Below are 461373 nucleotides of genomic sequence, written 5' to 3'. Positions count from 1 at the left end.
CCCCCTAATCAGAACGTTCGTTCTTTTATTATAGCAAATTTTGCACAATAATTATAATTATTACTTGTTCTTTTCCATCATATTTATTGCTATAATTTAAATGAAGTGGATATTTTTGTAATTAGGGGTGATTATTATGAAACCAACTGATAAACTCAATTATACGTTTCTCGTAATTATACTAATCGTCGCAATCAATTATTTACTTCTTCCTATATTTGATATAAACATAGCTGGTTTCTTTCCTCGTCTAGTCCATGTAGTAACAACTTACATACTGCCATGGATTTTCTTGTATTGGCTTATCCGCCTTGTAAAAGCAATCGAATCAAAGTAAAAAGCGTGTAAATCACAATTGATTTACACGCTTTTTTGTTATATTATTTCGCTACTTCCTCTATGATTGCAACAACTAATTCTGCTGTTTTCGCTAATTCTTCAACAGGAATCTTTTCGTTTGTTGTATGAATTTCTTCATAACCAACTGCTAAGTTAACTGTTGGAATTCCGTGTCCAGCAATTACGTTTGCATCACTTCCGCCACCACTTTGGTGAAGAGAAGGTGTACGACCAATTTTTTCAGCTGCGCGTTTTGCAACTTCTACAACGTGATCCCCATCAGCAAATTTAAATCCTGGGTACATAACCTTTACTTCAACATCTGCTTGGCCGCCCATTTCTTTTGCAGTTGTTTCAAATGCTTCTTTCATTTTCGCAACTTGTACTTCCATTTTTTCATTGATTAAAGAACGCGCTTCTGCAAAGATTTGTACATGATCGCAAACGATATTCGTTTGTGTACCACCTTCAAAACGTCCAATATTTGCAGTTGTTTCAGAATCAATACGACCAAGTGGCATCTTCGCAATTGCTTTCGCTGCGATTGTAATTGCAGATACGCCTTTTTCCGGTGCTACACCTGCATGAGCTGTTTTCCCGCGAATAATCGCGTTCACTTTCGCTTGTGTTGGAGCTGCAACAACGATTTCGCCAACTTTCCCATCGCTATCTAACGCGTAACCATATTTCGCTGTAATGCGCTCACGATCTAATGCTTTTGCACCAACAAGACCAGATTCTTCTCCAACTGTAATAATAAATTCAATTGTGCCGTGAGGGATATTTTTCTCTTTTAAAACACGGATTGCTTCAAACATTGATGCTAATCCCGCTTTATCATCCGCACCTAAAATCGTAGTACCATCTGATACGATATATCCATCTTTAATAGAAGGCTTAATTCCATTACCAGGAACTACTGTATCCATATGAGAAGTAAAGTAAATTGTATCAACACCATCTTTTGTTGCTGGTAATGTACAAATTAAGTTACCTGCACCATGCCCAGTAACAGCCATTGTGTCATCTTCAAATACTTCTACACCTAAATCTGTAAATTTCTTTGTTAATACTTTGCAAATTTCTGCTTCAAATTTCGTTTCAGAATCTACTTGTACTAATTCCATGAATTCATTTACTAAACGTTCTTGATTAATCATAAGACTGCGCCTCCTGCACTACCATTATGTATGTAACACTATTAATTATAACAGAATTTCGCAAAAGTTTCGAAATACAAGACAAAAAACAGACGGTTTATATGTCTAGATAACCATCTGCTTTCTATTACTCATTCAACAATACCCAGCGCATATGATCTTCCCACACTCCATTAACCATTAACATTTTCCTAGACACGCCCTCATACTGAAAACCTATCTTCGTCACTACTTGTATAGATGCTAAATTTCGTGGCATAATCGGTGCTTCTATACGATGTAATTGAAATTCCTCAAAAGCAACTTGAATAGCTTTTCTAAGCGCTTCTGTCGTATAACCTTTGTTTAACTCTTCCTTATCTAATTTATAACTGAGTACACAAGATTGGTAAATTCCGCGAACGATTAAATTAAAGGAAATACATCCAATTATTTTCGTATCATCACCCTTTTTAAAAATCCATAATCTAATGATTTTACCTTCTGCGAACTCTTTTCTATCCTTTTGTAACTTTTTCTTTTGATAATCTAACGTAAAAAAATCCTCTGGTCTATACTCTTCCCAAGCTTTTAAAAATTCACGATTTCTGTCGTAGTATTGAAGAACTTTTTCAGCATACGACTCATCAATTTCCCTTAAATGTAAACGATCTGTTTCATATATTTTCATCATCGTATCTCCATTCTTCAGCTTGCATAAAAAAAACTTACAATCTATCCTTCTAATATATTCTCTACGTACATACAAATTTCCTGTTATACTTTACACATACTTCTCGAATTTTGTCATTTCTCTCCCCTTGTCCACAATATCATTTCTCGTTACAATGGATATTGTACTGATTTGCAAGGAGGTTTAACGATGCATAAAAAAGCTCAAAAAGTTATGATTTATGTAATGCTAATTTCTATGCTTGTAACAACATTACTTGCTGGCGCAAGTATGTTTTGGTAAAAAGGACGATGTATTCGTCCTTTTTTTACTTTTTACACATAATAAAATAAACCATCTCGAAATCGAGATGGTTTATTTTATGTAAAGCACAATCGCTACAATACTAAAAGAAAATGACATTACAAGTGCTATTACAAAACTTGTATATTGTTTCTGCTGGAATGCTCCAATAACAAAAGTAAGATTGAGTAATGCCATACATACAATTGCTACAAGATACGAACATATATTAAAAGTTGCCAATATGAATGTAATAATAAATAGAAATCCCATAAAAAACTGCATATACGAAAGCTTTGGATTCAAGTACATATGAGCAACCCCTTTATCTAATTTTATCTTTCTATACTCTCATTAACGCATGGTTATGTACACATGTCAAGACAACTTATTCCATATGAAAAAGCCAACCTTTTCGTTGGCTTTTTCATATGCAACGGCTCCTTTTTCTTTTGCCAATTGCTGAAATGATTTTTTCGATTTTACAATCCATACTTTCGTTCCAATTGGAATGCGATCAAATAAATACTCCACATCGTTTTTCTTCATTCTTATACATCCTTGTGAAATATACTTTCCAATTGAACTCGGTTGGTTCGTTCCATGTATTCCATATTTACTTCCATCCGTTCCTCTTGCATTAAACCCCATCCACCTAGATCCAAGTGGATTTTTCGGTGATCCCCCAGGAATATTCTTCGCAATATAATATGGGTCCTTTGCTTTCATTACAATATCAAAAGTTCCCTCTGGGGTTAATTCATTTGTTTTCCCTGTCGCGACTGGAAAAACCTTTTGAATCTTTCCATCGTCAATATAAGCTAGTTTATTCGTCGCTTTATTTACAATAATGAAAGGATCACCGGCACGCGGATTCTCACCAAGAGGCCAAATAGGCGATAAAGAAAGACATAATATGAAAGAGAGAAGATACGGCATAAACAATTCCTACCTTCTATATAAGTTCTTTTATATTATCCTTTCCCTTAAAACGACTTTTAATGAGTAAATATTGCTCCATTTCATACACAAGTTGAACAAGTTTCGCACGTATTTCAAATTCTTCACGTGTAGCCGGCAATGGCATATCTCTAAATAATTCTCTCATTTCTTGAAGCTGTCTTAAAGAAATAACTCCGGTACTCTGAGGGCTAATAGCATTTCCAATGTTTTCAACCACATCCGCAATCATATCAGCTTGTTCATATGTCCACGATAAAGAAGCTGCTAACGGAATCATTCGCTCTAAAATTTCGAATTGTTGCATGCGCATATTGAAATAGCGATAGTAATAGTCATCTTCTCGCATAAATGCATTCTCAAGTTTCTTAAACGATAAATCTCTAGCTTCATTTAGCATCTGTTCAGTTTCAATAAGTTCTGCCCCGCTCCAACTACTTTCTCGGTTTCGTAAATACACAACCATTTCAAACAAAATCGTTTTAAAATTATTTTCTATTTTCTCTTGATACTCTTTTAGCTTATTTTCACTACTTGGCATATACATATTTACTAATAGAGCCACGCTAATCCCTATCGTTAATATAGCAATTTCATTCCCAACAATAAGCCATGTAATTTGTTTCAATGAATATAGGTGCATCACAATAACTGAACTCGTGACAATACCTTCTTGAATTTTGAGCATAACTGCAGTCGGAATAAATGTAAGTAATAGTACGCTAATTGCTAGTGGTGTATATCCAATTGTTTCAAAAATACAAAACGCGAACACCATTGATAATACACAAGCTAAAAAACGATGTAATGATACTTGAAGTGATTTACGTTTCGTATTTTGTACACATAATATAACTAAAATACCCGCTGAACTATAAAATTCTAACCCTAATAACTGGGCAATAAAAACGGCTGCGCCTGTCCCTATTGCTGTTTTTACTGTACGGTATCCAATTTTGAACATATCATTGCTCCTATATGTATAAACGTATTTACAGTTAGTATAAAAAAAGGATGACACAATGTCATCCTTTTCTACTTATTATTCACGTAACCTTTACATATTACAATATTTTTTGTAAAAATTGTTGCGCACGCTCACTTTTCGGTGCTGCAAAAAATTCTGCTGGCGCACTATCTTCTACAAGCTTTCCACCATCTAAAAAGAGAACACGATCTGCTACTTCTTTTGCAAATCCCATTTCATGTGTAACAATCGCCATTGTCATTCCTGTCGTAACTAATGATTTCATAACTTCTAACACTTCTTTTACCATCTCTGGATCTAGTGCAGATGTCGGTTCATCAAATAACATTACTTCTGGTTCCATTGCTAACGCTCTTGCAATTGCTACACGTTGCTTTTGTCCTCCTGAAAGACGATTCGGATACGTATCTTTTTTATCTAATAAGCCGACCTTTTCTAACAGTTTTTCGGCTTTCTTTTCAGCTTCTTGTTTCGTTACTCCTTTTACATTGATAGGAGCATACGTAATATTTTCTAATACAGTCATATGAGGAAATAGGTGAAAATGCTGAAATACCATTCCGACATTTTCACGAACGTGCATAATATTCGTTTTCGGATTCGTTACTTCTTCCGTTCCAATCCAAATGTGACCATTTGTCGGTGCTTCTAACACATTCATACAACGTAAAAATGTTGATTTCCCTGATCCAGACGGTCCAATAATTGCTACTACTTCCCCTTTTTCAATCGTTGTTGTAATTCCTTTTAATACATCGTTTTTTCCAAATGATTTATGAAGGTTTTCAATTTTAATCACTTTTCTTCATTCTCCCTTCAATTGCTTTCCCGACTAATGTAAGAATAATGACTAGCATATAATAAATGAGTCCAACAAAAAGTAATGGTTCAAGGTATTTAAAAGTCTCCCCGCCTACGATGTAAGCACGGCGCATTAAATCCGTCGCGCCTATTACTGTTACTACAGCCGATTCTTTCGTAAGTGTCGCAAACTCGTTCACAAGTGCCGGTAATATATTTTTTAAAGCTTGAGGAAAAATGATATTTCGCATCATTTTTCCGTATGGAATTCCTAAAGCCATCGCTGCTTCTGTTTGTCCTTTATCAACCGCTTGAATGCCAGCACGGATTACTTCTGACATATATGCACCTGAATTTAAGCTAAATGCAAGTACAGCTGCTAAAAATGCCGGTATTTCATAACCAATTATTTGCGGGACACCGAAATAAATAATCATTAATTGCAATACAAGTGGTGTACCACGGAAAATTGATGTATAAAGGTCTGCCGCTATATTTAATGCTCGTATTCTAGCAATTTTGCAAAGTGCTAATAGCGTTCCTAAAATAAACCCTGCTAAAGCTGATACTGCTACAATTTTCAAAGTAACTTCTAGACCTTTTAATATATACGGTATCGAAGGCGTAATCGCCGAAAAATCTAAGTTCATTCTTTTCATTCCCCTCACAGAAAAGTGAAAGGCAGCTTATTTTTCGCTGCCAAACCATTTCTTCACTAATTTATCCATTTCTCCATTTTCTTGCATTTTTTTAATTACTTTATTAAATTCAGCTGTTTTATCACTGTTTTTCGGAAGGGCAATTGCTGCTCCAACTTCTTCTGGAGCTTCTTTAATTTCAATTCCTTGTAAATCTTTCATTTTCTCTAAATAATTTTTAGCAACTGTGTCTTCTATAATTGCAGCATCAAAACGACCAGCTTTAATTTCTTGTACGATTTCTGGTATACGGTCACGTCCCTCAACTTTGAAATCTACTTGTTTTTTAAATTCTGCTGCTTTCTCTTCTTGAATAGATCCTGTTTGTACTCCTACTTTTTTCCCTTTTAAATCCTCTACAGATTTAATGTTAGAGTCCTTTTTAGAAACAACCATGTTTTTTGCAACAAAATAAATATCTGTGAAATCAACATTATTTTTACGCTCTGCAGTTGGCGTCATACCTGCCATTACGAAATCAACTTTTCCTGAGCTAAGAGATGCTAATAAACCACCAAAATCCATATCTTTCACTTTCACTTCATAACCAAGTTCTTTTCCGATATATTTAGCAACATCAACATCAAAGCCGATAATTTCATCACTTTTTGAAGCTTCTACGTATTCATACGGTTTATAATCTGCTGAAGTCCCCATAACGAGTACTTTTTTATTTTTTCCAGTAGCCTTTTCTTCCCCGTTACTACAAGCACTGAACATACTTACAATTAAAATAAGTACAAACGATATTGATAATAACTTCTTCATATTTCTTCCCCCTAATGATGTATATTTAAAAGTTTAATAGAATATTTATTCGATGTTTGTATTGTATCAGCACTTTTATTTTTATGCAATATATAAAATAAAAATAAATAAAAAATCATTAAAATCACTGTTAATAATGCATAAAATGATGCATAAAACAACCAACTACTGTATATCCTATCATTTTGAATAACAAATAAAAAAGGCGCTACACCCACTTAATTGTGAGCGTAGCGCCTTTTCAATTTTTTATAGTTCTTCGCAATTCTCTTCGAAATACGATTGTAGTTTTGCAATAACTTGCATCGGTTCATGACCTTCAATTTCATGACGTTCTACCATCGTTACAATTTTTCCATCTTTTAATAAAGCAAATGATGGAGAAGAAGGTGGATACCCTTCGAAATATTCACGAGCTCTTGCTGTTGCTTCTTTATCTTGACCTGCAAACACCGTTACAAGATGGTTAGGACGTTTATCATAATGTACAGAATGTGCAGCAGCAGGACGAGCAATACCACCTGCACAACCACATACAGAGTTTACCATTACAAGTGTTGTTCCATTTCTTTTAAACGCTTCGTCTACTGCTTCTGGCGTCGTTAATTCTGTATATCCAGCAGAAACAATCTCTTCACGCGCTTGGCGGACAACATCATTCATAAAAAAGTTAAAATTAATCAATCTTTTCCCTCCTCTAAAACTACCTATTTGTATCTTACCAGTTAATGTTTATGAAATACAAGTAAGTTTACTTGTATTTGAGCATAGAAAAGGTGTTAGAGCCCTGCTCTAACACCTTTTCTTAATGACCACGATGTTTTTGCTTTGCTTTTTGTACTTTGATTAAACGTCTTCTTTGTTTTTCAGCCTCTCGCTTCTCCTTAGATTGCACTTTCTTTTCTTGTTTATGCAGTTCATAAGATAAGCTAATTGCCTCTTGCGCCTTAGTAAAGCGGTTTACATTTACTTCTTTTGCTGCTTGTCGTATGATCCGCTTTATATTTTTTGGACGCTGTTTTTCTTGCACTTCCACGCCACATTTTGCAAAATGCTGAAAATACGCTAACATTGAACCGTTCACAAAGATAAGTACTTCTTCATCTGAAGGTTCCGTTCCAAAGATATACCTTGCTCCATACAACTTCCCTTTTTCTTTACATGTAATAATTCCTACAAAAAATTGACCATCGTGATATACTGTCAAATCCATTGACAGCCCCTCCTTTAAAAAATTAGAAATACGGGACATCCCGGAGGGGGAAGGTTACTGACATGAAATCATGCGTCTGGACTACCAACCAGTACTGTGTTTTTGTATTTCTTTCACTATTATTATATCTTTTTTTCCATAATCTTCATATATTCACTTATCATTTTTTTATGTGATCCTACAATATAGTCAGGTAGTTCTGTTAGTGGGAAGAATGTAAGCTGAACCGCTTCTTCTTTGTTCATAACAAAATCTCCATCGTATTCATCTGTATAATAAGCAGTCGTTACAGATTGAAATTCATCACCGTTTGCTAATTTTGTAAAATAATTCGCTCCAGAAAACACATTGATTAATTGTAGGTTCTTCACTTCTATTCCCGTCTCTTCGTATACTTCACGGCAAGCTGTTTCTTCTGGTGATTCACCAAGCTCCATGAGCCCGCCTGGCAGCCCCCATTTTCCGTACGGCTCTGTTCTTTGCTGTAATAAAACATATCCATGTTCATTTATAACGAGTACAACAGCACCAACTAAAATTAAAGGGCGATGACCAACAATTTTCCGTAATTCTTCTACATATCCCATCGTATCCCTCCTTTTTCGTTGTCCACACTATTGTATCATATGTATGAAACGACAAAATGCGTATATTTTTCATTTTTTTAACAAAATATTTATTTTATGTGCTTCATCTACTGTAGCTAACATATATGTAAAAAAGCTGATTCGTTTAGAAACGAATCAGCTTTTTTTACTTAACGGAAAACATATACTTTTTATACGTTTTTCGTACCGATAATATGAGACCCATCATAATCATATTCGAGAACAAGGAACTTCCCCCATATGATAAGAAAGGTAATGCAATACCTTTTACAGGCATTAATCCAACGATCATACCGATGTTTTGGAATATTTGAACCGTTAATATCCCAATTGACCCAGCACATAATAATGTACCGAATAAATTATCAGCAGAATAACCGATAATAATTGTTCTATATAGTAGTAATAGGAACAAGAAGACAACTAACGCTGCTACGATAAATCCACCTTCTTCGGCAATTGTAGCGAAAATAAAGTCAGTATGCTTCTCAGGGATATAGACGTTCCCTTCTCCAAATCCTTTCCCTTCCATACCGCCACTACCTACAGCTAAAATCGATTGCTGTGTTTGATAACCTTGATCTGTATGTTCAAATGGATCTAACCAACCTAAAATACGTGATTGTTGGTGAGGTTTTAGTAACGTAACTAACTTATTAAAGAAGAAATCCTCATACCTTACGTAAATAAATATTAACGTAGATAGTATGGTGACTGGAATAACTGTACATAACGCTATCAATTTCTTCTGAATACCTGACATAAATAAAATACATGCAATTGCAGCAGCATATAAGAACACCATCCCTGTATCCGGTTGGCTATATACAACAGCCATCGGCGGGAGGGATACTAACACAATTTTACCTACTAATTTTAAGTCCGTTTGGAATGTCCTTGCCATATACTGCGCATTATGTTTCACTGCTATACTTGCTACTACGAGAAGCAATGAAATTTTGAAAAACTCAGATGGTTGAATTTGTCCAACTAACGGAAATACAAACCATCTTTTTGCACCTAATTTTTCAGGTGTGAAAGTGGAAACCGGTAGTATTTTTAAAAGAATAAGTGAAGCAAATCCAGCGATATAAAGTGGCCAAGACAATTTTTGTAATTGATCTAAGTCAATGCTTGCAACAAGCAATAACAATACAACCCCAATTATGTAGTTCAAACCCTGTTTCATTGCAAAGTTTGCCTCTCCATATTGGCCAGTTTGCTGACTGCTATATATAGCAGCTATACTCGTGACACATAATGCAAACAAAATTAATATTAATTTTACATCTAAACTTTTTAGAAACTCGGTACTTCTTTTCATGACATCCTCCTGAAACATTGTTACAGCAAAATAAAAAACCAGGAGTCAACATTCTGCATGTTTTGACGACTGATTACACATTATCTATAAAACACTTATATAGAATAACTCTCTTTTTCATACAATACAATATATTATACTACAGTTTCGTCAGTAAGATTTGCCAAAAAAATTATTCTTTTCTTATTTTATATCCATATACCATATATCAGCAATGTATTTTCATAAATTCCTAATACATAATCGTTCATTGTAAGATTACTGGGAAAGGTATTATACATATAGTAGGATGTAGATGAAGAAATAAGATGATAAAAAGCTCGCATAAGCGAGCTTTTTATTTAATATACAGATGTATTATTTTCTGACGTATTTTCTAAAATTTCTTTTACACGTCCTAAGAACTTACCACAAATTAAACCATCTAGTACACGGTGGTCGAGTGATAAACATAAGTTAACCATGTCGCGAGCACCGAACATACCATTTTCCATAATTACTGGACGTTTTACAATTGATTCAACTTGTAAAATAGCCGCTTGTGGGTAATTAATAATACCCATAGATTGAACAGAACCGAATGATCCTGTGTTATTAATTGTAAATGTTCCGCCTTGCATTTCGTCCGCTTTTAACGATTTCGTACGTACTTTTCCTGCAAGTTCTGTAATTTCACGAGCGATACCTTTAATTGTCTTCTCGTCCGCGTGTTTAATTACTGGTACAAATAGTTCGTCCTCTGTCGCAACGGCGATAGAAAGGTTAATATCTTTCTTCTGAACGATTTTATCGCCAGCCCACATTGAATTAATTTGAGGGTACTCTTTTAACGCTTGTGCTACTGCTTTTACGAAGAAAGCAAAGAACGTTAAGTTAAAGCCTTCGCGTTTTTTGAAATCACCTTTAATTGAATTACGGTATGACACAAGGTTTGTCACATCTACTTCAATCATCATCCAAGCGTGTGGCGCTTCGTGTTTACTACGTAACATGTTCGCTGCGATTGCTTTACGCACACCTGTTACTGGAATTTCGATATCGCCAGGCATTGTTGGTACAGAAACTGGTTTCGCAGCTTCTACTTTTTGTGCTACTGGCGCTGCTTTTGGTGCTTCTGGACGCGCTTCTACTACTGCCGCTACCGCTTCCTCTTTCTTCGCCGCACCTGCTTGCGGAATATTTCCTGATTCCACTAGCTTTAAAATATCTTTACGAGTGATACGGCCGTTTGCTCCCGTACCTTCTACTAGATCTAAATCAACGTTATGTTCACCTGCAAGTTTTAACACAGCTGGTGAAAAACGAGGTTTTCCATCAGTTGGTTGTTTTGCTTTCGGTGCTTTTTCAGGCGTAGCTACTTCTGCTTTTGGTGCTTCTTTTGTTTTTTCCTCAACAGCTGTTGCTGCTACTTCATCTGCGCCTTCTACTTGAATCACACAAACTACTTCACCTACAGCTAACGTATCACCTTCACCAGCGATCAACTCTTTCACAATACCAGTGAAAGAAGATGGTACTTCAGCATTTACTTTATCAGTCATTACTTCTGCAAGCGGATCATATTTGTTTACGTGATCGCCAACATTAACGAGCCATTTACTAATTGTACCCTCTGTAACGCTCTCCCCGAGCTGAGGCATTGTAATATTTTCTACAGCCATGTATAGTCCCCCCGATTAAAATTCCGCAAGTTCACGCATTGCTTTTTCAACTTTATCTGGATTTACCATAAAGAATTTTTCCATTGTTGGTGCATATGGCATTGCTGGAACGTCTGGACCCGCAAGACGTGCGATTGGTGCATCTAAATCAAACAGACAGTTTTCAGCAATAATTGCTGCCACTTCACTCATAATACTTCCTTCTTTATTGTCTTCTGTTACAAGAAGAACTTTACCTGTTTTAGAAGCTGCTTCAATGATTGCTTCTTTATCTAATGGATATACAGTACGTAAATCAAGAATGTGTGCAGAGATGCCATCTTGTGCTAACTTTTCAGCTGCTTGAAGAGCAAAATGAACACATAATCCGTATGTGATAACAGTAATATCATCACCTTCACGTTTTACATCCGCTTTTCCGATTGGTAATACGTAATCATCTTCTGGCACTTCACCTTTAATTAAGCGATATGCACGTTTATGCTCAAAGAATAATACTGGATCTTCATCACGAATTGCAGCTTTTAGTAAGCCTTTTGCATCATATGGTGTAGAAGGGATAACGATTTTTAAACCAGGTTGGTTTGCAAACATCGCTTCTACAGATTGTGAATGATACAACGCTCCGTGAACACCGCCGCCAAATGGCGCACGAACTGTAATTGGACAAGTCCAATCATTATTAGAACGGTAACGAATTTTTGCTGCCTCAGAAACAATTTGGTTTACTGCTGGCATGATGAAATCCGCAAACTGCATTTCAGCGATTGGACGCATTCCATACATTGCTGCACCAATTGCGACCCCAGCGATTGCAGATTCTGCAAGTGGTGTATCTAGCGCACGATCTTCACCAAATTGATCATATAATCCGTGTGTCGCTTTAAATACGCCACCTTTTTTACCAACATCTTCACCTAAAACGAATACTTTCTCATCGCGTTCCATTTCCTCGCGCATTGCTAATGTAATAGCATCAATATAAGACATTACAGCCATGAAACGTTCCCCCCTATTCTGCGTATACGTGCTTCAATGCATCTTCAGGTGCTGCATACGGAGCATTTTCTGCATATTCTGTTGCTTCGTTTACGATATGCATAATTTCGTCTAACATTTGTTTTTCAGACTCCTCAGTTAACACGCCAACCTCTTTTAAATAAGCAGCAAATGTTACAATTGAATCATTTTTCTTCGCTTCTTCTACTTCTTCTTTATCACGATAAACACGATCATCATCGTCACTTGAATGTGCTGTTAAACGATATGATACTGTTTCAATTAAAGTTGGTCCTTCACCACGGCGGCCACGGTCTGCTGCTTCTTTTACAGCTTTATATACCGCAAGCGGATCGTTTCCGTCTACTGTATATCCAGGCATACCGTATCCAATTGCACGGTCTGATACATTTTTACATGCTAATTGTTTTTCAACTGGAATAGAGATTGCGTATTTATTATTTTCACACATGAAAATAACAGGTAACTTGTGTACGCCAGCAAAGTTTGCACCTTCATGGAAATCACCTTGGTTAGAAGAACCTTCACCGAATGTAACAAACGTTACTAAATCTTTCTTTTCCATTTTTCCAGCTAATGCAATACCAACTGCATGTGGTACTTGCGTTGTTACTGGAGATGAACCTGTCACAATACGATTTTTCTTTTGACCGAAGTGACCAGGCATTTGACGACCACCAGAGTTTGGATCTCCAGCTTTCGCGAAACCAGATAGCATCAGTTCTTTCGCTGTCATACCAAACGCTAGTACAACACCCATATCACGGTAGTATGGTAATGCATAATCTTTCTCTCTATCAAGAGCAAATGCTGCTCCAACTTGTGCTGCCTCTTGTCCTTGACAAGAAATTACGAATGGAATTTTACCAGCACGGTTTAATAACCACATACGTTCGTCGATTTTACGTGCAAGTAACATCGTACGGAACATTTCTAATACTTGCTCATCACTTAAGCCAAGCTCTTCATGGCGCTTTTCTTTTACTTCTGCCATTTTTCATAACCTCCTAAATCCACATTTTTATGCGTGTAACGCTTTTCCATCTACAGCTAATGCTGCTTCACCAATCGCCTCAGATAATGATGGATGCGGATGAATTGTATGTGCTACTTCCCAAGGTGTTGCATCAAGTACTCTTGCAAGACCTGCTTCAGAAATCATATCTGTTACATGTGGTCCAATCATATGAACACCGAGAATGTCATTTGTTTCTTCATCAACTACAAGTTTTACGAAACCATCTGATTCGCCGTATACAAGTGCTTTCCCGATTGCACGGAATGAGAACTTACCTACTTTTAACTTATAGCCTTTTTCTTTCGCTTCTTGTTCTGTTAAACCGACAGAAGCAACTTCCGGACTGCTATATACGCATTTTGATACCATAGAATAATCAATTGGTGTAACTTCTTTACCAGCAATATGTTCTACTGCAACAATTCCTTCATGAGAAGCAACGTGAGCAAGCTGTAAGCCACCGATTACATCACCGATTGCGTAAATATGAGATTCTTTCGTTTGATAAAACTCATTTGTTTGAATGTATCCTTTTTCCACAACGATATCCGTATTCTCTAAACCAATATTTTGCGTATTGGCTTGTCGTCCTACAGATACAAGCATTTTTTCTGCTTTAAATTCTTTATTCTCACCGTTATGTTCAGCTTGAATTGTTACTCCATTATCTTTTACCAATGTTTCTGGTAATACTTTTGCACCAGTTACCACTTTAATACCTTTTTTCTTGAATAGACGTTGCATTTCTTTTGAAACGTCTTGATCTTCTAATGGTAGTATCGTTTTCGCATACTCTAATACTGTAACTTCTACACCGAAGTCAGCAAGCATAGATGCCCACTCGATACCAATTACACCGCCACCAACGATAATAATCGAGCTAGGAAGCGTTTCCATTTTTAGGGCATGATCGGAAGACATTACATACTCTCCGTCTAATTCTAAACCTGGTAATGAATTCGGACGAGAACCTGTTGCAATAAGTACATTTTTTGGAATTAACATTTCATTCTCTTCTCCACTTGCAAGTTCAACTGAAATTGTCCCTGGCATCGGAGAGAAAATAGATGGGCCAAGAATACGGCCAATACCTTCAAACACATCAATTTTACCTTGTTTCATTAAGTGCTGAACACCTTTATGAAGTTGCGTTACAATCTTCTCTTTACGCTCTTGTACTTTCGCAAAGTTTAGTTCTACATTACTTGCAATAACCCCGAACTCTTCGCTTTTTTTAGCAGTTGCGTATACTTCCGCACTACGTAAAAGGGCTTTACTAGGAATACATCCTTTGTGTAAACAAGTACCACCAAGATTTTCTTTTTCAACAAGTGCAGTTTTTAAACCTAGTTGTGATGCACGAATTGCAGCAACATATCCGCCAGTACCGCCGCCAACGATGACTAAATCATATTCTTTTGCCATTATCTCAACCCCTAGCTACCGTTTCTTTTTCACGTACAATATATTCTTTTGGAGCTTCTTCTTCACGTAGTACACGAAGTGCCCCTTCTGCTAATGCTTGTAATTCATCTTCTCCTGGATGTACGATAACATCTGCAATCCAGTCTACTCGTTCTTTTATTTCATCAACAAGAATTTTACTATAAGCAAGTCCACCAGTTAATACGATTGCATCGATTTTCCCGTGAAGTACAGCGCTAGCTCCGCCAATCTCTTTTGCAACTTGATATGCCATTGCCTTATAAATAAGAGTTGCTTCAGGATCACCTTTTTCAACCATTTGTTCTACTTTAATCGCATCATTTGTACCGATAAGACTTACAAGTCCACCTTGTCCGACAAGTTTTTTAACCATTTCATCTCGGTAATACTCACCAGAGAAACACATTTCAACTAGTTGTCCTACTGGTACTGTACCAGCACGCTCTGGGCTAAATGGTCCTTCTCCGTTTAAGCCATTATTCACATCGATAACTTTTCCTTTTTTATGAGCACCAACTGTAATACCGCCGCCCATATGTGTAACTAATAAATTTAAATCCTCATATTTGTGGTTTAATTCTTCAGCTACTTTACGAGCAACTGCTTTTTGATTTAATGCATGGAAAATACTTTTACGTTCCATACCAGCAATACCACTTATACGAGCAATCGGCTCCATTTCATCTACAACGACAGGATCTACAATGAATGCCGGAATATTTAATCCAGAAGCTATTTCATATGCTAAAATGCCCCCAAGGTTTGAAGCGTGATGACCACTAAAACCATTTTTTAAATCTTCTAACATCGCATCGTTTACTGTGTATGTTCCGCCTTCGATTGGACGAAGTAATCCCCCGCGTCCACAAACTGCGTTTAATTTTGAAATGTTAATACCGTGAGAATGTAGAACTTCTAAGATCGTTTCTTTACGAAACTCATATTGGTCGATAATTCGCTTATATTTTCCAATCTGTTCTTCATCATGACGAATAGTTTCTTCTAAAACGGGTCTTTCATTATCAAAAACACCAATTTTTGTGGATGTACTACCCGGATTAATAACAAGAATTCGATTTACAGACACTGTTGCTACCTCCACTAATAAATTCAAAAGGAGGTGGAAACCTCATAAGAGGTAACCACACCTTTTGTAAAAGTAATATATGAATGATTAGCGACGGCTAATAATGTCGTGACCGTTGCGTAAGTATGTGCTACGAGAGTTTTTCAAGCTTGCAATGCGCTCTTCAGCTAGACGATCAGCTGCTACATAAGTTGCAATGCCATCGCGTTTTGAAATTTCGATTACTTTTGCAATTGTGTCATAAATTGATTCTACGCGTTTTAATGCACGTTCTCTATTGTATCCATATAACTCGTCTGCTACGTTAATTACGCCACCTGCATTAATTACATAGTCTGGTGCGTATACAATACCCATTTCATGAATGATGTCACCGTGACGATCTTCTTTTAATTGGTTATTTGCAGAACCTGCAATTACTTTTGCTTTAAGTTGTGGAATAGTTTCGTCATTAACTGTTGCGCCTAATGCACATGGTGCGTAAATATCACATTCAACACCGTAAATTTCATTTGGCTCAACTGCTGTTGCACCGAATTCTTCTACTGCACGTTGTACAGCTTCTTTATTAATATCAGTAACAATTAGTTTTGCTCCTTCGGCGTGTAAATGTTTGCATAGGTGGTATGCTACGTTACCAACGCCTTGAACAGCAATTACTTTTCCTTCTAAGTTATCAGTACCGAAAGCCTCTTTCGCAGCAGCTTTCATACCACGATAAACACCGTATGCAGTTACTGGAGATGGGTTACCAGAAGAACCGAATGATGGTGAAATACCTGTTACAAAGTCAGTTTCTTCGTGGATAATATCCATATCATCTACTGTTGTACCAACATCTTCAGCTGTAATGTAACGTCCGTTTAGTCCTTGAATATAACGACCTAATGCACGGAACATCGCTTCGCTCTTATCTTTACGTGGATCACCGATAATTACTGTTTTCGCACCACCTAAGTTTAAACCAGCTGCTGCGTTTTTGTATGTCATCCCTTTTGCAAGACGCAATGCATCTTCAATCGCCGCTTCTTCAGAATCATATGTCCACATTCTTGTTCCACCAAGAGCAGGTCCAAGTGTTGTATCATGAATTGCAATGATTGCTTTTAAACCTGATTCTTTATCTTGACAAAATACTACTTGCTCATAATCATATTTTTCTAAGTATTCGAAGATTTCTAATGCCATTGTCGTTTCCCCCTAATGTTTTACCCTATTTGGTTTATTTTGAAGCAGTGGCAACTGCCAATGCTAATGAATATACTTTTGTTTCTGCTGAATCAGCACGAGATGTTAAAACAATCGGTGCTTTTGCGCCAGCAATCATTGCTCCTACTTTTGCATCCGCAAAGTATACGAGTGATTTATATAGCACATTTCCAGCTTCAATTGTTGGGACGAGTAAAATGTCTGCCTTACCTGCTACATCACTTACTATGCCTTTATGTTCTGCTGCAATTTGTGATACTGCATTATCTAAAGCAAGTGGTCCATCAACGAAACAATTTTTAATTTGTCCGCGGCGATTCATTTGAGTTAACATCGCTGCATCAATTGTCGCTTGCATCGCAGGATTCACAACCTCTACCGCTGCAATTGGTGCTACCTTTGGCAAATCAATTCCTATTGCCCGGGCAACTTCTACAGTATTTTGTATAATAGCAGCTTTTTGTGTTACATCAGGTGCAATGTTCATCGCTGCATCTGTAACAAAAATGAGACGATTGTAGTTTGGAACTTCAAATGTTGCAACGTGTGAAAGTACGCTACCTTTACGAAGTCCCCACTCTTTATTTAATACAGCTTTCAAAATATTTGCTGTTGGGATGTTCCCCTTCATAAGCACATCTGCTTCGCCATTTCTTACAGCTTTAACAGAAAGTTCTGCAGCCTCAGCACTTGACTGTGCTGCAATCACTTCAATATGTTCTGAAGTTTGTAAACTATGTTCTTGTAGCATCCCCATTATTTTTTCTTGATTTCCATATAGACGAAATTGAGCTAGCTGTAATGTAATTGCTTTCGCTACAGCTTCAATTACTTCATGATCTTCAGCTACTGCTACAGCCACAGTTTTTTTAGGCTGTCCTGCCGCTTGATCAATTAAGTGTTCTAACTTCATATTTTGTAATCAACCCTTTCCGTCGTCCCTCGTCTTTTTATTAAGCAAATACCGTGCCAACTTTTTAAAGTGGTCTTACCAATAATGAAAACGCATTCAAAACACAGTAAAATCAATACTTTGGAAAATAACAAAAGATTCTGTCTTATTTTGTCAGTTTTTGTATACCATGCAATAAATTGCACGGTACGCAATTTATTGCATGCTATTTTTTGCACACTCATATTTTTCTAGCTTGTAATATAAATTTCGAACCGAAATTCCTAACGCTCTGGCTGTTTTTGTTTTATTTCCACCAAACCTCTCTAAATATTCATGAATGATATTCCCTTCAAACTCCGTCACTAAATGCTCAAGTGGCTTTTCTTCTAACTCAGGTAATAAATGAGCTTGCTTTGACTCCACCTGCTCTTCGTTATGTAATGGCGGTAAATGTTGTACATCAATATAGGTCTCGTTATAATTCATAAAGATAATAGCTCTCCCTAAAATATTTTCAAGTTCCCTCACATTCCCTGGCCATTCATATGATTGTAAATATGAAATAGCCGAATCGGTGAGCCCCTCTATATTTCGACCATAATCCTGATTAATTTTTTGAATTAATCTGTCTGCGATTGCCGGTATATCCCCTTTTCGCTGACGAAGAGATGGAATTTGAATTGGAATTTTATTTAATCGATAATATAAATCCTCCCTAAACTCTCCTTCTAAAATGGCTTTTTCTAAATTTACGTGCGTCGCTGCAATTACTCTAACATTAATAGGGATTGCTTTCGTTCCACCAACTTTTACAATTTCTTTCTCTTGCAAAACGCGAAGGAGTTTCGCTTGCGTATTGGCAGATAGTTCCCCTATTTCATCTAAAAAGATACTGCCGTTATTCGCTTCTTCAAAGAATCCACGTTTTCCGCCTCTTTTCGCGCCAGAAAATGCACCTTCCTCATAACCGAACAATTCACTTTCTAACAACGTCTCCGAAATAGCCGCACAGTTTACACGAACAAACTTATTATACTTTCGATTACTTCCATTATGGATAGCATGCGCAAACAATTCTTTACCTGTCCCAGACTCCCCGCGTAACAACACTGTTGCTGGTGTATTCGCCCCAAGTTTCGCCTGTTCAATAGCAGCCGTTGTTTCATCTGAATTTCCGACAATGTCATCAAATGAATATTTTGCTTCTAACGTTCGAATAATTTGCCTTGCTCTATTCAATTCATTTGTTAATTTTTGAATTTCTGATACGTCGCGAATTACACCGACGCTCCCTTTCAATATTCCATCCACAATGACTGGTGCTACGTTTACAATTACATCTCGCTTTTTTTGTCCAATTTTCATATGTATACCTCGTACCGCTCTACGTGTTCGAAGTACTTTCATATGCATACTTTCACCTTCTACAATATCAGTTGTAGCCGGCTTCCCAATAATGTCCTCTTCTGTTAAGCCTGTTAATTTCGTATACGCAGGGTTAATTACTAATCCTCTTCCTTTTTCATCCACGACCGAAATCGCTTCCTCAGACGAGTTAATAATCGCCTCAAGTAACGTTTGAATCTCCTTTAAATCTGTAACTTCTTCCGCAAGATCTACAACTTCTGTTATATCTTTAAAAATTGCAAATGCCCCTTGTACCTCTCCTCCCTCTTTTAATATCGGAATACGGGTTGTAATAATTTTCTTTTCATTCTCCAGCGTCAGTTCATAATTCACTTCTATTTGTTTCGTACGTATAATACGAAGCAACTTACTAGTCGGAATAACTTCTAAAATATATTTCCCTATCGCATCTTCTTTTTTATACCCGATAATACGCTCTGCACTTTTATTAAATAGACGAACTTGTCCCTCTCGATCAATGACAATCATACCGTCATGCGTAGAATTTAAAATTAAATCCCCTTGCTGCGTCTGTTCTTCTAACTTTCCAATTAAATCTTCCTTTTCATGCGCTAATCTCGTAACAATTTTTGCAATATCACCCGGTATAAGAAGAGTATCTTTATGCTTTTTCTTTAGTAACTCTTTATGTAAATTATCATCACCTGTCATATCAAACATTACATCAATATGCATAGAAAGAAACGGCGTTACACTCTCTCCAATCGTAATTCCATATTCCTTAGCCATTTGCAATCCTTTTGCTACCGGATTTATATCAATAATCCCTATAATTTGAAATATATTCGAACTTTGCAACAGATTCAGCAGTGTACTGCCACCTTCACCTGCACCAACAATTAAAACTTTTTGTTTCATATATTACACTTCCTCTCGAAGTATCCCTGCAAAATTTTTCACACCCTTATCTTACTCGTTCAGCCCCCTCTTGACAAACCCCCTTTTCATATAACATCATTAAAATAAACAAAATAATCTGAAAAGGAGCATTTATATGCAGCGTTACCTTGCTCTATTATTAGCACTCATCCCCATTTCATTAGCTGTGTTTGGTATTAAATTAATGAGAGATACTGTATTCGGGATTCTATTTCCTCCACTCTCCATACTTTGGTTACAATTTTTAATTGGCGCTCTTTGCTTCGCGCTCGGGTTTTATATTTTTGGCGGTTTCGTCTTACACCGAGACCGTAAACGAAATAAAGTACAAGCTCGCTTTAGAAGATAGGAAAGTCCTACTATTTATAAATAAAAAATGAGACCGCTTGTAACGGTCTCATTTTTTTATTGGCAATAATGTTCTTGCCATTTCAGGATAATCAGTAATAATCGCCGATATATTCATATCAAAATATTTACGCATAAGTGTTTCTTCATTAATTGTATAGGGCCGAACTTCTACATCACTTTCCATCGTTAATTCAGCAATGGCATCTTGAAGATAACGATAATTCGGATGCACTGCAGTAGCTCCCATCTTTTTTGCATATGCCCACGGGCTATGCAGGCCTTCACGATATAAAATCGCTGTTTGAATATCAGGAGCCATCATATGACACCTTTTCATACTGTAATGATTAAATGAAGAAAATATAACACGATCCTCTAGATTAAATTTCCGTACAAGCGTTATAACTTCTTCCTCTAAACCTCTGTATGGAATTTTATTATTTTTAAGTTCAATATTAAGTAGCAACTCTGTTTTTTCAATCCATTTTAATACCTCTTCTAAAAGAGGTATTTTACAAAATCCTACTTTATCACCAAATTTATAACTCGCATCTAATTTACATAAATCCTCATATACATAATTTCGAACCGCACCTTTTCCATTCGTTGTCCGATTCACTGTTTCATCATGAATGACGACAACCTTTCCGTCTTTCGTTAATTGAACATCCAGCTCAATTCCATCTGCCTTAAAAGATTCAGCTGCTTCAAATGAAATCATCGTATTTTCTGGGTACGTTCCCGCTGCACCACGATGTGCAAATATAAGAGTCATCCTCACTCCCCCAATCTTATGCTATACTATACGAAAAAGGAGGTACTTCTATGAGACCATTACAAATTTCTCCAGACACTGCAGTCCGCCTATCAAAAGCATTAGGTGTTCCACTTGAACAACTTATGCATATGCCGCAGCACATTTTAATTCAAAAGTTAGTTGAATTAGAAAAACAAAATAAAGACGAAGAATAATACAGTCCTGTTTCGCAGGACTTTTTATATTTTCTATTATATCACGGATGACTTCCTTGCTAAAATCCCTCATCGGATATACGGTGATTCAATTTAACCCTCGCTTCAAAACCTGTATAGTCAATTAAAAGATCCCCTCTTTTAATAAAAGAAGGGGATCACTCAAATTATACATTTTGCTTTTCTTTGTTAAAAATCATAAACAATTTATACAAACCTAAAGAAGCTGGAATATTCATAAATGCAAATGCCTCATACGTATAATGAGGAGCTGTTTCCCATAGTAACAAGAAAGCAAATACCCCTAATGTACTCATTATCGTAATTCGTATAACTTCCGATTCATTTTCATCTTTCTTTTTATAAAGAATAATAGCCGCCAGGACAGCTATATATACGAATAACTTGATAACATACGAATATATAGTAATGATTTTATAATTTGTTGTACTATAGTTCGATACGTAATGCGTTACCGTGTCATTTTTCTGCTCAAACCATTCTCCAATACGATACATAGAGAACTGACTTGATACCCATTCTCTAGTTATTTTTTCATTTAAATGTTGCACATAACCCATTATACCAAGTTCATTAAAACGCTGAACTATAACTTTTTTATTATGTTCATCCAAATCCTTTGTATTCTTCATGTTTTCATCATCAATATAAACTGAATCTGCCTGATTCCATACACCATACGTATCTTTGTTCAGACCCATTTTCACCCAATGAGTAAATGGAATTTTTTCAATTTCATTGTCGGTACTAAGATTTAGCTTTGTCGTTATACCTTTAAAACTTACAATAAGAATTAAACAAAATAAAACACTACTTAACACCTTTACAGAATATTCCTTACGAAACTTAAAAATATTTTCAATTAAAATTGCTAACGCCACGGCTAATGCTGTCGGTCTTATAATATAAGTACAAGCTGCAAAAATCCCTAATAAAATCCATAAAGTAATCTTCATTCTTTTTGTTTCCGCCGTTTTTAAGCACAAATATGTATACATCGTTGCTGAAATAAAAAATATTACTAATGTATGCGTATAAAAAACTGGTGCCTGCCAATATATAAAAATATTTAGCACAGATAACACGATCGATATGTGAGCAACTTTAAAGTTCGTAATTTTTCTTACAATTAATACATTTAAAATAATACTACCTGTTATACACGCTATTGGTAATATTTTTATCGCTACATCTACGCTTCCTATCAATTTAGCAAAATACCCTCCTAATAATACAATATGTGTATTATATGGATAGAATAGAAGCTGTCCCATTTCTAAAAATTGATTATCTCCATTAAATACAGAGACAATTCCTTGTTTAAGGATGGCATAATCCCCCACAACAGGGTTAAATGCTATAGAAGTAATCATTATTTCCATCGTCAAAATGATGATGATACCTAAGGTAATCATAATATTTGTGTACGTTCTTTTCATTGTATTAATAACCCATTTGTAATACATAAAGAAGAGCGCAAATAAAAGCAACGTCGCGGCTATAACAATACCAACTTTTCTTGTAGTATACTCCTCAGTCGGATAAGGAAATTCACCACTCATCAAAATTATTTTCGGGATAAAAAATTTACTTACTATCATTGAAAATATACATAAAAACAATACCTTAACAATGATTGGGTAAGCTCGATTCACTATTTTTCTTACAGTCATTCTTCCATTCTCCTATTTCTCTCTCTATTTCTCTATTTCTCTATTTTTCCAAATCAATGATACGTTATAGATATTATGATGTCAAACCTTCGTATTTTCTGTACATATCCTTATGTTCACTGCATTTTTCTATATACATATGTGTTCCTTCACATCCTTAAATCGAAGTAAATAAAAAGACCAACGAATTCTAAAATTCATTGGTCATTACATAAAAAGTTCTTTAGTTTTAAATGTACTATCAAGTATAAATTTCAAGAATGATTAAGCTTTATGAAAACTTAAATCTCTTACTTCTTCTATTCTCAGCTAGCCTTATGTTCAAGTCTAAGCTTATCCGCAACCATTGCAATAAACTCGGAGTTCGTAGGTTTTGCTTTTGACATGGATACTGTATAACCGAATAAGGACGAAATAGAATCAATATTCCCACGACTCCATGCTACTTCAATTGCGTGACGGATTGCACGCTCAACGCGGCTTGCTGTTGTATTATATTTCTTCGCGATATCTGGATACAATACTTTCGTAATAGATCCAAGTAATTCGATGTCATTGTACACCATAGAAATTGCTTCCCTTAAGTACATGTACCCTTTAATATGAGCAGGCACACCAATTTCATGAATGATACTCGTAATGCTCGCGTCTAAATTTTTCGGTTTTCCATCTACTGTTGTTGCTGATCGGAAAGATGGCAGTGGACGTTTAATAGTAGCGTTTGCCTTACCGCTCACTTGACGAATATGACTCGTTAAATTTTCCATATCAAATGGTTTTAATATGAAATATGAAGCACCTAAGTCAACTGCTTTTTTCGTCACATCTTCTTGTCCAAATGCTGTCAACATAATTACGCTAGGCTGTCTTAACCTTTCAATATGTCGCATTTTCTCTAGTACAGCTAAACCATCTAAATGTGGCATAATAATATCCAATACAAGTACATCCGGCTGCTTATCTTTTAATAAATTTAAACACTCTTGACCATTATAAGCAGTACCGATTACTTCCATATCATCTTGAGCAGCTACATAACTCTCTAGCATTGATACTAATTCTTTATTATCATCCACAAGACATACTTTAATTTTCTCCACAGCTTTTCCTCCCTTACCGAATCGATTCTCCGACATGTGTATCCTTCTAGGCTACATGAATTGTTCGACAATTGTGTGAAAATTCCCTTTTAAAGTTTGTTACTTTCCGATAAAATCACAAAAAAATATGTTTATCGTTCATTTATTCCCTTTCGCAACACATTCCATCATAGAAATACAACGAAACGTTCAACCCTTTCCTTTTATTTTACAACAAAAAACACCTCTTGCGGAGCTTTTACAAAATTTCAACGAATTTTTCAATAGAAAAGCGAGCTAATTATTAATTAGCTCGCTTTTCTTTCTTGATCATAAATGTTAATTCCAGCTTCATGTAACATCCATTCAATATGAACACCATATCCTGATGTCGGATCATTTACAAATACATGTGTAACAGCACCAATTACTTTCCCGTTTTGTACAATTGGACTTCCGCTCATCCCTTGTACGATACCACCCGTTTTCGCTAATAAACGTTTGTCTGTTACTTTTATTACCATGCCTTTTGTTGCCGGAAACTTTTGCGGTACTGTACTAACAACTTCAATATCAAACGCTTCCACTTTATCTTGATCAATAACCGTTAATATTTTTGCCGGCCCCTCTTTTACTTGATGAGATAGTGCAATAGGCATTGCTTTATCCATTACGCCATTTGTCATATTTGTATTCAATTTGCCAAAAATACCAAATGGACTATTTATTGTAATATTGCCAATCACTTCAAGATCTGGTGAGAACCTCGCTAATTTCTCTCCTGGATTTCCGTGACTACCTCTTTCAATTGATGTAACTGTCGAACGCATAATTTGTCCATCTTCGACTTGAATCGGTTTTTTCGTATCGTTATCAGAAATGACATGACCAAGCGCACCATATTTCATAGAATCAGGATGAACAAATGTCATTGTTCCGATTCCAGCTGCCGAATCACGAATATATAAACCAATGCGATAAGAAGATTCTCCATTGTCTTTTTGTGGTGTTAACTTAGTGCGAATATGCTTTCCATCTCTTAACAAAACGAGATTAAGCGGTTCGCCTGTTTCCCCACTATTATGAATAAATGGTGCTACATCACTCATTCTTTCAATTGTTTTACCATTAATTTCAGTAATCATATCTCCAATTTGCACACCCGCTGTTTCACCAGGAGATACTTTCCCTTTTTCAGTTTGAATTAAATGATGGCCTACAACAAGTACCCCTTTTGTGTTTAACTTTACACCGATTGATTGTCCACCTGGAATAACTTTGAAATCTTTTAATACTCTCACATTTACTTTTTTCACCGGAAAACCAGCAAGCTGAAACACCATATCTGCTTCACCATTTTGATGAGAATTTACCATAAGTCCTTGTTTTTGTTCATTTGAACTTACTGTAAACACATGACGATCTGTAGATGAAGCTTTAAACACTGGTAATGAAGCTATTTCTGATTGTTGTCCTTCAAAAACAACAAGTTGTTTCGGGGATGAAATAAACGTCCGAAGCGGTTTAAAACACCCAATAAAAACTAAAGAAACAAGGAGACAAATACCTATTATCTTGCGAAATCTTTCTAATTTCAATTTGTTCACTCTCCTCGCTCCTACCCCACATTCAGCCTCTTGGCTTCACTTTTTAATCTCTCCTTGCAATGCTTTATTTATAACCGGAAGAATTAAGAAATCATCATTTGAGAAAAAAAGCTATCCATTACTGGATAGCCTCTGCTGTCTGTTTAAAATGATGCGCTTGCGTAAGTAATTCTTTCGCATGTTCTGTCGTTAAATCTGTAATTTCCACACCAGAAATCATTCGAGCTATTTCTGTTACTTTATCCTCCATAGTTAAAACGGTAACGGATGTAATTGTTCGATCATTCGCTACTTGTTTTCGGATAAATAAATGCGAATCCGCCATTGAAGCTACTTGAGGTAAGTGCGTAATACAAAGTACTTGTGAGTTTACTGATACTCGATAAATTTTTTCCGCAATAGCCTGTGCGACCCGACCACTTACACCAGTATCCACTTCATCAAAAATAACAGATGCAACACCTTGATGCTTAGAAAAAATACTTTTTAAAGCTAAAATAATACGGGACAACTCTCCGCCAGAAGCGACCTTTGAAAGTGGTTTTAGCGGCTCACCTGGATTGGTTGAAATATAAAATTCCACATGATCATAACCGTCCGCTGTAAGCCTTACCGGTGCTCCCTCCACGAGAGGCTCTTCCGCATTTCCTTCTCGCTTTATGATTCTCACTTCAAATTTTGTTTTTTCCATATACAATTCTTTTAATTCCTGATGAATGGCATTTGTAAGATGCTCTGCAAGTTCATGACGCATATTACTTAACAACGTTGCTTCTTTCAGAATAACACTTTCTAATTCCTTCAACTGTTTCTTCGTCGTTTCAATATGAACGTCTTTATTTTCAATCGTAAAAATCTCTTGTTCAATTTTATCAGCATACGCTAATATCTCTTCTACAGTATTTCCATATTTTCTCTTTAGCATACGAATTTCATTTAAACGCGTTTCAATTTCGTCTAAACGATTTGGGTCATATTCCATCATATCGAGTTTTTCTCTTAGTTGATATGCAACTTCTTCTAATAGGTAATAGCTATTTGCAATTGAATCATGATTTTCTTGGTACACTTCGTCTAAATGTGTAATACTCTCCATTTGTCCCATTGCACTTCTTACATTATCTAACCCTTGTCCATCAGCACTTAACGAGCGATATGCGTCACCTAATGCTTTATAAATCTTTTCGAAATTAGAAATTTGCAATCGTTCTTCAGTTAAGTTATTTTCTTCATCCATCTTTAAATCCGCCTTACGGATTTCTTCATGCTGGAATTGAATTAAATCTAAGCGATGCACCATTTGTTGTTCATTTTCACTTAACGATTTCAATTGTTTTTTTAACTTCTCATAGTCAGCGTATACGTTTTGGTATATATCCAATTGTTTTACGATACGCTCCCCATCAAAATGATCGAGCATAAATAGATGACGTTCTTCATTCATTAAATCTTGCGTTTCGTGTTGCCCATGAATATCAACAAGTGTTTTTCCAATTTCTTTTAATACACTAAGGGTAACTAGTTTTCCATTTACACGACATACGCTTTTTCCGTTTGCAGCGATATCACGCTTCAAAATAATCATGCCGTCTTCTATTTCTATATCCAATTCTTCTGCCTTTTCAATACATGGATGCTTATCATCTTCCACATAAAATAGCCCCTCTATCTCAGCTTTTTCTGTTCCGTATCGAACAAATTCTGCCGAACCGCGGCCACCTACAAGTAAACTAATCGCATCAATAATAATCGATTTTCCGGCCCCTGTTTCACCACTTAAAACCGTTAATCCTTTTTGAAAAGAAATATTTAATGCCTCAATAATAGCAAAGTTTCTAATCGATAATTCCGATAACAATGCCCCATTCACCTCGTTATAAACTAATCCCCTATTAAGGGCTTTTCTCAGTTCTTTATTCAAATAGTCATACTATATGTTTGTATGTATAAATTACTTTTCTAACCGCTCCATTGTACCAAACATTTGTTTTACGGGTCAATCCACCTATTTTCTAATTTTTTTCAAAGAAAATATTATATTACAATTAAGAATTCACGTTTTTAACCCATAAAAATATCCTGTTCACTTTCCACTTTACAGAGGAAAGCAAACAAGATTTTTTTGTTACAGCATATTTAAGAAACGATCAGAGACAACACCTGTATCTTCAGGTGTACGGCAAATAATTAAGCAAGTGTCATCACCACAAATGGTTCCGATGATCTCATCCCACTCTAAATGATCAATAAGTGCTCCAAGTGAATGAGCGTTACCAGGCAATGTTTTTAGCACAAGCATATGTCCTGCCGTGTCTAATTTTACAAATGAATCCACTAGATTACGTTTTAATTTTTGTAACGGGTTAAATCGTTGATCTGCTGGCAAACTATATTTATAGCGACCATCATGTAATGGCACTTTCACTAAGTGCAATTCTTTAATATCGCGCGATACTGTTGCTTGCGTTACATTAAATCCCTCATTACGTAAAATATCAACTAATTCATCTTGTGTTTCAATTTCTTTGTTCGCAATAATTTCCCTGATTTTAATATGGCGCTGACCTTTATTCATACATTTGCACCTCACACTATCTCTTACCATAGTTTAAACATTGGTATACTTCACTTATTTATGTTAACTTATAATTCGTTACTTGTACACAATTGTTTTTACAATCATTATACAATTACAACAAAAAGAGGAACAACATATGTTATTCCCCTTTCCCTTTTTGTTTTAGGACATCATGGGCCTCTGTAACTACTTGCTCAACAGAAACTGGAGAATGATTTTCGCCATTCTCACGTTCACCATGCCATTTCAGATGAATTAAAAATTCAATGTTACCATCCCCGCCCGTAATTGGTGAGAATGTTAAACCTTCTACATCGTATCCTTCTTTTATAGCAAAGTCGACAATCATTTCTACGACAGCCTCATGTACTTTTCGATCACGAACGATACCCTTTTTACCAACTTGCTCTCTTCCAGCTTCAAACTGCGGTTTAATTAACGCTGCTACATCCCCATTCGGCATAAGCATTGTTTTTAACACTGGTAATATAAGCTTTAATGATATAAATGAAACATCGATACTAGCAAATTGTGGTAAACCACGTTCTAAGTCTGCTGGTGTTACGTAACGGAAGTTTGTTCGTTCCATTACGACAACACGCTCATCTTGACGCAATTTCCACGCAAGTTGATTATACCCTACATCTAATGCATAAGATAATTTCGCTCCATTCTGAAGCGCACAATCGGTAAAGCCACCAGTTGATGAACCAATATCTATCATAACTTTATCTTGTAAATCAAGATGAAATGTCTCTAATGCCTTTTCAAGTTTATAACCACCACGGCTTACATACGGCATAACTTGCCCCTTCACCGTAATCTCTGTATCTTGTGGGATTTTCTCTCCTGGCTTATCCAGTCTCATCTCATTCGCATATACAAGTCCCGCCATAATGGCGCGTTTTGCTTTCTCACGTGTTTCTATAAGTCCTCGCTCTACTAATAGTACATCTACTCTTTCTTTTTTTGCACTCATTTGTTACGCCCTTTTTTGTTTTGATGGAATCATTGTATGAATACGGTCTACAACAGCATCTGTCGTTAAACCAATTTCTTCTAATAATTTTGTTACACTACCGTGCTCTATGAAACGATCTGGAATACCCATTCGTTCAACTAACGCACTATGGTACCCGTTCTCAGACGCAAATTCAACTACTCCTGTTCCAAAACCACCGATTAAACAAGCTTCTTCAATCGTTAAAATCGGTATATTCTTTCCTAAGAGATCATGTAAATATGCTTCATCCATCGGTTTAATAAAACGAGCGTTCACTACTTTCACTGAAACTCCAGCCTTTTCAAGACGCTCAGCCGCTTCCATTGCCATTGGTATTGTCGTACCAAATGTTAAAATAGCTGCTTGTGTACCTTCTTTTAACGTTTCCCATGAACCAATTGGAATCGCCTTTAATTCTTCATCCATATGAACGCCAAGTCCATTACCGCGCGCATATCGTAATGCGATTGGTCCATCTTCATATTGCATCGCCGTATATACTAAATGTTGCCCTTCATTTTCATCTTTTGGCATCATAATTACCATATTCGGCAAGTGGCGTAAGAATGAGATGTCAAATACACCTTGATGTGTTTCACCATCTGCTCCTACTAAACCAGAGCGATCGATCCCAATGAAAACATTTAAATTTTGGCGGCATATATCATGAACAACTTGGTCATATGCTCTTTGTAAAAATGTTGAATAAATTGCTAAGAATGGCTTCATACCTTGCGTTGCCATACCCGCTGCCATTGTTGTAGCATGCTGTTCTGCAATACCTACATCAATCATACGATCTGGGAATTCTTTTTGGAATTTCTCAAGTTTTGATCCAACAGGCATTGCAGGTGTAATTGCTACGATACGCTCGTCCGTTCTTGCTAGCTTAAGTACTGTTTCACTAACGACAGCACTCCATGCTGGTGCAACTTCTTTCGGTTTAACGAAGTCACCTGATTCAATTTTATAAGGTCCTGTCCCATGCCAAGTGCCAATAACATCACTCTCGGCTGGTTTGTAACCTTTTCCTTTTTTCGTAATAACATGAACAAGCACTGGGCCTTTTGTTTTCTTTGCATATTGCAACGTTTCGAATAACTTTTCATAGTCATGCCCATCAACTGGACCTAAATATGTAAAGCCTAACTCTTCGAAAAAGACACCGGATACTAATAAATATTTAAGACTATCTTTTATTTTCTCTGCTGTCGCAGCAACTTTCCCGCCAACTGCTGGGATTTTCTTCAATATATACTCTAGTTCGTCTTTTACCCAATGGTATTTTCCTGCGGTACGTAGACGCCCAAGCACATTATGAAGCGCACCAACGTTTGGCGCAATTGACATTTCATTATCATTCAAAATAACAATCATGTCTGTTTTTTCATGTCCAATATGGTTCAATGCCTCTAAAGCCATTCCGCCTGTTAAAGCACCATCACCAATGATTGGTATAACATATTCTTTCGTTTTCTTTAAATCACGTGCTAGAGCCATTCCCATTGCAGCAGATAATGATGTCGAGCTATGGCCAGTTTCCCATACATCGTGCTCACTCTCGCAACGTTTTGGGAAACCACATAGACCTTGATATTGCCTTAATGTGCCGAATTCTTTTGCACGTCCAGTTAAAATTTTATGTACATAGGATTGATGTCCTACGTCCCATAAAAATTTATCTTTCGGACTATCAAATAATTTATGCAGAGCAATTGTGAGTTCTACTACACCTAAATTAGGTGCAATATGTCCACCTGTTTGAGAGAGCTCTTCAATTAAAAACTTACGAATATCCTCACTCAATCCCTCTAGTTCACTGATAGACATATCTTTCAAAAAACTAGGGTTTTGAATTTGCGTTAGATCCACATGGATCACTCACTTTCATTTCATAATCTGTCAACATGTCAAATATTATAAAAAACATTTACACAAAACAAGAAATTCTCTTTTTTATTTTTCACCTTGTCCTGCTATTAACCAGTCTATTGCGCCTTAATCCTATTATAAACCATATTTCTTTAGGCGATGAAAAAAATAGCCGCTAACACGAAGTGATAACGGCAATGTAATCTACATATATTTTTGCCAATAACAAGAAAAGAAAAACCTTTTCCTACATTTATATCATAAAATGATGAATGACTCAACAAATGAAAACGCTGTTATATTAGTTATTACGTTTTGCAATCAAATCGCAAATAGATAGTAAATATTCATCTTGTAATTGCAAGGAACCAATAGCATCTTTTGCTTTTGCAATAGTTTCATCTAAAATATCCTTTGCTCTATCTACAGTAAACAACGTCGTATATGTGCTCTTTTCGTTGGAAACATCACTACCAATCGGTTTTCCAATCTCTTCTTCGGTTCCTTCCACATCTAAAATATCATCTCGAATTTGGAAAGCTAAACCGATATATTTTGCAAACTCAAGTAATTTTTCTTCCTGTTCTTCTGTGGCATCAGAAAGTATCGATCCTGCAAGTACAGCGAATTCAAGTAGTTTCCCAGTCTTATGCTTATGAATATACTCTAGCTCATCGATCGTAAGCTGTTTCCCTTCCGCTTCCATATCTGCCACTTGTCCGCCAACCATTCCCTCTGGCCCTGCCGCTTTTGCAAGCTCAAGTACAAGTCTTACTTTTTTCTCAGCAGAGATTTCCTTTTGTCCATATGCCATAATAACTTGAAAAGCATACGTTAACAAACCATCACCTGCTAAAACTGCCATCGCTTCACCAAATACTTTATGATTTGTGGGCTTTCCTCTTCTTAAATCATCATCATCCATACAAGGTAAATCATCATGAACTAACGAGTATGTATGTATCATTTCAAGAGCACAAGCTGCACCTACTCCAAGATTTCTTTCTTTATCAAACGCTTGTAATGTTGCAAATAAAAGTAACGGGCGGAGACGCTTTCCACCCGCTTCCAAAGAATATGCCATCGCTTCACGAAGTACATTTGGACATTGTAATTCATTTGCATAGCTTACAAGCTTCTCTTCTACGAAAGTTTTACTTTCTTTTAAAAAAGTATCAAAAGCAATTGTCACTATGCTTCATCTCCTAAAGCAGTAAACGGTTCAAGCTCTCCATCTTCCCCAAGAATAACTGCCATTTGTTCTTGTACGTTCTTCAACTTCTCATCACAAAGCTTAGATAATTCCATACCCTCTTTAAAATAAGAAATTGCTTCTTCTAAAGGTACGTCACCTTGCTCTAGCTTAGAAACGAGATGCTCAAGTTGCGAAATTGCCTCTTCAAAGCTTAATTTATTTTCCATTATTCAATTCACGCTCCTCTATGCCTGATACGCTACAATCTAGTATTCCATCTTGTAATTGAACTGAAACAGCATCTCCAAGGCTGACATCTTTCACACTTTTTAACACTTGCTTCTCTTCATCATATACAAGCCCGTACCCTCTCATCATTACTTTAAGCGGACTTAGCGCTTCAAGTTTTTGAGCAGCTCTTACAAAGGCAAATTCTTTCGTTTGGAGTAATGTTTGCATTTCACGTTGCAATTGCTTTTGTAATGTTTCAACTGCTACCTTCGTTTGCATAATTTTTTGAGATGGGTGGTGCTTCTCTAAATAAAATGAAAGCTGTTTTAACTGATTTACCTTTTTATCAATATAGCGCTCTTTCGCTAAAACAAGCTGTTCTAACGCTCTATCCAATTGCTCTTCTTTTTGCTCATATACTTGTCTTGGATAACGGAACGCATAAGATTTTTGCAATACTTGTAGTTTTTCTTCTTTTTTATGTACTAACTCTCTCATTGCTCTCTGCAATCTTAAAGTTCTTTGTAATACCTTTTCTTGTAACTCTATAATATTAGGCGCTGCCAGCTCAGCCGCTGCAGTTGGCGTTGGTGCTCTTAAATCGGCAACAAAATCCGCAATTGTAAAGTCTGTTTCATGGCCTACTGCTGAAATAATAGGGATTTCACTCTTGAAAATAGCTCTTGCAACCATTTCTTCGTTAAACGCCCACAATTCTTCAATAGAACCTCCACCGCGCCCAACGATTAGGACATCTATCTCTTCCATTTCATTCGCTGTACGGATCGCTTGTACAATTGAGGGAGCTGCTGACTCCCCCTGTACAAGTACTGGAAACACAATAACATTTCCAATTGGATAACGACGTTTAATCGTTGTTATAATATCACGAATCGCTGCTCCTGTTGGTGACGTAATCACACCTATTGTTTTCGCATAAGGAGGGATTGTTTTTTTATAAACTTGAGAAAACAATCCTTCTTCCTCTAAACGAACCTTTAATTGTTCGTAAGCTAAATGTAGGTTTCCGATTCCGTCAGGTTGCATGTCTTGAATATAAATTTGATAAGAACCACTCGCCTCGTAAACAGAGATTTTCCCCTTCACGAGTACCTTCATCCCATTTTCAGGTCTGAATTTAATATTACGATTATGACCCGCAAACATAACCGCTGCGATTCTTGCATTTTCATCTTTCAATGTAAAATACATGTGGCCACGGCTATGATTTTTAAAGTTGGAAATTTCACCTTTTAACCAAACAGACTGTAAATGCGGATCATATTCTATTTTTGTTTTTATATAGCGTGTTAACGCTGTAACGGTTAAATATTGTTTCTCCATTTCTCTCTCCTCATAGCCGACTCAAATTATTTACAAACGACACCTGCACGCTTAGCCGATTCAACAGTATTATGAAGAAGCATCGTGATTGTCATTGGACCAACACCCTTTGGTACAGGTGTAATGTAACCTGCAACATCTAACACGTTGTCAAAGTCAACATCACCACAAAGTTTTCCTGTTTCTAAACGGTTTACACCAACGTCGATTACAACTGCTCCTTCTTTGATATAATCAGCTGTTACCATTTTAGGTCGTCCTACTGCTACGATTAAAATATCAGCTAACTTCGTTAACTCTTTCATGTTTTGCGTCTTAGAATGACAGTATGTGACAGTTGCATTTTCATTTAAGAACAATTGTCCCACTGGCTTGCCGACAATATTACTTCTTCCAATTACTACAACATGTTTTCCTGAGATATCAAGATTTGTTTCTTTTACTAACTCTACAATACCATGCGGTGTACATGGAAGGAATGTATCTTGTCCCGTCATCATACGTCCCACGCTGATTGGGTGAAATCCATCTACATCTTTTTCTGGTGAAATTCTTTCAATGATAGCTTTTTCTTCAATATGTTTTGGTAAAGGTAATTGCACTAATATGCCATTAATGCGGTCATCGCCATTTAAGCGATCGATTTCAGCAAGCAAACGCTCCTCCGTAATTGTTTCAGGAAATTCAATTAGCTCTGAATAGATTCCTACTTGTTCACAGCCCTTTTCTTTTCCTTTTACATAAGAACGAGATGCTGGATCTTCTCCAACTAAAATAACTGCTAATCCTGGTACAATCCCTTGCTCTTTTAACTTCACAACTTCTTCTTTTAATTGTGCTCGTTTTTTCTCCGCAACTTCATTTCCTTTGATGATTACTGCTACCATTTTAAGATTCCCCCTTAAAGAAATTACAGTGTATCTTTTATATTAGATAAAACGCCGTTAATAAAACGACGAGATTCCTCATCCCCAAATGTTTTAGCAATTTCAATTGCCTCGTTAATTGTTACGTTGTGTGGAATTTCTTCCATGTATTTCATTTCATACACAGCTACACGTAAAATACTGCGATCAACAATACTAATACGCTCAAGCTTCCATTTTTTTAAGTTTTGACGAATCGCTTCATCAATTACTTCTTTATTTTCTACAAAACCTACTACAAGTGATTCTAGAAACTCATTTGTTTCTTCACCTTCATCTAGCGTGTTTTCCACCGCTACTTTCGGTTCTAACTCACCTGTAATATCCATTTGGTATAATGCTTGCATCGCTCTTTCTCTAGCCGTCCTACGTTTCATTGTAACTCTCCTTTATGCTTCAAGTCTTTCCTTATGATTTGTTATATTATTATAATTTATAAGCCGTCAATTCACTTACTCTTACAGTTTTCATTGATTTTCCAACCTTATAATACAATGATAATAACACAATTTATCGTTTCACACACGGGTTACAAGGCTGAAAAATAATAAAAAGATTAACTTCAAGTTCCATATCTTATCACAATGTACGTTTTTTGGTAAAACGAAACATTTTCTTTCCAATTTCTTTTTTTTTGAAATAGTATAACAATTAGAGGGTTTTAATTTGTGAAGAAATGAAACGATAAAAAAGATGCCTATGTTACTAGGCATCTTTTTCATTCTTACACTGGTTCGATTTCTGTTTTTTGTGTTTCGAATGTTACGCCAACGATGTGAACATTCACTTCTTTTGGCTCAAGCCCTGTCATTGTAAAGAGCGCTTGGCGAATGTTGTCTTGAATCTTTTGTGCAACAACTGGAATTGCTACGCCAAAATACATCACAACATAAAGGTCAACGATAATATCTTCGTTTGCTAATTCAACCTTTACACCTTTACCATGATTTTTCTTACCTAACTTCTCAACAACATCTGTAGCAAAATTACCACGCATTGCCGCTACACCTTCTACCTCAGCAGCTGCAATACCTGCGATTACTTCAATTACTTCTGGTGCAATTTCTACTTTACCAAGAGTTGTATCTTGACCCATATCTAACATATGTTCAGCCATGAAAAAAAACCTCCTTTAATGTATCACTGCGTCACAAGTTCATGCTCTTCCAAAAATTTCGTATTAAACTCACCTTTTACAAAATCAGGATGATCTAACAATTGCAAATGGAACGGGATTGTTGTATGTACGCCTTCAACGACAAACTCACTGAGTGCACGCTTCATTTTTGCAATTGCCTCTTCACGTGTTTTTCCGTGAACAATTAATTTAGCAACCATCGAATCATAGAAAGGTGGGATTGAATATCCCGGATATACAGCTGAATCGACGCGAATACCAAATCCGCCTGGTGGCAAGTACATTTCTACTTTACCTGGAGATGGCATAAATTTTTTGGCAGGGTTTTCCGCATTAATTCGGCATTCAATTGCCCAACCATTAAATTGTACTTCTTCTTGCTGTAACGATAACTTTTCTCCAGAAGCAACAAGAATTTGTTCTTTAATTAAGTCCACCCCTGTTACCATTTCAGTAACTGGATGCTCAACTTGAATTCTCGTATTCATCTCCATGAAATAAAAGCTTTTCGTTTTATATTCATAAATAAACTCAACCGTACCAGCACCTGTATAATCAACCGCTACCGCCGCTTTAACTGCCGCCTCACCCATCTGTTTACGCACATTTTCATCAAGTGCTGGTGATGGACTTTCTTCTAGTAGTTTTTGCAAGCGGCGTTGAATTGTACAATCACGCTCTCCTAAATGAATGGCATTTCCGTGTGTATCTGCCATTATTTGAATCTCAACATGGCGGAAATCTTCAACGTACTTTTCTAAGTATACACCAGGGTTCCCAAAAGCGGTACTAGCTTCTTGCTGTGTAATTTGAATTCCTTTTACAAGCTCTTCTTCATGGCGCGCAACACGAATACCTTTTCCGCCGCCACCTGCAGTCGCTTTAATAATAACTGGATATCCAATTTGATTAGCAAGTTCAATCGCTTCTTCGGTATTTTTAATAATTCCTTGTGAACCTGGTACAATCGGAACCCCTGCTTCTTTCATTGTATCACGAGCAACGTCTTTTGTGCCCATCTTTGAAATAGCTTCTGGACTTGGACCGATAAAAATTAAGTTACATTCACGGCATAACTCTGCAAAATCTGCATTCTCAGCTAAAAATCCATATCCTGGATGAATAGCATCGCAGCCTGTTAACTTCGCAACACTAATAATGTTCGTCAAATTTAAATAGCTTTCTTTCGAGATCGTTGGTCCTACACAATACGCCTCATCAGCAATTTGTACGTGAAGTGACTCTTTATCTGCTTCTGAATAAATTGCGACTGTTTCAATATCCATTTCTTTACAAGCACGAATAATTCGTACAGCAATTTCCCCACGATTGGCTATTAATACTTTTTTTATCATCACAAAGACTCCCTTATTACGCTTTTACAAGAAATAGCGGTTGTCCATACTCTACAAGTTGTCCGTTATTAACAAGAATCTCAACAATTTCGCCATCTACATCTGCATCGATTTCGTTAAATAACTTCATAGCCTCGACAATACATACGATAGAATCTTTCGATACTCTATCTCCTACACTTACATATGGAGGTGTATCAGGAGAAGAAGAAGAATAGAATGTACCTACCATTGGTGATGTAATTTTATGTAGGTTTTCATTCTGAACAGCTTTTTTCTCTTCTTGTTTTGGTACTTCCACTTGCGCTGCTGCTACTGTCGTTTCAACTTCAACAGGTGCTACTGGTTGCACGGCTTGTTTCGCTACAGGTGCTTGCACCGCAACAACTTCATTACCACGCTTTTTCATTTTGATTGTCGTACCATCTTTTTTGTATTCAAATTCATCAATATTAGAGCTATCAATTAATTTAATTAATTCACGAACTTCTTGAATTTTAAACATGTAAAATCCACTCCCATACTCTTGTTTGTCCCGTTTTTACAGATTTCTCTTCACTAAAACTAGATTGACTGTAAAAATACGATGTACTCTATTAGAAAATGTATTTCATTTACTAATAGAAATAGTTACTATTTCCATCTTACGATAAATTTTTTAAACATTCCAATTTATATTTCTTTATAATAAATCGAAACTCCTGTAAAAATATTATCCCAATAAAAATTTATTACCTAGTAATAATACCAAGTTTCACATGAAATTGGCAAGACCACTTCCTAAAAAACATCCACTACTTATTCAAAACTATACAAAGTAAACACGCTACTACCTCTCTATTCTTCGCCACATCTATAGTCAATAACATATTTTTACCAAATATTATTTTTTTGTTTACACGTCGTTCATCATTCCTTCATATAAGAATAGTATGTTCAAAGTGTAGAAAATATATCGTATCGAGGTGTGGACATATGATATGGCTCATTCTCTTCTTACCTGCCGTAATGGTCTGGGCATTCGTTCTCTTCATCCACGTCAAATCCGGAAAAAGTAATCATCACTACCATGAACCGCTAATCTTTTACTCACAACGTATTTCTCCGTTCCGAGTTGAACATAGTAAAAACAAAGACGAAACAGAAAAAAGCTATCGAAAATGATAGCTTTTTTCTATTATTATTTTTATCTAACTATTTTCAAACAATCCGATTACTAAAAACGAATAATCCGCGGAGGATTTCCCCGCGGATTATTCGTTTTATTTTGTTGGTGGATCAAATTTTACACCTACATCTTTTGATCCGCCTTCACTTCTTACAAGTTGTATAATTTTATTCGCTTCTTTTTGTGAATGTTTTGCTGCTTTTACAGTTACTTTAATGTCAGTTCCATCGGCTCTTACAAGGGCATCTTTATATCCACCTTGAGATTTAATTACTGTCTCAAGTAATTCTTGCTTCGTTTCCATTGTAGTGATTGCATCAAAATTTTCTTTCGCTTTATTCTTTTCTGTTGCTGAAGCTTTTGTTGAACTCATCACTTCTTGTAATTTTGCTTTTTGTTCACTTCGCTGATCTTCCATTTGCATACGTAATGCTGTGAAATTTTCATCACTTGATTGAACTGTTACGTTAGCCTCTTTTTTACTTGTTTCTTTTGTAGCACTCTCTTTTTTATCTGTTTCTTTGTTTGTTTCTTTATTAGGTGTTTCCTTGCTTGTATTTTCTTTGTTTGAAGATTCTTTTGTTGTTTCTTTAATCGGCGTTTCATTTGTTACTGCTTTATCAGTACCTTGTTTTTCTTGTCCAATCTTTTCACCTGTTGCCGGCGATGCTGTATTCATTTTGTCTGGAGTTGTTACGTAATACACAGATAGTACAACAACTAAACTTAACATCGTTAATAGCCAAACCGTTTGTTTTTTTAACACTTTATTTCCTCCCTATCAATTTTTCGGTGAAACTGAAACGCGATGGGCTGGTACATCTAGCAGCCGTATGACAGCTTCTTTTACCATCGCTTTAACTTGTATATTATCCACTCCCTTTGCTACGACAAGAACACCTCGCACTTTCGGTTTCTCTGTTCGTAAAACAACGGGAGTTTCTTTATCCCCTTCACGTATAATGACTGTCTTTTCATCAAGAGACTCGTCTTCTACTTTCCTCTTGCCGCCTGTTTTATCTGTTTCACCTGTTGTTTGTGAACGTTTCACTGTATTTTTTTCTAATATTTTTTCCTCTGATGAGTCTAAATTTACATTAATCGTTACATCTTTTACTCCTGCTATCTCTTCTAAGGCTGCTTTTAATTCTTGTTCATACGCTTTTTCATATTTTTCTACATTTGACATATTATCATTATTTTTTTGTCCAAAAGTTGGTACGTCTTTTTCTTGGTTTTGAGTTTTTTGTTCTTTAAATACAGGTACTTCTTCTTTTTTACTTGAAAAGAAACTACTAGAAAACATAAGCAACATTCCAAGTATGAGTAGGACAAGTAAGAACTTAGGTGTTACCTTTTTTCCCTTCTCATTACTTTCTTTTTCATCTCCATTCAATAAGTTTCGAAAAAATGAGAACTTCGAATTTTTATCTTTATTGTCCATTTACTCTACCTGTCCTCCCTTCCATTTGAACTTGGATTTGTTTATTCTCTAGTTGCCACCTGCTTGAAAAGAAGTCTTTCATTTCTACATTCGTTTCCTCTACTTTTTTCGGTGGTTCTTTCGTATTAATTTCAACTGGTTTTACTGTTTCGATTGCATCATTTTTACTACGCTCTTTTTCTTTCAACGTCACAACAACAGATTGAATATCTTTCGCTGACTTTACTTCCGCTGTGCTTTCCGCTGCGACTATTTGTATTTCAGAGACTGACATACCATACTGTTTCTCAAACTCTTTTCCTACTTCTTTTTTCATTTTGGTAGCCATCTCTTCTAAACTATATGCACGTGTTAGAGCTTGTATTTCTTTTTTCTTCGAATCTATTGAATTTTTTACAGACCCTTCTGCTACGTACTTCTCTTCATTAAAATTTGCGATTACTTCATTTACATCTGTTTGCAATAGTTTAAAAAGGGGTGTTAAAATTAAAACAACTAATAATAGACTTACAACGAATTTAACGTACTTTTGCAAATTGGAATTTGGAAGAATAAGATGAAGCATTGTCGCTAAGAGTAAAAAAACGATAATATTTCTAATCCACTCTGTAACAAATTGCATACCCTTCACCTCCTACCGCATCATAAGTGTAATGTTCCCCGCAGCAATAATAATTGTGATACTTAAAAAGAACATAAACGATACGATAGCTAAGCAAGCAAATACGTAAATGATGCTCCGTCCAATGATATCTAAACATTGAATAATTGCTCCGCCGCCAACTGGTTGCAATACTGCTGCTGCGAACTTGTAAATAAACGCAATACAAAAGATTTGAATCGCTGGAAAAGCGACAATTAAGCATAAAATGACGAGTCCGATAATTCCGACTGTATTTTTTAATAATCCTGACGCACTAATAACAGTATCCGCCGCCTCTGTAAACATCCTTCCTACTACGGGAATAAAGTTCCCTGTTACAAATTTAGCAGTTTTCACCGCGATTCCATCAGCAACAGCTGTCGCTGTTCCTTGTACAGATAATACCCCTAAAAAAATCGTTAAAAAGATACCGATAATCCCCACGCTAACGTTTTGCAAAAGCTTGGACAATTTCGTTACTTTATATTGATCACTCATCGTACTTACAATACTTAATATCGTTGCAAGTAATAAAAGTGGTAGAACAATATAATTCATTAGAAGCCCACTCGTGTTCATTAAGAAGATAATAATCGGATGAAAAAATGCGACAGATACAACCCCTCCCCCGGTTGCTATAAGTGCAAGCAAGATTGGCAGTAGTGCTAATATGAAATCTACCATTGTTTGTATCGTTTCTCTTGCATATGTCATGACGACATAAAAACTATTTAAAGCGAAAATAATAAGTACCATATATACAACCGCATCAGCAATTTTACTTACGCTACTCTTTGAAAATGCAGATTGCAGTGATTGCAACAATGCACTAAAAATTGTAAGCATAATGAGCGTTCCAAGTAGTTTCCCATTTGCAACAAGTTCGTGAAATAAGTACTTTAATAAACCTAGCATCCACTCTTTTATAGAGATTTCTTTTTCTCCTTTTACAAACTCCATAAAGCTACCTTTTTGACTCTCTGGTAAGTAACCTCCATATTTTGTAACAAGCCCGTCCCAAAATTGCTTCACATCTTCAATTCCGAGCTTATCCAATTGTTGATCAACGACGTTTGTTTCTACAGGAGAAGCTTGTACAACAACCGGTAAAGAAAAGAAAAGGAAGCAAGCAAATAGCAGCTTAGCTCCAAACCCCCTCAACATTCACTCCCCCTTATCCCGTCGGCAAAAATCCGAGAATAGTTTCAATTACAACCGTCAAAATAGGAATCGCCATAACGAGAATTAAAATCTTTCCAGCTAATTCAATTTTCGAAGCGATTGCCCCTTGCCCTGCATCCTTTGTAATTTGCGCTCCAAACTCAGCGATATAAGCAATCCCAATAATTTTTAGCAACGTTTCTACGTATACGTTGCTAACTTTCGCTTCACTCGCTACTCTCTCAATCATTTGTAAAATAGCGTGAATTTGATCGATTAAAAGAAGGAACATTACGCTACCAACGAACACAATAAATAATGACGTAATGCTAGATTTATGCTGATTTAATACAGCTGCTAAAAATGTAGCAACGAGGCCTAATCCGACAATTTGTATAATTTCGATTCGAACCGCCCCCTTTACTGGAAGAGAAAGACACTTTTAATCTTGTCGAATAGCGTATTAATTAAAAATGCGACATGAAATAAAATAACGACAAAACCGACAAGGATAACCCAATTTGCAATATCCTCACGCTTTAATTCTTTTAATACGGTATGAATGAAAGCTAAAACAATGCCGATTCCGGCGATTTGAAATATTAATCCAACATCAATGGACATCGCCTTTCTCCCCCCTATAGCAGTAAAATTACGATAAGTAGCCCCGCTAGTACTCCTAAGCTCTTAATCATCTTTTCATATTGCATTTGTAATACTTTCGCTTCTTCTTCTTCTCTCTCTAAATGTGTAATACATAAGCGAATATGTTTTTGTTGCGATTCACGATCATGTTGTCCGAGCGTTTCACCAAATTGCTGCAAAATCTCGTACTCAGTTTGCTGAAATGCTGTTAGCTTCCAATTTTCTTTCAAACTATCTATCCAAGCTTCTCTTACTGTTTGTTCTCCGCTTTCTAGCCTGTTAGCGAAACTTTGAAATATCCAATTTAACGGCTTCGGCATTTGTTTTACTAATCGCTCAGCGGCTTCAGACAAAGGGGTATGCCCATACATAATTTCTGCCTCTAATGATTGAAGCGCCGCTTTTAATAATCTAAGTTGCCTTGGCCTCTCACTGTATCTTTTAGCGTATGAAAACCCGAAAAAGGTGCTGACAGCAACGATTAACACTGCACCAAATATTTTTACCATACGCCCTCAGCCTTTCTATGAGGTAATACCGATTTTCCATTCTTATCTTTCACTTGCATAACTGTCCCTGGCCCTCTTGCTTTTGACAATTCCACAAACCTATCAAAAATGCCGAGCTCTAGCACTGCCTTTAGTGATGGGCGTTTCACAACATCATCATAAGAAAATCCATGTGCGCTTATAAAAAGCTGAACCCCTGCATGTACTGCCTCCATAATTGCTTCACTATCTTCTTTACGACCAATTTCATCCACAATTAATATATCTGGGCTCATAGAACGAATCATCATCATCATTCCTTCAGCTTTTGGACATGCGTCTAACACATCTACTCGTGTGCCAAAGTCATACTGCGGGATGCCTTTCACGCAGCCAGCAATTTCTGACCGTTCATCAACGATCCCTACTTTACACGAAGGAATTTCCGAAGCACTTACACCTTGGCTCATACAACGTGCTACATCTCTTAAAAGTGTTGTTTTCCCCGTTTGCGGCGGGCCAATTACCATCGTGTTTAACCATCGTGATTCATACAAATAGGGTAAAAGCGGTTCAGCAATTCCTATTTTTTGACGAGCAATACGAATATTAAAGGAAGAGACATCTCGAATCATTTTCACTGCGCTTTTTTCGGTAATGACTTTTCCTGCTAAGCCGATTCTATGCCCCCCTCGGAGCGTCACATATCCACGCTTTAATTCCTCTTCCATCGTATAAATTGAGAATTGACTTAATTTATTCAATAAGTGAATAGCGTCCTCTGCTGTAACGATATAGTCATAAAAAAACACTTCACCATGAGCAATACACTCTAGCGGTCTTCCAATTCGAACACGGATTTCCTCTAGAGCATCGTACTGCTTACAACTTTCCACTAACTGCTTCATCGTTTTCGGTAAAACTTCTAATACTTCTTTCATCAGCTTCTCCCCACTATACCTGGCTTACTTATTTCAACAACGCGATAAAAATGCAGCCAATTCCAAGCGCTAGAAAAAAGAGTTTCAAAAAAGAAATCTCACTTGCCACACTCGCTATACCTATTGTCATTGTTAAAATTAATACGGTCGGTCCAACAAACGCCAACATACCATTTATAAACAATGCTTTCTTCGCATCATTCACATAAAGCATGAGCAAAGCGGCGAATATTTCCGCGCTACCTGAAAACAACCGAAGCAACCCCATTACAAGCACGGACGTTTCCATTGCCGCTAGCCACTGTTTCATTCTCCCACCTTCTCCCATAACGGTTACTAGTGCTGCACTCCAAAAAGAATATATTTGTACAACCATATGCAGAGGTTGTCTATTTCAGAAGTAAAAACATAATTTTTCTCTATCGTCTTTATCTAATCTGAATATTCTTATTTTTAATGGTATATTATGGTATATTTAATTTAAAAGGGGTATAGACGATGCAACACGTTACCTTAGTACCACTCGACTTACGCTATGCAAATGTGATTTTTAAGCTATCCAGTGATTCACATGTAAAAAACGCTTTAGGAATAAAGGTAGAAAAAATCGAAGATACGAAAGCATTCCTTCTTTTCGCAATAGAAGAAGAGCGCCAAAAGAGGTCTTTATCGAGAATGATTGTAAATGAAGAAAACGAAATAATCGGTCTCACCACACTTAAACATATTAATTATGAGAAGAAACAATCTCACATTGGTAGTTGGCTCGGCTATCCGTACTGGGGAAAAGGATACAATGAGGCTGCAAAAAAAGAAATTTTTAAAATTGCTTTTTTAGAATTACAACTTACATACGTATTCGCTGGTGCTAAAACGAATAATATCCGCTCATTAAAAGCACAAGAGAAACTACCTTATATTTCGTTACATGTGGAAAATAAGTTTCCAGACGAACACGCCGCATTAGAGAAGGAAGTAAAATCACTTTGCTCTCTGCATGTCGTATCACGTGAAAAATTTTTAAACTGGTTGGAATTACAGAGTGAGGAGGAAAAATATGAAGGCTTTAAAAATTAGTTTAACGATTGTAGTAGAATTGGCTCTTATTTATCTTTTTTCATTATTGGTGGGCTGGTCATTTATGGAGGCTTTTTTTCTTGGTAGTTTAGGGATATTCGGGGCGATTTAGCTCATTGCTTTACATATAAGACAAAATAACAACATTGATCACACTATATATAAAACAGGTGCAGTAAAACCTTTTCAAATGACATGGGGTCCTTGCACAACAGGTGCAGCTAGTCTTACAGCTTTCAGTTTTATAATAACCACTATTTATTATCTGCCCTATTTCCTATAAAAAAAGCACTCGTGATAATCACGAGTGCTTTTTTACTATGCACGAGAAACGTATTTACCTTCACCAGTGTTGATGATAAGCATTTCGCCTTCGTTAATGAAGATTGGTACTTGTACAACAAGACCAGTTTCTAATGTAGCTGGTTTTGTTACGTTAGATGCAGTATCACCTTTAATACCTGGCTCTGTTTCTGTAACTTGTAATTCAACTGTGTTTGGAAGTTCAACACCAAGTACTTCGCCTTGGTAAGTCATAATAGATACTTCCATGTTTTCTTTTAGGAATTTAAGCTCGCGCTCGATTTGTTTTTCACCAAGTTCGATTTGCTCATAAGTTCCGTTATCCATAAATACGTGAGCCTCACCGCTTGCGTATAAGTATTGCATACGACGGTTTTCGATGTGTGCTTTTTCTACTTTCTCACCAGCACGGAATGTTTTCTCTTGAACAGAACCTGTGCGAAGGTTACGTAGTTTAGAACGAACGAATGCAGCACCTTTACCTGGCTTTACGTGTTGGAAATCAAGTACTTGCCAAAGGCCATTATCCACTGCAATTGTTAAACCTGTACGAAAATCGTTTACTGAAATCATGTAAAAAAATCCTCCTGTGTATTACAAAATAATAAGTTCTTTTGGTGATTTCGTAATTACTTCATTACCTTCACTTGTCACAATGATATCATCTTCAATACGTACGCCGCCAATACCTGGAATATAAATACCTGGCTCTACTGTTACAGCCATACCTGGTTCAAGTACTGTATCAGAACGGAATGCTAAACCTGGTGCTTCATGGATTTCAAGACCGATTCCATGACCAGTAGAATGTCCGAAGTATTCACCGTATCCTTTTTCCGTTATGTAATCACGCGTTAACGCATCCGCTTCACGGCCAGTTAAACCAGCTTTAATACCGTTCACACCACGTAGTTGTGCTTCTAAAACGATATTATAAATTTCTTTCAATTTATCAGATGGTTCACCAACTGCAATCGTACGAGTAATATCAGAGCAATATCCTTTGTAATAAGCGCCGAAGTCTAATGTAACGAAATCTCCTGTTTCTATCACTTTTTCAGATGCCACGCCGTGCGGTAATGCCGAACGAAGACCTGAAGCAACGATAATATCAAACGAAGAAGATGTTGCTCCTTGTTTTCTCATGAAAAATTCAAGTTCATTTGACACTTCAATTTCAGATACTCCCGGGCGAATGAATGATAGAATATGTTCAAAGGCAGCATCTGCAATCTGTGCAGCTTCCTTTAATATCTTAATCTCTGAATCAGTCTTTATCAAGCGTAACTTTTCTACAAGCCCAGAAGTTGGGATAAATTCAGCATCGATCGCTTCTTTATGAGCTGAATAAGAACTATATGTAAGAGTATCTTGCTCAAAGCCAAGCTTTTGAATTCCTAGTTCTTTCACTTGCTTTGCAACTTCATCGATAATTAATCCTGCATGCTGTACAATCTCGTATCCAACCGCTTGTTTACTAGCCTGCTCTACGTAACGGAAATCTGTAATAAATTGGGCGCGTTTTTTCGAAATCAGTACAACACCAGCTGTTCCTATGAAGTTAGCCATATATCTACGACTATGTTCATTTGTTAACAAAATACCGTCAATACCAGCCTCATCAAATGCACTTCTTAATCTTTCGATTTTCTCCATTACTTTATGCCTCCCTCAATTTCTCCATTAATGCAAATAACGCTAACTTATAGCCATAAAAACCAAATCCAACAATCTGTCCCGCACAAACAGCTGCCGTCACAGATTCGTGACGGAACGACTCACGCTGATGAATGTTAGAAATATGTACTTCAATAACAGGAATCGAAATGCTTGCAATTGCATCTCGAATCGCATAGCTATAATGCGTAAATGCTCCAGGATTTAAAATGATCCCTTCATATATATCTTCCGCCTCATGAATACGATCGATAATCGCACCTTCATGATTCGATTGGAAACATTCTAACTCCACTCCCATTGCTTCTGCTTCTTGCTTCATATCTGCTTCAAGTGTCGCTAGCGTGCCCTTTCCATATACATTTACCTCCCTGACACCGAGGCGATTTAGGTTAGGACCGTTTACGAGGAGTACCTTTTTCATATGCTTAAAACTCCTTAATATTAAAGATCTATATACCATTTTAACATAGGAGTTACTTATTTGAATAGTTTGTCTTCTCTTCTCCTTCTCGCTCAGCTTTATTTGTATTTACTGCGTAGGAAACAGAGTATGCTATAAACACACCATATAATATAAAGATGCATATTGTCGTCACAATTGTTTCTTTCGGTAAATGGAGTGCACTTTTAATAGCAGGTGCTATTAACCCTACTCCGAAAAATAGTAACGCCCACCAAAATAGGCCATAAATCATCCCTGGAAGAATCCCTTCAAATTTTGCCAAAAACGCTTTATACAAAAAGGCAATTAAAATTGAAAGTAGTGCCATACAAACAATTCCTAACACATTACCCCATATCCCTTCTTTCCAGCTTCCAAAGGCAAATGGTAATAGTAAATAATTCGGTCCCGCTTCTGTAAATGAAAATATATGAAGGAAATACCATATCCCTCCCCAAAAAAGTCCACCAAATAAACCAATTTGCACAAAATTCCTTGTTCCTAATTGTTCTTGATTCACATCGACACCTCCGCTCAATAGTATGCCCGAAACTATTTTGAACCATGTTTAAATACTGCGAAATTTGTCTATAAAAAGAATAAGAAATGTCCGACTCTCGTAACATTTTCCCTTGTCATCTACTTGTATTTGTCGATAAAATAAAGGAAACTCGGTGATTGTCTTATTTCAAAATGACAGAACCCAGTATGACAATTGCCTCTTTTTCTACATAAGAGAGAAACAAATACAGGTTGGTGTTAACATGACAGAAGAGTCAAAACAAATATATGGCGGGCAAGCAGTCATAGAAGGAGTTATGTTTGGCGGTAGAGAATATACTGTTACAGCGGTTCGTCGTAAAGATAAATCGATTGAATTTTATCGATTACCACGCGTTCGTAATAAAGCATTATCTATCCTAAAAAAAATTCCATTTTTACGAGGGATTGCCGCTATTGTGGATGCAAGCGCGAACGGGGCAAAACATTTAAACTTTGCTTCAGAACGATTTGATGTCCACCCAGAAGAAGACGAACAAATTGCAAATAAAAAAGAAGAACAATCGAAGTTAACGATGGTATTAGGAGTTGCAGCAGTTGGCGTTTTATCTTTCATATTCGGTAAAGTCATTTTCACAGCAGTTCCTGCACTACTAGCTGAATTAACGAGACCGATTTTCCCATCTCATACAGGGCAAATCATTGTCGAAAGTGTCATTAAGCTCATGCTATTATTGAGCTATATATACTTTATTTCTTTAACCCCACTTATTAAGCGGGTATTTCAGTACCATGGTGCGGAGCATAAAGTAATTAATGCCTATGAGAATAACCTTTCACTGACTGTAGAAAATGTTCAAAAACAAACTCGCCTTCATTATCGTTGTGGCAGTAGCTTCATTATATTTACAGTCATTATTGGAATGTTTGTTTATTTCCTTGTCCCTACAGATCCACTTTGGGTCAGAGTGGTAAACCGAATTTTATTAATTCCAGTCGTGCTCGGCATTTCTTTTGAAGTGTTACAATTTACGAATCGATTACGCGATATTCCAGTATTACGCATACTTGGATATCCCGGATTATGGCTACAACTATTAACAACGAAAGAACCAACAGATGATCAAGTGGAAGTAGCCATTGCATCGTTTGAAGAATTATTACGTTTAGAAAACAAACAATAATTATTTAAAAATGGTGTTCAACTCCTTTCCTCATCGTTAATATACTAATTTTAATATATGTTTTTAGGAGGTGTTCCTTATGAACGGTCGTTCGTTTACTTTCGCTATATTTGTGCTTATTATCGGATTAGCAATATTCGGCCTTGTTTCATCTGTCATTACAAACCCAATGGGTGTGTTAAGAAATATTGGTATCATGTTGGCTGTCGTTGGTATCTTTTATTTACTCTACAAAATGTTTACAAACTCTAGTGGTTCTGCAAATTCGCAAAGCTCATATAAGCGCGCTGCAAAACAATCGAGCCGCAAACATGGGAAACAAAATGTAGCACCCCTAAGCAATTCTTTCTTTAAATCAAATACTTCTAATGACAAAGGAAAAAAAGGGAATCCTTCTTCTTTGAAGCGAAAAAGAAAACAATCTCATTTAACTGTCATTGAAGGTAAAAAAAACAAAAAGAAAGACCGTGCTTCCTTTTAGGAGATACGGTCTTTCTTTATATTTTGCATTACTTCTTTCAAACTTTTATCTTTCATACTTTCAATTCGAAGGTGATGATTTTCAAATGGTAAATTACGTGTCACATCATTCGGTACAACAACGCACGTTAATCCCGCTGCAATCGCTGCTTTCAATCCATTTAACGAGTCTTCAAATACCACGGCTTCAGACGAATCTATTCCTAAATCTTCTATTGCTACTCGGTAAAGTGCTGGATCTGGTTTTACCTTCTCAACATCTTCTCTCGTTTTAATGACTTCAAAATAATCTCGAATTTGTAGTTCTTCCAAAAAAGGAATAACCCATTCTCTAGAGGAACTGGAAGCTAATGCGATTTTTAATCCCATTTCTTTCGCTTCTTCTAAGTATTCTTTTACCCCGTCACGAGCTTCTGGTATTTTCATTTTCTCTTTATGTAAATTTTTCACTTTTTCTTTTAATGCATACTTATCAAACTTCTCTTTTAACTGCTCATTTAAATATTCATACAGTACATCGTCTGTCGTTCCAATACATTTTGCAAATTCCTCTAAAGGTAAATCTCCACCGTACTCACGAACGGCGTCTCTGAAAGAGTGAAACCATATTGTTTCTGTATCCACAATTAATCCATCAAAATCAAAAATAATTGCTTTCATCATTCTCCCATCCTTTTCGATTGAAATAAAAAAGGAAACGACGTACGTTCCCCTTAATTACTTTTCTCTTCATTTGCTTTTTGAACGCCACGAAGTGTTTCCACTCGAACCTCATCTTGTTCAAAGTATTGCACTAAGTCACCAATACGATCAATTGCTTCCCAGCTTAAATGATGTTCAATTCCTTCTACATCATTGTAAATCTTACTTTCATCCACACCGATAATACGCATAAATTGCTCTAACAATTCATGACGATATACGAGACGTTCTCCAATTTTTTTACCTTTTGATGTTAATACAAGCCCTCTATATTTTTCATAAATTAGATATTCATCTTTGTCTAATTTTTGCACCATTTTTGTTACAGAGGATGGATGTACACTAAGCGCTTCAGCAATATCAGATACGCGGGCATAACCCTTTTCATCAATCAACAAATAAATTTGTTCAATATAATCTTCCATACTAGGGGTAGGCATCGGTTTCCTCCATCCAATTTCATTTTGCTCATTCCGTACGAAGCAATCAATAAAATGATACACCAGAAAGAATAACGTGACAAGTTGAAAACAAGCCTAAATATATAAAACAAAAAAGAATCTGTATTTGCATACAGACTCCTCTTAAGTAAAGTATTGTATTTCTGCATCAGGAAAAAACTCATATATATAACCTCTTATCGTTTCTTCCAATACTTCCGCATCATCTTTTTTATATACGTATTTCCCAATGCCATATCGTCCCCATTTATATTTACGCTTCTCTTCATCCATTTCAAGCTTCGTATTCGGATAACGCTCTTGAATAACCTTTTTTGCTGGCTTTGTAAAGCGATGTTGAATTAATTCAAATGTTAAATTCGGTATCGACAAATCGTTTAATGCATTGTACAATCGCTCAAATAGTTCACGATATCCTTCTTCCCATCCTTCATGCATATAAAGCGGCGCCACTATAAATCCAAGTGGATAACCCGCGCCTGCTACTTTACGAGCCGCTTCAATTCTTTCTTCAAACGGTGATGTCCCTGGTTCAAAATTTTTAATTACATAACGTGAATTAATACTAAACCTGAAACGAGTTTTCCCGTTATGTTTTGCATCTAATAAATGATCAACGTGCGAATATTTCGTAACGAAACGTAAACGCCCATGCTCACTTTCTCCAATGAATTCGATCGCGCGCTTTAATGCATGTGTTAAATGATCAATCCCAACGATATCTGATGTACAAGCAGCTTCAAACCTTGTTATTTCAGGTGCTCTTTCATCCATATATTGCTGTGCCTTCTCAAATATTTCATCAAGATTCACATACACGCGAACGTAAGGCTTACTCCCAAGTGTCGTTTGCAAGTAACAATAATGACAATGTCCCATACATCCTGTTGCAAGCGGAATTGCATATTCAGCTGACGGTTTTGACGTATCAAACTTTAATGTCTTCCTCACCCCAACGACAAGCGTTGCTTTTGCATTACGATACTTTTGCAAATCATTTTCACCCGGCAAATTTCGAATTTGATTATGGGATGTCGTTTCACGAATCTCTAGTCCCATCTTCGTAAACTTCTCATACAGCTCTTTTCCAAGTGGATATTCAAGTGCCTTCGGTTCAAAGTAAACGAGTTTTGGCATAAATGGTTTCATACGCTTCCCTCCTCTCGTTAGTATGGGAAACGATGAAAAATTAACACGCATTAAAGTTTTCCACGTTTTAACAGCCCTTCAACAGGCTGTTTTTCTTCTGTCTAATTTTACAAATTGAAAAATTTCATAAAGAAAATAAGAAAAATGCAAAATAATTAAAGTTAATTGTTGACGTGATGCTTTTATTATCGGTATCATAAATCTTCGTGAGCAATTATTTTTCGTTATACGATTTTTTTATTATTACTGAATTTTTGAGAGGAGAAATTAGATGTCAGTTAAGAAGAAAACGCAAGTACGCACCGGCAAAATGGTACGTGAACTAATGTTAGCAGACGAAGATGTAAATGCTTCGCTAATTATGGTATATAGTGAAAACGGTGTAAACGCAGAAATTAAAATCGAGGGCTTAACGCCGAAATGTAACGAAGAATTATTTTTGAGCGGAAACGTGGATTGGAACAAGAGTGTTATTTATAAAATTGTTGATTTCACTGGAAACGCTGAAGTTGGTAAAGTTACATTAACAGCGATGAACAAAAATAATGTTTCTCTAGAAATAGAACGCGTTATGTGGAGTAAAGAAAATAAAGAGGCTGCTGAACAAGAAGAAACAGTTGTAGAAGCTACTCCGAAAAAAGAAGTAGTTGTAGAAGTTCCAAAAGCAGTTACACCTGCTCCAAAGCCTGTTACACGTGTGGAAACACCTGCCACAGCACCAACACCTAAACCTAAACCTACTCCGGCACCGACACCTAAGCCAGTAAGTGTAGAAGCAGCTGTGGAATTATCTACTCCAGCACCTGTGAAACGAGAAGTACCAACTCCAGTTACAAAGCAAGAGACAACACCGGTCGCGCCTGCAAAACCGAAGCAATCTGCTTTAACTGAAACAAATTCAAAACTACAAGAAAATTATGTGAAACTCGTGAAAAAGACAATTGAAGTTTGTCAAGATTACGAGCTTGGCATCGACATAGATGATTCTATTGAAAGCTTAAAAGAAGAACTACAAAGCCAAGGTATTAGCGTTACATTCGACAAAGAAATTATGGACGTTGTCAATCGCCTTCGTTCTTTACAAGATAAAGGAATCAAAGTAGAAAAAGTACTTAATTTACTATAAAAAAATAAGAGGCGGCAATTGCCACCTCTTATTTTTTATAATTCCATTCTTTACTTTCATACTTTTCTTTTGCTAATGTTTGCACTTCATGTAATTGTTCTTCTGTTAATTCATACGGAACAAGCTCTACATCTAATCCTTTTTCAAACCCAACCTCAAACGCTTTAATTAACTGCTCGATTGTAAACGTACGGTCTGTTAATTCATTAATTGCTACCGCTTTAGAAGAGAACATACTCTTCATACGTTCTTTTACACGCTCATTCGGGAATAAAAACAGATCATATAACTCATCTAAATCTATTTCTAACGGAATCGATCCATGCTGCAAAATAACACCTTTTTGACGTGTTTGCGCACTACCTGCGATTTTTCTTCCTTCTACTACAATTTCATACCAAGACGGTGCATCAAAACATACGCCTGAGCGTGGATTTTTTAAATTTTCACGATCTGCTTCTGTTTTTGGAACTGCATAATACGCTTCTAACCCTAATGCTTTAAAACCATCTAGTAAACCTTGCGAAATAACACGATACGCTTCTGTAACTGTTTTTGGCATATTCGGATGATCTTCAGACACAATAACACTATACGTTAATTCTTTATCATGTAATACACCCCTGCCGCCTGTTTGACGACGAACGAATCCATATTTCTTTTCGTTAACTACATCCATATTAATATCTTTTTCAACACGCTGGAAATACCCGACTGTTAATGTTGGTACTTCCCATTCGTAAAAACGAATAGTTGGTGGCATTTTCTTTTCACTTTGCCAATTTAATAAACATTCATCTAACGCCATATTAAATGCCGGTGAACATTGACCAGAGTTAATATAACACCATTTTTCTTTTCCCATCCTGCACCTCATATAACCAATTATTTTTCACATTCTCTAGTCTACCAAATTCGACAAAATTTGTGAAAGAATACGAAATTTCTTCTTATATACAAATGAATCTGTTGCATAAATACATACGGGCATTATAATATTGAAAGTAGGATAAGAAAAAAGGGAGCGATAGAATCGTGTCAACAACTTGGATTATTTTATTAGCCGTAATCGTAGCGTTCATCGGTTACACTGTATGGATGTATTTCTATCAGAAAAAATTAATTACAACACTTTCAGAAGAAGAATTTCGCGCTGGCTACCGTAAAGCACAGCTTATCGATATTCGCGAAGCAGACGAATATACTGCAGGGCATATTTTAGGCGCACGTAACATTCCGTTATCACAAATTCGCCTTCGTCATAAAGAACTTCGTAAAGATCAACCAGTTTACTTATACTGTCAAAGTGGATTCCGTACTGGTCGTGCGGCTCAATACTTAAAGAAACAAGGCTACAAAGATTTCTACCAATTACAAGGTGGATTCAAAACGTGGACTGGAAAAATTAAAAAGAAATAATAACATACAAAAACTAGCTGAACGATTCAGCTAGTTTTTTCATTTGAAAACTTTCCACGTTATTCTCACACATTTTGACAAAACTTTTTTGCAAACAAAAAAGACCCCTATCATTCTTACGCCCAAGTGAAAAGGTTACGCGAATAAAAAGAAGTCTTATTCATACCATAGTTTGTGAAAAGCTTTTCAGGTCAAGATTTTTTCTTTCTTATTATTTTCCCTTTATAATAAGAGGAAGAGGTGATACATATGGCCAATATAAAACAAATTGCAAAAACCGCTGGTGTATCCATATCAACTGTTTCTCGTGTCCTGAATAATCACCCTTACGTAAAAGAAGAAAAACGTAAGCGTGTTCTAGATGCTGTTGAAGAATTGAACTATGCCAAAAATATAAATGCTATTCATTTAATAAAGGGCAAAACATATACGATCGGTGTTATGCTCCCTTTCATTAACCTTCCATACTTCAGTACCATTATTGAAGGAATCGGTAACGAAGCGTTAGCAGCTGGCTATCACATTAATTTATGTCAAACGAATTACGATAGTATTGAAGAAATTCGTGTTCTGGAAATGATGAAAATGAAACAATTCGACGGGATGATTATTTGCTCTCGAACAAGTTCATGGGAACAAATTGAACCTTTCGCAAAATTTGCTCCTATTATTTCATGCGAAAAAATGAACCACCCTCTCATTTCATCCGTCTACGTAGATCATTATGAAGGATTCCGTCTCGGCACCGCCTATTTACTCAAGAAAGGCCATGAAAAAATCGGAATTTGTTTAGCAAGAAAAACGAGCGCAAATTCTATGGAGCGCGAAAAGGCGTTTGCTGATACACTTCGTAAGGAGGGCAAAACGTTACATCCCGAATGGATTTTTCATCAATGCTATACAATGCAAGACGGTGCACAATTACTCCATCGTATTGTAAATATGAAAAATCGTCCAACCGCTATTTTTACAGCAAACGATCAAGTTGCAGCAGGTTTAGTAACAGAAGCTCGAAAACAAGGCCTTCGAGTACCCGAAGACCTTGCTATCCTCGGATTTGATAATCATGAAATTTCAAAGGCGTTAGAAATTTCAACAATTGAACATCCCGGTCTCGCAATGGGCTCACATGCGTTTTCTTTATTCCATAAACAAATGCAAAGTGAGCAAATTATCGGGAACGCAAAAGAACTTTCATTCCATTTAATTGAGCGAGATACTGTCTAAAAGGAGCGTTACCTATAGCGCTCTTTTTCAGTTCTTCACCTATTGACTTTATATTTTTACTCGCATATAATGAACCTAACGAACGGTAGGTAGGGGATGAAAATGACAGCAAACCGCATTAAAGCTGTAGCACTTTCTCATTTCGCACGCTACGGCTACGAAGGAACTTCATTAGCAAATATTGCTCAAGAAGTTGGGATTAAAAAACCATCGATTTACGCACACTTTAAAGGAAAAGAAGAGCTATATTTTATATGCTTAGAATCCGCTCTTCAAAAAGATTTACAAAGCTTCACAGACGATATCGAAAATTTTTCAAATGCGTCTACTGAAGAATTGCTCTTACAGTTACTAAAGGGCTACGCAAAACGATTTGGTGAAAGTGAAGAATCAATGTTTTGGTTACGAACTTCTTATTTTCCACCTGATGCATTTCGCGAACAAATTATCGAAAAAGCAAATACACACATTGAAAACGTTGGAAAACTTTTATTCCCTATATTTAAACAGGCAAACGAGAAAAGTGAACTGCATAACATTGAAGTAAAAGACGCTCTAGAAGCTTTCCTATGCTTACTAGACGGACTTATGGTTGAGCTACTATTCGCAGGTTTAAATCGCTTTGAGACTCGTTTAAACGCCTCTTGGCAAGTATTTTGGCGAGGCCTTTCAAACTGACGGATTGCTCCTTTGCAATGCGTCGTTTTTAAGCCCTTTACCTAACGACTGGTAGGAAGGAGAAATGACATATGGCATGGATTTATGTAATCTTAGCTGGTATTATTGAAATCTTTTGGGTAATTGGATTAAAACACGCGGAGGCTCCACTTGAATGGGCTGGTGTTGCATTATTAATTACAATTAGTTTCGTCTTATTATTTAGAGCTTATAAAGATTTACCTGTTGGTACTGTATACGCAGTCTTCACTGGAATTGGAGCTGGTGGAATCGTTCTTACAGAAATTTTCATTTTCGGAGAGCCATTCTCTATCGTAAAAGTATTATTAATTGGTTTAATCTTCTTCGGCGTAATTGGTTTAAAACGAGTAACAGAAGAAAAAGAAGCGAAGGAGGCCGCATAAAATGGCTTGGGTATTTTTAATTCTAGCTGGTATTTGTGAAATTATTGGTGTACTCTTTATGAAAGTAGCCACTGAAAAGAAAGGCTGGGCACCAAAAGTTATTTTAATCGCTAACTTCGGCGTAAGCTTCTTCTTCTTATCCCTTGCGATGAACACATTACCGATGGGAACTGCTTACGCGATTTGGACTGGAATCGGAACTGCCGGAAGTGCACTTCTAGGCATCCTTATTTTCCGCGAATCAGCGGATTGGCGTCGTCTTGCTTTCTTAAGCTGCATTCTATGCGGCGCTGTTGGCTTAAAACTATTAAGCTAACGTGAGGTGAATGTCATGTGGAAAGAAAAAGGGAAGCAACTGTTAGCATGGATCACGCTTGGTATCGTCATTCTACTGCAAATTAGTTTTCATATAATAGAATGGTTGTTTCATAAAGTAGTATCCATTCTCACATTCCTTCCTAACATGACACTTGAAATGATATCAATCGTTTGGTCCATTATTGCCTCCATTGCAATCGTCATTATATGGAGTATCGCCAAGCTATGGAATAAGTTATTTAAAAAGGACAGTTCTTCTGAACAAGAGTAACTGTCCTTTTTTATATTCATTCAGACTTTCTGTAGAAGTTTGATGTGATAAGACAAAGAAGACCAACTATGACAATACTTATACCAATCACTTTATGCAAACTAGGAAATAACGTTGGTATATCTGAATAAGCATTTGCTAATATGAGACCAATTGAAAATAAAAATACCCCTATTCTATATAACCATTTTCTTTTATTCATCATTCTCCCCTCCTAACATTTTTCATACACTCCTTTCTTTTGGACATACTACCTAAAAAAGGAGTGAATAATATGCAAAATTCTATACATAAGCAAATCCTATTTTTATTTTTCCTCTTTCTTATTCTCGTTATCGTTTTCAGCTTTATATTACATACTCCAAAAGATGTTGTACCGAGTAACCTCTCTGTTTATAAGCTTTTACTTTCCTATTGTCGTTATTGAAGAAGGTGCCTTTTATAGGGCACCTTTTAAAATTCTCTCTTCTCATACAATTTCACTGAAACAAAGACAGATGCTATGAACATGCATATTGAACTAATGAATAACAAGCTGTTGTATAGTTGAATTTGTTCTAGGTTGATTCCAAAGAAAATAGAAGAAACGGCCATAGGTGCTATTAGTATAAAAATCGCAATAAAAATAGTTTTTTTATAGGCCAACCAAAACGATATCGGTAAAACAAAGCTTAAATAAACTAAAATAAAGCTAATACTAGCAACCATTGTCGTTTCAATAAATTCAAATAGGTTAACCCCATTCTTCATTCCCATCGTAAAACAACCGACCGTTACACTTATAAAAAGAATAATAATTGCTACTATATATTTTGCAAATACAATATGTTTTTTCAATATTGGTAAACTATTTACTATAACTTCACTCTCATTTTTACTATCTGCTTCAAATGTTTTTACCGTTGCTCCAACTGTAATAATTACGGACATAATTATGAACAGATTTTCCGTATCTGTTAAGGCCATATAAAAGAAAACAGGATACAGTATGTACCAAATTAAAAACTTCCATTGAATGATGAAATCTTTTAAAATTAGTTGTTTCAACGCTATTTTCCTCCTCTCACAGATCACGTTCATTGTACAAATGAATTGAGAAAAACATGGACATAATATACAAAAGAATGAGTCCTGCTATAAAACAAATATTTACGACTAGACTTGTGCTCCAAGCATTCTCTACATCTAACCAAACGTTACTTACAATCAATCCACTCAAATATCCCAATGCAAGTCCGGCGAACGGAGCAATTTGTTTGGCACTGCTATATCCTACTGAGAATTCAATCGGAAGTACAATTATGCTACAAACAAACCCACCTGTTATACCTCCGAGAATTTCTCCCCACAGCATAAATCCAGTCATATGCTCATTTTGCAACTGTATTAAACCAATCACTAGTGAGAAACATCCACCTAGAGCAACTAAAATACTTACAAATATGTATTTCCCTATGACAAGATCTTTACGGTCAAACGGTAAACTATTTACTATCAGTTCACTTTTATTTTTCCCCTCATAACTCATTGACAGTATCATGCCAAGAGCAGGTACAAACATACTAAATGTCATCAAAAAACTATCACTACTAAAATCAACAATGAGCAGGAACAAAAAACATATAAGATAAACAAACCCTAACTTTCTTTGCATCATCATATCTTTTAAAACTAATTGCTTGATCATGTTTTGCACCTCCTAATATGAAAATGTCCCATCTATAACTCTGCCTGCTGAAACATTTTCATTGAGAGGAACATTGATATGAATATACTCACTAATACTCCAATACCAAGAACACCCATTGCTTGTGTAGCCTCTTGAGAGTGAAGTACTTTTAACATAATTGTTTTATCACCAAAAATATTGCACATAAGACCAATCATACCTATTAAAGGAAACAGCATAATCAAATTCAAGACTGTAATAACTTTATATCCCCCAATGTAATTAGTCGGTATCGTTACTACACAATAAATCAAAGTTGCTACTATCGCTGAAAACACTGCATATCCAGGCATGACTATATCCCTGTCCAATAAAATATTTCCTAATATTACGACTATAAAAGTTACACTTAAACCAGCCATAATAAATAATGTGCTTGAAATATATTTAGCTATAATTATCTCTTTTCTCGTTATAGGTAAACTCACTAATACTTTTTCCGCTTTACTTTTCTCGTCATAATAAAAAGAAATATATATAATCGTACTACATGTTATAAATAATCCTATTGCAATCCCCATTGGTTCGACGGAATTCTTAAAAATAGATAAAATAGGGATTAAAAAATAAAAAGGAAACATCTTCTTCTGTAAAAAAAACTCCTTCAAAATCAACTGTTGCATATGAATTCTCCTCTCTATAAATCACGCGTTTCATAAATTTTAATTGTAAGAAGCATAGAAACGATATAGACACTAGCTAATATAATTCCTCCAATTATAAATACACCAATATGCAGCGGATTCATAATCCACTCAATGAATGAAGGTGCTGTTTCATTCAGCCCATCACTAATAAACATCCAAAAAATTACACCTACTCCCATTGATGCTGCTGATACTATACTTCTTACTATCTTCGATTTTGTACCGTAATAACTAGGGAAAAGTATCACAACAAAAAACAAGGCGTAAATAGCTCCATTTATTACTTCATACCATGGAATTTCAATGTATAGATTAGGATGATAGGCACCAATATCACCAATGACCACAATACCTCTTATAAGAAAAACAACTAACATCGTAGAAAGCATGCCACCTACAATAAATATTGCACAGGAAATATATCTAGCAATGACGATATCCTTTCGACTTACCGGTAAACTATTTATAACAATGTCACTTTTATTCCTTTCATCCATAAAGATTAACGTCATAACCGAGGAAAGTGTTATAAATAGACAACTCATCGGAAATAACCCTTCACCACTTGGATCTAACATAAATAACAAAAGTGGCATAACAAAATTCACTAACCACGTTACCCGAAAAAAGAACAAATCTTTATATACGAGCTGACGCATAGGCACCTCTTCCTTTCGCGGTGTAAACGATGATCTCGTCCAATGTAGGCTTTTCTAGTACAACCTCATTTCCAAACCAGTCGATAATTGTTTGTTTATCCTTCGCTAAACCTTCAAAACCAAATTTATTTTTTCGTAATCCAACAAATAGTTCTTTTCCTTCTCGGTCTAATAAATCATTACTTCCTTTTACGATTATGTAGTTCTCCATTAAGTCGTCTTTTTCACCAGTAAATATAATTTCTCCATCATTGATGAACGTAACATAATCTGCGATGCGCTCTAAATCTGTTGTAATGTGCGTTGAGAATAATACAGATACTTCATCTTCCATTACAATTTCTTGCAACATATCAAGCAATTCACTTCGAACAACTGGATCTAATCCTGCTGTTGGTTCATCCATGATGATAAACTCTGCGTGATGCGAGAGCGCGATGGCAATCGCAAACTTCATTTTCATCCCTTTTGATAGTTCTTTAATTTTTTTATACTTCGGAACTTGCAATCTATGCATATACGATTGATACTGCTCTTCATCCCACTTTTTATATAACGGTGCAATAATACGTTTCATTTGTTCACACGTTAAATCTTCGTAATAATGATTTTCATCATATACAAAGCCGATATTTTGTTTTATTTCCTTTTCCGCTTTCTTATTGTCCTTGCCAAAAATTTTTATTTCGCCGCTATCTTTTTTAATTAAATTCATAATCATTTTGATTGTCGTACTTTTCCCGGCCCCATTCGGTCCGACAAATCCCATAATATATCCGCGTGGTAACGTAAAACTTATATTTTTCACTGCAAAATCTTCATAACTTTTACAAACGTTTTTTAGCTCTAACATCCTTTATTCCCCCTCATATAAACACGCTATCATCTGCTGTAAATCTTCAAGTGAAAGCTGCAACGCTTTACTTTCATTCACAATCTCTTCCGCTTTACTTTCCAATAGGCGAAGCCTTTGTTCTTTTAATAGTTCATTATTTTTACGTGAAACATAAGTCCCCTTCCCAGCAACAGTTTCTATATATCCTTCTTTCTCAAGCTCCTCGTATGCACGCTTCGTTGTAATGACACTAATTTGTAATTCCTTCGCTAAGCTGCGAATAGACGGTAATTGATCTCCACCCTTTAAACCACCATTTAAAATAAGCTGGCTTAATTGTTTTCTTATTTGCACATAAATAGGGTCTTGGGAAGAATTCGAAATAATAATATTCATGTTTTCCTCCATCGTGTGTATATACTGTATATACACACGATCCTATTTTTGGCAAGAAAAAAAGACCAACATTTTCCTGTTGGTCTTTCGTATATGTATCACTTTTCAAAGCGATCTAACATCTCATCTCTCATTCCGAAACTCACTACCGCAATTCCTACATACATAAATAGAAGGAATGCCGGATGAACTGTGTTGTACCAAGTGCTATCAACAATTAAATAAATCGTTAATGCCACAACAAGAACAAACGCTAAGATAAACATATAAAAGTGTCTTGTACTACCCATGATAAACTCCTCTCTTCTCACTTCACCATTCAACAGTATATTTTATCGAATAATTCGATATGACTCAAGGTTAACTTTCTGTTATGTAATCAAGTTCCACCTTTACAATGTCCTCACATGCTATTGAAATGATCGTTCCTTGCTTATCAATTGCCGTCACTTCTCTATTATCCATTACACGATGCGCTACTCTTTCTAGTACTTTTCCTTGATCTCGGTAACAAAATTCTTTTATATCTTTAATTGTTTCTCCATTTTCTAAATGGTATACCATCCTATAACATCGATATCCCACACTTTCACCCCCGTCTTGCTCGTTTTTTCACATATACATAAAAATGAGTAATCTTTGCCTCATCACATCTTCTTAATTTCAATAAAATTCTAACAAAAATAAATACTTTTATCAAACCGACTTTTTCAACAAAACTACCTATAAAACTACACCTTTACACCATTAGGAAACAAAAAATATAATTTTTTAACATTTTCTTCACTATTTCTGCACTAATTCTCCATACAAAAAAAGAACCCGCATATAGCGAGTTCTTCTTTTGTTATTCTAATCAAACTTGTACAGGAGCTGGCTTTGCATAACGTAAAACTGGTTTACGTGCAGCCATCGTTTCATCTAAACGTTTAATGACTGTTGTATGCGGTGCTTCTTGTACAACTTCTGGATTTTCTTCTACTTCTTTAGCGATTTGAATCATCTTATCAATGAAACCGTCTAAAGTTTCTTTTGATTCTGTTTCTGTCGGCTCAATCATAATACATTCTTCCACATTTAACGGGAAGTAAATTGTTGGTGGATGGTAACCGAAATCAAGCAGGCGTTTTGCGATATCTAATGTACGTACACCAAGTTTCTTTTGACGACGACCTGATAATACAAACTCATGCTTACAATGTCTATCGAATGGAAGATCATAGAATGGTGCTAATCTTCTCATCATATAGTTCGCATTTAATACCGCATACTCCGTTACTGCACGCAAGCCATCTGGACCCATAGAACGAATGTATGTGTATGCACGAACGTTAATTCCGAAGTTACCATAGAATGGTTTTACGCGCCCAATTGCTTCTGGACGATCATAGTTAAAGTGATAGCCATTTTCCGTTTTCTCTAAAATTGGTTTTGGTAAGTACGGAATTAAATCAGCTTTCACACCTACTGGACCAGAACCTGGGCCACCGCCGCCGTGAGGACCTGTAAATGTTTTATGAAGGTTTAAATGCACAACGTCAAATCCCATATCTCCTGGGCGCGCTTGGCTTAATACTGCATTTAAGTTTGCACCATCATAGTATAATTTACCGCCTGCATTATGGACGATTTCTGCCATTTCTAAAATGTTTTCTTCAAATAAACCTAATGTATTAGGATTTGTTAACATAAGTGCTGCTGTTTCTTCATTTACAACACGTTTTAAATCTTCTAAGTCAACAAGACCATGTTCATTTGATTTTACTGTAATTGTTTCAAAACCAGCTACAGTTGCAGATGCTGGATTCGTTCCGTGAGCAGAGTCAGGAACAATTACTTTCGTACGGTTAAAGTCACCATTTGCTTCATGGTATGCACGAATTAACATTAAGCCTGCCCATTCTCCGTGTGCACCAGCTGCTGGTTGTAATGTAACAGTATCCATACCTGTAATTTCAATTAAATGCTCTTGTAAATCGTACATTAATTCCATTGCACCTTGTACTGTCTTCTCGTCTTGCAACGGATGAATATTTGCAAATCCTGCGAAACGAGCTACACTCTCATTAATTTTCGGATTATATTTCATCGTACAAGATCCAAGTGGATAGAACCCAGAATCAACGCCGTGGTTACGGTTTGAAAGTGCTGTATAGTGGCGCATAATATCAAGTTCAGATACTTCTGGTAGCTCTGCATCTTCTACTCGAATATAATCGCTCTCAAACACATCTTCTAGTTTCACTTCTTCTACATCTAATTTTGGTAAGCTATATCCTATGCGTCCTTCTTTACTCACTTCAAAGATAAGTGCTTGGTCTTGGTTCTTCATTGGATAGCCCCCATTTCGTTTACAAGTGTGTCAATTTCCTCTTTTGTACGAAGCTCAGTTACTGCTACAAGCATATGGTTCTCATGCTCTTTATAATCACGGCCTAGATCGTAACCGCCGATAATATTCTTTTGTAATAATGCATCGTTTACTTCTTTCACTGGACGCTTACAATCTACAACGAACTCATTGAAGAATGGACCAGCAAATGTTACAGTGAAGCCTTTCGCTTCGAATTGACGTTTTGCGTATTGCGCTTTAGAAATGTTTTGACGTGCCATTTCTTTCACACCTTGTTTACCAAGTGCCGTCATTGCAACAGAAGCTGCTAATGCATTTAACGCTTGGTTTGAACAAATGTTAGATGTCGCTTTATCACGGCGGATATGCTGTTCACGAGCTTGTAACGTTAATACAAACCCACGTTTCCCATCTGAATCTACAGTTTGTCCAACAAGACGTCCTGGAATTTTACGCATAAATGCTTTCGTTGTTGCAAAGTAACCACAGTGCGGTCCACCAAACTGCGTTGGAATACCAAATGGCTGTGCATCACCGATTACAATATCAGCACCAAATTTTCCTGGTGGTGTTAATGCGCCTAATGATAATGGATTTGAAGAAACGATAAATAATGATTTTTGTTGATGAACGATTTTTTCAATATCAGCTAATTTTTCAACTTGTCCGAAGAAGTTTGGATATTGAACGATTACACAAGCAACAGTATCATCTACTTCACTTTGTAATACGTCTAAATCTGTTACACCATCTTTATGATTAATTTCAACAACTTCAAGATGTTGACCTTTTGCATATGTTTCAAGTACTGCTCTTGATTCTGGGTGCACTGCACTAGATACAAGAATTTTCTTTTTACGAGTATGGCCAGCCGCTAGCATTGCCGCTTCAGCTAAAGCTGTACCACCGTCGTACATAGAAGAGTTTGCTACATCCATTCCTGTTAATTCACAAATCATCGTTTGGAATTCAAAGATTGCTTGTAATTCCCCTTGTGAAATTTCTGGTTGGTATGGCGTGTAAGCTGTATAAAATTCTGAGCGAGAGATAACATGATCTACAATTACTGGAGCGTAATGATCGTATACACCAGCTCCTAAGAAAGAAGCGTATTCTTTTAAGTTCGCATTTTTACTAGCCATTTGAGATAACTCTTTTAAAAGCTCTGGCTCTGATTTTGCTTCTTTAATTTTTAAATCCCCTTTAAAACGAACACTCTCTGGAATATCAGAGAATAACTCATCGATCGTTTGAACGCCGATCGTTTGTAACATTTCTTTTTTGTCTTCTTCTGTCATTGGAAGATAACGATGCAACATGAAATCTACCCCTCTCCCCGTTACTTTGAACGTTTATAAAATGGTGTTGGAACAACTACTGCTTTGACGCGTTTATTACGAATTTCAATTTCTACTTCTGTATCAACTGCTGCGTATTTTACATCAATTAGTGCTAAACCAATGCTTTTCTTTAACGTTGGAGATTGTGTACCACTTGTTACTTCCCCGATCTTTTCTTCTCCAATAAATACAGGGTAATGCGTACGAGGAATTCCACGTTCAATTACTTCGATGCCGACTAATTTGCGAGGCGCACCGTTTTCTTTTTGCTCTTTTAACGTTGCTTTTCCAAAGAAGTCTGCTTCTTTATTTGTTTTTACCGCAAAGCCAATTCCAGCTTCAATCGGTGTAATATCTTTTGATAATTCTTGACCATAAAGTGGTAATGTTGCTTCGAAGCGAAGTGTATCACGAGCACCTAAACCACATGCTTTTAAGCCTTCTTCTGCTCCAACTTCAAGAAGTTTCTCCCAAAGTTTTGCTGCATCTTCACTCTTACAGTAAATTTCAAATCCATCTTCACCTGTGTAACCTGTACGAGATACAAGTGCTGGAATTCCATCTACAAGAATATCGTTTTTAAATTTAAAGAACTTAATTTCTTTTAAATCTTCTGACACAACTTTTTGTAAAATGCCTTCTGCTTTTGGTCCTTGAATTGCAAGCTGTGCAACTTCGCTAGAAACATTGACTACTGTCGCATCGCCAATTACATGGCTAGCTAACCATTCGTAATCTTTCTCGATATTTGATGCGTTGATAACTAATAAATAGTCTTCTTCACCACGTTTGTAGATTAATAAATCATCTACTGTACCACCATTTTCGTAGCACATTGCTGTATATTGTGCGCCTCCTACCTTTAAGGTAGATACGTCATTTGTAACAACACGTTGTAAAAATGCTAAACTATCTACACCTTTTACCTCAACTTCTCCCATATGAGACACATCGAACAAACCCGCCGCTGTACGTACAGCTTCATGTTCTTCTTTAATGCTTGAAAATTGAACTGGTAACTCCCAACCACCGAAGTCGATTGTTTTCCCACCATACTTCGCGTATACATCAAATAACGGTGTACGTTGTAATGTAATCATGATCTCTCCCCCTTATGCTCTGACAAATCAATAAAAGTTGTTACTCTTTTCTAAACATTTTCATTCTAAAAAGATAGGATATACGGAATCTCATTATATTTTTTTATGAAAGCGTAAATAAAAAATCACTTTCTTGGATAAAATACGAAAGATTCCACACATTTCACACCATTATCCTAACATTATTCGCTATATTTCATCAATATTCTAGCATAAAAAATAATTTAGAATTTTTCATGCTTAATCTTATTACATACAACTTTTAAGATTTAGTCCTTTATCTTTGCTTATTCTTTAACTTTCAGTAAGTGTAATAACGCCTTGTTACAAGGCTTATATAGTAAAGATTTTTTCATATATTACTTTAATTTATAAAAGGTGGGAGAGTCGTAATGAATGTCGATATTTCCATAGATCGAACGTGGCAAAACAATTTTTTAAATAGAATTGACGAAGATGGCCCTTGGACAAACTGGGATTTATATCATTTAGCTTATGAAACAGAGAAATCGTTACTTGTTCCTACTTTTGATGGATTACAAGCACCGAAACATTTATCCCATTTCACACCGCTTCCTCATCAATTAGAAGTCGCTCAAAATGTTATTGAACAAATGAATGGTAAAGCGATTCTAGCGGATGAAGTGGGACTTGGAAAAACGATTGAAGCTGGACTTATTTTAAAAGAATATATGGTCCGCGGCCTTGTGAAAAAAGTACTTATACTCGTCCCAGCCTCTCTCGTATCACAATGGGCATACGAATTAAATACAAAGTTTTTCATTCCAGCTGTAGCCCAAAAGAAAAGCTACTCGTGGGAACAAGCCGATGTGATTGTATCATCGATTGATACTGCAAAACGTTCACCACATCGTGATATCGTTTTGAACTTAGAATATGACCTTATTATTATCGATGAAGCACATAAACTTAAAAATAATAAAACAAAAAACTATGAATTTGCACAGCGATTAAAAAAGAAATTTTGTTTATTATTAACCGCTACTCCTGTTCAAAATAAGATTGATGAAATTTTTAACCTCGTTTCTTTATTAAAACCAGGACATTTAGGCAATCAGTCCAACTTTGAAGAATATTACGCTTCAAAAAATCGTTCAGCCGAATCAGATGAAGATTTAAAAGCTCTTATTAACAAAGTGATGGTCCGAAATCGACGTCACAATACCGGAATTGATTGGCCCAAGAGACATGTACGTACAATTTTTGTTGAGTTTAATGAAGAAGAGCAAGATTTGTATAATAATATTGAAAATTGGCGAGGACAAGATGCCTTCACATCCGCTTTCTCATCCTTAACTTTAAAACGAGAAGCGTGCAGTAGTCGTGAGGCTGTTTACTATTCATTAAAAAAACATGTAGAAAAACGACAGAAGGAAAATGAGCATTACGTAAAAGATCCGCATATCGATATACTAATGGACAAAATTAATCATATTCCTTTTAACTCAAAAGCAAATAAAGCTCTAGAGCTTATAAAAGAAATTGACGATAAAGTCGTCATCTTCACAGAATACCGAGCGTCACAAATGTATTTGCAATGGTTTTTACAACAACATGGTATTTCTTCCGTCCCATTCCGCGGCGGATTTAAACGCGGGAAGAAAGATTGGATGAAGGAACTTTTCCAAAATCATGCTCAAGTGCTAATCGCAACGGAAGCTGGTGGTGAAGGAATTAACTTACAGTTTTGTAGCCATATGATCAATTATGATTTACCATGGAACCCAATGCGTCTGGAACAAAGAATCGGACGTATTCACCGTCTTGGTCAAAAGAATGATGTTCATATTTATAACTTAGCTACAAAACACACAGTTGAAGAACATATTTTGAAACTGTTATATGAAAAAATCAATTTATTTGAGCGTGTGATCGGTGAGCTGGATGAAATTTTAACGAGAATTAATATGAAAAACATCGATGCACACATTCAAGAAATATTTTCGCAATCAAAAAGCGAAGGAGAAATCCGAATTAAGATGGAAAACTTAACATCTATTATCGACTTTGCGAAACGAAACGAAGCTGAGGTGCAAGGCTATGCAGCAACATGAAATTCATAATTACTTATACAATTTTTTTGAGGCGAATAACTGTGAAATTTTAGAGCGTTCTCCTCACTTATTAGACGTACAATTAACAATTGAGATGGATAAATTATTAATGAACCGTCCTTTTTATTGGCACTATCTTGAGAAAACAGGAGGCGTACCGAATCCGATGCGCCTTACTCTTATTACAGATCCAGAAAATGAAGAAAATGATGGCGAGCTTATTCACTACGGTTCACCGCGTCTACATCAAATTTTCCAGACAACAAAAGAACTAGGATCTTACATACGTTTATATGAGGACGTACGGCATAATGGAGCAACACATACCCCACTCCACCCGTGGCTCGGTATAAATATAAAAGTTTCCTACCAATGTGATCGAAAAAAAGATATTCTTCACTCCATTGGTATTCATCTCATTTCTGGAACAATGATGGCAAACTTTCATGACACATTAACTAAAATTAAGCTTACACCAAAAATACCTGACTTTTGTTTTACGCTCTCACCTATCATTAAACCTCAAAGTGGTTTACAACGTATAGAGGATGCTTTAAAAAATATAATTGCAGAAGATGACCATACGTGGGCGAAAGAAGCAAGAGTACGCTGGAATCACGATTTAGATCTTTTAAATCGTTTTTATGAAGAAAGTGATGAACTTCCCGAAAGCTATGAAATTGAAAAGCAAGCACTGCAAGAACAATATGAACCCCGTATTACAGTGCAAATTATTAATGGTGGACTCTTTTATGTTACCGCGAATCATTTTCTATCTTAAAAAGCCCCTTCTGTTTTAGAAGGAGCTTTTTTGAGTTATCCTCTATCGCCATTACGCTCTTGTTGTTTTTGCTTTGCCATGCGTTTTTGATACGCACGATCCTTTGCACTCACATGATTAGCATCAGTTGGAAGATTTTCTTTTGAACGACCAATTCCATTGCTCATCTTTTCCCCTCCTTTTTACACACTTTAAAATACATCCTTATTTTCAGCTAGAAGCACCATCCTTATGCAAAAAAATAAGAGCAGCCATCGGCTACTCTTACTCACTCACATATTTTTGAAACATATCATGGATGCCTTTATTTACTAGGTTCGAGATCTGTTCGTCAGATTTATTCGGATAACGATCACGCAATCTGATAGATGCCTTCACCATTAAATTTTCTAATACAGAACGGCCACCTTCTCCATAAATAATTTCAGCATATTTAACAAGCCTTCCATCCTCTACTGTTGCTGGATTATGATTGAAGAAAAATTTACTCATTGTCTCCACCTCTCTCTTTTGATAACGTTTACATTTATATAGATTATTTATGTTATTTATTTCACAATATTGTATGCATGTATATTTAATTAGTTTCATTATAAAGCAACATATCGATAGTAAATATGTGATTTTCCGTCCATTTTGTGAACAAATTAAAAATGAAAGCGTTTCCTTTATTATATACTAAAAAAACTTACTACGCTAGGGGCAATTTTTTTCAATCTACTAATCATATACTTTTTCTTTTTTCACTAAACCTTATACAATTTTCAGAAATTATATTATAAAATATATGTATGACTTAAGGAGGCTCTGTATGAATCAAAATAAAAAAGCTATATTAGATCTTGTCTTTTATCTCGTAATTCCATTCCTCATTTGGAAATTTGCAAAACCTTATATCGATCCTTATTACGCGATGTTACTTTCCTCTGTTCCGGGGATTATTTATACACTGTATACCTTTAAAAAAGAAAAACAGTTTAACGTAACAGGGTTCTTTATTTTAATTACACTCATTTCTAATACGACAGTAGATTTATTATCTGGATCAGCTGAACGAATGTTGTGGAACGATGCATATTATCACATCGTACTCGGCATTATCGTTATATGTACAATTTTTATAAAAAAACCACTTATGTTATATTTCGCAGCAGATATTGCAGCACTGCAAGGGCATGACCGTGATAAAAGTCGTGAACTGTATCGTGATAGTCGTATCTATCCAGCACTACAATATTTAACACTATTTTTCGGGCTTCAATTCATATTAAAAAGCTTCTTAAAAATTTATTTCATCTCTGTTTTCGGTGTAGATGGCTATGGTGAAATGAGAGCAATTATGACCGCTGTTGGGTGGGGCATTTCCATTTGTATCGGAATAGGATTTGTCTGGGTCAACAATAAAATACATGCCGTTACAGAAGAGAAAGAGTCCATACAATAAATGAAAATCCCCTAGTAGTATGATGCTACTAGGGGATTTTCATTTTGCTACACATATTACGAAAGAATTAACTTGATTTTTTTCTTTTATTTTTTACGTTTCGATAAAGCAAAGTAGCACTTAGCGGCATAACACCAAACCACTTATTCATAAATGGCTCTTTTTCAGCACGGCGTTGTTCTTTCTTTTGTTTACGATCTTCTTTTGGAGCATCCATATACGACACAAACTGTTGTGTCACAAAGCGAACATAATCATTAGTAGACATATTATCATCACCTCTACTTGATTAGTATGTCCACTTTTTTATTCATTAATCTTTTCTTTTAATTCATTCATAATTTGCTTTACAGACTTATTCGTCGTATCAATATGAATATGAGCCTCTTCATAATAAGCTCGGCGCGATTCAAATTTCGTTACAAATGCATCTATATCTTTCTTCTGAAATAGTGGACGTGTCGTATCTTCACGAAGCCTCTCTGCAATTACATGTGGATCGCAATATAAATACACGACAATTCCATTTTCCTTCATCCACTTTCGGTTTTCCTCTCGCTCAATGATTCCGCCGCCAGTTGTAATAATTGCATTACGAACGGGTAATGAACGTAACATCTCACTTTCATATTCTCGAAAAGCCATTTCACCTTCTTCGGCAAAAATATCAAGAATTGCCTTCTCTTGATTCTCTTCAATTTTTTGATCTGTATCTACAACATCCATATGAAGTTCTTTACTTAACGCTTTTCCAATTGTTGTTTTCCCAGCTCCCATATAACCGGTTATGTATATAGATTTCATGTTCTTTCCTCTCAATCGTCATGTATTACTTGTTATTATAACGAAAGATGCTCCTTTATTTAATAAAAAAACGTTTTGTTCTCCTTATGCATTGAAGAACAAAACGTCACATACACACTTTTACTTATAAGTACCTCTTCTCACCCACTGCGTTGCGATCCATTTCTCACCTTTCGTTACAGGTGCCCCTCCGTGTAACGTAAGCTCGTTTAATGATTGGTCTTGATAGAAATACTCAAAGTATACTGCCATTCCCTTTCTAGGGTGCACAGAAAGATTTAATTTCGGAAAGAACGTTTCTCCGCCTTCTTCGACATCATTTAAGTACATAACAAGCGTACTAATACGATTATTAGCAGCGGATCTACTATGTTCCGCAAAATAATCATAATGCGCTTTATATTGTTGATCCACTTCATAATTTAAAATGTGTAATCCTTCTCCATGCGACGCAGGAACATTCATGATAGATGAAATCCGTTTTTCAATCTTCGCCGTAAGTTCATTATCGTCCAAAAATGCACCACTACTCGTTCGAATATCATTTACATCACGTGATGAACCAACTTTTGAACGTGCTAATTTACTTTTAGACAATTCAATTAATTCATCACACTCTTCATCACTTAATACATTTCCTAACACGACAATAAGAGGTTCTTCGAATTTTGAAATAATTTGTATTTCTCTATCCTCTGTCTTAATTACATTTCCTTTATGATCAAAAATAGTTTGTTCCTTATTTTCACCTATTTGATTGTTGTTTGTCATTTCCCTATTCTCCCTAAAAATAATGATTGGATAGCATGAATATATCATATTCTTTCTACCTTTCTCTTTTTTAAGAAAATTTAAACTTTTAATTGTTTTATTTATCCATTTCCTTTTAAAAAACAGCCTATTTTCAAATGAGAAATCATGGTTTTTTATCCATATATTTTACATACTATCCTTCTATCCAATCGAATATTTTCTCATCCTTTTTTCTATATCGAAAGCTTACTTTATAGAAAACTTCCTGCTTGATTTTACACTGTAATGAAACGAGAATAACATCATTTTCAAAAACGTAATTTCCTCTTGCTTCCCCCTTTTCATATGGAAAGAAAAAAGTATCTTCCTTTTCTTTTTTCTTTAAGTCTTTTTTTATATTTGTAATAGATCGATTTAGTAGTTCCTCCAGTACAAACTTTTGCTCTATTTCAGTATAAAATTTTTTATCTATAAGTAACATATTCGTTTCGTATACAAAGAACGAAGTTAATAATACAAGAAAAATGATTGTTCCTGGCATCGTAAATCCATCTTGTTTTCTCATATATTTATTTCCATTTCGCTATACCTTATAGCTACACCTTCATATATTATCCCGCTCCTATCTTTCACATTTATAAAGAGCAAATGAGGCGTTACTTCATACGAAACTCTTTCAACATTTTGTAATATAACTTCTCTTCCACGCATGTTCACTTTTCTTATAAGATGATTATTCAATTTTTCATACGTCACTTCATCTCCAGTGCGAAGACGGAAGCGCAACATACTCTCTCTATTTTCAGGAACTATTTTTTCTACAAATGATACTTCACGAAACTCTAATTGTACTTGCCCTAAAAACACATCCCACTCCCAATCATTTAATCCTTTCAATTGTTTATTTTCCATTCCGATAAAATGCAAACGTGGGAAGAGTACAAAGAACAGTGATAACAGAAAAAAACAAACGATCATTTCTATTAATGTAAACCCAGCTTCTAATTTATTTTTTCTCCTGCATAAAAGCATTGTTCCATCATTCTGCCTTTCACATCTTTCCACATCACACAAACTTCATTTCCTCCCCAATATGTGTAATATACATTTCCGTTTATGACTTTTTCTTTCTGCTGTTTTGCCTCATTCTCATACATATATAAAGCTGCTTCTTTTTTTAATAATACAAATGCCTTATAACGAAGTTGTATGTTTTTTCGTTCTTGCATAACCAATACTGTTTGTGGAAGTAGTAAAGATACCACCATCATTACTATACTTAATGCTACAATCATTTCAGCCATCACTGACCCTTTTTGACATTTCACGATACGTAAATCTCCCTCTTCCAAGCTGGAATACAATCTCATATTTATAACTTCGATACGAAAGTAAAATCGTGCCACCTCTATTAATATTTCCACTCGGATTATATGTCATCGGATTGGGAAAAGTATTCAAATCCAATTGTATATCGCTATCATATTCTCTTTTAATGATAGAAAGATCCGTACTCGATTCCCCTATATAATACATATGTCTATCTTTATGCCATCGTAATGTATAGTGTTTTTGACGGTTTATCGCTAATTGTTGCATATACAAAATATCATTTGAAAACTGTCTTAAAAATTGTTCGATTTTTTGTTTTTCATATAATGAATGTACATTAAAATACGTGACCATACTTAGTACAGAAATTGCAAATAAAACGAGTAGCATTTCTAAAAGTGTAAAACCTTTTTGCTTCACAGTTTCCCACTTGTTACTGTTCCATCATTTGAAATATGAATAGATTCACCATTCGGACACTTATCAGCTGTAATATATTTTTCATCACTTAACTCTTTTAGTGTAGGAATTTTATTATGTTGTAGTTGGTATACTTGTACTTGCGCTTCTATAGATTTCACATAGGCTTTACATCCTTTTCCTTCGACGGATGAACGCTGCGTAACTACATTAGGAATAATTAATAGTAATAATACAGTTATGACGACCATAACTAATAACATTTCTAAAAGGGTAAACCCTTCCTCATTCTGCATGTAAATGCCTCCTATATAGAATTCATCATTTGAAACATTGGCATAATCATGGCTAAATACATAAGAACAACTATTCCTCCAATACACGTAAATAAAATCGGTTGAATAATCACCAACATACGTTTTATTTTTTGCTCCATCTTTTCCATAATAAGATCGCTATAGTCACCTAATTCAATCGCCAAATTACCGTTTGCTTGTCCATGTGTAATAATATAAGAAAGTTCTTCCTCATAATATCCGCTTTTAGCAATAATAGATTGCAACGGTTCTCCCGCAATTAATTGGCGCTCAATTCGACCCGCTTCATATTGAAAGAACGGATGATATTTTTGCTCCATCATTATTGTTAGAGCCTCAAGTACTGATAATCCACCGTGTAATAAACCGCTCAATTGAGTGGCGAAATAATGCGAATGCTTTAAAATAAGAAATGTTTTTACGAGGGGGATACGAAGTATAATTTTCACCTGCTTCATATGTGGGAGTTTCCGAAAGTAAACTATATATACACCAAATACAATCATAATGATAAAAAGGGTATTAATAATAAGGTAGGGGAGTAACTTAATTGTACTTAATATTTGTTCTGTGAATAACGGTGCTGTAGAACCAAATGAACTATATACCATATCAACCTGTGGTAATAAAATACGGTTAAAAATCAAAATCATGATTATTAAAAAAATCGCTAAAAACATAGGATACTGCATTATTTTTATCATATCTTTCCTATACTTATCCTTTTTATAAAGAAGTGCACTCCCTTGTTGCAAGGCAAAAGAAATATCACCATGCTGTTCAGCATAAAATAAATAGCTTAACATCTCCTGATGGAACTTTAATTGATGAAAAGAGTCGTGTAAACTTTTTCCATCTTTCAACCCATCAATCATGCGCTGCAATTGTACTTTCTTTTCTAAAGGTAATTGAAACCGTAAAAATTCTAATGCCTGCAAAAGGGAGTATCCTTTTTCTAATAGTTCTCCTAATCGTTTCAGTAATATGACTTGATCACTTAAACTCCATATTTCCTTAAACATAAACATCTTCTTCTAAAAACCCTAAAGCGTATCCTTTTCGTATCGAAGATTGTAATGTTTCGTGCTTGTATGTGACACATTCCCCGTTTGCTTCTTTAATCGCTTGTTTTAACTCATATCCATATAACAACTCATAAATACTCGCTTGCCTTACTTGCCTCATTGATTTGCATAAAGTTGAGCACTTTCTTTTGCAAAACGGACACTTTAATTCGACAAGTCGCTGTGCAGCTATAGCTAATAAAGATTGTTCGATTTCTTGCCTCGTTATGCCAAAATCCATGAACCTAAGTATCGCCCCTCTCGCATCATTCGTATGCAATGTCGTCATTACTAAATGGCCAGTCAAACTTGCTCTTATAGCAATTTTCGCTGTTTCTTCATCACGAATTTCACCGACTAAAATAACATCTGGATCATGACGCAAAATAGCCTTTAGTCCAGCCTCATATGTGATACCTGCTTTTTCATTTATTTGAATTTGTAATACATCGTCATTTCTTTTTTCAACTGGATCTTCCAGTGTAACAATGCGACGTGTTTTCTTTTTTCTAATTACCTCTAATAATGCATACATTGTTGTTGTCTTCCCCGAACCAGTCGGTCCAGTAAATACGAGTAATCCATGAGAATAACGTAAAAAAGAAAGTAGTATCTTCGCTGTACTTGGAAATAACGAAAGATGAGATAACGGCTGAATAGATGCTTGTAAATGAAGACGAATAACGAGACTTTCTTGGTATACGGTTGGAAGCGTGGAAAGGCGCAAATACACTTCTTGTCCATCCATTTGTAAATACAGTGAACCATTTTGTGGCTTCCGCCTCTCCCCTATATCCATAGATGCTAAAAATTTAAAGTGTGAAACAAGTTTTTCTCCAAATTCCTTTTCAATACAGTATTTCGTCATTAAATCTTTTCCTATACGCAGCTGAACCACTACATCCTTCTGCCGGGGCACAATATGTAAGTCCGACGCTTGTACCCTGCACGCTTCTTTCAAAATCATATTCGCAAAGCTTTCAATTCCATTCATCATTTTTCCCTCCCCACTATGTATATAGCATGAAAAAATTCATAAGAAAAATCGGCATTTTTGTATTTTCACTAGAGAGAAAAGGAAAAATATGTTTGTGAAATTATGAACAATTTCCGAATTATTGTCTGAAATTACCTATACTCATGTTTATCTGTATTATAATGTTATTATCTTGGATAAAGTGATAAAGGTGGAGATCCTCATGGAACAAGCTTTAAAAATTACAGGTGTATTATCTGATCCAACTCGTTATTACATTTATAAATATATTTCTCAAAAACATAGTTACGTAACTGTACAAGAAATTGCAGATGAGTTTGACATTCATCCAAACGTAGCACGTTTACATTTATCTAAATTAGAAGATGTTCATATGCTGAAATCAGAAACAAAGAAAACAGGAAAAGGCGGAAGACCAAGCAGATTATATGTATTATCTGATGATGTTATCCAATTACAATTTCCATTCCGTGACTATCAATTGTTAGCAAGAATAGCGTTTAATTCTTTACTTAGCCTTGGTGCTGCTGGTGAAAAAGCGCTATACGAAACAGGGAAACAATTCGGGGCCGAATTAATGCAACAACATATGCAGCGCTTAAATGTGAGTGAAGATGCTTTAACAGTGGAGCAAAAAGTTCAAATTGCAAAGGAAGCCTTTTCAACAGCTGGCTTATCACCTGCATTTGAATTAAGTGCAGATGGAACAAAAATTTTCTATGATGTACACAATTGTCCATTTAAAGAAGTTGCTGTTCATCACCCAACTGAAATTTGTAACATGCACGGAGATATGATGAAAGGGATTTTTGAAATCCTATTCCCTAACACGGAATTAACACGAAATGATAGTCTACTAGATGGATGTAAATCTTGTAATTATAAACTAACAATTTAATTATTCATATAAAAAGAAGCCAATTATAATTGGCTTCTTTTTATATGAACGAATATTTACAATAGTAAGAAAAATAAACTATAATGAAGTGAGGTTTACTTTTTTTAGAAAAGGAGGGAGATGGCATGGAGCGCATGTTTCGCGTTCTCGGCTTTTGGACTGGAATTTTCTCGGTTATGTTTTACGTAGGGGATATGCATTCGACTGCACTACTATTTTTAGGACAAACAGGATTCTTCGTACTTTTAAGCTATTTAAAATTAACAGAGCGTATGTATATATACGTATTCGGGGCATATTTGACTGTTTTCTTCATAGGATTTACATACTACACGACGTTCTTACATGTCCCAGGGGCTGGACATTAAAAGGTGGCATTTTGCCATCTTTTTTTTAATTCCGGAATTCCCTAGTTGACTTATAGGTTTTATTGATTTATATTCTATATAACAGATTGGAATTAGGGGGAATCATCATGAATACACTGCTTGTCGGAATTAACGTTGCAGTCATGCTCATTTTAGTTGGCGTATTATATTATATGCAACGTAAGCATGTATCTTTTAATAAACGTGTATTTACTGCTTTAGGAATCGGAATTATCTTCGGTCTTATATTACAATTTATTTATGAGCCTACTTCTAAAGTCATTATTGAATCAAATACTTGGTTTGGCTTAATTGGTAGCGGTTATGTGAAATTACTTCAAATGATCGTTATGCCACTTATTTTAGTATCTATCATTTCAGCATTTACAAAATTACAGTTAACGAAAAATCTTGGTAAAATTAGTGGTCTTATTATCGGAATTTTAATTCTTACTACAGGAATTGCTGCAGCTGTCGGTATCGCTGCAAGTGCAGGGTTTGATGTATCCGCAACAGGCTTGCAACAAGGTGATGCAGAATCTGCTCGTCTGAAGCTAGTTGAAGAAAGATTTACTTCTATTGAGAAGACAACAATTCCAGATAAATTATTAGAGCTGTTACCTACAAATCCATTTCTTGATTTAACAGGTGCTCGTCCAACTTCAACAATTTCTGTTGTAATATTTGCAGCATTTATCGGTATCGCCTTTATAGGTGTAAAACGAAAATATCCAGAACAAGCAGAGCTATTTAAGAAGATGCTTGATGCTGTATATGCAATTGTAATGCGTATGGTAACATTAATTTTACGTCTTACTCCATACGGCGTATTAGCTCTTATGGCAAAAACAGTTGCTGGTAGCGATATAAATGCTATTTTAAAACTTGGTAACTTCGTGTTAGCGTCTTACGTGGCACTTATCGTAATGTTCGTTATCCACTTATTATTAATTGCTCTATCTGGTTTAAATCCAATTCAATATTTGAAAAAGGTGTTCCCTGTATTAACATTTGCATTCACATCTCGCTCTAGTGCTGGTGCAATGCCATTAAATATTGAAGCTCAAAAAGAAAAACTTGGTATTTCTGAAGGGATTGCAAACTTCGCAGCCTCATTTGGAGTATCTATCGGGCAAAACGGTTGCGCAGGTATTTATCCAGCAATGCTTGCAATGATGGTCGCTCCAACTGTAGGAATTGATCCATTACAACCACAATTTATTTTAACTTTAATCGCTGTTGTTGCAATTAGCTCATTTGGTGTTGCCGGCGTTGGTGGCGGTGCAACATTCGCAGCGTTAATCGTACTATCTACAATGAACTTACCAATCGGTATTGTCGCTCTTGTTATCTCAGTTGAACCATTAATCGATATGGGTCGTACAGCTCTTAACGTAAGTGGTTCTATGACAGCAGGTCTTATTTCAAGCAAATGGCTTGGTGAATTAGATCAAGATACGTACAATCAAGATGATACAAAAACTGGTGAAATTGCTTCATAATGAAAAGGACGCTAACAAAAACTGTTAGCGTCCTTTTTTAGTTCTTTTCATCTTCCTCTTTATCTTTTATACATAAAGCGTATATACATAAAGCATAACATATTGTTTCAAACACTATGTAAAATCCCGTTCTTTATACTTCATTTCCATCTCCTTAAACACGGAAAAAGAGAATACAATAACATATTCTCTTTCCTCAAATATATTTCATTATCTCACAGCCCGTCCTTTTCACAAATAACCATTTTGTTCGCACCATTTATGAAATTGTCCTACATCTACTCCAACTAACACGATATCCTTGAGCTCTACATCAATACTTTGTTCTCCAATTACAATAGCAAACTGCGATTCTAATTTCGTCTCGTTTTTCTTTACAATTCCAATTCGGTTCCGATGCGCTCCATCTTTTATATATGCTTTTTGTCCTACAATATCAAAGTTCAAGATTTTCACCTCTTTTACTGCGCTCAAATTGGAAATACAATCTCCACCTCGGAAAATTTCCTTTCATTGCACTATTTCTCTATATATATGACGAAACAATAAAAGAGTCCTTCCTTCTTTACAATTATTTTTTCTTTGTTTCATTTTTGTGATTGAAACGTAAAGTTTATAATAAAATACACTTGGAAGCGCTTTCTATGTAATTTTTTATGTTATAATATATAAGTAGAACTTCGTAAAGAGGGTTAAAAAATGAATACAAAAATGATAAAAAAAGTAATTGAAGCATTAAAAGTATATGGCTTTCAGAATGTATCATTCTGTGACAAAACGAAACAATTTTTATTTCATAACGAAACCGATATTATGAGCGGCTATGCAGAAATAACATATAGTAGTCAATTTGAAAAATTCAACGTACAAATTCATCCTATTGAAACGCATCATCAAGCAGAGTTACAAGAGGTTGAAAGACATATACAAGCCTGCATAAGAAAAGTGGAATATTTAAACGCACTTCTTAGCGGACAAACAAAACTAGATGATAAAATTATTATAATGTAAAAAAAGAACGTGAGGTGATCACGTTCTTTTTTTACATTATATGTTCATCTTTTCCTTTAGTTGTAATCCTGTAATGGACTCTAATACATCCATTGCTTCTCCAAATGCCATATTAAAAATTGTCTTATCTTCTATGTATGGAAATTGTCTAAAGCGCTTTTCTAACATTTTTACGGCGTCCGACGTAAAGTGGGCACTATCAATGCCAAATTCTGTTTCAAGAAGAACGATCCAATCTAACACATGAAAACCTAATCCATTTACGAATGAAATAAGTTTTTCTTCTGGCTGTGAAGATAAGAATACGTGTCGTTCCATCTCACTAAAAAGTTCTTCTCCTAAAATATCAGCTAATTCCTCATCATGTTCGCGGTCAATAATTTCTTCATAACCATAATCATCAACAAGCTCTTCTACTTCTTCACTATCTGCAAAAAGTAATTGGCTAAGCTGCGCATCTTTCTTAAATTCACTTTTTTGTACGACTTCTAAAAAGCTCGTTTCCCATCCATTTTCTAATTTCATATTATGTACTCCTTTATATACGTTTCTTATCATCACTGTACCCAAAAGATCACTTTTATAACCTTTTAGGTAGTTATTATTATTTCACATGATTCATAACAGAAGATGCAAATTCTGCTGCATCTCCTTCAAAAATATTTATTTCTGGCAAATGATAGAACGTTGTTTGGAGCGGATTTCCTTCATGATATACATATATCTTTTTCTCTAGTGCAATCGCCATTCCAAACTCTGTATGGCTCCCATTTCCACCATCTAATATAAGTAAAAATACATCCGCTTCTTTAATAGCATTCTTTTCTGCCTGACCAATTTCTCTTAATTGTTCTTGATTCACTGCTCTTTCGTTTTTGGTCCAATCATATGTATGGTGCCATCCTGCATGTTTCAGTTCATTCGCTATAGAGCGTACAATTTGTTTATTTTGGAATCCTGAAGCAATGTAAAAATTCATTTATATACACTCCTTCATTATGTATGGGGAAACTCCTTTTTAGCGTTACTTGTTATAGCTATGATAAAAAACGACTTCAAAAAAAATCCCCATCTTTAAAACTTATTTGCGTTTAAATGATGGGATGCTTCATGATCTTCTTTTATTTTTTGCTTTTTATAACTTTCATCAGCTAACATTTCTAGTTCAGCTGTTATCTCTGATTTTTCAAGCTCTCTTTCTTGCGAAAATTTCCTTGAAATATAAACAATAACACTACCAACGTACAACACAAAGCATATAATAAGTGCAGTATTTTCATAGAGACTTAGCTCCAACACAGTCACTCCTAATCCATTCGTATTTTCACGCTTCATTAATTGGAATTTCCCTACTAACCATTTGCTATTGTAACATAAAAACACCGTTTCTTGGAATCTTTCATCCTACTAAAAGAGGCATGATTGTTTCATCATGCCTCTGAAATATGGTGAATGATTGTTTGAATCGCTTCTTTTCCATTATATTTTTTTAATGCGGTTTTATATGCCTCATTATTATGAGATAACTCTTCAACATGCTTTATAAGAGAATTGACAGTCACATCTTCTTCATACAGTACAGAGGCATATCCTTGCCTTTCAAATGATTCTGCATTTAATATTTGGTCTCCACGACTTGCAAATTTCGATAGCGGAATTAGAAGCATCGGCTTTTGCAATGTTAAAAACTCAAAAATAGCGTTGGACCCCGCACGTGAAATAACAAAATCTGTTATCGCTAATATATCCGGCAGTTCCCCGTGTACATATTCAAATTGTCTATATCCTTCTTTATTTTGTAAACTATCATCAAGATTACCTTTTCCACAAAGGTGAACAATTTGATATTTTCTCAGAAGTTCTGGTAACGCTTCTCGAACCGTTTCGTTAATTTTTTTTGCGCCCAAACTTCCTCCCATAATTGTAATAACTGGCTTTTTACGTGAAAAACCTAAAAACGCTAAAGCTTTTTCACGATCTCCCTTTAGTACTTCTTCACGTACAGGAGACCCTGTATAAATTACTTTTTCTTTCGGTAAATGTTTCGCAGCTTCTTCAAATGTAACAAATATTTTTGAAGCGAAACGGAGCGCAATTTTATTTGCTAGTCCTGGCGTCATATCAGACTCATGTAATAAAACTGGTACTCTATTTAGCCATCCTCCAATTACGACTGGTACAGATACGAAACCACCTTTTGAAAAAATCACATCTGGTTTTAGTTTTCGAATCCTTACATACGCGTCCATAACACCCTTCATCACAAGAAAAGGATCTTTTATATTTTTTAAATCAAAATAACGGCGTAGCTTTCCACTCGCAATACTATAGTACGGAATATCTTCCTTTTCTATAATCGTCTTCTCAATTCCTTGATGAGAACCAATATAAGAAATGTCCCAGTTGTCTTCCTTTAAATATGGAATAATGGCTAAATTAGGTGTTACATGCCCTGCCGAACCGCCACCTGTAAAGACTATTTTTTTCATACGTCTCCCCCTTCTAGACTATAATACACTAAAATATCTTGCCTCGGGGTGAGAAAATACCATAGCCGTTACAGATGCTTCTGGTTCCATCATAAACCCTTCCGTTAATGAAATACCTATTTCTTCTGGATGAATAAGTCGAAATAACTTTTCTTGATCCGCAAGTTCTGGACATGCTGGATAACCGAAGGACACGCGTATCCCTCTATATTTCGTACGGAAACGTTCTTCCATCGTCAATTCTGGTGAATCTGGAATACCCCAGCGATCACGAATAAGCATATGTGTTTTTTCAGCAAGTCCTTCTGCTAGTTCAAGCGCTAACGATTGAATGGCATGACTGCGTAAATAATCACCTTTCGCCTTCCACTCTTCAGCAATGCCCCGAACGCCTTCTCCAACCGTAACAGATAGGAAAGCAACATAGTCCATCTCATCTCCAATTGGTCGTAAATAATCACCTAAAGTACGATATGGAGCCCTTCCTTGCCTTGGGAATGTGAAACGCTCTATAACACGCGTATGATCTTCTGGATCATATATTACAATGTTTTGTCCGTCACTTTGCGCTGGGAAAAATTGATACACCGCTTTCGGTTTTAACCAAGATTGTCCTTCCTGCAATAATTCATCTATTAAATCATTTAATTCATGTGCTCTTTTATCTCCCTCTTTCAAAAGCTTCTTCACGCTTCCTTTTAATCCAAGATGATGTCCAAGTAGCATTTGTCTATTCAGAAATGGTGCGAGATGAAGGGCGGGAACATCTCGTAATACAATTCGCTTCGTTGAATCAGGTACCATAACCTCTGATTTTGGTAATGGCTCAATTACTGCTGGAATTTCTATTTTCTTTTCTTCTTTTGTTACGATATGAAGATGACGTTCTTTTTTATCCTGCTTCATCTTCTCACGCTCTTCTTCTTTTTGAAGCTTATTAATAATATCCAGCCCCGTCATCGCATCACTTGCATAACATACGAGCCCTTTATAAGATGGCGAAATGCGATTATCTGTAAACTTTCTCGTTAGCGCTGCCCCGCCTACAACAATTGGAATATCAATATCCGCAGCTTTTAAATCTTCTGCAGTCGTTACCATTTGTTGAGCCGATTTTACTAATAAACCAGAAAGACCTATAATATCAGGCTTCTTTTCTTGTACTTCTTGAACAATTCGATCCGAGCGAACATTGATTCCTAAATTAATAATCTCATATCCGTTATTCGCTAAAATAATTTCAACGAGGTTTTTCCCAATATCATGTACGTCACCTTTAACAGTTGCTAATAATACTTTCCCTTTTTTTGCACTATCGCTAGATTCCATATGTGGCTCTAAATAACTTACAGCAGCTTTCATACTTTCAGCACTTTGCAATACTTCAGCAACGATTAGCTCATTATTATTAAATAATCGTCCTACCTCATCCATCCCTGTCATAAGTGGGCCATTAATAATATCCAAAGGTTTTCTTCCTTCTGTAAGCGCGAGGCTTAAATCTTCGTGTAACCCTTGTTTTGTCCCTTCTACAATGTAATTAGCTAACCTTTCATCAAGAGTTAATGTTTCTTGGACAACAACATCTTTCTTTTTTGCCACGCGATAAAAGTTTGTAAATTCTTCTAGCGTCTCTTGCGTCGTTTCAAAAAGTAATGCATCTGCAAGCCGTTTTTCTTCATCAGGAATTGATGCATAGCGCTCTAATTTTTCCGTATTCACAATCGCGTAGTCTAATCCTGCTTTCGTTGCATGGTATAAGAAGACCGAATTTAATACTTCGCGGCCAGCTGGTGGTAAACCAAATGATATGTTACTTACACCTAAAATCGTTAAACATTCTGGCAATGCTTCTTTAATAAGACGAATCCCTTCTATTGTCGCTGCCGCCGAGCCAATATATTCTTCATCCCCTGTCCCTACAGGAAACACGAGTGCATCAAAAATAATATCTGACGGGCGTATACCATATTTCGTGGTCAATAACTCATAACTTCTTTTCGCAATTTCGAGTTTTCTTTCTGCACTTACTGCCATACCGTCTTCATCAATTGTTCCTACAACAATAGCGGCACCATATTTCTGAAGAAGCGGCGTCACTTTTATAAATCGTTCTTCTCCATCTTCTAAGTTAATTGAATTAATAACAGCTTTCCCTTGAATATAAGTAAGAGCTCGCTCCATCACATGTTCATCTGTTGAGTCAATCATAATCGGTACTTTTAACACTTTCGTAACTTCTGCCAAGAAGTTTTCCATATCTTCTATTTCATCCCGGTCCGGGTCTGCCATACAAATATCAATAATATGAGCATTTTTCTTCACTTGCGCTCTTGCGACTTCAGCAGCCTCTTCAAATTTCCCTTCTGCTACTAATCGTTTAAATTTACGTGATCCAATAACGTTTGTTCTTTCACCAACAAATAATGGTCTCATAGAGTCATCATATTGCAGTGCCTCTAATCCACTAACTCCATGACCTTCTCGTTCATGATGTTCACGAGGCTTTAGGGATGCTAGTGCTTCTTTCATTGCTTTTATATGTTCTGGTGTTGTGCCACAACAACCACCGATAATATTAACCCATCCTTCTTCAGCAAATCGCTTCACTTTTTCAGCGAGAGAAGATGGAGATTCATGATAATGTCCATCTTCATCAGGAAGACCTGCATTTGGATAACAAGAAATGTAACACTCCGACAAATCAGATAGTGAACGAATATGATCTCTCATAAACTCCGGACCAGTCGCACAGTTTAATCCAACAGATAATGGCTTCATATGTTCTACCGATAAGTAAAAAGCCTCAATTGTTTGCCCAGCCAGAGTCGTTCCCATCGGTTCAATCGTTCCCGAAATCATGATAGGTACAATTTTTTTTAGTTCGTCAAAGGCTGCTTGAATTCCAATATAAGCAGCCTTCACGTTACGCATATCTTGACTCGTCTCAACTAGTAATACATCAACTTCTCCTTTCAACAATCCTCTTGCTTGCCGTGTATAAGCTTCAATTAATTCTTCAAACGTTACACCACCAGTAACACTAATCGCTTTCGTTGTCGGTCCCATTGCTCCGGCAACATATACTTCCTTCCCACTTTCTTTGACTGCTTGCTTCGCTAAACGCGCTGCCTTCTCATTTAGCTCTTCGTCTAAATGAGATAACTCATAATCACTTAGTACAATATTTGTTGCCCCAAATGTATTCGTTTCAATAATATCCGCTCCAGCTTCAATGTAAGCTTTATGAATCTTTAAAATAACATCTGGTCTTGTTTCTACTAAATACTCATTACAACCTTCATACTCTTCCCCTCCGAAATCTTCCGCAGTTAAGTCCTCTTGCTGGATCATCGTTCCCATTGCACCATCTAATAGTAAGATGTTATTTTGTAATTTTTCTTCTATACATTTCATCAATTAATACCTTCTTTCACTTCTTGCTTTTCTCTCACATATTTAACAAGATGTTCTGTAATTTCATATTTTAGAAATGGCGTAATAAGATAAATACCGTTAAAATATTTCATCGTCTCATCAATCAACTCTTGTGAAATACGAATTCCTTCCTCAATTGCCGCCTCTTTCGTTTCATGACCATCCATCCTCTCCCTTACGGCTTCCGGTAGCGTAATACCTGGCACCTCAAAATGAAGAAAATCTGCATTCCGTTTACTTATTAATGGCATAATGCCAATAAAAATAGGTTGTTCCAAATGCTTCGTCGCTTCGTACACTTCTTCGATTAACGCGATATCATAAATCGGCTGCGTTAAGAAATATTCCGCTCCAGCATCTATTTTCCGTTCCATTCGCTTAACCGCTGCTTTTAAATGTCTTACATGCGGATTAAACGCGCCGCCTACTGAAAACCTTGTTGCTGGACCTATCGATTTCCCTAAAATAGAACGCCCATCGTTCATTTCTTTAATCATTTTAATGAGCTCAATAGAGGATAAATCATATACAGAAGTGGCACCTGGAAAATCACCAACGCGTGCTGGATCACCAGTTAAAGCTAATACTTCTTCCATACCTAACGCTGACAAGCCTAGCAAGTGAGATTGTAGTCCGATGACGTTATGGTCTCTACACGTTAAATGCGTCAATACCGGAATATCGTGCTTCGTTAATAATGCTCCCATTGCCATATTTGAGATACGAGGCGATGCTAATGAATTATCTGCTAGAGTAATAGCATCTGCTCCAGCCCTTTTCAATGCTCTTGCGCCTTCAAAAAATCGCTGCGTATCTAACGTTTTCGGTGGATCTAATTCTACTACTACTGTCGTTTGTTTTTTTGCTTTCTCTGCTAAAGTGACATGAGCTTTTGAACGTTTCTCGTGTGTATGAACTACTTTCGGTCTTTGAATCGTATCTTTTTCTATTACAGGTGTAACATTTAGAGTCGCACGTTTCATACTTTCAATATGTTCTGGAGTCGTGCCACAACAACCACCCAATAACCGAATACCTTGCTCAATAAATTTCGGTGTCATCGCTTCGAAATAAGCTGGACTCCCCTCGTATACATAACGTCCCTCCACATAATTTGGGAGACCTGCATTTGGATACGCTGACAAGTAACCATTTTTCGGAATCGATATCATTTTAAAAGCTTCCGTCATATGAAGTGGCCCTAGTTGGCAGTTCAATCCAACAACATTTGCACCGTAATCTAAAAGCTGTTTTAATATTTCATTTACATCATTTCCATTTTGAGTCGTACCTGCCTCATGTAACGCTAATTGCGCTACAATTGGAATATTCGTTTCTTTTCGTAACACCTGAACAGCATGGAGTAATTCAAACTCATCATAAAAAGTCTCTAATAGCAGTCCATCAACCTGTTCTTCTAATAATGCACTTGCTTGTTCCAGTAACATAAATTCTCGCTCCATATCAGTTGTCGTAACCGCTCCAATATGTTTCATACCACCTATTGTTCCTAAAATTGCATTTCTGTCTGTAACAGATGCTTTCGCCAGTTTTACTGCGGCTCTATTAATTTCAGTAACTTGATTTTCTAAACCATACATACGTAATTTCGCTTCATTTGCTCCGTACGTATTTGTTTGAATTACATCTGCCCCAGCAGCTACATATTGCTTATGAATCGATATAATTAAATCTGGATCAGATATATTCAATTCTTCAAAACTACTTTGCAAACCGTGTGAATGTAATAATGTTCCAACCGCACCATCACCTATTACAATTCCTTTTGACAATAAATCTAGTAATTTCACAAATCTCCCTCATTTCTATCAATATAAAAACCCCCTCTTCACTTTGAAGAGGGGGACATAATTGTTCCTCCTCTTATTATGCAAAACATTCGTTTTGCAGGTATTAGCACCGTTTCAAACATTTCGTTTGAAGGTTGCCGGGTTTCACAGGGCCTTTCCCTCCACCGCTCTCAATAAGAGTTGTCTTTATTATTTTATTTATGTAGCTAAAAGGAAATGCGTTCCCCTTTTAACAATGTTTGTTAATTTTTTAATAAATTTAGCACGCACAAATGCAAAAGTCAATGACACTTGCGTAAAAATAAAAATTATTTAAAATAAAGTTGCAATTCAATTATCTTTTGTTGTAAAGTTAAAACCATAATAAAATTTCATACGAACATTCTTATCTAGAGAGGTAGAGGGACTGGCCCTATGACGCCTCAGCAACCATTAACATTTGTTAATAAGGTGCTAATTCCAGCAAATTGTGAAAAATTTGACAGATGAGAAGAAGACTCTATTCAAACCGAAAGCCTTCTTCTTAGAAGGCTTTTTTTATTTTATATTCAACTACTGGTTCAATTTAAAAAGGAGGAATTTTTACATGTCAACTATCGAAACAAAACTAGCGCAAATCGGAAACCGGAGTGAAACTACAACAGGAACTGTTAATCCGCCTGTTTACTTTTCAACTGCTTATCGTCACGAAGGAATTGGTAAATCTACTGGATTTGACTATTCACGAACTGGAAATCCAACTCGCGGCCTATTAGAACAGGCAATCGCAGACTTAGAATACGGCGAACAAGGTTATGCCTGTAGTTCCGGTATGGCAGCTGTGCTCCTTGTCCTTTCCCTATTCCGCTCTGGAGACGAACTTATTGTATCCGAAGATTTATACGGGGGCACTTATCGATTATTTTCTGAGCACGAAAAAAAGTGGAATGTTCGATGTAGATACGTAAATACACAATCTATTAAACAAATTGAGCAAGCTATCACAACTGAAACGAAAGCTATTTTCATAGAAACCCCGACAAATCCATTAATGCAAGTTACTGATATTGCCGCTGTCGCAACTGTAGCAAAAAGACACGGACTACTTCTTATTGTAGACAACACATTCTACACGCCTTATATACAGCAGCCATTAACAGAAGGTGCTGACATTGTACTTCATAGCGCAACAAAATATTTAGGAGGACATAACGATGTACTAAGCGGACTTGTCGTTGCAAAAGGAAAGGAACTTTGTGAGGAAATCGCCCATTATCATAATGCATCAGGTGCGGTCTTAAGTCCATTTGACTCATGGCTATTAATCCGTGGTATGAAAACGTTAGCGCTTCGCATGAGACAACATGAAGAAAATGCAAAAGCAGTTGTTGCTTATTTAAATAATGAGGACGGGGTGACAGATGTATTTTATCCTGGAAGAGGCGGCATGATCTCATTTCGTCTTAAAGATGAAGAATGGATTAATCCATTCTTACAATCTTTATCCTTAATTACATTCGCCGAAAGTCTTGGTGGTGTTGAAAGTTTAATGACATATCCAGCAACACAAACACACGCTGATATTCCTGAAGAAATCAGAACAGCAAACGGTGTATGTAATCGTCTTCTTCGATTTTCTGTTGGCATTGAAAATAGTAACGATTTAATTCAAGACTTACAGCAAGCCATTAAACTTGTAAAAGAAGGTGTAAGAATATGAGTTATTCTATAGATACACTCTTACTACACAACCAATATAAACATGATCCACAAACAGGAGCGGTTAACGTTCCCATCTATAACACATCAACATTCCACCAGTTCGATGTAGATACGTTCGGGAAATATGACTATAGCAGGTCAGGAAATCCAACTCGTGAAGCTCTTGAAGACATCATTGCTTTATTAGAAGGCGGAACGAAAGGATTTGCCTTCGCATCAGGAATTGCAGCGATTTCTACTGCATTCCTCCTTCTTTCACAAGGTGATCACGTACTCATTTCAGAAGACGTATACGGAGGGACTTATCGAATAATAACTGAAGTTCTCTCCCGTTATGGTGTTTCACATACATTTGTTGATATGACCAATCTAGAAGAAATCAAGCAAAATATAAAACAAAATACAAAGCTCTTTTATGTAGAAACACCTTCTAACCCGCTTTTAAAAGTAACAGATATTCGTGCTGTTTCTACACTTGCAAAATCTATTGGCGCTCTTACTTTTGTTGATAATACATTTTTGACACCACTATTCCAGAAACCACTTGATCTCGGCGTAGATGTCGTTCTTCATAGCGCTACAAAGTTCATTGCTGGTCACAGTGATGTTACTGCTGGATTAGCGGTCGTAAAAGATGCCGAACTTGCTCAAAAACTTGGATTTTTACAAAATGCATTCGGCGCCATTTTAGGACCTCAAGATTGCTCTCTCGTACTTCGCGGTCTAAAAACATTACATGTACGTCTTGAGCATTCAGCTGCGAATGCCAATAAAATTGCACAGTATTTACAAGAGCACAGTAAAATTCAAAATGTCTATTATCCTGGCTTACAAACACATCTTGGATTTGATATTCAACAATCTCAAGCAACATCGGCCGGAGCTGTCCTATCCTTCACTTTACAATCAGAAGATGCACTCCGCCAATTTTTATCAAAAGTAAAATTACCTGTGTTTGCAGTTAGTTTAGGAGCTGTCGAATCAATTCTTTCCTATCCGGCTAAAATGTCACATGCAGCACTGTCACAAGAAGCTCGTGATGAAAGAGGTATTTCCAATTCATTACTTCGTTTATCCGTCGGCCTTGAAAATGTTGATGATTTAATATCCGACTTTGAAAATGCCCTTTCTTATGTAGAAGAACCTGTAAATGCATAGAATGAACAGAAGATATGAAATTAAGTTTTCATATCTTCTGTTTACATAGTTCACAAAAAATAAATCCATTACCTTCTATTTCAAGGTAATGGATTTATTGATATATTAAGGGATAAAAGGGGGAGAATAATGAATACTTGTGATATTTTAATCGTTATTGATTTACAAAATGGAGTATGTTATAGCGAAGAACATTTATTCGATTTAAAAAACTTACTTACAAAAGTAAATAAAAGAATTTCTTCATACAGAAAATTAAATAAACCAATCATTTTTGTTCAACATTGTGACGATGATTTAGTACCCGAAAAAGAACTTTGGGCTATTCATTCTGATCTAGATGTTCAAGAGCAAGATTTTTTTATAAGAAAAACACATGCAAATTCGTTTTTTAAAACTAACTTAATAGAAATTTTAGACCAATTATCTGTACAGCGTATTGAATTTTGTGGTGCCCAAACTGAGTACTGCATGGATGCTACGATTAAATTTGCCCATGGACTAGGGTACGAAAACTTCATGGTACAGAAAGCAACGTCTACGTTAAATAATCCATTTATGTCCGCAAAAGAGACAATTGATTTTTATGAAAATATATGGAACAACAGATTTTTAAAATTGATAAAAGATGAAATCTAGAATACATAACTAATATCTTGGTAATTCTAAGATTTATCAGCTATATTCAAACATTTCATTTTCACCATAAAGAAGCTGATTACATTCAGCTTCTTTTCTTTTAACCTGTTTTATATTCTATATATAACATTACAATTCCTTTTTCATATTATTTTAAAAATTTTGTATATTCATTTGAAAGAATAAGAAAATCATGATAAAATTGTGTTACAAATATATCTATATCTTTCAATTTTTAAAACGCATCGAAATTTTCACCCAAAAATGTCATTTTACAAAACCGTGCTAAATCATCTACTTTATTTACATCAGGGTCTCTTTTCTTACAATTTCTTTACTTTAGGAATGTTTTTCTGCAACAACTGTTTTCTTTTCTTTAATTTTTTGGTATGTATAGTATGGTATAACAGCTCACACGGAGGTGGAAAAAAACATGTTAGAAACCTTTCAAAAAGAAATAGAACTATATGAAAGCAATGCAGAATTATTGAAAGTACTTGCTCATCCTGTTCGCTTATGTATTGTAAAAGGATTAATTGAACGTGGTCCAAGCAACGTTTCTACAATGTACACTGGCTTAAACATGCCACAATCTACAATTTCACAGCATTTAGCAAAATTAAAAAGTGCTAAAATCGTTTCAAGCGAAAGAAAAGGTTTGGAAATTTATTACAAAGTAGAAAACGAGACAATTATTCAACTCGTTCGCGTATTATTGGGTTAGGGACTCATAAACAGAGAAAAAGGACGTATTTTATATTTTTTATCTCATATCTTTAATATAAATATATATCATGAGAGGAAATATATGATGCTACATAAGTCGTATTAAAAAACAAGACACAGAACTATGCTGTGTCTTGTTTTTTTATATTTTCAAATACCGATCCAAGTGTAACTGTTGCATATGTTTCGTATGTATAACAACATCAAATGCATTCCCTAATCCTCCATTCAAAATCATAGAACGAACTGCACGATTTTGTTTTTGAGTTTCAGAAAAAGGATTCCTATCTTGGTGATTTGTAAGCTGATCTAGTATCCCTGCTGCTAACAAAAACTCAGATTGTTTCTTATGCCATACCGTATTCATACCTTGCAGACTAAACATCTCTTTCAATTCGTCCCAATGAATATGAGTAGTAAGATCCATCTCACCTGGATGCGCTAAAGGATTACGAATTAACTTATGCTCGTAATATCCTCGTAAACTTCCTTCTTGATGTGCAGGATGCATCCATTCTTCTTTTGTATATCCATAATCAACTGTAATACATACACCTCGTTGAAACCATTTCGCAATTTCTTTTATAAATTCTTCCATCGCAATCGGTACTTCAAAACGCTGGCCTTCAGCAAGATGAATATTATATTTCAATAAGTATCGACCAATTCTTTTATGTAACGGCCTACATACTTCTGCAAGTTTCCCTTCCTCTGTGTACGTAACACGTACTTCATACAATATTCCATTTCTCTTCTCAATTACTTCAACAGGAAATGCATCAAATAACTCATTTGAAAAAAGAATCCCTTCGAATGATTCTCCCATTTCACTATGCGACGTATAGTATGACACGTTAGAAAACGAACAAAGACTTTTCTGCTGTAATTTTCTATGAAAAGGGCTCATTTCAATCATCGAATAGTTTAAATTAATAAAAGTTTCCGGTGATAATTGCTTCCATTCTTGTAAAACATCATAGGCAAACCTTCCTGTTCCCCCACCAATCTCACAAATATTCGGAGCAACTTCACCATTTTCAACAAGACGAACAAAAAACTTAGCAAAGGTTTTTGCAAAAGCAGAAGATACGTTGCTACTTGTAAAAAAATCCCCTTGTCTTCCTATTTTTTCACGTTCTTTCATATAGTATCCATGTTCCTCTGCGTATAATGCGAGTTTCATATATGTACTGTATGAAATTGAATAATCCTTTTCTTTTTCCATCCATTCTTTTAAAATGAGCTCCATCCCCATACTAGCTCCTTACTGTAAAAATGGATTATTTTCTTTTTCAAAACCAATGCTTGTTTCTGGACCATGTCCACATAGCACCGCTGTTTCATCAGGTAATACAAATAATTTCTCTTCAATACTTCCAATCAATTCAGCAAAACTTCCACCAGGTAAATCTGTTCTTCCGATGCTCATTTGGAACAATACATCTCCAGAAAATACAGCACTCGCCTCTTTACAATAATAAGAAATACTACCTGGAGAATGTCCTGGCGTCTCAAAAATTTCAAAATTAAATGAACCAATTGCTAATGTACCTTCTGCATCAATAATATGATCTGCTGGTTTTGCTGTAATACTGCGATTCATCATAAAAATTTGAGAACCATTTACAGTTGCATCACCTAACCAATCTTCTTCTTCTTTATGTACGTACACAGGAATATGAAAAGCGTCTCTTACCGCATCAACAGCGCCAATATGATCAAAGTGAGCATGTGTTAATAAAACAGCCAGTGGCTTTAATTGCTCTTCTTGTAAATATGTAACGAGCTTCTCTCCTTCATGACCAGGATCAAAGATAACACATTCATTTTTATCATTCTTTAAAATATAAGCATTTGTTTGTAATAGGCCTAACGGCATTTGTATCCATTTCATATGAAAATCTCCTCCAATTATTAAACTTACTTTCAATGATACAACATTTTTTTCTCTTAGGAAAAGAAAGGATGCTATCTCGACAATCATTTTTAAAACATGTACAATATAAAAGAGTAAATTTTCTAAAAACTCATATTAAGGAATGGGTAGACAGAGGAGGATATTGTATGGGCCTTGTTATTATTTTTACGCTTGTCACTCTGTTAGCTGTATTTGCTACGCTTAGAACACTTCGGGAAAAGAATTTTCTCGCGGGTGGCTTTGCCATTGCAACTGTACTCGTTTTCGGATGGTTTACAATCATGACTGTTCTATATAACGGGTACCCACCAGCAGCTTAATTCATTTACAGATTATTCTTCATCCAGATTTCGCACAAAAAGAGGAAGGGTTTCCCTTCCTCTTTTCATAGTTCACAACTTATATCATCTTCGCTTCGTATTTGTGCTTTTTTACAAGCCAAGCTCCTCCGATAACACCTGCATCATTACCAAGTGTTGCAATAGCTAACTTCGTGCTCTTTACAGCACGTGAGAAAGCATATTGCTCGAAATAACGTTGAATTGGTTCTAATAATGCATCTCCAGCTTTAGAAACGCCTCCACCAATAACAATTTTCTCTGGATTCAACGTGCTCGAAAGGTTCGCTACAGCTAATCCTAAATAAGAAGCTACCTTTTCTACTACTTCGCCTGCTAGTTCATCACCTTGTCCATGTGCTTCAAATACGTCTTTTGATGTAATACGCCCTTCTTCTGCTAACATAGAACGTAGAATACTTTCTTTATCAGTCTCTTGTATTTTCTGCATAGCAACACGTACAATACCTGTTGCAGATGCTACAGTTTCTAGGCAACCAGACTTCCCGCAATTACATGGGAAAGCATTCTCTGTAACGACTGTAATGTGTCCAATCTCACCAGCAGCACCGCTTACGCCATGTACAATCTCGCCATTAGCAATTACACCGCCGCCAACACCAGTGCCAAGTGTCATACAAATTAAATCTTTTGCTCCTTCACCAGCACCCTTCCACATTTCACCAAGTGCCGCTAAATTTGCATCATTATCAATAACAACAGGTAATCCTGTTTCTACTTCTAATAAATCTTTTAACGGATAGTTTTTCCATCCTAAGTTAACCGCTTCATAAATCATTCCAGACGCCACGTGTACAGGGCCAGGAGCTCCCATACCAATACCGATTAACTTACTTTTTAATTCACCTAACTCTTCTAACTTTTTATCAATAGCTTTCGCTACATCAAGTGTAATATGTTTTCCTTGCTCATTTGTATTCGTAGGGATTTCCCACTTATGTAAAATTTCACCGTACACATTAATAAATGCTAATTTAATCGTTGTACCACCAAGGTCAACACCAACTAACCATTTCTCTTCCATGTTGCTTACCTACCTTTATCTAATTCTTATTTAGCTCTTTTTGAATTTCTTGCTTCAATAAAAATAAAGCTGTTTGATAGTCTTGTGGATCGATTAGCTGTGATTGATTTAATTCACGCAATTCATCTTGCATTAATTGTAAATCTGCAATTCGATCTCCTGTATAAATAATCGTACCAAATTTCTTTAGCAATTGCTGAATATCATATATAGATACCATTTCATCACCCTCTATGCTCACTTACTATAAAAAATTATAATAAGAAAACGTTCACATATTTTATTATAATCAAGAAGAAAAAGTCTCGTCAATTTTTATTTGTCTATACAAGCCCATTTTTAACCATTGTTCCTTTTTCTGTAATAATTTTTTCTACATTTTTATCAAACGGCTCTACTGGAATATGTTCTACCATTTGAAAACTATAAGCTAATGATAGCGTTTTCCCTTTATAATGCACGAGATAACGATCATAATAGCCACCGCCATATCCAATCCGTTCTCCTCGCTCTGTATAAGCTACGCCTGGTACGATTTGAAGGTCAATTTCATCTGCATTCACTTCTTCCGTAAGTGCTGGAATTGGCTCACGTAAATTCATATACACTGTTTCTAATTGATCAAAATTACTAATTTGCCTAAAGGACATCGTTCTTGTTTCTTTATTACACTTCGGAACAACAACTCTCTTTCCTTCTTTCCAAGCTTTTTCGATAATAGGATATGTATTCACTTCATTTTCCATCGAGAGAGTGATTCCAATTGTTTTAGCTTCAGCCCACTCTTTTTGCTCATACAACGAAAATGCTATTTGCTCTGATAAAGTTGTATACCGTTCTTTTGATAAAGAATTCATGTGCTCTATTATTTGTTTACGTAAACGTAGTTTCTCTTCTCTCACACATTTTCCCCCTCACAGTGATACTTTTCTCTACGATGATAGTGTATCATTTTTAAGAGAGGAATCGAATAAAAAAAGAAACAGTAGGAAAATATTCCTACTGCTTACTTTGTTTCACGGTGTAACGTAGACTTCTTGTCACGCTTGCAATACTTTTTAAGCTCGATACGCTCAGCGTTGTTACGTTTGTTTTTCTTTGAGATATAGTTACGATCTCCGCATTCTGTACATGCTAGAGTAATATTCACACGCATTCTTATTTCCCTCCAGTACTAATAACTTAAATCAGACTATACTATAATACCACTTTTAAAATAAAAATTCTACACCTTTTGATATTGTCTAATTTTTTCTATAAGATTTTTCATGTTTTCCCTTGCTATGACTGGGTTTCTAGCATGTGAATACACTAAAAATTTCGGTTGTTTTGTGTCAGAAACGATATAAGACCACTCTTTTTCGGTATATTTGAACTGTACTCCTTCAAATATACCTTCTTCCTTTCTTTCCATATCAGCCAATAATTTCCTCATCACTTTCCCTTTTTCATTCCATGAACATACAACTTCATCACAAAGTAAATAGAGCGGAGGTGATTGCTCTACTATGCTGAGAAATGTTTTTCCCTGCAATGCTATTAGCTCAAATAATTTTCCAATTCGATATAGGATATCTCGCTTCCATCTCGCTTGAAACGACTTTTTTTCATCCTGCGTATAAAATAGAAGGTAACATTCTCCTAATTTCAAAGACATTGGGTAAATATTTCCTGCCGATTCAAGTAATAAATCTGGAATATCTACCTCTTCAAAATCTGTCCCCTGGTAAATGTTACTATGATTATCATATAACTCAAAATAATTTCCTTGCTCTGAAAACATGAGTGCCATATTCGCTTTACTTGATTTCATCAAGGCCTTCACATGATCCTTCTGTTCACCTGCATAAATCCACGTAACTGTGCATCCAAGCCTTTGCAAAAAAAGCATAAGTAAATGTTGTAACATATCATTTCTCTTATTAATAAGAAGGTGGAACTTCTGTTTTTGTATTTTCTCAATATCAATGCGCTCTAATACAGCTTCTATATAATCATGTAAAGAAACATGGACCAGCTTATTTCGCCCCATTTCTTTCTCACATACGTAATAAAAAGACTCAGACATATATACTTGTTCTATCGCTTTTTGCTGCTTATACGTTAATTGTGCCCCATCCTGACCATATAACTTTATAATAACCTCTTTTTCATTTTCCACTTGAATGAAAACTCCACCTGCACATTGTAAATCTTGAATGCTATACTGAAAAAGCGATTCGTTCATTTCTTTGCATTCCATCGTATGAATCCCAATACCATGAATCGCATGAAGAAAAAGATTTTTATAAGAAGTCGTTTCTATATGTTCTTGGCTCCCGATTAATATACTTTCCCCTTTGGTAAAAAGGGATCCGTACGCCATCGCTACCTTTACTATAAATTGAGGGGTGATTTCAACGTTCCCTCTTCCTACAATGCGACTTTTTTGCAGCCATCCGGCGCTCTTTTCACTTTCTTGAACACCAGCCGATCCTACTACCGAATAGCTATCAATCGCCTTATATGGCCATAGTTTTCCCTTTTGCTTAATTACCGTACTTTTCCCTATATGACAATGATCTGCTACAATACTTTTTTGAAACAATGTAACGTCATCTTCCACCATTGTATGCTCTCCTATTGTCGTTTCTAATAACTCGCAATATTGTCCAATGTGCGCATTTGCAAAAACAATACTTTTTTGAAGATGAGAATAACTCGAAACAATACTATTTTTCCCGATAATAGAGTACGGCTCAATTACAGCCCCGGCACCAATTTTTGCTCCCTCTCCAATAAAAGAAGGGCCGTGAATTTTTGTGCCTTTTCCAATCGTCACACCTTCCCCCATCCATACCATTGGCAATACTTCAGTATAAGGAATAGGTACTTGCAATTTTTTTGTTAACAAATCAAATTGGGCTTGTCGATATTGATCAAATGTACCGATATCTAACCAATAACCTTCTGATAAATATGCAAATAACGCGTTTTTATTTGCCAATAATGGAAACACATCTTGACTGAAATCAAAAAATTCTCGGGGCGGTATGTAAGAAAAAATTTCTGGCTCCATAATATATATACCTGTATTCACAATATTAGAGACTACTTCATTCCAACTCGGTTTTTCTATATATCGTGTAACCTCTTGTTCTTTGTTCATTACAACTAGACCGAATGAGAGTGGATTTTCTACTTCCTTTACAAACATAGTTACCATTCTTTTCTGTTGTTCATGAAACGTAATTCCTTTTGATAATTGAAAATCAGTTAACGCATCCCCACTTATGACAACAAACGTTTCATCCAAAAATTTTTCCGCTTGTTTAATACTCCCTGCAGTTCCAAGCGGTGGAGAGTCTTCAAAGTAGTACAAGTTAACGCCCCATTTGCTACCGTCACCAAAATATTGCTTAATGGCCGTACTCATATACTGAACAGTAATTGCAATCTCACGTATACCATGCTGACGCAATAATTCAATATTGTATTCCAAAACTGGCTTTTCTAATAATGGCAACATCGGCTTTGGAGTATTACATGTTAATGGTCTAAGGCGTCGTCCTTTTCCTCCAGCTAAAATAACCCCCTTCATATACTTCAGCCTCCACTTATATAATGTTCAGTAACTTCATATACGATATGTATATTATCTACCCAGCATTAACTAGCAGTATAAAATAAAAATTTCATTAATAAAGATTTTGTTCATCTCCTACTGGTTGTTAGCCTTGACCAATCGGGCCGATAAGTAGTAAAGCTTCTCCTATATACATGCACCTTTTAAACGTCTAAAGAAAGCGCTTACTATTAACTTTGTAAAATATTACTTAATAAGTGAACAACATATCTGTCCTATTTTTTCCATTATATTATGATACATCTTACCATCATACACTAATGGAAACAACGAGCTTTTTTTGTCATGTTTTGACTAAAAAAAGCAGGTGATGTTTCACCTGCTTTTTCCTTATTCATTTAATAAGTAATGCTTTCCTTTTACTAAATAAAAAACATTTTCAGCAATATTTGTAATATGGTCTGCTACACGCTCAATATATCTCGCTACAAACGATAATTGTGTAATTTGTGTAATTGCTTCTGGTTGTTCTGGAACTGAAGAAATAAATTCACGAATCGCTTTCCCATATATTTCATCAACTGAATCATCCATTTCGGCAATTTGCTTCGCAAACGTTAAATTTTCTTGCTCATATGCATCTAACGCTAACTGTAACATGTTATTTGCAATTGCAAACATCTCATCAAGATTGTGCAAACTAACAGACACTTCTTTTTCCCCGAGACGAATTGTTGATTTCGCAATATTAACAGCATGATCTGCAATACGTTCTAAATCTGTCGCTGTTTTAATTGAAATGAAAATCCTTCTTAAATCACTTGCTACAGGTTGCTGCTTCGTAATAAGCATAAGCGCAAGATCATTTATTTCCTCTTCTAAATTATCCATACGATAATCCCCATCTATTACCTCTAACGCTTTCTCTACATCCCTTTTATGAAGACCTTCCATAGCAAGCAATAAAGCTTCCCTCGCTAGTTCGCCAAGCTCAATCACTTTTTGCTGTAACGTTTTTAAATCACATTGAAACTGTTCTCTTACCATTGTTTCTTCCCCCTCAATATTATATATATCTCCTACCTAGCCCACTTATAATAAGCCTTAAGATAGGAGAAGTATTACTTCTCTAATTTACATGAGGTAAAAATAAGAAATACCCTCTGTTAAGAGGGTATTTGCTCTTATCCTTGCTAGCGACATCAACCGAATCGGCCTGTAATATAATCTTCTGTACGCTTATCTGAAGGTGTCGTAAATAATTTATTTGTATCTGTATACTCCACAACTTCTCCACTTAAGAAGAAAGCAGTTTTATCTGAAATACGTGCTGCCTGTTGCATGTTATGTGTTACGATAACGATGCTAAAGTCTTTCTTTAATTCTTGAATTAATTCTTCTACTTTTAATGTTGAAATTGGATCTAGTGCCGATGTTGGCTCATCCATTAAAATAACGTCTGGTTCAATCGCTAAACAACGTGCGATACATAGACGCTGTTGCTGTCCACCAGATAAACCATATGCATTATCATGCAAACGATCTTTTAACTCATCCCAAATTGCTGCTCCACGTAAACTTTTTTCAACAATTTCATCTAATGTTTTTTTATCGCTAATACCATGAATTTTCGGACCGTATGCTACATTTTCATAAATAGATTTTGGAAATGGATTTGGTTTTTGGAACACCATTCCTACATGTGTTCGTAATTCTTCAACTGGGTATGATTTATCAAATATATTGCGCTCTCTATATTCAATTACGCCTGTAGTTCGTACGATTGGTACTAACTCTACCATACGATTTAATGTTTTTAAGTAAGTTGATTTACCACAACCACTTGGCCCGATAATTGCCGTAACTTCATTCTCATGAATGCTTAAGTTAATATCTTTTAAAGCATGATCTTCTCCGTACCATAGATTTAAGTTTTTCGTATCAAACACTACTTTCTTTGGCGCAGTCTCAATTTTCTCCTCGTTTTTCACCTGTACATTTACTACTGTTGCCACCATTTGAATTCCCCTTTCATCCATTTCCAACTTATTTTCGATTTCGTAACCATAGGACAAATATATTGATCAAGAGCAATAAACCTAACAAAACAATCATCCCAGCAGCTGCTACATACTGAAATTCTTCTTGTGGTCTACTCATCCAATTAAAAATTTGAATTGGTAAAACTGTAAATCTATCAAACATACTAAATGGAACATAATTTGCAAATGCAAGTGCCCCAATAACTAATAACGGTGCCGCTTCTCCAATCGCTCTTGATATCGCTAACGTACAACCTGTTATAATTCCTGGAAAAGCATACGGCAATACAATTCGATACATCGTTTGCCACTTCGTAGCACCTAATCCGTAAGAAGCTTCTAATAATGAATTTGGTACTAATCGTATCGCTTCCTGACTTGCTACAACAACTGTAGGTAAGACGAGTAAACTCATCGTCAGTGCCGCCGCAATAATACTCTCACCTAAATGAAGAGCATATACAAAAATAGTTAAGCCGAGTAATCCAAATACAACGGAAGGTACTCCTGCTAACGTTTGATTATTAATTTCTATTACCTTTTTAAATATAGATTCCTTCGCATATTGTTCTAAATAAAGAGCAGTCCCGACTCCAAATATAAAGGAGACTGGTATAACAATACTCATAAATAATATTGTTCCTGACAATGCTGCAGCAATCCCAGCTTCTTTCGGATTACGCGAAGCGAAGTTTGTAAAAAACTCTAACGAAAGGTAACTGATACCTTTTTCAAAAATTTGAAAAAGCAAAATAAGTAGTATTACTATTGAAAACAAAATTGCTATATAAAATAACAATTTGTAAATTCGATCTTTTAAAAACCGTGATGCCATATTCGCTTGTATTTTTTTATGATTCAACATTCGCATATTATGTCACCCTCCTAAAGCGGCGCATAATAAACTGAGACATGATGTTCATTATAAAAGTAAATAAGAATAACGTCGCGCCTACAGCGTACATGCTGTAATAAGTAATTGTTCCATGCGGAGCATCACCTAAACTCACTTGCACAATATAAGCTGTTAACGTTTGAATAGATTGTGTCGGATCGAGCGATACGTTCGGCGTAGATCCCGCTGCAATTACAACGATCATCGTTTCACCGATTGCCCTGGAAGCAGCTAATATAACCGCTGCCATAATCCCTGTAAAAGCCGAAGGAAACACGACTTGTTTTACCATCTCTAACCGAGTTGCTCCCAGTGCTAATGAAGCTTCTTTCGTTCCTTTTGCTACAGATCTCATTGCATCTTCAGACAGGGAGGCAATTGTAGGTATCATCATAAAGCCAATAACAATACCTGGACTAATCGCATTAAAAAACTGTAAATCAGGTATAATCCGTTGCAAAAGCGGTGTAACAACTGTTAATGCAAAAAAACCATATACAATTGTCGGTATACCTGCTAATAGTTCTAACATCGGTTTTAATACTTTTCTTGCACCGTTTGAAGCATATTCGCTTAAAAATACGGCACACGCTAAACCGATAGGAATTGCTACGAACATAGCAATCGCTGTTACAAGGACCGTTCCACATATAAGTGGTAATATACCGAACTTAGGATCTTCAAAAAAAGGTAACCATTCCTTTTCCGTCAAAAAGGATTGTAATGGTATTTTTTGAAAAAACATTATTGTTTCATTGGAAAGCGTAAAAATAATTCCAAGTGTCGTTACAATAGACACGCTAGCAATTATTTTTAGTAATAATGGAACGATTCGATTGATTCGCTGCGTTTTTTTTCTCTGTTTTGTATTTCTTTCAATCAAATGTTGTACAGAAAATGTAATTTGACTTTTGTCATTATAAGCCAAAGATGAAAACCCCTTTCCACCCTGACATTACCTTTTTATTTCTGTTAACATCCGCAGCTGTTCATTGTATTTTTCTTTTGGTAATTTTACATATCCAACCTCTTCAGCGAGATTACCGACATGCTGAATCATAAACTCAATATAATTTGCTACATTCATTTTATTTCGGATAGATGCATGATTCACATAAGCAAATAGTGACCTAGATAACGGCTTATACTCACCTGATTGGATGGTATCTTTCGTCGGAAGTACACCATTCACTTTTATTGCTCTCACCTTATCTCGATTGGCCATATAATAAGCATATCCTACAAAAGCAATGGCATTTTTATCATTCATTACCCCTTGCATAATAACTTGATCATCTTCAGACAAAGAGACTTTTTTTACAATGCGACTTTTTTGTAAGATGACATTTTGAAAATAATCATACGTACCAGAGTCTACACCTGGCGCATAAAACTTTACCTGTTCACGTGGCCATGATGAATGAATTTGTGACCATCGCTTTTCACTTTCATCTTCACTCCATAATAGACGTAACTCGTCTACCGTCATGTTGTCTACCCAAGTATTTTGACGATTCACAACGATTGTAAGACCATCATAAGCGACTTCAAACGGTGTAAACTGAATGGAGTTTCTCTTCATTTCATTTTCTTCCACTTGTTTCATTACTCTCGAAGCATTATTTATATCTACTTCTCCTTTACTGAAACGATTAAATCCTCCTCCTGTCCCAGAAACACTGATGGAGATTTTCACGTTCGGATGCACCTTTGTATATTCCTCCGCTACTGCTTCTATAATAGGAAAAACCGTTGAGGATCCATCAACTCTCACTTCTCCCATTTCATTCACAGCAAATGCAGTAGACGTGCCAACATAAAAGAAACATGTCGACAGTATGAAAACTTTAATTGATGCACTTATCCATTTCACGTGTTCTTCCTCCTAGAAGTAACCGGAAATAACAGGATTACAGATATAAGAATACTGCTAAACTATTAATTCGGTTTTAATTGTTTGTAAAAGTTTTGTAAAGTTCCACAAGAATCAACATAAGGTAAACTTGAATCCATATCCACCGTTCCTCTTCACAGATAATTTCCCCCGTAAAATCGGTATTCTCTAGGTGCTTGTGTAAGTATCATTTGTGAGATTTCTTATTTTTTTTCGATATAATATGCTTGTCCACCTTATTAAAACGTATGCATGAACCATAAAAAAAAGCACACTATCTTTTCAGATAGTGTGCTTTTTTTACAACTTTTTATTCATCATCTTGTTCTTTATTTTTCTTATCTATTTCATCTTTAGTAGCTTCGCCATTTTCTACTTTTTTCAAATCAAAGTACGCGTCCATAATGTCACGGCTAATATATCCGTTAATACCTGATTTATCATCTACCCAAGGTACAACAACAGAAAATGCTACTTCAGGGTCTTCAAGTGGCGCATAACCTACTAATGTTAAATTATATGTTTCTTTACGCTCACCGTTTGCCTTTTTACCAATCTCTTTATCTCCGCCATACACAGTTTGAGCTGTACCTGTTTTACCAGCAGCTTTATATGGTGCACCTGCAAAGTATTTCGCAGCTGTACCACCAGAATCGTTAAATACTTGTCTAAATCCTTCCTGAACACGTTTAATTTGTGATTCAGGCATATCAATACGATTTAGTACTTTCGGCTCCATTGAATGAACAACTTTTCCAACTTCGTCTTGTTTCGCTGACGGTTGACGAATTTCCTTTACAACTTGCGGCTGCATACGATATCCACCATTTGCAATTGTTGAAACATATTGTGCTAATTGAAGTGGCGTATACGTATCATACTGTCCAATTGATAAATCTAGTAGGAAACCTGGCTGATTTCCTCTACCTGTTTGGCCCGCAGATTCATTTGGTAAATCAATACCTGTTTTTACGCCAAGTCCAAACTGTCCGAAATAATAACGCATCGTATCAAATGCTTTTTGTGGTATATCTAACGTACCACCTCTTACATATTGAACGCCTGCGATATTCATCGCTGTTTTAAACATATATACGTTAGAAGACATTTTTAATGCTGTTAAATCATTAATATATCCCATCGTCTTCCACGAAGATTTTGGTGGCGTTCCCTTTAATCTGATTGGTTCATCAAGTTGAACTGAACCTGGTTGAATTGCACCTGTTTGATATCCTGTAAGTACTGTCGCACCTTTTACAGTTGATCCCATCGGATAAGAGCTTGTCATCGTTCCTAATGCGAAATCTTGTACTTTCGTTTCGCCATTTTCTTCCACTAACTGTTTCCCTGCCATAGATAAAACTTCACCATTTTTTGGATTCATCATTACAACGAATGCACGATCTAAATAGGGTTGTCCACCTTTATATCTCAATAAATTTTTCGTGATAATTTCTTCTACACGCTTTTGTAATTCCATATCAATTGTTAAATTTAGATTATTACCACTTTGCCCTTTTGATACATTAATCGTTTCTAAAATATTACCGTTTTTATCTGTAACATTTCTCACTTCCGCTTTATTACCGTGCAAACTATCTTCATATTGCTGCTCAAGATAACTTTTCCCTACGCGGTCATTTCGATTATAATCACGAACAAGATAGTAATCTAGTCTTTCTCTAGGTAAACCTTCATCAGACGTTGACACCCCGCCAAGTACACTTCGGAATAAATCATCATAAATATACTTTCGATCCCAATCAACATTCGTATCTACACCCGGTAATGTTGCTAGATTTTCACTAATAATAGCGTATTCTTGTTCTGTAGCATCCTTTTTAATAACTTGTGGCGTCATCGCATATCCGCCGTCCATTTTGCTTTTAATCGCTAGTACTTCTAAATCTTTTGCGGATAATTGATTCACTTCTTCTTCTGTCACGCGATTTCGTTGACGCTCATCTAATTCTTTATCGTCAATTTTTTTATCTTTAAACTCTTGACGATCTTTATTCGTAATTTTTTCTTTAGCTTCCTCTTTATGAATAGCAAGCCAATAGTCTTTCTTATCGCGATCTGTTAATTTATCTGTCGGTACTTCAATCAAATCTGCTAGCTTTTTCGCTGTTTCTAAGCGAGCCTCTGCAGTTGATCCTTTCATTTTTGTAAATGTAATCGTACGTACAGCTGCATTATCTACTACAGGTCGCCCATAACGGTCAAATATTTTCCCACGTGGTACAGGATTACTAATCGTCGAGTTCTCTTTCCTCTCCACTTCATTTTTATATTCCTCACCGCGAACAATTTGTACATATCCAAGCCTTACAATAACCGCGGAGAACATTAAAAACACGCAGAAAAACAGCACGTTTAACCGAAAAGGAACGTGAGTCTTTTTCTTTTGTTGTTTCTGCTTCTTGCTCATACAAACCCCCTCTACCAACAGCTATGTAATGTGAAAGGGACACCTTCATACAGGTGTCCTCACTGCTGTCTTACATCTTTTTCTATTCTAGCATAAAACAAAAGAGAAGTTAACCTTCTGGTTCAGTTTGATTCTGCGTGGTCCCTTGCGCTACAACACTTGTTTTCCCCGCATTTCCCCCATCATATTTGACATTTTTAACTGCAAAATAAATAAGAAAATGTCCAGCACCTAAAATACATAGTAAGAAAGGTAAGCTCTTTTCAGGCGGAAAGAATAATACAGCACATAAAAAACTTAAAACTGAACAAATTCTCCCAGCATTTAACCATAATTCTCGGACAACTACATACTCTACACGCCACTCTCTCGCATTTTTCGCTCTACCAATTACATCATATGTCATCGATCCATACGGAACGAGTAAAATAGGGTATGCAATGGCAATGCATGCTGCATAAATAAGTAATTTTGTGTATGTAACATTGAATATAACTAAAAATACGACCGCATATAAAATAATGCCTCCAAGTAAAATTGCTTTTTTTCGCCACTCTTTCTTTAACATACGAGCGACTAAGTAGTAACATACAAATGATACAGCAGAATTTACTAAGCTATATTTCCCTAATGCGAGCTCACTATCGGTTGCTAAGTACACATATACTGAAATAACAAAAATAAATGTTCCCTCTCTCAATCCCTGGAAAAAATGAGCACGTGTAATTCTTCCCCAATTTTTATCAATCCGTCGCTCTTTCAAAACTTGCGTAATCTCATAACGCCCTTCACATTCTCTCTTGGATAAAAAAAAGCTTAACACAACAGCAATTGCAAACAGCACTAATGAAAGAAAGAATATGACCGTATAGCCACTCCATTTTTCCATACGCGAAATTGTGTATCCAGCTGCTATCGGTCCAATCATGCCAGAGAAAGATGTAAGAAGTCCAAGAAACCCGTTAAAGAAATCCCTTGTTTCTGGTTCTGTAATCTCAAATGTTAATAAGTTAAACGCGAGCCAGTAAAAACCATATCCAACTCCTAAAAGAGCCCCCATCAATAAAATATAGTGAGAAGCACTTTTTCCCGCTACTAAAACAACGATAAAAAAAGTAGCTAACGTGCCTACGCCTATTCGCAACAAGATTGAGCGATCAATACGCTTCGCTAATTTCCCACCTATAAGAAATGTGAGAGGCTGTAATACAACGCTGGCCAAATTATACAAGCCAAGATTCACATAATTTTGTGTTTGTTTCCATAAATAAATGTTCACAAACGTATTCGATAAAGAAATTGCGAGCGTGTATAAACCTCCAATAAGGAGCAATAACACTAAATCCCGATTCACTTCAACGTCACCAATTATATGTTTCCACTTCATACACAACTCTCCTTTACTTCATGTTCTAGTCTTCCAAAGACAAGCCCAATTATGTAAAAGGAAAGCATAGAAAAAAGCTAGGAGCATTCTCCTAGCTTTTTATCGTTATTACAATTATTTTGCTTCTTGGTAACGTTTTTCAGCAGCGTTCCAATCTACAACATTCCAGAATGCACCGATGTAATCTGGACGACGGTTTTGGTAATTTAAGTAGTAAGCATGTTCCCAAACATCTAAACCGATAACTGGAGTTTTACCTTCAGTTAGAGGAGAATCTTGGTTTGGCGTGCTTGTTACTTCTAACTCACCATTATTTACTACTAACCAAGCCCAACCAGAACCGAAGCGAGTTGCGCCAGCTTTTGCGAATTCTTCTTTGAACGCATCGAAGCTACCGAATTTCGCTTCAATTGCAGTTGCAAGTTCACCTACTGGTTGTCCGCCGCCGTTTGGAGATAAGATTGTCCAGAAGAATGTGTGGTTAGCATGTCCGCCACCATTGTTACGTACTGCTGTACGGATTGCTTCTGGTACTTCGTTTAAGTTTGCAACTAATTCTTCTACGCTTTTGTCAGCTAATTCTGCATGACCTTCTAAAGCAGCGTTTAAGTTTGTGATGTACGTGTTATGGTGTTTTGTATGATGGATGTTCATTGTTTCTTTGTCAAAGTGAGGCTCTAAAGCATCATACGCATAAGGTAAATTTGGTAATTCGTGTTTTGCCATTGTTATATTCCTCCCAGTTTATGTATTGCCACTTAAGTGACATACAACTTCATTCTACCCTAATTGCCATAGGGTGCAAACAAATAAATCACATTGTCTTGCTATCATTAAAGTAGCAAAATTCCCACTTCATTTCAATTAAAATGCTCATATATTTCATAAAAAAAGCTCCCTTCTACAAGGAAGCTTCCTGCCGACATAATAAACATGTGAAATGGATATGGACCCTGTAGGACTCGAACCTACGACCGGACGGTTATGAGCCGTCTGCTCTAACCAGCTGAGCTAAGGGTCCACAATTATGTATGTAACAATACATCAAATAAAGGAATTCCTATCGGATATATTCTTTAAGAAATGTAAGATAAATTTACCATATAGAAAAGAAAAGTGTCAATTGTATTTTTCTCATTTAAAAGAAGAAAATTAATAAAAAGAAATTTAGTTATCTCTACTATATGTAAATATAATATATCTTGAGATTCCCTAGATTCCTACGTTACAATGATTTTATACATACATAAAGGAAGTGAATCTATGTCCATATTTACCCAATTAGTCAAAAGCGTATATTCGCCTAAAGATATGGCGCTATTCCGTTTTCAAAAAATCGGAAAAACCATTTTGTATATTATGCTACTTTGTCTAATCACTACTATTCCAAGAACATTCTTTTACGGTAGCTTTATTCAAGATAGTGTTACTATGGTAAATCAAGCAATTGAAAAAGATTTACCTGATTTTAAAATCGAAAACGGTGAACTAAAAGCTGATATTGAAGAACCTATTCAAAAAGAAGAGGGAGATGCTCTTTTCGTATTTGACCCAAATACAACAGATATTGAAAAATACCAAAATAAAACGGGTTTATTTATTTTAAAAGATAAAGTAGTTTCTATAGGAAATGGCCAAACGCAAACATACTCCTACAATGATTTACTAGGGACATCTCTTGAGAAGAAAGATTTACAAGATTTCATTTCTGTATTCGATAGTATCTATCCAATTTTATTAGCTGTTATCGGCGTATTAGTATATCTATTCCAATTGTTCATTACTTTCTTAGGAATTACTTTACTTGCGTTTATAGGTTCTGCTATGAGTGGTCAACGTAAATTATCTTATAAGCAAGTATGGACGTTAACTGCTTACAGCTACACAATTCCAACAATTTTCTTTATGATTATGGATCTATTCAAAATCGTTGTGCCTGGTTCAACATTCATTTATATCGCAGTTGTTTTAATTGTTCTATACTTAACAATTAAAGAAGTTCCAAAACCGAATGAAAAATAAGAACAAAAAAATGCCTAAATAGGCATTTTTTTTTTGGACAAGCATATATTCCTAGCAAAGGAGTGAAGAATATGAAGAGATTAGGTATATTCTTATTCGTGCTTGTTCTTGGTTATATATTTTATTACGATATAAAAATCGGCACTTTACCGATGTTAAGTTCATATAAAAAAACAAATGCAGCCCAAACAATAAAACAAGAAAGTACAAATACAAAACAAAATAAAGAGAACAAAGCAGAAAAAGAAACAGATGTAACTTATAAAACAATTGAAGTCAAAACAGGTGAGACAGTTCTTTCTATTACTGAACAAATTAATAAGAAAAAGATCCCTTCCATTGAAAAGGTAATTGATGACTTTAAACAACTAAACAAAAGTACTTCTGCTACAAAAATACAAATTGGAAAGTCTTATAAATTCCCGTTATATCAATAAGCAATCACTTAATCCTTGTCAATTACATAAAGGCGCTGATACAATAGTAAAAGTGAAACCGAGCACTTCGGTTTCTATAGCCCTGTATCACGTATACTATCATTGATATAAGGGACTAAATAAGAAACTTCTTTTATAAGGAGAGCGATCTATTCGTGAATGAAATGACTCATCGTACAAAAACACGTCCAGTTAAAGTCGGTAATTTAACAATTGGCGGTAATAATGAATTAATTATACAAAGTATGACAACAACAAAAACACATGATGTTGAAGCAACAGTTGCTGAAATTAAACGTTTAGAAGAAGCTGGCTGTCAAGTCGTGCGTGTTGCTGTTCCAGACGAACGCGCAGCAAATGCCATTGCTGATATTAAAAAACAAATCAACATTCCACTTGTTGCTGATATTCATTTTGATTATCGCCTTGCTTTAAAAGCAATTGAAGGTGGCATTGATAAAGTACGTATCAATCCAGGTAACATTGGTCGTCGCCATAAAGTAGAAGCTGTTGTAAATGCAGCAAAAGAACGCGGTATTCCAATCCGTATCGGTGTAAACGCAGGTTCATTAGAACGTCACATTTTAGAAAAGTACGGATACCCAACTGCAGATGGTATGGTGGAGAGCGCCTTGCATCATATTAAAATTTTAGAGGACTTAGATTTCCACGATATTATCGTATCTATGAAAGCCTCTGATGTTAACTTAGCAATTGAAGCATACGAAAAAGCTGCACGTGCTTTTGATTACCCATTACATTTAGGTATCACAGAATCTGGAACATTATTTGCCGGAACTGTAAAAAGTGCTGCTGGTCTTGGAGCAATCTTAAATAAAGGTATCGGAAATACACTACGTATTTCACTTAGTGCTGACCCAGTTGAAGAAGTAAAAGTTGCGCGTGAACTATTAAAGTCATTCGGCCTTGCATCTAATGCAGCAACACTTATTTCTTGTCCAACTTGTGGTCGTATTGAAATTGATTTAATTAGCATCGCTAACGAGGTGGAAGAGTACATCTCTACACTGCAAGTACCAATTAAAGTTGCCGTACTTGGTTGTGCTGTAAATGGTCCTGGTGAAGCTCGTGAAGCTGATATCGGTATTGCCGGTGCACGCGGAGAAGGATTATTATTCCGTAAAGGGCAAGTTGTTCGTAAAGTACCAGAAGAAATAATGGTAGAAGAACTAAAAAAAGAAATTGACGTAATTGCTGCCGAAATGGCTGCTGAACGAGAAAAAGAAAAAGAAACACAAGAACAATAAAAAGAAGGTTGCCCACAATATTTGTGAGCAACCTTCTTTTATACGCAAAAAAGCTCGTCAGTTCTATAACTGACGAGCTTTTACTTTGCACATTTTGGACAACGTCCGTATATTTCAAACTTATGACCTGTTACTTCATAACCGTTAAAATCTTTATTCATAAAATCCATTGGGCAGGAAGTAATCTCTTTCGTCCCCCCGCAATCTAAGCAAATAAAATGATGATGATGTTCCATAATAGAACATGTAAAACGAAAATGTTTTTCACCGTTTAATTCTGTTTGTTCTAAAACACCGATTTCAGCAAACACCGTTAAGTTACGATAAATCGTATCAAAGCTAAGACCTGGATAATCATCCTTCATATGCTCTAAAACGTCTTTCGCCGTTAAATAACGATTGTGAGCTGCAAATAACCTCAGCATTTCTTCTCTTTTCCCAGTATGTTTGTATCCTTTATCTTTCATTAGGCGTAAAGCTTCTGTTAGATTCATATCTATCCCTACTTTATGCAGTTTTTTTCTTCTTCCATAAAATCGCACCAATTAAAATAAGAACTGCTATCATAACAATTGTACCACCTGGCGCTAGATCAAGTTGATACGAAGCAAACATTCCACCAATTACTGCAATTTCACCAAATAAAATGGAGAAGAAAATTGTTTGTTTAAATCCATTTGCAATACGAATACTTGCAGCAACTGGTAATGTCATTAATGATGATACGAGAAGAACCCCTACTACACGCATTGATACTGCAATGACAAGAGCAACCAATATAATGAAAATAAAATGAATCCACTTTGCACTCAAACCGGTTGATACAGCGTATTCCTCATCAAACGATAGTAAAAATAACTCTTTGTATAATAAAGTAATCGTTATAATAACAACAATTGCTACAATGCCGATAATGATTAAATCCGTACTTGTTACAGCACTTACACTACCAAATAGATAACTAAATAAATCTGTGTTAAATCCATTTGCAAGTGAAATAAAAATGACACCAATACCCATTCCTGCTGATAGAATAATCGGAATTGCTAATTCTTGATAATGTTTATATACAGTACGTAGTTTTTCAATAAGTAACGCCCCACCAATAGAAAAAATCATCCCCATATATAACGGATTTAAGAACCCCCCTGTGAAAATTGTTTTTTCTAGTAGTAAACTTGCAGCAATACCCGATAATGTCACGTGACTTAACGCATCCGCAATAAGCGACATGCGGCGAATGACAACAAATACACCGATAAGCGGCGCAACAAGTCCTATTAAAATCCCTGCATATAAAGAGTTACGTAAAAAGTCATATTGTAAAAAATCTTGTATCATTATATCCTCCCGTGATGCTCATGCTCGTGTTCTAAACGATGAACATGATGTCCATATAAGACGGACATTTCTGCATCTTCTAACTCTCGGAACTTTTCTACATTTCCATGGAAATGTAAATGTTGATTTAAGCATGCAACATGTGTTACTTTCTCGGTAACAGCTCCCATATCATGCGTAACGAGAATTAATGTGATTCCTAGCCTTTTGTTTAAATCCTCTAATATCTCATAAAAACTTTCTACATTCTTCACATCGATTCCAACAGTGGGCTCGTCCAAAATAAGTAATTCAGGATCACTAACGAGCGCACGAGCAATAAATACACGCTGTTGTTGTCCGCCAGAAAGCTCTCCGATATTACGTCCTTGAAATTCACTCATCCCTACATCAGCAATCGCTTTTTCTACCTTTTCCTTATCGTTTTTCGTGAAAAAGCGAAACAACCCTTTTTTCGAAACGAGTCCCATTGACACAACTTCAAACACAGTTGCCGGAAAACCAGAATTAAAGCTATTTGCCTTTTGCGACACATAACCAACTTTGTTCCATTCTTTAAACTTCTTACTATCAACACCAAACAAACGAATACTTCCCTGTTTTGGCTTTAAAACACCTAATAAACACTTTAGCAAAGTTGATTTCCCAGAACCATTCGGGCCAACTAAACCTAAAAAAGCTCCCTTCGGAACTTGCAAATTAATATCTTCTAACACATTTCGATCTTCATATCGAAATGACAATCCTTCTATTTCTAATATATTATTCATAGCATCTCACCTATTTTAATTCAGAATGATTCCGATTTATATCTATTTGAATTATAGTACAGCTTATTATAGTTGTAAACCAATCTGCCTAAAATATATCTACTTTTTCAAGAAACCTTACTATTATAACAAAAAGCAGAGAAAAATTCTCTGCTTTCGAAAAATATTCCTATAAAATGAAACCTTAATGAGATGAGGCCATCACCTACCGATTGGTAAAGGCTTTTACTGGATAATTTTTTAGTGAATAGCCGATTTAAACTTACCACCATTTGTCTCTTGTGTACTCATAATCGTAACAAATGCATTCGCATCAATTTCATACACAATTGATTTCAGCTTTGTCACTTCCAAACGCGTTACAACTGCATAAATCACTTCTTTTTCTTTATCCGTGTAACCGCCTTTCGCTACAAGCTTTGTAGTTCCACGACCAAGACGATGTAAAATCGCATTTGATACTTCCTCATATTGATCTGATACAATTAAAACTGCTTTCGTTTCATCTAAACCTTGAATGACTGTATCAATTGTTTTGAACGCAATATAGTACGTCATAACAGAATACATAGCTTGTTCAACACCAAATACAAATGCTGCCCACGCAAAAATGAATAAGTTCACAAACATTACAAATTCGCCAACGGAGAAAGGTAATTTTTTCGTTAATAAAATACCCATAATTTCTGTTCCGTCCATTGATCCACCATGACGAATAACGAGCCCTACACCAAGCCCTAAAATAAGACCACCAAACACTGTCGCTAAAATTGGCTCTGTTGTAAATGGCGGAACAGCATGTAACGTTGATTCAATAAACGCTAAAGCTACAATACCGAACGCCGAAGATAGCATGAACGTTTTTCCTATTTGCTTATAACCTGAATACATAAATGGGATGTTGAGAATAACGACTAAAGTAGAGAAGCTTAACCACCAAATATTAGGAGTAAGATAATCTAGTATAAGAGAAATACCAATAATTCCACCATCAATAATTTTATTCGGCATTAAAAATAATTCAATCGCTACCGCTGCACATGCTGCCCCAAAAATAATCATAACTAAACGATAAATAAGATGGATAACACTTTCTTTTCGATGTTGCTTTTGCTCCATAAATCCTCCCATACTCTTTTTCTATAGTTTTGTCTCTTTATTATAACATACGCTTCTTTTTGTCATGAAAAAAGAAACTCTATACGAATATGTACAAGCTACGTACTCATATATTTCGATAGAAGAACGTGTGAAGGAGGATAAAACGATGAACCTCATTAAACAACTTGTAAATAAAAAATTAAATCATATTTCTACAAAAGATTTATTGAAATATAGTAAAGAATATGAAGTTCCAATTACGACTGCACAAGCTGATCAAATTGTTGTACTTATGAAAGGAAAGAATATTAACATTTATGATAATGACGAACGACTAGAGCTCTTAAAACAAATAGCAAAATTAACCTCCCCTGCTACTGCCCAACAAGTAAATACTTTATTTCAGCAACTACTAAAATAAGGAGGGGATATCCCCTCCTTATTGCGCTTTAATTTTTTCAAGAAGTCCTTCATCAAAAGTACCATTTTTCAGCATTTCGATTTCTAATTTATATGGCGGCTTCTTATCTTTTTTATCTTCACCTACATATGGCGTTTCAAGAATTTTTGGTACGTGCGTTAACTGTGGATGATGCACAATATGATGCAATGCTTTATAACCGATATGACCGAAACCAATATTTTCATGACGGTCTTTTCCTGCGCCGCGTACATTTTTACTATCATTAATATGAAGTACTTGTAAACGATCGATACCAACAATCTTATCAAATTCGTTTAATACACCGTCAAAGTCATTTACAATGTCATATCCTGCATCGTGCGTATGACATGTATCAAAGCATACTGATAGTTTTTCATTATATTTTACACCATCAATAATTTTTGCAATTTCCTCGAAACTACGGCCGCATTCTGTTCCTTTTCCTGCCATCGTTTCTAACGCAATGTTAACAGTCTGATCTGGCGTTAACACTTCATTCAGTCCTTTAATAATCTGTTGAATACCAGCATCCGCTCCTGCACCAACGTGCGCACCTGGGTGAAGAACGATTTGTTTCGCCACACCTAATGCTGATGTTCTCTCAATTTCCATACGAAGGAAATCTACACCTAATTGGAATGTTTCTGGCTTCGTCGTATTTCCGACATTAATAATATATGGCGCATGTACGATAATCTCTTCAATACCGTTTTGTTCCATATGTTTTCTTCCTGCTTCTATGTTCAATTCTTCAATTGGTTTTCTTCTTGTATTTTGCGGTGCACCTGTATAAATCATAAACGTTGTTGCACCGTATGAAACAGCCTCTTCACTTGCTGCTAATAACATTTTCTTCCCGCTCATGGAAACATGAGATCCAATCTTTACCATACAATCACCTCTTCAATATACAATAGATATAATGATAGCATAATTTGTAGAAATATGTAGTGAATTGTTTGTTCACAAAAAACGCACTACATAAATTTATACGACTATTTAAACAGACTATACTCTTCATTTACATTATCTGGATGAAGTGAAACTTTAATCAATATTTTCTATCCATATTGATTAAAGCTCTCACAAATAGCTGAATAAAAAAAGATAAGGGAAATCCCTTATCTTTTTTTATTGCTATATTTTCTCTTCACTTTGTCACGTTCAGTTGCAAGTTTGCGTTTATAGTTTGGTTTTACTTTTTTCGGCTTTTTAATAACTTTCGTTGCCATAACGTCAAGTTCATCATTTGGTTTTTTACGGCTCTTACGACGACGGCGTTCACCTAAATCCGCCCACTCATCTCCTCGTAAATCTACATGTTTGAACTCAATATGACGTTGTTTTTCTAAACTATCTAGCGCTTCTTCGTTTGCTGGATCATAAATCGTCACTGCAATACCTGAATGCCCTGCACGTGCTGTTCTTCCAACGCGGTGAACGAAGAAATCTAAATCTGATGGAAGCTCATAGTTAATAACATGACTAATTCCTTCAATATCGATACCACGTGCCGCTAAATCAGTTGCAACAATATATTGGAATTCTAGGTCACGAATTTGTTTCATCATTTTTTTACGATCACGCGGTGATAAATCTCCGTGAATTCGTCCAACTTTTAAGCCGCGCTCCATTAATCCGTCAGCAACCTGATCCGCCATCTTCTTCGTATTCGTGAAAACAACTGCTAAATACGGTTTAAATTGTAGCAACATTTTATTCACTAAATCGATTTTGTTACGATGTTTAGACGGAACTAAATAATGCTCAATATTTCCAGCCGCAACTTGTTTTGGATTGATATGAATATGCTCTGGATTCTCCATATATTTCTTCAGAAACGGTTTTAGTTTTTGAGGAATTGTTGCAGAGAAAACTAGCATTTGCAAGTTTTTAGGCATGCGTGCTGCAATTTTGTCTACATCATGAATGAATCCCATATCAAGCATTAAGTCTGCTTCATCGACAATAATCGTATTTGCTTTATGAACAAATAATGCTTGTTCTTCCACTAAGTCTTTAATACGTCCTGGTGTTCCAACTACAATATGAGGTTGTTTTTTCAACTTTTCAATTGATCGTTGTTTATCAGTTCCACCAATTAAACAACGTGCTGTAATCATTTGATCTTCCGCACAGAACTTTGTTAATTTCACGATTTCTTCGTAAATTTGTTGTGCTAACTCACGAGTAGGCGCTGTAATAACAAGTTGTACTTCTTCACGACCTGGGTTAATTCTGTTCAATGTAGGAAGTAAGTATGCATGTGTTTTCCCAGAACCTGTTTGGGATTGTCCAATTACACTTACACCTTTTTTTACGACTGGGAAAATTTTCTGTTGAATTCCTGTCGGCTCTGTAAAGCGTAGTTCACGAACTGCATCTATTAAAAATGGTTTAAAATCATACTGTGTAAAAGTTTGTTGTGTCATAAGTTACACCTTCTTTCTAAATTTCTACTGCGCGCACAAATCAGTCAAGTCTACATTATATCGAAATCTACAAGTAAAATCCATCTTTAGTTTAGGTTTTTACTTCAAAAACTAACCTTCTTCCCTCTTATTGCATATTGTATGTGTATATACCTAACTGAAGAAAGGAGGATTTCTCACATGTTTCCAAAATCACCCAATAGGCAAATGTATCCGAATCCAGGGCAGCAACCTTATACACCATATCCAATTCCACAACTACCACCGATGGCACAAAAAAAGAAAGGGTTCCTTGCTAAACTCTTTAAAAAACACGATCCAACCGAACCTTTCATGCAAATGGTTCCGCCTTATCGACAAATGGAAGGACCACCGCCAATGATGCACCAGCAACCGCCACCCCAATATCGACAGCAATATCAACAACAATATCAACAACAATACCAACAACAATACCCGCAACAATACTCACAGCAATACCAACCATACATGCAGCATCATCCCGAGCAAATGATCCCTCCTCAAATGTATGAATCAAACGAAACGCGCGGCGGTGCAGCAACTACAGCAGCATCAAGTAGCGGCATCGGTAGTTTTTTTTCGAATTTAATTTCGAATCCAACTAATATGATAAATAATATCGAAAAAGTATCACAAGTCGTTCAATCTGTAAGCCCTGTCGTCGAACAGTACGGTCCCATTATGCGTAACCTACCAAGCATCGTTAAAATCCTCACCTCTGGAAAAAGTACGGAAGAAAATCCAACCGAAGATCAAACTGAAGACCTAACAGAAAAGGTTGAAGTAGCAACTCCACCTCCTCCACAAAAAAAAAGAAAAAGAAAAAAAATGGTGATTGAGCCAGTTATAGAAAAAGAAGTGCGAGAGGAGCCTGTTCAAAAAATAGCAACAAAACCAAAACTATATGTGTAACAATCCTTTGTTTTCTATCCACTCCTCCTTTATAATGTAAAAGACTATGCACAAAAGTATCCCTTGTTTAGAAGGAGAGGATTACTCATATGAAAATTGTTAAAATTTCCCCTCGTGGTTATTGCTACGGTGTTGTGGATGCGATGGTTATTGCACGTAACGCCGCATTAGATACATCATTACCAAGACCTATTTATATTTTAGGTATGATTGTTCACAACAAACATGTAACAGATGCATTCGAAGAAGATGGCATCATCACTTTAGACGGTCCAAGTCGATTAGACATTTTAGATAAAATCGATTCTGGTACTGTTATTTTCACTGCACACGGTGTTTCTCCAGAAGTTAAACAACGTGCAAAAGAAAAAGGTTTAACAACAATCGATGCCACTTGTCCAGATGTTACAAAAACACATGACCTTATTGAAGCAAAGAAAGCTGAAGGTTACCATGTCATTTATATCGGCAAAAAAAATCATCCAGAACCGGAAGGCGCAGTTGGTATCGCACCTGATATCGTTCACCTTATCGAAAGAGCCGATGATTTAAAAACATTAGAAATTCCAACGGATAAAATTTTAGTTACAAATCAAACAACGATGAGCCAATGGGATGTGCAACATTTAATGGAGGACATTCAGAAAAAATTCCCAACAGCAGAGTTCCATAAGGAAATTTGTTTAGCAACTCAAGTTCGCCAAGAAGCTGTTGCCAAACAAGCTGATGTTGCCGACTTAACAATTGTTGTTGGTGATCCGAAAAGTAACAACTCAAACCGTTTAGCACAAGTATCACAAGAAATCGCTGGTACGAAGGCATACCGCGTTGCAGACGTAAGTGAAATTAATTTAGAATGGTTACAAGGTGTAGAAAACGTAGCTGTTACAGCAGGTGCTTCTACTCCAACACCAATTACAAAAGAGGTTATCGCTTTCTTAGAGCAATATGACCCAATGAATCCCGCTACATGGGAGAGAGTTCGAAAAGTACCGTTACAAAAAATATTACCTCGTGTAAAAGTGAAAAAAGAACAATAATAAAAACCGTTGCCTATATGAGCAACGGTTTTTATTTTTCTTATACAAATGTAAATGGATCTGTATGTAACTGCGAAGCATGAATGTTTACATTAAGTTTCTTTGCATCCACTTTTTCTTGTAATTGCTTTTGTACACCTTGCTTCATTACCTTTTCAACGTTATGTCCTGGGTCAACTATATTTAAACCGAGCATCATCGCATCATGAGCAACATGATAATACATGTCCCCCGTTACATATACATCTGCTCCTTTAAATTTAGCTTGATTGATGTATTTGTTACCATCGCCACCAAGTACAGCTACTTTGCGCACTTTATCATCTAATTTCCCAACAACTCGCGCACCCTTTACATCTAATGACTTCTTTACATGTTCCGCAAATTGTCCAAGTGTCATTTCTTCTTGTAAATATCCTATTTTTCCAAGCCCTAATGTTTCACCTTTGTTATCAAGTGGATACACATCATATGCTACTTCTTCATATGGATGTGCCGTTACCATTGCTTTAATTACTTTTCGCTGGAATGAAGCTGGAATAATCGTTTCGATTCGCACTTCTTCCACGCGTTCTAACTGCCCAGTTTCCCCGATATAAGGATTTGTTCCCTCTTGAGGTATAAACGCGCCTGTACCCTCGCTACTAAACGTACAGTGGCTATAATTGCCGATATGACCAGCTCCTGCGTCTCCTAATGCTTTTCTTACTTCTTCTGCATGAGTTTCAGGCACAAACACAACAATTTTTTTCATTTCTTCTGCATATGTCAGTGCCAAAACTTCTGTATTTTGCAATCCTAACGCCTCAGCAAGTAAATCATTTACCCCGCCCTTAGCAACATCCACATTTGTATGTGCTGCATAGATTGCAATATCATTTTTAATACACTTTTCAATAATTTTCCCATACGCCTTATCTGTATGAATCGCTTTTAGCGGGTTAAAAATTAAAGGATGATGCGCAATAATGACATTCGCTCCTAATTGAATTGCTTCATCCACAACTTCTTCCGTTACATCTAACGCAATTAATACGTGCTGCACGGGTTTATTAAGCGCTCCAATCTGCAGGCCAATCTTATCTCCTTCCATCGCCAAATGCTTCGGATACATACTTTCAAATAAAGAAATAATTTCATGGCCATTTGGAATTTTACTCATGATAAAACCTCCCCTATCATTTTCATTTTCACTTCTACTTCCGCGCGCTTCGCTTTTGTTTCCTCAGAATCAGCCGCACGTTCTAACTGCTTTAAAATATTTTGGAAGTTTTTTAATTCTCCTTCCCACTTTTCAACGAAAGCCTCACTTTTTTCTTTTATTAAAAATGGTCCCATGAACAATTCAGTTTGTTTGTTTCCGGAATAAGGAACCTCAATATTTCCTCGTTCCCCTACTAAAATCTCGTAAATTTTCCCATCTTCTTTTACGATTTTTTCATGGATAAGCTCCCATCCATTCTCAATAAACCATTCACGAATGTGATGCGCTGCAATATTTGGCTGTAAAATTAAACGTGTTACACCTTCTAATTTTTCTTTACCACTTTCTAAAATGTCACGAATTAACGCTCCGCCCATTCCGGCAACCGTAATCACATCTACTTCTCCTGGCGTGATAACAGCTAGTCCATTCCCTTTACGCACATCTACTTTATCTTGTAAGCCACTTTCAGCTACAGTTGCTTGCGCAGAACGAAATGGGCCATCTACAACTTCACCTGCAACTGCTTTTGTAGCAATATTATTTATAATTGTATAACACGGTAAATACGCATGATCCGATCCAATATCAGCAACTGTAGATCCTACTGGTATTTCACGCACAACTTCTTCTAATCGTTTTGAAAGCTTTACTTCATTCATGTATTTCCATTACTCCTTCTCTTGTCAGTCTGTCTCCATGATAATGAATTTATAGTAGTTGTTGCAAGTCCATAACAACAATTCCATTCTCTATAACTCATCGTATTTTAGAAAATACAGAAAAACAAGCCCTTTGCATAAGCAAAAGGCTTGTAACACAAAACTTTATTTTTTCTTCGATAGCCAATCAGCTACTTTAGCGGCTTGATCAGCTGGAACTAAATTTGGTGGCATGTTTCCTTTTCCTTTCGAAATAACTTCTTGAATCTCTTCTTTCGAAAGCTTTCCACCAATTTTTTGTAAATTAGGTCCTACCGCTCCTTGTAACTGATCACCGTGGCAGCTCGTACAGCTTTGCTTCACAATATCCTCTGGCTTTGATGCTGTTTGTGCTGGCTTCCCACCATTTTTTGCATCAGCTAACTCTTTAGATTTATTTAGCCCCTGAAATGAAAATACAAACATAACGATAATACCTAATGCTGCAATAAGAGCGAACGGAATCAGCGGATTACGTTTCATATCTCTTCTCCCCCCTCTATACCCCTAAATAGTTAGATGATTCAGTCATTTCCATTGTACTTGAAAACGCTCTATCAGAAAAGAGTAAACTACTAATCGTTAAAAATATTCCATAAATTCAGTTTATTGTTTTTTATTGTTATATCGCTTATTATTTCGATAATTATTAACTTTTCTCATCATATTTTTCACTTTTCTACATATATTTTTGTATAGAATAAACAAAATTAATCGAAAAATCGAAAAATGAGCATTTGCAAATCAAAAGACAATTCTGTAAAATAAATTACAAGAAATTGTAATCGTTGCTGACAGCTAAAGTTTAACAAAAATTAACAAAATAAAAAAGTTTACTTCACAAAGGTGAAGTAAACTTAAAGGTAGCCTATTCTAAGAAATCCTTAAGACGCTTACTACGGCTAGGATGTCTCAATTTACGAAGTGCTTTTGCTTCAATTTGACGAATACGTTCTCTCGTTACGCCGAATACTTTCCCAACTTCTTCAAGCGTACGAGTTCGTCCATCATCTAAACCAAAACGAAGACGTAGAACATTTTCTTCACGATCTGTTAGTGTATCTAACACATCTTCTAATTGTTCTTTTAGCAATTCATACGCTGCATGGTCCGCAGGCGATGTTGCTTCTTGGTCTTCAATAAAATCACCTAAATGGGAGTCATCTTCTTCACCAATCGGTGTTTCAAGAGAGACTGGCTCCTGAGCAATTTTTAAGATTTCGCGCACTTTTTCTGGAGCAAGATCCATTTCTTCACCAATCTCTTCAGGAGATGGTTCACGTCCTAAATCTTGTAATAATTGACGTTGTACACGAATTAACTTATTAATCGTTTCAACCATATGAACTGGGATACGAATTGTTCTTGCTTGGTCTGCAATCGCACGTGTAATTGCTTGGCGAATCCACCAAGTTGCATACGTACTAAATTTGAAACCTTTACGATAATCGAACTTTTCAACCGCTTTAATTAGACCCATATTCCCTTCTTGGATTAAGTCTAAGAAAAGCATACCGCGACCTACGTAGCGCTTTGCAATACTTACTACAAGACGTAAGTTTGCTTCTGCAAGACGACGTTTTGCTTCTTCATCGCCTTCTTCAATACGCGTTGCAAGTCGAATTTCTTCTTCTGCAGATAGTAAATCTACACGACCAATTTCTTTTAAATACATACGAACAGGATCGTTGATTTTAACCCCTGGTGGTACACTTAAGTCATTTAGGTCAAACTCTTCTTCTGTTTTCGTAATTTGGTGATTATTAGGGCCTTCATCGTTGTCGCCAACTAAGTCAATCCCTTGTTCACCTAAATATTCATAGTATTCATCCATTTGATCGGATTCAATTTCAAATCCATTCATGCGTTCTGCAATCTCTTCATATGTAAGAACGCCACGTTTTTTTCCGAGCTCAGTGAGTTGTTCTTTCACTTGCTCAAGGGTCATTTCAGTTTCAATTTGTTTAGAACGAGCTGGTTTGTCAGCCATCTGTTCCCCTCCTTACGCGAGATACAAACATTCATTATACTAAAAATTTATCAAAAAAGCTATTTTCTCGCTTTTTGATTTTGTAAATATGCTACATAATATTTAGCAGCCTCTACAGGATCTGTTTTTTCCATTTGTTTTATCTTGAAGATGATTTCCATCTTTTCAAGTTTTTCTTGATGACGTCTAAGCGTCTCCAAATGGCCTTGTAACACTTCTTCTGTGTATTCTGGATTAATAAATTCATCCGTCGAAATATCGGTAATAATATTTTTCAACTTTTCATCAGAGAGCCAACTTAAAAATGTTCCGACTGAAGGTTCATTTCCCTTTTCATAATATGCGTATAGTTCATATAAAATCCCTTTATGTTCTTCTGTATGAAAATCTTCTATGTGGGATTCCATACGAACGGCCACTTCTGGACTTTGCAACATATGGTAAATAATTTCTCTTTCTGCCCTTTCAAAACCTGTTAATTTCGGTTTTGTTTGAACAATTTGAGACGGCTTAGAAACCTGCTTTACTTGTTTTTGCTGTACCTTTTGTTCTTTGCGATATTGGTGCAATTGGTTCAAAAGTGTTTCCATTGAATACGAAAATTCTTGCGATAATGACTTCAAATATGATTCTGCCTGCATCGCATCTTGTAACAACGATAACTCTTTTAAAACACTTTTCACATACTCTTCTTTGCCCGACTCATCTTGCAAATTTTTCCCTAAACGCAAATAATTTATTTTAAAACCAACAAAACTTATACTTGATTTCACAAGATTTTCAAAAGCAGTTGTCCCATATTGTTGCACATATTCATCAGGATCAAGCTTATCTGGCAAGGATGTAACTTTTACTTGGCAACCAACTTGCAACAATAATTGCCCTGCTTTCATCGTCGCTTCTCGCCCTGCTTTATCACCATCATAGCAAAGAACAACAGTTTCAACGTTACGTCGCAGAAGTTTTGCTTGTTCTTCAGTTAAAGCTGTTCCCATTGTCGCAACAGCTTCTTCCACACCACTTTTTACCGCAGCTAGTACGTCGGCATATCCTTCAAAAAGGACCACTTGCCCACGTTTTCTAATAAACGGCCTCGCTTGGTGGAAGTTATACAACAATTTACTTTTGTGAAAAATCGGTGTTTCTGGGCTATTTAAATATTTCGGAGTATCATCTCCTAATGCCCTTCCACTAAACGCTATCACTTTACCTTGTAACGTATAGATTGGAAACATAACTCGTCCACGGAAGCGATCATAATGGCTCCCATCCTTCTCACTTCTTATGAGAAGACCAGCTTGTTCCATACTAGACAGCGATAAACCTCTTTTTTGTAAAATTTTCGTTGCTGCATCCCAAGCAGGTGACGCATAACCAATTTCAAACTTCTCAATCATTTCTTTTGTAATACCACGTTTTAACAAATACGAAAGTGCTTCATTTCCTTCTTCTGTATTTACTAATAAATGATGATAATACTTTTTCAAAAGTTCATGAGCCTGTTGCATGATGACAGTGTCATCAGATATGTCTTCTTGTTGTCCTTGCCCTGATGTATACTCTGCAACCGCAATTCCATTTCTTTCACCTAGCTTTTGAACAGCCTCGGTAAAAGCCAGTCCTTCCATTTTCATTAGAAAGGAAAAGACATTTCCACCTTCTCCACATCCGAAGCAATGAAAAATTTGCTTATCAGATGAAACAGAGAATGAAGGAGAATTCTCACCATGAAACGGACAAAGGCCGAAATAGTTACGTCCCTGTTTTCTAAGTTGAACGTATTCACCAATCACTTCGACAATATCGGATGACGTCCGAATCTGTTCAACAACTTCTTCAGGAATTCTGTTCCCCATAACTCCATCTCCGTGTCGTATTTTGTATTCGATATAAATTAAAAAATTCCTTTATAATTCGACAATATTTTTTCTAAACTTATTAGAAAATGTTATCGATCACGTTATCAAGCGATTTTGCAGACTCTTTTCTGCGTAACTTCGCAGATACGTACCTACTATATAAAATTGTATCCATTTGCTCATCTATTACAAATGTACCTCATGGAGACAATACATATGCACTTTTTCATAAGAAGATTAACAAGCACTATATCCTATGTGATCACGAGATCTGTTTCTATTGCTTGTTGATACATATAAAAAAATCAACATTCGCTTATTCAGCATCTACATAGATCCAAATTCCCTTGCCGCTTCCTTAAACGATGAGCATACGATGTGACAAACAAAATTTTGACATGAAATTTCGTTCCAACTTGCACAATTTTCAGCCTTCACAGTATATGCATCTGCATCAACTAATACCATATTGATGTTTTGCATATTTCTGTATTCTACATCCCTTCTGCGAATCCTTCCATAATGTGCGTTTTCTTGTATAGATTTTGTCGATTTAACGTAATTACATGTCTTTTCTTAAATCCTATCCCTAGTTTATTCTGAAAAATTAAAGTCTAAACGTAAAATATAGGTTTTTATCACAATTTTTTATTATAATATATTTTCTTCAACTACGCTACATATCCCTTTATTTTTTCATCTTCTATTTCAGGATAGCGAAACCCTATCTTTAACATAATAAAAAGACAGAAGAATATAAGTATAACCACTTCGCTATCATCTATTACGAAATTAGCAGGCACTGTGTTTCTCACGAGCGAAAAAAGCACATTCACCTTTGGTAAATGTGCTAAAACATTTTTTGGTTTTGCACTGCATTCACAATAATGTTAGCTGTTTCTTCAATCGCTTTGTTCGATACATCAATTACTTGACAATTTATTTTACTAACTACATTCTCAAAGTGATCAATCTCTTCTTTAATACGATTAATATTGGCATATGTTGCTCCGTCACTTAGTCCAAGTGATTTCAATCGCTCTTTTCGGATATGATTCAACTTTTCTGGCGTAATTTTCAAACCGAAGCATTTTTCTTTAGCCACTTGATATAATTCTTCAGGCGGATCTACTTCTGGTACAAGTGGTACGTTAGCAACTTTCAGACGTTTGTTATGAGCTAAATATTGAGAAAGTGGTGTTTTTGATGTGCGCGAAATCCCAATTAACACGATATCTGCTTTTAAAATACCACGTGCATCTCTACCATCATCATACTTCACAGCAAACTCAATCGCTTCAATCTTTTTAAAGTATTCTTCATCTAATCTACGAACAACACCAGGCTCATATCTCGGCACTTGCCCTGTAATTTCTTCAATTTGATCGATTAGAGGCCCGATAATATCATATGCCTCTACACCTTCTTTTGCAGCCTCTGTCACTAAATATTGGCGCATGTCAGGCTTTACTAACGTAAAACAAATAAGTGCTTGATTGCTCTTAGCAATCGAAATCACTTCTTTTAATGTCCCTGTATCTTCTACATACGGTACACGTCTAATATCAGGAGCAAATGGGAATTGGCCCATTGCTGCTCGAACAACCAAATCAGCCGTTTCTCCTACAGAGTCAGATACGACATATACGATTTTATTATCCATTACATTACCTCACTTTAAACAAATTACACTTATTCGTTATTTACTAAGTTTACAAACGCACGTGTAATATTTGTTTTTGTAATTCGTCCAATCACTTCTAAACCTTGTTTCGTATCTTTTACAACTGGCATCGCATCAATCTGTCTTTCTATTAATTCCATCGCAATATCATATAAAGAATCTTCTCTACGACACATCGCAATGTTTGGCATCCTTGTCATGATAATATTAACCGGAAGTGAGGTTAAATCCTGCTTTCCTAAGCTAGCTCGTAATAAATCTTTACGAGATACAACGCCTACTAATAGAGTCGATTGATCTACAACGAATAATGTACCTACATCCTCTAAAAACATAGTACAAATCGCATCGTATACTGATACATTTTTATCAATTACGACTGGTCTAGATTGATAATCTTGTACTTTAATTTTCTTAACAGCTTCAGATAATAACTGCCCCCCAGTTTTACCCGTATAAAAATAACCTACGCGTGGACGTGCTTCTAAATAACCAGCCATCGTTAAAATTGCTAAGTCTGGCCTTAGCGTTGCACGTGTTAATCCCAATTGCGCAGCAATTGACTCCCCTGTAATAGGACCGTGATCTTTTACAATCTGAATGATATGTTCTTGTCTTTTATTCAGCTCTATGATAATCACCACCTTTAATGCACAACGAAAAAAGTTATACTATCTCTTAAATATTATATACTAAATATGCTATTCGAAAAAGAAAGGATGTAAAAAGGACCGTATACGGCCCCAAATTATATTTGAAACTTATCAAGTTGTTCTAAGAAACGTCTTGATTTCAAATAAATCCCGCAATATTCATCATAATATGTATTCAATACTAAACGCATTTGTTTTTTTGTGCTATCCTTCACTGATACATTGCCAAGTCTATGTAAATCGAAGTGGTAGAAAAGACGCAATAATTTATGAACGGCTTCCCCCACTGGTATACGATACTGATCTTGCTCAGCATGACGTGAGCACAGAAAACCGCCCTCTCTAACAGAGAAGGCGACAAAATCTGTTTCTTGATGACAAATCGCACATGTGTCAAAGTACGGGCGCATCCCTAATACCGGAAGCATTTTCGTTTGATAAATTAATGATAATACTTCTGGATCAACACCCTCACACATATAATGCAACGTTTGATATAACATTTCAAATAAATATGGATTATGTTTTTTATCTTCTGTTGCTTTATCAGTTAATTCAACAATAAATGATGCATAAGCAGTTAAAAATATATCCTCGCGAATTTCTTTCATAGTTGAAATAATCTCGCCTTGTTGCAAAGTTCCAAGTCCAGATCCCATTTGAATAAGAAAATGACCATGTGTCATAAGTTGCGAAACAGATGCTAACCGACTTTTCGGTTTTTTCGCTCCTCTTGCCATTGCACTTACCTTACCCAATTCTCTTGAAAATATTGTAACAATCTTGTTCGTTTCTCCGTAATCTGTCGTACGGATAACGATGCCCTCAACTTTTTGAAACATGTTCGTCACCATCCAAGGTTTGAACAAAACGGGTCAAGAAATTGGAGAGTCTAGATGCGCTAGCTCCTCTTCATGTTGATCCATCTCATCGTTTACGTCTTTTTCCATTTCTTTCAAAAGCAAATACGTCTCAATGCTTCCTGTTTTGGAGAAAAACTTCCAGGTAAAATCTAGCATAAGAATCCACCTTTCTCAATAAGCGTAGCCTATAAACCAATTTCCTTTGTTGTTATTAAATTGACCCATTTTGTCCATTTTCATGTGAGAAAAATTTTTCCTAATTTATCAAAACTCATAAAAACCAATAATCAGCGGATGAACAAAACATCCGCTGATTACAGCTTTACTCTATTTTAATACTCGTCTTCGCGGAAACCAAGGTCACGAAGCTGAGACATTTTATTACGCCAATCTTTTTGCACTTTTACCCATACTTCTAAAAATACTTTAGAACCAAGTAATGCTTCAATATCAAAACGAGCTCGCTTACCGACTTCTTTTAACATCTTCCCTTGTTTTCCGATAATAATCCCTTTTTGCGACGGACGTTCAACAACAATCGTTGCATTGATATAAACCGCTCCGCCCTCGCGTTTTTGAATTGCATCGATAACAACAGCTACAGAATGCGGCACTTCTTCACGTGTTAAATGTAGTACTTTCTCACGAATAAGCTCTGCAATAATAAATCTCTCCGGATGATCCGTTACTTGATTATCTGGGTAGTATTGTGGTCCTTCCGGTAAATACTTTTTAATTGTTCCAATTAGAGCTTCCACATTATTACCGTCTAATGCAGAAATTGGTACGATTTCTGCAAAGTCATGTAATTTGCGATATTGATCAATTAGCTCTAATAATTGTTCTGGGTGAACTTGGTCAATTTTATTAATAACTAGAAATACTGGTTGTTTCGTTTCTTTTAACTTCTCAATGATGAATTCTTCACCACGACCAAAGCCTTCGACAGCATTAACCATAAACAGAACGATATCAACTTCTTTTAATGTCGTTTGCGCCATCTTCACCATGAAGTCGCCTAGTTTATGTTTAGGTTTATGTATTCCTGGTGTATCAATGAAAATTACTTGTGAATCATTTTCTGTATATACGCCTTGAATTTTATTACGAGTTGTTTGTGGCTTGTCACTCATAATAGCAATTTTTTGACCAATAATACGATTTAAAAATGTAGATTTCCCAACATTCGGTCTGCCAATAATAGAGACAAAACCTGATTTATAACCTTTTCTATTCATGTAAATCCTCCGCTAAAAATGCTCCTGGTAACAATTCTCCGACTGTTGTCTCTTGAACGTCACCATGTAAATTTGATAGGTATACTTTCGTATCCTGTTTACATAATTCTACCATAACTTGTCGACATGCTCCACAAGGAGGTACTGGACGCTTTGTATCCGCTACAATCGCGATAGCTACAAACTCTTTATCTCCTTCAGAAACCGCCTTAAATAAAGCTGTTCTTTCTGCACAGTTACATAAACCATATGATGCATTCTCAACATTACATCCACGATATACTTTTCCATCCTGTGTTAATAATGCTGCACCTACTTGAAATTTAGAATATGGTACGTACGCTTGTTTACGCGCTTCGATTGCTTCTTGAATTAATTGTTTACTATTCATATTCCCGCATCCTTCCTGTTCACAGCTGTGAATAGATACACTCTCTTATTAAAGGCCTTTACAGCACCTTCAAAGCTTAATAAAAGCTTTGGAATGCAACTATACCACATACGGTAAGAAGATAATAGCACCAATTATAACAGCTATTATCGCAAACAATAAAACCGCTCCCGCTGCAACATCCTTTGCAACTTTCGCAAATGGATGTATATCAGTAGTCGCTAAATCTACTGTTTTTTCCACAGCCGTATTTACCATCTCTAAACTCATTACAATTCCTATTACAATAAGTAATATCATCCACTCTACTTTCGTAATATGGAAATAAAAGCCGCAGCATAAAATAATGACTGCGGCTAAATAATGAATTTTCATATTTCGTTCATGACGAAGACAAAAGAATATACCAACTATAGCATATCCAAAACTATCTATAAGTTTTCCTTTTTTCATCGCCCTAATCCAAATGCTTCTAAAATTTCTTTTTGTCTTCCAAACATTTCTTTTTCATCCTCTTCTGTCATGTGGTCATAACCAAGTAAATGTAAAAAGCCATGTAACGCTAGAAAGCCAAGTTCACGATCAAAAGAATGTCCATACTCTTCAGCTTGTTCTTTCGCTCTCGGAATAGAAATAATAAGGTCACCTAACATACGTGGCATCTCTACACCTACAATTTCCATTTCTCCTTCTCCCATTTCTTCCATAGCAAAAGAAATGACATCAGTAGGCTGATCCTTATCTCGGTAATCACGATTAATCTCGCGAATGCGTTCGTTATCTACAAATGTCACTGATAACTCCGCACCATCCTCTATTTTTTCCATTTGAGCTGCTTTTCCTAATATTTCACGAATTAAATTCACATATTCTTCTTTCACTTCTTCTGTTTCATCAATAAAATCAATTAATAAACTCATTCTTTCTCCTTCTCTTCCGGTGGCTCCGGATATGTAATACGCGAATGGAAAATACCATTTAACGTTTCACATAACGTTTTTCCAACGATTTGTAGTTCCTTAAATGTCAAATCACATTCACTAAATTGCCCATCTTGCAAACGATCTTTAATAATACTTTGCACTAAATTATTAATTTGATCTGGCGTTGGGTGATTCATAGAACGTACCGCCGCCTCAACACTATCCGCGATACCAACGATTGCCGATTCTTTAGAAGTTGCTTTTGATCCCGGATAACGGAACATCTCTTCTGTATATTTTTCTTTATCTTCTTTAATCGCCTTATAATAAAAATATTTAAGGAGCGTTGTACCATGGTGTTGTCCAGCGATATCGATAATTTCTTGTGGAATATGGTATTCTTCGAGCATTTTTACTCCATCGGTTACATGAGCAATAATAATATCTTTACTCGTCACAGGATCTAATTTATCATGTGGATTTTCAATTCCCATCTGGTTTTCAATAAAGAATTGCGGTTGTACTGTTTTTCCTACATCATGATAATACGCCCCTACACGCGCTAATACACCATTTGCTCCAACCGCTTCACAAGCTGCCTCAGAAAGATTAGCTACCATTACACTATGGTGATATGTTCCTGGCGCTTCTAACAAAATTCTACGCAAAAGCGGATGATTTGGACTTGATAATTCCATAAGCTTCATACTTGATACAATTCCAAGTCCACTTTCTAAATATGGTAATATTCCCATAGCCAAAACGGATGAGATAATGCCTGAAAGGGAAGCCATTAATAATTGCGTACCAATTTCAAGAGGTGAAAAATTCCCATTGCGTAATAATAATAACGCCGCCAAGACGACTACATTTAAGATAGAAACGAGTATACCAGCTTGTAAGATCATCGTACGACGATTTTTTTCTCTTAAGAAAATACTCACTGATAATGAACTTAATAACACATAAATACCTACACTATAATTTAGTGTACTTGTTACTCCTTCATTAAACATAATACTTCCGCACACAGAAAAAATCATACTTGTTAAAAATACAAATCGATCGCCAATCATTAGTTTTACAAGTATTGTTCCCATCGCAACTGGGACAACATACGCAATTCCTGCATATTCAAGCTTTTGAAACAAACTAATAATTTTCATTAAAACAATCGTGATAGACAAAATTGTGATATACGCTAAAATGTACGGTCTATCTTCTCTTTTCCGCTGTAAAAATACTTCAAACTGCTTATGCATAAAGTATAGTAACACACCAATAAGCACAGCTAATCCAACATAAGGCTGAAAACTATTACCTTTCTCTAATAAACCGACCAATTTCAACTGATTATACATATCACTTGAAATTGTTTCACCTTCTCTAACAATAACTTGTCCTTGAAGAATATAAACAGGTGGAACTAAATCTTCTTCCGCTTTCTTCTTCTCTTTCGTTACAGCTGGATCATAAAAATAATTTGCTGTAATCGCATATGATCCTAACGCATTAACAGCTTCCTTCAATCCGCTATTCACATTAAGGGTTTTCATTTCATTAACAAATCGCTCTTTCGCTGCCATTTCTTCGGACATTTTAATATTTCCACCCATAATAACACTAACAGACGTTAAAGCCGCATTCTTTGCTAATTCTAATTGATCTGGTTCTGCATTAATAAAGTACAATAAATTTTCATCAGATAATTCCTTTGTTAAATTAGATGGCAACTTCTTCTTCAACTTTTCTAATTTATTAGCATCGGTCATCTTTTTTTGCTCTTCAGGTCCAGCAGCTTTCATCTCCTGAATTACTTCATTTACCTTAGCAAAAACATCATTTACAATATCTACTCTATTTTGTTTATATTCACTTCTATATGTATATTGATCCCCAACTTTTTGAGCGGCCTCTTGTTTTTTCCTTTCCGTTATAACCTTATCTTCAATTTTAATAGGAGAATGAATTGTTTTTTTCGCAATAGAATACATATCAACATCTAATTGCTCTGGTTTCACATTATTCATAAGTGCAAAAAACAGCACTGCTCCTAATAAAACGTAAGAAATCCAACTTAGTTTTTTCGAATGTTGTAAATTACGAAACCACTTAGAAATTTCTTGAGATCTTAACATGATTTCAATACCTTCTCCTCTCCAGAAATAAAGTGAAACTATTTATAGCTTTCATTTCTTCTAGCCAACGATACTTTTAGGTAACATTTTTATACACCGGTACCTATAGTTTATTTCTCTTATCTTTTATGATAGTAAAAAATATGCCGTTCGCCAACCTTAATACAAAAAGAAATGATCCTGACAAATAGGATCATTCCATTTTATCATATGCCTCAATAATACGTTGCACCAGTGGATGCCTTACAACGTCCGTTTGTTCTAATGTAATGAACGAAAGACCTGATACACCAGATAAAATGTTAGAAGCTAGCGTAAGCCCTGATTTTACCCCTTTTGGTAAGTCTACTTGTGAAGGATCCCCCGTAATAACCATTTTAGAACTAAAACCTAATCTAGTTAAAAACATTTTTATTTGTGCGCCTGTTGTATTTTGTGCTTCATCTAAAATAACAAACGAATCATCGAGCGTACGCCCTCTCATATAAGCAAGAGGCGCGATTTCAATTACACCTCTCTCCATCATACGCTGCGTATATTCTTGTCCAAGAATATCGTGCAGAGCATCATACAATGGACGCAAGTACGGATCTACCTTCTCTTTCAAATCACCCGGTAAAAACCCTAAACTTTCTCCAGCTTCTACAGCTGGCCTCGTTAAAATGATTTTCTTTACATACCCTTGCTTTAAAGCTCTTACAGCCATTACTACAGCTAAGTATGTTTTCCCAGTCCCCGCAGGTCCTATTCCAAATACAATATCATTTTTCTTCATTGCATGAATATATCTTCTCTGTCCCATTGTTTTTACACGAATGGATTTACCTTTTGCCGTTTTAAAGATTTCTTCTTCATATAACTCTTCAAATTGAGCAATTTTCCCTTGTTGTGCGAGCTGAATTGCATACGCAACATCTCTTTCTGTAATTGATACACCTTTTCGAATAACAACAAGTAATTGCTGTAAGATTTTTTCTACGAGTGTCACAGTTTCAACTGCTCCAGATACATGAACAGTTTCACCTCTAGTTATAATCGATACATTCAGTTCCCGTTCAATTACTTTCAAATGAGCATCATTGACTCCAAAAAGAGCGATTGCTTCGTTAGTATTTTCCAATTGTTGGTTCATTTCTACTAATTGTTCTGCCATTACTCAGTCTCCTTGAATATCGGATTCGGATATTGGTTGTGGTTCTGCAATATTTTCAATCACAGTATAATGCAATGTGACTTTTAATTGATCCGCCTCAACCTCTTTACTCAAAATCTTATCACTTACAATCATAGCATGTTCATCCAATTTTTTCTTTAGTTCTTTTTCGGCCATCTCTTTTGCTACTTTCATTGCCTGTTTTTCTGTATATTCCCGGTTTGCTTCTTCCTCTTCTCGCACTATATCTTTTTCATATGCAATCGGTAGTGTAAAACCAAATAATTTCACATCATGCTTTACATTTTCTGTACGAGAGCGTTTATACTTATCATGTTGAAATCCCCATATTTTTATTTTCGCACTCCCAAATTTAAGGTAGTGCTCATTATAAGTATTACCAGTATATACTTGAAATTGCGTCTTGAGTGGTACATTCACCTCAGATGTGTACCACGTTTCTCCATATACAATACCTTTCGCCGAAACAATCGTCGGACTTTCCTCATTACCATATATCCCTGATACGAGAAGCTGCCCTTTTTCTACATGATCATTTTTTAGCACTACTGGTTTTCCTACTTCAACAAATGTTTTTGTAACAATCGCTTCTTTTTTTGCTACTAAATTTTGCGGCTTTTGTTCCTTTTCTTTTTTCGGCTCGTTTTTTTCAACAATTTTAAAATGATATGTCGTTCCTCTTATTTCTAGTCCCGCCCAAGTAATTGCATTAATATTATCTGTCAAATGACGTTGTACATCCTCTACACTAGGCATTTGAAATTGTAATTTCCCCTTTTTAATACCCATTTTGTCCAATTCTTTCATCAATATATATTCTGTTTCAGGTTTTGCACCTGTAATTTCAATTTTCCAAACCATATTTGATAATGCAATCATACCAAAGAAGAAAATTAAAAACCCAATTAAGAATCCACTGTTCTTAATTAAGCGCTTATTCCAAAAAGGAAAACCGTAACGCCCAATAAAATATAGTTTACACTCATTTTTTCTATAAATCGGCTTTATTTTTTTCACATCTCGTAATAGCATACAAAAAACTAACGTTTCATCAGCAATTTTCTTAACGTCCCAAACTAATAATTTCCTACGCACACATTCGTTAACGAACCGTTCCGCTCCTCTACCTTCAATTCGTACCTTTACATATCCAAGCCACTTTATAAACCATTTATTTTTCATCTACTACCTTCACTACCTTTCCAAAAGTAGACACACTACTTTTCACTTTAATTAGCAAAATAGCTCGTACGAAAATGAAATAAAGAGTTTTATTTTCCATAAATAGCGGGATAAACTAAATAGTAGGGGCAAATCATTAGAATAAAGAAGAAAAACTTCACATACGGAAGTTTCCCTTACTTCTCTTTCTGTTCGTCTTCTAAAAACGTCACTTGCTCAATTATCCCTTCAAGCAAAAGTTCTTCCGGAAGGATTGTTTTAATAACAAAGGACTGCCCCTTAATTAATAGCTGACCATGCTTTAACAACAATCTTACTTCTTTATCTGAAAACACTAATAAACCTCGATGATTTTCTATATAGATATGCACTTGCCCAACAAGCGTGATCCGAGGTAGATCCATTAGCACATCCACTGGCAGGTCTATTTGCTTCGTTAACCAATTCTTCATTTGTTCTAATTTTTTCATCCCAAAAGACCCCCTCTCATCCCATATGTATGAAAAAAGAGCTTGTAATATCACGTCCAAACTGAAAAAAAGCATAAAAAAACGTCTCATACGAAATGAGACGTTTTTTTATGCTAATAGCTGGATAACCAGCTTATTCACAAGTGATCCGTCTGTTTTACCTTTTACTTTCGGCATAACAGCAGTCATCACCTTACCCATATCTGCTTTAGAAGTCGCACCAACTTCAGAAATAACTTGCTTGATTATATCAACTAGCTCTTCTTCTGTTAATTGCTCCGGCAAATATGCGCTTAAAATCTGAATTTCACTTTGCAGTTTATTAACAAGGTCTTCACGACCAGCTTTTTTAAATTCAAGGAGGGAGTCCTTATGCTGTTTTACTTCACGAGCTAAAACTGTTAGTTCCTCTTCTTCAGTAAGAGTATGCTGTAGTTTAATACCTTCATTTTGTAAAGCAGCCTTAACCATACGAATGACGGTTAATTTTTCTTTTTGTTTATTCTTCATCGCTTGTTTCATATCATCGTTTAAACGACCGAGAAGACTCATAACTTACACCCTCTCTTAGAATTTACGCTTTCTTGCCGCTTCAGATTTCTTCTTACGTTTTACACTTGGTTTTTCATAAAACTCGCGCTTTCTTGCTTCAGCAAGTGTACCAGTTTTAGAAACCGATCTTTTAAAACGGCGAAGTGCATCCTCCAAAGACTCGTTTTTACGAACGACTGTTTTTGACATTCTCTTTCCCTCCCTCCGAAACATCACACTTACATACTAACTCCAGCATGCAAAAAGAAACACTTCTTCAGCATGTCTTTTACGATTATAATACATTTTATCACTTCAGGTCAACTATTTGGCAGAATAAAAGAGGAATAGATGCTCTTCCTTTTTCAAAAGCTATGCAGATAGCTGTTATTCTTTCCCTTGAAGACAACTATATTTTTGTCATTACACCTTTTTTCATGCAGGAACGTACGAAACAACTACGCATTTCGTACATTTTCAGTACTTAACTTCTCCACAAAAAAAAGAAAGCATGCAAATCGTTTCCGTTTGCATGCTTTTTTTTATGCGCTTGCTGATTCCTTTTTCACATCATCTTCAAGAACACGAACAAATTGCGCTTCGTTATATGGATAACCAGCTTTCGTGATTTTCACTTTCACTAGTTTACCAATTAATTCTTCTGATCCTTCAAATACAATTTTCAAGTAGTTATCTGTATAACCTACATATAAGCCTTCACGGTCGCCCTCTTTAAATTGTTCTTCTGGAATAATTTCAAGTACTTCTCCTTCAAACTGTGACGCGTACTCTTTCGCTAATTGATTAGATAATTCAATTAAACGGTGAACACGATCGTTCTTTACATCTTCAGGAACTTGGTCTTCCATGCGTGCTGCGGGTGTTCCTGTACGTTTCGAGTAAGGGAACACGTGTAACTCAGAGAAGCGGTTCTCTTTAATGAAATTGTATGTTTCCATAAATTCTTCTTCTGTTTCACCTGGGAAACCAACGATTACGTCTGATGTAATCGCAAGACCTGGTAACGCTTCTTTCAAACGATCTAAACGCTCTTGGAAGAATTCCATCGTATACTTACGACGCATACGCTTTAATACAGTATTAGATCCAGATTGCAACGGAATGTGTAAGTGACGTACAACTACTTCAGACTTATCTAACACTTCAATTACTTCATCTGAAATCTGACTCGCTTCAATAGAAGAAATACGAAGACGTTTTAATCCGCCTACTTCTGCTTCCATATCACGAAGTAATCCAGCTAAGTTATAATCTTTAATATCTTCACCGTACCCACCTGTATGAATACCTGTTAATACGATTTCTTTATAACCTGCATCTACTAATTGCTGCGCTTGTTTAATAACTTCTTTCCCATCGCGAGAACGCATTAAACCACGCGCCCAAGGAATAATACAGAATGTACAGAAGTTATTACAACCTTCTTGTATTTTTAAAGATGCACGTGTACGATCCGTGAAATAAGGTACATCCAGTTCTTCGTATACACGTGTTTTCATAATGTTGCGGACAGCATTAATCGGTTGACGCTCTTTACGGAATTCTTCGATGTATCCTAGCATCTTTTCACGATCTTGTGTACCAACTACAATATCTACACCTGGAATCGCCATAATTTCCGCTGGAGATGTTTGTGCATAACATCCTGTTACACAAATAACTGCATCTGGGTTTTGACGAACAGCACGTCTAATAACTTGACGACTTTTCTTATCTCCCGTATTTGTTACTGTACATGTATTAATAACATATACATCAGCTTTCTTTTCATATTCCGTTCTTTCATATCCACCTTGTTTAAACAATTGCCAAATGGCTTCTGTTTCATAGTGGTTTACTTTACAACCTAACGTATGGAACGCAACAGTTGACATTGATCATCACCCCATCAATTCAAAATGATACGAAGCAGCACTTAACGCGTATAACGGCGCCGTTTCTGTTCTTAAAATTCTTGGTCCTAAACTACATGGTACAAAATTATGTTCACGAAGCACTGTAATCTCTTCCTCTGCTAAACCGCCCTCTGGGCCAAATACAATCAATAACTTTTGACCTGGTTTCATCATCGTTAAAGCTTTCGCAAAATTAGATTTCTCGCCTTGTTTTGCTTCCTCTTCGTAAGCAACAAGACAAACATCATACTCACCACTCATTGAAAGCAATTGTTTAAATGATGCCGGAGCATGTACTTCTGGAATTTCACTTCTATGTGATTGTTCCGCAGCTTCTTTCACAATTTTTCTTAAACGCTCAACTTTTTTATCAGCTTTTTTCGCATCCCATTTTACAATAGAGCGAGATGCTTGAAATGGTAAGAATGCAGCTGCCCCAAGCTCAGTTCCTTTTTGGAAAATTAACTCTAGCTTGTCTCCTTTCGGCAGTCCACTTGCAATCGTCACGAAAACAGGAAGTTCACTTGACGCCTCTACCCATTCTACAATAGCCGTATTAATAAATTCACTGGTAATTTCATCAATTGAACATACTGCCGTCCTTCCATTTACACAGCAATAAATACGATCACCAGCTGACATACGCATCACTCTTGCGATATGATGTACGTCATCACCTACAATGCGAATACTTGTCTCATTTACATATTTCTCTTCTACAAAATAACGTTGCATATAATCACCTTAGTAGAGTTTCGTTCCTTTCGTAAGTCAACACTTACGAAAAGAACGAAACGTTATCATTTTTCATATAACAAACGGCAAGTCCCTCACCTTATAGTGAGAGACTCCCCCTTTTCATTATAGACTAAAATCTATATTACGCATTTCGTGCAATAATTGCTACCCAATCTTCCATTCGTAACACTTCTTCAATTGTAAATCCAGCTTTTTCTAGTGCCTCAGAAATTACCTTTTCCTTCGCAGCAATAATGCCCGATGTAATAAATAATCCGCCTGATTTCACAACTCTTGCTGCATCTTCAGGGAATAATAAAATAATTTCTGCTAATAAATTAGCTACGATTAAATCAACAGGACCTTCAATACCTTCTAAAAGACTATTTTGTCCAACAGACACGACGTCATCTGTTTTATTTAAACGTACATTCATTTCTGCACTTTCAACTGCAACCGGATCTAAATCATAGGCTTGAACAGAAGACGCACCTAATTTTGCCGCTGCAATACTCAGTACACCAGAACCCGTCCCTACATCAATGATCGTATCACCTGGCTGTACTGTTTTTTCTAAAGCACGGATACACATCGTCGTTGTTGGATGAGTTCCTGTCCCAAACGCCATACCTGGATCTAATTCAATAATTTTTTCTTCCGGAGAAGATGGTGTATATTCTTCCCAAGTCGGTACAATTGTGAATGTATCAGAAATTTGTACTGGATGGTAATATTTTTTCCAAGCAGTAGCCCAATCTTCTTCATTGACTTCGTTAACGGTAATATTTCCAGTACCAATTTCGATGTCGTAAGATGGAAGCACATCAATAGATGATTTTACACCTGCAATCGTTTCATGTAAAGAATCCGTTTGCGGGAAGTATGCTTTTATTAATACACCTTCCGCCGGATATTCATCTGGGTTCAATGCATAAATTTCACCGTATTGTTGCTCGCGCTCTTTCGTTAACTCCGCTGGATCCTCAATCGCAACTCCACTAGCACCAGCTTCATGTAAAATATGAGAGACAGCTTCTACTGCTTCTTCTGTTGTATGAATACTAATTTCTGACCATTTCACAATTTACCAACTCCATTTTTTATTTCCATTATTCCCCTTTGAAAGCACGTTTAAGCTTTCCGAATAAACTATCATCCTGCTCTTCTTGCCCTGCAAATTCACGTAATAAATCTTTTTGATGTGAAGTTAATTTCGTCGGTACAACAACACGAACGACTACATATTGATCTCCTTGACCATATCCACGTACATTCGGAGCACCTTTTCCTTTTAATCGGAATTCCGTTCCAGTTTGTGTTCCTGCTGGAATTTTCAACTTCACTTTACCATGAACAGTAGGAACTTCTACTTCAGCACCAAGTGCCATTTGCGCAAACGTTAATGGCATTTCGCAAATAATGTGATCTCCTTCACGCTCAAAGAATTCATGACTTCTTACATGAACAACAACATATAAATCTCCTGCTGGTCCGCCGTTTACGCCCGCTTCACCTTTTCCAGATACACGGATTTGTTGACCATTATCAATACCTGCTGGGATTTTAACGTTGATTTTTTTACGTTTACGTACTTTACCAGAACCGTGACATGTCGTACATTTTTCTTTAATCATTTGACCAGTTCCTGAACAATGACTACAAGCTTGACGGTTTACGATACGACCAAACGGTGTATTTTGTTCTACACTTACTTGACCTGACCCTGAACAATGTTTACATGTTTCTTTTGAAGTTCCTGGTTTTGCTCCGCTACCTTTACAAGTATCACATGGATCTTCTACTGGAATTTCGACATTTAACTCTTTACCAAAAATCGCTTCTTCAAACTCTAAAGTGACTTGATATTGTAAGTCAGCACCTTGACGCGGAGCATTTGGATCACGACGTCTGCCGCCACCGCCGCCAAAGAATGAACTAAAGATATCTTCAAAACCGAAACCACCGCCGAAGTCTCCTCCGCCGCCAAAGCCACCGAAACCTTGATTTGCACCAGCATGACCAAATTGATCATATTGCGCACGCTTTTGATCGTCGCTTAATACTTCATATGCTTCTTGTACTTCTTTAAACTTTTCAATTGCATTTTCTTCTTTACTTACGTCTGGATGGTATTTTTTAGCCAAACGACGATACGCTTTTTTTATTTCATCTTTTGAAGCACCCTTGCTAAGCCCAAGGACCTCATAATAGTCTCGTTTACTCATAATTTTACAACCCCCGAATCTTTCACATAAACGTAATTTTAACACCGAAAGAAAGTGCTTTGCAACAAAGTTTCCTCACTTACAGTATGCAAAATAAAAAACTTAAGATCCTGACACATTCCTTCTCATTCGTGAAAAAAGCCAAAGCCAAGGCACGCTTGACTTTGACTTTTTGTCATCTTACTTATTATGTTTATAGTTAAATTACTTGTCTTCTTTTACTTCTTCAAACTCAGCGTCTACTACATTGTCTTTCTTCGCGCCAGCATCTTGTGCTCCTTCTGCACCTTCTGCTTGCCCTGCAGCTGCTTGAGCTTGCTCGTATAATTTAACAGTTAATTGTTGTACAATTTCTTGTAAAGCATCTTTTTTCGCACGGATTTCCTCAAGCTCGTTCTTCTCAATCGCAGCTTGTAATGCTTCTTTCGCTTCTGTTGCTTTTGCAACTTCAGCAGCATCCACTTTACCTTCTAAATCTTTTACAACTTTATCTGTCTGGAATACAAGTTGGTCAGCTTCGTTACGAAGTTCAACTTCTTCCTTACGTTTTTGGTCAGCGTCAGCATTTGCCTCTGCTTCTTGTACCATACGTTCTACTTCTTCATCGGAAAGACCTGAAGAAGATTGGATTGTAATAGCTTGCTCTTTGCTTGTTCCTAAATCTTTCGCACGTACGTTAACGATACCGTTCGCATCAATATCGAATGTTACTTCGATTTGTGGAATACCACGTGGTGCTGGTGGAAGGTCTGTTAATTGGAAACGACCTAATGTTTTGTTGTCAGCTGACATTGGACGCTCACCTTGTAATACGTGAATGTCTACTGCTGGTTGGTTATCAGCAGCTGTTGAGAATACTTGTGACTTACTTGTTGGAATTGTAGTGTTACGCTCGATTAATTTCGTGAACACGCCACCCATAGTTTCAATACCTAAAGAAAGTGGAGTTACGTCTAATAATAGTACGCCTTCTACATCACCAGTAAGTACGCCACCTTGAACTGCAGCACCTAACGCTACAACTTCATCAGGGTTTACACCTTTATATGGTTCTTTACCAGTTTCACGTTTAATAGCTTCTTGTACAGCTGGGATACGAGTAGATCCACCAACAAGGATAACTTTATCTAATTCACTTGGAGCAAAACCAGCGTCTTTTAATGCACGGCGAGTTGGCTCTAACGTTCTTTCAACAAGACCTGCTGAAAGCTCTTCGAATTTCGCTCTTGTTAATGTTAATTCTAAATGTAATGGACCAGCAGCTCCAGCACTAATGAATGGTAATGAAATTTGTGTTTGTGTTACGCCAGAAAGATCTTTTTTCGCTTTTTCAGCTGCATCTTTCAAACGTTGAAGCGCCATTTTATCTTGGCTTAAATCAATGTTATTTTCTTTTTTGAACTCAGCCACTAAATGGTCAATAATAACTTGGTCAAAGTCATCTCCACCAAGACGGTTGTCACCAGCAGTTGAAATAACTTCGAATGTTCCATCTGCTAACTCAAGGATAGATACGTCAAATGTACCGCCACCTAAGTCATATACTAAGATTTTTTGCTCTTCATCTTGTTTTTCTAGACCGTAAGCAAGCGCTGCTGCTGTTGGTTCGTTAATGATACGCTCAACTTCTAAACCAGCGATACGACCAGCATCTTTTGTTGCTTGACGTTCTGCATCGTTGAAGTATGCAGGTACTGTAATAACAGCTTTCGTTACTGTTTCACCTAAGTATGCTTCAGCAGAAGCTTTTAAGTTTTGTAAAATGATTGCAGAAATTTCTTGAGGTGTATAATCTTTACCTTCAACTTCTACTTTGTAGTCTGTACCCATATGACGTTTAACAGACATGATTGTATTTGGGTTTGTAATTGCTTGACGCTTTGCAACTTCCCCAACTTGACGCTCTTCATTTTTGAAAGCTACAACAGAAGGTGTTGTACGGTTTCCTTCTGGATTTGGGATAACCTTTGGTTCTCCACCTTCCATAACAGCTACACAAGAGTTTGTTGTACCTAAGTCAATACCGATAATTTTACTCATGGCGAATCCTCCTACTTTTATGTAAATTATTGATTTACTTTTACCATTGATGGGCGAATCACACGGTCTTTTAGTTTATAACCTTTTTGGAATTCTTCAACTACCGCATTTGATTCAAATTCACTGTCTTCCACTTGCATAATAGCTTGGTGTTCATTAGGATCAAACTGTTTACCAACAGCTTCAATCACTTCAACACCTTCTTTATTTAATGCTTCTAGCAATTGACGATGCACCATTTCCATACCTTGTAACAGGGATTTCGTTTGCTCATCAGTTGCTTCCACTTGCATTGCTCTTTCAAAATTATCAAGAGCTGGCAAAATATCTGAAACTAGACTTTGTGCTCTATATTTTTCAGCAGCCTGTTTATCCATTTGGACACGGCGCTTATAATTTTCAAAATCAGCTTGTAGACGTAATGTGCGACCTTCCGTTTCCGTTAGTTTCGCTTGTAGCTCATCTACTTTTTCTTGTAAAAGAGCAGCCTCACTTTTTTCTTCTACAGTTTCTTCACTGTTTTCTGGCGTGACAGCTTCTTCAACTTGCGCTTCTTTTACTTCTTCTACCACTTGTTCGTTACGCTCTTCCACAATATTCACCTCCTTAAAAGGTATTAGGTACCATGTTAAACACAATTACCTAAGCATTATATATTACACACAGCAATGAAAAGTTCATCACTTGAGCGAATGTATTACTCTCATTTACTTTTTAAGTCCATCTGTAAATTGTCTCGTAAATAACTGTAACAAACTAATTACCCGAGAGTATTGCATTCTTGTCGGACCTAAAATAGCAATTGTTCCAAGCTGTTCTTCTCCAATCGAATATGTTGCAGAAATCAAACTACAATCTTCCATGGCCGTCGCAGAGTTTTCCCTACCAATTTTCACTTGAATACCTACTTGTTTATGACGCAAAATATCATAAAACTCAGCTTCGTTATCAATCATCGTCAGTAAGGACCTTACTTTGTGAATGTCATGGAACTCTGGCTGAGAAAGCATATTTGCTTTTCCTCCAAAGTATATCTTTTCCGATAAAGGAACTTGAAATGTACCATCTAACATTTTTATTGCACTATCGTAATTATGAACATACCCACGCAGTACCGTAACAATTTCCTTAAAGATCTTATTATGGAGTTCTGACATTGGTACGCCCGATAGCTTTTCATTTAAAATATTAACCATTTTTTCTAAATCTGATAAATCAACAGATTCCGGAACGGTAATCGTTTTGCTTTGTACATGCCCTGTATCCGTTACAATAATAGCGACTGCAGTTTGACGATCAAGCGGTACAATTTGTACGTTTTTAAGTTTATTTGTGCTTAACTTCGGTCCAAGAACAATGGCCGTATAATTCGTAAGCTCTGATAAAATTTGAGCCGATTGCTGTGCAATCTTTTCCGCTTCAAAAATTCTTTCAGCAAACAAATCTTTAATTTGTACAATTTCATCGTTCGGTAAATTTTGCGGCGCTAACAGATGGTCTACATAAAAACGATATCCTTTCTCAGAAGGAACACGTCCTGAAGAACTATGCGTTTTCTCAATAAATCCTAGTTCCTCTAAATCAGCCATTTCATTTCGAATAGTAGCTGAACTATACGTAATTTCATCTTTCTTCGCCAACGTCCTCGACCCAACAGGTTGCGCTGATCCAATAAAGTCATCAATAATTGTTTGTAAAATTAAGAGCTGACGTTCCGTAAGCATCTCATCATCACCTCTGTTAGCACTCTTTGTCTTCGAGTGCTAAATCTATTAATAACTTACCAAAATTGACATTCAATTGTCAACGGAAACGTCACGAAATAATGAAACTTTTTCACGTTCATGGAACATGTAATTAGTCAATCAAAAATGATTGGAATACTTCATTCCCTAATAATTTCCCTTTTCGCGTTAAACGAACATATCCATCGCTCTCTTCAAGCAATCCTTGTTCTTGGTTGTTTTGTAACTGCTTCGCGAAAACTTGATTCATTTCCACATTAAATTTATTGCGGAACGCCATTTTTGACACACCTTTTGTTTTACGAAGACCTAAGAACAACTCTTCTTCCATTTTTTCTTTCTCCGTCACCACATGAACATCTAAATACGGAAACCCGGTTTCATCGATTTTATTGAAATATTGTTTGAGCGGTCCTACATTTTGGATACGTTCTCCATTTACATAACTATGCGCTCCAGCTCCAAACCCATAATACTCTTCATTATTCCAGTATGTGAGATTATGCCTACTTTCATTATCACCTTTTGAAAAATTACTAATTTCATACTGGGTATAGCCGTGTCTCTCCATTTCATCCATTACCATTTCATACATTTTCGCTTCATGGTCTTCCCCTGGAAGTCTTAATTTCCCTTTATTCATTAAGTTATAAAACACAGTTTTCGGTTCCACAATTAATGAATATGCCGAGAAATGTTGTACACCAAGCGTAAAAGCAATATCTAACGTTTCTTTCACATCTTCTATCGTCTGCCCTGGCAGAGCGTAAATAATATCTACATTTATATTTTTGAAGCCCACTTCCTGCGCTTCTCTAATTGCTACAAACGCATCTTCTCTCGTATGCTTACGCCCAATTTTCTCAAGCAGTTCATCTCGAAATGTTTGCACACCAAAACTAATTCGGTTCACTCCACCCTCTAGCAATACATTTAATTTCTCTTTCGGCAAATCACCTGGATTCGCTTCAAATGTTAATTCACAATTCGGGGCAAACGGACGTAAACGACGATTTATTATATCTAATAATTTCTTTGTCTGCTCCATATTTAATGCTGTCGGAGTTCCCCCGCCAACAAAAATCGTTTTCATACTATCAAACGGTACCTTTTGAACTGTATTTATTATTTCTTTCTCTAAATACTCTAAATATTGATCCACCGGCTGGCGTTCAATAAACACTTTATTAAAATCACAATAGTGACAAATATGCTGACAAAACGGAATATGAATATATGCAGCTTGCACCAAAAATAACTCCTACCTTTCTAAAAAGAAAACCTCCGCGCTCGGGAGGCTTCTTTTACTTCTCTAACGTATTACGAATTTGTTCCATTCGCATTTTTCCCCAATCATACATCATTTCAACGATTGGTAAAAGCGACATGCCTAATTCCGTCATATAATATTCCACTCGCGGAGGAATTTCTGGGTATACGGTCCGATCAACAATCCCATCTTCCATTAACTCTTTTAATTGGTTTGACAAAACTTTATGAGAAATGCTTGGAAATAACCGTTGTAATTCACTAAAACGATGAGGCCCTTCTACACCGAGATGCCATAATATTACAACTTTCCACTTCCCACTAATAATGGACAGCGTCAATTCCTTTTCACAATTAAAATTGCCATTTTGTATTTTTTCTTGAATATCTTTTCGAATATTTTCGGACATTAACAAACTCCTAACTCTATATGAACTAAAAAGCTCTCTCACTATTGTAAATGAGAGCCACTCAGATGTCTAAAAAGTAATTATACATAAAAAAGAAGCCGCATAAACGACTTCTTTTTTCATTCTAAATATTAGTTGTCATCCATTTTCAGTACAGCCATGAATGCTTCTTGCGGTACTTCTACAGAACCAACAGACTTCATACGTTTTTTACCTTCTTTTTGCTTGTCAAGAAGTTTACGCTTACGAGAAATGTCACCACCGTAACATTTCGCAAGTACGTTTTTACGCATCGCCTTAATTGTAGAACGCGCTACAACTTTGTTTCCGATAGTCGCTTGAATTGGCACTTCGAACTGCTGTCTTGGAATTAATTCTTTTAATTTTTCTACGATTACTTTACCACGGTCATACGCTGAATCACGGTGTACGATAAATGATAGAGCATCGACTTGCTCAGAATTTAAAAGAATATCCATTTTTACAAGTTTAGATGGTTTGTAACCAATTAACTCATAATCAAATGATGCATATCCTTTCGTATTTGATTTCAACTGATCGAAGAAGTCATATACGATTTCTGATAACGGGATTTCATATGTCAATGTAACACGCGTTTCATCTAAATATTGCATATCAATAAATGTTCCGCGTTTACCTTGGCAAATTTCCATTACAGCTCCAACATAGTCGTTCGGAACCATAATTGCAGCTTTAACAAATGGCTCTTCAACACGATCAATTGTTTGTGGATCCGGCATATTAGACGGGTTATCGACAATCATGTCTTCACCATTTGTTAAGAATACTTTATAAATAACGCTTGGCGCTGTTGTAATTAAATCAATCTTAAATTCACGTTCAATACGTTCTTGAATGATTTCCATATGAAGAAGTCCTAAGAATCCACAACGGAAACCAAATCCTAGCGCTTGAGATGTTTCTGGTTCAAACTCAAGTGCAGAATCGTTTAATTCTAATTTTTCTAACGCATCACGTAAGTCGTTATAACGTGCAGAATCAATCGGATATAAACCACAGAATACCATTGGATTTAATTTACGATAACCTGCTAACGGCTCAGCTGCCGGACGTTTCGCGTGTGTAATCGTATCACCAACGCGTGTATCACCAACATTTTTAATCGATGCCGCTAAGAAACCTACATCACCTACTGTTAACTCGTCACGTTGCGTAGTTTTCGGTGTAAATACACCTACTTCTGTTACTTCAAATTCTTTTCCAGTTGCCATCATACGTACTTTATCGCCAACTTTTACCGTTCCATTTACAACACGGATATACGCAATTACACCGCGGTATGGATCATATAAAGAGTCAAAGATCATACATTGTAACGGTTCTTCTGAATCACCTGTTGGTGCTGGTACTTTTTCAACGATTTGTTCTAAAATCTCTTCAATACCAATCCCAGCTTTTGCAGAAGCAAGTACAGCTTCTGATGCATCTAATCCAATTACATCTTCTACTTCTTGGCGTACACGCTCTGGGTCTGCACTTGGTAAGTCGATTTTATTAATAACCGGTAAAATTTCTAAATTGTTATCAAGCGCTAAGTATACGTTTGCTAACGTTTGCGCTTCAATACCTTGCGCTGCATCTACTACAAGAATCGCACCTTCACAAGCCGCTAAACTACGAGATACTTCGTACGTAAAGTCGACGTGTCCTGGTGTATCAATTAAGTGAAGAATATATTCTTCGCCGTCTTTTGCTTTATAGTTTAATTGTACTGCGTTTAATTTAATTGTAATACCACGCTCACGCTCTAAATCCATAGAGTCAAGCAACTGAGCTTTCATTTCACGTTGTGTTAACGCGTTTGTTTTCTCTAAAATACGGTCTGCTAACGTTGACTTTCCGTGGTCAATATGAGCAATGATAGAGAAATTACGAATTTTGGACTGTCTTTTTGCTCTTTCTTCTTTGTTCATCTATGTTCTCAACTCCTAATAGTCTCGCCAATATACACTAGCACTGATTATATCAATAGAGCAGCAAAGATTCAATGAAAACTCGTGCTGCTTACAATACAAATCATTCTATCTATATCTTATGCGAACAAACCATAAGAGACAAACCTTTTTCAAATTAAAAAACGGTCGTCTTACAAATCTGTAAAACAACCGTCCTCCGTTTGACTCTTAACTAAAAATCCCTTTTACTTTCCCGACAACTATATCTGTTCCAAACTTCGTTATTTCGTAGGCAACACTTGCTATCGCCATACCCACTCCTTCTATAACATTAAAACTTTTTAAGCTTTCTAATTGTTTTTGTTTTTCAGTAGCGGAAAACGAACTCTCCAAAATTTCTGATTCAACGGCCTCACCTTTTGTTCCTGTCATATGAGCGATTTGTTCATACGACATTTGCTGATAACCTTTCATACTTTTCAACCCATGATTTGCAAGTGCCACCCCTGCTACCACCATAAGCAAGCATATGATCGCACTACATATACATAAAAGGGAAAAGCGGCTTAAATGATTATCGTCTCTTTCCATCAATGTGTATACGCTCCTGTATTATCTTGGTCAATTTGATGATGCAGCGCTGCATTTAAACCACTTGCGATTACATTTGCCATATCTTCTATGAAAGCATCCACTTCTTTCGGAGTCACCATTAAATTATGACCTAGAGGAGATAACACTTCATAAATTAATTTTCTCTTCTCTTCATCTTCCAGTGTACCTACAGCACCTAAAAACATATTTCGGCTCTTTTCATCCGGCATATCCTCTTCTGTTAATTTTTTCTTTTCTCCAAATGTAAAACCAGCTGGTAACAAAGAGCGAGAAGGTTTGTTTCCTTCTTTCATCTCCCGGCCAAAATGTTTCAAAATAAAATCAATTGTATCGCTTGTAATTGAAACGGCATCCACCACAGTCGGAACACCAATTGCGATAACAGGAATACCTAATGTTTCTTTACTCAGTTCCTTACGTTTATTCCCAACACCCGATCCAGGATGAATTCCTGTATCAGAAATTTGTATCGTACTATTTACCCTTTCAATAGAACGAGCAGCTAATGCATCAATTGCAATGACAAAGTCTGGTTTTGTCTTCTCAATGATTCCATAAATGACATCGCTCGTTTCAATTCCTGTAATCCCCATTACCCCCGGCCGAATTGCACTAACAGGCCTAAAGCCTTCTTCTACACTTTCAGGCTGCAATTGAAACAAATGTCTCGTTACCAATACATTTTCTACCACTATCGGTCCAAGCGCATCAGGGGTTACATTCCAATTTCCAAGACCAACAATTAAACAACTCGCTTCTTTCGTAACGCCAACCTCTTCTAAGAAATAAGAAAATTCTTTTGCAAAAATGCGCTCTACTTTTTGTTGCAATTCCGTATCTTGTTGACGTATACCTTGTACTTCAAGTGTTAAATAATTTCCAGGTTTTTTACCCATCGATTCAGAGGCAACTTCATCAATCGTTACTTTCGTAATGATAATACCTTCTTCTTCCCTCTCTTTTACAATAACTCCTTGTATCCCTTGTTGTTGCTCTTCTTGACGCTCTTGCAACATTTGATGTGCCTCTACAGCAAGGTCAGTTCTAACGCTATATTTACTTAAATCTAATGGTTCTTTCATCGTATCTCCTCCGTAATTCATAGTAAATATCGTTAGATTTCCCAAAGTTATATAAGGTCATTCTTTCCTTTACGTGAAATTTCATAGATATACTATTGCAATTCTCTTCACCGTTTGATAGAATATCACTTGTTCTATGTTAAGAATCGAGTCATTCGATTGCACCAGGGAGGTGAAAAGTATGGCAAACATCAAATCTGCTATCAAACGCGCTAAACTTAGCGAAGAGCGTCGTGCACATAACGCTTCTATCAAGTCTGACATGCGTTCTGCTGTTAAAACTGTAGAAGCTTTAGTTACTAATAACGATCTTGAAAATGCTAAAGAAGCTTTCAAAACTGCTTCTAAAAAACTTGACAAAGCAGCTCGTAAAGGTCTTATCCACCAAAACGCTGCAGCTCGTCAAAAATCTCGCTTAGCGAAACAAGTAAACGCGTAAGGCGTTTAAAAACGATCCATTTGGATCGTTTTTTTATATCCAAAAAAGTTCACGTGCTAAGCACGTGAACTTTTTGTATCATCACATATGATTTAATCGCATTAAGAAAAACTCAAGCACAAGTTTCTTATCCATTTTTCCAGTCTTCATACTATAATCAGCTTCCGCCAATTCTATAATCACTTTTTTTAGTTCTTCAAAAGAGAAAAACTTCGTTTGATTCATCGCTAACTTTACACGATATGGATGTACACCAATATGAGAAGCAATTTGATTTTGTCCATAACCACGCTGCTGTAACTCTTTTACTTGATGCAGCAAGCGGAATTGACTTACTAACAACGCAAGCAATTTAATCGGTTCCTCCTGCTGCGTAAATAATCCATCCAAAATTTGCATCGCACCTGCGATATCTTTTTTTACCACTTTTTCTGTTAAAGCAAATACATTTTGTTCAACTGATTTTGGCACAAGCTCTGCAACAAGTTTCGGCGTAATCTCTCCGCCCATACCGACGTATAACGTTAACTTGTCCATTTCCTTCGCCAACATCGTCACATTACTTCCCACAAGCTCTAACAATAAACTAACAGCTGCATTATCAATATGTACATGCCCTTCCTCTGCACGAGCTACAATCCACTTTTGAACATCCTGCACTTGCATCGCATTCGCTTCTACTATATCTGCTGTTTTCTTTAATAGTTTTGTAATTTTTTTTCGTTCATCAAGCTTTTCGTAAGGCGCAACAAAAACAAGAATAGAAAATGGAGAAGGTTCCCCGATATATTCTTCTAAAATTTTTATATTTTGTTCTAACTTTTCTTTTTGTGACGTTAAAAATAATGGTGATTTTATTAATAACACTTTACGTTCTCCGAAAAAAGGAAGTGTACGTGCATCCTCAACCACATCTTCTAAATACGCTTCTTCTAAATCATATGTCACAACATTAAACTCGCGATCTTCCTCTTCAAGCGCTTCTGTTGTAATAAGCTTTATCGTTTCATTTATAAAAAACGCTTCCGTTCCATACAGTAAATACAACGGAGCAAACTGCTTTTTTTTAATCTTTTTATGTATATCACTCATACTTTTTCCTACTCCCTAACTTGGCAATATATATTTTATACTAATGCCCTAGCTTTTGTTTTACAAGTACAAAGGAACAGGCTGTATAACCCGTCCCTTTATTTATATTAAACGCCACGCAATAAGCCCCGGGTTTCTTATTGGTGTGCGGTAATCACCTTCCCTTTATTATTCACAATAAAAATTCGAGTATAAGTGCCAACTGTTAACATGCTTGGAAACAAAAACTCACGTGACTGCATGATCTAAAAGTAGTCAAAACGCTCGATTTCTCTTCATATGGAAATTGTAGATTTTTTTCTGACAATATTTTATACTAAAGTGGAATGTTGGGGAGGGATTCTAAATGAATGATTTTGAACAAAACGTTCAAAGTAAACGCAATGACGCTATTGATTCAGGGGTAGGATTTATCGTCTCATTTGGTTTTTTCGCAACACTTTTCATCATTGCAACTGTTATTAAATTTATCGGTTCTTAAAGACTGCTGCTTACTAGCAGTCTTTTTTTTATCTATTCCGTGTTTCATCATATGTGATTTTGCTACGAAACGTTCCGCGTTCCTCTTTAAAAACATAGGAAATAGCACCTTGCTTATCCGTGCGCCATATTTCAATCGCCATCTTCTCAAAACGCTCTATAACTTCCTTATGAGGGTGCCCATACCTATTCCGTTCACCGACAGAAATAATCGCTATATTAGGCTGTACGGCGCTCAAAAAAGGCGTTATAGATGACGTATTACTTCCATGATGAGCAACCTTTAAAACATCCGCCCGTAAATCTGGATATGTAGCTACTAAACCCTTCTCTCCTTCTTCTTCTAAATCACCTGTAAACAGCCACGTTATCCCTCCTAATTTTGCCCACAGTACAATTGAAGCGTTATTTTCACTTCTTTCTTTCCCTGTTGGTGCTAGCACAAAAAATTCCGCTTCATTTACGCGCCAACTCTCTCCTTCCCCCACTTCACTTATTTTCACTTCCTTTTCTAACGCCTGTTTCTTTACTGCTTTTTCTAATATTGCCTCTTGTTCCTTTCGACCAAATACAACTTCTTTTACGGTTATATTTGATAATAATTCTTGTGCAGCACCGATATGATCTGCATCTCCATGCGTTACAATTAATTTATCAATTTTTTTAATACCTTCCTTTTGTAAATAAGGGATCAAAATATCATTTCCAACAGAAAATTCATGTTTTTTCCGTTGCCATTCTTCCTTGTTTAAACGAATTGTTCCACCAGTGTCAATAAGGTAAATCTCTTGATCATACGGGAGGCGAATTAATATTGCATCCCCCTGGCCAACATCAAGAAATGTAACACTCCCACTTTCTCGAAAATACGGATATACATAATGACCTGTACTAATAAAAAGAAATATGCCCGCAAATATAAACACCATTCCCTTAGATATTCGCCTTTCCCAAACCATCAATACACTAATAATACTCACGCAATATAAGGCTACAAGAAGTATAGGTGTTTGCCCGAAATTAAGACGGGTAAATGGTAAACTTTCACAATAACTTAAAAAATCATTAGAAAGATTCAAACCTATTGATAGTACATTCGCAAAGCTTTTTGCAAGAAACGGGATGATCGGCAAACATATCAAAATAATAATACTACACGGCAATACAATGAGAGATAAAAACGGAACGTAAAGGATATTTAGAAAAATACTATATGGAGAATAATAACCGAAGTGATATAACAAAATCGGAGTACTAACGAGCTGTGAAATAAGAGAAATATAAATAGAATTTCTAATTACTCCATTACCACTCTCTAGTAAGAGCGGGGCAGATAAAAGTAAAGCAAAACTCCCAACGAAAGAAAACTGAAAGCCAATATTAAACACGAGATATGGATCAAATATAAGCATACATATAGCTGTTATACTTAAAGCATCTAAGCTAGATAAACGAATAGAACACATAAAAGCAATTAACATTAAAACTCCTGTTATAGAAGCTCTTATAACAGACGGTGACGCTCCTGCTAAAATCATATATATAGGAATGAAGAAGATAAGACATACTGTTGCTATCTCCCTTGTCACACCACTTCTTAGCAAAATAAAATACACAATCACCATTAACAATACGATATGCGATCCTGAAATCGCCAACAAATGCACAAGACCGAATTGTTGATATTGCCCTTCAACTTCAAATGTCATTTGTTGTCTATCACCAAATAGTAACGCGTTCATAAAAGCGCCTGATTGCTCTGGAAACATTTCTGTAACTCCTAAGATTGCTTGCTGCCTCAAAAGAAGAATCCATTGCACAAGTGACAACGATGTTTTACGGCATTCAGAAATATATGTAGCTTCCAATATGAAATGAATATTTTGCTTATATAAATAATCACGATAATTAAACCCATGAAAATTCCGAGCTATTTGTGGTTCTTTCCTCTCACCATCAAATATACATGACACTCCTGCATGTAATTGTCGCATTTGTTTCTTTTCCGAGGCTGATTTCATTTTGTAACTTAACTGCACTATATTTTTATTCTGATCTTCAACTTGAAATGATAGGCGATCCCCGTTAATAAGAGGTGTATTATAAATCACTCCTCTTGTAGCTTCGTAGGACTCTCCCAGAGGCTTATTTTGTCCTTGAACATACGTGGTGTACATAGCGCCACTAAAACACACTATCATACAATATAGGAAGGTTTTACGCGAAGTACGATACAAACAAAAGAAAACATATAGACCGAGACAACAAGTCAGCAATACAACTGAAGAGGAGAAGGCGATTGCAATCCCTATTATAAATGAGATTGCAACGTAGCCCCATTGTCCTTGCAACTCATACTCACTCCTTATAGCATCATTTTTGCTTTCGTGAATACATGCTGTAATTCTTCCATTGATAAGTTCTCTTTTTCTAAAGATGCAAATAGTTCTTTCAACTCCATATGACGCTTTTGATCCTCTAATGCTGCAATATCATATTCTAACGGAACGTGTTTTACCGTTACATTCGCTTTTTCAAATAACTCTACGGCATACGGATGATTTTTATAATCCTGTGCATAATAAACCGCTGTAATACCACTTTGTATAATCGCCTTACAACATTGTAAACACGGAAAATGCGTAACATAAATTTCCGCTTCCTCCGTTTTCACGCCAAATTTTGCACATTGTAACAAAGCATTCATTTCTGCGTGAATTGTACGAACACAATGATTATCAATAACGTAGCATCCATCATCTATACAATGTACGCCACCTTTAATTGAACCATTATATCCACCAGCAATAATTCGTTTATCACGAACGATTGTTGCTCCTACTGCAAGCCTTGTACATGTACTACGTAAAGATAGCAAATGGCTTTGCGTCATAAAATATTGATCCCATGAAATTCGTTCCATATTCTTCACCTACTTTTTTGTCTACTTGTAGTGTAGCGAATGAAGAAAAACTTCGTCAATCTTTTACGGAATAATAATTTGATCTTTTATTTTTTCCAGAGACTTCACACCAATCCCATCAATCTCTAACAAATCTTCTATTTTCTGAAACGGACCATGTTCCTCACGATATTTCAAAATACTTTCTGCTTTCCTAGAACCGATACCTGTAATTTTTTCAAGTTGTTCTTTAGAAGCTGCATTTATTCGAACTTTCTCCTCCCCCTTTGAAACAGCAGCCCCTTCCTGCACTTGTTCATTTTTATCCGGCACATAAAGGACCATTTGGTCTTGTACCACTTGCGCTAAATTTACCTTTTTCCTATCTGCCTCGGGTAAAAAACCACCTGCCTTCTCAATGGCATCCTTGACCCGGTCTCCTTCTTTCATTTCATACACTCCCTCTTTAACAACAGCCCCTTTCATATCAATTACAATTATTTTTTTCTGCAGCTTTGTATCCGATATTTTCGGTTTACTTTTTTTCTCTATCTCTTTCGCTTGAACATCCGTTGTAATGACCGAGCGCTCTGTATGCTCGTTCGTTTTCCAAAAAAGAAGAAAAAGTACAATCCCAATAATAGCTACTAGTCCTAACCATTTCTTTGGAAAATCCCACATCATTTTACACCTCTAATCATAAATTTATAACATCATTCATATTGTTTAGGAGAAAGCTGTTACGAAGGAGGGATGAAACATTGAACATAGGAATTATAGGGACAGGAAACATGGGGAATATATTAATCGATGCATTTTTAGAAACCCGTGCTGTCAAACCTTCGTGCCTTACAATCATTAATCGAACGCCAGCCAAAGCATATCATATAAAGGAAAAATACCCTTCTGTTCATATAGCCAAAACTATTGATAAGGTAATCGAACGATCACATCTTATTTTTATTTGCGTAAAGCCGATAGATATATATCCGATCCTACAAAAATATGCTGAACATTTTTCTGATGAAAAGTGCTTAGTTTCTATCACAAGTCCAATATCTCCATCACAATTAGAGACACTTGTACCTTGCCATGTTGCCCGTATTATTCCGAGCATTACAAACCGCGCCCTGTCTGGCGCATCACTATTTACATTTGGAAATAACTGCTCTGAAGAATGGCAACAAAAACTATTTCGTCTATTCAAAAATATTTCTACTCCCCTTGTAATAAAAGAAGATATAACACGCGTTTCATCTGATATAGCAAGCTGCGGCCCTGCATTCTTTAGTTATTTATTACAATGTTTCATTAACGCTGCTGTAGATAAAACAAATATCACACATGAAGAAGCCACTACTTTAGTAAGTGAAATGGTCGTCGGAATGGGGGAACTACTTGAAAAAGGGATTTTCACATTACCTACTTTACAAGAAAAAGTATGCGTTAAAGGCGGCGTTACAGGAGAAGGTATTCGTGTTTTAGAAGAACATGTTGGGGATATGTTTCATAAATTAATCGAGCGGACACACGAGAAGTTTGATGAAGATTTAAAATGCGTTGATCAGCAATTCAATAAGCACACATAATAAATACGTCATCGTTATTCCAAATCCTTTTTATAAATACTTACTTTTTCACATTATATTTTCACTTAAACTAGCATTTTCACACTTCACACATATCATTTTCTTATTATTCTAGAACTAAAATTACAGCTCCTTTACAAAACAAAAGCAACCTTCTCGGTTGCTTTTGTTTTATCCGTTTTTCTTCGCCATGAAGAAAATACGCTCTGTTTGTTCTGTAACTTCAAGTCGCTCAAAGTCACCAGTTACACGAAGTACTGTAAAACCAGCCTCTTCAAGCCATTTCGTTAACTCTTCAACCGGATATGCACGTTGCACGTGACATTCATCAAAACGATGATACACATCTTTTTCTGGGTCTTGAACAAAGAATGTTAAATCATGTTCTACACTATTTGATTCTTCACCAGGGAAGCAATTCCAAATAAGAGATATTTCTTCCCCATTCACTGTGTATGTTTCATTTTGAAATACATGATGTATTTTATATAAAGAATGTACATCAAATAAAAACAAACCATCTTGACGTAAATGATGAAACACTCTTCGAAATGTTTCTTGTACGCCATCTTCTTGCAATACATAATTTAATGAATCACAAAAGATTGTTACACAATCAAACTCACCCGGAACATCAAGTTCGCGCATATCTTGTTGGTAAAAAGGAATAAAATGCCCTTCTCCGCCTAGTTTTTGCTGAGCGACTGCTAACATTTCTTCTGAAAGATCGACACCGACTACATCGTAACCCTTTTGTACAAGCGGAAGCGTTACATTACCAGTACCGCATGCTACATCCAGAATCTTTGCCTCTTTCATATCCGCTTGTTGTAAGCTTTCCTCTGTGAATTCCACCCATTTATCATAAGGGACGTCATTCATTAGTTCGTCGTACAACAATGCAAATTGTTCGTAGTTCATTGGCCTAACTCTTCTGTAATATCTTCACGTGGCACATCGCCCCATAGACGCTCTAAATTATAGTGATTACGCTCATCTTTATGGAATACATGAGCAACTACATCTCCAAGGTCAACTAACACCCAGCGTGCTTCGTCAAAACCTTCCATACGTTGTACATCGATTTGGAACTCGTGTGCTTTCGCTTTAATTTCACGCGCAATGGCTTGTACTTGCTTATCTGAGTTACCGTGACAAATAATGAAATAATCTGCAATTGGTGAAATACCTTGCATATTTAGGACAACCATATCTTCTGCTCTCTTATCATCAGCTGCTTTTGCTGCTAATACTAATAAATCTTTATCTTTCATTTACTTATTTCCTCCTTGATAACTGCGTTGTATGTTTGGAATGTTAATGGATAAATCGTTTGATTTTTTTCCATTAAAAATTGAATTGTTCTCTTTAACGCAAATAATAAAGCTTGATTTATATCCGCATATGCGAGTTTACGAGCTTCCTCTACCCCCGGAAACTTTCGCCCAGGTTCAATGTAATCAGCTACATAAATTACTTTATCTAACATCGTCATTTTCTCATGACCACTTGTATGATATGTAATAGCTTGCAGAATTTCAGGATCCGTAATGCCTACTTCTTTTTCTACTAAGTATGCCCCAACAGGTGCATGCCATAACTCTTTGTTATAACAAAGTAAATCTTTCGGCAAATCTTCACTTTTAATGATCTCTTCCATCTCTGAAATCGCTCTACACTTCGCATAATCATGGAATATAGCTGCAACTTCAGCCTTTTTTTCATCCACACCGTATAATTTAGCAAGTTCAATTGCCGTCTCCATTACACCAATTGTGTGTATATAACGTTTTTCATGCATTTGTTGTTTCACAATATGAAGTGCTTCCTCACGATTCATACAACCCATTCCTCTCGATATATACCTGTACTTTTTCAGGAAGTAAATATTTACATGTTTTCTTCTCTTTATATCTCTCACGTAATAAAGATGAAGAAACTGCAAACTCCGGAATTTCCACAGTCGTGATAGGATAAGGTGTACGCAATTTATAACCAGGTCTTGCAACTCCAACAAACGTTACAAGATCAAGTAACGCTTCAATGTTATACCACTTTGGTAAATACTCAACCATATCTCCACCAATAATAAAGTGAAACTGCACATCCGGATACTTCTTCGTCAATTGTAGCATAGTGTCATACGTATAGGATGGGCCCTTCCTGCTTAGCTCTTCTAAACAAATAGAAAAATGTTCCTCTGCCTCAGTCGCAAGTTCTAACATTTGTAAGCGACTTTCTACACTTGTAATATTCCGCCCTTGTTTATGCGGCGGAATTTGGTTCGGTAAGAACCATACTTCTTCTAAATTCAAAGCGTGATATACTTCATTTGCAATTAGCAAATGCCCATAATGTGGCGGATCGAATGTACCGCCAATGATGCCAATTTTTCTCAAAAGAAACGCCCCTTCCTTTTACATACAGCAACTCTCTTCATTTCCATCCGAAGAGAGTTTACTGTTAATAAAAGTTCAATTGGTTTCGATCTCTACACCATTACTAGTGATAAAAATAGCGTATGCTATTTTTATCGAGGAAGTTTAATTTGCTTGTTTTCTCTTGATTCTTTGTATAAAACAATTGTACTTCCAATTACTTGAACGATTTCAGCACGTGCACCTTTTGCAAGTTCTTCTGCAACTTCACGGCGATCGAATTCACAGTTTTGTAGCACACTTACTTTAAATAACTCACGAGCTTCTAAAGTATCTGCAATTTGTTTAATCATATTTTCATTTACTCCGCCTTTTCCTACTTGAAAAATTGGTGTTAAATGATGTGCTTGTGCACGTAAAAATCTTTTTTGTTTTCCTGTTAACATATATGTTAGCCTCCAAGCTTTCTTATAACTAATTGTTTCATTCGTTCGATATTCGGTACGCAACCTGTCCACATTTCAAATGCAAGCGCTCCTTGATAAACAAACATATCAATACCATTTTGAATGATTGCACCTTGCTCTTTCGCCTCACATAAAATTTTCGTTTCAAATGGATTATAAATTATATCTGATACAATTGTTCCCTTTTTCAACGAAGAAATTTGTAACGGCGTATGTTCGACGCGTGGATGCATACCTATCGTTGTCGTCTGAATGATAATATCATAATTCCCTTGTTCTTTTGTTGCTTTTTCTAATGATAAAGCAACAGAATGAACAGTAGCTGTACATGCAGCAATAAGTTCTTTCGCCTTATCTACTGTACGATTAGCTACATCAATCTCTTTCACCCCTGCATCAGCAAGTGAAAAATAAATAGCTCGACTAGCACCGCCTGCGCCAAGTAATAAAATACGTTTCTCTTGAAGTGGTTCACTACTAATGGATTGCAGTGCTCGGACAAAACCAATTCCATCTGTATTGTAGCCAATCAATTTTCCATCCTTATGAACCACCGTATTTACTGCACCAATTTGTTTTGCTAGCGGGTCAATCTCATCCAAATAATCCATAATCGCAACCTTGTGCGGAGTTGTTACATTAAATCCTGAAATACCTAACGCTTTTAAACCTCTTACTGCTTCCCCTAACACTTCCTCTTTAACAAGAAAGGCATGGTAATGGGCATCCATCTTCAAGTGTTCAAATGCATCGTTATGCATAACGGGTGATAATGAATGTCCAATTGGATTTCCGATTACACCATATAATTGTTTCATAAATCCCTCTCCATATTAAATTAAAGATTTACGTAATGAAACACTTACTCCTTTTGGTACGTGTGCAACAATTTTTGCTCCTGGTTCGTTCACAGTAACCCATCCTAATCCAGAGAATACAACATCCGTTTTCGGTTCACGAATATTAAACTCGTATTTCACTAGCTCTGGCATATTTTCTAATTCTTCTGGTGTTGGCGGGCTTAGTAAATCCCCAGCATGATTTTTATACAATTCATCTGCTTTCTCAAGCTTTGTACGATGGATTGTTAAGCGATTTGAGAAGTGACAAGTAAATGCACGACGACCGCCACTTACATAATCAAAACGTGCCAGTCCACTAAAGAACAATGTTTGTTCTTCATTTAATTGGAACACCATCGGCTTAATTTCTTTTGTTGGTGTAATAAGCTTTAAGCTTTGTTTTCCAACGTAATGAGCCATTTGATGGTGGTTAATAATACCTGGTGTATCATATAAAGAAGATTCTTCGTCTAACGGGATATCAATTAAATCAAGCGTTGTTCCTGGAAAATGAGATGTTGTAATTACATTTTCAGTCTCATCACTAAATTCTTTAATCATACGATTAATAAATGTTGATTTCCCTACATTTGTACATCCAACAACGTAAACATCTTTTCCGCCGCGGTAATACTCAATCGCATCTGCTAGCTCAGCAATCCCTTGTCCCTTCGCTGCACTAATTAAAAAGACATCTTCTGGCTTTAATCCTAGCTGCTTTGCACTATAGCGCATCCAGTGCTTTACTTTATCATGTTTTACTGACTTAGGAATTAAATCCGCTTTATTCCCAACAAGTAATACTTTATTATTTCCCACGAAACGATGTAAGCCAGGTAACCAGCTACCATTAAAGTCAAAAATATCTACAATTTTAACTACTAACGCATCCGATTTTCCAATACCGTTTAGAATACGTAGGAAATCATCATCTGTTAATGAGACATCTTGAATTTCGTTATAATGTTTCAATCGAAAACAGCGTTGACAAATTACTTGTTCTTTTTCTAAAGATGAGGCAGGAGCATATCCCACTTCATTTTTATCTTCTGTTTGAATTTCTACACCGCAACCAATACATTTAATTGTTTCAGTCAAACTTTATTCCTCCCAGTTAATTAAACCTTTTTTCTTCATGTTTCTCATAATTCTTCGTTCAATTTTTCGATTAAAGCGCGTTACTAATCCGTCTGTTTGTGCTACTGGTACAACTAAAATTGTATGCAGTCCAACTCGGTTTCCACCTAGCACATCTGTCAGTAACTGATCCCCAATTACTACAACTTCATCTGGTTGCAACTGCATCTCTCGTATCGCACGCTTAAACGCACGAACAAATGGCTTACGCGCACTATGAATAAATGGAATGCCTAATGGATCAGCAAAGTCTTTCACTCGTTGCTCATTATTATTTGAAACGACCGTTACTTGAATGCCTTGCTCTTTCATTTTCAAAAACCATTCTTCAAGTTGTGGCGTTGCATTCGGACGATCCCATTCAATTAAAGTGTTATCTAAATCAGTAATAACACCTTTAATTCCACGTTTCTTCAAATCTTCTGGTTGAACGTGATATACATTTTTCACATATTCATTTGGTAAAAATAGTTTCAATTTCTTTCACCTCTTTGAGGAGTTTTCATAAAAATTTTTCGACAACATATTTCGATATATGGCCTGTGGATAAAATTGTACACATTTTCCACATTAATATTTCAGTTGATTTGGAATTTACTAACAATCTATACACATTTTATCCACCTAGGTTTGTGGATAACCACTCGTTTGTGACTGTCATATTTTTTTGGTACATTAAATGCAACAACGAATCAATCCTTATATTATTAGGAGGTGACTCACCTTGAAAACAAAACATATGGAACAGTTATCTACTGAGTTACTCACTGAGTCTTATTATAAAGCAAAAGAACTAAAATTAAATCCCGACTTCATTTTACTTATAAAACAAGAAATTATTAGACGCTCATTAGAGGACAAGCTTGTCAAATCGTCTTGATTACATATAAAGAGGAATTTTAATTAACTAACTTGTAAAAAGAGCCATCCTGCGATGGCTCTCGAATAAACAAATACTCCCATCTAGGGAATTTCATCATTACGCATCTTTGTCCATAAATCTTGCTTACAGTTATAAAATCTTTTTTACTTATGAGCCAATCGAGTAGCAATTTTTTCACCAAGGCGAAGCTCTTGTCCACTCTTCAATTCTTGCACTACTTCTATCATATCTTTTTCAAACAATAACACAACTGTTGAACCGAATGTAAAGTATGCCATTTCTTCACCTTTTTGAACAGTGTCTCTTTCATGCAGCAGCTCAATACTATTTACAAACATAGCTCCTACTTTTACAAGCGCCATATGTTCACCGTCACTATTCACTTCTGTAACGGAGCGATAGTTTTTTGACAATGGTTCTTTCCCGTATTCCATACCAGCTGCATTTACCGGATATGATTTTCTACCGAGTACAAATCTTTCAGTCACAGAACCAGAAAGCGGACTATGAATACGATGATAATGACTTGGGCTTAAATAAATAACCATATATGTACCACCTGCATATCGCTGTGCACGTTCTTCATTACCTAGCATATCCACAATCGAATAACGCTTTCCTTTAATATCAAATGTTTTTGTGTCCTCAATAGGACCGTGATCAGCAAAAACACCATCAACAGGACTAACGATACTCGATGCATCTGTATCAATACTACGCTTTCCTTCTTTTAGCTTACGTGTAAATAATTCATGCAATGTTCTATATTCCTTCAAACCCTTTTCCATCTCATCTTGATTAATTTGAAACACTTTCGCATACGATGGAATAATGATAGAGCTCAAACGAGATTGTGCAAATTTACGTAATATATAAGAAGTAAAACGACCATTTGTAAGTTCGATCATAAGTCGATATAATGTACGTCGCAAATTGCGGAACCTCCTAATCAGTCTATAACTTTAGCTTCCCCTTCTTTTCCTTCTATATCATATGTAAAATTAGTTCTTATTCCCACATATCATATAGAACCGCCATATTATACATGCAGAAAACTAAGTATGGTATTATTCTTAAATTGTTTAGCACCTTCTAATATTACAGATAGAATCCGTCATTTTCAACAGTGAACATGGATTTCTTCTGAACACAACTCTTTTTCTTTCCTTATTTCCAAAAAGAAAAGCAGCCCATTTTAAAATACGGCTGCTTGTAATGTACATTATTCTTTTGCTTTTTTCTCTTTCTCTGCTCTTACAAATTCATGGAACATTTTCATTAAAGCGCGCTTTTCAATTCTTGATACGTAGCTTCTGGAAATACCAAGTGCCTTCGCAATCTCTCGTTGCGTCTTCTCCTTATCAAGCCCCAGTCCAAAACGCTTCACGATTACTTCTTTCTCTCGTTCGTCTAAAATATCGATATACTCTTTAATCTTTTCTAACTCCATACTAAGCTGGATCATGTCAATTACATCTTCAGACTCTGATTTTAATATATCAATAAGCGATATTTCATTCCCCTCTTTATCTTGCCCGATTGGATCATGAAGTGAAACGTCCTTTTTCGTTTTCTTTAATACACGTAAATGCATCAAAATTTCATTTTCAATACAGCGTGCTGCGTACGTCGCAAGTTTTGTACCTTTTCCTGCCGAATAGCTCTCGATTGCTTTAATGAGCCCGATTGTACCAATTGAAATTAAATCTTCTGCATCTTCCCCTGTATTTTCAAATTTTTTAACGATATGAGCTACAAGCCGTAAATTATGTTCAATTAACAGATTCCTCGCTTGAGCATCACCTTGCTCCATTAACTCTAAGTACTTTCTCTCATCATCTGATGATAATGGCTGCGGAAACGCATTGTTCTTCACATAAGAAACAAAAACAAACACTTCTCGAACCATATATCCAATTGCGGCGAATAGACTCAAACCTTTCACCTCCGCCAAAATAGTGGTCTTTACTAAGTGTATGTGGGCGTGAGGTTGTTTGTGTCTGTACAGTTTATTTATAAAACTCAACACTTCCAATATTTAAAATATTTTATTGTTATATTATAATTATATAAAATTGTTATTTATATATGAATATGCTATTAAAGGGGACACTATTCATGCTCACATTAGATCGATTATTAAATGTAACAATTTATTTAGGGGTATTTTTACTTTTCATTTCATTCATTACTTTTGTTATTAAGAGAGGGCCTGATTTATTATTTTTTCAATTTGGAATTTCCTTATTTTTTGGAGCTCAAATTATAATTGGAATGAAATTTTTTCATAACTATGGTTTCTCCTTTCACTCAAAACTAGAACTACTTATCTTTATTTTCTATGTAATTGGATTTATTACATGTATACTATTGTTCTTTCACTTTCAAAATCCCTATCGAATTTTTTTATTAATTTGTAGTTTTTTATTTTTAACTGGATCCAATTATTACTTTAAAGAAACATTAAAGTTTAGTAAAAAAATTCCAAATCAACATAAAACTTTTTTAAGTACACAAGAAGAAGACTCTTTCCCAAAAGAAGTGCGTAAATTTTCGGAGGATTACAACAACATAATAAGAAATGATTTTTATGAAATACCGATGATTCCTACTGAATTACAGATTACAAGCAAAAAAGATTCTTCCCATAGTACATCTTTCTTAGTTGAACTTCATAATATGGCGGATGAAATTACTGATGACTCTGTACAACTAACTCCATCAGACCGTTTTTATATACTGTTAAATACACAAAAAACAAAAATATCAAAAATAGTATATGAAGGGCGAGATTTTTTCACATTAACAGTCACACTAAAGGCTCTTAATTTACAGCAGGAACCAGAAATTCATAATATGTTTTTAGAAATAGATAAACGTAGAGCAATGAATCTTCTTGATTTCGAAATTAAAGCCCATTCTAAAGAATGGAAAGTAACATTTAAAAGTGATAGTTCTCCTTCCAACCTTCCTATCACATTTACATTTGAAAAACGAACAGGCAAATTATAAAAATAAAAAGAGTTATTTTCTTTGAAAAATAACTCTTTTTATTTTACTTGCTCCAAATTTTCTCACCAGTATGCGCATCAATATAACGAACTTCTCGACTACCGTCGAAGAATTCTTTATAATTTTCACCCGTTGTTTGTTTATACAGCAATTGATATACCGTTTCCTCTACATCATGATCTATAGACCATTCTAATTTAACTCGGATAGCCTCTCTGTATATTTCTAACGCTTCTTCTTTCGTTACTTTTGGTGTTGTTTCGTGTGTAAGTAATTTTTTTATAAGGTTGCTAGACTCTCCAGAGTAGTGCATCACAGCACCGTTTTCCGCATTGATGTTAATTATAAATTGGTTATACTCTGCCGGAATATCATTTATATATAGAGAAAAAATAAATCTTTCAATCCCATCTTCAGCTTCTTCACGTTCCCCCCAAAGACGCAGATATTGTGTGATATCTGGAATAACTTGTTCCAAAAATTGAAGTGCTTTTTGTAAACATTCCTCTCTAGGCAGTATTTGCTTTACTTCTTTATCATCTGTCAATTTTATAAAACCAGTTAATTCATTGGTTAATTTATCAATTGTAACGCTAACTAAATTATTATATTTCAGCATCGGTAAATGCTTTTTAAAGAATTCATTCATTAAATATGGATTCTTTTCTTCTTTCTGTTTTTGTAATTCCTCCTTCAAAACAAATTTCATCCTTATTTCATTATCATTTTCCGTCTCATCTACTTTTGCAAAACTTTCTTTATCCCAGTCAAATAATTCGAATATGTCATCTTGCCGGTTACCTTCTTCTATTTTTTCAACAACTACTGTTGGCGGTAATTTATAATGTTCTGGCCCATATAAATCTTTACCTGTACTTGCATCAATACATGCATGACTAGGCTCTGGTTCATATACAAGATGGTACCCTTTTACTTCTTCCCTGTTTTCATACTCACATGAAGAGTATGTTAAATCTACAAATACAAGTCTCATATCTTGTCTAGCTTTCAAATTTTCTAAAACGACGTTCTCCTCAACAATTTCATTTGGCCATGATGGTTTTTTCTCTATCGCTTTTTGTCCATTGTAATGGAAATCCACAACATTTCCTGAAGGATGAACTTGCACAACACACCCTGTATTCGGCAATGGATAGCCATTCACTTCTTGCATATAATTTACTTCTTTCCAACCGTGCTTGTCACCCTTAACAATTACATATGTATAAAATTCAGAGCCTTCTTTTGTATATTTTTTTAAGAATGTATTTGCAATCTCTCTTGCTTGATTGTCCTCTATCGCTTTCTCACTGCTCGAAAAAGCTTTTTCATCCTCTATCCTAAAGTCAATTAAACTACCAGTATGTCTATTCAACGTAATCTGTATTGTTCTCTCCTCATCCGCTTTATGCTCCCACCATAATAGATGATATGGGTCATCCACACCTTCTTGATCATCTACAACAAGCCTATAATCATCTGGAATGTTAATAATATGAACCACTTGCTCTTTTCTTTCTTTATCTTTTTGATTCATCATACCACTCCCTTTTATTACAAATTTAAGGTAATTATAACAAAAAAAGACTAGAGATATCTCTAGTCTTCTACTTCGTTTCACGATGTAACGTTACTCGCTTTAATCGTGGACAATATTTTTTTAGTTCGATGCGCTCTGGATTGTTTCGTTTATTTTTTTTAGAAATATAATTACGATCACCGCACTCCGTACAAGCTAGTGTAATATTTACACGCATATGTAATTCTCCTTTCTTTTAAAGATCGCAAACTAAATCGTAATGATTACGATTTATATATTATATAACTTCATTCTATTTGTCAATTGCAAAATAAAAGGGATCTAAATAGAACCCTTTTATTTAAGTAATCTATACCTTGTATTAAAATGTTTCATATGTAACAAACTCACTAATCGGTTTTCGATATCCTCGTGGGCGAGTTTTAGTAGTATCACTTTTTCCTATCGTAATCATTAAAACAGGTACTACATGCTCCGGCATATTTAATTCACTTTGTACTGCTTTTTCATCAAAACCGATCATTGGACACGTATCATAGCCATAATATTTAGCTGCGTACATAAAAGTCATCGCACTTAGCGAAGCATTTCTAATCGCTTCCTCTTCCATGAAGCGTTCTCCTTTTCCTTCATATAACCCTTTCGTTTGCTTAATTGTATCTTCATACTCACATTCATCAATCATCTTTAAAACCTTCATACCGAAATAAATATTTTCGACATTTTGATATGCTCTCTTATCACCACAAACAAGTATTACCGCAGATGCACTCGATACTTTATATTGCCCGAAAGCTAACTCTTTTAATCTTTCTTTGCGCTCTTGATCACGAATTACAACATAATGCGTATGTTGCAAATTGTAACAAGATGGAGAGAGTTTTGTTAGCTCAAATATTTTCTTAAAATCCTCATCTGGGATTTCTATTCCTTGTACAAATTTCATTGCAGAACGTCTAGCAATTGCTAATTCTTCAAAATTCACCGTATAACCTCCTTAATAACCGTAAATTTAAATATACATTAATCCAAACAAATAAATAAATCAAATGAAAACACTTTACATTATGAATAATAATGATGATTTACAAAAAAAAGACAAAAAGCTGAAACAATTAGTTCATACGAAATTCACACGAATCTATTACTATAGAAATTGTACATAGTGAATTTATTAACAATCACGTTTATTCATATAGAATTTTTAATCGAAAGGAGTTGAAAGTATGAAAACTAAATATCGCTTTATGATCTCATCATTTGCTGCTTGCGCTTATATGCTTTGGTATTTAGTATAATAACAACCTCACTTGTAAATAGGAAAAGGTGTGTATATAAATGGAATATAATCAATCAACAGTTAACTACTGGAAAGCTTTTGTACTACCATATACATTTGCTTTAGAAGAGTTAAAAACTAAATTTGAAATTATGAACCGGGAAGCCCAATTTTTAGAGGATTACAACCCGTTTGAACATATAAAAACAAGATTAAAACAACCTGAAAGTATTATTAAAAAACTTGAGCGTAAAAATTTATTACCGACAGTTGAAAATGCGCAAACGCATTTACAAGACATCATCGGCATTCGTATTACATGTTGCTTCGTAGAAGATATCTATCATTTAAAAAATGTCATTCAAAAACGTGAAGATATGGAAATCATAGAAGTAAAAGATTATATCGCTAATCCAAAAAAAAATGGCTATAAAAGTTTACACATGATTATCAAATACCCTTTATCACTAAATTCTGGTACAAAAGAAGTCTTTGCAGAAATTCAATTACGTACGCTTGCAATGGACTTTTGGGCAAGTTTAGAACATAAACTTTATTATAAATATGAAGGAAAAATACCTGAGTATTTAAAAGATGAACTACATGATGCAGCAATGAAAGCTGAAGATCTCGATAATAAAATGGCAACCATTCGCCAAGATATTGATGATATCGAAGCATGCTCAAATCAAATTATGTTACCACTATAAAAAAAGGTTCTCGCCAATGAGAACCTTTTTTGCTATTTACGAAAAGTTCTACTTTATTTCTTCTCTATCGTGCGAACCTCTTCAATTTTCCAACCATCCTCTTCTTTTCCAATTGCATACTGTACTTTTTTCTGAAGAGTGATTTCTCCATCTATTTCCTTTTCTTTTGTTTCAACAACAACATACCCTGCTTTACTAGCTTTTATGTCTATATGTTCCAATTCAATTTTCTTATTTCCCTTTTGAAAAGCTGCTTCTTTTTGCGTTTTTAAGTCTTCGGCACTAGGCATCTTCTTTGAAAATAATTCTATATGTTCAGCAAGATTTTTTTCATTTGTTGTCCTTACAAATTTATCCATAACATCTTGAATCGATTTCTCTTCTTCTTTCGTTATTTGTACCTTTTCCTCAGCTTTTGTAGTAGTAGCTTTTTGTTCTATCTTATTCTCTTCGGATTGACATCCAACTAGCAATAATACAACTATTAGAAAGGGGCCTATCCCCCTGAAAAAAGCTCTCATCTTCCCATCTCCTAAAAAGAAAAGTGAGGCATTTCGCCTCACTCTCATTTATAATTAGCGTCTTCCTTTATTCGGATCACCACCGCCAACAATATCAAAGACACGTTTAGCGAGATTTGTATTCTCTTGAACGCCAGAGAACAAGTATTTACCAGGGCCAAATGCATATACGTTTACATCTTCTCCTGTATGTCCACCTGTTGTCCATCCTGTAACCGAACGCTTATTGAAAATATCTTCAATCGCATTATCAATCTTTGTTACATCTTTTGAAGGAGCGATATCATTTACCGCTTTAATTTCTTCAGGTGTTAATTGTAAATCAATATATTTTTTCAATGTTTCTTCTACATTTGCACCTTTTACAATTTCATTTGCCATGAAGTCCGGTGTGCGTTTTGCAGCTTTAATTGGATCTACTTTAAAGTTGTACTCACCATTCGCACCTAAAGATAACCCGCCAGTAGCGTGATCTGCCGTTGCAATGACTAACGTATTTTTATCTTTTTTCGCAAACTCAATCGCAGCTTTAAATGCTTTTTCAAAGTCTTCCATCTCACTCATTGCACCAACGATATCATTATCGTGTCCTGCCCAGTCAATTTGGCTTCCTTCAACCATTAAGAAGAAACCTTTTTTATTTTTGTTCAAACGCTCAATTGCTGCATTTGTCATTTCTTCTAATGAAGGTGTCTTCTCATTGCGGTCAATCATTTTATCTAAACCGCCTGGTGCAAATAAACCAAGAATTTGATCATTTTTATCATTTAACAATTGATCTCGATCTGTTACGTAACTATAACCAGATTTCTTAAATTCTTCTGTAAGATTGCGATCTTTTCTAACAAAGTTTTTTACGCCGCCGCCAAGCATAACATCTACTTTATGCTTCCCTTTAATTTTCTCATCAAAATAATCATTTGCAATTGCGTCCATATTTTTACGACTAATGTCATGCGCACCGAAAGCAGCTGGTGTTGCATGTGTAATTTCAGAAGTAGCAACTAATCCTGTTGATTTCCCTTTCTCTTTCGCTTGCTCAAGAACAGTTTTCACTTCTGCTTTATCATTATCAACTGCAATTGCCGCATTATATGTTTTAATTCCTGCTGACATAGCTGTTGCTGCTGATGCTGAGTCTGTGATATTTTCATGTTCATCTTCCGGATATGTTTTTTGTGTTCCTACAAGATGTTTATCAAACTCTGTAGATTCCATCTCGAATGTTTTTGGATTATCTTTCATATAACGGTGAGCTGTCATATATGAAGGGCCCATACCATCTCCAATTAACACAATAACATTTTTAATCTTTGCATTGCTTCCGTTCTCATCTGCGCTCACTTCACTAGAACGTGTAAAATTCCATGTTGCTACCGAAGTAACTGCTAATGATGCCACAACTGCAAATGGCCATGCTTTTTTCACAAACTTTTTCACTGTCTTGTCCCCCTAATTAGGTTATTCATTTCCCACTATCAAATTTAATAGAAGACTGTTAAGGGAAAATTAGTTATATGTAAATTTTTTGTTAACTTATGTAAATATCAGTTATAATTTGTATAACTTTGTCTTTTCATATCAACCATCTTCGCCTTTACAATCAAAATATAAACAAGTTGGATTTCATTTAACGTAAATCTCTTATTTAACATTTTCCATCTACTTTTATAAAAATTAATAGAAATGTGGTGAATATTTATGAAAATAATAAAGCTAGACAAAACTTATATTTTTGATTTATTGGACCTTTGCAAAGCTATTGGATGGTTACAAGATAAAGCATTTATGAAAAAACAATTCGAAATGTATCTTTCTCTCGGTACACTTGTCGGTTATATGCATGAAAATAAACTGATTGCAGCTGGAGGAGTATTCCCTTTTAAAGATAGGTTTTCTACTATTGGCATGTTAATCGTCCATCCTAATTTTCAAGGCCAAGGCATCGGGCGGACTTTGCTTAATCACTGCTTAGAACACACTCATCCAAAACAGCCAATTGCACTTATTGCAACAAAAGCTGGCGAGCCTCTGTATACATCATGCGGATTTCAAACAGTAACGACGATTCATCGTTTTGAAAAACAAACTACTAAGACACATATCACTCCTACAAAACAAGTAAAAGAAAAAGATCTTATATCTCTTATTTCTCTCGATCAAATTACAACTGGTGCCGATCGTTCTTTACTTTATTCATTACTATTACCAAAAACGAACCACTCTTTTAAAATTGAGAGACATAACTGTATAGAAGCTTTTTCCTTATGCATACAAAAAGGTAATATATTATGTATCAATCCACTTATCGCCAAACGAGAAGAAGATGCTATTCAATTACTACAAAACATATGTGAATGTTGGAATGGCACAGTACGAATTGATGTCCCACATTCACAATTTGTATTTCGCAAATTCCTTCAAACAGAAAATTTCCAAGAAACGCTCCTTTCACCTCTTATGATAAAAAATGGTAGCCAACTTCCTGGAAATCGTAATATGCTATTTGCTATGATAGATACAGCGTTATGTTAGAAAGGGGACACCTAATTGAAGCGATTTAGCTATTTTATGGTAGGTTGTCTTACTCTTACACTATTAGTAGGATGTAGTGCAGCAGAAAAGCCAGTAGAACAAGTAAAACAAGTTAAAAATACACTTACAGCAAAACTAGCTACCGAGGAAAAAATGATAGAAATAGATGGTCAAACCATTTACTTCAAAAAGATTGGTAATGAAAAACCACCTTTACTTATGATCCATGGATTTGGAGGATCTTCAGATGGTTTTCGAAAGATTTATTCAGATTTAGCAAAAGATCATACAATTATTTCTGTAGATGCTTTAGGATTCGGGCGCTCATCTAAACCGATGGATTTTTACTATTCTTTCCCGACTCATGCAAATTTGTATTATAAATTAATGAAAAAACTAGGTTACGATTCGTTTGCAATACTGGGACACTCAATGGGTGGAGAAATTTCTCTTAATTTAACATATTTATATCCTGAAGCCGTTACCCACCTTATTTTAACTGACGCTACAGGCGGTGCTCATACACTAGTGAATAAACAAGGTTCACCAAAACCCCAGTTGTCGACTGATTTACATACTGTCTCTGCTATTGCAGATTATGATGAAAGCAAAGTGAAATTTAAACGTAATGATGAAGAACATTACAATAAAATGAAATTATGGCCTAGACGTCTTCAAATCAATGCAAATGAAATACAACAACCAACTTTAATTATATGGGGAAGAAATGATAGTAGCGTTTCATGGAAAGAAGGAGAAACGTATCATCAATTCTTAAAGAATAGTACTTTCCATATTATCGAAAAGGGTTATCATGCACCGTTTCGTCAAGAGCCACAAGAATTTGTAGGTTATGTAAAAGAATTCTTTAAAAACAATCCGATACAAGCTGAAAAATAACATAAACGGGTATCTCATTTTGAGATACCCGTTTTCATATATTAAGCAGCTTGCTTTTGGCGTTTTTGAGTTTTTGATCCTAATACTTTTGGGATAATGAAACCGTCAATTCCAAATTTACCAGCATTCATACCAGAAACTAGAAGGAACATAGATAAGATAACCATTTCCGGATTCACTCCAATTGACCCACTAAACATATAGGAAAAGTTCATTACAAGGCCGAAAAAGACCGCTGTTTTTGTTAAACAGCCTACAATTAAACCAATTCCGACTAAAATCTCTCCCCATGTTACAAGTGTATTAAATAGATCAACGTTTGGAATTGCGAAATCTTGTAAAAATGATGCCCACCAAGATTGAACAGCCGGTTGTGCACCTTTAGATTTTTCAATTGCACCTTGTAAATAACCAGTTGCATCGAAACCTTTTCCTTGTAGTTTACCGATTCCAGCCATTAACCATGTGTAACCAAGATACACTCGGATTACCGCTAACACAAAAGAAACTGCTTTGTTTTCTCTTAAAAGTTGAATAACCATATCTTCCTCCTAAAGTTGTAATTAAGTTAGTTACAGGTAATATAATAACATTAGTTACTTATTTTACAAATGTTAATTATGAATAATTTGTGACATGTGTATGAAACATTAAAAACTAACGTTTGTATAGTAACTTTTATTACTTGTAAAAACTTGAACATATCATACCATAAGTGATAATAGTTTTCATTGAAGAAAATGTAAAAAAAATGTGAGTTAAATGTGAAACACGTTTATTCGAATATAGAATAAACGTGTTTCACACTACTTATATAATCGAAATGTATGTGTCTCTTTATCAATTAACCGTGCTTCTTCAAAAGCCTCTCCTAACGTTTTTTCATGGTTAATAATCCCGTAAAATAAGCGTATTGTAAACATAAGTGCTGCATTTCCATCCACATAATCTATCGATCCAATATACGATTTCGCTCCACTGCGTAAAAAAGATTCTGCTAGTTTTTTCTCCCCTAACGTACACCCACTATTTACAATATGTGTATTATGCAATTTTGCATATTTATAAATTTCTGCTGCACCAAAGTACCCCCGCGGTTCATCTTGTTCGTATATATCTTCACCCAACTCTTCCATGACAAACTTTCCTTCCTCACCATGAAAGCAAAAAATAATATAATTAATATCGTTAAATAAGTTCTTTCCAGAAAGAACTTCTATAAAATCTTTCGGTCTACCAATCCAATATGTTACAACTCTTGCACCAAAATATTCAAGTGATGCTCGGATTGATTGTGCCTCTAAATCAGAATTAAAGCCAACTACTAGTGCAACATTCAACATACACCCACCATCCTATAATTAGATCTCCTCAATCAAAATTTTAAGGGATACATCCATTTCATATATACCCGTTTCTTGCAAAAAATCAGCTCTAGTTAAAACGACTTTTTGTAAATATTGCCGATACGCAGTAATTGTCCCGTCGTGAGATACAATGCAAATTCTTTCAGCGCCCAGTTCATAACACCAAAGAAGAAATTCCTCTACTATTCGCTGAAAGCTATTTTCTGAAATAGTATTTATGCCTTCCGTCCATAGCTGTTTATTTGTACTTTTCTCTATCGAAAAATTCGAAAATAATTTTTTTATTCTCCCCTGATCTACTATGTGATCACATGGTAATGTTGTCGCTCCTTCTCGATAAGGAAAAATACGTGGGGATACATATGGATGGACAATTTTTTGACAAGCTACTTTCGCACTCCATATTGTTGCTGTTTGTAAAGTTCTAATTGTAGGACTAGCAATTAATATATCCGTTTCTTGCAAGGGTACATTGCATTGAAGTAATTTAGCCTGATTCCTTCCCTCATCCGTTAACGGTGGATGAGGCACTTGTAAACTTGATGGCGAATCTTTTGTATGTTCTCCTTCACCGTGCCGAACAAAGATGAGTTTCATCCCCATCCTCCTCTCACTATAAAATCCTCTTACATATTTCTTCCCTATTCCATCCTTTATTCCTGCTATATGAAAAATCTATATGTAAAAAATATTTGACACAACCAGTTGGAAAATATTACAATTATATGTGTAAAATACTTTTTACAAGAGAGAGGAGAAACATGCATATGAAACGGCTAACCATCTTAATTGGCATGATTATATGGGGATATATAAACGGATTTTTTAGCAGTGATAAAACTGCTAACCCTTGGATTACAGATGATGAACGCGAAACAAAAATTAAGCAAAAGGCAATCATTGCAAGCTGGTCCGGTGTTTTTATGTTTTGTACCATTAATCTCTTAAACAAATGGTTAGGTATAGAAACGAGTAATACATCACCATACTTACCAACTTCTGTCGCAACTATTTTAAAAGAAAATGTAGAGTTACAAATTTTATTTATGCTATTTATTACGTATGGCATATTTTACGTATACTATCGAAGAAAACTAAGCGCTTAATTTTTTATCTCATGATTATCCTCCTAAATGGTTATAGTAATTAGGACAAGATGAAAGGAGCGATAGAAAAATGAGTAACTCGAATGACTTTTTAGATACACTGCATGAAAAACAAGCAAAAGATGAACAAAATAGAAAACGTCAGGGAAACGGAAACCCAGCGAAAAAGAAGCCAAATAAAACACATAAATAAGAATAAAAAACCTGCCTAAAATTATCTTTTAGGCAGGTTTTTTATTCTTATTTCACCGAGATAACATGTTCCCAATTCCATTTCTCGTAATACCACTCTGGTACATCTATATTTTCAATCCACTTCATTTCATGCTTTCCATCCTTATGAGCAAGCCATACATCCGCTTTCTTACGGTCTGAACGTATCCATATTAATTGATTACTCTTATTCATGAAGAGCGGATGATAATCTCCTTGCCTATGAGGTGGCTTTGTGATTCGATGTTGTTCGTCGCTTGTACTATCGATCTCATATAAAGATGGTAGTGGCCTTTTTTCTGGTGGAGTTTCTATCCCCGCTTCTTTTGCTCGTGAAACGATAATTACGTTATCGTTCTTCCATGTAAAATCCCAATCGACATATCCTTTCGGTGTAAATGTGTTCTGCTGAAGTGCTGGCAATTCTTTTACTTTTAAATGTTTATTCTCTAACGCAACTCTCCCGCTTCCTTCAATATAGGCCAATATATTGTTGGCTGGCGCCCATTTGAACCATTGTGTATTTAATAACATTTGATCTACCTTTTCAAAACGACTACCATCTGCACGAACTAAGCAAAGCGTATTGCTATCAGCTGACCATGAAGCTGTCGGTACTGCTAAAAATGAAATCCACTTTTGATCTGGTGACCACTGAAAGCCACTTGCAACTAACGCTAGGAAATCATCATGTTCATTTGGCAATGCATACAAATGCTTCATTTTGTGAGGATTCATATGCGCATCTTTTTGTACTTCATATAGCTGAGCTCCTGTCCATCCAGTTGGAAGTAAGTGTGCTTCAGAAGATACAAGAAACTTCTTTCCATTCGGGTACCATGCATAATCACCTACACCAGCCGATACATTTTCAAAATCTGCATTCTTTTTTTCTACCTTGAAGGTATGTAATGTACCTGTAAATATAAATGCAATTATATTTTCTGTTGGTGACCATTGATAATTTGATACTTCTGAGTGAAACGGCGTAACTTTCTTTCCATCTTTTAGCCGATATAACTCAAGAGTATTTTGTTTCTCTCCTTTTACATATGCTAGCCACTCCCCATCATATGACCACTTCGGTCCTGTTATGTATTCTCCTTTTGTAAGTTGTTTTTCTTTTCCATCAACTTTAATCCAGAGGTCATGATGACGAATAAAAGCAATTTTTACTCCACTATTTTCTGCTTTCGTAATAGTAATTGAACTTAAAAATATGAATAATAATGCGATGACACTTGCTATAGCCTTTTTCATAACACTCCTCCATTTCCCTCATAGCATTCCTCAATGTCCACCTACAATATGTGAAAAATACCTATTCGACATAATCAGAAAAAATTTCCCAAGAAATTTTCAATTCATAGAGGATTGGTATGAATTATGTCGAAAATATAGTTTAGCCAACATTCGTTTTTATATTTCATAATAAAAATGTAAGATAACTTTTTGGAATATTGGCACTTTTTATTAGGGGGAGTTTCAATGAAAAAAACTACATCTATACTTTTAAGTATGGCACTCGTCTTTTCTAGTTTTGGAGCTTTAAGCGCCCATGCTGAATCACTGCAAAAGGAGAAGCAATTTAGTCCACAACTAAAAACAACGATTGAACAATGGGGAGAAAGTAAAATTGCTCAACACGTTGAAACAAAAACAACAAAAGAAATATCTGTAATTGTAGAATTGCAACATGCACCTCTTGCTGCGCAAAGTAACATTCAGCATGCTCCAGATTTACAAAATAGTCATGCACAGTCTTATCATACCGAGCTAAAAAAAGCACAAGAAGAGACGACTAAGAAAATAAAAGAAAAAGCACCTGGTGCAAAAATTAAAGAAGTTTATAATACGTTATTTTCTGGTTTCTCTATTTCAGTTCCAGGAGATCAAATTACTGCTCTTGCTTCTTTACCTGAAGTAAAGACAGTCTATCCGAACTTAACATATAAATTGCATGAAACAACGAAAAGCGCTACTAGCGAAGAAGCACCTAATATTGGTGGACCGACAATTGGTGCTCCTGAAGCATGGAATTTAAAAGACCCATCTGGTAAATCTCTTGATGGAAAAGGTATGAAAGTAGCGATTATCGATTCTGGCGTAGACTATACACATCCTGACTTAAAGGCAAATTATATTGGTGGATACGACACAGTGGATGAAGATGATGATCCAATGGATGGTAACGTACACGGTACTCATGTAGCTGGAATTATTGCTGGTAATGGAAAAATTAAAGGCGTTGCTCCGAATGCTTCTATTTTAGCTTATCGTGTCATGAATGACGGTGGTACTGGTACAACAGATGATATTATTCAAGGTATTGAACGAGCAATTCAAGATGGTGCTGATGTGTTAAATCTATCCCTTGGACAAGATTTAAATGTACCTGATCAGCCTGTAACTTTAACGTTAGAACGTGCAGCAAAGCTTGGGGTTACTGCAGTCGTTTCCAATGGAAATGATGGTCCAAAACCTTGGTCTGTTGATGCACCTGGAAATGCAAGTAGCGTGATATCAGTTGGAGCATCTACAGTTTCTATTCCGTTTCCAACATTCCAAGTAGCTGGTTCCAGCAAAACATACCAAGGATTACCGTTATCAAAATCAGATTTCCCAATAGGAAATGATTCTCCACTTGTATACGTTGGCTATGGTAATCCAAGCGATTATGCAAAACAAGATGTGAAAGGAAAATTTGCACTTGTTTTACAAGGTACTTCTAGCACGTTAGTAAAAGCTGAACAAGCGAAGCAAGCTGGTGCAATTGGTGTACTATTCATTTCTACAGAAAAAGAAATGAATATTATGCCTGAATACTTTACACGTGAAAACCTAGCCCTTCCAGTTATGCAACTATCCAATGTAAACGGTGAAGAGTTGAAAAATTTAATTACAAAGCGTAAGAAAAATATAAAGATCGGACAACCGGTTCCGACTGAATTAATTGGAAACTTTAGTTCCAGAGGTCCATCACAAGGAAGCTGGCTTATAAAACCAGATATCGTTGCACCTGGCGTACAAATTACTAGTACCGTACCACGAGGTGGCTATGAATCTCATAACGGAACAAGTATGGCTGCTCCGCAAGTAGCTGGAGCGGTTGCCCTCCTGCGTCAAATGCACCCTGATTGGACGACGGAACAATTAAAAGCATCACTTGCCAATACCGCAAAAACTTTAAAAGATGTGAATGAAAATACATATCCTATTATGACACAAGGATCTGGTTTAATTAACATCCCGAAAGCAGCTCAAACAGATGTATTAGTCAAACCTAACAATGTGAGCTTCGGTCTTATTAAGCCAAACAGTGGTAAAGTAAAACTGACGCAAAATATTACGTTACAAAATCTATCTAGTAAAAAGAAAAGTTTTTCAACTCGTGTGGAATTGCTAGATACAAACACAAAAACAAAAGTAAAAACTTCTGTACCTTCATCGATTAGCATACAGCCGAATAGTAGTACCGAAAAACCATTTACTATCACTGTCGATAGCTCACTACCACAAGGTGTGTATACTGGGAATGTATATGTAAAAGAGCAGGGAGCGAAAGAAGAAACTCGCATTCCATTTACATTTAGTATCGATCCTAAAGATTACAAACGTATAGATGGACTCGAAATTATTAATTCTACATTTAGTCCAAATGGTGACCAAATATTAGACGATAATCTCATCAACTACTATTTAGTTGCACCTGTGGATGATGTAACATTGCATGCAAATTTAGTTACAAAAGAACGTGTAACGTACCAAGGGATTATCCATCAAGCTAAAAATGAAACAGCTGGATACAAACCTTTCAAATGGGATGGTACAAAAGCAGATGGTACTCCGTTAGCTGACGGTCTATACCAAATCGAAGCAGTTGCCTCTAATTCTGGTGGGGAAACAAAACAAACAGCTGCTGTATTTCTTGATAGAACTGCACCTAAGTTAACATACGAAATTGACCAAGAAAACCTTGTAATCACAGGAAAAGTGGATGATATCTTACTAGATTGGATGACAGAATCTGGTTGGGTAGCACCTGGAATTCCAGTGAGACTACAGTATGAAATCAACGGAAATGGTGTATGGGAAAGTGCATTCCTAAATCCTTGGGAGAAAAATTACGGCATTTATTTAGATCGTACTCAATTACAAGAAGGTAAAAATACAATTCACATTGTAGCAACAGATGCAGCTGGAAATACATCTAATTTAAATGTTGATTTAGATGTGAAATAAAAAATTATTGTTGACAATTTTTTAAATATAGTTTTATAATACAAAACATAGTTTAGTTGAACGAATTATATATCGGCTTTGAAGGAATACCAGTAGCGACTTATATCCCTGTCTCAGAGAACTGATGGTTGGTGCAAATCAGTACATATACAAGCGTGAATTACAATTCTGGAGCTTCTTTCCCGTAATGCTTTTTATGCATGAAGAGAAAGACGGATCTTTCCGTTATCTTAAAGTGAGTGGTAAACAATTACTTGTTTACAAATAGGGTGGTACCGCGATTTTTATCGTCCCTATCGGATTTTCCGATAGGGACTTTTTTGCGTCTGTCCTTTTACATAATTTCATATATACGCGTTGAAAGAATCGCAGTAGTATCTTATATCCCTGTTACAGAGAGCTAATGGTCAGTGGAAATTGGCACATATATAAGTATGAATTACAATTCTGGAGCTTTTTTTTCGTAGTGCTTTTATGCATGAAGGAAAAGACGGAGTTTTTCCGTTATCATTAATTGAGATGTAAGTATCTTTTCACTTACAAATAGGGTGGTACCGCGATTCTTTCGCCCCTATCGGATTTTCCGATAGGGGCTTTTTCTATTTCTCACAGAAACAAATGTTAAATAATTCCGAATCTTATGATAAAATTTTATAAGCGCTTACAATTTTGAAGGGTGGTGGTACAAGCTATACGAAACCGATATTTAATTTTACAGAAAAAAGGAGGATGTCTAAATGACAAAGAAAACAGAAATTCCATCGCATTTAAAACCATTCATATCCACACAGCATTATGATCAATACACACCGGTGAACCACGCTGTATGGCGTTACATTATGAGACAAAATCATAGTTTCTTAAAAGACGTTGCCCATCCAGCCTATGTGAATGGACTACAATCATCTGGTATTAATATAGAGGCAATCCCAAAGGTAGAAGAAATGAATGAATGTTTGGCGTCAAGCGGCTGGGGCGCTGTAACGATTGACGGACTTATTCCTGGCGTCGCATTTTTCGATTTTCAAGGGCACGGATTGCTACCAATCGCAACAGATATTCGCAAAGTAGAAAACATCGAGTATACACCTGCTCCAGATATTGTACACGAAGCAGCAGGACACGCACCTATTTTACTTGATCCTACATATGCAAAATATGTAAAACGATTTGGGCAAATTGGTGCAAAAGCTTTTTCTACAAAAGAAGAACATGATGCATTCGAGGCTGTTCGTACATTAACGATTGTAAAAGAAAGCCCTACTTCTACTCCTGATGAAGTTACAGCTGCTGAAAATAATGTAATTGAAAAACAAAACTTAGTTTCTGGCTTATCAGAAGCGGAACAAATTTCACGTCTTTTCTGGTGGACAGTGGAATACGGATTAATTGGAGATATAGACAATCCAAAAATATATGGTGCTGGTCTCCTTTCTTCTGTTGGCGAAAGCAAACATTGCTTAACAGACGCTGTAGAAAAGGTTCCATTCTCTATAGAGGCATGTACAAGTACAACTTATGACGTAACAAAAATGCAACCACAACTATTTGTTTGTAAATCATTTGAAGAATTAACAGAAGCACTTGAGAAATTTGCTGAAACGATGGCCTTTAAAACAGGTGGTAAAGAAGGCTTAGAAAAAGCAATTCGCTCTGAAAACCATGCAACTGCTGAATTAAATAGCGGATTACAAATTACAGGTACATTCACCGAGACAATTGAAAACGATGCGGGTGAATTGATTTATATGCGAACAAGTTCGCCAACAGCATTAGCCATTCACAATAAAGAGCTAGCGAATCATTCTACGGCTGTACACAGTGACGGCTTTGGAACACCGATTGGATTACTCACTGAAAATATTGCATTAGAAAATTGTACAGATGAACAACTACAAGCATTAGGAATTACAATTGGAAATATTGCTGAGTTTACTTTTGAAAGTGATATTCATGTAAAAGGAACAGTAACAGATATTGTAAAAAACGATAATAAAATCGCTCTTATTTCCTTTATCAATTGTACAGTTACTTATAACGACCGCGTTTTATTTGATGCTTCATGGGGCGCATTTGATATGGCTGTTGGTTCAACAATCACTTCCGTATTCCCAGGTGCCGCAGATGCTGCAGCATTTTTCCCAATGGATGAAGAAATTCAAGAAATTCCTGCTCCACTTGTACTGAATGAACTTGAACGTATGTATCAAACAGTTCGTGATATCCGAAATGAAGGTATTTTACACGACGCACATATCGAGCAATTAGTAGCAATTCAAGAGGTATTAAATAAATTCTATACGAAAGAATGGTTACTTCGCCTTGAAATATTAGAATTGCTTTTAGAACATAACAAAGGGCACGAAACATCAGCAGCATTATTACAACAACTTTCTACTTTCACAACTGATGAAGCTGTAACACGCCTTATTAACAATGGTCTTACGCTACTTCCAGTAAAGGATGTGAAAAATGATGCTACGATTAACTGAAGAAGAAGTTCAAGAGGAATTATTAAAGTTAGATAAATGGGTAGTAAAAGATGAAAAATGGATTGAAAGAAAATATATGTTTTCCGACTACTTAAAAGGAGTCGAATTTGTCTCTGAAGCCGCCAAACTATCAGAAGAACATAATCACCACCCATTTATCCTTATCCAGTATAAAGCAGTCATTATTACTTTGTCATCTTGGAATGCAAAAGGTTTAACGAAACTCGATTTTGAGCTTGCGAAGCAATTTGATGAACTATTTGTCCAAAATGAAAAAGCCGTTATAAGAAAGTAAAAAAGAGAAGCCTTTATTTAGGCTTCTCCTTTTATTTTGAAATGGATACAATGTCCAAATGGATCCTCGACTTGTAATATTCCATCTTTGTACGTAGCAATCTTGCCAATATTTTTTAAGCTTTCACATACTTGCTCTTTTTGTTTTTCATCTGCTAGTACAATTGTGAAATATTTCAAACCAACGGAATTTGGCATTTGCGGTAGTATTCCTTCACCTTGCCACGTATTTAAACCGATATGGTGATGGTAGCCACCTGCTGATACAAAGAGCGCCCCATTACGAGCTGGGATCGTTACTTCAAAACCAAGACCATCCACATAGAAACGTTTCGCTTCTTCCAAATCAGCTACATGGAAATGAATATGTCCCATCACAGTACCAGATGGAAAACCATTCCATGTACTTCCTTGCTGCAATAATTCTTCCCCAGCTAACGGGTTACTAACAAATGGTAGCTCTCCATTCTCATCACGCCAAACTTTTTTTTGGCGATCATGATAAATTTCAATCCCGTTTCCATCTGGATCAGCTAAATAAAGGGCCTCACTAAAGTAATGGTCAGCTCCGCCGTGCAGTGGATATACCATTTCTACAAAATGACGAAGGATATTCGCTAAATCCTGTCTGCTCGGTAATAAAATTGCGTAATGATATAAACCTGTTCTCCCTCTTTGCTTTGGTAAAGCTTCTTTCTTTTCTTCAATGATAAGGAGTGGTTCGTTATCTTCATTCCCAAATGTAACGACCATTTCATCTTCTTTTAGCACTTTCATACGTAGTACTTCTGTATAAAACTCTAGTGATTTCTTTATATTTGATACATATAAATGAACAACATCAAGTGTTGTATCGGGATGAAGTTGAAAACTCATCTTGTTAGCCTCCCATTTAAATTAGTTCTTCTTTGACATTTTCTCTTTTAAGAAATTATCTACAAAACCATCCGCTTTCGCAACAAATAAGTACGCCCCCATTGCTAGTAATGCAAGCTCTAATTCGAAGCCAGGATTTTTTCCATCTCCTAATAAACCAGCTGACCATTTTACTTTTACAATTGCTCCAACCATAACTAGTGCAAATAATAATCCAATATATCTTACACCTAAACCTAGAATTAATAATAGACCGCCAACTAATTCAACTGTTGCTACACCGTATGCAAGTCCTCCTGGTAAACCAATGCTTGTGAACCACCCTGCAATATTGTCAATTCCCGATTGGAATTTTGTTAAACCGTGCATAAAGAATGTTACCCCTAACACGATACGAATAATTAAGTTACCAATATGTTGATTCATTTCCTTCTCTCCTTTATAGTTTTCTTATACAAAACTTTTATTTACATTACAAAACATACACTAATTTTTTTTATTCGTCAATTCATTTTCACTGGGAAAATATATATTTTTTTTGCTATGATACAAATAGTTGTCTATAAAAAGGAGCTTGATTTTATGAATATTGGTTCTGCAATACGTGAAATTCGTCAACGTAGAGGCATAACAATTGCACAAATTTGTGAGGGAACAGGTCTTTCTAAAGGGTTTATGAGTCAGGTTGAAAATAATAAAACATCACCATCTATCTCAACTTTAGAAACGATCTCCAATTTTTTAAACGTTCCTCTTCCCTATTTATTGTTAGAACAAAAAGATCGATTGAAAGTTGTCAAAAAGGTAGAGCGTAAATATAGTGTATACGGAAAAGATGAACAAAGAATTGAACATGTTGCAGAGCAAGGTGGTCTTCGCCTCAATCTCGTAGAAATTCCTGCTGGGTTTCCGAAAGAAAACACACCAAATGCCCATGAAGGAGAAGAATGTCACCTTGTATTACGCGGAAAACTAGAAGTTCAACACGGAGAAGATGTTGCAATTGTAGAAGAAGGGGATTCTTTCTCCTGGAATGCATGTGTTCCTCATATCGTTCGTAATATAGGAGAAGAAACTGCATTATTACTCATCTCTAGTCATGCTGAAAATCGAAAACGTGTTTATTAAACAAAAAAGAAGCCTGTAAATCAGGCTTCTTTTTATCCTCTTATAACTCCATAGCTTGTCCCAACTAGTACAGTTTTTTCGTTTTGATTACGATAAACTGACTCGATTGAAACCTTTTTATAACCTTCCATTTGTTCAATATTTGTTAAAGTTAATTCACAAGTGATCGTATCTCCTGCAAAAACTGGTCTAATAAACTCACTTACTAATTCTCTTGCTATGTAATGTAATTCTTCTCCTACTTTCGTTCCAATACTAGCAGTCAATAAACCATGAACCATTAAACGTCCATTTTCATCATATTCCATATGATGCCTACCTTTATCCCCTGTAATATTTGCAAATTCAAAAACCTCTTCCTCAGTAAATCTTCTTTCGTATTTAAATACATCCCCAACTTTTATACTCATTTTTATCCCCCTAATAATAAACAGAATTTTCTTTCATTTTATCATAAAATGAATCTTAGTTGAGTTTATATTATTAAAATAGTAAGCCTTTTTCTGTTCTACTTTTTCTCCTTATCGGTGCCCCTCTTTTTTGGCTATTTGATATCCATAGTACGCACATGTTCCATTTCTCGATAACTCTCTCACCTCAAAACCACAACTTCTATAAAAATCAAAATTATTCGCAGAAGTATGTGCAAACCAGTCACCATGTGGCAATTTTTGCAAACAAAGAGCGACAAGTTTCTTACCTAATCCCTTCCCTCTATATTCACATTTCACAACTAAATTTACTATGTTCGCGACCATGATTCCATCAGAAATGACTCTAACCATTGCAATCATCTCTTCTTCATCCCAAATTGTGAATGCCCATGTTGAATTTTCAAATGCTATCGTAAATTTTTCAATTTGCCAAGAAGGGATATTCTCATTGCTCCAACCGGCATCTTCAAATAAAGTCTTAATTGCATATGCAGGTACACCATTCGTTCCCTCACGAATAATAAGTCCATTATGATAAATGTACATGTAATCCCCCCTTTATTTTTATATACCATTCTTCAAAAGATGCAATTTACCTTTTTTCATCCAACACGCCTAATAGAATAAACGAGAACATCGATCCCATGAAATGAAGTTGTTTTCTCATAACTAAGCCCTGTTTTTCTGGCAACAAAGATTGAGGCGGGGTGGTCCGGATTAATAAGAGAGATTAATTTATTCATTCGTAACGCTTGGAAGCCATAATCTCGAAATGCTGCTGCTGCTTCTTTCGCATACCCTTTTCCCCAATACTGAGGTAATAACCAATAACCAATTTCAATTTCCTCTTTTCCATCTATTTGTTGCTTCACTAATCCTGCATGACCAATTCGTATTCCCGTTTTCTTTTCAATTAATACAAATAAACCGAGACCGTTTTTATAGCTAGGAATCACCCACTCCTCCAAACTTTTTTTACACTGCATATATGTTTTTAACGTCCCATTTCCAATATAACGCATTACCTTCTCATTTCCCCATAGTGAAGCGTAGAACTGTAAATCATCCATTGTATATTTGCGAATTTGTAAACGATCTGTATGAAACATTTCTGTACTCCTTCCCACGAATTTTTATTTAATTACACGCTCACGTCTTGTATCCATACTAAATGTTACTATCTATTATAAATGAACTAACGTTCAAATACAGAATATTCAATCTCAAAAGAATTTAAAAAAGGCAGTAGACAAATATTGTCTACTGCATCCATATCATAACTAGCATAAAGAAAACTACAATTGAGGGGGGTGTAGGATTTTCAAATACACTAGATACTTATCCCGTTCCAACGGGCGGTAAACTTTCCAATTATATAAAAGTGAAAAGTTTACCGCACATAAGAACTTTGGCGGTCAGTAAGAAAGCACCGTTAAGTAGTCAAATACACGCTGTGCTTTTTCTCCACCCATTCGTGCATGTTGAAGAAGAGAAATACCATGTGGACCAGATGCACGTAATGCTTCTGGTTGTGCTACTAAAATAGCTTGTACAACTTCTATTTCTCCCAGCATAGCGGCCGCGAAAATATCCATTCGAGCACCCTTTTCTAATAAGTAAAGAGCAATATCTTTACGCCCTACATGTGCCGCTGCTCCTAACGCACTTTCCCAATCTGACCCACCCCAATTGTAAGAGGCATGAAGTAAACTTGGCGATTCAGCCAACAGTTCTTGTACTTTTTCTAAATCTCCGTGAGCTGCCATAACAAATTCCCTTACTAACTCAGTGGTAAAACGTTCTTCTGTTCGCATTTTGCTCCTCCTTTTTTAGAAATTCGTTTCGGTGTAAAAAATGGCTTTTCGCTTCCTTGAAAAATATCTACCTCTATGCCAAATATATGTTGAAACATTTCATGACATAACACTTCTTCTGGTACACCATCATACTGAAGCTTCCCTCGCTTTAATACGAGTAAACGATCACTATATTGAGCCGCTTGGTTAATATCATGTAAAACCATTATAATTGTCATACCAAATTCCTCGTTTAGTCGTTTCACAAGTTCCATTACTTCCAACTGATGAACGATATCTAAAAAAGTTGTTGGCTCATCCAATAATAAGACGTTCGTACGTTGTGCTAGCGTCATTGCAATCCAAGCGCGTTGTCTTTCCCCTCCTGATAAAGATTGTAAAAGACGATATTCATATCCTTCAAGATTTGTAACAGACAATGCCCAATCAACAATTTCTTCATCTTCTTTATTTAAGCGACCTCTCCATGATTTATGAGGGCCTCTTCCAAATTCGATTAATTCTTTCACTGTTAAATCTAATTGATGATCATGCATTTGTGGTAACATCGCTAATTGCTTCGCTACATCGGCACTTTTCATCGTATGAATACTTTTTCCATCTAAAACGATATCTCCTTCGCTCTGTTTAAGTAGTCTTGCCATTAAACGAAGCAAAGTAGATTTCCCTGACCCATTCGGTCCAATTAAACTAACGACCTCTCCAGCTTTAATATGTACATTCATATTTTGCATTTGAAATCTTTCAGAATGTGCGTAAAACACTTTGTTAACGGAAATCACGTTGCTTGCCTCCCCTATGAATTAAATATAAGAAGAACGGACCGCCTAAGAAGGATAATAAAATACCGACAGGTAATTCAATTGGATCGAACCAACTTCGAGCTATCGCATCTGCGAAAACAAGTAATATTCCTCCGCCAAGGCATGATAATGGCAGTAAATATTTATAGTCATTCCCAACTAATAAACGTAACATATGTGGTACGACGAGACCGACAAATCCAATAAGACCAGAAACACTCACCGCAATTCCAGCTAATAATGTACTTACTACTATTAAATAAAACCGGCTTCTCTCCACGTTATGCCCCAATAATTTCGCCATTTCATCTCCAAGCATTAATACTCGAATATGCTTGATACCAAAGAAAGCCAATATAATAGCGAATATTGCATAATAAATAATCATGTTTAAATGTGCCCAGCTCACACCACCAATGCCACCTGCTAACCACGGTAACACGGACTGTACTTTGTCACTATGCAATAACATTAACGCTGATGTTGCTGCACCAATTAATGCATTGATTGACACGCCTACTAAGACAATTCTTGAAGGTGGCGCCCCTTTTTGCCATGATAAAGCATAAATGATCATCGCCGTTATGAAAGCTCCTAAAAACGCCCCGAGCGGTAAAAAAGCCATATGCTGAGGGAATAAAATCATAATTACGATTGCTACAAGGCCTGCTCCAGATGAAACCCCAATAATACCGGGGTCTGCAAGAGGGTTTCTCATAACTCCTTGTAATAATGCACCTGATGCAGCTAAACATGTTCCTACTATAAATCCAACGAGCACTCTTGGTATACGAAGGTCCCATACAATTCGATGAACTGTCGACCCTTCATCTTGTATCCCTGTTAGAATATCTCGTAAAGAAAAGGATAAGCTTCCTGCGAAAAGGCCGTAAAAAAGACCTAAAATCGTTAATATAACTAAACTAACTGCTATGATCCATCTTTTTTTCGCAAAAGGATGTTCCTCTTCCCTTACTACTTCACTACTTTCCATACTTATCATTTCCTTACATCTTGTATACTTTTATACATAAAGTCCATCGCTTCTGTAACTTTTGTTCCAGGATTTGATCCAAATAAGTCAGGTGGCAAAATAACTACACGATTTTGTTTTACTGCATCTAAATTTTTCCATGCTTCATTTTTCATCATTTCACCTTCAAATGCTTTTTTAACACTATTTGGATCTCCATGTGTAATTAAATAAATCACATCTGGATTTGCCTCAATAATGCGTTCTACGCTTAGCTGCGCATATTGCGGATATTCCTTCATTTCTGGAAAATCAGCAGCGATATTTTTTCCGCCTGTCTTTTCTAAAATATCACCTGATAAAGAGGTTGGTAATGCGGCTAAATATGTACCTGGTGCTCCATACACTAGCAGTGCTTTCACATCGCTCTTTTTCTCATATTTCTTCATTTGAACATTAATTTTTTGATTAAGTTCGTTTGCTTTATCTTCTTTCTTCATTATCGTTCCATATAGCTCAATATTCTTTTGAATATCTTGTACAGAATTCGCAGAAGAAATCATTACTTTCGTTCCTTGTCCTTCCACCGTTGGAATGTTCTTTTGAAATCCATTGTTAGCAATAAGTACATCAGGCTTTAAGCTAGCAATTTGCTCAAAATTTGGCTGATGTGCATTCCCGATTACTTGTATTTTCTTTATATCCTCTGGAAGAGTTATTTTTGCATCCGGACGACCTACTATTTTTCCGCCTAAAGCATGAATAATATTCATGTCTCCCATACTTAATGTCGCAAAACTCTCTGGCACTTTATCGAATGTCACCTTTCTTCCTGACAGGTCGGTAACTTCTATTTTCTCTTTTCCTTTTTCTGTTTTTGTTGCCGATGCTTTTTCGTCTCCTTTTGCACTGCAACCTATTAATAAGAAAAAAATAGATAAAATCGCTGTGAATAGCGTAATAGATTTTTTCATTCTTTCACCTCTAATTGATAATGATAATCATTAACTACTATTCTACTTTAATTGATAAGGATTATCATTGTCAATATAAAACGCATACATTTTCTAGAAAAACAAAAAGCGTTACAAAAAAGATTCCTTCTTTTTGTAACGCTCTATTTATCAATATTATTCACATTCGTTTCCCTCTAACTCGTCTCGCATCACTTTCACACGCTGAAAGAAAAAGAAGGATAAACTTAAAAATATAACAATGCTCCCCATCATAACAAAAGGTTGTGATGTTTCTTTTGCTCCACTTGGAATCAATAAGCCAACCATTAACAATGTACTTACAGCGAGAAGAATTTGTCCGAACCGAGTATAATCTTCTATTTTCTCTTGTAATTCTTTCATTATATTCTCACTCCTCCATTTCACTGTATCATATTCTACTAAACTTAAAGACAAGTAAATACAGCCATTCTGGGAGATGTTTTCCAAAAGAAAAAGAGCCGCTTTACTGCGACTCTTTCATAACCATTACTCACCTTTATATGCTTTCATATAAATTTCTTTCAGCTCTGAAATGAGAGGTAATTTCGGATTAGCTGTTGTACATTGATCTTCAAAAGCTCTTTCTGCTAATAATCCAACAACCTCTTCAAATTGGTCTTTAGCAACTCCTTGTCCCGCAATACTCATATTTATATTTAAACTTTTTCCGAGATCAATAATTGCTTTGACGAGTGATTCTACACCTTCTGCCACCGAACTTGCTGGTAGCCCGAGCATTCTCGCAATATGTGCATAGCGTTCATCAGCCACAAAGTGCTCATATTTTGGGAACAATGCATGTTTTCTTGGCTTAATAGCATTATAACGAATTACGTGCGGCATAAGAATTGCATTCGCACGTCCATGCGGAATATGGAATTCTGGTCCAATTTTATGCGCTAAACTGTGATTAATACCTAGGAATGCATTTGCAAATGCCATCCCTGCAATTGCAGAAGCATTATGCATTTTTTCTCGTGCTTCTTCATCATGTCCATCTTTAAATGCTCTTGGTAAATATTTAAATACGAGATCAATGGCCTTTAATGCTAATCCATCTGTATAATCATTTGCTAAAACAGACACATATGCCTCGATTGCATGCGTTAATACGTCCATCCCAGTATCTGCTGTTACATGTGGTGGTACTGTCATTACAAATTGCGGATCAACAATTGCTACATCTGGCGTTAATTCATAATCGGCAAGTGGATACTTTATATTATTTTTCTTATCTGTAATAACCGCAAATGGTGTCACTTCTGATCCTGTTCCAGATGTTGTTGGAATGGCAACAAACTGCGCCTTACTTCCTAATTCCGGATATTTACATGTACGTTTTCTTATATCTAAAAACTTCTGTTTAATTCCATAGAATGTTGTTTCTGGGTACTCATAGAAAAGCCACATCCCTTTCGCTGCATCCATCGCTGAACCACCACCAAGTGCGATGATGACATCAGGCTGAAAACTTCTCATCATTTCCGCACCTTTAAAAACAGTTTCATCTGATGGATCTGGCTCAACCTCAAAGAAAACTTCTACTTTCACATCATTTGCATGTTTACGTAAATAATGCGCGACCGTATCTACATATCCATGCTCAACCATTCCTGGATCCGTTACAATAAACGCACGTGAAATGTTAGGCATATTTGCTAAATATGCTGTCGCATGTTTTTCAAAATAAATTTTTGGTGGTAATTTGAACCACTGCATATTCTTTTTTCTATTTGCCAACCTTTTTATATTTAATAAGTGCGTCGCTGTTACGTTTTGAGAAACCGAGTTTTTCCCGTAGGAACCGCAGCCAAGCGTAAGTGATGGAATAAATCCATTATATATGTCACCGATTCCACCTTGTGATGAAGGAGCATTTACAATAAGGCGGCAAGCTTTCATACGTAATCCAAATTGCTTTTGCACTTCTTTATTTACAGAATGGATAACTGCTGAATGCCCTAAGCCACCGAGGTTTAACATTTCTTCACAATATGTAAATCCTTCTTCTAATGAATTTGCTTTTACACAAGCTAATACTGGACTTAACTTCTCACGAGATAGTGGATATGCGGCTCCGATGCCTTGTATTTCAGCTACAAGCATTTTTGTATTTTTAGGTACAGTAATTCCAACTAATTCGGCAATATACTGTGCAGATTTCCCTACAATATCACTATTTACTGCACATGTATTTTCATTAATAACAAGCTTTTCTAATTTTCTTCTCTCTTCCTCTGTTACAAAGTAACAATCATTTGTAATCATTTCTGTTTTCACATCATCATAAATTTCCTTGTCTACAATGATTGCTTGTTCTGATGCACAAATCATCCCGTTATCAAACGTTTTTGATAAAATCAAATCATTAACCGCTCGTTTTATATGCGCTGATTTCTCTATATAACATGGTACATTACCAGGACCTACACCTAGCGCTGGTTTTCCAGTAGAATAAGCTGATTTCACCATACCAGCCCCTCCAGTTGCTAAAACAAGCGCAACACCTTCATGGTTCATTAATTGTTTCGTTGCTTCGACAGAAGGCTTTTCAATCCACTGAATACAATGTTTTGGTGCCCCCGCCTTCACCGCTGCATCGTATACTGTTTTCGCGGCTGCAACAGAACAGTTTTGTGCTGAAGGATGAAATGCGAAAATAATTGGATTTCTCGTTTTTATCGCGATTAATGCTTTAAACATTGTTGTCGATGTTGGATTCGTTACTGGTGTTACCCCAGCTACTACACCGACGGGCTCCGCAATTTCTATTATTTCTTCATGAGGGTCTTCGTGAATAATCCCTACTGTTTTATCTTTCTTTATGCTATGCCAAATATATTCAGTAGCAAAAATATTTTTAATGCATTTATCTTCGTATACACCACGACCTGTTTCTTCAACAGCCAACTTCGCAAGAGGCATATGTTGATCAACACCTGCTAATGCCATTTCATGAACAATGTTGTCAATTTGCTCTTGTGTAAAACTTTCTAATGCTTGTAAAGCCTTCCGACCGTTATTCACTAACGTATCAATCATCTCTTTTACTTCCTGCATTTCATTTACAACTTTCTCTTTGACTACCATGTAAATTCCTCCTATTCTGCTATCTTGGACTAAATAAGACCCTATAGGTCATAATCAGTCCCGATTAGCGCAAAAAAAAATAGAATTGCTTTCCTACATGAACCTCATTGTTTGTGAAATATTTCACAAGTTTATTCGTGAGTAACACTTCATGAACTTAATATACATGAATTTATTTCATTTGTGTTTGTCTATTTTGTGAATTATTTCACAAAATAATGTAATAAAAATGCACTGCCTATACTAGCAGTGCATTTTTACTATGCTAACGCTTGTGCTAAATCTTCAATTAAATCTTCTCCGTCTTCAATACCGACAGAAATTCGAATTAATGTATCTGTAATTCCTAGTTCTTTGCGACGATCTGCTGGGATTGATGCATGTGTCATTTGAGATGGGATAGAAATTAAACTTTCTACTGCTCCTAAACTTTCCGCCAGTGTAAAGTATTGTAATCTCTCAAGTACTTTATTTAATGTTTCTTCGCTATCTACATCAAATGAGATAATAGCACCAAATCCATTTGCTTGTTCTGTTGCTAATTCATGGTTTTGATGTGATGCAAGACCTGGGTAATATACTTTATTTACTTTTGGATGATTATTTAAAAACTCAGCAATTGCGCGTGAATTCGTTTCATGCTCTTCCATTCGAATTCCTAATGTTTTTAAACCACGAAGTAGTAAGAAGCTATCTTGCGGGCCAAGAATACCTCCTGTTGAGTTTTGTACAAAGTGAAGGTCTTCTGCTAATTGCGGGCTATTTACAACTACTAAACCTGCAACTACGTCACTATGACCTCCTAAATATTTCGTTGCACTATGAAGTACAATATCTGCTCCTAAAGAGATCGGCGACTGCCAATATGGCGTCATGAATGTGTTATCAATAATTGTTAATAAATCTTTCTCTTTAGCAAGAGTAGATATTTTTTTAATATCAGTAATTTTTAGTAATGGATTCGTTGGTGTTTCTACATAAATTGCTTTCGTATTTGGACGAATCGCTTCTTCGACTTCCTCTAAGTTTGTTGTATCTACAAATGTATGCTCAATACCGAAGCGGTTTAATACTTTCGTAATCACGCGGTACGTTCCACCATACACATCATCTGTTAAAATAACGTGGTCACCTTTTGAGAACAACATAATCGTAGCTGTAATAGCCGCCATTCCTGAGCCAAATGCAAAACCAGCATGACCGTTTTCTAATACAGCAATCATTTCTTCTAAAGCTGCACGTGTTGGGTTTCCTGTACGTGAATATTCATATCCTTGATGCTTACCAACTGCTTCTTGTTTGTACGTACTCGTTTGATAAATCGGTACATTTACAGATCCAGTTGAAGGTTCTCCTATGCGAATACCATGAATTAACTTTGTCTTTGCTCTCATTTTTTATTCCCATCCTTTGTATATGTCTTTACTTAAATAGCGCTCACTACTATCAGGAAAAATCGTTACAATATTTGTACCTGGCGCCGCTTTCTCTGCTTCAAGTAAACTTGCATGAAACGCTGCTCCTGAAGAGCTCCCAACGAGCAATCCTTCTTTTTGTGCTAATTCTTTCACTCGTAAAAATGCATTTCGATCAGAAATTGTATGAACCTCATCAAAATAAGATGTTTTCAAAAATGGCGGGATGAATTCAAGGCCAATCCCTTCGGTTTCATGTGAGCCAGCTTTACCACCATTTAAAATGGATCCTTCTGGTTCCACAATAACTGTTTTTATATCTATATTTTTTTCTTTCAAATAAGATGCAGTCCCCATAAATGTTCCGCCAGTTCCTGCTCCTGCAACAAATATGTTAATCTCTCCGTTAAGTGCCGACCAAAGTTCAGGACCTAGTGTTTTGAAATAAGCACGAGGGTTTGCTTCATTCGCAAACTGACTTGGAGAGTATGAATTCGGTATTTCATTTACTAACTCTTTCGCTTTTGCAATTGCACCGGTCATCCCTTGCTCAGTCGGTGTATGCACGACCGTTGCACCTAGTGCTTTCATTAATTCTTGTTTTTCAATACTAAATTTCTCTGGTACACAAACAATAACGCGTAAATCATGTTGTAACGCTGCAAGTGCCAGTCCAATACCAGTATTTCCAGCAGTCGGTTCAATAATTGTTCCGCCCTCTGTAACAAGCCCTTTTTCTAGCGCATCTTCTATTAATTCTCTTCCTAGCCGGTCCTTAACGCTTCCGCCTGGATTATAAAATTCAAGCTTTGCAAATAAACGGACCCCTTCTGGAAGTGAAAAACGAGTAATTTCCACAATTGGTGTATGACCAATTAACTCATGAACTCCACGATATACATTCATCGTGTTCTCCCCCTTATTTGCCAATAAAGAAAAGGCAACTGTATGTATTTTCTTTATATGAGACAGTTGCCTTTTGGTTACATTACTTTAACTCTTCTAATACTTTTACAATAAAGTTTGTAGAATGAAGAGCTGCTTGATCTAAAAATTGATCAAATGAAACATTTGATTCTTTACCAGCAATATCAGAAAGTGCGCGAATGATAACAAACGGAACTTCATATTGGTGGCATACTTGTGCAACAGCTGCTGCTTCCATTTCTACTGCATAAAGATTTTCGAATTTATCACGAATGGCTGCAACGCGATTCGGATCACTCATAAATGAATCACCTGTTGCAATCATACCTTTTACAACTTGAATATTTTCTTCTGCCTGCATACATTTCTCAGCTAATGCAACTAATGGTTCATCAGCCTTGAATCCAGGCGGCATTCCTGGTACTTGACCATATTCATAGTTAAATGCTGTTACATCTACGTCATGGTGACGAACTTCTGTTGAAATAACGACATCTCCAACATTTAGAGAATGATGGAATCCACCAGCTGAACCAGTATTGATTACTTTTTCAGGCTTATATCTTTCTAATAAAATTGTCGTTGACATCGCTGCATTTACTTTACCAATACCAGACTTTAACAAGATTACTTCATGTCCTGCTAATTGTCCTTTCGTAAATTCACAACCCGCAACCGTTTCTGTTTCTGCTTGTTCTAATTTGTCACGTAAAATACGTACTTCTTCTTCCATTGCTCCAATTACAGCAATTCTCAATCTAATCCCTCTTTCTATTGCTTAGTTGCCTCCATTACCCACACGAAATGATTTAATCTTGTAAACGTTACATGGAAGCCATTGTTTTCAAAAATAGTCTGCATAACTGGAATACGTGTATAGTATTCCGTTTGCAGATCGTTTGCTAACTGATGAAAACCTCTTTGTTTTGCTGCTTCAACAGTTTTATCATATGCATCTTGATCTGCAAATATCGTATCAGCAAAGACTATTTTACCACCTTTGTTTAGCAATTGACTATACTTCGCAATCGCTACATTTTTTTCATCATCTGTTAAATGATGAAATGCATAGGTGCTTACTATGGTATCAATTGAATTTGGGACTTCAAACGAAAGAAAATCACCTTCTGTAATGGAAAACTCTTTTGGCAATTTCTCTTTTGCAATCATGCGCATTTCACGTGACGGTTCTATACCGTAAACTGTGCGGCCAGCAAGTAATAATTTATTTGTTAAATTACCAGTACCAACACCAAATTCTAATACATTACCAAATGACTTGTTAACTACATCCTCTAGAATGTCCTCATAATGGGCGAAAACTTCTTTATATTGTATATCTTCACCTTGTACAAATGAGTCGTACGTATGAGCCCACTCATCAAATAAACCATTAAATTCTGTACCCATAAAAATTCCCCTTTTTCTTATCGGTTTTATCAGTATGATATTCCCTCTTTCTATAAATGTCAATTAAAATGTACATGGTATTTCCTTCTTTTCTTTGTTACACTATAGTTGATTACATAGGAGAGGGGCCGTCTTCATGTCATTTACCTTTGAAATGTTAGAAGATAAAGTAGAATTTTTTGAAGCGGGAGACTTAGCTTCTTTAGAACGAAAAATTAGTGAACAAATCGATAATAATAAAGCACTTATGCTTGAAGTTCATCACATCTCACATCAAATGGTTATGGATCCTGAAAGCAAAAGACCATATTATAGCGCAGTTGTTCATTTTAAATTAAAGAAATTACGCTAACTAAAAAAGAGAAGCTCCTAAGGAGCTTCTCTTTTTTAGTTTAGAGTTTGAACAAGTACTGGTTTCCAGCCCTCATTCTCTACCCAATCAATATTTACATAATATCTTTTACCTGATTGTTTATCTTGTACGTTACCGTAAGCTTTATTCTTACCGTTATTTCCGATTCGATGAATAATTAATTGCTCTACCGGAACGTCAATTGCAGCTGAAATCGCTTGATTCATCTCATTCCAATCTGCTGTACCTTTTTTAAACGTCATCGCAGGTGTTGCACCTTGCTCTGTTCCTACTGGCTTCCAAGAAGATTTCGTATAAGCGTCAGTTGCCTTTGGCTGTGTTTTTTCAGCTGGTACTTTCTCGTTAGCTTTCGCTTCTTCTTCAGCTTTTTTCTGTTCTTCTTCAGCCTTTAGCTTTTCTTCTTCTTCTTTCTTCTTAGCCTCTGTTTTCTCTTGTTCATTCTTCTTCGTCTCTTCTTTGCCTTTAGCTTTCTCAGACTTATTCTCTTTCGTTGTTTGCTGAGACACCTTTTTATCGCTAGAAGACGCTTGCTCTTTCGTATCAGGAACAAACAATTGATATGCTACAATAGCTACTGCTACTAGTACAATAGCGATTGCAATATTTAAAACACCGTTTTGACGACGTTTTTGTTGTTTCTGTTGGAATCTAGATCCTCCTGCCATTCTTCAAACCTCCATGCAGTTTTTCATACTTGCTATTGTAACATTAAATCTAGAAAGGTTGAACATCTACAATAATATTTTCACGAAATGAAAACATTTCACTATGAATTGCAAGATTACTTTTCATTCTCTAATCGATAGATTGATTCTACAATCGCTTTAAAAATAGGTGTAACTGCATTTACATTGCTACTCGTTTCTACATCCACAACAACTAAAGCATATCTTGGATTTTCATATGGAAAATAACCTGCAAACCAACGATTCTCTTTCGTTCCTTTTCCTGTTTGCGCTGTCCCAGATTTTCCCGCAACACTTAATGGTAATGAACTGAATGCTGCTCCTGTGCCTTTCTCCGTTGTCACAACGCTCCTTAATAACTGTTGTAATGTTTTCACTGTTTCATATGAAAGCTGTTTCCCACCTAATGTATGGTCTTCAAATGTATAAAAGTCCGTTCCGTTTTTATACATTATTTTTTCAACAGCTTTCACTTCCATCTTTTCTCCACCTCTAGCAATCGTCGCCATCATATTTGCAATTGCTAGAGGTGACATGCGTACATCTTTCTGTCCAATTGCGGTTTGCGCTACCGCCTTTTTACTATTCTTATCTCCTTCACTCCGCCAAATCGTAATACTCTTCTCCTCTGGCATTTGTTCAAAATGAGTTGCATGAAATACAGAACCTCTCCATCCAACCTTATCAGCGCCTCCTAAAGCCGCTACATAAGTTTCTAACACCATCCTATCCTTTTGTATTAACTCGTTGCCTAACTCTGAAAATGTCCTGTTACAGCTTCTAGCAAAACTCTCTTTAAAACTAAGTGTACCCATCATAACTTTTGGGTGGTCTTCACCATATAAATCTTTATTACAATTAAATGTGCGATTAAAAACATTTTCATTTTGATCAAGCGCTGCCGCTGCAACTATTGTTTTAAAAACAGAACCGGGAAAATGTGGTGTTAACATTTGATTTTCAAGTGTATTTTTATATAAACTCTCATCTTTCACCTGTACAGATGGTTTGCTGACCATCGCTAAAATTTCATTTTTCTTTACATCAAGTAGCACTAATCCTCCCTTCTTTATTTCACTTGCTTCAACTACTTCTTCTGCTTTCTTCTGTAACTCGTTATGTAAAGTAGTTTGAATCGTCACTGGATAAAATGGATTTCCAGGTGATGTATATTTCGCTTGTTTTCCAAAAATCGGTTCTCCTTGCCGGTCCACTTGATACAATACTTTTGCCTCTCCATCAGTCAAAAGAAATTCATCAAATGCTTGCTGTAATCCTGAAATGCCAATCGGCGTTTGTTTTGAAATTTTTCTTACTTCTCCGTACCGTTTTTGAAATTCTCGTTCATTCTCACCCACATTGCCAATTAAATGATTCATCACGCTAGTTTGCCGCAAACGAACTTCAGCTGCTACAATGCCTAATACATTTAATTGATTCACCTTCTCCATCTGCTCTCGTGCCAAGCGAAATGGTCCATTTCCTCTTTGCATAATAAATGCACTTTTCTTATCTTTCATTTGACTTTCAATCTCTTGTCTCGACATACCAATGATATGCGCAATCTTCTCTAACATGTCATTTTTTATTTGTAGAAAGGGAAAAATAATTAAAACAGGATACTTTTTCTCACCTATTTCCTGACCATTACGATCTATAAAATGGCCTCGTCCATCATCTAACGTAATGGATTGCGTCCGCTGTGTAACACTTTTTTCAATTAAATTAATCTTACGATCCGTAAATGATTCCGTATCGATAATTTGTATTTGAATTAAACGACAAAGTAATATAAACATGACACATATAAAACAAATTAAAACAATTGTAATTCTCCGTTTTATTTTCATAAAAAAACACCTCGTCTATTATAGTTTGGACGGAGTGTTTCATCTTTTATACAAATAAAAAAATCACTCGCTTTTACACGAGTGATTTTTAATTATTTTACAGAGATAATCTCTACTTGCATTTCTCCACCTGGTGTTTGGATTGCTACCTTCTCACCAATTTGCTTACCTAATAAGCTTTTCGCGATTGGAGAATCGTTAGAAATTCTTCCTTCAAATGGGTCTGCTTCCGCACTACCTACGATTGTATAAGCTTCTTCATCTCCATTTGGTAATTCTTTAAATGTTACTGTCTTACCTAATGTAACAACAGTAGATTCTTCGCCATTATCTGTGATGATAACTGCGTTACGGATCATGTTTTCTAATTGTGTAATACGTCCTTCTACGAACGCTTGCTCATCTTTCGCTGCATCATACTCAGAGTTCTCAGAAAGATCTCCGAAGCTACGTGCAATCTTAATGCGCTCTACAACTTCTTTACGTTTTACCGTTTTTAAATCCTCAAGTTCGTTCTCTAGTTTTTGCTTACCCTCTTGCGTCATAGGGTATGTTTTTTCTGTTGCCATATTTTCCACTCCTTTTATATACCAATCCCCCGAAAAAAAGAGGAGTTCCATATGAAAACTCCCCCGCTTATATAGAGAGCGGAGGTTTCTAGCACGCCTGTACTAGCGGAGTTGTCACATACAACCCCGTATTTCCAATTCTTCTTTATATAAAGAAGATATGTATGGAAAGTTGATATAAATATGCCCTCACCTATATATAGATGAGGTTGCATGTTTCATTGTATTCGATAGGAAGGGAAAAAATCCCTTCCTATCGTATATCTTTTACTATGCTATTACAAATTTACTTTTTGTTCAAGAATTGTTGCAATTTTTGTAACCATAATATCAATTGCAACGTGGTTTTGTCCACCTTCAGGGATAATAATATCCGCAAACTTCTTAGAAGGCTCAATAAATTGATTGTGCATTGGACGTACAACATTTACATATTGATCAATAACTGAATCCATCGTACGACCGCGTTCTTTAATATCACGCTGCATGCGGCGCAGGATACGAAGGTCCGCATCTGTATCAACGAATAGCTTAATGTCCATTAACTCACAAAGACGTGGGTCTTCTAAAATAAGAATTCCTTCTAAAATGATTACATCTTTCGGCTCAACTGGAATAATTTCTTCTGAACGCGTATGCAATGTATAGTCATATACAGGTTTATCTACTTGTTTATATGCAAGCAACTGCTGCAAATGTTCAATTAACAAATCATTATCAAACGCTAATGGATGATCATAATTTGTTTTTAAACGTTCTTCCATTGGTAAATGGCTTTGATCTTTGTAATAATAATCTTGCTCTAAGATTAAAATGGAATGACCTTTAAAATGGTCAAAAATCGCTTTCGTTACACTTGTCTTACCTGACCCTGAACCACCAGCAATTCCAATTACAACAGGCTTATTCGTCCCCATTCGACTATCACTCTTTCTTATTGAAGTATGCTTTTGCGCATCATATTATTCACATACACTGGTTGATCCACTTTGAATTTCACGATCTGCAACGGATGTCTCGCTGCATCTAATTCGTTTCCATCCTCATCCCAAATTTTCTCCACCGTCTGCGTAAAGTTTTCTATTTCTGGTCCAAAGAACTCCACTTCATGTCCTGGTTTGAAATGATTACGTTGCTCAATCGTTACGATGCCCGTTTCTTCATTATAATCTAACACTAAACCAGCGAAATCATACGTTGTTTTCTTACTATGATTTCCAAACATTTGCTCTTGATGTCCTGGAACCCCTTCAAAGAATGCAGGAGCTGTATCACGATTTGCACATTTATCAAGCTCATCTAACCATTCTTGCTTAAACTCAAAGTTATCAGGATCCGCACAATATGCATCAATTACTTTACGGTATACTGTCGCTACAGTCGCTACGTAATGGATTGATTTCATACGTCCTTCAACTTTTAAGCTATCAATTCCAATTTCAATCATTTTCGGAATTGATAAAATTAAATTTAAGTCTTTTGGACTCATCGCGAAGTGAGCATCTTCTTCTTGGAATAGAGGAAGCTCTTTTGCATCTTTATGTTGTGATACTGTTTGAACTAAATCATAGTCCCAGCGGCAAGATTGACAACAACCACCACGGTTAGAATCACGCGCTGTCATATGGTTACTTAACGTACATCTTCCTGAATATGCGATACACATTGCACCATGGACGAATGCTTCAATCTCAATATCCACTTTTTCTTTAATTTCTTTCATTTCTTCATAGCTTGCTTCACGAGCTAATACAAGACGATGTAAACCTTCTTCTTTCCAATACTGTGCTGCTTTCCAGTTGGATAGTGATTGTTGTGTACTTAAATGCACCTCAACAGAAGGTGCTACACGTTTACAAGTCTCAATAATAAGCGGATCAGCAACGATAATTCCCGTTACGCCAGCTTTTTCAATCCCTTTTAAATATTCCTCTAGCCCGTCCATATTTTCATTATGTGCAAAGATATTTGTTGTTACATATATTTTCGCTCCATATTTCTTTGCGAATTCCACACCTTCTGCCATTTCTTCCAGTGTAAAGTTACCTGCATTCGAACGAAGACCAAATTCTTGTCCACCTAAATATACAGCATCTGCCCCGTAATGGATAGCTACTTTTAATTTTTCTAAGTTACCCGCAGGGATTAACAGTTCAGGTTTCTTCACAATAACGCGTTTGCCATCGATTACTCGTGAAATTTCTTGTACAGTCATTTCCTACACCCTCCTCGTTTAGTAAACCGTCTCTTTAAAGAAGAATCCTGTATCTAACGGACGATTTACCGGTTGCATTTCTTCTATCTCTTTATATAAATCGTCTTTCACGTCATAATACGCATCACGATCTTCTACACATAAATCAATTGCTTTACGATATTTCTTCGTTACCTCAATAATGTATTCAGAGCTTTTTAGTACACCATCAATTTTTAAGCTGTCGATTTCAGCATCAATTAGCTCTTCTAACTCATCGATGAAACAAATATCGTTTGGACTCATAATGTGAGTACCATTTTCATCTTCATAAATTGGATATTTATTGTTACGCTCTGGGTCATATAAGAACATATTCTCTTCATATTTTTTCTTTTCAATGTCAAGATGACGTCCTTGATACTCAAAGTAGTTTCCTACTAATGAACGCTTCGATTGGAACATACAAGTCATACCGTGAATTTGTACTTCAAGTTCCACTTCAGCATTTTCTTTTAACTCAACAATTTCATCTAAGCTAAGCTCACGAGCTAATACAGCACGTTTTGCTCCTCTTTTTCCCCAGTAGTTACAAGTAAACCAGTTTGTTGCTGTTGTTTCTGTATTCCAGTGCAATTGCATATTTGGCGCTACTTCGCGGACCGCCATTAATACTGCTGGGTCTCCAAAAACAATTGCATCTACATGTACTTCGTTTAAAAATGCAACATAGTCTGTTAATTCTTCTACTTTATCGTTGTGGAACATAGCGTTCATTGCTACGTATACTTTCACACCATTTTCATGTGCAATTTTCACAGCTTGTTTCACATCTTCACGTGAAAACTCACCTGCTAAACGTAAACCAAACTTTTGCTCGCCAATCATTACCGCATCTGCTCCTGCTTTCGCAAGAGGTTCGATATCCGCCACTGCTTTTGGCGTTACTAACAATTCAGGTTTCTTCATACCTCGGTCACCCTCTCTTTTTACTAACAGCTACTCCATCACCAATTGGGAAAATCGTTGTATCATATCCTTCATGGTTCATAAGCCATTCATTGTACGTCTTAATACGACGGATTAAACCACGTGTACGTCTGTTTTCAATTTTCTCTTTCGTCGTTACAAGGCCATGGTACATAACATTATCTGAAATAATTACGCCACCAGGATTTAATAACGGTTCATATAAGTCAAAAAAGCGACGATATTGTCCTTTTGCTGCGTCAATAAAAATAACATCAAATGTTCCATGTTCTTCTACTTGCTCGCCTGTTTCTAACGCATCACCGTAAATAACGGAAATACGCTCTTTAACTGGTGAACGTTCTATATATTCAAGTGCTTTTTCATATCGATCGCGATTACGCTCAACTGTCACAATGCGAGAATTTGGAATAGCTTGCATCATACGAATGCTAGAATAGCCAATTGCTGTACCAAGCTCTAAAATACTCTTCGGTCCAATTAAACGTAAAAATTGCAACATAAATTCCATTCCAAGTCGATCCATAATTGGCACATGATTTTCTTTCGCATAGTCTTCCATTTCAAGAATTAATTTATCTTTCGGATCAATAAATGATAATAGGTACTCGTTAACTGCATCCTCCATAATGGTCCTCCTTATTTACATGGAGAAGTGCCTCTATGACGTCTTTTCACACATAGAATGCAATAAAAATACAAGCCAGCTTTACCCTTAGCTTGTACGTCCCGTTTTGATATTAAAAACGATTCTTCTGCCAGTTTTTAACCCGATATATTTTACCACAAAAAAGAGGGATGTGCGACCTTTTTCGCTATCCCTCCCCATTTCACTGCTTTTTCGTAATATATTTTTGCTTTAATGCATTATGCTCTTCCAATGTTTTCGCATAATACACTTCACCAGTTGGTGCAGCTAAGAAATAATAATAATCTGTTTGCGCGGGTTCTAACGCCGCTTCCACTGAATGTTTGCCAGAGTTTGCAATCGGACCGACAGGCAATCCTTTCACCACATACGTATTGTATGGTGAGTTAACCTTTAAATCTTCGTATAACACACGTTGTTTATGCTTTCCAAGTGCATATAATACCGTCGGATCAGTTTGCAGTGGCATGCCTTTTGCTAAACGATTATAAAAGACACTAGAGATCTTTTGACGATCTGTAAAGCCTGTTGCCTCTTCTTCAATAAGTGAAGACAATGTTAAAAGCTGGTGAACATCCCAGTTTTTCGCTTTCATTTTTGCCTCATTTTGAACAATGATTGCATTCGTTTTTTCAAGCATTGGAATTACAACTTCTTCTAACGTCGTATCTTTTTTATAGAAAGAGTACGTCGCAGGATATAAATAACCTTCTAACGGATATTTAATATTGCTATCAAAGATTTTATCGGTTAACAACTTCGGATACTTTTGCTGCATTTTTTGAATAAATGCTTTATCGTTTAATTGACGTACGACATCATCTTTATTCCACTTTAATTCGTTTGCAACCGTTTCTGCAATTTCAGTTACTTGTGCTCCTTCTTTTATCGTCACTTTATAAAGAGCTGGACGATGTACATTACCAGATGACATTTGCTCCATAACATCTTTCGCACTCATTGAAGGATTTAATAAATATGTACCCGCTTGTAAATTTTTAGATTTAGCCTTTGTATAAAAACTAAAAACTGTACCGTTTTTCACAGCACCTTTTTCTTCTAAAATCTCACCAATTTTACTAGTAGATGATCCCTTTGGAATTTCTACTTCAATCTCTTTTTTATTCCCGGTATCAACTGGTCCTAATGCGGATGAAATATACGCATAGACTGAACCACAAACTAAAAGCAGTGCAATAATCGAAAATAAAAAAATGCGTCTACGCTTCTTTTTCACTTGATTCTCTACCAAAACTCTTCCTCCTTATTCAATTGTAGGCCATATGTACATCTTTCTATACAACATGATGAAAAATCACAATAAACTTACCTATCATTTTTGACAGATACTTTATTTTTCTACAATCCGTCTCATTATACTACAAAGGATTACGCAGTTTCGACAAAAAATCTTTCATTTTACATATAAAAAAGATGGACGATATATCGTCCACCTTTTCAGTACTTATTATTCAGCTTCTTGCTCATCAGCTAGAGTGTTGAACATTTCTTGTACCATTTCCCACTCTTCTTCAGATTCGATTGGAAGTAAAGTTCCGCCCTCTTCTTCATTTTGCTCATAGGCCATTGCATCATAAATTTGGTCTCCATCTTCGTCTACTTCACCGATTGGAGAGAAGACTACGTATGATTTTTTGCCAAATTTTTCAGCGTCAAAAGTGAAAATAATTTCACATAAATGTTCGTTACCTTTTTCGTCTACAATTGTAATTTGATTTTCTTCCATTTTGGTCACCTCTTATTTACTATCTAAAAATCCTTGTAAGATTACGACTGCAGCCATCTTATCAATTACTTGCTTTCGCTTCTTACGGCTTACATCGGCTGAAATGAGTAGACGTTCCGCTGCCATCGTTGACAAACGCTCGTCCCACATTACAACGTCTAATTGTAACAGCTCTCGTAGGTTTTCTGCAAATTGTTGGCATGCTTCACCACGCGGGCCAATTGTACCATTCATATTTTTAGGTAAACCTACTACTATCTTGTCCACATCATACTGTTTTACTAACTCAGAAATGCGATCAAATCCAAATTGACCTCGTTCTTCGTTAATCTTGATTGTTTCAAGCCCTTGCGCTGTCCAGCCCATTTCGTCACTAATTGCAACTCCGACTGTTTTTGTACCTACATCTAAACCTAATATCCGCATAAATTACTCCTCACGATGATGTTTCAAGTAAGACTTCACAAGCTCTTCAATTAATTCATCACGTTCAAGCTTGCGAATGATGCTTCGTGCATCTTTATGGCGAGGTATGTATGCTGGGTCTCCACTTAATAAATAACCGACGATTTGGTTAATCGGATTATAGCCTTTTTCTTGAAGTGCATCATACACAGTTAAAAGTACATCATTTACATGGACACTCTGTTTTTCATCTTGAATGCTAAACTTCATTGTTTTATCAAAACCGTCCATTTCAAGCACCTCACTTATATAGTAAGTATAGGGAGAAGAACTTCTCCTCTCCCTACCATTGTACACTACTATCTCTTTATTTTGAAACAGATTTAACGTACTCTTGTACAAATGCTAAAGCTTCCTCAACTTGCGCTGGGTTTTTACCGCCCGCTTGTGCCATATCAGGACGGCCACCACCGCCACCGCCACAACGAGAAGCTACTTCTTTCACAAGTTTACCAGCATGGTATCCTTGGCTAATTAAATCTTTCGTTACGCCAGCTAAGATGTTTACTTTATCATCATTTACAGATGCTAATACGACAACTGCAGATTCTAATTTATTTTTTAGGTCATCCATCATCGTACGTAAGTTGTTCATATCTGCAACATTTACTTTTGCCGCTAATACGTTTACGCCATCAACTGTCATTACTGAATCAGTTAAGTTTCCAGCTTCAATATTGCTTAATTTTGCTGCAAGAGATTCGTTTTCCTTTTGAAGTTGTTTTACTTCAGCAAACAAACCATCTACTCTTGTTAAAATATCTTTTGGATTTGTTTTCATTTTTCCAGCTGCTTCTTTTAATAAACCTACTTGATCGTTCATTAATTCATAAGCAGACTTACCAGTTACTGCTTCAATACGACGAGTTCCTGCACCGATACCAGACTCAGCAACGATTTTGAAAATACCGATAGAAGCTGTGTTATCAACGTGACAACCACCGCAAAGCTCTAAGCTATAATCGCCAACTTGTACAACGCGTACAACATCACCATATTTTTCACCGAATAATGCCATTGCGCCCATTTCTTTCGCTTCTTCGATTGCTTTTTGAGAAATCTCAACATCAATACTTTCCCAAATTTTCTCGTTTACAATACGCTCAATTTTTTCTAATTCGTCAGCTTGTACTTGACCGAAGTGAGAGAAGTCAAAGCGTAAACGTTCAGAAGTTACAAGAGAACCCGCTTGGTTAACGTGCGTTCCAAGTACATCTTTTAATGCTTGGTGTAGTAAGTGAGTTGCTGTATGGTTTTTCACAACACTACTACGGTTTTTCGTATCGATAATAGCTTTTACAGCTGCATCTTTCGTTAACGTACCTTCTTCCACAACAACTTGGTGCAAGTTTTGGCCGTTTGGTGCTTTTTGTACGTCTTTTACAAGAACTTTCACGCCATCAGCAAGAAGATAGCCACGGTCTGCAATTTGTCCACCGCTCTCAGCATAGAATGGTGTTACATCAAGCATTAATTGTCCTTCTTCTCCAACTTGTAAGCTGTCTGTGTATTCGCCGTTTTTCACAAGTGCAACAACGTTACTTTCTGTTGCAACTGTACCGTAACCAACGAACTCGCTCGCTACTTTCACTTCTCCAAGGACACCGCCTTGAACTTGCATAGAATCAACGTCTTGACGAGCAGCACGTGCGCGCTCACGTTGTTTTTCCATTTCATTTTCAAAGCCTTCATGATCAACTGTCATACCAGCTTCTTCTGCATATTCTTCTGTTAATTCAATTGGGAAACCGTATGTGTCATATAGACGGAACGCATCTACTCCAGAAATAACAGTTGTTTTTTCTTCTTTAGCTTTTGCGATAACTTCAGCTAAAATCGCTTCCCCATCATGAAGTGTTTCATGGAAACGCTCTTCTTCATTTTTCACAACTTTTGCGATGAAATCTTTCTTTTCAAGTACTTCTGGATAGAAGTCTTTCATTACTTCACCAACAACCGGCACTAATTCAAACATGAATGGACGGTTGATGTTTAATTTCTTCGAATAACGAACCGCACGGCGTAATAAACGACGTAATACATAACCACGGCCTTCGTTAGATGGAAGAGCACCGTCACCAACAGCGAATGTTACTGTACGGATATGGTCAGCAATTACTTTAAATGCCATATCTTTTTCTAAGTCACCATTACGATATTTCTCACCAGAGATTGTTTCTGTTGCACCAATCATTGGCATGAATAAGTCTGTGTCAAAGTTTGTAGGCACATCTTGAACGATAGATGTCATACGCTCTAGACCCATCCCTGTATCGATGTTTTTCTTAGGAAGTGGTGTATATGAACCGTCTGGATTATGGTTAAATTGAGAGAATACAAGGTTCCATACTTCTAAGTAACGCTCGTTTTCTCCGCCTGGATATAATTCTGGGTCACTAAAGTCATTACCGTAAGCTTCTCCTCGGTCATAGAAAATCTCTGTATTCGGTCCACTTGGTCCTTCACCGATATCCCAGAAGTTTTCTTCTAAGCGGATGATGCGCTCTTTTGGAACGCCCATTTTCTCATTCCAAATTGTGAATGCTTCTTCATCTTCTGGATGGATTGTAACGGATAGTAATTCTTTATCGAATCCGATCCATTTGTCGCTCGTTAAGAATTCCCAAGCCCAAGTAATTGCTTCTTCTTTGAAGTAATCACCGATTGAGAAGTTTCCTAACATTTCAAAGAATGTATGGTGACGAGCTGTTTTCCCTACGTTTTCAATATCGTTTGTACGAATTGATTTTTGAGCATTTGTAATACGTGGATTTTGCGGGATTACACGTCCATCAAAATATTTTTTTAATGTTGCTACACCACTGTTAATCCACAGAAGAGATGGATCTTCATGTGGAACTAGTGATGCACTAGGTTCTACTGCGTGTCCTTTTTCTTGGAAAAAGTCTAAAAACATTTGACGAATTTGTGCGCCTGTTAGTTGTTTCATTGTATTTTCCTCCTTAAATATAAAAAACTCCCGCCCCTATAAAAGGGACGAGAGTTAACTCGCGATACCACCCTAATTATGAATTGATTGCTATACGAATCAATTCATCACCTCATGGTGCCGTAACGTGGCAAGACGGCAGTGATTAGCTGCTCTCAGGATTAGCTTTCTGTTACCCTTCATTTAAAGCTTCTTTCAGCCATATGGAAGCTTCTCTCTATAAATGGACTGTAACGTACTTGTTCCGTCATTGATTTAATGTATTATATGACTAAATATAATAGAATTCTCTTAAGTTTGTCAATGTAGATAATCATTTATATTATATCAATTGCATATTAATCATAGCTATTCTACTATTCATTCTTAACAGCCTTTTCATATATTATGCATGTATTAATAAATTGTACTACTTCTACGAACTTTTCTGAATATTGTTTTTTTGTTATAATTAAATTATCAATAATAAAGGAGCGATTATAATGACAACCTTATTGAACGAAGCTAAAAATATGTTAACAAATGATGAAACAATATTATTTTACACAGCATGTTCACTAGAAATATTTATTTATCGTTCCGTCGCAAGACCAGGCCTATTAATTTTAACAAACAAAAGGCTCTTCTTTTATGGTCCAGATGTAAGCAAGAATCCATTACTTGAGGAGTACTCTTTCGCAAAAATTTCAAATTTAAAAGAACAAAAGCGTCTTTTCAGCAATCAAATTGTATTTATGTATGATAATGAATGGAAAAAAATAAAACATATTCAAACAAATGATGTAAGCTCTCTCGTTCAAAAAATAAACGAGCAACTCTCTAAATAACGAAGGCCCTCTACTTAAAAAAGTAGAGGGCCTTCCTATTACACATCTTCTTTTTTCCAAAGAGGCCTTACATGAACGATCACTGTACGAATGACCGCTAAAACAGGAACTGATATTAATAACCCTACAATTCCTGCTACTTCTCCTCCAACTAGTAGTGCAAGCATAATAATGACAGGATGCATGCGAAGCGACTTACCAACGATGTAAGGGGATAAAATATTACTTTCTACAAATTGCAAAATAGCAATCGTAATCCCCGCTTTAATGAGTAAACTTGTTGATACCGTTGCTGCAATCATCAACGCTGGAATCGCCCCTAAAATAGGGCCGAAGTATGGGATTATATCCGTTACCCCAATAATAATGCCAAGCAATAATGGATATTTCATACCAATAAACCAAAAAGAAAGAACGGATACTCCTCCTAATACTAAACAAACAAATAATTGTCCTCGAATATAACTTCCAAGTGACTTATCAATTTCTTTCGCCAGCATTTGCCCCGTACTACGCCACTTACTCGGGACTAGTTTCCAAAAGATATGATAAAACTCGCCGTAATCTTTTAATATGTAAAATACAATGAACGGAATTAAGAAAATAATGAGTAACGAATCTAGTACACCACGAGCTGTGCTCATCACTTTATTTAAAAGTGCTTGTATCTTCGTTTCTACACCAACAAAAATTTGTTTCACCTTTTCATGAATAAATGATGGGAAATTCGCTGTTTGTTCTGTAACACCATCCATCCACGAATCATACATCTTTGTAAACTGCGGAAATTGCTCATTGATTTCTTGTAATTGCTTAATGACAATTGGCGTTCCTTTATAAATTCCATAACCAATTCCACCAAAGAAAAGAATGTAAATAAGCAAAATGGCGAGTGTACGCGGCATCCCTTCCTTATGAATTTTTTCAATTAAAGGATGCAATAAATACGCAATGAAACATGCAATAAGAAACGGTGTAATGGCCACTTTACATACAAAGATAATCGGTGCCCATAACGGCTTAATTTTTAAAAAGACGAGCAAACAAAGAAAGACAAGTAACAATAACCCTAAACGATATATCCAAATGATTTTAAGATTCTTCACACGAAAAACCTCCTCCACTCTTATTTTGAAAATAAATAGGGTAGGTTATGTGCAAAAGTTTTAAAATCTTTTCGTGCAGACCATACTGTTTTGTAAAGACGTACATATACATAACGTAACAAGGACAACCACCCGTGAGAATGCAGCATGAAACAATATAATCAGGAGGACTCATAATGGTTTTATTTATGCTCATATTATCTGCATTTTTTATGATTCTTGAATGGATTTGTATCGGGTTTGGTATTTGGAAAGGCTTCTTTGTTCGTTCCTCACGAAAAGAAAAAGCGAAGCAATTATTTCATTACGGAATGCTTGGCGTTGGATGTTACGGCCTATCTTATCTCTTCTCTGAAATTGGGCTTTTATATTTGCATACAAGCACATAAAAAAACTCCCTTATCATGAAGGGAGTTTTTTACGCTTATAAATAAGATTTAATCATCTTACGTGCTTTTTTCATATTGCGTTTTGAAAATACATCTTGTTTGCGAGCATATTGATATGCTGCCGCTCCAACACCTAATGCGATTAATGAATTGCGTAGATTCAAAGTAAATCCCCCTTTTCGTTATCCGATCGTTCTTTCATTCTCATCAAATAAATCATCAAGAGAGCTTAGTGAACCATCTTCTTCTACTTGATGCGTATGGATTTTCCCCTTTGAAACCGATAATTCGATATAACAATTCCAGCAATAAAATTGGTTGACACCTATTTTTCCAATGTCTTTCCCTTTGCAATTTGGACAAATAAACATATGGCGTTCATCTCCTTACAGTCTCCCGGATTCTATTCGCCATTATGTCCAAACTGCATTCATTTATACATTGCTGGAGCCTTTCAACGTTATACGTTTGAAAGTTTCACTATATAATTTCACCTTGTTACATGAAATCATACGGTGAAATGTTTTCCACGTCCATTTCTTCACCATTAACCGTTACCATCTGTACTTCTCCTTGTGATTCTTGCAAGCGGCTAGCTAAAGTCGTTTGACGCATTGCATCATCAAGGCGATTTACACCAGACTGAAAAGCAGCTTCCTCCCCGCAAATAATAAGGAACTTCTTACTTCTTGTAATACCAGTATAAATTAAATTACGACGTAACATACGATTATAACTTTTCACTATCGGCATAATCACAATGGGAAACTCACTACCTTGCGATTTATGAATGGAACAGCAATAAGCATGTGTAATTTGATTTAAATCTGGTTTTGTATATGTTACCTCAATTCCATCAAATGAAACGATAATCATATCTTGTTGCTCAACGTTTTCTTTCGCATAAAACACCGAAACAATTTCGCCGATATCACCATTAAATACTTGGCTCTCCGGCTGATTAACGAGTTGCAAAACTTTATCGCCTCTTCGGTATACAACATCACCGTAAGCAATTTCTTTACTCTTTTCTCTTTTCGGATTAAACACTTCTTGCAACGCTTCGTTTAGTACATTAATACCAGCCGGTCCACGATACATCGGGGCCAATACTTGTACATCTCTTGCGCTAAACCCTTTTGTCTTAGCGTTTTCGCAAACCTTCTTAACAACTTCAACAATTTGAGCTCCTGTGCAGCCGATAAATGAACGATCTTTTTGATTTTGCGCTAAATCTGGTGGGAGCGTTCCATTTTTTATCGCATGGGCAAGTTGAATCACTGATGAACCTTCCGCTTGACGATAAATTTCAGTAAGCTTTACTGTTGGAACTGCACCTGCATTTAATAAATCTTTCAATACTTGCCCAGGTCCTACAGATGGTAATTGATCTTCATCGCCTACAACGATAACTTGAATGTTAGTCGGCAATGACTTAAACAGCTGATTTGCAAGCCAAATATCAACCATTGAAAATTCATCAATAATGAGTAATTTCCCTTGTACCGGATCTGTTTCATTACGCTGGAAAGACCCTTCTGGCGTCCATCCAAGTAAACGGTGAATTGTGCAAGCTGGAAGCCCTGTTGATTCACTCATTCGCTTCGCTGCTCTTCCTGTTGGAGCTGTTAATAGTATCGGAAATGGATTATCATCACTATATTCATTCGGATTTAACGATAGCCCGTGAAGTGACGCATACATTTCAACAATTCCTTTAATAACTGTTGTTTTTCCTGTTCCTGGTCCACCTGTCAATAACATCATCGGTTTATGAAGTGCCGTTTGAATTGCTTCTTGCTGAAGCGGCGCATACTGTACGTTCAATTGTTCTTCAATTTCACCTAACGTCTTTAACACTTCTGCTTCAGGAAATGAAGGTGTTTCTTCCTGATTCATGAGCCTGCGAATAGACTTCACAACACCTTTTTCAGAATAGAATAACGATGCCAAATATACTCGCTCTTCTTCGATGATGACTTTCCCTTCACTTTGCATCATTTCAATACAGCTTATAATGTCTTCCTCCGTCACTCTTCCTTCTTGATTATTTAAAAGTGACATCGTTTCTCTTATAAGTTGATCTTTTCTCATATAAACGTGACCAAGTTGTAATGATACATTCTCTAACGTATAAAAACATCCCGCACGTACACGATCATCATGATTACCCGATATCCCTAACGCACGTCCGATATCATCCGCTCTTCCAAATCCAATCCCATCCACTTCTTCAATAAGCTGATATGGGTTATTACGAATTACTTCTAATGTCATCTCTTTATATTGCTGATAAATCTTAATAGAAAGCTTCGTTCCAAAACCGTAACCATTTAAAAAACTCATTACTTTCTCTAATCCTTGATGTTCAACAATTGTCTCATATATTTCTTGCGCTTTTTGTTTGTTAACAACACCGTTTAAAGCCTCAGGATCATCCATGATTTTAGAAATAGCATGTTCCCCTAGATGGTCCACAATTTTTTCAGCTGTGCGTTTTCCTATCCCTTTAAATAGATCACTCGCTAAATATTGCACCATACCTGCTTTTGTTTGCGGCAATTCTTTCTTAAACGTTTCAACTAAATATTGTTTCCCATACTTCGGATGGTCTTTAAAATGTCCTGTCAACGTAAACACTTCATCTTCATGCATGCGGGGAAAATGACCGTTTATCATCACTTTTTTTTCGTCGTACGTTTCATTCGTTTCAATGACTTTCATACTGACAACGGAATAGAGGTTTTCTTCGTTGTGGAAAATGGTATGAAGAACTTGCGCTTTTATAAACTTTTTTTCTTCCTCAAACAAATCCATTGCATGTTGATTTCCCATCTTTCCTCTCCTTTCCGGTTTCGTTTCACTTTAATGAGCAGTACATCCCCCACCTCTTTAGATGAGGGATAACTACCCATTAAACTATATTTTTCTTATTCAGCTTCTTGCTCTAATAAACGAACACCATTACCAGCTAAAAAGTGATCTGGCTGAATTTCAGTTGCTTTCTTAAATAAAGCAAGAGCCTTCTCGTTATTTTCTTCAAACACGTACGCAACACCTAAATTATAATACGCATCCGCATGCTCTTCATCCATTTCTAATACCTTTTCAAAATAAGGTTTCGCCTCTTGAATATGTTCTAATCGTGCAAAACAAAGTCCGCACTGGAACACAGCTTCTACATCGTTTTCATCTAATTCTGTTGCTCTTTGTAAAAACGGCAGTGCAAGACGATCATTTCCAAGTTGCACATGCGTAATACCTAACATAAATGTTACATCAGCTGATTGTAATCCAGCTTGCATCGCTTGTTCAAATACAGCTTTCGCCTCTGCAAATTGCTCTTGACCGTAATATACGTTCCCTAATCCATAATAAGCAGCCGCAGATTTATCATCTAACTCTAATGCACGTTTATAAAATAAAATTGCTCTCTCACTGTCACCTAATACATCTAATAAGTTTGCAAAATTAATATATCCAAGCGCATCTTTCGGATTTTCTTCAATTGCTTCTGTGAAATTTTTAGCAGCTTCTTCCCAGTTTCCTTCTTGCATATATTGAATACCTGTTTCAAGTTTGTTTGACATGTCCTTCACCTCTACAACAAATTATAACAAAGAATGTATTTTCCAAGCGAACGAAAATTCGCCTTATGTAAAAGAAACCTCTAACCGCGAATCGGTAGAGGCTTCTCGTTTTATCCTAAATAATCCAATTTCTTACCGCTACGGTACACTTCATCAATTGTAGCACCGCCTAAGCACTCATCTCCATCATAGAAAACAACTGCTTGTCCTGGTGTAATTGCACGAATTGGCTCGTCACAAAGAATACGAACTGTATTTTCATCAACGATTTGAACCGTTACTTTATTGTCTTCTTGACGATAACGGAATTTCGCTGTGCACTTAAATTCTTTTTCTTTCGCTTCATTACTTACCCAGCCAACATTGGTAGCAATAACTTCGTCGCCATATAGAAGTTCGTTATGGAATCCTTGATCAACATATAAAATGTTTTCTTTCAAGTTTTTCCCAACAGCAAACCACGGATCACCGTTACCGCCAATACCAAGACCATGACGTTGTCCAATTGTATAGTACATTAAACCGTCATGCTTCCCTTTCACTTCGCCAGATAATGTTTGCATCACACCTGGTTGTGCTGGTAAATAGTTACTTAAGAAATCTTTAAAGTTACGCTCACCAATGAAGCAAATACCAGTACTATCTTTCTTCGCCGCTGTCGCTAAACCAGCTTCTTTCGCCATTTCACGAATTTGTGGTTTCTTCAGTTCACCCAGCGGGAACATTGTTTTTGATAATTGCTCTTGACTTAATTGATTTAAGAAATACGTTTGGTCTTTATTGTCGTCAACGCCGCGAAGCATTTTATATTCGCCGTCCATATAAGCAACGCGTGCATAATGACCTGTCGCTACATAATCAGCACCAAGTGCAATTGCATGCTCTAAAAATGCTTTAAATTTAATTTCTTTGTTACACATTACATCTGGGTTTGGTGTACGACCAGCTCGGTACTCATCTAAGAAGTACGTAAATACTTTATCCCAGTATTGTTTTTCAAAGTTTACTGCATAATACGGAATACCAATTTGGTTACACACTTCAATTACATCATTGTAATCTTCTGTTGCTGTGCAGACACCATTCTCATCTGTATCATCCCAGTTTTTCATAAAAATTCCGATTACATCATAACCTTGCTCTTTTAATAAAAGAGCCGCTACAGATGAATCGACGCCACCGGACATCCCGATGACAACGCGTGTTTCGTGAGGTAGTTTGTTCATCATGTCACCTCCCATGCTAATTTTGTGTTAATCGCTTCACGATTTTCACTGTTTCGTACGCCGCTTTCTCAATTTGCTCTTTCGTATTTCCAAGTCCGAAACTAAAGCGTACGGATGAACGTATTTGATCGGAGTCTTTTCCGAACATCGCCACTAATACATGTGATGGATCAATCGAACCAGCTGTACACGCCGAACCACTTGATACAGCAATGCCAGCTAAGTCTAAGTTCACAAGAAACGGTTCAATGTTCATTCCTGTAAAACTAATATTAAGCACATGTGGTAAGCGATATTCTAAGTTTCCGTTTACCTCGAAAGTAATGTCTTCATTTTGGAAGACAGATACCATTATATCTTTAAACTCTTCATATTGGGCATTTTTTTGCTCACGAGTTTTTTCAGCTAGCAAAATTGCATGTTGTAAACCAACAATACTTGGCACATTTTCAGTACCAGCACGGCGTTTTCTTTCCTGCTCTCCGCCTATTAATAACGGTTCAAATTTCACATTTGTACCAGCGTATAAGAACCCTACACCTTTTGGTCCGTTAATTTTATGAGCTGAAATCGATAATAAATCAATACCAAACTCTTTCACATTAATTTCTACTAAACCGTAAGCTTGTACCGCATCTGTATGGAAATAAGCTTGATGCTCTTTTAGCAGCTTACCTATTTCTGCAATTGGTTGCATCGTCCCAACTTCATTATTCCCAAACATAACAGATACAAGAATCGTCTCTTCTGTCAATGCCTTTTGTATGTCAGAAACTTGAACGCGTCCTGTTTCATCAACAGGTAAATATGTCACTTCAAACCCTTCACGCTCTAACAATTCACACGTATGCAAAATTGCATGATGTTCAATTTGCGTCGTTATAATATGGTTACCTTTATGACGGTTCGCACGCGCTACACCGATAAGTGCTAAATTATCAGCTTCTGTACCACCGCTCGTAAATATAATTTCATTCGGATTCGCATGAATGCTACGTGCACACGCGCGTCTCGCCTCATCTACTGCATGGCGCGTTTGACGTCCATAAAAGTGAATACTAGACGGGTTTCCGAATGTTTCTGTCATATATGGAATCATCTTTTCGACCACTTCTGGGTGAGTCGGAGATGTCGCAGCATGATCTAAGTAAATGCGTTCCATTAAATCTCCTTCTTTCCAAATCGTTTCACAAGGAATTAAATGTAAAACATATAACCCCCGTGATTTTCTTCCTCATAACGTACTAAATCTTCTAACGTTGTACTATCTAACACTTCTTGCACCGCATCACGAACACGCATCCATAATTGGCGTTGTGCTGGCTCTTCTTCTTCTATCATTTCTACAACACTAATCGGACCCTCTAACACACGGATTACATCCCCAGCTGTAATGTTAGCCGGCTGATCTGATAATACATATCCGCCATATGCCCCGCGCGTACTCTTTACTAGACGCGCGTTACGAAGTGGTGAAATTAATTGCTCTAAGTAATGTTCCGATAAGTCATGTGCCTGCGCAATTGATTTTAATGAAATCGGACCTTCACCAAACTTTTTTGCAAGATCGATCATAATTGTTAAGCCGTAGCGGCCTTTCGTTGAAATCTTCATCTATTTTGCACCTCTTTTCAAATTTTCACTTCTATTGGTTATATCTTATTTATAAAAGAACACAATTTAAAATCCTATGAAATTATAGCATAATATAGTATTATAAGAAATTTCAACTTGTGTATCAAAATGATAACATAAAATCACATTGAAAAACTCGGAAATTATTACAATTGAAAGAAAAATGAAAATATTCATATTCATTTTTCCCACAAAACAGCATCCTATTTCAAATTCCACTAAAAAAAATGATACGATAGAAAGAGATTATACATTAAGGGAGACGGTAAAAATGAAACAACCACTCGCACATCGAATGCGCCCTACAAATATTCAAGAAATTATCGGACAACAACATTTAGTTGGCGAAGGAAAAATTTTATGGCGAATGGTCCAAGCGAATCATTTTCAATCTATGATTTTATATGGCCCTCCAGGCACTGGAAAAACATCTATCGCGAGCGCAATTGCCGGAAGTACCGGAACCCCTTTTCGCCTATTAAACGCTGTTACTCATAATAAAAAAGATATGGAAGTTGTCGTACAAGAGGCAAAGATGCATCGACACCTCGTTTTAATTTTAGATGAAGTACACCGTCTAGATAAAGCAAAACAGGATTTTTTATTACCCCATTTAGAGAGTGGACTCCTTACTTTAATTGGTGCAACGACGAGTAATCCGTTCCATGCTATTAATTCTGCTATTCGAAGTCGTTGTCAAATCTTCGAATTACACGCATTAACAGAAGATGATCTTTTAATTGGATTAAAACGAGCACTTGAAGATAAAGAAAAAGGTCTTGGAGAATATGATGTAACTGTTACGCCTGAAGCATTACATCACTTTGCAAATGCATCAGGCGGAGATATGCGTTCCGCTTATAATGCACTTGAACTAGCTGTTTTATCTAGCTTTACAACTGATGACAAAGCTGCGGAAATCACGCTAGAAATCGCAGAAGAATGCTTACAAAAAAAGAGCTTCGTTCATGATAAAGGTGGAGATGCTCATTATGACGTATTATCGGCATTTCAAAAATCGGTGCGCGGAAGCGATGTAAATGCAGCACTTCATTATTTAGCACGTCTTATTGAAGCTGGTGATTTACAAAGCATCGGTAGACGTCTTCTTATTATGGCATATGAAGATATTGGACTTGCTAGCCCGCAAGCTGGACCGCGTACACTAGCAGCTATAGAATCAGCGGAACGAGTTGGATTCCCAGAAGCACGCATACCACTTGCAAATGCTGTTATCGAGCTTTGCTTATCACCTAAATCGAACTCAGCTTATAAAGCACTTGATGCTGCATTACACGATTTACGTAACGGTCAAACAGGCGATATCCCAAGTCATTTAAAAGATAGTCATTATAAAGGCGCAGAGGCACTTGGAAGAGGCATTGGATACTTATACCCACACGACCAACCAAATGGCTGGGTACAACAACAATACTTACCTGATAAAATAAAAAACAAACAATATTATAAACCAAAAACGACAGGAAAATTTGAGCAAGCACTTTCTACTGTATATGAAAGATTACAAAGTTCGAATAAAACAAAAAATAAAGGGTAACATAAGCGAAAACGTCACCATTATGGAGGCTTCGCTTATGAAAACACGTCAAGATGCATGGACAAAAGAAGACGATCTCCTTTTAGCCGAAACTGTTTTACGGCATATTCGCAGCGGCAGTACACAAATAAAAGCATTCGATGAAGTCGGCGATGCTTTAAACCGGACTTCCGCAGCTTGCGGATTTAGATGGAATGCTGAAGTGAGACCGAACTACGAAGATGCGGTGCAACTTGCAAAAAAACAACGGAAAGAATTAAAGCGCTCTGAAGCTAAAATAGAAAAAGAGCATTTCACGAAAACGAAACAACTCGTAATCGATGCTGAGTTTTCTGAAGATATTGCACCAAGTAAACAAGAACTTACAATGCAAAATGTCATCTCGTTTTTGCAAAACTTAGAGCATACCAACCCTTCGCTCGCAAAGTTACAAACTGAAAATGATGTACTACAAGCTCAGCTCACTTCCTTGCAAAAAACGAATGATGAGCTTGAAACTAAATTAGCCGTACTCACAAAAAAACAACAAGCAATCGAAGAAGATTACGCAATGCTTGTTAGAATTATGGACCGTGCTCGAAAACTTGTTTCAGTCGAAGAACAAGAAGAGCAAATTGCTCCGATTTTCAAAACAGATCAAAATGGAAATTTAGATATTATATATTCTGCAGAGAATTAAAAACAGGGGTGCCACTTTTTTGATTAAGTGACACCCCTGTTTTTTTTTCTGTGAATAATGTATTGGTAAATGAAATTATATCAACGATTTTTCAAATATATCTATCGTAACTTACAATATATCAACGATTTTTTAATTATATCGACGATTCGACAAGGAATATCGATTTACTGATAAATATTTACAAAATAAGTAAACCTGCTATATAAAGAAGTATTAGCATTGCAAATATCAGCAGTTCTTTAAAATATAATAGAAAAAGCATATACCCTAGACGGATATATGCTTTCTTTTTATTCTTGCCCTACACGTTTCACTTCTACGTTTTTAATGCGTTCACGTACAACGTGACTTGCCATAATTAAGCCTGCCACAGATGGTACGAATGCATTTGATGAAGGCGGTAATTTCGCTTTACGAATTTTTGCATTTTCGTCTGGTACAATTTCTTTACGTACTTCTTCACGAATTACGATTGGATTTTCGTCAGAGAAAACAACCTTCACACCTTTTTTAATGCCCTCTTTACGAAGCTTCGTACGGATTACTTTCGCAATTGGATCTGTATGTGTTTTAGAGATGTCCGCAATACGAAAACGAGTTGGATCCATTTTATTTGCTGCACCCATACTTGAGATAATTTTAATTTTACGACGTAAACATTGTTTAATTAAATGAATTTTGAACGTAATCGTATCAGATGCATCCACTACGAAGTCTAAACCATGCTTAAAGAACTCTTCATATGTTTCATCTGTATAAAACATTTCTAGTCCAATTACTTCACACTCTGGGTTAATGTCTGCGATACGCTCTTTCATTAATTCTACTTTTGAACGCCCTACAGTAGATACTAAAGCATGAATTTGACGGTTCACGTTTGTAATATCTACAACGTCTTTGTCAACTAATACGAGACGCCCTACGCCAGAACGCGCTAACGCTTCAGCTGCAAAAGAACCTACGCCGCCAATTCCTAAAATACCAACTGTACTATTTTTTAATATTTCAAGTCCTTCTTTACCGAAGGCTAATTCATTACGTGAAAATTGATGTAACATTCAGCTCTACACTCCTATTACAAAAATGGTCTACCATGTATTCTAGCGTTTTTCCGACTATTTGTATAGAAAAAGTTATAGAATTCCTAAAAATACATATTTCGAAAATGAAAACATAGTGTAAACCGGACTTTTTAAACTTCCTTCCAATACACGTTTAAAAAGGAGGATTCAGAGGACCGAGCAGATCGAGGCACGTATGCTAGGAGGAGCGCAGTGTAGCGTTACTACTCGAGCACCGGACTAGCATACGTAACGACGAGATGCGACAGCCATCTGAACCGGACTTTTTAAACAACCTCTCAAAAAAAGTCTAGACGGCTATAGTATAACCATCTAGACTTTTTTCTTACTTCTCTTCTTTCACGTTCAACTTCAAGTTCAGCTCTTCAAGCTGTGCTTCTGCAACTGGGCTTGGAGCTTCTGTTAATAAGCAGCTTGCGCTTGCTGTTTTCGGGAATGCAATTGTATCACGAAGGTTCGTACGGCCTGCAAGTAACATAACAAGACGGTCTAACCCTAATGCGATACCACCGTGTGGTGGCGTACCGTATTCGAATGCTTCTAATAAGAATCCGAATTGCTCTTGTGCTTCTTCTTGTGAGAATCCAAGTGCTTTGAACATTTTTTCTTGTACGTCACGCTCGTAAATACGAAGTGATCCACCGCCAAGCTCATAACCGTTTAATACAAGGTCATATGCTTGTGCACGTGCTTTTTCTGGTGCTGTTTCTAATAACTCAACATCTTCACGGAAAGGCATTGTGAATGGGTGGTGAGCTGCGAAGTAACGATCTGCATCTTCGTCGTACTCAAGAAGTGGCCAATCCGTTACCCATAGGAAGTTAAATTTACTTTCGTCAATTAACTCAAGCTCTTTACCTAGACGCAAACGAAGTGCGCCTAAGCTATCTGCAACAACGCTCTTCTTATCTGCTACGAATAGTAATAAGTCACCAGCAGTAGCTTCTAATGTATTCATTAACACGCTCGCATCTTCTTCACCGAAGAATTTCGCGATTGGTCCTTTTAAGCCGTCTTCTTCCACTTTAAGCCAAGCTAAACCTTTTGCACCGTATACTTTTACGAATTCAGTTAATGCATCGATATCTTTACGAGAGTATTTGCTCGCAGCACCTTTTGCATTAATTGCTTTTACTTGTCCGCCGCTTTCTACAGCACTTGTAAATACTTTAAAGCCACAACCTGCTGCAAACTCAGATAAGTCTGTTAGTTCCATTTCAAAGCGTGTATCTGGCTTATCAGAACCATAGCGAGCCATTGCATCAGCATATTTCATACGAGGGAATGGTGCGCTAACTTCTACACCTTTTGCATCCTTCATAACTTTCGTCATCATGCGCTCCATCATATCTAAAATTTCATCTTGTGTTAAGAATGAAGCCTCGATATCGATTTGCGTGAATTCTGGTTGACGATCCGCACGTAAATCTTCGTCACGGAAACAACGTGCTACTTGATAGTAACGCTCAAATCCACCGACCATAAGAAGCTGTTTAAATAGCTGTGGAGACTGTGGTAATGCATAGAATTCACCGTCATGTACACGACTTGGTACTAAATAGTCACGAGCGCCTTCTGGTGTGCTCTTCGTTAAAATTGGTGTTTCCACTTCTAAGAACTCTTCTGTATCTAAGAAGTTACGAATTGTTTTCGTTACGTCGTGACGCATTTTGAATGTGTTAAACATTACTGGACGACGTAAGTCTAAATAACGATATTTCAAACGTACATCTTCTGATGCATCTGTATCATCAGCAATAATGATTGGCGTTGTTTTCGCTGCATTTAATACGTTTACTTTCGTTGCTTGTACTTCAATACGACCTGTTGCCATATTGTCATTAATTGCGCCTTCACCACGCTCAACAACTGTACCTTCTACGTGTAATACGTATTCGCTACGAATTGTTTCTGCTACCTCTAGCGCTTCTTTTGATGTTTCTGGGTTAAATACAACTTGTACGATACCTGTACGATCACGTAAGTCGATAAAGATTAATCCACCTAAATCACGGCGTTTTTGTACCCAACCTTTTAATTGAACTGTTTGTCCAACTGCTTCTACTGTTACTTTTCCACATGCATGTGTTCTTTCAGCCACTGTAAGTTCCCCCTATATTAATTTCTCTGCTACGTATGAAGCAAACACATCTAATGCTACTTCTTCTTGTTCGCCTGTTGCCATATCTTTTAAGTTAATGATGCCTTTATCTAACTCATCTTCCCCTAGTACAGCTACGAATTTCGCTTTTAGACGATCTGCTGATTTAAATTGTGCTTTCATTTTGCGATCTAAATAATCTTTTTCAACTGCTAATCCAGCTTTACGAAGATCAAACGCAACTTTTGCAGCATGGTCTTTCGCTTTTTCACCAAGCGCTACAACGTAACAATCGATACTATGTTCAATTGGTAATTCGATGTTTTCAGCTTTTAGCGCCATAATTAAACGTTCAATACTCATCGCAAAACCGATACCTGGCATTTCTGGTCCACCGATTTCTTGTACAAGTCCGTTATAACGGCCACCACCGCTTAGTGTAGTGATCGCACCGAAACCTTCTGCTTCACTCATAATTTCAAAAACCGTGTGCTGGTAGTAGTCTAAACCACGTACTAAGTTCGGATCTTTTTCAAATGGAACATCCATCATCGTTAATAGTTCTTGAACTTTGTCGTAGTATACTGCTGAATCTTCGTTTAAGTATTCTGTAATAGATGGTGCTGTTCCCATTAATTCATGGTTACGGTCCTTCTTACAATCTAAAATACGAAGAGGGTTCTTTTCTAAACGAGATTGACAGTCAGAACAGAACTCACCGATACGTGGCTCAAAGTGTGCAATTAACGCATCACGGTGCGCTTGACGGCTCGCCGCATCACCTAAGCTGTTTAATACAACTTTAATATTTTTTAAGCCCATGCCGCGGTAAAACTCTACAGCAAGTGCAATTACTTCCGCATCAATTGCAGGATCGTTACTACCGATTGCTTCAATACCGAATTGTACGAATTGACGATAGCGACCTGCTTGTGGTCTTTCGTAACGGAACATTTGACCGATATAATATAATTTCGTTGGTTGTGTTGCGTCACCGAACATTTTGTTTTCAACGTAAGAACGTACAACAGGTGCAGTGCCTTCTGGACGTAATGTTAAACTACGCTCTCCACGATCTTGGAATGAGTACATTTCTTTTTGCACGATATCTGTCGTATCACCAACACCACGTAAAAATAACTCAGTGTGTTCAAAGATCGGTGTACGAATTTCTTTATAATTGTAACGACGGCAAATTTCGCGTGCTTGCCCTTCGATATACTGCCATAACTCAACAGTGCCTGGAAGAATATCTTGCGTTCCGCGTGGGATTTGAATAGACATATTCAGTTCCTCCTCAAATTGTTTTAATCTTAATAAAAATAAAAAAACTCCCGCCTCTACTGTTTGAACAGTAGGGACGAGAGTATTATACCCGTGGTGCCACCCTAATTGAAGCACGTATGCTTCCACTTTTTTAATAACGCTTAAATGTGCGTTCATCCCTACTAAGCGTATATGCCGTTCAAGTTGAAACCTCTAGAGTGTCATTCAATCAGTCATCATGTAGAAATGTTTTCAGCCTAAGACATTTCTTCTCTTTCCATGTGTGTCTCATTTACTCTTCTCTATCAACGGTTATATTCATATGTAAATATAAAATTACTATACGTTTGTTCAGTAGGATTGTCAAGTGCTCTAAGAGCGTTCAATCTGCTTCTTTAGACGCTTTACATCTTGAAGAGAAATGCCAAACTCAGAAGCAAGCTCCATTGAAGTATTGTTTTGCTCTTTTGAAATAAAATCATGAAAATTTACGTTAAACAGTTGATTTGCACCATTTGTAACAGAATGCCCTTTTTCATTCATACGCATACGTATATCCCTCACATTCAATATGGATGTTTTACTTTTTATTGTTCCATATTGATGAAAGGGTTATACATACAAACGAATAACACTATTCTATAACGCTCTTATATAAATAATTACCTCTTTGAATCATAAAGAATGTTGCAACCATCGCTGCCATTACAAATATTACCCAAGTACCGTAACTTAACACTGCGAAAATAATTCCTAATGCATTGAAAAGAATAGCTAAGCTAAATCGCAATAAAAATTTAAAATCTTTAAAGACTGACCAATTCATATACTCTCTCCCCTTATCACACATACGCTCGAATATTTTTACCATTTTTTACATTATACTATATAAGTAATGACCTAATCTATTGATTCCAAATAAACATTACCAATCGATTCACAACAATAATAATCGCAAGTCCATTCGCCAAAATAGGATGTTACACCTTCTTTTCCTTTTATTCCCTTCCAAATTCATCCTATATTAAATGAACAAAACATACAACAATGTATAAAAAAGAGAGGATGATATCATCCTCTCTTCTTGCAACATTATTTACTTTCCACAATTAAGGTAACCGGACCATCATTGATTAAAGAAACATCCATCATTGCTCCGAACTCCCCTGTTTCTACATGCAATCCTTGCTTACGAACTTCTTCATTAAAGAAATCATATAAATGCTCTGCATAGTCAGGTTTGGCAGCATCCATAAAGTTTGGACGTCTTCCCTTGCGGCAATCTCCGTATAATGTGAATTGCGAAATGGATAGAACTTGTCCTTCTACATCGAGTACAGAATGGTTCATCTTTCCGCTCTCATCTTCAAAAATACGTAAGTTCGCAATTTTTTCTGCAATGTAAGTTGCATCTTTTTCTGTATCTTCATGCGTAATGCCAACTAGTAATGTTAAACCGAACGGAATTTGTCCTACGATCTCACCGTCTACTGTGACAGACGCTTCTTTTGATCGTTGTAAAACAACTCTCATCTTTTCTACACTCCCTATTAATGCATCATGCGTCGTACTGCATAAATTTCTGGAACACGTTTAATGCGTTCTACTACTTTTTTCAAGTGCTGTAAGTTACGAATAGAGATTGACATATTAATTGTCGCCATCTTATTACGGTCACTTCTACCAGAAACTGCTGAAATGTACGTTTTCGTCTCTGTAACAGCTTGTAATACTTCGTTTAATAAACCACGGCGATCGTAACCTGAAATTTCAATATCAACGTTATACTCAATTTCTTTTTCAGGACTACCTTCCCACTCTACTTCTAATAAACGTTCTATCGCTTCTTCTGTATGAACATTTACACAATCACGGCGGTGAATTGATACGCCTCGGCCTTTCGTAATATATCCAACGATATCATCACCAGGTACTGGGTTACAGCATTTTGATAAACGAATTAATAAATTATCCGCACCGCTCACTTTAACGCCAGAATCCCATTTTCGAATTTTCATCGGTTTACGAACTTCTTTAACTTCAACAATCTCTTCTTCTTCACGTTGTTTACGGAACTTGTCCGTTAGTCGCGTAACAATTTGTGATGCAGTGATGCCATTATATCCAACTGCTGCAAACATATCTTCTTCATTTGCAAAGTTGAATTTTTCAGCAACACGTTTTAAATTGTCAGGAGCTAACACTTCTTTCATCTCATACTCTAGGCTCCGCACTTCTTTCTCAACAAGTTCACGGCCTTTTTCAATATTTTCATCTCTACGTTGCTTCTTAAAGAATTGACGTATTTTGTTTTTTGCATGAGATGTTTGAGCTAGTTTCACCCAATCTTGACTTGGTCCATACGAATGTTTCGATGTTAAAATTTCAATGATGTCACCTGTTTTTAATTTATAGTCAAGTGTCACCATTTTCCCGTTTACTTTTGCACCAATTGTTTTATTCCCAATCTCTGAATGCACACGATATGCAAAGTCAATTGGAACAGATCCAAGTGGCAATTCCATTACATCGCCTTTCGGTGTAAAGACGAATACCATGTCAGAGAATAAATCAATTTTTAACGACTCCATAAACTCTTCTGCATTAGAAGCTTCATTTTGCCATTCTAATATTTGACGGAACCATGTAAGTTTCTTCTCTAATGTGCCTGTTGTTTCTGCTGTTTTTCCTTCTTTATACGCCCAGTGTGCCGCGATCCCGAATTCTGCAATCTCATGCATTTCTTTCGTACGAATTTGCACTTCAAGCGGATCACCTTTCGGTCCAATTACAGTCGTATGAAGAGATTGATATAGATTTGCTTTCGGCATTGCAATATAGTCTTTAAAACGACCTGGCATCGGCTTCCAGCACGTATGAATAATTCCAAGTACTGCATAACAATCTTTAATACTATTTACAACGACACGTACAGCTAATAAATCGTAAATTTCATTGAACTGTTTATTTTGCAGTGCCATTTTACGATAAATACTGTAAATATGTTTTGGTCTTCCAGAAATCTCTGGTTGAATTGCAACTTCGTCTAATTTCTCACGAATACCAGTCATTACTTCGTCTAAATACTCTTCACGTTCTGCACGTTTACGCTTCATTAAATTTACAATACGATAATATTGCTGTGGATTTAAATAGCGAAGTGACGTATCCTCTAGCTCCCATTTAATAGTACTAATTCCGAGTCTATGTGCTAAAGGTGCAAAGATTTCTAACGTTTCATTCGCAATGCGACGCTGCTTCTCTTGAGGCAAATGTTTCAATGTACGCATGTTATGAAGACGATCAGCTAGTTTAATTAAAATAACTCGAATATCTTGAGCCATCGCAATAAACATTTTGCGATGGTTTTCTGCTTGTTGTTGCTCATGAGATTTATATTTAATCTTTCCAAGCTTTGTTACACCATCGACAAGCATAGCAATTTCTTTATTAAATTCCCGTTCAATATCTTCTAATGTAATCTCTGTATCTTCTACTACATCATGTAAGAAACCTGCTGATACTGTAGCTGGATCCATGTGTAAATCAACTAAAATACCTGCAACTTGAATTGGATGAATAATGTACGGTTCACCCGATTTTCTGTATTGTTCGCTATGTGCATCGCGTGCATATTCATAGGCACGTGCTACTAGCTCAATATCTTCATCCACTAAATATTGACTTGCTTTCTCGAGTACCTGTTCAGCTGTTAGTACCTGCTCATTTGCCATCGAATCACCTTTTATTGAAAATTGACTTTATCTTTATTAAATAGAATAAATTATATTCTATCATTATAACCCAATGATTGTGAATTGTGAAAAGGAAAAGATTTTACTGACATTTCACCATATTTTTTTGTTCAATTATACAAAAGTACCCGCTCCTCTCCAAGAGATTCACGGGTACTTCTTATCACCGTAGTTTTACCTATATAGCGATTAGTATTTTTCTAATACTAATACATCGTAACCATCTAACATTTTACGACCATCTAAGTAAGTAAGTTCTACTAAGAATGCAATTCCTGCTACAACTCCGCCTAACTCTTCAACTAGCTTAATTGTTGCTTCGATTGTTCCACCTGTAGCTAATAGATCATCTGTAATTAATACGCGTTGGCCTGGTTTAATTGCATCTTTATGGATTGTTAAAACATCTTTACCATATTCTTTACCGTAGTCAACTGTAATTACTTCACGTGGTAATTTTCCTAATTTACGAACTGGTGCAAATCCTACTTCTAATGCATAAGAAACTGGGCAACCGATAATAAAGCCACGTGCTTCTGGTCCTACTACAAGGTCGATGTCTCTCTCTTTTGCATACTCAACGATTGCATCTGTTGCTGCTTTGTATGCTTTACCGTCGTTCATTAACGGTGTAATGTCTTTAAACACAATACCTTCTTTTGGATAGTCCGGTACAATTGCGATATGTTGCTTGAAATCCATATTTCTGAATCCTCCTCAGATCTAAAAGGTTTGTAAATACAAATCCTTTACCCTAGCTGTTCTACTTCTTTATGATTACGAATCGTTTCAAACCATGTATATAGTTGCTGATATGTGCTATAAACCAACTCTTTTTCTAATTGTAAGTGGTTCATTTTCTCACGATATGTGTTCGATTCAATTAAATCACGCTTTTGTTTTTTGTCTGCCATAAAAATGACGCCATCTTTTATTGTAACAAATTCTAACTCAAAAAACACCTGTGTCATGAAATTTACTGTATCTTTTGACCAACCTTTATGTTGACATAGTTGTTCTCCATATTGTCTTAAAGAAAATGGTGATTTTTGGCTCAAGAATGAATAGTACCATTTAAAGTGATCCCTCGTTGGAACAGTACTAAATAAATGATTATTCTCTTGATAAAATAGCGTATAAATTCGCGACGGGAACCCAACTTTAAATAGATCTCGTAATTCATCTGTTCCTTTTGGTAAATCAAGTAACACGATGTATTGCTCATCTAACTCGGTTACTTCTGATGCATGCATCATATGCTCTTTATAGTCTTCTAAAGAAAATTTATGCAATACCTCTTTAGAAAAATACACCATCGTTATTTTTTCTTTCGGAAGTTCTGCTACATTTGCTTCTACGTTACGCATACTACGCCAATCAAATAATTGCCATGCCTCTACAGCAATATCTTGCACCATTAATTGCGGCTTCTTAAAATTATTCCATTCATTGATAGACGCTTCCCCGATTACAGATACTTTCGCAACTGGAGAAATTTCTTTCGCGTACGCTCCAAATCCAAACCCGATTGTATCAAGTGTTGCCTGTCCATCACGAAGAGCCATTTTTAAATGAGAACCGTCTGATCCGATTGCACGAATACTTTCTAACTCTGCATCCTTCACCGCAATACGTGGCTTTGGATTTCCAACACCAAATGGTGCCAACTTTTGCATATCCTCGATTGCTGCAAGTGTTACGTCCTCCACTTTACAAAAAGCATCGACAGTTGTAATTGGGATAAAATCTTCTTCCGTTAAAATTACCTCCGCTTGCTCATTTAAACGGCGGCGTAATTCATCTACATCATTCATATGTAGCGTCATTCCCGCTGCCATCGGATGTCCCCCGAAGTGTGGCAATAACTCTCTACAATCTGACAAGTTTGCAAACAAATCGAATCCTGCAATACTACGCGCTGAACCTTTTGCAGTTTCTTTTACAGGATCAATGCATAATACAATCGTTGGACGATAAAAACGTTCAACTAATTTAGAAGCAACAATTCCAATTACACCTGGATTCCATCCTTCTTTTGCAAGCACTAATACTTTATTGTCTTCAGGCGGGAAATTCGTTTCCACTTCAGCGATAGCTTCTTCTGTAATTTGCTTTACAATATCTTTTCGCAGTTTGTTCAACTCATCAATTTCTTCAGCTAGCTCTTTCGCTTCTTCCGGATCCTCTGATAATAAAAGATGTACAGCCGGCGTAGCATCTTCTAAACGTCCAACTGCATTAATACGAGGTGCGATTGAGAAGCCAATACTCTCTTCTGTAATTTCACTTTGCGAAACGTTAGCTACTTTAAATAGCGCCTTTAGTCCAATATTTTTCGTCATGCGCATATATTTTAAACCGCGCTTCACTAGCAATCTATTTTCACCGTGAAGTGATACTAAATCGGCTACTGTACCAATTACTGCAATTTCTAATAAATGTTCTGGTACACGGCCCAGTAGTGCATGCGCAACTTTAAACGCAACACCAACGCCCGCTAAATAGTGAAACGGATACACACCGCCATCTAATTTCGGATGAATAATCGCAAGTGCTTCTGGCAATTCTGGTGGCGGCTCATGGTGATCCGTAATAATAAGATCTATCCCAAGTTCCTTCGCTACTTTCGCTTCATGTACAGCTGCGATACCAGTATCAACAGTAATAATGAGTGAGAATCCCGCGCTATGCGCCCAACGGAATGCTTCTTCGTTTGGTCCATAACCTTCTGTAAAACGGTTTGGGATATAAAATTCTACGTCTGCACCTAATTCTTGTAGGGCAAGATATAATACAGTCGTACTACTTACTCCGTCCGCATCGTAGTCACCAAATATTAATATTTGCTCTCCATTTTGAATCGCCTTATTTACACGTTCTACCGTTCTATCCATTCCTTCTAATAAAAATGGATCATGAAATTCTTGATTTTCTGTATTTAAAAAATCTAAAATCTTATCTTCTGTATCTAGTCCTCTACCGAGGAATAACGAAACGACAAGCGGTGATAATTGTAATTTGCTTGCTAATTCACTCACTCGCTCGCCATTATATTCTTTTTCTTTCCAACGCGTCTTCGGTTGTAACACGAAATCACCCCTTAACCTGTTCATTATACAAGACAGATTAAGGGGTGACAATATCATGCAAACTACGATGTAATATCTATATACCAAAATGTTAATAATGTTTAATTTGGAGAATACGGATTTATATGTACAAACACATTTTGTACGTTATCTTGTTTCATAAGCGTTTCTTTCACATGCTTTCCAATGCGATGTCCTTCTTCTACAGTAATATATGGATCTACAGAAACTTTAATATCAACAATAACGTAATGACCATGTTCCCTTGCGTATAACGAACCGATTTTTTTCACACCATCTATTTGAAGTACCGCTTCTCTAAGCGGAATAACATCTTCCTCATGAAGAACATGATCAAGCGTTGCATGAATCGCTTCTGCCCCAATACTCCATGCCATTTTTGCAACAAGAAGTGAAACAAATAATCCCGCAATTGGATCGGCATATACAAGCCAATCTAACCCGAACTTTCCACCGATAATCGCTGCACAAATACCGATTAAGGCTGCAATTGAAGAAAATACATCTGAACGGTGCTCATATGCATTTGCAATAATTGCATCACTATTTACCCTTTTCCCTAATCGGAATTTATATTGAAACATCCCTTCTTTTACAACAATCGAAAGAACGACAGCAAAAATCGTAATCCCTTTCGGTGGTTCTAGTTCTTGCGAAAAAGCTTTTATAGACGAAATCGCTATCTCAATTCCCACAATAAATAATAATACTGCAACAATAATCGCTGAAATCGATTCCGCTTTACCATGACCATACGGATGATCTTCATCGGGCGGTTGCTTCGCCGCTCGCAATCCAAACAGTACAGCTAGCGAACCAATTACATCCGATGCAGAATGCACGGCATCCGCTAATAGCGCTTTACTGTTCCCAATATAACCAATTACCGCCTTTATAATCGCTAATATAATATTACCAACGATCCCGACAATAGCACCAAACTCGGCCTGTTTAAAACGTTCATCTTTTTCCATAATTAAAATCCCTTCTTTTCTTAACCTATCTTTTTATTGTAACAAAAACAGCGATAAAATCACCACTTTCTTCCATTTTATCATTTCAAAGTTGCTATCTTATTGTATCCACAAACGAAAAAAGAGATGCCTCCTAAAGAGACATCATCTTTTTTATACTTGCGGTTCAGATTCTACTTTCTCAACCTTCTTCTTGTTTTTACCCTTTTTCAAACGACGGTTTTCAAGCATTAACCAAATTTGAGAGGCAACGAAAACAGAAGAATACGTACCTACAATTAATCCAACTAGTAACGCAAACGAGAAGTTACGTAGTGACTCACTACCGAAGATAAGTAACGCAATTACTGGGAATAACACTGTTAATACGGTGTTAATCGAACGACCAAGCGTTTGGCGAATACTTGCATTTACGATTTCCTCTAAGTCTTTTATATCACGAACTCGTTTTTTCTGTTTGTATAATTCACGGTTTCTATCAAACGTAACAATCGAGTCATTAATAGAATAACCGATGATTGTTAATACCGCAGCGATAAACGTTAAGTCTACCTCTAATTGTAAAATACTAAATATAACAATCATAACGAATGCATCATGTAGTAATGCAAGTACTGCAGATAATGCGTACGTAAATCGGAATCGAATACTTACGTATAAAATGATAACTGCAGAAGCAATTAATACTGCGATAAATGCATTTCGTGCAATTTCTTTACCGATTGTCGGTGAAACTGTACTTACGTTTGGATCTGTACCATATTTATCGTGGAAGAATGTTTTTGTTTTTGCAATTTCATCTTTTGATAGAACACCTAATGTACGAACTGCGAATCCTTTATTGTCATCTCCAGTCGGTACAATATTTTCTTCTTTCACATCAATGTTCAATTCTTTAAAATCTTTATGAACGTCAGACACAGTAACTGATTGTTTTGATTGCAAGTCGATACGTGTACCACTCGCAAAGTCAATACCAAGATTCATTTTGAAAATTGGTAAAATAATTGCACCTGCAATTACAACTACAATCGAGAAGATAAGGAATTTATGACCGACATTTACAAAGTTAATACGATCAAATTTCGTTGGTGGATGTACTACACCTTTTGTTAACGGAATAATATCCTTTTGTTTCACACCAAAATATCCTGGTTTTTTATCGAAGTAACGGCTCTTTACAAGTAAACTTAGTAAGAAACGTGTACCGAATACGTTCGTAATAAAACCAACTAAAATACTTACGATTAAACTTGTTGCGAATCCTTTTACAGAGCTATTACCGTAAACGAATAATACACCAGCTGCTGCAAGTGTTGTAATGTTCGCATCTAAAATTGTTGCTAATGAACGATGGTTACCAGCACGGAATGCTGACATCATTGACTTACCAATTTTCAGCTCTTCTTTTAGTCTCTCGTACGTAATAATATTCGCATCAACTGCGATACCTACCCCGAGCACTAACGCCGCAATACCTGGTAGCGTAAGAACTGCATGCATCCAGTTAAAGACAAGTAATGTAACGAAAATGTATAAACCTAACATAATAACCGCTACAATTCCTGGTAAACGGTAGAATACAAGCATAAATACAAAAATAAGAGCGATACCAATCGCACTAGCGAAAATTGTTTGCTCTAACGCTTGTTGACCAAACTTCGCTCCAACTGATGTTGAATACATTTCTTTTAAATCAACCGGAAGTGCACCTGCATTTAATAAAGATGAAAGTTGTTTCGCGCTTTCAACTGTGAAGTTTCCACCTACGATAGATACTTCAGCTTGGTTAAACACTTGGTTTACTGTTGCTGCTGATAAGAATTTCGGATTCGGTTTTGCAGATTCTGCTTTATACGAATCTTTTCCTTCTTCAAAATCAAGCCAAATTACCATTAAATTTGTTGGTGGTGGCATTTTTGAAATTTTTTCAGTTACTTCACGGAATTTTTCAGCGCTTTTTAGTGTAAGACCTACACTCGCACGGCCTTGCTCATCAAACGTTTGCTTCGCTCCGCCACCTTTTAAATCCGTTCCATCCATAAGAAGATTATCATCTACATCACGGAATGTTAATTTCGCTTGTGTTGACAACATTTCACGAGCTTTTTGCTGATCTTGTACACCAGCAAGCTGTACACGAATTCGATCTTGTCCTTCGATTTGAATGTTCGGCTCACTTACACCGAGAACATTGACACGATTTTCAAGAGCACCTACTGTACTTACAAGTACGTCTCGATCGATTTTATCACCTTTTTTGGCTGGTTTTACTTCATACAGAATTTCAAAACCACCGCGAAGGTCTAGTCCTAGACTAATTCCTTTTGCTATGTCTTTTCCTGCCGCACCAATTACTCCACCGATTAATAAAACGATGAGGAAAAAGGCGGCAATTCTCGTACCACGCTTTGCCATATGTACCCTCTTTCCGCTACTAACACTTCAAATAAATCTTTTACGATTCACTTTTACACGTGTGCATACGCCTAGTTAGTAGACTTCCTTTCTATAATTTTGCTAGTTCATCACCAGCTGTGTCGATAAGTTTTTCACATTACCTACACTTTCATTATTTATTTTCTCTCTTCACTACCCCCTTTATATATAATCTTAGACATAATTATTTCCTCATTATCAATACCTATCATTATACTGCAAAAGGAAGAACAAACCAATTGCAGTCGGTTATTTATTTTCATATTCATCAAATGACCAAAGCGGCGCTTGATATGCTTCAACAGTTAAATAAGTCATATATTCATTAGCACTTACTGTTAATACGTCATTAACTAATTCATACAATCTAACGTCGCTGTCTATCTTCTTCCACTTTTTCACTTTAAGAAACTTCCAAATGTCATCATCTGTTACTCGGTCGTAGCCGAACATTTGGAACTCTTCTACTTTACTTTCTAAAACGACTTGTAACTGTCCGCGGTATGATTCTACCAAAGCCTCTCTATCTAACATATTTAACATCTCCTTCTTATTTCAGCACGAAAAGTCGCTTTTAATCCCGCTCTAATGGACAGCAATAACTACTTTCAAGAGCACACTCTCTTAAATGCTTGTCATTCTTGTCTCGTACGTGCATATAAATTATTGTAAATCATTCCACTGATTTTGAGAAGGTAGGAGAAGACCATGACGAGACAAAGCTTTTTAAAAGGCGCATTTATTTTAATGATCGCCGGCTTTATTACCAAAATTCTAGGATTTATTAACCGTATTGTAATGGCACGTATTTTAGGAGAAGAAGGCGTTGGCCTTTATATGATGGCCGTCCCTACATTTATTCTAGCAATTACATTAACACAAATCGGTCTTCCTGTCGCAATCGCAAAATTTGTAGCAGAAGCGGAAGCTGTGAACGATAAACAAAAAGTTAAAAAAATATTAACAGTATCATTAGCTGTTACATCCGTTATTAGTATCATTTTAACGATTGGAATTATGCTCCTCACACCTATTTTAGCAAAAACATTATTAACTGATGAACGAACGTATTATCCATTAATGGCTATTTTACCTGTCGTTCCTGTTATTGCTGTTTCTTCTGTTTTACGCGGTTATTTTCAAGGGAAACAAAATATGAAACCTAGCGCTTACGCCCAAGTTATTGAACAAATTGTCCGTATTACAATTATCGCTATATGTATTCAATTATTTTTACCTTACGGCGTAGAATATGCTGCAGCTGGCGCTATGTTATCAGCCGTTCTCGGTGAAGTGGCATCGTTATTATTTTTACTTACTTTATTCCAGCGCGAAAAACATTTATCTATACGCTCTGGATTTTTCACTACTGTAAAGGAAAGCAAGGGGACATTTTATTCTCTTATGGATATTGCACTTCCAACTACAGGAAGTCGTTTAATCGGTTCCGTTTCCTATTTTTTTGAACCTATCGTCGTTATGCAAAGCTTAGCGATTGCCGGCGTTGCCGCCTCCGTTGCAACCCAGCAATACGGTATATTAAACGGGTATGCATTCCCGCTTCTTTCACTGCCAGCCTTTATTACATACGCTCTTTCGACAGCACTCGTTCCATCTATTAGCGAGGCAATGGCAAAAAGACAACATAAATTAGTAGAACATCGCTTACAACAAGCTCTTCGGATTTCATTAATTACTGGTGGATGGTCAGTCGTTATATTATACGTATTTGCTTCTCCTGTTTTAACTCTTATGTATGGATCGGACAGTGCAACAGCGTTTATCCAGCTTCTTGCACCTTGCTTTTTATTTCATTATTTTCAAAGTCCACTTACCTCTGTTTTACAAGCTTTAAACTTAGCACGTGCGGCCATGATGAATACATTTATTGGTGCCATCGTGAAATTAATCGTTATTTTTGTACTAGCTTCAAGGCCAGAGTTTCAAATGATGGGGGTTGCCCTTGCAATTGCAGCAAATATCGTAACAGTAACATTCCTTCATTACGCTACTGTTTTAAAGAAAATTACATTTACCATTTACGCAAAAGACTATATTTTTGGCGGACTTGCCATCGGTATCGCAGGCTCCTTCGGTTTTTACGTTCATAAGTATATAGTTTTCTCTCATTCACTTGGCATACAAACATTATGGGAAATCACTTTAACAACACTCGTTTATATTGTGCTCCTCTTCATTTTCAAACTCATTCGAAAAGAAGAGTTAAGTCGTCTACCTATCATTCGAAAGCTTTCATTTTTGAAGTGAACGGGCTTACTATTTCATATCGTAAGCCTCTAGTTTTCTTTCAAATCAACAAAAAATTGTCCATTTTGAAAGCTACAGTATAAAATTTGTGTTACATCTTTATAACCTAAGTTTTTTAATTTTTCAACGAGCCATTCATCTGTATGTTCAATCATTTGCAAATGACTAGATTGAATTTCTCCATCGATAATAAGGGGAAGAGTAAACTGCAATGCGTCCTGCCCGCCTTTTTGTTTTTGAAAGACAGATAACTTCCCAGATGGTTCTAAAATAGCGTATTCTACATCCCTAATATCTCCGACTCCCTGCTCTCTTAATTGCATCATTAAATCATCTATATTATATCGCTGGTTTCTCATCTTTTTTCCATCAATTTTTCCAGCATTAATAATGATTGCTGGTTCGCCTTCTATTAAATGCCGAAATCGTTGAAACTTTAAAGAAATGACAGACAAAATGATCTGTATACACATAAGAAAGAGCATCGGAACTAATTGATGCCAAAGTGATTTATCCGTATTTTCAATTGCGACTACAGCCAATTCACCAAGCATAATGAATACGACTAAATCTAATACACTCAATTCTCCTATTTCACGTTTACCCATAAGACGAAAGATAATTAAGATGATAATATACAACAGCATCGTCCGGCCAATTACTGATACCCATTCCATTTCTACAGCTCCTTTTTTACGTATAGACTCCCCTATAAAAAAGAAACTAGTCTAACTTAAGCAAAAGGAAAATATGCTTGTATTAAAAAGGGGGAATGTATAAATGGATGGAACGAAAAAGTTATCAACTGCAATCGGCTTCGGTATCATTACCTTATTAATTCTCGCATCAATTACTAGCATGGTTATGGCTCTTTTATTAAAGTTTACTGATATGACTGAAGGGACGTTAGCCGTTACTATTTTTATACTAGCTCTTTTATCAATGCTTATATCCGGGTTTACTGCCGGTAAAAAAGCACAAGGGAAAGGTTGGCTAGTAGGCTTCACAACAGGACTTACATTCACCATACTTGTTTTTCTAGTTAATTATTTAGGCTTCTCTCAAACTTTATCGAACTCCCAGTTACTTTATCAATTAGCATTAATGGGTGCGAGTACACTCGGTGGTATTTTCGGTGTAAATATGTCCAAACAAAATAATTAAAAAAGGCCCTGCACATTTCATGCAGGGCCTTCCTCATTAGTTTTTCACAACTTCACGAATCGCATTACGATCGAAAGTTAAGTGTGAACCACCAGATTTAATAACGATTTTCGTCTCATCTACTGATTCGATTGTACCGTGTAAACCACCGATTGTTACGATAGCATCACCTTTTTTTAACTCACTTTGCATTTGAGCAACTGCTTTTTGACGCTTTTGTTGCGGGCGAATTAATAAGAAATAGAAAATCGCAAACATCGCAACGATCATAACGATATTCATCATACCTGCATTCATCTTTTGTTCCTCCTTTTAAATTATGTATTAGAAGTTTTTAGCATTCGGTTTATTAAAGCCATACTGTTCAAAGAATTCTTCGCGGAAATCGCCAAGACGGTCTTCACGAATAGCTTGTCTCACCTGCTCCATTAAGTTTAACAGAAAATGAAGGTTGTGATAAGACGTTAAACGAATTCCGAACGTTTCATCACATTTCATTAAGTGACGAATATACGCACGAGAATAATTTTTACATGTGTAGCAATCACAATTTGGATCAAGCGGACCGAAGTCTCTTGCGAATTTCGCATTTTTAACAACAAGGCGGCCTTCACTTGTCATACATGTACCATTTCGAGCGATACGAGTTGGCAGTACGCAGTCAAACATATCAATACCACGAATTGCACCATCGATTAATGAATCAGGAGAACCTACTCCCATTAAGTAACGTGGCTTATTATCTGGAAGAAGTGGCGTTGTAAACTCAAGTACACGGTTCATAATATCTTTCGGCTCACCTACAGATAAACCACCTACCGCGTAACCAGGGAAGTCCATTGAAACAAGGTCTTTTGCACTTTGACGGCGAAGTTCTTCAAATTCTCCGCCCTGTACAATACCGAATAAACCTTGATCTTGTGGACGTTCATGCGCTTTTAAGCAACGCTCTGCCCAGCGACTTGTACGCTCTACAGACTTCTTCATATATTCAAAAGTAGCTGGGAATGGTGGACACTCATCAAATGCCATCATAATATCTGAACCTAATGCATTTTGAATTTCCATCGCTTTTTCTGGTGATAAGAATAATTTATCTCCATTTAAGTGGTTACGGAAGTGAACGCCTTCCTCTTCAATGCGACGGAAGTCACTTAAACTGAATACTTGGAAACCACCAGAGTCCGTTAAGATTGCACGATCCCAGTTCATAAATTTATGCAAACCACCTGCTTCACGAATGATTTCGTGACCTGGACGTAACCATAAATGATACGTATTACTTAAAATAATGCCAGAATCCATTGCTTTTAATTCTTCTGGTGACATTGTCTTAACTGTTGCAAGTGTACCAACTGGCATAAATGTTGGTGTATCAAATGAACCGTGCGGCGTATGTACACGTCCTAAACGAGCACCTGTTTGTTTACAAGTTTTTATAAATTCATAACGAATTGCTGTCATAATTTACTCCTTTTATTTGTTTCCCATTTTAGCGTGAGATGCAACGAACATTGCATCACCGAAGCTAAAGAAACGATATTTTTCTTTTACTGCTTCATTATAAGCATGAAGTACATTATCTCTGTTTGCAAATGCACTTACAAGCATAATTAATGTTGATTTCGGTAAATGGAAGTTTGTAATTAAACCATCAATTGCTTTAAATTCATAACCTGGGTACATAAAAATGTCTGTCCAGCCAGAAGCAGCACAAAGCTTGCCGTCATGATCTGTCGCAATTGTTTCTAACGTACGAGTTGAAGTCGTACCTACCGTAATAATACGTCCACCATTCTCTTTTACACGGTTTAATAATGCCGCTGTCTCTTCAGACATATGGTAATATTCTGCATGCATATGGTGCTCTTCAATCGTATCAGCAGAAACTGCTCTAAATGTTCCAAGCCCTACGTGAAGTGTAATAAATGCTAACTCAACGCCTTTTTGTTTTAACTTCTCCAGTAACTCTTCTGTAAAGTGAAGTCCTGCAGTTGGCGCTGCTGCTGAACCGATTTCTTTCGCATATACTGTTTGATAGCGATCGCGATCTTCTAGCGTCTCTTTAATATATGGAGGAAGTGGCATTTCTCCAAGTTCATCTAAAATTTCATAGAAGATGCCGTCATATGAAAATTCAAGCTGACGTCCACCTTGATCTGCAGTTCCTGTGCAAGTTGCTTTTAATTTCCCTTCGCCAAAAGAGATAACAGTTCCTTCTTTTACACGTTTCGCTGGCTTAACAAGCGTCTCCCACTTATCGCCTTCTTCCTGTTTTAAAAGAAGTACTTCAATGTGTGCGCCTGTATCTTCTTTCACACCGTGCAAACGAGCTGGCATTACTTTCGTTTCATTTAAAACTAAGCAATCCCCCTCATGTAAGTAAGAAAGAATGTCCGTAAAATGTTTATGCTCAATATCCCCTGTTTCGCGGTCTAACACCATTAATCTTGATGTTTCACGCTCTTCTAATGGGACTTGTGCAATAAGTTCTTCTGGTAAATGAAAATCAAACAGATTAATATCCATAACTATATCCACCTATTTCTTATTTGAATCGATTTATTATATACATAATAAAAGATAATACAATACTTAACACAATACATGTAATGATAGGAAAATAAAAGGTAACGTTTCCTTTTTTCACAAAAATATCGCCTGGAAGCCTTCCAATGAACTTCCAAGCTAATCCAACAACGATAAGTAAGATACCGGCTGTAATAAGCAATTTCGGCATCTCTGTCATACTTTTGGCATCTCCATTCCGAAATGCTCATATGCAAGCGGCGTTACAATCCGGCCCCTTGGCGTTCGTTGTAAAAAGCCAATTTGTAATAAATATGGCTCATACACATCTTCAATCGTATGAGATTCTTCTCCAATCGTTGCCGAAACCGTTTCTAGTCCAACTGGGCCACCGCGGAATTTCTCAATAATACCAAGCAATAATTTATGGTCAATATGATCTAGACCTAATTTATCTACTTGCAGCAATTCTAATGCCATTTGCGTAATTTCCATCGTAACTGTTCCGTTACCACGAACTTGTGCGAAATCTCGTACACGTCGTAATAAACGATTCGCAATACGAGGTGTACCACGAGCACGTCTTGCAATTTCTAGTGCAGCTAACGAATCAATTTCAACTTCAAATACTTCTGCTGTACGTTCCACAATCGCAGAAAGCTGATCTACTGTGTAATACTCTAATCTTGAAAGTACACCGAAACGGTCACGTAACGGCGCTGATAATGCTCCCGCACGCGTCGTTGCTCCAACTAATGTAAATGGCGGTAAATCTAAACGTACAGATCGCGCTGACGGTCCTTTTCCAATGACAATATCAAGGCAAAAATCTTCCATTGCAGGATATAGTACTTCTTCAATTGATCTATGCAAACGATGAATTTCATCAATAAATAATACATCCCCTGGTTGAAGCGATGTTAATACAGCTGCTAAATCTCCTGGCCTTTCGATTGCTGGACCTGAAGTTGTTCTAACATTTACGCCCATTTCATTGGCAATAATATTCGCAAGCGTCGTTTTACCAAGTCCTGGTGGTCCATATAAAAGCACGTGATCTAACGTTTCTTCACGCATTTTCGCCGCTTCAATAAACACTTCTAAATTATGTTTCGCTTTATCTTGGCCAATATACTGACGGAGCGTCTGTGGCCGTAATGAATATTCTAAATCCGCATCTTCATATGCAGATTCCCCTGAAAGGAGACGTTCGTCCATTATACTCACCTCTTACCATTTAGTAAAAGACTAAGTGCCTTTTTAATATACTGATCCGTCGTTAATGATTCTTTTAATAACTCTGGTACAACGCGAGAAACTTCTCTTTCTGCGTATCCAAGTGCACGCAGAGCTTCCAGCGCCTCATCAAGCTCAGCTGACGAACCTTTCTTCTCATCAAAACGTTCTTCGTCTGAGAATAAATCAACAAATGCATCTGGTACAACGTCTGCTAGTTTTCCTTTTAAATCTAAAATCATTTGGCGTGCTGTTTTCTTTCCGACGCCCGGGAACTTCACTAAAAACTTCTCGTCTTCATGTTCAATTGCTTGAACGACCTGTCCTGTTTGACCAGAAGCTAAAATTGCAAGAGCACCTTTTGGTCCAATACCAGACACCCCTAACAACTTTGTAAATAATAAACGCTCTTCACGTGTTTTAAACCCGTAAAGTGCCATAATATCTTCTCTCACATAATGATATGTATAGACACGGATTTCTTGCTTACTTCTTTGAAATACATACGGATTCGGTGTGAAAATTTGATAACCAATTCCATTATGATCAATTACGACATATTCCGGTCCTACATACTCCACGTAACCTGTAACATATTCAAACAAAATACGATCTCTCCCTCTTAAATCATGTATTCCATTTTAACATATTTAATGATAGAAAAGCGAGACTACCCCAACAAATGTTCTCCATTTAAAACTTCTGTTATTTTCCATTGACAGAAAAGTTAAAGCACATTAATATACAGAAGTCGATAATGATTATCAATACTAATTAAAGGGGTTACATCAGGATGAAACGTAAGCTATTTATTTTATTTACTATTATGCTAGTTGTTCTTTCTATCGTTGGCTGTTCTTCTCAAAAAGAAGAATCAAAAGCAAAAGAACAACCGAAAACAAAAGTTGTAAAACACGCTAAAGGGGAAGCTACAATTCCAGTAAATCCAAAGAGAATTGTTGACTTATCTGGATCAACAGAAGAATTATTACTTCTTGGACACAAACCTGTTGGTACAGCAAATACATACAAAGATAAAATCCAAAAGCATTTGACAGAAAAGCTAGATGGAGTAAAGGCAGTAGGTTGGTACTGGGCACCTAAAGTTGATTTAGAAGCTGTTACTGCTTTGAAACCAGACTTAATTATTTTGAACAATCGTCAATTAAAAATTTATGATCAACTAGAAAAGGTTGCACCGACAGTTGTTCTAGAAACAAACTTAGAAGACTGGCGCGGTAAGTTTAAAGAAGTAGGTAAACTATTTGACGAAGAGAAAAAGGCAGACAAATGGATTGCAGACTACGATAAAAAAGCCGACTCTTTATCTAAAAAGATTAAAGAGAAAACAAAAGATGACAGCTTTATGTTCGTCGCAGTTACACCACAAAACTTCCGTGTATACGGTAGCTTCGGGTACGGTGACATCATCTTTAACGACTTAAAACTTCCAGCAACAAAAGGTACAGATTTAAAACAAACGATGGCGCAAGTATCGCTAGAAGGTCTTGTTGCATTCCAACCTGACCAAATGTTTATTGTAAACTTTGGCGGCGAAGCTGATAAAGTTTACGAAGACTACAAAAATAGTGCTGTTTGGAAAGACAATAAAGCAGTAAAAAATAATCACGTATATGAAGTATCGAATGAAGTCTTCAATACGAAAGCTTTCAATCCAATCGGAAAAGATATGCTAATTGATGAAATCGCAAAAGAAATTTTAGCTAAGAATAAATAAGAAAAAAGCAGCTCACCATGAGCTGCTTTTTTTCTTATTCTGCACTGCGTATTGTTTCATTTTTTCAATCGTCTTCACAAAACCTTCTTTTGATTTAATCCGAATACCGCGCTTCAATTTCGCACGCTCATAACTCTCAAGCTTTTTCATATCAATTTGAAAGAAGGAATGAATCGCATTATCACTTTTCGGTACACCTTTGAAAATTTGTAATATCCCTTCCTCTGATACTCCAAAATAACCGCTCGTTTTCAATAACGGAGAAATATCATCAACTTTCTTTTGTAATACAATTTGCACATCATCACGATCAACGAGTTGCCATTCTTTATACTGCTGTAAAATGTTTTCTAAATCCGCCACTTTTTCTGTAAAGATTTCCTCACTTACTTCGCCATCAACATACATTCGCTCTAATAAAATTGTAACTTCCGGTTCTTTTTCTGTTACTTTTGGTACTGGCCCTTCCGCCTTCGCATTCGTTTCATAAACGAGACAAAACATCATAACGAAAGCTTGCATCGCAATCAGTATCCATTTCATTTCCGTTCACCTCTTTTAGGCAAGATCAAACTTTCATTAGTAGTTTCTCCGGAAATGGGGGTTTTATCCCTAATTCATAGATTACTCTCATTAAGACTTATAGAGTCCAATGATTTCTACCTATTTCGAAACATATTGATTACTTGAAAGCTTCTTTATATCTTTATTGGATTGTACCGTTGCTATATAAACACCGATTAACACAATTATCATTCCAGCTATTTGTTTCCACGTAACAGCTGCTCCATATAAGACAACTGATATGCAAGTAGCTACAATAGGCGTTAGATTTAAATACATACTCGCTTTGCTTGCACCTAGCTCTTCTACTCCTTTATTAAACACGATATATCCAATTAACGTCCCGCATATGACCATATACAACATTTCTATCCATCCCTGTAGAGAAAACGCCCCAACCTTTCCCCATCCATCTTCATATAGAGAAAGGCCTGCTAAAAACACAGTACCCAATACCGTCATACTCATTGTAGTTAACAAAGGGGAGACACCTCTCATAACTTTTTTGCCTGTTAAGCTATATAACACCCCACAGATTAAAGCAGCTATAAATAAAAGATCTCCCTTATTAAATGACAAAGACATAAGTGTATCCATTGAACCACTCGTAATCACAACTATTACACCGATAAGGGACAAAATTAAACTCATTCCGACTTTTGTACTCCAAGACTCTTTAAAAAATAATATTGCTCCCAATGTTACAAAAACGGGCATTGTAGCAATAATAAGCGAGCCATTCAGAGTAGAAGTATAGTTAAGTCCCATAAAGAAAAAAACATTATAGCCAAAAATACCTGTTAATGATACAAATAACAGCCCTTTCCAATTCTTTAATAACAAACTTGTATTCCATTCAGATTTCATAAAAACTATGCCTATTAAAATACAACCTGCTAAACCAAAACGAATTGTTGCCGCAGTAATCGGTGGAATTTCAGTAAGAACATGCTCTGCTGTTGCAAAAGACCCACCCCAAAACAAAGGAACAAATAACATAATTACATACATACGATTTATTCTGTTCATTTTCATTACCCCTTTTACGTAAACAGGTTTAAAAGTTTAAACCTGTTTACGTGTTAGTTAAAAAAAATTAATAATTTGACTCTATTGCTTGTAGTAAATCCTTCACCTGTTTTAAAAATTCTCCAGCTATTATAGAATAAAAAATTTCTTTTCCATGTCGATCCGCTACAATTAGTTCTGCTTGTCTTAAAATTTTCAAATGATGCGAAACAGCTGGTCTAGAAATCCCCATTTTATCTGTTATTTGCGTTACATTCATCTGTTTGTTTTCTAACAGCAGCATAATAATTTGCTGACGATTCTCATCTCCCAACGCCTGAAATATAGGTGTTACAACCTGAAATTTCTCTAATACAACTTCTGTATTTCTACATTCAAAATTCTCCATATCCTATTCATCCCAACCTTTTATACCTAAAAAATATGTAATATATTACCATTAAATAATAACTCTTTCATATACACTTGTAAATAACTTTATTTTCCGACTTTTATTCAAATAAAAAAGGGAAGATTGGATTCCTCCATTCTTCCCATTACATTCATATAAAATGAAAGACGCCTGCAAAGCAGGCGTCTTGATGCGTTTACGGCGAGAGACCAGGCGACCACATTCGCGTGTTTAGCACTTAAGCATACCTCTCGTCTTACGTAAATTAGCTCATCGCTTTGCTAATATAACATTAATAAAGTATAAGTGCAACATGTTTATAAAAATATTTTATTTCCTCTTTCATCCAAATGAATCATATGTAAATTATAAATTGATAATTGTAATATATATGTTACAATTAATACAACAACGAAATCATCATAAAACAGGAGGTGGATATTGTGAAAAAAATAAAGGATGAACGTCTCATTCTGCAAACATTGAAAAATATACGTATTGTCTTTCTTTTTCAATACATTGGCGTAGTTGGAATTTTAGGCTATATTGGATTGACTGAAGGAATGGATCAAATTACGAAATCTCCATTGTGGCTATTATTTATGCTTACGAGTATTTTACTTGCTTATTTACAGTTAAGTGTTTCAATCGATGTAGAAGAAGGCGAAAAGGAAATAAAGTTAACTCCTTATTACAAACTTGTTTTACGCTCTCTTATTGTAGGAATCGTTATGGCTATTATTTATATCATTTTCAGTCCAGAAAGACCTCTATTTGAAACTATTTTAACAGGTAGTATTCTCTTCATATGCTTTTTAGTTTCTTATTCCATTAGTTATTTTATTAAAAAGCGTCGTTTACAAGACGATGATGAATAAAGAGGAAGGGCTCACCCTTCCTCTTTTGTTTTGCTATCGCATTGTACCAGTTAAACCGTAACGAATGTCTCGGAACATATTCACTATGTCACGATTAAAATCGTTTGTAACTGTACCGTTACGTAAGCGTGTACTCATTGCATCGACACGAGTAAACATATCATTTCTTACAGAAACATATACATTTCTGTTTCCAACTTCATTTGCAACAGCTTGACGAATTTCGTTCGCCATTGCCGTTTCATTTGTCACTGTGTTACGTGGTTTTACCGCAATCGCCACATCGTTTCCATATACAACTGTAGACACACGGTCTACGTTATTCATACGTTTCACACGATTTGTAATTTTTTCTGCAGTTTTACCATCATTGTTAATGTATGAATTGTTCATTGTAATATTACGTGTTGGATGCGGATTAGCAATTTGACCGTTGTAATTTACATCACGGTAATAGTTGTATCCTGTATCATTACGACCATTTCTATATGTTACATAGTCTGTATAACGATCGTTACGCGTCACATTATCACGATACTGGTGTGTATCATTATAAGATGTACGCTCGTAATTGTAGTTACGTCCATCCATTGCATTGTTATCTTTTGGTGTACCACATGCAGCTAATGCACTGGTAACTAACAAAGAAGCAGCAATCACTTTTACTTTCGTATTCAATACAAAAACCCCCTCTGTTAGAATGAGCTTCTCTTCTAGAAAGCTCCCTCTTATGATGAGTAACAGAGAAGGTTTTTACACTGTTAATATTTCACTGGGGATTTTCTAACATTTGGTGTAAATCTTCCGTTTCCAGAACGAATCTACATACAAAAAAGGTGGGAATCATCCCACCTTTTTAAACTTCTTCTTCATCCTCTTCTTCTGAAACTGGCTCCCCAAATACATTCGGCGGATCAGGTTGATAATACATCGTTCCTGGCTGTGGTGCATATGCTGATTGAGTTGGTTGATAATATAAAGGATTCGCGTATTGTGGCCCTCCAGGTTGCGGACTATATAGCCTACTCTCTCCTCCGCATCCACAATCTTCCTCTCCTTGCACGAGCGGTGGCATATTATTATCCATCGGCATCATATTTGGATTTGGCATAGACGTATATTGCGGTCCAAACGGTGCTCCTTGCTGATATGGCATTTGATATGGATGTTGTTGTTGATAATACGGATTCGGCGGCATCATAGGCTGTTGATACGGCATTTGATATGGCATCATATTCGGTGGTTGATTGTTATCCATAATTGGCATCATATTCGGCATTTGGTTGTTATCCATAATCGGCATCATATTTGGCATTTGATTATTATCCATAATCGGCATCATATTTGGCATTTGATTATTATCCATAATCGGCATCATATTTGGCATTTGATTATTATCCATGATTGGCATGATGTTTGGTGGTTGATTATTGTCCATGATTGGCATAATGTTTGGTGGTTGATTGTTATCCATGATCGGCATCATATTTGGCATTTGATTATTATCCATGATTGGCATAATGTTTGGTGGTTGATTGTTATCCATGATTGGCATAATGTTTGGTGGTTGATTATTATCCATGATTGGCATGATGTTTGGTGGTTGATTATTGTCCATGATTGGCATAATGTTTGGCACTTGAATATTTGGCGGTATTACTTGCGGAATCACTACATTTTCTTTCGATACATTTGGCGACACTATATTTCCTACATTTTCTTTCTTCACTTGCGGTGATACTATATTCCCTACATTTTCTTTCTTTACTTGCGGTGATACTATATTTCCTACGTTTTCTTTCTTTACTTGTGGTGATACTATATTTCCTACGTTTTCTTTCTTCACTTGCGGTGATACTATATTTCCTACGTTTTCTTTCTTCACTTGCGGTGATACTATGTTTCCTACATTTTCTTTCTTCACTTGTGGTGATACTATATTCCCTACATTTTCTTTCTTTACTTGCGGTGATACTATATTATCTTTTTTCGTTTGCGGAGAAATGATGTTATTAGGTTTCATTTTAGTAATTTGAGGAGCAATTAATTCGCTTCCTTTTTTAATTACATCTGAAATTTTATATTCTTTTTTCGCTTTTATTGGTGGTTGCGGTGGCTGTGGTAACACATTTACTGAAAACTTCGTGTTTTCTTTCTCTGCTGGTTTTTGCTTTTCTATAACAGGTGGTTTTTGGATAACAGACGGTTTTTCAACTGGTTTTTCTATTTGAATTGGCTTTTCTTTTTGCACTTCTTTTTGCGGTTTCACCTGCATTTCCTTCTGCGGTTTTACCTGTACTTCTTTTTGTGGTTTCACTTGCATTTCCTTCTGTGGTTTTACTTGCACTTCTTTTTGTGTTTGTTGCATAGCAGGCTGCTGTGTAATTGGCGCTGATTGATACGTAACTTCTTCTTCATCTTCTATTCCAAGTGGAGTTGGAGTTGCTGCAAATTCTTTTTGTTGCACTTCTTTTACGTATTGTTTTGGAGGTGCTGAGCCTGCACCAGCATGTTGTTTCACCTGAACGCCGTTTGATGGTACTTTAATTTTCATACCTGGCATGATGAGATCCGGATTACTAAGTTGTGTATTTGTTTGTTTCAGCGTATCAAAATCCACTCCGTACTTTTTCGCAATTTTCCAAAGGGTATCCCCTTTTTGCACGATATGAATTTTCAAATTTTCCCCCTCCTGTATAACTTATCTATAAGTAACAAATCTCATGAAGTAACTCTTTCTACATAACGTTAACTTCTTTTCACTTTCATCACTTCTTCGATTTTCAATATCATTTGAAGTGGAATAAGCATAAAGTGAAACTTTAATCAGTGGGGAGATTCATCCCCCACTGATTATTAGTTGAACCAATCGGACGTTTACGGGCAGTTGATCTCCGCCTAACTTCTTTGTTCCAATCCAACTTTGAAGTATGAGATTTACTGCCCGTTAACGCGGGATAAAAAAATCACAATGATTTCTTCAAAACAATGTATGCCCATTTCGTTCTCGTTATGATTACATGTATGAAAAAAAGCAACGGGAATCCCGCTGCTTCACACACGCTCTAACATACGATTTAATGCAAGAACCGATTCTTCAGTTACTTGTTTATCTACGCTAATAACGTTAATTTCTTCTCCTCTTTCTATCGTTTCAAGTGCCCATAATAAGTGCGGCAAATCAATTCGGTTCATCGTTAAACATGGACACATAAACGGATTAAGTGAAACAATTTCTTTATCTGGGTGTTGTTGAATAATTCGGTTCACTAAATTCATTTCTGTACCAATCGCCCATTTACTTCCGGATGGAGCCGATTCAATCATATCAATAATGTATTTCGTTGAACCTGCATAATCCGAAGCAGCTACAACTTCATAGCAACATTCCGGATGTACAATAATATTCATATCCGGATGATTTTTCCGTACATTCTCTATATTTTTCACTGTAAAGTTTTGGTGAACTGAACAATGCCCTTTCCATAAAATCACTTGAATTTCTTCTATATCTCCATCGTACTCTAATGAATCAGTATGTGGATCCCATACTGCCATTTTATCTAACGGGATACCTAAGTCGTACGCTGTATTTCTCCCTAAATGTTGATCCGGTAAAAAGACGAGACGCTCTTTTTGCGTAAACGCCCAAGATACCATTTGTTTAGCATTAGAAGACGTTACTGTTGCTCCGCCATTACGACCACAAAACGCTTTAATTGCAGCCGTAGAGTTTACATACGTTAACGGAATCATCGTATCTCCAAATAATTTCGTGAGCTCTTTCCATGCTCTTTCTGTTTGTTCAATATCTGCCATATCTGCCATCGAACAACCTGCACGCATATCTGGTAAGATGACAACTTGTTCATCTGTTGTTAACATATCTGCTGTTTCTGCCATAAAGTGTACACCGCAAAATACAATATATTTCGCTTCTTTATTGCTCGCTGCAACTTGCGCAAGCTGAAGTGAATCTCCTGCCGCATCAGAAAATTGTACCACTTCATCTTTTTGGTAATGATGTCCTGGAATAAATAGCGTTTCCCCCATTTTTTCTTTAATTTCACGAACCCGCTTTTCCATATCTTCTGTTGACATCGTGTAATAACGCTCTGGTAACATCGTTTCAATCGGTTGTACTTTTTCTAAAATACTCATATTTCTTTCTCCCCCTCTAAGCCACTTTCCTTACGCCTCAATATTAAAACTAATATCAAGTGCTTTCACTGAATGTGTTAACGCTCCAAGTGAAATATAATCTACCCCTGTTTTTCCGTATTTCGATAAATCTTTAATTGTAATGCCTCCTGAAGCTTCTGTAACGATGGCACTTGGGACAATCTTTGAAAACTCTCGAATCTCATCTGGCGTACGGTTATCGAACATAATAATATCCGCACCAGCAGCTACGGCCTCTCTCACTTGTTCCTCCGTTTCTGTTTCCACTTCTACTTTCACCATATGCCCTAATTTTTCTTTTACCGATGTAACAGCTTTCGTAATAGAGCCAGCAAAAGCAATATGATTGTCTTTAATCATGACACCGTCATATAAACCGAAACGGTGATTAAATCCGCCTCCGCATACAACTGCATACTTATCAAACATACGTAGCCCTGGCATCGTTTTTCGCGTATCACAAATGCGTGTATGGCTGCTATCTAAAGCGAGAACCGCTTTACGCGTCATCGTCGCTATTCCGCTCATACGCTGGATAACGTTTAATATAACGCGCTCTGCCGTTAATAACGAAGCAATTGGCCCTTGCACTGTTGCGATTATTTCGCCTTTTTCTACAAGATCTCCATCTTTTTTATGAAGCTCCACTTTAATTCTCTCATCGATTAAATTAAACCCCTCTTCAATGACTAAACGTCCTGCAAAGACCCCTGTATCCTTCGCAAGAAACGTTCCTTTTGAAAGTAAATTGTCTGGAAAAACAAGCTGAGATGTTACATCTCTTTCTCCTATATCTTCTAGAAAAAATCGATTTAATGCTTCTTTCACTTTTATCGTATTCATAAAGCCCCTCTTCCCCTCATTACACAAGTTGTAGTTTTCTTTTCACTCGAATGATCTCTTTTTTTACGCTATTTCTATGTGGATAATCACTTCGATAATGACCACCAATACTCTCTTCTCTTTGTAAAGCTGATACAACGATAAGCTCACAAACTGTTAACATATTAATAAGCGTTATCTCTTCATTTGTAAGAGCATCATGTTGTAATATCATATTTCGAACACCGTATTTACTAAGCCATCTCTTCGCATAAGATAAACTTTGCTCTGTTCGTACAATCCCAACATATTTCATCATGCATTCTTGTATTTCTTCTTTCGTCGGCAAATGATTTAGAACGATAAATTTCTTTTCCTTCTCAGCGAAGTCGTTCAATTTGTCTTTTGTCGCTTTCGTTAAAATATGTCGTCCTATTCTTTTTCCAAACACAAGACCTTCTAATAACGAATTACTCGCTAATCTATTTGCTCCATGAACACCATTACAAGCTACTTCACCGACTGCATATAAATTTGGAATAGACGTCTCCCCATCAATGTTTGTTTTCACACCGCCCATATGAAAATGAGCTCCGGGTACGACCGGAATGCGTTTTTTAGTAATATCAACACCATTCTTTTTACACAATGCTGATACAGTTGGAAAACGTTCTTGGAAATTTTGGATAGACTCGATATTCAAATACACTTTTTCACCCGACAAAAGCTGTTCATGAATCGCTCTTGCCACCACATCACGCGGTGCGAGATCGTAATCATCGTGTATATCCATCATAAAACGCTGCCCTTTTCCATTTATAAGGACAGCTCCTTCCCCACGGACAGCTTCAGAAACGAGGCCACAGCATCGCCCGCCCGCATATAACATTGTTGGATGAAATTGTACAAACTCTAAATCTACGAGCTCCCCACCTGCGCGGTATACCATTGCAAGTCCATCACCCGTGATTGTTTTATCATTAGAAGTAAAGGCGTATAAACCACCAACCCCGCCTGAGGCTAGCACAGTATAATCTGCATCATAACGCTTCAACTTCCCTTCACTATCTCGCGTTAAAGCTCCAACACATTTTTCACTTTCTATAATAAAATCAAGCACCATTTCCTGTTCCACTACCGTAACATGCGGAACTACTTCTTGAATGAAATGCTCTAATAAATTCTTTCCTGTTGCATCGCCACCTGCATGTAAAATGCGACGCTTTCGATGTGCACCTTCTTTTCCAAGATGGGGACCCGTTTCATCTCCATCAAATTGCATTCCATTTTCAATGAGATTCTTCATTTCTTTCGGTCCTTCTTCAACTAAATAACGGACCACATCTTCATTGTTATAACGACATCCTGCTACTAACGTATCTTCAAAATGATCATTCGGATTGTCATATGTAGCAACCGCTGCTGCAATTCCACCTTGCGCTAAATATGTATTATTATTACGATTCGTTTCCTTTGTGATAACAATCACATTCTTTTCGTGACAAATCTCTTTTGCAACACGAAGTGCCGCAACACCACTTCCAATAATTAAGACATCTGCACTTGGCATAATTGTTGCCTCCTACTTTACACTTTTCAACTGTCTTGACACCTATATTTACATAGTTTTAAAATAATGACAAGAGTTTTTTTATAATTCTTATTTTCACTACCATTTAAAAATAAAAGAAATGTAACTCTTACTAGAGAGAGGAACTTACATGATGATATATCTTGACTATGCAGCTACTACACCTATGAGTGTGGAAGCATTACAAACATATACGAAAGCAGCATCTCAATACTTCGGAAACGAACAAAGTTTACACGATATTGGAGGAACAGCCTCTTCTTTATTACAAGTTTGCAGAAAAACATTTGCTGACATGATCGGTGGAAAGGAACAAGGGGTATTCTTCACGAGCGGCGGGTCAGAATCGAACTATCTTGCGATTCAATCCCTTCTCAATGCCCAAAATAAGAAGCATATTATTACGACACCTATGGAACATGCATCCATTCGAAGTTATTTTCAATCTCTAAAATCACAAGGCTATACGATTACTGAAATTCCTGTTGATAAAAGTGGACTCATTCGTTTAGTAGATTTAGAAACGGCTATTACAGAAGATACCGCTCTAGCAAGTATACAGCACGGAAACTCTGAAATCGGAACCGTTCAAAATATCGCAGAGATCGGGGCACTTTTAAAAAAATATAACGTTTTATTTCATTCAGATTGTGTGCAAACATTTGGTAAACTTCCTATACATGTTTTTGAGATGGGGATTGATAGTCTTTCTGTTTCAGCACATAAAATATACGGACCAAAGGGTGTTGGCGCTTGCTATATAAATCCGCAAGTTCGCTGGACACAAGTATTTCCGGAAACTTCTCACGAAAAAGGTTTTCGTCCTGGCACAGTAAACGTCCCTGGCATCGCATCTTTTTTAACAGCTGCTGAGAATATATTAAAAAATCAACAAGAAGAAAGTTTACGTTTTAAAGAGTTACGATCCTACTTTTTAGAGCAAATACAAACACTTCCGCTAGAAATTGAAGTAGAAGGTCATTCTACTTCTTGTTTACCACATATTATTGGGGTTACAATAAAAGGAATAGAAGGTCAGTATACAATGCTAGAATGTAATCGCCGCGGTATCGCCATTTCCACGGGAAGTGCTTGCCAAGTCGGTAAACAAGGACCTTCGAAAACAATGCTTGCAATTGGAAAAACGTATGAAGAGGCAAAACAATATGTCCGCTTCTCTTTCGGACAACAAACAACGAAAGATCAAATTGATACTACTATTCATGCACTACACACAATTGGAAATCAATTTTATAGAGGTGTTAAATGATAATGAAACAAAATGAACAAAAAAAGATCTTAGGTGAAGAAAGACGACAACTTATCCTTCAGTGGCTTCTAGCTGCAAATGAACCGTTATCTGGGAATGAACTCTCGAAAAAAACGAACGTAAGTAGACAAGTTATCGTGCAAGATATTTCCTTGCTTAAAGCAAGAAACGAACCAATTATCGCAACTGCCCAAGGATATTTATATTTAAAACCACAAGAGAAACAACAAGCTTTCGAACGCGTAATTGTATGCCAACATAAACCAGCAGAAGTACGTCAAGAACTTACAATGCTTGTTGACCACGGCGTTACGATTAAAGATGTAAAAGTTGAGCATCCTGTATACGGTGACTTAACAGCATCCATCATGGTAAGTAATCGCTTTGATGTAGAGCAATATTTACAAAAAATAGAAAACACAAATGCTTCCTATCTATCGCAATTAACAGATGGTATTCACTTACATACAATTGAAGCAGATTCTAAAGAGAAGTTAGATGCTGCTTGCGAAGCTTTAGATAAAGCAGGATTTCTCGTTTATTAATGTAAAGCACAGAGTTTTTTTATCATTCTCTGTGCTTTTTTAATGATATAATATTGTAATCAATTGTAAAGGAGATCAAAGATGGGAATTGAACTCGTTCACTTTAGCATTGGCAAACCGAAACAAATGAAATATAGCGAAGATAAAGAAATGATTACTGGTATATGTAAAGAACTTACAGAAGAAGCTTTCCTCTCAAAAGATGGATTCCTCGGTGATGACGTAGCAGATTTGAAACATCATGGTGGACCTGATCGCGCCGTTTGCGTGTATCCACACGAGCATTACTCACTATGGGAAGAGGAATTTCAAACAACACTCCCAGCTTCTGCATTTGGCGAAAACATTACCGTAACAAATATGTTAGAGAGTGATGTTTGCATCGGAGATACATATCAACTAGGCGAAGCAATCATTCAAGTAACACAAGCAAGAGTACCTTGTAGCACAATTTCAAAACGTCTTGGCATCCCTGGCATTTTGCCGCGCATTGTAGCAACTGGCTTTACTGGCTATCTATGCCGCGTTCTTCAAGAAGGTACTGTACGTAAAGATTCTAAAATTACTTTACTAGAACGTCCATCAAACAACGTATCTGTTTTATTCTCTAACGAAATTTATTTTCACAATAGAAAAGATAAAGATGCTATTGAAAAGATTCTTTCTGTTCCAGAACTAGCTGATGTTTGGCGTGGTCAGTTAGAGGATCGTCTTGCGAAGTTAAAATAAAAAATCCCACCATTTATAGGTGGGATTTTATTTATATACTAGCGACTGAATTTATATCAACTTAATTACAAATACTCCTCTTTACAACCAATAAGAAGAATAACTCCCCAGCACCGTAACAGAAAAACCGAGTGCTTCAAGTTCCATCGTTACGCCTGGCAATAATACGTCATCGTACGCTTTATCGACATCGATTAAGAAAAAGTAATTTCCAAGTCCTGTTTTCATCGGACGAGATTCGATTTTTGATAAATTTAATTTCCTCCATGCGAAAGCTGATAACACTTGATATAGTGCCCCTGCATAATCAGCAGGTAACGTTATCATAAGCGTCGTTTTCTCACCGCGATTTTCTCCGTTATTTGGGAGTATTGCTTTCTTTTTCTTATGGAGCACGAGGAAACGTGTATGATTATTTTTATGTGTATGAATACTTCGTCTTACAATCGTCAATCCGTATTTCTCTGCAGCTGCTTCATTTGCAATGGCAGCGATTTTTTCTTCAGGATGTTCTTTCACATATTGTGCAGCAGCACTTGTTGATGTCATATCTCGGGCAGTTACCCCTTTTAATTCTTCATTTAAAAATTTATGACATTGGGCAATAGCGTGTGGATGAGAATGTACTGCATATACTTCTTCCCACACTTCTGCATACTGCGGATGTACAAGTAAATGTTGCTGAATTGGTACTGTAATTTCTCCTACAATAGAAAGCGGCTGCTCATGCACGAGGTAATCAACTGTTATATTCACTGAACCTTCTATGGCGTTTTCTAGTGGTACCACTGCATATTCTACATTTCCATTTGCAGCTGCATCCATACAATCTGGAATCGTTCGATACGGTACATGCTCTGCTTCCGGAAAAAAACGACTCACCGCCATATTTGTAAATGTTGCTTCTGGTCCTAAATATCCTACTCGAATCATCGTCTTTTCCCCTCTTTTTCATTTTCTTACTGTTATACCATACTTTTTTATATTCTTCTATGTAAATTTCGAATATTTAAAAAAGACTAGCATTCGCTAGTCTAAATGTTTCCTATATTCTCTTTGAGCGAAAAAGAAATACATGATGCATGCAGCGATATAAAATAGAATAAACAAGCCTACTTTTCTTAATGAACCATCCATAAACATCATATTATGAAACGTATATAACGCAACTGCACTATGCATACTCCCTACTATAATTGGCGCAAAAAATAGCATACATAATTGCCAGCGGGAAATCTTCCATACTTCTTCCTTTGTCATTCCCAGTTTAGAGAGCACCCCGTACTGCTTTCGGTCCGATGCAATATTATGGAACCATTTAAAATATACGATGCTACATGATGTAAGGAAAAATAATATACTAATGAATGAGCCTAGAAATAGAGTAATATCACCGAACGATTTCATATTCACATATAATTCCATATTGCTTCGAAATGCATTATTATCTTGTTTCATATGTTTCCGTAAATCTTCATTTAATTCTTTCGTATTTTCGATATTTGGTAATGTATAGCCTCTATATATCATTTTTTCAGAATCAGGAACCTGATTTGCTATACTGTCAAAGTCTTCATCATTCATGACGAAGAACAGCCCGTTAATATACGAAGGATGATAGTTAAATTGAATCCCTTCTTTCTGGCCGTTAAATACGAATTGATATGGTTGATTCATTACTTGCAATTGAATCTCTTTTTGATTATATACATTCGAATTATTGTATTTATTATAATAAACGAGTGTCACTGTACCTTTTTTAGGATAATACGTTTTCTGTTTTTGTTTCCTCGCTTCTTGGTTATATTCACTTCCTTTTATAAGCGGTACTATTGTCGTTTCTCCCTTATTGGACTGAAAAGATGCATACACTCCAACAAAACTCCTATATTGAAAATCATCATACCCATATTGGTGCAATAATTGTTCAACCGTTCCTTCCGCAAAGACTTCATGAGAAGAAGTACCTTTTTCTATGTAAGAAAATGAGTGCACGCCCCCGCCCCGCCACATATCTTGCATACCAGAAAAATATAAGAACACCGTACCTGTTGCCGTAACTACAAACGTCGTTGCCATTGACATTAAAAAGAAAAAACGACCATTTTCCTTCATTCGATGTGACAATTGATTCACTATAAATAAATACGGATATGTATACATAATCTTTTTATTTCGTTTTATCATTTCTAATATTTGAGCAGTACCATGTGTAAATGAAAAATACGTTCCGAAAAAGACAAGTATAGACACAGGCAAAAAGAAGTATAACGCTATCGTTGGCATCGTAGCTTGTAACGCTAACGCATATCCTATCCCTAAACAAATAAAGCCGAATATACAAAGCCACATTGACGTTTTCTTCTCTTTTTTATCTGTTCGAAATTCTTTCAATAACCGAATGATTTTTATATTCCATATACGTAAAGCACTTATAAATGATAAGAGAACAAATACGGCCATATACGCAATAAACGTTCCTCCAATTGCTCTTAAGTCAAATATGACAGGGAGTTCTCTCGGAAGCCCCAGCAACATACTAAACACCATAAAGAAGAGCTTTAAAAAGATCATGCCAAGCCCGATGCCAAAAATATTAGCAAATACCCCGATCAACATTTGCTCGGTCATAATTACGCCAATTACGCTAGATTTCGTCGCTCCCATTAACATATATAATCCTAATTCTTTCTTACGTGCCTCTATGAAAATAGAAGTAGAGTACAAAATAAATATGACGAAAAAAGAAATGATAATAACATTACATATGATCAATCCCCAGCGTACGTTTTGATACCACATCGTCTCCTGCATATACGGATGTACAATGACAGACATGTATGCAAAAGACGCAAATATTGCAAAACAACTACTTAAGAAAAACACTTTGTAATTACGCCAATTTCCTTTTATATTTTGCAGCGCTAGTTGCCGAATGTTCATCTATCGTCCCCCTATAACTTACTACATAGGCAAAAAGCTAGAGATTTCTCTAGCTTTTCACGTGTTTCAAATATCCTCTTTGCGCGATTATAAAGTAAATCGCAGAAGCTACAATGTACGATCCAATTACAATCGCACCTGATTTCCATAAATCGAGATAAAGCATTTTCCCTAACGTATGAAGAGCAAATCCACTATGAATGGCACCAATTACAATTGGGATAAAGAAGATAACGCCCATTTGTCGAATTGCAATTTTACGAATTTCTTTATCTGTCATACCGATTCTCTTTAATGATTTAAATTGAATACGATCTTGTTCTTTATCGTTAAACCATTTAAAGTATGTCATACTACAAGCGAAGAAGAAGAATAGTACTGCTACGAAGAAACCGATAAACATTGTAATTGCCCCTGATTCCCTTATATTTTTATAAACAAGCACTGAGTTGTTTAGTTCCACTTGTTTATCTGGTACAATTTCCTTTTTCAAATCTAACACAAGATCTTCCGTACTTTTCCAGTCTTCTATATAATAACCGTAATATTTCGTCTTTTCTTCATCCGGTACGAGCTTTGCGTATTTCTCAAAATCTTGATCATTTACAATGAGATATTCACTATCATTAAAAACAGAAAATGAAGTTGGGTTATTTAATTGAACAGACTGCGTTTGTCCGTTAATTTTAATTTCATGCGGTTTCGTACGATCTATCTTCATCATATCGTTCGCCATATCCGTTATGACCATCGTTGCACTACCTGGGGCATTATGAACTTCTCTAACTTGCTCTCTTTTTTGTTTACGTACTTCAGCGTTATATTCTTTTTCTGAAACAATCGCCATTGGCATCTCATGTTCACTGTTAAACATCGTGATTTTTTGAGTTCCAGGAAGTTTTACGTACGTTACTTCTCGCGCATCTTCAAACCCGTGTTTTTTTAGTAATTCTTTTGTTTTTCCTTCTTTGATGACATTATGCGTATGTATTCCCTTTTCCTCATACGAAATAGCATGCGGGGTACTAGTTACTGCCTTATAACTCATATCCTCAAAAAATACGTACAGCGTACCAACTGCTGAAGATACAACGGCCGTAATGATAGAAATTACAAATAGAAAACGAGCATTATCTTTCATTTTATAAATAAGATTGCTAAGTACGAACATATTTGGATATGTATAAAAAGATTTTTTTCGTTTTTGTAACGCTTTTAATACGACTGTACTACCTTGTGTAAACAGCAAATATGTCCCGCCTATCGTCAGCCCTACAATCGGTAAAAAGAGAATGATAAAATTCATAAATGTTACTTGGAAGCTAAGTACATATGCAACAATAATACATCCTATCCCAGCTACACATAACCATGTAAATGCAAAAGGTTCTACTTTTTGTTTTCTTGCTTCTCTTAATAAATCAATAATTTGCAAGCGTCCTACTGTCCAAACGCTAAACAATGATAAGATTAAAAATAGAATAAAGTATACACCTGCTGTAATCAAAACTGCTTTACTATTCCATACGAGTGGAAGTGTTTTATCTATTTTCAATATTACGCTTAATGCTTGGAAAAATAATTTTGAACAAAGCATGCCAAGTCCAATACCTACTACAATTGCAATGCTACCTAACATAAGCTGTTCTAATATAATCATTCGGCCAAGTTGAGATTTCGTTCCGCCTATTAATGTTAATAAACCAAACTCTTTTTTCCTTGCTCGTAAAAATGTTGAATTTGCATATAAAATAAAGAGTGCTGAGAAGATGACTACAATATAATTCATCGATTCTAACCCTTTTGAAATCATCTCCCTCATACTAATATTACCGCCTACAACATCTGGATGATAAATGAAGGAAGCATACATGAAAAATACGACTATCGATAAACAACTACTTATAAGAAACGCTTTATAATTACGCCAATTTCCTTTTACATTATTAAGCGCGAGCTGGCGAAAGTTCATGATATTCTCCTCCTAGCATCGCAAGTACGTCCAGAATTTCTTGGAAAAAGGCTTGCTTCGTTCTTCCTTTATGAATTTCTGAAAAAATCTCTCCATCGCGAATGAAAAGAATGCGTTCGCAATAACTCGCCGCTACTGGATCATGCGTCACCATTGCAATTGTCACTCTCTTTTGTTCATGTAAGTCTTGCAACGCGCTCATTAACGATTTTGCTGACTTAGAATCTAAGTTTCCAGTAGGCTCATCCGCTAAAATTAAAGTCGGTTCATGAATGATCGCTCTGGCAGCTGCTGCACGTTGTTGCTGTCCGCCTGATACTTCATAAACCTTTTTATTTAAAATTTCTTCGATATTTAAAAACTTCGCAATTTCCAGTACTTTCGCATCGATTTCATTTACAGATTTCTTCGCCATTACAAGCGGTAAAATAATATTTTCTTTAATCGATAATGTATCAAGTAAGTTAAAATCTTGGAAAATGAAACCTAAATGTGTACGGCGAAATTCCGCTAATTTTGCAGCACGCATTTGATTAATTTCTTCTCCATTTACAAGCACATGACCTGAAGTTTGCTTATCAATTGTTGCTAATAAATTTAAAAGCGTTGTTTTCCCGCTCCCTGAAGGACCCATAATTCCTACAAATTCGCCTTCTTCTATTTTAAAATTTATATCATTTAAAGCAGTCGTCGCTACTGAACCTTTCGATTGATACACCTTCGTTAATCCCTTTACTTCAAGAACACTCATTTCTAATCCCCCTATGCGCTTTCTTCTTACATTTACTATAAGAAAAATAAAAAAAAGAAACGAGCGATTTCCCTTACAAAACGTTTTGTTATCTTACAGTTTTGTCACTTTTCTCATTAATGTATGATATTCTTCATCTTTTGCAAATTGGAACGTGAACGTTGTCCCTTCCCCTTCAGCCGATTGTACATAAATACCGTGATGTAAATTATCGCAAATTTCCTTCGTAATATATAAACCCATTCCAGTCGCTTCTCTCGTTTTGCGGCCATTTATCCCCGTAAAGAATGGATCAAATATACGCTTTACATCTTGCTCTGGAATACCGATTCCATTGTCCTTAATATGCAATAACACCTTTTGGTTTTTCTCTTCAATTTGAAATTGAATTTCCTTTTTCTCTGCTTCTGAAATTTTCGTATACTTAATTGCATTCACAACAATTTGTCCTATAGCAATACTGAGCCATTTTCTATCAGATGCAACCATACAAGTCTCTTCTTCAAACATCACTTTCGGAAATACCGATGATTGGATGAAAGACTTTCTATTTTCATTAATAATATCTCTAATGATATGTATCACATTTACTACTTCTACTTTATAGTCTTTCGCAAACTGCTCTAACCTTGCCATGTGTAACGCTAAATCTAAACCATTTAATATACGGTTATTTTCTTCACGAATACTTTCAACTGTTACTCTCGCTTCACGATACTCTTTACCAAACTTCTGTAATAGTAATTCAATAACAGATACTGGTGTTTTCATTTGATGAATCCATTGGTTCATAAATATCATTTGCTGTTGTTCTTTTGCATGTTGTTTATGAACTTCATTCATATATTGCTGTCTTAATAACGTAAACGATTCAACGATCATCTCTTGCTCTGCCGTATAAGAAGTATCAATAAGTAAGGAGTCATGTAATGTATTTCCGCTAGTAACATACTTTTCGATCCTCTTTAAAAACACACTTCGTTTTCGGTAATCGTAAATGAGGTATACAGTAAATACAACTGTCCCTAATAAAAGTCCGTATAACCATGTATTCCAATCAATGGATCGCTTTTCTAAAAGACTTTGCAACTGTAAAACGAGCCCAAATAAACAAAGGCTAACAATATAAGAAAGAATTAAAGAAAAGCGGTCCATGAGGTAATTTTTAATCTTCATGCCCTTCTCCCCACTCTGTAAGAAGCGCATAACCGTATCCACGTTTCGTTACAATTGCATTTTTAATGCCTAGCTCCTCTAGTTTCTTCCTTACACGTTTCACATTCACGGTTAATGTATTGTCATCAACGAAAGCTACCTCATCCCAGAGGGCTTCTAACAATTCTTCACGCGTTACATATTGATTTGCTTGTTTCATTAAACACTCTAATAAGTAAAATTCATTTTTTGTCAGTTCTGTTTGTTGTCCTTGCCACTCAACAACGTGCTGAGACGGGAATAACAACAATCCATTTACTCCTAAGCAATCGCTTTCTGCCGCAGAAGCGTACTCACCATACCCACGTCGAAGTGCACTTTTTACCTTAGCCATTACAACGTCTAAATGAAATGGCTTCGTAATGTAATCATCTCCGCCATTTTCAATTGCCATTACTTGATCCATTTCCCCCGTTCTTGCAGAAACAAAAATAATTGGTGCATTCGATACAGTGCGAATTTGACGACACCAATAGAACCCATCAAAATACGGTAAATTAATATCAAGTAACACGAGATGTGGATTTACTTTTACAAACTCATCTTTTATATGTCGTAAATCACTTGCTCTAAATGACTGATAGCCATACCTTTCTAAATGCTCCTCTAATATCCCCGCAATTTTCTCATCATCTTCTACAATTAATATTTTATACATACTCGCTTTCTCCCCATAAAAAATTCTTATAAAACCACTTCTTTTTCTATTATAAATTGAAAATTTAATTAGTGGGGATTTTTTCCTGTATAAATCAGACTTTTACGATATAAAAAAAGACTGCCGTATTTCGGCAGTCTTAGTCGATAAATTCAAATTCATATTCAAGAATTTTTACAATATCTCCGTCTTTTGCACCACGTGCACGAAGCGCTTCATCAATACCCATTCCGCGCATTTGGCGAGCGAAACGACGTACAGATTCATCACGTGAGAAGTCTGTCATCTTGAATGTTTTCTCGATATCGTAACCAGAGATAACAAACGTACCATCACTTTCACGTGTAATATCAAATTTAACACCTTCAGTCTCAAATTTGTACATTACACTTGTGTCAGACTCATCCACAACTTCATGTATTGGGAATTCAGGTGTTGTTTCTATTAAGTTCGCTACTTCAAACAGTAGGTCACGAACACCTTGTTTCGTTACAGCTGAGATTGGGAAGATTTTTACTTCGTCTCCCACTTTCTCTTTAAATGCTTGTAAGTTTTCTTCTGCATCTGGCATATCCATTTTGTTTGCAACAACAACTTGTGGACGCTCCGTTAAGCGAAGATTGTATTCTTTTAATTCATTATTAATTGTTACGTAATCTTCATATGGATCACGGCCTTCTAAACCAGACATATCAATAACATGCACGATTACACGTGTACGCTCAATATGACGTAAGAATTGGTGTCCAAGTCCGACGCCAGCATGTGCGCCTTCAATTAGTCCAGGAAGGTCAGCCATAACGAAGCTACGGTTATCACCAGTTTCAACAACACCAAGGTTTGGAACGATTGTTGTGAAGTGATACTCTGCAATTTTCGGACGTGCTGATGATACGACAGATAATAATGTAGATTTACCTACACTTGGGAATCCAACAAGTCCAACGTCTGCCAGTACTTTCAGTTCTAGAATGACATCACGCTCTTGACCTGGTTCCCCGTTCTCAGCGATTTCTGGCGCTGGGTTCGTAGCTGTTGCGAAACGTGAGTTACCACGACCACCGCGGCCACCTTTTGCAATTACAGCCGTTTGTCCATGCGTTACTAAATCCGCAAGAATTTGACCAGTTTTTTCATCTTTTACTACTGTTCCTGGCGGAACCTTTACAAGTAAATCTTCAGATTTACGTCCGTGCTGCCCTTTACTCATTCCGTGCTGACCGCGATCAGCTTTGAAATGACGTTGGTAGCGGAAGTCCATTAATGTACGTAAGCCTTCCTCAACAATAAAAACAACATCTGCACCTTTACCACCGTCGCCACCTGCTGGGCCACCTTTTGGTACATACTTCTCACGACGATACGCAACCATTCCGTTACCACCGTCGCCGCCTTTTACATATATCTTGACCTGATCTACAAACATTATTTCACCACACTTTTTTCAATTGGTTGTAATATAACTGAGACTTCCTCGTCTCGTACTGTATAAGAAATGGAATACCATTTATTGTTTTGGTTCGCAAGCCAATTCTGTAGTTCTTCTACACTCGTTAGCTTACCACGAAAATCAAAAAAGAAACGAGCATTCTCCGCGTCACATTCAATTGTGATACAAACATAATTTTCAACATATACGTCTAAACTATGCTGAAGCATTGAGAAAAATTGATTCGTCCATGTACATACAGTCTCATCTAAGTGAGATAAGTTATGTAAATTCCCTAATACTTCATACTCCAATAAGCACGGCTGCTGTTTCCAATTATATGTTAAAATCCACTCTGAAAATAAAGGCATAGATAGCCCCATCAGATTGGATTCTTGTCTCGCTTCTTGGACAAAACGATCGATGAGACTATGAATTTCTTCCACTTTTCCAAGGGAAAGGTTTCCTTTCACCATCTGCATACGATTGAGCCAATCATGTCTTGAATGGCGCAATGCATCTATAATTGTCCATTTTTTATTCATTTAGATACTCCTTAATATAGAAAAACTCTAACCTGCACTCAGGTTAGAGTTTTCCGTGAGTTCTTATGCTTCTTGAGCAACAGGATATACGCTCACTTGTTTGCGGTCACGGCCAAGACGCTCGAAGCGTACTACGCCGTCAACTTTCGCGTATAAAGTGTCATCGCCACCACGACCAACGTTAACACCTGGATAAATTTTTGTACCGCGTTGACGGTAAAGAATTGAACCACCTGAAACCGTTTGACCATCTGCGCGTTTAGCACCAAGACGTTTTGACTGAGAGTCACGACCGTTCTTTGTACTACCTACACCTTTCTTAGATGCGAAAAACTGAAGATCTAATCTTAACATACGTTACACCTCCTGCACTTTTTCTATTAAACGGATATACTTTCCGTAATCAAGTTCGATCGTCTTAAGCGAAACAACCAATCCTTCTAAAAGTGTTTGTGCTTTTTCTGCTGCATGAACGTCTAAATCATTAGGCAATTCATACGTTAAGAATCCGCCATCACTTCCGAGTTCAATAGTTGCCTGCACATTACAAAGTTCTTCCACTGCATTTATAGAACCAAACACAACCGCTGTAGTTCCGGCACAGACAAGATCTTGTCCATGCGGCGCATAATCGGCATGTCCAGTCATTTTAAATGATTGGATACTTCCTAATTTCGTGCGACTTATCGTAATTTTAATCATGTTAACCTGGATTAAGCGTTGATAGCTTCAACAACTAGCTTAGTGTAAGGTTGACGATGACCTTGTTTCTTACGATTGTTCTTTTTCGCTTTGTATTTGAAAACGATAATTTTCTTAGCGCGACCTTGTTTTTCAACTTTCGCAGTAACTGTTGCACCTTCTACAACTGGGCTACCAACTTTAACGTTTTCGCCACCAACGAAAAGAACTTTGTCAAAAGTAACAGTTTCACCAGCTTCAACATCTAATTTTTCAATGTAGATTGCTTGACCAGCTTCAACTTTAATTTGTTTTCCACCTGTTTCGATAATTGCGTACATACTTGCACCTCCTCTTAATTACTAAGACTCGCCAAAAACGAGGTAGACATACATGCCTTTAGGGAACCTGTCTTGTGCGGTTGTAGCATATAGCCGTTTAGGTGCTATAAACTATAACATAAAGATGTTATCATGAATCATAGACGGTTGTCAATGAAAGTTCTACTAACTATTTTTTCCGTTCTACAATTTCTTTTTTACTTCCAAAACGGATAATTGCATACTTTTCGATCATATCATCTTTGAAATAAATTTCAAATGGAATATTTTTTTGTAATTCTTTTTGCAAAAATTGTTTTTGCAGTTCTTTAGGTGCAGAGATTAATACTGCCTCATCTTCTATATTGCCATATGTAATTAGCTCTCTCTCTAGCTCATACGCAATTGTTTCATATGACATTACATACCCCGTCGCTTTGCACGGTGCACACTCTTCTAGTAATACGTCGCGTAAAGAATGTTTCTTACGTTTACGTGTCATCTCTAAAATCCCTAACTCTGTAAACCCGAGTACCCTTGTATATGTACGATCATTTTGCATAGCAGCCACGAGACATTCTCTTACCTTTTCTTTATCTTCTCTTCTTTTCATATTAATAAAATCAATTAATATCATACCACCGATATCACGCAGTCTTAATTGACGCGCTATCTCTTCAGCTGCCAATTCATTTGTACGAAGAACTGTATCTTGTAAATTCTGTTTTCCAGTAAACTTACCTGTATTCACATCAATTACAGTCATCGTCTCCATTTGTTCCACAATTAAATAAGCACCATTTGGAAGCCACACAATTTTTTGAAGTGCTTTCTCAATTTCACGCTCTATTCCAAAATGGTTAAACATTGAAGATTTTTCGTTATAAAAAGATACTTTCTCTTTACCGACCTTTTCTTCTAATTCTTTTACTATACTCCTTGTATCTACAACTACTTTTTCAATCGTTTCAATTGGATTTTCTTGAAATACACGATCTAAAAAAGTTGCCGGTCGATGAAGTAGTAACGGTGCCTTTCCTTGTTCCTCTTTTCTTTTTAACTCTTCATATAACTGCTGTAGCCTTTGCATTTCAGCTTGTATTTCTTCAATTTCTCCTTTTTCAGAAGCAGAGCGGAAAATATAACCTCCTGTCCCTTCTACTTCAATTTGGAGTAGTTGTTGCCTTCTTTTATTGTTTTTTATTTTCCGAGAAACCGCACGCATTTCATCATACGGCATATAAACGACATATTTCCCGGTAAATTCTATATTTGCTGTCAATTTCGGCCCTTTCGTATCAATTGCCTCTTTTACAACTTGTACGAGTACCGCTTGCCCTTCATGTATACGATAAGCAGACGGTACATCATCATACGAAAGATACGCATGTTTTTCTAAACCGATGTTTACAAAAGCTGCGTTCATTCCAGCAATCGTTCTTACAATACGTCCAATATAAATATGTCCAACAATCTCTTGTTCTTCATTTCGTTTCCATAAAAACTCAACAATTTTCTTCTTCTCTTCAATTGCAACGCGTTTTTCCGATCCAGCGTAGTTCATATATAACGTTTTCAAAATTCTTTCCTCACTTTATAATCTTCTTTGCTTTTACAATAATAAAAGGTTAGTGCTAACGTCAACACTAACCGATTAATTCTTCAACAGATGAAGTTGTTCGTTTTTCAGTAAAATACGCATAAAGCAATTCATTTTCATCCAATGTGTAATGTTCTTTATATTTTCCATGAACAATAATAGAGTGCTTATATCCTCTACGAAATTTTGTGAAGATTGTATATAAGCGGTCTTCTGTTTTCACCTCAATCGGCGCAATCTTTTCAATTCCTCTTTTGTTCCCATAATAACGTTCTAATAAAAAACGCATAAAGGCATATCGTCTTTGTTTCCATTCTTGATATAACGACACCGCTAAAAATATGAGCAGTACCCACATCATAATATTATTACTATTCCAAAGTAACTGCCACCCTAGTATGACACTAAAAAAAACACATGATAATTTCATCATCTTTTCATGTGCTTGTAAATAAGGAAAACGATATGATAATACGTTAAACAATACTTTCCCGCCATCAAGTGGCCAAATAGGTAGTAAATTAAATGCTAAAATAATTATATTATTCCACATAAAGAAATAATATAATTCCGCATGAAGCCAACCAGCTTCAAACAACATATAGCCTATCGCCATCATCCAAATATGTTGAATAGGTCCTGCAATTACGACAACAAGCTCCTCTTTCAATGACTTATTCCCATGTTCCTCAAGCTCAGCTACACCACCAAACGGTAAAAGTTGAATTTTTTTGATGCGCCAATTATAGTGTGCCGCTGCAAAAGCATGCCCAAGTTCATGGATAAGAACGATACAAAATAACAGTAGTAACTCTTTAAAACGTGCTGTAAAAATACCAATGACAATAATAACCCAAAACAACGGATGAACTGAAATCTTCGTTAAAACCTCTCTATATTTAATCAAATGAAATCACCTGAATGGGATCAATAAATTTTTCATCCTTTTTTATTGCGAAATAAAACTTACCATTTTTATCGTTTGTATCATTACTCACCGTTCCAATTTTTTGTTTCTTTGAAACGTAATCATATAATTTCACTGACATATCATTTAAATTTGCATACCATGACTCCGTGCCATCTGCATGCTGAATTTGAACTGTATTACCAAGTTCCTCTTTCTTTCCTGCAAAAACAACTAGCCCTTCATTCACTGACTCAACAGTTGCATTTGTAGCTGTTTGAACAAATACACCTTGGCCATTTTTTTGAAACCCTTGCATCACCTTTCCGGAAGCAGGAATTGCATAATCTTTTTGCTGAATGTTCCCTTCTTTTTTCTCATTAGGCGAATAGAACACGAGAGGTTTTCCAAACTGTTTTTCGTACCATTTCGCTACAGTAGCAAATTGAAATTCTTCTTTCATCACTTTTTCTGTAACAGCTTTCGCACCTTCAAAAGAAGAAGGTGCATTCTTATATAAAATAGCGACAGAAAGAACTAATATTGCTGATAACAATACTTTGAAGAAAAACACTTCTTTTCGAAATAAAGGATGAATTTCCTTTTCTCCATCTTCAATAAATACTGTTTCACTATCAAAATTCTCTCCAGCAAAATACTGCTCTTCCTCCATCCTTTCTTGCTCTGCCTTCCTCTTCGCAATCCGTTTTTTAATTTCTTCTACACGTCTATTCTTCATACTGTCTCCTTTCTTTCGTTCAGCTAATTTACATAGAAACAGTTGTATACAGTTTGTACATATGTATGAGCTAGGAAAGGAAGATATTCGTGTGAAGAAAAAAGAAAGCACTCCGCAAATATGCGAAGTGCTTTTAACGGATTCCAAAGAAGTTTTTCATCTTTGTAAATACCGATACCTTTTCTTGTTCAAATGCTTGTAATGGGACATTCTCACCCAACAAACGTCTTGCAATATTACGATAAGCTAACGCTGCTTTTCCGCTCGGTTGCAACGCTACAGGTTCACCTGTATTTGTAGCACGAATAACTTCATCATCATCTTCGACAACACCAAGAAGCTCGATTGACAATGTACGTACGATTTCATCAACATCTAACATATCCTGTTCATGAAGCATATGACTACGCACACGATTAATAACAAGTTTCGGTGGTTCAATATCCTCTTTTTCTAAAAGCCCGATAATACGATCCGCATCGCGCATTGAGGATACTTCTGGCGTCGTAACGACAATTGCTTTATCCGCACCAGCTACCGCGTTTTTAAATCCCTGCTCAATCCCCGCAGGACAATCAATTAATATGTAATCATAATCTTGACGTAATACTTGTATTAATTCATCCATTTGTTCAGGTGTTACCGCTGATTTATCACTCGTTTGTGCTGCAGGTAATAAATAAAGATCGTCAAAACGTTTATCTTTAATAAGAGCCTGAGGTAAACGGCAACGCCCTTCAACGACATCAACAAGATCAAATACAATACGATTTTCCAGCCCCATTACTACGTCTAAGTTTCGAAGACCGATATCTGTGTCAATTAAACACACTTTCTTTCCAGATAACGCTAAGGCTGTCCCAATGTTCGCAGACGTTGTAGTTTTACCTACACCGCCTTTTCCAGATGTAATTACTATTGCCTCTCCCACAGCTATACAATTCCCCTTTCTAACTTTGTTAAATTAGGTCTAAGATGAGTGAGAAGTTGCAGTCGATCGACAACAATGTGATTGTTCTCATTAATATACGCACATTCTGCCGCCTCCGCTCCGTCTTCTTTCTCTTCCGGAGCCCGCATTGCCACATCACTAATTCGAAGTTGCATCGGATTCATAACAGATGCAGCGATTACAGCATCTGAATCCCCATAATACCCAGCATGCGCAATTCCTCTTAATGATCCTACGACAAAAATATTCCCCCCAGCGATAACCGTTCCGCCTGGATTAACATCACCAATTAACAATAAATTTCCTTTTACATGTAAAACTTGTCCAGAGCGAACAATTTTGGAAATAGGGACGATTTCTGTTTCTTCTTTCCAAGCTATTGCTTCCTCTTTCGTGATAACATCACTTTCAATCGAATCCACAACGAGATTCTTTTTATTACGAATTAACGTACGAATCTCTTCTTGTTGGACTTCTGTTAAATAACGATTCCCCACTTTCACATGCACTTCAATTAAAGAGCGTCCATCACCATCATAGTAATGTGTAGAAAGCTTTTCATCCAATTCCTTCAATAATTCAGAGAATGAACAACAATCATCTAAATGAAGCGTTATTCCGTCTTTTGTCCCTTTTATTGTTACATTTTGTTGCTTTTTTTCTTCCACTAAAGTTCACCCCACCGATTCAATTCGACATAAAATTAGAAAATCCTTTTTTCTTTTTCTTCCATCGCTTTTGAAAGACGCACTAAATATCGTCTCAGTGGGAAACAAACTATGAATAAGAAAATTGCATTTAGCAATAAAGTAGAAAGGAGACGATCTGTGAAAAAGACATACGCCGACATATGAGTACGTCCTAACAAAGTTAAAAATCCATACACATAATACTCTAGTGCTGCAATGCTAGCTAGTACGATAGAGACAACAATAAATAAATTCAATTGTAATATCTTCATCACACTATATACTAAATAAGCTACAATCGGATATGCGAAAATATATATACCGACAAGTTCTGTGTATACGGTATCAAATAAGAAACCAAATAATAGTCCGTAATAAATCCCTTGGACCGGACTATAGTACACAGTAACAAAACATAACACAATGATAAAGAAATGAGGTGCTGCTATACTGTCTTTCCAAAAAACTGCTGTTGGAACAATAGTAGCAAACATATTTTCAAATAAAAAAACAAAAAGGAGCAAAAGAGGAAGAGCTGCTCTTTTTAAAATCTTCATCATCTCTTCTCCCCCTCCTATTCTAATGGCGCTGAAGGCGTTTCACGTTTCGCAACCATAATATGCTCTACGTCATTTAAATCAGCGGCAGGTTTTACATAAGCTGTTTTTGTTAAACCGTATGGATCCGGCTGAACATCAACGATTTTTCCAATTACAAGACCTTTCGGGAAAATATCACCAAGTCCAGATGTTACAACTAATTGATCTGCTTTTACGTTTGCATCAGAGCCAATCTTTGTGAAAAGAAGTAAGTGCTTTTCTTTGTCATAACCTTCAATCAATCCAAAGATTTTCTCATCACCTTGTACGATAGCAGAAACACGATTTGTTCGGCTCATAGAGCTTAACAATTCCACTGATGATGTAAACTGAGATACACTTTTCACTCGTCCAACTAAACCTTGTGAAGTTACTACAGCCATATCTTTTTTAATTCCTTGCTGCGCCCCTTTATCAATTCCAACTAGATCGTACCATTTATCCGGGTTACGAGAAACGACAGTAGCTGGAATTTCAGTATATTGGCTATTCAACTCTTTTTTACCCGTTAACTCTTGTAACTTCTTGTTATCATCTTCTAATTGTTTTACTTTCCCTGATAGACCTGCATAATTATCTAATTTTGCTTTTAATTCTTTATTCTCTTCATACGTGCGCTTTACATCCTCTACATTTTCGAAGAATCCAGCTACGTATTTCGCTGGCTTTTGGAATACACGTTCTACAACACCGACAGTGTCTTTAACAAACTGCTCTGGCCATGTTAAACTGTTCCGTTCTTTCAATGAGATTCCAATCAATGCCACGAGAAGAATAATACTAACTAACAAAACAATTAATCTTTTGTTTAAGAAAAACTGTGGCACGTTCACACCCTCTTAATTTCATTGATTTTTATTTTGCAATATTATCGAGCAGCAGTTTTGAAAAGATCGATATTGTCTAATGCTTTACCCGTTCCAATTGCTACGCAATCTAATGGGTCTTCTGCAACAAGAACTGGCATATTTGTTTCTTCACTAATCACTTTATCTAAGTTACGTAGTAATGCTCCGCCACCTGTTAATACGATACCACGGTCCATAATGTCTGCCGCTAATTCAGGTGGAGTTTTCTCTAACGTATTTTTAACAGATTCTACAATTGCATCTACTGTATCTTTTAATGCATCTGCAATTTCTTCTGGCTGAATTAGTACTGTTTTTGGTAAACCACTTACTAAATCACGACCGCGAATTTCCATAGGTTCGATACCTTCTGGCTCGCCTGCAGAACCGATTTCTAATTTTAATGCTTCAGCTGTTCTTTCACCGATCATTAAGTTGTAGCTTTTCTTAATGTACTGAATGATTGAATCGTCCATATCATCACCAGCAACACGAACTGATTGACTTGTTACAATACCACCTAAAGAAATGATTGCAACTTCTGTTGTACCGCCACCGATATCAACAACCATACTACCAGTTGGTTCCCAAACAGGTAAGTTCGCACCAATTGCTGCTGCAAATGGCTCTTCGATAGGATAAGCATCACGAGCACCAGCTTGACGAGTCGCATCGATTACTGCACGTCTTTCTACAGCTGTAATACCTGATGGTACACATACCATTACGTATGGTTTACGTGAGAAGAATCCATTTGATTTTTGAGCTTGTTGAATGTAATATTTCATCATTGTTGCTGTCGTTTCGTAATCAGCAATTACACCGTCTTTCATCGGGCGAAGTGCCACAACGTTTCCTGGTGTACGACCAATCATTTGTTTTGCATCGCTACCTACAGCAACGATTTGTTTCGTATCAGTTTGTAACGCTACTACTGAAGGTTCACGTAACACTACACCTTTTCCTTTTACATATACAAGCGTGTTCGCAGTTCCTAAGTCTATTCCAAGATCGCGAGTAAAGCCACCAAATCCAAACATATTATTTATCTTCCTTTCTTGTTTTCACGGACTCATTTTTTTCTTACTTTATATTATAAAAACAGTACGTTTTTTATATCTTTATCCTTTTTGTAGATAATTTTCTACAAAAAACTCATAAATCACATTATAAAACAAAATAAGTAAAAAGCATAGTCTTAAATATGACCTTTTTCCTTTAAACTCACGAATTTATGGTCACCTATTATAATATGGTCAAGCACTTCAATTCCGATAATTCGACCGCATTCTACTAAGCGTTTTGTTACTTCAATATCTTCTCGGCTCGGCGCGGGGTCTCCTGAGGGATGGTTATGAAGACATATGATAGAGGCTGCTGCACGGCGAAATGCTTCTTTAAAAACTTCCCTTGGATGTACAATTGATGAATTTAAACTTCCAATGAAAATCGTTTGCCTATGTATGACTTGATTCTTTGTGTTCAAATATAAACATACAAAATGCTCCTGCTGCAAGAAGCGCATTTCTTCCATCATGTATGTGGCGCAATCTTCCGGGCTTCGAATGCTGTATCTATTTTGATATTCTAAACGCACCATTCTTCTACCGAGTTCAAAAGCGGCTATAAGCTGAGTTGCCTTTGCAACCCCGACACCATGTATACTGACAAGCTCTTCTAACGTTGCATCTTTCAGCATACGTAAACCATCAAAGTGATGTAAAATTTTATCTGATAACTTCAAAACTGATTCTTCCTTAGAACCTGTTCTCAGTAACACTGCAAGAAGCTCCCGATTTGATAAACTTCCAGCTCCCTCTAACAATAAACGCTCCCGTGGCTGTTCTTCTTTGACAACATCACGAATACCGTTCATTTCTCCACCCCTTTATTTGTTCTCTCAAAGAAAATCCCATGCAATTTTACGCATGGGTTACATCAATATTAAATTGTTTTAATTCCCGAACAAGACGTGAAATTGGTAATCCAACTACACTATAGTAGTCCCCTTGAATATGTTGAACAAAAATAGATCCTTTACCTTGAATTCCATAACTTCCGGCTTTATCCAAAGGCTCTTTTGATGCAACGTATGCGTCAATTTCCTCTTCTGTTAATTCCCAAAACGTAACTTCTGTACGCTCATAAAAAGTGACTGTTTTGTCTTTTGCTATAATTGCAACACCAGTATACACTTCATGTGTTTTCCCTGATAATAATTGCAACATTTCTTTCGCCTCAGCCTCATTAGATGGCTTTCCAAGAATACGCGATTCATATGTAACAATTGTATCTGCACCTAACACAATATGATCACTGTTATTTTCTGCTACCGCAGATGCTTTTTGCAGGGCGAGGGACATAACAATATCAGAAGGTGATGAATACGCACCAATCGTTTCTTCTACTTCACTTACAATAATTTCAAATGGCACACCCGCTAACTCAAGCAATTCCTTCCTGCGAGGTGATCCTGAAGCTAAAATAATTTTTCTCATATTTTCTCCTTCCTTTCTCACATGAAGCAGAATCATTTACAACAATCGTATCAAAGGAATAGTTTGTCCACAAATGAAAGGAATATTATTTTCTCTAAACAAAATAATATTTCCTTACTAAAACACGATTATATTTCTGTCATAGAGAAAGCACTTTACTCTAAACACAAAAGAAAAGAAAGAAGTACCTATACTTCTTCCTTCGTCATTTCATTATCCTATTATTTCACCTTTTGTGAAACAATTTTTTCATATGAAAGTATACCATCAATGATAACTTGATTTAATTTCGCCAAAGATTCCTTATCACTTTTTCCGTCCTTCACTGTTTGCACAGCTACTGACGTGTACATATACAATTTCTTCGCTTCTTCCTGCTTCATACTTTTCCCTTCTTTTTCAATCGCTTTCCACACTTTTTCGATTGTACCTATATCTTTTGCATTACTTTTTCCACTAGCTTGTACGCTAGAAGCATATTTTGCTAAATGAGTATATAATGGCTGTACTTTTGTTAAAAACGCCCCGACTTCTTTATCATCTTTCAGTAACGCTTTATCTGTTATATCCCAGTCCTTTTTCAATACGGAGACATTATCATTTTTATACTGCGTCATTAATTGGTTTATTCCTTGTTCATCGCTAGCAATGCCAACAACTAATGCATACTTATCGCCGCTCGGTTTTAAAGCTGCTACGCCTCCATTACCTTTCCACTCTTCAAGAGCAGCCTGTCCCTTTTCTTCAGAAGAATACATTCCTCCTTGAACAAAAAAGAATTTCATTGGATTTAATGATGTTCCTGTCTGTGCTTTTGTTTTTTCCTCTTTTGGTGCTTGTGTTTGTTCTGCCGTTCCACCCACCTTTGATTCTTCATTTTGCATCTGCTTCGAAACTGTTACTTCGCTTCCACCTGTCGCACCTTGTCCTGTAAGTAACTGCAGCATTCCCATCCCAAACGCCGTACCAATAACAATCGCAGTTGCAACAATTGCAATTAACGTATTGCTCCACTTCTTTCGTTTTTTTTCCGTATACGCCACTTTCGCTTTTTGAAACGGAACAACGTTTTTCGGTCTTTCACTTTCTATTACCATCCAGTCAAATTCATCTTTCTTCTTCTCCTCATACTTCGCTTCTGTTCCATTCACTTTCACTGAGATCGTTCGTGATTGCTTGTCCATACACTCACACCTCACCTCTTATCGTTGTCCGCATCATATCATATTCTTTTCACAAAAAAACGAGATATTTGTCAGAGAAATTCGCCAAATAACCCTATATATTTATCTTATATGTATGCATTTGACTTCATTTGTAGAACAAAAAAACTAGATAGCAAAGACTATCTAGTTTTTCTCGCGAATATATTTTCGAACTTCCGAAATGAAATAAAGAGAACCTGTTATGATAAAAACATCATTTTCTCCAATCATTTCAACCTTCGTATCAATTGCCTCTTTCCAATTTTCAAAAACTAATTTTGACTCTTTCTTTGCATACGACGCAAGCTCGCCTGCTGAAATAGCACGATCAAAGGCGAATGTTGTAAAAATAATTTCATCGGCAATGGTTTCTAATTGACCTACCATATTATGCAATTGTTTATCACCAAGAGCAGTAAATAAAACTATTACGTTTTTATCTTTGTAATGTGATTCTACCGTTTTCACAAGGCTTTCAATACCTTCTGGGTTATGAGCACCATCTATAATAATATCTGGATTACTTTGCAATTTTTCAAAGCGCCCTACCCAATACGCTTCCTGTAATCCAGTTCTTATTTCTTCTTCCTCAATTAAAAATGATAAGTATGTTTTTACATACATGACTGCCATAAGTGCAAGTGCTGCGTTTCCTACTTGATGGCTGCCTTTCATTGCGATCCGCACATCTTCAAAAGAGGCGAAAGGACAAGTGAAATCAAACTGTTCGCCATTTTCACTAGACTGTTTATGTAACGCTGTAAAATGGTTGCCCATCTCATATAAGTTTGCACGATTTTCCTTTGCAACTTTTTGAATGACTTGCAACGCTTCCTCATCTTGCACACCAGTAATAACCGGAACACCAGACTTAATAATCCCCGCCTTTTCATATGCAATTTCTCCTAGTGTATTACCTAAAATGTGCATATGATCGTGGCCGATATTCGTAATAATCGTGAGAACAGGATGAATCACATTTGTAGAGTCAAAACGCCCTCCAAGTCCTGTTTCAAATAAAACAACATCACAGAAATTAACTTTACCGAAATAACAAATTGCCATAACAGTAATAATTTCAAACTCAGTCGCTTCCCCTAAATCCGTCTCGTCTAGTTTTTCAACGACTGGCTTTACCATCTTTACAAGTTCAGTAATCTCTTCATCTGCAATTGGTGTTCCGTTCACACTAATACGCTCGTTAAATGTTTCAATATAAGGTGAGGTAAATGTTCCTACCTTATATTTTGCGTCTTCTAACATGTAGCGCATATATGTTAACGTTGAACCTTTTCCATTTGTACCAGCAAGATGAACACATTTTATGTGGCGCTCTGGATTTCCGAGCTCTTCTAGCATCCATCTCATTCTTTCTAATCCCGGTTTAATACCAAATTTCAATCGGCTATGAATCCACCCTATCGCTTCTTCGTATGTATGTATCACGTATGCTTTCCCCTTTCAAAAGACAACCTTCATCTTTCTATTATACGCAAAGAAAAGAGACTCACCAATATAGTGAGTCTCTAAAAAACATTTTTATTTCTCAAGATCCGCTAGACGTTGGCGAACTGCTTCGCGTTTTTCTAGGTAATCTTGCTCTTTCGCACGCTCTCCTTCAATAACTGCTGCAGGAGCTTTCGCTACGAAACCTTGGTTTGAAAGTTTCTTCTGTACACGTTCTACTTCTTTATCGAACTTCTCAAGCTCTTTCTCAAGACGCGCTCTCTCTTCATCAAGATTGATAAGATCAGCTAACGGTAAGAATAACTCTGCACCTGTTACGATTGCAGTCATCGCTTTTTCTGGCGCTTGTAAATCCGTTTGAATTGTTAATTCACTTGGGTTACAGAAACGCTCAATGTAAGAACTGTTTTTCGTAAGTTGAGCAAGTACAGCCTCATCTTTTGCTTTAATTTGCATTTGAACTTTTTTGCTCATTGGCGTATTAACTTCTGCACGGATGTTACGAACAGAGCGAATGATATCAACTAGAAGGTGCATTTCTGCCGCAGCTTCTGTATCTTGTAAATCTTCGCGAACTGTTGGCCACGCTGCTACTGTAATAGATTCGCCTTCGTGCGGTAAATGTTGCCAAATTTTCTCTGTTACGAATGGCATGAATGGGTGTAATAGACGCATTGTTTGGTCTAATACGTAAGCTAAAATAGAACGAGTTGTTTTCTTAGCTGCTTCGTCTTCACCGTATAGAGGAAGTTTCGCCATTTCAATGTACCAGTCACAGAAATCGTCCCAAATGAAGTTGTATAATGAACGACCAGCTTCACCGAACTCATATTTATCCATGTTACGTGTTACGCTTTCGATTGTTTCATTTAAACGAGTTAAAATCCACTTATCCGCAACTGATTTTTCACCAGTTAAATCGATTTCTTCATACTTCATGTCATCCATATTCATTAATACGAAACGTGATGCATTCCAAATTTTATTAATGAAGTTCCAAGTAGATTCTACTTTCTCCATGCTGAAACGTAAATCTTGACCTGGTGCACTTCCTGTTGATAAGAAGAAACGCATTGCATCTGCACCGTACTTCTCGATAACGTCCATTGGATCAATACCGTTACCAAGAGATTTACTCATCTTACGTCCTTGCTCATCACGAACTAAACCGTGAATTAATACATCTTTAAATGGACGCTCGCCTGTAAACTCTAAACCTTGGAAAATCATACGAGATACCCAGAAGAAGATAATGTCATAACCAGTTACTAACGCATCTGTTGAATAGTAACGTTTAAAGTCTGCTGCATCTTCATTTGGCCAACCAAGTGTTGAGAATGGCCATAACGCTGAACTGAACCATGTATCAAGTACGTCGTTATCTTGATTCCAGTTTTCAATATCTGCTGGTGCTTCTGTACCTACGTATACTTCACCAGTTTCTTTATGATACCAAGCTGGAATGCGGTGTCCCCACCATAATTGACGAGAAATACACCAGTCATGGATATTTTCCATCCAGCGTAAGTATGTGTTTTCAAAACGATCTGGTACGAACGTTACTTTCTCTTCTTCTTTTTGTTGAAGCTCAATTGCTTTTTCTGCAAGTGGAGCCATTTTTACGAACCATTGTGTTGATAAGTAAGGTTCCACAACTGCACCACTACGCTCACTATGACCTACTGAATGCATATGAGGCTCGATTTCTACTAATACGCCCGCTTCTTGTAAGTCTTTTACTAACGCTTTACGGCATTCGAAACGATCCATGCCGTTATACTTACCAGCTTTTTCGTTCATCGATCCATCTTCGTTCATTACTAAGATGCGTGGTAAGTCGTGACGGTTACCTACTTCAAAGTCATTCGGGTCATGTGCTGGTGTAATTTTTACAACACCTGTTCCAAAGTCTTTTTCTACGTACTCATCAGCAATAATCGGAATCTCACGACCTACGATTGGAAGTGTAACTGTTTTTCCAATTAAATGTTTGTAACGATCGTCTTCTGGATGAACCGCTACTGCTGTATCACCAAGCATCGTTTCTGGACGAGTTGTTGCAAGACGAATGTGTCCAGAACCATCTGTTAACGGATAGTTCATATGGTAGAATGCACCTTGAACTTCTTTATGAATTACTTCGATATCAGAAAGAGCTGTGCGTGTTGCTGGATCCCAGTTGATAATATATTCACCGCGGTAAATTAAGCCTTTTTCGTATAATTGAACGAATACTTTATTAACCGCATCAGATAAACCTTTGTCTAATGTGAAGCGTTCGCGAGAATAGTCTAGTCCTAAACCAACTTTCCCCCATTGTTGACGAATATGAGAAGCGTATTCTTCTTTCCATTCCCAAGCCTTTTCAAGGAATTTCTCACGGCCAAGATCGTAACGTGAAATACCTTCTTCACGAAGTTTCCCTTCTACTTTCGCTTGTGTTGCGATACCCGCATGGTCCATTCCTGGAAGCCATAATACATCGTAACCTTGCATACGCTTCGTACGAGTTAAAATATCTTGAAGAGTTGTATCCCAAGCATGACCTAAGTGTAACTTACCAGTTACGTTCGGAGGTGGGATTACAATTGTATACGGTTGTTTCTTCTCGTCTCCTGTTGCTTCAAAATATTTGCCTTCTAGCCACCACTGATAAAGGCCTTCTTCAACGGACATATGATCATATTTAGTTGGTAAATTCTTTTCCGTGTTTGACATTATTTTCCCTCCTTAAAATAAAAAATGTCCCTCATCCAAAAAAGGACGAGGGACATCGCGGTACCACCTTTATTTACAAACAAATCCAGGAATTTGCTTATACTCTTAACTTGATAACGGACAAATCCGTCTTTTCCTAATGAGAACTATTCCGTTCAGAAAAGATGCTCCAGGGCTACCTTCTAACATAACTATCTAGAGAATCTCCCAGCTAATGATTCTCCTCTCTGAAGACGTTTCTTGTTATACTCTTCCCCTTCAAGGCATTTATATGATTGTTAATTATTATATACAATAGTGTAAAAAACGAAACCTTATTCGTCAAGATAAATTTAAGACTACCACATTTCGAGCTAATAAAAAAGAAGATAAGTAGCATCCTCTACTTATCTCCTTTATCCGTTCCCTTGCTGGGCAGCTTGTAATTGCGAAAGGAAATATTCTATATTACTAACGAGCCAATGCGCTTGTTGCAAGCTCTTTACTCCGAGAAGTTCATTTTCCTCATTACGACGCTCTCTTCTTTTCTTATAAGACTGGATTTGCCGAATAAATTGCGATGGATACGTCATATACGCAAACATGAGTAGTTGCTCTTCTTTCGTAAAAGGGAAATTTTTTTGATACATTTGATACCATTCAAACCGATCACTTCGCGCAATTGGATATGTGTTTAACGACCGAGAATAAAACCCTACAATATCTTGCACAGGTGTTGCAAACTTCGATTTTTCCAAACTAATAAAATAGCCGTTCCGTTCATAATCAAATAAAAAGTGGTTAAGTGATACGTTACCATGCACAAAAGTAATGCGTGTTGTCTCTTTTTCTTTCATCGCATCGTTCCACTCATTTAATTGCTTCGTTGCAAACTCACGCGCCCTCATTACATGATGATAGTACGTACAATATTGCAGTTCAAATGGAGACATATACCACTTCGCTTCCGATTCTACAAGAAACTCTTCTAACATCTCTCCATCATTTTCCCAGCGATCGGATATATTTGTATAATGTTTTTCTAAATCCTCTTCTGTATACGTTTCTTCTTTTACCGTTTTTTGATGCAACGTTCCGAGAGTCTGAAACATTTTATGGTATTGATCATTATCTTCGCCGTTCCCTTCCGCACGTTCTAACCAAGGCATTAAATAATAATTATACGTACCGTCACTTAAAATATAATTTCCGTCCGTCGCGTGGTATATAGGTACATAATTTGAAAAACCTTTCTCCTTCAAATATTGAATATGATGTAGAAAGTTATTCCGCTCTAACTTCCTGCCTTCTATTTTCTTGAGCGCATATGGACCTTGATTCGTATAAATTTTCGTTACGCTTCCGTGCTCTTCCATATGCTGCGTATCCAATCTATATTGCCTTACAATGGGTTCATAGCGATTTCGTAATTCCATATCCATACGAATAACCCTTTCTATTCAAAACATAGCCTTTAGAAAAATAAGTGAGTGAAAACACTCACTTATTTCGCTTTTGCTCTTGAAACAGGAATATAAATAATTTGTCCTGTAGTTAAATATATATCTTCTGTTTGATTGACACGGTATAAGTTTTGTACAGATGTTTCATAACGTTCTGCAACCGATTCGATCGTATCTCCTTCTTGCACGAAATACATTCTTAACTTTGTAAATTCTTCTTCCGGTTCTTTCGTAAATAATTTCGTTAAATACAGCGCATTTTCATCTCGCTGTGAATACGTTTCCTCTTCTTGTTCTTCTTGTTTTTTCGCTTGTTCTTTCTTGAAATCTTTTCGTCCGAACAATTCAAATTGCGGCGTTGTTTCTTTCTCCTCTTCACGCTCTACAAATTCATGTTCTTCTATTTCCTCTTCCTCTACTTCCTGCTCTTTTCTTTCTTCTAGTTGGAACGGTTCAAATGCATAATCTTCCCACTCATCTGATTCCTTATAAGCTGGTTCTTCTACGTGCGGCGTTGGTCTATTTTCCTCCTCTTGTGCTGAGTCAACTTCCAACTCAGCATACGCCGTTTCTTCCTCTTCCTCTTCATCCTCGATGCGTTCTTCATCACATAAACCTGTAATAGATATATCCGCTAATAATTGTAAGCAACCATTTTCCTTTAGTTCATAATCAAATTCCTCGATGGATACATATAGTTCTTCAATTACTTTCACACGGTTTCTTGGGATTGATATTTCAAGCGGAAAGGAATGAACAAGTTCATTAACCCCATCTTCTCTTGTTTCTACATAATCTATTGACTTCGCTGGCGATAGATCTCTTAATGAATAAGCTGAATCATCTTGCCTTGCAACATACTCTCCCGTTAAATCTAATTGCCCTCTCACAATAACCTCATGATCAAGCTCTTCTATCTCAACGTCTGGATCTAACGAAATTGACAAAAGTTCTTCGACTTCCTGTCCTTTTTGGAACCAAACAGATTCTTTTAATGAAAAACGTAATGAATGATCTGTTGCCACTTCTTTTCCCCCTCCCAAACTATATGTCATTACAGATTTATGTACGGAAAGCTGACTTTATGAATAAAAAAAATCGCTCCCCTTATGGAGAGCGATTTTCTTTATTCAATTAAGCTTTTAATTTTGACATTGCAATTTCGGCCGCTGCAATCGTCGCTTCAATATCAGCATCACTATGTGCTGTCGATAAGAATAAACCTTCGAATTGAGATGGCGGTAAAAATACCCCTTGTTCTACCATTTCACGATAGTAAGCCGCAAAGAATTGTAAGTTTGAAGATTTTGCTGCATCGTAATTAATAACTGGTTCATCTGTAAAGAAGATACCAATCATAGAACCAGCACGGTTAATATGATGCGGAATACCATGTTTTTCAGCCGCTTTACGTAAGCCAGCTTCTAACATTTCAGCTTTACGCTCGAATTCTACATATGATTCTGGCGTTAACTGTACTAACGTTTCATAACCTGCTGCCATTGCAAGTGGGTTACCTGATAAAGTACCTGCCTGGTAAATCGGTCCACTCGGTGCAACTTGGCGCATAATTTCTGCTTTACCACCGTATGCTCCTACCGGTAATCCACCACCAATTACTTTACCTAAACAAGTTAAATCAGGTGTTACACCGTAATAACCTTGTCCACAATTATAAGCAACTCGGAATCCTGTCATTACTTCATCAAAAATAAGCAATGCACCATTTTGTTCTGTTACTTCACGAAGACCTTCTAAAAATCCTGGTTGCGGAGGAACAACACCCATGTTCCCTGCTACTGGTTCTACAATGACACAAGCAATATCATCGCCGAATTGCTCGAAAGCGTATTTCACACTTTCTAAATCGTTATACGCTACTGTAATCGTATTTTTCGCTACACCTTCTGGTACACCAGGGCTATCTGGTAAACCTAGCGTTGCTACACCAGAACCCGCTTTAATTAATAACGAGTCACCATGACCGTGATAACAACCGATAAATTTCAAAATTTTGTTACGGCCTGTATAACCACGAGCTAAACGTAGCGCACTCATTGTTGCTTCTGTTCCAGAGTTAACCATACGCACAATTTCAATTGACGGTACACGCTCAATAACAAGTTTCGCTAATTTATTTTCAATTTCCGTTGGGGCACCGAAGCTTGTACCTCTTTCCGCAACAGCTTTTAAAGCCTCAACAACACGATCATTTGCATGTCCATGAATTAAAGGACCCCATGATAATACGTAATCGATGTATTCATTCCCATCGATATCATATACTTTAGAGCCTTTTCCACGCTCCATAAACAACGGGTTCATACCGACAGACTTAAATGCACGAACCGGGCTATTTACGCCACCAGGCATTAAATCTTGAGCCTCTTCAAACGCTGCAATCGACTTATCAAATTTTCTCATTATTTAGCGCCTCCTTCTTGTAACCATCTTGCTGCATCTTTTGCATGATACGTAATAATTAAATCTGCTCCTGCACGTTTCATACTAATTAATTTTTCAAGTACAACTTCTTTTTCATTAATCCAACCATTTTGCGCTGCCGCTTTAATCATTGAATATTCACCGCTTACGTTATAAGCAACGACTGGTAAATTAAAGTTATTTTTCACATCACGAACGATATCTAAATAAGAAAGAGCTGGTTTTACAATTAAGAAATCTGCCCCTTCCATTACATCTGATTCTGCTTCACGGAATGCTTCCATGCGGTTCGCTGGGTCCATTTGATATGTTTTACGATCACCAAATTGCGGTGCACCGTGTGCCGCATCACGGAATGGTCCATAAAATGCTGATGAATATTTCACAGCGTACGACATAACTGGTACATGTCCAAAACCATTTTCATCTAATGCGTGGCGAATTGCTGTTACGAATCCGTCCATCATGTTTGATGGCGCAATAATGTCCGCTCCTGCTTTCGCTTGGCTTACAGCTGTTTTTGCAAGAACTGCAAGAGACTCGTCATTTAAAATAATACCATCTTCAATTACACCGCAATGACCATGGCTTGTAAATTGACATAAACATGTATCCGCAACTACTACTAGATCGGGGAATTCACCTTTAATTTGCTGAATCGCGCGTTGCACAATTCCATGATCACAATATGCTGCTGATCCAACTTCATCTTTTTCAGCAGGTAAACCAAATACAATAACAGAACGAATACCTAAATCAACAACTTCTTGCATTTCAGCTTGCAATAAATCTAAAGACATTTGATATACGCCTGGCATAGAAGGTACTTCATTACGAACATTTTCACCTTCTAATACAAAAATAGGGTAAATAAAATCTTCCGTATGTAAAAACGTTTCACGCACAAGCGCACGCATGCCCCCGCTTTGTCTTAAGCGACGATGACGATTAAATTGTAAAGAGTTCATAGATTTCTATCCCCATTCTTTTATTTTATAGATTCACAAACGCATTGTAGTAATGCTTCTACAGTGTACTCTTTCGGCATAATAACATGCGGAAAATAAAGGCTCGCCTCTTTTTCCGTAATAGGCCCTATACAAGCAATTGTACATTTTTTTGTCCATTCTCTCCAGTTTGTACCCTCAAGTAAACGAACAAAACTAGTAACAGTTGAAGGGCTCGTAAATGTAATAATGTCTACTTTCCCTAACTTCAATGCTGCTATAAGCTCTTGCTTTTTTTCTATATTCACTTTCGTACCGTATACGATTAGCTCATCTAGAGAAACACCAATTTCCCGAAGTGCAACCGGAATTACCTCTCTTGCTAAATTCCCTTTCGGAAATAAAATACGTTCGTTTCCACTTAATCTTTTTACAAACTCTTCTGCAAATGCTTCTGCAACAAATGAAGTTGGAACAAAGTCTACATGATAGCCTCGCTTTTCTAACTCTAACTTTGTTTTCACGCCTACTGCAGCAATTTTAGTCGTTACGGGTAGCTTCTTTCCTAAACAATCTAGAAAAAAAGCTACCCCATTTTTACTCGTAAAAATAACCCAATCATACGAATGTAACTGCCCTGCTATATGTTGAATTTGCCTATGAAACATACCTTCCATACGCAAAAGCGGAATTTCCAATGGAATTCCGCTCTTTTCTTTCACCGCTACACTCATTTGTTTTGCTTGGTGCTGAGCACGTGTAATCAATACCGTTTTGCCAGCGAGAGCGTTCATATTATTGTTGCCCCTTATTTGCAGCAAGAATGAGTTCTTTTGCGCCTTGCTTAATTAAACGGTCCGCAGCCTCTAATCCTACTTTCTCTGGATCAGTTCCTACTACTGTCTCTTTCAATAAAACAGAACCGTCCATAGACCCGACAAGAGCTGTTAATTCGATTGCATCGTTTTCTGTAATAGTTGCATATCCAGCGATCGGAACTTGGCATCCACCTTCAAGTTTATGAAGAAATACTCGTTCTGCTGCCACTGTTTTCTCTGTTACTGCATCATTTATATGCGCTAACAACTGTAGTAAATCCTTATCATCCTCACGACACTCAATCGCTAATGCGCCTTGTCCTACAGCAGGTACACATAACGTCTCATCTAAATGTTCTGTAATAACTTCATTATCCCAGCCCATTCTTTGTAATCCCGCCGTCGCTAAAATAATTGCATCGTAATCTTCTTCTTTTAATTTGCGTAAACGTGTATCGATATTTCCGCGAATCCACTTCACTTGTAAATCTGGTCTTGCAGCGAGCAGCTGTGCACTACGTCTTAAACTACTCGTACCTAAAATAGCGCCTTCTGCTAACTCTTTAAACGACGCTCCACTTTTTGAGATAAAAGCATCACGAGGGTCAACACGCTTTGGTGTACAACCGATCATTAATCCTTCTGGAAGTACGGCCGGCATATCTTTCATACTATGTACAGCCATATCAATTTCTTTCGTAAGTAACGCATGTTCAATCTCTTTCACAAACAAACCTTTTCCGCCTACTTTTGAAAGAGTAACATCTAAAATAACATCACCTTTTGTGACGATTTCTTTCACTTCAAATTCATATGGTAAACCTAGCGCTTTTAACTGATCAATAAACCAGTTTGTTTGCGTTAATGCTAATTTACTCTTTCGTGACCCTACAATAATTTTGCGCATAATTTTCTCTCCTCATTATAAATACCAAAAGTGGAAGTTGGATAAACTGCTTAATAGAAAAATATTAATTAGCATTACGAGAAATGCCCCAATGTTCCACTGCACGATTTTCTTCCCTTGCAACACGTCTGCAGCTCGTAAATATAGGCCCGCACAATATACAAATAGAACGACAAAAGACCCGATTACTTTCGTATCATACCAATGGAAATTGTCCAATTTTGTATATCCCCATATGCATCCTAATAAAATAGCTAGTAAGAAAAATGGAACAGAAAATAAATTTAATCCGTAAGACATCGATTCTAGCTTCGGTAAATTTCCTAACCTTCTTAATCTCGCATTCCATTTTTTCTTTTTTAATAGGCGATATTGCAATAAATACATAATAGAAAAAATGAAAGATACAGTAAAAGTTGCATAAGAAATAATAGCCATACCGACATGTACGTATACAAGCTCCGAAACTAATTGCTCTGCAAGTACCGGCGACATCTTTCCGAGCGGTGTAAAAATAGAAAAAGCGCTTACGCCAAATGCGACAACATTTGTAAAAAAGACTAAAAAGTCAATCCTCATAAATCGATTAATGACTAAAGACATCGTAATCAATAGCCAAACATAAAAATAAATCCCTGATAATAAGGTTAAAAGAGGGTTCGTTTCTGAATCTGTAGCTCTAAGCAACATAAAAATAGAATGCAGAACCCATACAATCGAAAGTAACCAAAAAGCAAATCGGTTCGCCTTTCGGTTACTTTGGAAATAATCTATAAAATATAAACTAATGCTACAAGCATATAAAATAATTGCAATATGATAAATAATACTGTTATTTAAAAAACTCATCCGATCATCCTTCCAAATTATAAAGATGGAACGGATGGTGTCCACACTCTTTTATGTTCTACTTCTTCCGCACGACTCTCTACGTCTTCCATTTCTAAATCGAAAATCTTTGCAAATAACGCTAATTTTTCGTCTGCTCCCTCTTCAGCAGCTATTTCTTTCGCTACTAAAATTGGGTCTTTTAATAATTGATTAATAATACTTTTCGTATGCTTACTAATTACTTTTCTCTCACGATCACTAAGATTCGGTATTTTTCGTTCCAGACTTTCCATCGTTTCACTTTGGATAGCAAGTGCCTTATCACGAAGAGCTGATATTAACGGAACGACACCAAGTGTACTTAACCACGTTTTAAATAAAACAATTTCCTCTTCAATCATAAATTGAATTTTCTCTGCTTCTTTCAAACGTTCAGCACGGTTTGCTTCCACTACTCCTTGCAAATCATCAATGTCATATAAGAAAGAACCTTCTAGCTCATCAATCGCTGGATCAATATCACGCGGCACTGCAATATCAACCATAAATAATGGACGACCAGAGCGCATTTTCTCTACCTTTGTCATCATCTCTTTCGTAATAACATAATCCGATGCACCCGTTGAACTAATTAAAATATCAGCTTCTAATAATGCACATTGTAATTCACTTAAAGGTTTTGCATGTCCCATATATTTCTCAGCCATTATTTCTGCTTTTGAAAGCGTCCTATTCATAACTGTTACTTTACGAGCACCGCTTCCATATAAGTTCTGCAGTGCAAGTTCACCCATTTTACCAGCACCGAGAATAAGCACGTGACAATCTGTTAACTCGCCGAATATTTTCTTCCCTAACTCAACAGCAGCATAACTAACAGACATCGCACTTTCACCAATTGTCGTTTCTGAGTGCGCGCGTTTCGCTAATGTAATGACTTGCTTAAACAATTCATTAAAAATTGTTCCTGTTGCTTTTACTTGTTGTGCTTCTAAAAAGCTATCTTTTATTTGACCTAAAATTTGCGTCTCTCCAACTACCATAGAATCTAAACCGCACGTTACGCGGAATAAATGATCTATTGCACCATCTTGTTCAAAAATAGTTAAATATGGTGCGACTTCTTCTATTTCAAGCTGAAACCAATCAGCTAAAAATTTCTTAATATAATACCGTCCCGTGTGTAATTGATCGACAACAGCGTAAATCTCAGTACGATTACAAGTTGATACAATGACATTCTCTAACACGCTCTTTTGATTTTGTAATGTAGTCATTGCTCGCTCTAGCTCCGCTGCCTGAAATGTGAGCTTCTCACGAAATTCTACAGGGGCTGTTCGATAATTTACACTAACAACAAGAATATGCACGCAGCATGTCCCCCTTCACCCGTTTTATCACTTTATCTACTATCATAATACAACTTTCCTCTTATGAATCTGACAATCGTGTGAACAACTGATTATTTTTTATTTATTCTCCGTATGTAATAAAGGAGATTTAGTAAAATGAATAAAAACTTCCTACTTTATAATGATTATAAATTAATAACTCTATTTGTACGTTACCAAAAAAAGCCCTCATAATCAAGTGATGGAAACTATTCCATATAAATTATAACATCATCTTTCCTATCTTCTTTCATCATGAAGGAAAATATGTACGATTGTTCCAATTTGTAGCACAAACTTTCTCAATACAATGTATTTGACATTGTATTTATTTTTCGTTATATTGATTTTACAAAATTAAATTGTGCACAACTTAATTAGAAAGGAGCCATTCATGACAGAAGATTCTTTGCATCTAGATAATCAACTTTGTTTTTCTATTTATGCTTGTTCTAGAGAGGTTACACGCTTTTACCGACCGTATTTAGAAGAAATGGGCATTACGTATCCACAGTACATTACTTTACTCGTACTATGGGAGCAAGATGGGCTAACAGTAAAAGAAATTGGAGAACGTCTATTTTTAGATTCCGGTACGTTAACACCTATGTTAAAACGAATGGAATCATTAAACCTTGTAAAACGCGTTCGTTCCAAAGAAGATGAGCGAAAAGTGTGTATTGAATTAACAGAACAAGGAAAAGATTTACAAGATAAGGCTTGTTCATTGCCGACAACGATGGCAACAAATTTAGGAATTACAGAACAAGAATATCGTTCTTTATTAATTCAATTAAATAAACTAATTGAAACAATGAAAACAATTAATGATAGAAAAGGGGAATAAACATGGATAAATTATATACTGCTTCAGTAACTGCTACAGGTGGAAGAAATGGAAAAGTAGTATCAGATGATGGCATATTAAATCTTGATGTAAAAATGCCGAAAGCACTAGGTGGTGCAGGCGGAGAGGCAACAAATCCAGAACAACTATTTGCTGCTGGTTATGCTGCTTGTTTTGATAGTGCATTACAACTTGTCATTCGTACGAAACGTGTGAAAGTAGAAAGTACAGAAGTAACTGCTCACGTTTCTATCGGAAAAGATACAGATGGTGGTTTCGGCCTATCTGCTGTACTTGATGTACATGTCGCTGGCGTTTCACATAGCGAAGCACAAGAACTTGTAGAAGCCGCTCATGGCGTATGTCCTTATTCGAAAGCAACACGAGGAAATATTGAGGTTACATTAAATGTACGCTAAAAGTGTATAAAGAAAAAAACGCGCGACATTCGTCACGCGTTTTTTGTTTTTGTAAATTTATGAATTGCTTTCCATGCTTCTTCTTTTCCAAGTCCTGTTTCAGAAGAGAATAGAACGACTTCATCGCCACTTTCAATATCAAGCGTTTCTTTTACAACTTTTAAATGCTTTTGCCATTTCCCTTTCGGAATTTTATCGGCTTTCGTTGCAATAATAATGGTTGGAATGTCATAATGCTTTAAGAAATCATACATCATTACATCATCATTTGTTGGTTTGTGACGTAAATCAACTACTAATACAGCTGCATCTAATTGCTCACGTGTTGTAAAATACGTTTCAATCATTTTACCCCAAGCTGCGCGCTCCGTTTTAGATACTTTCGCATATCCATAACCTGGAACGTCCACAAAATGCATCATCTCATTAATTAAGAAGAAGTTTAATGTTTGTGTTTTTCCTGGTTTAGAAGAAATACGTACTAACTTTTTACGATTTAAAATTTTATTAATAAAGGAAGACTTCCCGACATTTGAACGACCTGCTAATGCGATTTCTGGTAAGTCACCGTCTGGATATTGTTCTGGTTTAACAGCACTAATTACAATGTCTGCTTTTGTTACTTTCATTGTTTCACTCCTACTAATGCGTGCTCCAATACTTCATCTAAATGAGATGCAAGCACAAACGTAAGGTTTTCTTTTACGCTCTCTGGAATATCATCTAAATCTTTCTCATTTTCCGCCGGTAAAATAATTTTTGTTAAACCTGCGCGGTGAGCACTTAATGTTTTTTCTTTTAAACCACCAATCGGTAATACACGACCACGAAGTGTAATTTCACCTGTCATCCCCACTTCTTTACTTACAGGTATACCTGTTAACGCAGAAATAAGTGCCGTTGCCATCGTAATACCTGCTGACGGTCCATCTTTTGGAACTGCTCCTTCTGGAACATGAATATGAATATCATTTTTCTCATGGAAATTCGGATCAATCTGAAGCTCTTCTGCACGAGAACGAATATAGCTAAACGCTGCTTGTGCGGATTCTTTCATAACATCCCCAAGTTTCCCTGTTAAAATTAATTTCCCCTTACCTGGCGCTACGGACACTTCAATCGCCAGTGTATCGCCGCCTGCTGCCGTATACGCTAAACCCGTCGCCATACCAACTTGGTCTGTTTTTTCAGCTTGCCCATAACGGAATATGTGCTTACCAAGTAAATCAACAACGTTTTTCTCTGTTACTACAATACGCTTACGTTCTGCTGTAACGATAATTTTTGCTGCTTTACGACAAACCTTTGCAATTTGGCGCTCTAGTGTACGAACACCAGCCTCACGTGTATAATAGCGAATAATTTCAAGAAGCGCTTCATCACGTACTTGTAAATTACCTTTTCGTAAGCCATGCTCTTGTAATTGTTTCGGCAATAAATGTTCACGAGCAATATGAACTTTTTCAAGTTCTGTATAGCCAGCAATCGAAATAATTTCCATACGGTCAAGTAATGGGCCTGGAATACTTGAAAGTGTATTCGCAGTTGCTACAAACATAACTTTCGATAGATCATATGGTTCTTCAATATAATGATCACTGAAGTTATGGTTTTGTTCTGGATCTAACACTTCAAGTAATGCTGCTGAAGGATCTCCACGGAAATCGTTAGACATTTTATCAATCTCATCTAATAAGAAGACTGGATTAACTGATTTTGCCTTTTTCATACCTTGAATAATGCGTCCTGGCATTGCTCCAACGTACGTACGACGGTGACCACGAATTTCAGATTCATCACGCACACCACCAAGGGATACACGGACAAAATTACGATTTAATGATGTCGCAATAGAACGCGCTAACGAAGTTTTTCCGACCCCAGGTGGCCCTACTAAACAAAGGATAGGCCCTTTTAATGAATTCGTTAACTTCTGTACCGCTAAATATTCCAGTACGCGCTCTTTCACTTTCTCAAGACCGTAATGATCTTTGTTTAAAATCTCTTCCGAATGAGCAAGATCAATCATATCTTCCGTTGCGTCTGTCCACGGAAGTGCTAATAACCAATCCATATAATTGCGAATAACACCGCTCTCCGCAGAACTTGCTGGTAACTTTTCATAACGATCTAATTCTTTCAGCGCAGCCTTCATTGTTTCTTCAGGCATTCCTGACTGTTCAATTTTCTCACGAAGTTCTTCAACTTCCCCGCCCTTGCCTTCTTTATCGCCAAGTTCAGTTTGAATCGCCTTCATTTGCTCACGCAAGAAATATTCTTTTTGCGTGCGCTCCATTGAACGTTTCACTTTTTGTCCAATTTTCTTTTCTAAACTAAGTAATTCTTGTTCATCTTGAATAATTGAAATAAGTGTATGTAATCGTTCTTTCACAGATATGATTTCTAAAATCTCTTGTTTCTGCTTCGTTTTAATTGGCAAGTGAGAAGCAATTAAATCCGCTAATCTTCCTGGCTCTTCTACATCAGCTACCGTTGCAAATGTTTCATTTGAAACTTTTTTCGAAACTTTAATATATTGTTCGAAATGCTCCAGTAATGTACGCATAAGTGCTTTCTCTTCTAAATCAGCTTCCACTTCTTCAGTTACCGTTTTAATAGAAACTTGCACTACATTTTCTTCTTCGATAAACTCTACTACTTCTGCTCTATGTAAACCTTCTACAAGGACACGAAGCGTACCGTTCGGCAATTTTAACATTTGCTTCACTTTCGCCACTGTACCTACACTATATATGTCATCTTCTTTCGGATCATCGATATTCATTTCTTTTTGCATTGCTAAAAAGATGATATTTTCATCCATTGCCGCCTGCTCTAGTGCTTGTATCGATTTATCACGTCCTACATCAAGATGCAGAACCATCGTTGGATATACGAGAACGCCTCTTAATGGTAGGAGGGGTACGATTCTTTCATTCGTATTCATACTAGACATAGCACCTCCATAATAAATTAAACTCCTGTTCAACCATTTTATATTACAATACATCTAGATGCAATTGCCGAGATTCTCCGCAACTGTAAATCCCGCTTTTTTTCTCTCTTACGAAAAGAAAAAAGACTCCGCTTAAGCATACAAACTTAAACGAAGTCTGGCAAATACTATTATCATTCATTCTCACATTGATTGTGCATCTGTTTCGTCTATTGTAGTATGTATATCAAGCTCTCGATGCATATTTTCTTGCATAAATGTTAGCTCAAATACTTCTTTTAACTTACGAACAGGGATAATTTCAATTCCTTTTATTGTGTACAAAAACGGTTGCATGTTTTCAGCAGGAATGATAACTTTCTTAGCTCCCGCCTTTTTCGCAGCTTTTATTTTTGCGTACACACCACCGATAGGTTTCACTTCTCCATGTATACTTATCTCACCAGTCATCGCCACTTCATTATTCACATACGTATGATGCACTGCTGAATACACACCTGTTGCCATTGCAATTCCTGCTGAAGGCCCATCAATCGGGATACCACCTGGAAAATTAATATGTATATCGTATCCTTCTGGCAACACATCTAGAGATCGAAGTACTGTTAATACATTATCTACAGAACCTTTCGCCATACTTTTACGGCGAATTGATTTCGTTTGACTACCAATACTTTCCTCTTCAACAATTCCGGTAACATTTACCGATCCTTTATCTTTCGCCTTAATTGCTGTTACTTCAATTTCTAATAACGCGCCTGTATTTGGTCCGTATACAGCAAGTCCATTTACAAGACCGATTCTTGGAATAGGATAAATGTGTTTTTCATACTTCGGTGTAAGCTGACTAGAGTGAACAACCCACTCAATATCTTCATCTTTAATGAAAGAACGTTCTTCATTTATTGCCATTCCAGCAGAAATTTGTACAAGATTAATCGCTTCTCTTCCATTTCTTGCATACATGCCAATCATTTCAATACCATTTTCACCGATTTGCATTTCTACTTTGTCAGCTGCATTCTTCGCTACTTTTTGAATTTCTTCTGTATCTAACTCACGGAAGAAGACTTCTAAACAGCGCGACCGAATAGCAGGAGGAATCTCCTCTGGCGAACGTGTCGTTGCCCCAACTAAGCGAAAATCGGCTGGTAAACCTTTTTGAAAGATATCATGTATATACGTTGGAATCATCGTATTCTCTTCACTGTAGTATGCACTTTCCAAAAACACTTTTCGATCTTCTAGCACCTTTAACATTTTGTTCATTTGAATCGGATGTAGCTCACCAATTTCATCAATAAACAAAATACCACCGTGTGCATCTGTTACCGCACCTTTTTTTGGTTGCGGAATACCCGCTTGCCCCATCGCACCAGCACCTTGATAAATTGGATCATGCACCGAACCGATTAAAGGGTCTGCAATACCACGTTCATCAAACCGAGCTGTCGTCGCATCCAGTTCAATAAATGTTGCATTTGTGCGAAATGGAGATTTTGGATTTCGTTTCGCTTCTTCTAATACGAGACGTGCTGCCGCTGTCTTTCCGACACCTGGTGGGCCATATATAATTACATGTTGCGGGTTCGGGCCACAAAGAGCCGCTTTTAACGACTTAATCCCGTCCTCTTGCCCTACAATATCTAAAAAGGATGTAGGACGCACCTTTTCCGCAAGCGGCTCTGTTAAAGAAATCTCACGCATTTTACGAAGCTGCTCTAATTCTTTTTTCGATTCTCGATCAATTGAAACTTTTTGTGTTCGCTGATTTCGAAGTAAATGCCAAAAATACAATCCGACAATTACACCAAAAACAAGTTGAACAAGTAAAAATATATTTGTCCAGCTCATCATTTATTTCCTCCCGCAATGTTTTATCTCTTAGTATTTCCGCGGAGGAACATAGCTAAACATAAAGAAAAACAGCAATTATAAAAATTGCTGTTTCTCCTTTGCATTATGCAGATGTTTTTGTATCAAGTACAGTACCGTCTTGTAACACCAATTTTGGTGCTGCATTATCAGCTACTGTTTCTTTTGTAAGAATACACTTCTCGATATCTTTGCGAGATGGTAGCTCGAACATTACCTCAAGCATTAAGCCTTCAATAATAGAACGAAGTCCACGAGCACCTGTTTTACGTTCAATTGCTTTTTTCGCAATTTCAATTAGTGCACCTTCTTCAAACTCTAACTCAACATCGTCAAGCTCCAATAGTTTTTGGAATTGCTTAACAAGTGCATTTTTCGGTTTCGTTAAAATATCAACAAGAGCATCTTCATCAAGTGGCTCTAGGTTCGCAATAACTGGAAGACGACCGATAAACTCTGGAATTAAACCAAATCTTAAAAGGTCCTCTGGTAATACGTGAGATAAAACATGCTTCTCATTTACATCAGCATTTTTCTTCTCAGAACCAAATCCAATTACCTTTTCACCAAGACGGCGTTTAATAATTGGCTCGATGCCATCAAACGCTCCACCACAGATGAATAAGATATTCGTTGTATCAATTTGAATAAACTCTTGGTGCGGATGCTTACGACCACCTTGAGGTGGAACGCTTGCTACAGTACCTTCTAAAATTTTCAGAAGTGCCTGCTGCACACCTTCACCAGATACATCACGTGTAATTGATGGATTTTCGGACTTACGTGCCACTTTATCAATCTCATCAATATAAATGATTCCTTTTTCCGCTTTTTCTACATCATAATCCGCTGCTTGGATTAATTTAAGTAAGATGTTTTCTACATCTTCCCCAACGTATCCAGCTTCAGTTAAAGATGTTGCGTCCGCGATTGCAAATGGAACATTTAAAATACGCGCTAACGTTTGTGCCAGTAATGTTTTACCACTACCTGTTGGCCCGATAAGTGCGATATTACTCTTCGCTAATTCTACATCATCAATTTTGCTGTTAGAATTAATGCGTTTGTAATGGTTATATACCGCTACCGCTAGTGCTTTTTTCGCGTTATCTTGTCCGATGACATACTCATCTAAAATTTCACGAATTTCTACCGGTTTCGGTACATCTTTGAATTCTACTTCTTCGTCTTTCGCAAGCTCCTCTTGTACAATTTCAGTACAAAGTTCGATACACTCGTCACAAATGTAAACACCTGGACCTGCAACTAACTTTCGGACTTGTGTTTGTGTTTTACCACAGAAAGAACATTTTAATTGCCCTTTTTCATCATTAAATTTAAACATATTTTCACACCCCTTACAAAGTGCTAACCTCTTGCCTTCGTATGTACACGATAAATGTATCGTATGTAAATACATATTATGTCACTACGTGGCGAGAAATACAAATAATATGACTAGTTATGTACAAATAAAAAGTTTTTAAAACTTTTGAAATATGTATATTCGACTTATTAAGGAAGTTTTCCTTCTTCATCGAAAAGTTTTATAAATATATTTCTATATTTATAAAACAAGGCACGATTAAAATCGCGCCTTGTTATTTTATTATGCAGCGTTTTCTACTAAGAAGTCTACAGCTTTACGAACTTTAAGATCTTCAGCTAAAGCGTCTACGCTTCCAAGAGCTTGCTTGATAGCGTCTACTGGCATACCGTACATTTCAGCCATTTTTTCAACTTCTGCAGTTACTTCTTCTTCAGTAACTTCGATGTTTTCAGCTTCAATGATAGCTTCAAGAACAAGGTTGATTCTTACGCGTTTTTGAGCGTCTTCTTTCATTTGCTCTTTTAACTTGTCAGCATCAGTACCTGTGAATTGGTAGTAAAGCTCAAGGTTCATACCTTGTTGGCTTAAACGTTGCTCGAATTCACGAACCATACGATCTAACTCAGTGTCAATCATAGCTTCTGGAATGTCGATTTCAGCGTTAGCAGCAGCTAATTCTACTACTTCGTCACGTACTTTGTGCTCAGCTTCATGCTTTTTGCCTTCTTCTAAGTTTGTGCGAAGTTTTGCTTTTAATTCATCAAGAGTTGCAACCGCTTCGTCAGCTTCTTTAGCGAACTCGTCGTTTAACTCAGGAAGTTCTTTTGTTTTGATTTCGTGAACTGTTACTTTGAATGTTGCTGGTTTGCCAGCTAATTCAGCAGCATGGTACTCTTCTGGGAATGATACTTCAACGTCTTTAGACTCACCAGATTTAAGACCAATTACTTGCTCTTCGAAACCTGGGATGAATGTACCAGAACCGATTGCTAGAGAGTAGTTTTCGCCTTTTCCGCCTTCAAATGCTTCGCCATCAACGAAACCTTCGAAGTCGATTACAGCTGTATCACCGTTTTCAACAGTTCCTTCTTCTTTAACAACTAGTTCAGCTTGACGCTCTTGTAAAGATTTTAATTCGTTCTCTACATCTTCGTCAGTTACAGTTGTTTCAACTTTTTCTACTGCTAAACCTTTGTACTCACCTAATTTAACTTCAGGTTTCACTGTAACTTTTGCAGTGAAGATAAGGTTAGCATTTTTTTCGAACTTCTCGATGTCGATTTCAGGATGAGCAACTGGGAAGATACCAGCTTCATCGATCGCTTCACCGTATGCTTTTGGTAAGATGATATCTAAAGCATCTTGGTATAAAGATTCGATACCAAAGCGTTGTTCGAATAACGGACGAGGCATTTTTCCTTTACGGAAACCTGGTACGTTGATTGTTTTTACTACTTTTTTGAACGCAGCGTCGATAGAGTTGTTTACTTCTTTAGCATCAACTTCGATTGTTAAAACGCCTACGTTACCTTCTAATTTTTCCCATTTTGCAGCCATTTATTCTTTCCCTCCAACTATAATAATGTATGCACATACCTCTATAGATTAAGATCTTCATTATCTCTTTTTTGAAATAACAAAAGTACAAATAATCCTCTAGCAAAAGCTTTCAGATATAATGTTCCAATCTACTAATTGCCTAAAAGACAACTACGGTATATTTTGTTCGAGAATAATATGAAACATATTAAGTAAGAGAATTACACTTCTCTTCTCTTACAAACAGGCAGATTTCTGCCTTTTGCAACCCTTACATTATAACATAGAATATGCTCGTTTCAAGAACTGAACGATTCTTTTTCATAATTATACGGGCAAATATCCTTCTCTTTCAATACGTAATAACCATTGATAGGCAATATGAAACTCTTCTAATTCAATATTATACGCAGTCATAAGCTCTACTTCATCAATAGTCAACCCGAAACGCTTTCTACCAATTCTCTCTAAAACAGCAGCCCAAATCTCCACTTTATCCATTAATAGAGCGAATGGGAAAACGCTAATTTGCAACTCTTTCCAATATGTAACCATCGCATCAAATATATCAGGATAATTTTGTTCTAATCGACTTGATAATGTATGTATAATGTTATCGGATTGCTCCTCATTATGACCTGTAAATGCCGGAATTACCTTGATCGTATTCCCAAACTTTTCTACCTCTATCTCTTCTTCTATTTGATTTTCTATCATTTTATATAAAATAGAAGTTTTCAAATAAGGGTGCTGTTTTTCGTCTACTAAAAATTTCTTTAAAACAGGTAATGCAAGATCTAAGTCTTTTAACGAAAGTTGCTGAATCGCTCTTAGCTTTTGCCCAAAGTTTTCTCCAAACATTTCATTAGTAAATTCATCTAATTCAAAATTCGAATCGACTAGTGACGTATCTACTTCATTTAACATACCTTCTGCAAATAAAGCGAGCTGTGCTAATTTTTCCTTTTGTTCCGGCATTATATCTTTCGTTTGCAAAACTTTTTCAACGGTTTCAATTACGCCTTCATAATCATTTGTTTGAACTAAAATTGTCACATACGTTTCAAGAATATCACCAAATAGTACAGCTCCTGTCTCCAGCAACTGTTCACATTTCTCTTTCGCTTCTTCCATATGCTTTAATTCTAACAAACAAATAACCGAAGCTAGTTCTGTTTGTTCCGTTTCTGCATTATACTGACGTAATATTTCAAAGCAGCGCAATGCATCTTCGAATTTCCGCTCTTTCAGTGCTAAAAAACCTTCATCAATATAGCGCGCTGATAGCTGCGGAAACAATACGACCGTATTTTCTTTTTTATCCATACGTCCGCCTCTTTTTCTAGATTTTAATTATCTTTAAAGTAAATATATCAAATGAGTAATGAGAACACAACATCTCAAAACCCTTTGTTTGAAATATGAAAATATTTAATTTTTATATTTCAATATAAACAAATCCTTACTTAAAATTTAAAATGTACAAACAAAAACCCTCAGCGATGAAAGCAGAGGATTTATCATTAATGGAAAGCTTTTATAATAGTGGGGTATATAACAAGGGTAATAATTTGGAGAACAATAATTGCCATAACAATCATGCTAAAATAGAAGATTGGTTTACTTCGCTTCATTAAAAACATAATGATAAGCATCGTACAAGCAAACAAACTTAAGAAGAACAAACTCGTTGTCGAACTAAGTATACCGCTCGGGACAAAGAACAATAACACTACACTACAAGTACCTATAATTCCAAATAACCATTCCATTCATTCACTCATTCCCTTTCCCTCTCATGGTAGTTTTTGTTTTTTACTAAGCGATTAAATGTTTTACAACATCAACTACATACGTTAATTTCTCATACGCTACAAAACCAAAAGCTACTGTTAAACCCGTTACGATTAATCCTTTCATCACTTCTTCCTCCTCGTTTTATCGTTGTTACCTTCATTATAGAGGATTAGCAATTTGTTACCATCGAACTACCTTACAGTTACCTTACAGAATTGTAAGATTTCAAAAAGAGATTGAAAAAACACCTCATATCGCTTGAGGTGCTTTCACAGAATTTCTCTATAATCACTTGCAAAATTGACTTTTTTCTCTTGTTTATTTTTCGGAGAATCCACTCTTAAACTAATAGATTTACTAAATAGTTAGGGATTGAAATAATAACAAGAATCCGTTTGAGGACAATATACGCAATACACATCTATTTCTTCTTTATTCACTTCTTTTGTAGTGACTCCGCTTGCTGTAGAATAACTTGATCGGAATCTAACTTCCAGTATCCCTTTTGCATTCAATTCTCTATATTTCACTTGTACCCTTTTAAACACACCGTCTTTGTATACTACAAGATCAAACGGCGAATGCTCTGTTTGTGGTGTTAAAATCATATATCCTTTTTCATACAAATCAACTTGAGCTTTTAAAACAGCCAAAGCTCCTTTTGTTTTTGTATGATGGTACACTTTTTATCAGCACCTTTTTACATATTTCCAAAATAATATTCGTTACTTTTCTTAACTTACCTCCCAATATTTTCTCATAAAAAGAAAACTCTTTGTTAAAATCATGTTAATATATTTTTGTACAATTAAGAATTTTTACAAGGGGGATTATATATATGTTCAAAAAAGTAGCTGCTGATGTTTTAGGGTTAAGTGATGTAGGTTCTGTCATTACACCGAAAGATTACGATAAAGTTGATGCTGATGATTATGTGATGCATGAAGATGGGGAGAAAATTTACTTTCTAATTAAATCGAAATCAGATGAATATTGCTTCACAAACAAAGGATTACTCCACCTAGATGGTACAAGTGCGACAAGTAAAAAACGCACACTACGCCGCTTTAGCTATAGTAAATATCAAATTAAAAACGTAGCACTTGAAACTGCTGGAACAATTGATTTAGATGTAGAAATTAAGTTTCAAATGGGAGATCAGCATTATTCAATTGATGTTCATAAAAAACATATCGAGGAATTAAAAGATTTATATAAAGCTTTACTTAAAATCGAAGAAATTTCATACGACAACGACATTACATTACAATATGCACATAAAAGTTTAGATATGGCATCTAATGCTTTCAGCCGTATTTCAAATGCACAAGTAAATTTGGCAGAACAATTTAAAGAAATGAACGAGATTTCCTTTAACTGGCTTGTTGATACGAAAAAGCAATATAACGTGAAAGATTATGGTTTTGTCTTCGAAAAGTTTATTAATAACTAAACAAGAAACCCTTGTTATCAAAAGATAACAAGGGTTTTTCAGCGTCCTAGAAGATGTTCAAACTCTCGGCCTGCTCATTTCCGTACTATTTTATATATTTTGATCGCAGTCTTAATATATCTTCTCCTTCACGAATGCCTGCCGATCCCTTCCTCACATTTTTTACGACAGTCCAGTTCGGATTAGTTTCATCACCGATGTTCTGTACTGTAAAGTTTCCATCACCATATTTCCGGTGACCTTCCGCCAATTTCTCCGTTAAATCATTCTCATTTGATCTCGCCATCTTTGCGCCATCTCCCTTTTTTATACAACCTTCTTAAACCTTCTAACCAATCACAGGTCTAGTCAATTGGAGATTCTCGTTTTCCGCTTCTATTCATTGTAACACACTAACAGGGATAAGTTTCGATAACGGTTGCTCAATCGTACTAGAATGGTAAAGAGTTTTATAACATTCTAAGTAAAAAATTAAGTTAATACGGATATGGATTTGAGTTCCATTATAAGCCTATTGATTTTTAAAATTAAATATGAGGAATAGGGTGCATAAATGGCGCTCTTTTCTTCATGCACTTTAATCCGTTACACATAACAATTACCATATATTACGTTATTTTTTTAAACCTTTTGCACATATATCAATTTTTAGACAAACAAAAAACCTTGTTATCAAAAGATAACAAGGTTTTTTTAGCGTCCCAGGAGAGATTCGAACTCCCGACCGTACGCTTAGAAGGCGTATGCTCTATCCGGCTGAGCTACTGGGACATGGAGCGGGTGAAGAGAATCGAACTCTCGACCAGAGCTTGGAAGGCTCTTGTTTTACCACTAAACTACACCCGCATATGTTATTTTATTTTCATTCGTTAGCGCTGTTGCCCTATCGACAATATTTATTATATGTATAACCATACATAAAGTCAACACCTTTTTTAAAAGAGGATAATTTTTCTTATCCTCTTTTAAAAACTGCTTGTTCAACTAGCTGTCCGTCTAGTGTTTCAAAACGAACTTCCATTTGATTTTCATCCATTTCTAATATAGCAAATGTCTTTTCTACACGCTGACGCGGTAATAAAATACTACCTGGATTAATAAATAAAACGCCATCGATTAATTCCGCACCTAATACGTGAGAGTGTCCGAAGCATGCAACTTGCGCTCCTACCTCTTCAGCACGGTACGCTAATGTTTGTAACGTCATTTTCACGTTATGACGATGTCCGTGCACAACTACGAAACGAAGACCATCTACATCCGTTACAATTTCGTCTTGAAAGTTAGCATAATCACAATTCCCTTTTACAACATGGAAACCTTGCAGCTCTTCATGAGCAGGCGTTAGCTCTGAATCACCGCAATGAATCATGATATCTACTTTTCCTTCATACTTCTCTTTTAACTGCTGTAATTCCTTCACAGAGCTATGACTATCGCTTACGATTAAAGCTTTCATCAATCTCTCTCCCTTATTCTCCTAAAAACCATTCAGGGATTTTTTCTTCTAGCTTACGTAGAGCACGTCCGCGGTGGCTAATGGCATTTTTCTCATCTGAACTTAGTTCCGCCATCGCTTTTTTATATTCTTCCACATAAAAGATTGGATCATATCCAAAGCCGTTTTCCCCGCGGCGTTGTTCTAAAATAAATCCTTCACATGTCCCGTTTACAATGACAGGCTTTTTATCCCCTTCAGGGAAAGCCACTGCTAATGCACAGTAGAAACGAGCTTTACGCTTTTCAAACGCTACTTCATTTAATTCTTGTAAAACTTTATCGATATTCGCTTGATCATCTTTCGGCTCTCCAGCAAAACGAGCTGAATACACACCTGGTTTTCCGTTTAAAGCATCTACAATAAGACCTGAATCATCCGCAATTACGATTGCATTCAACTGTCTACTCAAACTATCCGCTTTTAAAATCGCATTTTCTTCAAATGTTTCACCAGTTTCTTCGACTTCTTCAATATGAGGAAAATCGTGTAATGATTTTACTTCTAAATCAAATCGCTCAAATAACTCAGCAAATTCACGTACTTTCCCCATATTTTTTGTCGCTACAACAACTTGTTTCATATTTTCCACCTCTACTCTATATGAGATACGATGTCACCTAACGCTTCTTTTTGAATATCAATCAGTTGGAAAATGCCTTGTTCCGCAGCATCAAGTAATTCATTTAACTGTGCTCTGCTAAACGTCGCTTCTTCTCCAGTTCCTTGCACTTCAACAAACTGGCCTTTTCCAGTCATAATCACGTTCATATCAACGTCTGCTTTAGAATCTTCTGCGTAGTTTAAATCTAAAACAACGCCTTGCTCTTCAACAATTCCTACTGACGTTGCTGCTAAATAATCTTTTACTGGAATTTTAGATACTTTTTCTGCTTGTAATAATTTCTCGAAAGCTAATACCATCGCTACATATGCACCTGTAATAGAAGCAGTTCGCGTTCCACCATCCGCTTGAATAACATCACAATCAATCCAAACCGTTCTCTCGCCAAGCGCTTCTAAGTCAACTACCGCACGTAATGCTCGTCCAATTAAGCGCTGGATTTCCATTGTACGTCCTGTTACTTTTCCTTTACTTGACTCTCTAATTGTACGTTGTTCTGTCGCACGTGGAATCATCGCATATTCAGCTGTTACCCAGCCCTTTCCTTCTCCACGCATAAATGGCGGGACGCGCTCTTCAATTGTCGCTGAGCAAATTACCTTTGTGTCCCCAACCTCAATTAATACTGATCCTTCTGGATGTTTTAAATAATTCGTATGAATATGTATATGGCGTAATTCTGTTTTCTCTCTACCATCTACTCGCATAAAAATAACCTCCTCATAACTACTTGTTAGTATAGCCAAATTTAAATGTATGATATGTATACAATAAAAGAAGAGGAACCCAAAAAGCAATTCCTCTTTCTTACTTAAGTATATCAAATTATTAGCGATTAAAAACTACCTGTATTCACGTTTTCTGGACGATCTACAGGTCTTATTAACTTTCCGCCCTTTTCATCTATAAGATTTGCTTTGCCATTTACTTCAATAGAAACACTTTTCACGCCTTTCTTTTCTGTTAAAGATAAAACTAACGACTTCAATACGTAATTTGAAATCATATTTTTATCTGGGTTGATAAATATATTTTCATTAAAGTTTAATGTAAGATTTCCGTCTTGTAATTTCGGATTCGTAATCAGCTTAACTCCTGGATTAAAATCATTTAAGAGCGATTGATGAATCGGTCCTTTTACAAGTTCATCTACAATGGCTGCATAATCATTTTCTTTCCCTTCTACAACGCGGCGTGTTACTGGTACGTAATATTGCTGTTTATTATTATTTTGCGCCATAAAATACAGCGTTACCGGTTTTGTATTCGTTACATCCGCTACTTGTTCATCATCGAAATTGATACCGTTCGCACGGCTCACACCGTCACCAAGAGGTGTACCACCAACAGGCATCTTCGCTAATTTTTCACCATTTATTTGGAACTGCACTTGTTTTACTTCTTTAAATTGCGTCAACGTCCATGCTATCGACTCAACAATTTGACGCTCTTCTTCTTTTGCATAGTTTTTCATTTCTTTTGAGAAATCAATGACTGCCGTCCCATCTTTTTTTAAATCTAGTGTCATCGATGTATTGGCTGGAATGACCGCACGGAAACCATTGGGTAATAAATTCGTTACCGGCCCATCTTTCACAAGATACTCTAACGTTTGCTGAATAACCTCATTTGCTTTCGGAGTAGGTATAGCTAACGTTTGTGGTACAACATAACCATTTTTATCAACAAGGTATAATTCTCTATTCACCGTTTGTGCTTGCTTATCTTTCTTAGATACTTCTTTCTTTCCACCTTCCGTGTACGTAACTTGTTTTGGCGGATCAATTTGTTCCGTTGCTTTCTCCTGATTTATAAAGCCACACCCTGTTAGTAAAACAGCGCTCACAGTAGCACCAACAACCCATTTAAAAGTGGATTTAGGCATGCCATTCCCCCCTAAAATCTAAGTTTGTACTATTATGTATACGAGCTGTTTCTCTTTTTAGAACAAGCTGTGCTCCCTATAAACAAAAAACCCCTGATTTCTCAGGAGTTCACTTATATGGATTCTACTATTATTCTTTTTCTAAATGAATATGTTTCACATTTTCAATCGGTTGACCGAACCATTTTGATGCAATTTCTTTAAATAAGCCTATTTTCCCTGTTGTTAAGAAGAGATGGTCGCTTTGCTCCTCTCCCTCATTCAACATTTTACTATGGTATAAAATTGTACTTACTTCACGCGCTGTTTCATCACCTGAACTAATGAGTTGTACTTTATCTCCCATTACTTGTTTAATGACAGGACCTAAAATCGGATAATGTGTACAACCTAAAATAAGTGTATCAATATCAGTATTTTTCAGCGGTTGCAACGTTTCTCTTACAACTTCATATGCCATTTCACTTTCAAAATTGCCACTCTCTACAAGCTCAACGAAAGGCGGACACGCTAAACTTTCTACCATAACACGGTTATTAATAGACTTTAACGCCTCTTCGTATGCACCACTTTTCACCGTTCCAATCGTTCCAATAATCCCAACATGGTATGTGTTTGTCACTTTTAAAGCTGTACGTGATCCTGGGTGAATAACTCCTACCACTGGAATTGGTAATTGTTTCTGCATCTCTTCTAATACAACTGCAGTTGCTGTATTGCATGCAATAACTAACATTTTGATATTTAAATCTAGTAAATGCTCCGTCATTTCCCACGTGAATTGGCGCACTTCTTCTCGAGAACGTGGACCATAAGGGCAACGTGCTGTATCCCCTAAATATATAATGCGCTCTTTCGGCAACTGACGAATTAATTCCTTCGCTACTGTTAAGCCGCCAACTCCTGAATCGATAACACCGATTGCTCTATTCAACTTCATCACCCGTTTTCTCATTCATCATCTTATTTTATCATTATATTTTACACACTTTAAGTTCGCGCACTTAAACTGCTTCTGTATGAAAATTTTCATTTGTACCTGTATAGACTAGGACCTTTTTTATTTTGCTCCTTTTTTTCATAATTTGCAAGACAGAAAAATAACCGACCTTCTATAGGAAAGTCGGTTTCTTCTATATAAAGTACATATTTAATGCTCCATCTTTTTTCGGAAAGAAGACATTCCTATTAATAAGAAGAAATGAGCAGAAATTAACATGACGATTAAAATAAAATTAAAACGATAACTATTTGTAGATTCCATAATTCGGCTTGCTACAGCTGGTCCAAATGCCATACCGAAAAAGTTAATTAAATTATATAAACCAAGACCGACTCCAACTTTAGCTACATGTAATGTTTTCGGTATAAATGTGTTCAATGATACTTGAATGGCAGAATAACTCATAAACGTTAAAATAATCGCCAATACAATAACGACTATACTTCCATTCGGAATAAACCCTAAAATTAAAAAGCCAACAATCATAATGACAGACGCTACATAAATCATATTCACATTTCCAAACGAAGGGATAATCTTTCCAGTAATAAAACTAGACACAATACCGAAAAGTGATGCAACAAATAATACAATTCCGATAATAAACGGCGACAATCCGTGTACTCTTCCTAACAGTAATGGCAATAATAATAAATTAGCACATAACGCCACATTAATTATAAATCCGACTGTTATTAAACGAAGAAATGCTTTGTTCGAAAATAACTCAATATCGATAAATGGGTGCTCCGCTTTCTTCATACGAACCGTGAATAAAAATAAGGAAATTATCGATAACACAAATAGCCAACTATTCATATTAACACCTACCAAAACAGTCGTAATAAATACAAATAGTAACGCCGCTCCAATGTAATCAAAATAAAACACTTCATCCGTATGATGCGCTTCTCCTGGCATAAATTTTATAAGCAAGAAAATCCCCAATACTGAGATAATCATAAATAAAAATAAATATGGCCACCCTAGTGTATTTGTAATAGCCCCACCAACTAAAGGACCAATACCAACCGCTAACGCAATAGAAGAACTAATCATCGCTAAAGCACCAGGCTTCTTAGCAGGAGCAACTAATTTTGCTACCGCAATCATACTAAGCGCAATAAACGCCGCGCCCCCACTCGCCTGCACTAATCTTGCAAAAATGACAATCGCATATGATTGATTTACAAATCCAATAATAGAACCCGCTACAAATATGATGATTGAAATAATTAATAGTTTTTTCACACTATAACGATCAGCCAGTTTCCCATATATCATCGAACCAATACCGACAACTAAGGAGTAACCTACTACAACCCAACTTACTTTCGATTGACTAATGGATAAATCATGAGCCATATCCTCTAACGCAACATTAAATAAAACCGCATTCACCGGTCCTAATAAAACGATAAAACATAATGTGAAAACAAACCATTTTGAATGGTTACTTATATCTTTCCCCATGTGTAACACCTCTCCTGATTGTAGTAACTGTAAATGAAAATAAAGTTGTTTAGCGCTTCTATCGCTGCTAAACAACTTCATCAAATGTATATATTTATCGCGCGACAAATTGAATTCGAAACGAAACATGTACGTTGTTCGATATTCATGGAACTATCATAGTTTCAGCATTCCAGTTTGTCAACGAAAAATATACAAAGTAAACTAATTAAGTGTTTTTAGTTTACTTTGTTTAAAAATTGTTATACACTAATTTCCAATCCGATATAAGGAGGGCTGACATGGTTATTCAAATTTGCAATTTCTAACTTAATAAAATAATAAACTTTTATATAGAAGAAACATTACAGGAGGATTATGATGAAGAAAAAAATGTTAGTCGTATTAACGAGCGTAGAAAAATATCCAAATTTAAATCGAGCTACTGGCCTTTGGCTTGGCGAAGCTGTCCATTTCGTTAAAAAAGTTGAAGAAGCTGGTTACGAAGTAGATTATGTTAGCCCACAAGGTGGTTATACACCGATTGATCCGCATAGTTTAGCAATGGCGGAGAGCATCGATTGGGAATGGTATCAAAAGAAAGAATTTATGAATCGTCTCGGTTCTACAATGAAACCGAGTGAGGTGAATCCGGAAGACTATGCTGTTATTTATTACGCAGGTGGTCACGGTGTGATTTGGGACTTCCCAGAAAATAAAGAACTACAAATGATTAGCCGTAACATTTATGAAAATGGCGGAATCGTTTCCTCTGTTTGTCACGGAGCTGCTGGTTTATTTCATATCACATTAAGCAATGGGGATCGTTTAATTAGTGGTAAAAAAGTAACGGGATTCTCGAATGAAGAAGAGAAACTAGCTGAATTAGATCAATTTGTTCCATTTTTAACAGAAGATGAACTCATGAAAAATGGAGGACTTTACGAAAAAGCTGCAGAGCCTTGGGAAGCTTTCGCTGTAGAAGATAATCGTGTTATCACTGGTCAAAACCCAGCTTCAGGTGATGCAGTAGCTGAATTAGTATTACAACACGCAAAAAAATAACATGTAATAAAAAAGCAGGTTTTCCATTACAATAGGAAAACCTGCTTTTTTACGAAATCATTTGCAAAATAGCAATAACTTCTTTTTCAATTTCCGAATCATCAATTGCTTCTATATACTCTGGTTTAAAAAGTTGATACTTCTTTAGTTGATAAAAATCAAGTATCGCTTTCTTTAACGTAATATCGTACTGAATACAAAAAGAATGATCTATAATACGTCTTAACATCACATCATCTTGCACCATAAATAATTGTGCGTTCATTTTATTAAAGTAGCCTTGTTCCATACCAGCTTCAAAAAAGATTTGCAAATTATGATTACGATTTTGTTGTGCAGCGACTAACTGATCAGATAAGTGCGGATATGCCTCTTTCAAATCTTGTAAAAAGACATCTGAAATATACGTCACACATTTTAAAGAGTGAATAAACGTCTTTTGGAAACGTTCTGCAAAAGACATACTTTCATCTTGATTATACGCATCTCCTTCAAGAAGGTAGTTCATAAAATCTTCTACCACAGCTTCAATAATCTCATCTTTTGAAGAAAAACGTTTATATAAAGTAGCTTTACTAATATCCATATACTTCGCAATTTCATCTATTTTCAATTGACTAAAACTCGTTTTTCTAATAACAGGCTTTATTTTATTAATATAAGTGTTTGCACATGCAACTTTTCTCATTAAAAGAGCCTCCCCTTTTGTCCATACAAAATAGTATAGCAAATTCGCGATTAATTATAAATGAAGTCACTATACTCAATACATCTTTTTAGTTTAAGGGGTCATTTATACTATAGAAAAATGCCCGCTACCTTTATGAGTAACGAGCACTTTTTCTATACTTTATTTACAGCTCTTCTTATAGCTTTCCCTATTTCCATACTAGACTGCGGATTTTGCCCTGTAATTAAACGCTCATCTACTACGACGTGCGGCGTAAAATTTGGAGCCACATAAAACAAAGCCCCTTCTTCTTTCAATTTATTTTCTAACAAAAACGGCACTCGCTTTTCTAAATGTACAGCTTTTTCCTCATCATTTGTATAACCTGTTATATGCTTACCCGCACTAAAAAACGAGCCGTCCTTATTTTTCACACCGACTAAAGAACTTACTCCGTGACAAACAGCCGCTACAATTCGGTTGTTGTTGTACATATTCACAATTAAATTTGCAACATATGGATTACCTGGAAAATCTACAATCGCCCCGTGTCCACCACCAAATAAAACCGCATCATAATCCGAAAAATGAACCGTTGAGATCGACTTCGTATTTTGCAATAAAGAAGCGACATGCTTAAATTCACGAGGTATCCCGTTCGGAATAGAAACTCTATCAATCGGCACTCTACCGCCCTGTATCGACACAATATCAACATCGAACTTAGCTTTTTTAAACAAGTTATAAGGAGCTGCGAGCTCTTCCAGCCACAAACCAGTCGGGTGTCCATTCATATCATGAGCGCTTGTTGAAACTAACAATATCCTTTTCAACATATCCCCTCCTTACTACCTATTTATGTATGGAGTGTTCTTATCATTCATATAGCAAGGGAAAAAACGATAACAATAAGCTGACCTTTTGTAAAAAGTGAGCTTATTGTTATCGTTTGAATTCTTTCATACAAAGATGTTCACAACTGTATAGCTTTTATCTCCAACGCCACGCAATTGTTGTATCCTCCATATGAATAGCAGGTATATCAATCCCTAAATACCGCTGAGCATCCTCATCAAAAATAGACCAATTTTCTTCATATAAAAATTCAGGGTCTATGCTTTCAAAATCAAATATACTATCTTCGTCTACCATCTCACGAAAATATTTTTGGAAAGGTTTACTATTCTCGAATAAACGAATTGTTCCATACATCCATGGCATGTCTCCAAAAACATCTTTAATTTCACCTATCTCCATATCCTTAAAATACAACTTCATATTTGCACCTTCTTATCCATGAATGACAAGGATACCTCATCATATTTTAAAATAGTTATTTTTAACATTTCTTTCTTAAACATATCTTCCCCCTCACAGTCTGAGATACCTTTTTTAAGCTCAAAATATAAACAGAAAAATAGCCGACTCTTTTACAAAAGTCGGCTTTCTTTTTATAACTCGAGCTCTCCCATACGAAGAAGCTCAACAACTGCTTGTGAACGTCCTTTAACCCCTAGCTTTTGCATTGCGTTTGAGATGTGGTTGCGAACTGTCTTTTCACTGATAAAAAGTTCACCTGCAATTTCCTTCGTTGTTTTATCTTGAACCAGTAATTCAAATACTTCTCTCTCTCTCTTTGTGAGTAAAGGTTTAGATTGATACGCTTTTTCCTTCAACTGGTATAACCCTCCTTGCTTAAGCCAGAGCTGTGTATGTGTAAGTTGGGTGTTTATTTAGTCAAGATATTGTATGAACGAAATGTGCGGGTGGTGAATGAAAATGGGCTTTATTTCACATGTTATTTTAGACTTTTATACAGTGCGTACACTCTTTGTATCCACTTATTTCCCGATGCGCCATATTTGTTCTAGCAATATACTTACAACAGTACCTACAAATAAACCATTCCCGAATATATATTGCATAACAGAAGGCAATGATTGTAGTGCTTCAGACGGTAAAAACATAACGCCGCTGCCAAATAATACTGCAACACCTAAAATTGTTACATTCCTTTCATTAAGCTCCACTTGTTTTATATTATTTAACCCAATTCCAATTAACTGTACGAAAGAAGCCATTAAAACCGCAGATGCAACAGCGGACGGTAAAGATGCTAAATAACGAATAATACTTGGAAACAGCGACATTACGACTAGTAACATACATGCTAGTAAGAACGAACGTATATTTTTTTGTTTCGTTAAACGTATAAATCCTGCCGTTGCCGGTAATGGCACGACACCTACAGTTGAAAATATGGAGGAAATGATGTGTGAAATCCCTCCAACCCACGTTCCATCCTTCAACTGTTTCTGTTCAATAGTCGCTTTTTGGATGGTAGCTTGATTAATTGCTATAATAGCTGCCACTGTATTCGAAACTAAAATACATACCATAACGAAACTCGATACTGCCATACCTGTATTCCATTTCGGAAGCCCCCAAGCAAATATTTGCGGAAGTTGCACAAAATGATTTACTTGAGATGGAATCGTAACTTTTCCTGCAATTAGAAAAAGAATCCACCCACTAATTAAACCTATTAAAACCGCGTAACTTTTGACAAAACCTTTTCCAAAATTAGATAGTATAATAACGAAAAGAAATATACTAAACGCAATTATCGCTGTAAATCCATCAATTTGAGAAGCAGTAGCAGTAATTCCTAACATCCCTTTTAGGAATACACCGCTTAATTGTAAGCATAATAAAAGTAAAAACGTCCCTGTCACAAGCGGCGTAAACAAAAATAAAATACGTCCGATAAAACCTGTTACGCCTAATCCTATTAAAATAACACCGGAAATTATCATTCCTAATTCTAAAATTTGCAACGTACTATGTAATTGATCTTGTCCGGCCGTTGCGTAAGCAAGTACGGTAAATACGCCAACCCAAGATCCAGCTGGTCCGTCCGCAATTGGGAGTCTATGTCCAAGCCACCCTTGTAAAAAAGAAGATATACCAACTACAAAAAACGTACGCTGCATTAAATAAAATATTTCTTCCGTCGTAAGATGAAATAATCCGCCAACGACAATTGGTAGTGCGATTGAATTTGCTAATAAAAATATAAACCATTGCAAAGTTCCCATAATATGATTTTGGTTATGTTGATTGTCCAAATTTTTCATCCCTTCCATATATTTCACACAGAAATACACGCTATACTATTACGTAGCTTTTCGAAACAACTCTTTTTGTCCTTTCGATTTCTTCCCGTATCCAAATGTTGCAGTGTAAACTCCACAAACGATAAAAACAGCTCCAATTATTTGAATGGCTGTTACACTTTTTTGCAATATAATATACCCTACCACCATCGTAACGAATGGTTCTAAATTTAAAAACATAGCTGCTGTTGATGCTTGCGCTTTTCTCAATTGATTATTCCAAACTAATGTGCAAATTCCATGCATAAGTATTGCCGTCACAATGAGAAGCGACCAACTCTCTATAGAGTATTTCAACGTTATGTGAGAAAAGGTAAAAGCAAGAAACGGTAGCATAATTAAAAAACCAAAAATTGAAGAAAAGAATGTAATAAAAAACATATCATCTCTATTCCCCAATTTCCGAATTAAAACGATAGATAAAGAAAAAGATAGCATCGTTATAAAAATCCATATTAACCCTTCTGAAAAGACGAACCTCTGCCCAACACCAATTACAAAAAACACTCCAAAAGTAGCAATCCCTCCCCCTATTACTAACTTAGCTGTTAACGGTTCGTTTAAAATAAATACTGCTAGAATAGAAGTCATAACAGGAGTAAGTGCTAATATTAGCGCAGCTGTTGTTGGATCTGCGGTTTGTAACCCTTCATAAAAAGACCATTGATTGATCGCGACACCTATGATTCCAATTAATAATACACTTTTCATTTCACTCTTTTCTATATATAAGTCTTTCTTACACATAATAGCGTATGCTAGAAAAAACAAATTAATAAATAGTAAGCGAAGTGTCGTTAACAACACCGGATGAAATGTATTTACTAAAATCGCACCAAATATAAAATTACTCCCCCAAACTACTACACATATAAACAGTAATATATATGTACGTGTCACCTATTCCCCTCCTTTTCTCGTAAAAAAGAAGGATTCCTATTCTTTCATTAGGAACCCTTGAAAAAAAATATATAAATTAGGGAGATACGTAAATTAAATCAATACTCCTTGAACATGTTGCAAGGAACCTGCTACTATTTTTCCGTCTCTCATTACAGCTGGTCGCTTTGCTCGTCTAGCAATCGCTTCTGCTGAACAAGTAGCTTGTAAGAAGACGAAATCAGCTTTATCTCCTACTTTAGGCCAAACTTGATTTCCTTCTTGATCCAATGGCGTTTTTCCACCTGTAATATACGCTAAAGAAGAAGCTAAAGACTTCTCATCAATCCAGCGATACTTTTCTGCTAAACGCCCTACTCTTTCAAAAATATCAGCATTTCCAAATGGTCCCCATGAATCAAACATACTATCGCAACCTAAAGAAACGGGAACACCCTTTTCTGTAAGTAATGGTACTGGCGGCATATTTCTGTTAATTGGTACTGTCGTAATAATAGACATTCCTCTTTCAGCTAATAAGTCTGCCATATCTGCTCCTTCTTCTTTAGATACATCCCCTAGGCTAAACGCATGACTGACTGCAACACGTCCGTCCCAACTAGCCTCCTCTGTATACTGAGCTAACTTTTTAATTGTATAAATACCTAAATGCCCTGCATCATGTAAATGCAAATCAACATCAGCATTTGCCTCTACAGCGATTTCCATCATATCAAAAAGTGATTTTTCAATATTATTATCTACAGTAGCTGGATCTACACCACCTACTAAAGTTGCGCCCATTTTCATCGCTTCTCTCATAAGAGAATGCGCTTCTGTACGAAGTAAACCATGCTGCGGGAATGCTACGATTTCATATGTAAACGCATCTTTCATATTCTCTAATGTTTGACGTACAGATTCTAAGTTTTTAAGACCGATATACGGATCAATATTTACATGCGTTCGAATATGAGTCGAACCAGCATTTAAAATGTTTCTTAGTAATAACTCTGCTCTCTCTCCAGTTGTTTGAGCTAAAATCGGTAACTCCTGCTGTTCTAACTCTAATCTCTCAATAATATTTTTTACTGGTGTACATGCTTCCCATGGACCACCAAGTTTTGTCTTATCCAAGTGAAAATGATTTTCCACAAACGACGGAAGCACAAGCAATTCTTTCGCATCTTTCGTTTCATATTCTGTTTGAAGCGGTACATCCGCAAGTACAATCTTTTCAATCTTTCCATCTTTTATAAGTAAATGATGCAAAGCTGTTTCTGTACCTGTAACTACTTCATTATTAAACTTGTAACCTGTTTCTAATCGTACATTCGTTAACCAATACGCATTTTGCATTTCCATCATCCTCTCAAACAAGATTATTTATAGCCGTTTTTTCCAAACTACCAGCAACAACATTTCCTTTATATAAAACCGCACAGCGCTCTGTTTGTCTTGCTACTACCTCGGCTGAACATGATGCTTCTGTAAAGACGATATTTGCTTCATCCCCAATTTTTGGCCATTGACGATTTCCTCGATCATCTAGTATAGATTTCCCACCCGTAATAAACTGAAGTGCTTTCCCTAAAGAGCGCTCATCAATCCATCTAAATCTCTCCGCTAGACAATTTGCCTTTTGCAACATATCTCCTGTCCCAAACGGAGACCAATGATCCGTTATACTATCGTTTCCTAGCGAAACTTTTACACCTTTACGATTTAATAACGGAACTGGAATTACATGTCTACTAATTGGAACTGTTGACGTTATATCAATACCTAATGCCGCAAGTCGTTCAGCCATTTCCCCCGCTTCTTCTACAGATACATCTCCAAGTCCAAGAGCATGACTAATCGTAACTCTTCCTTGCCACCCTGCTTCTTCTGTTAATGCAGCTAATCTCTTCATTGTAAATGTTCCGAGTTGATCCGCGTCATGTAAATGAATATCAATGTCTGAATCAAACTCTACTGCAATATCCATAATTGTATTCAATGATTTTTCAATATTACCATCTACTGTAGCTGGGTCTACTCCACCTACTAAATGAGCTCCCATACGCATAGCGTCTTTTACAAGCCCTACGGAATTACTTCGTAACAAACCGTGTTGCGGGAATGCTACAATTTTTGCTGATAACTTATCTTTATATGTTTCCAGTGCCGCAATCGTTGCTTCTAAATTCCCAAGACCAATTACAGGATCAATATTGCAATGTGTTCGAATATTTGTCGCTCCGTTTTCAAGAAGTAATTGCAACATTTTCTCCGCTCTACTCTTTGCAGTTTCTAATTGCTTCGGAAGAATAGTTTGCTCCTCATGAATACGAGTGAATATACTCTTTACTGGTGTACACGCTTTCCATGGTCCACCATAATACGTCTTATCAATATGGATATGCATTTCTTCAAATGCTGGTAATGCCAGTAAACCATTTGCATTTACTACTTCACCATCTTGCTCTGATACAATTCCAGGTAATATGTTCGTAATCTTTCCATCTTCAATAAATAAACTACAAATTTCCGTTTCTGTACTTGTAATTCGTGATTCCTCATATACGTACCCACATTCAAGTTTTACATTCGTTAACCAATATTGTGATTTCACACTCACTTTGTCAATCTCCCTTCGCAATATGATTTTTCTACTTACAAACGAAACAAAAACAGATAAAAATTTCTATCAGTGTAAAATCATTTTTACACTGATAGAATTTTCTATTTTACTGTAGCTCTACACCTTCCAGTCGCAAATACCCAGATGGATCAATCCAAAATCCTTTTATATTTTTCGTAGTTGCCGCAATATGATTAATCCCTCGAATTGGTACTAGTAAAGCATCTTTTAATTCAATCTCTTGTAACTGTTTGTATAATTCTTTTCTCTTCGTCTCATCTTTTTCTTTTCTAGCTTCTTCTATTAATTTATCTACTTCCGGATTACTATAGAAAAATTGGTTACCAGTTGCTCCGTGTGAACTAGAATGGAATAAATTATATTGATTATAGTCACCATCACCTGTTGCGTTTCCCCATCCTCCAACAAACATCGCATGTTCTGATTTATTCGTTGCAGCTAAAAACGCACCATATTCCATAACTTTAATTTCTACATCAACGCCAATCCCTTTTAATTGAGATTGAATTACTTCCACTAACGCCATTCTAACTTTGCTGTCGTTCGTCCAAATTGTTGTTTTAAATCCATTTGGATAACCAGCATCTGCTAATAATTTTTTCGCAGTATTAATGTCATACTTATATCCTTTTACGTCTTTCGTATAACCGAACACTTTAGGAGTCATTACGGAGTTTATTTCAGTCCCAACATTGTTATATACCCCTTTTAAAATCCCTTTCGTTTCAATTGCATGTGCAATCGCTTGACGAACGAGCGGATTGTCAAATGGCTTTTTCTCTACATTAAATCCAATATATTCTACACCTAAACCTTCATTTTCAATTAACTCCATGGATGGTGAATTTTTCACTCGCTCTACTTCAGTTACAGGTAAATTCTCTGCAATGTGAGCTTCACTAGTTTCGATCATTCCAATACGTGTTGCATCTTCTGGTACTACTTTGAATACAACTTCATCAACCTTTGCTTTCTCACCCCAATAATTTTTATTTTTTTCAAGTCGAATTTCTTCACCTGGTTTCCATGACTTAAAGGTATATGGACCTGTCCCAACTGGATGCTGCGCTAAGCCCTTCCCTTTTTCATCAATTGCTTTCGGACTTAAAATACTTCCTTCATTACTTGCGAAAATAGATAAAAGAGGTGAGTATGGGTATTTCAATATGAACTGTACTGTGTATTCATCAATTACTTTTATTTCTTGAATCATAGAATAAACAGTTGCTCGATTTGAACCTACTTTCGGGTCTAATACACGTTCAAAGTTTTTCTTTACTGCCTCAGCATTAAATGGTGCACCATCTTGGAATGTTACGCCTTGTTGCAACTTAAATTCCCAATTTAAATCATCAATCTGTTTCCATTCCTTTGCTAACATCGGCTTAAAATCCATGTTTTTATCTCGTTGTACAAGATTTTCATACACTTTATGGTACACAACACTTGCGGAAGGGATGTTTGTAATAAAATGTGGATCTAAATTATCAGCATCTGACAGTCTAGCAATTGTTAAAACGCCGCCTTCTTTTGTCCCTTTGCTTCCTGATCCTTCATTTCCTGTTTTCGCATTAGATGAACACCCCGCTAGAAAAACTGAAAGACATAAAATTGCGATAAAACAACTCACAAGTCCCCTTTTGAATCTCATCGCCCTTCCCCCTCCACTTTCTTTTATCTCTACATTCTAAAGTGAAACTTTAAGTCTAGCTTTCTATCCCCCTACTTTCTAATAGCAGATCACTTCACCACCCTCTCTTTTTCAAGTTTGTCTATGTATTTGTAATTATAAATAACTTTGTGGAAAAAGTTTTTAAACATCTTTACTTCTATTTGCACTTTCTTTACTATTTGAATTTTCTGAATTATTTTAAAACATCTTTACTTCTATTTGCATTTTCTTTACTTATTGTTTTAAACTCGTTGACTCGTTTTAATTTTCTGATAATTTATTCATAAAGAAAGGGAGGTATGAAAAATGGAAGTTCGTCTTTCTAAAGAAGAAAACACTTCTTTACAAACGATTCAAACGAAGAACACATCGAAATGGATTATGAGCTATCGAAAACTGAAAAGAAATAAAATGGCATTTATCGGAGGTATTATCGTTCTTTTCTATATTGTTATAGCTATATTTGCCCCATTGTTAGCACCCTATAATCCATTTGACATTCAGTTAGTCAACAAATTACAACCACCATCTATGGAACATTGGATGGGGACAGATGATAAAGGTAGAGATATTTTAAGCCGCCTTTTACACGGGACACGACTTTCATTACTTGTTGGATTTTCTTCTGTATTTATAGGAGCATTGTTCGGCATTATTCTCGGTATCATTTCTGGTTATTACGGTGGATGGTTTGACACGGTTATTATGCGAATCATCGATATCATGCTAGCTTTCCCTGGTATTTTACTTGCTCTTGCTATTGTAGGCGCACTAGGACCAAGTCTTGTGAACGTAATTATCGCTATTGGCTTTTTCTCAATCCCTATGTTCGCTCGTATCGTTAGAGCTTCTACATTAACAGTAAAAAAATTAGAGTATATCGATGCTATAAGAGCACTAGGGGCAAATGACTTTACTATTATTATGAAACACATATTCCCTAACATCTTATCACCTATTATTGTCCAAGCCACTTTACGCTTAGCTACAGCAATTTTATCTGCAGCTGGATTATCATTTTTAGGACTTGGAGCGCAACCACCTTCACCTGAATGGGGTGCCATGTTAAGTAATGGACGCGACTTTTTATTTACCGCACCACATATTGCAATGTTTCCTGGAATTGCAATGTCTACACTCGTAATCGGTTTAAACATGTTTGGTGATGGATTACGTGATGCACTAGATCCGAGACTTAAAAAATAGAAAGGGGCATTATATATGCTAATGTTTATATTTCGTAGAATACTACAATTAATTCCCGTTCTTTTCGGCGTTGTATTCGTTGTTTTCTTAATTATGCAAATGGTACCGGGTGACCCAGCTCTCCTTATCGCTGGTGAAGGAGCATCTAAAGAAACTGTCGAGCAAATACGTCACCAATTAGGGTTGGACAAACCTTTTATCATGCAATATTTCTCTTATATCGGAAATATATTGCAAGGTGATTTCGGAGTTTCGATTCGTTCTAATCGCCCAGTGTTAGACGAAGTATTAATCCGCCTTCCAATCACTATTGAACTCGCACTATGTAGTATCGTCATTACAGTTGTAATCGGGATGATCGCTGGCATCATCTCTGCTACAAAACAATATTCTTGGACAGATGTTTCTATTATGATTATCGCTTTATTAGGTGTCTCATTACCAAGCTTTTGGTTTGGACTTATGCTCATTTTCTACTTCTCTGTCCAAATTCAAATATTCCCCGTTTCTGGTTGGGGAACTTGGATGCACATGGTTTTACCAGCACTTACACTAGGTGCATCTGGCGCAGCAATTGTAGCACGTATGACTCGCTCAAGTATGCTTGATGTCATACGCCAAGATTATATACGAACAGCAAGAGCAAAAGGGGTAAAAGAAAGAGTCGTTATATATAAACATGCTTTGAGGAACGCATTAATTCCCGTTATTACTGTTGTTGGATTGCAATTTGGTGCACTTTTAGGCGGTACAGTTTTAGTAGAATCAGTTTTTGCTATAAATGGACTTGGAAGATTGATTGTAGACGCTATCCGAATGAGAGACTTACCGATGTTACAAGGAGGCGTATTAATTGCCTCAGTCATCTTCGTTCTAGTCAATCTTATTGTTGATATTTTATACCGTTATTTCAATAAACGTATTGAGCTTAATTAAGGGGGTGCACAAACATGAATAAAAAGGAAGAGGTATTACAAGTTAAAGATTTAAAAACACATTTCTTTACAGACGAAGGTGTAAGTAAAGCGGTTGATGGTTTAAATTTCTCTGTCTCTAAAGGAGAAACACTCGGCATCGTAGGTGAATCTGGGTGCGGAAAGAGCATCACTTCCCTATCTATTATGAGGTTAATTGACCGCGAAAGCGGCAGTAAAGTTGAAGGTAACATTTTATTTAAAGGAAAAGATTTATTACAACAAAACGAATCTGAAATGCGTGCAATTCGCGGAAATCAAATCTCAATGATTTTCCAAGAACCAATGACATCTTTGAATCCAGTATATTCTGTTGGGGAACAGATCGCAGAAGCAATTCGTATCCATCAAAAATTAAGTAAAAAAGAAGCCTGGAATAAAGCCGTCGATATGTTGAAACTAGTTGGGATTCCTTCACCTGAAAAACGCGCAAAACAAGAGCCGCATGAACTAAGCGGAGGAATGCGACAACGCATTATGATTGCAATGGCACTTGCTTGCAATCCAGATTTACTCATTGCAGACGAACCAACAACTGCTCTTGATGTAACAATTCAAGCTCAAATATTATCACTTATGAAATCACTTCAAAAGCAACTCGGTATGGGGATTATTATGATCACCCATGATTTAGGCGTCGTGTCAGAAACATGCGATAGAGTCGCCGTTATGTATGCTGGAAAAATCGTCGAATATGCAGATATCGAGCATATATTTACTAGTCCAAAACACCCTTATACAATCGGACTTCTTCAATCTCTTCCAAGTCTCGATACAGACCAAGAAGAATTACAAACGATTCCTGGGTCCGTACCGAGTCCATACCATATGCCGAGTGGATGTCGCTTCGCTGATAGATGCACACATGCAAAAGAACTATGTCACAATACTCTTCCAGAACTTCAACTCACGCAAGATGGAAGTGAAGTTCGATGCTGGATGTTCACTGACCTTTGGGATAAATCATCTTCAGAAAAATTGGAGGTATTATAAAATGTCTACTACTACGCAAATAAATAAACGAGATTTATTACAAGTGCAAAATTTAAAACAATACTTCCCTATAAAAAAAGGAATTCTAGGACGCTCTATTAGCTATATTAAAGCGGTTGACGATATTAGTTTTACAGTTTATGAAAAGGAGACTGTTAGTATTGTTGGTGAATCTGGGTGCGGAAAGTCCACCACTGGGCGTGCAATATTGCGCCTTGATGAAGCGACAAGTGGAAAAATTATATTTCAAGATAAAGATTTACTAGCATTAAATAACTCAGCAATGCGAAAGGTTCGAAAAGATTTACAAGTTATTTTTCAAGATCCCTTCGCTTCTTTAAACCCTCGGCAAACTGTAGGAAGCATTTTAGAAGAAGCTATGTCCATTCAAAACGTATGTCCAAAAGGGGAAAGAAAAGCAAAAGTAATTGAGTTACTCGGGAAAGTTGGTCTTCCACCTGATGCAGTGAAGCGCTATCCACATGAATTTAGTGGTGGTCAACGGCAAAGAATTGGAATCGCGCGTGCTTTAGCTGTGAATCCAAAACTCATCATTTGTGACGAAGCTGTCTCCGCCTTAGATGTTTCAGTGCAAGCACAAGTTTTAAATTTATTAAAGCAGTTGCAACAACAATATGGTTTAACGTACTTATTCATCTCTCATGACTTAGCTGTCGTTCGTCACATATCAGATCGCATCATTGTAATGTACCTTGGTACCATCGTGGAGATTGCCGATAAACATTCTCTTTTTAACAATCCGCAACACCCTTACACAAAAGCGCTTCTCTCAGCAATTCCTACCATTAGTGCAGGAACGAAAAAAGAGCGTATTGAACTTAAAGGAGACCTCCCCTCTCCTTTAAATCCGCCAACAGGCTGTCGATTTCATACTCGTTGTCCGTATGCTATTGAAAAATGCGCTACGCAACAACCAAGTTTTCAATCTATAAGTAAAGATCATAAAGTAGCCTGTCATATTATTTAATGCGAGTCTGAATAATAGAAATATTTACAACGCTTTAGTATAATAATAAAAAACAAGATTGAGGTATGTATGTTAACTTATGAAGCATTTGCTGTATTAATAACTATACTTGTCTTAGCTCCAATTTTTGGAGCTATTATTTTATTATGTTTATTTATTTTTGAAAAACGAATCGACTTACTAGAAAGTGAGAAGAAAAAAATAGCACTAGAAAGAGAGTTGCAACAGTCTTTATATCATCAACTCACTCAACAAATTCAGCCTCATTTTTTATTCAATACATTAAATACAATTTTAAGCTTAGCCCGTTTGCAAAGAACAGATGAAGTTGTCCGATCGCTCGAGATCTTTTCTCTATTTTTAAAAGGAAAATATAAAACAACAGATTTGTTAATTCCTATTTCTGAAGAACTAGCGTATACAAATTATTATATTGAGATTCAAAAAATGCGGTTTCGCTCGAGGCTTTCAGTAAGCATTAATTCTTCTGAAGATTTACACAATGCCCATATTCCACCTTTCGTTATTCAAACGTTAGTGGAGAATTCCTTTAAACATGGTCTTGAAAAAAAAGCTGGTCAAGCAATTTTAAATATTCATTTATACAATACAAATAACCGAATTACACTTCTAGTATCCGACAACGGTACTCAAAATGAACCATTTACTTCCCATACAGAAGAAAGCGGATACGGACTTGAGAATATAAAACAACGATTTCAACTATTCTTTCAAGAACAAACTACGTTCTCTTTCCTCTCTACAAAAGAGAACGGCACAACAGTAGAAATAACATGGCCTTTCATCACAGAAAAAAACACAGAGGAGGTAATACAAAAATGAATGTGCTATTAGTAGATGACGAGCCGCTAGAACTGGAGCAATTAGAGTTTCTCATTCACCGCCAGTTTCCTAATTGGACATTACATCTAGCTTTAGATGCAGCTGAAGCTTTAAGTATAAATGAAAAATTCTCAATTCATTTAGCACTTTTAGATATTCACCTTCCAGGCATATCCGGCCTACAACTAGGTGAAAAATTAAAAAATAATAACGCTAACCTCGACATCATTATCGTAACCGCATATCAAAATTTCGACTATGCAAAACAATCTATTCGTCTAGGCGTTATTGACTACATAACAAAACCAATTATAGAAAAAGAACTCATCGATGTATTGCAAAAATACAAAGGAGATTCCAATATTATTTCTTACTCACGTATTATTCAAGATACATTAGTCATCATTCATGAGACTTTTTCTGACAAACTACACTTAGCAGACATCGCGGCTAAAGTACATACAAACCCAACTTACTTAAGCCGAAGATTCCATGAAGAAGTAGGGGTTTCATTTTCCGGGTATATCATGCAATATCGTATTGAAATGTCACAGAAATATTTAACGGAACACCCACATTGGTGCATCTCTCAAATTTCTGAACGATCTGGTTTTAATAGCCAGCATTATTTCAGTACTGTTTTTCGTAAAATGACTGGAATGACTCCGAAAGAATATAGAGGCGAGGGATAAATTGTGACAAAAAACAACACAGTTTTCACATCTTTACAATTAGGTATCGGAACTGGCACTGTTCTTTTATTATCTAAATGGGTCGCAAGTATATCAACACTCGCTTTACCTGAATCTATCATTAATTATGGGTTACTTGCTGGAATTCTTTATGCTATGATTGGTCCTTTCACTCTTATTTTATTAGGAATTTTAATAAAAAAAATACGTTCTACCTTCCCAAAAGGAGAATCCATTCACGATTACTTATCTTATAAACTTTCTCACAAAGGATATATAATTGTATGCTCTTTCCTCGTTCTATTAAGTATAGAAAGTATGTTCATTCAAACGAAAGTTGCTAGTATTTTACTTAATGTTTTTTTCCATATTCCATATACATTGGGTTCTTTCCTTTTCATTACCCTTTGTACAATATTCGTAATGTTAAGTAACGCCAAGCAATTTACTAAAATGGCTATTATGCAAACTGTATTAATGTTTTCTACCATGATCATTATTCCAATTTATTTTTTTGTACAAGATGGAATTACTCATGTATACGATGGGATTCGCTTATATCACCCTTATTTGCTATTTTATGAAAATATAAACGGAATATATTTTCTTTCTGCCGGCATCCTAATCGAAACGGGAAGAGTATTAATCAGCCCTGCATCTTGGGATAAAGCTTTCCGTATTCACCCTAAAAAAATCATTCCAACTTTTTTACTATCAGGGTTTATATGGATTACCATCCCTTTGGCGTTCGCTTCTCTAATTATGATAGTTATCTTTAGTGGGAGTTTAGATCATTTATATGATCTCCTAGCTCAACTTCCAAAAAAAATAGAATTTACTATTTTATTTTACTTACTCGTTATCGGCTCTTTAAGTGCAATAGCTTCTAGCTTTATTTCTTGGATGCATGGATTTACAAAACTCATTCAAGACGTTATACCGATGATACGTACAAAAATGAATCCAAAATTACATGCAACTCATTTTATTGCTATAGCTATCGGTTTTTTAGCTTTTTTCATTACAATCACTACAAACTATACAATTTTAGAAATTATTTTTTTCTTTGGTATTTTTTATACCTCTCTTATCATCACAATATTATTCATCATTTTCAGCAAACAAAAAATCAGCATCATTATACCGCTCATCTCGATTATTGGTGCCCTTACTGGTTATGCAGTTTACTTCTTAATCGACCCTTTAACAAGCATTTGGGCTAGTATAACTGTTACTCTTTCACTAAGTATTTTTTATACGTTTTCACATTGGATACACCAACAATCCAAATATAAAATGAAACTATAGTATGGGGCCCTTTTGGTAGTTTAAATTTTGCTACCTAAGGCCTTTTTACTTTTATCGCAAACTATTGTACTGCGCTATAAATTAAATTCATTATTTATGTAGCCTCACATTTACATTGTAAAATACGGTTCACTTTATAAAAAAATGTCATACAACCTCATAGTCTTCTCATAAATTTCCATATAGAATAGAAGTATATAGTTTGCTATAAAAAGGAGTTGATCGTAATATGTCAAAAAAATTATATAAATCCGAAACTGATAAAATGTTATTTGGTGTATGTGGTGGTTTAGGAGAATATTTTGATATTAGCTCTACTCTTATTCGCATACTTTGGGTTATTGCTATTTTATGTTTTGGGACTGGTTTTTTAGTTTATTTCATTTGTTTATTACTTATGCCGCGTTCGTACTAGTGACATTATGCATATACTTAATGGAAATATAAAAAATCACCTATAGCATTCTATAGGTGATTTTTTCACGAAGAATATTTCATCGTTAAATGTAATACTGCCACTTCATCTTCTTCATTCTTATAACTATGTTTCTTATTCGCTTCAAATTGAATGGAGTCAAACTCATTTAATTCGTATACATCGCTTTCTACTTGAATCAATACTTTTCCTTTCATTACCGTTACAAGCTCAATAGCACCTTCATGATGAGCTTCTGGTTCATATATACTATTCGCCCTTAAACAAGCACGGTGCATTTCCATCCCCGTTTCTTTCGTATAACGGAACATCGTTTCTAGATGCCATGCTTGTCCTACATCTACTGCAAATCCTTCTCCGCAGCGCGCAACCGCTACAGGTTCTCCAACAACCATCAATCTCGATAAGGGAATCGATAACCCTTTCGTTATTTTCCAAATGACAGCTAACGTCGGATTCGTTTCGCCTCTTTCAATCTTTCCTAATGTTAATTTACTAACCCCTGTTTTTTGAGCTAATTCTTCTAAACTTAATTTTTGTTCATTTCGAATTTGTCTTAATAACTGACCTACTTGCTGAATGACTTCTTTCGTTTGCATATCTTCATATTCTTTCATCTATAAAACCACCTTAAAATATAAAATAGTTTACTTTTTTAAACTTAAAGTATATTATACTATACATAATCATTGAATTTCGAAAGGAGTGCTATACTTCATGCGCGCAATTTTATTAGGCCTTTTATCATCAGCCTTTTTTTCTGCAACTTTTATTATAAATCGAGCGATGAATGTATCTGGAACGAGCTGGGCTTGGACAGCTTCCTTCCGTTTTTTATTTGCTCTCCCTATTTTATTCCTTATCGTTTTATTTCGCAAAAACTTAAGGGAGTTATGGGAAGAATTAAAGAAACATCCATTGGCTTGGATCGGGTGGGGTTCTGTTGCTGGTATTGGTTTCTATTCTTTATTAAGTTTTGCAGCTGTCTTTTCTCCAGCTTGGCTCGTTGCTGGAACTTGGCAAGTTACGATATTAGCAGGTTTACTACTATCACCACTATTTTTCGTTAAAATAGAAACAAAATCAGGTACGAAACTTGTACGCGGAAAAATTCCACTTCGTAGTTTATATGTCGCCTTATTTATTTTACTTGGTGTAATTTGTATGCAAGCAACTGCTGCCGGTCACATTACAATAACTCAGTTCATTTCAGGGTTTTTACCTGTCGTGTTAGCTGCTTTCTTATATCCGTTCGGTAACCGAAAAATGATGGAACTTGTTGGCGGGCGTCTTGATACATTCCAACGTGTATTAGGAATGGCAATAGGTAGTCTTCCTATAACCATTTTACTTGGTATATACGGATTTTCTACTACGGGTATTCCAACATCGAGCCAAATGCTGCAAGGATTTTTGTTAGCATTATGTTCTGGCGTTATAGCGACAATGACATTTTTCTTTGCTACTGACTTAGCAAAAGATAATCTCGCTCTGCTTGGAGCTGTTGAAGCAACGCAAGCTGGAACAATGGTCTTTACCGTGCTTGGCGAAATTGTTTTCTTGAATGGTTCATTTCCCGGCGGGCTTTCCCTACTTGGAATGATTATTATTATGTTAGGAATGGTTGCAAATAGCATTTTAAACCGTTCTGTTCCAGTCGTTAAACAGAAAAAAACAGCTTAAAAAAGAGTATGGTTCTATAACAAAGAACCATACTCTTTTTTTATTGTCCCCCTATTTTGCCTTATCAGAATAGTATTTCATTGGCTGTTTATACTAAAACCTATGTTATAATACGTTTCATGCGCAATAATAGGAGGTAAATTATGTTAAAAAAAGCAATCGCTGAATTTATTGGTACATTTGTACTAGTATTATTCGGAACTGGAGTAGCTGTCATTGGCGGCGGAATTGAAGGAATTGGGACATTAGGAATCGCTATGGCTTTCGGTCTATCTATTGTGGCTATGGCATATAGCATCGGAACAATTTCTGGATGTCACATTAACCCAGCAGTATCAGTAGCTATGTTCATCAATAAAAGAATGAACGCTATGGAACTTTGTTATTATGTATTAGCTCAAATTTTAGGTGGTTTATTAGGAACTGCAACATTGGTAACAATTTTACAATCCGCTAAAACACCTTTAGATAATTTAGGACAAAATGGTTTTGGAACTCTTGGTTTATCTGGAGCATTTCTAGTTGAATTTATTTTAACTTTCGTATTCATTTTAGTAATCGTTGCTGTAACAGGTAAAAAAGGAAGTTCTTCTCTAGCAGGATTAGTAATTGGTTTCACATTAGTTTTAGTCCACTTATTAGGTATTCCGTTAACTGGGACTTCTGTTAACCCAGCTCGTAGTATCGCACCAGCTTTATTCGTTGGCGGAGAAGCACTTTCTCAACTATGGGTATTCATCGTTGCACCAATTCTTGGCGGTATCGTAGCAGCTATCGTAGGCAAATTCATTTTAAATACTGAAAAATAAAATTTTCAATATTTCTGAATAAAAAAAGGCGAGCCCTCATTATGAGGATGCTCGCTTTTTTACTCTTTCATTTTAGACTTTAAATTTGTAACTAATTGATCTACCGTTACATTTGCAAGTACGTTTTCCATCGCTTCTTGCGCTTGCATTAAAATAATTTCTAATACTGATTGAATATTAGCTCCTACTGGACATTCAATGTTGGGATTTTCATGGAAGGAAAATAGCTGTCCTTCTTCTACAACTTCCACTGCTTTATATACATCAAGTAATGTAATTTCTTCTAAATCACGAGCAAGTGTCGTACCACCTTTACCAGCTTGTACATCAACAAGTCCTGCTCTCTTCAACATTCCTGTAATGCGACGAATCACAACTGGATTTGTATTCACACTACCGGCAATCCATTCAGAGGTACAGCGAGAGTTTCGATCTATCGCAAGTAATGTCAGCATATGAACACCTACTGTAAAACGACTACTAATCCCCATCTGCACACCCTCCTTTTTATTCATTCTATTAAAAGACGACTCTTATTATTATATACTATTTTTAATTTATACATAAAGAAAAAGCATGATTTCAATAGAAAACCATGCTTTTCTCTCGTTATTGACGCTTTATGAATTTTGCTAAATCTTTAAATTTCACTTTGTCTGAGTAATTCATTACACCGTTTACGTAAATGCGGCTTGTAAGCATATTGACGATAACAATAGTCACCAATAAAATGACTAACGTCACAATAATTTCTACAGTGCCCGCTTCACCAGATACAAGCCTTGAAAAAGTAACCATAGGTGTAAAGAATGGAATATATGAACTAACTATAGCTAATGTACTATTTGGATCAAATAATGATTTAAGACTAATAAAAAATGCTGCCATACCTAACATTGTAATTGGGAACGAAAGAGATTGTACATCCTCAATTTTTGATACAACAGCACCAACCGCTGCATATAGCATTGCGTATAGTAAGTAACCCGTAACAAAATACACAAAGAACATACTAATTACTACAGCATCCAATTTAGAAAAATCTAGTGTGAGTCCTATTAAAGATGCATTTTCTAAATCTACCCATCCTAATAAATTTGGTACAACAAAACCGAAAGAAGCAATAACAAGTAATAGTAAAGCACTAGAAACAATTGCTAAAATTTTGGCATGTAGCATTGTTAATGGTTTTACTTTCGGAAGCATTAACTCCATAACACGGGATGATTTTTCAGATGCTACAGTTGTTCCAATTGCAGCACCAAAGATAACAATAAACATATATAAAGCGAACGAGAAAACATAGCCAATCCCAAAGGAAGATGCGTGATCCTTTACTGCCTCTTGCTTTAACGGAATTTCCATCTGTAACTGCTTTGCTACTTCTGCAGATACGTTATTTTTTTCAATCATTACCGCTGTATACTGTTCCTTCAAATAACTCGCCATAAGTGTAGCAGTTGATTGACTTGGAAAACCACTATACATATACGTCACTTCTGGAATACCATTCTTTTCTGTAATACGGAATAAACCGTCTAAATCCCCATCTTCTACTTGCTTACGTAGCTCATTAAACTTCTCCTTATTTTCTACCGTTACTTTAGCAGACGGAAGTAACTTTGTTACATCACTTTCTTGCACTTTATACGTATCGCTTTCTGTTACTACAGCAAATTTATCTTTTCCTTTATCGTTATCAGCTGTGAAATGATTAAAAGCAAAAAGCCCAAACACAATTAAAAATAAAATCGCACTCGTAATTAATGATTTTTTAGATAAAAACGCTTCTCTAAAATAAAATGAAAATACATGTGAAAATTTACGCATCGTTATTTCGCCCTCTCTACAAAGATTTCGTTTAACGTCGGCTCTAACATTTTAAATTGTCGTAAAGTAACACCTTGCTCTTGCAATTGTTGTAAAATGTTGAGAGCTTCTGCATCATCTTGTACTTTTACATAAAGAAGGCCTTGTTGTTTTTCATACGATACATGTATAGCTTGTAACCCCTTCTCATTCTCTTCTGTATCTTCAATCGTTAAATTACGGAAACCATATTCTTTTTTAATATCACTTAACTGGCCTTTTACGACTGCTTCTCCTTTTTTCAAAATACATACATGTTGGCAAAAAGCTTCTACTTGTTCCATACGATGACTAGATAAAATAATTGTCTTTCCGCTCTGTACTTGTTCTTCAATAATGCTAGCTAACATCCCAGCGTTAACTGGATCCAGTCCGCTAAATGGCTCATCTAAAATGAGAAGTTCTGGATTATGAAGAAGAGCAGCAATTAATTGAATTTTTTGCTGGTTCCCTTTTGAAAGCTCTCCTGCTGTTTTAAATTTATATTCTGGTATCGCTAATCGATCTAACCAATGATCAATAGCAAGATCTACTTCTTTTTTCGTCATTCCTTCTAATCTACCAAAATATCGCAACTGGTCTATTACTCTACTTTTTGTATATAAACCTCTTTCTTCTGGTAAGTATCCTATCGTTACCCCACTAGTCCCAAATGGTTTTCCATCCCATGTAATAGAGCCTTCATTAGGTGTTAATAGTCCGAGAAGCATTTTGATTGTCGTTGTCTTTCCTGCACCATTTCGTCCAAGTAATCCTAACACTTCACCTTTTGGTAATGAAATTTGCAAGCTGTTAACAGCTTTTGATTCCCCAAATTGTTTCGTTAAGTTTTGAATTTGTAAACTCAAAGTATAAAGCCTCCCCTTTAGTATCATTCATACTCTCTTTCAAAGACTATGTTTATTCAGGATAAAATATAGCACTACACTCCATCCTCTTATTATGTAGCATCTCTCTAATCCATCATTTGTTTCATTTAGTTAAAATTGTAAATAAAATCACATGATTTGTCAATTATAATTGTCATTTCGACAATTAAACTTGTCAAAATAATTCCCATCATTTTTTCTCATCTTTCTAATATAGGACATACTACTATATATACAAAAGACAATATGCAAATGTTCATACAAAAAATATTATTTTTCGATATATAATATTAACTGGTTTTCTAACATCAAGGAGGGTACATATGAAGATGAAGAGGGGCATTACCACTTTATTATCTGTAGCGGTTCTATCTACATCGCTTGTAGCATGTTCAGGAATAACAGAGAAAACAGTGGCGAAAGAAGAGAAAGTAAAATTAACAGACCAGCAATTAATGGCTGATTTATGGTATCAAACAGCCGGTGAAATGAAAGCACTGTACTACCAAGGATACAATATCGGTCAATTGAAGCTTGATGCAGTTCTTGCAAAAGGGACAGAGAAAAAACCTGCTATCGTACTTGATTTAGATGAAACTGTTTTAGACAACAGTCCTCATCAAGCAATGAGCGTAAAAACAGGCAAAGGCTATCCATATAAATGGGATGATTGGATTAATAAGGCTGAAGCTGAAGCCCTCCCAGGTGCAATTGATTTCTTAAAATATACAGAGTCTAAAAGTGTAGATATTTACTACATCTCAAATCGTAAAACGAACCAACTAGATGCAACAATTAAAAATCTTGAGCGTGTAGGTGCTCCTCAAGCAACAAAAGAACATATATTACTACAAGACCCGAAAGAAAAAGGAAAAGAAAAACGACGTGAACTTGTTTCTCAAACACATGATATCGTCTTATTCTTCGGTGATAACTTATCTGACTTCACTGGTTTTGATGGAAAGTCTGTAAAAGATCGCAATCAAGCAGTAGCAGATTCAAAAGCACAATTTGGTGAGAAATTTATTATTTTCCCAAATCCGATGTATGGTGATTGGGAAGGCGCTTTATATGATTATAATTTCAAAAAATCAGATGCAGAAAAAGATAAAATCCGTCATGACAACTTAAAATCATTTGATGCAAAATAAACACTTCTACACGTCTATTTTTCGCCTTTCCTTCTTGTGTATCATTTGGAGCAATTGAACGGTATTCGCCGTAACCAATCGCACTAAATTTTTCTGGTTGTAATTCTTTATTTTGGAGCAATACTTGCATAAAATTAACTGCCCGCTGCGTACTTAATTCCCAATTCGATGCAAACTGTGCGTTGGCAATAGGGACATTATCCGTATGACCAGATACTGTGATTTCACGAGGTGACGCTGAAACAAGTAAGCTAGACATTTCTTTCGCAATACCTAGTGATTCTAATTTCACGTCGGCTTTCCCAGAATCAAATAGTACATTTTCTAATATCGTTACCATTAATCCCTTTTCAGTTAATTTAGTTTGAAAAGAAGAGGATAATTGCTTTTCATTAATATATTGATCAATCTTTTTTTGTAATGCTTTCAATTCATCCATTTCTTTTTTTTCTTTTTCTCTAGCTTCTTCTTGTTTTTTTGCTTGTTCTGTCTCAAGGCTACTTGCTGATAATTCCTTTTCATCATTTGGCTTCTGATCACTTAAAAACTCTTTATTTCCTGTTCCACCTGCTAGTTCGCTTCGGAACGCTACTGCCATCTGTTTAAACTTCGCTGCATCTATACTACTCATTGCGAATAAAACGATAAACAGTGCAAATAACAACGTTAACATGTCAGAATATGGAATTAACCACGTTTCATCAATATGTTCCTCATGTTTTTTCTTTTTGCCTCTTCTATTTTTCTTACTCCGCATTTTTTTCTGCTCCTTTTTCTAGCTTTTTACGCTCAGTCGCAGATAGTGAACCTAAAATGCGGTTCTTCATAATAAACGGATATGTACCTTCTTGTAACATTAATAAACAATCAATGATTAAACGCTTTTTTTCGATTTCAGCTGCAGATTTTTGTTTTAACTTATTAGCAAATGGATGCCATAATACATAACCTGAAAAAATACCAAAAATCGTCGCAATAAACGCACCTGAAATAGCATGTCCTAACTTTTCAATATCAGTTAAATTACCAAGTGCAGCTACAAGACCGATAACAGCACCTAAAACCCCTAGTGTTGGTGCATATGTACCAGCTTGAGAAAAAATTGCAGCTCCCTTTGCATGCCTTTCTTCAATTGCTTCTAATTCAGCTTCTAAAATCTGTTCTAAATCTTCTGCAGATACGCCATCAATTACAAATTTCATACCACGTAAAAGAAATTCATCTTGAATTTTGTCTAATTGTTGCTCTAAAGACAAAATACCGTATTTTCTACTTTCTGATGTCCAATGAACAAATAATTCTAGCAACTGTTCATAACTTAAATCCTTTTTATTTGAACCAAAAAGAACTTTAAATAATTTTGGAACTCTTTTTAGTTGATTCATCGGAAAGGCTATACATACTGCAGCTAATGTACCGATAAAAATAATTAATGCCGCGGCAGGATTCAATAAGGATGTTACGTCAGCGCCCTTGACAACCATCCCTACTACCACTGCTACAAATCCTAAAATAAGTCCAATAATTGTTGCAAAATCCATTCCCATTCACTCCTAGTCTATACAAGAAGTTCCTTATTCTCGATAATCGCTACATCTTCTTATGTATATATATTACATAAAAAATTCATTTCATGAAAGATAAGAAATGAATTAAATGAAAAAATACTACAATTTCACACATTTTCTGACATTTTCTTTGCATTTCTATTACGTTACGACTCTTATATTTCTTTTTCAACAAACTAGACTTATAATAAAAACAATACATATTCTATTAAGAAAGGATTGTGATTACAAGGCATCATGAAAAAAATAATTATTATTTCTGCCGCTACTATTGTAATCGGTATCACATCTTTCGCTTATTTCGGTTCCAAATCACCACTACAAAACGAGGCGAGAGCTGTCGAAAGTCAACAACATAGTAATCACCAAAAAGAAGAGATTCCTGCTTTTCCAAAAGCTGATCATAACGCCAAGAAGCTAGACAATGATTTTTCCGTTGTAACAAATCCAGATTCTAACCTTGTATTAGTTAATAAACATCGAAAACTACCAGATGGATACACACCTGAAGACTTAACAAGACCAAATGTACCATTTACTAGTCCGAAAGATAAAGAAAAAACATTGCTACGCAAAGATGCTGCAGATGCGCTTGAAAATATGTTTGAAGCAGCAAAGAAAGAAGGACTTGAACTTACAGCTGTATCTGGTTATCGTTCATACAAACGCCAAAAATCATTACATGATACATACGTTAGACGTCAAGGAAAAGCCGAGGCAGATTCAGTAAGCGCTATTCCTGGTACGAGTGAACATCAAACTGGTTTAGCAATGGATATTAGTTCAAAATCTGCTAAATTCCAATTAGAGCCTATTTTTGGAGAGACAGCCGAAGGTAAATGGGTTGCAAAACATGCTCATGAATTTGGCTTTGTCATTCGTTATTTAGAAGATAAAACAGAAACAACCGAATATTCATATGAACCGTGGCATTTGCGCTACGTTGGAAATCCATACGCTACATACATATATAAACATCATTTAACATTAGAAGAAGCGATGGAAGACAAAAAATAAGAGAGCGTTTTGCTCTCTTATTTTTCTTTCACTCTATTATTGTAGTAATTTTTTCTTCCACTCTTCAGGCCACGGTTCGCCTCTTCCCGTTTTTTTCGATGCTTGAACCATCATTCCACGACCAACTAAGCAAACTTCTCCTTCTACATTCTTCACCATATAATGCAAATCTAATGAAGAATTCCCAACTGATCCCGCCTTTACATACACCTTCAACTGTTCATCAAAATATATTTGCTTAATAAAATTACATTGTAAATCCGCAACAACAATCATCGTTTCTGAAGATTCATGCGTCCATTCTTGCATAAATCCAAGTTCTTTAAACAATGCGATACGTGCTTCTTCAAAATAGGTAAAGGCAACGACATTATTTACATGTCCAAACATATCTACTTCACCAAAACGAACCTTTACAGAGTTGTAAAACGAAAAACCACTTTCCCATTGCTCAAAGTCTTCAATATAAGAAATCCTCTTCATTGTTCCCTCTCCTTTTCACCTTCGAATAAAAAGAATAAACAGAATAAACAGAAAAATAAAGTTATAAATATTGCCTCTTCGATATGAAGAGGCAATATTTATTAATAGTTATTGTCGCTACCAAAGAAATCTTTGAACGATTGAATTGTTGTATCACGGTTTAACGCCGCAATTGAAGTTGTTAATGGAATACCCTTTGGACATGATTGCACACAGTTTTGAGAGTTACCACAGTTTGCAAGTCCTCCATCACCCATAATTGCACGTAAGCGATCTGCTTTATGCATTTCACCCGTTGGATGTGAGTTGAATAAACGAGCTTGTGATAACGGTGCTGGTCCAATAAAGTCAGATTTACTATTTACGTTTGGACATGATTCTAAGCAAACACCACATGTCATACATTTTGAAAGCTCATAAGCCCATTGACGTTTCTTCTCTGGCATTCTTGGCCCTGGTCCTAAGTCATACGTACCATCAATTGGAATCCAAGCTTTAACACGTTTTAGAGCATTAAACATGCGACTACGGTCAACTTGTAAGTCACGAACAACCGGGAATGTCTTCATCGGTTTTAAGCGAATTGGTTGCTCTAATTGATCGATAAGTGCTGTACATGATTGACGTGGTTTTCCGTTAATCACCATCGAACATGCGCCACATACTTCCTCTAGACAGTTCATATCCCATGCAATTGGAGTCGTTTGGTTTCCTTTTGAATCAACAGGATTACGGCGAATTTCCATAAGCGCCGAAATAATATTCATATTTGGACGATAAGGAATTTCAAACTCTTGATCAAACGCTTGCGCGTCTGGTCCGTCTTGTCTCGTAATGATGAGGCGGATTGTTTTCTCAGACATGTTGTTTATCCCCCTTCTCTTCACTCTTAGCAGCTACATCGTGTTTTGAAGAATAATCACGTTTACGTGGTTTAATTAATGAAATATCCACATCTTCGTAATGGAATGCTGGTGCATTTCCTTCTCCTTCAAATTTTGCCATCGTAGTTTTTAAGAAGTTTGCATCATCACGATTTGGGAATTCAGGTTTGTAATGCGCTCCACGGCTCTCATTACGGTTATATGCACCAATTGTAATAACACGTGCTAGCTCAAACATATTTGCAAGTTGGCGTGTAAATGAAGCACCTTGGTTACTCCATCTTGCTGTATCGTTAATGTTAATACGTTTATAACGAGCCATTAACTCTTCAATTTTTGCATCTGTTTCTAATAATTTTTTATTTTCACGAACTACTGTAACATTATCTGTCATCCATTCTCCAAGCTCTTTATGAAGAACATACGCATTTTCGTTACCATCGAGCGTTAAAATATTGTTAAATTTCTCTGTTTCGATTAATTCATTTTGTTCATACACAGTAGATGAAACAGCATCTGATGATTTAGAAAGACCTTTCATATATTCAATTGCATTTGGTCCTGCTACCATACCACCGTAAATTGCTGATAATAGTGAGTTCGCACCAAGACGGTTACCACCGTGCATAGAATAATCACACTCACCTGCTGCAAATAAACCTGGAATATTTGTCATCTGTTTATAATCAACCCATAGTCCGCCCATTGAATAGTGAACAGCTGGGAAGATTTTCATTGGTAGTTTACGAGGATCATCACCTGTAAATTTCTCATAGATTTCAATAATTCCACCAAGTTTAATATCTAGTTCTTTCGGATCTTTATGAGAAAGATCTAAGTAAACCATATTTTCACCGTTAATACCTAGTTTTTGCTCTACGCAAACATCAAAGATTTCACGCGTTGCGATATCACGAGGTACAAGATTTCCGTAAGCCGGATATTTTTCTTCTAAGAAGTACCATGGTTTACCATCTTTATATGTCCAAACACGTCCACCTTCACCACGTGCAGATTCACTCATAAGACGTAATTTATCGTCTCCAGGAATTGCCGTTGGGTGAATTTGAATGAACTCACCGTTTGCATAATATGCGCCTTGTTGATATACAGCAGAAGCTGCTGTACCTGTATTAATAATAGAGTTAGTTGATTTTCCGAAGATGATACCAGGGCCCCCTGTTGCCATAATCACGGCATCAGCTCCGAAACTTTTAATCTCCATTGTTTGTAAGTCTTGTGCAACGATTCCTCGGCACACACCTTCGTCATCAACAACAGCTCGTAAGAAATCCCAACCTTCATATTTCGTTACAAGTCCTGCTACTTCATGACGACGTACTTGCTCATCTAATGCGTATAGTAATTGCTGTCCAGTTGTTGCACCAGCAAATGCTGTACGGTGATGTTGCGTTCCACCAAAACGACGGAAATCAAGAAGTCCTTCTTCCGTACGGTTGAACATAACACCCATACGGTCCATTAAATGAATGATACCAGGTGCTGCTTCACACATTGCTTTAACTGGTGGTTGGTTCGCTAAGAAGTCCCCACCATAAATTGTATCGTCAAAGTGGATCCATGGAGAATCCCCTTCACCTTTCGTATTCACGGCACCGTTAATTCCACCTTGGGCACATACAGAATGCGAACGTTTTACTGGTACTAAAGAGAACAGTTCAACATTTACTCCTGCTTCCGCCGCTTTAATCGTTGCCATTAAGCCAGCCAAGCCACCGCCGACTACTATAAGTTTCCCTTTCATGCTCTCCCACTCCTTACTGGTTTGCTAGCTGTGGATCGATGAACGCTAATAATGCACTCACACCTACATAAGATAGACCTAAGAAAATAGCTAATGTTACATAAGTAGAGATTCTTTGTGAACGTGGTGATACTGTAATTCCCCAGCTAATGCAGAATGTCCATAGTCCATTTGCAAAGTGGAAAATTGTTGAAACAACACCAACTAAGTAGAATGCGAACATAGCTGGATTGTTTAAAATATCAGCCATCATATCATAGTTTACCTCTTTACCTAACATTGCTTGAATACGAGTTTCCCAGACGTGCCAAGCAATGAAAATCAGCGTAACGATACCTGAAATTCTTTGGAAGACGAACATCCAGTTACGGAAATAACCGTAAGAAACCGCATTGTTCTTAGCTGTAAATGCAATATATAAGCCATATATAGCATGGTACAGTATTGGTAAAAAGATAATGAAAATTTCTAGCGCATACCGGAATGGAAGGAGCTCCATAAAGCCTGCAGCTTTGTTAAAAGCCTCTGCTCCTCGTGTTGCAAAGTTGTTTACAATTAAATGTTGCGTCAAAAAGACACCAACCGGGATGACCCCCATTAATGAGTGCCACTTACGAAACGTATACTCGCGGCCTTTCATGTCCCCATTACCCCCCTTGAGTGATTGACTGCTGTTTTCAGATTAGTTTATGGCAATAATGTTTTTTCACTATTGGCATAAGAAAAACTGAAAAAATTATTCGAAATATTTCAGCATAATTTGATACCAAGTTCATTTTACTCCTATTTTTGTCGAAGCGTCAAGAAAACGTATACATAATTTGCATATAATTTGCCATTTCTTTTTTTCTTCTTATATATTCAGATTTTCCTAAAGAAAAATCTGTTTTTATAAATGGGAAATGTTATATAATAATCCCTATAGAAAGAGGGGAATATTGTGAGTAAAAATACAATCGATACAACATCTTTAGAAGATGTTTCATTGAACGCCTTCGCTTATGAATTGCTACGTGAAGAATTACTACCTGATTTAATCGGTAACGATTTAGATGGTATTTTATACTGGTCCGGTAGAAACCTTGCAAGAAAATATCCACTAGAAACAATTGAAGAAGTCATTCAGTTCTTTGAAAAAGCTGGCTGGGGCACTTTAAGCATTATTGAACATAAGCGTCGTGAAATGCAGTTCCAACTTAAAGGCACGCTCATTGCTGAACGTCAAAAACAAAAAAGACATTCTTCTTATCAATTAGAAGCTGGATTCATCGCTGAACAAATTCAAAAGCAACGAAACGTCGTTGCAGAGTCCTACGAAGAAAAGAAAAAACGTTCAGACTCTATTACATTTCTTGTGAAATGGGATATAAAAGATCTTATTGAAGTGTAGCATTACCCGCGGTCAACTAGACATATAAGTTTAGTTGACTTTTTCGTATTTTCATTCATTTAGATTTATTTTAAATCTTCAGAAATTATACCAAAAAATAGAAGACATTGTAAACTACAACGTCTTCTTATCTGTTAAATAAGTATAAATCGTCTCTGCGACATTTTTCGGCATACCTGCTTCGACAAATTCCTCTATAGAAGCTTCTTTCATCTTCTTTAATGAACCAAAATGTTTTAACAATACCTTTTTCCGTTTATCACCGATTCCAGGAATATCATCCAGTGCTGATTGAATGACAGATTTCCCGTGTAATTGACGATGAAATGTAATTGCAAATCGATGCACTTCATCTTGAACACGCTGCAATAAATAAAATTCTTGGCTATTTCTCTCCAGCATCACAGGTTCAGGTGGATCTCCAATAATTAAATGAGATGTTTTATGTTTGTCATCTTTTACAAGACCTGCCATCGGAATATATAAACCGAGCTCATTTTCTAGAACATCACTTGCAGCCGCCAGATGACCTTTTCCGCCATCAATAATGATTAAATCTGGTAAAGGTAAACCCTCTTTCAGCGCCCTTGTATAACGGCGTCTCACAACTTCTCTCATAGACTCATAATCATCTGGTCCTTGAACTGTTTTAATTTTATATTTCCTGTATTCTTTCTTAGCTGGTTTCCCATCAATAAAAGCAATCATTGCAGAAACAGGATTTGTCCCTTGAATATTTGAGTTATCAAATGCTTCAATACGATAAGGCGTTTCAATTCCGAGCTGCTTCCCTAAATTCTCTACAGCTTTAATCGTTCGCTCTTCATCACGTTCAATTAAATAGAATTTCTCTTCCAGGGCAATCTTCGCATTTTTATTTGCCAGTTCTACAAGATCTTTTTTCTTACCGCGTTTCGGCTGTGTCGCTTCCACTTCTAAAAAGCGTTCTACTAATTCTGAGTCTATACTTCCTGGAACAACTATTTCTTTCGGCTTAAAATGACTGCTGTTTTCATAAAATTGACCGATAAACGTTAAGAATCCCTCTTCTGGTTCATCATATATTGGAAACATAGAAACATCACGTTCAATTAACTTTCCTTTCCGAACGAAGAAAACTTGAACACACATCCACCCTTTATCAACTGCATAGCCAAACACATCACGGTCCACTAAATCACTCATAATCATCTTTTGTTTTTCCATAATCGCATCGATATGAGCGATTTGATCACGTAACTCTTTTGCACGTTCAAACTCTAGTTTCTCTGAAGCTTCATACATTTTTGTTTCTAATTCTGAACGAACTTCTTTATGCCCACCATTTAAAAACTTAATAATCTCATCTACAATTTCTTTATTTTGTTCTTCCGTCACTTCTTTCACACAAGGTGCTAAACATTGACCCATATGATAATATAAACAAACTTTATCCGGCATATTTGAGCACTTACGAAGCGGATACATACGATCCAGCAGTTTTTTCGTTTCATGAGCTGATTGTGCATTCGGATAAGGGCCAAAATACTTTCCTTTATCCTTTTTTACATTTCGCGTAATAAGTAAGCGCGGTTGTTTCTCAGCTGTAATTTTAATAAAAGGATATGTTTTATCATCTTTTAATTGAATATTATATTTTGGGTCATGTTTTTTTATTAAGTTTAACTCCAAAATGAGCGCCTCTAGATTTGAGGACGTTACAATATATTCAAAATCTACAATTTCTCCTACTAGCCGAAGTGTTTTCCCGTCATGCGAACCAGTAAAGTACGAGCGCACACGATTTTTAAGCACTTTTGCCTTTCCGACATATATAACCGTTCCTTGCTTATCTTTCATTAAATAACAACCAGGTTGATCTGGTAAAATAGCCAATTTTTCTTTTAAATGTTCGTGCACTCGTTACCCTCCATTTCTACATGCTTAGCATTTTTATTTTCACATGAAAACATACTATGCCAAAACACCCAACATACGTTCTTTTATTGTAACGGAAAGGTGTAAAAAAGGAAAATAAAAAAAGCTACCAAATGGTAGCTCCTTTATTTTAGAAGTGTTTAGAAACTAATTCTACTAACGCTTCTTTCGGTTTGTAACCTAACGCTTGATCAACTACTTTACCGTCTTTTAATACGAAAAGAGCTGGAATGCTCATTACTTCGAATTGACGAGCAGTTTCTTGGTTTTCATCCACGTCTACTTTTACTACTTTTACTTTTTCGCCTAGTTCTGCATCAATTTCCTCTAATACAGGAGCGATCATTTTACAAGGTCCACACCAAGGTGCCCAGAAATCTAATAATACAACACCTTCGCTAGTTTCTGCTGCGAAGCTTTGGTCATTTGCGTTTACAATTGCCATTTTATTTCCTCCTTCAAGTATATTCTACCAAGAGTATATCATTAACTTATATACGTGGCGAATAATATGTATCGTTATGTATTGTAACAAAAAAGTGTTCCTTTATACTATATAAAAATACGGATTAAATACTAAAAAGATGAGAGACAGGGGATCTCTCACCTTTTTCTATATATAGGGGTACTTCACTTGGAACTCAAGGGTACTCAAATCATGAATGTACTTTTAACTTTTTAAACTCTTCTGTTAAAAGTGGTACGACTTCAAATAAATCGCCAACAATACCGTAGTCAGCTACTTTGAAGATACTTGCTTCTGGGTCTTTGTTAATCGCAACGATTATTTTTGAGTTAGACATACCAGCTAAATGCTGAATCGCACCAGAAATACCGCACGCAATGTATAGGTCTGGTGTAACAACTTTACCAGTTTGACCAATTTGTAATGAATAATCGCAATACTCAGCGTCACAAGCACCACGAGATGCTCCCACAGCGCCGCCTAGTACGTCAGCTAACTCTTTTAATGGTTTAAATCCGTCTTCACTCTTCACACCGCGTCCGCCAGCGATAATCACTTTCGCTTCTGAAAGGTCAACGCCTTCTGCCGTCTTACGGACGACATCTTGTATGATTGTACGCAAGTCTTTCACATCTACTGTAATAGAAGACACGTCACCACTGCGAGACTCATCTTTTTCAAGCGTTGCGATGTTATTTGGACGCACTGTCGCAAATAAAATGCCGTCTGTTACAATCTTCTTCTCAAATGCTTTACCAGAGTAGATTGGACGAGTGAAGATAACATTTCCACCTTCAACTTCTAAAGCAGTTACGTCAGAAACTAGACCAGCTTCAAGCTTCGCTGCTAATTTTGGTGATAAATCTTTCCCAAGTGCTGTATGTCCAAATACAATACCTTCTGGATTTTCTTCAGCATATACAGCTAAAAATGCTTGTGCATAGCCATCAGATGTATATGATTTTAATTTATCATTTTCAACTGTCACAACGCGATCTGCACCGTAATGAATCAATTCATTTGCAAAAGAAGCAACGCTGTCTCCAACTAGAAGACCTACTACTTCACCGCCTTCTGCAATTGTTTTTGCTGCTGCTACCGCTTCAAACGAAACGTTACGTAGCGATCCATCACGAACTTCACCCATTACTAATACTTTACGAGCCATAGATTTTCCCTCCTGCATATATAATTTCGTATTTTATTAGATTACTTTCGCTTCTGTATGGAGCAACGATACAAGTTCTTTTACTTGATCTTGCAGCTCGCCTTGTAACACTTTTCCTGCATCTTTCTTAGGAGGCAAATAGATTTCAATTGTTTTTGTCTTTGCTTCCACATCATCTTCTTCTAAATCTAAATCATCTAATTCTAATTCTTCTAGTGGCTTTTTCTTCGCTTTCATAATACCTGGAAGCGATGGATAACGCGGTTCATTTAAACCTTGCTGTGCTGTTACTAAAACTGGTAATGAAGTTTCAATCACTTCTGTATCACCTTCAACATCGCGCTCAATCTTCACGTTTGTACCGTCAATTTCAAGTTTTGTAATTGTCGTTACGTACGGAATATTTAATGCTTCAGCTACACGCGGACCAACTTGTCCAGATGCACCATCAATTGCAACGTTTCCGCCTAAAATTAAATCTGCATCTTTATCTTTTAAATATTCAGCAAGCACTTTTGCTGTTGTAAACTGGTCACCATTTTCTACATCATCTTCAATATTAATTAATACCGCTTTATCACAGCCCATCGCTAACGCCGTACGAAGTTCTTTCTCACTATCTTCGCCACCGACTGTTACAACAGTAACTTCTCCACCTTGTGCGTCTCTTACTTGAATTGCTTCTTCAATCGCATATTCATCGTAAGGGTTGATGATGAATTCCGCTTCGCCATCGTAAATTGCACCGTTTTTAATTACGATTTTTTCTTCTGTATCAAATGTTCGTTTCATGAGTACGTAGATGTTCATTCCATTTACCCCCTTGTTTTTCAGAAAGATTCTATCAATTTTAATTTTCTGTTAATTTATATTAAAAAAATAATTGAACTACCTGCCACTAAATGAAGGCTTACGCTTTTCTAAAAATGCTGCTACACCTTCTCTTCCATCTTCACTCGTAAATACTTCACCAAAGATTTGAGCTTCGCGTTGTACACCCTCATAATAATGAGACGATTTCGTCGTTTGCAATAACTCTAGTACAGCACGGGCCGTCGCTGGGCTTTTTCCAGCAATCTGTTTTGCAACTTTAAGCGTATCATCTAAAAATGTTTCTTCAGCAAAAACTCCGTTAACTAGTCCCCATTTTAATGCTTCTGCACCAGTAATCGGTGTACTTGTTAACATCATTTCACAAGCTTTCGCTTTCCCAACATAACGTGGTAATCGCTGTGTACCTGCAAATCCAGGAATTAATCCAAGTGTTAATTCAGGTAAACCAAGTTTTGCGCTTTCAGTTGCAAAGCGCATGTGGCAAGACATAGCAAACTCAAGGCCGCCGCCAAGTGCCGCTCCATGAATTGCCGCGATAACTGGTTTTGAACATTTTTCAACGCGCTCAAACGTAACTTGTCCAAGCTGCGCTAATTCATTCGCTTGCTTCGCTTCAGTAACAGATGTAAATTCTTTAATATCTGCTCCCGCCGAGAAGAAGCGCCCTTCACCATGAATAACAACAACACGAATATTATCATCCTTCTCCACTTGATCAATTAATTCAGTAACGTCATGCATAACTTGTGAAGACATCGCGTTAGCTGGCGCATGATTTAACGTAGCCACCGCGATATGATCTTCAACTCTTACAGATAGGAATTTCAACATGATCCCTCCCATTATTGACGATAACCACAAGCTGCAATAAGTAGCCCGTGTACCGTTTTTGAAAGTGCGACCAGATCATACTTATGATCGCTCATTACCCAATTGGTCACAACTTCATCTACTGTTCCAAAGATCATTTGTCTTGCCACGCGAACATTTAAATCAGCTTGGAATTCACCTTGCTTTATACCTGTCTCTAAAATCTCATCAATGACTTGTAAGTAGCCTTTTAATACTTCATTTATTTTCAGGCGTAAGTCTTGATTGGACTGTCTTAGCTCTAATTGCGTAACGATAGCAAGAGGATCATTTTGCGACAACAGCAAGAAGTGCGTTTCTACCAACATGAATAACTTCGATACAGCGCTTTCAATTCCTGCTGTTTTTTGACGAATTGTTTCGACAAATTCTCCCATCTTCTCTTGGAATAAGGATATTAATATATCTTCTTTATTTTTAAAATATAAATAAATCGTGCCATCAGCTACCCCAGCTTGCTTTGCTATTTTAGAAACTTGCGCTTGGTGGTACCCATTCTCCGCAATCACAATGACTGCCGCATCAATAATTTGATTGTATTTCGGTCTATTTTTCTTCACTTTACTGTCCCCTTCAAGAAGATGACTGAATGAATAGTCATTCATATTCTTATAATACTGACTATTTAGAAAAGTGTCAATCCCATTTTTTCAAAAAGAAAGGGCCTTAGCCCGTTTGCTCATCCTCATTCTTTCTTTTCTCTTCCTCAATTAGGACACGGCGCAAAATTTTTCCAACTGTCGTTTTCGGCAGTTCATCTCTAAACTCATATACTTTCGGCACTTTATAGGCCGCTAAATATTTACGAGCAAACTGATTTAATTCTTCCTCAGAACACTCCGTACCTTCTTTTAACACAACAAACGCTTTAACTGTCTCTCCCCTATACGGATCAGGAACTCCAATCGTCACTACTTCTTGCACCTTTTCATGCTCATATAATACCTCTTCTACTTCACGAGGATACACATTAAATCCGCTCGCAACAATCATATCTTTCTTACGATCTTTCACATAGAAAAAGCCATCTTCATCCATGTAGCCAACATCCCCTGTATGGAGCCATCCATCTTGCAGTACGGCTGCTGTTTCTTCTGGCTTATTCCAATACCCTTTCATAATCTGAGGACCTTTTACTACAATTTCACCGATTTCTCCCGGTCGTAATGCCTCACCAGTTTCAAGCGACATAATCATTGCTTCTGTATCTGGCCACGGAACTCCAATGCTACCTGGTACTCGCTTTTCCCATAAAAAATTACTATGTGTAACTGGAGATGATTCTGTTAAACCATATCCCTCTACTAATTTACCACCTGTAACTGTTTCGAACTTTTCCTGTACTTCTACCGGCAGTGGGGCTGATCCACTAATACAAGCACGAATAGAAGAAATATCGTATTCTTTTAAAAGCGGGCTATTTAAAAGAGCGATATAAATAGTTGGTGCTCCTGGAAACAATGTCACTTTATGCTTCTTAATCGCTTCAAAAACCATTTTCATATCAAATTTTGGAATAAGAACCATTTTGTATCCTTGCATAATACTTAAATTCATAACAGCCGTCATGCCGTACACGTGGAAAAATGGAAGAACCCCAAGAACGACTTCTTCTCCTTCTTTGCAATTATATAACCATTGAACTCCCATCAAAGTGTTAGAAACGAGGTTTTTATGCGTTAACATAACGCCTTTGGGAAATCCAGTTGTTCCTCCTGTGTACTGTAAAAGAGCTAGATCATTTTCAGGATCACAAGGCACCTCAACACCTGTATTCACTTCTTTTTCTACTGAGTTCCAAAGGTGAATCGTTTCACTCTCTGATACTTTTACAACTAAATTCGACTGTTTTTTCTGCACAAATGGATACAATAGATTTTTAGGGAAGGGCAAAAAGTCTGCAATACGAGTTACGATAACATGCTCAATTTTTGTAGCAGATTGAACATTCGTTACTCTTGGAAACACTAAATCAAGGCAAAGAATTACTTTTGCTCCCGAGTCATGAAGTTGATATTCTAATTCTCTTTCTGTATATAATGGATTTGTTTGGACTACGATACCTCCCGCAAGTAATGTACCGTAATAACCAATTACAGCTTGCGGACAATTTGGCAACATAATAGCAACTCGATCACCTTTTCCCACACCGAGCTTTTGAAGATAATTTGCAAATCTCTTCACCTTATCATGGAAGACAGAAAATGTAATATCCTTACCTAAAAAGTGAAGCGCTTTCTTTTCTGGATAGCGAGAAGCCATCTGTTCTACATATTTATGAAGCGGCTGAATATCATAAGAAATCGTACTCGGAATTTCCTCTGGATAACTTTTCAACCATGGTTTTTCCACCTTCATTCCCCCTTCAAATACATAAAAAATAAATGAATGTTCATTCATGATGGTTGTTTTCATTATATTATAGTCACCATAACGTTACAATCATAATATTCTGACTTTTATATAACTATGCTTTACTTCATTAACTTCTTATTATATGTAGAAACTCTCCTAATCTTAAAAGAGTAAGAGAGTTATTATTCAACTTAACCTTATTATCGTTAACACAGCTCCTGGTGTAGTTGTTGATAATGTTGCAACAGCTAACAAGCCAAATAGTTGCAAACTAATAGCACTTCCAGCCGCAAGAGTAGTAATAATTGTTGCACTAAATGATGTAGTTGCTAACGCAGGAGAATTAATCGTCCCAGCAAGTGGCGCTCCATTAATTGTAATCCGCGAACTGACTAATAACGAAGCCGTTATATTAATTGTATATGAAATATAATAGTTCCCAGCATTTGCAACCGTAAATACTGTATTTCCCCCAGATACAGTAATCCCCGGACCGATATTTTGATTATTTGGAAGCGGGACATTTGTTCCACCAAGAAGTACCGATATCGCTGTCCCTGACGTATTATTTGCAAATGCATACGTCGCCGTAATACTTGTACCTGTGACTCCCGTCGGACCAATCTCTCCTGTTGGACCTGTTGCTCCCGTTATTCCTGTCGCTCCCGTTGGACCCGTTGCTCCTGTTATTCCTGTCGCTCCCGTTGGACCCGTTACTCCCGTTATTCCTGTTGCTCCTGTTATTCCTGTCGCTCCTGTTACTCCCGTTACTCCCGTTACTCCCGTTGCTCCTGTTGCTCCTGTTGCTCCTGTTGCTCCTGTTGCTCCCGTTATTCCTGTCGCTCCCGTCGGACCTGTTGCTCCCGTTGGACCCGTTGCTCCCGTTGCTCCTGTTGCTCCCGTTGCTCCCGTTGCTCCTGTTGCTCCCGTTGCTCCCGTTGCTCCCGTTGCTCCTGTTATTCCTGTCGCTCCCGTTGCTCCCGTTACTCCCGTTATTCCTGTTGCTCCTGTTATTCCTGTCGCTCCCGTTATTCCTGTCGCTCCTGTTACTCCCGTTGCTCCCGTTGCTCCCGTTACTCCCGTTACTCCTGTTGCTCCTGTTGCTCCCGTTATTCCTGTCGCTCCCGTCGGACCTGTTGGACCCAGCTTAGGAACTGTTCCATCGCAACTAAAACAGCATGAATCAACATGTACACCATTTTGATTATTACAACTACAATATCCATTTATATTATTTCTCCATGAAGACATGTTGATCACTTCCTTTACTTCGATCTTTTAAGTACAATCATCTAGTTAGAAAACACCTATCTAACTAACAAAGAAATAATTTACTTAATAGGATAAACACAGATACATTCCATAGATTCTAGTAATTATTACATGCAATTTGCTCTCCTTTTGCTTGTACTTTCGCCTCACCTCCACAGATTATTAACCTTACATATTCCGTTTTTCGTACACAGCCAATTTCCCATTGAAACTTCCCATATTCGCTATTTTTCGTCAAAATTTTAGAAAAATATTGACACTTAAAATATCCTCATAGTATGATTTGGGTGTTGTAATTGATAACTATTTTCATTTATGGTGCTAGTTACAAAAATACTTAATTTGGGGGCAGAAGATGAAGAAAATTCTCAGTATTTTCATAGTAGTTTTTCTATTCGCTGTTGGATGCGGACAGCAAAAAGAGGAGAAAAAAGAAACAAAAGCGGACAATAAAAATCAAGCTATAACAATTAAACACGCTGAAGGGGAAACGAAGTTAGATAAACCAGCGAAAAAAGTAGTTGTACTTGAATGGGTATATTCAGAAGACTTATTAGCACTTGGTGTTCAGCCAGTAGGGATGGCAGACATTAAGAATTATAATAAATGGGTAAATACAAAAACAAAACCGAGTAAAGATGTTGTAGATGTCGGGACACGTCAACAACCAAACTTAGAAGAAATTAGCCGTTTAAAACCAGATTTAATTATCACAGCTTCATTCCGTGGTAAAGCAATTAAAAATGAATTAGAACAAATTGCACCAACAGTTATGTTTGATCCATCAACAAGCAATAATGATCACTTTGCTGAAATGACAGAAACATTTAAACAAATTGCAAAAGCAGTTGGAAAAGAAGAAGAAGGTAAAAAAGTATTAGCTGATATGGATAAAGCATTCGCTGATGCAAAAGCAAAAATTGAAAAAGCAGACTTAAAAGATAAAAACATCGCAATGGCACAAGCATTTACTGCTAAAAATGTGCCAACATTCCGTATCTTAACTGACAATTCTTTAGCTTTACAAGTTACAAAAAAATTAGGTTTAACAAATACTTTTGAAGCAGGAAAATCTGAGCCTGATGGTTTCAAACAAACAACTGTGGAATCATTACAAAGTGTACAAGATTCAAACTTCATTTACATTGTAGCGGATGAAGATAACATTTTTGACACGCAACTAAAAGGCAACCCTGCTTGGGAAGAATTAAAGTTTAAAAAAGAAAACAAAATGTATAAATTAAAAGGCGACACTTGGATTTTCGGTGGTCCTGAGTCTGCAACATCTTTAGCAACACAAGTAGCAGATGTAATGACAGCGAAGAAGTGATTACACGATGAATAACTTACAACATACACTTCGAGCAAGTCTTGTATTCGGAGGAGGAGGAGCTCTCTTGCTCCTCCTTTTCTTTATTCATATCGGACAAGGTCAAGCAAACATTTCCTATAGTATGATTATTGATGCTCTTATCTCACCGAACCAATCGCTAGAGCATCAAACTTTAATCATGCTTCGATTACCTAGAGCTGTAATTGCCATTTTAGCTGGAGGTGCTCTTGCTGCATCTGGGGTCATTTTACAAACGTTAACGAAAAATCCACTTGCCGAATCCAGTACAATGGGTATTCACTCTGGTGCATATTTCTTTCTAGTAGCGGCTACAATTTTCTTACCGAAAGGTCTGCAAATTAACTCACTTCTTTTCACATTTATCGGTGGTGCTATTACTGCTTTATTTGTATACCGTATTTCTGGTGGAAAAAAGGGAACCCCACTTAGAATGGCACTAGCTGGTATGGTCGTTACATTAATGCTTTCTGCCTTTACTGGAACGATGCAGCTTTTCTATGAAAATGAAACAGCTGGTTTATTTTTATGGGGAGCTGGCTCTCTTATTCAAAATAACTGGGATGGCGTTCAATTTGCTTTTCCATTTATCATTATTTCTTTCCTAGTTTTACTTGGCATATCTCGCAAACTCAACATTCTCTTACTTGGTGATGATGTTGCGGTTTCTCTTGGCGAAAAAACAGCAGTAACACGTCTTATCGCCTTCATTGCTGCAATCTTTTTAACAGCAGTCATTGTTACTGTCGTTGGACCAATTGGTTTTGTCGGCTTAGTTGCACCTCATTTAATGCGCCTGATAGGATACCGTCAACACTTTACTCTTCTTCTCTCTTCTTTCTTATGGGGAGCAGTATTATTACTTGGAGCAGATGTTGCTGGTAGACTAATAGATCCAACCGGTGCCGAACTTCCTGTTGGGGCAGTCACGGCAATGATTGGATCGCCTTGGCTTATTTACTTAGTGTATCGGATGATGAAGTCAAAACAATATATGAATGATAACGGTGCGAATGCAGCTGGAGCTAGTTCCCGCTATTACTCTTATAAAAAGGTAATCATTATATCTATCACACTCTGTATTGTGACAATTGCTCTTGGTGTTACAATCAGTAGTAACGCTTATATCGAAAGCATTACAAATGTTATATCAGGCCAATTAACACAATTTGATAAAAACATGATGATGAACCTTCGTTTACCAAGAATGCTCGTTGCTGCTATCGCTGGCGCATGCCTTGCAATAAGCGGGCTTGTTTTCCAAGGTATATTACGAAACCCACTCGCAGATCCTTCTATTATCGGAATTTCATCAGGAGCTGGTGTTGGTGCTTTAACTATTATGTATGTCTTTCCTGCACTTCCTGGTTTCTTCCTACCTATTGGTGCATTTATCGGGGGACTACTTGCAGTTGGAATTGTCCTCTTCTTCTCATGGAAATCAGGATTCAGCCCAACAGCTCTTGCTTTAATAGGAATCGGTATTTCAGCTCTTGGCTCAGCGATTATTCAAATCTTTATCGTTAAAGCAAATTTGAACGTTGCTGCTGCTTTAACATGGCTATCAGGTAGTACGTACGCAAGAGGATGGAATCACTTAGAAAATATCATTCTATATCCATCGCTAATTCTTGTATTGATTATCTTTTTCTTAATAAAACAACTTGACGTTCTCGTACTTGGAGATGATTTAGCAACAGGACTCGGGCAACCAGTAAATAAAACGCGCCTTGCCCTCATTGTGTTAGCAACACTACTTGCATCTGTAAATATCGCAGCTGTCGGTACAATTGCCTTTCTAGGCCTTGTCGCACCACACTTAGCGCGAATTGTTGTTGGAATGAATCACCAAAGACTATTCGTTTGTTCTGCACTGTTTGGAGCAATCCTTCTTTCCATCGCTGACTTACTCGGACGAACAATTGCATACCCGAAAGAAATCCCTTCAGGTCTTGTAGTTGCTGTACTTGGCGCACCTTATTTCTTATGGCTGATGAGGAAGAGTGGGAAGAAGGTTAATTAAAAAAAGAGGCTTCTTATGTGAGAAGCCTCTTTTTTAATTCATTCTCATAAGCCTAAAGGAAACTATCTTTTTTTCACGAATTTAACCTATGAACATAACTAGGGGGGATAACAATGTATCAAACACTTGAAGGCTTCTTGCAATCATGGACATACGAGGCTGAGTCTACTCAGAAAATGCTTGATTCATTAACCGATGCATCTTTATCACAAGAAATTGCACCTGAGCATTGGACGTTAGGCAGAGTTGCTTGGCATATCGTGACGGCAATTCCAGTTATACTATCTGGTACGGGACTTAAATTTGAAGGAGAAACGAAAGATTATCCTGTACCAACTTCAGCAAAAACAATTGCAGATGGGTATCGTAAAGTGAATACGGCTTTTGTTGAAGCACTTCAAAGCGAATGGACGGATAAAGACTTAGCTACTATCAATGACTTCTTTGGTCGTCCTATGCCAAATTTTATATTTTTAATGACACTTATTAATCATCAAAATCATCACCGTGGACAAATGACAGTTTTAATGCGGCAAGCTGGCTTAACAGTTCCTGGCGTATATGGCCCCGCAAAAGAAGAATGGGCTGCCGCTGGAATGGAAGCACCTAAAATGTAACAACAAAAAAAGACAAGGTGTTTACCATCTTGTCTTTTTCTGTAACTTGTTTCATGTGAAACTTTATAATGCATCTTCCCTCTCTATATTTTTAATGCCGTAATATGCAATCACTACTCCAATTGCTGCCAATGCTAGTTGAAGAGGAAGAAAAGTTGCTGTAGAAAACGATGGGTTGCTATTCATTGCAATTGAGACAACGATAAGAGATGAAACAATTGTAGTTGGCACGGAACGTTTACGCATTCCGAAATATAATGGGATTAAACTCATTCCCGCAGTTGCAATGGCTAAAGGAACTAGTTTTATTCCTTCTTGCATCAATTGATCTACTGTGAATGAATTAGGAAGAATTGAAAAATAACTATCTATCCCAAAGAAAATTCCTACTACTAAAATGTTAGATACAATAACTGTTATAAATGTTACTATCGCTGTAATAGCCAACTTACTAGCCATCATTTTCTTTCGGTTAATAGGATAAGAAAACATAAGTAGTATGGTTTTATCTTTATATTCACCAATTATTAACCTTGCGATTAATACACTACCAAAAATAATAAACGTTGCTCTTACTATTGCGCTAGCCATTAACAATATCGCCTCTGGATTCCTTATTTCTGCATCACCTTCTACTTGAGCGATGATGCTCACAAAGATCATTAATGTCAGTATAACAATATTTGCAATAATTGCTCTCTTCACGTACCAACCAAGCTTAAACTTTTTCAATTCTAGCTTCATTAAATGTAGCATGATAGTGTCCTCCTTCCTCCTAAGATTTAATCAATATAAATGACTCCTGTTTCACTTAAAATCTTCGCTTCATTTTTTGCATCACCAATCGTTCCTGCTTTTATTTTTTCTGTATTTTTATCTTTCTTAAGTCCTTTTAAATCCACTATTACGTCAGCTAAATTACTTTTAGCCATAAGCTTCAATGATGCCGGGACACCTTTATACCGTACGCCAATATCACCTGATTTTGTTTCTATAAATAATGATTTTCCTTCTGTCATATCTTTCAGTAATACTTCCCCAGATGTTGAAATGATGTTCATATTTTCGTTTTTTACATTTTTCACATAATTATCGCCAGTAGTGGAAGTTATATTTACATCTTGTAATAAACTATCTTTTAACATTAAATCTCCACTTTCGGATGTGAATTCACCCTTCTCTGCCGATAATCCTGTAATCATTTCATCTCCATATTTGCCCTTTGTCACGATACTTTTTACTACTATATCTCTTATTTTCACATCACCTGATTTATTATTTAATACAATTTTATCTATTTCTTTCTTCGGAATAGCTATACATATACTATTTTTCTTCCTAAACGTGAAACCATTAAAAAATCTGTTCATCTTTTGTTTTTGCTTAATCACAATTTTATTTTCGTCATTTTCTATTTTGACGGGATCTATCTCTTTATCTACTTGTTCACCTTGAGCGGAAATTACTATTTTATTAGCACCTGTACTTTTAAATTCAATATCCCAGTTTTCATTGTCTACTTCTATTTCTTTTATATTATTTATCTCAAAAGACTTTTCTTTCTTAAAATCTTTCCACTGAAATACTTTAAAACCAAAAACCGCACTAGCAATTGTAATGAATAATATTGCAATTACTATTATTTTTTTCACCAGTCATACCCCAGTTCGTTGTTGTTTTAGGCTTGCTTCACGCCACATCGATCTTGTCGATTTTACGAAACGATAGATAACTAATGAAAATTCCTAATAAACAGAGCACGATTGGGATAGCTATAAAATCAAACATACTTACTTGACCGTTTCCAGGACCATAGTTACCACTAATCAGCAAGCCAATTATTACTGCTGAAGTAATCGTTGTTGGTGTCGATTTCTTTCTCATTCCAAAAAATAAAGGAATTAAGCTTATACCAGATATCATAAATGCACTTATAATAGTACCTGGAACGATAGCTATTATTTCACCTATCGTAGCAGGTGTTTCAATCAGTCCCATCATTGGACTCACAAAATATACGAGCAAGCTAATAATGAAAGTCGCGATAATCGTGCTCACAAAGCAAAAACAAAAAACAATTGTTAATTTCGCACTCATTAGCATTTTCCTTTGCAGCGGATACATAAATGATAGTTGGATCGTTTTGTTCTTATACTCATCAATTACTAAACGCGATAAAATGACTGAACTAAAAATAATGAATGTTATCCTAATAAAAATATTTACTAAAGCCATGTTCTGTGTGAAGTCAAAGAAGAGCACGTCTCCCTCGGCTTTCATTCCCCATGCCATAAGGCTTACTGCAGCGAAAATTGCTATAATACAAATTGCTACACTTTTAAAGTAACTAGATAATTGATGTTTCTTCCATTCGAGCTTCATTAATTTAAACATATAAACCACGCCTCCATTCTTTATATAACTGTCTCTACACTGCTAACATTCTAATTCCAGCAGTAACGAAGCTTAACATTCCTATCATTAGTAAAATTAACAACCATTTCCGCTCTGGTTTCCTATAATATAAAATCCCACTTATGAACATTACGACCAATCCACTTACTAGATTCACTAACAATCCATTAAGCATGAATGCCCTCTCCATCCATTACATTTAAGAAATATTCCTCTAAGGAACTATGTTTCTTATTAATACTTTCTATTTCCACATCGTTCATAATAAGTGCTTTTGAAATGGCTTGCTGAGACACTGCCGTATCATACACACGAATCATATTTTCGCTCATTATTTTATAATTTTTTATACCAAGTTTATCTTCTAAAATATAAGCTGCACGCTTCACATCAGGAACAGTAATTTCAATGTACTCTGTTTGTTTTCCGTTAATACTCTTCATTGAAACTTCTTTTATTAGTTTTCCATTTTGAATGACACCAATTGTATCCGCCATTAATTCCATCTCACCTAAAATATGACTAGAAACTAATAATGTAATACCATATTCTTTGCAAAGCATTTTAAATAAGTCTCGTAACTCTTTAATACCAATTGGATCTAAACCGTTAATGGGTTCATCTAAAATGAGCAGTTCTGGCTTTGTTACGATTGCCCTTGCAATACCGAGTCGTTGTTTCATTCCTAATGAAAAATCTTTTACTTTTTTATTATCTATACCTTGCAGCTTCACTAAATGTAAAGCATGGTCAATTTCATTTTTATCGTAATAGCCCATATATTCACAATGTAATTCTAAGTTTTCTTTCGCCGTTAATTTATCATAAAAGATTGGATATTCAATAATCGTCCCCATTCTTTTTAATACTTCATAAGATGTATCTGTTAACTTCTCACCGAAAATTTCAATCTCACCGCTCGTCGGTTTTATTAAATTTGTAATCATTTTCATAATCGTTGTTTTACCAGCACCATTCGGTCCTAAGAAACCGTATATCTCTCCTTTTTTCACATGCATGTTAACGCTAGAAATAACTTCTTTCCCTTTAAACACTTTCGTTAACTGATTCGTTTTTAATATATAGGTCATGTCACTTTCCCCTTTCGCACTACTTTATATTTTTATAATAGACAACGGAAATCTCTTTTTTCTTACCCGTTTCTTACAAATTTCTTACGCTGAAAAAAAGCTTGTAGAATCTACTTCTCTACAAGCTAAAACTGCATCTTTTTTAATGCAACTGTAAAAATTGTTTTTTCATACGGCTTACTAGAAAGATGAATTTTTCCATCCATCGCTTCCACAAGTCTTTTTGTAATCGTTAACCCTAAACCGCTCCCTTGGTACAATCTATTTCTTGAATCTTCAAGTGTGTACATACGCTCGAACACTTTATCAATATGCGATTCATCAATTCCTTTTCCTGTATCCCATACGTCTATATACACATTCGTTTCATCATCTCTTAAAGTCATACCAAGTGTCTTTCCATCGTCTCCATATGTAATCGCATTTGATATAAAATTGTTCAATACCCTACCTAATACTTCTACATTTCCAAGTGCATATATATTTCTTTCTGGTATATCAATATGAACATGAAAACCTTTCGACGTCACTAAATCATAAAAAGATAAAATCTTCTCACGACAAACTTCATTCATATTCACTTTTGTCATCTCGATTGCTTTGTCACCAGATTCTAATTTTGCTAAATCAAAAAACTTATGAATTAGTTCCATTACTTCTAGTGTTTTCACATGAACCTTTTCAAGTAATATTTGTTGTTCTTCTTTACTCATCGTTTTATCCTTATTTAACATTTCTGTATATCCAAGAATAACTGTTAGCGGTGTTTTCAAGTCATGTGAAATATTTGAAAGCATTTTTCTCATCGAAATTTCTACTTTCGCATGATCTGCATTCGTTTTCTGTTTTGCATCTAATAATTGATTAATTGCCACTAATAATTTTTGCAATTCTAGATCATCTGTCATAACGAGTAACTTCTCGCCTGTTTTTTCATTTACAATACTTTCTAACTTTTCATATGTGTATCTTAAATTTTCACTACTATTTTTTCTCATTTTATATTGTATGTAAATGACACATAACAATATAAAAATAATACTTATTAACAAATTGACCATATTACATCACTTCCAACTTATAACCGATGCCCCATAACGTTTTAATGTATTCTGGATTAGATGGATCACTTTCGATTTTCTCACGCAATCTTCTCATATGAACATTAATAACGTTATCGTCACCGTAATACTCTTCGTTCCAAATTAGTGTATATATTTGTGCTTTTGTAAATACACGATTTTGATTCTTTACAAACAGTTTTAAAATCTCAAATTCTTTTAAAGTAAGTTTGAGAGGCTTCCCGTTTTTTTCCACAGTAAAATTAATTGGATCAATCGTTAAATCACCAATTTGAATCATCTTTTCTGTTGTTTCTGTAGCCGAATATTTCGTAGACCTGCGAATACCTGCTTTTACACGCGCGGCTAATTCAATCATAGAAAATGGCTTACAAATGTAATCATCTGCTCCAAGTCCTAATCCAACAGCTTTATCAACATCTGTATCTTTTGCTGACATCATTAAAATCGGAACGGCACTTTTTTCACGAATAATACGTACAACCTCTAAGCCATCTAGCTTTGGCATCATAATGTCGAGGATAATCAAATCAAAGGAACCTTTTAAATATGTGTTTACCCCTTCTTCTCCGTCAGATGCAATTGTAACTTGAAAGCCTTCCTTCACTAAATACTTTTCCACCATCTCTTGAATTGAGAGATCATCTTCAACTAATAAAATATGATGTGACATATGTCTATCCCCTTTTTACAAACGTTAACAATTCAATTGTATCGTAACTACTACAGACTTGAAACAAATATATGAATTTTCAAACCAACTTCCCTTCCTTCCTTAACAATGATATGATGAAATTCACTACGATTGTTCATAATTAACTTTATATAAAGGAGACTTATCATGTCAGAAAACAAAAAAGTAAGCTTAGCTGATTTAATGCGCGAACAACTTGCAAAGAAAAAGCAAGGTAACGGTAATGGTCAAAATGCCAAAAACCAAAGCCAAGAAACAAAAAAATTACAAAACCAACAAACGAAAAAGACAAACAACCAACGTAGACGTACAGGTGTATAAATGAACGGACAAAAACGTTCTAATATCGCACCCGGCCTTGAAGTTGATATTGTATTAAAACAAGATCAACGCACCGGCAAATTAACACGTGGAATTGTAAAAGATATTTTAACGAACTCCCCTTCTCATCCGCATGGCATTAAAGTGCGATTGCAGGACGGGCAAGTCGGTAGAGTACAAAATATCGTTCAATAAGTAAAGGAGCTCAAGTAAACTCGAGCTCCTTTTTCTTTATTACCCTTTAATTTTCTCGATGAAAACTACTTTTAAATAGTCTCCTTCTTTAAATTGATCGATTGTACGGAAATCTTCTGGTAAAGAATGTTCTTCTAATATTTTATATTTACCATTCATTTCTTTAAAGGCTGTATCGATAAAACCTTTAAACTTTTTCATATCGAATGCACTACAATTTGTAGAAGCAACGATAATACCGTTATTTTCTGTAATGGCAATTGTTTCTTTTAATAAATTTTTATAATCTTTTGCTGCACTAAATGTATATTTTTTCGAGCGTGCAAAGCTTGGAGGGTCTAACACAACCATATCGAACTTCATCTTTTTCTTCGCTGCATATTTAAAGTAAAGGAATACATCTTCTACAATAATATCTTGCGCTTCATAATCAATTTCATTTACACTAAACTGCTCAATCGTTTTACTTAAACTACGATTTGCAAGGTCGACACTCGTCGTTTTACTCGCCCCACCAAGCGCTGCAAATACAGAAAAAGCACCTGTATAAGAGAACATATTTAACACGGTTCTTCCCTTCGCATATTTATCACGAATTTGTTTTCGCACGTTACGTTGATCTAAAAATACCCCAACCATCGCTCCGTCATTTAAATAAACAGCAAAGTTCACACCATTCTCTTTTACGATAAGCGGGAACTCACCGCGCTCTCCTGCTACGAAATCATCGCCTTCAATGTATTTCCCTTTCGTATCAAAACGCTTCTTCTCATAAATACCTTTAAAGTTTGCTACTTTTTGGAGAGCAGCTATAATCTCATCTCTGAAAGTATAAATCCCTTCGCTATACCAGCTCACTACATAATAACCGTCATAATAATCGATGATTAAGCCACCAAGACCATCACCTTCACCGTTTAGGGCGCGGAATGCTGTCGTATCACTTGATTTGTAAAATTGCTTTCGTTTATGTAAGGCAGATTTTATTTTACTTTCAAAGAAAGATTGATTAATTTGTTCACTCTCTTTTCTCGTTAAAATCCAACCGTATCCTTTATTTTGTTTTCCATAATAACCTTTTCCGACAAAGTGGTTCTTCTCATCTACCACTTTAATGATTGTTCCTTCTTCCTGAACATCATTTAAATTTTGAATCGCATCTTTTAAAATAAGCGGATATCCACTTTTAATTTCTTTTATAAATTTCGGTTTTATTTTTACAGTTACTTCTGATCGCATATAAAAACTTCCTTTCCATTTGCATGCTTTCTTTATAGGAAGCACTTAAAAAACGAGACTGAAAAACAGCCTCGTTTCACTATACCATATTATTGCTTTGCTAGTACAACTAGCTCATCCCCTGGCATAACAGCTATATATTTATACAATGTTGAAAAAGTAAGACTACCATCTCTATGGCGAATAAATAATATTAAATCCTCTGAATTGATTTCTTCTTTATTAATCTTTTGTTCTTCTGCAACTTGTATCGTTTTAAACGTATAACCATCTTCAATTTTTCTATTTAATTCCTCATAAATTTCATTTTGACCAAACAGTAAATGAGCTTTTTTCGAAAGGGAAATGCGTTCTTGTTCAATCTTTTCTACATCATGGATTGGAAGTAAAAATGTATTATGATGTCCAAACTGCGGTACGTATGTATTTGCGACTAATACATTATAAGAATCCGTATCTGTAACTGCAATTAAGTATTCATACTGATTCATATCAACTTCAAATTGTAACTGTTCAGAAAGTACTTGACCATTATATGTATTAAGCCCTTTCACCTTTGCACATTGCAAATGCTCTTCTGATACATCTACAATTAAGCTCGGAACACCCATCTCTTTACAGTGCAATGCAAAAGCAGATGAGAATGTACTCGCACCTGAAATTAGAATTCCTGGTGGCTCCGTATTCGCCAATCCTAATCTTTTCGCTAAAAATCCAATTGAAAATCCATGAGCACAAACGGTCGTAATAACGAGTGCAAATGTAAGTGCCGTTAATATAGAAGCATCTTTATAACCTTCTTGTAATAACTCCGTCGCAAAGTAACTTGAAACCGTTAATGCAACAATACCTCGCGGCGCAATCCAGCCAACTAGCGCCCGTTCTGCTTTTGTTAACTCTGTGCCGATTGTCGATATCCAAATCGATAAAGGGCGTACAACAAATAGCATCATAAGTACGAAGCTTATAATAGGCCAGCTGAAAATCTCCATAATAGTTGTTCTTGGAAGCGATGCTGTTAATATAATAAAAACAGTCGACGTTAGTAGTACAGAAATATTTTCGTTAAAATGACGAATATCACCGATAGAAGAAATATATTTTTTCATCCGCGCAAGCGTAATCCCCATTACTGTTACAGCTAGCATACCTGTTTCATGCATCACCTCATCCGCAATGCCAAAGCATAACAGTACCGTAACTAACAAAATTGGTGCTTTTAAATATTCTGGTACTTTCCCCTTTAAAATCATATAGCTCATAAAAATACTAAATATATAACCGAGTACCATTGCAAATAATGAACCTGCAAAGAAATACAGCAACGTATGTAATTGTACATTTTCTTTCGTTAAGAAATTTACAATTTGAAAGGCGAATACAGCAAGCAAAGCGCCAAATGGATCAACGATAATCCCTTCCCATTTTAAAATTGCTGCTGTTCTTGGTTTTAATCGCGCTTGGCGTAACAACGGAATAATTACCGTTGGACCTGTCACAATAAAAAGTCCCCCAATAATAAATGCAACCGCCCAATCTAATCCAGCGACGTAATGAGCTGCAAGTGAGCCAGCAATCCACGCGATAAACGCTCCAAACGTAACGATACGAAATACTGGTTTCGATAGCCCCCTCAGTTCACGTATATCTAAACTTAAACTACCCTCAAACAATATAATCGCAACAGAGAGTGATACGAGTGGACTAAAAACATCTCCAAGCACCTCTTTTGGATTAATAATACCGAAAACCGGACCAATTAATAATCCAGCAACTGCCATAACAACAATCGCAGGGAGCTGGAAGCGCCATGCAGTCCATTGTGAAGCAATACCTAACGTAATGATAATAACGATACTAAGTAAAAGTGATTCAACCATAATGCCCTCCTTGTTCATAGTATTGCGACAGCAAAGTATAAACCATACTTTACTTCTATATATTTTCAATTAATTCTATTTACATAATATATAATCAAGTTAAATATATAGTCAACAGAAGGACACTATACTTACATAAAGTGAAACTTTAATCAGCCCTCACCAATCAGGCTTTTACTGCCCGGCAAATAGCAGGATTAAAAATATTATCATAATTTAAGATTACCATTGACAATGATAATGATTTTCATTATCATTTAATGTATATGAATTCTCGAAAATAAAGGCTACACTTATAGGAGGAATAAACATGATTATTGTTACAAATACAGCTAAAATTACAAAGGGTAATGGACATAAATTAATTGATCGTTTTAATAAAGTAGGTCAAGTGGAAACAATGCCAGGCTTTTTAGGATTAGAAGTTCTTCTAACGCAAAATACAGTTGATTATGATGAAGTAACAATTAGTACACGCTGGAATGCAAAAGAAGATTTCCAAGGTTGGACGAAGAGCCCAGCATTTAAAGCTGCTCACTCCCATCAAGGCGGAATGCCAGATTATATTCTTGATAATAAAATCTCTTACTATGATGTAAAAGTTGTACGTATGCCAATGGCTGCAGCACAGTAAACATATTTCTTTTTTAAAGTATAGAATAGGAGAAACGTTACCACTTCTCCTATTCTATACTTTTTTTACTGTCTTTTTACTAGTTTCGCATGTACGACTAACCTTCCTGCTTCCGGATCGAGTGCATAGTCACACGTCGAAAGTGTTACAATTTGATCACCTGCTGTTACTGTTGTATCCGTTTTATACAACGATTTTTCTTGAATTTTCTCCAAAAATGATGTGTATTCCGTATCACTGCTAAAATCCGTTTCAATGTAATAAAAATCAGTTGTTGTTGTATACACCGAGAACACTTCAAGATCATATCCTTCAAATAATGTATCGTAATATAATTTACGATGCGACATGAAGAACTCTTCATCTAACATTTTCTTTAAACTTCCAAACATAGAACCATCTTTCATACGGTGACCATATAAAATAGTATTTCGATTTTGAGATTTCACATCATTACGGTAGTCCATAAAGATGCTTCCTGCTCTCATATCTTCACCTTTATAATTACGAAATAAATAGTAATCATTGTCTTTCGCTTGAACGATTGGATAATTAATTTGTGTATCATCCATCGTAATCCATCCAACTATTTCTTGGTTAATTTGCTGCAGAGCTTTGAACTGTTTACGCACTTCCCCGTCTTGTGATTGCTCTTCCATCGGACTTTTTTCATAAATGTTTTGTGCTTCGGCCATTACTTTACGATTTTCATAGTAATCCATAAAAATATCACCTAATTCATACACTGAATAGAAAAAGGTACCTAAAAAAACAACTGTAAGTATTCGTTGAAAAAAAGAATTTTTCTTCCGTTCTTTTTTACTACTCAAATTATCACCTCAAAACGGATTGTTCGCATATTTAAATACCCATTGGGACCATATACAATCCTGTATCTTCATCTTGCTTTACAACGACATCTACACCGTATATCGCCTTTATCATATTTTCTGTCACAACGTCATCCGGCTTACCTTTCGTAACAATCTCGCCATCTTTCATAACGATGATGTGATCACTATAGCGAATTGCCTGATTAATATCGTGTAATACCATGACGATCGTCAATCCATGTACTTCATTTAACTCTTTTACTAACTCTAATATTTCAAGTTGATAATAAATATCTAAATAGGTTGTCGGTTCATCTAAAAAGAGCATTGGTGTTTTCTGAGCTAACGTCATGGCAATCCAAACACGTTGTCTTTCTCCACCAGATAAAGCATGAATCTCCTTATCACGTTTACTTAGCAAATTCGTACATGCTAAAGCCCTTTCGATCGCTTCTCTATCTTCATCCGTTTGCGAGGAAAAAATATTTTTATGAGGCATACGACCAAAACTTGTTAATTTCTCTACCGTCATATCTGCTGGTGCTTCATTTTGTTGATGGACAACGGCTAACTTTCTAGCAAACTCTTTCGGTTTATATTGGCTAATTGCTTTCCCATCTAGTATGACCTCTCCGCTACGAGGATCATGATTTCTTGACATCACGCCAAGTAATGTCGATTTCCCACAACCATTTGGACCAATAATTGTTGTAACTTTACCAATTTCTATTTCACTACTAACCGACTTTAATCGATCCGTTACATTATCATACGAGAAGGTTACATTTTTAATTTCCATGAACTTTATCACTCTTTCTAAGCAAGAATATTAAGAATGGGCCACCAATAACTGCCATAATCGTCGCCGCTGGAATTTCGTTAGGTGGTACAATTAACCTTCCAATCGTATCCGCCGTCAAAATTAATAACGCTCCTGCAAGAGCAGAAAAAGGAATTAATACTTTATGATCTGAACCGACTAATTGTCTTGAAATGTGAGGAACAAGTAATCCTACAAAAGCAATAACACCTGCAATCGCTGTTGATACTGCAGCTAAGAGTACTGCAATAGCAGAAATAATAAGACGAACTCTCGTCACGTGCAAACCTAAGTTTTTCGCAGTCTTATCTTGTAGTGATAATAAATTACACCAAGCTCCTACAAACAGAGCAAGAACCAAACCAATTGTTCCATACGTAACCATTATTTCTACATCGCCCCACGTCTTCATCGTTATATTAGAAGTCGTCGTTTGCTTAATACTCTTAATGAAATATCCACAAATCGTAATGAACGATTCATTTAATCCAGTAAACATCGCATTAATAGCTATACCAACTAAAATAATACGAAGTGGACTTAACCCTGACTTCCATGAAAATGCATAAACGAGATAACACGCAAACGCACCACCTAAAAAGGCAAATACTGGTGTCCAGAAAAAGAATTGCGGGAACAACGTTATAATAACAAGTGTCATAAAACTTGCTCCTGAAGATATCCCAATCACTCCAGCATCAGCAAGTGGATTTTTCATAACAGCTTGAAAAAGCACACCAGAAACAGCAAGAGCCGCTCCAGTGAATAACGCAATAATAATACGCGGAAAACGTAAATCTTTAATCACTGCAACATCTTCATTTCCACCTGTAAATATCCCTTGTACAAGTTCAACAATACCTACTTCTAAACTCCCTTTCATCGCTGACAATGATGTCATAACGATAAGTAATGCAGTAACAATGAGGAAACTCCAAGTTTTTTTATTCATTCTACTCTTCCTTTATATTAAAATGCATCACGGATACATCATTTTTTTCAATTCATCTAACGCTTCAATTGCTGCTAAATTTCCTGTCGTTCCAAATAAACGCTCTTCTAAATCGTAAACACGATTATTTTTAACTGCAGCGAAGTGCTTCCAAATGTCATTCGTTTTAAATTCTTTATCAAACATTTTTACAACTTCATTAGGCATACCATGAGCTGCTCGTAAAATAATATCTGGATCAGCTTTCTTTAAGTACTCTGTATTAGAAGCTAAATATTCTACTTTTTCACCTTGCACAATATTTTTACCACCTAGTTGTTTCACTAAATCTCCAATATAAGAATGCTCTGTTGCTACTAAATAACTTCCCGGCACACCTAATAAAATAAGTACTGTCGGTTCTCTCTTTCCTTTTACTTCTTTTCGAATGCTAGCGACTTTTTTATCTAACTTCGTTACAACTGCTTCAGCTTGTTTTTCACGCCCATATTGCTTACCTAAATTACTAATGGCATTTTGCATATTTTTTAAACTAGTTAAGTCTACAAAGTTTGCTTTCATACCTACACCATCAAAAACTGGCTTTAATTCATATTCAAGTGTTGTAACAGATAATACTTCTGACGGCTTTAATGATTTTACCTTTTCCATATCAGGACTCATCGGATTCCCGACTTCAGGTAACCCTTTATATCTCTTTGGTAAATCTTTCATACTCGTTGGAACACCAACTAAATCTACTTCTAACGCATCCATAATTTCAGTAACAGCAACTGTCGTAGCAACAACTCTCTCTTTACTCTCACTCTTCACCTGTTTTGCTGCTTCTTTTTTAGGCGCCGAGCATCCAGCTATACTTACTAATAAAATGATAGCCATTAGTACACTTGCAATTTTCTTCACTCTCAATTACCACTCCTTTCCAAACAATATGAAACAAGTCTTGATGCACGCGAACATGCATCAAGACTCCAAAAATTACAATCTACCTGCTCTATATTTACGAACTAGTAAAGCAAGTGAACCTAGCAGTAACACCATGTATAAACCAAGTTGTGCTGTATCTGCAGTTTTTGAGTTTTTCTCTTTTTTCGAATCATTATTTGTAGCTTCGTTTTTCTTTTTACCATCTGCATTCCGGTTAAAATCAGGAGTTCCTACTGTTTTTACATTATCTACTTTTGGTGTAGTTACTGGGTTTTTCGGTTCATTCTTTGGATCTTTTTTTGGCTCCTCTTTTACCGTTCCTACAGCGCCAATCTTCGTCGGATCAAATTGAATTTGTACGTCGTAGAAATGATGGTAATTCATTGAATCGATATCTACTTTTACTTTTGCATTTAATTTTGCAAATAAATCATTAGCTTCAAATTCTACTACTCTTGTATTGGCAGCCTTATCTTCACTTACTACTTTCGCATCTGCAAATCCACCATTCTTTTCTGTTTGGAATTTCGTAATCCATTCACTATTTTTCAGTGTCATTGCAACATACTTCTTGCCATCTTTCACTGTTAATCTTGCTGGACTTACAACATATTGATTCATCATTGAAATTTCTTCTGTCTTATCTTTTAACACTTTAAAAGCAATATCATACTGACCATCTTTTAAATTTTTCGGATCAACTGTTGGGTTTTCATTTAGATTATTCGTTCCATCTTGGTTGTTACTTCCACCTTGGTTGTCGCTTCCGACTTGATTACCATTACCATTACCATCTTGGTTAGTATCTCCACCTTGGTTACCTAAAGCTTTAATACTTCCTTTATCGAATGCAAATTGAATATCATAGAAATGATGATAATTCATCGCATCGATATCTACCTTCACTTTTGCATTTAACTTTTTCGATAAATCAGCTATTTCCGCTTCTACTACTCTTGTATCTTTCTCTTTATTTATACCTAATACTTGCGCATCGACGAACGCACCATTCTTTTCAAACTCAAACTTCGTAATCCATGAGCTATTTGTTAATGTGAAGGATACATATTTCTTTCCATCTTTCACTTTTAATACACCTGGATTCTTCGTATATGTGTTCATCATTGAAATTTCTTCTGTTTTATCTTTTAACACTTTAAAACCGATACTGTATTCACCGTCTTTAAGAGCGTTTGGATCAATTGCTGTGTTACCGTCTTGGCTGTCGTTTCCGCCTTGGTTGTTGTTTCCGCCTTGGTTGTCATTTCCACCTTGGTTGTCGTTTCCACCTTGGTTGTCGTTTCCACCTTGGTTATTGTTTCCGCCTTGGTTGTCATTTCCACCTTGGTTGTTGTTTCCGCCTTGGTTGTCGTTTCCACCTTGGTTGTTGTTTCCGCCTTGGTTGTCATTTCCACCTTGGTTGTCATTTTCACCTTGGTTGTCTAACGGTTGAATACTATCATTATCAAATGCAAATTGAATATCATAGAAATGGTGATAATTCATTGAATCAATATCTACTTTCACTTTTGCATTTAGTTTCTTAGATAAATTAACTACTTCCACTTCTACTACACGTGTATCAGCTTTCTTATCTTCACTTAATACACTTGCATCAACAAATGAATTATTCTTTTCAAATTCGAACTTTGTAATCCATGAGCTATTCGTTAATGTAAAGGATACATATTTCTTTCCATCTTTCACTTTTAATACACCTGGACTCTTCGTGTACGTATTCATCATTGAAATTTCTTCTGTTTTATCTTTCAATACTTTAAAACCAATATTGTATTTACCATCTTTAATGATATCTCCGTTTGGTTGTTTGCCTCCGTCTGGTTGTTTGTCTCCGTCTGGTTGTTTGTCTTCACTTTTAATAGGTTCCAATTTGTCTTGTTCAAATACAAGTTGTACGTCATGCGTTTGTTTATAATTTCTTGATGCCATCTCAATAAATACTTTTGTATTAAGTTTTTTCGATAAATCAGCTACTTCAAACTCTACTACTCTTGTATCTTTTTCTTTATCTTCACTCACTACTTTTGCATCAACAAATACACCATCTTTTTCCGTTTGGAAATTTTTAATTAATGAGCTACTTTTTAACGTTACAACCGCTTTTTTCTTACCATTTTCTACTTTCAATACTCCTGGATTTTCCATGTAACTATTCATTTTAGATTCTTCATCTGTTTTATCTTTTAACACTTTGAAAGGAATGCTGTACGCACCATCTTCAATTGTGTTAGAATTTGGTTGTTGATCTGGGTCAGGCTTTTGGTCGGGCTTCTGACTTGGATCCGGTTTTTCATTTGGATCTGGCTTATTAGCTGGGTCCTCTTTTTCATTTGGTTGTTCCACATGAATCGGTGTAATACTATTTTGATCAAATGCAATACGAACGTCGTACTCATGATGATAATTTAAAAAATCAATATCTACTTTTACTTTTGCATTTAATACCTTCTCTACATCTTCTACATCAAATTCTACTACTCTTGTATCTTTTTCTTTATCTTCACTAATTACATTTGTCGCAACTAGCTTACCTGCTTTTTCTGTTTCAAACTTCGTAATCCATGAACTATTCGTTAATGTAAAGGATACTTTCTTTTTCCCATCCTTCACTTTTAAAGTCCCGGGGCTTACTGAATATTGATTCATCATCGATTCTTCATCTGATGTATCTTTTAAAACTTTGAACCCAATTGAATATTCACCGTCAGCCAACTTGGTAGCTGCTTGAACTGCAAGTGGTTGTAATGTTGATACGAATGTAAATATCATTAAAAACATAGCAACAATGATTTTTGTATACCTGTTCAATGGAACGACTCTCCCTTTTGAAAATTATTTAATACTGTTCCCATCAAATACAAAGCGAATATCATATGAAGCATTATAATTAATAATTGGAATATTAATTTTCACCTTGCCATTTAGTTTTTTTGACAAGTCAGCAACTTCAAATTCTACTACTCTAGTATTATCTTTTTTGTTTTCACTTAACACGGTTGTTTCTACAAATTGACCATCTTTTTCTACTTGGAAACTTTTAATAGAAGTACTATCTTTCACTTTAAATGAAACATATTGTTTTCCATTTTTAACTGTTAATGTTGCTGGGCTTTCAAAATAACTATTCATTCTAGACGATTCATCTTTATCGCCTTTCCATACAGTAAAAGCAATATTATATTTTCCATCAGCTAGTTTTGTAGCAGCCTTTGCATCTTGTAAACCTAGTGTTGCAATAAACGTAAATAAAACAGCAAATACGGCAATAATCATTTTAAATTGTTTAAACATATATTCATCACCCTTCAAAAGATTTATTTACTCAATTTCACTTTACGAATTAAGAAAACACCTGAAATAAGAATTAACGCTGCAAACAATCCAATACGTGCTTCATCGCCTGTTTTTGGATTATCTGTTTTTTCAGCTTTTCCATTTTCATTTTTTGTTTCTTTGTTCACTTCTTTAGCTGTTTCCTTACTCTCTACTTTTGTTTTCTCTTCTTTGACTTGTGTACCTGTTTTCGTTTGATCATTATTTTTTGTTATAGCGGCCGCGCCGTTATCTCCACCTACAGCTTGTACATTTGCATCAAAAGCAAAACGAATTGTGTAGTGGTGGTCATAGTTTGCACTTGGTACGACAACATGAATTTTTACTCCTAATGGTTTTGATAAATCATCAATTTTAAATTCAACCGTTCTTTTATCAGCAGCCTCGTCCTTGCTAACTACTTTTGCATCAACAAAATTCCCGTTTTCAGGTGCTTTAAATTCTGTAATCCAAGCACTATGATTCATCGGAATTTGTACTCTCATCTCACCATTTTTCACAATTAGCTTAGCTGGTTTTTCAAAATAATCATTTGCCATTGAAGCTGAATCATTTTCCGCTTTTTGAATGACATAGTTAATGTTATAAGTACCGTCAGCTAGTTGTGCTGAAACTTTCCCATATGGCATGATAAGAAAAGCTAGCATACATACGAACGTTATAATAAAAGCGGGTAATACAGAAATCTTTCTCATTTGGCTTACTTCCTCCTTGTTTATCTTTCATCCCTATTTTTTTGAAAATGATAATTATTCTCAATTTGTTAGAAAAAAATAATAATCTTCTTATCATTATTTAATTGTAATTTATTTATGTAATGTAGATATTATTGATTATCATTCTCACTGTATGTTAAAAATAATACCCCTCCCTATTCTTTATAAAGAGCGATTCGTATTTTAACATAATTCCTTTTCTTGTTGATTATCATTCTCAATGAAGCTCAAAAAAAATAAAACTAACCATTTTCCTACTCTATCACCTCTATCTACCAAAATGATATCGTTATAGAAAGTCTTATACCTTTCACTCCTCACTTTCCTTCTAATATTTCCACAACTAAGTCAATCTTAGCCTACTCATAATTTTTTTGTCAACTATATTACGTATAAAACTTTAAATATCTAAATTTCCTTATATCCGGCTTTTTCTACAAAAAAAGAGGCTTTCTTTCATAGAAAGCCTCTTTTCTCTATTTTTCTACAGCAACTTCTTGCTTTTGAAACAATGAAATGACATATCCAATTACAATACCTACTAGAGCAGGAACAAACCAACCAATCCCAACACTATATAATGGAATTTTATTTAAAATTGGTGTTAATGCTGCAATCTCAAGATTTGCATTGTGTAATCCATCAAAGAAGCTAATCATGAATGCTCCTACAATACCACCTACATACATTACTAAAGGAAGACGAATATAGTTTTCAACAAGTGATAATATAATCAGCACGATACCAATTGGGTAAATTGCGATTAAGATTGGTAATGCTAATGCATTTAACTGAGTTAAACCAAGATTCGCTACCATAAATGCTAATACACAGAAAATGAAAACAACTTTTTGATAAGAAAGCTTCGGTAATAAAGAAGAGAAATATTCTCCGCAAGCTGCGACAATCCCTACTGAAGTTGTTAAACATGCTGCTGAAATTGCGATTCCTAATAATAAAGTTCCGTAACTACCAAATAAATGATTTACAACGTTTGTTAAAATAATTCCTCCGTTTGCTCCCATTCCAAGAGAGACACTAGAAGCTCCCAGATAAGCAAGCGCTAAGTAAACGAGTAGTAAACCAAGTGCTGCAATAAATCCTGCAAAAATTGTTACTTTTGCAATGCTATTTTTATTTGTAATACCTTTTCCTTTTAAAGCATGAATAACAACATTTCCGAAAACAAGTGCTGCAAGTCCATCTAAAGTTAAATATCCGTCAATAAAACCTTTAAAGAGCGGAGCACTATATGCTTCTGTCGGTGCACCAAATTCTCCAATCGGTGTAATAAGTGCTTTCACTACAATAATTGTAATAACAGCTAATAAAATCGGAGTTAATACTTTACCGATGCGGCCCACTAATTTTGATGGGTTTAAAGCTAAATAAAAAGTTACAGCAAAGAAAATAAATGTAAAGATAACAAGCGGGTACGATTGACCAGCTATCTCACTTGGTAAGAACGGTGCAACACTCATTTCATAAGCAACTGTTCCTGTACGCGGCACGCTTACGAATACACCTAAACATAAATAAATTGCAGTAATAAAAACTAGTGCGAATATAGGGTGTACACGCCCCGCTAACTCATTAATATCTCCCTTAAGAGCTATAACGATAACTCCTAATAAAGGCAACCCAACACCTGTTACGATAAAACCAAACAATGCGATCCATACATCTGTTCCAGCGCCTTGTCCTAACGCTGGTGGGAAAATCATATTACCTGCACCGAAAAATAGTGCAAATAACATTAAACTTATTGCAAACATCTCAGAAAACTTTAAAGATGATTTCATTTCTACTAACCTCCTAATTTAATTTAACAAAATATTCTGAATTAAAATCCGTCATATATCCTCTTTCAAGCATACTTCCCCGTAAAAGAACGCAAAAAACACCCGTCCCTAACAAAGGGACGAGTGTTGAAATCGTGGTTCCACCCTTATTCTAATAAAATGAATTTATAACGAAATAAGCTCATTTTATAGCTCGTGTAAATTGATAACGGTTTTATCCGCCAAGAATTACAATGCATTATGCATGCAGTTCACTCTTGAAGTTTAGAGGTGGTAAGTTCGTCTTTCCGTATTAGGAAGCTCACAGCCTAAGGCTTCCCTCTCTGAGAATCGTAAAAAACAACTCATGTCCTCATCATTACTTTTATAAAATATCTTGTCGAAACTTGTTGTTTTTTATTATATGGGCTATTTTTTAAAAAATCAATAGTTTTATTTTTTCTGACAAAAAAATATAGGGAGAAAATTTTTCCTCCCTATAACTGTCCTATTAATAATTCTAATTCTTCAGCTGTAATGTCTCGCCACTTTCCTACTTCAAGATCATTTAGCTCTATATTCATAATGCGTTCTCGCTTTAACTTTGTTACAGTAAACCCGAAAGCTCGGCTCATTCTACGAATTTGTCTGTTCATTCCTTGCGTTAAAACGATGCGAAACGTAGACTTATCCACTCTCGTCACTTTACATGGCTTAGTTATTCCATCTTTAATCTTTACACCGCTGGACATCTCATTAATAAACCAATCTGTAAAAGGTTTATCAACTGTAACAACATATTCTTTCTCGTGCTCATGATCACCGTGTAAAATTTGATTGGCAATCCCGCCGTCATTCGTTAATAAAATAAGTCCTTCTGATGCTTTATCTAATCGTCCAACAGGAAAGATACGCTCTGGGTAATTAATATAATCAATAATATTACCTTCAATATGCTCAGCTGCTGTGCAGGTAATCCCAACTGGTTTATGAAAGGCAATATACACCTTTTCTTTCTCTTCTTTTGCAATAACCTGTCCATCAATCGTTACAACATCACCTTCATTAACAAGTGCACCGTGCGTACATATTTCGCCGTTAATCGCTACGCGCCCGGCTTTAATAAGGCGATCTGTTTCGCGTCTTGAGCAAGAATTTGCTTCGCTTATATATTGGTTGATTTTCATAACTTATTCCTTTTCATATATATTAAAAGCGTCAATCTATGGCAATATTACTCTGCCACGATTGACGCTCGTTTACTTCGCAAAAACAACTAAATAAATAACCCCAATCACCAAAAATATTCCACAACAAGCTAACAATACTTTTGCAAGTTTGTCCATAAACATATAATGGTTTCCCCTTTGTTTCGTTGTTTTCTATTTTAATTCGACAACTGTTACGCCTAGGCCTCCCTCGCCCATGTCACCGTAACGGAATGTTTTTACACCGCGGTGCTTCTTCAAGTAATCTTGAACACCTTGGCGAAGTGCTCCTGTTCCTTTACCGTGAATGATTGATACACGAGGATAGCTTGCAAGCTGGGCATCGTCTAAGTATTTCTCAACGCGCGCCATTGCATTTTCAAATCGTTCACCACGAAGATCAAGCTCTAGCGAAACATGATAGTCTCTACCTTTTACTGTTGCAACTGCTTTTTTCTCTGTTTGTTTCGGTGTATTAATGTATTCCATGTTAGATTCTTTTACTTTCATCTTCAGAATACCAATTTGTACGCTCCACTCTGTATCGCTTACTTTTTCAAGCAATTGACCTTTTTGACCGAACGTTAATACTTTTACTTCATCACCTGCACGTAACTGTTGTTTCGGCGAAGTATTTTTCACGTTTACTTTTTGTTTCTTCACAAGCTCTGGTGCTGCGCCTTCTAGACGGCTCTTCGCTTCAATTAGCTCGTGATCTTTCACGTTTGCAAGCTGTGCTTTACGCAATTGACGAAGTTCTTGAATAATGCCTTCTGCTTCTTTCTTTGCAGCTTCGACTTTTTCTTCCCCTTCTTTTTGCGCTTTTAATAATCGTTCATCACGCTCTTCGTTAAATTCAATAATTTGACGTTGTAATTCGCGATGCAGTTTTTCAGATTGCTTACGAAGTGCTTCTGCTTCGTTCCAGTCACGCTCTGCGTTCTTTTGACTTTCTTCTAACTTCGCAATCATATTTTCAATTTTGTTTGTATCTGTACTAATGTGGTTACGAGCTTGATCAATGACGCGATCGGATAATCCAAGACGTTTCGAAATTTCAAAGGCATTACTACGTCCTGGTACACCGATTAATAATTTATACGTTGGGCTTAATGTATTTACATCGAACTCAACACTCGCATTAATAACTTGCTCACGGTTATATCCGTATGCTTTTAATTCTGGGTAATGCGTCGTAGCAACAACGCGAGCACCGCGATTACATACTTCATCTAAAATTGAAATGGCAAGTGCAGCCCCTTCTTGCGGGTCTGTTCCAGCACCTAATTCATCGAATAAAACTAAGCTTTCAAAATCAGCTTTTTCTAAAATATCAACAATGTTCACCATATGTGAGGAGAACGTACTTAAACTTTGTTCAATCGATTGCTCATCACCGATATCAGCAAATATATTTTTAAATACACAAATCTCTGACTCATCCATTACTGGAATGTGAAGACCAGATTGCGCCATTAATACACAAATACCAACTGTTTTCAGCGTAACTGTTTTACCACCTGTATTCGGTCCTGTAATAACAATTGTCGTGAAATCTTTACCTAACATAATGTTATTTGGCACGATAACTTCTGGATCAATAAGCGGATGACGTGCCTGTCTTAAATCCATATAACGCTCGTTATTTACGATTGGCTTCGTTGCTTTAATACGCTTCGCATAAAAAGCTTTCGCAAATATGAAGTCAAGATTTGCAACTACTTCTACGTTTGATAAAACGATATCCGCTTCTACTGCCACTTCTTCTGTTAACATTAATAAGATGCGTTCGATTTCTTGTTTTTCTTTCACACGTGCTTCTTGAAGCGCGTTATTTAATTCTACAATGACTTGCGGTTCAATAAATAATGTTTGTCCAGAAGCCGATTGATCGTGAACAATACCGCCATATACACCGCGGTATTCTTGTTTTACTGGGATTACGTAACGTTCGTTACGAATCGTTACAATCGAGTCAGACAGCATCTTTTGCGCGTTTGAAGAACGCGTCATGTTTTCTAACTTTTCACGAATACGGCTTTCTGCAGTACGAATTTGAGTACGAATACCGCGCAGTTTATCACTTGCGCTATCGACTACTTCCCCACCATCACCAATACAATTTGTAATTTTCTTTTCTAAATCATATAAAGATACAATTTGAGCGACATGAGTTTCTAAAATGGGAAGCTCAACACCATTATCAACCATATCTTCAATGAAACGTTTCATATTGCGACTACCATACATCGTATTCGCAATATCAAGTAGTTCATTTGGACTTAACATACTTCCAATCTTTGCACGCTTCACATTAGAGCGAATATCCGTAATACCACCTAATGGTGCACTACCCTTTAGACGAATAACTTTCGCTGCTTCATCCGTTGTATCTTGCATTTCTACAATTTCTTCAAAATCAGTGCTCGGCACTAAATGCTTCACTTTGTCACGACCAAGTGAAGATGCTGTATGTTCAAGTAATTGTTCTTTTACTTTATTATATTCTAATACACGCAACGTTCTTTCTAACATGTTGCAGGTCCCCCTTGTGTTACTTATTACGTTTAATATAGTCTAATAAACGTTCAATATCCCACGTGTTAATTACGTTATCTTTTTGAATCCAACCTTTACGTGCTGCCGCTACACCTGTTTCCATATCTTCTAACATTTCAAGTGTATGAGCATCCGTGTTAATCGCTACTTTTACACCGGCATCTTGTGCTTGTTTTAATAATTTCGCACTTAAATCTAGACGGTTTGGATTCGCATTTAATTCTAAAACTGTATTTGTTTCTTTTGCGAGTTCGATTAATAAGTCTGTATCTACATCGTAGCCCTCACGACGTCCAAGAAGACGTCCTGTCGGATGGGCAATCATTGTGACATGTTTATTCTCTAGCGCAGCACGAAGACGTTTCATAATCGTTTCACGGTCTTGTGAGAAGCTAGAGTGAATTGCTCCAATGACATAATCTAGTTCTGCTAATACTTCATCATCAAAATCAAGCGTGGCATCCGGTAAAATGTCCATTTCAATTCCGCGTAAAATTGTAATGTCTGGATACTTTTCGTTCATACGTTCAATTTCTTTCGCTTGTTCACGAAGGCGCTCTTTCGTTAAACCGTTCGCTACTTTCAAGTATTGTGAGTGATCAGTAATTGCCATAAACTTATATCCACGAGCACGGCACGCTTGTACCATCTCTTCAATAGAAAAAGCACCATCACTCCATGTTGTATGCATATGTAAATCACCTTGTATATCAGAGAACCGAATTAAGTTTGGATACTCTTTAATTAATTCAATTTCTTTTCCATCTTCACGAACTTCTGGCGGGATAAATGGAAGACCGAAATGAGCAAAGAATTCTTCTTCCGTCTCAAATGTTTTCACTTCCCCTGTTTCCAAGTTCTCTACACCGTACTCACTAATTTTCTCGCCTTTATCTTTTGCGATTTGACGCATTTTTACGTTATGGTCTTTTGATCCTGTGAAATGGTGAAGAGTTGTAATAAACTCTTCTGGTTTTACTAAGCGGAAATCAATCGAAATATCATATTCATATTGAAGACGAACAGAAACTTTCGTATCCCCACTCGCGATTACTTCAATCATATTATCAAATTGTAGTAAATGCTCACGTACTGCAGCTGGTTCTGTCGTTGCAATAATAAAATCTAAATCTTTCACTGTTTCACGAACACGGCGCAAACTACCAGCGCGAGAGAAACGAATTACCTCAGCAATATTCGACAATTTCTCCTCTATTTCCCCGGCAATAGGCAATACCATTGCGATTGGTAAACGCTCCGGACGAGATCCTACTTGATCGATTGCTTCTAATATTTTCTCTTCTGTTTTTTTGCCGAAACCAGCTAAAGCTTGTACTTTATTTTCCTCACAAACCGCTTTTAGCGACTCCATATCAACAACACCAAGTTCTTTATATAACTTAGCTACCTTTTTACCACCTAGGCCTGGCAATTTTAATAACGGTAATAAGCTACTTGGAACCTCTTTTTCAAGCTCTTGTAACACTTCAGATGTTCCCGATTCTATATATTCTTGAATAACTGCTGCTGTTCCTTTTCCGATTCCCGGAATCTTCGTGAAATCTTCAATCTCAGAAAGACTACGATCATCACTTTCTAATGCTGCTGCCGCTTTACGAAATGCAGATATTTTAAATGGATTCGCGCCCTTTAGTTCCATGAAAAGCCCGATTGTCTCTAATAATTTAATTACTTGTTTTTTATTTACTTTCATCATTGTCCCGCCTTTCTTTCATAGAAAAAAACTTCTCTTTCCGAAAAAAGAGAAGTTATACTCTGCTACCTGTCTGCCATAGTTCCTTCACCTTTTCAGAGAGAATCGGTGTATCGTCTACAATTATTTTGCTAATTGATGATTGTTGTAATGGTGTTTGTAATTGTTCAATCGGAAGAATGTTCCCAATGATAATTAAGACAAACAAAATAATATATACTTCTAAAAATCCGAGGATTGCCCCCGCAAACGCATTTACTTGCTTTAAAACCGGTATTTCTGCAAACATATTTAACAAATTACCAAGTAATGAAAGTGCAATTTTTGTAATAATAAACAATATGATAAACGCAAGCGCTTGATAAAATACTGTCTCAATATTATTTGCATCAATCCATTCTGGAACAGATACGTTTTTATCAAATGGATACGGAATAAATTTCGCAAGTGGTGGCGCTAAATCTTTACAGTACCAGTATGCAACAAGGTATGCGATAATAAAGCTTGTTAACTTTACAAGTTGCAAGATAAACCCTCTGCGTAAGCCGAGGAAAAATCCCATAACAAGCAGTAAAATGATAATAATATCAATCATGTTATTCCATTCCTTTTTTTGTCATACTTTCTTTCAATTTCTCATGTTCTTCTTTTAATTTTATGTAATCGTGTATGACGTTTACCGCCGTCAATACCGCTAGTCTACTCGTGTCAAGCGAAGGATTCTTGGCATTGAGTTCGCGCATTTTATCATCCACAATCGCTGCTACCATGCGGATATGACTTGTACTTTCATCGCCAACAACTGAATATTGCTGACCATAGATTTCTACATTAATTCGACTTTTCTTTCCCTTTTGTTGTGACAACTCACCGGCCTCCAATCACGTACAGAATCCTAAAGTTTATCATACCATGAACCTTCATAATATGGAAACAGAAAGAACAATCCGATATGATAAAAATAACAATATAAAAAAAGGGGCGACCATTATGTCAAATTCTATCGTAATTCAAACAAATTCTACAGTAATTGAAGACATGAAACAACAATATAAACATTCGCTTAGCCCGAAAACTCCGCAAGGCGGGATCTTCATGGCAAAGGTGCCATCTTGCACAATTACAGCATATAAATCTGGAAAAGTAATGTTCCAAGGTGGACGTGCTGAAGCAGAAGCTGCCCGTTGGCAAACTGTCTCCCAAACTCCAAAAACAGCTGTAAAAAAATCTGTCGATTCACACCGTTTTGCACCGCCTGCTTCCATCGGTACAATGTCGATCGTAGGGTCAGATGAAGTGGGTACTGGTGATTTCTTCGGACCGATGACAGTCGTTGCTGTATATGTAGATGCGAAGCAAATTCCACTACTAAAAGAGCTTAGTGTAAAAGACTCTAAAAACTTAAATGACGAACAAATTACTGCCATTGCAAAACAACTTCTACACGTTGTTCCTTACAGCTCTCTCGTTCTTCATAACGAAAAATATAACGAGCTATTTGATAAAGGAAACAACCAAGGTAAACTAAAAGCTTTGCTACATAATAAAGCTATTACAAACTTATTAACTAAAATTGCGCCTACAAAACCTGAAGGCGTCTTAATCGACCAATTCACACAACCTGATACATACTACAAATATTTAGCAAAACAAAAACAGGTACAGCGTGAAAATGTTTATTTCGCGACGAAAGGAGAAAGCGTCCATTTAGCTGTTGCCGCTGCCTCCATTTTAGCTCGTTACTCATTCGTAAAACAATTTAACGAACTAAGCAAAAAAGCTGGTATGCCGCTTCCAAAAGGTGCAGGTAAACAAGTTGATATCGCCGCCGCTAAATTAATTCAAAAGCTTGGTAAAGAACGATTACCTGAGTTTGTGAAACTGCATTTTGCTAATACGGAAAAGGCGTTTCGCTTACTAAAATAGTATCGACAAAAACAGGAGCCTACAAACTCCTGTTTTTTGTTTTATCCTACTATTGTCCTTATAGTTTTGTTATAATTACAATATACAGATTATTCTAACATAGGAGGAGATTCCCATTGCTACTTCTACAAATGATTCTAAATATTTTACTAGGCAATCCACACGAAAGACAGTTTGAAATTAGAGAAAACATTCAGCTACTAAGTGAACAACCAGCATTCAACGATTTAATAGAGCGTTATGGCCGATCTTTCTTATTAAACTTTCGGATTCGAAGATTTATCGGGAAACACGATGCCCGCTTGTTAATACATAATCCAGCACAACTACAACACTTCTGTGAGGAACTTGAATGTATGATTAGAAAAAGGAGGGTTTTCATGTGAACGCTGTAAAAGGTAAAAAGATATTATATGTTTTCGTACACCTCGTAGGCCCACTTTCTTACCTCACTATTTCTACCATTTGGGGCGCTTTTTTCACTACTAAATCTACATTTGAAAATATATCTGATAATCTCGGCGTTATGGCCATCTATTACGTGTTCATGAGTTTACTGTGGTTTTTCTATTTCGATCGATTAGACAAAGATGTAGATAACATTACAAAAGAGATTCATGATAAAAAGATGTAACACATAAAAAAGGAGAGTCGCCAAGACTCTCCTTTTTATGTTAGCTTTGTTTCTGCTTCTTATTAGATGAAGATACTTTATGAGAACCTGTTTCATGTGTTGTCGTTCCTTGTCCTTCTACTTCTGGAGAACCTAGGCCCGATCTTGAATGATCTTTTTTTACTTTTTTACTCATTTATATTCACCCCTTCGCGTTACTTTTTGCTACGAGGTAGTAAACTATACAAAATAAAAAAGCGAGAGAAAACCCTCTCGCTTTTTCATATTTTAGAATTCAGAAGAACCTGGAGTTCTTGGGAATGGAATTACGTCACGGATGTTAGCCATGCCAGTGATATACATTAGGAAGCGCTCGAAACCTAGACCGAATCCAGCGTGTTTTGTACCGCCGTATTTTCTAAGTTCTAAGTACCACCAGTAGTCCTCTTCGTTCATGCCTAGTTCTTTAATTCTGTCTACTAAAACGTCCATTCTTTCTTCACGTTGGCTTCCGCCGATTAATTCGCCGATGCCAGGAACTAGAAGGTCAGTAGCAGCTACTGTTTTACCGTCGTCATTTAAGCGCATGTAGAATGCTTTAATGTCTTTCGGATAGTCAGTTACGAATACAGGGCGTTTGAAGATTTCTTCTGATAAGTATCTTTCGTGCTCTGTTTGTAAGTCAATACCCCATTCTACTGGGTATTTGAAGTCAGCACCTGACTCTTGAAGTACTTTAATTGCTTCTGTATAAGTGATGCGACCGAAGTCAGAGTTGATTACGTTGTTCATGCGCTCTAGAACTGTTTTATCAACGAAGCTGTTGAAGAATTCCATTTCTTCTGGTGCATGCTCTAATACGTATTTCATTGCATATTTCAGCATATCTTCTGTAAGGTTCATTACGTCACCTAGTTCAGCAAATGCAATCTCAGGCTCAACCATCCAGAACTCAGCTGCGTGGCGAGTTGTGTTTGAGTTTTCTGCACGGAATGTAGGTCCGAATGTGTATACATCACGGAATGCTAATGCATAAGCTTCAGCGTTCAGCTGTCCACTTACTGTTAAGTTTGTTTCTTTGCCGAAGAAGTCTTTTGATTCATCAACTTGTCCGTCTTCGCCTTTTGGTACGTTGTTTAAATCTTGCGTTGTTACGCGGAACATTTCGCCCGCACCTTCTGTATCACTACCAGTGATGATTGGTGTGTGAACATGTACGAATCCACGCTCTTGGAAGAATTGGTGAATCGCAAATGCTGCGATAGAACGTACGCGGAACGTTGCAGAGAATGCATTTGTTCTTGGACGTAAGTGAGCGATTGTACGTAAGTATTCAAACGTATGACGTTTCTTTTGAAGTGGGTAATCAGAATCTGATAAGCCCTCGATATCAATTTTTTCTGCTTTAATTTCAAATGGTTGCTTCGCTCCAGGCGTTGCAATTACTTTACCTTCTACTTTAACTGAAGAGCTAAGTGGAAGTTTTGCAATTTCTTTGAAGTTATCTAATTCTGTATCGAAAACGATTTGAACGCTTTTGAAGAAGCTACCGTCGTTTAATTCGATGAAACCAAATGCTTTTGAATCACGTAAGTTACGAATCCACCCTGATACTTGTACTGTTTGACCTGCGTATTTATCTGTATCTCTATACAGACTTTTTACTAATGTGTTTTCCATAGTGAAATTCTCCTTTGCTGATATATTTAAATACAAAAAAACCTTTCATCCATAAAGGGACGAAAGGTTAAACTTCGCGGTACCACCCAATTTGTCATAAAGACCAACTTTAACTCGTATGTAATACATACTTCCCGGTTTGTAACAGGCCGGATTCCCGTCTAAGTCTACTCTTGAATACAAGATTCAATTTCGGTTAGCAACTCCAAGGTGTTCTTCACATATACCGCCTCATCAGGCTCTCACCGTCCCTGACTCGCTTTGGATTATAGTATATACTACTTTTCCTTATCATCGTCTTTCATTTTGTTAAACTAAAATTAATGTACTACATTCGTGAGAAAGATGCAAGGTGCCAGAAAATATATCAGCGATTTTTGCAATATATCGACCGTAACTCCAAATATATCAGCGATTTTTATAATATATCGATCGTAACTCCAAATATATCGGCGATTTTTGTAATATATCGACTTACCGACATTTTCCGACAACCAATCCACTAAAAAAATTGCCGGAATAAATCCGGCAATTTCTTATTACTTACGTAACTCCGCACCAAATTTCTCTTCTACCGCTGTTAATACGCGGTTATGTGCTTCTGTTACTTCTTCGTCTGTTAACGTACGCTCTGGATCGAAGTAGTTCATAGAGAATGCAAGTGATTTCTTGCCTTCTTCCATTTTTTCACCTTCGTATAAGTCAAACAGCGTTACGTCTTTCAGCAGTTCTCCACCAGCTTCAGCAATAACTTGCTTCATTTCGCCAGCTTTTGTTTCTTTCGTTACGACAACAGCCATATCACGTGTCATAGATGGGAAACGTGGAATTGCTGAGTAATAAGTTTCTTCTGCGTCTGTACCGAATACTTTTACAAGAGATAGTTCGAATACGAATGTATTTTTCACATCTAATTGTTTTTCTGCTTCTGGGTGCAATTGACCGATGAAACCAATTACTTCGCCATCTAATACGATATCAGCTGTACGACCTGGGTGCATACCTTCACGTTTTGCTGGTGCATATGTGATTTGGTTTGAAACGCCAAGCACGTCAAATAGTCCTTCTAGTACACCTTTCACAACGAAGAAGTCTACTACTTTTTTCTCACCTTGCCATGCATGGTGAAGAGCAAGACCTGTCATAACACCTGCAAGATGTTGTTCTTCTTTCGGAAGTTCTCCTGCTTCTGTCGGTAAGAAGATAGAACCTACTTCGTATAAAGCAACGCTGTCGTTTTTACGAGCGACATTGTATGAAACTGCTTCTAGTAGTTGCGGTACTAAGCTTAAACGAAGTTGGCTACGTTCTTCACTCATTGGAAGTGCAAGGTTTACAGGCGCTTTTTCATTTGGCTCAACCATATATTGTTTCGCTTTATCAGCGCTTGTTAATGAATATGTGATCGCTTCATATAAGCCAGCACCTTCTAAGAAGCGACGTACTTTACGACGTTTCGTTTGTGCTGCTGTTAATTTACCACGAGTCATCGTTCCAGAAGGTAATGTAACTGGAATGTGGTCATAACCGTATAGACGGCCCACTTCTTCTACTAAGTCTTCTGAAATTGTAATGTCAGGACGGCGTGCTGGTACATTCACGTGGAATGTTCCTTCTACTTCTGTAAATGGGAACTTTAAGTTTGTGAACATTGTACCCATTTCACTTGCAGAAATATTTGTACCTAATACACGGTTTACTTTCTCAGCAGTAACCGATACTGTACGCTCTTGTACTTGTAAGTTGTCAGCTTCTACGACACCTTCAAGTGCTTCACCGCCAGCGTATTTCGCCATTAACGCAGCTGCATGTTGAATTGCTTCGAAAGTACGCGTTGGGTCGATTCCTTTTTCGAAACGTGCACTTGATTCACTGCGAAGACCTAAGTCTTTTGATGTACGGCGCACAGTTTGACCTGCAAAGTATGCAGACTCAATTAGAACGTTTACTGTCTCATTTGTAACTTCTGAATCCGCTCCGCCCATTACACCAGCAACAGCTAACGCTTTTGTGCCGTTTGTAATAACAAGGTGGTGGCTTTGTAACGTACGTTCTTGATCATCTAACGTTTCAATTTTTTCGCCTTCTTTTGCAAGACGAACAACGATTTCTTTTGAACCTAATTTATCGTAATCAAATGCATGTAACGGTTGACCGTATTCCATTAAAATGTAGTTTGTAATATCAACTACGTTGCTAATCGGACGAATGCCAGCTGCCATTAGGCGAGTTTGCATCCACATTGGTGATGGACCAATTTTTACGTTCTTCACCATTTTTGCAATGTATAATGGGTTTTCTTCTTTCGCTTCTACACTTACAGAAATGTAATCAGAAGTTTTTTCTGCTGTTTCTTGTAAGTCGATAGCTGGAAGTTTTACTTCGCGGCCGTAAATAGCAGCTACTTCATATGCAACACCTAACATATTTAAGCAATCTGCACGGTTTGGTGTTAAACCAAGCTCAAGTACTTCATCATGTAAGTTTAAAATTTCAAGTGCATCCGCACCAACTTCAGCGTCACTTGGGAAGATGAAGATACCATCTGCGTATTCTTTTGAAACTAACTTTCCATCAATACCAAGCTCTTGAAGAGCACAAACCATACCGTGAGAAGCTTCACCACGTAGTTTTGCTTTTTTAATTTTGAAGTTGCCAGGAAGTACAGCACCAACTTTTGCAACTGGTACTTTTAAACCTTTTGCAATGTTAGCAGCACCACAAATAATCTGAACTGGCTCTTCTTCACCGATATCGATTAAGCATTTGCTTAATTTATCAGCTTCTGGGTGTTTTTCACATTCTAATACGTGACCAACTACAACACCTTTTACACCTTTATTTAATACTTCAACACCTTCTACTTCAATACCACTCTTCGTGATTTTGTCTGCTAGTTCTTGTGCTGTTACATCTTTAATATCTACATACTCTTGTAACCAACGATATGATACGAACATACTTATCCTCTCCTTCCCTTACGCTCGTTTGAATTGTTGTAAGAAACGTACATCATTTGTATAGAAATGACGAATGTCATCTACGCCGTATTTCAACATTGCGATACGCTCTGCGCCCATACCGAATGCGAAACCTTGATATTCTTTTGAATCATAACCAGCCATTTCAAGTACGTTCGGGTGAACCATACCTGCGCCTAAAATTTCAATCCAACCAGTTCCTTTACAAGTGCCGCAACCTTTGCCGTGACACATCATACAAGAAATATCCATCTCTACAGATGGCTCTGTGAATGGGAAGAAACTTGGACGAAGACGGATTTCACGATCTTCACCGAACATCTTTTTCACGAATACTTGCAGTGTACCTTTTAAGTCACTCATGCGAATGTTTTTATCGATTACAAGACCTTCAATTTGCATGAACTGGTGTGAATGCGTCGCATCATCGTCATCACGGCGATACACTTTACCAGGACAAATAATTTTAATTGGGCCTTTTTCTTTATTATTTTCCATCGTACGTGCTTGCACAGAAGATGTATGTGTACGTAGTAACGTTTCTTCTGTAATGTAGAATGTATCTTGCATATCACGCGCTGGGTGATCTTTCGGTAAGTTTAATGCTTCGAAGTTGTAGTAGTCTTTTTCTACTTCTGTTCCTTCAGCTACTTCATAACCCATACCGATGAATACATCTTCAATTTGTTCAACAACAGCTGTTAACGGATGGTGACAACCTGTTTCAACAGGACGACCTGGCAATGTAACATCAATTGTTTCAGTAGCTAATTTCGCTTCAATTACTGCTTTTTCTAAGTTACTGATTTTGTCATCTAGACGCGTTTGAATCGCTTCACGTACTTCATTTACTAATGCTCCCATACGTGGACGCTCTTCTGCTGATAATTTTCCCATGCCGCGTAATACTTCTGTAATTGGGCCTTTTTTTCCTAAATACGCTACGCGTACGTCGTTTAAGCCTTTTAGCTCTTTCGCTTCTTCAATAAGCTCTAACGCTTTTTGTTTTAGCTCTTTTAAACGTGCTTCCATTTGGAACCCTCCTAATTTTAAAAATAAAAAAACCTCGCTCCCAAAAAGGGACGAGGTAAATTCGCGGTACCACCCTAAATTGACAGAACATGTCTGCCCACTCATTAGTTATAACGATCAATTCTGACCGGAACGCCTTTACATATACATGGTCCTGGCGTCAACTCCAGAGGTGAATTCACTTCCGTCTACCATAAGAATGCTTTCAGTCTAAGGCATTCTCTCCCTATATGGCGATTTTGTAAGCTACTCTTCTCTATCAACGTTTTTCGTTATTTAACTTTTAATATAATATACTTCAACTTATTATAAGAAGTTTTTTATTTGTTCGCAACTGGGCTTTGTAAATAATACGTTAAAATCCCTGCTGCAACTGCAACATTTAATGATTCTGCCCCGCCATAAATCGGAATATACAAGTTTTGATCTGTTTTTGCAAGAATTTCTTGGCGTACGCCGTTTCCTTCATTTCCTACAATTAATGCAAAACTTCCTGCTGGTGTTACTTCACCGTAAGGAACTCCATTTTCAAGAGCTGTTCCATATACAGGAACGTTATTTTCTTTTAGTTTGTCTACCCATTCTTCTAAGTTTCCTTTTACAATTGGTAAGTGGAAAATAGAGCCTTGTGTAGAGCGGAGTACTTTACTATTATATGCATCAACACAACCTTCTCCAAGCACAACGGCATGAATACCAGCTGCATCAGCTGTGCGAATAATTGTCCCTAAGTTACCTGGGTCTTGCAAGCCATCTAATAAAAGAAACTTCCCATCAGTAAGAGCTACTTCACTCTCGTGTTTCTCACAAACAGCAAATACACCTTGCGTCGTTTCTGTTTCACGAAGTACTTTTACGATTGCTTCCGGTACGATATACATTTCTACATCATTAACTGTCCAATCTTTCGGAAGGTCTGTCTGATCTGAAACGATAAGTTCTGTTACAACTCCTGCTTTTAAAGCTTCCTCCACTAAGTGGAATCCTTCTACAAAAAATAAACCTTTTTTATCGCGTTCTTTTTTCGTTTGCAGCTTTTTCCACTGCTTCACACGCGGATTTTGTACTGAATCAATGTTTTTCATAATATGTATTTCCCTCTCTTCTTGTCTTATCATTATAGCCTATTTTTCATACATATTTACATAAAAAAGAACAAAAACTAACGTCAGTTTCAATTCTGAAGAAGAGGTGAAAACAATGAGTTTTAATTTACGCGGTGCTGTATTAGCAAATGTATCTGGTAATACACAAGATCAATTACAAGAAACAATTGTTGATGCAATTCAAAGCGGCGAAGAAAAAATGCTTCCAGGTCTTGGTGTTTTATTTGAAGTCATTTGGAAAAATGCTGATGAAAATGAAAAACACGAAATGTTAGAAACATTAGAGCAAGGATTAAAAAAATAAGCAATTTAAAAATCACCTTTACATAAGCTAAGGTGATTTTTTTCTTCTCCTAAACATTTCTACTTTACTAACGCTACTCGATGGAGTACAATGTTCAAAATACATTTAAACCGATCGATTTTTCTTCATATACACCATTAGATAAAAGGAGTGAATGTTTTATGCACCGTATTACGCTTGAACAAATTTTTAAACACCATATTACACAAAAATACGTAAATCGTTCTGGGATGGTCCACGCGATCGCTGTCGCTTACCATGCGTTTCACTTAGCTAAAAAGCATCACGCCTCAGTCGATGCTGCGACAAAAGCTGGTTTCCTTCATGATATCGGACATCATACGTGGTACACAGGCGGCGAATGGGACTATGACTTATATAAAAAGAATGATATACACGCAATTAAAGGAGCAGAAAGAGCTCATAAATTGCTTATTAGATTAGGAGAGCACCCTAAATTAGCAAAAGAAATTTCTATCGCAATTCTTCTTCATACAGATTCTTTCTTAGTGGAACAAGAAATTGAAAGAACATCTCTACAAAATATTATTAAATGGGCAGACGAAGCAGATGAAGAACCGGGCGGAGCGCATCATTATCGAACGATTTCTTATGAAAAAGCACTAAAAGCAATTCAACAGTTAGACCGTTTAGTAGAGCGTGAATTGCAAATAGAGCAATCGAAATCGAATAACAAAGCAGAACATAGTTATCAATGAGAAAGAGGCATCACTATAGGGTGATACCTCTTTTATTATTTTATGGAAAATAAACCTTTATATGTAATATTTAAATGTTACATTCAAAAAACAAATACTTTACAATTAAATATACAAATATAAAGAGGTGATTTTACATATGCAATCTGCTACACAACTTTCTAATGAACAGAAATACTCTATGTCATGGGGACAATTTATTAGCTCCGTTTTATTCGCTTTTTTCGGAACCGGACTTATTACTGTGTTCCTCGCAATGCCATTAACAATTTATACAGCAGGGCTTACAGATAAAAAACAAATTGCCCTGTATGAATCTATTGTAAATACCGCAAGTATCGTATTACAACTAGCCTTGTTGTTATTCTTCATTTTCAAATTCGAACCCGCAAAAAAATTACTACTAAAATCTTTTAACTTTACAGCACTTAAAGAATGGCGCACATATGTATACTTACTCCTGTTCTTCATGATAAATATCGTACTCAATTACATACTGTTAAATTATGTGTTCCAAGACGCAACGAAGCAGCAATCTTCCGCACTAAACTTAGATGTCTTTAAGCAGTATCAAATATTATTACTTCTCGGCTTCGCCATATTCACACCCATTTTTGAAGAGCTTATTTTCCGTGGTTTTATACTTCGCTTCTTCTCAGAACGCTTTCCATTTTGGATTGCAGCCATCATAACAAGCTTCTTCTTCGGTATCGCTCATACATACTCATTTGGAGTCATGGTCATTACTTTCTTCATGGGATTATTAATGGCGATTTTATGCAAAAAAACAAAATCCATTATTCCAGCTATGTTATTTCATATAATAAATAATACCTTATCTTTCTTATAAGCTAGCCCTTTAACCTATATGATAAAAAGGAGGATTCTTTTGCAATTACACACAAATTTAGATTACCGTACTAACACATCATGGTTACAATTCATTGGAGTTTTATTCTTTCTTTTACTATGCCTCCCAATAATAATTGGGATTTTTCTAGCATTGCCTTTTTGGTTATACGAACAAGCTAATCCAAATACAAATAAACTTTTACTCGAGTCTATAAGCAATAGTAGTTATGACTTAGTATCCTTACTACTATTAATCTTATATATTATGAAATACAAACCAATGAGAGCACTAGTATTACCTGCTATTAATTTTCAAGTTTTAAAATCTTTTCGAATGTACATATATGTTCTCATTTATTATGCAATTAGCCTTTTGGCAGATATGTTTATATTAGATGAATTATTCCCTTTAGCCGTACAAGAACAATCTGATGCATTAGAACTTTCAACACTAGAGCACTATCCTCTCCTCTTGATTCTATCTGGCGGAATTTTTGCACCTATTTTTGAAGAGCTTATATGCAGAGGAATTTTCCTTCGTTTTTTTGAAGAAAAGTTTACTTTTTGGCCAGCTGCAATTCTCTCCAGTTTACTTTTCGGTATTGCTCATACGTATTCTTTAGGAATTATGGTTAGTGCATTTGTAACTGGAATTTTCGCTTGTTTATTGTATAAACAAACGAAATCCATTGTTCCAGCTATACTATTACATATTTTGACCAATGTAATTGCTTTTTCAATGTAAAAAAGAGGTATCACGATGATACCTCTTTTTCTATTCACACTTTCCGATTACTTATAGCATTACTATCCATTTCTAGAAATTTATATATATTTATTAATAATATCCAAAATAAACCTCATGTAGTAAAATATAACTGATTACACAGAAGGAGATTACATATGTTGAGCTTACTTTGGGTTGTTTATATGCCACTTCTTGTTTTATGCGGATTTTTCGGTGGTATTTTTTTAATTGTTACTAGCGTGAAACACCGTAAATTATTTGTCGGTTTAATGGGGCTACTTAGCTTTTCCTTTGTCACACTACCTTTTGTTTTTTGGGGCATGGGAATGGAGGGCAATACAATCCTTCCTATTTCAACTACTTTATATTGGATACTGTTTTCTTTAACTGGATTATTGGCAGGATTAAGTGGATTACAAGCAAAAATTAAAAGTATACGTAATATGGGATTCATTATTTTTATCGCTGGTATATTAGGGGTTATCTTCTGGTTACTCATGACTGTGGGTGATTCATACTATATATAATATTTTTTGAAACTCACAAATCGGAGGTAGTACAGAAGTGTTCGGAATATTAACTTGGATGATTTTAGCTCTTACTTTCATGTTATGTGAATTCATCGTCGGTATTTTTTTAATTATTGGTGGCATGAAACATCGGAAATCACTTACCACTATAGCTGGTTTCATTTGCATATTCCTTATCGTTGTTCCTATCATTTGTATAGGTTCTGGAATAGATTTAGAGGGGATGGGTCCAATTTCGGGAACTTTATATTGGTGCTTCTTCTCTTTAGCTGGACTATTAGCTATTATAAGCGGAAGACAAATATCGAGTATTCGTTCTATGGGGACGATTTTGTTTATAGCAGGGCTTTGCTCCGTAACTGGTTATCATCTTTTATATGTAACTGCATAAAAAGCACAAAAAAGCAGGGAAATTAATTCCCTGCTTTTCTATTTGCTTTATTGCCTGATGGTAAGAAGAACGATAACACCCAAGCAATCCCTGCGAGTATCGTCGCAATTAAGAAAGCATCGTTAATACCGTTAATTGCAGATAACTTCGAAATTTGTCCAAATAATAGCTGCGTGCTCATCGCATCTCCTGCTTGCGCTGAGCCAGCTAAGGCAGCTAAGCTTTGCCCCATGCCATGCACTTTATCAACTAAAATCGGATTTGACGTTGTTAACATGTTTCCATAATCTGCTACGTGAGCAGTCGTTTGTTGCGTCATAAGCGTGATTAATATCGCTGTTCCAATTGAACCAGCTACTTGTCTTGACGTATTTTGCGTTGCTGTACCGTGAGAAATTAATTTCATCGGTAGCGCGTTCATACCAGCTGTCATAATTGGCATCATAATGAATGACATACCAATTGAGCGTATAATATAATCCGTCATAATAACGCTATACGGTGTATCCATCGATAATTTTGTAAATTCATATGTCGCATACGTCGTAATTGCCAATCCAATTATAGCTAATGGACGAATGCCATATTTATCGAATAATTTACCCGCTACTGGTCCCATGATCCCCATAATTAATGATCCTGGAAGAAGTAGTAAACCAGATTCAATTGGCGTGAAGCCACGAATGTTTTGCAGATATACCGGAAGCAATAACATACCTCCGAATAATGCCATCGTAACGATTGCGTTAATTACTAAAGTAAAAGTAAATACTGGATATTTAAACACTTGTAAATCAAGCATTTTATTGTCCGTTGTTAACTCTCTCCAAATAAATAACGCTAAACCAATTACACCGATCACAAGTGAAATAATGACTTCTGCACTAGTCCAACTATTGTTTCCAGCTTCACTAAATCCGTACAATAAGCTTCCTAGTCCAATACTTGAACTAACAACACCGAATACATCTAATTTCGTGTTAGACACTGGCTGAGCTAGTGTAAAGAATTTTAAAGACAGGAACGTAATAATTAAACCAATAATAAACATCGCATAGAACATTAAGTTCCAGCTATAGTTTTCAATCACCCAACCTGTTACAGTTGGTCCGATAGCTGGAGCTAAAATCATCGCTACACCTAATAATCCCATCGCTGCTCCGCGTTTATGAGGCGGGAACAACGTCATGAAGATATTCATACCAACCGGCATTAAAATACCCGCACCAACCGCTTGAATTACGCGGCCTGTCATCATCATTGTAAAGTTTCCTGAAATAGCACAAATGATAGATCCTACCGTAAAGAATAACATTGCAGCTACAAATAATTTACGATACGTAAATCGTGAAACTAAAAAGGCACTAATCGGTACTAAAATACCATTTACAAGCATGAAACCTGTAATTAACCATTGTGCTGTTGAAGTTGATACGTTAAATTCATTCATTAACGGAGGCAATGCAACGTTAATGATTGTTTGGTTTAAAATAGAAACGAACATGCCGAGAATTAATACAGCTACAACTGCTTTTACGTTCACATTCTCTACAGGCATAGACATTTGTTTTTTCGGCACTTCTTTTTCTTGTTTTACTTCTTCTTGCTTTCCTGTTTCTAACTCAACTACATTAGAAATTTCTGGTTCTTGCTTGTGTTCAATGTCTTTCTCTTCTGTTTCTACCTTACTTACTTCTATTTTACTTACGGCTGGGACTTGTTCTTCTCCCATTTTCGTTTTTTTCTTTCGTAAAAGACGATTTACAAGGAAGAAGACGATTATACAAAATAGTGCATATCCTGCAATTACGATTGAGGACATCTCATCTCCCCCTTACTTATGAATACGAACTGTCACATTCATGCCAGGAACAATATTTACTGATTTACTATGATCTAAAGAAATTTTAACTGGTACTACTTGTGTTACTTTCGTATAGTTCGCTGTTGCGTTGCTTGATGGTAACATAGAGAATGTGTTCGCTGTTGTTAAGCCTACTTGCTCTACTTTTCCTGTTAACGTTGTATCTGGGTATGCATCTACATACACATCTACATCTTGACCTTTTTGAACATCATCAACATCTGTTTCTTCAATATTTGCTGTTACCCATAAATTGTTCATATCAAATGCATAAGCGATCGGGCTACCTGCTCCAACGAAAGCATTTGTTGTCGCGTTTGATTGTACAACTGTTGCATTTTGTGGAATTGTTACATCTACTGTTTGTTCTCCATTCGCTGCTGCTACAGTAACAGCACCTAATTTATCATTCTCGTTGTAGTTCTTACCTACTTCAGCTTTCCAGTCAGTTAATTTACCTGCTACTGGTGATGCAATCGGAATTACCTTTCCATCAATTTTTGCATTGTCTGTTTTTAAGTAATTTTCCGCTTGATTGTAATAGTAATAACCGCCAATACCGCCGCCAACTAGTACAATTAATGTGATAATGTTGATAATCACCATTCTTCGAAACTGATTCATTGCATTCCTCTCCTTATATCGCATATAATTTTTTTCTAAACTATTTACGTCCTTATTGTTTAGACTATTTAATTGTTAATTATATTAACTTTTAAACAAAAAAATCACACCATCTGCGGTGTAAATCGAAATTTATCTACCTGCGAGCGGTGCTGATTTCTGAAGGACTATCGTTTATAATTATAAATAATTATTTTAAATCTACAACCGACAATTTACGTATGAAATGTCGCTTAAACAACAATATAATACCAATATGTTGCTTAAGTATAGAAAATTAAACGAGGGGAAATAAAAATGTCTATTAAAAATACAAATGATCCACGTGTAAAGCGGACGAGACAACTCATACAGGATGCTTTTGTCGCTTTAGTAGGCGAAAAAGGGTTTGAAAATGTAACTGTTCAACATATTGCAGAACGTGCTCCTGTAAATCGTGCTACGTTTTATAGCCATTACCACGATAAATATGACTTATTAGACAAAAGCATTGAAGAAATGTTAGAGAAGCTAACAGAAGTTATTAAACCGAAAAATAGAAATAAAGAAGATTTTCAACTTGCCTTTGATTCACCACACCCAAATTTCTTAGCACTGTTTGAACATATCGCAGAAAATGCGAATTTCTATAACGTCATGCTTGGTGATAAAGCTGCCGGAAACTATACGTATAAGATGATGAAAGCAATTCAAACACATTTAACATTAAGCCTCTCTATTTCACAACCTAACGATGAAAAACTAATGGTTCCGCGTGATATTCTCATTAGTTATGTTACCGGTGCCCACCTCGGCATGATTATGTCATGGCTAAAGAGAGGAATGATATATACCCCGCATTTTATGGCCATGCAATTAACTCGTTTAATCATTTTAGGAGCTCATACTGCAGCGGGATTAGAACGACCTTTTTAAAACATAAAAAAGCGAAGGAGAGGCTCCTTCGCTTTTTCTATTAATTAAATGTAATGTTATGTACAGCCTCTTTATCAAGACGTTTAATAACTTCTACAATTAACTTCACTGCGTTTTCATAGTCATCACGGTGTAACATTGCCGCATGAGAATGAATGTAACGCGTTGCAATGGTAATTGCCATAGACGGAATACCATTTACAGCAATATGAATTGCACCTGCATCCGTTCCACCGCCCGCTACTGAATCATATTGATACGGAATTTGTAATTCATCAGCAACATCAACTACAAAGTCACGTAAACCGGTATGACCGATAACAGAAGCATCATATAAAATGATCTGTGGTCCATCACCCATTTTACTTTGCGCTTCTTTTGACGTTACCCCCGGTGTATCACCAGCGATACCAACATCTACTGCGAATGCGATATCTGGTTTAATATAGTTTGCAGATGTTTTCGCACCACGAAGACCGACTTCTTCTTGTACAGTCCCTACGCCGTATACAACGTTTGGATGCTTTTCATCTTTTAATTGTTTTAATACGTCAATTGCAATTGCACAACCAATTCGGTTATCCCATGCTTTTGCAAGTAACATTTTTTCATTCTTCATCACTTGGAATTCAAAGTAAGGTACAACTTGATCTCCTGGTCGTACGCCCCACTCCATTGCTTCTTCTTGGCTAGAAGCACCAATATCGATGAACATGTCTTTAATTTCAACTGGCTTTTTACGCGCTTCTGGAGGTAAGATATGCGGTGGTTTTGAACCGATTACACCTGTTACATCTCCTTTACGCGTTACAATTGTCACGCGCTGCGCAAGCATAACTTGTGACCACCAGCCACCAACTGTTTGGAAACGAAGGAAACCTTTGTCATCAATTTGCGTGATCATAAAGCCAACTTCATCTAAATGACCTGCAACCATAATTTTCGGGCCGTTTTCTTCCCCTACTTTTTTCGCAACTAAACTTCCTAAATTATCAGTAGAAAGTTCGTCCGCAAACGGCTCAATATATTTCTTCATTACTTCACGTGGTTCACGCTCGTTACCCGCAATACCGCGTGCATCTGTTAATTCTTTTAGCATTGTCAATGTCTCGTCTAATTTTGTCATTGCCAACACCCTCCTTTTTCTTCAGTCACTTCATTATACAAAAGGAAATTGAAATATTCAAAAAATAAATTAGTATCCTTGTGTTTGACGCTGATGATTTACTTCGTTTTTATCTAAATATGCCTTTTCAATCTCTTCTTGCTCAAACTCAAGTGCTTGTCCAAGTCGAAGATAGCTTGTAAATAATTCAATATAGTTCGTAATAGATGGTTGATCTGTAAAACGAATCACCTTCGCATATGTGTCTAAGAAAATTTCTACTTGTGTTTTATTCGTCTGTGCACACTTATAGAATAAGAAGTTTTTATCAATACCTAAATCAATTCCGATTGATAAAATAAAATGCAAACCATCTACGTATTCTTCTAATATTACTTCACGTTCTGATGCTGGTTTGTTGCTCCAATATTTAAAACAACGTGTTTCATTTGCAAGTTCTCCAATTTCAACAAGAAGAGCTAACATTTTTTCTTTTAACAATTTTTTCGGTTGTAAGTCATGCTCCTTCGCAATACGGTCATCTAATTCTTTTTGTAATTTAAATAGTTGTAGTAAGTCCATTCTATTGTCCTCCTCCAACATCGTATGTTACGCAACAATGTTGTTTCATCTCAAAGTTCATTATTATTTTTCGTTTCTTATTAATAAGTCAGCCATTTACCTCTTTACAAAATAGCTTGTCCTTAATTTACAAATACGTTTCAATCATCACGATTAGATTGTTCACTCCGATTGGTGATAGTTAATACTTATCCAGGAATTACCCACTAATAAAAATGTTATTTTATCTGATGAAAGTTCCATATCATCTTTCCATTATAGCAGTGTCGTTTCAGGTAGGAAAGATACTCTTCTTTCCAAAGAGTGATAATTAAAAGAAGCCAGGAGGATTCTCCTGGCTTCATATATATATTCTTCTATATTACTATAACTTTTATATTGATTTTGTCATATCGATAACGACATACTTCTCTTTGCAAACAAATAAAAAAACCTTAGAAGAAAAATCTTCTAAGGTTTCAACTAATTAATTAGTTAATGTTGTTTTTTGCAACTGTTGCTAATTCAGCGAAAGCTTTTTCGTCATGAACAGCTAAGTCAGCAAGCATCTTGCGGTTAACTTCGATGCCAGCATTTTTAAGACCGTGCATTAAGCGGCTGTAAGAAAGACCATTCATACGAGCTGCTGCGTTGATACGTGTAATCCATAATTTACGGAAGTCACGTTTCTTTTGACGGCGGTCACGGAATGCATACATTAGAGATTTCATAACCTGTTGGTTAGCAACCTTGAATAATGTATTTTTTGAACCGTAGTAACCTTTTGCTAATTTAATTACTTTTTTACGACGTTGACGAGTAACTGTACCACCTTTTACTCTTGGCATAATATTACCTCCTAATTGTTCTATATATCAGCCGAACTTATTTTAAGTTGTCAAGCATTTGACGAATGCGTTTGAAGTCACCAGCGCTTACTACACCAGCTTTACGTAGTTTACGTTTAGCTTTTGTAGATTTGTTAGCGAATAAATGGCTTGTGTAAGCGTGAGAACGTTTCAGTTTACCTGATCCAGTCTTTTTGAAACGCTTTGCAGCGCCGCGATGAGTTTTTTGTTTAGGCATAGGTATTTCCTCCTCTATCTATTACTTATCGTTTTTCGGTGCTAAAACTAAGAACATACTGCGTCCTTCCATTTTAGGCTTAGATTCGATTGTACTAACTTCAGCACAAGCTTCTGAGAAGCGATCTAAAACACGTTGACCGATTTCTTTATGAGTAATGGCACGTCCTTTAAAGCGAATTGACGCTTTAACCTTGTCGCCTTTCTCTAAAAACTTGATAGCATTACGAAGTTTTGTGTTAAAGTCGTGTTCATCAATTGTTGGACTTAAACGAACTTCTTTCATGCTAATTACTTTTTGATTTTTGCGCTGTTCTTTTTCTTTCTTCTGTTGCTCAAAGCGGAATTTACCGTAGTCCATAATGCGGCATACTGGCGGTTTCGCATTTGGAGCAACTAATACTAAATCAAGATTAAGATTTGCAGCTAAGTCTAAAGCGTCATTACGAGACTTGATTCCAAGTTGATCGCCATTTGCGCCAACTAAACGTACTTCACGTGCACGAATTTGCTCGTTAATCATCATATCCTTGCTAATAGTAAGCCACCTCCAAGGTTTTCTCAGAACATAGTTTGTAGTCATAGAACCCGACAAAAAAAGTGCGGGCATACGACACCCACACTTGTAAAATCTTAAGTAAGAAATACATTTACCTGTAAACTGCGAATGCGTCCATCAGGTGAGAAGCGGGTGCTTCTACTTGTTCCACAAAACAATATTCTATTATCCTTGATGAGTTTATCATAGGACATGACGTCTGTCAAGAAGACGCTATGTGTTTTACTAACAACAAGAAATATTGTAACAAACAACTAACATACTTGCAATACTTTTTTACGATAAGTGTTACATGGTTTTTTTTTCTAATTTTTCTTACTCATATTACACAGAAAAGCCGCGGTATACCGCGGCTTTTTCTTATCGTTTTCCTTCTACTTTAATCATATCAACAAAAGCATCTAATGCGATTGTTTCTGATTTTTGTTCACCGTATTTACGTACGTTTACGCCGTTTTCAGTTACTTCATTGTCACCTACTACAAGCATGTACGGAATTTTTTGCATTTGTGCTTCACGGATTTTGTAACCAATTTTCTCTTCACGAGTATCTAATTCAACACGGATACCAGCACGGCGCAATTCGTCTTGTACTTTCTTCGCATAGTCTAAATGTACTTGCGGAGAAACTGGAATTACTTGTACTTGAACTGGAGCTAACCAAGTTGGGAATGCACCTTTGTATTCTTCAATTAAGAATGCTACGAAACGTTCCATAGTTGATACAACACCACGGTGAATTACAACTGGACGGTGTTGTTTACCGTCTTCACCAACGTAAGATAGTTCAAAGCGTTCTGGAAGTAAGAAGTCTAATTGTACAGTTGAAAGTGTTTCGTCTTTTCCAAGAGCAGTACGAACTTGAACGTCAAGTTTTGGACCGTAGAATGCCGCTTCACCTTCAGCTTCGTAGTAATCAAGACCCATTTCATCCATAGCTTCTTTTAACATACCTTGTGCTTTTTCCCACATCTCATCATCAGCATAGTACTTTTTAGTATCTTCTGGGTCGCGATAAGATAGACGGAATGAGTAGTTCTCTAAACCGAAATCTTTGTACACTTCTAGAGTTAAGTTTACAACACGTTTTAACTCTTCTTTAATTTGATCTGGGCGAACGAAAATGTGCGCATCGTTTAAAGTCATTCCGCGTACACGTTGTAATCCAGATAACGCACCTGACATTTCATAGCGGTGCATTGTTCCAAGTTCCGCAATACGGATTGGTAATTCACGGTAGCTGTGAATATCGTTTTTATAAACCATCATGTGGTGAGGGCAGTTCATTGGACGAAGAACTAACTCTTCATTATCCATTTCCATTGATGGGAACATACCATCACGGTAGTGATTCCAGTGACCAGAAGTTTCATAAAGCTCTCTGCTTCCTAGTACTGGAGTATATACGTGATCATAGCCTAAGCTTGCTTCTTTATCAACGATGTAACGCTCGATAATGCGGCGGATTGTTGCACCTTTTGGTAACCAAAGTGGTAAACCTTGTCCTACTTTTTGGCTATTAGTAAATAGTTTTAATTCTTTACCTAATTTACGGTGATCGCGCTCTTTCGCTTCTTCAAGCATACGTAAGTGCTCATCTAATTCTGCTTTCTTAACAAATGCAGTACCGTAAATACGTTGTAGCATTTTATTATTGCTATCGCCGCGCCAGTAAGCACCCGCAACGCTTAATAATTTAAATACTTTAATTTTTCCTGTAGATGGAAGGTGAACACCACGGCAAAGGTCGAAGAATTCGCCTTGCTCATAAATTGAAATAACTGCATCTTCTGGAAGATCATTAATTAAATCTAATTTTAACTCATCGCCGATTTCTTCAAAGCGACGAATTGCTTCTGCACGTGGTACTTCATGACGAACGATTTCTAAGTTCTCGTTCACAATCTTTTGCATTTCTTTTTCGATTTTCTTGAAGTCTTCAACTGTAATTGCTTCTTCCATATCAATATCGTAGTAGAAGCCATTTTCAATTACTGGACCAATACCAAGCTCAACCTTAACATCTTTATATAAACGTTTTAACGCTTGCGCTAAAAGGTGAGCTGTTGAGTGGCGTAAAATATATAAGCCATCTTCAGAATCTAATGTAATGATAGAAACTGCACCATCTTCTTCGATTGGTGTAACAAGATCAATCATCTCATCATTTAATTTTCCAGCCACAGCTTTTTTCTTTAAGCCTGGGCTAATAGAAGCTGCGATTTCTTCAGTTGTTACGCCTTTTGGAAACTCCTTCACAGCTCCATCAGGGAAAGTAATTTTAACTACATCTGCCATCACTGGTCACTCCTCTTTTTCTCAAAATAAAAAACACTCATCCCGTAAAAAGGGACGAGTGTTGAATTCGTGGTTCCACCCTTGTTCCAATTAACCTTATTGTTAATTGCTCAAGTTCAACATAACGGTGTTGTCCGTTAGCAATTACTAGAAAACCGTTCACTGCTAAAGTTTAGAGGTGGTAAGTAATAATCCCGTACTAGGAAGCTCACACCCTAAGGCTTCCCTCTCTGAAAATCGTAGAAAACTACTCATGTCCTCATCATGACATTTCAATATATTTCATTTATGTAGGTAATTATATGCTCAAAAACTTAGAAAATCAAGGGCGTTACCTTTATTTTTTAAATTTTTCACATTGCGCTCAAACTCATGTAATCCATGTAATTGTACCCGTTCTTGAAATACATTTCGCAAAGTAATAATCATATTATGGTCTTGTTCTTTCGTATATAAATAAATTTTTTTCGGCGAAATAGAAAGAAGTGGTGCAATTACTTTCGTATCAATATATACATCCTTTTGTTTTAATAAGTCTTCATCCATATATTGAACCAATTTCTCTTGTTTTAAACGTCTACCTTTATCATCATAGAAAATAAAACTTTCATCAAAAATAAGATGCACACATGACAAACGTGATTTCCGGCTACGGACTTGTTGCCGGAGCGTCTCAATAAACATTTGATATTCTTGTTCTAACTTATACTCATCAATCGCAACTTCAGCAAGCTTAGCTACCATTTCCCTATATGTACGAAGACGAAAACGAACATATGATGAAAACGAGAATGAAAGCGGATCACAAAGCCAGTTATTTAAAGAGGATTTAATATATGATTCAAATGTGTGACGTGTTAATTCACGAGCAATCCCTTTTCTTCTTCCTTTTAAAATCTCTTGTGCCATATGCAATATTTGATGACACTCTTCCTCTTCTTCATAAAAAAACTTCTCTTTTAAGATTGTATATATCCACTCATTTTGTTTCACATTCACAATGAAATATACCATGACTGGTAATAAAATCTTTTCAATATAATTTGATTCACATACTGGTATGTGAATCACCACTTTTTGGTCCTGTAAATACACACTCGTTTCCTTATATAACAGTTCCGCTCTTTTCAGTAGTTGTCTATATACGTGCATAGCATCATTTTTTTCTTCGAAGCAAATTTCAATCACTTTTGTCCCCCCTTTTATCCCTGCTCTAAAGGACTGTATCTATACGTTACAAATCCTATAAGAGTCCGTCCCGCGTGAAAGTTCACTCTTAGTAGAATTACATTTCTTATCGTTAGAAAATCCACTCGATATGGCTTGCTAATTTTATATATATTAAGGGAGGGAGAAAAAAATGATACAAGCTACTCGGAATTTTCAATAAGAACTTTTCATTTTATAATTCGGCTACTTTAAAAAGCGTTTAACTACGAAAAAAAGAGCAAGCTTTTCAGCTTGCTCTTTACTTATGACGACGGTTTTTCCCGCCAATAGGAATTGGTTTCGCCAAATATTTAATGCGTTCCATAATACGAGCTGCTTTCATTTCTTCCGCTTCACCACGCTGCGTATATGTTAAATGATGTTCTAGTTGTTTAAAATCAAAGTTAGACGTAAAGAACGTCGGTAAGTTTTCTAACATACGGAATTGCAAAATTGCACCGAGTACATCATCACGCACAAAGCTTGACATCGCTTCTGCTCCAATATCATCTAGCATTAAAACTTGTACGCGTTTCACCGCATCAATCTTTTCCCCAATCGAATTATCTTGAATTGAACTTTTAATTTCACGTAGAAATTCAGGGAAATATACGAGCATTGAACTGATTTTCTTTCGAGCAAGCTCATTCGCAATTGCTCCTAACAAATACGTTTTTCCTACACCAAATTTACCGTACAAATATAAACCTTGTACTTTTTTACCAGGTTCATATGTACTTAAAAATTCATTGGCTGCACCAATTGCATCAATACGAGCATCTAAATCTGAAGGGTCTAAGTTTTCCATCGTTGCTTGTAAAATGTCAGTCGGCATATATACACTCTGAACGAGCTTTTCATATTTCTTTCTTTCGTCATAGGCTACTTTTCTCACGCAACGATCGTATTGAATATCAATCATCTTCCCTTGGATAACGAGCTTTGGCTCATACCCTTGCAGCATGTTTTTACACGAACCTAGATCCGGACAATCCGCGCAACCTACACTTTGTCCAATATATTCGTATAATTTCACAAGACTGCGCTCGATCATAGAAGTTGTTACTTCCCCTCGATGTTCGTCTATAAATTCTTTCACACGCGGATGTGCCATTACTTCCGCCTTTAATACTTCATATCTATTTTTAAAATTTTCATTTTCCATTAATTTTGCAAATGAATTTTGAATATGCTCCATTTCCTCACCTCAAAGAGCGTTCATTCTCTTCTATTAATCACGCTTATATTTTTTTAACACTTCTTCTAGTCGTTTCCGTTCATCCTCTAACGTACTTGCACCTTTTTCAGCACTTGCATCTTTTTTCACAGTTTCTTTCTCTTGTTCTTTCGGCTCTTCTTTCAGCCAATCTGGTACCATTTCTTTTCGTACCGTTTTCTTCGATGTACGGCCTTTCTTCTTCGTCTCAGCCCATTCTTGATATTGACGGTTTTCTTCTTTCGCTAACGCCATTGCTTCAGCTACTGTACCGACCTTTTTACGTGCCCAATGTCCAGCAATCTTCTCCACATACGTTTTCGCAAGTTTCATATCTGAGCGTAGCATAACGTAATAAATAAGTACATTCACAACACCTGGCGTTAATTTTTGATTGATCATTACATCTTCAACGATTTGCAAGTCAGCCTTCGTCGCCTCTGCACCACCAGAGATTTCTTTCAATAGTTGCTTTGGTGAGATTTCCTCTAGCTGTTTGATTAACATCTCTTCTTGCGTAGAAGGCTCTTTTTCTTTCATCATACGTGCAGCGTGAGGCTGTACTCTTTCACTTAATACAGGTAACGCTTGACCGTTTTCGAACTGATACCAATCACGTGCTCCTTTTCTAAGCCTTTCCATATCAATTGTCTGCATCTCTGTCACCGCACCAAGAACGATATTTTGCATCGATAACACATCTACATCATACACGTAAGCAAGTGTAATGACACATTCTCGCACTTGATCTGTAATCGCCTTTTTAGGGACAAGAGCGGACAAGCCGTCTACAAATAAGGAGAAATCAAAGAAATCATTCCAAACTTTTGGAGCGTCCCCCTTTTCATTACTTGGCATAGCTGTCGTTTTTGGAATACGAAGGTCTTCTTGCGCATGCTCAAGCTGCCCTGGATTAAACGAACCAAACACATCGTTAAAAGAACGCGTAACATTTTCATAAGATGCAAAATCAAATTCTTCTTCTAAGAAATAATGCTTTACTTGATTATATTTTGTCCGACTCAATCGATTGTATAAAAAGATACTTAAAACAATATCATCAAAAAACTGCTTCGGAGATAAAGGTGGTTGCAGCTCATATATAAACATTCGAATATCTTTTTCTTTCTTAATATATACTTTCAAAAGTCCAATTGCCTCTAACTTTACTCGTTCCTCATATACTTCGGGAAGCTGCATTTGCATAGTCACCATAAGGGAATGATGCGTATTCTCTTTTCCAAATACACGATCTTGCTCTAACTCTCCCCATAGCGTCATGTACAAGCTAAAAGCTCTACTACCTATTAACGGCTGATATAACATCGTTAATACTTTTCGGTCGTAATTATGCAATAACCCTTTCGCACTTACTTTATAACGATCAATCGGCAATAGCTCCATCCATGACTGTTTTTCCATTCTTGCTTTTCCTTTCTCTCATCCAATCTTCACTATATAATTTCTTAGCGAAAAAGAGCTATTAGCTTTCGCTTCTAGCTCTCTTATCTCATTACTTACGGTATGTAAAGAGAATACAATACAGATGCTACTCTCTTTCTTTTTGCAGTATATCTTTTAATTCTTCAATAAATACATTTAAATCTTTAAATTGGCGATATACAGAAGCAAAACGCACGTAAGCAACATCATCGATATCACGTAGTTCTTCCATAACAATTTCACCAATCATATCACTTTTCACTTCTGATATACCTAAATTACGAAGTTCACGTTCCACGCTTTGAGTTACTTCTTCTAATTGTCTTAAAGATACTGGCCTTTTTTCGCACGCTTTAATTAAGCCACGTAAAATCTTTTCTTTATTAAACTCTTCTCGTGTTCCTTCTTTTTTTACAACGATAAGAGGTGACTCTTCCACTCTTTCAAATGTCGTAAAGCGGCTTAAACAGCTTTCACACTCTCTCCTTCTTCGAATAGAGCGCCCCTCGTCTACCGGACGCGAATCTAACACTCTTGTACCATTATGAGAACAGGATGGACAACGCAATATATTCACTCCTTTACACTATACTCTTTATTTTTTCTCTACTTACTTCATCTGACAATATATATACATTATTATATAACTCATTTTAACTCTCTTACCACTTTAAGTTTAAGCGCATTATTTTATCATCTCGTTTTTAAAAATACGATGATAGATGCGTTGTTAACTTATTCGTAAGAGCTCCATTTATTCAACTAACGAGTACGTTATATTTTCCCTTTTTTATAAACTAAAAAAGAGGTGCATTATACACCTCTTTACATTTTAAATCAATTATGTTCTTTTTTAAAGAGCTTTTGTTTCTCTCTGCTTAATTTCGAAGCTACCAGTGCCTCGAGGAAGCTCGATGCTCTCACGCGTTTTCGCGTTTAAACCTTCTGCAATATATTCTGCAGCAACATTTGGATCAATACGATCCCCACAAGTATAAACATCAATACTTGCGTAACCGTGCTCCGGAAAGCTATGAATTGTTAAATGTGATTCCGAGATAATTACTACTCCACTTACACCTTGTGGTGCAAATTTATGGAAAGCAACCTCACGCACTTCAGCACCAGCTCTTAGTGCTGCATCCACAAATAATTGTTCAATATACGGCATGTCATTAAGCTTGTCGAAATCGCAATCCCAAAGTTCAGCGATCACGTGACGACCCATCGTATCCATAGTATCCATTCTACAGTTCCCCCTTGTAAATTTATTCTAACTGTTCGAATTGAAAACTAATTTGCAATTTGGCTTGCTCCACTACCACGGGGGAAAGTTAGTCCAGAGAGGTCCTAACCCTTTAAGTAGTGACTACGTACCTCAGCTCTTAAGTTTACGAGTGTTAGTATACTTTGTTTATTTTCATTTTGCAACAACAGTTTTTTCGATTTTCTGTCATATTTTCCTCTTTACTTTTCCCTAAAAAAAATAAATGATTCACAAATACAGTAACCCCAACGTTTCGTGGTATGTCCACTTTCAAAAATATACTCCTATAATTTTTTTCCTTTTCAGAAAAAAATAAAAAAAAGAGGGCAAATATTCCACTTGCCCTCTCCCTTATTCACTTAAATATGTTGCACATTTTCTTGCTTCGCTAATTCGTCAACAACTAACGTTACAAGATCTACAACACGACGAGAGTAGCCCCACTCGTTATCATACCAAGCAAGCACTTTCACTTTACGATCACCCATTACCATTGTAGATAAACCATCAATGATAGCTGAGTGTGTATTTGTATTAAAGTCAATAGATACTAAAGGCTCTTCGCTGAATTCTACAATGCCTTTTAACGCACCGTTTGCAACAGTTTTGAATGCATCATTAATAGCTTCAACTGTCACATCACGTTTTACATCTACTACTAAGTCAACAAGAGACACGTTTGGTGTTGGTACACGAAGTGCCATACCGTGAAGTTTTCCATTTAAATGCGGAAGAACTTTTGCTAGCGCTTTCGCAGCACCTGTCGTTGTCGGAATAATTGATTGTCCGCAAGCACGTGCTCTTCTTAAATCTTTATGTGGGTTATCAATATTTTTTTGGTCATTTGTATAAGCGTGAACTGTCGTCATTAAACCGTTTTCAATTCCAAACTGCTCATCTAACACCTTCACAACAGGCGCTAAACAGTTTGTTGTACAAGATGCATTTGAAATAACAGTATGTTTTGTAATATCTAATTGGTCTTCGTTCACACCAACTACAATTGTTACATCTTCATTTTTACCAGGCGCTGTTAAAATAACTTTTTTCGCTCCAGCTTCAACGTGAAGAATTGCTTTTTCTTTTGAATTAAATTTACCAGTTGCTTCAATTACAACTTCAACACCTAAATCTGTCCAAGGCAATTCCTTTGGATCGCGGTTGTTTAAAAGGCGAATCATTTTCCCATCAACTAATAAGTGATCTTCAAATGCTTCTACTGTTCCGTCAAACTTACCGTGAACTGTATCATATTTAATTAAATGTGCTAACGTTTCAGATGGATAGCTTGCATTGATTGCTACAATTTCGAATGCGCTTTCTTTTATTGCCTGACGAAATACCATTCTCCCAATACGTCCAAATCCATTAATTGCCACACGAGTCATAATATGTTATCCCCCTTGAATGCGTTATACTATTTATCTCCAATCCCAATAATAGTATAACACAAAAAGGGGATATGTCACTAAGCATTTTCATTAATTTCACAATTTTTTAGTCAATAATGTTCCATTTCTTTAAAATCGCCTGTAATTGTGTTTTCGTTCCCATAATTGTGCCATCATTATTTATCACTTCATCTGCATTTTTCACTTTTTCTTCTAACGGCATTTGAGATTGAATACGAGCTGTTGCTTCTTCTTCTGAAAAATTATTTCGCTTCATTAAACGTTCTAATTGCGTATGTGGCTTAACTGCTACAACTAAAACGCGGTCAACGAGACTTGTTAATTTACTTTCAAATAAGAGAGGAATATCTAACACAACCGCTTGCATACCTTCTTTTATGTACATTTCCTTTTGCCTATTCATTTCCTCACGCACTGCAGGATGAACAATTTTGTTTAACTGCAATCGTTTCTCTTCATTATAGAAAACGACACTTCCTAATTTCGGTCGATCCAGTTCTCCATCTTCTTGTAATACTTCCGTTCCAAACACTTCTACAATTTTGTTATATGCTGGTTTTCCTTTTTCTACAACTTCTCTTGCAATAATATCTGCATCAATAACTGGTATACTGAGCTCGCGAAACATTTGAGATACTGTACTTTTTCCGCTTGCAATACCTCCCGTTAATCCAATTACTACCGTCATCATAACCCTCCTCATAATAAAAGGCGCGAAACTAATGTTCCACGCCCGTACTTACATTTTCCAAATTCCAATAATAATGAGTAATACCCCAGGCAGGAATGTAAATTTTTGCAACCATTTCATATTTGATAAAACCGTTCCAAGTTTCATTCCAATAAATAAAAACAAAGAACTCATCACTGCAACTAATATCGCCATCATAGCAGGTGCATACCCTAATAAAGACGCACCAATTCCAGCACCGAATGAATCTACAGAAAGAGCGATACCAAGAAGCAATGCTTCTCCTGCAGAAATGGTGCCTGATTTATCGAAATCTGCTACAGTCGGTTTCCGTAAAATTTGAATTACTAACCCAAGCGAGGCAATCTCTAATTTCCAGACCTTCTCCTCTTGCTTCGGTTCTTCTTTTTTCTCACTTCGAAAAAATTGATATAATACCCAAATCCCTATTCCAATAAGAACAAGCCCACCGATACGCGTTGCGATAACAGGTGAAAATATTTTCGCGATCATATGTCCAATTCCCATTGAAACAAGCATAACAGCGGCTGAACACATTCCGATAATTATAATTGATCTTAGTGGAATTCTTACGCTTCTTAAACCATATGTTAGCCCTACACTACAGCTATCTAAGCTTAATGTAAAAGCTAATAAAATAAGAGATAAATAAAGGTACATCGGTAAGCTCCTCCCTTATACATAGCTCTGCTGTATGTATATGACAAATGCCTATCCGATGTTATCTCTTTTCTATATTCTAGGCTGACAAATCGGGCAGTAATGCGTTCCTCTTCCGCCAACAACTGTTTTTTCTAATATCGTACCGCAAGTCACACACGGTTCTCCTTTTTTTCCATATACATTTAGAAGTTCTTGGAATGAGCCAATTTGCCCTTGTGAGTTGATATACGTTCGAATCGTACTTCCGCCACGTTTCACGGCTTCGCCTAACGTTGTAACAGTCGCCTCATAAATCCGCTCAATTTCTTCCGCTGTTAAAGAAGACGCTTCTCGTTCTGGGTGAATTTGAGAACGGAATAAAACTTCATCTACATATATATTTCCAAGTCCTACTAAAAGACGCTGGTCTAACAATACAACTTTTATTTTCCGATTTGTCTTTTGCAATCTCTCATGTAAATACTGTGGTGTCAATTCAGCATCAAATGGCTCTGGACCTAAGTCAGCTAGAGGCATTTGATTCATTTCCTCACCTTTTTTAAAGAGATGCATCGTACCGAACTTTCTCACATCTTTATAATGTAATTCAGTTCCATCTGTAAACAAGAAACGGACGTGCGTATGCTTATCAATTGGTTCATCCTCTTGATGCAGTAAAAACTTACCTTCCATACGCAAATGTGAAACAATAACATAATTCGTTACATATAAAAGCAAAAACTTTCCTCTTCGCTTTATATTTTCAATCGTCTCGCCTTTTAGCATTTCTTTAAAGATTTCTGCATCATCTGGGCGTTTTACTATTTTGGGATAGGTAACAATGACGTCTTCAATTGTTTTTCCTGTTACAAGATTTTCAAGTGTCCGTCTGACGTTTTCAACCTCTGGTAATTCAGGCATTTCATCACTTCCTTATTTTGCGTCGTACCAAGTTGGACCGTAAGAATAATCAACTTTCAGTGGAACTGCCAGTTCAATTGCATGCTCCATTACTTCTGGTACAAGCTTCTCTAATTTTTCAACTTCTTCTTTTGGTGCCTCAAATATTAATTCATCGTGTACTTGCAGAAGAAGACGCGCTTGTAATCCTTCTTCTTCTAAACGATCTGCCATAATAATCATCGCTTTTTTAATAATATCTGCTGCAGTACCTTGAATTGGTGTATTCATAGCTGTACGCTCAGCAAAGCTACGCAAGTTGAAATTACGACTCGTAATTTCCGGAATGTAACGGCGACGATTTAATAATGTAGCCACATATCCTTTTTGCTTCGCATCTTTTACGATGTCATCCATATATTCTTGTACACCAGGGAAACTTTCTAAATACTTTTCAATAAATTCCGCTGCTGCTTTTCTTGTAATTCCTAAGTTTTGTGAAAGACCATAATCACTAATACCATACACAATTCCGAAGTTAACAGCTTTCGCTTGTCGTCTCATATTTGAAGTTACTTCATCTTTTTCAACGCCAAATACATCCATCGCTGTTTTTGTATGAATATCCATGTCATGTTGGAACGCTTCAACTAGCCCTTTATCATTGGCAATATGAGCTAATACACGAAGTTCAATTTGTGAATAATCGGCCGCGTACATAATCCATCCTTCTTCTGATGGAACGAATGCCTGACGAATCTTTCTTCCTTCTTCTAATCGAATCGGGATATTTTGCAAGTTTGGATCCGTTGAACTTAATCGACCTGTTTGCGTTAATACTTGATTGAAGCGAGTATGAATTTTAGATGAATCTTCATGTACAACTTTTAATAAACCTTCAATATAAGTTGAATTGAGTTTCCCTAATTGACGGTAATGTAAAATGTTTGGAATAATTTCATGGTGATCCATCAGCTTGTCTAATACATCTGCTGATGTAGAATAACCTGTTTTCGTCTTCTTAATAACCGGTAAGTTTAAATTCTCAAACAGAATCACACCAAGCTGCTTCGGTGAATTAATATTAAATTCTGTTCCCGCCAGCTTATAAATTTCCTGTTCCATTTCCTTTAATCTACCTGCAAGTTCTTCTCCCATATTACGAAGACGTTCTGTATCAACTTTTACACCTTTTACTTCCATATCAGCTAATACACGTGCAAGTGGTAATTCCAACTCTGTAAACAGTTCATATTGCTCATTCTTTTCTAACTCTTCAACAAATGTTTGCTTTACATCATATAATACATGCACTTTACGAGCTACATGCTCCGCTACTATCTCTAACTCTGGAACAGCACGCTTCGCACCTTTTCCGTAAACTTCTTCATCAGATTTCACAGCATGCGTTTCTTTCATTTTCGCTACAGTACGGAAATCTTTATCTGTATCAGCTGGATCAAGTAAGTAAGCAGCGATTAATAGATCAAAGTCAATCCCTTGCATATCTATACCGTTCCATTTCAGCGCAACGATCGCACGCTTCGCATCAAATGTATACTTTCTCATTTCTCCATCTGCAAGCCACTCTTTAAAAGCATCTGATTTAAGTGCAATGTCTGTCTGAATAAAGTAACATCCATTTTCATTTTGAATACCGAAACCTTGAATGTCTGCTTTATGATAGTTATCTTCTTGTACTTCAACGATAAGCGCACTATCTTGCTGAAGCATTTCTTCTGTAACTTCTTCTACAATATCAAATGTAATATCATCTAATTCAGCCGGAGCTGTTTCTTCTGGCGTAACACCTAATTTGCTTAAAAGAGATGTAAATCCTAAATTCTCGAACATTGGAATGACATCACTTGCTTCATATCCTTTATACTCCATATCATCCACATTCACAGTAATCGGTGCGTCTGTAATAATGGTTGCAAGATCTTTACTCATAAGAGCTTGGTCTTTATTTGCTTCCAGCTTTTCTTTTAATTTCTTCCCGCTTACTTGATCTATATTTTCATACACTTCTTCAACCGTTCCAAACTGTGTTAACAATTTAATCGCAGTTTTTTCACCAACTCCTGGTACACCTGGAATATTATCTGATTGGTCTCCCATTAAACCTTTCATATCGATAATTTGCTTTGGTGATAAGCTGTATTTTTCAAATAAAGCTTCTTTCGTATATTCGTCTACTTCCGTAATCCCTTTTCGAGGAATACATACAAGCGTGTTATCAGAAACAAGTTGAAGTAAGTCTTTATCTCCTGAAATAACTTTTACACTTGCGCCTTGTTCACTCGCTTCTTTCGCTAGCGTTCCCATAATGTCATCCGCTTCATAATTTTCTAATTCATAACGTGGTACATTGAATGCATCAAGCATCTCACGAATAAACGGGAATTGCTCTGATAACTCAGGCGGAGTCTTTTGACGTCCCCCTTTATACTCACTATATGTTTTATGACGGAATGTCGTTTTCCCCGCATCAAATGCTACTAACATATGCGTCGGTTTTTCTTCCTCTAATATTCTCATTAACATCATTGTAAAACCGTAAATTGCGTTCGTATGTATACCTTTGTCGTTATTTAAAAGCGGTAGTGCAAAGAAAGCACGATACGCGATATTATTACCATCTACTAATACGACCTTTTTTTCCAAATCAGAAACCTCCCCATACAAATTTGAAATGATTTTTTTCACAGAAAAAAACCGTTTCTTTCCTCTCTCTATATTAACATGACTAATAGAGAGAAGAAAAATAACGGTTATTTTCTTTCATATATAAAACAGACTTATATTGGCATAAAGGGAAGTGACGAGAACAGCTTAACTATTCTCGTCCAAAATTACTCCTTGGATGAAGGGGTTTTCATGTATTATATTAACAGAGCTTTATTAATATTTAATTAAGCCATTGTTAATATATTGTAAACATCCTTCATCCTATTTTTCAGTTGCTGATTTTGGTAAAACAACTGTAAACGTTGTCCCTTCCCCAACTTCACTATCCACTGTAATCGTACCGTGATGCGCCTCAACTAAATGCTTTACAATCGATAACCCAAGGCCTGTACCACCAGTATTTCTACTTCTCGCTTTATCCACTCGGTAAAAGCGTTCAAAAATACGCGGAATTTCATCTTTACTAATACCAATTCCAGTATCCGATACTTTTATATAAGCATTATATTTATCTTCCGCTAATTCTACAGAAACAACGCCTCCAGCCGGCGTATATACAATTGCGTTATTCATTAAATTAATAAAGATTTGTTGCAAGCGACTTGGATCTCCAATGACAGAGACACGTTTTAGCGTATTTACTTGTAAAGAGATTTCTTTTTCTCCCGCTTTATTATCAAGCACCATATGAATATCTTCAAGAAGCCCCTTCATATCAACGGTTCCCATACTCAATTTAAACCCTTGTTGCTCAATCTTTGATAAATCTAATAAATCTTCAATTAACCCTTGCATACGTTCACTTTCTTTTAAAATAATGTGTAAGAAATGTTCGCAGAATTTTTTATTATCCATAGCACCGTCTAAGAGCGTTTCTGAAAAACCTTTAATAGAAGTAATCGGCGTTTTTAGTTCATGAGAAACATTCGCTAAAAAGTCTTTTCTCATTTGTTCTAACTTTTTCAGCTCAGTAATGTCATGGAATACAAGGACAATCCCCTTCCATTCATGGTTCGTCCCGATAATCGGTGCTCCATATACTTCGAAATGCTTTCGCTCAATTCCAAGTGGCAATAACATTTGTTTGCGCACTTTCACTTCTGTCATAAAGATTTCTTCCACAAGCTCTATAATTTCCGTATGATGAAACGATTCATAATATAAGCGATCTAAATATTCTTCATCTGTGACGTGGAAAGTTTCCTTATACGAACGGTTTACAAGGTTTATATAACCGCGGCTATCAATTAAAATCATTCCACTTCCCATATTTTCAATTAACGTATGCAGACGATCTTGTTGCATTTCTTGTTCAAGCGTCATCTCTTGTAAATTACGAGCTAAAATATTAATCGCTTTACTTAACATTCCCGTTTCATCCGAATGACTTTCATAAGCGCGCGCTTTATAATTACCTTTCGCTAATTCGATGGCAACTTTCGTAACGGATTCAATTGGCCTAATATATTGCCCTGTAATTTTCATACCTAAAAATACGACGACGAGACATGCAATAACGAATCCAATAATTAATAATCCCCACGTTTTTTGATGAACGTCTTTCAAAGGCTCAATTGTGCTTTTCACCAAAATGTATCCTTGTTTCCCTGTTACATCTTGCACGAACACCGCATGGTAAAATTCGTTATTTTGATCTGCTTCTTTCGTAATGACTTTATTTCTTTGTTTCTTTGTTTCAGAGGAAAGTTCTTTCATTATCCCTTGGCTAAACGCAGACTGTTCTCCCCCGCTATATTGAACTTTCTTTTTCTCATCTACAAAGGCAATAGAAGCCTGTATTTTTTCTTCTAACTTTTCAAATACATATGGATTTTTTAAAACATCATCAAAACCTTGTTCTTCTGCTAATACCGCAACATACTCTGTCTCTTTTACCATTCTCTCTTTTGCATGATCTATATAGTAGTTTTCAAACACGGTTTCTAGCAATAAACCGAGTCCCACTAAAATAAACACAATAAGAGAAACAAATGTAAAAAGAAGCCTGGAACGAAATTTATTCATCCCCTTTTGGCTCCTCTAATTTATATCCTAAACCACGTATCGTTTTAATGTACGTCGGTTTTTTCGTATTTTGTTCAATTTTATCGCGCAAATGGCTAATATGAACGTCAACAATTCGTGTATCACCAGCAAAATCATAGTTCCATACAGCACTTAATAATTGATCACGCGTCAACACACGGCTCTTATTTTTCGCAAGATAAACAAGTAGTTCAAATTCTTTTGGTGTTAATTCAAGCTTTCTTCCTTGGAAATAAGCTTCATAAAATTCCGGCAAAATTTTAAGTTCAGCAATTGTGATGCTCTCTTCATCTGACGTTTCTGTAACTTGCTCTTCTTGTTGTAATTTCGTACGGCGTAAAATTGCCTTCACACGTGCAACAACTTCCCTTGGGCTAAATGGCTTCGTCATATAATCATCCGCCCCAAGTTCAAGACCTAGCACCTTATCAAACTCATCATCTTTTGCTGTTAACATTAAAATTGGCGTCATAACGCGCTGCAATCGTAATTCTTTACATACTTCCATACCATCCATTTTTGGAAGCATTAAATCTAATATAATTAAATCTGGACGTTCTGTTGTCGCTTTTTGCAGCGCCATCTCACCATCCATCGCTGTTATTACTTCAAAACCAGCTTGTTGTAAATTAAATTCGATTAAAGTTAAGATAAACTCCTCATCATCAACTACTAAAATACGATTGTTCATTCTTTTCCTCCAAGTTATAGACTTGAAACCTTCTTCATCCTAGTATTTTCCCCGTTATTCTCATCATACTAGAAAACAAGGTCCCTCTCAATATAATTGTCTATTCATGGAGCTCGTTTATACTACTGTTTCGTAATATAGAAGCATTTATAAATTCATTCCTTCTACCACCGTTACCCAAACTTTATAGATGACCCCATCTATTCCAAAGTGTTCTTCCTTATGAACTATCCACACTCTCTCCTGCGCTAAGAAAAAAGATAGAGCGTACGCTACTTTATAATCCAGCTTTTCATATCTATCAAATACTCTTCCATACATCTCGTTTACGACCCCTTCTGCCCGCATTTCAGCTTCTCTTATCGTTTCAAAAATAACGTCTTCTCTTTTTCATCTCACCTTAAAAATCACTCCTTTCATTGACTTAAATCATTAAATAAATATATATTAATTATTGTTAATTAGAAAATTGGAATATAAGAGATGAGGAGGTTCTATTATGCGACTATTACTACCTATTCTAACTTTAGTAGTAACATGTATTCTTACTTTCAACGCTCCGAGCTGGGATACAATTAAAACGGGTTGTTCAGATTTCGCCGAAGGGTTCAAAGAGGGATTCTTCAACTAAAAATAGCGCTAGCCCCCTTATGAAAGGTATGCTAGCGCTATTCACATTTTCATGTTTTAAAAATTATCTAATGCTCTTTCCATAATAGAGACTGATTTATAAGGTGGCGTTACTGTTAATGAGCCTTTCACAACAGTATCCCCTTTTTCATCATGAGCAGATACAAGCATATCAATTGTATGTTCCTCCTCAGAAACAGCCACAACTTCAAAATGGATTTGTAACGTTTCATAATGGTGAACATGCTTCACGAACGTAAGGTCCTTCCTAGTAATATGACTACCTGGACCTGGTAAATATTTCGTAACTGCCGTTGTAATCATTCCAGTTAGCATAATGCTTGGTACAATCGGCTTTTCATACGGAGTTTGGGATGCGTAATCATGCTGAATATATAATGGATTGGCATCATTCGTTAACCCTAAGTACAATAACAAATCTTTATCCTCAATTTTTTCAGTGATAGATAATTTCTCTCCTACTGTAATTTCATCCATTTTACGACCAATTTGAACTTTTTTCTTTAACATGTTACAACCCCCTCCGATTTTTTCACCTTATTATCCTACTAAAAGCGATACTTGATCCGACATTTACTATGATGAGGGCAATGTATAGTATAAATCTACAGTTTCATTATAGGACATTACAAATGATAGCGTTTTCATATTATTTCAAAAAAACATTTGTATAAATAGTAGAAAAAGATTCGGGGCCCCGAATCTTTTTCTACTTATATTTAATGATTAAACAAGAACCTTCATAACATTACGTACAGATTCTACAGAGCGATCTAACGCTTCTTTTTCATCTGCAAGAAGTTCTAATTCAATAATTTTTTCAATTCCGTTACCACCTAGAATTACTGGTACCCCTAAGTAAAGGTCACTATAACCGTATTCACCTTCAAGGTACGCAATAGCCGGTAATACACGGCGTTGATCTTTTAAGATTGCTTCTGTCATTTCAACCAAAGAAGCAGCTGGTGCGTAATATGCACTACCGTTTCCTAATAAGCCTACAATCTCGCCGCCCCCTTTACGGGTACGTTCTACGATTGCTTCTAAACGCTCTTTCGGAATTAACGTTTCTAACGGAATGCCACCTGCATATGAATAACGTACAAGAGGTACCATATCGTCACCGTGTCCACCAAGAACAAATCCTGTAATGTCTTTCACAGAAAGATTTAATTCTTGTGCGATGAATGTACGGAAACGAGCTGTATCTAATACGCCCGATTGACCGATAACACGCTCTTTCGGGAATCCTGCTTCTTTAAATACAGAATATGTCATTGCATCAACTGGATTTGTTAATACAACAATAATCGCATTTGGTGAATGTTTTGCAATGTCGCGCGTAATACTTTTCATAATTTTGGAGTTTGTTGCTACTAAATCATCACGGCTCATACCAGGCTTACGCGCAATACCTGCTGTAATCACAACAACGTCAGAATCAGCAGTATCTGCGTAATCAGATGTTCCAATAATGTTAGCATCAAAACCTTGTACTGGGCTCGCTTCTAACATATCTAACGCTTTCCCTTTTGTTGGATTTTCCAGCTGTGGAATGTCCACTAATACAACATCTGCAAGTTCTTTTTGTGCTAATAAGAATGCTGTTGTTGCTCCTGTAAATCCTGCACCGATGACTGAAACTTTCTTGCGTTTGATTGTCATAATTTACCCCCCGCTTTAATTATGCGTTTTTGATTATCGCTACATCCATGTTTTTAATAAGTTCATTAGCGAACTCAGAACATTTCACTTCTGTTGCACCTTCCATTAAGCGTGCGAAATCATAAGTTACTACTTTTGAAGCAATTGTTTTCTCAACTGAAGCAGTTACTAATTTCGCAGCTTCGTTCCATCCTAAGTGCTCTAATAATAATACACCAGAAAGAAGAACTGAAGATGGGTTTACTTTATCTAAACCTGCATATTTTGGAGCTGTACCGTGCGTAGCTTCAAAGATAGCATGTCCAGTTACATAGTTAATGTTTGCACCAGGTGCAATACCAATTCCACCTACTTGTGCAGCAAGTGCATCAGAGATGTAGTCTCCGTTTAAGTTCATTGTTGCAACAACATCGAACTCACGTGGACGAGTTAAAATTTGTTGTAAGAAGATGTCTGCAATAGAATCTTTTACGATGATTTTTCCAGCCACTTCAGCGTCTGCCATCGCTTTATTCGCTGCATCTTTACCATCTTTCTCAACGATGCGATCATATTCAGCCCAAGTAAATACTTTGTCGCCGAATTCTTGTTCCGCTACTTCGTAACCCCAGTTTTTGAAAGCACCTTCTGTGAATTTCATAATGTTTCCTTTATGAACTAATGTAACAGAAGAGCGTTTTTCGTTAATTGCATATTGAATTGCAGCACGAACAAGACGCTTTGTCCCTTCTTCTGAGATTGGTTTAATACCAATACCAGATGTTTCTGGGAAGCGGATTTTATTAACACCCATTGCTTCTTTTAAGAAAGCAAGAACTTTTTCTGCTTCTGGAGATCCTTGCGCATATTCAATTCCAGCATAAATGTCTTCTGTATTTTCACGGAAAATAACCATATCAGTATCTTCCGGACGTTTTACAGGTGAAGGAACACCTTCAAAATAACGAACTGGACGTAGACATACATATAAATCTAATTCTTGACGAAGTGCTACGTTTAGAGAACGAATACCACCGCCAACTGGAGTTGTAAGTGGACCTTTAATCGCGATTAAATATTCACGAATTAAATTTAAAGTTTCTTCTGGTAACCACTCGCCTGTTTGGTTGAATGCTTTTTCCCCTGCAAGCACTTCTTTCCAAACGATTTTCTTCTCACCATCATAAGCTTTTTCAACTGCTGCTTCTAGTACACGAGATGCAGCTGCCCAAATATCAGGACCAATTCCATCTCCTTCGATAAATGGAATAATCGGATTGTTTGGTACATTCATAACACCATTAGTTACAGTAATTTTTTCACCTGTCGTCAATGTGATAACCCCCATGTTTGAAATTTCATATGTATGAAACTGAGGGAATAACCCCTCAGTTCAAACCGTTAGTCAAATTAAAATATTCTAATCATTACATCTTTCCGAAAAAATCAGACTTTTGAAAGCGTATTTTCACTATCAAAATAGTGTTATTCGCTTATCGTTGTGCAATTGGAACATACACTTGATGTGTTGGTCCATTATAATCAGCACGCGGACGGATTAAACGGTTATTTTCATATTGTTCTAGAATATGAGCTAACCAGCCTGACATACGGCTAATTGCAAAAATAGGTGTAAATAAGTCATGGTCAATTCCTAAACAATGGTATACAGAAGCTGAATAGAAATCAACATTTGGTGGAAGACCTTTTTCTTTTGTTACAATGTCTTCAATTTTGATAGACATATTATACCATTTCTCTTCTCCTAAAAGCACGCATAATCTCTTAGACATTTCGCGTAAATGTTTTGCACGCGGATCACCCTGCTCATATACACGGTGGCCAAAGCCCATGATTTTCACTTTATTTTGAAGAGCATTATGAATATATGATTCTACATTTTCTTCTTCGCCAATTTCAGTTAGCATCTTCATTACATTTTCATTTGCCCCGCCGTGAAGAGGACCTTTTAACGCACCGATTGCTGCTGTAATACCAGAATATACATCTGAAAGTGTAGCTACACAAACGCGTGCAGTAAATGTAGAAGCGTTTAACTCATGATCTGCGTGAAGTACAAGCGCCTTATCAAAAGCTTCAATTTCAACTTCATTTGGCTCGCGATCATTTAACATGTACAAGAAGTTTGCAGCTAATGATAAATCATTTCTAGGCTCAACAACATCTAAACCTTTACGGATTCTTGCATAAGCAGCAACTAAAGTACCCACTTGAGCCTGTAATTTAACCGCTTTCAAATAATTGGACTTTTCGTCCATAATTTCAGCGCTCTCATCGTATAATGATAGCATGGAAATTGCAGTTCGTAAAACAGACATCGGATGTGCGATTTTTAAATCTACTTGTTTCAAATATGCTAAAATCTCACCTGGAACTTTATAGTATTCCGATACAATCTCATTAAATTTCGCTAGTTCTTGCTCGTTAGGAAGCTTGCGATGCCATAATAAGTACACTACTTCTTCAAATGTAGCATTCTCAGCTAAATCATCAATATTATACCCAACATAAGTTAATGTATCATCAATAATAGAGCTCACAGATGATGTTGTTGCTACTACCCCTTCTAAACCTCGAATAACAGTCATGACATTCTCTCCTTTTCCTGAAAATTCTCCCAACCTTGCTCCTTATATCTATTTGCTCCCCTTTTGAATTATGAACGCCCGTTCACTCTTTAGGCAAGCAAAATGCACGATCATGCAAATTTGTTGCGATGTTCCCCTCTTATTGTCCATTGTCTACATGGAAAGCATGAGCGTGAATGTCTCCCCGAATCCTCACGCTCAAAACAACAAGTTAGTGAGGAAAATTAATTCCGAAGAGTTTTATGATAAAAACAACATAAAACAATATCATTATAAAATTGTTTTATGTTGTTTTTATTTTATCTGGTGTAAAGTCTCTGCTGTTATGTAACTTTTCAAAGTTTCTAATCCTATTATAAACAATTATCTGACTTTTGTGAACAGAAAGAATTCAAAAATTTTATATTACTATAAAATTCCTTATTTAAACATCTGTATAATACTCATTACTGCATAGGCAATTCCAGCCCCAATTAATGGACCTACAGCGACCCCATTAAATAAAGCAACTGCTATAATTGTCCCGAAAACGAGCGCAGTTGTAATATGAGGATCTGTCGTTAATAATTGCACGCCGCCTTTTGCTAACAAAGCAACTGCTACCCCTGAAGCTAAAGCAATCCATGCATAATACGATTTCGCTGCTTCTCCAAGTTGCTTAAACCCTATTTCCCCCGTCGCAATCGGTACGAGTACTGCTATTGTAATAACCGTAACACCGAGGTTAATCCCTTTCGTTTGTAGATAAGGAAAGACTTTATCCCCTAGAAATGTAAATTTCAATAGAAATAACACACCAATAGCTACAGTAAGCGATTGGTTTTTCGCAATAAGTCCTATAATAAGTAGTATGAATAAAAATAACGTTGACTGACTAATCATGTTTGCACTTCCTTTCTGAAAATAATGAACTCATTTCCAAACAAAAATACCTTTAAACCTATCGTTATACATGCTATATCGATGCCTATTCAACATGAATCACTTCATTTTTTTGCGTATTTTAAAATGACAAACTGAGACTTTCACCATCCAAATGTAAGCATGTATACATTTTAAAAAACGGGCGTCTCTCCTTTCTTTTCTAATTAGAAACAGGTAAAATAAAAAGAAGAGAAAATGAAGTTTTTACCATATAGTAGAAGCATCAACACCAAGCTTTCACAGTCACTCACGTACTGAAAAAGCAGGAAAATTCCATCATTCCACTATAACATAAAGTGAAACTTTAATCAGTGGGGCACACTCGTTATAAGTTGAACGAATTAGGATAATCCAAATTGGAATGGGAGGTATACATCTTTGAATCGAAACTTACTATATATGATATTGCGACTCGTATTTGTCATTGTAGCGACGGTAGCAGGGTTCTATGCATTACTATATGTGTCAGGGCTTATCTATCCTTTTATTATCGCTTTCGCATTTGCTTATTTGATTAATCCTGTCGTCAATTTCCTAAATCAAAAACTACAATTTCCTCGCGCACTCGCAGTACTCGTTAGCTTAATTCTCGTATTTGGAGCTATCGTCGGACTCGTGACATATCTTGTAACAGAAGCGATATCTGCCACAACATACTTACTACAACTTGTTACAGTAAAATTTCCGGATATCGTTACATTCGCTCAGCAGTTTGCACTTAATCATATTATGCCTCTCTATGATGATTTAATTTCTAAATTTAATCATCTTGGGGAACCACAGCGCTATACGATTACACAAAACATTCAAAACTTAGGAACCGAAGCAACGACGCAAATGAAAGAACTTTTAACCGCTATTATAAGCGGGTTAACAAATTTCATTAGTGCACTACCAACTACTTTAACTGTACTTGTTTTCGTTTTATTAGCCACTTTCTTCATTAGTTACGATTGGCATCGTCTTGCTCAGAAAGTAAGAAAGTTTTTGCCTAACCGTGTTCATGGCTATGGAAAAACTATTTTTGTGGATTTGAGAAAAGCTTTATTCGGTTTTGTTAAAGCGCAACTTACACTCGTATCTATGACAACTGTTATTGTACTAATCGGACTTTTAATATTACGCGTACCATACGCCATTACTATCGCGATTATTACAGGGGTTGTAGATTTACTCCCATATTTAGGAACAGGAGCTGTCTTCGTTCCTTGGGTTATATACGTATTTTTCACTGGCGACACTGCTTTCGCCATCGGTCTTCTCATTTTATACATCGTCGTGATTGTCCAAAGACAAATTATGGAGCCAAAGGTACTTTCATCTAATATCGGCCTTGATCCATTAGCAACACTTATTGCTCTATTTGTCGGATTTAAGCTCTTTGGCTTCTTAGGATTAATCATCGGTCCAGTCACCTTAGTACTACTTAATACATTGCACAAAGCTCGTGTATTCCATGATTTGTGGAAATATATTAAAGGCTCACCTTCAAAATAATAGTTTCTAATTCATACACAACAAAAAACTTACATGTAATCAGTGGGAAATTCCCACTGATTATTCCTTGTACTTATTTTTCATACTCATTACATAAAACAAGAGAATTGCACTCAAAAAAGATAATTCTCTTGTTTTTTTGCATAAAAAACGCATATTTCTTGGTGATTATACATATTTATTCTATTTGTTTTATTTTTATTACTTACATTTATTGCTTTTTATGTAAATGAATAAATATACAAAATGATATAAAATTAGACTTACATTAAGCTTTTTACTGCTTTCATTTCATTTTTTTCGTGCCAATTCATTCTTTTATACACAAAAACAAGTATCCCCCCTAAAACACACTTATTCAGAACTACTAACTCCTCAAACCACATATCCAATTGAAAAGTACACAGCAAATATAACAAAGTAAAACTTTAACCCGTATAGATTTTGTCCCCTATTGATTATTAACCTTTACATTTGCCACATGTTAAGGCAGCATAAAGCACATCTTGAATTAACTAAGAATTAACTAAGCTTTAACCATCCTCTCATCCTATTACAAGCAAAAAAATAGTGCTTAGATCGCTATAATCTAAGCACTATTTCTGTACAATAATAGTTGAGTTCTTTCTAAACTTCCATTCCATCCACTTCATAATAAACGGTTTTAATAAAGCCCTCGTCATCGGAATAACAAAGATAAAACCTATTATATCCGTTACATATCCAGGGAGTACTAAAAGAATACCTCCTACAAAGATAAAAATACCATCTAGTACTGCCGCTCCTGGCATTTCTCCTCTATTCAACTTAGATTGAATCTCTCCAAGCACTTTAAACCCTTGTCTTTTCGCCAAATATACACCTACAACACCTGTAAATACGATCATAGCGAACGTAGACCATAAACCTATTACATGACTCGATCCAATTAAGACTGTAATCTCAATCGCCGGTATTAATATTAACAAGAATAGTAACCACTTCACAGTTCTACACCTCTCTCATATACCATCACTTTTAACGCCCTCAAAACGCTCATATACACCCTATGAAATCCAAATGCTTAATTCCCTTCAAAATTCATACTAGACAGCTTTTAGAAGCAATTTCAGGAACCTCAAGCTAGTTCTATCTCTTTTTTTGTGTAAAAAAAAGAGAAGGACTCCGATCCTTCTCTCCGTATTACTTATAGCACTTCCGCATGTCCATTATAAACAATTCCGCGTGCTGCATCAACTGTTACTTCTTGGCCATTTTTTAAAGTTGCTGTTACGCCGTTTACACCAACGATAACAGGAATACCGATTGATACGCCTACAACAGCCGCATGGCTTGTTAGGCCGCCTTCTTCTACAACTAGAGCAGCAGCTTTTTCGATTGCAGGAATCATATCTTTATCAGTGCTTGTTGTAACAAGGATATCACCTTCGTTTACGTTCGCTACAGCTTCAGCAGCTGTTTTCGCTACAACTACTTTACCTTTTGCAGCTTTACGACCGATTCCTTGTCCTTTAGCAACTTCTTCACCAACAACGTGGATTTTCATTAAGTTTGTTGTACCAGTTTCAGCAACTGGAACACCAGCAGTGATTACTACAGTGTCTCCAAGTCCGATTAGACCTGCATCCATACCTGTTTGAATCGCTGTATCTAACATTTCGTCAGTAGAAGCTGCACGCTTCTCAGCCATAAATGCTTGTACACCCCAAACGAGTGCAAGACGACGTCCTACTTGCTCGTCAGATGTTACAGCTACGATTGGAGATTTTGGACGATATTTAGAGATCATTTTCGCAGTATATCCACTTTCTGTTGGAGCTACGATTGCAGCTACATCAAGAGCAAGTGCTGTATGCGCAACAGATTGGCTAATTGCATCTGTAATTGTTGGAGTGAACTCTTTAATACGTTTTTTGAACATATCTTCATATTGTAATGATTTTTCAACACGTACTGCAATGTTAGCCATCATTGTTACTGCTTCTACTGGGTATTGTCCAGCAGCCGTTTCACCTGAAAGCATGATTGCATCTGTACCATCGAAGATTGCGTTAGCTACGTCACTTGCTTCCGCACGAGTTGGACGTGGGTTACGTTGCATAGAATCTAACATTTGTGTTGCAGTAATAACTGGCTTACCTAACACGTTACATTTTTTGATTAGACGTTTTTGTACTAATGGTACTTCTTCTGGTGGAATTTCTACACCCATGTCACCACGAGCTACCATTAAGCCGTCAGAAACTTCTAAGATTGAATCGATGTTGTCGATACCCTCTTGGTTTTCAATTTTTGGTACGATTTGGATGTATTGAGCGTTATGCTCTTCTAATAATTCACGGATTTCTAATACGTCAGCTGCTTTACGTACGAATGAAGCTGCGATGAAATCAACTTTTTGCTCGATACCGAAGATGATATCTTTTACGTCTTTTTCAGTGATACCAGGAAGCTTAATGCTTACGTTTGGTACGTTAACACCTTTTTTATTTTTTACAGTTCCGCTGTTAAGAACTTTTGTACGGATGTTTCCGTCAGCTTTTTCGATTACTTCTAGCTCAATAAGACCGTCATCGATTAGAATGCGAGAACCTGGATCTACATCGTCATAAAGACCAGCATAAGATACAGAGAACTTCTCTGCAGTACCTAATACTTGCTCAGTAGAAAGAACTACTTCTGCACCTGTTACAAGCTCAGCTTGTCCGTCTACGAAGTCATGAGTACGGATTTCTGGACCTTTTGTATCAAGTAAGATACCAACTGTTTTACCAGTTTTCTTTGAAGCTTCACGAATGTTTTTAATACGAGCGCCGTGCTCTTCATGGCTACCATGAGAGAAGTTTAAACGAGCAACGTTCATACCTGCTTCGATTAATTGCTCTAATTTTTCAATACTTTCACTAGCAGGACCTATAGTACATACAATTTTAGTTTTACGCATATTGCACCTCCGAAAATTATGAAACCGTTCCCAAATATCCGACATTACGCCGATTAGATGGATAATTCTTTAGATAATTGATACATATCTTTATCGATTGTATGCTTTTGAGCTAACGCTTCGATAATGTCATGATCAACAAGTTTGTTATCTTGAATACCTACACAACGTCCACCTTTACCAGCAATTAATAATTCAACTGCTCTTGCGCCAAGACGACTTGCTAATACACGGTCTTGTGCACTTGGTGATCCACCACGTTGTACGTGACCTAATACAGTTACGCGAGTATCAAAGTTTGTTGCTTCTTCAATGTGCTTACCGATGTCAATTGCACTTCCAACACCTTCAGCTACAACGATAATACTGTGTTTTTTACCACGTTCACTACCGCGTTTCAGACGAGCGATAACATCTTCCATGTCATACTCTTCTTCTGGAATTAAGATTGTTTCTGCACCATCAGCTAAACCAGCCCATAATGCGATATCACCAGCGTGACGTCCCATTACTTCGATAACATATGTACGTTCATGAGATGTAGCTGTGTCACGAATTTTATCAATTGCATCAATAACAGTGTTTAAAGCTGTATCGAAACCAATTGTGAAGTCTGTTCCAGGGATATCATTGTCAATTGTACCTGGTACACCAACACAAGGGAATCCTTGTTCAGTTAATTTTTTAGCGCCTTGGTAAGAACCATCTCCACCAATAACAACAAGTCCTTCGATACCGTGTTTCTTTAATTGCTCGATACCTTTTAGTCGTACTTCTGGGTCTTTAAACTCAGGACATCTTGCTGTATATAATTTCGTACCACCGCGGTGGATAATATCGCCAACAGAACCTAGTTCTAATTTTTCAATGTGACCAGAAATTAATCCAGCGTATCCATGGTAAATACCATATACTTCAATATCATGGAAAATCGCTTTACGAACAACTGCACGAATGGCAGCATTCATACCAGGTGAATCTCCACCACTTGTTAATACACCAATACGTTTCATTTGTACTCACCTCATAAAGATTATTTGCCTTATAATAAAATAACACGAAAAAATATAAAAATACAATGGAGAAGATGTGTCTTTTCATAATAAAAACGTGCATTCGCGAAGTGGAACGCACGCTTTTCTTATTTTATCCAAATGGAAGCGTTTGAAAACGAAACTTGCCCAATTTTCATATATTTTTCATAACGTTTTTCGATTAATTCATCTTTCGAAATTCCGTTTAATTGTTCAAAAGTTTTTCTAAGCATTAAATCTATATTTTCTGACTGTTTCAAAACATTACGGTGTGCTCCACCTTTTGCCTCTGGAATAATTTCGTCAATTACACCTAATTCTTTCAAATCTGCCGCTGTAATTCTCATCGCCTCTGCAGCTTCCTTTGCTTTTCCTGCATCTTTCCAAAGAATTGCCGCTGCACCCTCTGGTGTAATAACAGAATAAGTGGAATTTTCTAGCATATGAATGTAATCTCCTACTCCAAGACCTAGCGCACCACCGCTACCACCTTCGCCGATAACGATACAAATAACAGGTACCGTTAAGCCTGCCATTTCAAATAAATTGCGGGCGATCGCTTCACTTTGACCACGTTCTTCAGCAGCTTTACCAGGATAAGCTCCTTTCGTATCAATAAAACAAATAATTGGACGATTGAACTTTTCCGCCTGCTTCATTAAACGCAATGCTTTTCGATATCCTTCTGGATGAGGCATCCCAAAATTACGGCGAATATTTTCTTTCGTATCTTTTCCGCGTTGGTGCCCAATTACAGTTACAGGCATCCCTTTATATTTCGCAATGCCGCCGACAATCGCTGCATCATCGCCAAATAGACGATCTCCATGACATTCAAAAAAATCAGTAAATAAGTGCTCAATATAATCGAGCGTTGTCGGTCGTTCTGCATGACGAGCAATTTGAACACGGTCCCATACTTTCATATTGCCGTATATATCTTCCTCTAAATTTTCTAGCTTGTCTTCCAAAATACGAATCTCCTCACTGAAGTCCATCTGGCTGTTTTTCGTATAGTCTTTCAGTTCACGAATCTTATTTCTTAGCTCAACAACTGGTTTCTCAAATTCTAGCTCTGCCATACAGCCATTTCCCCTCCTTGATGAACTTCTAAAATCTTGCGAAGCGATTCTCTCATATCATCACGATGTACTACCGCATCTAATTGACCATGTTCTAGTAAGAATTCTGCCGTTTGGAAATCTTCCGGTAGTTTCTCACGCACGGTTTGTTCAATTACACGTCTACCAGCAAATCCGATCAGTGCCCCCGGTTCTGCAAGATTATAATCACCAAGTGAAGCGAAACTTGCTGAAACCCCGCCCGTCGTTGGGTGAGTCATAACAGAAATAAATAATCCTCCTGCATTACTATGCTTTTTCAAAGCTACGCTTGTTTTTGCCATTTGCATTAAACTTAATATCCCTTCTTGCATACGGGCACCACCCGAAGCAGTAAAGATAATAAATGGAACTTGTAAGTCGTATGCCTTTTCAACCGCACGGGCAATTTTTTCTCCTACAACAGAGCCCATGCTCCCCATTCGAAAACGAGAATCCATTACTGCAACAACAACAAGCATGTCATCAATTGTTCCTTCACCAGTTACAACCGCTTCGTTCAATTCAGTCTTCTTACGATCGCTCTCTAGTTTCTCTTCATAATTTGGAAACTCGAGTGGATTTAATGAAACCATTTCTTTGTCATACTCACGGAATGACCCTTCGTCCAATATACTATCCAGACGTTCCCACGCATTCATAGGATGATGATATCCACAATTCACACATACTTTTAAATTTTTTAGAACTTCTTTCGTATACATGATTTTTTTACATTTCGGACATTTTGTCATAACGCCATCTGGTACATCTTTTCGTACTTGTTCTGAAGGTATTGCAGCGTACTTTTTCTTTTTCACGAATAAATCTCTTAGCACAATTTGACCCCCTTCGTTGAGAGCTAAGGTTAGCGTAAGAAGAAAATTGGGCTAACACCAAAGTTTGATGTTAGCCTTATCTTCTCAATCTGTCTAATAACCTCACTCTTTACGTTTAACTTTAACCGCTACGCGATAGAATGTTTGTCATAACGTGTCATGGTCATTTCGACAAATTTTATACATTACGAGTGAAACTGTATATTCTCTACTAATTCATCGTAAATTTTTAGTGCATCATTTTCTTGTTTTTCTTCCAAAGTAGCATAAAGCTTTCTATACATATCGATAGAATCTCCTGAAACTTTACAAGAAAGAGTTGATACATAATCATTTACGATCATCCAAATGCGATATAGTAAATAATTATCGACTTGTTCAATAAGTGTTTTAAAGAACGTTTGGTGAAGCATTGGAATTGAGTTTTCATTTCCTTCAAGCACTTGATGTAATTTACTTAGCACTTTAGAAAACGTTTCTTTCGGTAAATTACATACAATTCGAATCATATCTTTCTCAAGCAATCGTTTTGTTTGTAATAAATCACGAATTGTTTTCTCATCTTGCAGCAAGAACGGAGCAATCAATTGTACAAGACCGTTATCGTAAAAGTTTCGAATAAACGTCCCTTCACCACGTCTCGTTTCAATTAACCCTACAAGTTCTAAAGCACGCAACGCTTCTCTTACAGAGGAACGTCCTACGTTTAAACGTGAACTTAACTCACGCTCAGACGGTAAACGATCCCCTGCTATCAATCCATCCTCTTCCATAATGGAACGGATTTTTTTTACAATTTCGAGATATACTTTTGTATTTGATGATGTCAATGGAAATTCCTCGCTTATTCTTTACCAATCAGCGCTAATTGTTTTGTTTTCTCAGCAACTTCATTTGGATCCACTTGACGGCGAGCTACCCCTGTCTCCATTGCAGCTTTCGCAACGTAAGCTGCTACTTGAGGCGCTACACGCGCATCAAACGGTGCTGGAATGATATAGTCTGCATTCAACTCATCTTCTGCTACAAGCTCAGCAATGGCTTGTACAGCTGCCATCTTCATTTCTTCGTTAATTTGTGTCGCATGTACGTCAAGTGCACCGCGGAAAATACCAGGGAACGCTAGTACATTATTTACTTGGTTTGCAAAGTCAGAACGACCTGTTCCAACAACAGCTGCGCCCGCTGCTTTTGCCAATTCTGGCATAATTTCTGGAACTGGATTCGCCATTGCAAAAATAATTGCATCGTCATTCATTGTACGAACCATCTCTTCTGTTAATGCACCTTCTGCAGATACACCAATGAATACGTCCGCACCTTGTACAACATCAGCTAAAGAACCTTCGATACGATTCTTATTTGTATATTTTGCAACTTCATCCTTCACCGGATTCATACCTGTAGGACGACCTTCATAGATCGCGCCTTTACGGTCACACATAATAATGTCGCGTACGCCATAGCGATATAAAAGTTTAATAATTGCAATACCTGCTGCACCTGCGCCATTTGCGACAACTTTAATGTCAGACATTTTCTTTCCAACTAGTTTTAGCGCGTTCACAAGACCTGCTACTGTTACGATAGCTGTTCCGTGTTGATCATCATGGAAGATAGGAATATTTGTTTCTTTTTTCAAACGTTCTTCAATAATGAAGCAGTTTGGTGCTGCGATATCTTCTAAGTTAACGCCGCCAAAAGTTGGCTCCATTAATTTTACAGTTTCAACAATTTTATCTACATCGTTTGTATTTAAGGCAATTGGGAATGCATCTACACCAGCAAAGCTCTTGAATAATACAGCTTTACCTTCCATTACTGGAAGAGATGCTTCAGGTCCAATGTTACCAAGACCAAGTACAGCCGTTCCATCTGTCACAACTGCTACCATATTTCCCTTCATTGTATATTCATATACCTTACTTTTATCGTCATAAATTTCCTTACAAGGTTCTGCAACCCCTGGAGAATATGCAAGACTTAAATCTTTTGCATTTTCTACTTTTACTTTTGATACAGTTTCTAATTTTCCTTGATGCACTTTATGCATGTGAAGTGCTTCTTCACGAAGTGTTGACAAACTATCCACTCTCCTCAAATTATTCTTGCTGATATCAATTTCTCCAAGTGGTCTGACCACGAACACTACTACTATAATAATCGAAGTGTAGGGAAATTGTCCATTATATTTTCACAACCACATTTTCTTCCCCGACAATTTCACGAAGTGCTCCTAAACATTCTTCACTTGGGTGAATCGATAAACTTCGAGATAATTGTACCATTTTATGTTCCTTTTCATAATAAATTAGTACTTTCGCAAAACCCGAATAGTCAAACAATATTTTAGTAACCTGATTTAAAAGCTTTTTCTCATACTGAGACGGCAATTTCACGTAAACAGACGCATCTTTCTTTTCCTCATACGCATCCATTTCTTCTAACGGATATAGTCCATTTACAATCCATTGTAACTTATGATTTCTAAGCTCAATCGTGCCGTCAACTAAAACAATTGCTCCTTCTTGTAACTTATCTGAGAAATGTATATACGTTTCGGGGAAAAGAACCGCTTCCATTTCATCATTTTGATCACAAAATGTAATAAACGCCATCTTTTGCAACTTTTTCGTACGAATCACTCTCACGCTTGTTATATACACAATAGCTCTTTGTACTTTTTTCTTATGTCGCATCGCCTGAGCGAGAGATGGAATTTCTAATTCTTTCGCTAACTTCACATACTGCGCTGTCGGATAGCTTGATAAATAAAAACCTAGTACTTCCTTCTCTTTATTTAACTGTTCAATAAAGGAGAGCTCTTCTCCTTGTACGTATTTTGATTTCGGAACAGCATCTCCTAAATCACGCGCAAGATTTGCATACTCTAACGCTCCTTTAAGACTTTTCCATAAATTTGTTCTCGAAACACCAAAATCGTCAAAACATCCAGACCAGACGAACGCCTCTAAATTTCGCTCTGTTACAAACTTTGATGGCATGCGCAAACAAAATTCAAATAAATCTTCAAACATTTTTTTCTCTCGTTCTTCAAGTAATGCTGTCACGGTAGCCATTCCAATGTTTCGAATGGAAAGTAAACTGTAACGTATTGCATTTCCTTCTATTTGGAAATTGTAACCACTTCTCTGAAGAGATGGCGGCAAAACATGAAAACCTTTTCGCTTCGTTTCCCGTATATATTGCACAATCTTATCTTCATTTCCAATTGCACTCGATAATAGTGCCGTCATAAATTCCAGCGTATAATTCGCTTTTAAATAGGCAAGCTGATACCCAATCATACTGTAGGCTACAGCGTGACTTCGGTTAAAACCGTAATTTGCGAATCTTACAATTAAATCGTAAATTTTCTCTGCAGATGTCTCGTCATAACCATTTTGTAAACACCCTTGCACAAAATGCTTACGTTCCTGATCTAAAATATCACGATTTTTTTTACTCACTGCACGGCGTAATAAATCGGCTTCTCCGAGCGAGAAGCCCGCCAACTTCGACGCAATTTGCATAATTTGTTCTTGGTATACAATTACACCGTATGTTCTTTCTAAAATCGGCTTTAAGTCCGGATGTAAATATTCAATTTTTCTTTTTCCATGTTTTGATTCAATAAAGGTTGGAATTTGTTCCATCGGTCCTGGTCTATATAACGAGTTAACAGCAACAATATCTTCAAATTCATTCGGCTTTAACCCGCGAAGTACATTTCGCATACCACTTGATTCGAGCTGGAATACACCTGTTGTATCCCCTCTACCTAATAATTGGAATGTCTTTTCATCTTGAAGTGGTAAATTTCTTATATCAATTTCTTTCCCTGTTTTTTGCACGATAAACTTTATAATATTTTCAAGTAACGTTAAATTACGTAATCCTAAAAAGTCCATCTTGAGCAACCCAAGTTCTTCTAACGCATCAGCTGGGTATTGCGTAACATACACATCGTTATGCCCTTCTTGAATCGCTACACTTCCCGTTAACGGTTCTTGACTCATAATAACGCCAGCTGCATGAATAGACGTATGACGTGGCAAGCCTTCTACACGTTTTGCAATCTCAAATACACGCTCATGTAAAAGATTTCCTTGAATAAACTCACGAAGCGATTGTGACTCTTCATAAGCATCTTTTAACGTTATCCCAAGCTTTGATGGAATAAGTTTTGAGAATATATCAATATCTCGCGGCGGAAGCCCCATTACACGCGCAATATCTCTAATTGCCGCCTTTGCTGCAAGCGTCCCGAACGTTACAATTTGCGCAACACGAAGCTGACCATATTTATCTTTCACATATCGAATCATCTCATCACGTCTTATATCTGGAAAATCGATATCAATATCTGGAAGTGTCACACGTTCGGGATTTAAAAATCTCTCAAATAATAAATCGTATTCAATTGGATCAATATCTGTAATTTCTAATACATACGAAACGAGTGATCCAGCAGCTGATCCACGACCTGGTCCTGTTAATATATGATTTTCATGCGCATACTTCATAAAATCCCATACGATGAGGAAATAATCACTAAACCCCATACTAGAAATAACGTTTAATTCATGATTCAAACGGTTTATATGTACTTCTTTCGGCGTACCATAACGTTTCTGTAATCCTTCTTCACAAACGCGGCGCAAATACATATCATTCGTCTCGTTAGATGGAACAGGGAATTTCGGTAATTGATTTACATGAAACGGTATTTCTACTCTGCAACGTTCTGCAATTTCTACTGTGTTATAAATCGCTTCTTCTACGTGAGAAAATAGGGCTTCCATTTCATCTGATGATTTTAAATAATATTGATCTGTTTTCAGCCTCGGCCTATCGGGATCTGTCATTTTCGTTCCACTTTCAACAGATAATAAACATTCATGAACAAGTGCATCACTTTGATTGATGTAGCGTACATCGTTCGTCGCTACAACCGGAATATTTACCCTATTCATAAATGCAGGTAATTTTTCTTGCAGAAGCAGTTCATCTTGAATCGCATGATGCTGTAAACTCATATAAAAATTGCCGAACATATTTTGATATGCACGAGCTACTTCTTCAGCCTGACTTTCTTTGTCTTCTAATAATAATTGTTCAATTTCTCCATCTTTCCCTGGTGAAATTGCAATTAGCCCTTTCGCATAATGCGCAAGCCATTTCTTCGGAATACCTTCTTTTGACTTCGTCATAATGCTACTAGAAATCTTTAATAAATTTTGATAACCTATTTCATTTTCAGCAAGTAAGACAAGCGGATAAGACTTTTCTTCTTCTTCACTAAAAATAGAGGCTGTTAAACCGATAATAGGATGTATACCATGTTTCTTACATGCTTTATAAAACGGGATAACGCCATACATAACATTTTCATCTGTAATAGCCAGCGATGAATAACCGAGCTCTTTCGCCCTGACTACAAGCTCATCAATTTTACAAGCACTTTTTAATAAACTAAAAACGGTTTGACATTGTAAATGCACAAACTTCACTGTTGTACCCTCTCTTTACCTATTTGACTACTTTTATTATAGGTGAAGAGGAAAGCGGAAATCAAAACATACTTCTTATACTTTGTCCATATATATGAAGAAGAAAGGGGAATGACGATGGATGTAAGAGAACATACTTTTTTCTCTCTGCTTATTATTAGTTATTTTATTGCCTTTGGGGTTATACTTGGTGGTTCATTAATTGGTGGATTTGGTGCATTTCTTATCGGAAAACCAACTCTAACTTACATTAATCAATTCGCCCAAAATTTAAGAATTTGGGCACTCGTTGCAGCGATTGGCGGAACATTTGATACTTTTTATAGTTTTGAAAGAAGTTTCTTTGGCGGAGATATGAAAGATATCGTAAAACAAATTCTCCTTATTTTTTTCGCAACGGGTGGTATGCAAACCGGTCTTATTATTATTAAATGGCTAACGCAGGAACATGCATGAGAGTACCAAGTGCCAATACAGCAAAAAGATGGTATTTAGTTTTAGCTGGCGCTGCTGTTGGAGGTGTATTGAGCTGGTTTATTTTTTTGTACATATACGGTGTTTTTCAAGAAGAACAAGCTATTAAAATAGCAGAACAAAGAGAAATTATCGAAAAACAAGAAGCAAAGCTCCACGTCCTTCTAGAAGATCAAGAAAAATTGAACACAGAAAATAAACGTCTCTTAACCATTCAAGAGATTAAAATAAAACTTATAAATCAAGAAAAATACGATTTAGACAACCTTACAATTGAAAATATGACTACTTCTATCCATAATGACCTCCAGCATCTTTTAACGAAAAACATACAAAGTATCGCAAAAAATAAAGACCTACTCAAAAAGGTAATCGAAAACAAGACGTACAAACATTACGATCGGCTATACCGTTTTAAAGTCGATACAATATCTTTTGATACAGTGCTTGAAATTAGCATTACGATAGAGAAAGAAAAATAAAGAAGGAGGGCTTTAGCGCCACTCCTTCTTTTCGTTCTAACATATAATTTCTTATTTACAAATCTCACGTAAATCAGCAAATAGACGATCCGCTTCTTCCCAAGAAGATGCTTTTGCACCAGAAGCCATCGGATGTCCTCCGCCGTTATATTGCATTGCTAATTTATTTATAACTGGTCCTTTTGAACGAAGGCGAACACGAATCACATCGTCTTCCTCTAAAAATAGAACCCACGCCTTTAATCCATCAATGTTACCAAGTGCTCCAACAACACCGGATGCCTCAGAAGGAAGTACATCAAATTTTTCTAATACTTCTTTCGTTAATTTAATGTAAGCTGCTCCTTCTTCTACCATCGTAAAGTTTTGTAAAATATAGCCGTTTAAACGAGCGATTTTTTCTTTCGTCTTATACATTTCATTGTATAAATCCGTGAATTTCACATCCATATCAACAAGCTCACTTACGTAACGAAGTGTTTTTGCTGTTGTATTCGGGAATAAGAAACGACCTGTATCCCCAACAATCCCCGCTAAAATAAGACGAGCTGCTTCTTTTGTTATTTGTAACCCTTTATCTTTTCCATAATTATAAAACTCATAAATCATTTCACTTGTAGAACTTGCTGTCGTATCTACCCACGTAATATCTCCGTATGGATCTTCATTTGGATGGTGATCAATTTTGATTAACATCTTCCCTTTTGTATAGCGTTGATCATCAACACGTTCTTGGTTTGCTGTATCACAAACGATAACAAGCGCATTTTCGTATACACTATCTTCAATATCATCCATTACTCGTAAATATGCTAATGACGGTTCATTGTACCCAACCGTATAAATATTTTTCTCTGGAAACGATTCTTGTAGAATGGTACTAAGACCGCCCTGTGAGCCTAACGCATCTGGATCCGGACGCACATGACGATGAATAATAATTGTATCAAACTCTTTAATTGCTCCTAAAATTTTCTCATGCATATGTATAATCTCCTTTTTATTCAACTTCTTCACTTTAACGTGCAGTAAAAGCCCAATGAATGTGGGCTAATCATTAGCGCGCGGAAACATCCCCACACTAATGAAAGTCTCACTTTATCCTCCATTATAACGGAAAGTATTTCATACATGCGAACAATTGCTTTATAATAAAAATTAGAAAGTTTAGATATTTCTTTTTTCTCCACTATTATTTTTCATAAAGCGATGGGAGTGTGCATTATGCCAGTATTAGTCTTCTGTATTATCGTCTCATTTATGTTGTACCTCTTCTACAAAACAAAATACTTTCGTACAAACCGCCCAATGGAGAAAGGTTGGCTCTCAGGAAAATCCGCAATGGCACTCGGTTCATTCGTCTTATTCTTTGGAATAAACCAATTCTTTTTAGAACTTTCAACCGCTCGTATTATCGTTGGTGTCTTATTCGTTCTATTTGGTAGTGCAAGTGTATTTAATGGATTTCGCCAATACAAACATTTCTTACCATTAGCAGTTAAAGAAGCAGAAGTCTATGAAACAACGTAAAAAAGCATCAACACTATGATGCTTTTTTACGTCCTCTAACTTTTAAAATCATATATGCGACAAACGCAGATGGTATATTAAATGGGTTGCCTTGCACATGAAGATGTAATTGTTCTTCTCCAAAAGACATTCTTTCGTATAGTTCTCGCTGAGATAATCCTGTTTTTTTCTTTTTTTCATGTAAACCTTGTAAGTATAAATATTGAATCGGTATCATTATAAGAAAGTAAAATAGTGCGATACTACCAAAAAAGAGTACTGTTGATGACATAATGCATACACCTTCCCGTAATCCATTTTCTTACAATTCAATCATAACATAATCTAACATCTAATTAAATTAATATTATGTTTTTTAATCAAACAATTGTCTCACCGCATAATTCCTCTTCGACATACTGCATATATCGCCGAATGAAATTACCTGGATTCTTTTTAATTGGTTCAATATCAAGTCTTAATGGTATTTTTCCTGCCATATAAAAGATTCTTGAAGCGGTCCCCAGTCGAATGGATGATTCTGAAATATTTTCCCCATATCCCATCATGAAATTCCCCCATACTTCTTCTAACTGTCCCGAAGTAATTAAATGCAATCTCGGAACACCAATATCAAACTCTTTATAGCCAAATCCACATTCATCAAAATCGAGTAAATACCAACCCTCTTTGTCTACAAGAATATTTCCAAAATGCATATCTCCGTGAACAAATTGTTTTTCTCCCAATTGTATTGAGTTTGTAAGTTCTTGTATTCTTTCTGCAATTCTCAAGCATTTATTTTTATCCTCATAAGATAAAAAAGAAGTATTTAATAAACATTGTAAAGGCTCATGAATCATCTTTTTCTCGCTATATATAGGTCTTTCATAACCTCCCCAAGTTTGCGGCACACTTTTAAGCACTCCATTTGTTTTTTCATGAAACATTCGCATTAATGACCCAAGCTTTTCATAATCTTTATCCTTTGGTTCTATAATTTCACTTCCATTTATAAACCTAAAGACAACAAAATACTGGATACTTCCTTCATCTTTCATAACAGGTGTGACCCAGTCACCATCTTTATTTACAACTACTTCTGGTACTAACATTTGTTTTTGCAACCCTATTAACCAATGTATTTCAGCTTCTATTTGCTCGGCTGTATAACGTCCTTCCCTATACTGCCTAACTACAAATTTATTTTTGTCCGATTCGAACATATATGTGTGATTTTCTCCCCCATGCAACAATGAAACTTTCGTAAGACTAATTAAATTATATTGCTTACATAACTGCTCTTTAATGTAAAAATCCATTCTTCTCCCCCTAGTTCGTATAGTGAAGCATAGTAATGATTAGTAACGTAAGCTTTCCTACTGACTAACAAGCAATTTTCTATCCGTACCGATACATATCCTGCTATTTTTTTACTTCTCTTCCAAAACTCTGACCGAACTTAAGTAATAGCTTCAAAATCCAATAAAACAAAATAAAATTAAGGAAAAAACCTAATGGATGAAACGAAAATTCCCATCCACCATAATAAACAAATGTTTCAACTGGTATACCAAAGTAAAGAAAATCACTCTTATTTTCTCCAGTTGTAGGGATAAAAGAACAAATAATAGCGAAAATCAAACTTATTACATACAATTTCTTTTTATTTAAATCCATTATTCTATGAGTTATCACATGAACAGTAATTACAAGTATTAAACCTAAAAAGAAAAGTACTACTCCCATTCGACACCTCCACAATTATTGCTCCAGCATCTTCAAATTATCGCATGCCCTATTTATGAATATGAAACAAAACGTAATTTAACATTCTCTTTTGCAATTCAAAATATAATACATTCGATAACTAAATTTTAAAACCCTCTAATGTAGCGTTCTAAAAAAAATGGAACAAACCAAAGCGGCTTGCTCCATCTTTTTATTTATCAATCAATTGCACCATAAGTAATGCTTTCCCAACAACATTACCTTCATGATGTACTTCTACATCAACCTTACCAAATTTACGTCCAATTTCTAATACTTTCGGATGAACGGATACAACGTTGTCAATTTGAACTGGTTTTACGAAATAAATTGTTAAATTCTCAACAATTAAATCACTCTTCTTTTGCGCACGAATAACGCGATTCGTTGCTTCTGTCACAATCGTTGCGAATACACCGTAAGATAGCGTTCCGATTGAGTTCGTCATTTGCGGCGTCACTGAAAATTGATATAAATGCTCATTTTTCGCTTCTTTCGGCGTCATAAATTGATTCGTTACAATATCATCGATTGTTTCACCTACTTGCGGTTGACGCTGAATCATTTGCAACGCCTGAAGTACATCTTGACGGCTAATAATACCTTGCAACTTATTTCCTTCATCAACAACAGGAAGTAACTCAATACCTTCCCACACCATCATACGTGCCGCAGCTGCGACAGACATTTTGCCATTTACCGTAATTGGATGCCTTGTCATTACCTTATCAATTGGTGTTTCTTTTGCAACACCAATCATATCCTTAGAAGTCACAATACCTAATACCTTTTTATTTTCATCAACAATTGGATACCTTCCGTGCATCGTCTCTTCGTTATATGCATGCCATTGCTGCACTGTATCATTTGGTTTTAAATATAACGTCTCTTCAATTGGCGTTAAAATATCTTCAACGAGTACAATTTCTTTCTTAATAAGCTGATCGTAAATCGCACGGTTAATTAACGTTGCAACTGTAAATGTATCGTAACTACTTGAAATAATCGGCAGTTTTAATTCATCTGCTAATTTCTTCACATGATCTTCCGTATCAAATCCGCCCGTAATTAACACCGCAGCTCCGGTTTCTAACGCTAATTGATGTGCGTTCGTACGATTACCGACAATAAGTAAGTTTCCAGCTTCTGTATAGCGCATCATCGCTTCTAATTTCATTGCTCCGATTACGAATTTATTTAACGTTTTATGTAGTCCTTCTCTGCCTCCAAGTACTTGACCATCAACAATGTTAACGACTTCTGCATATGTCAGCTTTTCAATATTTTCTTTCTTCTTTTGTTCAATTCGAATTGTTCCGACACGTTCAATCGTACTAACATACCCTTTATTTTCTGCATCTTTAATTGCACGATAAGCTGTCCCTTCACTTACACTCAAATCTTTTGCAATTTGCCTTACAGAAATTTTATGCCCTACTGGCAGGCTATTAATATGTTCTAAAATTTGGTTATGCTTGGTAGCCAAATGGTTTCACCATACTTTCTTTTCCCTAAATTCTTCATGTGTTGTATTTTTAGTATACTATATTTTCAAAACTGTTACACTCTCTCTTTGTATATCTGTACTATTTTTTTTATAACAAAATACGCCTTACATTACACCACTTCTTCTATTACAACAATGTAATGGTATTGTCATCTCGTTCGATAGTTTGTTCAGCCGCTTCCATATACAATGAAGACAAGAAATGAAACAAAGGAGCGGATACATGATGAAAAAATTATTAGAAGTTGTAGGTGCTGTATTGTTAGCTTTCGTAGACGGGAAAAAAGTTGCAATGGAATTGAATGAAACACCTGAGCAGCCACTTCCAAAAAGAGAAGAATCATCAAAACAAATACAACCTTTAAAAGCTATCCTACACACGTAAAAAACCCTTCACTTGTCTTTTCAAATGAAGGGTTTCTTTTCTATAGTGTAATACTTTCTCCAGCTTCTAATACTTTCCCTGTACAATTTTGTAGCTTTTCTACAAATTGATATGGATCTTGTTCAATTACTGGGAACGTATTGTAATGCATCGGTACAACAGTTTTAGCCTGAACCCATTTTGCTGCTAAAACAGCATCTTCTGGTCCCATTGTGAAATTATCACCAATTGGTAAAAATGCTACATCAATGTTATTTAGTTCTCCAATTAATTTCATATCAGAGAATAGAGCAGTATCCCCTGCATGGTACAAAGTTTTCTCTTCTGCTGTAAATAAAATACCCGATGGCATACCAGTATATGTAATCGTCTTATTTTCTTCATCAATATAACTAGAACCGTGGAATGCTTGTGTAAACTTCACTTTTCCGAAATCAAATTCATGCGAACCACCTATATGCATCGGATGTGTATTTACACCTTGCCAACTTAAAAATGTCGCTAGTTCAAATGGTGCTACAACAACCGCATTATTTTTCTTCGCAAGTTCTACTGTATCTCCAACATGATCACCATGACCATGCGATAAAAGAATCGCATCTACTTTTACATCTTCAGCCTTTAAATCTGTTTTCGGATTTCCTGTTAAAAACGGATCAATTAAAATAACTTTTCCATTCGTTTCAATCTTTACAACTGAATGTCCATGATAAGATACTTTCATTATTACATTCCTCCCCTATTCACATTCTCACTTTTTATTCTACATGATTTTTCAATTCCCTGTCTTTTCTAACATCTATTTACTTGTCATAACGCTTTCTTCCGAGTTAAAGTTATATTTGTAATTAAATATCTCGGGGGTGCCAATCGATGAATGCTAGATTAGAAAATTTAATGCAATGGCTAAAAGAAAAAAACGTAGAAGCTGCGTTCTTAACTTCTACACCAAACGTCTTCTACATGACAAACTTCCACTGTGAACCACACGAAAGACTTCTTGGTATGTTTGTATTCCAAGAAAAAGAGCCTATTTTAATTTGCCCTAAAATGGAAGAAGGCCAAGCACGTAACGCCGGCTGGGCACATGAAATTATCGGATTTACTGATACTGACAGACCATGGGATATGATTGCAAAAGCAATTAAAGACCGCGGCATCAATGCAAACGCAGTTGCAATTGAAAAAGAACATTTAAACGTAGAGCGCTACGAAGAATTAACAAAACTATTCCCAAATGCAGCTTTCACATCAGCTGAGGAAAAAGTTCGTGAACTTCGTTTAATTAAAGATGAAAAAGAACTTTCTATTTTACGCGAAGCAGCTAAAATGGCAGACTATGCTGTTGAAGTTGGTGTAAATGCAATTAAAGAAGATCGTAGCGAACTAGAAGTATTAGCAATTATTGAACATGAATTAAAAACAAAAGGCATACATAAAATGTCATTTGATACGATGGTATTAGCTGGTGCAAACTCTGCTCTTCCACACGGTATTCCAGGTGCAAACAAAATGAAACGCGGCGATTTCGTACTATTTGATTTAGGCGTAATCATTGACGGTTATTGCTCTGACATTACACGTACAGTGGCATTTGGCGAGATTTCTGAAGAACAAACTCGCATTTACAACACTGTACTTGCTGGACAACTACAAGCAGTTGAAGCATGTAAACCAGGTGTTACACTTGGCGCAATCGACAACGCTGCTCGTTCTGTTATCGCAGATGCAGGTTATGGTGACTTCTTCCCGCACCGCCTTGGTCACGGACTTGGAATTAGCGTGCACGAATATCCAGATGTAAAAGCTGGTAACGAATCTCCATTAAAAGAAGGTATGGTCTTCACAATTGAGCCAGGTATTTACGTACCAAACGTAGGTGGCGTTCGTATTGAAGATGATATTTATATCACAAAAGACGGGTCAGAAATTTTAACGAAGTTCCCGAAAGAATTACAATTTGTAAAATAATAAAAAAGGCAGCTTAATTGCTGCCTTTTTATTTCTCTGCTATTTCAAATTTCTCTACTATCATTTTCACTGGATAACTCTCAAACGTTTGAGAAGACCATACTTTTATTTTATCCCCTGTTTTTAATTGATCATATGCATCTTTATCCTTAAAAATTAGGACTATATCTGATGGATAATCTTGATTCATTTGTTGTTCTATATAATTTTGTAACTCTATTTTTGTCTCAAACGTTTTATCATCGGCCAAAAACACTGTTTCATTTCTTAATATGATATACCCTTCTTTAGGTACTTCTTTTACTGCTACTTGCTCTACTGATTTTGTAGTACACGCTGCTAATATGATTAGAACCACACCTAAAAACATGAACATAGAAAATTTCATATGCCTATCCATCCGCAACTCCTTACCCTACACTATTTCCGCTTTAAAACCATTTTCTCCTCATACTTATCATCCCATTTAATCACAATCTCTATCGGTTCATCTTTAGATAGAGGCGCACAACTTACACAAGAAGACTTCATTTCAATCTTTGCTCCTTTATGATTTTCTGACGTTTGTGTCATTGTGCTAAAGGCTCCATTAATAGCAATCTCTAAATTTTTAAATTCTGTATTTCCATCTCCGCCCTTATACCGAAATGTAAACATTCCATCTTCACTGTCATCCTTAATATGGCCTTTATATTGTCCCGTCCAACTTTTGCTCTCGCTAGAAAAAGTAAAATACCAAATCGAGCAGCTTCCTAAAAAGAAAATACTAATGAAAAAGAATAATGCTCTCTTCATCATGCCCCTCCATTCAAATGCACTTATTTATTGTCCATTTCTTCCTTCTATTATACTATTAAAATACAGAATTTTCTAAAATAGGAGGTTTATATGTTACAACAACAGTTAGAAGAAATTCGTAATAATAATTACATACTGGATAACAAAGTTAACATTGATTCTTTAAGTTCCAATATGCTTGAACATATCGGTGTTACTGATAGCTATTTAAGAGACAAACTTATTTACTCTACTTTCTATCATCTCATCAAAAAGGAATACATTTCACACACGCAATCGCAGAAACTACTATTAGAAAGCATCAGTGAAAAATATTTACTGTATAAGATTCATTCAAGTGACGAAGATGCGGTATTTACCCGAGCATTTACAACATTATTAATTGCGCTCATTATTGATGCTGATACAAATCATAATTTCTTATCACAGACTGATATTTCAAATGTAAAAGATCAACTAATTCTATATATGAACAATGAACATGATTTCCGCGGATATGTGCAAAACCACGGCTGGGCACATAGTATCGCTCATGCTTCCGATACATTTGAAGCGCTTGTTCGTAGTCCTAAACTGGAAACTTTACATTACGAAGAAATATTACAAACTTTATTAAACAAAGTCTGTGTCCATTCTATTTACTACAAATATGAAGAAGACGAGCGTCTCGTTTATCCGATTGTCGCAATGCTACAAAATGGCTTAAAGGAAGAAGCACTCATATTAGCCCTTCATGACTTAGTAGCTCAATTACCCGCAAAAAAACAAACATTACATATTGAATCGTACGAGTTTCTATATGGGAACATAAAATCTTTCTTACGCAGCTTATTTTTCAGACTGCGCAAGCTTTCTATATGTGAAGAAACTGAATGTGAAGTTGAAAAATTGCTACAAGAGCTTCCAAAATATTATTAAAAAAAGAAGGCCACTTAGAAAGTGCCTTCTTCTATTTCACTAATATTTAATTGAAATTTCACGATCCAAACTGAGAAAAGGTGGACAAGAAGCGCAAACGCCATACATGCTCCGCTTAAAAAAGTTAGTATAGGATGCGAATACACGTGCCCTAATCCATAAGATATCGCCACGAAAAACATTGTTATGTAAATATAAATTGCTCCATGTATTTGCCTCATATGAACCTCCTTTTCATATAGTATAACATAAATTTTCTGATTATTCACATTAATAGACTGTAATTAATATTTCTCAACTGTTACACCTCTAACAGCCGCTTTAATATATGGTGCTCCTTGTAAACTTTGTAAATCCTCTGTTTTGCCTGTTACAACTACACCGTATATTGGTAGGTCTTTCGGTTCGAAGTTTTTCATTTCATTATAATTTTCCCTAAAATATTCTTGATATCCCCCTTTATTTTCGCTTAAAGATTTCATAGCATCAATAAACCCCATTGAGTTCCCTTCAATATCCTTGTACTCGTCTTCCTTCTTATCAGCATAACTACCCTCAAAGCCAAAAACGTTCATTGATACCTCTGCATTTAACACTGCTCCAGTTTCAGGATCCGTTAACCCAGTATACGTCTCTGCTTTCGTTTCATCATATGTATCTACCCAAAGCCACACAGGTCGTATTCCTTCAGGGAGCATTTTTACTACTTCCTCCGCTGTATATGCCTTATCAAAAGATAGAGCTACCTCTGCGACTTTATTCTGCAATTCACTAATTCTCTCTAAATCATTCACATAGTTTAAATACTTTACAAAAGGTAAATAAAACCGCATTTCTCTTTGCATTGTCTGTCTATTGTAATCTTGCCTTGTAGCAAATTCTGATTGTTTATTTATATTCTCTTCTTCTAAACCTGTATTTCCATTATCATTTTTTTGACTGTAACCCAAAATCGAATACTCATAAATTTCATCAATCCATTTAACTGGTTGTCCTTGAATGTTTTTATAGGAACTGTACATCATTGTACCGCTAGCTATTCCCATGCTTAACTTTGTATGTCCATTAAAAATAATATTAGGCCCTTGAACACTGTGTCTGAAATATACTCTCTGATCCATTTCCCGCTTATTCTTTTCATTAAAATAAATTAATAAACTGATACTACCTACAATCAAGACTAATGTCACAACTACTGAGATTACTAGATTTCTCCAAAACTGCTTCCTCTTCGCCTTCTTCATCAAAGTCTTCATCTGCTTATCATCCATATTCAAATCAAAGTCCTTCCGCCCCATCGTTTCTCCTCCTGTACAATTTTTTAAATTGATTTCTTGCACGGTACAAACTTGTTTTCACTGTTTCTTCTTTCATATTTAATAAAATGGCAATTTCCTTATAAGATAGTTCATATTCATATTTCAACAGTAAAATATGGCGATATTCCTCCGTCATCGTCTCCAATATTTCTTGTACCTCGCCTTGTAGTTCACTTGTTAAAAGCACTTCATCTAATGACTTTTGACCAATAAGAACGACAGATTCAATCGCAATTGGATTTAGTCTTTTTTCTTTTCGGTGTAAATCTCGGTGCTGATTGATCGCAACTCTAAAGAGCCACGGTGTTAAATGTTCTAACGGTATTTCCTCCATAAGCAATAAAGCTTTATACAACGTATCTTGTACAATATCTTCTGCTTCTTTTCTATTTGCTCCAATCTTAATTAAGTATCCAAACACAGCTTTTGACTTCTCTATTAATAACGTTTCAAATGTATCATGGCTCATCTAGCTCTCCTTTCTATATACTCAACGTTTGAGAGCGTAAAATGTATACAGCTTTTCTTAAAAAAATTTTAATAATAAAAAGCACATCCATTTTGATGTGCTTCTCTCAAAAATACTATTCTATTATTTCATCGCGTCCTTCACAACATCTTGAATCATAACGACTTCTGTTTTCATATCAACAGAGGGTGCTTCTTCATCGATACACTCATACCAAAATTCCAAGTGCTTTTTATCAATTTCATGATGAGAATTTTCGACAAGAGCCCCGCCTTCTCCTTGCACAGAATACCAATATAAGTACTCTTCTCCATCTCTTATTTCCCGGAAAATTGTCTCAACGTACATCTTTTCGTCGTTTAGTGTCAAAAGCACTTCTTTCATATTGTCATTCAGAAGCTGCATCCATTCATCTACACGATGACTTTTATCTTGTTTCACTTTAAATCTCGTTAACTCCACATTCATTTTTATTCCCCCGTTTTCTTACGTACAAATAAACTATATTCTATCGGATTATGAAAACTTAATTTGTTAGCTAATTTTTGAGAAGAAATATTATCTACATAACAATCCCAGCACGGTGTAATATCATTTTGCATGCAATGTTCAATGAACTGCGTTGCAACAGCTTGGGCTAATCCTTTTCCTTGATGCGCTTCATGCGTCACGATATCAATTTCAGCAAATCCATTCCCGCTAAATATCGAAACACATTCAGATATAATCAGTCCCTCTTGTTCTATATAAAATCCAAAACCATCATTCAAAAATGCTTCAATTGATCCCCAATAATCTTTATAATATTCCTCTGTAAATTCACTGCTTCGTTCTATATCTCTTCTATCAATACGCTTCACTTCATATGTATTTTTGTTACAATCTCGTTTTCTCTCTTCAAAGGTTACGCTTTGAAACTTCATTCGTGGAATGTTCCGAAGTACATGACTAAAACGCTCTTCAATCATCATTTCCCACTCTTCACTCGAAGTGAACACTGTAAATCTCTTCTCTGTTTTTTCAATAGCCTTTTTTATCAACGAAAATAAATCTTCGTTATAATTTTGATCATCAGTATCACCAAATAAATAATAAATACCGTTAGCTGTACGAATTAGTCCTGCTGTTAACTTCTCGTTTACAAAAACCTCACCATCTATCACTTGATCACATACCGCATAAGCAAACGTCGTCGTTTTTATATGACTTTCTAAAATCGGAAGGATTTTTCTATACTCGGCTACAGATAATTTTTTCATAATTGCTCCACTTTAATCGTATCAGCCTCTATATTTTCAAAACAAAGATTTACCGTTCTCTTTAATGCTCTCGTTCTATGAATCGTACACGCCGGAATTAAAATAGAATCATTTGGCTTTAATACCGCTGTTTCTCCATCTTCAAAATCAATAAGTAATTCTCCCTCTAGCACAATAAATAATTCATCCGAATTAGAATGATAGTGCCAATCATATTCACCAGTAAATACAGCGATTCGTAAGCAATGACTATTTACATTTGAAACAACGAAGTTTTTATGTTGCTCTTGAATGTCCTTTGTTAATTCTATTAAGTTCACAGTTTCCATCTTTCGTCCCACCCTTTCATTAGTCGTTCTTCTGAAAAAACAACTTAGTCTCCACCACCTCCGCAATCTCCTCCACTATCACTTGAGCTACTACAATCACTGCTACTATAGTCACCAAATCCGCTTGATGAACTTGAAGCGGATGAAGATTTTTTATTCCTTTTTCTTTTCTTATCTTTCTTACTTTCATGACTAGGCCATACTGTATCAAATAATATAAAAAATAAGACTAATTGTATTGCAACAAGGAGAAATTCTAAAATACTCTCAATAATATTAGGAGTTATCTCCAAACTGTAAAACACTCCAAATGAATACATACACAAAATTACATACAGAGCCATACAAATATACCGAAATGTTTTTTCTATCATAAGGACTACTTTTTTTGAAAGAGGTATGTTCTGTTCCTGCTTTTTCTTTATATATTTTTGTCTTTTAGCTTGCTTTTGCTTCCTCTTTTTGCTCCCCATCCAATCCCCTCTTCGACTTACATTTTTCATTTAATTCCAAATTATCACAAAAAATAACTTTGTAACAAGCTATATTTCACGTAAAGTTTTATTTACTTTTTGTAAAGCTTCATTTACTTATTACCTAAAAATGGATATAATAAATGTAACAAATTTACAAAAAGGAGACTTTGTATATTTGATTAAAAATAAGGTAAAACAATTCCGCGTCGTTAGAGACATCACCCAAGAACAATTAGCTTCCTCTGTTCAAATCACTAGACAATCCCTCATCGCTATCGAAAAAAACAAATACAACCCAAGTTTAGAATTAGCATTGAAATTATGTGAGTTTTTCAACTGTAAAGTAGAAGATTTATTTCAATTAGATAAAACTGGGGAGGAAAAAGAATGAAAAATACTTCTAGTCAAAAGTTCATTTCACATCTTACTATTTTATTGTTAGGATCATCTTTACTTTATTTCAATAGTAATGACGAAGAAAAGATTAGTTCTGTCCTTCTATTCGCTGGCGTATACGTACTCTTATCCTTGATACTATTCGTAGTGAAAAAAATATTCTTTAAGAAAAAAAAGAGCGTTTCCGAGAAATATCCATTACCTGAAATGGATGAAAGAATCGAGAAGATGAGTTTAAAGCTTATGGCACAAATTTTCGGTCTCTCTCATTTAGTCGGCTCTGCGATACTATTTATTTTATATATCACTGACAAAAATTCGATGATACGAGTTGAGTATGCCTTATATTACGTGTTCGGCATTCTTTTCTTTACCATGATGTTCGGATTGAAAATTGTAAAGAAACTAGATAATTAACTCAAATAAAAAGCCCCTCCTTATGAAAGGAGGGGCTTACATGTATTTCTATTATGATAAAGCAGGAGCTTTTTCAAGAAGCTCTTTTGCATCAGCGTATTGTAAACCGTGAGCTTCTGCAACCGCTTCGAATGTTACATATCCATCTAATGTGTTAATACCTTTTAATAATGCAGTGTTGCCTAGGCAAGCATCTTTATAGCCTTTGTTCGCAATTTGTACTGCATATGGTACTGTTACGTTTGTTAATGCAAGAGTTGATGTACGTGGAACCGCACCTGGCATGTTTGCAACTGCATAATGAACAACGCCATGTTTTTCGTAAGTTGGGTTGTCATGAGTTGTAATACGGTCAGTTGTTTCAAAAATACCACCTTGGTCAATCGCGATATCTACAACGACAGAACCTGGTTCCATTGATTGAATCATTTCTTCTGTTACAAGTTTTGGCGCTTTTGCACCTGGAATTAATACTGCACCAATGACAAGGTCAGATTCTTTTACAGCTTCTGCAATATTGTATGGATTAGACATTAACGTTTTTACTTGGTTACCGAAAATGTCATCTAATTGACGAAGACGTTCTGCACTTAAGTCGATGATTGTTACATCTGCACCTAAACCTACTGCAATCTTCGCTGCGTTTGTACCAGCTTGACCACCGCCGATAATTGTTACTTTGCCGCGTTTTACCCCTGGAACGCCTGCAAGTAAAATACCTTTACCGCCTTTGTTTTTCTCAAGGAATTGTGCACCGATTTGTGCAGACATACGACCTGCTACTTCACTCATAGGTGCAAGTAATGGTAATGAACGATTGTCTAATTGTACTGTTTCGTATGCAATTGATACAACTTTGTTATCAATTAATGCTTTCGTTAATTCTGGTTCTGGAGCTAAGTGTAAGTATGTGAATAAAATTAAACCTTCGCGGAAATAGCCGTATTCACTCGCAACTGGCTCTTTTACCTTCATAACCATATCTTGATTCCATGCTTCTTCAGCAGTTTCAACAAGTTTCGCACCAGCTTGTACGTATTCTTCATCCGTAAAGCCAGATCCTAAACCTGCTCCTTTTTGAACAAAAACTTCATGACCATTTTGTACTAAATGTACTGCTCCCGCTGGCGTCATTGCCACGCGGTTTTCATTGTTTTTAATTTCTGTTGGAATACCGATACGCATTATTAGTTCCCCCTTGAGTTATGAAATGACCCCTGAATCATTTTTTAAAGCGCTTTCTACGCTCTTATATTTTAACATAATATCTCAATATTTGACAAAAAATAATACAAGTTTTCCGATAGATTTAACTTTATATTAAAGGACAGTATTATCCGCACCTATCAGCATAAAGGATAAACTGTCCAATCATTCGAAACTTCACTTTATTTTTCTCTATCGATGTCTATGAATAACATCTACTGCACCAGTTACTTCAATAATTGTACCGGTAATCATATCGGAATCTTCCTCGCATAAAAACGAAATCGTTCTTGCGATATCTTCACCTGTTCCAGATCTACCAATTGGTGTTTTACGTTCTTTCAACTGACGTGCTTCTTGAATTGTCGCTTCTTTCATTTCACCAATAATATCACCAGGACATACCATATTTGCAGTAATACCATATTCTGCTTCTTCGTAAGCAACAGTTTTCGTTAATGAAACAAGTCCTACTTTCGCTGCTGCAAAAGCTGAACGATAAATCCATCCCGGTGCACTATCTGCCCCTTGGAATCCGTAATTAATAATACGGCCAAAGTTCTGTTTTCTCATAATCGGAACGACAAGCTTCAACAAATGAAATACAGCTGTTAAATTACCCTGAATCATTTCATTCCATTCATCTTCTTCATAATCGACTAACTTTTTTCGTTCAAATACATATGGACCAGCATTATTAATTAAGAAATCAATTTTGCCAAAACGGCTTATCGCTTCTTCTACTATTTTATGTAAATCTTCCTTTTTCGTGACATCCGCTTGCACGAATTGTAGACGCTCTTCCATATTTTTATATGTTTCTTTCATCTTTTTCATAGCCGTAATATCGCTATGATACGTTACTGTTACTGAATACCCTTTAGCCAATAACTTCTCTGTTACTTGCTTTCCTAAACCTTTCGTACCGGCTGTAATGAGCGCGTGTCTCACAAAACGGCCCCCTTTTAAATTGCTATAGTTCATATGTAACAAGTTCTTGCACCAATTACAACTAAAATGAATCAAAACAGAGTTTTCGAAATTCTGTAACGTTTCTGGCAAGCACATTACCAAAATTTGTTTTATAATAAAGTTGTAAACGGTAATAAAAATGATTGGGAGGAATTTACTATGAATAATACATATACAAATATTTTAATCGCGGTGGATGGTTCTAAAGAAGCAGAAAAAGCCTTTAAAAAAGCAATTCAAGTCGCAAAACGCAACAATGCAACATTAACTATTGCTCATATCGTTGATGTAAAAGCATACTCAGCAGTAGAAGCTTATAGCCGTGCAATTGCTGAACGTGCAAATCTATTTGCAGAAGACTTATTAGAAGACTACAAAAAAACTGCGCTTGAAGCTGGCCTTGAAAAAATTGAAACTGTATTAGAATTTGGTAATCCTAAATCAAAAATTTCAAAAGAAATCGCTCCAAATCATAAAGTAGATTTAATTATGTGTGGTGCAACTGGTTTAAATGCTGTTGAGCGTTTCCTAATTGGTAGCGTCTCTGAACATATTATTCGCTATGCGAAATGCGATGTCCTTGTTGTTCGTGGTGATGAGGAGCAAGGTGAGCTTTAATTGATAAATAAAACACCAAGTCCACACGGGCTTGGTGTTTTTCATTTCACATATTTTACTAGAAATACAAGACAAGCTATAACAGCAACGGTAATTGCCAATATATAAGGCGGAAGAAACTTCAAAGACCACAATGCCATCATAATCGTAGCTACTGTTAAATAAGATTGCCTTGCATCTTCTGTCATTTTTTTACGAAGGCAGAATACATACAAATAACCGATTGGCGGCGTAATAAAGCAAAGAACATATATAATTTTAGATTTCAAATACCATTTTTGTTCCCCTAGTTTCTGTATATCTTCTTCTATTCTCTTATGCTCTTGTTCTCTCGCTTCTTCTACAAGCGGATCTTCCTCTTCTCCTCGCTTTTCTTTCATATAAGGAAGAAAGTGCATGAAAAAATAGTATGCAAATACGAACGCTCCAAATCCAATATTTACTCTTTCTAATGGAATATGTTCAATAAAACAAGCAGCGGCAATCACTAAAGAAAAACAATACGTCGTTATCCAAAATGAACGTTTTCTCTTTTTTCGTTCCATTTCTTTTTTATCTTGTACATGTTTTCTTTTCGAAAGCCATATCGAAATACAGCAGTCTACTACAAATAGAATAAAGATAAATATCCCGATATGTACTGTTTCTACATCCTCAAATGAAAAGATATTTGGGAATGCAACGTGCAATACAATTAGCGTATACAAAATTAACCCTATAAAATAAATACGTCTCATTTTCCATCCCTTTCTTATTTCCTAACATTACATTAACATACATTTTTTAGAAATAAACGGACAAAATATATATGTTTAGAAAAGGAGGGTGCTACATGGATGATTCTGAACGTATTATTTTAGATGTGAATGGGAAAGAAATCGAAATGTTAGATACAATTCGCGCACATTTTAGAGAAACACATGGAATTGAGCTAAGTAATGGTGCATTACTGCGAGATTTAATGGATATTGAGTATATTCGAATTACGGAAGATCGACATAAGTATGATTAAAGGAAAAACGACTGCAGGCGAATGCCATCAGTCGTTTTTCTTTCTTTATTTAAGCTCTTGATGCTTCCCGCCCATACCACCTGGCTCATTGCTATCTTGGTGTACAGTTACTTTATTTGTTTTCGCATCTTTCGAAACTCTATATGTATATGATTCGTTTGGTTCATCTTTAAACTGTACATTCATACCGTAAGAACCGATTTTACTATAAAAGGCCGGTTTTATGTACGAAATATCACTTTCTTTATATCCTTTTTCTTGCAAGTGCCACATCGTTGCAAGAATCGCTTCCTCTCGCTTTACTTGTTCACCAACAAAGATATATTTGTCCAAGAGAAATACTTTAGCATTTGCACTTAAGCTAATTAACAGTAAAACAATAAATATTATTTTTTTCATAGACTTCCCCTAAATTGTTATTTTTCACTATATCATAACTTAAATACTAGTAAAAAAGAAAGTACGCCAGACTTTAACAGACTGGCGTACTTTTCAACTCAATTCTTAATAGCTTCTTTCGTTAATCCTTTCGCCTTCCCCAAAGCTTTTTCAATTTGCTCAAACCCAGTCCCACCAGCACTGTTACGACGCTTTACAGCTGCATATGGTGACAGCACTTCATACAAATCTTCTTCAAATAGCGCGCTCATTTCTTTATATGTTGCAAGTGGGACATCTACTAAATAAATTCCTTTTTGTGTACAGTGTAGCACTAGCTTTCCAACAATTTCATGAGCTTGACGGAATGGTAGTCCTTTACTTGCTAAGTAGTCAGCAATTTCTGTTGCGTTAGAGAAATCTTGCGTTACAGCTTGCCCCATTTTTTCTTTGTTTACAGTCATCGTCTCTAGCATGCCTGCCATAATATGAAGGCAGCCTTCTACTGTTTTCACTGTATCAAACATTCCTTCTTTATCTTCTTGCAAATCTTTATTATAAGCGAGCGGTAATCCTTTCATGACTGTAAGTAAACTAAATAAATTACCGTACACTCTGCCTGTTTTACCACGAATAAGTTCCGCCATATCTGGATTTTTCTTTTGCGGCATAATGCTGCTTCCTGTTGCGTATTGATCGCTCATTTCAATAAATTGAAACTCTTGGCTACTCCATAAAATAAGTTCTTCGCAAAAGCGTGATAAGTGCATCATAAGCATAGATGAGTTACTGAGGAACTCCAGTATGAAATCACGATCGCTTACTGCATCTAAACTATTTTCATAGATTCCATTAAATCCAAGGAGCTCCGCACTATATTCTCGGTCAATTGGGAATGTCGTTCCAGCTAACGCACCTGCTCCTAATGGCGAAATGTTAATACGCTTTAATGAATCTTCATAACGATTTACATCACGCTCTAACATCCAAAAGTAAGCGAGAATATGATGAGCAAATGAAATTGGCTGGGCACGCTGTAAGTGCGTATAGCCAGGCATAATGGTTTCAATATTATTTTCTGCTTGATGAACAAGAACAGTTTGCAATTGTTTTATAGCTTTTATAATATGCTCTACTTTTTCTTTTAAATATAAGTGCATATCTGTCGCTACTTGATCATTACGACTTCGGCCAGTATGAAGTTTCCCTCCTACTTCACCGATTTTTTCCATTAACATCTTTTCGATATTTAAATGAATGTCTTCCGCTTCAACGGAAAAATGCAATTTATTTTGTTTCGCTTCTTCTAATAAATATTGAAGACCTATCTTTATTTTCTCTGCTTCTTCTTTCGTAACGATGCCTTGCTTTGCTAGCATCGTTACGTGCGCAATACTCCCGTTTATATCTTGATTTACTAATTGTTGATCGAAGGAGATGGATGCCCCGAACTCTTCAACCCACGCTTCCGCTTCTTCCGTAAAACGTCCGCCCCAAAGTTTGCTCACGCTTCCACCTTCTTTTGATTCACTTGGCTGTATACTTTCGTCGGTAAACCGAATAATGAAATGAACCCAACTGCTGCATCATGATTAAATTCATCCTGAGCAGTATACGTTGCTAATTTTTCATCGTATAAAGAGTACTCAGATTTACGCCCTTCTACAATTGCATGACCTTTAAATAATTTCACACGCACCATGCCTGTTACATTCTTTTGCGTTTCTTGTAAGAAAGCATGAAGCGCTTGTTTTAAAGGCGAGAACCATAAACCGTTATAAATAAGCTCTGTTATTTTTTGCTCAATCATCGGTTTAAAGTGTGCTACTTCTTTTACAAGTGTTAAATCTTCAAGTTCTTTATGCGCCGTAATTAATGTCATTGCTGCTGGGCATTCGTATACTTCACGTGATTTAATACCAACAAGACGATTTTCTACGTGATCGATACGTCCAACGCCATGTTTTCCAGCAAGTGCATTTAACGTTTTAATAAGTTCTGAAAGTGGATATGCAGTGCCATTTAAAGTAGTCGGTACGCCTGCTTCAAAGCCAATTTCTACAAATTCTGGTTTATTCGGTGTGTCTTCTAATGCCAATGTCATCTCATATGCATCTTCTGGCGGCGCTGCCCATGGATCTTCTAAAATGCCGCATTCATTGCTGCGTCCCCATAAATTTTGATCGATTGAAAACGGGCTATCTAAATTAATTGGAATCGGTACATTATTTTCTTTTGCATAGGCAATTTCTTCTTCACGTGACCATTTCCATTCACGTACAGGTGCAATTACTTCTAAGTAAGGATTTAATGCTTGAATAGAAACTTCAAAACGAACTTGATCATTCCCTTTCCCTGTACATCCGTGTGCAACTGCAGTCGCTCCTTCTTGTTCTGCAATTTCTACTAATTTCTTTGCGATAAGTGGACGAGATAACGCCGAAACGAGAGGATATTTCCCTTCGTATAACGTGTGTGCTTGCATCGCCATCAATGCATATTCGTTTGCAAATTCTTCTTGAACATCAATCATATATGATTTAATTGCACCTACTGAAAGTGCCTTTTCTTTTACAAATGCTAAGTCTTTACCTTCCCCTAAGTCTAAACAAAGCGCGATAATATCATAATTCTTCTCTTGTAACCATTTAATTGCAACGGAAGTATCAAGACCTCCGGAATATGCTAATACAACTTTTTTCTTCTCCATTTTGCATCCCCCTAAAGAATAAATATTCATTTTCTTTTATAATAATTCACACTTTAACACCTTTTACAAAATGTATCAAGAGCCATTTTCAAATTTTTTCAAACAATTTCGTCGAACTTCTTTCTGTTTTTTTGTACAATATAAGCAGGAAAACGGGGGTGAACTTATGAAAAAGTATTTCTTATACGATGAACATCTAGGAATTGAAATTCCGCATTTACAAGAAGACTGGGAGGATATCCCCGAAAAAATGCAGCATGCAATTTTATTAAAATGGGAACAAGTTCGCGGAAAGATTCCTGATCGTATAAAAGAAATCGAACATTATATTAATGCAAAACAGCATCATTTAAATCACGAAGAAGACTTTGAAATTTCTTGCAAACTGAATTCAGAAATTGCCGATCTTGCCTCCATCATTAATGATCTTTGGCTTTGGTATCGACTCACTCAAAACGTATCTGAGGGAAAAGCACACCAATGAAAAAAGCATGCCCCTCAATTATTTTGGGTCATGCTTTTTTTGTCGTAACACGATTTACAATATATCTCTTGGGCTGTTTTCGCTAAACATACATCAAACGGGCCAACTAATATACTTCTCTCTTTCGGTAACTTTACAAAAGCAACTAGCTCTTCTTCATATTCAATCTTTTTCTGACATATAACACATGTTAATTCTTTTCTTTTGAACATGTCTTTTAGCATATCTTCACTTCCTCTTTCATCTATCTATATTAATATACTCTCATAATAGTTAAGACTTGTAAAAAAATGACACATTCCGAATTGAATCATTCATATACTATGTACAAAAGGAGGCCTTAAAAACTTATGCGCGCTTTCGTTATTATCGCTTTAACTTTTTTAAGTGTGATTAGCTGGGATGCGTTTTTTAAAGATAAAAGTGGGGAAAAAGATACAACTGAATAAAGCCCATTTTTTCTTACTTATTGGACAAACCGTTAAAAACTGTCCAATTCTCCAAAATAACTTAGGCTTTTCTACAAAAATATTTAAACATAACAATTTTTGTAGATTTCCTCCGGTTATTGTCGGTTTCCATCCGCATACATTTTTTGAAAGTATGATATAATAATATAAATCTTGAAGGAAGGGATTTTGATATCATGATCGCTCGAAGGAGCATGTGGCATCGTATTGACGAATCATACACGTAGCGTATTTTCCAGCTCAGATACTTTAGTCTAGCGAAAAAAATACGAGAGTGGGGAAATTATGATTGCCCGAAGGATAATTTGGCAAAAAAAAGACTCTTCTTACACATAGCGTTTTGTTTAGGACTTAATTGTTACTAGCTAAACAAAACAAAGAAGAGCAGGATTGCTAAATGAAGAATCCTACTCCACGTTTTGTTTAGTCGTTTTAAGACTTAAACTAAAACGAAGGTAGGGAGAATTGATGGACGAGAGGATTATTCGTTATTTCTTCAGCGACATATAGCGTAGTTAGTTTTTTCGTAAACTAACTGAAAGCTACATGTGAGCTCGTAGTTAGTTTACAACACAAAAAGGACTACTAACTACGGAAAGAAGGAATAACGATGAGGAACATCCAAAGTCGACAAATTATTAAAGAAATTTTTATGGTTTTAATCGGTTCATTTATTTTAGCAGCAGCGCTATATCACATTCACTTCCAAAACCACTTAACAGAAGGTGGCTTTGTAGGTATTGCACTATTCATCCAAAATTTTTATGATATTTCACCATCTATTTCAACTGTAATTATGGATATCCCAATTATTTTACTGTGTGCTTCATTTTTAGGTAGAAAAATGGTTGGCTATTCATTCTTAGGTTCAATTTCATTCGGAGTATTTTATTCTCTTATGGAAAATTATTCTCCATTTACGGTCGATTTATCAAACAATTTATTTATAGCTGCAGTAGTTGGCGGTGCGTTAGCTGGTATTGGACTCGGTTTTATATTGCGATTTGGCGGTGCAACCGGCGGAGACGATATTTTAACAATTGTATTAAGTAAAAAAACACGTTTTACAATTGGGCAAATTTTCTTCGTCTTTGACGCGATTGTTCTTGCGCTTTCATTATATTATTTAAATTGGACAGAAATTGCTTTTACTATTCTTTCGATTGCCGTACAGGCAAAAACATTGGATTTAATTTATTATCCAAAAACAGAAAAAGCAGAAGAAAAGCAACCAGTATCTATTCCAATGTCCAAAAAGCATGCAACAAATTAAAAAAGCGAAAGGCCTCGGCCTCTCGCTTTTTTTTATGCTCTTTTTTCCTTCTCGACTATGTGGCGCACTTGATAAAATCTATTTGCAAATTCAGTAACGTTTCTTGTTAAACGATAATTCACTGTAGACCCGATCGCCATTCCAATTACCGGAATACCTTGGAATAATTTACGACGAAGAGCATAAATCGAGAATGTTTTCAAAATTTGTTTTAAGATGATTTCAGTAGAAGCTGGTTGTAACACCGCTTCGTCTCCTTCGTAGAAGAAGGAATCTTCTTGTTCTAGCTCTTGCAGTAAATTGTACCAAGCGTATTGCTGAAGTCTTCCTGGTAGTAATGACGCATGAAATACCTTTAACGCAAGCATCATTTCATAAGGCTTGTTCACATCATGTCCAAATGATGTTGCAATAAGTTGGACAGCCTTCACATTTAACGCAATCATAACCGGAAAATCAGCCGTTAATAATAATAAACCTCCAGCCCCCGTTGCTCCGCCTTGTACGAATGAATATAGACGATGACGAGCTGTTTGCTGCTCTGCTATGTATGTTAATTGATCGATAGATAATGCTTTTAAATCTTCTAGTTGCTCAATCGATTCATTAAATAATCTCGATGTTCCTAAAATACGATTACGCGCCTCTAACTGTGATTGTGAACTTTGAATCAATGCATGCAAATGAAAGAGCCATCCATCTGCTTTCGTAAAGAAATCTTTTCGTTTTTTCTCAGGTAATTTCGCAATTGTAGTATGTACCCATTTATCAAACATTCTTTGAAAATCGGTCGCTTCTTGCTCAACTAATTGCGATTCCCATTCTTTTATACTGTCTAAAATGGCTTGTTCTCGCTTCGATCGCATCGTAACAACCACCTCGTTCGATTTTTTTCTATTGTAACATACTTCCGCTTATTCTTTGCAAATATGCTTGTCTATCTTTATTCACATACCATTTTCGAGTAGCATAAAATAGTAACAAAAAGGATGAGATGAATCACATGAATCTATCCGATATAAAAAAAGAGTATCATGCAGTATTTAGCTTAGGACAAAACTGCTGGCCTGCTTGGGCGTTATATCAATTCGAATTATCACCCTTTTTTGGCGTTATTGATTTTATGCTAAGCCCCTCACTAGAAAAAGTGAATGTATTATTACAAAATCGATTTGACCGTTTTTTACAGTTCGAAAATTTATCCTTCATCTCATTTTGGGATGATGATGCGAAATTAAGACTAAGGGACAATCTTTATGAAATCGACTCCTGTCATGACTTTAAAACAGATGTAAACACACCAACTTCTTGGCCTTCTTATACAGAAATCAAGCTAAATTATGAGCACCGAATTAATCGTTTTCTAACAACAATTGAGACGGCAGAATCCATATTGTTTATTCGAACTGGAGGGACATACGAAGAAGCACGTTCCTTGGAACACATTTTATCTCAAATAGTCAAACATAAATTCTCCGTTCTGTTACTGATTCCTGCGGATGTACCTAATGTTGTGGAAGAAGATTGGGGATTACAGCATATTTGCGTTATAAAATGCCCTATTATGGATGTATATCAGTACAATGAAGTATTTTGGAATGACTTATTTGATGGGATCACAATTCGACCACATTCTTAAATATACGACACCTTTTATTACAAAACACATTATAATCATCCTTATACAAAATAAATAAGGAGTGGTTGTATATGTATCCACGTGCAAAAGCTTTCGGTCTTGCTATACATGACAGTCGCCTTCTCGTACAAGAATATCATACAGGCGATGAAACATATTACCGACCTCTTGGTGGTTCAATTGAACTTGGTGAAAAATCCGCACATACTGTTATTCGTGAATTTCAAGAAGAGCTTCATACAGAAGTGGAAATTACCGATTATGTAGGTTGCTTAGAAAACATCTTTCATCTTAATGGAGAAATTGCTCATGAAATCATTCAACTATATTCTTTACGCTTATTAGACACATCACTATATGGAATGGAATTACTGAATATACAAGATGAGCAAACAGTATCGTATGCGAAATGGATTCCCCTGACAGCATTCATTCAGAAGAAAAAAGTACTCTATCCAGATGGAATTTTGAACTATCTCCAATAGAAAAAAGACGAAATCCTATAGGATCTCGTCTTTCTTTTCATATAGTATATTAACCAATATCCCCAAGACGTAGTACGTCACGAGCGATCATAACTTCTTCGTCAGTTGGAATTACAATAATTTTTACTGGAGAGTGTGGGAAGTTGATGAATGCTTCCTCACCGAATACGTTATTGCGTTTTGCATCGAAGTATACGCCCATGTACTCAAGGCCTTCTAATACGCGTTCACGAATAATCGCACTGTTTTCACCTACACCAGCTGTGAAGATGATTGCGTCTACACCTTTCATACGAGCAGTGTAAGAACCGATGTATTTGTGGATACGGCTTACGAATACATCAAGTGCTACTTTCGCACGGTGGTCGCCTTCTTCTTCTTTCGCAATGATGTCACGTAGGTCACTAGAGTAACCAGTAAGACCTAACATACCACTCTTCTTGTTTAATACGCTAACTACTTCTTCTACTGTTTGGCCTGTTTTTTCCATGATGTATGGAATTAACGCAGGGTCAATGTTACCAGAACGTGTACCCATTGTTACACCAGCAAGTGGAGTGAAGCCCATAGAAGTATCGATAGATTTACCGCCTTCTACTGCTGCGATACTTGCACCGTTACCTAAGTGACAAGAAAGTAAGCTTAAGCTCTCAAGTGGACGACCTAATAGTTCAGCCGCACGCTCAGTTACATATTTATGAGAAGTTCCGTGGAAACCGTACTTACGGATACCGAACTTTTCGTAGTACTCATACGGTAAGCTGTATAGGAATGCAGATTCCGGCATTGTTTGGTGGAATGCTGTATCGAATACTGCTACTGCTGGTACGTTTGGTAATACTTCTTGGAATGCTTTAATACCAACAACGTTTGCTGGGTTATGAAGTGGTGCTAAATCGCTTAATTCTTCGATATCAGCTAATACTTCATCAGTAATTAGAACAGAGTCAGCAAATTTTTCGCCGCCGTGAACAACACGGTGACCGATACCGCCAATCTCATCTAGAGATTTAACGATTCCGTTTTCAGTTAATTTTTTAAGAAGCATATTAACTGCTACTGCATGATCTGGAATGTTTGTAATTTCTTTTTGTTTTTCGCCATCTACAGTAATAGTGAAGATACTATCTTCTAAACCGATACGTTCTACTAAACCTTTTGTTAATACTGTTTCACTTGGCATTTCAAATAATTGGAATTTTAAGGAAGAGCTTCCTGCGTTAATCGCGATGATTTTTGACATCTAGTCTTTCGCCCCTTTTTCTCTTGGTAGTTGTGTGGATGTTTCCACAAACCGCTCGATTTTATCTGATCAAATTTACTAAATATGAAAACGTTTCATCATTAGCAAATTTTATACTCACGATTTTAATTTAAACATCGTACGACATATATTTCAAGTGAAAAAATTGTAACACCAAGAAAAAAAATATATTACAGATTTCAAAAAAATTCAGTTAAATCTTGTATATATTTAAAAATATGACATATCATATAAAACTGTACTACATGAATTACTAACCCTGTTACATATACCTAACCTTATTTATGCGTTGCAAACCAAGTATTTAATTGGTCCATAATGTCCTCCATCGCCTTCATGTTGGAGAATTTAGGTAACTCCACTAATAACGCCTGTTTTGGCATCGTTACACTAGGGCCTTTCTTTTGGAGAACAAATATACTTTTTGCATTTTTCTCGTTTTTAAACATGGAAACAGGTAGCTGTAATAAGCCTTGGATAAAACATGTTTCTTTAATAAATGCATGTAATTTCGGTGCTTGATCACTTTCAAAAATGAAGTTCGGTACTAGGAAGAATAAGTATCCGCCTTCTTTCGTATGTTTCACACTTTGTTCAATAAATAGGTGATGTGCATACGACATTCCTTCATCTGCTTTTAACTTATATTCACTTGCACCGATTTCATTTGGATAGTAACCAATCGGTAAGTCTGAAATAACTGCATCAACTGGATCGATATAAAGCGGTGCTAGTCCATCTTGATGGAAGAATTCGATTGCGTGCTTTTGTAAATTCGCATTTACTAAAGCAAGTTTAATTAGCACTTCATCCACTTCTACACCAAATCCACTCATTGTTAGTCCTTCTTTAGCGCTGTTAAACACTGTAGTCATTAAGTTTCCTGTTCCAATAGCAGGGTCTAACACAGTAATTTCATTTTGACCTTGCATAAATTTATGGAATAAGTAGCTCATGAACATACCAACTGCATCAGGCGTCATTTCGTGATTCGCTTGTACGCCTTCTTTCATTCCTTTTAAGATGGCTAACTGAAATGCTTTACGAATTTCTTCACCTTTATATGTTTCTTCATTAAACGTACTATATTCACGATTCAGCCTTTCAATTGCTGCTTCGGATAATTCCTCTTGTAAAATCGCTCCTTCAAACAAGTTATCACCTGTTTCTACAAGCGCCTCTAAATATGTTACATCTAATTCTTTACGTAAAACTACCGCAGAAGAATCAAAAATAGAAAATAATGTTTCTACTGTCTGACTCACGTACATTCCTCCTTCTCTCTTTTACACATAACTTATATCATACCATAATCTAATTTTTTCCCAAAAGAAAAAGCGACCTCTTTTTAAGAGCTCCCTTTTAAGTGATATATGATGTAGCATCTTCTCTCATATATCGGTTCCATAGCAATACATGAGAGAAGATGACCTCTTTCTTACAAAGAGGTCATCTTCCTTCACATTACTTTGCAGCTTTAGCTGCTTCTAATGCTGCTTCATAGTTTGGATGGCTTGTACCTTCGCTTACGTATTCTACGTAAACTACTTTGTCATTGCTATCTACTACGAATACTGCACGAGCAAGTAAACGAAGCTCTTTCATTACTAAGCCGTAAGCTTCACCGAATGAAAGGTCACGGTGGTCAGAAAGTGTAACAACATTTTCTAAACCGTTTGCTGCACACCAGCGTTTTTGAGCGAATGGTAAGTCAGCGCTAATTGTTAATACTTTCGCGTTTTCAATACCTGCTGCATCTTGGTTAAAACGACGTGTTTGTGCATCACATACACCTGTGTCGATTGAAGGTACAACACTAATTAATTTTACTTCGCCTTTGTATGTCTCTAAACTTACTGGAGATAAGTCATTTGCTAACACTTGGAAGTTTGGCGCTTGATCGCCAACTTTAACTTCTGTTCCAACTAAAGTCATTGGGTTACCTTTAAAAGTTACGTTTGCCACTTGAAAATCCTCCCTTATTTAAACAAAATATGTACAATGTAAATGATAATTTGTCCCTATCGATAATGCAAATAAAATCGCTTTATTTACAAAAAAATTAAAGAAGCTAATCCATTGATCAGCTTCTTTATTCGTTAAATTTGAAATTCAGGATCGTCTTCTTTTCGTTTATCCATCATTTCTTTCACTTTATCAACAGCTTGTGGCGCTAATTCAATTATTTTATCGATGACGTGTGTTTGCTTATCTAAGTGTAACACTTTTACGCCTTCTCCATTTATAACAAGAAAAGCAACAGGATTAATAGAAACTCCTCCACCGCTTCCCCCACCAAATGGATGGCGGCCTGAATGTTCTACTTTACCAAATTCACTTCCACCAGCAGCAAATCCGAAGCTAACTTTCGATACGGTAAGAATTACACTTCCATCTGCCGCTTTAATTGGATCGCCCACAATTGTATTTACATCAGTCATTTGTTTTAAATGCTGCATTGCAGTTGTCATTAAACCTTGAATTGGATGGTCCATTCTATATCCCCCCTATGCTTGAACAGATTTTTCTGTCGTACCAGATCTTTGTCTTCTCATAAACACGAGTAATTTCACTGCTGTTTTTATAGTACGGAATATACGAAAAGATGCTGTTAACTCACATCTTGACGCAAACCCTTTCCCTTGAAAAACAGGAGTAATTTCAAATTCTGGTACATCGACAATATGCATATATTGTCCTACAACGCCAGCAGCCATTCCTTTTGTCCCCCATGCATATCCTGTGACAATTCCAGTACTAGC

At 36.3% G+C, this 461373-nt stretch carries 492 protein-coding genes, 3 tRNA genes, 3 pseudogenes, 2 riboswitches and 11 other annotated features (1 of these 511 cut by a window edge); of the genes and pseudogenes, 110 read left to right on the top strand and 388 right to left on the bottom strand.

All coding sequences use genetic code 11. The features are described from left to right. Positions 1-136 precede the first annotated feature (136 nt). Positions 137-337, top strand: coding sequence for a hypothetical protein (locus AC0L0O_RS03825; protein WP_000805066.1), 201 nt, complete (start codon positions 137-139; stop codon positions 335-337). Positions 338-380: 43 nt separating this feature from the next. Here AC0L0O_RS03825 and AC0L0O_RS03820 read toward each other — a convergent pair whose 3' ends face one another. Both AC0L0O_RS03820 and AC0L0O_RS03815 read right to left on the bottom strand, forming a co-directional pair. Beyond that, positions 381-1499, bottom strand: a complete 1119-nt coding sequence (locus AC0L0O_RS03820; protein WP_000609811.1) for a tripeptidase T — start codon at positions 1497-1499, stop codon at positions 381-383. Between the two features lie 127 nt (positions 1500-1626). Further along, positions 1627-2172: a GNAT family N-acetyltransferase gene (locus AC0L0O_RS03815; RefSeq protein ID WP_001995506.1), complete on the bottom strand. Its 546-nt coding sequence runs from the start codon at positions 2170-2172 to the stop codon at positions 1627-1629. A 189-nt stretch (positions 2173-2361) separates the two neighbouring features. Here AC0L0O_RS03815 and prli42 point away from each other — a divergent pair, with 189 nt between their 5' ends. Further along, positions 2362-2454 carry a stressosome-associated protein Prli42 gene (gene prli42, locus AC0L0O_RS03810; protein WP_000549038.1) on the top strand — a complete coding sequence of 31 codons (93 nt, stop codon included), beginning with the start codon at positions 2362-2364 and terminating at the stop codon, positions 2452-2454. A 72-nt stretch (positions 2455-2526) separates the two neighbouring features. Here prli42 and AC0L0O_RS03805 read toward each other — a convergent pair whose 3' ends face one another. From AC0L0O_RS03805 to AC0L0O_RS03720, 18 genes are all read right to left on the bottom strand, one after another. Beyond that, positions 2527-2766 (bottom strand): DUF3894 domain-containing protein, encoded by a 240-nt coding sequence (locus tag AC0L0O_RS03805; RefSeq protein ID WP_000281165.1) that lies wholly within the window; start codon positions 2764-2766, stop codon positions 2527-2529. 66 nt (positions 2767-2832) lie between these two features. Beyond that, positions 2833-3393, bottom strand: coding sequence for a L,D-transpeptidase (locus AC0L0O_RS03800; protein WP_001146553.1), 561 nt, complete (start codon positions 3391-3393; stop codon positions 2833-2835). A gap of 16 nt (positions 3394-3409) precedes the next feature. Then, the gene (locus AC0L0O_RS03795; protein ID WP_000472686.1) at positions 3410-4378 is read right to left on the bottom strand and encodes an aromatic acid exporter family protein; all 969 of its coding nucleotides are present in this window, start codon (positions 4376-4378) and stop codon (positions 3410-3412) included. Between the two features lie 100 nt (positions 4379-4478). After that, positions 4479-5201: an amino acid ABC transporter ATP-binding protein gene (locus tag AC0L0O_RS03790; RefSeq protein ID WP_000590197.1), complete on the bottom strand. Its 723-nt coding sequence runs from the start codon at positions 5199-5201 to the stop codon at positions 4479-4481. Next, positions 5194-5853: an amino acid ABC transporter permease gene (locus AC0L0O_RS03785; protein ID WP_001046917.1), complete on the bottom strand. Its 660-nt coding sequence runs from the start codon at positions 5851-5853 to the stop codon at positions 5194-5196. Before AC0L0O_RS03785 ends, AC0L0O_RS03790 begins: the two co-directional genes overlap by 8 nt. Positions 5854-5889: 36 nt before the next feature. After that, positions 5890-6669, bottom strand: a complete 780-nt coding sequence (locus AC0L0O_RS03780; protein WP_000735482.1) for a transporter substrate-binding domain-containing protein — start codon at positions 6667-6669, stop codon at positions 5890-5892. A gap of 249 nt (positions 6670-6918) precedes the next feature. Beyond that, on the bottom strand, positions 6919-7332 hold the full coding sequence (locus tag AC0L0O_RS03775; protein ID WP_001998211.1) for a BrxA/BrxB family bacilliredoxin: 414 nt from the start codon (positions 7330-7332) through the stop codon (positions 6919-6921). A 142-nt stretch (positions 7333-7474) separates the two neighbouring features. Beyond that, positions 7475-7882: a YjdF family protein gene (locus tag AC0L0O_RS03770; protein WP_000366596.1), complete on the bottom strand. Its 408-nt coding sequence runs from the start codon at positions 7880-7882 to the stop codon at positions 7475-7477. A 122-nt stretch (positions 7883-8004) separates the two neighbouring features. Then, positions 8005-8469 carry an NUDIX hydrolase gene (locus AC0L0O_RS03765; RefSeq protein ID WP_001984100.1) on the bottom strand — a complete coding sequence of 155 codons (465 nt, stop codon included), beginning with the start codon at positions 8467-8469 and terminating at the stop codon, positions 8005-8007. Positions 8470-8635: 166 nt separating this feature from the next. Further along, positions 8636-9814, bottom strand: coding sequence for an FtsW/RodA/SpoVE family cell cycle protein (locus AC0L0O_RS03760; RefSeq protein WP_000831192.1), 1179 nt, complete (start codon positions 9812-9814; stop codon positions 8636-8638). 341 nt (positions 9815-10155) lie between these two features. After that, positions 10156-11475, bottom strand: coding sequence for a dihydrolipoamide acetyltransferase family protein (locus AC0L0O_RS03755; protein WP_000257639.1), 1320 nt, complete (start codon positions 11473-11475; stop codon positions 10156-10158). Positions 11476-11490: 15 nt separating this feature from the next. After that, on the bottom strand, positions 11491-12474 hold the full coding sequence (gene bfmBAB / locus AC0L0O_RS03750) for a 3-methyl-2-oxobutanoate dehydrogenase subunit beta (protein ID WP_000290076.1): 984 nt from the start codon (positions 12472-12474) through the stop codon (positions 11491-11493). A 13-nt stretch (positions 12475-12487) separates the two neighbouring features. Next, positions 12488-13489 (bottom strand): 3-methyl-2-oxobutanoate dehydrogenase subunit alpha, encoded by a 1002-nt coding sequence (gene bfmBAA, locus AC0L0O_RS03745; protein WP_000852555.1) that lies wholly within the window; start codon positions 13487-13489, stop codon positions 12488-12490. A gap of 27 nt (positions 13490-13516) precedes the next feature. Then, positions 13517-14938 carry a dihydrolipoyl dehydrogenase gene (lpdA, locus tag AC0L0O_RS03740; RefSeq protein ID WP_001051291.1) on the bottom strand — a complete coding sequence of 474 codons (1422 nt, stop codon included), beginning with the start codon at positions 14936-14938 and terminating at the stop codon, positions 13517-13519. A gap of 4 nt (positions 14939-14942) precedes the next feature. After that, positions 14943-16046 (bottom strand): butyrate kinase, encoded by a 1104-nt coding sequence (buk, locus tag AC0L0O_RS03735; RefSeq protein WP_000115773.1) that lies wholly within the window; start codon positions 16044-16046, stop codon positions 14943-14945. A gap of 87 nt (positions 16047-16133) precedes the next feature. Further along, a complete protein-coding gene (locus AC0L0O_RS03730) occupies positions 16134-17234 on the bottom strand; it encodes a leucine dehydrogenase (RefSeq protein WP_001162675.1) in 1101 nt (366 codons plus the stop codon). 34 nt (positions 17235-17268) lie between these two features. Continuing rightward, on the bottom strand, positions 17269-18168 hold the full coding sequence (gene yqiS, locus AC0L0O_RS03725; RefSeq protein WP_000763075.1) for a phosphate butyryltransferase: 900 nt from the start codon (positions 18166-18168) through the stop codon (positions 17269-17271). A 195-nt stretch (positions 18169-18363) separates the two neighbouring features. Then, positions 18364-20436, bottom strand: coding sequence for a sigma-54 interaction domain-containing protein (locus AC0L0O_RS03720; protein ID WP_000810994.1), 2073 nt, complete (start codon positions 20434-20436; stop codon positions 18364-18366). 136 nt (positions 20437-20572) lie between these two features. On the opposite strand from AC0L0O_RS03720, the gene AC0L0O_RS03715 reads away from it, so the two are divergent. Next, positions 20573-20806, top strand: coding sequence for a DUF2627 domain-containing protein (locus AC0L0O_RS03715; RefSeq protein ID WP_001190187.1), 234 nt, complete (start codon positions 20573-20575; stop codon positions 20804-20806). A gap of 48 nt (positions 20807-20854) precedes the next feature. On the opposite strand, the gene AC0L0O_RS03710 is transcribed toward AC0L0O_RS03715, so the two are convergent. Next, positions 20855-21583 carry a glycerophosphodiester phosphodiesterase gene (locus AC0L0O_RS03710; RefSeq protein WP_000172561.1) on the bottom strand — a complete coding sequence of 243 codons (729 nt, stop codon included), beginning with the start codon at positions 21581-21583 and terminating at the stop codon, positions 20855-20857. A gap of 50 nt (positions 21584-21633) precedes the next feature. On the opposite strand from AC0L0O_RS03710, the gene AC0L0O_RS03705 reads away from it, so the two are divergent. After that, positions 21634-21780 carry a YycC family protein gene (locus AC0L0O_RS03705; RefSeq protein ID WP_001247671.1) on the top strand — a complete coding sequence of 49 codons (147 nt, stop codon included), beginning with the start codon at positions 21634-21636 and terminating at the stop codon, positions 21778-21780. A 167-nt stretch (positions 21781-21947) separates the two neighbouring features. Here the strand turns inward: AC0L0O_RS03705 and AC0L0O_RS03700 are convergent, their stop codons facing one another. From AC0L0O_RS03700 to accB, 15 genes are all read right to left on the bottom strand, one after another. Then, the gene (locus tag AC0L0O_RS03700) at positions 21948-23474 is read right to left on the bottom strand and encodes a glycosyltransferase family protein (protein WP_000218391.1); all 1527 of its coding nucleotides are present in this window, start codon (positions 23472-23474) and stop codon (positions 21948-21950) included. Between the two features lie 305 nt (positions 23475-23779). Continuing rightward, positions 23780-24574, bottom strand: coding sequence for a sporulation transcription factor Spo0A (gene spo0A, locus AC0L0O_RS03695; protein ID WP_003161566.1), 795 nt, complete (start codon positions 24572-24574; stop codon positions 23780-23782). Between the two features lie 287 nt (positions 24575-24861). After that, a complete protein-coding gene (gene spoIVB / locus AC0L0O_RS03690; protein ID WP_041185083.1) occupies positions 24862-26160 on the bottom strand; it encodes a SpoIVB peptidase in 1299 nt (432 codons plus the stop codon). 118 nt (positions 26161-26278) lie between these two features. Continuing rightward, the gene (gene recN / locus AC0L0O_RS03685; protein ID WP_473785648.1) at positions 26279-28018 is read right to left on the bottom strand and encodes a DNA repair protein RecN; all 1740 of its coding nucleotides are present in this window, start codon (positions 28016-28018) and stop codon (positions 26279-26281) included. A 267-nt stretch (positions 28019-28285) separates the two neighbouring features. After that, positions 28286-28735: an arginine repressor ArgR gene (argR, locus tag AC0L0O_RS03680; RefSeq protein WP_001032581.1), complete on the bottom strand. Its 450-nt coding sequence runs from the start codon at positions 28733-28735 to the stop codon at positions 28286-28288. 142 nt (positions 28736-28877) lie between these two features. Next, positions 28878-29717, bottom strand: a complete 840-nt coding sequence (locus AC0L0O_RS03675) for a TlyA family rRNA (cytidine-2'-O)-methyltransferase (RefSeq protein ID WP_001274742.1) — start codon at positions 29715-29717, stop codon at positions 28878-28880. A gap of 3 nt (positions 29718-29720) precedes the next feature. Continuing rightward, on the bottom strand, positions 29721-31613 hold the full coding sequence (dxs, locus tag AC0L0O_RS03670; protein ID WP_000366447.1) for a 1-deoxy-D-xylulose-5-phosphate synthase: 1893 nt from the start codon (positions 31611-31613) through the stop codon (positions 29721-29723). A 301-nt stretch (positions 31614-31914) separates the two neighbouring features. Then, complete coding sequence (gene ispA / locus AC0L0O_RS03665) at positions 31915-32805, bottom strand: (2E,6E)-farnesyl diphosphate synthase (RefSeq protein WP_000150355.1); 891 nt, start codon at positions 32803-32805, stop codon at positions 31915-31917. Further along, entirely contained in the window at positions 32805-33035 is a 231-nt protein-coding gene (xseB, locus tag AC0L0O_RS03660) for an exodeoxyribonuclease VII small subunit (protein WP_000428423.1), read from the bottom strand. The genes ispA and xseB overlap by 1 nt, the downstream gene beginning before the upstream one ends. Further along, positions 33025-34383, bottom strand: coding sequence for an exodeoxyribonuclease VII large subunit (gene xseA, locus AC0L0O_RS03655; protein WP_000415260.1), 1359 nt, complete (start codon positions 34381-34383; stop codon positions 33025-33027). Before xseA ends, xseB begins: the two co-directional genes overlap by 11 nt. A gap of 26 nt (positions 34384-34409) precedes the next feature. Further along, positions 34410-35270 carry a bifunctional methylenetetrahydrofolate dehydrogenase/methenyltetrahydrofolate cyclohydrolase FolD gene (gene folD / locus AC0L0O_RS03650; RefSeq protein ID WP_000226720.1) on the bottom strand — a complete coding sequence of 287 codons (861 nt, stop codon included), beginning with the start codon at positions 35268-35270 and terminating at the stop codon, positions 34410-34412. 23 nt (positions 35271-35293) lie between these two features. Continuing rightward, entirely contained in the window at positions 35294-35686 is a 393-nt protein-coding gene (gene nusB / locus AC0L0O_RS03645) for a N utilization substance protein NusB (RefSeq protein ID WP_000830249.1), read from the bottom strand. Positions 35687-36033: 347 nt separating this feature from the next. Next, the gene (locus AC0L0O_RS03640) at positions 36034-36426 is read right to left on the bottom strand and encodes an Asp23/Gls24 family envelope stress response protein (RefSeq protein ID WP_000807630.1); all 393 of its coding nucleotides are present in this window, start codon (positions 36424-36426) and stop codon (positions 36034-36036) included. A 23-nt stretch (positions 36427-36449) separates the two neighbouring features. Further along, the gene (gene accC, locus AC0L0O_RS03635) at positions 36450-37802 is read right to left on the bottom strand and encodes an acetyl-CoA carboxylase biotin carboxylase subunit (RefSeq protein WP_000592876.1); all 1353 of its coding nucleotides are present in this window, start codon (positions 37800-37802) and stop codon (positions 36450-36452) included. A 16-nt stretch (positions 37803-37818) separates the two neighbouring features. Then, positions 37819-38307, bottom strand: coding sequence for an acetyl-CoA carboxylase biotin carboxyl carrier protein (gene accB / locus AC0L0O_RS03630; protein ID WP_000472870.1), 489 nt, complete (start codon positions 38305-38307; stop codon positions 37819-37821). A 470-nt stretch (positions 38308-38777) separates the two neighbouring features. Here accB and AC0L0O_RS03625 point away from each other — a divergent pair, with 470 nt between their 5' ends. Further along, positions 38778-38966 (top strand): hypothetical protein, encoded by a 189-nt coding sequence (locus AC0L0O_RS03625; protein ID WP_002081027.1) that lies wholly within the window; start codon positions 38778-38780, stop codon positions 38964-38966. Positions 38967-39064: 98 nt separating this feature from the next. Here the strand turns inward: AC0L0O_RS03625 and AC0L0O_RS03620 are convergent, their stop codons facing one another. Genes AC0L0O_RS03620 through AC0L0O_RS03580 form a run of 9 tightly spaced genes read right to left on the bottom strand, consistent with a single transcriptional unit; the run spans position 39065 to position 44602 of the window. Continuing rightward, on the bottom strand, positions 39065-39736 hold the full coding sequence (locus AC0L0O_RS03620) for a SpoIIIAH-like family protein (protein WP_000914716.1): 672 nt from the start codon (positions 39734-39736) through the stop codon (positions 39065-39067). Positions 39737-39751: 15 nt separating this feature from the next. After that, positions 39752-40414, bottom strand: a complete 663-nt coding sequence (gene spoIIIAG / locus AC0L0O_RS03615; protein WP_000368877.1) for a stage III sporulation protein AG — start codon at positions 40412-40414, stop codon at positions 39752-39754. Further along, a complete protein-coding gene (spoIIIAF, locus tag AC0L0O_RS03610) occupies positions 40404-41036 on the bottom strand; it encodes a stage III sporulation protein AF (RefSeq protein WP_001161052.1) in 633 nt (210 codons plus the stop codon). Before spoIIIAF ends, spoIIIAG begins: the two co-directional genes overlap by 11 nt. 12 nt (positions 41037-41048) lie before the next feature. Further along, on the bottom strand, positions 41049-42221 hold the full coding sequence (gene spoIIIAE / locus AC0L0O_RS03605; RefSeq protein ID WP_000943694.1) for a stage III sporulation protein AE: 1173 nt from the start codon (positions 42219-42221) through the stop codon (positions 41049-41051). Between the two features lie 10 nt (positions 42222-42231). Then, the gene (spoIIIAD, locus tag AC0L0O_RS03600) at positions 42232-42615 is read right to left on the bottom strand and encodes a stage III sporulation protein AD (protein WP_077317075.1); all 384 of its coding nucleotides are present in this window, start codon (positions 42613-42615) and stop codon (positions 42232-42234) included. A gap of 23 nt (positions 42616-42638) precedes the next feature. Further along, positions 42639-42842: a stage III sporulation protein AC gene (spoIIIAC, locus tag AC0L0O_RS03595; RefSeq protein ID WP_000020914.1), complete on the bottom strand. Its 204-nt coding sequence runs from the start codon at positions 42840-42842 to the stop codon at positions 42639-42641. A gap of 14 nt (positions 42843-42856) precedes the next feature. Beyond that, positions 42857-43372, bottom strand: coding sequence for a stage III sporulation protein SpoIIIAB (spoIIIAB, locus tag AC0L0O_RS03590; protein ID WP_000238692.1), 516 nt, complete (start codon positions 43370-43372; stop codon positions 42857-42859). Continuing rightward, positions 43366-44292 (bottom strand): stage III sporulation protein AA, encoded by a 927-nt coding sequence (gene spoIIIAA / locus AC0L0O_RS03585; protein ID WP_000665889.1) that lies wholly within the window; start codon positions 44290-44292, stop codon positions 43366-43368. The genes spoIIIAB and spoIIIAA overlap by 7 nt, the downstream gene beginning before the upstream one ends. Before the next feature lie 28 nt (positions 44293-44320). Further along, a complete protein-coding gene (locus AC0L0O_RS03580; RefSeq protein WP_000816054.1) occupies positions 44321-44602 on the bottom strand; it encodes a YqhV family protein in 282 nt (93 codons plus the stop codon). Between the two features lie 188 nt (positions 44603-44790). Here AC0L0O_RS03580 and AC0L0O_RS03575 point away from each other — a divergent pair, with 188 nt between their 5' ends. Both AC0L0O_RS03575 and AC0L0O_RS03570 read left to right on the top strand, forming a co-directional pair. After that, complete coding sequence (locus AC0L0O_RS03575; protein WP_001165006.1) at positions 44791-45369, top strand: GNAT family N-acetyltransferase; 579 nt, start codon at positions 44791-44793, stop codon at positions 45367-45369. Further along, positions 45350-45652: pseudogene (locus AC0L0O_RS03570) on the top strand (hypothetical protein). The gene AC0L0O_RS03575 and the pseudogene AC0L0O_RS03570 overlap by 20 nt, the downstream one beginning before the upstream one ends. Before the next feature lie 35 nt (positions 45653-45687). On the opposite strand, the gene efp reads toward AC0L0O_RS03570, so the two are convergent. Genes efp through AC0L0O_RS03550 form a run of 4 tightly spaced genes read right to left on the bottom strand, consistent with a single transcriptional unit; the run spans position 45688 to position 48314 of the window. Continuing rightward, a complete protein-coding gene (gene efp, locus AC0L0O_RS03565; protein ID WP_000626507.1) occupies positions 45688-46245 on the bottom strand; it encodes an elongation factor P in 558 nt (185 codons plus the stop codon). Between the two features lie 21 nt (positions 46246-46266). After that, on the bottom strand, positions 46267-47328 hold the full coding sequence (gene pepQ, locus AC0L0O_RS03560) for a Xaa-Pro dipeptidase (RefSeq protein WP_473785647.1): 1062 nt from the start codon (positions 47326-47328) through the stop codon (positions 46267-46269). 4 nt (positions 47329-47332) lie between these two features. Then, on the bottom strand, positions 47333-47773 hold the full coding sequence (gene aroQ / locus AC0L0O_RS03555) for a type II 3-dehydroquinate dehydratase (protein ID WP_000757082.1): 441 nt from the start codon (positions 47771-47773) through the stop codon (positions 47333-47335). Positions 47774-47825: 52 nt separating this feature from the next. Beyond that, complete coding sequence (locus AC0L0O_RS03550; RefSeq protein WP_001071119.1) at positions 47826-48314, bottom strand: YqhR family membrane protein; 489 nt, start codon at positions 48312-48314, stop codon at positions 47826-47828. 244 nt (positions 48315-48558) lie between these two features. Between AC0L0O_RS03550 and AC0L0O_RS03545 the strand changes: the two genes are divergently transcribed. Next, positions 48559-49479 carry a DUF1385 domain-containing protein gene (locus AC0L0O_RS03545; RefSeq protein WP_000134184.1) on the top strand — a complete coding sequence of 307 codons (921 nt, stop codon included), beginning with the start codon at positions 48559-48561 and terminating at the stop codon, positions 49477-49479. Positions 49480-49558: 79 nt separating this feature from the next. Beyond that, positions 49559-49960 carry an SA1362 family protein gene (locus tag AC0L0O_RS03540; RefSeq protein ID WP_001014457.1) on the top strand — a complete coding sequence of 134 codons (402 nt, stop codon included), beginning with the start codon at positions 49559-49561 and terminating at the stop codon, positions 49958-49960. On the opposite strand, the gene AC0L0O_RS03535 is transcribed toward AC0L0O_RS03540, so the two are convergent. The 3 genes from AC0L0O_RS03535 to splB form a co-directional block, all read right to left on the bottom strand. Then, the gene (locus tag AC0L0O_RS03535; protein WP_000643912.1) at positions 49957-50619 is read right to left on the bottom strand and encodes an HAD family hydrolase; all 663 of its coding nucleotides are present in this window, start codon (positions 50617-50619) and stop codon (positions 49957-49959) included. The genes AC0L0O_RS03540 and AC0L0O_RS03535 overlap by 4 nt on opposite strands. A 53-nt stretch (positions 50620-50672) precedes the next feature. Beyond that, positions 50673-51101 carry a transcriptional regulator MntR gene (mntR, locus tag AC0L0O_RS03530; protein ID WP_001143076.1) on the bottom strand — a complete coding sequence of 143 codons (429 nt, stop codon included), beginning with the start codon at positions 51099-51101 and terminating at the stop codon, positions 50673-50675. Between the two features lie 144 nt (positions 51102-51245). Next, a complete protein-coding gene (gene splB / locus AC0L0O_RS03525) occupies positions 51246-52271 on the bottom strand; it encodes a spore photoproduct lyase (RefSeq protein WP_000802122.1) in 1026 nt (341 codons plus the stop codon). Positions 52272-52542: 271 nt separating this feature from the next. Between splB and AC0L0O_RS03520 the strand changes: the two genes are divergently transcribed. Next, entirely contained in the window at positions 52543-53397 is an 855-nt protein-coding gene (locus AC0L0O_RS03520; protein WP_000111911.1) for a hypothetical protein, read from the top strand. A gap of 28 nt (positions 53398-53425) precedes the next feature. Here AC0L0O_RS03520 and AC0L0O_RS03515 read toward each other — a convergent pair whose 3' ends face one another. Beyond that, positions 53426-54262, bottom strand: a complete 837-nt coding sequence (locus tag AC0L0O_RS03515) for a lipoate--protein ligase family protein (RefSeq protein WP_000514079.1) — start codon at positions 54260-54262, stop codon at positions 53426-53428. Between the two features lie 170 nt (positions 54263-54432). On the opposite strand from AC0L0O_RS03515, the gene AC0L0O_RS03510 reads away from it, so the two are divergent. From AC0L0O_RS03510 to AC0L0O_RS03485, 6 genes are all read left to right on the top strand, one after another. Further along, a complete protein-coding gene (locus AC0L0O_RS03510; protein ID WP_000108655.1) occupies positions 54433-54816 on the top strand; it encodes a rhodanese-like domain-containing protein in 384 nt (127 codons plus the stop codon). Between the two features lie 249 nt (positions 54817-55065). After that, positions 55066-56043 (top strand): LacI family DNA-binding transcriptional regulator, encoded by a 978-nt coding sequence (locus AC0L0O_RS03505; protein ID WP_001273966.1) that lies wholly within the window; start codon positions 55066-55068, stop codon positions 56041-56043. A 96-nt stretch (positions 56044-56139) separates the two neighbouring features. Beyond that, positions 56140-56721: a TetR/AcrR family transcriptional regulator gene (locus AC0L0O_RS03500; protein WP_002037048.1), complete on the top strand. Its 582-nt coding sequence runs from the start codon at positions 56140-56142 to the stop codon at positions 56719-56721. A gap of 71 nt (positions 56722-56792) precedes the next feature. Then, positions 56793-57125 (top strand): DMT family transporter, encoded by a 333-nt coding sequence (locus AC0L0O_RS03495; protein ID WP_000312348.1) that lies wholly within the window; start codon positions 56793-56795, stop codon positions 57123-57125. Between the two features lies 1 nt (position 57126). After that, the gene (locus AC0L0O_RS03490; protein ID WP_000312623.1) at positions 57127-57441 is read left to right on the top strand and encodes a DMT family transporter; all 315 of its coding nucleotides are present in this window, start codon (positions 57127-57129) and stop codon (positions 57439-57441) included. A gap of 15 nt (positions 57442-57456) precedes the next feature. Then, entirely contained in the window at positions 57457-57714 is a 258-nt protein-coding gene (locus AC0L0O_RS03485) for a DUF3975 family protein (protein ID WP_000265381.1), read from the top strand. A gap of 16 nt (positions 57715-57730) precedes the next feature. Here AC0L0O_RS03485 and AC0L0O_RS03480 read toward each other — a convergent pair whose 3' ends face one another. From AC0L0O_RS03480 to gcvT, 12 genes are all read right to left on the bottom strand, one after another. Further along, the gene (locus tag AC0L0O_RS03480) at positions 57731-57919 is read right to left on the bottom strand and encodes a hypothetical protein (RefSeq protein ID WP_002037046.1); all 189 of its coding nucleotides are present in this window, start codon (positions 57917-57919) and stop codon (positions 57731-57733) included. A 248-nt stretch (positions 57920-58167) separates the two neighbouring features. Further along, positions 58168-58794, bottom strand: a complete 627-nt coding sequence (locus AC0L0O_RS03475; protein WP_049778711.1) for an ABC-2 transporter permease — start codon at positions 58792-58794, stop codon at positions 58168-58170. Continuing rightward, positions 58778-59401, bottom strand: a complete 624-nt coding sequence (locus AC0L0O_RS03470) for an ABC-2 transporter permease (protein ID WP_000595382.1) — start codon at positions 59399-59401, stop codon at positions 58778-58780. The genes AC0L0O_RS03475 and AC0L0O_RS03470 overlap by 17 nt, the downstream gene beginning before the upstream one ends. A 32-nt stretch (positions 59402-59433) precedes the next feature. Further along, on the bottom strand, positions 59434-60066 hold the full coding sequence (locus tag AC0L0O_RS03465) for an ABC-2 transporter permease (protein WP_001186557.1): 633 nt from the start codon (positions 60064-60066) through the stop codon (positions 59434-59436). Between the two features lie 14 nt (positions 60067-60080). Beyond that, complete coding sequence (locus tag AC0L0O_RS03460; RefSeq protein WP_001249571.1) at positions 60081-60749, bottom strand: ABC-2 transporter permease; 669 nt, start codon at positions 60747-60749, stop codon at positions 60081-60083. Continuing rightward, entirely contained in the window at positions 60730-61602 is an 873-nt protein-coding gene (locus tag AC0L0O_RS03455) for an ABC transporter ATP-binding protein (protein ID WP_000891291.1), read from the bottom strand. The genes AC0L0O_RS03460 and AC0L0O_RS03455 overlap by 20 nt, the downstream gene beginning before the upstream one ends. Positions 61603-61605: 3 nt before the next feature. Next, the gene (locus tag AC0L0O_RS03450) at positions 61606-61980 is read right to left on the bottom strand and encodes a GntR family transcriptional regulator (protein WP_001021351.1); all 375 of its coding nucleotides are present in this window, start codon (positions 61978-61980) and stop codon (positions 61606-61608) included. A gap of 98 nt (positions 61981-62078) precedes the next feature. Then, positions 62079-62270: a hypothetical protein gene (locus AC0L0O_RS03445; protein ID WP_000535935.1), complete on the bottom strand. Its 192-nt coding sequence runs from the start codon at positions 62268-62270 to the stop codon at positions 62079-62081. Between the two features lie 70 nt (positions 62271-62340). Next, on the bottom strand, positions 62341-62544 hold the full coding sequence (locus AC0L0O_RS03440; protein WP_000262494.1) for a DUF3929 family protein: 204 nt from the start codon (positions 62542-62544) through the stop codon (positions 62341-62343). Positions 62545-62836: 292 nt separating this feature from the next. Then, positions 62837-64312: an aminomethyl-transferring glycine dehydrogenase subunit 2 gene (gene gcvPB / locus AC0L0O_RS03435; RefSeq protein ID WP_473785646.1), complete on the bottom strand. Its 1476-nt coding sequence runs from the start codon at positions 64310-64312 to the stop codon at positions 62837-62839. Further along, positions 64309-65652 (bottom strand): aminomethyl-transferring glycine dehydrogenase subunit 1, encoded by a 1344-nt coding sequence (gene gcvPA / locus AC0L0O_RS03430; protein ID WP_000903231.1) that lies wholly within the window; start codon positions 65650-65652, stop codon positions 64309-64311. The genes gcvPB and gcvPA overlap by 4 nt, the downstream gene beginning before the upstream one ends. 20 nt (positions 65653-65672) lie before the next feature. After that, positions 65673-66773: a glycine cleavage system aminomethyltransferase GcvT gene (gcvT, locus tag AC0L0O_RS03425; RefSeq protein ID WP_000631769.1), complete on the bottom strand. Its 1101-nt coding sequence runs from the start codon at positions 66771-66773 to the stop codon at positions 65673-65675. A gap of 392 nt (positions 66774-67165) precedes the next feature. Between gcvT and AC0L0O_RS03420 the strand changes: the two genes are divergently transcribed. Together AC0L0O_RS03420 and AC0L0O_RS03415 are read left to right on the top strand one after the other, a co-directional pair. Further along, a complete protein-coding gene (locus AC0L0O_RS03420) occupies positions 67166-68848 on the top strand; it encodes a DEAD/DEAH box helicase (protein ID WP_001100022.1) in 1683 nt (560 codons plus the stop codon). After that, a complete protein-coding gene (locus AC0L0O_RS03415; RefSeq protein WP_001183959.1) occupies positions 68835-69629 on the top strand; it encodes a YqhG family protein in 795 nt (264 codons plus the stop codon). Before AC0L0O_RS03420 ends, AC0L0O_RS03415 begins: the two co-directional genes overlap by 14 nt. Positions 69630-69664: 35 nt before the next feature. Here AC0L0O_RS03415 and AC0L0O_RS03410 read toward each other — a convergent pair whose 3' ends face one another. Together AC0L0O_RS03410 and AC0L0O_RS03405 are read right to left on the bottom strand one after the other, a co-directional pair. After that, on the bottom strand, positions 69665-69796 hold the full coding sequence (locus AC0L0O_RS03410) for a hypothetical protein (RefSeq protein WP_000064669.1): 132 nt from the start codon (positions 69794-69796) through the stop codon (positions 69665-69667). A 97-nt stretch (positions 69797-69893) separates the two neighbouring features. After that, positions 69894-70121, bottom strand: coding sequence for a hypothetical protein (locus AC0L0O_RS03405; RefSeq protein ID WP_000032702.1), 228 nt, complete (start codon positions 70119-70121; stop codon positions 69894-69896). A gap of 73 nt (positions 70122-70194) precedes the next feature. Between AC0L0O_RS03405 and AC0L0O_RS03400 the strand changes: the two genes are divergently transcribed. Both AC0L0O_RS03400 and AC0L0O_RS03395 read left to right on the top strand, forming a co-directional pair. Further along, entirely contained in the window at positions 70195-70311 is a 117-nt protein-coding gene (locus tag AC0L0O_RS03400) for a hypothetical protein (protein ID WP_001987222.1), read from the top strand. Between the two features lie 129 nt (positions 70312-70440). Then, the gene (locus AC0L0O_RS03395; RefSeq protein ID WP_001073108.1) at positions 70441-71073 is read left to right on the top strand and encodes a VC0807 family protein; all 633 of its coding nucleotides are present in this window, start codon (positions 70441-70443) and stop codon (positions 71071-71073) included. A 67-nt stretch (positions 71074-71140) separates the two neighbouring features. Here AC0L0O_RS03395 and AC0L0O_RS03390 read toward each other — a convergent pair whose 3' ends face one another. From AC0L0O_RS03390 to comGA, 10 genes are all read right to left on the bottom strand, one after another. Next, positions 71141-71341, bottom strand: a complete 201-nt coding sequence (locus AC0L0O_RS03390; RefSeq protein ID WP_000106085.1) for a YqzE family protein — start codon at positions 71339-71341, stop codon at positions 71141-71143. Between the two features lie 38 nt (positions 71342-71379). Next, on the bottom strand, positions 71380-71877 hold the full coding sequence (gene aroK, locus AC0L0O_RS03385; RefSeq protein WP_000836643.1) for a shikimate kinase AroK: 498 nt from the start codon (positions 71875-71877) through the stop codon (positions 71380-71382). A 120-nt stretch (positions 71878-71997) separates the two neighbouring features. Continuing rightward, positions 71998-72648: a 2OG-Fe(II) oxygenase gene (locus AC0L0O_RS03380; RefSeq protein WP_000183878.1), complete on the bottom strand. Its 651-nt coding sequence runs from the start codon at positions 72646-72648 to the stop codon at positions 71998-72000. Positions 72649-72823: 175 nt separating this feature from the next. Next, positions 72824-73195: a competence type IV pilus minor pilin ComGG gene (gene comGG, locus AC0L0O_RS03375; protein ID WP_001231192.1), complete on the bottom strand. Its 372-nt coding sequence runs from the start codon at positions 73193-73195 to the stop codon at positions 72824-72826. Beyond that, positions 73192-73662: a competence type IV pilus minor pilin ComGF gene (gene comGF / locus AC0L0O_RS03370; RefSeq protein WP_000923094.1), complete on the bottom strand. Its 471-nt coding sequence runs from the start codon at positions 73660-73662 to the stop codon at positions 73192-73194. The genes comGG and comGF overlap by 4 nt, the downstream gene beginning before the upstream one ends. After that, positions 73632-73934: a competence type IV pilus minor pilin ComGE gene (comGE, locus tag AC0L0O_RS03365; RefSeq protein ID WP_000829456.1), complete on the bottom strand. Its 303-nt coding sequence runs from the start codon at positions 73932-73934 to the stop codon at positions 73632-73634. Before comGE ends, comGF begins: the two co-directional genes overlap by 31 nt. Continuing rightward, positions 73927-74382, bottom strand: a complete 456-nt coding sequence (comGD, locus tag AC0L0O_RS03360; RefSeq protein ID WP_000810395.1) for a comG operon protein ComGD — start codon at positions 74380-74382, stop codon at positions 73927-73929. The genes comGE and comGD overlap by 8 nt, the downstream gene beginning before the upstream one ends. Then, entirely contained in the window at positions 74379-74678 is a 300-nt protein-coding gene (comGC, locus tag AC0L0O_RS03355; RefSeq protein ID WP_001178696.1) for a comG operon protein ComGC, read from the bottom strand. Before comGC ends, comGD begins: the two co-directional genes overlap by 4 nt. 11 nt (positions 74679-74689) lie before the next feature. After that, on the bottom strand, positions 74690-75721 hold the full coding sequence (gene comGB, locus AC0L0O_RS03350; RefSeq protein WP_000471907.1) for a comG operon protein ComGB: 1032 nt from the start codon (positions 75719-75721) through the stop codon (positions 74690-74692). Continuing rightward, on the bottom strand, positions 75714-76757 hold the full coding sequence (comGA, locus tag AC0L0O_RS03345) for a competence protein ComGA (protein WP_001013197.1): 1044 nt from the start codon (positions 76755-76757) through the stop codon (positions 75714-75716). The genes comGB and comGA overlap by 8 nt, the downstream gene beginning before the upstream one ends. A 205-nt stretch (positions 76758-76962) precedes the next feature. Between comGA and AC0L0O_RS03340 the strand changes: the two genes are divergently transcribed. The 3 genes from AC0L0O_RS03340 to AC0L0O_RS03330 all read left to right on the top strand — a co-directional run bounded on the left by AC0L0O_RS03340 (position 76963) and on the right by AC0L0O_RS03330 (position 79528). Next, positions 76963-77658, top strand: a complete 696-nt coding sequence (locus AC0L0O_RS03340) for a helix-turn-helix transcriptional regulator (RefSeq protein ID WP_000434117.1) — start codon at positions 76963-76965, stop codon at positions 77656-77658. A 125-nt stretch (positions 77659-77783) separates the two neighbouring features. Next, positions 77784-78026 carry a DUF2626 domain-containing protein gene (locus tag AC0L0O_RS03335; protein WP_000440711.1) on the top strand — a complete coding sequence of 81 codons (243 nt, stop codon included), beginning with the start codon at positions 77784-77786 and terminating at the stop codon, positions 78024-78026. 107 nt (positions 78027-78133) lie between these two features. Then, complete coding sequence (locus tag AC0L0O_RS03330) at positions 78134-79528, top strand: L-cystine transporter (RefSeq protein ID WP_001094329.1); 1395 nt, start codon at positions 78134-78136, stop codon at positions 79526-79528. 231 nt (positions 79529-79759) lie between these two features. On the opposite strand, the gene AC0L0O_RS03325 is transcribed toward AC0L0O_RS03330, so the two are convergent. Next, the gene (locus AC0L0O_RS03325; RefSeq protein WP_001008320.1) at positions 79760-79975 is read right to left on the bottom strand and encodes a DUF3912 family protein; all 216 of its coding nucleotides are present in this window, start codon (positions 79973-79975) and stop codon (positions 79760-79762) included. Between the two features lie 252 nt (positions 79976-80227). Here AC0L0O_RS03325 and AC0L0O_RS03320 point away from each other — a divergent pair, with 252 nt between their 5' ends. Beyond that, complete coding sequence (locus AC0L0O_RS03320) at positions 80228-80539, top strand: hypothetical protein (protein ID WP_001093243.1); 312 nt, start codon at positions 80228-80230, stop codon at positions 80537-80539. Positions 80540-80575: 36 nt separating this feature from the next. On the opposite strand, the gene AC0L0O_RS03315 is transcribed toward AC0L0O_RS03320, so the two are convergent. From AC0L0O_RS03315 to AC0L0O_RS03290, 6 genes are all read right to left on the bottom strand, one after another. Beyond that, a complete protein-coding gene (locus tag AC0L0O_RS03315; protein ID WP_000764252.1) occupies positions 80576-81064 on the bottom strand; it encodes a hypothetical protein in 489 nt (162 codons plus the stop codon). 79 nt (positions 81065-81143) lie between these two features. Continuing rightward, positions 81144-81518, bottom strand: coding sequence for a nucleoside 2-deoxyribosyltransferase (locus AC0L0O_RS03310; RefSeq protein ID WP_001012351.1), 375 nt, complete (start codon positions 81516-81518; stop codon positions 81144-81146). A 95-nt stretch (positions 81519-81613) separates the two neighbouring features. Further along, positions 81614-81874 carry a DUF3966 domain-containing protein gene (locus AC0L0O_RS03305; RefSeq protein WP_000817964.1) on the bottom strand — a complete coding sequence of 87 codons (261 nt, stop codon included), beginning with the start codon at positions 81872-81874 and terminating at the stop codon, positions 81614-81616. A 95-nt stretch (positions 81875-81969) separates the two neighbouring features. After that, entirely contained in the window at positions 81970-83028 is a 1059-nt protein-coding gene (gene murG / locus AC0L0O_RS03300; RefSeq protein WP_000724762.1) for an undecaprenyldiphospho-muramoylpentapeptide beta-N-acetylglucosaminyltransferase, read from the bottom strand. Between the two features lie 18 nt (positions 83029-83046). Next, complete coding sequence (gene metH / locus AC0L0O_RS03295) at positions 83047-86445, bottom strand: methionine synthase (RefSeq protein WP_000649714.1); 3399 nt, start codon at positions 86443-86445, stop codon at positions 83047-83049. Further along, complete coding sequence (locus AC0L0O_RS03290) at positions 86445-88277, bottom strand: bifunctional homocysteine S-methyltransferase/methylenetetrahydrofolate reductase (RefSeq protein WP_000770331.1); 1833 nt, start codon at positions 88275-88277, stop codon at positions 86445-86447. The genes metH and AC0L0O_RS03290 overlap by 1 nt, the downstream gene beginning before the upstream one ends. Positions 88278-88347: 70 nt before the next feature. After that, positions 88348-88457, bottom strand: a riboswitch (SAM riboswitch). Positions 88458-88659: 202 nt separating this feature from the next. Continuing rightward, a riboswitch (SAM riboswitch) is annotated at positions 88660-88769 on the top strand. A gap of 94 nt (positions 88770-88863) precedes the next feature. On the opposite strand from AC0L0O_RS03290, the gene metI reads away from it, so the two are divergent. The 4 genes from metI to AC0L0O_RS03270 all read left to right on the top strand — a co-directional run bounded on the left by metI (position 88864) and on the right by AC0L0O_RS03270 (position 92499). Next, positions 88864-89976 (top strand): cystathionine gamma-synthase/O-acetylhomoserine thiolyase, encoded by a 1113-nt coding sequence (gene metI / locus AC0L0O_RS03285; protein ID WP_375361240.1) that lies wholly within the window; start codon positions 88864-88866, stop codon positions 89974-89976. Continuing rightward, positions 89973-91136 (top strand): cystathionine beta-lyase, encoded by a 1164-nt coding sequence (metC, locus tag AC0L0O_RS03280; RefSeq protein WP_000122277.1) that lies wholly within the window; start codon positions 89973-89975, stop codon positions 91134-91136. The genes metI and metC overlap by 4 nt, the downstream gene beginning before the upstream one ends. A 129-nt stretch (positions 91137-91265) precedes the next feature. Further along, positions 91266-91775 (top strand): cysteine hydrolase family protein, encoded by a 510-nt coding sequence (locus AC0L0O_RS03275; protein WP_001090572.1) that lies wholly within the window; start codon positions 91266-91268, stop codon positions 91773-91775. Positions 91776-92208: 433 nt separating this feature from the next. Continuing rightward, positions 92209-92499, top strand: coding sequence for an ArsR/SmtB family transcription factor (locus tag AC0L0O_RS03270; protein ID WP_000894375.1), 291 nt, complete (start codon positions 92209-92211; stop codon positions 92497-92499). A gap of 144 nt (positions 92500-92643) precedes the next feature. On the opposite strand, the gene AC0L0O_RS03265 is transcribed toward AC0L0O_RS03270, so the two are convergent. Both AC0L0O_RS03265 and AC0L0O_RS03260 read right to left on the bottom strand, forming a co-directional pair. Then, positions 92644-93756: a class I SAM-dependent methyltransferase gene (locus AC0L0O_RS03265; protein ID WP_000525117.1), complete on the bottom strand. Its 1113-nt coding sequence runs from the start codon at positions 93754-93756 to the stop codon at positions 92644-92646. A gap of 9 nt (positions 93757-93765) precedes the next feature. Further along, the gene (locus tag AC0L0O_RS03260) at positions 93766-94395 is read right to left on the bottom strand and encodes an MBL fold metallo-hydrolase (RefSeq protein WP_428888992.1); all 630 of its coding nucleotides are present in this window, start codon (positions 94393-94395) and stop codon (positions 93766-93768) included. Between the two features lie 170 nt (positions 94396-94565). Between AC0L0O_RS03260 and AC0L0O_RS03255 the strand changes: the two genes are divergently transcribed. Further along, on the top strand, positions 94566-94739 hold the full coding sequence (locus AC0L0O_RS03255; protein ID WP_000524853.1) for a DUF2759 domain-containing protein: 174 nt from the start codon (positions 94566-94568) through the stop codon (positions 94737-94739). Positions 94740-94818: 79 nt separating this feature from the next. Here the strand turns inward: AC0L0O_RS03255 and glcK are convergent, their stop codons facing one another. The 14 genes from glcK to AC0L0O_RS03185 all read right to left on the bottom strand — a co-directional run bounded on the left by glcK (position 94819) and on the right by AC0L0O_RS03185 (position 109037). Next, positions 94819-95802: a glucokinase gene (gene glcK, locus AC0L0O_RS03250; RefSeq protein ID WP_000391706.1), complete on the bottom strand. Its 984-nt coding sequence runs from the start codon at positions 95800-95802 to the stop codon at positions 94819-94821. Between the two features lie 19 nt (positions 95803-95821). Continuing rightward, positions 95822-96022 carry a YqgQ family protein gene (locus AC0L0O_RS03245; RefSeq protein WP_000253699.1) on the bottom strand — a complete coding sequence of 67 codons (201 nt, stop codon included), beginning with the start codon at positions 96020-96022 and terminating at the stop codon, positions 95822-95824. 103 nt (positions 96023-96125) lie between these two features. Beyond that, entirely contained in the window at positions 96126-96704 is a 579-nt protein-coding gene (locus AC0L0O_RS03240; protein ID WP_001206424.1) for a 5-formyltetrahydrofolate cyclo-ligase, read from the bottom strand. A gap of 104 nt (positions 96705-96808) precedes the next feature. Continuing rightward, positions 96809-96958 carry a 50S ribosomal protein L33 gene (gene rpmG / locus AC0L0O_RS03235; RefSeq protein WP_001265616.1) on the bottom strand — a complete coding sequence of 50 codons (150 nt, stop codon included), beginning with the start codon at positions 96956-96958 and terminating at the stop codon, positions 96809-96811. A gap of 69 nt (positions 96959-97027) precedes the next feature. Beyond that, positions 97028-99382 (bottom strand): sugar phosphate nucleotidyltransferase, encoded by a 2355-nt coding sequence (locus AC0L0O_RS03230; RefSeq protein ID WP_000679312.1) that lies wholly within the window; start codon positions 99380-99382, stop codon positions 97028-97030. Positions 99383-99757: 375 nt separating this feature from the next. Continuing rightward, entirely contained in the window at positions 99758-100414 is a 657-nt protein-coding gene (phoU, locus tag AC0L0O_RS03225; RefSeq protein WP_000251234.1) for a phosphate signaling complex protein PhoU, read from the bottom strand. Between the two features lie 155 nt (positions 100415-100569). Further along, positions 100570-101385 (bottom strand): phosphate ABC transporter ATP-binding protein, encoded by an 816-nt coding sequence (pstB, locus tag AC0L0O_RS03220; protein ID WP_000226683.1) that lies wholly within the window; start codon positions 101383-101385, stop codon positions 100570-100572. 28 nt (positions 101386-101413) lie between these two features. Then, a complete protein-coding gene (pstA, locus tag AC0L0O_RS03215) occupies positions 101414-102280 on the bottom strand; it encodes a phosphate ABC transporter permease PstA (protein WP_428888990.1) in 867 nt (288 codons plus the stop codon). Position 102281: 1 nt separating this feature from the next. Continuing rightward, positions 102282-103232, bottom strand: coding sequence for a phosphate ABC transporter permease subunit PstC (gene pstC / locus AC0L0O_RS03210; RefSeq protein ID WP_000323881.1), 951 nt, complete (start codon positions 103230-103232; stop codon positions 102282-102284). A gap of 27 nt (positions 103233-103259) precedes the next feature. Further along, on the bottom strand, positions 103260-104177 hold the full coding sequence (gene phoX / locus AC0L0O_RS03205) for a phosphate ABC transporter substrate-binding protein PhoX (RefSeq protein ID WP_000871263.1): 918 nt from the start codon (positions 104175-104177) through the stop codon (positions 103260-103262). Between the two features lie 331 nt (positions 104178-104508). Beyond that, on the bottom strand, positions 104509-106629 hold the full coding sequence (locus AC0L0O_RS03200; protein ID WP_000039015.1) for a peptidoglycan D,D-transpeptidase FtsI family protein: 2121 nt from the start codon (positions 106627-106629) through the stop codon (positions 104509-104511). A 109-nt stretch (positions 106630-106738) separates the two neighbouring features. Next, positions 106739-108016 (bottom strand): MFS transporter, encoded by a 1278-nt coding sequence (locus AC0L0O_RS03195; protein ID WP_000871377.1) that lies wholly within the window; start codon positions 108014-108016, stop codon positions 106739-106741. A gap of 114 nt (positions 108017-108130) precedes the next feature. Continuing rightward, entirely contained in the window at positions 108131-108742 is a 612-nt protein-coding gene (sodA, locus tag AC0L0O_RS03190) for a superoxide dismutase [Mn] (RefSeq protein WP_001052031.1), read from the bottom strand. A 221-nt stretch (positions 108743-108963) separates the two neighbouring features. Next, positions 108964-109037 (bottom strand) — tRNA-Ile (locus tag AC0L0O_RS03185). A gap of 242 nt (positions 109038-109279) precedes the next feature. On the opposite strand from AC0L0O_RS03185, the gene AC0L0O_RS03180 reads away from it, so the two are divergent. The 3 genes from AC0L0O_RS03180 (at position 109280) to ispG (ending at position 111743) form a co-directional block, all read left to right on the top strand. After that, positions 109280-110038 carry a DUF1189 domain-containing protein gene (locus AC0L0O_RS03180; protein ID WP_000021907.1) on the top strand — a complete coding sequence of 253 codons (759 nt, stop codon included), beginning with the start codon at positions 109280-109282 and terminating at the stop codon, positions 110036-110038. A 71-nt stretch (positions 110039-110109) separates the two neighbouring features. Beyond that, a complete protein-coding gene (locus AC0L0O_RS03175; protein ID WP_000825409.1) occupies positions 110110-110475 on the top strand; it encodes a hypothetical protein in 366 nt (121 codons plus the stop codon). Positions 110476-110639: 164 nt separating this feature from the next. Next, positions 110640-111743 (top strand): flavodoxin-dependent (E)-4-hydroxy-3-methylbut-2-enyl-diphosphate synthase, encoded by a 1104-nt coding sequence (gene ispG, locus AC0L0O_RS03170; RefSeq protein WP_002194540.1) that lies wholly within the window; start codon positions 110640-110642, stop codon positions 111741-111743. Positions 111744-111823: 80 nt separating this feature from the next. Here the strand turns inward: ispG and AC0L0O_RS03165 are convergent, their stop codons facing one another. The 4 genes from AC0L0O_RS03165 to AC0L0O_RS03150 form a co-directional block, all read right to left on the bottom strand. Beyond that, positions 111824-112237 carry a Fur family transcriptional regulator gene (locus AC0L0O_RS03165; protein WP_001054512.1) on the bottom strand — a complete coding sequence of 138 codons (414 nt, stop codon included), beginning with the start codon at positions 112235-112237 and terminating at the stop codon, positions 111824-111826. A gap of 13 nt (positions 112238-112250) precedes the next feature. Next, positions 112251-113084, bottom strand: a complete 834-nt coding sequence (locus AC0L0O_RS03160) for a metal ABC transporter permease (protein ID WP_000613822.1) — start codon at positions 113082-113084, stop codon at positions 112251-112253. Continuing rightward, complete coding sequence (locus AC0L0O_RS03155; RefSeq protein WP_001059649.1) at positions 113084-113854, bottom strand: metal ABC transporter ATP-binding protein; 771 nt, start codon at positions 113852-113854, stop codon at positions 113084-113086. The genes AC0L0O_RS03160 and AC0L0O_RS03155 overlap by 1 nt, the downstream gene beginning before the upstream one ends. A 240-nt stretch (positions 113855-114094) precedes the next feature. After that, on the bottom strand, positions 114095-114973 hold the full coding sequence (locus AC0L0O_RS03150) for a YitT family protein (RefSeq protein ID WP_000435958.1): 879 nt from the start codon (positions 114971-114973) through the stop codon (positions 114095-114097). Positions 114974-115121: 148 nt separating this feature from the next. Between AC0L0O_RS03150 and AC0L0O_RS03145 the strand changes: the two genes are divergently transcribed. Next, positions 115122-115376 carry a DUF2624 domain-containing protein gene (locus AC0L0O_RS03145; protein WP_428888989.1) on the top strand — a complete coding sequence of 85 codons (255 nt, stop codon included), beginning with the start codon at positions 115122-115124 and terminating at the stop codon, positions 115374-115376. Positions 115377-115394: 18 nt separating this feature from the next. Here the strand turns inward: AC0L0O_RS03145 and AC0L0O_RS03140 are convergent, their stop codons facing one another. Next, complete coding sequence (locus AC0L0O_RS03140) at positions 115395-116291, bottom strand: deoxyribonuclease IV (protein ID WP_000238740.1); 897 nt, start codon at positions 116289-116291, stop codon at positions 115395-115397. 230 nt (positions 116292-116521) lie between these two features. After that, positions 116522-117832 (bottom strand): DEAD/DEAH box helicase, encoded by a 1311-nt coding sequence (locus tag AC0L0O_RS03135; RefSeq protein ID WP_000194030.1) that lies wholly within the window; start codon positions 117830-117832, stop codon positions 116522-116524. Positions 117833-118012: 180 nt separating this feature from the next. Between AC0L0O_RS03135 and vrrA the strand changes: the two genes are divergently transcribed. Both vrrA and AC0L0O_RS03125 read left to right on the top strand, forming a co-directional pair. Next, a complete protein-coding gene (gene vrrA, locus AC0L0O_RS03130; RefSeq protein WP_000484152.1) occupies positions 118013-118765 on the top strand; it encodes a VrrA/YqfQ family protein in 753 nt (250 codons plus the stop codon). 89 nt (positions 118766-118854) lie between these two features. Beyond that, positions 118855-119805, top strand: coding sequence for a 4-hydroxy-3-methylbut-2-enyl diphosphate reductase (locus tag AC0L0O_RS03125; RefSeq protein WP_000706670.1), 951 nt, complete (start codon positions 118855-118857; stop codon positions 119803-119805). Between the two features lie 40 nt (positions 119806-119845). Here AC0L0O_RS03125 and AC0L0O_RS03120 read toward each other — a convergent pair whose 3' ends face one another. From AC0L0O_RS03120 to gpr, 32 genes are all read right to left on the bottom strand, one after another. Beyond that, on the bottom strand, positions 119846-120967 hold the full coding sequence (locus AC0L0O_RS03120; RefSeq protein ID WP_473785645.1) for a Nif3-like dinuclear metal center hexameric protein: 1122 nt from the start codon (positions 120965-120967) through the stop codon (positions 119846-119848). After that, entirely contained in the window at positions 120964-121671 is a 708-nt protein-coding gene (locus AC0L0O_RS03115) for a tRNA (adenine(22)-N(1))-methyltransferase (RefSeq protein WP_001006552.1), read from the bottom strand. Before AC0L0O_RS03115 ends, AC0L0O_RS03120 begins: the two co-directional genes overlap by 4 nt. Positions 121672-121836: 165 nt before the next feature. After that, positions 121837-122193 carry a cytochrome c550 gene (cccA, locus tag AC0L0O_RS03110; RefSeq protein WP_000828148.1) on the bottom strand — a complete coding sequence of 119 codons (357 nt, stop codon included), beginning with the start codon at positions 122191-122193 and terminating at the stop codon, positions 121837-121839. 385 nt (positions 122194-122578) lie between these two features. After that, a complete protein-coding gene (rpoD, locus tag AC0L0O_RS03105) occupies positions 122579-123700 on the bottom strand; it encodes an RNA polymerase sigma factor RpoD (protein ID WP_000764058.1) in 1122 nt (373 codons plus the stop codon). Positions 123701-123759: 59 nt separating this feature from the next. Further along, positions 123760-125556: a DNA primase gene (dnaG, locus tag AC0L0O_RS03100; protein WP_000528216.1), complete on the bottom strand. Its 1797-nt coding sequence runs from the start codon at positions 125554-125556 to the stop codon at positions 123760-123762. A gap of 330 nt (positions 125557-125886) precedes the next feature. Beyond that, positions 125887-126042: a hypothetical protein gene (locus tag AC0L0O_RS03095; protein ID WP_001179661.1), complete on the bottom strand. Its 156-nt coding sequence runs from the start codon at positions 126040-126042 to the stop codon at positions 125887-125889. Between the two features lie 367 nt (positions 126043-126409). Then, the gene (locus tag AC0L0O_RS03090; RefSeq protein ID WP_000368943.1) at positions 126410-127222 is read right to left on the bottom strand and encodes a pyruvate, water dikinase regulatory protein; all 813 of its coding nucleotides are present in this window, start codon (positions 127220-127222) and stop codon (positions 126410-126412) included. Positions 127223-127251: 29 nt separating this feature from the next. Beyond that, positions 127252-127884 (bottom strand): helix-turn-helix transcriptional regulator, encoded by a 633-nt coding sequence (locus AC0L0O_RS03085; RefSeq protein ID WP_000583758.1) that lies wholly within the window; start codon positions 127882-127884, stop codon positions 127252-127254. 107 nt (positions 127885-127991) lie between these two features. Next, positions 127992-128738, bottom strand: coding sequence for a DNA repair protein RecO (recO, locus tag AC0L0O_RS03080; RefSeq protein ID WP_000487010.1), 747 nt, complete (start codon positions 128736-128738; stop codon positions 127992-127994). A 33-nt stretch (positions 128739-128771) separates the two neighbouring features. After that, positions 128772-128915, bottom strand: coding sequence for a YqzL family protein (locus AC0L0O_RS03075; protein WP_000883924.1), 144 nt, complete (start codon positions 128913-128915; stop codon positions 128772-128774). Positions 128916-129091: 176 nt separating this feature from the next. Then, on the bottom strand, positions 129092-129997 hold the full coding sequence (era, locus tag AC0L0O_RS03070) for a GTPase Era (protein WP_001080241.1): 906 nt from the start codon (positions 129995-129997) through the stop codon (positions 129092-129094). After that, entirely contained in the window at positions 129990-130388 is a 399-nt protein-coding gene (locus tag AC0L0O_RS03065; protein ID WP_001086294.1) for a cytidine deaminase, read from the bottom strand. The genes era and AC0L0O_RS03065 overlap by 8 nt, the downstream gene beginning before the upstream one ends. Before the next feature lie 99 nt (positions 130389-130487). Then, complete coding sequence (locus AC0L0O_RS03060) at positions 130488-130841, bottom strand: diacylglycerol kinase family protein (RefSeq protein ID WP_072180475.1); 354 nt, start codon at positions 130839-130841, stop codon at positions 130488-130490. After that, positions 130838-131308, bottom strand: coding sequence for an rRNA maturation RNase YbeY (ybeY, locus tag AC0L0O_RS03055; protein ID WP_000054692.1), 471 nt, complete (start codon positions 131306-131308; stop codon positions 130838-130840). Before ybeY ends, AC0L0O_RS03060 begins: the two co-directional genes overlap by 4 nt. Then, positions 131305-133449, bottom strand: coding sequence for an HD family phosphohydrolase (locus AC0L0O_RS03050; protein WP_000946454.1), 2145 nt, complete (start codon positions 133447-133449; stop codon positions 131305-131307). Before AC0L0O_RS03050 ends, ybeY begins: the two co-directional genes overlap by 4 nt. Before the next feature lie 193 nt (positions 133450-133642). After that, positions 133643-134602: a PhoH family protein gene (locus tag AC0L0O_RS03045; protein WP_000840510.1), complete on the bottom strand. Its 960-nt coding sequence runs from the start codon at positions 134600-134602 to the stop codon at positions 133643-133645. Between the two features lie 3 nt (positions 134603-134605). Then, positions 134606-135805 carry a sporulation protein YqfD gene (gene yqfD, locus AC0L0O_RS03040; protein ID WP_000792478.1) on the bottom strand — a complete coding sequence of 400 codons (1200 nt, stop codon included), beginning with the start codon at positions 135803-135805 and terminating at the stop codon, positions 134606-134608. 176 nt (positions 135806-135981) lie between these two features. Then, positions 135982-136275, bottom strand: coding sequence for a sporulation protein YqfC (gene yqfC, locus AC0L0O_RS03035; RefSeq protein ID WP_000732266.1), 294 nt, complete (start codon positions 136273-136275; stop codon positions 135982-135984). 108 nt (positions 136276-136383) lie between these two features. Next, complete coding sequence (locus AC0L0O_RS03030) at positions 136384-136827, bottom strand: GatB/YqeY domain-containing protein (RefSeq protein WP_000054571.1); 444 nt, start codon at positions 136825-136827, stop codon at positions 136384-136386. Positions 136828-136842: 15 nt separating this feature from the next. Further along, on the bottom strand, positions 136843-137016 hold the full coding sequence (gene rpsU, locus AC0L0O_RS03025; protein ID WP_000048061.1) for a 30S ribosomal protein S21: 174 nt from the start codon (positions 137014-137016) through the stop codon (positions 136843-136845). Between the two features lie 332 nt (positions 137017-137348). Then, on the bottom strand, positions 137349-138701 hold the full coding sequence (mtaB, locus tag AC0L0O_RS03020) for a tRNA (N(6)-L-threonylcarbamoyladenosine(37)-C(2))-methylthiotransferase MtaB (RefSeq protein ID WP_000108686.1): 1353 nt from the start codon (positions 138699-138701) through the stop codon (positions 137349-137351). A gap of 6 nt (positions 138702-138707) precedes the next feature. After that, entirely contained in the window at positions 138708-139457 is a 750-nt protein-coding gene (locus tag AC0L0O_RS03015) for a 16S rRNA (uracil(1498)-N(3))-methyltransferase (protein ID WP_098639044.1), read from the bottom strand. Positions 139458-139602: 145 nt separating this feature from the next. After that, complete coding sequence (gene prmA / locus AC0L0O_RS03010) at positions 139603-140541, bottom strand: 50S ribosomal protein L11 methyltransferase (RefSeq protein ID WP_000872105.1); 939 nt, start codon at positions 140539-140541, stop codon at positions 139603-139605. A 28-nt stretch (positions 140542-140569) separates the two neighbouring features. Continuing rightward, positions 140570-141685 (bottom strand): chaperone protein DnaJ, encoded by a 1116-nt coding sequence (gene dnaJ, locus AC0L0O_RS03005; protein WP_000043938.1) that lies wholly within the window; start codon positions 141683-141685, stop codon positions 140570-140572. A 204-nt stretch (positions 141686-141889) separates the two neighbouring features. Continuing rightward, complete coding sequence (gene dnaK, locus AC0L0O_RS03000; protein WP_000034699.1) at positions 141890-143725, bottom strand: chaperone protein DnaK; 1836 nt, start codon at positions 143723-143725, stop codon at positions 141890-141892. A 26-nt stretch (positions 143726-143751) separates the two neighbouring features. Beyond that, the gene (grpE, locus tag AC0L0O_RS02995) at positions 143752-144318 is read right to left on the bottom strand and encodes a nucleotide exchange factor GrpE (protein ID WP_000392710.1); all 567 of its coding nucleotides are present in this window, start codon (positions 144316-144318) and stop codon (positions 143752-143754) included. Positions 144319-144432: 114 nt separating this feature from the next. Continuing rightward, positions 144433-145449, bottom strand: a complete 1017-nt coding sequence (gene hrcA / locus AC0L0O_RS02990; RefSeq protein WP_000954957.1) for a heat-inducible transcriptional repressor HrcA — start codon at positions 145447-145449, stop codon at positions 144433-144435. A gap of 133 nt (positions 145450-145582) precedes the next feature. Next, a complete protein-coding gene (hemW, locus tag AC0L0O_RS02985; RefSeq protein WP_011178789.1) occupies positions 145583-146722 on the bottom strand; it encodes a radical SAM family heme chaperone HemW in 1140 nt (379 codons plus the stop codon). A 52-nt stretch (positions 146723-146774) separates the two neighbouring features. Beyond that, entirely contained in the window at positions 146775-147149 is a 375-nt protein-coding gene (locus AC0L0O_RS02980; RefSeq protein WP_001293546.1) for a winged helix-turn-helix transcriptional regulator, read from the bottom strand. Positions 147150-147280: 131 nt separating this feature from the next. Further along, positions 147281-149104, bottom strand: coding sequence for an elongation factor 4 (gene lepA, locus AC0L0O_RS02975; protein WP_001030953.1), 1824 nt, complete (start codon positions 149102-149104; stop codon positions 147281-147283). Positions 149105-149314: 210 nt separating this feature from the next. After that, positions 149315-149677: a YqxA family protein gene (locus AC0L0O_RS02970; protein ID WP_001983721.1), complete on the bottom strand. Its 363-nt coding sequence runs from the start codon at positions 149675-149677 to the stop codon at positions 149315-149317. Continuing rightward, the gene (gpr, locus tag AC0L0O_RS02965; RefSeq protein ID WP_000662639.1) at positions 149677-150783 is read right to left on the bottom strand and encodes a GPR endopeptidase; all 1107 of its coding nucleotides are present in this window, start codon (positions 150781-150783) and stop codon (positions 149677-149679) included. Before gpr ends, AC0L0O_RS02970 begins: the two co-directional genes overlap by 1 nt. Before the next feature lie 181 nt (positions 150784-150964). Between gpr and rpsT the strand changes: the two genes are divergently transcribed. Then, complete coding sequence (gene rpsT / locus AC0L0O_RS02960; protein ID WP_001274011.1) at positions 150965-151222, top strand: 30S ribosomal protein S20; 258 nt, start codon at positions 150965-150967, stop codon at positions 151220-151222. A gap of 81 nt (positions 151223-151303) precedes the next feature. Here rpsT and holA read toward each other — a convergent pair whose 3' ends face one another. Next, positions 151304-152314 (bottom strand): DNA polymerase III subunit delta, encoded by a 1011-nt coding sequence (gene holA, locus AC0L0O_RS02955; RefSeq protein WP_001279912.1) that lies wholly within the window; start codon positions 152312-152314, stop codon positions 151304-151306. A 346-nt stretch (positions 152315-152660) separates the two neighbouring features. Between holA and AC0L0O_RS02950 the strand changes: the two genes are divergently transcribed. Beyond that, entirely contained in the window at positions 152661-152795 is a 135-nt protein-coding gene (locus AC0L0O_RS02950; RefSeq protein WP_000997609.1) for a YqzM family protein, read from the top strand. A 28-nt stretch (positions 152796-152823) separates the two neighbouring features. Here AC0L0O_RS02950 and AC0L0O_RS02945 read toward each other — a convergent pair whose 3' ends face one another. From AC0L0O_RS02945 to comEA, 3 genes are all read right to left on the bottom strand, one after another. Further along, positions 152824-155145, bottom strand: coding sequence for a DNA internalization-related competence protein ComEC/Rec2 (locus AC0L0O_RS02945; RefSeq protein WP_009879844.1), 2322 nt, complete (start codon positions 155143-155145; stop codon positions 152824-152826). Between the two features lie 14 nt (positions 155146-155159). Continuing rightward, on the bottom strand, positions 155160-155717 hold the full coding sequence (locus AC0L0O_RS02940) for a ComE operon protein 2 (protein ID WP_000439783.1): 558 nt from the start codon (positions 155715-155717) through the stop codon (positions 155160-155162). A 63-nt stretch (positions 155718-155780) separates the two neighbouring features. Beyond that, positions 155781-156380, bottom strand: a complete 600-nt coding sequence (gene comEA, locus AC0L0O_RS02935; protein WP_000989925.1) for a competence protein ComEA — start codon at positions 156378-156380, stop codon at positions 155781-155783. A 77-nt stretch (positions 156381-156457) separates the two neighbouring features. Here comEA and comER point away from each other — a divergent pair, with 77 nt between their 5' ends. Beyond that, the gene (comER, locus tag AC0L0O_RS02930; RefSeq protein ID WP_001020551.1) at positions 156458-157285 is read left to right on the top strand and encodes a late competence protein ComER; all 828 of its coding nucleotides are present in this window, start codon (positions 156458-156460) and stop codon (positions 157283-157285) included. A gap of 171 nt (positions 157286-157456) precedes the next feature. Here the strand turns inward: comER and AC0L0O_RS02925 are convergent, their stop codons facing one another. The 8 genes from AC0L0O_RS02925 to AC0L0O_RS02890 form a co-directional block, all read right to left on the bottom strand. Then, the gene (locus AC0L0O_RS02925) at positions 157457-158206 is read right to left on the bottom strand and encodes a class I SAM-dependent DNA methyltransferase (protein ID WP_473785644.1); all 750 of its coding nucleotides are present in this window, start codon (positions 158204-158206) and stop codon (positions 157457-157459) included. Then, positions 158203-158559, bottom strand: a complete 357-nt coding sequence (gene rsfS, locus AC0L0O_RS02920) for a ribosome silencing factor (protein WP_000653200.1) — start codon at positions 158557-158559, stop codon at positions 158203-158205. Before rsfS ends, AC0L0O_RS02925 begins: the two co-directional genes overlap by 4 nt. Next, entirely contained in the window at positions 158556-159125 is a 570-nt protein-coding gene (gene yqeK, locus AC0L0O_RS02915; RefSeq protein WP_001078244.1) for a bis(5'-nucleosyl)-tetraphosphatase (symmetrical) YqeK, read from the bottom strand. Before yqeK ends, rsfS begins: the two co-directional genes overlap by 4 nt. Further along, positions 159115-159684: a nicotinate-nucleotide adenylyltransferase gene (nadD, locus tag AC0L0O_RS02910; RefSeq protein ID WP_001226053.1), complete on the bottom strand. Its 570-nt coding sequence runs from the start codon at positions 159682-159684 to the stop codon at positions 159115-159117. The genes yqeK and nadD overlap by 11 nt, the downstream gene beginning before the upstream one ends. Positions 159685-159815: 131 nt before the next feature. Then, positions 159816-160109: a ribosome assembly RNA-binding protein YhbY gene (gene yhbY / locus AC0L0O_RS02905; RefSeq protein ID WP_000955224.1), complete on the bottom strand. Its 294-nt coding sequence runs from the start codon at positions 160107-160109 to the stop codon at positions 159816-159818. Between the two features lie 5 nt (positions 160110-160114). Beyond that, positions 160115-160948: a shikimate dehydrogenase gene (gene aroE / locus AC0L0O_RS02900; protein ID WP_000812065.1), complete on the bottom strand. Its 834-nt coding sequence runs from the start codon at positions 160946-160948 to the stop codon at positions 160115-160117. 15 nt (positions 160949-160963) lie between these two features. Next, positions 160964-162070 (bottom strand): ribosome biogenesis GTPase YqeH, encoded by a 1107-nt coding sequence (gene yqeH / locus AC0L0O_RS02895; RefSeq protein WP_000140795.1) that lies wholly within the window; start codon positions 162068-162070, stop codon positions 160964-160966. 3 nt (positions 162071-162073) lie between these two features. Then, positions 162074-162586, bottom strand: a complete 513-nt coding sequence (locus AC0L0O_RS02890) for a YqeG family HAD IIIA-type phosphatase (RefSeq protein WP_000765311.1) — start codon at positions 162584-162586, stop codon at positions 162074-162076. 247 nt (positions 162587-162833) lie between these two features. On the opposite strand from AC0L0O_RS02890, the gene sda reads away from it, so the two are divergent. After that, positions 162834-162989, top strand: coding sequence for a sporulation histidine kinase inhibitor Sda (gene sda, locus AC0L0O_RS02885; RefSeq protein ID WP_000850094.1), 156 nt, complete (start codon positions 162834-162836; stop codon positions 162987-162989). Positions 162990-163135: 146 nt separating this feature from the next. Here the strand turns inward: sda and AC0L0O_RS02880 are convergent, their stop codons facing one another. Both AC0L0O_RS02880 and sigK read right to left on the bottom strand, forming a co-directional pair. Continuing rightward, positions 163136-163924: a phosphatidylserine decarboxylase gene (locus AC0L0O_RS02880; RefSeq protein WP_001254997.1), complete on the bottom strand. Its 789-nt coding sequence runs from the start codon at positions 163922-163924 to the stop codon at positions 163136-163138. Positions 163925-164214: 290 nt separating this feature from the next. After that, on the bottom strand, positions 164215-164928 hold the full coding sequence (gene sigK, locus AC0L0O_RS02875) for an RNA polymerase sporulation sigma factor SigK (RefSeq protein WP_000051382.1): 714 nt from the start codon (positions 164926-164928) through the stop codon (positions 164215-164217). A gap of 182 nt (positions 164929-165110) precedes the next feature. Between sigK and AC0L0O_RS02870 the strand changes: the two genes are divergently transcribed. Next, on the top strand, positions 165111-166004 hold the full coding sequence (locus tag AC0L0O_RS02870; protein WP_000956564.1) for a hypothetical protein: 894 nt from the start codon (positions 165111-165113) through the stop codon (positions 166002-166004). A 43-nt stretch (positions 166005-166047) separates the two neighbouring features. Here AC0L0O_RS02870 and AC0L0O_RS02865 read toward each other — a convergent pair whose 3' ends face one another. From AC0L0O_RS02865 to AC0L0O_RS02855, 3 genes are all read right to left on the bottom strand, one after another. Continuing rightward, positions 166048-167541 (bottom strand): YcdB/YcdC domain-containing protein, encoded by a 1494-nt coding sequence (locus tag AC0L0O_RS02865; RefSeq protein ID WP_098639049.1) that lies wholly within the window; start codon positions 167539-167541, stop codon positions 166048-166050. Between the two features lie 70 nt (positions 167542-167611). Next, positions 167612-167761, bottom strand: coding sequence for a 50S ribosomal protein L33 (gene rpmG, locus AC0L0O_RS02860; protein ID WP_001265617.1), 150 nt, complete (start codon positions 167759-167761; stop codon positions 167612-167614). A gap of 144 nt (positions 167762-167905) precedes the next feature. Further along, complete coding sequence (locus AC0L0O_RS02855; RefSeq protein ID WP_001008507.1) at positions 167906-168529, bottom strand: nitroreductase family protein; 624 nt, start codon at positions 168527-168529, stop codon at positions 167906-167908. A gap of 353 nt (positions 168530-168882) precedes the next feature. On the opposite strand from AC0L0O_RS02855, the gene AC0L0O_RS02850 reads away from it, so the two are divergent. Then, on the top strand, positions 168883-169533 hold the full coding sequence (locus tag AC0L0O_RS02850; RefSeq protein WP_000456223.1) for a GTP pyrophosphokinase: 651 nt from the start codon (positions 168883-168885) through the stop codon (positions 169531-169533). 53 nt (positions 169534-169586) lie between these two features. Here the strand turns inward: AC0L0O_RS02850 and AC0L0O_RS02845 are convergent, their stop codons facing one another. Together AC0L0O_RS02845 and AC0L0O_RS02840 are read right to left on the bottom strand one after the other, a co-directional pair. Then, positions 169587-170054, bottom strand: coding sequence for a lipoprotein (locus tag AC0L0O_RS02845; RefSeq protein ID WP_001201016.1), 468 nt, complete (start codon positions 170052-170054; stop codon positions 169587-169589). 54 nt (positions 170055-170108) lie between these two features. Continuing rightward, the gene (locus AC0L0O_RS02840; RefSeq protein ID WP_000714928.1) at positions 170109-171494 is read right to left on the bottom strand and encodes an alkaline phosphatase; all 1386 of its coding nucleotides are present in this window, start codon (positions 171492-171494) and stop codon (positions 170109-170111) included. Between the two features lie 261 nt (positions 171495-171755). Between AC0L0O_RS02840 and AC0L0O_RS02835 the strand changes: the two genes are divergently transcribed. Then, positions 171756-172589 carry a GNAT family N-acetyltransferase gene (locus AC0L0O_RS02835; protein ID WP_000691520.1) on the top strand — a complete coding sequence of 278 codons (834 nt, stop codon included), beginning with the start codon at positions 171756-171758 and terminating at the stop codon, positions 172587-172589. Positions 172590-172604: 15 nt separating this feature from the next. Continuing rightward, positions 172605-173489 (top strand): alpha/beta fold hydrolase, encoded by an 885-nt coding sequence (locus tag AC0L0O_RS02830; RefSeq protein ID WP_000819821.1) that lies wholly within the window; start codon positions 172605-172607, stop codon positions 173487-173489. 41 nt (positions 173490-173530) lie between these two features. On the opposite strand, the gene AC0L0O_RS02825 is transcribed toward AC0L0O_RS02830, so the two are convergent. From AC0L0O_RS02825 to AC0L0O_RS02815, 3 genes are all read right to left on the bottom strand, one after another. Next, entirely contained in the window at positions 173531-174031 is a 501-nt protein-coding gene (locus tag AC0L0O_RS02825; RefSeq protein WP_098639051.1) for a DoxX family protein, read from the bottom strand. Between the two features lie 264 nt (positions 174032-174295). Beyond that, positions 174296-174832, bottom strand: a complete 537-nt coding sequence (locus AC0L0O_RS02820; protein ID WP_000935631.1) for a hypothetical protein — start codon at positions 174830-174832, stop codon at positions 174296-174298. Positions 174833-174850: 18 nt separating this feature from the next. Continuing rightward, entirely contained in the window at positions 174851-175453 is a 603-nt protein-coding gene (locus tag AC0L0O_RS02815) for a histidine phosphatase family protein (protein ID WP_001983744.1), read from the bottom strand. A gap of 170 nt (positions 175454-175623) precedes the next feature. Here AC0L0O_RS02815 and AC0L0O_RS02810 point away from each other — a divergent pair, with 170 nt between their 5' ends. Together AC0L0O_RS02810 and AC0L0O_RS02805 are read left to right on the top strand one after the other, a co-directional pair. Beyond that, positions 175624-175962 carry a hypothetical protein gene (locus AC0L0O_RS02810; RefSeq protein ID WP_033688602.1) on the top strand — a complete coding sequence of 113 codons (339 nt, stop codon included), beginning with the start codon at positions 175624-175626 and terminating at the stop codon, positions 175960-175962. Between the two features lie 70 nt (positions 175963-176032). Continuing rightward, positions 176033-176155, top strand: coding sequence for a DUF4023 domain-containing protein (locus tag AC0L0O_RS02805; RefSeq protein ID WP_000071861.1), 123 nt, complete (start codon positions 176033-176035; stop codon positions 176153-176155). Positions 176156-176202: 47 nt separating this feature from the next. On the opposite strand, the gene AC0L0O_RS02800 is transcribed toward AC0L0O_RS02805, so the two are convergent. Next, entirely contained in the window at positions 176203-177435 is a 1233-nt protein-coding gene (locus tag AC0L0O_RS02800) for an eIF2A-related protein (protein WP_000709059.1), read from the bottom strand. Between the two features lie 228 nt (positions 177436-177663). Here AC0L0O_RS02800 and AC0L0O_RS02795 point away from each other — a divergent pair, with 228 nt between their 5' ends. From AC0L0O_RS02795 to AC0L0O_RS02785, 3 genes are all read left to right on the top strand, one after another. Next, the gene (locus tag AC0L0O_RS02795) at positions 177664-180417 is read left to right on the top strand and encodes a S8 family serine peptidase (RefSeq protein WP_473785643.1); all 2754 of its coding nucleotides are present in this window, start codon (positions 177664-177666) and stop codon (positions 180415-180417) included. Positions 180418-180486: 69 nt separating this feature from the next. After that, positions 180487-180715: a binding site (T-box leader), on the top strand. 50 nt (positions 180716-180765) lie between these two features. Beyond that, positions 180766-180993, top strand: a binding site (T-box leader). 161 nt (positions 180994-181154) lie between these two features. Beyond that, entirely contained in the window at positions 181155-182909 is a 1755-nt protein-coding gene (locus AC0L0O_RS02790) for an aromatic amino acid hydroxylase (protein ID WP_283730179.1), read from the top strand. Then, the gene (locus tag AC0L0O_RS02785; RefSeq protein ID WP_000979542.1) at positions 182890-183204 is read left to right on the top strand and encodes a 4a-hydroxytetrahydrobiopterin dehydratase; all 315 of its coding nucleotides are present in this window, start codon (positions 182890-182892) and stop codon (positions 183202-183204) included. The genes AC0L0O_RS02790 and AC0L0O_RS02785 overlap by 20 nt, the downstream gene beginning before the upstream one ends. A gap of 17 nt (positions 183205-183221) precedes the next feature. On the opposite strand, the gene AC0L0O_RS02780 is transcribed toward AC0L0O_RS02785, so the two are convergent. After that, entirely contained in the window at positions 183222-184079 is an 858-nt protein-coding gene (locus tag AC0L0O_RS02780; protein ID WP_000009814.1) for a VOC family protein, read from the bottom strand. A gap of 21 nt (positions 184080-184100) precedes the next feature. Continuing rightward, a complete protein-coding gene (locus AC0L0O_RS02775) occupies positions 184101-184505 on the bottom strand; it encodes a DoxX family protein (protein WP_001071557.1) in 405 nt (134 codons plus the stop codon). 156 nt (positions 184506-184661) lie between these two features. Here AC0L0O_RS02775 and AC0L0O_RS02770 point away from each other — a divergent pair, with 156 nt between their 5' ends. After that, positions 184662-185207, top strand: a complete 546-nt coding sequence (locus AC0L0O_RS02770) for a helix-turn-helix domain-containing protein (RefSeq protein ID WP_001020702.1) — start codon at positions 184662-184664, stop codon at positions 185205-185207. Between the two features lie 32 nt (positions 185208-185239). On the opposite strand, the gene AC0L0O_RS02765 is transcribed toward AC0L0O_RS02770, so the two are convergent. From AC0L0O_RS02765 to AC0L0O_RS02705, 13 genes are all read right to left on the bottom strand, one after another. Further along, complete coding sequence (locus AC0L0O_RS02765; protein ID WP_000025004.1) at positions 185240-185617, bottom strand: MaoC family dehydratase; 378 nt, start codon at positions 185615-185617, stop codon at positions 185240-185242. Positions 185618-185728: 111 nt separating this feature from the next. Next, positions 185729-186187, bottom strand: a complete 459-nt coding sequence (locus tag AC0L0O_RS02760) for a GNAT family N-acetyltransferase (protein ID WP_000276123.1) — start codon at positions 186185-186187, stop codon at positions 185729-185731. Between the two features lie 56 nt (positions 186188-186243). Continuing rightward, complete coding sequence (locus AC0L0O_RS02755; protein WP_000469134.1) at positions 186244-186750, bottom strand: GNAT family N-acetyltransferase; 507 nt, start codon at positions 186748-186750, stop codon at positions 186244-186246. 306 nt (positions 186751-187056) lie between these two features. After that, complete coding sequence (locus AC0L0O_RS02750) at positions 187057-187455, bottom strand: ankyrin repeat domain-containing protein (RefSeq protein ID WP_473785642.1); 399 nt, start codon at positions 187453-187455, stop codon at positions 187057-187059. Further along, the gene (locus tag AC0L0O_RS02745) at positions 187422-188240 is read right to left on the bottom strand and encodes an ABC transporter ATP-binding protein (RefSeq protein WP_000626544.1); all 819 of its coding nucleotides are present in this window, start codon (positions 188238-188240) and stop codon (positions 187422-187424) included. The genes AC0L0O_RS02750 and AC0L0O_RS02745 overlap by 34 nt, the downstream gene beginning before the upstream one ends. After that, the gene (locus tag AC0L0O_RS02740) at positions 188227-189255 is read right to left on the bottom strand and encodes a FecCD family ABC transporter permease (RefSeq protein WP_000445949.1); all 1029 of its coding nucleotides are present in this window, start codon (positions 189253-189255) and stop codon (positions 188227-188229) included. The genes AC0L0O_RS02745 and AC0L0O_RS02740 overlap by 14 nt, the downstream gene beginning before the upstream one ends. A 5-nt stretch (positions 189256-189260) precedes the next feature. Further along, positions 189261-190208: a helical backbone metal receptor gene (locus tag AC0L0O_RS02735; RefSeq protein WP_000748469.1), complete on the bottom strand. Its 948-nt coding sequence runs from the start codon at positions 190206-190208 to the stop codon at positions 189261-189263. 156 nt (positions 190209-190364) lie between these two features. Beyond that, on the bottom strand, positions 190365-190592 hold the full coding sequence (locus AC0L0O_RS02730; protein ID WP_000661445.1) for a YrhC family protein: 228 nt from the start codon (positions 190590-190592) through the stop codon (positions 190365-190367). A gap of 126 nt (positions 190593-190718) precedes the next feature. Further along, on the bottom strand, positions 190719-193322 hold the full coding sequence (gene adhE, locus AC0L0O_RS02725) for a bifunctional acetaldehyde-CoA/alcohol dehydrogenase (RefSeq protein ID WP_000260484.1): 2604 nt from the start codon (positions 193320-193322) through the stop codon (positions 190719-190721). Between the two features lie 260 nt (positions 193323-193582). Further along, positions 193583-194716: a bifunctional cystathionine gamma-lyase/homocysteine desulfhydrase gene (locus tag AC0L0O_RS02720; protein ID WP_001201906.1), complete on the bottom strand. Its 1134-nt coding sequence runs from the start codon at positions 194714-194716 to the stop codon at positions 193583-193585. A gap of 3 nt (positions 194717-194719) precedes the next feature. After that, a complete protein-coding gene (locus tag AC0L0O_RS02715) occupies positions 194720-195643 on the bottom strand; it encodes an O-acetylserine dependent cystathionine beta-synthase (protein ID WP_001103860.1) in 924 nt (307 codons plus the stop codon). Positions 195644-195725: 82 nt separating this feature from the next. Further along, the gene (gene mtnN, locus AC0L0O_RS02710; RefSeq protein ID WP_001217042.1) at positions 195726-196421 is read right to left on the bottom strand and encodes a 5'-methylthioadenosine/S-adenosylhomocysteine nucleosidase; all 696 of its coding nucleotides are present in this window, start codon (positions 196419-196421) and stop codon (positions 195726-195728) included. 14 nt (positions 196422-196435) lie between these two features. Beyond that, positions 196436-197074 carry a class I SAM-dependent methyltransferase gene (locus AC0L0O_RS02705; protein WP_000536319.1) on the bottom strand — a complete coding sequence of 213 codons (639 nt, stop codon included), beginning with the start codon at positions 197072-197074 and terminating at the stop codon, positions 196436-196438. Between the two features lie 136 nt (positions 197075-197210). On the opposite strand from AC0L0O_RS02705, the gene AC0L0O_RS02700 reads away from it, so the two are divergent. Further along, entirely contained in the window at positions 197211-197426 is a 216-nt protein-coding gene (locus tag AC0L0O_RS02700; protein ID WP_000010984.1) for a YrzA family protein, read from the top strand. A 35-nt stretch (positions 197427-197461) separates the two neighbouring features. Here AC0L0O_RS02700 and AC0L0O_RS02695 read toward each other — a convergent pair whose 3' ends face one another. The 12 genes from AC0L0O_RS02695 to alaS form a co-directional block, all read right to left on the bottom strand. Further along, complete coding sequence (locus tag AC0L0O_RS02695; RefSeq protein WP_000897111.1) at positions 197462-198112, bottom strand: YrrS family protein; 651 nt, start codon at positions 198110-198112, stop codon at positions 197462-197464. A gap of 116 nt (positions 198113-198228) precedes the next feature. Then, complete coding sequence (locus tag AC0L0O_RS02690) at positions 198229-199983, bottom strand: peptidoglycan D,D-transpeptidase FtsI family protein (RefSeq protein ID WP_000695123.1); 1755 nt, start codon at positions 199981-199983, stop codon at positions 198229-198231. A 92-nt stretch (positions 199984-200075) separates the two neighbouring features. Continuing rightward, complete coding sequence (gene greA, locus AC0L0O_RS02685) at positions 200076-200552, bottom strand: transcription elongation factor GreA (protein WP_000179966.1); 477 nt, start codon at positions 200550-200552, stop codon at positions 200076-200078. A 278-nt stretch (positions 200553-200830) separates the two neighbouring features. After that, positions 200831-201469 carry a uridine kinase gene (udk, locus tag AC0L0O_RS02680; RefSeq protein WP_000537085.1) on the bottom strand — a complete coding sequence of 213 codons (639 nt, stop codon included), beginning with the start codon at positions 201467-201469 and terminating at the stop codon, positions 200831-200833. Between the two features lie 17 nt (positions 201470-201486). Then, complete coding sequence (locus tag AC0L0O_RS02675; protein WP_000217969.1) at positions 201487-202767, bottom strand: peptidase U32 family protein; 1281 nt, start codon at positions 202765-202767, stop codon at positions 201487-201489. Positions 202768-202785: 18 nt separating this feature from the next. Beyond that, the gene (locus AC0L0O_RS02670; protein ID WP_000742775.1) at positions 202786-203715 is read right to left on the bottom strand and encodes a peptidase U32 family protein; all 930 of its coding nucleotides are present in this window, start codon (positions 203713-203715) and stop codon (positions 202786-202788) included. 7 nt (positions 203716-203722) lie between these two features. Beyond that, positions 203723-204364 (bottom strand): O-methyltransferase, encoded by a 642-nt coding sequence (locus AC0L0O_RS02665; RefSeq protein ID WP_000389090.1) that lies wholly within the window; start codon positions 204362-204364, stop codon positions 203723-203725. Between the two features lie 202 nt (positions 204365-204566). Beyond that, on the bottom strand, positions 204567-205637 hold the full coding sequence (mltG, locus tag AC0L0O_RS02660; RefSeq protein ID WP_000230091.1) for an endolytic transglycosylase MltG: 1071 nt from the start codon (positions 205635-205637) through the stop codon (positions 204567-204569). 216 nt (positions 205638-205853) lie between these two features. Next, positions 205854-206132: a DUF1292 domain-containing protein gene (locus AC0L0O_RS02655; protein WP_000392247.1), complete on the bottom strand. Its 279-nt coding sequence runs from the start codon at positions 206130-206132 to the stop codon at positions 205854-205856. A 12-nt stretch (positions 206133-206144) separates the two neighbouring features. Next, positions 206145-206558, bottom strand: a complete 414-nt coding sequence (ruvX, locus tag AC0L0O_RS02650) for a Holliday junction resolvase RuvX (protein ID WP_001221197.1) — start codon at positions 206556-206558, stop codon at positions 206145-206147. A 3-nt stretch (positions 206559-206561) separates the two neighbouring features. Next, positions 206562-206828, bottom strand: coding sequence for an IreB family regulatory phosphoprotein (locus AC0L0O_RS02645; RefSeq protein WP_000348590.1), 267 nt, complete (start codon positions 206826-206828; stop codon positions 206562-206564). Positions 206829-206904: 76 nt separating this feature from the next. After that, positions 206905-209547, bottom strand: coding sequence for an alanine--tRNA ligase (gene alaS, locus AC0L0O_RS02640; protein ID WP_000811840.1), 2643 nt, complete (start codon positions 209545-209547; stop codon positions 206905-206907). Between the two features lie 40 nt (positions 209548-209587). Continuing rightward, positions 209588-209807 (bottom strand) — a binding site (T-box leader). A 222-nt stretch (positions 209808-210029) separates the two neighbouring features. Here alaS and AC0L0O_RS02635 point away from each other — a divergent pair. Further along, the gene (locus AC0L0O_RS02635) at positions 210030-210374 is read left to right on the top strand and encodes a PH domain-containing protein (protein ID WP_000209458.1); all 345 of its coding nucleotides are present in this window, start codon (positions 210030-210032) and stop codon (positions 210372-210374) included. 38 nt (positions 210375-210412) lie between these two features. Here AC0L0O_RS02635 and AC0L0O_RS02630 read toward each other — a convergent pair whose 3' ends face one another. Next, entirely contained in the window at positions 210413-211480 is a 1068-nt protein-coding gene (locus tag AC0L0O_RS02630; protein WP_000793108.1) for an AI-2E family transporter, read from the bottom strand. Between the two features lie 176 nt (positions 211481-211656). Between AC0L0O_RS02630 and AC0L0O_RS02625 the strand changes: the two genes are divergently transcribed. After that, positions 211657-211869, top strand: coding sequence for a hypothetical protein (locus tag AC0L0O_RS02625; protein WP_000242541.1), 213 nt, complete (start codon positions 211657-211659; stop codon positions 211867-211869). 35 nt (positions 211870-211904) lie between these two features. On the opposite strand, the gene AC0L0O_RS02620 is transcribed toward AC0L0O_RS02625, so the two are convergent. The 7 genes from AC0L0O_RS02620 to cymR all read right to left on the bottom strand — a co-directional run bounded on the left by AC0L0O_RS02620 (position 211905) and on the right by cymR (position 218299). Then, positions 211905-212033 (bottom strand): YrzQ family protein, encoded by a 129-nt coding sequence (locus tag AC0L0O_RS02620; RefSeq protein WP_001053553.1) that lies wholly within the window; start codon positions 212031-212033, stop codon positions 211905-211907. 18 nt (positions 212034-212051) lie between these two features. Next, positions 212052-212240, bottom strand: a complete 189-nt coding sequence (locus tag AC0L0O_RS02615) for a hypothetical protein (protein WP_000469281.1) — start codon at positions 212238-212240, stop codon at positions 212052-212054. Between the two features lie 127 nt (positions 212241-212367). Next, positions 212368-214704 carry an SF1B family DNA helicase RecD2 gene (gene recD2 / locus AC0L0O_RS02610; protein ID WP_000528067.1) on the bottom strand — a complete coding sequence of 779 codons (2337 nt, stop codon included), beginning with the start codon at positions 214702-214704 and terminating at the stop codon, positions 212368-212370. A gap of 95 nt (positions 214705-214799) precedes the next feature. After that, positions 214800-215459 (bottom strand): tetratricopeptide repeat protein, encoded by a 660-nt coding sequence (locus AC0L0O_RS02605; protein WP_000066395.1) that lies wholly within the window; start codon positions 215457-215459, stop codon positions 214800-214802. A gap of 110 nt (positions 215460-215569) precedes the next feature. Then, positions 215570-216685: a tRNA 2-thiouridine(34) synthase MnmA gene (mnmA, locus tag AC0L0O_RS02600; RefSeq protein WP_001038006.1), complete on the bottom strand. Its 1116-nt coding sequence runs from the start codon at positions 216683-216685 to the stop codon at positions 215570-215572. A 16-nt stretch (positions 216686-216701) separates the two neighbouring features. Further along, positions 216702-217847 carry a cysteine desulfurase family protein gene (locus AC0L0O_RS02595; RefSeq protein WP_000439912.1) on the bottom strand — a complete coding sequence of 382 codons (1146 nt, stop codon included), beginning with the start codon at positions 217845-217847 and terminating at the stop codon, positions 216702-216704. 35 nt (positions 217848-217882) lie between these two features. Further along, positions 217883-218299, bottom strand: coding sequence for a cysteine metabolism transcriptional regulator CymR (gene cymR, locus AC0L0O_RS02590; protein ID WP_000704116.1), 417 nt, complete (start codon positions 218297-218299; stop codon positions 217883-217885). Between the two features lie 292 nt (positions 218300-218591). Here cymR and AC0L0O_RS02585 point away from each other — a divergent pair, with 292 nt between their 5' ends. Beyond that, the gene (locus AC0L0O_RS02585) at positions 218592-219878 is read left to right on the top strand and encodes a replication-associated recombination protein A (protein WP_000812935.1); all 1287 of its coding nucleotides are present in this window, start codon (positions 218592-218594) and stop codon (positions 219876-219878) included. A gap of 37 nt (positions 219879-219915) precedes the next feature. Then, on the top strand, positions 219916-220557 hold the full coding sequence (locus AC0L0O_RS02580; RefSeq protein ID WP_000857702.1) for an RsfA family transcriptional regulator: 642 nt from the start codon (positions 219916-219918) through the stop codon (positions 220555-220557). A gap of 293 nt (positions 220558-220850) precedes the next feature. Here the strand turns inward: AC0L0O_RS02580 and AC0L0O_RS02575 are convergent, their stop codons facing one another. From AC0L0O_RS02575 to AC0L0O_RS02520, 12 genes are all read right to left on the bottom strand, one after another. After that, on the bottom strand, positions 220851-221618 hold the full coding sequence (locus tag AC0L0O_RS02575; RefSeq protein ID WP_000903177.1) for a tRNA threonylcarbamoyladenosine dehydratase: 768 nt from the start codon (positions 221616-221618) through the stop codon (positions 220851-220853). Between the two features lie 349 nt (positions 221619-221967). Then, positions 221968-223743: an aspartate--tRNA ligase gene (aspS, locus tag AC0L0O_RS02570; RefSeq protein ID WP_000840904.1), complete on the bottom strand. Its 1776-nt coding sequence runs from the start codon at positions 223741-223743 to the stop codon at positions 221968-221970. Positions 223744-223755: 12 nt separating this feature from the next. After that, positions 223756-225027 (bottom strand): histidine--tRNA ligase, encoded by a 1272-nt coding sequence (gene hisS, locus AC0L0O_RS02565; protein ID WP_003161280.1) that lies wholly within the window; start codon positions 225025-225027, stop codon positions 223756-223758. A gap of 69 nt (positions 225028-225096) precedes the next feature. After that, positions 225097-225327 (bottom strand) — a binding site (T-box leader). Positions 225328-225381: 54 nt separating this feature from the next. Continuing rightward, on the bottom strand, positions 225382-225558 hold the full coding sequence (locus AC0L0O_RS02560) for a hypothetical protein (protein WP_001242605.1): 177 nt from the start codon (positions 225556-225558) through the stop codon (positions 225382-225384). Between the two features lie 85 nt (positions 225559-225643). Further along, positions 225644-225835 carry a hypothetical protein gene (locus AC0L0O_RS02555; RefSeq protein WP_001104596.1) on the bottom strand — a complete coding sequence of 64 codons (192 nt, stop codon included), beginning with the start codon at positions 225833-225835 and terminating at the stop codon, positions 225644-225646. 266 nt (positions 225836-226101) lie between these two features. Then, the gene (locus tag AC0L0O_RS02550) at positions 226102-226542 is read right to left on the bottom strand and encodes a D-tyrosyl-tRNA(Tyr) deacylase (protein ID WP_001266953.1); all 441 of its coding nucleotides are present in this window, start codon (positions 226540-226542) and stop codon (positions 226102-226104) included. A 17-nt stretch (positions 226543-226559) separates the two neighbouring features. Beyond that, complete coding sequence (gene relA / locus AC0L0O_RS02545; RefSeq protein ID WP_001262809.1) at positions 226560-228743, bottom strand: GTP diphosphokinase; 2184 nt, start codon at positions 228741-228743, stop codon at positions 226560-226562. A gap of 210 nt (positions 228744-228953) precedes the next feature. After that, positions 228954-229466, bottom strand: a complete 513-nt coding sequence (locus AC0L0O_RS02540) for an adenine phosphoribosyltransferase (protein WP_000346214.1) — start codon at positions 229464-229466, stop codon at positions 228954-228956. A 47-nt stretch (positions 229467-229513) separates the two neighbouring features. Continuing rightward, positions 229514-231853 (bottom strand): single-stranded-DNA-specific exonuclease RecJ, encoded by a 2340-nt coding sequence (gene recJ, locus AC0L0O_RS02535; protein WP_473785641.1) that lies wholly within the window; start codon positions 231851-231853, stop codon positions 229514-229516. Between the two features lie 101 nt (positions 231854-231954). Beyond that, complete coding sequence (locus tag AC0L0O_RS02530; RefSeq protein ID WP_000409725.1) at positions 231955-232848, bottom strand: cation diffusion facilitator family transporter; 894 nt, start codon at positions 232846-232848, stop codon at positions 231955-231957. A 153-nt stretch (positions 232849-233001) separates the two neighbouring features. Further along, positions 233002-235266 carry a protein translocase subunit SecDF gene (gene secDF / locus AC0L0O_RS02525; RefSeq protein ID WP_001119075.1) on the bottom strand — a complete coding sequence of 755 codons (2265 nt, stop codon included), beginning with the start codon at positions 235264-235266 and terminating at the stop codon, positions 233002-233004. Between the two features lie 270 nt (positions 235267-235536). Next, a complete protein-coding gene (locus tag AC0L0O_RS02520) occupies positions 235537-235821 on the bottom strand; it encodes a post-transcriptional regulator (protein WP_000886978.1) in 285 nt (94 codons plus the stop codon). 174 nt (positions 235822-235995) lie between these two features. Between AC0L0O_RS02520 and spoVB the strand changes: the two genes are divergently transcribed. After that, positions 235996-237555 carry a stage V sporulation protein B gene (gene spoVB, locus AC0L0O_RS02515; RefSeq protein WP_000198287.1) on the top strand — a complete coding sequence of 520 codons (1560 nt, stop codon included), beginning with the start codon at positions 235996-235998 and terminating at the stop codon, positions 237553-237555. Between the two features lie 29 nt (positions 237556-237584). Here spoVB and AC0L0O_RS02510 read toward each other — a convergent pair whose 3' ends face one another. Further along, complete coding sequence (locus AC0L0O_RS02510; protein WP_149282704.1) at positions 237585-238232, bottom strand: DUF421 domain-containing protein; 648 nt, start codon at positions 238230-238232, stop codon at positions 237585-237587. A 103-nt stretch (positions 238233-238335) separates the two neighbouring features. On the opposite strand from AC0L0O_RS02510, the gene AC0L0O_RS02505 reads away from it, so the two are divergent. Next, a complete protein-coding gene (locus AC0L0O_RS02505; protein ID WP_000349133.1) occupies positions 238336-238719 on the top strand; it encodes a TIGR04086 family membrane protein in 384 nt (127 codons plus the stop codon). 36 nt (positions 238720-238755) lie between these two features. Here the strand turns inward: AC0L0O_RS02505 and yajC are convergent, their stop codons facing one another. The 6 genes from yajC to ruvA are packed head-to-tail and all read right to left on the bottom strand — an operon-like array spanning position 238756 to position 243089. Next, entirely contained in the window at positions 238756-239016 is a 261-nt protein-coding gene (gene yajC, locus AC0L0O_RS02500) for a preprotein translocase subunit YajC (RefSeq protein ID WP_000991116.1), read from the bottom strand. A gap of 27 nt (positions 239017-239043) precedes the next feature. After that, positions 239044-240183, bottom strand: coding sequence for a tRNA guanosine(34) transglycosylase Tgt (gene tgt / locus AC0L0O_RS02495; protein ID WP_000125362.1), 1140 nt, complete (start codon positions 240181-240183; stop codon positions 239044-239046). A gap of 12 nt (positions 240184-240195) precedes the next feature. Then, positions 240196-241248 (bottom strand): tRNA preQ1(34) S-adenosylmethionine ribosyltransferase-isomerase QueA, encoded by a 1053-nt coding sequence (queA, locus tag AC0L0O_RS02490; RefSeq protein ID WP_473785640.1) that lies wholly within the window; start codon positions 241246-241248, stop codon positions 240196-240198. A gap of 19 nt (positions 241249-241267) precedes the next feature. Beyond that, positions 241268-241468 (bottom strand): DUF2905 domain-containing protein, encoded by a 201-nt coding sequence (locus AC0L0O_RS02485; RefSeq protein WP_000138162.1) that lies wholly within the window; start codon positions 241466-241468, stop codon positions 241268-241270. After that, entirely contained in the window at positions 241465-242466 is a 1002-nt protein-coding gene (ruvB, locus tag AC0L0O_RS02480) for a Holliday junction branch migration DNA helicase RuvB (protein WP_000344456.1), read from the bottom strand. The genes AC0L0O_RS02485 and ruvB overlap by 4 nt, the downstream gene beginning before the upstream one ends. Positions 242467-242471: 5 nt before the next feature. Further along, positions 242472-243089 carry a Holliday junction DNA helicase RuvA gene (gene ruvA, locus AC0L0O_RS02475; protein ID WP_000464508.1) on the bottom strand — a complete coding sequence of 206 codons (618 nt, stop codon included), beginning with the start codon at positions 243087-243089 and terminating at the stop codon, positions 242472-242474. A 188-nt stretch (positions 243090-243277) separates the two neighbouring features. Here ruvA and AC0L0O_RS02470 point away from each other — a divergent pair, with 188 nt between their 5' ends. Further along, positions 243278-244222, top strand: a complete 945-nt coding sequence (locus AC0L0O_RS02470; RefSeq protein ID WP_000823597.1) for an iron-hydroxamate ABC transporter substrate-binding protein — start codon at positions 243278-243280, stop codon at positions 244220-244222. A 12-nt stretch (positions 244223-244234) separates the two neighbouring features. On the opposite strand, the gene AC0L0O_RS02465 is transcribed toward AC0L0O_RS02470, so the two are convergent. From AC0L0O_RS02465 to AC0L0O_RS02455, 3 genes are all read right to left on the bottom strand, one after another. Continuing rightward, on the bottom strand, positions 244235-244765 hold the full coding sequence (locus AC0L0O_RS02465; RefSeq protein WP_000871198.1) for a BofC C-terminal domain-containing protein: 531 nt from the start codon (positions 244763-244765) through the stop codon (positions 244235-244237). A 120-nt stretch (positions 244766-244885) separates the two neighbouring features. Further along, a complete protein-coding gene (locus tag AC0L0O_RS02460) occupies positions 244886-245815 on the bottom strand; it encodes a DMT family transporter (RefSeq protein ID WP_001983738.1) in 930 nt (309 codons plus the stop codon). A 67-nt stretch (positions 245816-245882) separates the two neighbouring features. Then, positions 245883-246203: an ArsR/SmtB family transcription factor gene (locus AC0L0O_RS02455; RefSeq protein WP_000426920.1), complete on the bottom strand. Its 321-nt coding sequence runs from the start codon at positions 246201-246203 to the stop codon at positions 245883-245885. Positions 246204-246649: 446 nt separating this feature from the next. Between AC0L0O_RS02455 and AC0L0O_RS02450 the strand changes: the two genes are divergently transcribed. Beyond that, positions 246650-247084 (top strand): branched-chain amino acid ABC transporter substrate-binding protein, encoded by a 435-nt coding sequence (locus AC0L0O_RS02450; protein ID WP_473785639.1) that lies wholly within the window; start codon positions 246650-246652, stop codon positions 247082-247084. A 33-nt stretch (positions 247085-247117) separates the two neighbouring features. On the opposite strand, the gene AC0L0O_RS02445 is transcribed toward AC0L0O_RS02450, so the two are convergent. The 5 genes and pseudogenes from AC0L0O_RS02445 to nadB all read right to left on the bottom strand — a co-directional run bounded on the left by AC0L0O_RS02445 (position 247118) and on the right by nadB (position 253658). Continuing rightward, complete coding sequence (locus AC0L0O_RS02445) at positions 247118-247762, bottom strand: YhcN/YlaJ family sporulation lipoprotein (protein ID WP_001093533.1); 645 nt, start codon at positions 247760-247762, stop codon at positions 247118-247120. A 1839-nt stretch (positions 247763-249601) separates the two neighbouring features. Further along, positions 249602-249764 (bottom strand): annotated as a pseudogene (safA, locus tag AC0L0O_RS02440) (SafA/ExsA family spore coat assembly protein); the annotation flags it as partial. A 374-nt stretch (positions 249765-250138) separates the two neighbouring features. Then, the gene (nadA, locus tag AC0L0O_RS02435; protein ID WP_000025296.1) at positions 250139-251245 is read right to left on the bottom strand and encodes a quinolinate synthase NadA; all 1107 of its coding nucleotides are present in this window, start codon (positions 251243-251245) and stop codon (positions 250139-250141) included. Between the two features lie 30 nt (positions 251246-251275). Next, positions 251276-252109 carry a carboxylating nicotinate-nucleotide diphosphorylase gene (gene nadC, locus AC0L0O_RS02430; RefSeq protein WP_001092247.1) on the bottom strand — a complete coding sequence of 278 codons (834 nt, stop codon included), beginning with the start codon at positions 252107-252109 and terminating at the stop codon, positions 251276-251278. 19 nt (positions 252110-252128) lie between these two features. Next, positions 252129-253658 carry an L-aspartate oxidase gene (nadB, locus tag AC0L0O_RS02425; protein ID WP_001138568.1) on the bottom strand — a complete coding sequence of 510 codons (1530 nt, stop codon included), beginning with the start codon at positions 253656-253658 and terminating at the stop codon, positions 252129-252131. Between the two features lie 151 nt (positions 253659-253809). Here nadB and AC0L0O_RS02420 point away from each other — a divergent pair, with 151 nt between their 5' ends. From AC0L0O_RS02420 to AC0L0O_RS02410, 3 genes are all read left to right on the top strand, one after another. Then, positions 253810-254949 (top strand): IscS subfamily cysteine desulfurase, encoded by a 1140-nt coding sequence (locus tag AC0L0O_RS02420; protein ID WP_000973794.1) that lies wholly within the window; start codon positions 253810-253812, stop codon positions 254947-254949. A 2-nt stretch (positions 254950-254951) separates the two neighbouring features. Next, complete coding sequence (locus tag AC0L0O_RS02415) at positions 254952-255494, top strand: transcription repressor NadR (RefSeq protein WP_000812272.1); 543 nt, start codon at positions 254952-254954, stop codon at positions 255492-255494. Between the two features lie 81 nt (positions 255495-255575). Beyond that, positions 255576-256223 carry an MOSC domain-containing protein gene (locus AC0L0O_RS02410; protein ID WP_000510694.1) on the top strand — a complete coding sequence of 216 codons (648 nt, stop codon included), beginning with the start codon at positions 255576-255578 and terminating at the stop codon, positions 256221-256223. An 81-nt stretch (positions 256224-256304) separates the two neighbouring features. Here the strand turns inward: AC0L0O_RS02410 and pheA are convergent, their stop codons facing one another. The 32 genes from pheA to hemA all read right to left on the bottom strand — a co-directional run bounded on the left by pheA (position 256305) and on the right by hemA (position 289719). Then, entirely contained in the window at positions 256305-257156 is an 852-nt protein-coding gene (pheA, locus tag AC0L0O_RS02405; RefSeq protein WP_000621732.1) for a prephenate dehydratase, read from the bottom strand. Between the two features lie 96 nt (positions 257157-257252). Further along, a complete protein-coding gene (locus AC0L0O_RS02400) occupies positions 257253-259166 on the bottom strand; it encodes an FtsX-like permease family protein (protein WP_001026355.1) in 1914 nt (637 codons plus the stop codon). Positions 259167-259215: 49 nt separating this feature from the next. Next, a complete protein-coding gene (locus tag AC0L0O_RS02395; protein WP_131370033.1) occupies positions 259216-261138 on the bottom strand; it encodes an ABC transporter permease in 1923 nt (640 codons plus the stop codon). Further along, positions 261113-261889, bottom strand: coding sequence for an ABC transporter ATP-binding protein (locus AC0L0O_RS02390; protein WP_000114531.1), 777 nt, complete (start codon positions 261887-261889; stop codon positions 261113-261115). The genes AC0L0O_RS02395 and AC0L0O_RS02390 overlap by 26 nt, the downstream gene beginning before the upstream one ends. Before the next feature lie 93 nt (positions 261890-261982). Further along, positions 261983-263065 (bottom strand): HAMP domain-containing histidine kinase, encoded by a 1083-nt coding sequence (locus tag AC0L0O_RS02385; RefSeq protein ID WP_131370037.1) that lies wholly within the window; start codon positions 263063-263065, stop codon positions 261983-261985. Beyond that, on the bottom strand, positions 263055-263762 hold the full coding sequence (locus AC0L0O_RS02380; RefSeq protein WP_131370040.1) for a response regulator transcription factor: 708 nt from the start codon (positions 263760-263762) through the stop codon (positions 263055-263057). The genes AC0L0O_RS02385 and AC0L0O_RS02380 overlap by 11 nt, the downstream gene beginning before the upstream one ends. Positions 263763-263901: 139 nt before the next feature. Next, entirely contained in the window at positions 263902-265188 is a 1287-nt protein-coding gene (gene obgE / locus AC0L0O_RS02375; protein ID WP_000496111.1) for a GTPase ObgE, read from the bottom strand. Next, positions 265188-265736, bottom strand: a complete 549-nt coding sequence (locus AC0L0O_RS02370) for a sporulation initiation phosphotransferase B (RefSeq protein ID WP_001037006.1) — start codon at positions 265734-265736, stop codon at positions 265188-265190. The genes obgE and AC0L0O_RS02370 overlap by 1 nt, the downstream gene beginning before the upstream one ends. Positions 265737-265799: 63 nt before the next feature. Then, a complete protein-coding gene (gene rpmA, locus AC0L0O_RS02365) occupies positions 265800-266090 on the bottom strand; it encodes a 50S ribosomal protein L27 (protein WP_000944957.1) in 291 nt (96 codons plus the stop codon). 3 nt (positions 266091-266093) lie between these two features. Continuing rightward, positions 266094-266438: a ribosomal-processing cysteine protease Prp gene (locus tag AC0L0O_RS02360; protein WP_001973720.1), complete on the bottom strand. Its 345-nt coding sequence runs from the start codon at positions 266436-266438 to the stop codon at positions 266094-266096. Positions 266439-266449: 11 nt separating this feature from the next. Further along, positions 266450-266758, bottom strand: a complete 309-nt coding sequence (gene rplU / locus AC0L0O_RS02355; protein ID WP_000270907.1) for a 50S ribosomal protein L21 — start codon at positions 266756-266758, stop codon at positions 266450-266452. Positions 266759-266772: 14 nt separating this feature from the next. Continuing rightward, positions 266773-266850: a sequence feature (ribosomal protein L21 leader region), on the bottom strand. A gap of 77 nt (positions 266851-266927) precedes the next feature. Continuing rightward, positions 266928-268316 carry an Rne/Rng family ribonuclease gene (locus AC0L0O_RS02350; protein WP_000855426.1) on the bottom strand — a complete coding sequence of 463 codons (1389 nt, stop codon included), beginning with the start codon at positions 268314-268316 and terminating at the stop codon, positions 266928-266930. A gap of 67 nt (positions 268317-268383) precedes the next feature. After that, on the bottom strand, positions 268384-269244 hold the full coding sequence (gene spoIVFB / locus AC0L0O_RS02345; protein ID WP_000599073.1) for a stage IV sporulation intramembrane metalloprotease SpoIVFB: 861 nt from the start codon (positions 269242-269244) through the stop codon (positions 268384-268386). Further along, on the bottom strand, positions 269237-269983 hold the full coding sequence (gene spoIVFA, locus AC0L0O_RS02340; protein WP_131370043.1) for a stage IV sporulation protein SpoIVFA: 747 nt from the start codon (positions 269981-269983) through the stop codon (positions 269237-269239). The genes spoIVFB and spoIVFA overlap by 8 nt, the downstream gene beginning before the upstream one ends. A gap of 133 nt (positions 269984-270116) precedes the next feature. Then, the gene (minD, locus tag AC0L0O_RS02335; RefSeq protein WP_000503310.1) at positions 270117-270914 is read right to left on the bottom strand and encodes a septum site-determining protein MinD; all 798 of its coding nucleotides are present in this window, start codon (positions 270912-270914) and stop codon (positions 270117-270119) included. Between the two features lie 2 nt (positions 270915-270916). Beyond that, entirely contained in the window at positions 270917-271603 is a 687-nt protein-coding gene (gene minC, locus AC0L0O_RS02330) for a septum site-determining protein MinC (protein ID WP_000391517.1), read from the bottom strand. Positions 271604-271638: 35 nt separating this feature from the next. After that, on the bottom strand, positions 271639-272184 hold the full coding sequence (gene mreD / locus AC0L0O_RS02325; RefSeq protein ID WP_000975753.1) for a rod shape-determining protein MreD: 546 nt from the start codon (positions 272182-272184) through the stop codon (positions 271639-271641). A 14-nt stretch (positions 272185-272198) separates the two neighbouring features. After that, the gene (mreC, locus tag AC0L0O_RS02320; protein ID WP_001135493.1) at positions 272199-273050 is read right to left on the bottom strand and encodes a rod shape-determining protein MreC; all 852 of its coding nucleotides are present in this window, start codon (positions 273048-273050) and stop codon (positions 272199-272201) included. A 41-nt stretch (positions 273051-273091) separates the two neighbouring features. Then, positions 273092-274111, bottom strand: coding sequence for a cell shape-determining protein MreB (gene mreB, locus AC0L0O_RS02315; protein ID WP_000466737.1), 1020 nt, complete (start codon positions 274109-274111; stop codon positions 273092-273094). 158 nt (positions 274112-274269) lie between these two features. Further along, positions 274270-274947 (bottom strand): DNA repair protein RadC, encoded by a 678-nt coding sequence (gene radC / locus AC0L0O_RS02310; RefSeq protein ID WP_001013377.1) that lies wholly within the window; start codon positions 274945-274947, stop codon positions 274270-274272. Between the two features lie 46 nt (positions 274948-274993). Further along, positions 274994-275569, bottom strand: coding sequence for a Maf family protein (locus AC0L0O_RS02305; protein WP_001226272.1), 576 nt, complete (start codon positions 275567-275569; stop codon positions 274994-274996). Between the two features lie 221 nt (positions 275570-275790). Then, positions 275791-276753: a stage II sporulation protein B gene (locus AC0L0O_RS02300; protein ID WP_428888977.1), complete on the bottom strand. Its 963-nt coding sequence runs from the start codon at positions 276751-276753 to the stop codon at positions 275791-275793. 165 nt (positions 276754-276918) lie between these two features. Then, a complete protein-coding gene (locus AC0L0O_RS02295) occupies positions 276919-278220 on the bottom strand; it encodes a bifunctional folylpolyglutamate synthase/dihydrofolate synthase (RefSeq protein WP_000582053.1) in 1302 nt (433 codons plus the stop codon). A 93-nt stretch (positions 278221-278313) separates the two neighbouring features. Next, positions 278314-280959, bottom strand: coding sequence for a valine--tRNA ligase (locus tag AC0L0O_RS02290; protein WP_000072239.1), 2646 nt, complete (start codon positions 280957-280959; stop codon positions 278314-278316). Between the two features lie 38 nt (positions 280960-280997). Continuing rightward, positions 280998-281230, bottom strand: a binding site (T-box leader). A 124-nt stretch (positions 281231-281354) separates the two neighbouring features. Continuing rightward, on the bottom strand, positions 281355-282380 hold the full coding sequence (gene ysxE / locus AC0L0O_RS02285) for a spore coat protein YsxE (protein ID WP_000366998.1): 1026 nt from the start codon (positions 282378-282380) through the stop codon (positions 281355-281357). A gap of 62 nt (positions 282381-282442) precedes the next feature. Then, a complete protein-coding gene (spoVID, locus tag AC0L0O_RS02280; RefSeq protein WP_002054837.1) occupies positions 282443-283456 on the bottom strand; it encodes a stage VI sporulation protein D in 1014 nt (337 codons plus the stop codon). Between the two features lie 79 nt (positions 283457-283535). Further along, positions 283536-284825 (bottom strand): glutamate-1-semialdehyde 2,1-aminomutase, encoded by a 1290-nt coding sequence (gene hemL, locus AC0L0O_RS02275; RefSeq protein ID WP_001224512.1) that lies wholly within the window; start codon positions 284823-284825, stop codon positions 283536-283538. Next, positions 284825-285814 carry a porphobilinogen synthase gene (gene hemB, locus AC0L0O_RS02270; RefSeq protein WP_001087062.1) on the bottom strand — a complete coding sequence of 330 codons (990 nt, stop codon included), beginning with the start codon at positions 285812-285814 and terminating at the stop codon, positions 284825-284827. The genes hemL and hemB overlap by 1 nt, the downstream gene beginning before the upstream one ends. Before the next feature lie 20 nt (positions 285815-285834). Beyond that, positions 285835-286587 carry a uroporphyrinogen-III synthase gene (hemD, locus tag AC0L0O_RS02265; protein WP_000992327.1) on the bottom strand — a complete coding sequence of 251 codons (753 nt, stop codon included), beginning with the start codon at positions 286585-286587 and terminating at the stop codon, positions 285835-285837. Between the two features lies 1 nt (position 286588). Beyond that, on the bottom strand, positions 286589-287518 hold the full coding sequence (gene hemC / locus AC0L0O_RS02260; protein ID WP_001226418.1) for a hydroxymethylbilane synthase: 930 nt from the start codon (positions 287516-287518) through the stop codon (positions 286589-286591). A gap of 15 nt (positions 287519-287533) precedes the next feature. Beyond that, the gene (locus AC0L0O_RS02255) at positions 287534-288367 is read right to left on the bottom strand and encodes a cytochrome C assembly family protein (protein ID WP_000008996.1); all 834 of its coding nucleotides are present in this window, start codon (positions 288365-288367) and stop codon (positions 287534-287536) included. A gap of 17 nt (positions 288368-288384) precedes the next feature. Continuing rightward, the gene (hemA, locus tag AC0L0O_RS02250; RefSeq protein WP_000547860.1) at positions 288385-289719 is read right to left on the bottom strand and encodes a glutamyl-tRNA reductase; all 1335 of its coding nucleotides are present in this window, start codon (positions 289717-289719) and stop codon (positions 288385-288387) included. Positions 289720-290134: 415 nt separating this feature from the next. On the opposite strand from hemA, the gene AC0L0O_RS02245 reads away from it, so the two are divergent. Both AC0L0O_RS02245 and AC0L0O_RS02240 read left to right on the top strand, forming a co-directional pair. Beyond that, a complete protein-coding gene (locus tag AC0L0O_RS02245; protein WP_000133920.1) occupies positions 290135-290587 on the top strand; it encodes a MarR family winged helix-turn-helix transcriptional regulator in 453 nt (150 codons plus the stop codon). Positions 290588-290589: 2 nt separating this feature from the next. Then, positions 290590-291006, top strand: coding sequence for an organic hydroperoxide resistance protein (locus AC0L0O_RS02240; RefSeq protein WP_000359781.1), 417 nt, complete (start codon positions 290590-290592; stop codon positions 291004-291006). Positions 291007-291038: 32 nt separating this feature from the next. Here the strand turns inward: AC0L0O_RS02240 and ysxC are convergent, their stop codons facing one another. The 8 genes and pseudogenes from ysxC to AC0L0O_RS02200 all read right to left on the bottom strand — a co-directional run bounded on the left by ysxC (position 291039) and on the right by AC0L0O_RS02200 (position 301186). Beyond that, positions 291039-291635, bottom strand: coding sequence for a ribosome biogenesis GTP-binding protein YsxC (gene ysxC / locus AC0L0O_RS02235; RefSeq protein ID WP_000869113.1), 597 nt, complete (start codon positions 291633-291635; stop codon positions 291039-291041). Then, positions 291632-293962, bottom strand: a complete 2331-nt coding sequence (gene lon / locus AC0L0O_RS02230; protein WP_000097304.1) for an endopeptidase La — start codon at positions 293960-293962, stop codon at positions 291632-291634. The genes ysxC and lon overlap by 4 nt, the downstream gene beginning before the upstream one ends. Positions 293963-294145: 183 nt before the next feature. Then, positions 294146-295816: an ATP-dependent protease LonB gene (lonB, locus tag AC0L0O_RS02225; RefSeq protein WP_009879805.1), complete on the bottom strand. Its 1671-nt coding sequence runs from the start codon at positions 295814-295816 to the stop codon at positions 294146-294148. A gap of 106 nt (positions 295817-295922) precedes the next feature. After that, positions 295923-297182, bottom strand: coding sequence for an ATP-dependent protease ATP-binding subunit ClpX (gene clpX, locus AC0L0O_RS02220; protein ID WP_000472282.1), 1260 nt, complete (start codon positions 297180-297182; stop codon positions 295923-295925). 264 nt (positions 297183-297446) lie between these two features. Next, positions 297447-298724 (bottom strand): trigger factor, encoded by a 1278-nt coding sequence (gene tig / locus AC0L0O_RS02215; RefSeq protein WP_000729253.1) that lies wholly within the window; start codon positions 298722-298724, stop codon positions 297447-297449. 309 nt (positions 298725-299033) lie between these two features. Further along, on the bottom strand, positions 299034-300032 hold the full coding sequence (locus AC0L0O_RS02210; protein ID WP_131370051.1) for a hypothetical protein: 999 nt from the start codon (positions 300030-300032) through the stop codon (positions 299034-299036). Positions 300033-300229: 197 nt separating this feature from the next. Further along, positions 300230-300478 carry a hypothetical protein gene (locus AC0L0O_RS02205; RefSeq protein WP_001983650.1) on the bottom strand — a complete coding sequence of 83 codons (249 nt, stop codon included), beginning with the start codon at positions 300476-300478 and terminating at the stop codon, positions 300230-300232. 294 nt (positions 300479-300772) lie between these two features. Then, positions 300773-301186, bottom strand: a pseudogene (locus AC0L0O_RS02200) (group I intron-associated PD-(D/E)XK endonuclease). 155 nt (positions 301187-301341) lie between these two features. On the opposite strand from AC0L0O_RS02200, the gene AC0L0O_RS02195 reads away from it, so the two are divergent. Next, on the top strand, positions 301342-301956 hold the full coding sequence (locus tag AC0L0O_RS02195) for a PH domain-containing protein (RefSeq protein ID WP_000475210.1): 615 nt from the start codon (positions 301342-301344) through the stop codon (positions 301954-301956). A gap of 85 nt (positions 301957-302041) precedes the next feature. Here the strand turns inward: AC0L0O_RS02195 and AC0L0O_RS02190 are convergent, their stop codons facing one another. The 9 genes from AC0L0O_RS02190 to AC0L0O_RS02150 form a co-directional block, all read right to left on the bottom strand. Further along, positions 302042-302242, bottom strand: coding sequence for a hypothetical protein (locus AC0L0O_RS02190; protein ID WP_000124460.1), 201 nt, complete (start codon positions 302240-302242; stop codon positions 302042-302044). Positions 302243-302653: 411 nt separating this feature from the next. Continuing rightward, positions 302654-302727, bottom strand: a tRNA-Arg gene (locus tag AC0L0O_RS02185). A gap of 1 nt (position 302728) precedes the next feature. Further along, a tRNA-Gly gene (locus tag AC0L0O_RS02180) sits at positions 302729-302802 on the bottom strand. Between the two features lie 109 nt (positions 302803-302911). Further along, positions 302912-303415, bottom strand: a complete 504-nt coding sequence (locus tag AC0L0O_RS02175; RefSeq protein ID WP_000645497.1) for a metallophosphoesterase — start codon at positions 303413-303415, stop codon at positions 302912-302914. Positions 303416-303428: 13 nt separating this feature from the next. After that, complete coding sequence (locus AC0L0O_RS02170; protein ID WP_000815943.1) at positions 303429-304037, bottom strand: XTP/dITP diphosphatase; 609 nt, start codon at positions 304035-304037, stop codon at positions 303429-303431. Between the two features lie 11 nt (positions 304038-304048). Further along, positions 304049-304786, bottom strand: coding sequence for a ribonuclease PH (gene rph / locus AC0L0O_RS02165; RefSeq protein ID WP_001261764.1), 738 nt, complete (start codon positions 304784-304786; stop codon positions 304049-304051). 128 nt (positions 304787-304914) lie between these two features. Next, the gene (gerM, locus tag AC0L0O_RS02160; RefSeq protein WP_428888974.1) at positions 304915-305964 is read right to left on the bottom strand and encodes a spore germination protein GerM; all 1050 of its coding nucleotides are present in this window, start codon (positions 305962-305964) and stop codon (positions 304915-304917) included. A 130-nt stretch (positions 305965-306094) separates the two neighbouring features. After that, complete coding sequence (gene racE / locus AC0L0O_RS02155; protein ID WP_000774002.1) at positions 306095-306904, bottom strand: glutamate racemase; 810 nt, start codon at positions 306902-306904, stop codon at positions 306095-306097. Positions 306905-307114: 210 nt separating this feature from the next. Beyond that, on the bottom strand, positions 307115-308440 hold the full coding sequence (locus AC0L0O_RS02150; RefSeq protein WP_000513876.1) for an MFS transporter: 1326 nt from the start codon (positions 308438-308440) through the stop codon (positions 307115-307117). A gap of 360 nt (positions 308441-308800) precedes the next feature. Here AC0L0O_RS02150 and AC0L0O_RS02145 point away from each other — a divergent pair, with 360 nt between their 5' ends. Next, complete coding sequence (locus tag AC0L0O_RS02145) at positions 308801-309484, top strand: type 1 glutamine amidotransferase domain-containing protein (RefSeq protein WP_000728504.1); 684 nt, start codon at positions 308801-308803, stop codon at positions 309482-309484. A 49-nt stretch (positions 309485-309533) separates the two neighbouring features. On the opposite strand, the gene AC0L0O_RS02140 is transcribed toward AC0L0O_RS02145, so the two are convergent. The 9 genes from AC0L0O_RS02140 to AC0L0O_RS02100 all read right to left on the bottom strand — a co-directional run bounded on the left by AC0L0O_RS02140 (position 309534) and on the right by AC0L0O_RS02100 (position 318507). Then, the gene (locus AC0L0O_RS02140) at positions 309534-310172 is read right to left on the bottom strand and encodes a TetR/AcrR family transcriptional regulator (protein WP_001233029.1); all 639 of its coding nucleotides are present in this window, start codon (positions 310170-310172) and stop codon (positions 309534-309536) included. A 155-nt stretch (positions 310173-310327) separates the two neighbouring features. Next, positions 310328-310990, bottom strand: a complete 663-nt coding sequence (locus AC0L0O_RS02135) for a type 1 glutamine amidotransferase domain-containing protein (protein WP_000919614.1) — start codon at positions 310988-310990, stop codon at positions 310328-310330. 154 nt (positions 310991-311144) lie between these two features. Beyond that, positions 311145-311432, bottom strand: a complete 288-nt coding sequence (locus tag AC0L0O_RS02130; RefSeq protein ID WP_000780754.1) for a hypothetical protein — start codon at positions 311430-311432, stop codon at positions 311145-311147. A 173-nt stretch (positions 311433-311605) separates the two neighbouring features. Beyond that, entirely contained in the window at positions 311606-311830 is a 225-nt protein-coding gene (gene gerE, locus AC0L0O_RS02125) for a spore germination transcription factor GerE (RefSeq protein ID WP_000659484.1), read from the bottom strand. Between the two features lie 165 nt (positions 311831-311995). Next, entirely contained in the window at positions 311996-313300 is a 1305-nt protein-coding gene (locus AC0L0O_RS02120; RefSeq protein WP_001983757.1) for a purine/pyrimidine permease, read from the bottom strand. A gap of 30 nt (positions 313301-313330) precedes the next feature. Beyond that, positions 313331-314230 carry a DMT family transporter gene (locus AC0L0O_RS02115; protein ID WP_000198917.1) on the bottom strand — a complete coding sequence of 300 codons (900 nt, stop codon included), beginning with the start codon at positions 314228-314230 and terminating at the stop codon, positions 313331-313333. A 93-nt stretch (positions 314231-314323) separates the two neighbouring features. Beyond that, a complete protein-coding gene (locus AC0L0O_RS02110; protein ID WP_001178579.1) occupies positions 314324-315568 on the bottom strand; it encodes an amidohydrolase family protein in 1245 nt (414 codons plus the stop codon). Positions 315569-315581: 13 nt separating this feature from the next. Continuing rightward, positions 315582-316832, bottom strand: a complete 1251-nt coding sequence (locus AC0L0O_RS02105; RefSeq protein ID WP_000114209.1) for an amidohydrolase family protein — start codon at positions 316830-316832, stop codon at positions 315582-315584. Positions 316833-316941: 109 nt separating this feature from the next. Beyond that, positions 316942-318507: a glutathione ABC transporter substrate-binding protein gene (locus tag AC0L0O_RS02100; protein WP_001211308.1), complete on the bottom strand. Its 1566-nt coding sequence runs from the start codon at positions 318505-318507 to the stop codon at positions 316942-316944. A gap of 327 nt (positions 318508-318834) precedes the next feature. Between AC0L0O_RS02100 and nikC the strand changes: the two genes are divergently transcribed. The 8 genes from nikC to AC0L0O_RS02060 all read left to right on the top strand — a co-directional run bounded on the left by nikC (position 318835) and on the right by AC0L0O_RS02060 (position 325947). Beyond that, complete coding sequence (gene nikC / locus AC0L0O_RS02095; RefSeq protein ID WP_000453817.1) at positions 318835-319734, top strand: nickel transporter permease; 900 nt, start codon at positions 318835-318837, stop codon at positions 319732-319734. Between the two features lie 15 nt (positions 319735-319749). Further along, positions 319750-320670 carry a nickel ABC transporter permease gene (nikB, locus tag AC0L0O_RS02090; protein ID WP_000928488.1) on the top strand — a complete coding sequence of 307 codons (921 nt, stop codon included), beginning with the start codon at positions 319750-319752 and terminating at the stop codon, positions 320668-320670. A gap of 14 nt (positions 320671-320684) precedes the next feature. Then, positions 320685-321701, top strand: a complete 1017-nt coding sequence (locus AC0L0O_RS02085) for an ABC transporter ATP-binding protein (protein WP_001034325.1) — start codon at positions 320685-320687, stop codon at positions 321699-321701. A 1-nt stretch (position 321702) separates the two neighbouring features. Continuing rightward, positions 321703-322689, top strand: coding sequence for an ABC transporter ATP-binding protein (locus tag AC0L0O_RS02080; protein WP_000108441.1), 987 nt, complete (start codon positions 321703-321705; stop codon positions 322687-322689). 69 nt (positions 322690-322758) lie between these two features. After that, on the top strand, positions 322759-323532 hold the full coding sequence (locus AC0L0O_RS02075) for a sensor histidine kinase (protein WP_000958971.1): 774 nt from the start codon (positions 322759-322761) through the stop codon (positions 323530-323532). Beyond that, positions 323529-324224 carry a response regulator transcription factor gene (locus AC0L0O_RS02070; RefSeq protein WP_428888966.1) on the top strand — a complete coding sequence of 232 codons (696 nt, stop codon included), beginning with the start codon at positions 323529-323531 and terminating at the stop codon, positions 324222-324224. Before AC0L0O_RS02075 ends, AC0L0O_RS02070 begins: the two co-directional genes overlap by 4 nt. A gap of 3 nt (positions 324225-324227) precedes the next feature. Beyond that, positions 324228-325532, top strand: coding sequence for an SLC5/6 family protein (locus AC0L0O_RS02065; protein ID WP_001983634.1), 1305 nt, complete (start codon positions 324228-324230; stop codon positions 325530-325532). A gap of 229 nt (positions 325533-325761) precedes the next feature. Continuing rightward, positions 325762-325947: a PspC domain-containing protein gene (locus AC0L0O_RS02060; RefSeq protein ID WP_000038792.1), complete on the top strand. Its 186-nt coding sequence runs from the start codon at positions 325762-325764 to the stop codon at positions 325945-325947. A 65-nt stretch (positions 325948-326012) separates the two neighbouring features. On the opposite strand, the gene AC0L0O_RS02055 is transcribed toward AC0L0O_RS02060, so the two are convergent. Next, positions 326013-326585, bottom strand: coding sequence for a helix-turn-helix domain-containing protein (locus AC0L0O_RS02055; protein WP_001983701.1), 573 nt, complete (start codon positions 326583-326585; stop codon positions 326013-326015). Between the two features lie 100 nt (positions 326586-326685). Here AC0L0O_RS02055 and AC0L0O_RS02050 point away from each other — a divergent pair, with 100 nt between their 5' ends. Both AC0L0O_RS02050 and AC0L0O_RS02045 read left to right on the top strand, forming a co-directional pair. After that, the gene (locus AC0L0O_RS02050; protein WP_001201652.1) at positions 326686-327651 is read left to right on the top strand and encodes a DMT family transporter; all 966 of its coding nucleotides are present in this window, start codon (positions 326686-326688) and stop codon (positions 327649-327651) included. A gap of 143 nt (positions 327652-327794) precedes the next feature. Further along, a complete protein-coding gene (locus AC0L0O_RS02045; protein WP_000913202.1) occupies positions 327795-328460 on the top strand; it encodes an aquaporin in 666 nt (221 codons plus the stop codon). A gap of 59 nt (positions 328461-328519) precedes the next feature. On the opposite strand, the gene AC0L0O_RS02040 is transcribed toward AC0L0O_RS02045, so the two are convergent. From AC0L0O_RS02040 to AC0L0O_RS02030, 3 genes are all read right to left on the bottom strand, one after another. Then, positions 328520-328951 (bottom strand): Rrf2 family transcriptional regulator, encoded by a 432-nt coding sequence (locus AC0L0O_RS02040; RefSeq protein ID WP_000512998.1) that lies wholly within the window; start codon positions 328949-328951, stop codon positions 328520-328522. Positions 328952-329069: 118 nt separating this feature from the next. Then, a complete protein-coding gene (locus tag AC0L0O_RS02035) occupies positions 329070-330290 on the bottom strand; it encodes an ABC transporter permease (protein ID WP_001224968.1) in 1221 nt (406 codons plus the stop codon). Between the two features lie 2 nt (positions 330291-330292). Next, positions 330293-331177, bottom strand: a complete 885-nt coding sequence (locus AC0L0O_RS02030; RefSeq protein ID WP_000058137.1) for an ABC transporter ATP-binding protein — start codon at positions 331175-331177, stop codon at positions 330293-330295. Between the two features lie 344 nt (positions 331178-331521). On the opposite strand from AC0L0O_RS02030, the gene AC0L0O_RS02025 reads away from it, so the two are divergent. Continuing rightward, the gene (locus AC0L0O_RS02025) at positions 331522-332349 is read left to right on the top strand and encodes a 5'-nucleotidase, lipoprotein e(P4) family (protein WP_428888962.1); all 828 of its coding nucleotides are present in this window, start codon (positions 331522-331524) and stop codon (positions 332347-332349) included. Here AC0L0O_RS02025 and motB read toward each other — a convergent pair. Continuing rightward, the gene (gene motB, locus AC0L0O_RS02020; protein ID WP_473785638.1) at positions 332282-333106 is read right to left on the bottom strand and encodes a flagellar motor protein MotB; all 825 of its coding nucleotides are present in this window, start codon (positions 333104-333106) and stop codon (positions 332282-332284) included. The genes AC0L0O_RS02025 and motB overlap by 68 nt on opposite strands. Beyond that, a complete protein-coding gene (motA, locus tag AC0L0O_RS02015; protein ID WP_000344861.1) occupies positions 333096-333890 on the bottom strand; it encodes a flagellar motor stator protein MotA in 795 nt (264 codons plus the stop codon). The genes motB and motA overlap by 11 nt, the downstream gene beginning before the upstream one ends. A gap of 264 nt (positions 333891-334154) precedes the next feature. Between motA and AC0L0O_RS02010 the strand changes: the two genes are divergently transcribed. Then, positions 334155-334934: a M15 family metallopeptidase gene (locus tag AC0L0O_RS02010; RefSeq protein ID WP_000720184.1), complete on the top strand. Its 780-nt coding sequence runs from the start codon at positions 334155-334157 to the stop codon at positions 334932-334934. Positions 334935-334970: 36 nt separating this feature from the next. On the opposite strand, the gene AC0L0O_RS02005 is transcribed toward AC0L0O_RS02010, so the two are convergent. From AC0L0O_RS02005 to sdhC, 4 genes are all read right to left on the bottom strand, one after another. After that, the gene (locus AC0L0O_RS02005) at positions 334971-335417 is read right to left on the bottom strand and encodes an acyl-CoA thioesterase (RefSeq protein WP_428888959.1); all 447 of its coding nucleotides are present in this window, start codon (positions 335415-335417) and stop codon (positions 334971-334973) included. A gap of 101 nt (positions 335418-335518) precedes the next feature. Next, positions 335519-336280, bottom strand: coding sequence for a succinate dehydrogenase iron-sulfur subunit (gene sdhB, locus AC0L0O_RS02000; protein WP_001291827.1), 762 nt, complete (start codon positions 336278-336280; stop codon positions 335519-335521). Continuing rightward, positions 336273-338066 (bottom strand): succinate dehydrogenase flavoprotein subunit, encoded by a 1794-nt coding sequence (gene sdhA, locus AC0L0O_RS01995; protein WP_000676737.1) that lies wholly within the window; start codon positions 338064-338066, stop codon positions 336273-336275. The genes sdhB and sdhA overlap by 8 nt, the downstream gene beginning before the upstream one ends. Before the next feature lie 13 nt (positions 338067-338079). Beyond that, a complete protein-coding gene (gene sdhC, locus AC0L0O_RS01990; protein WP_000678351.1) occupies positions 338080-338706 on the bottom strand; it encodes a succinate dehydrogenase cytochrome B558 in 627 nt (208 codons plus the stop codon). Positions 338707-339006: 300 nt separating this feature from the next. On the opposite strand from sdhC, the gene AC0L0O_RS01985 reads away from it, so the two are divergent. Next, positions 339007-339456, top strand: coding sequence for a YslB family protein (locus AC0L0O_RS01985; RefSeq protein ID WP_000042224.1), 450 nt, complete (start codon positions 339007-339009; stop codon positions 339454-339456). 114 nt (positions 339457-339570) lie between these two features. On the opposite strand, the gene uvrC is transcribed toward AC0L0O_RS01985, so the two are convergent. The 8 genes from uvrC to AC0L0O_RS01945 all read right to left on the bottom strand — a co-directional run bounded on the left by uvrC (position 339571) and on the right by AC0L0O_RS01945 (position 348317). After that, positions 339571-341355, bottom strand: coding sequence for an excinuclease ABC subunit C (gene uvrC, locus AC0L0O_RS01980; protein WP_000544275.1), 1785 nt, complete (start codon positions 341353-341355; stop codon positions 339571-339573). Between the two features lie 148 nt (positions 341356-341503). Beyond that, positions 341504-341818 (bottom strand): thioredoxin, encoded by a 315-nt coding sequence (trxA, locus tag AC0L0O_RS01975; RefSeq protein WP_001018943.1) that lies wholly within the window; start codon positions 341816-341818, stop codon positions 341504-341506. 211 nt (positions 341819-342029) lie between these two features. Then, the gene (gene etfA, locus AC0L0O_RS01970) at positions 342030-343007 is read right to left on the bottom strand and encodes an electron transfer flavoprotein subunit alpha (RefSeq protein WP_000101963.1); all 978 of its coding nucleotides are present in this window, start codon (positions 343005-343007) and stop codon (positions 342030-342032) included. Positions 343008-343043: 36 nt separating this feature from the next. Beyond that, positions 343044-343817 carry an electron transfer flavoprotein subunit beta gene (gene etfB / locus AC0L0O_RS01965; protein ID WP_001029030.1) on the bottom strand — a complete coding sequence of 258 codons (774 nt, stop codon included), beginning with the start codon at positions 343815-343817 and terminating at the stop codon, positions 343044-343046. 78 nt (positions 343818-343895) lie between these two features. Continuing rightward, positions 343896-344672: an enoyl-CoA hydratase gene (locus AC0L0O_RS01960; protein ID WP_473785637.1), complete on the bottom strand. Its 777-nt coding sequence runs from the start codon at positions 344670-344672 to the stop codon at positions 343896-343898. 11 nt (positions 344673-344683) lie between these two features. Next, the gene (locus tag AC0L0O_RS01955; RefSeq protein ID WP_000742222.1) at positions 344684-345271 is read right to left on the bottom strand and encodes a TetR/AcrR family transcriptional regulator; all 588 of its coding nucleotides are present in this window, start codon (positions 345269-345271) and stop codon (positions 344684-344686) included. Positions 345272-345377: 106 nt separating this feature from the next. Next, positions 345378-347063, bottom strand: coding sequence for a long-chain-fatty-acid--CoA ligase (locus tag AC0L0O_RS01950; protein WP_025388449.1), 1686 nt, complete (start codon positions 347061-347063; stop codon positions 345378-345380). Between the two features lie 189 nt (positions 347064-347252). After that, positions 347253-348317 carry a BclA C-terminal domain-containing protein gene (locus tag AC0L0O_RS01945; RefSeq protein ID WP_473785636.1) on the bottom strand — a complete coding sequence of 355 codons (1065 nt, stop codon included), beginning with the start codon at positions 348315-348317 and terminating at the stop codon, positions 347253-347255. A 376-nt stretch (positions 348318-348693) separates the two neighbouring features. Here AC0L0O_RS01945 and AC0L0O_RS01940 point away from each other — a divergent pair, with 376 nt between their 5' ends. The 3 genes from AC0L0O_RS01940 (at position 348694) to AC0L0O_RS01930 (ending at position 352329) form a co-directional block, all read left to right on the top strand. Next, complete coding sequence (locus AC0L0O_RS01940; protein ID WP_000722819.1) at positions 348694-349668, top strand: ABC transporter substrate-binding protein; 975 nt, start codon at positions 348694-348696, stop codon at positions 349666-349668. A 7-nt stretch (positions 349669-349675) separates the two neighbouring features. Then, positions 349676-351712 (top strand): Fe(3+)-hydroxamate ABC transporter permease FhuB, encoded by a 2037-nt coding sequence (fhuB, locus tag AC0L0O_RS01935; protein ID WP_001061690.1) that lies wholly within the window; start codon positions 349676-349678, stop codon positions 351710-351712. A gap of 113 nt (positions 351713-351825) precedes the next feature. Next, positions 351826-352329, top strand: a complete 504-nt coding sequence (locus AC0L0O_RS01930; RefSeq protein ID WP_473785635.1) for a DinB family protein — start codon at positions 351826-351828, stop codon at positions 352327-352329. Between the two features lie 63 nt (positions 352330-352392). Here the strand turns inward: AC0L0O_RS01930 and AC0L0O_RS01925 are convergent, their stop codons facing one another. From AC0L0O_RS01925 to AC0L0O_RS01895, 7 genes are all read right to left on the bottom strand, one after another. Beyond that, positions 352393-353085 (bottom strand): ABC transporter permease, encoded by a 693-nt coding sequence (locus AC0L0O_RS01925; RefSeq protein ID WP_000902929.1) that lies wholly within the window; start codon positions 353083-353085, stop codon positions 352393-352395. Between the two features lie 26 nt (positions 353086-353111). Continuing rightward, positions 353112-353981, bottom strand: a complete 870-nt coding sequence (locus tag AC0L0O_RS01920) for a DUF4097 family beta strand repeat-containing protein (protein ID WP_000720991.1) — start codon at positions 353979-353981, stop codon at positions 353112-353114. Between the two features lie 37 nt (positions 353982-354018). Beyond that, positions 354019-354723, bottom strand: coding sequence for an ABC transporter permease (locus AC0L0O_RS01915; protein WP_000475549.1), 705 nt, complete (start codon positions 354721-354723; stop codon positions 354019-354021). 34 nt (positions 354724-354757) lie between these two features. After that, positions 354758-354919, bottom strand: a complete 162-nt coding sequence (locus AC0L0O_RS01910) for a hypothetical protein (protein WP_000931771.1) — start codon at positions 354917-354919, stop codon at positions 354758-354760. Next, a complete protein-coding gene (locus tag AC0L0O_RS01905; protein ID WP_000221092.1) occupies positions 354912-355835 on the bottom strand; it encodes an ABC transporter ATP-binding protein in 924 nt (307 codons plus the stop codon). Before AC0L0O_RS01905 ends, AC0L0O_RS01910 begins: the two co-directional genes overlap by 8 nt. Before the next feature lie 125 nt (positions 355836-355960). After that, a complete protein-coding gene (locus AC0L0O_RS01900) occupies positions 355961-356896 on the bottom strand; it encodes a HAMP domain-containing histidine kinase (protein ID WP_000247683.1) in 936 nt (311 codons plus the stop codon). A 1-nt stretch (position 356897) separates the two neighbouring features. Beyond that, positions 356898-357590, bottom strand: a complete 693-nt coding sequence (locus AC0L0O_RS01895) for a response regulator transcription factor (protein WP_000018062.1) — start codon at positions 357588-357590, stop codon at positions 356898-356900. A gap of 168 nt (positions 357591-357758) precedes the next feature. Here AC0L0O_RS01895 and AC0L0O_RS01890 point away from each other — a divergent pair, with 168 nt between their 5' ends. Both AC0L0O_RS01890 and AC0L0O_RS01885 read left to right on the top strand, forming a co-directional pair. Continuing rightward, positions 357759-357932 (top strand): hypothetical protein, encoded by a 174-nt coding sequence (locus AC0L0O_RS01890; RefSeq protein WP_001293578.1) that lies wholly within the window; start codon positions 357759-357761, stop codon positions 357930-357932. Continuing rightward, on the top strand, positions 357933-358127 hold the full coding sequence (locus AC0L0O_RS01885; RefSeq protein ID WP_001014310.1) for a YwbE family protein: 195 nt from the start codon (positions 357933-357935) through the stop codon (positions 358125-358127). Between the two features lie 39 nt (positions 358128-358166). Here the strand turns inward: AC0L0O_RS01885 and AC0L0O_RS01880 are convergent, their stop codons facing one another. Both AC0L0O_RS01880 and AC0L0O_RS01875 read right to left on the bottom strand, forming a co-directional pair. Continuing rightward, positions 358167-359366 carry a class I SAM-dependent rRNA methyltransferase gene (locus AC0L0O_RS01880; protein ID WP_001255955.1) on the bottom strand — a complete coding sequence of 400 codons (1200 nt, stop codon included), beginning with the start codon at positions 359364-359366 and terminating at the stop codon, positions 358167-358169. Between the two features lie 89 nt (positions 359367-359455). Next, positions 359456-361246: a cation:proton antiporter gene (locus tag AC0L0O_RS01875; RefSeq protein ID WP_000230336.1), complete on the bottom strand. Its 1791-nt coding sequence runs from the start codon at positions 361244-361246 to the stop codon at positions 359456-359458. Positions 361247-361556: 310 nt separating this feature from the next. On the opposite strand from AC0L0O_RS01875, the gene isdG reads away from it, so the two are divergent. After that, on the top strand, positions 361557-361880 hold the full coding sequence (gene isdG / locus AC0L0O_RS01870; RefSeq protein WP_000587815.1) for a heme oxygenase: 324 nt from the start codon (positions 361557-361559) through the stop codon (positions 361878-361880). 65 nt (positions 361881-361945) lie between these two features. On the opposite strand, the gene srtB is transcribed toward isdG, so the two are convergent. From srtB to zapA, 13 genes are all read right to left on the bottom strand, one after another. Next, complete coding sequence (gene srtB, locus AC0L0O_RS01865; protein ID WP_000095594.1) at positions 361946-362710, bottom strand: class B sortase; 765 nt, start codon at positions 362708-362710, stop codon at positions 361946-361948. A 31-nt stretch (positions 362711-362741) separates the two neighbouring features. Then, positions 362742-363512, bottom strand: a complete 771-nt coding sequence (locus AC0L0O_RS01860; RefSeq protein ID WP_000403742.1) for an ABC transporter ATP-binding protein — start codon at positions 363510-363512, stop codon at positions 362742-362744. Then, positions 363502-364485 carry a FecCD family ABC transporter permease gene (locus tag AC0L0O_RS01855; RefSeq protein WP_473785634.1) on the bottom strand — a complete coding sequence of 328 codons (984 nt, stop codon included), beginning with the start codon at positions 364483-364485 and terminating at the stop codon, positions 363502-363504. The genes AC0L0O_RS01860 and AC0L0O_RS01855 overlap by 11 nt, the downstream gene beginning before the upstream one ends. 27 nt (positions 364486-364512) lie before the next feature. Then, positions 364513-365394 (bottom strand): heme ABC transporter substrate-binding protein IsdE, encoded by an 882-nt coding sequence (isdE, locus tag AC0L0O_RS01850; RefSeq protein WP_042988346.1) that lies wholly within the window; start codon positions 365392-365394, stop codon positions 364513-364515. A 69-nt stretch (positions 365395-365463) separates the two neighbouring features. Next, a complete protein-coding gene (locus AC0L0O_RS01845) occupies positions 365464-368211 on the bottom strand; it encodes an NEAT domain-containing protein (protein WP_473785917.1) in 2748 nt (915 codons plus the stop codon). 54 nt (positions 368212-368265) lie between these two features. Further along, the gene (locus AC0L0O_RS01840; protein ID WP_000476167.1) at positions 368266-368724 is read right to left on the bottom strand and encodes an NEAT domain-containing protein; all 459 of its coding nucleotides are present in this window, start codon (positions 368722-368724) and stop codon (positions 368266-368268) included. Positions 368725-368747: 23 nt separating this feature from the next. After that, the gene (gene isdC / locus AC0L0O_RS01835) at positions 368748-369461 is read right to left on the bottom strand and encodes a heme uptake protein IsdC (protein ID WP_001226891.1); all 714 of its coding nucleotides are present in this window, start codon (positions 369459-369461) and stop codon (positions 368748-368750) included. A gap of 497 nt (positions 369462-369958) precedes the next feature. Continuing rightward, positions 369959-371284, bottom strand: coding sequence for a branched-chain amino acid transport system II carrier protein BrnQ6 (gene brnQ6, locus AC0L0O_RS01830; protein ID WP_000842647.1), 1326 nt, complete (start codon positions 371282-371284; stop codon positions 369959-369961). A gap of 112 nt (positions 371285-371396) precedes the next feature. Beyond that, positions 371397-371652: a binding site (T-box leader), on the bottom strand. Between the two features lie 108 nt (positions 371653-371760). Further along, complete coding sequence (locus AC0L0O_RS01825) at positions 371761-372450, bottom strand: 23S rRNA pseudouridine(2604) synthase RluF (RefSeq protein WP_000700761.1); 690 nt, start codon at positions 372448-372450, stop codon at positions 371761-371763. Between the two features lie 195 nt (positions 372451-372645). Continuing rightward, positions 372646-375006 (bottom strand): endonuclease MutS2, encoded by a 2361-nt coding sequence (locus tag AC0L0O_RS01820; protein WP_000893732.1) that lies wholly within the window; start codon positions 375004-375006, stop codon positions 372646-372648. A 19-nt stretch (positions 375007-375025) separates the two neighbouring features. Beyond that, positions 375026-376744, bottom strand: coding sequence for a DNA polymerase/3'-5' exonuclease PolX (polX, locus tag AC0L0O_RS01815; RefSeq protein ID WP_473785633.1), 1719 nt, complete (start codon positions 376742-376744; stop codon positions 375026-375028). A gap of 55 nt (positions 376745-376799) precedes the next feature. Continuing rightward, entirely contained in the window at positions 376800-377339 is a 540-nt protein-coding gene (locus tag AC0L0O_RS01810) for a CvpA family protein (RefSeq protein ID WP_473785632.1), read from the bottom strand. Position 377340: 1 nt separating this feature from the next. Next, complete coding sequence (gene zapA / locus AC0L0O_RS01805; RefSeq protein ID WP_000082701.1) at positions 377341-377610, bottom strand: cell division protein ZapA; 270 nt, start codon at positions 377608-377610, stop codon at positions 377341-377343. A gap of 124 nt (positions 377611-377734) precedes the next feature. On the opposite strand from zapA, the gene rnhC reads away from it, so the two are divergent. The 3 genes from rnhC (at position 377735) to AC0L0O_RS01790 (ending at position 379304) form a co-directional block, all read left to right on the top strand. Continuing rightward, positions 377735-378670 carry a ribonuclease HIII gene (rnhC, locus tag AC0L0O_RS01800; RefSeq protein ID WP_473785631.1) on the top strand — a complete coding sequence of 312 codons (936 nt, stop codon included), beginning with the start codon at positions 377735-377737 and terminating at the stop codon, positions 378668-378670. A 116-nt stretch (positions 378671-378786) separates the two neighbouring features. Next, positions 378787-379056 carry a hypothetical protein gene (locus tag AC0L0O_RS01795; protein ID WP_000925556.1) on the top strand — a complete coding sequence of 90 codons (270 nt, stop codon included), beginning with the start codon at positions 378787-378789 and terminating at the stop codon, positions 379054-379056. Beyond that, complete coding sequence (locus tag AC0L0O_RS01790; protein ID WP_098638791.1) at positions 379053-379304, top strand: hypothetical protein; 252 nt, start codon at positions 379053-379055, stop codon at positions 379302-379304. The genes AC0L0O_RS01795 and AC0L0O_RS01790 overlap by 4 nt, the downstream gene beginning before the upstream one ends. Positions 379305-379344: 40 nt before the next feature. On the opposite strand, the gene AC0L0O_RS01785 is transcribed toward AC0L0O_RS01790, so the two are convergent. The 5 genes from AC0L0O_RS01785 to AC0L0O_RS01765 all read right to left on the bottom strand — a co-directional run bounded on the left by AC0L0O_RS01785 (position 379345) and on the right by AC0L0O_RS01765 (position 386094). After that, positions 379345-379479 (bottom strand): YuzL family protein, encoded by a 135-nt coding sequence (locus AC0L0O_RS01785; protein WP_000039589.1) that lies wholly within the window; start codon positions 379477-379479, stop codon positions 379345-379347. A 92-nt stretch (positions 379480-379571) separates the two neighbouring features. Continuing rightward, the gene (gene asnS / locus AC0L0O_RS01780) at positions 379572-380963 is read right to left on the bottom strand and encodes an asparagine--tRNA ligase (RefSeq protein ID WP_000432163.1); all 1392 of its coding nucleotides are present in this window, start codon (positions 380961-380963) and stop codon (positions 379572-379574) included. Positions 380964-381015: 52 nt separating this feature from the next. Beyond that, positions 381016-381267: a binding site (T-box leader), on the bottom strand. Between the two features lie 235 nt (positions 381268-381502). Continuing rightward, positions 381503-383923, bottom strand: a complete 2421-nt coding sequence (gene pheT, locus AC0L0O_RS01775; RefSeq protein ID WP_000498183.1) for a phenylalanine--tRNA ligase subunit beta — start codon at positions 383921-383923, stop codon at positions 381503-381505. Positions 383924-383941: 18 nt separating this feature from the next. Beyond that, a complete protein-coding gene (gene pheS, locus AC0L0O_RS01770) occupies positions 383942-384976 on the bottom strand; it encodes a phenylalanine--tRNA ligase subunit alpha (protein WP_000388219.1) in 1035 nt (344 codons plus the stop codon). A gap of 43 nt (positions 384977-385019) precedes the next feature. Next, positions 385020-385248: a binding site (T-box leader), on the bottom strand. Between the two features lie 48 nt (positions 385249-385296). After that, a complete protein-coding gene (locus AC0L0O_RS01765) occupies positions 385297-386094 on the bottom strand; it encodes a TrmH family RNA methyltransferase (RefSeq protein ID WP_002037206.1) in 798 nt (265 codons plus the stop codon). A gap of 82 nt (positions 386095-386176) precedes the next feature. Here AC0L0O_RS01765 and sspI point away from each other — a divergent pair, with 82 nt between their 5' ends. The 6 genes from sspI (at position 386177) to AC0L0O_RS01735 (ending at position 389626) form a co-directional block, all read left to right on the top strand. Further along, positions 386177-386386 carry a small acid-soluble spore protein SspI gene (sspI, locus tag AC0L0O_RS01760; protein WP_000009513.1) on the top strand — a complete coding sequence of 70 codons (210 nt, stop codon included), beginning with the start codon at positions 386177-386179 and terminating at the stop codon, positions 386384-386386. A 161-nt stretch (positions 386387-386547) separates the two neighbouring features. Then, positions 386548-387105, top strand: a complete 558-nt coding sequence (locus AC0L0O_RS01755) for an HD domain-containing protein (RefSeq protein WP_000554788.1) — start codon at positions 386548-386550, stop codon at positions 387103-387105. Positions 387106-387244: 139 nt separating this feature from the next. Continuing rightward, complete coding sequence (locus AC0L0O_RS01750) at positions 387245-387955, top strand: CPBP family intramembrane glutamic endopeptidase (RefSeq protein ID WP_001190245.1); 711 nt, start codon at positions 387245-387247, stop codon at positions 387953-387955. Positions 387956-387973: 18 nt separating this feature from the next. Next, positions 387974-388702, top strand: a complete 729-nt coding sequence (locus tag AC0L0O_RS01745; RefSeq protein WP_003305539.1) for a CPBP family intramembrane glutamic endopeptidase — start codon at positions 387974-387976, stop codon at positions 388700-388702. Between the two features lie 158 nt (positions 388703-388860). Continuing rightward, positions 388861-389232, top strand: coding sequence for a hypothetical protein (locus AC0L0O_RS01740; RefSeq protein WP_000950049.1), 372 nt, complete (start codon positions 388861-388863; stop codon positions 389230-389232). Between the two features lie 37 nt (positions 389233-389269). Further along, a complete protein-coding gene (locus AC0L0O_RS01735) occupies positions 389270-389626 on the top strand; it encodes an ammonia permease (protein WP_473785630.1) in 357 nt (118 codons plus the stop codon). Positions 389627-389648: 22 nt separating this feature from the next. Here the strand turns inward: AC0L0O_RS01735 and AC0L0O_RS01730 are convergent, their stop codons facing one another. Together AC0L0O_RS01730 and AC0L0O_RS01725 are read right to left on the bottom strand one after the other, a co-directional pair. Beyond that, positions 389649-391448 (bottom strand): DHA2 family efflux MFS transporter permease subunit, encoded by a 1800-nt coding sequence (locus tag AC0L0O_RS01730; protein WP_428888943.1) that lies wholly within the window; start codon positions 391446-391448, stop codon positions 389649-389651. A 12-nt stretch (positions 391449-391460) separates the two neighbouring features. Further along, positions 391461-392114, bottom strand: coding sequence for an HlyD family secretion protein (locus AC0L0O_RS01725; RefSeq protein ID WP_001071404.1), 654 nt, complete (start codon positions 392112-392114; stop codon positions 391461-391463). Positions 392115-392411: 297 nt separating this feature from the next. Here AC0L0O_RS01725 and AC0L0O_RS01720 point away from each other — a divergent pair, with 297 nt between their 5' ends. Then, positions 392412-393029 (top strand): TetR/AcrR family transcriptional regulator, encoded by a 618-nt coding sequence (locus tag AC0L0O_RS01720; RefSeq protein ID WP_000023665.1) that lies wholly within the window; start codon positions 392412-392414, stop codon positions 393027-393029. A gap of 40 nt (positions 393030-393069) precedes the next feature. Here the strand turns inward: AC0L0O_RS01720 and AC0L0O_RS01715 are convergent, their stop codons facing one another. The 19 genes from AC0L0O_RS01715 to AC0L0O_RS01625 all read right to left on the bottom strand — a co-directional run bounded on the left by AC0L0O_RS01715 (position 393070) and on the right by AC0L0O_RS01625 (position 413214). Then, entirely contained in the window at positions 393070-394155 is a 1086-nt protein-coding gene (locus tag AC0L0O_RS01715; protein WP_000163568.1) for a M42 family metallopeptidase, read from the bottom strand. 69 nt (positions 394156-394224) lie between these two features. Beyond that, positions 394225-394716 (bottom strand): dUTP diphosphatase, encoded by a 492-nt coding sequence (locus AC0L0O_RS01710; protein WP_000365050.1) that lies wholly within the window; start codon positions 394714-394716, stop codon positions 394225-394227. Between the two features lie 470 nt (positions 394717-395186). Next, the gene (gene rplT / locus AC0L0O_RS01705) at positions 395187-395543 is read right to left on the bottom strand and encodes a 50S ribosomal protein L20 (RefSeq protein WP_001138362.1); all 357 of its coding nucleotides are present in this window, start codon (positions 395541-395543) and stop codon (positions 395187-395189) included. Positions 395544-395580: 37 nt separating this feature from the next. Then, on the bottom strand, positions 395581-395781 hold the full coding sequence (rpmI, locus tag AC0L0O_RS01700) for a 50S ribosomal protein L35 (protein ID WP_001125945.1): 201 nt from the start codon (positions 395779-395781) through the stop codon (positions 395581-395583). Positions 395782-395802: 21 nt separating this feature from the next. Continuing rightward, positions 395803-396306 (bottom strand): translation initiation factor IF-3, encoded by a 504-nt coding sequence (gene infC / locus AC0L0O_RS01695; protein ID WP_000973214.1) that lies wholly within the window; start codon positions 396304-396306, stop codon positions 395803-395805. Between the two features lie 62 nt (positions 396307-396368). After that, positions 396369-396489 (bottom strand) — a sequence feature (ribosomal protein L20 leader region). Between the two features lie 210 nt (positions 396490-396699). Further along, complete coding sequence (gene thrS / locus AC0L0O_RS01690) at positions 396700-398637, bottom strand: threonine--tRNA ligase (RefSeq protein ID WP_000786086.1); 1938 nt, start codon at positions 398635-398637, stop codon at positions 396700-396702. 47 nt (positions 398638-398684) lie between these two features. Then, positions 398685-398912, bottom strand: a binding site (T-box leader). Between the two features lie 31 nt (positions 398913-398943). Continuing rightward, a complete protein-coding gene (gene ytxC / locus AC0L0O_RS01685) occupies positions 398944-399825 on the bottom strand; it encodes a putative sporulation protein YtxC (RefSeq protein WP_000569612.1) in 882 nt (293 codons plus the stop codon). 280 nt (positions 399826-400105) lie between these two features. Continuing rightward, entirely contained in the window at positions 400106-401044 is a 939-nt protein-coding gene (gene dnaI, locus AC0L0O_RS01680; RefSeq protein ID WP_000400112.1) for a primosomal protein DnaI, read from the bottom strand. Positions 401045-401077: 33 nt separating this feature from the next. Next, on the bottom strand, positions 401078-402484 hold the full coding sequence (locus AC0L0O_RS01675; RefSeq protein ID WP_000415044.1) for a replication initiation and membrane attachment family protein: 1407 nt from the start codon (positions 402482-402484) through the stop codon (positions 401078-401080). Between the two features lie 127 nt (positions 402485-402611). Next, positions 402612-403073: a transcriptional regulator NrdR gene (gene nrdR, locus AC0L0O_RS01670; RefSeq protein WP_001203687.1), complete on the bottom strand. Its 462-nt coding sequence runs from the start codon at positions 403071-403073 to the stop codon at positions 402612-402614. Positions 403074-403358: 285 nt separating this feature from the next. Continuing rightward, positions 403359-403742 (bottom strand): adenosylmethionine decarboxylase, encoded by a 384-nt coding sequence (gene speD / locus AC0L0O_RS01665; RefSeq protein ID WP_002003660.1) that lies wholly within the window; start codon positions 403740-403742, stop codon positions 403359-403361. A 389-nt stretch (positions 403743-404131) separates the two neighbouring features. After that, on the bottom strand, positions 404132-405160 hold the full coding sequence (locus tag AC0L0O_RS01660) for a glyceraldehyde-3-phosphate dehydrogenase (RefSeq protein ID WP_000198972.1): 1029 nt from the start codon (positions 405158-405160) through the stop codon (positions 404132-404134). 109 nt (positions 405161-405269) lie between these two features. Beyond that, on the bottom strand, positions 405270-405872 hold the full coding sequence (gene coaE, locus AC0L0O_RS01655; protein ID WP_000219304.1) for a dephospho-CoA kinase: 603 nt from the start codon (positions 405870-405872) through the stop codon (positions 405270-405272). 51 nt (positions 405873-405923) lie between these two features. After that, on the bottom strand, positions 405924-406556 hold the full coding sequence (gene ytaF, locus AC0L0O_RS01650; RefSeq protein ID WP_000281740.1) for a sporulation membrane protein YtaF: 633 nt from the start codon (positions 406554-406556) through the stop codon (positions 405924-405926). A 72-nt stretch (positions 406557-406628) separates the two neighbouring features. Continuing rightward, positions 406629-407459 (bottom strand): DNA-formamidopyrimidine glycosylase, encoded by an 831-nt coding sequence (gene mutM / locus AC0L0O_RS01645; protein WP_001114480.1) that lies wholly within the window; start codon positions 407457-407459, stop codon positions 406629-406631. Between the two features lie 12 nt (positions 407460-407471). Continuing rightward, positions 407472-410105 carry a DNA polymerase I gene (gene polA, locus AC0L0O_RS01640; protein WP_473785629.1) on the bottom strand — a complete coding sequence of 878 codons (2634 nt, stop codon included), beginning with the start codon at positions 410103-410105 and terminating at the stop codon, positions 407472-407474. Between the two features lie 285 nt (positions 410106-410390). Further along, entirely contained in the window at positions 410391-412154 is a 1764-nt protein-coding gene (gene phoR, locus AC0L0O_RS01635) for a sensory box histidine kinase PhoR (RefSeq protein WP_001032128.1), read from the bottom strand. Beyond that, positions 412147-412866, bottom strand: a complete 720-nt coding sequence (phoP, locus tag AC0L0O_RS01630; protein WP_001065226.1) for a two-component system response regulator PhoP — start codon at positions 412864-412866, stop codon at positions 412147-412149. Before phoP ends, phoR begins: the two co-directional genes overlap by 8 nt. Before the next feature lie 147 nt (positions 412867-413013). Then, a complete protein-coding gene (locus tag AC0L0O_RS01625) occupies positions 413014-413214 on the bottom strand; it encodes a hypothetical protein (protein WP_001200954.1) in 201 nt (66 codons plus the stop codon). A gap of 151 nt (positions 413215-413365) precedes the next feature. On the opposite strand from AC0L0O_RS01625, the gene AC0L0O_RS01620 reads away from it, so the two are divergent. Beyond that, complete coding sequence (locus AC0L0O_RS01620) at positions 413366-413497, top strand: hypothetical protein (protein WP_001238015.1); 132 nt, start codon at positions 413366-413368, stop codon at positions 413495-413497. Positions 413498-413553: 56 nt separating this feature from the next. On the opposite strand, the gene AC0L0O_RS01615 is transcribed toward AC0L0O_RS01620, so the two are convergent. The 5 genes from AC0L0O_RS01615 to AC0L0O_RS01595 form a co-directional block, all read right to left on the bottom strand. Further along, on the bottom strand, positions 413554-414027 hold the full coding sequence (locus AC0L0O_RS01615) for a MaoC family dehydratase (protein ID WP_131370100.1): 474 nt from the start codon (positions 414025-414027) through the stop codon (positions 413554-413556). 216 nt (positions 414028-414243) lie between these two features. Beyond that, entirely contained in the window at positions 414244-415182 is a 939-nt protein-coding gene (mdh, locus tag AC0L0O_RS01610; protein WP_000153232.1) for a malate dehydrogenase, read from the bottom strand. 19 nt (positions 415183-415201) lie between these two features. Next, entirely contained in the window at positions 415202-416494 is a 1293-nt protein-coding gene (gene icd / locus AC0L0O_RS01605) for an NADP-dependent isocitrate dehydrogenase (RefSeq protein WP_000206898.1), read from the bottom strand. 160 nt (positions 416495-416654) lie between these two features. Further along, positions 416655-417803, bottom strand: a complete 1149-nt coding sequence (gene citZ / locus AC0L0O_RS01600; protein WP_000503660.1) for a citrate synthase — start codon at positions 417801-417803, stop codon at positions 416655-416657. Between the two features lie 387 nt (positions 417804-418190). Next, on the bottom strand, positions 418191-418652 hold the full coding sequence (locus tag AC0L0O_RS01595) for a DUF441 domain-containing protein (RefSeq protein ID WP_000625507.1): 462 nt from the start codon (positions 418650-418652) through the stop codon (positions 418191-418193). Positions 418653-419072: 420 nt separating this feature from the next. On the opposite strand from AC0L0O_RS01595, the gene ytvI reads away from it, so the two are divergent. Beyond that, on the top strand, positions 419073-420191 hold the full coding sequence (ytvI, locus tag AC0L0O_RS01590) for a sporulation integral membrane protein YtvI (RefSeq protein WP_001081401.1): 1119 nt from the start codon (positions 419073-419075) through the stop codon (positions 420189-420191). A gap of 596 nt (positions 420192-420787) precedes the next feature. On the opposite strand, the gene AC0L0O_RS01585 is transcribed toward ytvI, so the two are convergent. From AC0L0O_RS01585 to dnaE, 8 genes are all read right to left on the bottom strand, one after another. Then, positions 420788-421177, bottom strand: coding sequence for an FxsA family protein (locus AC0L0O_RS01585; RefSeq protein ID WP_000871642.1), 390 nt, complete (start codon positions 421175-421177; stop codon positions 420788-420790). Positions 421178-421377: 200 nt separating this feature from the next. After that, complete coding sequence (pyk, locus tag AC0L0O_RS01580) at positions 421378-423135, bottom strand: pyruvate kinase (RefSeq protein WP_001232664.1); 1758 nt, start codon at positions 423133-423135, stop codon at positions 421378-421380. A 53-nt stretch (positions 423136-423188) separates the two neighbouring features. Continuing rightward, positions 423189-424148 (bottom strand): 6-phosphofructokinase, encoded by a 960-nt coding sequence (pfkA, locus tag AC0L0O_RS01575; RefSeq protein ID WP_000821163.1) that lies wholly within the window; start codon positions 424146-424148, stop codon positions 423189-423191. Between the two features lie 128 nt (positions 424149-424276). Further along, positions 424277-425251, bottom strand: coding sequence for an acetyl-CoA carboxylase carboxyl transferase subunit alpha (gene accA / locus AC0L0O_RS01570; RefSeq protein ID WP_000818794.1), 975 nt, complete (start codon positions 425249-425251; stop codon positions 424277-424279). Further along, positions 425239-426108: an acetyl-CoA carboxylase, carboxyltransferase subunit beta gene (accD, locus tag AC0L0O_RS01565; RefSeq protein WP_000942874.1), complete on the bottom strand. Its 870-nt coding sequence runs from the start codon at positions 426106-426108 to the stop codon at positions 425239-425241. The genes accA and accD overlap by 13 nt, the downstream gene beginning before the upstream one ends. A 185-nt stretch (positions 426109-426293) precedes the next feature. After that, positions 426294-426938 carry a FadR/GntR family transcriptional regulator gene (locus AC0L0O_RS01560; RefSeq protein ID WP_428888936.1) on the bottom strand — a complete coding sequence of 215 codons (645 nt, stop codon included), beginning with the start codon at positions 426936-426938 and terminating at the stop codon, positions 426294-426296. Positions 426939-426952: 14 nt separating this feature from the next. Further along, entirely contained in the window at positions 426953-428161 is a 1209-nt protein-coding gene (ystJ, locus tag AC0L0O_RS01555) for an NADP-dependent malic enzyme (protein ID WP_011199012.1), read from the bottom strand. A 133-nt stretch (positions 428162-428294) separates the two neighbouring features. After that, positions 428295-431621 carry a DNA polymerase III subunit alpha gene (dnaE, locus tag AC0L0O_RS01550; protein WP_000673745.1) on the bottom strand — a complete coding sequence of 1109 codons (3327 nt, stop codon included), beginning with the start codon at positions 431619-431621 and terminating at the stop codon, positions 428295-428297. 42 nt (positions 431622-431663) lie between these two features. Here dnaE and AC0L0O_RS01545 point away from each other — a divergent pair, with 42 nt between their 5' ends. Both AC0L0O_RS01545 and ytrI read left to right on the top strand, forming a co-directional pair. Continuing rightward, positions 431664-432077, top strand: a complete 414-nt coding sequence (locus AC0L0O_RS01545) for a YtrH family sporulation protein (RefSeq protein ID WP_002037188.1) — start codon at positions 431664-431666, stop codon at positions 432075-432077. Then, positions 432074-432577: a sporulation membrane protein YtrI gene (gene ytrI, locus AC0L0O_RS01540; RefSeq protein WP_001265729.1), complete on the top strand. Its 504-nt coding sequence runs from the start codon at positions 432074-432076 to the stop codon at positions 432575-432577. The genes AC0L0O_RS01545 and ytrI overlap by 4 nt, the downstream gene beginning before the upstream one ends. 51 nt (positions 432578-432628) lie before the next feature. Here the strand turns inward: ytrI and AC0L0O_RS01535 are convergent, their stop codons facing one another. Next, the gene (locus AC0L0O_RS01535) at positions 432629-433561 is read right to left on the bottom strand and encodes a DHH family phosphoesterase (protein WP_000544565.1); all 933 of its coding nucleotides are present in this window, start codon (positions 433559-433561) and stop codon (positions 432629-432631) included. Between the two features lie 240 nt (positions 433562-433801). Between AC0L0O_RS01535 and AC0L0O_RS01530 the strand changes: the two genes are divergently transcribed. Further along, complete coding sequence (locus tag AC0L0O_RS01530) at positions 433802-434107, top strand: YtpI family protein (RefSeq protein WP_001144777.1); 306 nt, start codon at positions 433802-433804, stop codon at positions 434105-434107. A 13-nt stretch (positions 434108-434120) separates the two neighbouring features. Here the strand turns inward: AC0L0O_RS01530 and AC0L0O_RS01525 are convergent, their stop codons facing one another. From AC0L0O_RS01525 to AC0L0O_RS01510, 4 genes are all read right to left on the bottom strand, one after another. Then, entirely contained in the window at positions 434121-434378 is a 258-nt protein-coding gene (locus AC0L0O_RS01525; RefSeq protein WP_000099735.1) for a DUF3949 domain-containing protein, read from the bottom strand. 88 nt (positions 434379-434466) lie between these two features. Continuing rightward, positions 434467-435408: a phosphotransferase enzyme family protein gene (locus AC0L0O_RS01520; protein ID WP_277493691.1), complete on the bottom strand. Its 942-nt coding sequence runs from the start codon at positions 435406-435408 to the stop codon at positions 434467-434469. Between the two features lie 103 nt (positions 435409-435511). Then, a complete protein-coding gene (locus tag AC0L0O_RS01515; protein ID WP_042510821.1) occupies positions 435512-435835 on the bottom strand; it encodes a hypothetical protein in 324 nt (107 codons plus the stop codon). Positions 435836-436028: 193 nt separating this feature from the next. Then, positions 436029-437342 (bottom strand): CBS domain-containing protein, encoded by a 1314-nt coding sequence (locus AC0L0O_RS01510; RefSeq protein WP_000201587.1) that lies wholly within the window; start codon positions 437340-437342, stop codon positions 436029-436031. 244 nt (positions 437343-437586) lie between these two features. On the opposite strand from AC0L0O_RS01510, the gene AC0L0O_RS01505 reads away from it, so the two are divergent. After that, positions 437587-437748: a hypothetical protein gene (locus tag AC0L0O_RS01505; RefSeq protein ID WP_000976307.1), complete on the top strand. Its 162-nt coding sequence runs from the start codon at positions 437587-437589 to the stop codon at positions 437746-437748. Between the two features lie 40 nt (positions 437749-437788). Here AC0L0O_RS01505 and AC0L0O_RS01500 read toward each other — a convergent pair whose 3' ends face one another. Beyond that, positions 437789-438472, bottom strand: a complete 684-nt coding sequence (locus tag AC0L0O_RS01500; RefSeq protein WP_428888935.1) for a metal-dependent hydrolase — start codon at positions 438470-438472, stop codon at positions 437789-437791. Positions 438473-438621: 149 nt separating this feature from the next. Between AC0L0O_RS01500 and pepQ (AC0L0O_RS01495) the strand changes: the two genes are divergently transcribed. Beyond that, positions 438622-439719, top strand: a complete 1098-nt coding sequence (gene pepQ, locus AC0L0O_RS01495) for a Xaa-Pro dipeptidase (protein WP_000994044.1) — start codon at positions 438622-438624, stop codon at positions 439717-439719. A gap of 28 nt (positions 439720-439747) precedes the next feature. Here pepQ (AC0L0O_RS01495) and AC0L0O_RS01490 read toward each other — a convergent pair whose 3' ends face one another. Together AC0L0O_RS01490 and AC0L0O_RS01485 are read right to left on the bottom strand one after the other, a co-directional pair. Further along, positions 439748-440119 (bottom strand): DUF3221 domain-containing protein, encoded by a 372-nt coding sequence (locus AC0L0O_RS01490; RefSeq protein WP_000373822.1) that lies wholly within the window; start codon positions 440117-440119, stop codon positions 439748-439750. Between the two features lie 20 nt (positions 440120-440139). Next, entirely contained in the window at positions 440140-440514 is a 375-nt protein-coding gene (locus AC0L0O_RS01485) for a hypothetical protein (protein ID WP_000816720.1), read from the bottom strand. 93 nt (positions 440515-440607) lie between these two features. On the opposite strand from AC0L0O_RS01485, the gene AC0L0O_RS01480 reads away from it, so the two are divergent. Next, positions 440608-441435, top strand: coding sequence for a DUF2785 domain-containing protein (locus tag AC0L0O_RS01480; RefSeq protein ID WP_000941463.1), 828 nt, complete (start codon positions 440608-440610; stop codon positions 441433-441435). A 14-nt stretch (positions 441436-441449) separates the two neighbouring features. Here the strand turns inward: AC0L0O_RS01480 and AC0L0O_RS01475 are convergent, their stop codons facing one another. From AC0L0O_RS01475 to AC0L0O_RS01445, 7 genes are all read right to left on the bottom strand, one after another. After that, complete coding sequence (locus tag AC0L0O_RS01475; protein WP_001248905.1) at positions 441450-441656, bottom strand: hypothetical protein; 207 nt, start codon at positions 441654-441656, stop codon at positions 441450-441452. A gap of 63 nt (positions 441657-441719) precedes the next feature. Further along, the gene (locus tag AC0L0O_RS01470) at positions 441720-442733 is read right to left on the bottom strand and encodes an anti-sigma factor (protein ID WP_000532719.1); all 1014 of its coding nucleotides are present in this window, start codon (positions 442731-442733) and stop codon (positions 441720-441722) included. Then, positions 442714-443223 (bottom strand): RNA polymerase sigma factor, encoded by a 510-nt coding sequence (locus AC0L0O_RS01465; RefSeq protein ID WP_000017733.1) that lies wholly within the window; start codon positions 443221-443223, stop codon positions 442714-442716. Before AC0L0O_RS01465 ends, AC0L0O_RS01470 begins: the two co-directional genes overlap by 20 nt. 123 nt (positions 443224-443346) lie before the next feature. Next, a complete protein-coding gene (locus tag AC0L0O_RS01460) occupies positions 443347-443691 on the bottom strand; it encodes a DUF6176 family protein (RefSeq protein ID WP_001100220.1) in 345 nt (114 codons plus the stop codon). A 2-nt stretch (positions 443692-443693) separates the two neighbouring features. Then, positions 443694-444482: a GNAT family N-acetyltransferase gene (locus AC0L0O_RS01455; protein WP_411500975.1), complete on the bottom strand. Its 789-nt coding sequence runs from the start codon at positions 444480-444482 to the stop codon at positions 443694-443696. Then, positions 444479-444811 carry a cupin domain-containing protein gene (locus AC0L0O_RS01450; protein WP_000450944.1) on the bottom strand — a complete coding sequence of 111 codons (333 nt, stop codon included), beginning with the start codon at positions 444809-444811 and terminating at the stop codon, positions 444479-444481. Before AC0L0O_RS01450 ends, AC0L0O_RS01455 begins: the two co-directional genes overlap by 4 nt. Positions 444812-444855: 44 nt before the next feature. Beyond that, on the bottom strand, positions 444856-445284 hold the full coding sequence (locus AC0L0O_RS01445; protein ID WP_000534956.1) for a hypothetical protein: 429 nt from the start codon (positions 445282-445284) through the stop codon (positions 444856-444858). A gap of 130 nt (positions 445285-445414) precedes the next feature. Between AC0L0O_RS01445 and AC0L0O_RS01440 the strand changes: the two genes are divergently transcribed. Continuing rightward, complete coding sequence (locus AC0L0O_RS01440; protein ID WP_002003636.1) at positions 445415-445678, top strand: helix-turn-helix transcriptional regulator; 264 nt, start codon at positions 445415-445417, stop codon at positions 445676-445678. Beyond that, a complete protein-coding gene (locus AC0L0O_RS01435) occupies positions 445675-446100 on the top strand; it encodes a hypothetical protein (RefSeq protein WP_411500976.1) in 426 nt (141 codons plus the stop codon). Before AC0L0O_RS01440 ends, AC0L0O_RS01435 begins: the two co-directional genes overlap by 4 nt. Positions 446101-446151: 51 nt before the next feature. Here AC0L0O_RS01435 and ald read toward each other — a convergent pair whose 3' ends face one another. Then, positions 446152-447285: an alanine dehydrogenase gene (ald, locus tag AC0L0O_RS01430; protein WP_001219405.1), complete on the bottom strand. Its 1134-nt coding sequence runs from the start codon at positions 447283-447285 to the stop codon at positions 446152-446154. Positions 447286-447498: 213 nt separating this feature from the next. Further along, positions 447499-448290 (bottom strand): SDR family oxidoreductase, encoded by a 792-nt coding sequence (locus AC0L0O_RS01425; RefSeq protein ID WP_002003634.1) that lies wholly within the window; start codon positions 448288-448290, stop codon positions 447499-447501. Positions 448291-448437: 147 nt separating this feature from the next. On the opposite strand from AC0L0O_RS01425, the gene AC0L0O_RS01420 reads away from it, so the two are divergent. Further along, complete coding sequence (locus tag AC0L0O_RS01420; protein WP_001066673.1) at positions 448438-448896, top strand: universal stress protein; 459 nt, start codon at positions 448438-448440, stop codon at positions 448894-448896. 41 nt (positions 448897-448937) lie between these two features. Here the strand turns inward: AC0L0O_RS01420 and AC0L0O_RS01415 are convergent, their stop codons facing one another. Further along, complete coding sequence (locus tag AC0L0O_RS01415; RefSeq protein WP_428888930.1) at positions 448938-449633, bottom strand: hypothetical protein; 696 nt, start codon at positions 449631-449633, stop codon at positions 448938-448940. Between the two features lie 95 nt (positions 449634-449728). Between AC0L0O_RS01415 and AC0L0O_RS01410 the strand changes: the two genes are divergently transcribed. Beyond that, entirely contained in the window at positions 449729-449908 is a 180-nt protein-coding gene (locus tag AC0L0O_RS01410; RefSeq protein ID WP_000342755.1) for a hypothetical protein, read from the top strand. A 45-nt stretch (positions 449909-449953) separates the two neighbouring features. On the opposite strand, the gene AC0L0O_RS01405 is transcribed toward AC0L0O_RS01410, so the two are convergent. From AC0L0O_RS01405 to AC0L0O_RS01395, 3 genes are all read right to left on the bottom strand, one after another. Further along, a complete protein-coding gene (locus tag AC0L0O_RS01405) occupies positions 449954-450307 on the bottom strand; it encodes a DUF3139 domain-containing protein (RefSeq protein WP_428888928.1) in 354 nt (117 codons plus the stop codon). Between the two features lie 98 nt (positions 450308-450405). After that, a complete protein-coding gene (gene argH / locus AC0L0O_RS01400; RefSeq protein WP_428888927.1) occupies positions 450406-451794 on the bottom strand; it encodes an argininosuccinate lyase in 1389 nt (462 codons plus the stop codon). Then, positions 451791-452996, bottom strand: a complete 1206-nt coding sequence (locus AC0L0O_RS01395) for an argininosuccinate synthase (protein ID WP_000412327.1) — start codon at positions 452994-452996, stop codon at positions 451791-451793. The genes argH and AC0L0O_RS01395 overlap by 4 nt, the downstream gene beginning before the upstream one ends. A gap of 166 nt (positions 452997-453162) precedes the next feature. Here AC0L0O_RS01395 and AC0L0O_RS01390 point away from each other — a divergent pair, with 166 nt between their 5' ends. Further along, positions 453163-453480, top strand: a complete 318-nt coding sequence (locus tag AC0L0O_RS01390; RefSeq protein ID WP_062922701.1) for a hypothetical protein — start codon at positions 453163-453165, stop codon at positions 453478-453480. A 14-nt stretch (positions 453481-453494) separates the two neighbouring features. Here the strand turns inward: AC0L0O_RS01390 and AC0L0O_RS01385 are convergent, their stop codons facing one another. Next, positions 453495-453704 (bottom strand): hypothetical protein, encoded by a 210-nt coding sequence (locus AC0L0O_RS01385; protein ID WP_000910286.1) that lies wholly within the window; start codon positions 453702-453704, stop codon positions 453495-453497. Between the two features lie 856 nt (positions 453705-454560). Between AC0L0O_RS01385 and AC0L0O_RS01380 the strand changes: the two genes are divergently transcribed. Further along, entirely contained in the window at positions 454561-455223 is a 663-nt protein-coding gene (locus AC0L0O_RS01380; protein ID WP_001244510.1) for a YitT family protein, read from the top strand. 32 nt (positions 455224-455255) lie between these two features. Here AC0L0O_RS01380 and AC0L0O_RS01375 read toward each other — a convergent pair whose 3' ends face one another. Next, positions 455256-456089 carry an EcsC family protein gene (locus tag AC0L0O_RS01375; RefSeq protein ID WP_001256876.1) on the bottom strand — a complete coding sequence of 278 codons (834 nt, stop codon included), beginning with the start codon at positions 456087-456089 and terminating at the stop codon, positions 455256-455258. Between the two features lie 137 nt (positions 456090-456226). Between AC0L0O_RS01375 and AC0L0O_RS01370 the strand changes: the two genes are divergently transcribed. Continuing rightward, positions 456227-456862: a DUF1796 family putative cysteine peptidase gene (locus AC0L0O_RS01370; protein WP_001053719.1), complete on the top strand. Its 636-nt coding sequence runs from the start codon at positions 456227-456229 to the stop codon at positions 456860-456862. Between the two features lie 71 nt (positions 456863-456933). Next, a complete protein-coding gene (locus tag AC0L0O_RS01365) occupies positions 456934-457347 on the top strand; it encodes an NUDIX hydrolase (RefSeq protein ID WP_000283478.1) in 414 nt (137 codons plus the stop codon). 49 nt (positions 457348-457396) lie between these two features. Here AC0L0O_RS01365 and ackA read toward each other — a convergent pair whose 3' ends face one another. The 5 genes from ackA to AC0L0O_RS01340 form a co-directional block, all read right to left on the bottom strand. Further along, entirely contained in the window at positions 457397-458590 is a 1194-nt protein-coding gene (gene ackA, locus AC0L0O_RS01360) for an acetate kinase (RefSeq protein ID WP_098638781.1), read from the bottom strand. A gap of 299 nt (positions 458591-458889) precedes the next feature. Further along, positions 458890-459876 carry a class I SAM-dependent methyltransferase gene (locus tag AC0L0O_RS01355; RefSeq protein WP_000084348.1) on the bottom strand — a complete coding sequence of 329 codons (987 nt, stop codon included), beginning with the start codon at positions 459874-459876 and terminating at the stop codon, positions 458890-458892. 199 nt (positions 459877-460075) lie between these two features. Next, entirely contained in the window at positions 460076-460576 is a 501-nt protein-coding gene (gene tpx, locus AC0L0O_RS01350; protein WP_000024528.1) for a thiol peroxidase, read from the bottom strand. Between the two features lie 134 nt (positions 460577-460710). Beyond that, on the bottom strand, positions 460711-461106 hold the full coding sequence (ytfJ, locus tag AC0L0O_RS01345; protein ID WP_000350005.1) for a GerW family sporulation protein: 396 nt from the start codon (positions 461104-461106) through the stop codon (positions 460711-460713). Positions 461107-461118: 12 nt separating this feature from the next. Next, positions 461119-461373: the end of a DUF2953 domain-containing protein gene (locus AC0L0O_RS01340; RefSeq protein ID WP_000620650.1), read on the bottom strand. The gene runs 384 nt beyond the window's last position; only the last 255 of its 639 coding nucleotides appear in the window; its start codon lies beyond the right edge, outside the window; the stop codon is at positions 461119-461121.

It is taken from the genome of Bacillus sp. GS3m_15504, assembly GCF_055825275.1.
The sequence above is the reverse complement of the archived record's forward strand: the minus strand, read 5'-3'. Positions and strand labels throughout refer to the sequence as shown.

What these genes read in the sequence shown, in the direction of transcription:
- AC0L0O_RS03825 (WP_000805066.1), top strand. Translation starts at nt 137, where the DNA reads ATGAAACCAACTGATAAACTCAATTATACGTTTCTCGTAATTATACTA.
- AC0L0O_RS03820 (WP_000609811.1), bottom strand. Translation starts at nt 1,499, where the DNA reads ATGATTAATCAAGAACGTTTAGTAAATGAATTCATGGAATTAGTACAA.
- AC0L0O_RS03815 (WP_001995506.1), bottom strand. Translation starts at nt 2,172, where the DNA reads ATGATGAAAATATATGAAACAGATCGTTTACATTTAAGGGAAATTGAT.
- prli42 (WP_000549038.1), top strand. Translation starts at nt 2,362, where the DNA reads ATGCATAAAAAAGCTCAAAAAGTTATGATTTATGTAATGCTAATTTCT.
- AC0L0O_RS03805 (WP_000281165.1), bottom strand. Translation starts at nt 2,766, where the DNA reads ATGTACTTGAATCCAAAGCTTTCGTATATGCAGTTTTTTATGGGATTT.
- AC0L0O_RS03800 (WP_001146553.1), bottom strand. Translation starts at nt 3,393, where the DNA reads ATGCCGTATCTTCTCTCTTTCATATTATGTCTTTCTTTATCGCCTATT.
- AC0L0O_RS03795 (WP_000472686.1), bottom strand. Translation starts at nt 4,378, where the DNA reads ATGTTCAAAATTGGATACCGTACAGTAAAAACAGCAATAGGGACAGGC.
- AC0L0O_RS03785 (WP_001046917.1), bottom strand. Translation starts at nt 5,853, where the DNA reads ATGAACTTAGATTTTTCGGCGATTACGCCTTCGATACCGTATATATTA.
- AC0L0O_RS03780 (WP_000735482.1), bottom strand. Translation starts at nt 6,669, where the DNA reads ATGAAGAAGTTATTATCAATATCGTTTGTACTTATTTTAATTGTAAGT.
- AC0L0O_RS03775 (WP_001998211.1), bottom strand. Translation starts at nt 7,332, where the DNA reads ATGAATGATGTTGTCCGCCAAGCGCGTGAAGAGATTGTTTCTGCTGGA.
- AC0L0O_RS03770 (WP_000366596.1), bottom strand. Translation starts at nt 7,882, where the DNA reads ATGGATTTGACAGTATATCACGATGGTCAATTTTTTGTAGGAATTATT.
- AC0L0O_RS03765 (WP_001984100.1), bottom strand. Translation starts at nt 8,469, where the DNA reads ATGGGATATGTAGAAGAATTACGGAAAATTGTTGGTCATCGCCCTTTA.
- AC0L0O_RS03760 (WP_000831192.1), bottom strand. Translation starts at nt 9,814, where the DNA reads ATGAAAAGAAGTACCGAGTTTCTAAAAAGTTTAGATGTAAAATTAATA.
- AC0L0O_RS03755 (WP_000257639.1), bottom strand. Translation starts at nt 11,475, where the DNA reads ATGGCTGTAGAAAATATTACAATGCCTCAGCTCGGGGAGAGCGTTACA.
- bfmBAB (WP_000290076.1), bottom strand. Translation starts at nt 12,474, where the DNA reads ATGGCTGTAATGTCTTATATTGATGCTATTACATTAGCAATGCGCGAG.
- bfmBAA (WP_000852555.1), bottom strand. Translation starts at nt 13,489, where the DNA reads ATGGCAGAAGTAAAAGAAAAGCGCCATGAAGAGCTTGGCTTAAGTGAT.
- lpdA (WP_001051291.1), bottom strand. Translation starts at nt 14,938, where the DNA reads ATGGCAAAAGAATATGATTTAGTCATCGTTGGCGGCGGTACTGGCGGA.
- AC0L0O_RS03730 (WP_001162675.1), bottom strand. Translation starts at nt 17,234, where the DNA reads ATGGCATTAGAAATCTTCGAATACTTAGAAAAATATGATTATGAGCAA.
- yqiS (WP_000763075.1), bottom strand. Translation starts at nt 18,168, where the DNA reads ATGAAGTTAGAACACTTAATTGATCAAGCGGCAGGACAGCCTAAAAAA.
- AC0L0O_RS03720 (WP_000810994.1), bottom strand. Translation starts at nt 20,436, where the DNA reads ATGAAACAAAAAGTTTTAATTGTTGGTGCAGGTGAAGGTGGCAGTACA.
- AC0L0O_RS03715 (WP_001190187.1), top strand. Translation starts at nt 20,573, where the DNA reads ATGCAGCGTTACCTTGCTCTATTATTAGCACTCATCCCCATTTCATTA.
- AC0L0O_RS03710 (WP_000172561.1), bottom strand. Translation starts at nt 21,583, where the DNA reads ATGACTCTTATATTTGCACATCGTGGTGCAGCGGGAACGTACCCAGAA.
- AC0L0O_RS03705 (WP_001247671.1), top strand. Translation starts at nt 21,634, where the DNA reads ATGAGACCATTACAAATTTCTCCAGACACTGCAGTCCGCCTATCAAAA.
- AC0L0O_RS03700 (WP_000218391.1), bottom strand. Translation starts at nt 23,474, where the DNA reads ATGACTGTAAGAAAAATAGTGAATCGAGCTTACCCAATCATTGTTAAG.
- argR (WP_001032581.1), bottom strand. Translation starts at nt 28,735, where the DNA reads ATGAATAAAGGTCAGCGCCATATTAAAATCAGGGAAATTATTGCGAAC.
- AC0L0O_RS03675 (WP_001274742.1), bottom strand. Translation starts at nt 29,717, where the DNA reads ATGAGTGCAAAAAAAGAAAGAGTAGATGTACTATTAGTAGAGCGAGGA.
- xseB (WP_000428423.1), bottom strand. Translation starts at nt 33,035, where the DNA reads ATGGAAAATAAATTAAGCTTTGAAGAGGCAATTTCGCAACTTGAGCAT.
- xseA (WP_000415260.1), bottom strand. Translation starts at nt 34,383, where the DNA reads ATGGAGAAACAATATTTAACCGTTACAGCGTTAACACGCTATATAAAA.
- folD (WP_000226720.1), bottom strand. Translation starts at nt 35,270, where the DNA reads ATGGTAGCAGTAATCATCAAAGGAAATGAAGTTGCGGAGAAAAAACGA.
- nusB (WP_000830249.1), bottom strand. Translation starts at nt 35,686, where the DNA reads ATGAAACGTAGGACGGCTAGAGAAAGAGCGATGCAAGCATTATACCAA.
- AC0L0O_RS03640 (WP_000807630.1), bottom strand. Translation starts at nt 36,426, where the DNA reads ATGGCTGAACATATGTTAGATATGGGTCAAGATACAACTCTTGGTAAA.
- accC (WP_000592876.1), bottom strand. Translation starts at nt 37,802, where the DNA reads ATGATAAAAAAAGTATTAATAGCCAATCGTGGGGAAATTGCTGTACGA.
- accB (WP_000472870.1), bottom strand. Translation starts at nt 38,307, where the DNA reads ATGTTTAAAATTCAAGAAGTTCGTGAATTAATTAAATTAATTGATAGC.
- AC0L0O_RS03625 (WP_002081027.1), top strand. Translation starts at nt 38,778, where the DNA reads ATGATATGGCTCATTCTCTTCTTACCTGCCGTAATGGTCTGGGCATTC.
- spoIIIAG (WP_000368877.1), bottom strand. Translation starts at nt 40,414, where the DNA reads ATGGACAATAAAGATAAAAATTCGAAGTTCTCATTTTTTCGAAACTTA.
- spoIIIAF (WP_001161052.1), bottom strand. Translation starts at nt 41,036, where the DNA reads ATGCAATTTGTTACAGAGTGGATTAGAAATATTATCGTTTTTTTACTC.
- spoIIIAE (WP_000943694.1), bottom strand. Translation starts at nt 42,221, where the DNA reads ATGTTGAGGGGGTTTGGAGCTAAGCTGCTATTTGCTTGCTTCCTTTTC.
- spoIIIAC (WP_000020914.1), bottom strand. Translation starts at nt 42,842, where the DNA reads ATGTCCATTGATGTTGGATTAATATTTCAAATCGCCGGAATCGGCATT.
- spoIIIAB (WP_000238692.1), bottom strand. Translation starts at nt 43,372, where the DNA reads ATGGTAAAAATATTTGGTGCAGTGTTAATCGTTGCTGTCAGCACCTTT.
- spoIIIAA (WP_000665889.1), bottom strand. Translation starts at nt 44,292, where the DNA reads ATGAAAGAAGTATTAGAAGTTTTACCGAAAACGATGAAGCAGTTAGTG.
- AC0L0O_RS03580 (WP_000816054.1), bottom strand. Translation starts at nt 44,602, where the DNA reads ATGAAACAGTGGCTAGCGGCAATGGAAACGTCCGTGCTTGTAATGGGG.
- AC0L0O_RS03575 (WP_001165006.1), top strand. Translation starts at nt 44,791, where the DNA reads ATGCAACACGTTACCTTAGTACCACTCGACTTACGCTATGCAAATGTG.
- efp (WP_000626507.1), bottom strand. Translation starts at nt 46,245, where the DNA reads ATGATTTCAGTAAACGATTTTCGTACAGGTTTAACAATTGCAGTGGAT.
- pepQ (WP_473785647.1), bottom strand. Translation starts at nt 47,328, where the DNA reads ATGGAGAAAATCGAAAGATTAAGAAGTGCATTTGATGAGGCTGGTATT.
- aroQ (WP_000757082.1), bottom strand. Translation starts at nt 47,773, where the DNA reads ATGAAAAAGGTACTCCTCGTAAACGGTCCTAACCTAAATCGCCTCGGT.
- AC0L0O_RS03545 (WP_000134184.1), top strand. Translation starts at nt 48,559, where the DNA reads ATGACAGAAGAGTCAAAACAAATATATGGCGGGCAAGCAGTCATAGAA.
- AC0L0O_RS03540 (WP_001014457.1), top strand. Translation starts at nt 49,559, where the DNA reads ATGAACGGTCGTTCGTTTACTTTCGCTATATTTGTGCTTATTATCGGA.
- AC0L0O_RS03535 (WP_000643912.1), bottom strand. Translation starts at nt 50,619, where the DNA reads ATGAAAGCAATTATTTTTGATTTTGATGGATTAATTGTGGATACAGAA.
- mntR (WP_001143076.1), bottom strand. Translation starts at nt 51,101, where the DNA reads ATGCCTACCCCTAGTATGGAAGATTATATTGAACAAATTTATTTGTTG.
- splB (WP_000802122.1), bottom strand. Translation starts at nt 52,271, where the DNA reads ATGAAACCATTTATGCCAAAACTCGTTTACTTTGAACCGAAGGCACTT.
- AC0L0O_RS03520 (WP_000111911.1), top strand. Translation starts at nt 52,543, where the DNA reads ATGTCAGTTAAGAAGAAAACGCAAGTACGCACCGGCAAAATGGTACGT.
- AC0L0O_RS03515 (WP_000514079.1), bottom strand. Translation starts at nt 54,262, where the DNA reads ATGGGAAAAGAAAAATGGTGTTATATTAACTCTGGTCAATGTTCACCG.
- AC0L0O_RS03505 (WP_001273966.1), top strand. Translation starts at nt 55,066, where the DNA reads ATGGCCAATATAAAACAAATTGCAAAAACCGCTGGTGTATCCATATCA.
- AC0L0O_RS03500 (WP_002037048.1), top strand. Translation starts at nt 56,140, where the DNA reads ATGAAAATGACAGCAAACCGCATTAAAGCTGTAGCACTTTCTCATTTC.
- AC0L0O_RS03495 (WP_000312348.1), top strand. Translation starts at nt 56,793, where the DNA reads ATGGCATGGATTTATGTAATCTTAGCTGGTATTATTGAAATCTTTTGG.
- AC0L0O_RS03490 (WP_000312623.1), top strand. Translation starts at nt 57,127, where the DNA reads ATGGCTTGGGTATTTTTAATTCTAGCTGGTATTTGTGAAATTATTGGT.
- AC0L0O_RS03485 (WP_000265381.1), top strand. Translation starts at nt 57,457, where the DNA reads ATGTGGAAAGAAAAAGGGAAGCAACTGTTAGCATGGATCACGCTTGGT.
- AC0L0O_RS03480 (WP_002037046.1), bottom strand. Translation starts at nt 57,919, where the DNA reads ATGATGAATAAAAGAAAATGGTTATATAGAATAGGGGTATTTTTATTT.
- AC0L0O_RS03475 (WP_049778711.1), bottom strand. Translation starts at nt 58,794, where the DNA reads ATGAACGTGATCTGTGAGAGGAGGAAAATAGCGTTGAAACAACTAATT.
- AC0L0O_RS03470 (WP_000595382.1), bottom strand. Translation starts at nt 59,401, where the DNA reads ATGATCAAGCAATTAGTTTTAAAAGATATGATGATGCAAAGAAAGTTA.
- AC0L0O_RS03465 (WP_001186557.1), bottom strand. Translation starts at nt 60,066, where the DNA reads ATGCAACAGTTGATTTTGAAGGAGTTTTTTTTACAGAAGAAGATGTTT.
- AC0L0O_RS03460 (WP_001249571.1), bottom strand. Translation starts at nt 60,749, where the DNA reads ATGCGTCAGCTCGTATATAAAGATTTGTTCTTTTTTCGGGTAACGTGG.
- AC0L0O_RS03455 (WP_000891291.1), bottom strand. Translation starts at nt 61,602, where the DNA reads ATGTTAGAGCTAAAAAACGTTTGTAAAAGTTATGAAGATTTTGCAGTG.
- AC0L0O_RS03450 (WP_001021351.1), bottom strand. Translation starts at nt 61,980, where the DNA reads ATGAATATTATTATTTCGAATTCTTCCCAAGACCCTATTTATGTGCAA.
- AC0L0O_RS03445 (WP_000535935.1), bottom strand. Translation starts at nt 62,270, where the DNA reads ATGGGTAGTACAAGACACTTTTATATGTTTATCTTAGCGTTTGTTCTT.
- AC0L0O_RS03440 (WP_000262494.1), bottom strand. Translation starts at nt 62,544, where the DNA reads ATGGTATACCATTTAGAAAATGGAGAAACAATTAAAGATATAAAAGAA.
- gcvPB (WP_473785646.1), bottom strand. Translation starts at nt 64,312, where the DNA reads ATGAAGAACCAAGACCAAGCACTTATCTTTGAAGTGAGTAAAGAAGGA.
- gcvPA (WP_000903231.1), bottom strand. Translation starts at nt 65,652, where the DNA reads ATGTTGCATCGTTATCTTCCAATGACAGAAGAAGACAAAAAAGAAATG.
- gcvT (WP_000631769.1), bottom strand. Translation starts at nt 66,773, where the DNA reads ATGATTACATTACAACGTACACCGTTATTTGATGTATACGCGAAGTAT.
- AC0L0O_RS03420 (WP_001100022.1), top strand. Translation starts at nt 67,166, where the DNA reads ATGAATGTCGATATTTCCATAGATCGAACGTGGCAAAACAATTTTTTA.
- AC0L0O_RS03415 (WP_001183959.1), top strand. Translation starts at nt 68,835, where the DNA reads ATGCAGCAACATGAAATTCATAATTACTTATACAATTTTTTTGAGGCG.
- AC0L0O_RS03410 (WP_000064669.1), bottom strand. Translation starts at nt 69,796, where the DNA reads ATGAGCAATGGAATTGGTCGTTCAAAAGAAAATCTTCCAACTGATGCT.
- AC0L0O_RS03405 (WP_000032702.1), bottom strand. Translation starts at nt 70,121, where the DNA reads ATGAGTAAATTTTTCTTCAATCATAATCCAGCAACAGTAGAGGATGGA.
- AC0L0O_RS03400 (WP_001987222.1), top strand. Translation starts at nt 70,195, where the DNA reads ATGCATGTATATTTAATTAGTTTCATTATAAAGCAACATATCGATAGT.
- AC0L0O_RS03395 (WP_001073108.1), top strand. Translation starts at nt 70,441, where the DNA reads ATGAATCAAAATAAAAAAGCTATATTAGATCTTGTCTTTTATCTCGTA.
- AC0L0O_RS03390 (WP_000106085.1), bottom strand. Translation starts at nt 71,341, where the DNA reads ATGTCTACTAATGATTATGTTCGCTTTGTGACACAACAGTTTGTGTCG.
- aroK (WP_000836643.1), bottom strand. Translation starts at nt 71,877, where the DNA reads ATGAAATCTATATACATAACCGGTTATATGGGAGCTGGGAAAACAACA.
- AC0L0O_RS03380 (WP_000183878.1), bottom strand. Translation starts at nt 72,648, where the DNA reads ATGACAAACAACAATCAAATAGGTGAAAATAAGGAACAAACTATTTTT.
- comGG (WP_001231192.1), bottom strand. Translation starts at nt 73,195, where the DNA reads ATGAGAAAACAAGATGGATTTACGATGCCAGGAACAATCATTTTTCTT.
- comGF (WP_000923094.1), bottom strand. Translation starts at nt 73,662, where the DNA reads ATGCTTTTATGCAGGAGAAAAAATAAATTAGAAGCTGGGTTTACATTA.
- comGE (WP_000829456.1), bottom strand. Translation starts at nt 73,934, where the DNA reads ATGGCTGAAATGATTGTAGCATTAAGTATAGTAATGATGGTGGTATCT.
- comGC (WP_001178696.1), bottom strand. Translation starts at nt 74,678, where the DNA reads ATGCAGAATGAGGAAGGGTTTACCCTTTTAGAAATGTTATTAGTTATG.
- comGB (WP_000471907.1), bottom strand. Translation starts at nt 75,721, where the DNA reads ATGTTTAAGGAAATATGGAGTTTAAGTGATCAAGTCATATTACTGAAA.
- comGA (WP_001013197.1), bottom strand. Translation starts at nt 76,757, where the DNA reads ATGAATGGAATTGAAAGCTTTGCGAATATGATTTTGAAAGAAGCGTGC.
- AC0L0O_RS03340 (WP_000434117.1), top strand. Translation starts at nt 76,963, where the DNA reads ATGGAACAAGCTTTAAAAATTACAGGTGTATTATCTGATCCAACTCGT.
- AC0L0O_RS03335 (WP_000440711.1), top strand. Translation starts at nt 77,784, where the DNA reads ATGGAGCGCATGTTTCGCGTTCTCGGCTTTTGGACTGGAATTTTCTCG.
- AC0L0O_RS03330 (WP_001094329.1), top strand. Translation starts at nt 78,134, where the DNA reads ATGAATACACTGCTTGTCGGAATTAACGTTGCAGTCATGCTCATTTTA.
- AC0L0O_RS03320 (WP_001093243.1), top strand. Translation starts at nt 80,228, where the DNA reads ATGAATACAAAAATGATAAAAAAAGTAATTGAAGCATTAAAAGTATAT.
- AC0L0O_RS03315 (WP_000764252.1), bottom strand. Translation starts at nt 81,064, where the DNA reads ATGAAATTAGAAAATGGATGGGAAACGAGCTTTTTAGAAGTCGTACAA.
- AC0L0O_RS03310 (WP_001012351.1), bottom strand. Translation starts at nt 81,518, where the DNA reads ATGAATTTTTACATTGCTTCAGGATTCCAAAATAAACAAATTGTACGC.
- AC0L0O_RS03305 (WP_000817964.1), bottom strand. Translation starts at nt 81,874, where the DNA reads ATGAAGCGTGAAAATACGAATGGATTAGGAGTGACTGTGTTGGAGCTA.
- murG (WP_000724762.1), bottom strand. Translation starts at nt 83,028, where the DNA reads ATGAAAAAAATAGTCTTTACAGGTGGCGGTTCGGCAGGGCATGTAACA.
- metH (WP_000649714.1), bottom strand. Translation starts at nt 86,445, where the DNA reads ATGAAATGTATAGAAGAAAAATTACAAAATAACATCTTACTATTAGAT.
- metI (WP_375361240.1), top strand. Translation starts at nt 88,864, where the DNA reads ATGTCAACTATCGAAACAAAACTAGCGCAAATCGGAAACCGGAGTGAA.
- metC (WP_000122277.1), top strand. Translation starts at nt 89,973, where the DNA reads ATGAGTTATTCTATAGATACACTCTTACTACACAACCAATATAAACAT.
- AC0L0O_RS03275 (WP_001090572.1), top strand. Translation starts at nt 91,266, where the DNA reads ATGAATACTTGTGATATTTTAATCGTTATTGATTTACAAAATGGAGTA.
- AC0L0O_RS03270 (WP_000894375.1), top strand. Translation starts at nt 92,209, where the DNA reads ATGTTAGAAACCTTTCAAAAAGAAATAGAACTATATGAAAGCAATGCA.
- AC0L0O_RS03265 (WP_000525117.1), bottom strand. Translation starts at nt 93,756, where the DNA reads ATGGGGATGGAGCTCATTTTAAAAGAATGGATGGAAAAAGAAAAGGAT.
- AC0L0O_RS03260 (WP_428888992.1), bottom strand. Translation starts at nt 94,395, where the DNA reads ATGAAATGGATACAAATGCCGTTAGGCCTATTACAAACAAATGCTTAT.
- AC0L0O_RS03255 (WP_000524853.1), top strand. Translation starts at nt 94,566, where the DNA reads ATGGGCCTTGTTATTATTTTTACGCTTGTCACTCTGTTAGCTGTATTT.
- glcK (WP_000391706.1), bottom strand. Translation starts at nt 95,802, where the DNA reads ATGGAAGAGAAATGGTTAGTTGGTGTTGACCTTGGTGGTACAACGATT.
- AC0L0O_RS03245 (WP_000253699.1), bottom strand. Translation starts at nt 96,022, where the DNA reads ATGGTATCTATATATGATATTCAGCAATTGCTAAAGAAATTTGGTACG.
- rpmG (WP_001265616.1), bottom strand. Translation starts at nt 96,958, where the DNA reads ATGCGTGTGAATATTACTCTAGCATGTACAGAATGCGGAGATCGTAAC.
- AC0L0O_RS03230 (WP_000679312.1), bottom strand. Translation starts at nt 99,382, where the DNA reads ATGAAGGGGGTTATTTTAGCTGGAGGAAAAGGACGACGCCTTAGACCA.
- phoU (WP_000251234.1), bottom strand. Translation starts at nt 100,414, where the DNA reads ATGGTAAGAGAACAGTTTCAATGTGATTTAAAAACGTTACAGCAAAAA.
- pstB (WP_000226683.1), bottom strand. Translation starts at nt 101,385, where the DNA reads ATGGTGGCAACAGTAGTAAATGTACAGGTGAAAAACGAGGAGAAAATT.
- pstA (WP_428888990.1), bottom strand. Translation starts at nt 102,280, where the DNA reads ATGCGAATGTTGAATCATAAAAAAATACAAGCGAATATGGCATCACGG.
- AC0L0O_RS03200 (WP_000039015.1), bottom strand. Translation starts at nt 106,629, where the DNA reads ATGAGCAAGAAGCAGAAACAACAAAAGAAAAAGACTCACGTTCCTTTT.
- AC0L0O_RS03195 (WP_000871377.1), bottom strand. Translation starts at nt 108,016, where the DNA reads ATGAAGTGGAAACATATAATTGGTGACGTTGAAGTGAATCGGGATTTA.
- sodA (WP_001052031.1), bottom strand. Translation starts at nt 108,742, where the DNA reads ATGGCAAAACACGAATTACCAAATTTACCTTATGCGTATGATGCTTTA.
- AC0L0O_RS03180 (WP_000021907.1), top strand. Translation starts at nt 109,280, where the DNA reads ATGTCCATATTTACCCAATTAGTCAAAAGCGTATATTCGCCTAAAGAT.
- AC0L0O_RS03175 (WP_000825409.1), top strand. Translation starts at nt 110,110, where the DNA reads ATGAAGAGATTAGGTATATTCTTATTCGTGCTTGTTCTTGGTTATATA.
- ispG (WP_002194540.1), top strand. Translation starts at nt 110,640, where the DNA reads ATGACTCATCGTACAAAAACACGTCCAGTTAAAGTCGGTAATTTAACA.
- AC0L0O_RS03165 (WP_001054512.1), bottom strand. Translation starts at nt 112,237, where the DNA reads ATGAATCTAACAGAAGCTTTACGCCTAATGAAAGATAAAGGATACAAA.
- AC0L0O_RS03160 (WP_000613822.1), bottom strand. Translation starts at nt 113,084, where the DNA reads ATGATACAAGATTTTTTACAATATGACTTTTTACGTAACTCTTTATAT.
- AC0L0O_RS03155 (WP_001059649.1), bottom strand. Translation starts at nt 113,854, where the DNA reads ATGAATAATATATTAGAAATAGAAGGATTGTCATTTCGATATGAAGAT.
- AC0L0O_RS03150 (WP_000435958.1), bottom strand. Translation starts at nt 114,973, where the DNA reads ATGGAGCAAAAGCAACATCGAAAAGAAAGTGTTATCCATCTTATTTAT.
- AC0L0O_RS03145 (WP_428888989.1), top strand. Translation starts at nt 115,122, where the DNA reads ATGAACCTCATTAAACAACTTGTAAATAAAAAATTAAATCATATTTCT.
- AC0L0O_RS03140 (WP_000238740.1), bottom strand. Translation starts at nt 116,291, where the DNA reads ATGGTAAAGATTGGATCTCATGTTTCCATGAGCGGGAAGAAAATGTTA.
- AC0L0O_RS03135 (WP_000194030.1), bottom strand. Translation starts at nt 117,832, where the DNA reads ATGACACAACAAACTTTTACACAGTATGATTTTAAACCATTTTTAATA.
- vrrA (WP_000484152.1), top strand. Translation starts at nt 118,013, where the DNA reads ATGTTTCCAAAATCACCCAATAGGCAAATGTATCCGAATCCAGGGCAG.
- AC0L0O_RS03125 (WP_000706670.1), top strand. Translation starts at nt 118,855, where the DNA reads ATGAAAATTGTTAAAATTTCCCCTCGTGGTTATTGCTACGGTGTTGTG.
- AC0L0O_RS03120 (WP_473785645.1), bottom strand. Translation starts at nt 120,967, where the DNA reads ATGAGTAAAATTCCAAATGGCCATGAAATTATTTCTTTATTTGAAAGT.
- AC0L0O_RS03115 (WP_001006552.1), bottom strand. Translation starts at nt 121,671, where the DNA reads ATGAATGAAGTAAAGCTTTCAAAACGATTAGAAGAAGTTGTGCGTGAA.
- cccA (WP_000828148.1), bottom strand. Translation starts at nt 122,193, where the DNA reads ATGAAACGTAATCCGCTGATTCCGTTCGCTCTTATTGCAGCATTAGGT.
- rpoD (WP_000764058.1), bottom strand. Translation starts at nt 123,700, where the DNA reads ATGGCTGACAAACCAGCTCGTTCTAAACAAATTGAAACTGAAATGACC.
- dnaG (WP_000528216.1), bottom strand. Translation starts at nt 125,556, where the DNA reads ATGGGGAACAGAATTCCTGAAGAAGTTGTTGAACAGATTCGGACGTCA.
- AC0L0O_RS03095 (WP_001179661.1), bottom strand. Translation starts at nt 126,042, where the DNA reads ATGCAAAACATCAATATGGTATTAGTTGATGCAGATGCATATACTGTG.
- AC0L0O_RS03090 (WP_000368943.1), bottom strand. Translation starts at nt 127,222, where the DNA reads ATGGATAATAAAATCGTATATGTCGTATCTGACTCTGTAGGAGAAACG.
- recO (WP_000487010.1), bottom strand. Translation starts at nt 128,738, where the DNA reads ATGTTTCAAAAAGTTGAGGGCATCGTTATCCGTACGACAGATTACGGA.
- AC0L0O_RS03075 (WP_000883924.1), bottom strand. Translation starts at nt 128,915, where the DNA reads ATGCTAGATTTTACCTGGAAGTTTTTCTCCAAAACAGGAAGCATTGAG.
- era (WP_001080241.1), bottom strand. Translation starts at nt 129,997, where the DNA reads ATGAATAGAAAAGGTTATAAATCAGGTTTTGTCTCTATTATTGGCAGA.
- AC0L0O_RS03065 (WP_001086294.1), bottom strand. Translation starts at nt 130,388, where the DNA reads ATGAATAGTAAACAATTAATTCAAGAAGCAATCGAAGCGCGTAAACAA.
- AC0L0O_RS03060 (WP_072180475.1), bottom strand. Translation starts at nt 130,841, where the DNA reads ATGAAAAAAGGAAAACTTATAGATAGTTTTGGATATGCTATAGTTGGT.
- ybeY (WP_000054692.1), bottom strand. Translation starts at nt 131,308, where the DNA reads ATGAGTTTATTAATTGATTTTATTGATGAAACAGAAGAAGTGAAAGAA.
- AC0L0O_RS03050 (WP_000946454.1), bottom strand. Translation starts at nt 133,449, where the DNA reads ATGTTAAGATCTCAAGAAATTTCTAAGTGGTTTCGTAATTTACAACAT.
- AC0L0O_RS03045 (WP_000840510.1), bottom strand. Translation starts at nt 134,602, where the DNA reads ATGGCAGAACAATTAGTAGAAATGAACCAACAATTGGAAAATACTAAC.
- yqfD (WP_000792478.1), bottom strand. Translation starts at nt 135,805, where the DNA reads ATGAAAAATAAATGGTTTATAAAGTGGCTTGGATATGTAAAGGTACGA.
- yqfC (WP_000732266.1), bottom strand. Translation starts at nt 136,275, where the DNA reads ATGAAAAAATTAGAACAAATGAAGAATTGGTTAACGAAGCAAATAGAC.
- AC0L0O_RS03030 (WP_000054571.1), bottom strand. Translation starts at nt 136,827, where the DNA reads ATGAGTCTTCTCGGTCGTTTAAACGATGATATGAAACAAGCGATGAAG.
- rpsU (WP_000048061.1), bottom strand. Translation starts at nt 137,016, where the DNA reads ATGTCAAAAACAGTCGTTCGTAAAAACGAGTCTTTGGAGGATGCACTT.
- mtaB (WP_000108686.1), bottom strand. Translation starts at nt 138,701, where the DNA reads ATGTCAACTGTTGCGTTCCATACGTTAGGTTGTAAAGTAAACCACTAT.
- AC0L0O_RS03015 (WP_098639044.1), bottom strand. Translation starts at nt 139,457, where the DNA reads ATGCAACGTTATTTTGTAGAAGAGAAATATGTAAATGAGACAAGTATT.
- dnaJ (WP_000043938.1), bottom strand. Translation starts at nt 141,685, where the DNA reads ATGAGTAAACGAGACTATTATGAGGTCCTTGGGCTTAGCAAGGGTGCT.
- dnaK (WP_000034699.1), bottom strand. Translation starts at nt 143,725, where the DNA reads ATGAGTAAAATTATCGGTATTGACTTAGGTACAACAAACTCTTGTGTA.
- hrcA (WP_000954957.1), bottom strand. Translation starts at nt 145,449, where the DNA reads ATGCTTACGGAACGTCAGCTCTTAATTTTACAAACAATTATTGATGAC.
- AC0L0O_RS02980 (WP_001293546.1), bottom strand. Translation starts at nt 147,149, where the DNA reads ATGTCCGAAAATATTCGAAAAGATATTCAAGAAAAAATACAAAATGGC.
- lepA (WP_001030953.1), bottom strand. Translation starts at nt 149,104, where the DNA reads ATGAACAAAGAAGAAAGAGCAAAAAGACAGTCCAAAATTCGTAATTTC.
- AC0L0O_RS02970 (WP_001983721.1), bottom strand. Translation starts at nt 149,677, where the DNA reads ATGGAAAGAGACGATAATCATTTAAGCCGCTTTTCCCTTTTATGTATA.
- gpr (WP_000662639.1), bottom strand. Translation starts at nt 150,783, where the DNA reads ATGAAAGAACCATTAGATTTAAGTAAATATAGCGTTAGAACTGACCTT.
- rpsT (WP_001274011.1), top strand. Translation starts at nt 150,965, where the DNA reads ATGGCAAACATCAAATCTGCTATCAAACGCGCTAAACTTAGCGAAGAG.
- holA (WP_001279912.1), bottom strand. Translation starts at nt 152,314, where the DNA reads ATGAGTGATATACATAAAAAGATTAAAAAAAAGCAGTTTGCTCCGTTG.
- AC0L0O_RS02950 (WP_000997609.1), top strand. Translation starts at nt 152,661, where the DNA reads ATGAATGATTTTGAACAAAACGTTCAAAGTAAACGCAATGACGCTATT.
- AC0L0O_RS02940 (WP_000439783.1), bottom strand. Translation starts at nt 155,717, where the DNA reads ATGGAACGAATTTCATGGGATCAATATTTTATGACGCAAAGCCATTTG.
- comEA (WP_000989925.1), bottom strand. Translation starts at nt 156,380, where the DNA reads ATGATGTGGGATTTTCCAAAGAAATGGTTAGGACTAGTAGCTATTATT.
- AC0L0O_RS02925 (WP_473785644.1), bottom strand. Translation starts at nt 158,206, where the DNA reads ATGAACTACGAACAATTTGCATTGTTGTACGACGAACTAATGAATGAC.
- rsfS (WP_000653200.1), bottom strand. Translation starts at nt 158,559, where the DNA reads ATGAAAGATAAAGATTTATTAGTATTAGCAGCAAAAGCAGCTGATGAT.
- yqeK (WP_001078244.1), bottom strand. Translation starts at nt 159,125, where the DNA reads ATGAATCGTGAGGAAGCACTTCATATTGTGAAACAACAAATGCATGAA.
- yhbY (WP_000955224.1), bottom strand. Translation starts at nt 160,109, where the DNA reads ATGTTAACAGGAAAACAAAAAAGATTTTTACGTGCACAAGCACATCAT.
- aroE (WP_000812065.1), bottom strand. Translation starts at nt 160,948, where the DNA reads ATGAAACAATTATATGGTGTAATCGGAAATCCAATTGGACATTCATTA.
- AC0L0O_RS02870 (WP_000956564.1), top strand. Translation starts at nt 165,111, where the DNA reads ATGCTCACATTAGATCGATTATTAAATGTAACAATTTATTTAGGGGTA.
- AC0L0O_RS02865 (WP_098639049.1), bottom strand. Translation starts at nt 167,541, where the DNA reads ATGAATCAAAAAGATAAAGAAAGAAAAGAGCAAGTGGTTCATATTATT.
- rpmG (WP_001265617.1), bottom strand. Translation starts at nt 167,761, where the DNA reads ATGCGTGTAAATATTACACTAGCTTGTACGGAGTGCGGTGATCGTAAT.
- AC0L0O_RS02850 (WP_000456223.1), top strand. Translation starts at nt 168,883, where the DNA reads ATGGAATATAATCAATCAACAGTTAACTACTGGAAAGCTTTTGTACTA.
- AC0L0O_RS02845 (WP_001201016.1), bottom strand. Translation starts at nt 170,054, where the DNA reads ATGAGAGCTTTTTTCAGGGGGATAGGCCCCTTTCTAATAGTTGTATTA.
- AC0L0O_RS02835 (WP_000691520.1), top strand. Translation starts at nt 171,756, where the DNA reads ATGAAAATAATAAAGCTAGACAAAACTTATATTTTTGATTTATTGGAC.
- AC0L0O_RS02825 (WP_098639051.1), bottom strand. Translation starts at nt 174,031, where the DNA reads ATGGTTATTCAACTTTTAAGAGAAAACAAAGCAGTTTCTTTTGTGTTA.
- AC0L0O_RS02820 (WP_000935631.1), bottom strand. Translation starts at nt 174,832, where the DNA reads ATGTTGAATGTTGCACTAGTAGTTGGCTTTAATTCTGATTTAGAGGCA.
- AC0L0O_RS02815 (WP_001983744.1), bottom strand. Translation starts at nt 175,453, where the DNA reads ATGAAACTCATCTTTGTTCGGCACGGTGAAGGAGAACATACAAAAGAT.
- AC0L0O_RS02810 (WP_033688602.1), top strand. Translation starts at nt 175,624, where the DNA reads ATGAAACGGCTAACCATCTTAATTGGCATGATTATATGGGGATATATA.
- AC0L0O_RS02805 (WP_000071861.1), top strand. Translation starts at nt 176,033, where the DNA reads ATGAGTAACTCGAATGACTTTTTAGATACACTGCATGAAAAACAAGCA.
- AC0L0O_RS02800 (WP_000709059.1), bottom strand. Translation starts at nt 177,435, where the DNA reads ATGAAAAAGGCTATAGCAAGTGTCATCGCATTATTATTCATATTTTTA.
- AC0L0O_RS02795 (WP_473785643.1), top strand. Translation starts at nt 177,664, where the DNA reads ATGAAAAAAACTACATCTATACTTTTAAGTATGGCACTCGTCTTTTCT.
- AC0L0O_RS02790 (WP_283730179.1), top strand. Translation starts at nt 181,155, where the DNA reads ATGACAAAGAAAACAGAAATTCCATCGCATTTAAAACCATTCATATCC.
- AC0L0O_RS02785 (WP_000979542.1), top strand. Translation starts at nt 182,890, where the DNA reads ATGATGCTACGATTAACTGAAGAAGAAGTTCAAGAGGAATTATTAAAG.
- AC0L0O_RS02780 (WP_000009814.1), bottom strand. Translation starts at nt 184,079, where the DNA reads ATGAGTTTTCAACTTCATCCCGATACAACACTTGATGTTGTTCATTTA.
- AC0L0O_RS02775 (WP_001071557.1), bottom strand. Translation starts at nt 184,505, where the DNA reads ATGAATCAACATATTGGTAACTTAATTATTCGTATCGTGTTAGGGGTA.
- AC0L0O_RS02770 (WP_001020702.1), top strand. Translation starts at nt 184,662, where the DNA reads ATGAATATTGGTTCTGCAATACGTGAAATTCGTCAACGTAGAGGCATA.
- AC0L0O_RS02765 (WP_000025004.1), bottom strand. Translation starts at nt 185,617, where the DNA reads ATGAGTATAAAAGTTGGGGATGTATTTAAATACGAAAGAAGATTTACT.
- AC0L0O_RS02760 (WP_000276123.1), bottom strand. Translation starts at nt 186,187, where the DNA reads ATGTACATTTATCATAATGGACTTATTATTCGTGAGGGAACGAATGGT.
- AC0L0O_RS02755 (WP_000469134.1), bottom strand. Translation starts at nt 186,750, where the DNA reads ATGTTTCATACAGATCGTTTACAAATTCGCAAATATACAATGGATGAT.
- AC0L0O_RS02750 (WP_473785642.1), bottom strand. Translation starts at nt 187,455, where the DNA reads ATGCGAACAGAAGAACGTTTTACCACTGAGTTAGTAAGGGAATTTGTT.
- AC0L0O_RS02740 (WP_000445949.1), bottom strand. Translation starts at nt 189,255, where the DNA reads ATGGAAAGTAGTGAAGTAGTAAGGGAAGAGGAACATCCTTTTGCGAAA.
- AC0L0O_RS02735 (WP_000748469.1), bottom strand. Translation starts at nt 190,208, where the DNA reads ATGAAAAAATCTATTACGCTATTCACAGCGATTTTATCTATTTTTTTC.
- AC0L0O_RS02730 (WP_000661445.1), bottom strand. Translation starts at nt 190,592, where the DNA reads ATGAAAGAATTACAAGAGAAAATAGAAGATTATACTCGGTTCGGACAA.
- adhE (WP_000260484.1), bottom strand. Translation starts at nt 193,322, where the DNA reads ATGGTAGTCAAAGAGAAAGTTGTAAATGAAATGCAGGAAGTAAAAGAG.
- AC0L0O_RS02720 (WP_001201906.1), bottom strand. Translation starts at nt 194,716, where the DNA reads ATGAGAGCAAAGACAAAGTTAATTCATGGTATTCGCATAGGAGAACCT.
- AC0L0O_RS02715 (WP_001103860.1), bottom strand. Translation starts at nt 195,643, where the DNA reads ATGAATGTATATCGTGGAGTTCATGAGTTAATTGGTCATACACCAATT.
- AC0L0O_RS02705 (WP_000536319.1), bottom strand. Translation starts at nt 197,074, where the DNA reads ATGGGTACAGAATTTAATGGTTTATTTGATGAGTGGGCTCATACGTAC.
- AC0L0O_RS02700 (WP_000010984.1), top strand. Translation starts at nt 197,211, where the DNA reads ATGTCATTTACCTTTGAAATGTTAGAAGATAAAGTAGAATTTTTTGAA.
- AC0L0O_RS02695 (WP_000897111.1), bottom strand. Translation starts at nt 198,112, where the DNA reads ATGGCAGGAGGATCTAGATTCCAACAGAAACAACAAAAACGTCGTCAA.
- AC0L0O_RS02690 (WP_000695123.1), bottom strand. Translation starts at nt 199,983, where the DNA reads ATGAAAATAAAACGGAGAATTACAATTGTTTTAATTTGTTTTATATGT.
- greA (WP_000179966.1), bottom strand. Translation starts at nt 200,552, where the DNA reads ATGGCAACAGAAAAAACATACCCTATGACGCAAGAGGGTAAGCAAAAA.
- udk (WP_000537085.1), bottom strand. Translation starts at nt 201,469, where the DNA reads ATGGGGACGAATAAGCCTGTTGTAATTGGAATTGCTGGTGGTTCAGGG.
- AC0L0O_RS02675 (WP_000217969.1), bottom strand. Translation starts at nt 202,767, where the DNA reads ATGACTGTACAAGAAATTTCACGAGTAATCGATGGCAAACGCGTTATT.
- AC0L0O_RS02670 (WP_000742775.1), bottom strand. Translation starts at nt 203,715, where the DNA reads ATGAAGAAACCTGAATTGTTAGTAACGCCAAAAGCAGTGGCGGATATC.
- AC0L0O_RS02665 (WP_000389090.1), bottom strand. Translation starts at nt 204,364, where the DNA reads ATGGAGGATGCAGTTAACGAGTACCTATTATCATTTATTGATCCGAAA.
- AC0L0O_RS02655 (WP_000392247.1), bottom strand. Translation starts at nt 206,132, where the DNA reads ATGGAAGAAAATCAAATTACAATTGTAGACGAAAAAGGTAACGAACAT.
- ruvX (WP_001221197.1), bottom strand. Translation starts at nt 206,558, where the DNA reads ATGCGGATATTAGGTTTAGATGTAGGTACAAAAACAGTCGGAGTTGCA.
- AC0L0O_RS02645 (WP_000348590.1), bottom strand. Translation starts at nt 206,828, where the DNA reads ATGGACGGTTTTGATAAAACAATGAAGTTTAGCATTCAAGATGAAAAA.
- alaS (WP_000811840.1), bottom strand. Translation starts at nt 209,547, where the DNA reads ATGAAACAACTAACAGGCGCACAAATTCGTCAAATGTTTTTAGACTTT.
- AC0L0O_RS02635 (WP_000209458.1), top strand. Translation starts at nt 210,030, where the DNA reads ATGACAACCTTATTGAACGAAGCTAAAAATATGTTAACAAATGATGAA.
- AC0L0O_RS02625 (WP_000242541.1), top strand. Translation starts at nt 211,657, where the DNA reads ATGGTTTTATTTATGCTCATATTATCTGCATTTTTTATGATTCTTGAA.
- AC0L0O_RS02615 (WP_000469281.1), bottom strand. Translation starts at nt 212,240, where the DNA reads ATGTTTATTTGTCCAAATTGCAAAGGGAAAGACATTGGAAAAATAGGT.
- recD2 (WP_000528067.1), bottom strand. Translation starts at nt 214,704, where the DNA reads ATGGGAAATCAACATGCAATGGATTTGTTTGAGGAAGAAAAAAAGTTT.
- AC0L0O_RS02605 (WP_000066395.1), bottom strand. Translation starts at nt 215,459, where the DNA reads ATGTCAAACAAACTTGAAACAGGTATTCAATATATGCAAGAAGGAAAC.
- mnmA (WP_001038006.1), bottom strand. Translation starts at nt 216,685, where the DNA reads ATGAACAAACTACCTCACGAAACACGCGTTGTCATCGGGATGTCCGGT.
- AC0L0O_RS02595 (WP_000439912.1), bottom strand. Translation starts at nt 217,847, where the DNA reads ATGGAACGCATTTACTTAGATCATGCTGCGACATCTCCGACTCACCCA.
- cymR (WP_000704116.1), bottom strand. Translation starts at nt 218,299, where the DNA reads ATGAAGATTTCAACGAAAGGCCGCTACGGCTTAACAATTATGATCGAT.
- AC0L0O_RS02585 (WP_000812935.1), top strand. Translation starts at nt 218,592, where the DNA reads ATGAAACAACCACTCGCACATCGAATGCGCCCTACAAATATTCAAGAA.
- AC0L0O_RS02580 (WP_000857702.1), top strand. Translation starts at nt 219,916, where the DNA reads ATGAAAACACGTCAAGATGCATGGACAAAAGAAGACGATCTCCTTTTA.
- AC0L0O_RS02575 (WP_000903177.1), bottom strand. Translation starts at nt 221,618, where the DNA reads ATGTTACATCAATTTTCACGTAATGAATTAGCCTTCGGTAAAGAAGGA.
- hisS (WP_003161280.1), bottom strand. Translation starts at nt 225,027, where the DNA reads ATGTCTATTCAAATCCCACGCGGAACGCAAGATATTCTTCCAGGCACT.
- AC0L0O_RS02560 (WP_001242605.1), bottom strand. Translation starts at nt 225,558, where the DNA reads ATGCGTATGAATGAAAAAGGGCATTCTGTTACAAATGGTGCAAATCAA.
- AC0L0O_RS02555 (WP_001104596.1), bottom strand. Translation starts at nt 225,835, where the DNA reads ATGAATTGGTCAGTCTTTAAAGATTTTAAATTTTTATTGCGATTTAGC.
- AC0L0O_RS02550 (WP_001266953.1), bottom strand. Translation starts at nt 226,542, where the DNA reads ATGAGAGTTGTTTTACAACGATCAAAAGAAGCGTCTGTCACAGTAGAC.
- relA (WP_001262809.1), bottom strand. Translation starts at nt 228,743, where the DNA reads ATGGCAAATGAGCAGGTACTAACAGCTGAACAGGTACTCGAGAAAGCA.
- AC0L0O_RS02540 (WP_000346214.1), bottom strand. Translation starts at nt 229,466, where the DNA reads ATGGATTTCAAGCAACATATCGCAATTGTACCGGACTATCCAAAAGAA.
- AC0L0O_RS02530 (WP_000409725.1), bottom strand. Translation starts at nt 232,848, where the DNA reads ATGGAAAAAGATGAACGTTTTAAACAGGCCGAGTTTGGTGCTATTGTC.
- secDF (WP_001119075.1), bottom strand. Translation starts at nt 235,266, where the DNA reads ATGGCAAAGCGTGGTACGAGAATTGCCGCCTTTTTCCTCATCGTTTTA.
- AC0L0O_RS02520 (WP_000886978.1), bottom strand. Translation starts at nt 235,821, where the DNA reads ATGTTAGATAGAGAGGCTTTGGTAGAATCATACCGCGGACAGTTACAA.
- spoVB (WP_000198287.1), top strand. Translation starts at nt 235,996, where the DNA reads ATGACGAGACAAAGCTTTTTAAAAGGCGCATTTATTTTAATGATCGCC.
- AC0L0O_RS02510 (WP_149282704.1), bottom strand. Translation starts at nt 238,232, where the DNA reads ATGGAATGGGTATCAGTAATTGGCCGGACGATGCTGTTGTATATTATC.
- AC0L0O_RS02505 (WP_000349133.1), top strand. Translation starts at nt 238,336, where the DNA reads ATGGATGGAACGAAAAAGTTATCAACTGCAATCGGCTTCGGTATCATT.
- yajC (WP_000991116.1), bottom strand. Translation starts at nt 239,016, where the DNA reads ATGAATGCAGGTATGATGAATATCGTTATGATCGTTGCGATGTTTGCG.
- tgt (WP_000125362.1), bottom strand. Translation starts at nt 240,183, where the DNA reads ATGACAGCAATTCGTTATGAATTTATAAAAACTTGTAAACAAACAGGT.
- queA (WP_473785640.1), bottom strand. Translation starts at nt 241,248, where the DNA reads ATGGATATTAATCTGTTTGATTTTCATTTACCAGAAGAACTTATTGCA.
- AC0L0O_RS02485 (WP_000138162.1), bottom strand. Translation starts at nt 241,468, where the DNA reads ATGACAGAGATGCCGAAATTGCTTATTACAGCCGGTATCTTACTTATC.
- ruvB (WP_000344456.1), bottom strand. Translation starts at nt 242,466, where the DNA reads ATGGACGAACGTCTCCTTTCAGGGGAATCTGCATATGAAGATGCGGAT.
- AC0L0O_RS02470 (WP_000823597.1), top strand. Translation starts at nt 243,278, where the DNA reads ATGAAACGTAAGCTATTTATTTTATTTACTATTATGCTAGTTGTTCTT.
- AC0L0O_RS02465 (WP_000871198.1), bottom strand. Translation starts at nt 244,765, where the DNA reads ATGAAATGGATACTGATTGCGATGCAAGCTTTCGTTATGATGTTTTGT.
- AC0L0O_RS02460 (WP_001983738.1), bottom strand. Translation starts at nt 245,815, where the DNA reads ATGAACAGAATAAATCGTATGTATGTAATTATGTTATTTGTTCCTTTG.
- AC0L0O_RS02455 (WP_000426920.1), bottom strand. Translation starts at nt 246,203, where the DNA reads ATGGAGAATTTTGAATGTAGAAATACAGAAGTTGTATTAGAGAAATTT.
- nadA (WP_000025296.1), bottom strand. Translation starts at nt 251,245, where the DNA reads ATGAGTATTTTAGAAAAAGTACAACCGATTGAAACGATGTTACCAGAG.
- nadC (WP_001092247.1), bottom strand. Translation starts at nt 252,109, where the DNA reads ATGAATACGATAAAAGTGAAAGAAGCATTAAATCGATTTTTTCTAGAA.
- nadB (WP_001138568.1), bottom strand. Translation starts at nt 253,658, where the DNA reads ATGCCAAGTGCAGATGTCTTAATTATTGGAAGTGGTGTTGCGGCACTT.
- AC0L0O_RS02420 (WP_000973794.1), top strand. Translation starts at nt 253,810, where the DNA reads ATGATGATATATCTTGACTATGCAGCTACTACACCTATGAGTGTGGAA.
- AC0L0O_RS02415 (WP_000812272.1), top strand. Translation starts at nt 254,952, where the DNA reads ATGAAACAAAATGAACAAAAAAAGATCTTAGGTGAAGAAAGACGACAA.
- AC0L0O_RS02410 (WP_000510694.1), top strand. Translation starts at nt 255,576, where the DNA reads ATGGGAATTGAACTCGTTCACTTTAGCATTGGCAAACCGAAACAAATG.
- pheA (WP_000621732.1), bottom strand. Translation starts at nt 257,156, where the DNA reads ATGATTCGAGTAGGATATTTAGGACCAGAAGCAACATTTACAAATATG.
- AC0L0O_RS02400 (WP_001026355.1), bottom strand. Translation starts at nt 259,166, where the DNA reads ATGAACATTCGGCAACTAGCGCTGCAAAATATAAAAGGAAATTGGCGT.
- AC0L0O_RS02395 (WP_131370033.1), bottom strand. Translation starts at nt 261,138, where the DNA reads ATGAACTTTCGCCAGCTCGCGCTTAATAATGTAAAAGGAAATTGGCGT.
- AC0L0O_RS02390 (WP_000114531.1), bottom strand. Translation starts at nt 261,889, where the DNA reads ATGAGTGTTCTTGAAGTAAAGGGATTAACGAAGGTGTATCAATCGAAA.
- AC0L0O_RS02385 (WP_131370037.1), bottom strand. Translation starts at nt 263,065, where the DNA reads ATGAAGATTAAAAATTACCTCATGGACCGCTTTTCTTTAATTCTTTCT.
- AC0L0O_RS02380 (WP_131370040.1), bottom strand. Translation starts at nt 263,762, where the DNA reads ATGTATAAAATATTAATTGTAGAAGATGATGAGAAAATTGCGGGGATA.
- obgE (WP_000496111.1), bottom strand. Translation starts at nt 265,188, where the DNA reads ATGTTTGTAGATCAGGTCAAGATATATGTAAAAGGCGGCGACGGTGGT.
- AC0L0O_RS02370 (WP_001037006.1), bottom strand. Translation starts at nt 265,736, where the DNA reads ATGAATAAAAAATGGACAATTATAGATGCATTGCGCCATTCAAGACAT.
- rpmA (WP_000944957.1), bottom strand. Translation starts at nt 266,090, where the DNA reads ATGTTAAGATTAGATCTTCAGTTTTTCGCATCTAAGAAAGGTGTAGGT.
- AC0L0O_RS02360 (WP_001973720.1), bottom strand. Translation starts at nt 266,438, where the DNA reads ATGATTAAAATTACGATAAGTCGCACGAAATTAGGAAGTATCCAATCA.
- rplU (WP_000270907.1), bottom strand. Translation starts at nt 266,758, where the DNA reads ATGTACGCAATTATCGAAACAGGTGGAAAACAAATTAAAGTTGAAGCT.
- spoIVFA (WP_131370043.1), bottom strand. Translation starts at nt 269,983, where the DNA reads ATGAAGAATAGACGTGTAGAAGAAATTAAAAAACGGATTGCGAAGAGG.
- mreD (WP_000975753.1), bottom strand. Translation starts at nt 272,184, where the DNA reads ATGATGAAGATTTTAAAAAGAGCAGCTCTTCCTCTTTTGCTCCTTTTT.
- mreB (WP_000466737.1), bottom strand. Translation starts at nt 274,111, where the DNA reads ATGTTTGGATTTGGTGGCTTTACTCGCGATCTTGGAATAGACTTAGGA.
- radC (WP_001013377.1), bottom strand. Translation starts at nt 274,947, where the DNA reads ATGAACGGTATTCGTGATGTTGTCAAAGAAGAACAGCCACGGGAGCGT.
- AC0L0O_RS02305 (WP_001226272.1), bottom strand. Translation starts at nt 275,569, where the DNA reads ATGAGAAAAATTATTTTAGCTTCAGGATCACCTCGCAGGAAGGAATTG.
- AC0L0O_RS02300 (WP_428888977.1), bottom strand. Translation starts at nt 276,753, where the DNA reads ATGGACAAGCAATCACGAACGATCTCAGTGAAAGTGAATGGAACAGAA.
- AC0L0O_RS02290 (WP_000072239.1), bottom strand. Translation starts at nt 280,959, where the DNA reads ATGTCAAACACGGAAAAGAATTTACCAACTAAATATGATCATATGTCC.
- ysxE (WP_000366998.1), bottom strand. Translation starts at nt 282,380, where the DNA reads ATGGATATGGAATTACGAAATCGCTATGAACCCATTGTAAGGCAATAT.
- spoVID (WP_002054837.1), bottom strand. Translation starts at nt 283,456, where the DNA reads ATGACATATAGTTTGGGAGGGGGAAAAGAAGTGGCAACAGATCATTCA.
- hemL (WP_001224512.1), bottom strand. Translation starts at nt 284,825, where the DNA reads ATGAGAAAATTTGATAAGTCGATTGCAGCGTTTGAAGAGGCTCAAGAT.
- hemB (WP_001087062.1), bottom strand. Translation starts at nt 285,814, where the DNA reads ATGAACTCTTTACAATTTAATCGTCATCGTCGCTTAAGACAAAGCGGG.
- hemD (WP_000992327.1), bottom strand. Translation starts at nt 286,587, where the DNA reads ATGAACGCTCTCGCTGGCAAAACGGTATTGATTACACGTGCTCAGCAC.
- hemC (WP_001226418.1), bottom strand. Translation starts at nt 287,518, where the DNA reads ATGCGCAAAATTATTGTAGGGTCACGAAAGAGTAAATTAGCATTAACG.
- AC0L0O_RS02255 (WP_000008996.1), bottom strand. Translation starts at nt 288,367, where the DNA reads ATGAGTTTTTTAAATAACAGTATTATTTATCATATTGCAATTATTTTA.
- AC0L0O_RS02245 (WP_000133920.1), top strand. Translation starts at nt 290,135, where the DNA reads ATGACAGAAGATTCTTTGCATCTAGATAATCAACTTTGTTTTTCTATT.
- AC0L0O_RS02240 (WP_000359781.1), top strand. Translation starts at nt 290,590, where the DNA reads ATGGATAAATTATATACTGCTTCAGTAACTGCTACAGGTGGAAGAAAT.
- ysxC (WP_000869113.1), bottom strand. Translation starts at nt 291,635, where the DNA reads ATGAAAGTAACAAAAGCAGACATTGTAATTAGTGCTGTTAAACCAGAA.
- lon (WP_000097304.1), bottom strand. Translation starts at nt 293,962, where the DNA reads ATGTCTAGTATGAATACGAATGAAAGAATCGTACCCCTCCTACCATTA.
- lonB (WP_009879805.1), bottom strand. Translation starts at nt 295,816, where the DNA reads ATGAGCTGGACAAATATATTTTTACTTGTTCAACTTGTTTTTGGTGTA.
- clpX (WP_000472282.1), bottom strand. Translation starts at nt 297,182, where the DNA reads ATGTTTAAATTTAATGATGAAAAAGGGCAATTAAAATGTTCTTTCTGT.
- tig (WP_000729253.1), bottom strand. Translation starts at nt 298,724, where the DNA reads ATGGCTGCAAAATGGGAAAAATTAGAAGGTAACGTAGGCGTTTTAACA.
- AC0L0O_RS02210 (WP_131370051.1), bottom strand. Translation starts at nt 300,032, where the DNA reads ATGGATAAAAAAGAAAATACGGTCGTATTGTTTCCGCAGCTATCAGCG.
- AC0L0O_RS02205 (WP_001983650.1), bottom strand. Translation starts at nt 300,478, where the DNA reads ATGGAATGGTTATTTGGAATTATAGGTACTTGTAGTGTAGTGTTATTG.
- AC0L0O_RS02195 (WP_000475210.1), top strand. Translation starts at nt 301,342, where the DNA reads ATGTTCAAAAAAGTAGCTGCTGATGTTTTAGGGTTAAGTGATGTAGGT.
- AC0L0O_RS02190 (WP_000124460.1), bottom strand. Translation starts at nt 302,242, where the DNA reads ATGGCGAGATCAAATGAGAATGATTTAACGGAGAAATTGGCGGAAGGT.
- AC0L0O_RS02175 (WP_000645497.1), bottom strand. Translation starts at nt 303,415, where the DNA reads ATGAAAGCTTTAATCGTAAGCGATAGTCATAGCTCTGTGAAGGAATTA.
- AC0L0O_RS02170 (WP_000815943.1), bottom strand. Translation starts at nt 304,037, where the DNA reads ATGAAACAAGTTGTTGTAGCGACAAAAAATATGGGGAAAGTACGTGAA.
- rph (WP_001261764.1), bottom strand. Translation starts at nt 304,786, where the DNA reads ATGCGAGTAGATGGTAGAGAGAAAACAGAATTACGCCATATACATATT.
- gerM (WP_428888974.1), bottom strand. Translation starts at nt 305,964, where the DNA reads ATGCCTAAATCCACTTTTAAATGGGTTGTTGGTGCTACTGTGAGCGCT.
- racE (WP_000774002.1), bottom strand. Translation starts at nt 306,904, where the DNA reads ATGAAGTTGAATAGAGCAATCGGTGTTATCGATTCAGGAGTTGGCGGC.
- AC0L0O_RS02150 (WP_000513876.1), bottom strand. Translation starts at nt 308,440, where the DNA reads ATGGGGAAAGATATAAGTAACCATTCAAAATGGTTTGTTTTCACATTA.
- AC0L0O_RS02145 (WP_000728504.1), top strand. Translation starts at nt 308,801, where the DNA reads ATGAAGAAAAAAATGTTAGTCGTATTAACGAGCGTAGAAAAATATCCA.
- AC0L0O_RS02140 (WP_001233029.1), bottom strand. Translation starts at nt 310,172, where the DNA reads ATGAGAAAAGTTGCATGTGCAAACACTTATATTAATAAAATAAAGCCT.
- AC0L0O_RS02135 (WP_000919614.1), bottom strand. Translation starts at nt 310,990, where the DNA reads ATGTTGAAAAGGATATTGTTAGTTTCAACAAGCGCTCATGATATGAAT.
- AC0L0O_RS02130 (WP_000780754.1), bottom strand. Translation starts at nt 311,432, where the DNA reads ATGAAGTTGTATTTTAAGGATATGGAGATAGGTGAAATTAAAGATGTT.
- AC0L0O_RS02120 (WP_001983757.1), bottom strand. Translation starts at nt 313,300, where the DNA reads ATGGAAGGGATGAAAAATTTGGACAATCAACATAACCAAAATCATATT.
- AC0L0O_RS02110 (WP_001178579.1), bottom strand. Translation starts at nt 315,568, where the DNA reads ATGCAAAATGCGTATTGGTTAACGAATGTACGATTAGAAACAGGTTAC.
- AC0L0O_RS02100 (WP_001211308.1), bottom strand. Translation starts at nt 318,507, where the DNA reads ATGAGATTCAAAAGGGGACTTGTGAGTTGTTTTATCGCAATTTTATGT.
- nikC (WP_000453817.1), top strand. Translation starts at nt 318,835, where the DNA reads ATGGAAGTTCGTCTTTCTAAAGAAGAAAACACTTCTTTACAAACGATT.
- nikB (WP_000928488.1), top strand. Translation starts at nt 319,750, where the DNA reads ATGCTAATGTTTATATTTCGTAGAATACTACAATTAATTCCCGTTCTT.
- AC0L0O_RS02085 (WP_001034325.1), top strand. Translation starts at nt 320,685, where the DNA reads ATGAATAAAAAGGAAGAGGTATTACAAGTTAAAGATTTAAAAACACAT.
- AC0L0O_RS02080 (WP_000108441.1), top strand. Translation starts at nt 321,703, where the DNA reads ATGTCTACTACTACGCAAATAAATAAACGAGATTTATTACAAGTGCAA.
- AC0L0O_RS02075 (WP_000958971.1), top strand. Translation starts at nt 322,759, where the DNA reads ATGTTAACTTATGAAGCATTTGCTGTATTAATAACTATACTTGTCTTA.
- AC0L0O_RS02070 (WP_428888966.1), top strand. Translation starts at nt 323,529, where the DNA reads ATGAATGTGCTATTAGTAGATGACGAGCCGCTAGAACTGGAGCAATTA.
- AC0L0O_RS02060 (WP_000038792.1), top strand. Translation starts at nt 325,762, where the DNA reads ATGTCAAAAAAATTATATAAATCCGAAACTGATAAAATGTTATTTGGT.
- AC0L0O_RS02055 (WP_001983701.1), bottom strand. Translation starts at nt 326,585, where the DNA reads ATGAAAGAATATGAAGATATGCAAACGAAAGAAGTCATTCAGCAAGTA.
- AC0L0O_RS02050 (WP_001201652.1), top strand. Translation starts at nt 326,686, where the DNA reads ATGCGCGCAATTTTATTAGGCCTTTTATCATCAGCCTTTTTTTCTGCA.
- AC0L0O_RS02045 (WP_000913202.1), top strand. Translation starts at nt 327,795, where the DNA reads ATGTTAAAAAAAGCAATCGCTGAATTTATTGGTACATTTGTACTAGTA.
- AC0L0O_RS02040 (WP_000512998.1), bottom strand. Translation starts at nt 328,951, where the DNA reads ATGGGGATTAGTAGTCGTTTTACAGTAGGTGTTCATATGCTGACATTA.
- AC0L0O_RS02035 (WP_001224968.1), bottom strand. Translation starts at nt 330,290, where the DNA reads ATGCGTAAATTTTCACATGTATTTTCATTTTATTTTAGAGAAGCGTTT.
- AC0L0O_RS02025 (WP_428888962.1), top strand. Translation starts at nt 331,522, where the DNA reads ATGAAGATGAAGAGGGGCATTACCACTTTATTATCTGTAGCGGTTCTA.
- motB (WP_473785638.1), bottom strand. Translation starts at nt 333,106, where the DNA reads ATGCGGAGTAAGAAAAATAGAAGAGGCAAAAAGAAAAAACATGAGGAA.
- motA (WP_000344861.1), bottom strand. Translation starts at nt 333,890, where the DNA reads ATGGATTTTGCAACAATTATTGGACTTATTTTAGGATTTGTAGCAGTG.
- AC0L0O_RS02010 (WP_000720184.1), top strand. Translation starts at nt 334,155, where the DNA reads ATGAAAAAAATAATTATTATTTCTGCCGCTACTATTGTAATCGGTATC.
- AC0L0O_RS02005 (WP_428888959.1), bottom strand. Translation starts at nt 335,417, where the DNA reads ATGAAGAGGATTTCTTATATTGAAGACTTTGAGCAATGGGAAAGTGGT.
- sdhB (WP_001291827.1), bottom strand. Translation starts at nt 336,280, where the DNA reads ATGTCTGAGAAAACAATCCGCCTCATCATTACGAGACAAGACGGACCA.
- sdhA (WP_000676737.1), bottom strand. Translation starts at nt 338,066, where the DNA reads ATGAAAGGGAAACTTATAGTAGTCGGCGGTGGCTTGGCTGGCTTAATG.
- sdhC (WP_000678351.1), bottom strand. Translation starts at nt 338,706, where the DNA reads ATGAAAGGCCGCGAGTATACGTTTCGTAAGTGGCACTCATTAATGGGG.
- trxA (WP_001018943.1), bottom strand. Translation starts at nt 341,818, where the DNA reads ATGGCAATTGTAAACGCAAATGACCAAAGCTTCGCAGCAGAAACTAGC.
- etfA (WP_000101963.1), bottom strand. Translation starts at nt 343,007, where the DNA reads ATGGCTCGTAAAGTATTAGTAATGGGTGAAGTTCGTGATGGATCGCTA.
- etfB (WP_001029030.1), bottom strand. Translation starts at nt 343,817, where the DNA reads ATGAACATCTACGTACTCATGAAACGAACATTTGATACAGAAGAAAAA.
- AC0L0O_RS01960 (WP_473785637.1), bottom strand. Translation starts at nt 344,672, where the DNA reads ATGTTGAAATTCCTATCTGTAAGAGTTGAAGATCATATCGCGGTGGCT.
- AC0L0O_RS01945 (WP_473785636.1), bottom strand. Translation starts at nt 348,317, where the DNA reads ATGTCTTCATGGAGAAATAATATAAATGGATATTGTAGTTGTAATAAT.
- AC0L0O_RS01940 (WP_000722819.1), top strand. Translation starts at nt 348,694, where the DNA reads ATGAAGAAAATTCTCAGTATTTTCATAGTAGTTTTTCTATTCGCTGTT.
- fhuB (WP_001061690.1), top strand. Translation starts at nt 349,676, where the DNA reads ATGAATAACTTACAACATACACTTCGAGCAAGTCTTGTATTCGGAGGA.
- AC0L0O_RS01930 (WP_473785635.1), top strand. Translation starts at nt 351,826, where the DNA reads ATGTATCAAACACTTGAAGGCTTCTTGCAATCATGGACATACGAGGCT.
- AC0L0O_RS01925 (WP_000902929.1), bottom strand. Translation starts at nt 353,085, where the DNA reads ATGCTACATTTAATGAAGCTAGAATTGAAAAAGTTTAAGCTTGGTTGG.
- AC0L0O_RS01915 (WP_000475549.1), bottom strand. Translation starts at nt 354,723, where the DNA reads ATGTTTAAATTAATGAAGCTCGAATGGAAGAAACATCAATTATCTAGT.
- AC0L0O_RS01910 (WP_000931771.1), bottom strand. Translation starts at nt 354,919, where the DNA reads ATGCTTAATGGATTGTTAGTGAATCTAGTAAGTGGATTGGTCGTAATG.
- AC0L0O_RS01905 (WP_000221092.1), bottom strand. Translation starts at nt 355,835, where the DNA reads ATGACCTATATATTAAAAACGAATCAGTTAACGAAAGTGTTTAAAGGG.
- AC0L0O_RS01900 (WP_000247683.1), bottom strand. Translation starts at nt 356,896, where the DNA reads ATGGTCAATTTGTTAATAAGTATTATTTTTATATTGTTATGTGTCATT.
- AC0L0O_RS01895 (WP_000018062.1), bottom strand. Translation starts at nt 357,590, where the DNA reads ATGTCACATCATATTTTATTAGTTGAAGATGATCTCTCAATTCAAGAG.
- AC0L0O_RS01890 (WP_001293578.1), top strand. Translation starts at nt 357,759, where the DNA reads ATGTCAGAAAACAAAAAAGTAAGCTTAGCTGATTTAATGCGCGAACAA.
- AC0L0O_RS01885 (WP_001014310.1), top strand. Translation starts at nt 357,933, where the DNA reads ATGAACGGACAAAAACGTTCTAATATCGCACCCGGCCTTGAAGTTGAT.
- AC0L0O_RS01880 (WP_001255955.1), bottom strand. Translation starts at nt 359,366, where the DNA reads ATGCGATCAGAAGTAACTGTAAAAATAAAACCGAAATTTATAAAAGAA.
- AC0L0O_RS01875 (WP_000230336.1), bottom strand. Translation starts at nt 361,246, where the DNA reads ATGGTTGAATCACTTTTACTTAGTATCGTTATTATCATTACGTTAGGT.
- isdG (WP_000587815.1), top strand. Translation starts at nt 361,557, where the DNA reads ATGATTATTGTTACAAATACAGCTAAAATTACAAAGGGTAATGGACAT.
- AC0L0O_RS01860 (WP_000403742.1), bottom strand. Translation starts at nt 363,512, where the DNA reads ATGGAAATTAAAAATGTAACCTTCTCGTATGATAATGTAACGGATCGA.
- AC0L0O_RS01855 (WP_473785634.1), bottom strand. Translation starts at nt 364,485, where the DNA reads ATGAATAAAAAAACTTGGAGTTTCCTCATTGTTACTGCATTACTTATC.
- AC0L0O_RS01845 (WP_473785917.1), bottom strand. Translation starts at nt 368,211, where the DNA reads ATGTTTTTAATGATATTTACATTCGTATCAACATTACAACCACTTGCA.
- AC0L0O_RS01840 (WP_000476167.1), bottom strand. Translation starts at nt 368,724, where the DNA reads ATGTTTAAACAATTTAAAATGATTATTGCCGTATTTGCTGTTTTATTT.
- isdC (WP_001226891.1), bottom strand. Translation starts at nt 369,461, where the DNA reads ATGAGAAAGATTTCTGTATTACCCGCTTTTATTATAACGTTCGTATGT.
- brnQ6 (WP_000842647.1), bottom strand. Translation starts at nt 371,284, where the DNA reads ATGAAATCATCTTTAAAGTTTTCTGAGATGTTTGCAATAAGTTTAATG.
- AC0L0O_RS01825 (WP_000700761.1), bottom strand. Translation starts at nt 372,450, where the DNA reads ATGAAAATCAACCAATATATAAGCGAAGCAAATTCTTGCTCAAGACGC.
- AC0L0O_RS01820 (WP_000893732.1), bottom strand. Translation starts at nt 375,006, where the DNA reads ATGTTAGAAAGAACGTTGCGTGTATTAGAATATAATAAAGTAAAAGAA.
- polX (WP_473785633.1), bottom strand. Translation starts at nt 376,744, where the DNA reads ATGAAAGTAAATAAAAAACAAGTAATTAAATTATTAGAGACAATCGGG.
- AC0L0O_RS01810 (WP_473785632.1), bottom strand. Translation starts at nt 377,339, where the DNA reads ATGATTGATATTATTATCATTTTACTGCTTGTTATGGGATTTTTCCTC.
- rnhC (WP_473785631.1), top strand. Translation starts at nt 377,735, where the DNA reads ATGTCAAATTCTATCGTAATTCAAACAAATTCTACAGTAATTGAAGAC.
- AC0L0O_RS01785 (WP_000039589.1), bottom strand. Translation starts at nt 379,479, where the DNA reads ATGAGTAAAAAAGTAAAAAAAGATCATTCAAGATCGGGCCTAGGTTCT.
- asnS (WP_000432163.1), bottom strand. Translation starts at nt 380,963, where the DNA reads ATGGAAAACACATTAGTAAAAAGTCTGTATAGAGATACAGATAAATAC.
- pheT (WP_000498183.1), bottom strand. Translation starts at nt 383,923, where the DNA reads ATGTTCGTATCATATCGTTGGTTACAAGAGTATGTAGATATTAAAGAT.
- pheS (WP_000388219.1), bottom strand. Translation starts at nt 384,976, where the DNA reads ATGGAAGCACGTTTAAAAGAGCTAAAACAAAAAGCGTTAGAGCTTATT.
- AC0L0O_RS01765 (WP_002037206.1), bottom strand. Translation starts at nt 386,094, where the DNA reads ATGATAAGACAAGAAGAGAGGGAAATACATATTATGAAAAACATTGAT.
- sspI (WP_000009513.1), top strand. Translation starts at nt 386,177, where the DNA reads ATGAGTTTTAATTTACGCGGTGCTGTATTAGCAAATGTATCTGGTAAT.
- AC0L0O_RS01755 (WP_000554788.1), top strand. Translation starts at nt 386,548, where the DNA reads ATGCACCGTATTACGCTTGAACAAATTTTTAAACACCATATTACACAA.
- AC0L0O_RS01750 (WP_001190245.1), top strand. Translation starts at nt 387,245, where the DNA reads ATGCAATCTGCTACACAACTTTCTAATGAACAGAAATACTCTATGTCA.
- AC0L0O_RS01745 (WP_003305539.1), top strand. Translation starts at nt 387,974, where the DNA reads ATGATAAAAAGGAGGATTCTTTTGCAATTACACACAAATTTAGATTAC.
- AC0L0O_RS01740 (WP_000950049.1), top strand. Translation starts at nt 388,861, where the DNA reads ATGTTGAGCTTACTTTGGGTTGTTTATATGCCACTTCTTGTTTTATGC.
- AC0L0O_RS01730 (WP_428888943.1), bottom strand. Translation starts at nt 391,448, where the DNA reads ATGTCCTCAATCGTAATTGCAGGATATGCACTATTTTGTATAATCGTC.
- AC0L0O_RS01725 (WP_001071404.1), bottom strand. Translation starts at nt 392,114, where the DNA reads ATGAATCAGTTTCGAAGAATGGTGATTATCAACATTATCACATTAATT.
- AC0L0O_RS01720 (WP_000023665.1), top strand. Translation starts at nt 392,412, where the DNA reads ATGTCTATTAAAAATACAAATGATCCACGTGTAAAGCGGACGAGACAA.
- AC0L0O_RS01715 (WP_000163568.1), bottom strand. Translation starts at nt 394,155, where the DNA reads ATGACAAAATTAGACGAGACATTGACAATGCTAAAAGAATTAACAGAT.
- AC0L0O_RS01710 (WP_000365050.1), bottom strand. Translation starts at nt 394,716, where the DNA reads ATGGACTTACTACAACTATTTAAATTACAAAAAGAATTAGATGACCGT.
- rplT (WP_001138362.1), bottom strand. Translation starts at nt 395,543, where the DNA reads ATGCCAAGAGTAAAAGGTGGTACAGTTACTCGTCAACGTCGTAAAAAA.
- rpmI (WP_001125945.1), bottom strand. Translation starts at nt 395,781, where the DNA reads ATGCCTAAACAAAAAACTCATCGCGGCGCTGCAAAGCGTTTCAAAAAG.
- infC (WP_000973214.1), bottom strand. Translation starts at nt 396,306, where the DNA reads ATGATGATTAACGAGCAAATTCGTGCACGTGAAGTACGTTTAGTTGGC.
- thrS (WP_000786086.1), bottom strand. Translation starts at nt 398,637, where the DNA reads ATGGCAGATGTAGTTAAAATTACTTTCCCTGATGGAGCTGTGAAGGAG.
- dnaI (WP_000400112.1), bottom strand. Translation starts at nt 401,044, where the DNA reads ATGGAGCATATTCAAAATTCATTTGCAAAATTAATGGAAAATGAAAAT.
- AC0L0O_RS01675 (WP_000415044.1), bottom strand. Translation starts at nt 402,484, where the DNA reads ATGGAAAAACAGTCATGGATGGAGCTATTGCCGATTGATCGTTATAAA.
- speD (WP_002003660.1), bottom strand. Translation starts at nt 403,742, where the DNA reads ATGGATACGATGGGTCGTCACGTGATCGCTGAACTTTGGGATTGCGAT.
- AC0L0O_RS01660 (WP_000198972.1), bottom strand. Translation starts at nt 405,160, where the DNA reads ATGACTCGTGTGGCAATTAATGGATTTGGACGTATTGGGAGAATGGTA.
- coaE (WP_000219304.1), bottom strand. Translation starts at nt 405,872, where the DNA reads ATGACGGTAGTAATTGGATTAACGGGAGGTATTGCAAGCGGAAAAAGT.
- ytaF (WP_000281740.1), bottom strand. Translation starts at nt 406,556, where the DNA reads ATGTACCTTTATTTATCTCTTATTTTATTAGCTTTTACATTAAGCTTA.
- mutM (WP_001114480.1), bottom strand. Translation starts at nt 407,459, where the DNA reads ATGCCTGAATTACCAGAGGTTGAAAACGTCAGACGGACACTTGAAAAT.
- phoR (WP_001032128.1), bottom strand. Translation starts at nt 412,154, where the DNA reads ATGAATAAATTTCGTTCCAGGCTTCTTTTTACATTTGTTTCTCTTATT.
- phoP (WP_001065226.1), bottom strand. Translation starts at nt 412,866, where the DNA reads ATGAACAATCGTATTTTAGTAGTTGATGATGAGGAGTTTATCTTAACT.
- AC0L0O_RS01625 (WP_001200954.1), bottom strand. Translation starts at nt 413,214, where the DNA reads ATGCGGGCAGAAGGGGTCGTAAACGAGATGTATGGAAGAGTATTTGAT.
- AC0L0O_RS01620 (WP_001238015.1), top strand. Translation starts at nt 413,366, where the DNA reads ATGCGACTATTACTACCTATTCTAACTTTAGTAGTAACATGTATTCTT.
- AC0L0O_RS01615 (WP_131370100.1), bottom strand. Translation starts at nt 414,027, where the DNA reads ATGTTAAAGAAAAAAGTTCAAATTGGTCGTAAAATGGATGAAATTACA.
- mdh (WP_000153232.1), bottom strand. Translation starts at nt 415,182, where the DNA reads ATGACAATCAAACGCAAGAAAGTTTCAGTCATCGGTGCAGGATTTACA.
- AC0L0O_RS01595 (WP_000625507.1), bottom strand. Translation starts at nt 418,652, where the DNA reads ATGATTAGTCAGTCAACGTTATTTTTATTCATACTACTTATTATAGGA.
- pyk (WP_001232664.1), bottom strand. Translation starts at nt 423,135, where the DNA reads ATGCGTAAAACTAAAATTGTATGTACTATAGGTCCTGCTAGTGAAAGT.
- pfkA (WP_000821163.1), bottom strand. Translation starts at nt 424,148, where the DNA reads ATGAAACGTATTGGTGTATTAACAAGTGGTGGAGATTCACCTGGTATG.
- accA (WP_000818794.1), bottom strand. Translation starts at nt 425,251, where the DNA reads ATGGCAGAGCTAGAATTTGAGAAACCAGTTGTTGAGCTAAGAAATAAG.
- ystJ (WP_011199012.1), bottom strand. Translation starts at nt 428,161, where the DNA reads ATGCATAAAGTGCATCAAGGAAAATTAGAAACTGTATCAAAAGTAAAA.
- ytrI (WP_001265729.1), top strand. Translation starts at nt 432,074, where the DNA reads ATGAGAGTACCAAGTGCCAATACAGCAAAAAGATGGTATTTAGTTTTA.
- AC0L0O_RS01535 (WP_000544565.1), bottom strand. Translation starts at nt 433,561, where the DNA reads ATGCATGAGAAAATTTTAGGAGCAATTAAAGAGTTTGATACAATTATT.
- AC0L0O_RS01530 (WP_001144777.1), top strand. Translation starts at nt 433,802, where the DNA reads ATGCCAGTATTAGTCTTCTGTATTATCGTCTCATTTATGTTGTACCTC.
- AC0L0O_RS01525 (WP_000099735.1), bottom strand. Translation starts at nt 434,378, where the DNA reads ATGTCATCAACAGTACTCTTTTTTGGTAGTATCGCACTATTTTACTTT.
- AC0L0O_RS01520 (WP_277493691.1), bottom strand. Translation starts at nt 435,408, where the DNA reads ATGGATTTTTACATTAAAGAGCAGTTATGTAAGCAATATAATTTAATT.
- AC0L0O_RS01515 (WP_042510821.1), bottom strand. Translation starts at nt 435,835, where the DNA reads ATGGGAGTAGTACTTTTCTTTTTAGGTTTAATACTTGTAATTACTGTT.
- AC0L0O_RS01505 (WP_000976307.1), top strand. Translation starts at nt 437,587, where the DNA reads ATGATGAAAAAATTATTAGAAGTTGTAGGTGCTGTATTGTTAGCTTTC.
- AC0L0O_RS01500 (WP_428888935.1), bottom strand. Translation starts at nt 438,472, where the DNA reads ATGAAAGTATCTTATCATGGACATTCAGTTGTAAAGATTGAAACGAAT.
- pepQ (WP_000994044.1), top strand. Translation starts at nt 438,622, where the DNA reads ATGAATGCTAGATTAGAAAATTTAATGCAATGGCTAAAAGAAAAAAAC.
- AC0L0O_RS01490 (WP_000373822.1), bottom strand. Translation starts at nt 440,119, where the DNA reads ATGGATAGGCATATGAAATTTTCTATGTTCATGTTTTTAGGTGTGGTT.
- AC0L0O_RS01485 (WP_000816720.1), bottom strand. Translation starts at nt 440,514, where the DNA reads ATGAAGAGAGCATTATTCTTTTTCATTAGTATTTTCTTTTTAGGAAGC.
- AC0L0O_RS01480 (WP_000941463.1), top strand. Translation starts at nt 440,608, where the DNA reads ATGTTACAACAACAGTTAGAAGAAATTCGTAATAATAATTACATACTG.
- AC0L0O_RS01475 (WP_001248905.1), bottom strand. Translation starts at nt 441,656, where the DNA reads ATGAGGCAAATACATGGAGCAATTTATATTTACATAACAATGTTTTTC.
- AC0L0O_RS01470 (WP_000532719.1), bottom strand. Translation starts at nt 442,733, where the DNA reads ATGGGGCGGAAGGACTTTGATTTGAATATGGATGATAAGCAGATGAAG.
- AC0L0O_RS01465 (WP_000017733.1), bottom strand. Translation starts at nt 443,223, where the DNA reads ATGAGCCATGATACATTTGAAACGTTATTAATAGAGAAGTCAAAAGCT.
- AC0L0O_RS01460 (WP_001100220.1), bottom strand. Translation starts at nt 443,691, where the DNA reads ATGAATGTGGAGTTAACGAGATTTAAAGTGAAACAAGATAAAAGTCAT.
- AC0L0O_RS01455 (WP_411500975.1), bottom strand. Translation starts at nt 444,482, where the DNA reads ATGAAAAAATTATCTGTAGCCGAGTATAGAAAAATCCTTCCGATTTTA.
- AC0L0O_RS01450 (WP_000450944.1), bottom strand. Translation starts at nt 444,811, where the DNA reads ATGGAAACTGTGAACTTAATAGAATTAACAAAGGACATTCAAGAGCAA.
- AC0L0O_RS01445 (WP_000534956.1), bottom strand. Translation starts at nt 445,284, where the DNA reads ATGGGGAGCAAAAAGAGGAAGCAAAAGCAAGCTAAAAGACAAAAATAT.
- AC0L0O_RS01440 (WP_002003636.1), top strand. Translation starts at nt 445,415, where the DNA reads ATGGATATAATAAATGTAACAAATTTACAAAAAGGAGACTTTGTATAT.
- AC0L0O_RS01435 (WP_411500976.1), top strand. Translation starts at nt 445,675, where the DNA reads ATGAAAAATACTTCTAGTCAAAAGTTCATTTCACATCTTACTATTTTA.
- ald (WP_001219405.1), bottom strand. Translation starts at nt 447,285, where the DNA reads ATGCGTATCGGTATTCCAACAGAAATTAAAAACAATGAAAACCGCGTG.
- AC0L0O_RS01425 (WP_002003634.1), bottom strand. Translation starts at nt 448,290, where the DNA reads ATGAACTATAGCAATTTAAAAGGGGGCCGTTTTGTGAGACACGCGCTC.
- AC0L0O_RS01420 (WP_001066673.1), top strand. Translation starts at nt 448,438, where the DNA reads ATGAATAATACATATACAAATATTTTAATCGCGGTGGATGGTTCTAAA.
- AC0L0O_RS01415 (WP_428888930.1), bottom strand. Translation starts at nt 449,633, where the DNA reads ATGAGACGTATTTATTTTATAGGGTTAATTTTGTATACGCTAATTGTA.
- AC0L0O_RS01410 (WP_000342755.1), top strand. Translation starts at nt 449,729, where the DNA reads ATGGATGATTCTGAACGTATTATTTTAGATGTGAATGGGAAAGAAATC.
- AC0L0O_RS01405 (WP_428888928.1), bottom strand. Translation starts at nt 450,307, where the DNA reads ATGAAAAAAATAATATTTATTGTTTTACTGTTAATTAGCTTAAGTGCA.
- AC0L0O_RS01395 (WP_000412327.1), bottom strand. Translation starts at nt 452,996, where the DNA reads ATGGAGAAGAAAAAAGTTGTATTAGCATATTCCGGAGGTCTTGATACT.
- AC0L0O_RS01390 (WP_062922701.1), top strand. Translation starts at nt 453,163, where the DNA reads ATGAAAAAGTATTTCTTATACGATGAACATCTAGGAATTGAAATTCCG.
- AC0L0O_RS01385 (WP_000910286.1), bottom strand. Translation starts at nt 453,704, where the DNA reads ATGCTAAAAGACATGTTCAAAAGAAAAGAATTAACATGTGTTATATGT.
- AC0L0O_RS01380 (WP_001244510.1), top strand. Translation starts at nt 454,561, where the DNA reads ATGAGGAACATCCAAAGTCGACAAATTATTAAAGAAATTTTTATGGTT.
- AC0L0O_RS01375 (WP_001256876.1), bottom strand. Translation starts at nt 456,089, where the DNA reads ATGCGATCGAAGCGAGAACAAGCCATTTTAGACAGTATAAAAGAATGG.
- AC0L0O_RS01370 (WP_001053719.1), top strand. Translation starts at nt 456,227, where the DNA reads ATGAATCTATCCGATATAAAAAAAGAGTATCATGCAGTATTTAGCTTA.
- AC0L0O_RS01365 (WP_000283478.1), top strand. Translation starts at nt 456,934, where the DNA reads ATGTATCCACGTGCAAAAGCTTTCGGTCTTGCTATACATGACAGTCGC.
- ackA (WP_098638781.1), bottom strand. Translation starts at nt 458,590, where the DNA reads ATGTCAAAAATCATCGCGATTAACGCAGGAAGCTCTTCCTTAAAATTC.
- ytfJ (WP_000350005.1), bottom strand. Translation starts at nt 461,106, where the DNA reads ATGGACCATCCAATTCAAGGTTTAATGACAACTGCAATGCAGCATTTA.